This is a genomic window from Actinokineospora sp. NPDC004072 (assembly GCF_053604195.1).
On the sequence record NZ_JBSGHB010000004.1, the window covers coordinates 1 to 342,478 of the forward strand.

General features: G+C 73.3%; 328 protein-coding genes, 5 tRNA genes and 2 pseudogenes. 142 read left to right on the forward strand and 193 right to left on the reverse strand.

The window, feature by feature from the left end; translation table 11 throughout:
* Window positions 1-214 precede the first annotated feature (214 nt).
* Complete coding sequence (locus ACWEPX_RS07100; RefSeq protein WP_451896189.1) at window positions 215-1,702, reverse strand: AMP-binding protein; 1,488 nt, start codon at window positions 1,700-1,702, stop codon at window positions 215-217.
* Between the two features lie 190 nt (window positions 1,703-1,892).
* On the opposite strand from ACWEPX_RS07100, the gene ACWEPX_RS07105 reads away from it, so the two are divergent.
* The 4 genes from ACWEPX_RS07105 to ACWEPX_RS07120 all read left to right on the forward strand — a co-directional run bounded on the left by ACWEPX_RS07105 (window position 1,893) and on the right by ACWEPX_RS07120 (window position 5,952).
* Window positions 1,893-2,528: a sigma-70 family RNA polymerase sigma factor gene (locus ACWEPX_RS07105; RefSeq protein WP_451896190.1), complete on the forward strand. Its 636-nt coding sequence runs from the start codon at window positions 1,893-1,895 to the stop codon at window positions 2,526-2,528.
* An 87-nt stretch (window positions 2,529-2,615) separates the two neighbouring features.
* Entirely contained in the window at window positions 2,616-3,719 is a 1,104-nt protein-coding gene (locus ACWEPX_RS07110; protein ID WP_451896191.1) for a DUF5667 domain-containing protein, read from the forward strand.
* Window positions 3,720-3,796: 77 nt separating this feature from the next.
* The gene (locus ACWEPX_RS07115) at window positions 3,797-4,708 is read left to right on the forward strand and encodes an HAD family hydrolase (RefSeq protein ID WP_451896192.1); all 912 of its coding nucleotides are present in this window, start codon (window positions 3,797-3,799) and stop codon (window positions 4,706-4,708) included.
* Window positions 4,708-5,952 carry a cytochrome P450 gene (locus ACWEPX_RS07120; RefSeq protein ID WP_451896193.1) on the forward strand — a complete coding sequence of 415 codons (1,245 nt, stop codon included), beginning with the start codon at window positions 4,708-4,710 and terminating at the stop codon, window positions 5,950-5,952. The genes ACWEPX_RS07115 and ACWEPX_RS07120 overlap by 1 nt, the downstream gene beginning before the upstream one ends.
* Before the next feature lie 55 nt (window positions 5,953-6,007).
* On the opposite strand, the gene ACWEPX_RS07125 is transcribed toward ACWEPX_RS07120, so the two are convergent.
* The 16 genes from ACWEPX_RS07125 to ACWEPX_RS07200 all read right to left on the reverse strand — a co-directional run bounded on the left by ACWEPX_RS07125 (window position 6,008) and on the right by ACWEPX_RS07200 (window position 20,885).
* Window positions 6,008-6,109, reverse strand: a complete 102-nt coding sequence (locus ACWEPX_RS07125; RefSeq protein ID WP_018684825.1) for a 30S ribosomal protein bS22 — start codon at window positions 6,107-6,109, stop codon at window positions 6,008-6,010.
* Between the two features lie 127 nt (window positions 6,110-6,236).
* Window positions 6,237-6,446: a helix-turn-helix domain-containing protein gene (locus ACWEPX_RS07130; protein ID WP_189209374.1), complete on the reverse strand. Its 210-nt coding sequence runs from the start codon at window positions 6,444-6,446 to the stop codon at window positions 6,237-6,239.
* A 149-nt stretch (window positions 6,447-6,595) separates the two neighbouring features.
* Window positions 6,596-7,408, reverse strand: a complete 813-nt coding sequence (gene proC / locus ACWEPX_RS07135) for a pyrroline-5-carboxylate reductase (protein WP_451896194.1) — start codon at window positions 7,406-7,408, stop codon at window positions 6,596-6,598.
* 60 nt (window positions 7,409-7,468) lie between these two features.
* A complete protein-coding gene (locus ACWEPX_RS07140; RefSeq protein ID WP_451896195.1) occupies window positions 7,469-8,323 on the reverse strand; it encodes a thioesterase family protein in 855 nt (284 codons plus the stop codon).
* 59 nt (window positions 8,324-8,382) lie between these two features.
* A complete protein-coding gene (locus tag ACWEPX_RS07145) occupies window positions 8,383-9,309 on the reverse strand; it encodes a proline dehydrogenase family protein (RefSeq protein ID WP_451896196.1) in 927 nt (308 codons plus the stop codon).
* A gap of 41 nt (window positions 9,310-9,350) precedes the next feature.
* A complete protein-coding gene (locus tag ACWEPX_RS07150; RefSeq protein WP_451896197.1) occupies window positions 9,351-10,148 on the reverse strand; it encodes a sugar phosphate isomerase/epimerase family protein in 798 nt (265 codons plus the stop codon).
* Complete coding sequence (locus ACWEPX_RS07155; RefSeq protein WP_451896198.1) at window positions 10,145-11,521, reverse strand: hypothetical protein; 1,377 nt, start codon at window positions 11,519-11,521, stop codon at window positions 10,145-10,147. The genes ACWEPX_RS07150 and ACWEPX_RS07155 overlap by 4 nt, the downstream gene beginning before the upstream one ends.
* Window positions 11,522-11,637: 116 nt before the next feature.
* On the reverse strand, window positions 11,638-12,570 hold the full coding sequence (locus ACWEPX_RS07160) for a Ppx/GppA phosphatase family protein (protein WP_451896199.1): 933 nt from the start codon (window positions 12,568-12,570) through the stop codon (window positions 11,638-11,640).
* On the reverse strand, window positions 12,570-13,256 hold the full coding sequence (locus ACWEPX_RS07165; protein WP_451896200.1) for a response regulator: 687 nt from the start codon (window positions 13,254-13,256) through the stop codon (window positions 12,570-12,572). Before ACWEPX_RS07165 ends, ACWEPX_RS07160 begins: the two co-directional genes overlap by 1 nt.
* Complete coding sequence (locus ACWEPX_RS07170; RefSeq protein ID WP_451896201.1) at window positions 13,253-14,476, reverse strand: sensor histidine kinase; 1,224 nt, start codon at window positions 14,474-14,476, stop codon at window positions 13,253-13,255. Before ACWEPX_RS07170 ends, ACWEPX_RS07165 begins: the two co-directional genes overlap by 4 nt.
* Before the next feature lie 365 nt (window positions 14,477-14,841).
* Window positions 14,842-15,588, reverse strand: a complete 747-nt coding sequence (locus tag ACWEPX_RS07175) for a phosphoglyceromutase (RefSeq protein WP_451896202.1) — start codon at window positions 15,586-15,588, stop codon at window positions 14,842-14,844.
* Between the two features lie 506 nt (window positions 15,589-16,094).
* Window positions 16,095-16,973 carry a DUF4349 domain-containing protein gene (locus tag ACWEPX_RS07180; RefSeq protein ID WP_451896203.1) on the reverse strand — a complete coding sequence of 293 codons (879 nt, stop codon included), beginning with the start codon at window positions 16,971-16,973 and terminating at the stop codon, window positions 16,095-16,097.
* Window positions 16,974-17,041: 68 nt separating this feature from the next.
* Window positions 17,042-17,539, reverse strand: a complete 498-nt coding sequence (locus tag ACWEPX_RS07185) for a YbjN domain-containing protein (RefSeq protein WP_451896204.1) — start codon at window positions 17,537-17,539, stop codon at window positions 17,042-17,044.
* The gene (mshA, locus tag ACWEPX_RS07190) at window positions 17,536-18,804 is read right to left on the reverse strand and encodes a D-inositol-3-phosphate glycosyltransferase (RefSeq protein ID WP_451896205.1); all 1,269 of its coding nucleotides are present in this window, start codon (window positions 18,802-18,804) and stop codon (window positions 17,536-17,538) included. Before mshA ends, ACWEPX_RS07185 begins: the two co-directional genes overlap by 4 nt.
* 127 nt (window positions 18,805-18,931) lie before the next feature.
* A complete protein-coding gene (locus ACWEPX_RS07195) occupies window positions 18,932-19,567 on the reverse strand; it encodes a DUF6479 family protein (RefSeq protein ID WP_451896206.1) in 636 nt (211 codons plus the stop codon).
* Window positions 19,568-19,730: 163 nt separating this feature from the next.
* Window positions 19,731-20,885, reverse strand: a complete 1,155-nt coding sequence (locus ACWEPX_RS07200) for a L,D-transpeptidase (RefSeq protein ID WP_451896207.1) — start codon at window positions 20,883-20,885, stop codon at window positions 19,731-19,733.
* A gap of 72 nt (window positions 20,886-20,957) precedes the next feature.
* Between ACWEPX_RS07200 and ACWEPX_RS07205 the strand changes: the two genes are divergently transcribed.
* A complete protein-coding gene (locus ACWEPX_RS07205; RefSeq protein ID WP_451896208.1) occupies window positions 20,958-21,689 on the forward strand; it encodes an SDR family NAD(P)-dependent oxidoreductase in 732 nt (243 codons plus the stop codon).
* A gap of 92 nt (window positions 21,690-21,781) precedes the next feature.
* On the opposite strand, the gene ACWEPX_RS07210 is transcribed toward ACWEPX_RS07205, so the two are convergent.
* Entirely contained in the window at window positions 21,782-22,879 is a 1,098-nt protein-coding gene (locus ACWEPX_RS07210; RefSeq protein ID WP_451896209.1) for a UDP-N-acetylmuramate dehydrogenase, read from the reverse strand.
* Between the two features lie 19 nt (window positions 22,880-22,898).
* Here ACWEPX_RS07210 and ACWEPX_RS07215 point away from each other — a divergent pair, with 19 nt between their 5' ends.
* The 3 genes from ACWEPX_RS07215 (at window position 22,899) to ACWEPX_RS07225 (ending at window position 24,946) form a co-directional block, all read left to right on the forward strand.
* Window positions 22,899-23,384: a DUF2505 domain-containing protein gene (locus tag ACWEPX_RS07215; RefSeq protein ID WP_451896210.1), complete on the forward strand. Its 486-nt coding sequence runs from the start codon at window positions 22,899-22,901 to the stop codon at window positions 23,382-23,384.
* 2 nt (window positions 23,385-23,386) lie between these two features.
* On the forward strand, window positions 23,387-24,166 hold the full coding sequence (locus ACWEPX_RS07220) for a class I SAM-dependent methyltransferase (RefSeq protein WP_451896211.1): 780 nt from the start codon (window positions 23,387-23,389) through the stop codon (window positions 24,164-24,166).
* Window positions 24,167-24,241: 75 nt separating this feature from the next.
* Window positions 24,242-24,946 carry a response regulator gene (locus tag ACWEPX_RS07225; protein ID WP_451896212.1) on the forward strand — a complete coding sequence of 235 codons (705 nt, stop codon included), beginning with the start codon at window positions 24,242-24,244 and terminating at the stop codon, window positions 24,944-24,946.
* 7 nt (window positions 24,947-24,953) lie between these two features.
* On the opposite strand, the gene ACWEPX_RS07230 is transcribed toward ACWEPX_RS07225, so the two are convergent.
* Window positions 24,954-26,081, reverse strand: coding sequence for an LOG family protein (locus ACWEPX_RS07230; RefSeq protein WP_451896213.1), 1,128 nt, complete (start codon window positions 26,079-26,081; stop codon window positions 24,954-24,956).
* Between the two features lie 22 nt (window positions 26,082-26,103).
* On the opposite strand from ACWEPX_RS07230, the gene ACWEPX_RS07235 reads away from it, so the two are divergent.
* On the forward strand, window positions 26,104-26,547 hold the full coding sequence (locus ACWEPX_RS07235; protein WP_451896214.1) for an SRPBCC family protein: 444 nt from the start codon (window positions 26,104-26,106) through the stop codon (window positions 26,545-26,547).
* On the opposite strand, the gene ACWEPX_RS07240 is transcribed toward ACWEPX_RS07235, so the two are convergent.
* From ACWEPX_RS07240 to ACWEPX_RS07255, 4 genes are all read right to left on the reverse strand, one after another.
* A complete protein-coding gene (locus tag ACWEPX_RS07240) occupies window positions 26,496-27,662 on the reverse strand; it encodes an acyl-CoA dehydrogenase family protein (RefSeq protein WP_451896215.1) in 1,167 nt (388 codons plus the stop codon). The genes ACWEPX_RS07235 and ACWEPX_RS07240 overlap by 52 nt on opposite strands.
* Window positions 27,663-28,067: 405 nt before the next feature.
* Entirely contained in the window at window positions 28,068-28,940 is an 873-nt protein-coding gene (purU, locus tag ACWEPX_RS07245) for a formyltetrahydrofolate deformylase (protein ID WP_451896216.1), read from the reverse strand.
* Between the two features lie 24 nt (window positions 28,941-28,964).
* On the reverse strand, window positions 28,965-29,702 hold the full coding sequence (locus tag ACWEPX_RS07250) for a maleylpyruvate isomerase N-terminal domain-containing protein (protein ID WP_451896217.1): 738 nt from the start codon (window positions 29,700-29,702) through the stop codon (window positions 28,965-28,967).
* Window positions 29,703-29,725: 23 nt separating this feature from the next.
* The gene (locus ACWEPX_RS07255) at window positions 29,726-30,274 is read right to left on the reverse strand and encodes a YbaK/EbsC family protein (RefSeq protein ID WP_451896218.1); all 549 of its coding nucleotides are present in this window, start codon (window positions 30,272-30,274) and stop codon (window positions 29,726-29,728) included.
* 333 nt (window positions 30,275-30,607) lie between these two features.
* Between ACWEPX_RS07255 and ACWEPX_RS07260 the strand changes: the two genes are divergently transcribed.
* On the forward strand, window positions 30,608-31,213 hold the full coding sequence (locus ACWEPX_RS07260) for an RNA polymerase sigma factor (RefSeq protein ID WP_451896219.1): 606 nt from the start codon (window positions 30,608-30,610) through the stop codon (window positions 31,211-31,213).
* 8 nt (window positions 31,214-31,221) lie between these two features.
* The gene (locus tag ACWEPX_RS07265) at window positions 31,222-31,683 is read left to right on the forward strand and encodes a carboxypeptidase regulatory-like domain-containing protein (RefSeq protein WP_451896528.1); all 462 of its coding nucleotides are present in this window, start codon (window positions 31,222-31,224) and stop codon (window positions 31,681-31,683) included.
* Here the strand turns inward: ACWEPX_RS07265 and ACWEPX_RS07270 are convergent.
* The 9 genes from ACWEPX_RS07270 to ACWEPX_RS07310 all read right to left on the reverse strand — a co-directional run bounded on the left by ACWEPX_RS07270 (window position 31,661) and on the right by ACWEPX_RS07310 (window position 43,499).
* Window positions 31,661-33,850 carry a HelD family protein gene (locus tag ACWEPX_RS07270; RefSeq protein WP_451896529.1) on the reverse strand — a complete coding sequence of 730 codons (2,190 nt, stop codon included), beginning with the start codon at window positions 33,848-33,850 and terminating at the stop codon, window positions 31,661-31,663. The two genes, ACWEPX_RS07265 and ACWEPX_RS07270, sit on opposite strands and share 23 nt — an antisense overlap.
* 134 nt (window positions 33,851-33,984) lie before the next feature.
* On the reverse strand, window positions 33,985-35,124 hold the full coding sequence (locus ACWEPX_RS07275; protein WP_451896220.1) for a CapA family protein: 1,140 nt from the start codon (window positions 35,122-35,124) through the stop codon (window positions 33,985-33,987).
* Window positions 35,125-35,372: 248 nt separating this feature from the next.
* Window positions 35,373-36,278, reverse strand: a complete 906-nt coding sequence (locus ACWEPX_RS07280; RefSeq protein WP_451896221.1) for an SRPBCC domain-containing protein — start codon at window positions 36,276-36,278, stop codon at window positions 35,373-35,375.
* A gap of 128 nt (window positions 36,279-36,406) precedes the next feature.
* The gene (locus tag ACWEPX_RS07285; RefSeq protein WP_451896222.1) at window positions 36,407-37,261 is read right to left on the reverse strand and encodes an FAD binding domain-containing protein; all 855 of its coding nucleotides are present in this window, start codon (window positions 37,259-37,261) and stop codon (window positions 36,407-36,409) included.
* Window positions 37,258-39,690 carry a xanthine dehydrogenase family protein molybdopterin-binding subunit gene (locus tag ACWEPX_RS07290; protein WP_451896223.1) on the reverse strand — a complete coding sequence of 811 codons (2,433 nt, stop codon included), beginning with the start codon at window positions 39,688-39,690 and terminating at the stop codon, window positions 37,258-37,260. Before ACWEPX_RS07290 ends, ACWEPX_RS07285 begins: the two co-directional genes overlap by 4 nt.
* A complete protein-coding gene (locus tag ACWEPX_RS07295; RefSeq protein WP_451896224.1) occupies window positions 39,690-40,214 on the reverse strand; it encodes a (2Fe-2S)-binding protein in 525 nt (174 codons plus the stop codon). The genes ACWEPX_RS07290 and ACWEPX_RS07295 overlap by 1 nt, the downstream gene beginning before the upstream one ends.
* A gap of 120 nt (window positions 40,215-40,334) precedes the next feature.
* The gene (locus tag ACWEPX_RS07300) at window positions 40,335-41,444 is read right to left on the reverse strand and encodes an XdhC family protein (protein WP_451896225.1); all 1,110 of its coding nucleotides are present in this window, start codon (window positions 41,442-41,444) and stop codon (window positions 40,335-40,337) included.
* Window positions 41,437-42,507, reverse strand: a complete 1,071-nt coding sequence (locus ACWEPX_RS07305; protein WP_451896226.1) for a vWA domain-containing protein — start codon at window positions 42,505-42,507, stop codon at window positions 41,437-41,439. Before ACWEPX_RS07305 ends, ACWEPX_RS07300 begins: the two co-directional genes overlap by 8 nt.
* 122 nt (window positions 42,508-42,629) lie before the next feature.
* Entirely contained in the window at window positions 42,630-43,499 is an 870-nt protein-coding gene (locus ACWEPX_RS07310) for an AAA family ATPase (RefSeq protein WP_451896227.1), read from the reverse strand.
* 96 nt (window positions 43,500-43,595) lie between these two features.
* Here ACWEPX_RS07310 and ACWEPX_RS07315 point away from each other — a divergent pair, with 96 nt between their 5' ends.
* Entirely contained in the window at window positions 43,596-43,793 is a 198-nt protein-coding gene (locus tag ACWEPX_RS07315) for a PspC domain-containing protein (RefSeq protein WP_451896228.1), read from the forward strand.
* Between the two features lie 14 nt (window positions 43,794-43,807).
* Window positions 43,808-44,074, forward strand: a complete 267-nt coding sequence (locus ACWEPX_RS07320) for a hypothetical protein (protein WP_451896229.1) — start codon at window positions 43,808-43,810, stop codon at window positions 44,072-44,074.
* Here the strand turns inward: ACWEPX_RS07320 and ACWEPX_RS07325 are convergent.
* From ACWEPX_RS07325 to ACWEPX_RS07335, 3 genes are all read right to left on the reverse strand, one after another.
* Window positions 44,062-44,349, reverse strand: a complete 288-nt coding sequence (locus ACWEPX_RS07325) for a DUF2516 family protein (protein WP_373292354.1) — start codon at window positions 44,347-44,349, stop codon at window positions 44,062-44,064. The two genes, ACWEPX_RS07320 and ACWEPX_RS07325, sit on opposite strands and share 13 nt — an antisense overlap.
* Before the next feature lie 82 nt (window positions 44,350-44,431).
* Window positions 44,432-45,064: a hypothetical protein gene (locus tag ACWEPX_RS07330; RefSeq protein ID WP_451896230.1), complete on the reverse strand. Its 633-nt coding sequence runs from the start codon at window positions 45,062-45,064 to the stop codon at window positions 44,432-44,434.
* Complete coding sequence (locus ACWEPX_RS07335) at window positions 45,061-45,489, reverse strand: helix-turn-helix domain-containing protein (protein ID WP_451896231.1); 429 nt, start codon at window positions 45,487-45,489, stop codon at window positions 45,061-45,063. The genes ACWEPX_RS07330 and ACWEPX_RS07335 overlap by 4 nt, the downstream gene beginning before the upstream one ends.
* A gap of 92 nt (window positions 45,490-45,581) precedes the next feature.
* On the opposite strand from ACWEPX_RS07335, the gene ACWEPX_RS07340 reads away from it, so the two are divergent.
* Window positions 45,582-45,929 (forward strand): fluoride efflux transporter FluC, encoded by a 348-nt coding sequence (locus tag ACWEPX_RS07340; RefSeq protein WP_451896232.1) that lies wholly within the window; start codon window positions 45,582-45,584, stop codon window positions 45,927-45,929.
* Window positions 45,926-46,255, forward strand: a complete 330-nt coding sequence (locus ACWEPX_RS07345; protein ID WP_451896233.1) for a fluoride efflux transporter FluC — start codon at window positions 45,926-45,928, stop codon at window positions 46,253-46,255. The genes ACWEPX_RS07340 and ACWEPX_RS07345 overlap by 4 nt, the downstream gene beginning before the upstream one ends.
* Here the strand turns inward: ACWEPX_RS07345 and ACWEPX_RS07350 are convergent.
* Together ACWEPX_RS07350 and ACWEPX_RS07355 are read right to left on the reverse strand one after the other, a co-directional pair.
* On the reverse strand, window positions 46,252-46,863 hold the full coding sequence (locus ACWEPX_RS07350) for an AAA family ATPase (protein ID WP_451896234.1): 612 nt from the start codon (window positions 46,861-46,863) through the stop codon (window positions 46,252-46,254). The genes ACWEPX_RS07345 and ACWEPX_RS07350 overlap by 4 nt on opposite strands.
* An 8-nt stretch (window positions 46,864-46,871) precedes the next feature.
* On the reverse strand, window positions 46,872-47,231 hold the full coding sequence (locus ACWEPX_RS07355) for a TFIIB-type zinc ribbon-containing protein (RefSeq protein ID WP_451896530.1): 360 nt from the start codon (window positions 47,229-47,231) through the stop codon (window positions 46,872-46,874).
* 192 nt (window positions 47,232-47,423) lie between these two features.
* Between ACWEPX_RS07355 and ACWEPX_RS07360 the strand changes: the two genes are divergently transcribed.
* Genes ACWEPX_RS07360 through ACWEPX_RS07370 form a run of 3 tightly spaced genes read left to right on the forward strand, consistent with a single transcriptional unit; the run spans window position 47,424 to window position 51,444 of the window.
* Entirely contained in the window at window positions 47,424-48,185 is a 762-nt protein-coding gene (locus ACWEPX_RS07360) for a 3-hydroxybutyrate dehydrogenase (RefSeq protein ID WP_451896235.1), read from the forward strand.
* Window positions 48,186-48,232: 47 nt separating this feature from the next.
* A complete protein-coding gene (locus ACWEPX_RS07365) occupies window positions 48,233-49,567 on the forward strand; it encodes an MFS transporter (protein ID WP_451896236.1) in 1,335 nt (444 codons plus the stop codon).
* Window positions 49,568-49,590: 23 nt separating this feature from the next.
* On the forward strand, window positions 49,591-51,444 hold the full coding sequence (locus ACWEPX_RS07370) for a helix-turn-helix domain-containing protein (protein ID WP_451896237.1): 1,854 nt from the start codon (window positions 49,591-49,593) through the stop codon (window positions 51,442-51,444).
* 57 nt (window positions 51,445-51,501) lie between these two features.
* On the opposite strand, the gene ACWEPX_RS07375 is transcribed toward ACWEPX_RS07370, so the two are convergent.
* The 4 genes from ACWEPX_RS07375 to ACWEPX_RS07390 form a co-directional block, all read right to left on the reverse strand.
* Window positions 51,502-53,778 (reverse strand): FtsX-like permease family protein, encoded by a 2,277-nt coding sequence (locus ACWEPX_RS07375; RefSeq protein ID WP_451896238.1) that lies wholly within the window; start codon window positions 53,776-53,778, stop codon window positions 51,502-51,504.
* A complete protein-coding gene (locus ACWEPX_RS07380) occupies window positions 53,775-54,452 on the reverse strand; it encodes an ABC transporter ATP-binding protein (RefSeq protein ID WP_451896239.1) in 678 nt (225 codons plus the stop codon). The genes ACWEPX_RS07375 and ACWEPX_RS07380 overlap by 4 nt, the downstream gene beginning before the upstream one ends.
* Window positions 54,449-54,973, reverse strand: a complete 525-nt coding sequence (locus tag ACWEPX_RS07385) for a PadR family transcriptional regulator (protein ID WP_451896240.1) — start codon at window positions 54,971-54,973, stop codon at window positions 54,449-54,451. The genes ACWEPX_RS07380 and ACWEPX_RS07385 overlap by 4 nt, the downstream gene beginning before the upstream one ends.
* Before the next feature lie 63 nt (window positions 54,974-55,036).
* The gene (locus tag ACWEPX_RS07390) at window positions 55,037-55,399 is read right to left on the reverse strand and encodes a VOC family protein (protein ID WP_451896241.1); all 363 of its coding nucleotides are present in this window, start codon (window positions 55,397-55,399) and stop codon (window positions 55,037-55,039) included.
* A gap of 84 nt (window positions 55,400-55,483) precedes the next feature.
* Between ACWEPX_RS07390 and ACWEPX_RS07395 the strand changes: the two genes are divergently transcribed.
* Window positions 55,484-55,951 carry a CGNR zinc finger domain-containing protein gene (locus tag ACWEPX_RS07395; protein ID WP_451896242.1) on the forward strand — a complete coding sequence of 156 codons (468 nt, stop codon included), beginning with the start codon at window positions 55,484-55,486 and terminating at the stop codon, window positions 55,949-55,951.
* A 7-nt stretch (window positions 55,952-55,958) separates the two neighbouring features.
* Here ACWEPX_RS07395 and ACWEPX_RS07400 read toward each other — a convergent pair whose 3' ends face one another.
* Window positions 55,959-57,242, reverse strand: coding sequence for a DUF445 domain-containing protein (locus tag ACWEPX_RS07400; RefSeq protein ID WP_451896243.1), 1,284 nt, complete (start codon window positions 57,240-57,242; stop codon window positions 55,959-55,961).
* A 21-nt stretch (window positions 57,243-57,263) separates the two neighbouring features.
* On the opposite strand from ACWEPX_RS07400, the gene ACWEPX_RS07405 reads away from it, so the two are divergent.
* Together ACWEPX_RS07405 and ACWEPX_RS07410 are read left to right on the forward strand one after the other, a co-directional pair.
* Entirely contained in the window at window positions 57,264-58,430 is a 1,167-nt protein-coding gene (locus ACWEPX_RS07405; protein ID WP_451896244.1) for a pyridoxal phosphate-dependent aminotransferase, read from the forward strand.
* 185 nt (window positions 58,431-58,615) lie between these two features.
* Entirely contained in the window at window positions 58,616-59,488 is an 873-nt protein-coding gene (locus tag ACWEPX_RS07410) for a hypothetical protein (RefSeq protein ID WP_451896245.1), read from the forward strand.
* 380 nt (window positions 59,489-59,868) lie between these two features.
* Here ACWEPX_RS07410 and yczR read toward each other — a convergent pair whose 3' ends face one another.
* Window positions 59,869-61,293, reverse strand: coding sequence for a MocR-like transcription factor YczR (gene yczR, locus ACWEPX_RS07415; RefSeq protein ID WP_451896246.1), 1,425 nt, complete (start codon window positions 61,291-61,293; stop codon window positions 59,869-59,871).
* A 60-nt stretch (window positions 61,294-61,353) separates the two neighbouring features.
* Between yczR and yczE the strand changes: the two genes are divergently transcribed.
* Window positions 61,354-61,995: a membrane protein YczE gene (gene yczE / locus ACWEPX_RS07420; RefSeq protein WP_451896247.1), complete on the forward strand. Its 642-nt coding sequence runs from the start codon at window positions 61,354-61,356 to the stop codon at window positions 61,993-61,995.
* A 19-nt stretch (window positions 61,996-62,014) separates the two neighbouring features.
* On the forward strand, window positions 62,015-63,088 hold the full coding sequence (locus tag ACWEPX_RS07425; protein ID WP_451896531.1) for a calcium:proton antiporter: 1,074 nt from the start codon (window positions 62,015-62,017) through the stop codon (window positions 63,086-63,088).
* Here ACWEPX_RS07425 and ACWEPX_RS07430 read toward each other — a convergent pair.
* Window positions 63,054-63,578 (reverse strand): Clp protease N-terminal domain-containing protein, encoded by a 525-nt coding sequence (locus ACWEPX_RS07430; protein ID WP_451896248.1) that lies wholly within the window; start codon window positions 63,576-63,578, stop codon window positions 63,054-63,056. The two genes, ACWEPX_RS07425 and ACWEPX_RS07430, sit on opposite strands and share 35 nt — an antisense overlap.
* Complete coding sequence (locus tag ACWEPX_RS07435) at window positions 63,578-63,787, reverse strand: helix-turn-helix domain-containing protein (protein WP_451896249.1); 210 nt, start codon at window positions 63,785-63,787, stop codon at window positions 63,578-63,580. The genes ACWEPX_RS07430 and ACWEPX_RS07435 overlap by 1 nt, the downstream gene beginning before the upstream one ends.
* 67 nt (window positions 63,788-63,854) lie before the next feature.
* Here ACWEPX_RS07435 and ACWEPX_RS07440 point away from each other — a divergent pair, with 67 nt between their 5' ends.
* Together ACWEPX_RS07440 and ACWEPX_RS07445 are read left to right on the forward strand one after the other, a co-directional pair.
* A complete protein-coding gene (locus tag ACWEPX_RS07440) occupies window positions 63,855-64,601 on the forward strand; it encodes a protein phosphatase 2C domain-containing protein (RefSeq protein ID WP_451896250.1) in 747 nt (248 codons plus the stop codon).
* A 728-nt stretch (window positions 64,602-65,329) separates the two neighbouring features.
* Window positions 65,330-66,328: a hypothetical protein gene (locus tag ACWEPX_RS07445; RefSeq protein ID WP_451896251.1), complete on the forward strand. Its 999-nt coding sequence runs from the start codon at window positions 65,330-65,332 to the stop codon at window positions 66,326-66,328.
* Window positions 66,329-66,362: 34 nt separating this feature from the next.
* Here ACWEPX_RS07445 and ACWEPX_RS07450 read toward each other — a convergent pair whose 3' ends face one another.
* Together ACWEPX_RS07450 and ACWEPX_RS07455 are read right to left on the reverse strand one after the other, a co-directional pair.
* Window positions 66,363-67,679: a UDP-glucose dehydrogenase family protein gene (locus ACWEPX_RS07450; RefSeq protein WP_451896252.1), complete on the reverse strand. Its 1,317-nt coding sequence runs from the start codon at window positions 67,677-67,679 to the stop codon at window positions 66,363-66,365.
* A 3-nt stretch (window positions 67,680-67,682) separates the two neighbouring features.
* Window positions 67,683-69,044 carry a glycosyltransferase family 4 protein gene (locus tag ACWEPX_RS07455; protein ID WP_451896253.1) on the reverse strand — a complete coding sequence of 454 codons (1,362 nt, stop codon included), beginning with the start codon at window positions 69,042-69,044 and terminating at the stop codon, window positions 67,683-67,685.
* A 127-nt stretch (window positions 69,045-69,171) separates the two neighbouring features.
* Between ACWEPX_RS07455 and ACWEPX_RS07460 the strand changes: the two genes are divergently transcribed.
* From ACWEPX_RS07460 to ACWEPX_RS07470, 3 genes are all read left to right on the forward strand, one after another.
* Complete coding sequence (locus ACWEPX_RS07460; RefSeq protein ID WP_451896254.1) at window positions 69,172-70,398, forward strand: MFS transporter; 1,227 nt, start codon at window positions 69,172-69,174, stop codon at window positions 70,396-70,398.
* Complete coding sequence (locus ACWEPX_RS07465; protein ID WP_451896255.1) at window positions 70,395-71,363, forward strand: TolB family protein; 969 nt, start codon at window positions 70,395-70,397, stop codon at window positions 71,361-71,363. Before ACWEPX_RS07460 ends, ACWEPX_RS07465 begins: the two co-directional genes overlap by 4 nt.
* 78 nt (window positions 71,364-71,441) lie before the next feature.
* On the forward strand, window positions 71,442-71,720 hold the full coding sequence (locus ACWEPX_RS07470; protein WP_451896256.1) for a hypothetical protein: 279 nt from the start codon (window positions 71,442-71,444) through the stop codon (window positions 71,718-71,720).
* Between the two features lies 1 nt (window position 71,721).
* On the opposite strand, the gene ACWEPX_RS07475 is transcribed toward ACWEPX_RS07470, so the two are convergent.
* Window positions 71,722-72,792 (reverse strand): right-handed parallel beta-helix repeat-containing protein, encoded by a 1,071-nt coding sequence (locus ACWEPX_RS07475; RefSeq protein ID WP_451896257.1) that lies wholly within the window; start codon window positions 72,790-72,792, stop codon window positions 71,722-71,724.
* Window positions 72,793-72,974: 182 nt separating this feature from the next.
* Between ACWEPX_RS07475 and ACWEPX_RS07480 the strand changes: the two genes are divergently transcribed.
* From ACWEPX_RS07480 to ACWEPX_RS07500, 5 genes are all read left to right on the forward strand, one after another.
* A complete protein-coding gene (locus ACWEPX_RS07480) occupies window positions 72,975-74,585 on the forward strand; it encodes a hypothetical protein (protein WP_451896258.1) in 1,611 nt (536 codons plus the stop codon).
* 106 nt (window positions 74,586-74,691) lie between these two features.
* Window positions 74,692-75,582 carry a hypothetical protein gene (locus tag ACWEPX_RS07485; RefSeq protein WP_451896259.1) on the forward strand — a complete coding sequence of 297 codons (891 nt, stop codon included), beginning with the start codon at window positions 74,692-74,694 and terminating at the stop codon, window positions 75,580-75,582.
* Window positions 75,583-75,586: 4 nt separating this feature from the next.
* Entirely contained in the window at window positions 75,587-76,960 is a 1,374-nt protein-coding gene (locus ACWEPX_RS07490) for an O-antigen ligase family protein (RefSeq protein ID WP_451896260.1), read from the forward strand.
* The gene (locus ACWEPX_RS07495) at window positions 76,957-78,390 is read left to right on the forward strand and encodes a lipopolysaccharide biosynthesis protein (RefSeq protein WP_451896261.1); all 1,434 of its coding nucleotides are present in this window, start codon (window positions 76,957-76,959) and stop codon (window positions 78,388-78,390) included. Before ACWEPX_RS07490 ends, ACWEPX_RS07495 begins: the two co-directional genes overlap by 4 nt.
* Window positions 78,387-79,205, forward strand: coding sequence for a glycosyltransferase family 2 protein (locus ACWEPX_RS07500; RefSeq protein WP_451896262.1), 819 nt, complete (start codon window positions 78,387-78,389; stop codon window positions 79,203-79,205). Before ACWEPX_RS07495 ends, ACWEPX_RS07500 begins: the two co-directional genes overlap by 4 nt.
* On the opposite strand, the gene ACWEPX_RS07505 is transcribed toward ACWEPX_RS07500, so the two are convergent.
* From ACWEPX_RS07505 to ACWEPX_RS07575, 15 genes are all read right to left on the reverse strand, one after another.
* A complete protein-coding gene (locus ACWEPX_RS07505; protein ID WP_451896263.1) occupies window positions 79,193-79,570 on the reverse strand; it encodes a hypothetical protein in 378 nt (125 codons plus the stop codon). The genes ACWEPX_RS07500 and ACWEPX_RS07505 overlap by 13 nt on opposite strands.
* Before the next feature lies 1 nt (window position 79,571).
* Window positions 79,572-80,615: a glycosyltransferase family 2 protein gene (locus ACWEPX_RS07510; RefSeq protein WP_451896264.1), complete on the reverse strand. Its 1,044-nt coding sequence runs from the start codon at window positions 80,613-80,615 to the stop codon at window positions 79,572-79,574.
* A gap of 18 nt (window positions 80,616-80,633) precedes the next feature.
* Window positions 80,634-84,647, reverse strand: coding sequence for a DUF4082 domain-containing protein (locus ACWEPX_RS07515; RefSeq protein ID WP_451896265.1), 4,014 nt, complete (start codon window positions 84,645-84,647; stop codon window positions 80,634-80,636).
* Between the two features lie 284 nt (window positions 84,648-84,931).
* Window positions 84,932-86,035 (reverse strand): DegT/DnrJ/EryC1/StrS family aminotransferase, encoded by a 1,104-nt coding sequence (locus ACWEPX_RS07520; RefSeq protein ID WP_451896266.1) that lies wholly within the window; start codon window positions 86,033-86,035, stop codon window positions 84,932-84,934.
* Window positions 86,032-86,667: an acetyltransferase gene (locus ACWEPX_RS07525; protein WP_451896267.1), complete on the reverse strand. Its 636-nt coding sequence runs from the start codon at window positions 86,665-86,667 to the stop codon at window positions 86,032-86,034. The genes ACWEPX_RS07520 and ACWEPX_RS07525 overlap by 4 nt, the downstream gene beginning before the upstream one ends.
* Before the next feature lie 1,036 nt (window positions 86,668-87,703).
* Entirely contained in the window at window positions 87,704-89,524 is a 1,821-nt protein-coding gene (gene asnB / locus ACWEPX_RS07530) for an asparagine synthase (glutamine-hydrolyzing) (RefSeq protein WP_451896268.1), read from the reverse strand.
* Window positions 89,525-89,526: 2 nt separating this feature from the next.
* Window positions 89,527-91,566: a glycosyltransferase gene (locus tag ACWEPX_RS07535; protein WP_451896269.1), complete on the reverse strand. Its 2,040-nt coding sequence runs from the start codon at window positions 91,564-91,566 to the stop codon at window positions 89,527-89,529.
* Window positions 91,563-92,684, reverse strand: a complete 1,122-nt coding sequence (locus ACWEPX_RS07540) for a DegT/DnrJ/EryC1/StrS family aminotransferase (RefSeq protein ID WP_451896270.1) — start codon at window positions 92,682-92,684, stop codon at window positions 91,563-91,565. The genes ACWEPX_RS07535 and ACWEPX_RS07540 overlap by 4 nt, the downstream gene beginning before the upstream one ends.
* Window positions 92,684-93,679 carry an SDR family NAD(P)-dependent oxidoreductase gene (locus ACWEPX_RS07545; RefSeq protein ID WP_451896271.1) on the reverse strand — a complete coding sequence of 332 codons (996 nt, stop codon included), beginning with the start codon at window positions 93,677-93,679 and terminating at the stop codon, window positions 92,684-92,686. Before ACWEPX_RS07545 ends, ACWEPX_RS07540 begins: the two co-directional genes overlap by 1 nt.
* Window positions 93,676-94,737, reverse strand: coding sequence for a Gfo/Idh/MocA family protein (locus ACWEPX_RS07550; RefSeq protein ID WP_451896272.1), 1,062 nt, complete (start codon window positions 94,735-94,737; stop codon window positions 93,676-93,678). The genes ACWEPX_RS07545 and ACWEPX_RS07550 overlap by 4 nt, the downstream gene beginning before the upstream one ends.
* A 27-nt stretch (window positions 94,738-94,764) precedes the next feature.
* Window positions 94,765-96,276, reverse strand: coding sequence for a sugar transferase (locus tag ACWEPX_RS07555; RefSeq protein ID WP_451896273.1), 1,512 nt, complete (start codon window positions 96,274-96,276; stop codon window positions 94,765-94,767).
* 602 nt (window positions 96,277-96,878) lie between these two features.
* A tRNA-Phe gene (locus ACWEPX_RS07560) sits at window positions 96,879-96,952 on the reverse strand.
* A gap of 27 nt (window positions 96,953-96,979) precedes the next feature.
* A tRNA-Asp gene (locus tag ACWEPX_RS07565) sits at window positions 96,980-97,053 on the reverse strand.
* Window positions 97,054-97,067: 14 nt separating this feature from the next.
* Window positions 97,068-97,140 (reverse strand) — tRNA-Glu (locus ACWEPX_RS07570).
* Between the two features lie 295 nt (window positions 97,141-97,435).
* Window positions 97,436-97,681 carry a hypothetical protein gene (locus tag ACWEPX_RS07575; RefSeq protein ID WP_451896274.1) on the reverse strand — a complete coding sequence of 82 codons (246 nt, stop codon included), beginning with the start codon at window positions 97,679-97,681 and terminating at the stop codon, window positions 97,436-97,438.
* 567 nt (window positions 97,682-98,248) lie between these two features.
* On the opposite strand from ACWEPX_RS07575, the gene ACWEPX_RS07580 reads away from it, so the two are divergent.
* Complete coding sequence (locus ACWEPX_RS07580; protein ID WP_451896275.1) at window positions 98,249-98,602, forward strand: hypothetical protein; 354 nt, start codon at window positions 98,249-98,251, stop codon at window positions 98,600-98,602.
* A gap of 71 nt (window positions 98,603-98,673) precedes the next feature.
* Here the strand turns inward: ACWEPX_RS07580 and ACWEPX_RS07585 are convergent, their stop codons facing one another.
* Window positions 98,674-98,877: a cold-shock protein gene (locus ACWEPX_RS07585; protein WP_189209291.1), complete on the reverse strand. Its 204-nt coding sequence runs from the start codon at window positions 98,875-98,877 to the stop codon at window positions 98,674-98,676.
* Between the two features lie 380 nt (window positions 98,878-99,257).
* Here ACWEPX_RS07585 and ACWEPX_RS07590 point away from each other — a divergent pair, with 380 nt between their 5' ends.
* From ACWEPX_RS07590 to ACWEPX_RS07605, 4 genes are all read left to right on the forward strand, one after another.
* Window positions 99,258-100,442: a L,D-transpeptidase gene (locus tag ACWEPX_RS07590; RefSeq protein WP_451896276.1), complete on the forward strand. Its 1,185-nt coding sequence runs from the start codon at window positions 99,258-99,260 to the stop codon at window positions 100,440-100,442.
* Between the two features lie 111 nt (window positions 100,443-100,553).
* Window positions 100,554-101,816 (forward strand): MFS transporter, encoded by a 1,263-nt coding sequence (locus ACWEPX_RS07595; RefSeq protein ID WP_451896532.1) that lies wholly within the window; start codon window positions 100,554-100,556, stop codon window positions 101,814-101,816.
* A 19-nt stretch (window positions 101,817-101,835) separates the two neighbouring features.
* A complete protein-coding gene (locus ACWEPX_RS07600; protein ID WP_451896277.1) occupies window positions 101,836-102,402 on the forward strand; it encodes a PaaI family thioesterase in 567 nt (188 codons plus the stop codon).
* Between the two features lie 26 nt (window positions 102,403-102,428).
* A complete protein-coding gene (locus ACWEPX_RS07605) occupies window positions 102,429-103,562 on the forward strand; it encodes a metallophosphoesterase (protein WP_451896278.1) in 1,134 nt (377 codons plus the stop codon).
* Here the strand turns inward: ACWEPX_RS07605 and ACWEPX_RS07610 are convergent.
* The 4 genes from ACWEPX_RS07610 to ACWEPX_RS07625 form a co-directional block, all read right to left on the reverse strand.
* The gene (locus ACWEPX_RS07610; RefSeq protein WP_451896279.1) at window positions 103,552-104,253 is read right to left on the reverse strand and encodes an SDR family NAD(P)-dependent oxidoreductase; all 702 of its coding nucleotides are present in this window, start codon (window positions 104,251-104,253) and stop codon (window positions 103,552-103,554) included. The genes ACWEPX_RS07605 and ACWEPX_RS07610 overlap by 11 nt on opposite strands.
* 54 nt (window positions 104,254-104,307) lie before the next feature.
* Window positions 104,308-106,488 (reverse strand): tetratricopeptide repeat protein, encoded by a 2,181-nt coding sequence (locus ACWEPX_RS07615; protein WP_451896280.1) that lies wholly within the window; start codon window positions 106,486-106,488, stop codon window positions 104,308-104,310.
* A 1,379-nt stretch (window positions 106,489-107,867) separates the two neighbouring features.
* Window positions 107,868-108,836 carry a glutamate ABC transporter substrate-binding protein gene (locus ACWEPX_RS07620; RefSeq protein ID WP_451896281.1) on the reverse strand — a complete coding sequence of 323 codons (969 nt, stop codon included), beginning with the start codon at window positions 108,834-108,836 and terminating at the stop codon, window positions 107,868-107,870.
* Entirely contained in the window at window positions 108,833-110,146 is a 1,314-nt protein-coding gene (locus tag ACWEPX_RS07625) for a hypothetical protein (protein WP_451896282.1), read from the reverse strand. Before ACWEPX_RS07625 ends, ACWEPX_RS07620 begins: the two co-directional genes overlap by 4 nt.
* A gap of 199 nt (window positions 110,147-110,345) precedes the next feature.
* Between ACWEPX_RS07625 and ACWEPX_RS07630 the strand changes: the two genes are divergently transcribed.
* Complete coding sequence (locus ACWEPX_RS07630) at window positions 110,346-110,927, forward strand: DUF5134 domain-containing protein (RefSeq protein WP_451896283.1); 582 nt, start codon at window positions 110,346-110,348, stop codon at window positions 110,925-110,927.
* On the opposite strand, the gene ACWEPX_RS07635 is transcribed toward ACWEPX_RS07630, so the two are convergent.
* Window positions 110,924-111,484 carry a PadR family transcriptional regulator gene (locus ACWEPX_RS07635; protein WP_451896284.1) on the reverse strand — a complete coding sequence of 187 codons (561 nt, stop codon included), beginning with the start codon at window positions 111,482-111,484 and terminating at the stop codon, window positions 110,924-110,926. The two genes, ACWEPX_RS07630 and ACWEPX_RS07635, sit on opposite strands and share 4 nt — an antisense overlap.
* A gap of 92 nt (window positions 111,485-111,576) precedes the next feature.
* On the opposite strand from ACWEPX_RS07635, the gene ACWEPX_RS07640 reads away from it, so the two are divergent.
* Together ACWEPX_RS07640 and ACWEPX_RS07645 are read left to right on the forward strand one after the other, a co-directional pair.
* Entirely contained in the window at window positions 111,577-112,722 is a 1,146-nt protein-coding gene (locus tag ACWEPX_RS07640; RefSeq protein ID WP_451896285.1) for an FAD-dependent oxidoreductase, read from the forward strand.
* 55 nt (window positions 112,723-112,777) lie between these two features.
* Window positions 112,778-113,275 carry a hypothetical protein gene (locus ACWEPX_RS07645; RefSeq protein ID WP_451896286.1) on the forward strand — a complete coding sequence of 166 codons (498 nt, stop codon included), beginning with the start codon at window positions 112,778-112,780 and terminating at the stop codon, window positions 113,273-113,275.
* Here the strand turns inward: ACWEPX_RS07645 and ACWEPX_RS07650 are convergent.
* The 4 genes from ACWEPX_RS07650 to ACWEPX_RS07665 form a co-directional block, all read right to left on the reverse strand.
* Window positions 113,272-118,116 carry a DNA repair ATPase gene (locus ACWEPX_RS07650; RefSeq protein ID WP_451896287.1) on the reverse strand — a complete coding sequence of 1,615 codons (4,845 nt, stop codon included), beginning with the start codon at window positions 118,114-118,116 and terminating at the stop codon, window positions 113,272-113,274. The two genes, ACWEPX_RS07645 and ACWEPX_RS07650, sit on opposite strands and share 4 nt — an antisense overlap.
* Window positions 118,113-120,116 carry an SPFH domain-containing protein gene (locus ACWEPX_RS07655; RefSeq protein WP_451896288.1) on the reverse strand — a complete coding sequence of 668 codons (2,004 nt, stop codon included), beginning with the start codon at window positions 120,114-120,116 and terminating at the stop codon, window positions 118,113-118,115. The genes ACWEPX_RS07650 and ACWEPX_RS07655 overlap by 4 nt, the downstream gene beginning before the upstream one ends.
* A 3-nt stretch (window positions 120,117-120,119) precedes the next feature.
* Complete coding sequence (locus tag ACWEPX_RS07660) at window positions 120,120-120,707, reverse strand: hypothetical protein (RefSeq protein ID WP_451896289.1); 588 nt, start codon at window positions 120,705-120,707, stop codon at window positions 120,120-120,122.
* Window positions 120,708-120,781: 74 nt separating this feature from the next.
* Window positions 120,782-121,267: an Lrp/AsnC family transcriptional regulator gene (locus ACWEPX_RS07665; protein WP_451896290.1), complete on the reverse strand. Its 486-nt coding sequence runs from the start codon at window positions 121,265-121,267 to the stop codon at window positions 120,782-120,784.
* Between the two features lie 137 nt (window positions 121,268-121,404).
* Here ACWEPX_RS07665 and ACWEPX_RS07670 point away from each other — a divergent pair, with 137 nt between their 5' ends.
* Window positions 121,405-124,797 (forward strand): indolepyruvate ferredoxin oxidoreductase family protein, encoded by a 3,393-nt coding sequence (locus tag ACWEPX_RS07670; protein ID WP_451896291.1) that lies wholly within the window; start codon window positions 121,405-121,407, stop codon window positions 124,795-124,797.
* 11 nt (window positions 124,798-124,808) lie between these two features.
* Window positions 124,809-124,881: transfer RNA gene (locus tag ACWEPX_RS07675), tRNA-Lys, on the forward strand.
* A gap of 73 nt (window positions 124,882-124,954) precedes the next feature.
* Here ACWEPX_RS07675 and ACWEPX_RS07680 read toward each other — a convergent pair.
* On the reverse strand, window positions 124,955-125,296 hold the full coding sequence (locus ACWEPX_RS07680; protein WP_451896292.1) for a hypothetical protein: 342 nt from the start codon (window positions 125,294-125,296) through the stop codon (window positions 124,955-124,957).
* 152 nt (window positions 125,297-125,448) lie between these two features.
* Here ACWEPX_RS07680 and ACWEPX_RS07685 point away from each other — a divergent pair, with 152 nt between their 5' ends.
* The 5 genes from ACWEPX_RS07685 to ACWEPX_RS07705 all read left to right on the forward strand — a co-directional run bounded on the left by ACWEPX_RS07685 (window position 125,449) and on the right by ACWEPX_RS07705 (window position 129,281).
* On the forward strand, window positions 125,449-125,619 hold the full coding sequence (locus ACWEPX_RS07685; protein WP_451896293.1) for a DUF397 domain-containing protein: 171 nt from the start codon (window positions 125,449-125,451) through the stop codon (window positions 125,617-125,619).
* Between the two features lie 225 nt (window positions 125,620-125,844).
* A complete protein-coding gene (locus ACWEPX_RS07690) occupies window positions 125,845-126,624 on the forward strand; it encodes an isocitrate lyase/PEP mutase family protein (protein ID WP_451896294.1) in 780 nt (259 codons plus the stop codon).
* 44 nt (window positions 126,625-126,668) lie between these two features.
* Window positions 126,669-127,958, forward strand: coding sequence for a nucleotide sugar dehydrogenase (locus ACWEPX_RS07695; protein WP_451896295.1), 1,290 nt, complete (start codon window positions 126,669-126,671; stop codon window positions 127,956-127,958).
* A 12-nt stretch (window positions 127,959-127,970) separates the two neighbouring features.
* Complete coding sequence (locus ACWEPX_RS07700) at window positions 127,971-128,558, forward strand: acyltransferase (protein WP_451896296.1); 588 nt, start codon at window positions 127,971-127,973, stop codon at window positions 128,556-128,558.
* 63 nt (window positions 128,559-128,621) lie between these two features.
* On the forward strand, window positions 128,622-129,281 hold the full coding sequence (locus ACWEPX_RS07705) for a hypothetical protein (RefSeq protein WP_451896297.1): 660 nt from the start codon (window positions 128,622-128,624) through the stop codon (window positions 129,279-129,281).
* Here ACWEPX_RS07705 and ACWEPX_RS07710 read toward each other — a convergent pair.
* Genes ACWEPX_RS07710 through ACWEPX_RS07720 form a run of 3 tightly spaced genes read right to left on the reverse strand, consistent with a single transcriptional unit; the run spans window position 129,252 to window position 132,864 of the window.
* A complete protein-coding gene (locus ACWEPX_RS07710) occupies window positions 129,252-130,730 on the reverse strand; it encodes a lipopolysaccharide biosynthesis protein (protein ID WP_451896298.1) in 1,479 nt (492 codons plus the stop codon). The genes ACWEPX_RS07705 and ACWEPX_RS07710 overlap by 30 nt on opposite strands.
* Window positions 130,727-131,707: a hypothetical protein gene (locus tag ACWEPX_RS07715; protein ID WP_451896299.1), complete on the reverse strand. Its 981-nt coding sequence runs from the start codon at window positions 131,705-131,707 to the stop codon at window positions 130,727-130,729. The genes ACWEPX_RS07710 and ACWEPX_RS07715 overlap by 4 nt, the downstream gene beginning before the upstream one ends.
* Window positions 131,704-132,864 carry a glycosyltransferase gene (locus tag ACWEPX_RS07720; RefSeq protein WP_451896300.1) on the reverse strand — a complete coding sequence of 387 codons (1,161 nt, stop codon included), beginning with the start codon at window positions 132,862-132,864 and terminating at the stop codon, window positions 131,704-131,706. Before ACWEPX_RS07720 ends, ACWEPX_RS07715 begins: the two co-directional genes overlap by 4 nt.
* Window positions 132,865-132,976: 112 nt before the next feature.
* On the opposite strand from ACWEPX_RS07720, the gene ACWEPX_RS07725 reads away from it, so the two are divergent.
* The 3 genes from ACWEPX_RS07725 to ACWEPX_RS07735 are packed head-to-tail and all read left to right on the forward strand — an operon-like array spanning window position 132,977 to window position 136,181.
* A complete protein-coding gene (locus tag ACWEPX_RS07725; protein ID WP_451896301.1) occupies window positions 132,977-134,068 on the forward strand; it encodes a DegT/DnrJ/EryC1/StrS family aminotransferase in 1,092 nt (363 codons plus the stop codon).
* A gap of 2 nt (window positions 134,069-134,070) precedes the next feature.
* Window positions 134,071-135,042, forward strand: a complete 972-nt coding sequence (locus ACWEPX_RS07730; RefSeq protein WP_451896302.1) for a Gfo/Idh/MocA family protein — start codon at window positions 134,071-134,073, stop codon at window positions 135,040-135,042.
* Between the two features lie 5 nt (window positions 135,043-135,047).
* Window positions 135,048-136,181 (forward strand): glycosyltransferase family 4 protein, encoded by a 1,134-nt coding sequence (locus ACWEPX_RS07735; RefSeq protein ID WP_451896303.1) that lies wholly within the window; start codon window positions 135,048-135,050, stop codon window positions 136,179-136,181.
* On the opposite strand, the gene wecB is transcribed toward ACWEPX_RS07735, so the two are convergent.
* Together wecB and ACWEPX_RS07745 are read right to left on the reverse strand one after the other, a co-directional pair.
* Window positions 136,178-137,233 (reverse strand): non-hydrolyzing UDP-N-acetylglucosamine 2-epimerase, encoded by a 1,056-nt coding sequence (wecB, locus tag ACWEPX_RS07740; RefSeq protein WP_451896304.1) that lies wholly within the window; start codon window positions 137,231-137,233, stop codon window positions 136,178-136,180. The genes ACWEPX_RS07735 and wecB overlap by 4 nt on opposite strands.
* Before the next feature lie 32 nt (window positions 137,234-137,265).
* A complete protein-coding gene (locus ACWEPX_RS07745) occupies window positions 137,266-139,260 on the reverse strand; it encodes a DUF6541 family protein (RefSeq protein ID WP_451896305.1) in 1,995 nt (664 codons plus the stop codon).
* A 108-nt stretch (window positions 139,261-139,368) separates the two neighbouring features.
* On the opposite strand from ACWEPX_RS07745, the gene ACWEPX_RS07750 reads away from it, so the two are divergent.
* Window positions 139,369-140,268: a phosphotransferase gene (locus ACWEPX_RS07750; RefSeq protein WP_451896306.1), complete on the forward strand. Its 900-nt coding sequence runs from the start codon at window positions 139,369-139,371 to the stop codon at window positions 140,266-140,268.
* Here the strand turns inward: ACWEPX_RS07750 and ACWEPX_RS07755 are convergent.
* Window positions 140,240-140,959 carry an inositol monophosphatase family protein gene (locus tag ACWEPX_RS07755; RefSeq protein ID WP_451896307.1) on the reverse strand — a complete coding sequence of 240 codons (720 nt, stop codon included), beginning with the start codon at window positions 140,957-140,959 and terminating at the stop codon, window positions 140,240-140,242. The two genes, ACWEPX_RS07750 and ACWEPX_RS07755, sit on opposite strands and share 29 nt — an antisense overlap.
* Before the next feature lie 81 nt (window positions 140,960-141,040).
* On the opposite strand from ACWEPX_RS07755, the gene ACWEPX_RS07760 reads away from it, so the two are divergent.
* Entirely contained in the window at window positions 141,041-141,742 is a 702-nt protein-coding gene (locus tag ACWEPX_RS07760; protein WP_451896308.1) for a hypothetical protein, read from the forward strand.
* 58 nt (window positions 141,743-141,800) lie between these two features.
* Here ACWEPX_RS07760 and phoU read toward each other — a convergent pair whose 3' ends face one another.
* The 15 genes from phoU to ACWEPX_RS07835 form a co-directional block, all read right to left on the reverse strand.
* Window positions 141,801-142,466: a phosphate signaling complex protein PhoU gene (phoU, locus tag ACWEPX_RS07765; RefSeq protein WP_451896309.1), complete on the reverse strand. Its 666-nt coding sequence runs from the start codon at window positions 142,464-142,466 to the stop codon at window positions 141,801-141,803.
* A 73-nt stretch (window positions 142,467-142,539) separates the two neighbouring features.
* The gene (locus ACWEPX_RS07770; RefSeq protein ID WP_451896310.1) at window positions 142,540-147,603 is read right to left on the reverse strand and encodes an LCP family glycopolymer transferase; all 5,064 of its coding nucleotides are present in this window, start codon (window positions 147,601-147,603) and stop codon (window positions 142,540-142,542) included.
* A 221-nt stretch (window positions 147,604-147,824) separates the two neighbouring features.
* Window positions 147,825-148,748: a GGDEF domain-containing protein gene (locus ACWEPX_RS07775; protein ID WP_451896311.1), complete on the reverse strand. Its 924-nt coding sequence runs from the start codon at window positions 148,746-148,748 to the stop codon at window positions 147,825-147,827.
* Window positions 148,749-148,903: 155 nt separating this feature from the next.
* Window positions 148,904-149,347, reverse strand: a complete 444-nt coding sequence (locus tag ACWEPX_RS07780) for a hypothetical protein (RefSeq protein WP_451896312.1) — start codon at window positions 149,345-149,347, stop codon at window positions 148,904-148,906.
* A gap of 2 nt (window positions 149,348-149,349) precedes the next feature.
* The gene (gene dusB, locus ACWEPX_RS07785; RefSeq protein WP_451896313.1) at window positions 149,350-150,483 is read right to left on the reverse strand and encodes a tRNA dihydrouridine synthase DusB; all 1,134 of its coding nucleotides are present in this window, start codon (window positions 150,481-150,483) and stop codon (window positions 149,350-149,352) included.
* Between the two features lie 37 nt (window positions 150,484-150,520).
* Window positions 150,521-151,255, reverse strand: coding sequence for an ESX secretion-associated protein EspG (locus tag ACWEPX_RS07790; protein WP_451896314.1), 735 nt, complete (start codon window positions 151,253-151,255; stop codon window positions 150,521-150,523).
* The gene (locus ACWEPX_RS07795; protein WP_451896315.1) at window positions 151,255-152,745 is read right to left on the reverse strand and encodes a hypothetical protein; all 1,491 of its coding nucleotides are present in this window, start codon (window positions 152,743-152,745) and stop codon (window positions 151,255-151,257) included. The genes ACWEPX_RS07790 and ACWEPX_RS07795 overlap by 1 nt, the downstream gene beginning before the upstream one ends.
* A gap of 9 nt (window positions 152,746-152,754) precedes the next feature.
* Complete coding sequence (locus ACWEPX_RS07800) at window positions 152,755-153,309, reverse strand: DUF3558 family protein (protein ID WP_451896316.1); 555 nt, start codon at window positions 153,307-153,309, stop codon at window positions 152,755-152,757.
* 28 nt (window positions 153,310-153,337) lie between these two features.
* Window positions 153,338-153,724, reverse strand: coding sequence for a hypothetical protein (locus tag ACWEPX_RS07805; protein WP_451896317.1), 387 nt, complete (start codon window positions 153,722-153,724; stop codon window positions 153,338-153,340).
* Between the two features lie 159 nt (window positions 153,725-153,883).
* Entirely contained in the window at window positions 153,884-154,660 is a 777-nt protein-coding gene (pstB, locus tag ACWEPX_RS07810) for a phosphate ABC transporter ATP-binding protein PstB (protein WP_451896318.1), read from the reverse strand.
* A gap of 10 nt (window positions 154,661-154,670) precedes the next feature.
* Window positions 154,671-155,582, reverse strand: coding sequence for a phosphate ABC transporter permease PstA (gene pstA / locus ACWEPX_RS07815; RefSeq protein WP_451896319.1), 912 nt, complete (start codon window positions 155,580-155,582; stop codon window positions 154,671-154,673).
* Window positions 155,579-156,532 carry a phosphate ABC transporter permease subunit PstC gene (gene pstC / locus ACWEPX_RS07820; RefSeq protein WP_451896533.1) on the reverse strand — a complete coding sequence of 318 codons (954 nt, stop codon included), beginning with the start codon at window positions 156,530-156,532 and terminating at the stop codon, window positions 155,579-155,581. Before pstC ends, pstA begins: the two co-directional genes overlap by 4 nt.
* 100 nt (window positions 156,533-156,632) lie before the next feature.
* Window positions 156,633-157,763: a phosphate ABC transporter substrate-binding protein PstS gene (gene pstS / locus ACWEPX_RS07825; RefSeq protein WP_451896320.1), complete on the reverse strand. Its 1,131-nt coding sequence runs from the start codon at window positions 157,761-157,763 to the stop codon at window positions 156,633-156,635.
* A 205-nt stretch (window positions 157,764-157,968) separates the two neighbouring features.
* The gene (gene mshD / locus ACWEPX_RS07830) at window positions 157,969-158,853 is read right to left on the reverse strand and encodes a mycothiol synthase (protein WP_451896321.1); all 885 of its coding nucleotides are present in this window, start codon (window positions 158,851-158,853) and stop codon (window positions 157,969-157,971) included.
* Window positions 158,854-158,863: 10 nt separating this feature from the next.
* Complete coding sequence (locus tag ACWEPX_RS07835; protein ID WP_451896322.1) at window positions 158,864-159,577, reverse strand: winged helix-turn-helix domain-containing protein; 714 nt, start codon at window positions 159,575-159,577, stop codon at window positions 158,864-158,866.
* A gap of 337 nt (window positions 159,578-159,914) precedes the next feature.
* Between ACWEPX_RS07835 and ACWEPX_RS07840 the strand changes: the two genes are divergently transcribed.
* The 8 genes from ACWEPX_RS07840 (at window position 159,915) to ACWEPX_RS07875 (ending at window position 165,308) form a co-directional block, all read left to right on the forward strand.
* Entirely contained in the window at window positions 159,915-160,784 is an 870-nt protein-coding gene (locus ACWEPX_RS07840) for an LmeA family phospholipid-binding protein (protein ID WP_451896323.1), read from the forward strand.
* Window positions 160,781-161,197 (forward strand): TlpA family protein disulfide reductase, encoded by a 417-nt coding sequence (locus ACWEPX_RS07845; RefSeq protein WP_451896324.1) that lies wholly within the window; start codon window positions 160,781-160,783, stop codon window positions 161,195-161,197. The genes ACWEPX_RS07840 and ACWEPX_RS07845 overlap by 4 nt, the downstream gene beginning before the upstream one ends.
* Window positions 161,198-161,413: 216 nt before the next feature.
* Window positions 161,414-161,848 (forward strand): DUF4395 domain-containing protein, encoded by a 435-nt coding sequence (locus ACWEPX_RS07850; protein ID WP_451896325.1) that lies wholly within the window; start codon window positions 161,414-161,416, stop codon window positions 161,846-161,848.
* Window positions 161,845-162,678: a sulfurtransferase gene (locus tag ACWEPX_RS07855; RefSeq protein ID WP_451896326.1), complete on the forward strand. Its 834-nt coding sequence runs from the start codon at window positions 161,845-161,847 to the stop codon at window positions 162,676-162,678. The genes ACWEPX_RS07850 and ACWEPX_RS07855 overlap by 4 nt, the downstream gene beginning before the upstream one ends.
* An 11-nt stretch (window positions 162,679-162,689) precedes the next feature.
* Window positions 162,690-162,995 (forward strand): DUF1416 domain-containing protein, encoded by a 306-nt coding sequence (locus ACWEPX_RS07860; RefSeq protein ID WP_451896327.1) that lies wholly within the window; start codon window positions 162,690-162,692, stop codon window positions 162,993-162,995.
* Window positions 162,996-163,204: 209 nt separating this feature from the next.
* On the forward strand, window positions 163,205-163,834 hold the full coding sequence (locus ACWEPX_RS07865; RefSeq protein WP_451896328.1) for an FABP family protein: 630 nt from the start codon (window positions 163,205-163,207) through the stop codon (window positions 163,832-163,834).
* Window positions 163,834-164,451 carry a 5-oxoprolinase subunit B family protein gene (locus ACWEPX_RS07870; protein WP_451896329.1) on the forward strand — a complete coding sequence of 206 codons (618 nt, stop codon included), beginning with the start codon at window positions 163,834-163,836 and terminating at the stop codon, window positions 164,449-164,451. The genes ACWEPX_RS07865 and ACWEPX_RS07870 overlap by 1 nt, the downstream gene beginning before the upstream one ends.
* Window positions 164,439-165,308 carry a 5-oxoprolinase subunit C family protein gene (locus ACWEPX_RS07875; protein WP_451896330.1) on the forward strand — a complete coding sequence of 290 codons (870 nt, stop codon included), beginning with the start codon at window positions 164,439-164,441 and terminating at the stop codon, window positions 165,306-165,308. The genes ACWEPX_RS07870 and ACWEPX_RS07875 overlap by 13 nt, the downstream gene beginning before the upstream one ends.
* Here ACWEPX_RS07875 and ACWEPX_RS07880 read toward each other — a convergent pair.
* Complete coding sequence (locus tag ACWEPX_RS07880; protein ID WP_451896331.1) at window positions 165,287-166,132, reverse strand: aminodeoxychorismate lyase; 846 nt, start codon at window positions 166,130-166,132, stop codon at window positions 165,287-165,289. The genes ACWEPX_RS07875 and ACWEPX_RS07880 overlap by 22 nt on opposite strands.
* Window positions 166,133-166,209: 77 nt before the next feature.
* On the opposite strand from ACWEPX_RS07880, the gene ACWEPX_RS07885 reads away from it, so the two are divergent.
* The 5 genes from ACWEPX_RS07885 to ACWEPX_RS07905 are packed head-to-tail and all read left to right on the forward strand — an operon-like array spanning window position 166,210 to window position 170,117.
* Complete coding sequence (locus ACWEPX_RS07885) at window positions 166,210-166,590, forward strand: Fur family transcriptional regulator (protein WP_451896534.1); 381 nt, start codon at window positions 166,210-166,212, stop codon at window positions 166,588-166,590.
* Window positions 166,587-167,690, forward strand: coding sequence for a CAF17-like 4Fe-4S cluster assembly/insertion protein YgfZ (gene ygfZ, locus ACWEPX_RS07890; RefSeq protein ID WP_451896332.1), 1,104 nt, complete (start codon window positions 166,587-166,589; stop codon window positions 167,688-167,690). The genes ACWEPX_RS07885 and ygfZ overlap by 4 nt, the downstream gene beginning before the upstream one ends.
* Window positions 167,691-167,699: 9 nt before the next feature.
* Window positions 167,700-168,542: a 3-keto-5-aminohexanoate cleavage protein gene (locus ACWEPX_RS07895; RefSeq protein WP_451896333.1), complete on the forward strand. Its 843-nt coding sequence runs from the start codon at window positions 167,700-167,702 to the stop codon at window positions 168,540-168,542.
* A 37-nt stretch (window positions 168,543-168,579) separates the two neighbouring features.
* Window positions 168,580-169,158 carry an RsiG family protein gene (locus ACWEPX_RS07900; RefSeq protein ID WP_451896334.1) on the forward strand — a complete coding sequence of 193 codons (579 nt, stop codon included), beginning with the start codon at window positions 168,580-168,582 and terminating at the stop codon, window positions 169,156-169,158.
* Window positions 169,159-169,175: 17 nt separating this feature from the next.
* The gene (locus ACWEPX_RS07905) at window positions 169,176-170,117 is read left to right on the forward strand and encodes an asparaginase (protein ID WP_451896335.1); all 942 of its coding nucleotides are present in this window, start codon (window positions 169,176-169,178) and stop codon (window positions 170,115-170,117) included.
* A 3-nt stretch (window positions 170,118-170,120) separates the two neighbouring features.
* Here the strand turns inward: ACWEPX_RS07905 and ACWEPX_RS07910 are convergent, their stop codons facing one another.
* Complete coding sequence (locus ACWEPX_RS07910) at window positions 170,121-170,969, reverse strand: hypothetical protein (protein WP_451896336.1); 849 nt, start codon at window positions 170,967-170,969, stop codon at window positions 170,121-170,123.
* A gap of 194 nt (window positions 170,970-171,163) precedes the next feature.
* Here ACWEPX_RS07910 and ACWEPX_RS07915 point away from each other — a divergent pair, with 194 nt between their 5' ends.
* Window positions 171,164-171,352: a DUF3073 domain-containing protein gene (locus tag ACWEPX_RS07915; RefSeq protein ID WP_451896337.1), complete on the forward strand. Its 189-nt coding sequence runs from the start codon at window positions 171,164-171,166 to the stop codon at window positions 171,350-171,352.
* 331 nt (window positions 171,353-171,683) lie between these two features.
* On the opposite strand, the gene arfB is transcribed toward ACWEPX_RS07915, so the two are convergent.
* Genes arfB through purF form a run of 5 tightly spaced genes read right to left on the reverse strand, consistent with a single transcriptional unit; the run spans window position 171,684 to window position 176,138 of the window.
* Window positions 171,684-172,112, reverse strand: a complete 429-nt coding sequence (gene arfB, locus ACWEPX_RS07920; RefSeq protein ID WP_451896338.1) for an alternative ribosome rescue aminoacyl-tRNA hydrolase ArfB — start codon at window positions 172,110-172,112, stop codon at window positions 171,684-171,686.
* Between the two features lie 23 nt (window positions 172,113-172,135).
* Window positions 172,136-172,966 carry a hypothetical protein gene (locus ACWEPX_RS07925; RefSeq protein WP_451896339.1) on the reverse strand — a complete coding sequence of 277 codons (831 nt, stop codon included), beginning with the start codon at window positions 172,964-172,966 and terminating at the stop codon, window positions 172,136-172,138.
* Window positions 172,963-173,457: a SigE family RNA polymerase sigma factor gene (locus tag ACWEPX_RS07930; RefSeq protein WP_451896340.1), complete on the reverse strand. Its 495-nt coding sequence runs from the start codon at window positions 173,455-173,457 to the stop codon at window positions 172,963-172,965. Before ACWEPX_RS07930 ends, ACWEPX_RS07925 begins: the two co-directional genes overlap by 4 nt.
* Before the next feature lie 52 nt (window positions 173,458-173,509).
* Entirely contained in the window at window positions 173,510-174,586 is a 1,077-nt protein-coding gene (purM, locus tag ACWEPX_RS07935) for a phosphoribosylformylglycinamidine cyclo-ligase (RefSeq protein ID WP_451896341.1), read from the reverse strand.
* A gap of 16 nt (window positions 174,587-174,602) precedes the next feature.
* Window positions 174,603-176,138, reverse strand: a complete 1,536-nt coding sequence (purF, locus tag ACWEPX_RS07940) for an amidophosphoribosyltransferase (protein ID WP_451896342.1) — start codon at window positions 176,136-176,138, stop codon at window positions 174,603-174,605.
* 108 nt (window positions 176,139-176,246) lie between these two features.
* On the opposite strand from purF, the gene ACWEPX_RS07945 reads away from it, so the two are divergent.
* Entirely contained in the window at window positions 176,247-176,915 is a 669-nt protein-coding gene (locus ACWEPX_RS07945; RefSeq protein WP_451896343.1) for a TVP38/TMEM64 family protein, read from the forward strand.
* Between the two features lie 8 nt (window positions 176,916-176,923).
* Here the strand turns inward: ACWEPX_RS07945 and ACWEPX_RS07950 are convergent, their stop codons facing one another.
* The 4 genes from ACWEPX_RS07950 to ACWEPX_RS07965 are packed head-to-tail and all read right to left on the reverse strand — an operon-like array spanning window position 176,924 to window position 179,711.
* Entirely contained in the window at window positions 176,924-177,286 is a 363-nt protein-coding gene (locus ACWEPX_RS07950) for a sterol carrier family protein (protein WP_451896344.1), read from the reverse strand.
* A complete protein-coding gene (locus ACWEPX_RS07955; protein WP_451896345.1) occupies window positions 177,270-178,061 on the reverse strand; it encodes an ESX secretion-associated protein EspG in 792 nt (263 codons plus the stop codon). Before ACWEPX_RS07955 ends, ACWEPX_RS07950 begins: the two co-directional genes overlap by 17 nt.
* Entirely contained in the window at window positions 178,058-179,317 is a 1,260-nt protein-coding gene (locus tag ACWEPX_RS07960; RefSeq protein WP_451896346.1) for a hypothetical protein, read from the reverse strand. The genes ACWEPX_RS07955 and ACWEPX_RS07960 overlap by 4 nt, the downstream gene beginning before the upstream one ends.
* 22 nt (window positions 179,318-179,339) lie before the next feature.
* Entirely contained in the window at window positions 179,340-179,711 is a 372-nt protein-coding gene (locus ACWEPX_RS07965) for a hypothetical protein (RefSeq protein ID WP_451896347.1), read from the reverse strand.
* Window positions 179,712-179,878: 167 nt separating this feature from the next.
* Between ACWEPX_RS07965 and ACWEPX_RS07970 the strand changes: the two genes are divergently transcribed.
* Complete coding sequence (locus ACWEPX_RS07970; protein ID WP_451896348.1) at window positions 179,879-180,421, forward strand: type VII secretion system-associated protein; 543 nt, start codon at window positions 179,879-179,881, stop codon at window positions 180,419-180,421.
* Here ACWEPX_RS07970 and ACWEPX_RS07975 read toward each other — a convergent pair.
* From ACWEPX_RS07975 to ACWEPX_RS07985, 3 genes are all read right to left on the reverse strand, one after another.
* Window positions 180,384-180,602 carry a DUF397 domain-containing protein gene (locus tag ACWEPX_RS07975; protein ID WP_451896349.1) on the reverse strand — a complete coding sequence of 73 codons (219 nt, stop codon included), beginning with the start codon at window positions 180,600-180,602 and terminating at the stop codon, window positions 180,384-180,386. The two genes, ACWEPX_RS07970 and ACWEPX_RS07975, sit on opposite strands and share 38 nt — an antisense overlap.
* Window positions 180,589-181,449, reverse strand: coding sequence for a helix-turn-helix domain-containing protein (locus tag ACWEPX_RS07980; RefSeq protein WP_451896350.1), 861 nt, complete (start codon window positions 181,447-181,449; stop codon window positions 180,589-180,591). The genes ACWEPX_RS07975 and ACWEPX_RS07980 overlap by 14 nt, the downstream gene beginning before the upstream one ends.
* 228 nt (window positions 181,450-181,677) lie before the next feature.
* Entirely contained in the window at window positions 181,678-183,063 is a 1,386-nt protein-coding gene (locus ACWEPX_RS07985) for a GH1 family beta-glucosidase (protein WP_451896351.1), read from the reverse strand.
* A gap of 306 nt (window positions 183,064-183,369) precedes the next feature.
* Between ACWEPX_RS07985 and ACWEPX_RS07990 the strand changes: the two genes are divergently transcribed.
* The gene (locus tag ACWEPX_RS07990; RefSeq protein ID WP_451896352.1) at window positions 183,370-183,780 is read left to right on the forward strand and encodes an SRPBCC family protein; all 411 of its coding nucleotides are present in this window, start codon (window positions 183,370-183,372) and stop codon (window positions 183,778-183,780) included.
* Here the strand turns inward: ACWEPX_RS07990 and ACWEPX_RS07995 are convergent.
* Window positions 183,743-184,927 (reverse strand): MFS transporter, encoded by a 1,185-nt coding sequence (locus ACWEPX_RS07995; protein ID WP_451896353.1) that lies wholly within the window; start codon window positions 184,925-184,927, stop codon window positions 183,743-183,745. The two genes, ACWEPX_RS07990 and ACWEPX_RS07995, sit on opposite strands and share 38 nt — an antisense overlap.
* A 131-nt stretch (window positions 184,928-185,058) precedes the next feature.
* A complete protein-coding gene (locus tag ACWEPX_RS08000; RefSeq protein ID WP_451896354.1) occupies window positions 185,059-187,320 on the reverse strand; it encodes a (Fe-S)-binding protein in 2,262 nt (753 codons plus the stop codon).
* 170 nt (window positions 187,321-187,490) lie between these two features.
* On the opposite strand from ACWEPX_RS08000, the gene ACWEPX_RS08005 reads away from it, so the two are divergent.
* The 3 genes from ACWEPX_RS08005 (at window position 187,491) to ACWEPX_RS08015 (ending at window position 189,718) form a co-directional block, all read left to right on the forward strand.
* On the forward strand, window positions 187,491-188,057 hold the full coding sequence (locus ACWEPX_RS08005; protein ID WP_451896355.1) for a TetR/AcrR family transcriptional regulator: 567 nt from the start codon (window positions 187,491-187,493) through the stop codon (window positions 188,055-188,057).
* A gap of 264 nt (window positions 188,058-188,321) precedes the next feature.
* Entirely contained in the window at window positions 188,322-189,134 is an 813-nt protein-coding gene (locus ACWEPX_RS08010; protein WP_451896356.1) for a DUF4097 family beta strand repeat-containing protein, read from the forward strand.
* Window positions 189,131-189,718: a TetR/AcrR family transcriptional regulator gene (locus tag ACWEPX_RS08015; protein WP_451896357.1), complete on the forward strand. Its 588-nt coding sequence runs from the start codon at window positions 189,131-189,133 to the stop codon at window positions 189,716-189,718. Before ACWEPX_RS08010 ends, ACWEPX_RS08015 begins: the two co-directional genes overlap by 4 nt.
* A gap of 3 nt (window positions 189,719-189,721) precedes the next feature.
* Here ACWEPX_RS08015 and ACWEPX_RS08020 read toward each other — a convergent pair whose 3' ends face one another.
* From ACWEPX_RS08020 to ACWEPX_RS08035, 4 genes are all read right to left on the reverse strand, one after another.
* Window positions 189,722-192,307, reverse strand: a complete 2,586-nt coding sequence (locus ACWEPX_RS08020) for a CHAT domain-containing protein (protein WP_451896358.1) — start codon at window positions 192,305-192,307, stop codon at window positions 189,722-189,724.
* Window positions 192,308-192,340: 33 nt separating this feature from the next.
* Window positions 192,341-192,841: a hypothetical protein gene (locus ACWEPX_RS08025; protein WP_451896359.1), complete on the reverse strand. Its 501-nt coding sequence runs from the start codon at window positions 192,839-192,841 to the stop codon at window positions 192,341-192,343.
* Between the two features lie 129 nt (window positions 192,842-192,970).
* Window positions 192,971-195,577: an ATP-dependent chaperone ClpB gene (clpB, locus tag ACWEPX_RS08030; protein ID WP_451896360.1), complete on the reverse strand. Its 2,607-nt coding sequence runs from the start codon at window positions 195,575-195,577 to the stop codon at window positions 192,971-192,973.
* Window positions 195,578-195,818: 241 nt separating this feature from the next.
* Window positions 195,819-196,259, reverse strand: a complete 441-nt coding sequence (locus tag ACWEPX_RS08035; RefSeq protein ID WP_451896361.1) for a MarR family winged helix-turn-helix transcriptional regulator — start codon at window positions 196,257-196,259, stop codon at window positions 195,819-195,821.
* Window positions 196,260-196,587: 328 nt separating this feature from the next.
* Between ACWEPX_RS08035 and ACWEPX_RS08040 the strand changes: the two genes are divergently transcribed.
* Window positions 196,588-197,760 (forward strand): globin domain-containing protein, encoded by a 1,173-nt coding sequence (locus ACWEPX_RS08040; protein ID WP_451896362.1) that lies wholly within the window; start codon window positions 196,588-196,590, stop codon window positions 197,758-197,760.
* An 8-nt stretch (window positions 197,761-197,768) separates the two neighbouring features.
* Here the strand turns inward: ACWEPX_RS08040 and ACWEPX_RS08045 are convergent, their stop codons facing one another.
* From ACWEPX_RS08045 to dnaK, 4 genes are read right to left on the reverse strand one after another with little or no spacing between them, the layout of a single operon-like run.
* Window positions 197,769-198,194 (reverse strand): heat shock protein transcriptional repressor HspR, encoded by a 426-nt coding sequence (locus tag ACWEPX_RS08045; RefSeq protein WP_451896363.1) that lies wholly within the window; start codon window positions 198,192-198,194, stop codon window positions 197,769-197,771.
* A gap of 3 nt (window positions 198,195-198,197) precedes the next feature.
* Window positions 198,198-199,358 carry a molecular chaperone DnaJ gene (dnaJ, locus tag ACWEPX_RS08050; RefSeq protein ID WP_451896364.1) on the reverse strand — a complete coding sequence of 387 codons (1,161 nt, stop codon included), beginning with the start codon at window positions 199,356-199,358 and terminating at the stop codon, window positions 198,198-198,200.
* A 20-nt stretch (window positions 199,359-199,378) separates the two neighbouring features.
* The gene (grpE, locus tag ACWEPX_RS08055) at window positions 199,379-200,035 is read right to left on the reverse strand and encodes a nucleotide exchange factor GrpE (RefSeq protein ID WP_451896365.1); all 657 of its coding nucleotides are present in this window, start codon (window positions 200,033-200,035) and stop codon (window positions 199,379-199,381) included.
* Window positions 200,032-201,870, reverse strand: coding sequence for a molecular chaperone DnaK (gene dnaK / locus ACWEPX_RS08060; protein ID WP_451896366.1), 1,839 nt, complete (start codon window positions 201,868-201,870; stop codon window positions 200,032-200,034). Before dnaK ends, grpE (ACWEPX_RS08055) begins: the two co-directional genes overlap by 4 nt.
* A 165-nt stretch (window positions 201,871-202,035) precedes the next feature.
* Between dnaK and ACWEPX_RS08065 the strand changes: the two genes are divergently transcribed.
* Genes ACWEPX_RS08065 through ACWEPX_RS08075 form a run of 3 tightly spaced genes read left to right on the forward strand, consistent with a single transcriptional unit; the run spans window position 202,036 to window position 203,342 of the window.
* Window positions 202,036-202,272, forward strand: a complete 237-nt coding sequence (locus tag ACWEPX_RS08065) for a hypothetical protein (protein WP_451896367.1) — start codon at window positions 202,036-202,038, stop codon at window positions 202,270-202,272.
* Between the two features lie 46 nt (window positions 202,273-202,318).
* A complete protein-coding gene (locus ACWEPX_RS08070) occupies window positions 202,319-202,669 on the forward strand; it encodes a VOC family protein (RefSeq protein WP_451896368.1) in 351 nt (116 codons plus the stop codon).
* Window positions 202,670-202,697: 28 nt separating this feature from the next.
* Window positions 202,698-203,342, forward strand: a complete 645-nt coding sequence (locus ACWEPX_RS08075; protein WP_451896369.1) for a DedA family protein — start codon at window positions 202,698-202,700, stop codon at window positions 203,340-203,342.
* On the opposite strand, the gene ACWEPX_RS08080 is transcribed toward ACWEPX_RS08075, so the two are convergent.
* On the reverse strand, window positions 203,329-204,711 hold the full coding sequence (locus tag ACWEPX_RS08080; RefSeq protein WP_451896370.1) for an FAD-binding oxidoreductase: 1,383 nt from the start codon (window positions 204,709-204,711) through the stop codon (window positions 203,329-203,331). The genes ACWEPX_RS08075 and ACWEPX_RS08080 overlap by 14 nt on opposite strands.
* Window positions 204,712-204,826: 115 nt before the next feature.
* On the opposite strand from ACWEPX_RS08080, the gene ACWEPX_RS08085 reads away from it, so the two are divergent.
* The 3 genes from ACWEPX_RS08085 (at window position 204,827) to ACWEPX_RS08095 (ending at window position 208,109) form a co-directional block, all read left to right on the forward strand.
* Window positions 204,827-205,786: an alpha/beta hydrolase gene (locus ACWEPX_RS08085; RefSeq protein WP_451896371.1), complete on the forward strand. Its 960-nt coding sequence runs from the start codon at window positions 204,827-204,829 to the stop codon at window positions 205,784-205,786.
* A gap of 75 nt (window positions 205,787-205,861) precedes the next feature.
* Entirely contained in the window at window positions 205,862-207,574 is a 1,713-nt protein-coding gene (locus ACWEPX_RS08090) for an MDR family MFS transporter (protein WP_451896372.1), read from the forward strand.
* A 40-nt stretch (window positions 207,575-207,614) separates the two neighbouring features.
* Window positions 207,615-208,109, forward strand: coding sequence for an FBP domain-containing protein (locus ACWEPX_RS08095; protein WP_451896373.1), 495 nt, complete (start codon window positions 207,615-207,617; stop codon window positions 208,107-208,109).
* Here the strand turns inward: ACWEPX_RS08095 and ACWEPX_RS08100 are convergent.
* Window positions 208,106-209,239: a hypothetical protein gene (locus ACWEPX_RS08100; protein ID WP_451896374.1), complete on the reverse strand. Its 1,134-nt coding sequence runs from the start codon at window positions 209,237-209,239 to the stop codon at window positions 208,106-208,108. The two genes, ACWEPX_RS08095 and ACWEPX_RS08100, sit on opposite strands and share 4 nt — an antisense overlap.
* Entirely contained in the window at window positions 209,236-209,796 is a 561-nt protein-coding gene (locus ACWEPX_RS08105; protein WP_451896375.1) for an ABC transporter ATP-binding protein, read from the reverse strand. The genes ACWEPX_RS08100 and ACWEPX_RS08105 overlap by 4 nt, the downstream gene beginning before the upstream one ends.
* A 71-nt stretch (window positions 209,797-209,867) precedes the next feature.
* Here ACWEPX_RS08105 and ACWEPX_RS08110 point away from each other — a divergent pair, with 71 nt between their 5' ends.
* Together ACWEPX_RS08110 and ACWEPX_RS08115 are read left to right on the forward strand one after the other, a co-directional pair.
* Window positions 209,868-210,215, forward strand: a complete 348-nt coding sequence (locus ACWEPX_RS08110; protein WP_451896376.1) for a DUF6191 domain-containing protein — start codon at window positions 209,868-209,870, stop codon at window positions 210,213-210,215.
* On the forward strand, window positions 210,212-210,853 hold the full coding sequence (locus ACWEPX_RS08115) for a DedA family protein (protein ID WP_451896377.1): 642 nt from the start codon (window positions 210,212-210,214) through the stop codon (window positions 210,851-210,853). The genes ACWEPX_RS08110 and ACWEPX_RS08115 overlap by 4 nt, the downstream gene beginning before the upstream one ends.
* Here the strand turns inward: ACWEPX_RS08115 and ACWEPX_RS08120 are convergent.
* The gene (locus ACWEPX_RS08120) at window positions 210,843-211,442 is read right to left on the reverse strand and encodes a nucleoside/nucleotide kinase family protein (protein ID WP_451896378.1); all 600 of its coding nucleotides are present in this window, start codon (window positions 211,440-211,442) and stop codon (window positions 210,843-210,845) included. The two genes, ACWEPX_RS08115 and ACWEPX_RS08120, sit on opposite strands and share 11 nt — an antisense overlap.
* A 76-nt stretch (window positions 211,443-211,518) precedes the next feature.
* Between ACWEPX_RS08120 and ACWEPX_RS08125 the strand changes: the two genes are divergently transcribed.
* Together ACWEPX_RS08125 and ACWEPX_RS08130 are read left to right on the forward strand one after the other, a co-directional pair.
* On the forward strand, window positions 211,519-212,517 hold the full coding sequence (locus tag ACWEPX_RS08125; protein WP_451896535.1) for a LacI family DNA-binding transcriptional regulator: 999 nt from the start codon (window positions 211,519-211,521) through the stop codon (window positions 212,515-212,517).
* 118 nt (window positions 212,518-212,635) lie between these two features.
* Window positions 212,636-213,028 carry an ATP-binding protein gene (locus ACWEPX_RS08130; protein WP_451896379.1) on the forward strand — a complete coding sequence of 131 codons (393 nt, stop codon included), beginning with the start codon at window positions 212,636-212,638 and terminating at the stop codon, window positions 213,026-213,028.
* Here ACWEPX_RS08130 and ACWEPX_RS08135 read toward each other — a convergent pair.
* The 12 genes from ACWEPX_RS08135 to fbaA form a co-directional block, all read right to left on the reverse strand.
* A complete protein-coding gene (locus ACWEPX_RS08135) occupies window positions 213,014-213,748 on the reverse strand; it encodes an SDR family oxidoreductase (RefSeq protein WP_451896380.1) in 735 nt (244 codons plus the stop codon). The genes ACWEPX_RS08130 and ACWEPX_RS08135 overlap by 15 nt on opposite strands.
* Entirely contained in the window at window positions 213,745-214,857 is a 1,113-nt protein-coding gene (locus tag ACWEPX_RS08140; protein ID WP_451896381.1) for a glycoside hydrolase family 76 protein, read from the reverse strand. Before ACWEPX_RS08140 ends, ACWEPX_RS08135 begins: the two co-directional genes overlap by 4 nt.
* Window positions 214,820-215,446: a GNAT family N-acetyltransferase gene (locus ACWEPX_RS08145; protein WP_451896382.1), complete on the reverse strand. Its 627-nt coding sequence runs from the start codon at window positions 215,444-215,446 to the stop codon at window positions 214,820-214,822. Before ACWEPX_RS08145 ends, ACWEPX_RS08140 begins: the two co-directional genes overlap by 38 nt.
* The gene (locus ACWEPX_RS08150) at window positions 215,443-216,087 is read right to left on the reverse strand and encodes a TrmH family RNA methyltransferase (protein ID WP_451896383.1); all 645 of its coding nucleotides are present in this window, start codon (window positions 216,085-216,087) and stop codon (window positions 215,443-215,445) included. Before ACWEPX_RS08150 ends, ACWEPX_RS08145 begins: the two co-directional genes overlap by 4 nt.
* Window positions 216,084-216,443: a DUF2784 domain-containing protein gene (locus ACWEPX_RS08155; protein ID WP_451896384.1), complete on the reverse strand. Its 360-nt coding sequence runs from the start codon at window positions 216,441-216,443 to the stop codon at window positions 216,084-216,086. The genes ACWEPX_RS08150 and ACWEPX_RS08155 overlap by 4 nt, the downstream gene beginning before the upstream one ends.
* Window positions 216,444-216,500: 57 nt before the next feature.
* Window positions 216,501-217,070, reverse strand: a complete 570-nt coding sequence (gene pyrE / locus ACWEPX_RS08160; RefSeq protein WP_451896385.1) for an orotate phosphoribosyltransferase — start codon at window positions 217,068-217,070, stop codon at window positions 216,501-216,503.
* 119 nt (window positions 217,071-217,189) lie between these two features.
* Window positions 217,190-217,969, reverse strand: coding sequence for an SDR family NAD(P)-dependent oxidoreductase (locus ACWEPX_RS08165; RefSeq protein ID WP_451896386.1), 780 nt, complete (start codon window positions 217,967-217,969; stop codon window positions 217,190-217,192).
* 39 nt (window positions 217,970-218,008) lie between these two features.
* Complete coding sequence (locus tag ACWEPX_RS08170) at window positions 218,009-218,695, reverse strand: hypothetical protein (protein ID WP_451896387.1); 687 nt, start codon at window positions 218,693-218,695, stop codon at window positions 218,009-218,011.
* 124 nt (window positions 218,696-218,819) lie between these two features.
* Window positions 218,820-219,233 carry a DUF3151 domain-containing protein gene (locus tag ACWEPX_RS08175; RefSeq protein ID WP_451896388.1) on the reverse strand — a complete coding sequence of 138 codons (414 nt, stop codon included), beginning with the start codon at window positions 219,231-219,233 and terminating at the stop codon, window positions 218,820-218,822.
* A 3-nt stretch (window positions 219,234-219,236) separates the two neighbouring features.
* Window positions 219,237-220,421, reverse strand: coding sequence for an amidohydrolase (locus ACWEPX_RS08180; RefSeq protein WP_451896389.1), 1,185 nt, complete (start codon window positions 220,419-220,421; stop codon window positions 219,237-219,239).
* Window positions 220,414-220,716 (reverse strand): GNAT family N-acetyltransferase, encoded by a 303-nt coding sequence (locus tag ACWEPX_RS08185; RefSeq protein WP_451896390.1) that lies wholly within the window; start codon window positions 220,714-220,716, stop codon window positions 220,414-220,416. The genes ACWEPX_RS08180 and ACWEPX_RS08185 overlap by 8 nt, the downstream gene beginning before the upstream one ends.
* 92 nt (window positions 220,717-220,808) lie before the next feature.
* Window positions 220,809-221,843 (reverse strand): class II fructose-bisphosphate aldolase, encoded by a 1,035-nt coding sequence (gene fbaA / locus ACWEPX_RS08190; protein ID WP_451896391.1) that lies wholly within the window; start codon window positions 221,841-221,843, stop codon window positions 220,809-220,811.
* An 87-nt stretch (window positions 221,844-221,930) separates the two neighbouring features.
* On the opposite strand from fbaA, the gene ACWEPX_RS08195 reads away from it, so the two are divergent.
* The 3 genes from ACWEPX_RS08195 to ACWEPX_RS08205 all read left to right on the forward strand — a co-directional run bounded on the left by ACWEPX_RS08195 (window position 221,931) and on the right by ACWEPX_RS08205 (window position 223,689).
* Window positions 221,931-222,215 carry a DUF427 domain-containing protein gene (locus ACWEPX_RS08195; RefSeq protein WP_451896392.1) on the forward strand — a complete coding sequence of 95 codons (285 nt, stop codon included), beginning with the start codon at window positions 221,931-221,933 and terminating at the stop codon, window positions 222,213-222,215.
* Between the two features lie 84 nt (window positions 222,216-222,299).
* Window positions 222,300-223,223, forward strand: a complete 924-nt coding sequence (locus ACWEPX_RS08200) for an SDR family oxidoreductase (RefSeq protein ID WP_451896393.1) — start codon at window positions 222,300-222,302, stop codon at window positions 223,221-223,223.
* A gap of 4 nt (window positions 223,224-223,227) precedes the next feature.
* A complete protein-coding gene (locus tag ACWEPX_RS08205) occupies window positions 223,228-223,689 on the forward strand; it encodes a pyridoxamine 5'-phosphate oxidase family protein (RefSeq protein WP_451896394.1) in 462 nt (153 codons plus the stop codon).
* Here ACWEPX_RS08205 and ACWEPX_RS08210 read toward each other — a convergent pair.
* Window positions 223,683-223,964: a YciI family protein gene (locus ACWEPX_RS08210; protein WP_451896395.1), complete on the reverse strand. Its 282-nt coding sequence runs from the start codon at window positions 223,962-223,964 to the stop codon at window positions 223,683-223,685. The genes ACWEPX_RS08205 and ACWEPX_RS08210 overlap by 7 nt on opposite strands.
* Before the next feature lie 61 nt (window positions 223,965-224,025).
* Here ACWEPX_RS08210 and ACWEPX_RS08215 point away from each other — a divergent pair, with 61 nt between their 5' ends.
* Window positions 224,026-224,625 carry a SigE family RNA polymerase sigma factor gene (locus ACWEPX_RS08215; RefSeq protein ID WP_451896396.1) on the forward strand — a complete coding sequence of 200 codons (600 nt, stop codon included), beginning with the start codon at window positions 224,026-224,028 and terminating at the stop codon, window positions 224,623-224,625.
* Window positions 224,626-224,736: 111 nt separating this feature from the next.
* Complete coding sequence (gene nagA / locus ACWEPX_RS08220) at window positions 224,737-225,879, forward strand: N-acetylglucosamine-6-phosphate deacetylase (RefSeq protein WP_451896397.1); 1,143 nt, start codon at window positions 224,737-224,739, stop codon at window positions 225,877-225,879.
* A 538-nt stretch (window positions 225,880-226,417) separates the two neighbouring features.
* Here nagA and ACWEPX_RS08225 read toward each other — a convergent pair.
* The 5 genes from ACWEPX_RS08225 to ACWEPX_RS08245 all read right to left on the reverse strand — a co-directional run bounded on the left by ACWEPX_RS08225 (window position 226,418) and on the right by ACWEPX_RS08245 (window position 231,881).
* Window positions 226,418-228,364 (reverse strand): S8 family serine peptidase, encoded by a 1,947-nt coding sequence (locus ACWEPX_RS08225; protein WP_451896398.1) that lies wholly within the window; start codon window positions 228,362-228,364, stop codon window positions 226,418-226,420.
* 177 nt (window positions 228,365-228,541) lie between these two features.
* Window positions 228,542-229,969: an adenylosuccinate lyase gene (gene purB, locus ACWEPX_RS08230; RefSeq protein WP_451896399.1), complete on the reverse strand. Its 1,428-nt coding sequence runs from the start codon at window positions 229,967-229,969 to the stop codon at window positions 228,542-228,544.
* An 11-nt stretch (window positions 229,970-229,980) separates the two neighbouring features.
* A complete protein-coding gene (locus ACWEPX_RS08235) occupies window positions 229,981-230,559 on the reverse strand; it encodes a TetR/AcrR family transcriptional regulator (RefSeq protein ID WP_451896400.1) in 579 nt (192 codons plus the stop codon).
* A gap of 22 nt (window positions 230,560-230,581) precedes the next feature.
* Window positions 230,582-230,824 carry a hypothetical protein gene (locus ACWEPX_RS08240; RefSeq protein WP_451896401.1) on the reverse strand — a complete coding sequence of 81 codons (243 nt, stop codon included), beginning with the start codon at window positions 230,822-230,824 and terminating at the stop codon, window positions 230,582-230,584.
* A 529-nt stretch (window positions 230,825-231,353) separates the two neighbouring features.
* A complete protein-coding gene (locus ACWEPX_RS08245) occupies window positions 231,354-231,881 on the reverse strand; it encodes a SigE family RNA polymerase sigma factor (protein WP_451896402.1) in 528 nt (175 codons plus the stop codon).
* A gap of 184 nt (window positions 231,882-232,065) precedes the next feature.
* On the opposite strand from ACWEPX_RS08245, the gene ACWEPX_RS08250 reads away from it, so the two are divergent.
* Window positions 232,066-233,037: a threonine aldolase family protein gene (locus tag ACWEPX_RS08250; protein ID WP_451896536.1), complete on the forward strand. Its 972-nt coding sequence runs from the start codon at window positions 232,066-232,068 to the stop codon at window positions 233,035-233,037.
* Here the strand turns inward: ACWEPX_RS08250 and ACWEPX_RS08255 are convergent.
* Genes ACWEPX_RS08255 through ACWEPX_RS08270 form a run of 4 tightly spaced genes read right to left on the reverse strand, consistent with a single transcriptional unit; the run spans window position 233,009 to window position 237,304 of the window.
* A complete protein-coding gene (locus ACWEPX_RS08255) occupies window positions 233,009-233,761 on the reverse strand; it encodes an ion channel (protein ID WP_451896403.1) in 753 nt (250 codons plus the stop codon). The genes ACWEPX_RS08250 and ACWEPX_RS08255 overlap by 29 nt on opposite strands.
* Window positions 233,762-233,800: 39 nt before the next feature.
* Window positions 233,801-233,974, reverse strand: a complete 174-nt coding sequence (locus ACWEPX_RS08260) for a hypothetical protein (RefSeq protein ID WP_451896404.1) — start codon at window positions 233,972-233,974, stop codon at window positions 233,801-233,803.
* Between the two features lie 51 nt (window positions 233,975-234,025).
* A complete protein-coding gene (locus ACWEPX_RS08265; RefSeq protein WP_451896405.1) occupies window positions 234,026-235,186 on the reverse strand; it encodes a pyridoxal phosphate-dependent aminotransferase in 1,161 nt (386 codons plus the stop codon).
* A 39-nt stretch (window positions 235,187-235,225) separates the two neighbouring features.
* Window positions 235,226-237,304 carry a putative bifunctional diguanylate cyclase/phosphodiesterase gene (locus ACWEPX_RS08270; RefSeq protein WP_451896406.1) on the reverse strand — a complete coding sequence of 693 codons (2,079 nt, stop codon included), beginning with the start codon at window positions 237,302-237,304 and terminating at the stop codon, window positions 235,226-235,228.
* A 311-nt stretch (window positions 237,305-237,615) separates the two neighbouring features.
* On the opposite strand from ACWEPX_RS08270, the gene ACWEPX_RS08275 reads away from it, so the two are divergent.
* From ACWEPX_RS08275 to ACWEPX_RS08295, 5 genes are all read left to right on the forward strand, one after another.
* On the forward strand, window positions 237,616-238,398 hold the full coding sequence (locus tag ACWEPX_RS08275; RefSeq protein WP_451896407.1) for a lysozyme: 783 nt from the start codon (window positions 237,616-237,618) through the stop codon (window positions 238,396-238,398).
* A gap of 79 nt (window positions 238,399-238,477) precedes the next feature.
* Window positions 238,478-238,996 carry a putative T7SS-secreted protein gene (locus tag ACWEPX_RS08280; protein WP_451896408.1) on the forward strand — a complete coding sequence of 173 codons (519 nt, stop codon included), beginning with the start codon at window positions 238,478-238,480 and terminating at the stop codon, window positions 238,994-238,996.
* Window positions 238,996-239,793: an ESX secretion-associated protein EspG gene (locus ACWEPX_RS08285; RefSeq protein ID WP_451896409.1), complete on the forward strand. Its 798-nt coding sequence runs from the start codon at window positions 238,996-238,998 to the stop codon at window positions 239,791-239,793. The genes ACWEPX_RS08280 and ACWEPX_RS08285 overlap by 1 nt, the downstream gene beginning before the upstream one ends.
* A complete protein-coding gene (locus ACWEPX_RS08290; protein WP_451896410.1) occupies window positions 239,790-241,145 on the forward strand; it encodes a lipase family protein in 1,356 nt (451 codons plus the stop codon). Before ACWEPX_RS08285 ends, ACWEPX_RS08290 begins: the two co-directional genes overlap by 4 nt.
* Entirely contained in the window at window positions 241,142-241,966 is an 825-nt protein-coding gene (locus ACWEPX_RS08295) for a hypothetical protein (RefSeq protein WP_451896411.1), read from the forward strand. Before ACWEPX_RS08290 ends, ACWEPX_RS08295 begins: the two co-directional genes overlap by 4 nt.
* Window positions 241,967-241,984: 18 nt before the next feature.
* Here the strand turns inward: ACWEPX_RS08295 and purL are convergent, their stop codons facing one another.
* Genes purL through purS form a run of 3 tightly spaced genes read right to left on the reverse strand, consistent with a single transcriptional unit; the run spans window position 241,985 to window position 245,162 of the window.
* Complete coding sequence (gene purL, locus ACWEPX_RS08300; RefSeq protein WP_451896412.1) at window positions 241,985-244,258, reverse strand: phosphoribosylformylglycinamidine synthase subunit PurL; 2,274 nt, start codon at window positions 244,256-244,258, stop codon at window positions 241,985-241,987.
* The gene (purQ, locus tag ACWEPX_RS08305; protein WP_451896413.1) at window positions 244,255-244,926 is read right to left on the reverse strand and encodes a phosphoribosylformylglycinamidine synthase subunit PurQ; all 672 of its coding nucleotides are present in this window, start codon (window positions 244,924-244,926) and stop codon (window positions 244,255-244,257) included. Before purQ ends, purL begins: the two co-directional genes overlap by 4 nt.
* On the reverse strand, window positions 244,923-245,162 hold the full coding sequence (gene purS, locus ACWEPX_RS08310) for a phosphoribosylformylglycinamidine synthase subunit PurS (RefSeq protein WP_451896414.1): 240 nt from the start codon (window positions 245,160-245,162) through the stop codon (window positions 244,923-244,925). The genes purQ and purS overlap by 4 nt, the downstream gene beginning before the upstream one ends.
* A gap of 153 nt (window positions 245,163-245,315) precedes the next feature.
* On the opposite strand from purS, the gene ACWEPX_RS08315 reads away from it, so the two are divergent.
* Window positions 245,316-246,296: an NAD-dependent epimerase/dehydratase family protein gene (locus ACWEPX_RS08315; protein WP_451896415.1), complete on the forward strand. Its 981-nt coding sequence runs from the start codon at window positions 245,316-245,318 to the stop codon at window positions 246,294-246,296.
* A gap of 42 nt (window positions 246,297-246,338) precedes the next feature.
* Here ACWEPX_RS08315 and ACWEPX_RS08320 read toward each other — a convergent pair whose 3' ends face one another.
* The gene (locus ACWEPX_RS08320) at window positions 246,339-248,522 is read right to left on the reverse strand and encodes an esterase-like activity of phytase family protein (protein ID WP_451896416.1); all 2,184 of its coding nucleotides are present in this window, start codon (window positions 248,520-248,522) and stop codon (window positions 246,339-246,341) included.
* A gap of 69 nt (window positions 248,523-248,591) precedes the next feature.
* Entirely contained in the window at window positions 248,592-249,173 is a 582-nt protein-coding gene (dcd, locus tag ACWEPX_RS08325) for a dCTP deaminase (protein WP_451896417.1), read from the reverse strand.
* Between the two features lie 69 nt (window positions 249,174-249,242).
* Here dcd and ACWEPX_RS08330 point away from each other — a divergent pair.
* Window positions 249,243-249,313: transfer RNA gene (locus ACWEPX_RS08330), tRNA-Gly, on the forward strand.
* 41 nt (window positions 249,314-249,354) lie between these two features.
* Here ACWEPX_RS08330 and ACWEPX_RS08335 read toward each other — a convergent pair.
* Window positions 249,355-249,792: a hypothetical protein gene (locus tag ACWEPX_RS08335; protein ID WP_451896418.1), complete on the reverse strand. Its 438-nt coding sequence runs from the start codon at window positions 249,790-249,792 to the stop codon at window positions 249,355-249,357.
* 317 nt (window positions 249,793-250,109) lie between these two features.
* Here ACWEPX_RS08335 and ACWEPX_RS08340 point away from each other — a divergent pair, with 317 nt between their 5' ends.
* The gene (locus ACWEPX_RS08340) at window positions 250,110-250,814 is read left to right on the forward strand and encodes a response regulator transcription factor (protein ID WP_451896419.1); all 705 of its coding nucleotides are present in this window, start codon (window positions 250,110-250,112) and stop codon (window positions 250,812-250,814) included.
* A 98-nt stretch (window positions 250,815-250,912) separates the two neighbouring features.
* A complete protein-coding gene (locus ACWEPX_RS08345; protein ID WP_451896420.1) occupies window positions 250,913-252,736 on the forward strand; it encodes an acyl-CoA dehydrogenase in 1,824 nt (607 codons plus the stop codon).
* A 47-nt stretch (window positions 252,737-252,783) separates the two neighbouring features.
* Here ACWEPX_RS08345 and ACWEPX_RS08350 read toward each other — a convergent pair whose 3' ends face one another.
* The 3 genes and pseudogenes from ACWEPX_RS08350 to ACWEPX_RS08360 form a co-directional block, all read right to left on the reverse strand.
* On the reverse strand, window positions 252,784-252,972 hold the full coding sequence (locus ACWEPX_RS08350) for a GNAT family N-acetyltransferase (protein WP_451896421.1): 189 nt from the start codon (window positions 252,970-252,972) through the stop codon (window positions 252,784-252,786).
* 64 nt (window positions 252,973-253,036) lie between these two features.
* A pseudogene (locus ACWEPX_RS08355) lies at window positions 253,037-253,300 on the reverse strand (N-acetyltransferase family protein); the annotation flags it as partial.
* A 2-nt stretch (window positions 253,301-253,302) separates the two neighbouring features.
* The gene (locus ACWEPX_RS08360; protein WP_451896422.1) at window positions 253,303-254,106 is read right to left on the reverse strand and encodes a DUF1206 domain-containing protein; all 804 of its coding nucleotides are present in this window, start codon (window positions 254,104-254,106) and stop codon (window positions 253,303-253,305) included.
* A gap of 114 nt (window positions 254,107-254,220) precedes the next feature.
* On the opposite strand from ACWEPX_RS08360, the gene ACWEPX_RS08365 reads away from it, so the two are divergent.
* On the forward strand, window positions 254,221-254,496 hold the full coding sequence (locus ACWEPX_RS08365; RefSeq protein WP_451896423.1) for a GlsB/YeaQ/YmgE family stress response membrane protein: 276 nt from the start codon (window positions 254,221-254,223) through the stop codon (window positions 254,494-254,496).
* Window positions 254,497-254,531: 35 nt separating this feature from the next.
* On the opposite strand, the gene ACWEPX_RS08370 is transcribed toward ACWEPX_RS08365, so the two are convergent.
* From ACWEPX_RS08370 to ACWEPX_RS08380, 3 genes are read right to left on the reverse strand one after another with little or no spacing between them, the layout of a single operon-like run.
* The gene (locus ACWEPX_RS08370) at window positions 254,532-256,346 is read right to left on the reverse strand and encodes a VanW family protein (protein ID WP_451896424.1); all 1,815 of its coding nucleotides are present in this window, start codon (window positions 256,344-256,346) and stop codon (window positions 254,532-254,534) included.
* A gap of 36 nt (window positions 256,347-256,382) precedes the next feature.
* Entirely contained in the window at window positions 256,383-256,703 is a 321-nt protein-coding gene (locus ACWEPX_RS08375; RefSeq protein ID WP_189209125.1) for a GroES family chaperonin, read from the reverse strand.
* A 35-nt stretch (window positions 256,704-256,738) separates the two neighbouring features.
* The gene (locus ACWEPX_RS08380; protein WP_451896425.1) at window positions 256,739-258,592 is read right to left on the reverse strand and encodes an NHL domain-containing thioredoxin family protein; all 1,854 of its coding nucleotides are present in this window, start codon (window positions 258,590-258,592) and stop codon (window positions 256,739-256,741) included.
* A 17-nt stretch (window positions 258,593-258,609) separates the two neighbouring features.
* On the opposite strand from ACWEPX_RS08380, the gene ACWEPX_RS08385 reads away from it, so the two are divergent.
* Window positions 258,610-259,413, forward strand: a complete 804-nt coding sequence (locus ACWEPX_RS08385; RefSeq protein WP_451896426.1) for an SAM hydrolase/SAM-dependent halogenase family protein — start codon at window positions 258,610-258,612, stop codon at window positions 259,411-259,413.
* On the opposite strand, the gene ACWEPX_RS08390 is transcribed toward ACWEPX_RS08385, so the two are convergent.
* The 5 genes from ACWEPX_RS08390 to purD all read right to left on the reverse strand — a co-directional run bounded on the left by ACWEPX_RS08390 (window position 259,414) and on the right by purD (window position 263,791).
* Window positions 259,414-260,178, reverse strand: a complete 765-nt coding sequence (locus ACWEPX_RS08390) for an ESX secretion-associated protein EspG (protein WP_451896427.1) — start codon at window positions 260,176-260,178, stop codon at window positions 259,414-259,416.
* Window positions 260,175-261,425 (reverse strand): hypothetical protein, encoded by a 1,251-nt coding sequence (locus ACWEPX_RS08395; protein WP_451896428.1) that lies wholly within the window; start codon window positions 261,423-261,425, stop codon window positions 260,175-260,177. Before ACWEPX_RS08395 ends, ACWEPX_RS08390 begins: the two co-directional genes overlap by 4 nt.
* A 10-nt stretch (window positions 261,426-261,435) precedes the next feature.
* Window positions 261,436-262,035 carry a DUF3558 domain-containing protein gene (locus ACWEPX_RS08400; protein WP_451896429.1) on the reverse strand — a complete coding sequence of 200 codons (600 nt, stop codon included), beginning with the start codon at window positions 262,033-262,035 and terminating at the stop codon, window positions 261,436-261,438.
* Window positions 262,028-262,420 carry a hypothetical protein gene (locus ACWEPX_RS08405; protein ID WP_451896430.1) on the reverse strand — a complete coding sequence of 131 codons (393 nt, stop codon included), beginning with the start codon at window positions 262,418-262,420 and terminating at the stop codon, window positions 262,028-262,030. Before ACWEPX_RS08405 ends, ACWEPX_RS08400 begins: the two co-directional genes overlap by 8 nt.
* 111 nt (window positions 262,421-262,531) lie before the next feature.
* Window positions 262,532-263,791, reverse strand: coding sequence for a phosphoribosylamine--glycine ligase (gene purD / locus ACWEPX_RS08410; RefSeq protein ID WP_451896431.1), 1,260 nt, complete (start codon window positions 263,789-263,791; stop codon window positions 262,532-262,534).
* Between the two features lie 152 nt (window positions 263,792-263,943).
* On the opposite strand from purD, the gene ACWEPX_RS08415 reads away from it, so the two are divergent.
* Window positions 263,944-265,038: a glycerophosphodiester phosphodiesterase gene (locus ACWEPX_RS08415; protein ID WP_451896432.1), complete on the forward strand. Its 1,095-nt coding sequence runs from the start codon at window positions 263,944-263,946 to the stop codon at window positions 265,036-265,038.
* Here ACWEPX_RS08415 and ACWEPX_RS08420 read toward each other — a convergent pair.
* On the reverse strand, window positions 265,035-266,336 hold the full coding sequence (locus tag ACWEPX_RS08420) for an adenylosuccinate synthase (protein ID WP_451896433.1): 1,302 nt from the start codon (window positions 266,334-266,336) through the stop codon (window positions 265,035-265,037). The two genes, ACWEPX_RS08415 and ACWEPX_RS08420, sit on opposite strands and share 4 nt — an antisense overlap.
* Window positions 266,337-266,433: 97 nt before the next feature.
* On the opposite strand from ACWEPX_RS08420, the gene ACWEPX_RS08425 reads away from it, so the two are divergent.
* Complete coding sequence (locus ACWEPX_RS08425; protein WP_451896434.1) at window positions 266,434-267,105, forward strand: hypothetical protein; 672 nt, start codon at window positions 266,434-266,436, stop codon at window positions 267,103-267,105.
* Between the two features lie 129 nt (window positions 267,106-267,234).
* Window positions 267,235-267,864 carry an HNH endonuclease family protein gene (locus ACWEPX_RS08430; protein ID WP_451896435.1) on the forward strand — a complete coding sequence of 210 codons (630 nt, stop codon included), beginning with the start codon at window positions 267,235-267,237 and terminating at the stop codon, window positions 267,862-267,864.
* On the opposite strand, the gene ACWEPX_RS08435 is transcribed toward ACWEPX_RS08430, so the two are convergent.
* A complete protein-coding gene (locus ACWEPX_RS08435; RefSeq protein ID WP_451896436.1) occupies window positions 267,865-268,527 on the reverse strand; it encodes a TetR/AcrR family transcriptional regulator in 663 nt (220 codons plus the stop codon).
* An 86-nt stretch (window positions 268,528-268,613) separates the two neighbouring features.
* On the opposite strand from ACWEPX_RS08435, the gene ACWEPX_RS08440 reads away from it, so the two are divergent.
* The gene (locus tag ACWEPX_RS08440) at window positions 268,614-269,267 is read left to right on the forward strand and encodes an SCP2 sterol-binding domain-containing protein (protein WP_451896437.1); all 654 of its coding nucleotides are present in this window, start codon (window positions 268,614-268,616) and stop codon (window positions 269,265-269,267) included.
* Between the two features lie 5 nt (window positions 269,268-269,272).
* A complete protein-coding gene (locus ACWEPX_RS08445) occupies window positions 269,273-269,851 on the forward strand; it encodes an SCP2 sterol-binding domain-containing protein (RefSeq protein ID WP_451896438.1) in 579 nt (192 codons plus the stop codon).
* 44 nt (window positions 269,852-269,895) lie between these two features.
* Here the strand turns inward: ACWEPX_RS08445 and ACWEPX_RS08450 are convergent, their stop codons facing one another.
* The 3 genes from ACWEPX_RS08450 to pdhA are packed head-to-tail and all read right to left on the reverse strand — an operon-like array spanning window position 269,896 to window position 273,504.
* Window positions 269,896-271,266: a dihydrolipoamide acetyltransferase family protein gene (locus ACWEPX_RS08450; RefSeq protein ID WP_451896439.1), complete on the reverse strand. Its 1,371-nt coding sequence runs from the start codon at window positions 271,264-271,266 to the stop codon at window positions 269,896-269,898.
* Window positions 271,267-271,273: 7 nt separating this feature from the next.
* Window positions 271,274-272,302 (reverse strand): alpha-ketoacid dehydrogenase subunit beta, encoded by a 1,029-nt coding sequence (locus ACWEPX_RS08455; RefSeq protein WP_451896440.1) that lies wholly within the window; start codon window positions 272,300-272,302, stop codon window positions 271,274-271,276.
* Window positions 272,302-273,504, reverse strand: a complete 1,203-nt coding sequence (gene pdhA / locus ACWEPX_RS08460; RefSeq protein ID WP_451896441.1) for a pyruvate dehydrogenase (acetyl-transferring) E1 component subunit alpha — start codon at window positions 273,502-273,504, stop codon at window positions 272,302-272,304. Before pdhA ends, ACWEPX_RS08455 begins: the two co-directional genes overlap by 1 nt.
* 430 nt (window positions 273,505-273,934) lie before the next feature.
* On the opposite strand from pdhA, the gene ACWEPX_RS08465 reads away from it, so the two are divergent.
* Window positions 273,935-275,344, forward strand: a complete 1,410-nt coding sequence (locus tag ACWEPX_RS08465) for a M20/M25/M40 family metallo-hydrolase (protein WP_451896442.1) — start codon at window positions 273,935-273,937, stop codon at window positions 275,342-275,344.
* Window position 275,345: 1 nt separating this feature from the next.
* On the opposite strand, the gene ACWEPX_RS08470 is transcribed toward ACWEPX_RS08465, so the two are convergent.
* Window positions 275,346-276,416 (reverse strand): ADP-ribosylglycohydrolase family protein, encoded by a 1,071-nt coding sequence (locus ACWEPX_RS08470; protein WP_451896443.1) that lies wholly within the window; start codon window positions 276,414-276,416, stop codon window positions 275,346-275,348.
* A 58-nt stretch (window positions 276,417-276,474) separates the two neighbouring features.
* Between ACWEPX_RS08470 and ACWEPX_RS08475 the strand changes: the two genes are divergently transcribed.
* The 7 genes from ACWEPX_RS08475 (at window position 276,475) to ACWEPX_RS08505 (ending at window position 285,874) form a co-directional block, all read left to right on the forward strand.
* Window positions 276,475-279,147 carry an MGH1-like glycoside hydrolase domain-containing protein gene (locus tag ACWEPX_RS08475; protein WP_451896444.1) on the forward strand — a complete coding sequence of 891 codons (2,673 nt, stop codon included), beginning with the start codon at window positions 276,475-276,477 and terminating at the stop codon, window positions 279,145-279,147.
* A 118-nt stretch (window positions 279,148-279,265) separates the two neighbouring features.
* Window positions 279,266-280,201, forward strand: a complete 936-nt coding sequence (locus ACWEPX_RS08480; RefSeq protein ID WP_451896445.1) for an ABC transporter substrate-binding protein — start codon at window positions 279,266-279,268, stop codon at window positions 280,199-280,201.
* Window positions 280,201-281,103: an amino acid ABC transporter permease gene (locus ACWEPX_RS08485; protein WP_451896446.1), complete on the forward strand. Its 903-nt coding sequence runs from the start codon at window positions 280,201-280,203 to the stop codon at window positions 281,101-281,103. The genes ACWEPX_RS08480 and ACWEPX_RS08485 overlap by 1 nt, the downstream gene beginning before the upstream one ends.
* The gene (locus ACWEPX_RS08490) at window positions 281,100-281,864 is read left to right on the forward strand and encodes an amino acid ABC transporter ATP-binding protein (RefSeq protein ID WP_451896447.1); all 765 of its coding nucleotides are present in this window, start codon (window positions 281,100-281,102) and stop codon (window positions 281,862-281,864) included. Before ACWEPX_RS08485 ends, ACWEPX_RS08490 begins: the two co-directional genes overlap by 4 nt.
* Window positions 281,865-281,977: 113 nt before the next feature.
* Window positions 281,978-284,170 (forward strand): hypothetical protein, encoded by a 2,193-nt coding sequence (locus ACWEPX_RS08495; RefSeq protein ID WP_451896448.1) that lies wholly within the window; start codon window positions 281,978-281,980, stop codon window positions 284,168-284,170.
* A 21-nt stretch (window positions 284,171-284,191) separates the two neighbouring features.
* Complete coding sequence (locus tag ACWEPX_RS08500) at window positions 284,192-285,073, forward strand: phosphoribosylaminoimidazolesuccinocarboxamide synthase (protein ID WP_451896449.1); 882 nt, start codon at window positions 284,192-284,194, stop codon at window positions 285,071-285,073.
* A 51-nt stretch (window positions 285,074-285,124) separates the two neighbouring features.
* A complete protein-coding gene (locus ACWEPX_RS08505; protein WP_451896450.1) occupies window positions 285,125-285,874 on the forward strand; it encodes a DUF2334 domain-containing protein in 750 nt (249 codons plus the stop codon).
* Here the strand turns inward: ACWEPX_RS08505 and ACWEPX_RS08510 are convergent.
* Window positions 285,826-287,544, reverse strand: a complete 1,719-nt coding sequence (locus ACWEPX_RS08510; protein ID WP_451896451.1) for a S8 family peptidase — start codon at window positions 287,542-287,544, stop codon at window positions 285,826-285,828. The genes ACWEPX_RS08505 and ACWEPX_RS08510 overlap by 49 nt on opposite strands.
* Before the next feature lie 133 nt (window positions 287,545-287,677).
* Window positions 287,678-288,319: an MBL fold metallo-hydrolase gene (locus tag ACWEPX_RS08515; RefSeq protein ID WP_451896452.1), complete on the reverse strand. Its 642-nt coding sequence runs from the start codon at window positions 288,317-288,319 to the stop codon at window positions 287,678-287,680.
* Between the two features lie 49 nt (window positions 288,320-288,368).
* Between ACWEPX_RS08515 and ACWEPX_RS08520 the strand changes: the two genes are divergently transcribed.
* The gene (locus ACWEPX_RS08520) at window positions 288,369-289,847 is read left to right on the forward strand and encodes an aldehyde dehydrogenase family protein (RefSeq protein ID WP_451896453.1); all 1,479 of its coding nucleotides are present in this window, start codon (window positions 288,369-288,371) and stop codon (window positions 289,845-289,847) included.
* Here ACWEPX_RS08520 and ACWEPX_RS08525 read toward each other — a convergent pair.
* The 4 genes from ACWEPX_RS08525 to ACWEPX_RS08540 all read right to left on the reverse strand — a co-directional run bounded on the left by ACWEPX_RS08525 (window position 289,822) and on the right by ACWEPX_RS08540 (window position 292,930).
* On the reverse strand, window positions 289,822-289,998 hold the full coding sequence (locus tag ACWEPX_RS08525) for a hypothetical protein (RefSeq protein WP_451896454.1): 177 nt from the start codon (window positions 289,996-289,998) through the stop codon (window positions 289,822-289,824). The two genes, ACWEPX_RS08520 and ACWEPX_RS08525, sit on opposite strands and share 26 nt — an antisense overlap.
* A 72-nt stretch (window positions 289,999-290,070) precedes the next feature.
* Entirely contained in the window at window positions 290,071-290,652 is a 582-nt protein-coding gene (locus ACWEPX_RS08530; RefSeq protein WP_451896455.1) for an ArsR/SmtB family transcription factor, read from the reverse strand.
* A 101-nt stretch (window positions 290,653-290,753) separates the two neighbouring features.
* Window positions 290,754-291,587: a MaoC family dehydratase gene (locus ACWEPX_RS08535; protein WP_451896456.1), complete on the reverse strand. Its 834-nt coding sequence runs from the start codon at window positions 291,585-291,587 to the stop codon at window positions 290,754-290,756.
* Entirely contained in the window at window positions 291,587-292,930 is a 1,344-nt protein-coding gene (locus ACWEPX_RS08540; RefSeq protein ID WP_451896457.1) for a 3-oxoacyl-ACP reductase, read from the reverse strand. Before ACWEPX_RS08540 ends, ACWEPX_RS08535 begins: the two co-directional genes overlap by 1 nt.
* An 88-nt stretch (window positions 292,931-293,018) precedes the next feature.
* Here ACWEPX_RS08540 and ACWEPX_RS08545 point away from each other — a divergent pair, with 88 nt between their 5' ends.
* The 4 genes from ACWEPX_RS08545 (at window position 293,019) to ACWEPX_RS08560 (ending at window position 296,672) form a co-directional block, all read left to right on the forward strand.
* Window positions 293,019-294,299, forward strand: a complete 1,281-nt coding sequence (locus ACWEPX_RS08545) for an acetyl-CoA C-acetyltransferase (RefSeq protein ID WP_451896458.1) — start codon at window positions 293,019-293,021, stop codon at window positions 294,297-294,299.
* 126 nt (window positions 294,300-294,425) lie between these two features.
* Window positions 294,426-295,619: an AAA family ATPase gene (locus ACWEPX_RS08550; RefSeq protein ID WP_451896459.1), complete on the forward strand. Its 1,194-nt coding sequence runs from the start codon at window positions 294,426-294,428 to the stop codon at window positions 295,617-295,619.
* Between the two features lie 181 nt (window positions 295,620-295,800).
* Complete coding sequence (locus ACWEPX_RS08555; protein WP_189209090.1) at window positions 295,801-295,947, forward strand: hypothetical protein; 147 nt, start codon at window positions 295,801-295,803, stop codon at window positions 295,945-295,947.
* Window positions 295,948-296,366: 419 nt separating this feature from the next.
* Window positions 296,367-296,672, forward strand: a complete 306-nt coding sequence (locus ACWEPX_RS08560; RefSeq protein ID WP_451896460.1) for a hypothetical protein — start codon at window positions 296,367-296,369, stop codon at window positions 296,670-296,672.
* Window positions 296,673-296,715: 43 nt separating this feature from the next.
* Here the strand turns inward: ACWEPX_RS08560 and mctP are convergent, their stop codons facing one another.
* The 8 genes from mctP to ACWEPX_RS08600 all read right to left on the reverse strand — a co-directional run bounded on the left by mctP (window position 296,716) and on the right by ACWEPX_RS08600 (window position 305,921).
* Window positions 296,716-298,359 carry a monocarboxylate uptake permease MctP gene (mctP, locus tag ACWEPX_RS08565; RefSeq protein WP_451896461.1) on the reverse strand — a complete coding sequence of 548 codons (1,644 nt, stop codon included), beginning with the start codon at window positions 298,357-298,359 and terminating at the stop codon, window positions 296,716-296,718.
* Window positions 298,356-298,625, reverse strand: coding sequence for a DUF3311 domain-containing protein (locus ACWEPX_RS08570; RefSeq protein ID WP_451896462.1), 270 nt, complete (start codon window positions 298,623-298,625; stop codon window positions 298,356-298,358). Before ACWEPX_RS08570 ends, mctP begins: the two co-directional genes overlap by 4 nt.
* Window positions 298,626-298,815: 190 nt before the next feature.
* A complete protein-coding gene (locus ACWEPX_RS08575; RefSeq protein ID WP_451896463.1) occupies window positions 298,816-299,037 on the reverse strand; it encodes a hypothetical protein in 222 nt (73 codons plus the stop codon).
* 68 nt (window positions 299,038-299,105) lie between these two features.
* Window positions 299,106-300,932: a phosphoenolpyruvate carboxykinase (GTP) gene (locus ACWEPX_RS08580; protein WP_451896464.1), complete on the reverse strand. Its 1,827-nt coding sequence runs from the start codon at window positions 300,930-300,932 to the stop codon at window positions 299,106-299,108.
* Window positions 300,933-301,285: 353 nt separating this feature from the next.
* Window positions 301,286-301,996 carry a hypothetical protein gene (locus ACWEPX_RS08585; RefSeq protein ID WP_451896465.1) on the reverse strand — a complete coding sequence of 237 codons (711 nt, stop codon included), beginning with the start codon at window positions 301,994-301,996 and terminating at the stop codon, window positions 301,286-301,288.
* A gap of 100 nt (window positions 301,997-302,096) precedes the next feature.
* Window positions 302,097-303,929, reverse strand: coding sequence for a dynamin family protein (locus ACWEPX_RS08590; protein ID WP_451896466.1), 1,833 nt, complete (start codon window positions 303,927-303,929; stop codon window positions 302,097-302,099).
* Window positions 303,929-304,333: a nucleotide exchange factor GrpE gene (gene grpE, locus ACWEPX_RS08595; protein WP_451896467.1), complete on the reverse strand. Its 405-nt coding sequence runs from the start codon at window positions 304,331-304,333 to the stop codon at window positions 303,929-303,931. The genes ACWEPX_RS08590 and grpE (ACWEPX_RS08595) overlap by 1 nt, the downstream gene beginning before the upstream one ends.
* A gap of 1 nt (window position 304,334) precedes the next feature.
* On the reverse strand, window positions 304,335-305,921 hold the full coding sequence (locus ACWEPX_RS08600; protein ID WP_451896468.1) for a dynamin family protein: 1,587 nt from the start codon (window positions 305,919-305,921) through the stop codon (window positions 304,335-304,337).
* A 142-nt stretch (window positions 305,922-306,063) separates the two neighbouring features.
* On the opposite strand from ACWEPX_RS08600, the gene ACWEPX_RS08605 reads away from it, so the two are divergent.
* Window positions 306,064-307,245: a sensor histidine kinase gene (locus ACWEPX_RS08605; RefSeq protein WP_451896469.1), complete on the forward strand. Its 1,182-nt coding sequence runs from the start codon at window positions 306,064-306,066 to the stop codon at window positions 307,243-307,245.
* Between the two features lie 35 nt (window positions 307,246-307,280).
* Window positions 307,281-307,937: a response regulator gene (locus tag ACWEPX_RS08610; protein WP_451896470.1), complete on the forward strand. Its 657-nt coding sequence runs from the start codon at window positions 307,281-307,283 to the stop codon at window positions 307,935-307,937.
* Between the two features lies 1 nt (window position 307,938).
* Here the strand turns inward: ACWEPX_RS08610 and ACWEPX_RS08615 are convergent, their stop codons facing one another.
* Both ACWEPX_RS08615 and ACWEPX_RS08620 read right to left on the reverse strand, forming a co-directional pair.
* Complete coding sequence (locus ACWEPX_RS08615) at window positions 307,939-308,841, reverse strand: SDR family oxidoreductase (RefSeq protein ID WP_451896471.1); 903 nt, start codon at window positions 308,839-308,841, stop codon at window positions 307,939-307,941.
* Window positions 308,838-309,428, reverse strand: coding sequence for a TetR/AcrR family transcriptional regulator (locus tag ACWEPX_RS08620; protein WP_451896472.1), 591 nt, complete (start codon window positions 309,426-309,428; stop codon window positions 308,838-308,840). Before ACWEPX_RS08620 ends, ACWEPX_RS08615 begins: the two co-directional genes overlap by 4 nt.
* Before the next feature lie 248 nt (window positions 309,429-309,676).
* On the opposite strand from ACWEPX_RS08620, the gene ACWEPX_RS08625 reads away from it, so the two are divergent.
* From ACWEPX_RS08625 to ACWEPX_RS08655, 7 genes are all read left to right on the forward strand, one after another.
* Window positions 309,677-310,612 (forward strand): ABC transporter ATP-binding protein, encoded by a 936-nt coding sequence (locus ACWEPX_RS08625; protein ID WP_451896473.1) that lies wholly within the window; start codon window positions 309,677-309,679, stop codon window positions 310,610-310,612.
* 4 nt (window positions 310,613-310,616) lie between these two features.
* The gene (locus tag ACWEPX_RS08630) at window positions 310,617-311,381 is read left to right on the forward strand and encodes an ABC transporter permease (protein WP_451896474.1); all 765 of its coding nucleotides are present in this window, start codon (window positions 310,617-310,619) and stop codon (window positions 311,379-311,381) included.
* The gene (locus ACWEPX_RS08635; protein WP_451896475.1) at window positions 311,381-312,109 is read left to right on the forward strand and encodes a hypothetical protein; all 729 of its coding nucleotides are present in this window, start codon (window positions 311,381-311,383) and stop codon (window positions 312,107-312,109) included. The genes ACWEPX_RS08630 and ACWEPX_RS08635 overlap by 1 nt, the downstream gene beginning before the upstream one ends.
* Window positions 312,110-312,408: 299 nt before the next feature.
* Entirely contained in the window at window positions 312,409-312,969 is a 561-nt protein-coding gene (locus tag ACWEPX_RS08640) for a hypothetical protein (protein ID WP_451896537.1), read from the forward strand.
* Between the two features lie 77 nt (window positions 312,970-313,046).
* Entirely contained in the window at window positions 313,047-313,685 is a 639-nt protein-coding gene (trmB, locus tag ACWEPX_RS08645; protein WP_451896538.1) for a tRNA (guanosine(46)-N7)-methyltransferase TrmB, read from the forward strand.
* A gap of 68 nt (window positions 313,686-313,753) precedes the next feature.
* Complete coding sequence (locus ACWEPX_RS08650) at window positions 313,754-314,749, forward strand: nitric oxide synthase oxygenase (protein WP_451896476.1); 996 nt, start codon at window positions 313,754-313,756, stop codon at window positions 314,747-314,749.
* 20 nt (window positions 314,750-314,769) lie between these two features.
* Window positions 314,770-316,071 (forward strand): amidohydrolase family protein, encoded by a 1,302-nt coding sequence (locus tag ACWEPX_RS08655; RefSeq protein WP_451896477.1) that lies wholly within the window; start codon window positions 314,770-314,772, stop codon window positions 316,069-316,071.
* Here ACWEPX_RS08655 and ACWEPX_RS08660 read toward each other — a convergent pair.
* The 5 genes from ACWEPX_RS08660 to ACWEPX_RS08680 form a co-directional block, all read right to left on the reverse strand.
* The gene (locus ACWEPX_RS08660; protein WP_451896478.1) at window positions 316,068-319,094 is read right to left on the reverse strand and encodes an NACHT domain-containing protein; all 3,027 of its coding nucleotides are present in this window, start codon (window positions 319,092-319,094) and stop codon (window positions 316,068-316,070) included. The genes ACWEPX_RS08655 and ACWEPX_RS08660 overlap by 4 nt on opposite strands.
* A 30-nt stretch (window positions 319,095-319,124) precedes the next feature.
* A complete protein-coding gene (locus tag ACWEPX_RS08665) occupies window positions 319,125-319,796 on the reverse strand; it encodes an SDR family oxidoreductase (RefSeq protein WP_451896479.1) in 672 nt (223 codons plus the stop codon).
* 53 nt (window positions 319,797-319,849) lie between these two features.
* The gene (locus ACWEPX_RS08670; RefSeq protein WP_451896480.1) at window positions 319,850-321,889 is read right to left on the reverse strand and encodes a PhoX family protein; all 2,040 of its coding nucleotides are present in this window, start codon (window positions 321,887-321,889) and stop codon (window positions 319,850-319,852) included.
* Window positions 321,890-322,054: 165 nt separating this feature from the next.
* Complete coding sequence (locus ACWEPX_RS08675) at window positions 322,055-323,146, reverse strand: inositol-3-phosphate synthase (RefSeq protein WP_451896481.1); 1,092 nt, start codon at window positions 323,144-323,146, stop codon at window positions 322,055-322,057.
* 86 nt (window positions 323,147-323,232) lie between these two features.
* On the reverse strand, window positions 323,233-323,772 hold the full coding sequence (locus ACWEPX_RS08680; protein ID WP_451896482.1) for a PadR family transcriptional regulator: 540 nt from the start codon (window positions 323,770-323,772) through the stop codon (window positions 323,233-323,235).
* A 236-nt stretch (window positions 323,773-324,008) separates the two neighbouring features.
* Between ACWEPX_RS08680 and ACWEPX_RS08685 the strand changes: the two genes are divergently transcribed.
* The 4 genes from ACWEPX_RS08685 (at window position 324,009) to rarD (ending at window position 330,352) form a co-directional block, all read left to right on the forward strand.
* On the forward strand, window positions 324,009-324,413 hold the full coding sequence (locus ACWEPX_RS08685; RefSeq protein ID WP_451896483.1) for a DUF5318 domain-containing protein: 405 nt from the start codon (window positions 324,009-324,011) through the stop codon (window positions 324,411-324,413).
* Between the two features lie 607 nt (window positions 324,414-325,020).
* On the forward strand, window positions 325,021-327,435 hold the full coding sequence (locus tag ACWEPX_RS08690; RefSeq protein ID WP_451896484.1) for a transglycosylase domain-containing protein: 2,415 nt from the start codon (window positions 325,021-325,023) through the stop codon (window positions 327,433-327,435).
* 443 nt (window positions 327,436-327,878) lie between these two features.
* On the forward strand, window positions 327,879-329,381 hold the full coding sequence (locus ACWEPX_RS08695) for a glycosyltransferase family 87 protein (protein WP_451896485.1): 1,503 nt from the start codon (window positions 327,879-327,881) through the stop codon (window positions 329,379-329,381).
* A gap of 74 nt (window positions 329,382-329,455) precedes the next feature.
* Complete coding sequence (gene rarD / locus ACWEPX_RS08700) at window positions 329,456-330,352, forward strand: EamA family transporter RarD (protein WP_451896486.1); 897 nt, start codon at window positions 329,456-329,458, stop codon at window positions 330,350-330,352.
* On the opposite strand, the gene ACWEPX_RS08705 is transcribed toward rarD, so the two are convergent.
* Together ACWEPX_RS08705 and ACWEPX_RS08710 are read right to left on the reverse strand one after the other, a co-directional pair.
* Window positions 330,297-331,736 (reverse strand): glycosyltransferase family 87 protein, encoded by a 1,440-nt coding sequence (locus ACWEPX_RS08705; protein ID WP_451896487.1) that lies wholly within the window; start codon window positions 331,734-331,736, stop codon window positions 330,297-330,299. The genes rarD and ACWEPX_RS08705 overlap by 56 nt on opposite strands.
* Before the next feature lie 17 nt (window positions 331,737-331,753).
* Window positions 331,754-332,524 (reverse strand): deoxyribonuclease IV, encoded by a 771-nt coding sequence (locus ACWEPX_RS08710; RefSeq protein WP_451896488.1) that lies wholly within the window; start codon window positions 332,522-332,524, stop codon window positions 331,754-331,756.
* 180 nt (window positions 332,525-332,704) lie between these two features.
* On the opposite strand from ACWEPX_RS08710, the gene ACWEPX_RS08715 reads away from it, so the two are divergent.
* The 9 genes from ACWEPX_RS08715 (at window position 332,705) to trxA (ending at window position 338,691) form a co-directional block, all read left to right on the forward strand.
* Entirely contained in the window at window positions 332,705-333,697 is a 993-nt protein-coding gene (locus ACWEPX_RS08715; protein ID WP_451896489.1) for a hypothetical protein, read from the forward strand.
* Window positions 333,698-333,718: 21 nt separating this feature from the next.
* Window positions 333,719-334,564, forward strand: coding sequence for a hypothetical protein (locus ACWEPX_RS08720; protein WP_451896490.1), 846 nt, complete (start codon window positions 333,719-333,721; stop codon window positions 334,562-334,564).
* 99 nt (window positions 334,565-334,663) lie between these two features.
* On the forward strand, window positions 334,664-334,954 hold the full coding sequence (gene rpsF, locus ACWEPX_RS08725; protein WP_451896491.1) for a 30S ribosomal protein S6: 291 nt from the start codon (window positions 334,664-334,666) through the stop codon (window positions 334,952-334,954).
* A 10-nt stretch (window positions 334,955-334,964) separates the two neighbouring features.
* The gene (locus ACWEPX_RS08730) at window positions 334,965-335,453 is read left to right on the forward strand and encodes a single-stranded DNA-binding protein (protein ID WP_451896492.1); all 489 of its coding nucleotides are present in this window, start codon (window positions 334,965-334,967) and stop codon (window positions 335,451-335,453) included.
* A 33-nt stretch (window positions 335,454-335,486) separates the two neighbouring features.
* The gene (gene rpsR, locus ACWEPX_RS08735; protein WP_189209058.1) at window positions 335,487-335,735 is read left to right on the forward strand and encodes a 30S ribosomal protein S18; all 249 of its coding nucleotides are present in this window, start codon (window positions 335,487-335,489) and stop codon (window positions 335,733-335,735) included.
* A 9-nt stretch (window positions 335,736-335,744) separates the two neighbouring features.
* Window positions 335,745-336,200 carry a 50S ribosomal protein L9 gene (rplI, locus tag ACWEPX_RS08740; RefSeq protein WP_451896493.1) on the forward strand — a complete coding sequence of 152 codons (456 nt, stop codon included), beginning with the start codon at window positions 335,745-335,747 and terminating at the stop codon, window positions 336,198-336,200.
* A 366-nt stretch (window positions 336,201-336,566) separates the two neighbouring features.
* Window positions 336,567-337,934, forward strand: a complete 1,368-nt coding sequence (gene dnaB, locus ACWEPX_RS08745; protein WP_451896494.1) for a replicative DNA helicase — start codon at window positions 336,567-336,569, stop codon at window positions 337,932-337,934.
* Between the two features lie 41 nt (window positions 337,935-337,975).
* Window positions 337,976-338,362: a MerR family transcriptional regulator gene (locus ACWEPX_RS08750; RefSeq protein ID WP_451896495.1), complete on the forward strand. Its 387-nt coding sequence runs from the start codon at window positions 337,976-337,978 to the stop codon at window positions 338,360-338,362.
* The gene (gene trxA / locus ACWEPX_RS08755; protein ID WP_451896496.1) at window positions 338,356-338,691 is read left to right on the forward strand and encodes a thioredoxin; all 336 of its coding nucleotides are present in this window, start codon (window positions 338,356-338,358) and stop codon (window positions 338,689-338,691) included. The genes ACWEPX_RS08750 and trxA overlap by 7 nt, the downstream gene beginning before the upstream one ends.
* A gap of 56 nt (window positions 338,692-338,747) precedes the next feature.
* On the opposite strand, the gene ACWEPX_RS08760 is transcribed toward trxA, so the two are convergent.
* Window positions 338,748-339,113, reverse strand: a complete 366-nt coding sequence (locus tag ACWEPX_RS08760) for a nuclear transport factor 2 family protein (RefSeq protein ID WP_451896497.1) — start codon at window positions 339,111-339,113, stop codon at window positions 338,748-338,750.
* A gap of 187 nt (window positions 339,114-339,300) precedes the next feature.
* Here ACWEPX_RS08760 and ACWEPX_RS08765 point away from each other — a divergent pair, with 187 nt between their 5' ends.
* Window positions 339,301-340,041, forward strand: a complete 741-nt coding sequence (locus ACWEPX_RS08765; RefSeq protein ID WP_451896498.1) for a dioxygenase family protein — start codon at window positions 339,301-339,303, stop codon at window positions 340,039-340,041.
* Window positions 340,042-340,097: 56 nt separating this feature from the next.
* Here the strand turns inward: ACWEPX_RS08765 and ACWEPX_RS08770 are convergent.
* A pseudogene (locus ACWEPX_RS08770) lies at window positions 340,098-342,478 on the reverse strand (hypothetical protein); the annotation flags it as partial.

Below are 342,478 nucleotides of genomic sequence, written 5' to 3' on the forward strand. Positions count from 1 at the left end.
GCCCGCCTTCACCGCCTTCACGCCCAAGCGGCGTTTCGCTTAGGGGTCCCCGCGAATGCGAGTTCACCCCATCGGACCACCCACCCAAGCCGCGCCACCTAGCCGCGCCACCCAACCCGCGCCCCCCAAGCCTCGGCTCAAGGCACGGACGTGCAACTGAAGGCGGCGTGGTCAAGTGAAGGCGGCGTGGTCAAGCCAGACTCGCGAGCACCCCTCACCGCAACCCAGCCCGCCGCAACTTCCCAGTGACCGTATGCGGCAAAGCATCCACGAACTCAATCACCGAAGGCACCTTGAACCGCGCCAACCGCTCCACGCAATGCCCCCGCACAACCTCCTCATCCACCCCCTCCGCCCCCCGCACCACAACCACCTTCACCCTCTCCCCAGCCCGCTCATCCGGCACCCCCACCGCCGCCACCTCAACCACCCCCGGCAATTCAGCCACCACCTCCTCCACCTCATGCGGATAAACATTGAACCCGTTCACGATGATCAGATCCCCCACCCGGTCCACCAGGTGCAGATCCCCGTCCTCATCGAAATACCCCACATCCCCCGTCCGGAACCACCCCTCGGCATCCGGCCCATGCGCCCCATCCGGCCAATACCCGCTGAACAGATTCGGCCCCCACGCCGCGACCAGCCCGGTATCCGCATCATCGATGTAATCCCCGACGACGGACTCGTCGTCGGGCAAGCCGCCCACCGGCAGCCCGTCGCTGTCCACCAGCCGCAGCCGCACCCCCGGGATGGCCCGCCCCACCGACCCCGGCTTCGCCGCCCCGCCCACCAGCGTCGAGGTGAGCACCGGCCCGGTCTCGGTCAGCCCGTACCCCTCGTACACCGGCAGCCCGGTCTCCGCGCGGAACAGCGCCGCCGTCCGGGCGTCGAGCGGCGCCGCGCCCGAGGTGCACAGCCGCAGCGTCGCCAGCGACTCCCCGAGCCGGTCGGCCCCGGCTGCCGTGAGCGCCGCGTACATCGCGGGCACCCCGATGAACACCGTGACCCGGTACCGCGAGCACAGCTCCAGCACCGGGTCCACCGCGAACTTGTCGAGCAGGACCGCCGTCGCCCCCGTCGCCGCCACCTGCCACAGCCCGGACAGGCCGTAGGCGTGCGACATCGGGATCGTCAGCAGGACGCGGTCGGTGGCGGCGACCGGCCTGGGGCGCAGCTCGCCGAGCTGGGCGGCGTTGGCCAGCAGGGCCCGGTGCGACAGCATCACCCCGCGCGGCTCGCCGCCGGTGCCCGAGGTGTAGGCGAGCACCGCCAGGTCCTCGCCGCCGCCCACCGGCTCGACCGGGTCGGCAGACCCGACGGCGGGGTCGAGGGCGGGGTCGACCGGGGTGACGCCGGGGAGGTCGCCGAAGCCGAGGGCGGCGCCGCTGTGGGCGAGCATGCGCTCGACCTCGCGCGGGGCCGCGTCCATGCCGACGGGGACGGCGACGCCGCCCGCGCGGAGGGTGGCGTAGAGGGCGACGGCGAACGCCGCGCCGGTCGGCAGGCGCAGGGCGACGCGGTCGCCGCGGGTCAGCCCGGCGTCGAGCAGCCTGCAGGCGCAGGCGTTGACCGCGTCGTCCACCTGCCGCCAAGTGAGTGATACCGCTGAGGAGGCATCGATAAGCGCTGCATGAAGGGGTACTTTCGCGCTCGCCTCCGCGACCGGGTCGGCGAGATTGCCGGTGGGCAGTCCATCCATCGTTTCCCTCACGTCATCGAGTCACAAGGAGATCGCGAAAGACGATCACAGTGTGGCATGGGTCACCCGCGTCACGGGGGACCGGTAGCCGCGTCCCCACCCCGAGGGCCTCACACCGGTCACACCTACTTAGAAGTAACTAACGCGCGTAAGCTGCGCAGACCACGTCGAGGGAGAGTGCGCCTGCCCGATGACCCGCCAGACGCGCCCGTCGCAGGCATCCGCCGTGCCGATGGCCCGGTCCGCCGAGGACCGGGCCGCTGACATGCGCGAGCCGGAGCCGGGCGACGCCTGGGACCTGGTGCGGGCGGCCCAGGGCGGGGACACCGTGGCCTTCGGCGAGCTCTACGACCGCTACGTCGACATCGTCTTCCGCTACGTCCTGTTCCGCGTCGGCGACCGGGAGCTGGCCGAGGACGTCACCAGCGAGACCTTCCTGCGCGCGCTGCGGCGGATCACCAGCGTCAGCTACCAGGGCCGCGACGTCGGCGCGTGGTTCGTGACCATCGCCCGCAACCTCGTGCTCGACCATGTCAAGTCCAGCCGGTTCCGGCTGGAGGTGGCCACCCCGGAGATCCGCGACTCCGAGCGCGTGGAGGCCGGGCCCGAGCAGCAGGTGATGTCCAAGGTCACCCGGGAGGCGCTGCTGGCCTGCGTCGACCAGCTCGGCGACGACCAGCGCGAGTGCATCGTGCTGCGCTTCCTGCAGGGCCTGACGGTCGCCGAGACCGCCAGGGTGATGAACCGCAACGAGGGCGCGGTGAAGGCCCTGCAGCACCGGGCCGTGCGGCGGCTGGCGCAACTGCTGCCGAACGAGATCAGGTAGCGGGCGAGGCGATACCGTCGACGCCGTAACCCCGGATGCGCGAAGCTCGTTTTCACTGGGCGGGAACGACACGAGTCGGAGTGGGATGTGCGCAGCGACGGCCCCGGACAACGCGAGGCGGACGGCGGTGAACCGGCCGAGGACGCCGTCCGCGCCCTGCTCGCCGAGCTGGCGCCGCTGACCGCACCCGACCCCGCCGAGCGCTCCCGCATGCGCGAGCGCGTGCTCGCCGGGCTGAACAAGCCCGCACCGGCGCCGCGCACCCCGAGCCCCCGCCCGCCCCGGGCAGGCCGGGCCCCGCGCGGCCGCCGCGCCGGGGCCGCGGCCCGGCCCGCCGACGAGCCGGGAGCGGGCCTGCGCGCCCGCGGCCGCTTCGCGGTGGCCGCGGTGGCCGTGCTCGCCCTGGTGTTCTCCCTGGCCGGGATGAGCCTGCTGCTGGCCCGCGACGCCCTGCCCGGCGACCCGCTCTACGGGGTCAAGCGCACCGGCGAGGCCGCATCGCTCGGGCTGACCTTCGGCGACGAGGACCGGGCCTTCAAGCACCTGGAGTTCGCCACCGACCGCGTCACCGAGCTGGAGACGCTGACCCGCCGCTACGCCGACCCGGCCGACGCGCCGACCCGCTCCTACCTGGCGGCGCTGACCGACTTCGACCACGACGCCGCCGCGGGCTCGCGGGCGATGATCGCCGTGGCCACCGCGGGCCGCGGCGCGCTGCTGCGCACGCTGGGCGAGTGGGCGCAGGCCCAGCGGCTGCGGCTGGGCGCGCTGCGGCTGCCGGTCGACGCGCTCACCCCGCGCGCGGTCTCGACCGCCCTGCTGGAGCGCATCGCGGCCCGGGCGGGCGAGCTGTCCGCGCGGCTGGCCTGCGCCCAGGTCACCTCCGGCGGCGTCGACGACGTGGGCGCGCTGCCCGCGACCACGCCGTGCGCGCCCACCCCCGCCCCGGGGACGCCCGCGCCCACGACGGCCCCCGGCGCCCCGGCCCCCACCGACCACCCCGGACAGACCCTCGACGACCCGACGACCCCGGGTCAGCCGGAGCCGACCGGGCCGACGACCACCCCGACCGAGCCGCTGCCGCCGCCGACCACGACCCCGGGGGCCACGACGACGGTGGACCCCAACCCGCCGCTGCCGCTGCCGACGATCGGGGTCCCCGGGCTCATCCCCGGCCTCGGCCAGCCGTAGCCCGGTCCGCTTCCCAGCGCGGCGCGGCGTCGAATCGCTACGCTGTTGTCCAGGTTGGCGGGTGCTGTGAGATCGCCATGAGCAGGGAGGCCGCGGTGTCGTCGCTGAGGCGGGGGGAGCAACGCCGGGAGCTGGCGCGGCTGGCCGAGGAGGCGGGCCAGGCCAGCGCCGAGGCGGCCGTCGCGCTGGAGCGGGTGGACACCGTCGACGCGCCCGTCGACCTGACCGCGGCCGCGTTCTTCGACGTCGACAACACGATGATGATGGGCGCGTCGATCTTCCACTTCGCCCGCGGCCTGGCGGCGCGCAAGTTCTTCACCAACGCCGACCTCGCCCGCTTCGCCTGGCAGCAGATGATGTTCCGGGTGGGCGGCAAGGAGAGCGTCGAGGGCATCCGCAACCACCGCGAGCAGGCGCTGTCCTTTGTGGCCGGACACTCGGTCGCCGAGCTGGTCGAGCTGGGCGAGGAGATCTACGACGAGGTGATGGCCGACCGGATCTGGCCGGGCACCCGGGCGCTGGCCCAGATGCACCTGGACGCGGGCCAGCGGGTGTGGCTGGTGACCGCGACGCCGGTCGAGCTGGCCACCATCATCGCCCGCCGCCTCGGCCTGACCGGCGCGTTGGGCACGGTGGCCGAGAGCGTGGACGGCATCTTCACCGGCAAGCTGGTCGGGGAGATGCTGCACGGCCCGGCCAAGGCGCACGCGGTGCGCTCGCTGGCCGCCCGGGAGGGCCTGGACCTGCGCCGCTGCACCGCCTACTCCGACTCGGCCAACGACGTGCCGATGCTGTCGGTGGTCGGCACCGCGGTCGCGGTGAACCCCGACGGCGCCCTGCGCGACGCCGCGCGCAAGCGGGGCTGGGAGATCCGCGACTTCCGCACCGGCCGCAAGGCCGCCAAGATCGGCGTCCCGTCGGTCCTGGGCGCGGGCGCGGTGGCGGGCGCGGTGGCCGCGGGATTGGCCTACCGGCGCCGGACGGCCTGATGAACCCGGTGGCGCTGGCGGCCCGCTTGGCCTTCTCCCGCGCCGCCACCTGGGGGCTGGCCGCAGGCGGGGACCGCGTGGCCCGGCTGTCGGCGGCCCCGTGGCGGGCCGACCCGTACCGCACGTACGCCGACCTGCGCTCGGGGCCCGCGGTCTACCGCAGCCGGGTGGGCATGGCGGCGGTGTCCTCGCACGAGCTGTGCCACCAGGTGCTGCGCGACCGCCGCTTCGGCGTGCGCACCGCGGACGGGTCGCAGCCGGAGCCGTTCACCGCGACGCCGCTGCCCGCCGACCACCCCGCGACGCCGACCTTCCTGGAGCTGGACCCGCCCGAGCACACCCGGCTGCGGGCGCTGGCCCGGCCCGCGTTCGCCCCGGGCCGCATCGAGGGCTACCGCGCGGGCGTGCAGAAGACGACCGACCGCCTGCTGGACGCCGCGCTGGCCCGGCCGCGCTTCGACCTCGTCGCCGACTTCGCCGCCCCGCTGCCGATCGCGGTGATCAGCGACCTGATGGGCGTCCCGGACGTGGACGCGGCCCGGTTCGCCCACTACGGCCGGGTGCTGGGCGGGGCGCTCGACGGCGTGCGGACGCTGCGGCACGCCCGCGCCCTGCGCGCGGCGACCGGCGCGCTGCGGGAGCTGTTCACCGGGCTGGTCGACCGCAGGCGCCAGACGCCGGGCGAGGACGTCATCAGCACCCTGGCGCAGGCCGACATCTCCGCCGACGCCCTGGTCGCCACCTGCGAGCTGCTGCTGATCGCCGGATTCGAGACGACCACGAACCTCATCGCGAACGCGGTCTGGACCCTCTCCCGGCGCCCGGCGCTGTGGGAGCGGCTGCGGGCGGAGCCGGAGCTGACCCCGGCCGTCGTCGAGGAGGTCCTGCGGTACGAGCCGCCGGTGCAGATGACCGTGCGGGTGCCGCACGAGGACGTGGAGCTGGCCGGGCACCGCGTCCGCAAGGACACCTCCGTCGTGGTGCTCACCGCGTCGGCGGGCCGCGACCCCGCGGCCTTCGCCGACCCCGACGCCTTCGACCCCGACCGCCCCCGGGAGAAGGACCACCTGGCCTTCTCCAGCGGCATCCACTACTGCCTCGGCGCCCCGCTGGCGCGGCTGGAGGCCGACGTGGCCATCCGGGCGCTCGCGGCCCGGCTGCCCGCCCTGCGGGTCGCGGCGCGGCCGTCCTGGCGGCCGACCACGGTGATCCGCGGCCTGACGGCCCTGCACCTGCTGACCTGACGCCGCGGCGCCCGCCCCCGGTCCGGGGACGGGCGCCGCGATGCGTCTCGCCGACCTACTTCTTCAGCTTGCGACGCTGGACTCGCGTCTTGCGCAGCAGCTTGCGGTGCTTCTTCTTGGACATGCGCTTGCGGCGCTTCTTGATGACCGAGCCCATTGGCGTCCTTAGCTGTCGTCGTGGGTGGAACGGGTGCCGGGCGCTGAAGGTGCGGGCACGTCACCGACGCGCGCCAAAACACCAGGCACAACGGACGTCCAGGGTACCCGGTTGGGCCGCGGCGGCGTCATCCGGCGTCGAAGTACGCCTTCTCCAGGTAGTCGTGAACCGCCTTCTCGGGCACCCGGAACGACTTGCCGACCCGCACCGCGGGCAGCTCACCGCCGTGGACCAGCCGGTACACCGTCATCTTCGAGACCCGCATCATCGTGGCGACCTCGGCCACCGTCAGGAACTGCACCGGCGCGATGGCCGGATCTCGCTTGTTCGCAGACATCATGGTTCACCGCGTCCTTAACCGCGCGTCGCGCCGCCGGCTTCCCCACCGGCGGATTCGACGCGCACGTGCTCTCCCGAGGGTAGCGGGACACCTGTGACCAGTGCGACGGCGCGGGCCGGGAATGCGGCAAGGTGCAGCCGGTTGGGTCAGTCCCGCTCCTGGGCGCGGCCCAGCTCCTGGGAGCGGTCCCGGGCGGCCTCGATGGCCGCCAGCAGGGCGGCGCGCACGCCGTGGCGCTCCAGCTCGCGGATGGCCATGATCGTCGTCCCGGCCGGGGAGGTCACCGCCTCGCGCAGGGTGACCGGGTGCTCGCCGGTCTCGGCCAGCATCGCCGCCGCGCCCACCGCCGACTGCACGATCAGCTTCTCGGCGACCGCGCGCGGCAGGCCGAGCAGGATGCCCGCGTCGATCATGGCCTCGACCAGGTAGAAGAAGTACGCCGGACCGGACCCCGACAGCGCGGTCACCGCGTCCTGCTGGGACTCGGGCACCCGCGCGACCTTGCCGACCGCGCTCAGCAGCTCCTCCACGACCGCCAGGTGCTCGGGGCCTGCGTGCCTGCCCGGGGAGATGGCGCTCATCGCCTCGCCGACGAGCATCGGGGTGTTCGGCATGACCCGCACCACCGGCACGCCCTCGGGGAGCCTGCGCTCGAACAGGGCCGTCGGCAGGCCCGCGCACAGCGACACCACCAGCGTCTGCCTGCCGACCACCCCGGCCAGCTCGTCCAGCAGCGGCTCGATGTCCTGCGGCTTGACGGCCACCACCAGCACGTCGGCGGTCTTGGCCGCGGTGGCCACGTCCGCGGCGCGGATGCCGTAGGTGGCCGTCAGCTGCGCCGCGCGGTCGCCGTGGCGCTCGGTGAACAGCAGGTCGTCGGCGCTGCGCCCGGCGTGCAGCAGGCCCGAGAGCAGGGCCTCGCCGATCTTTCCCGCGCCCAGCACCGCCACAGTCGTCATGGCGCAAAGGCTAGTGGCACGGCCCGTCGCCGGGCCGTGCCGGGGAGCCCCCCGATCGGGTCACGCCATCGCCGAGAGGGCCAGCTGCCTGGCCTGGCACACCAGCCGCCCGGTCGCGTCGACCACGGTGGCGTCGGAGTCGAACCACATGCCGTGCACGGCCCGGGACTCGACCTGGATGCGCAGCCAGCCGGGCGCGGGCCGGGAGCGCAGGTGGGCGGTCAGCTGCACCGTCGGCGACCAGCCGAGCCTGCCCAGGTTGAACGTGACCGGCATCGAGATGTCGCCTGCCACCAGCGCGAACAGCGGGTCGGGGTGCTCGCCGCGCGGGCGGGCCCACAGCCGCAGCCGCAGCGGGTCGCCGACGTGCCCGTGCAGGAACCCCGCGCCGTTGGGGTCCAGCCGCACGTCGCAGCCCGCGGTCAGCTTGAACACCGCCGCCGCGGGCAGGGTGGCCAGGTCCACGGCGTTGCCGGGCGGCTCGGCGGGCTGGTTGGGCAGGTCGCTCCAGGCCGCCCGCTCGCGCGGGAGCCTGCCGGTGGTCACCATCGCCTCGACGCACGGCCCGCCGCTCTGTTCCAAGTGGACGGACACGACCGTGGTGCGGCGGCCCGCCTTGCGCACGTCGGTGCGCAGCAGGACCGGGCCGACGCCGGGCGGGCGCAGGAACTGCGCGCTCACCGCGAGCGGGTCGACCAGCGGGGTGCCCGCGCTGTGCGCGGCCACCGCGGCCCTGGCCATCAGGGCCAGCAGGAAACCCCCGTGCGGACGCCCCCCAACCGTCCAGGACGCGGGCAGGTCGGCGGTGAACGTGCCGTCCCCGAGCGCCCGCACCCTGGTCGCCGCGGCGAACGCTCCTCCGGCAGGCGCCTGCCCGCCCACCCGCACGTCGCCGGGTCCAGCAGCACTACTCATGAGCCACAGCCTGCCACGCCGGGTGGGCGGGTTTGGCCTTGCAGGGCCGGAAAGCGACCTCAGTTCCGACTGGCGAGCGCACGCAGGAAGAACATCGTGTTCGCCGGGCGCTCGGCCATGCGCCGCATGAGGTAGCCGTACCACTCGCCGCCGTAGGGCACGTACACCCGCACGGTGTGGCCGAGCTGAGCCAGACGGAGCTGCTCCTCCGGGCGGATGCCGTAGAGCATCTGGAACTCGAAGGAGCCCGGCTTGCGGCCGTAGGACTCGGCACGCTCGGAGATGATCCGGACCATGCGCGGGTCGTGGGTGGCGAACATCGGGTAGCCGTCGCCGGACAGCAGCGCGTTGACGCAGCGGACGTAGCTCAGGTCGGTCTCCGCGCCCGGGGCGTAGGCGACCGACTCCGGCTCGGCGTAGGCGCCCTTGCACAGCCGCACGCGCGAACCCGAGGACGCCAGCGCGGTGGCGTCGTCGAGGGTGCGGCGCAGGTACGACTGGAGCACCGCGCCCACCCACGGCCACGTCCCGCGCAGCTCGCCCAGGATGCGCAGGGTGGAGTCGGTGGTGGTGTGGTCCTCCATGTCCAGGGTCACCGTGGTGCCCGCGGCCTCGGCGGCCCGGCAGATGCGCTGGGCGTTGGTCAGGGCCATCTCCTCGTCGAGGAGCTGGCCCACCGCCGAGAGCTTGACGCTGACCTCGGCGCGGTCGCTGAGGCCCTCGGCATGCAGCTGGGAGAGCAGGTCCTCGTACGCGCGCACGGTGTACTCGGCCAGCGCGGCGTCGGTGGTGTCCTCGCCGAGGTAGTCCAGGGTCACGGCGAGTCCGTCGGCCACCAGCCGCCGGGTCACGGCGACGGCGTCCGCGGTGGTCTCGCCCGCGACGAAGCGGCGGACCACGTCCCGGCTGACGGGCGCGGTGGCGACCGCCTTGCGGATGGCCCCGTTCTTGGCGGCGGCCAGGATGATCGAGCGCATCGGGTTCACGTCCGAAGGGTACGACCACCCCGTTCCCGGTTGCCGATCCACTATGGGTTCATCCTACGTTTATGGCCCAGATGGGCTCGGGCGAAGCGCAGCGACTCGGCTAGGGCCGTGCGCCGATCGGCGGCCGTGCGGGCCCGCCTTGTGTTCACCTCCAGCACGACCTGACCGGCGAAACCCGAGGTCACGAGGGTGTCGAGCACCTGGGCGCAGGGCTGGGAGCCGCGGCCGGGCACCAGGTGCTCGTCCTTGCCCAGCGTCGTCCCGTCAGCCAGGTGCAGGTGTGTCAAGCCGGTGCCCATCCTGCGGACGAGCCCCATCGCGTCCACCCCGGACGCCGCCGTGTGCGACAGGTCGAGGGTGTAGTGGCGGTGGCCGACGACCGTGGGGTCGGTCGACGGGCGGAACGCCGAGACGACCGCGCGCCCGCGGCGGACCGGGAACATGTTCTCCACCGCGACGGCGACCTCGCCGGTGTCCTCCAGCTCCGCGACCAGGTCCGGGAAGGCGTCGGCGTAGCGGCGCTGCCAGCGGAACGGCGGGTGCACCACGACCGTCGGCGCGCCCAGCTCGCGGGCGGCGTCCACCGCCTTGCGCAGCCGGGTCTCCGGGTCCGGCGACCACACCCGCTGGGTGATCAGCAGGCACGGCGCGTGCACGGCCAGCACGGGCACCCCGGTGCCGCGCACCTGCCTGCGCAGCCCGGCCACGTCCTGGCTCAGCGGGTCGGCCCAGACCATGACCTCCACGCCGTCGTAGCCCAGCTCGGCGGCGGTGGTGAAGGCCGTGGCCGCGGTGCGCGGCCACACCGACGCCGTGGACAGGCCGACCGGGACCGTCAATGCCCGATGATCAGCAGCGCCGCCGGGGACACGGTGACGACCAGCCCCACCAGCACGGCCAGGATCGTGGTGTTGAGGTCCTCGGCCCGGCGGATCTTGCGGACGATGAACACCAGCCCGGCGATCACCAGCACCGCGGCGACCAGCGCGGCCACCGGCTGGAAGCCCCACAGCCAGTTGAAGCCCAGCCAGACCGCGGCTCCGCCGACCACGCCGAGCGCGAGCTGGGCGATCATGGTCAGCCACGCCTTGGCAGGCGAGACCTCCTCCTCGTCCGGCTCGTCGTCCTCGGTCAGCTCGTCGAGGTCGGCGAAGCCGTCGAGCTCGTCGTCGGCGGGCGGGGACTCCAGGTCGTCGTGGGCGGTGTAGCCGTCGAAGCGGCGCGCGGCCTTGTCGTCGAAGCCCTCGTGCTCCTCCAGGAACTCCGGCGGCGGGGCCTGCGGGTCGATCTCGGTCTGCGCCGAGTCGCCGGGGAAGTCCCCGGGCCGCACCGGCCTGCTGACCTCCGTCGCCGGGCCCGACGGCGGCAGCGGCGGCTTGGCCAGCTGCTGGGACGGCTGCGGGAACGGCTTGGGCAGCTGCTGGGAGGGCTGCGGCGGCAGCGGGGCGGGCAGCTGCTGGGACGGCGGGGCGACCGGGAGCTGCTGCGCGGTCTGCTGCGCCGGGTGGGCGACCTGCTGGACCGGCAGCGGCTGCGACGGCTGCGGCTTGGGCAGCGGCCCGGACGGCTGCTTGGGGCCGCCCGCGGGCGGCGCGGGCGGCGGCGGGATCGGCTTGGGGGCCCGCTGCGGCATCCGCGAGCCGCCCGGCGCGCGGCGGGGCAGCGCGCCCGTGCCGCGCCCGTTCGGCGGCGGGTCGTCGTCGGGGTCGTCGAGGGCGGGGATGCCGCGCTGGGTGCCCTCCAGGGCCGCGGCGACGCGGCGCGGCGGGGCCGCGGGCGGCTCGGGCCGCCGCTCCGGGGGCAGCGCGCGCGGCGGCGCCTCGGCGGCGGGCTCGTCGGGCTGCCTGCGCCTGCGCGCCGAGGGCGGCACCCTGGGCAGCTGCTCGGTCATCGGCTCCGGCGCGTCCGGCCGGGGGGCGCGGCGCGGCGGCGGCTGCTGCTCGGCCTGCTGCGGCGGCGCGGCCCGGCGGCCGGGCCTGGCCTGCCGGTGCGAGGTGCGCGTCGGCGGCTCCTGGTCGTCGCGCACGACCGGCAGCTCGCCGCTGTCGGACATGACCCGCTCGATGATCGCCTGGGGCGCGGTGTCCGAGACGTCGTCCGGCCTGCGTCGCCGCCTCCTGGGCGCGCCGCCTTCCGAGCTGCCGCCGTACTTGGCCAGCAGCTCGGCCACGGTGCGCTGCTGCGTGCGCTCCGACCCGCCTTCGTGACTCATCCACTCCACCGTGCCCCGTGTGGGCCCCATCCGTCCAGTGCGCGCACGGCCAACGGACGGCCACGCGCGGGCAGCGGCGATCTCCACTTCACCGCCCATGCCGTTCGGATAGTCTGCTATCCGCCGTTCGTCTGGTCCAGCCGCCTCAGGATGACGCCTTCGCGCAGGGCCCACGGCCCGATCTCCAACTCGGGGAGTGACAACGCTCGCATCGTGGCCTGCGCCACAAGCGCGCCCGCGACGAGCTGGTGCGCCCGGGCCGCGCCCACCCCCTCCAGCTCGGCGAGGTCGGCCGCCGACATCCGGGAGACGAACGCCAGCAGCTGGCGCAGTCCGGCCTCGGTGAGCACCCGCCGCACCCGCGGCCCGGCCGACGACGGCGCCGCCCCGGTCAGCCGCGCCAGCGTCCGGAACGTCTTGGACGTGGCCACGGCCCGGTCCGGCCTGCCGTGCTTGGCCAGCTTCCTGGCCACCGGGTCCAGCTGCTCGGCGAGCCAGTCGACGGTGGCGTCGATCTCCGCGCGCGGCGGCGGGTCGGCGGTGAACCGGGTGCGGGTCACCCGCCCGGCGCCGATCGGCACCGACAGGGCCGTGTCCGGGTCCTCGTCGACCCCCATGGCCAGCTCCAGCGAGCCGCCGCCGATGTCGAGGACCAGCAGGTTGCCCGCCGACCAGCCGTACCAGCGGCGGGCGGCCAGGAACGTCAGCCTGGCCTCGTCCTCCCCGGAGAGCACCCGCAGCTCGACCCCGGTCTCGGCGGCCACCCTGGCCAGCACCGCGGGGGCGTTGGACGCCTCGCGCACCGCCGAGGTGGCGAAGGCCATCAGCTCCTCGCAGCCCAGCCGCTTGGCCGACGCCTTCGCCGCGGCGACCGCGGCCACCAGGTCGTCGGCGCCGGACTTGGCCAGCTCCCCGGAGCGGGTGATCCGCTCGGCCAGCCGCAGCACGGTCTTCTCCGAGCGGGTGGGCGTGGGGTGCGCCCCGCGGTGGGCGTCCACCACGAGCAGGTGGACGGTGTTGGAGCCGACGTCGAGCACGCCCAGGCGCATCAGGACTCGAACTTGTAGCCGAGCCCGCGCACGGTCACCAGGTGCCGGGGCGATGCGGGGTCCGGCTCGATCTTCGAGCGCAGCCGCTTGACGTGCACGTCGAGGGTCTTGGTGTCGCCGACGTAGTCCGCGCCCCACACCCGGTCGATGAGCTGGCCGCGGGTGAGCACCCGGCCGACGTTGCGCAGCAGGTACTCCAGCAGGTCGAACTCCTTCAGCGGCAGCGCCACCTCGGTCCCGTCGACGGTCACCACGTGCCGCTCGACGTCCATGCGCACCGGGCCCGCCGCGAGCACCTGGGGCAGCAGCTCGTCGCCCGCGGCCTCCCCGCCGCGGCGCAGCACCGCGCGCACGCGGGCGATCAGCTCGCGGGCGGAGTAGGGCTTGGTCACGTAGTCGTCGGCGCCCAGCTCCAGGCCGACCACCTTGTCGATCTCGCTGTCCCGGGCGGTCACCATGATCACCGGCACGGTGGAGCGCTGGCGCAGGGCCTTGCAGACGTCGGTGCCGCTCATGCCGGGCAGCATGAGGTCCAGCAGCACGATGTCGGCGCCGTTGCGGTCGAACTCCTCCAGCGCCTGCTGGCCGGTGGCGGCGACGGCCGCGGTGAAGCCCTCCTTGCGCAGCAGGAAGGCCAGGGGGTCGGCGAAGGACTCCTCGTCCTCGACGATGAGCACTCTGGTCATGCCGTTCCTCCAGGATCGGTGCCGTGGCCATCCGCGGGGGGCGGGACCGCCGTCGACGGGACTGCGGCCGGGGGCGGCGCCCCGGCCCGGACGGGCTCGGCCTCGGGCGGGTCGAGGTGCGCGGGGATGCGCAGGGTGAAGGTCGACCCGAGGCCGGGCTTGCTCCACAGGGTCACCTCGCCGCCGTGGTTGGCCGCGACGTGCTTGACGATGGCCAGGCCGAGGCCGGTGCCGCCGGTGGCCCGGGAGCGGGCCTTGTCGACCCGGTAGAACCGCTCGAAGACGCGCTGCTGCTCGTCCTCAGCGATGCCGATGCCGCGGTCGGTCACCGCGATCTCGACGAAGCCGCCCTCCTGCTTGCGGCTCACCGACACCGGGCTGCCCGGCGGCGAGTAGGCCAGGGCGTTGTCGAGCAGGTTGGACAGCGCGGTGACCAGCAGGGTGCGGTCGCCGTCGACCAGGAAGCCGGAGTCGGCGTCGGTGGCGATGTCGATGCCGGTGGAGTCCATCGCCAGCCGGGCCCGGCCCAGCGCCTCGCGGACCACGGCGTCGACCTCGACGGCGTGCATCTCGGGCAGCCGCTCGGCCCCTTGCAGGCGCGACAGCGCGATCAGCTCGGTGACCAGCTTGCCGAGCCGGTTGGCCTCGTGCAGGACCTTGGTGGTGAACCGGCGGACCTCGACCGGGTCGTCGGCGGCGTCGAGCACCGCCTCGGCCAGCAGCGCCATCGCCCCGACCGGGGTCTTGAGCTCGTGGCTGACGTTGGCCACGAAGTCGCGCCGGGTGGCCTCCAGCCGCACGGCCTCGGACTGGTCGTCGGTCTCGACCACGGTGAACCCGTCGCCGAGCGGGCGGACCTCGCCCAGCACCGCCTCGGGCCCCCGCCGCCCCCGCGACTCCAGCGGGGCGAGGTCGACCTCGACCGGCTCACCGGTCTCGCGCACCAGCTCGGCGGCCTTGCGCGCCCGCGGGTCGGCCTGGTTGGACCGCACGACGCCGAGTTCCTCGGCGCGCGGGTTGTGGATGACGACATCGCCGAAGTGGTTGAGCACGACCACCCCGGTCCGGCTGGCCGCCACGATGCGGCCGAGCAGTTCGGCGACGGTGGGGCCGGGCGGTCTCCGGGGGTTGCGGGCCCGGGTGCGGGCGATCGAGAAACCGGCGAACAGGCCGATCAGCAGGGCGCCGATCGACAGTGCGAGGCAGACCGGTGCGGTCACGGGGGGATCGTAAGCAGGAGATGCGGGGGTTGGACCAGTCTGATTGGGCGTTCAGTGACTGTGCTGACATCTCCCAGCCACTTGTTCCCCGATCAGTTGATTCCAGTTCACCTGATCGTGTCCCAGGTGGGGGCAAGAAATTCACTGGACAGCCCGAACGCCTGTTCGATAGCGTTCTCTTGTGGGGGCTAGCCCCCGGGCCGGGCGGGGTCTGCCTTCTGGCCCCTGCCATGGGGTACCGATTGGCCCGTAGTGCGCGATTGGACGGCGGTCGTCCGAATTGGTCGGGACGGCAGGGCTGTCCTGATTGACCGGTGTGCCCGGGCTGGGCGGCGGGGACGGCGGTGGGCCGTCCCCGCGCGGGGTCAGCGGCCCTGGTTGGCGACGGCGGCCGCGGCGGCTTCGGCGGCGGCCGGGTCGAGGTACTGGCCGCCGGGGGTCTTCGGGGTCAGGTCCTCGTCGAGGTCGTAGCGCAGCGGGATGCCGGTGGGGATGTTGAGCTTGCTGATCGCCTCGTCGGAGATGCCGTCGAGGTGCTTGACCAGGGCGCGCAGGGAGTTGCCGTGGGCGGCGAGCAGGACGGTGCGGCCCGCGCGCAGGTCGGGCGCAATCTCGGCCTCCCAGTACGGGATCAGCCGGGCCACGACGTCCTTCAGGCACTCGGTCCTGGGCAGCGCGTCGCCGAGGTGGGCGTAGCGCGGGTCGCCGTCCTGGGCGAACTCGCTGCCGGGCTCGATCGGTGGCGGCGGGGTGTCGTAGGAGCGGCGCCAGAGCATGAACTGCTCCTCGCCGAACTCCTCCAGCGTCTGCTTCTTGTTCTTGCCCTGCAGCGCGCCGTAGTGGCGCTCGTTGAGCCGCCAGTCCCGCTTGACCGGGATCCAGTGCCGGTCGGCCGCGTCGAGGGCGTAGTAGGCCGTGGAGATGGCCCGCCGCTGCAGCGAGGTGTGGACGATGTCGGGCAGCACCCCGGTCTCTTTGAGCAACTCGCCGCCGCGGATGGCCTCGGCGACGCCCTTCTCCGACAGCGGGACGTCCACCCAGCCGGTGAACAGGTTCTTCGCGTTCCACGTGCTCTCGCCGTGGCGGAGCAGCACCAGGGTTCCGATTCCCATGGGTGGCAAGCCTGCCAGATGCCGACCGAGAGCGATCGGCCGCGAAAGTGGCGAACACCACTCATCGGTAACACCACCGTCCGCGCGGCCCGTTCACCCGTCCGCGTTGGGCCGAACGGCCCAGAACGGCAGGCTCGCCACCACTCGGACTCACTCGTTCGAGTGGCTAACGGTGTCTGCCCGAACGAGCGCAGCGACCGAAAGTTGCGGGAGCCCGGCTTATCGAGATCAAAAAGTTACCTACGGAGAGCTATATTCCCTTTCGGGGTAATCGCCGGCCTTGTGCTGGTGACCCGGGTCTGACAAGTTGGGCCGCAGCCGACCGGGCCGGCTCCCACGCACTCCCTGGCCCGGCAGGCGGCACAGTGCGGCCCGCGCCCCCTGCCGGACCGCACGCCCCGCCCGGTCTGCAGGGTGCCCCCCGCCTGGCAGGCCGGCCGGGAAGGCCGCGGGGCGGTTCACCGCCGCGACTCCCCCTCGCCGAACCGCCCCGCGCCGTCGCCGCTTCAGGCCGCGGTCCTGCGCCGCCGCCGCGGCCGCACCCACCGCAGCCAGACCCCCGCCAGCGTCGCGCCGACCAGCACCAGGAACGGCAGCAGCCGGGCGATCCCGTGGCCGAGGTAGGTCAGCAGGTCGGTGAACTCGTCCCACCCGTCGGCGAAGGCGTCGCCCAGCCCCTCCTCCTCGTGGTCGCGCACGGTCACCGGGCCCGCCTCGCGCAGGCTCAGCGCGACCGTGGAGACCGCGACCTGGCCCGACAGGGTCTCGCGCCGCTTGAGCAGCGACTCCAGGTCCGCCTCGCGCCGGGTCACCTCGGCCTCGATGCGCACGACCTCGTCGATCGAGGTGGCCTTGGCGAGCAGTGCGCGCACCCGGTCGACGCTGGCCCGCTGCGTGGCGATGCGGCTCTCCACGTCCACCAGCTGCTCGGTCACGTCGGTCGCGGTCTGCGCGCTGCGCGTGACCGTGCCGAGCTTCGCCACCTCGGCCATGACCCGGTCGAGCTGGTCGGACGGCACGTGCAGGGTCATCGTGGCGTAGCCGCCGCTGTGCTCCTGGTCGCCGGTGTAGCCGCCGACCCCGGTGACGATCTGGCGGGCCTGGGCCACCGCGTCGCTGAGCACGGGCACGCTCAGGCTGATCGACGCCGAGCGGATCAGCTTGCGCTCCACGCCCGGCTGCTCGATCCGCGCGACCTCCCCGCTGGGGGCCGGCTCGGCCTCGCCAGCGGAGTCCGACGCCCCCTCCCGCGCCGATCCCCCGCCGCTCTCGGCCTTGGTGGGCGCGGCGGGCGCGTAGGCGGCCGAACCGGAGTCCGACGCGCTGCAGCCCGCCACCCCCACCGCGGCCAGCAGCAGCGCGGCCAGCAACCGATTCCTGATCATGTGGCGTCCCCTCCCGTGGTGTCCCCATGCAGACGGACGCCCGGGGAGGCCGCGTTGCCAGTTGCCGGTTACGACTCGGACTCGGTCGGCTTCAGCAGGTGCTCGAAGGCGCGGAGGTTGGCCAGCGACTCCCCGCGCGAGACGCGCCAGTCGTACTCGCGGCGGATCGCGGTGGCGAAGCCGATCTCCAGCAGCGTGTTGAAGTCGCCGTCGGCGGCCTCCAGGACCTGGCCGAGCAGCCGGTCGAGCTCGTCGGCGGTCACCGACTCCAGCGCGGTGCGGCCGACGAGGTGGATGTCGCCCGCCTTGTCGACGGTGTAGGCGACGCCGTAGAGGCGCGCGTTGCGCCGCAGCAGGAAGCGGTAGACGTCTTCGTGCGCCTCATCGGGGTTGCGGCAGACGAACGCCTCGACCAGCAGCGCGTGCTGGGTGACGATCAGCCAACAGTTCGTCTGCTGCTTGCGGGTGCCCGGCAGGGTCACCAGGTACCGGCCCGGCTCGGGGCTGTCGTAGGCGAGCTCGCGCTCGTCGAGGGTGCTGCGGATCAGGGCGTCGAGATCGGTCACACCGCAACTTCAGCACGGGCCAGGGAGTGCCGCAGCGCCTGGTCGGCCGAGGCGTAGGCGTGCAGCAGGGCCTCGGTGGTGCGGTCCCAGGAGAACTGGCGGGCGTGGCGCACCGCGCCCTCGGCCAGCGCCGCGCGGGCCCGCGGGGCGACCAGGCCGGACAGCGCCGCGGCCCAGTCCGCGGTGCGGTGGCCGTCGACCAGCAGCCCGGAGACCCCGTGCGCGACCGCGACGGGCAGCCCGCCGACCGCGGCGGCCACGACCGGCGTGCCGCACGCCTGGGCCTCCACGGCCACCAGGCCGAAGCTCTCGCTGTGGCTGGGCACGGCCACCACGTCGGCGGCCCGGTAGACCCGGGCCAGCTCGGCGCCGCCCTTCGGCGGCAGGAACCGCACCACGTCGGCGATGCCGAGGGCGGCGGCCAGCTCGCGCAGCGCGGTCGGCTGCTCCAGCCCGGTGCCCGACGGCCCGCCGACGACGAGGACGACCAGCCGCTCCCGGGCCACCGCGCCCAGGGCGATGAGCTCGGCGGCGGCGCGCAGCAGCACGTCGGGGGCCTTGAGCGGCTGGATGCGCCCGACGAAGGCCAGCACCAGCGCGCCCGGGTCGATGCCGAGGGCGGCGCGGTCGGCGGCGCGGTCGCCGGGGCGGAAGCGGTCGAGGTCGACGCCGGGGGCGACGGTGTCGACCTTGCCCGGGTCGGCGCCGTAGAGGTCGATGAGCTGGCGGGCCTCGACGCCGGTGTTGGCGATGAGCCGGTCGGCCTCGTCGACCACCTGCTGCTCGCCGATCACCCGCCCGCGCGGCTCCGGGGTGTCGCCGTCGGCCAGCGCGGCGTTCTTGACCTTGGCCAGGGTGTGCGCGGTGTGCACCAGCGGCACGCCCCAGCGGTCCCTGGCCAGCCAGCCGACCTGCCCGGAGAGCCAGTAGTGGGAGTGCACGACGTCGTAGTGGCCGGGCTCGTGGCGGGCCTCGGCGCGCAGCACGCCCGCGGTGAACGCGCACAGCTGCCCGGGCAGCTCGGCGCGCTCCATCGGCTCGAACGGCCCGGCGGCGACGTGGCGGACCAGCACGCCGGGGGCCAGCTCGGCCACCGGGGGCAGGTCGGAGGAGGTCGCCCGGGTGAACACCTCCACCGCGGTGCCGCGCGCGGCCATCCGGGCGGCGGTCTCGGCGATGTAGACGTTCATGCCGCCCGCGTCGCCGGTCCCCGGCTGCTCCAGCGGGGAGGTGTGCACGGACAGCACCGCGACCCGTCGCGGCATGCGCCTGGGAGTCACCCCTGGTTCACCCCTTCCGGCCCCGCCGCGCGGTCGCGGCCGCTCGCCGGGTGCAACAGCGCGCACGGCGGGGAATTCCCGGTTGCCCGGGTCCTAGTGCCCTTCATCACACTCAGATGAAGACGCACCAGGCGTCCGGCCCGGCGATCTCGACCGGGAAGGGCTTGCCGTCGATCAGGACCTCGAACACCGCCCGGTCGACGTCGACCAGCTTCGGCTCGTCGGCGAGGGTGACCGGGGTGCTCGCCACGCCGGTGAGGTAGATCCCGCCGGGGAGGTCCTTGTCGCAGGTCAGCGCGGTGGCCGCGGCCTCGTCCTTGGCGTTGATCGCGGCGACGTACTGCGCGGCGTGCTCGCGCGCGGCCGCCACCTGCTCCGGGCCGAGCGGTGTGGCGCTGGTCCTGGGCACCGTCGGCTGGCGCGGCCCGTCGGTCGGCGCGGGCGGCGGCGGTGTGGTGGGCGAGGGCCGCTCGCCGAACAGCAGGTACCCGCCGAGCCCGGCGACCACCAGCACCCCGACCACGATACCTGCGACCTTCCACCCCTTGCCCGACCCCTTCGGGGGTGGGGCGGCCCCACCGGGCGGCCCGTACGGGTACGGCCCCGCCTGCCCGACCTGCGGCCCGAACTGGGGCGGCCCGCCGAAGCCCGGCCCGGCAGGCATGCCAGGCGCGCCCGGGGCCATGCCCGGCCCGCCCGGGGCCATGCCCGGCCCGCCCGGGGTCATGCCGGGTCCGCCCGGGCCCATGCCCGGTGGTATGCCGGGTCCGCCGAGCTGGTGTCCGCCCGGCCCCAGCCCGCCCGGTCCCAGTCCGCCTGGTCCGCCCGGTCCGCCTGGTTGCGGTCCTGGTCCTGGTGTGGTCATGCCGCTCCTCCCCGCTCGTGGTCTGACCCGCGTCGGCGGGGGCGGCTCACCGCAGCGCCGACATCGACTGCCACTGGGCCCAGGAGAACAGCCAGTCGTTGACGTCGGAGGTGGTGGGCATCTTCGCCTTGGAGCCGGTGACCTCGACCGGGTCGCCGATGATCGCGCTGTCGAAGTAGTCCTTGGCGTCGGCCTCGAAGAGGTTGACGCAGCCGTGGGAGGTGTTGGCCTTGCCGATGTTGGCGTGGTTCTCCTCGTTCTCGTGGATGAACTCGCCGTGGTTGGAGAAGCGCACCGCCCACTTCTTCTCCACGTCGGTGTAGCCGTAGCGCGGGTTGGAGAAGTTGCCGACCGGCTCCTTGGCCATGACGATCATGGTGCCGTTGGGCGTGTTGAGGTTCGGGTCGGCGTCCTTGCCGTTGCTGGCCGGGTAGCTGGCGAACAGCTCGCCGTCGCGGTAGACGTCCATCCGGTGGTCCGGGGTGTGGATCTTGACGACCTGGTTGCGCCCGATGGTGAACGCCGTGCTCAGGTCGGACTTGCCGTAGGCGCCGCCGCCGTAGGCCACGCCGTAGAGCTTGGCGGTGACCTTCACCTCGGTCTTGGCTGGCCAGTACTCCTTGGGCCGCCAGTCGACCTGCTGGTCGTGCAGCCACGCCCACGACCCCTCGACCGGCTTCGACGTCTCGACCTTCAGCGCCCGCTCGACGGCGGCCTTGTCCTTGACCGGCCCCTCGGGGAACTTGATGCTGATCGGCATGCCCACGCCGACCACGGCGTCGTCGACGGGGTTGATCGTGGCGCGCGGGGTGCTCTTGGGGGCCAGCGTGGTGAACGAGCCGGTCAGCTCGACCTTCTTGCCGTCGGTCCCGGTCGCGGCGGCGGTGTAGGTGTACTTCTTCCCGTAGCCCAGCGGCTCGGACGTGGCCCAGCTGGCCTTGTCCGCGGCCAGCTCGCCCTCGACGGCCTCGCCTTCGGGGTTGGTCAGCTCGACGCTGTCGATCGCGCCGTCGGTGACGGCGATCTTGACCGGCTCGGTGACCGGCACGCCCGTGGCCGCGTCGGCCGCGGAGGCGGTGAGCTTGGCCACCGGCGGCAGCTCGGCCTGCGGCGCCACGGCGCCACCCGGGGTCTGGGAGGTGCAGGCCGATAACAGCGCCAGCGCGAGCAGCAGGGCTCCCAGCAGGGTGTTTCGTGGCACCGGTCCTCCTCGAACTGTGTCCCTCTTCGCATGACGTGTGGGCGCGCCCGGCGTTGCGGCAAGATCACGGCTGTGAACATGCGCACTGCCGTCGTGACCGGGGCGAGCGCGGGCATCGGGGCGGCCACCGCCCGCCACCTCGCCGCAGCCGGTTTCACCGTAGTCCTCGGAGCCCGCCGAGCCGAGCCGCTGGCCGAGGTGGCCGCCGCGATCGGCGGTCGGGCGATCGTCCTGGACGTCACCGACCCCGCCTCGGTCGAGGCGTTCGCCGACCAGATCCCAGAGTGCCACGTCCTGGTGAACAACGCCGGAGGCGCCCGCGGCCTCGACCGCGTCGAGGACGCCGACGAGGCGCGCTGGCGGTGGATGTACGAGGCGAACGTGCTGGGCACGCTGCGGATGACGAAGGCGTTGCTGCCCAAGCTGATCGCCTCCGGCGACGGCCACGTGGTGACCGTCACCTCGATCGCGGCCTATGACCTCTACGACGGCGGCGCTGGCTACACCGCGGCCAAGCACGCCCAGTCGGCCCTGCACCGGACGCTGCGCGGGGAGCACCTCGGCCAGCCGGTGCGGTTCACCGAGGTGCTGCCGGGCATGGTGGAGACGGACTTCTCGGTCAACCGCTTCGACGGCGACGCCGACCGCGCCGCCGCGGTGTACCAGGGGATCGAGCCGCTGACCGCCGACGACGTGGCCGAGGTCATCGCCTTCGCCGTCACCCGGCCCGCGCACGTGAACCTGGACCAGATCGTGATGAAGCCGCGCGCGCAGGCGTCGGCCACGCGCGCGCACCGGGTCTAGACCGCACCGGGTCTAGATCGCACCCGGTCTAGATCGCACCAGGTCTAGATCGCACCAGGTCTAGATCGCACCAGGTCTAGATCGCACCAGGTCTAGATCGCGCAGTTCACCAGCACCGGCTCGGCGTGCAGCTCGACGCCGAACGCCTCGACCACCCCCGCCCTGACCTCCGCGGCCAGCGCCAGCAGGTCCGCCGTCGTGGCCTCGCCGCGGTTGGTCAGCGCGAGGGTGTGCTTGGTCGAGAGGCCGACCCGGTTGCCCGGGCCCGGGTAGCCGCGGGTGAAGCCTGCGCGCTCGATCAGCCACGCCGCCGACAGCTTGGCCGCGTCCGGCCCCGCCGGGTAGCACGGCACGCTCACGTCCGTGCCGACCCGGGCGGCGATGCGGGCCAGCACCGCGTCGATCTCGGCGGACGGGACGACGGGGTTGGTGAAGAACGAGCCCGCCGACCAGGTGTCGTGGTCGGCCGGGTCCAGGACCATGCCCTTGCCCCGGCGCAGGCCGAGCACCGCCTCGCGGGCGGCGGCCACCGGCACCCGCTGGTCCTGGCGCACGCCCAGCGCCCTGGCCAGCTCGGTGTAGCGGATCGGGGCGGACAGGCCGTCGTCGGTGAGCAGGAACCGGGCGCGCAGGACGATGCCGCGGTCGCTGCCCTTGAGCACGCTGGTGCGGTAGCCCAGGCCCAGCTCGTCCACGCCGTAGGTGCGGACCTCGCCCGCGGCGCGGTCGTAGACGTCCACGGACTCCAAGACCTGGGACACCTCGACGCCGTACGCGCCGACGTTCTGCACCGGGGTCGCGCCGACCAGGCCGGGGATGCCGGAGAGGCACTCCAGCCCGCCGAGGCCCGCCTCGACGGTCCCGGCGACCACCGCGTCCCAGTCCTCGCCCGCCTCGACGGTCAGCCGGACCCGGCCCGGCCCGGCGGTGTCGATCTTGCTGCCGCGGTGCTCCAGGTGCACGACCGTGCCGTCGAAGCCGAGGTCGCCGATGACGACGTTGGAGCCGCCGCCGAGGACCAGCAGCGGCCCTCCGGCCGCGTCGACGGCGCGGACGGCGTCGACCACCTCCGCCGCCGTGGCCGCGGCCACGAAGGCGGCGGCCGGGCCGCCGAGCCGGAGGGTGGTGTAGCCGCGCAGCGGCACACCGGTGCGCGGCTCGGGCCGGAGGGGAAGGCTGGTCACGGGCATCAACGGTAACCTCCCGCACATGGCCAGCCGCATCGAGCACCACGCCGACCTCGCCGCCCCGGCGGCGCAGGTGCGCGCGGCGCTGGTGAGCACCGAGTACCTGCGCGACCGCCTCGCCGAGCTCGGCGGGCCGGGCGCGGCGCTGGTCGAGCACACCGCCACGGGCGCGGCGGTGTCCTACCGCCTGCGCCAGACGGTGCCCGCGGCGAAGCTGCCCTCGTTCACCAAGTCGGTCTTCCGCGGTGATCTCGTCGTCGAGCGCGCCGAGACGTGGGAGGCGACCACCGGCACGACCAGCGCGCGGGTCGCGGGCGTGCCCGGGGAGATCACCGCCACCTACACGCTGACCGACACCGACACCGGTTGCACCTGGCGCACCGTCGGCCGCGTGCAGGTCCGCATCCCGCTGATCGGCGGGAAGGTGGAGGGCGTGATCGCCGAGCAGGTGGGCAGGCTGCTGGCCGCCGAGGCCGCGTTCACCGCCGGCTGGCTGGCCGCGCGCTAGCGATGGCCCGCACCCCCCGGCTGGCCGCGGGCCGGGCCCGCGCGCTGGGCTGCCCGACCCGCGGCACCACCAACCCCAACCGGCTGCGCCGCGTCGACCGCTGGCTGGCGACGCTGCCGCTGCGCCCGGGCGCGCTCGTCGTGGACCTCGGCTACGGCGCCACCCCGGTCACCACGGTCGAACTGGCCCACCGGCTGCCGTGGGCGCGGGTGGTCGGCCTGGAGATCGACCCGGAGCGGGTGGCCGCGGCCGAGCCCGCCGCCGACCCGCCGCGGCTGGTCTTCCGGCGGGGCGGCTTCGAGCTGGCCGGGCTGCGCCCGGACGTCGTGCGCGCGTTCAACGTGCTGCGCCAGTACACCGAGGCCGAGGCGCTCGACGCCTGGCGGACGATCACCGCCCGGCTGGCCCCCGGCGGCCTGCTGGTCGAGGGGACGTGCGACGAGATCGGCCGCCGCTGCTGCTGGGTGACCTTGACCGCCGACGGCCCCCAGACGTTCACCCTGTCCTGCCTGCCCGCCGACCTCGCCCGCCCGTCCGACCTCGCCGAGCGGCTGCCCAAGGCGCTCATCCACCGCAACGTCCCGGGCGAGCGCGTGCACGCCATGCTGACCACTTTGGACTCCTGCTGGGACGCCGCCGCGCCGTTCGCGCCGTTCGGCCCGCGGGCGCGGTGGGTCGAGGCGGTGGCGCAGTTCGCGCGGTCCTGGCCGGTGCTCAACGGCCGCAGGCGTTGGCGGCTGGGCGAGCTGACCGTGCCGTGGGACTCGGTCGCCCCGGAATAGGTGGGACGTTGGGAGGTCTGACCGCCCTACGTTCGGAGGGTTGTCCCGGGCTGCCCGGTCCGGTCGGATGGGCGCGTGAGCACCCAGACCGACGTGGAGCCCGCCGACGACGGCCCGGCGTCCCCCCTGGCCGCGGTTCGGGTCGGTGTCGTCGACGACGAGCCGATGGCCAGGGCGTTCGTCTCCCGCATCCTCGCCACCGCACCCGACCTGGAAGTCGTCGCCGAAGCCGCGGACGGGGCCGGGGCCCTGGAGCTGGTCCGCACGCAGTCGCCCAACGTGCTGCTGCTCGACCTGCGCATGCCCGGCATGGACGGCATCGACACCCTGCGCGAGCTGCGCCGCGCGCCCAACCCGCCCGCCGTGGTCGTGCTGACCACCTTCCACGCCGACGAGGCCGTGGCCACCGCCCTCAACCTCGGCGCGACCGGCTTCCTGCTCAAGCACACCGACCCGGACGAGCTGGTCCGCGCGGTGCGCGTGGCCGCGCGCGGCGGCTCGGTGCTGGACCCGTCGCTGACCAGGGAGCTGATGGGCCACCTGGCCACCCACCACCTCGACCGGATGGGCGCGGCGGCCGAGGTCGCCCGGCTGTCCAACCGGCTGCGCGACGTGCTGCGCCTGATCGGCGCGGGCCGCAGCAACGCCGAGATCGCCGAGGACCTGCGGCTGTCGGAGTCCACCGTGCGCGGGTACGTCTCGGAGATCCTGGCCGCCACCGGCTGCGCCAACCGGGTCACCGCGGCCGTGCTGGCCCAGCGGGCCGGGCTGCTGGACTAGCCCGCCCTCACGCGGGCCGCTCGGCCAGCGAGTCGGCGTAGTCGCCCAGCACCGCGACGACCTCGTCCACGTCGTCGGTGACGGTGATCCACCGCTCGGCCGCCCGCCCCCTGGCCAGCCCGCGCACCAGCGGCGCGGCGGGCACCTCCCGCGTCCAGAACCGCGTGCCGAGGAAGACCATCGGGGCGGGCAGGCCGTAGTGGTTCTGCGTGTAGTCCTGGAAGACCTCCTGCACCGTCCCCGCGCTGCCCGGGGTGTAGACGATGCCCCCGGTGGCCACGGTGAGCAGGCCGTCCTCGCGCACGGAGTTGGCGAAGTACTTGGCGTGCAGCTGGCAGAACGGGTTCGGCGGCTCGTGCCCGTAGAACCAGGTGGGGATGCCGATGGTGCGCGGCGGTCCCGCGTCGGCCGGCCCGGCGGCCTCGGCGGCGGCCAGGCCCGCGGCCAGCCACAGTCCGATCTCGACGGTCGCGTCCAGACCCGCGGTGAACCGGGGCGCCGCGGACAGCGCGGCCAGCGCGGGCTCCGGGTCGGCCTCGGCCAGCCGCACGCCCAGCGGCACCGCCTCCATCGCGCCCGGGCCGCCGCCGGTCAGCACGGTGAACCCGGCGCGGCCCAGCGCCCGGCCCAGCTCGACCGCGTCCCGGTACCCGGGGCTGTCGCGGACCAGCGCGTGCCCGCCCATGACCGCGACCGGGTGGCCGGTGAGCACGTCGGCCAGCGCCGTGGAGATGCTGTGGTCGTGCAGGCGCTCGGCCAGCGCGTGCAGCGGGTCGAGCTGCTGCTCCCTGGTGTGCCGGTAGATCCGCGCGTCCGGGGTGTCCGCATAGGACTCCGGGCGGGCCGGGTCGAACCCGGCGAACAGCTCGGCGGGGGTGTAGAGCCGGGCGCGGTAGACCTCGTACGGCAGGTGGGGCACGGCGGGGAAGAGCAGCGCCCCGCCCGCCTGCGCCCTGCGGGCGGTCTCCGGGGTCAGCGCGCACCCCAGCAGCAGCGCCCCGTCCAGCGCCGTGCGCAGCAGGCGGTCGTCGTCCGGGGCGGTCAGGTCCAGCCCGATCAGCACCGCCTGGCGCAGGTCGCGGCCGCGCTCGCGGTCGGCGCGCAGGGATTCGACATCGGCATACTCGACACGCACGCCGGGTAGCCTAGGCCCGCCCATGAACCAGCTACACGCCTTTGCCGAACGCCTGATCCCGCTGCCGGTCGCGCGGGTGCGGGCGGCCGTCACCGACTACCCGGGCGTGCGGGCGCGCATCCTCACCCCCGACTTCACCGACTACCGCGTCCTGCCGGGGCCGGTGGTCGAGTGCGTCTTCCAGGGCAAGCCGTGCGCGTTCGAGGTGAGCACCCCGCGGCCGGACACCGTCGTCGAGGCCGACCGCACCTCCAGCCTGGTGTTCACCTGGACCGTCGACGGCGCAGGCGAGACCACCAGCGTGCGGCTCTCGCTGGCCCGCGACGGCGCCAACGGGCCGCTCGGGCTGGTGCAGCGGATCACCGCGCCGCCGCGGCTGCGGCTGGTGCTGGTCGGCCTGCTCGACGGGCTGGCTCAGGCCAGCAGCGGCGTGGTCGGCGGCAGCCCGCACAGCGACCGCCCGTAGTGCTCGATGCCGGTCGCGGGCATCATCGCCGCGTGCGCGGCCAGCGCCTGGATGTCGCGCAGCACCAGGTTCAGCGGCGAGTCCGCCCGGATGCCGCCCGCCCCCGACGCCGCGCGCAGGATCTCGGCGGCCTGGGCGTAGAGCTTGGTCGCGTACGACACCAGCCCCCACACCCGCGGCTTGTCCTCGGCGCTGAACGGCGCGCCGTCGGCGACCCGGGCGTCGACCAGCTCGGCCGCGGTCGCCGCGTGGTTGCCCGCCGACTCGATGAGCAGGGCGGCCTCGGCCATCTGGTGGTGGGTGATCGCGGCGTCGCGGCGGGCCGCGTAGCCGGTGTAGGCGATCGGCTTGCCCGCGGCCAGCTGCTCCCTGGTCAGCTCGAACGCGGTGGCCGCCATGCCGGTGAACGGGGCCGGGCCGCCGGTCAGCAGCTCCATGATCAGCGGGATGCGGTAGAGCCCGATGCCCGCGTTGCGCTCGCTCAGGTGGGTCTCGCCCACCACGTCGACCTGGCGCACGACCCGCTCGGCGGGGACGAACACCCCCTCGGCGCGCACGGTGTTGCTCGCCGTCCCGCTCATCCCGCTGACGTCCCAGTCGTCCTCGATGACCACGTCGGAGTACGGCATGAGGACCTGGACGGGCTCGCCGTCGCAGATGGTGGGCTGCATGACCCACTCGGCGTCGAGGCAGCCGGTGTTGAACGGCCAGCTGCCGCTGACGACGTAGCCGCCGCCGCTGCGCTCGGCCGAGCCCTTGGGGATCAGCGTCGCCGTCGCCCGGGTGGCCAGGTCGGCGAAGACCAGCTCCTGCAGCTCGTCGGGGAAGCGGGCGAGCAGGAAGTCGGCGTCGTTGTAGATCAGCGCGACCCACGCCGTCGAGCCGCAGCCCTTGGCGATCTCGGCGACGACGGCGTCCTTGGTGCGCATGTCGGTCTCGTGGCCGCCGTAGCGGGCGGGCCGCAGCAGGTGCAGCAGGCCCGCCTCGTGCAGCGCCTCCAGGTTCTCCCGCGGCAGCCGCCGCTCGCGGGCGGCCCGCGGGGCGTTGGCTCTCAGCAGCGGCACCAGCTCGGCGGCGCGGCCGACCAGCTCGGCGCGCTCGGGGGTCGCCTCCATCGCGTGAACTCCTCCCACCGTCATTCACACGTCGTGTCGACCTTGCCACAGCCCGCGATCTGCGGGGGTGATGGCGACCACACTTCACCCGGATAGTTCCGGTGGGCAAATGCGGAAATGGCCGATCCGGCCGCCGCCAATGCGACGACCGGACCAGCCGGGCAGACCCGGAATAACCGGGATCGGTGGTTGGAAAAGTCGTGGAGCCGTCCGCCATTCAGGCTGCCGCAGCGGGCGCCTGCGCGCGGCTCACCCCGCGCAGACCTGGCTGACCAGCGCGTAGGACCACTCGCGGTCGTCGGACGCCGGGTGGAGGGATACCGTGGCTTTCCTTGTCCAGATGCGGGGTTCGGTGTTTCTCACGCCGCCGAGGATGCCCGGTATTGCTATTGCCGGGCAATCGAATTAGAAGACCACGGTCTTGTTGCCGTGCACGAGGACGCGGCGCTCCAGGTGCCAGCGCAGGCCGCGGGCGAGCACGACCTTCTCGATGTCGCGGCCCTTGCGCACCATGTCGGCCACCGAGTCGGTGTGGTCCACCCGGATGACGTCCTGCTCCACGATCGGGCCCGCGTCCAGCTCGGCGGTCACGTAGTGGCAGGTCGCGCCGATCAGCTTCACCCCGCGCTTGTGCGCCTGGTGGTACGGCCGCGCGCCGATGAAGGAGGGCAGGAAGCTGTGGTGGATGTTGAGCGCGCGGCCCGACCACTCCGCGCACAGCTCCGCGGGCAGCACCTGCATGAACCGGGCCAGCACGATGGCGTCGGGGTGCGCGGCGTCGACGAGCTGGCGCAGCTGGGCGAAGGCCGCGGCCTTGCCCTCGGCGTCCACCGGGAAGGGCACGTGGTGGAACGGGATGCCGTGCGCGCGGGTGATCTGGGCCAGGTCGGGGTGGTTGCCGATGACGGCCTTGACCTCGGCCTCCAGCTCGCCGCTGTGCACCCGGCCGAGCAGGTCGTAGAGGCAGTGGCCCTCCCGGGTGACCAGGATGACCACCCGCTGCGGCTGCCCGGTGTCGGTGATGTCCCACTCGACCCGCCCGCCGAGGCGGCGCACCACCTCGACGAACCGGCCGCGCAGCTCCACCACGTCGAAGGGCAGCGAGTCCGCCCGCACGACCTGGCGGGTGAAGAACCAGCCAGTGTCGGGGTCGGAGTGGTAGTCCGCCTCGACGATCCAGCCGCCCGCCGCGCTGAGGAAGCCCGCGATCTCGGCGACGATCCCGGTGCGGTCGGGGCAGCCCAGCCGGATCACATAGCGACGCTCGTTGGTCGGCACGGGCGGGCTCCCAGCTCGTCGGGGTCAGAACGACTTGATCGTAGTGACCAGCGCGGAGTCACCGCTGACCACCGCGTGCCCCGGCCTGCCCCACACCGCCCGGTAGACCGCGTCTGCGGTGCCGACGACCTTGGCGTCGGCGTCGAGGGCGTCCGGCTCGCCCGGGCTGGGGTCCACCCGGGTCGGCTCGGTCGCCGACAGCGCCACCAGCCAGGCCCGGCCCGCGTCGGCGGCGTGCAGCAGGACCGTGCCGTCCCGGCCCGCCGGGCCGGACGGCACCAGCACCACCAGGTCGAGCAGCTCGGCGATGCCGTCGGCGGCGAACGCGGGGTCGAACAGCAGGGTGGGCACGTCCCCGTGCGCGGCGTGCTCGGCGTCGATGCGGTGGATCGCCAGCTCGTGCGCCTGCCTGCGGGCGAACCAGCCCGCGGTCGGGCTGAAGCCGGGGATGAAGGACCAGGTGCGGGTGGCCGGGTCGGTCCCGGCCAGCCCGCTGGTCACGCCCTCGGCGCGCTCGGCCCACCAGGCCAGCAGGTCCGCCCACCCCTGGGGCGGGCGCGGCGGCTCGGGGGCGGGGCCGTCCGGCGGGAGGGGCAGCGCCAGCTCCACCCACGCCTGGAGCCCGGCGACGTGGGTCACCAGGTCCCGGACGGTCCACCCGGGGCAGGTGGGGACGGGCGCGTCGGGGCCTGCCTCCTCGGCAGCGGCGTGCAGCGCGGCGCGGTGCAGGCGGATCTGGTCCAGGTACGCGGCGTGGTCCACCCGTCCGACCCTAGTGCGCCGGATCACCCGACGGGCTTGGCCAGCCCCTCGACCACCTCGGCCCCGGGCAGGGCGGCGAGCACGTCGCCGGGGATGAGCAGCTTGCTTCCCCGGATGCCGCTGCCCACGACCAGCTCCGGCGCCGCGGCCACGGCGGCGTCGACCAGCAGCGGCCAGCCCGCGGGCAGGCCGACCGGGGTGATGCCGCCGTAGGCCATGCCGGTCAGCTCCACGGCGGTGTCCATCGGCGCGAACGACGCCTTGCGCACGTCCAGCCTGCGGCGCACGACGCCGTTGACGTCGGCGCGGGTGGTGGCCAGCACCAGGCAGGCGGCCATGCGCTCCTCGCCGCCGCGCCTGCCCGCCACGACCACGCAGTTGGCCGACGCCGACAGCGGGGAGCCGTAGGCGGCGCAGAACTCGGCGGTGTCGGCCAGCTCGGGGTCGATGGCGGCCACGCCCACCCGCTCGGCGGGCAGCCCGGCCAGCGCCTTGGCCACCGGCTCGGCCAGCAGCTCCGGGTGCCCGGCCGCGGGCAGCACGGTGAGAGAACCAGCGATTGCCCAGGTCACGACGTCCTCCACGCCCACTTTGACATCGGTCACGCAAAGTTGACCGCGGACAAAGGTATCCAGCCGGCCCGTGGCGGCTCTTTGAGTTGTCCGGAGCGCGACAGTACCGTCACGGTGGAGGCGACGATGAGCCACGACCCCCGAGCCGCGGTCAGCCGACCGCGTCGGGCGCGTGTCCGTCACGCACGTGCCGGGCGGGGGAGACTGGCGGCCGCCGGCATCATCCCAGCGGGTGGGCCCACCGCGGAGCGCAAGCGCCGCTCGGGCGACCGGCGGTGGTGCCGGAGTCGCCGGAGGACACGGCCCCGGATCAGGGAAGCAGGGGTGGGAGCGGTGACCGAGCTCCACACGGTAGGGACGAATCCGCCCTGGGAAGGGCTGGCCGGATCGGAGCGGTACGCCGCGTGCATGATCGCCGCGCGGGACGGGGACAAACGGGCCCTGAACGTGCTGATCGCCGAGCTGACCCCGCTGGTGTGGCACGTGGCGCGCGGGACGGGGCTGGACCACGGCACCGCCGAGGACGTCGTGCAGTCGGTGTGGCTGGCGCTGCTGCGCCACCTCGACCGGCTCAGCGAGCCGCGGGCGCTGGCGGGCTGGCTGATCACGACCACCCGCCGCGAGGCCAACCGGGTCCGGCAGCGGATGGCCGCCCAGACCGAGCTGCTGCCCGAGTACGCCGAGCAGCTGCCCAGCGGCGACCCCCTCCCGGAGGCGCTCATGCTGCGCGGCGAGCGCGACGACAAGCTGTGGGCGGCCTTCCGCAAGCTGCCCGAGCGCTGCCAGATGCTGCTGCGGCTCACCGTGCTGGCAGGCCGCGCCGAATACCGCGAAGTCGCGGCCGCACTGGGGATGCCGCACGGCAGCATCGGGCCGACCCGCGGTCGGTGCCTGAAGTCGCTGCGCGGCCTGTACGAGGATGGGGATGGTGCCAGGTGAGAAACGACATGGATCCCACCGAGCAGCAGTATTGGCTCGACCAGGTCGCCTACCTCGTCGACGAGCTCGACCCGGTGCCCGCCGGGCTGGTCGAGCGCGCCCAGTTCGCCGTGGCCATCGAGGACATCGACGCCGAGGTCGAGCTGGAGGCGGCGCTGTGGCTCGACCAGCGCTCGCTGGTCGGCGTCCGCGGCGGCGGCCCCGGCACGATCACCTTCTTCGTCGGCGACCTCACCGTCATGGTCAACGTGACCCGCACCGGGGAGTGCCACCGCATCGACGGGTGGCTGGTGCCCGCGGGCGAGCACGGCGTCGAGGTCCGCGTCGCCGACCACGAGACCTCCTCCACCACCGCGGACGAGGGCGGCCGGTTCGTCCTGACCGAGGTCCCCCGCGGCACGACGCAGATCCTGATCAGGATGAACGGCGGCCGCCCCCGCACGGTGGTCACGCCGACGGTAGTGCTGTGAGCGCGGGCGGCAGGTCCGCCGCGTGCAGCACGCCCAGGCGCTGGGTCGCCCTGGTCAGCGCCACGTAGAGGTCGTTGAGCCCGCGCGGGGACGCCGCGACGATCTCGGCGGGCTCGACCAGCAGCACCGCGTCGAACTCCAGGCCCTTGGCCTGCCGCACGGTCAGCACGACCACCCGGCTCTCCAGGTCCGGCCGCTCGCCGACGGCCGCGTCCGGCACCGCGGCCAGCACCGCCTCCCCCACCTCGGCGACCCGCGACTCGGGGACCAGGATCGCCAGCGACCCCGGCGCGTCCCGACCCGCCTCCGCCGCGGCGGCCGCGGCCAGGTCCGGCGTGCGCCGGGCCCAGGGGGCGTGGCCCGTCTCGCGCACCGACTCCGGCGGCTCGACCGGGGCCTTCAGCTCGGCCAGCACGTCGGCGGCCACGGCCATGATCTCCGCCGGGGTGCGGTAGTTGACGGTCAGCTCGGTGCGCCGCCAGCGGTCGGCCACGTAGGGGGCCAGCACATCGGCCCACGAGTCCGCACCCGCGAGCGCGCCGGTCTGGGCGACGTCGCCGACCAGCGTCATCGACCGCGACGGGCAGCGGCGCATCAGCACCCGCCAGGCCATCGCCGACAGCTCCTGGGCCTCGTCGACGATCACGTGGCCGAAGGTCCAGTCGCGGTCGGCCGCGGCGCGCTCGGCCGCGGTGCGGTGGTCGGCGTCCTCCTGGCGCTCGGCGAGCTTGCGGGCGTCGATGAGGTCGTGGGCCAGCAGGATGTCCGGGTCGGCCTCGTCCTCCAGCTGCAGGATGTCGAGCACGCCCTGGGCGTAGTTCTCCGCGTCGCGCCTGCGCTGGGCCGCGCGGACGCGCTCCTCCCGGTCGTCGACGCCGAGCAGCTCGGCGGCCTCGTCCAGCAGCGGGGCGTCGGCGGGCGACCAGCCGCCGGGGTCGCGGCGCAGCAGGGCCCGCTCGGCCGGGGTGTGGTCGGGCATGGCGGTGGCGAGGCGGTCCTCGTCGGCGTAGAGGTCTTCCAGCAGCCGCTGCGGGGTCAGCTCGGGCCACAGGTCGTCGATGACGGCCTTGACCTCGTCGTCGGCGGCCAGCTCGCGGCGGATGTCGGCGAGGTCGCCCGCTTCCAGGAAGTCCGCGCCGAGCCGGTCGGCCTCCTGGCGGGTCAGCGCGGCCACGATCTCCTGGGCGAAGATCTCCCGGGCGTGGTTGTGCAGCCGCCCGGAGCGGCGGGCCCGGGACCTGGCCTGCTCGATCTCGCGCGGGTGCAGCGTCATCGCCACCCGCTCGACCTCCAGCTCCACCGGCTCGTCCGGCACGACCTGGCGGTCGGCGACGGCGCGGCGCAGCACCTCGACCATGTCGGCGCGGCCCTTGACCTCGGCGGCCTCCTGGCTCTCCGGGCGGGTGGCCCGCACGCCGGGGAACAGGTCGCCGACGGTCTGCAGCAGCACGCCCGTCTCGCCGAGGGAGGGCAGGACCTGCCCGATGTACTTGAGGAAGGTCGCGTTCGGCCCGACGATCAGCACGCCGCGGCGGGCCAGCAGCTCGCGGTGGGTGTAGAGCAGGTAGGCGGCGCGGTGCAGGGCGACGGCCGTCTTGCCGGTGCCCGGGCCGCCCTGGACGACCAGCACGCCGTTGAGCCCGGCGCGGATGATCTCGTCCTGCTCGGCCTGGATCGTCTCCACGATGTCGCGCATGACGCCGTGCCGGGTCTGGTTGAGCGCGGCCAGCAGGGCGGTCTCGCCGGTCACGGTGTCGCTGTGGCCGGGGTCGCGCAGGTCCAGGTGCTCGTCGTCGACCGCGGTCACCTTGCGCATGCTCGTGCGGATGTGCCGCCGCCTGCGCACGCCCTGCGGGGCGGCCGCGGTGGCCAGGTAGAACGGCCGGGCCGCGGGGGCGCGCCAATCCAGCTGCAGCGGCTCGTAGTCGGCATCGCGGTCGAATAGCCCGATCCGCCCGATGTAGGTGGTCGCGCCGTCGGCGAAATCGAGCCTGCCGAAACACAGCCCGTTCTCCACCGCGTCGTACTGGGCGCGCTGGGCGCTGAGCTGCGCGACTGTCGCATCGCGCAGCGACATCGCCTGCGGCAGGCTGCTGACCTCGCGCAACGCGGTCGCCAGGCGGGTGTCGGTCTCGGTCCGAAGGTGGTCGAGGTGCGCATAGAGCATGGTGAGGTATTCCTGCTCGGCGCCGATCTCGTTTGACAACCGCCCTCCAACGACGTTATGATGACGCTGTTGGCCGCACCTGATTGCGGCCATTTCTTTTGCACACGGACCCTCGAATATACGCGCGGGAATTGTCACGCGCCAGGTCGGGTGAGCCCGTCTTCGTCGGCGCCGAGCCGGTAGGCGATCTCCGTGGTGCGCGCGATGGCCTGCTCCGCCCGCGCGCCGTCGGCGCCGGTCAGGTCGAGCAGGCGGATGGGCGGGCCGAGGTCGACCAGGGTGGGGATGCACTCGGCGGTGTCGACGGCCCAGCCGTCGGGGCCCTTGGTGAAGTGGAAGCGGGCCATCGCCCCTTCCTCGGTGGTGCCCTTGGGCTCGGCGTGCCGGGCGACCTGGTTGCCCAGGCCGTAGGCCACCCACTTGCCGTCGAACGCCTCGAACGGCTGCACGACGTGCGCGTGGTGGCCGATGATCAGGTCGACGGCGGGGTCGCCCAGGATCTCCTCGGCGATGCGCCGCTGCTCCGCGGTCGGGTCGTGCTTGCCCTCGACCCCCCAGTGCAGGCTGGCGACGACCACATCCGCCCCCGCCTCCCGCGCCGCGCGGGCGTCCTCGATGACGGTGCCTGCGTCGAGCAGGTTGGTCATCCACGGCGACCCCGCGGGCCGCTCCGTGCCGCTGTTGAGGGCGAAGGTGTAGGACAGCCACCCGACCTTGGCCCCGGGCACATCCACCAGCAGCGGCGTCCCCGCCTCCTCAGCCGACCGCGCCGACCCGGTGTGCTTGATCCCCGCCGCGTCGAGGACGTCGAGCGTGCTGACGGCCCCTTCGGCCCCGCGGTCCATCGTGTGGTTGGAGGCGGTGGTGCACACGTCGTACCCCGTCTCCGCCAACCCCTCCGCCACCTCGGGCGGCCCGTAGAACCTCGGATACCCGGCGAACGGCCCGTCCGCCCCGGCGAGCGGCACCTCAAGGTGGCAGACCGCCAGATCCGCATCCCCCACGACCGGCGCGATCCCCGCGAAGAGCGGCCCGAAGTCCCGCCCCCCACCCCCATCAGCCTCAGCCTGCTCCGTGAGCGCCGGATGAATCAGAACGTCCCCACCAGCGACAATCGTGAACCCATCGGCTCGGGGCGGCGTAGTCGTCGGCGGCGCGACGCTGCCTTCCCCACCGCTGGCCGACGACACCGGCCCAGCCACCCCCGGAGTCGTCGGGGCAGCACACCCACCCACCACCGCGGTGACGAACACAACCCCCAGAAACCGACGCACCCGCGCACCCTATCCAGCCCACCCCTCCCCCACTCCCCGAAGCCCACCAACACGCCCCGTCCTGGTTGAGCAGGTACCCGAACGGGACCACCCCCGGCTAGGAGGCGGGCACGGGCGGAGGGGTGCGTAGTCCGGGCTGGGTTGGTGGGCGTCGCCGGGGTGCTGGAGGGTGGCTTGGTTGGTGGCGGGAGGGGGGAGGGGGTGGTTGGCGGCTGGGCGCGGTGGGATGCGCCAGCCGCCTTGGGGTGTTAGGAGCGTTTGCGGAGGACTACCGCCACTACTGCGCCGATGAGGGCTAGGGCCAGGGCGGTGGGCACGGCTCGTTTGGCTAGGGAGCGGCCTGCTACCTCCATGAGGTCGATGGGTTCGGGTGGCGTGGGGGTGTTCGGGACCGCGGTGAGGGTGGGTCGGGTGCTGGAGTGGGGTTGGCGGCCGTTGGTGTCCGTGGTGCCGGTGGAGTTGGAGGGCGAGTGGTCGGAGTTGGTGGCTGCGCGGCTCGCGGCTCCATTGGCTCCGTCAGCACCGCTGGATCCACTCGTCCCGCTGGGTCCGCTTGGGTCATCGGCACCCGGGCTTGCGGTGGCGAGGTCGCTGGCCTCGGAACCCCCGAGGGGTGGTCCCCCTGTGCTTTGGTCTTCGGGGGTTGGGCCTTGTGCGGCTGGGTTCGTTGCGGCTGCGCCTTCGGTGGGTGAGGCGTCGCCGGCTTGGGGTGGGGTGCCTAGCTTTTCGGCTAGGCAGGTGGCGAAGGTGGTGAGGATTCGGTTGCCCACCTCGGTGATCAGGCCGCGGCCGAATTGGGCTGGTTTGCCGGTGATGGCTAGGTCCGTGTGGACTTGGGCGGTGGTGGTGCCGGGGGATTCGGTGAGGGTCACCGTGATGGTGGCGGCGGCGGTGCCGTTGCCGTGGGTGTCCTTTCCGGAGGCTTTGATGACGACCTGGTGGGCGGTCTCGTCTCGGGTGACGTAGTGGGCGGTTCCCTTGTAGGTCAGGGAGACGGGGCCCAGCTTGACCTTGACGTTGCCGGTGAAGGTGTCGCCGTCGACCGAGGTGAGGGTGGCGCCGGGCATGCAGGGGGCGACGCGCTCGGGGTCGAGGAGGGCGGGCCACACCTCGGTGAGCGGGGCGGGGACGCTGAACTGGTGCTCCAGACGCACGTCAAGCTCCTCCAGCTGAGGTCAAGGCACGAGCGGTCAGAACCCGAGCCAGGGGTTCGCGGCGCGTGCGGACGGCCGCGCTCACGATGAGCGAGGCCGGGGTGTGGGGTTGGTGCTGCGGGTACACGTCAGGCTCCTGCGGCTGTGGTCAAGGCTCGGGTGGTGAGGACTCGGGCTAGGTGTTGGCGGTAGGTGTGGTCGGCGTTGTTGTCGGTGGGTGGGGTGGTGGCGGTGGCGGCGTGGGTGGCTGCGGCGCGGAGGGAGTCGGGGGTGGCGGGGGTGCCGAGCAGGGCTTCCTCGACTGCGGTGGCGCGGAGGGGGACGGGGGCCATGTTGGTCAGGGCTACGCGGGCCTCGGTGATCGTGGAGTCCGCTACCCGCAGGCAGACGGCGACGCCGACGATTGACCAGGCTTGGGCTACGCGGTTGAACTTCTCGTAGTGGGCGTGCCAGCCGGTGAAGCGGGGGAAGCGGATCTCGACGATGATCTCGTCCGGGCGCAGGGCGGTGGTGAAGTAGTCGAGGAAGAAGTCGGCGGCGGGGACGGTGCGCCTGCCGTCCATGCCGCAGAGGACGAACTCGGCGTCGAGGGCCAGGGCCGGGGCCGCGAGGTCGCCCGCGGGGTCGGCGTGGGCCAAGGCGCCGCCGAGGGTGCCGCGGTGGCGGATCTGCGGGTCGGCGACGGTGTTGGTCGCCAGCCGCAGCAACGCCAGGTGGCTGTCGACCAGCGGGTCGCGCTGGACCTCGTAGTGGGTGGTCATCGCGCCGATGGCGATGTGGTCGCCGTCCTCGCGGATGCCGCGCAGCTCGGCGATGCGGCCGAGGTCGACCAGCTTGGTGGGCGTGGCCAGGCGCATCCGCAGGACCGGCAGCAGGCTCTGCCCGCCCGCGATCACCTTGGCGTCCTCGCCCGCGTCGGCCAGGGCGCGGACCGCGTCGTCCACAGTGGACGGCGCTACGTAGTCGAACTCCGCGGGGATCACTGCGCACCTCCGGACAGGGAGCCGAGACCGCCGCCCGCCTCCGTCGAGCTGGGACCGCCCGCGTCGGCGCGGCCGGTGGTGATGGCCGTCCACACCCGCATCGGGGTGCACGGCATCGCGATGTCGGTGACGCCGAGGTGGCGCACCGCGTCGACGACCGCGTTGACCACCGCGGGGGTGGACGCGATCGTGCCCGCCTCGCCGACGCCCTTGACGCCCAGCGGGTTGGTCGAGGACGGCGTCTCCGTGCGGTCGGTGATGAACGCGGGCAGGTCCGCCGCCGAGGGCAGCAGGTAGTCGGCAAACGAGCCGGTGACCAGCGTCCCGGACTCGTCGTGCACCGCCTCCTCGAACAGCGCCTGGGCGATGCCCTGGGCGAGCCCGCCGTGCACCTGCCCCTCCACGATCAGCGGGTTGACGACCTTGCCCACGTCGTCGACGCACACGTACTTGCGCAGCTTCACCGCGCCGGTCTCGGTGTCGACCTCGGCGGCGCACAGGTGGGTGCCGTGCGGGAAGGAGAAGTTCTCCGGGTCGAAGGTCGCCTCGGCGTCCAGCGACGGCTCCATGCCCTCGGGCAGGTCGTGGGCGGAGAACACGGCGAAGGCGAGGTCGGCCATGCCCATCGCCTTGTCCGTGCCGCGGACGGTGAAGCGGCCGTCGGCGAAGTCCACGTCGTCCTCGGCGCACTCCAGCAGGTGCGCGGCGATCCGGCGGGCCTTGGCCACGACCTTCTCCGCGGCCTTGACCACCGCGATCGCGCCCACCGTCAGCGAGCGCGAGCCGTAGGTGTCCAGGCCGCGCGGGGAGCTGTGGGTGTCGCCGTGCAGGATCTCGACGTCCTCGAACGGCACGCCGAGCTGGTCGGCCACGATCTGGCTCCACGCCGTCTCGTGCCCCTGGCCGTGCGCCGAGGACCCGGTCACCACCTCGACCTTGCCGCTGGGCAGCATCCGCACCGCCGCGTGCTCCCAGCCGCCCGCCGCGTACGACAGCGCGCCCAGCACCCGCGACGGGGCCAACCCGCACATCTCGGTGAAGGTGGAGATGCCGATGCCCAGCTGCACCACGTCGCCGCGGGCGCGCCGCTCGGCCTGCTCGGCGCGCAGCTCGTCGTAGCCGAAGAGCTCCTTGGCCTTGGCGGTCGCGGCCTCGTAGTTGCCCGAGTCGTACTCCAGCCCGGCGACGGTGGTGAACGGGAACTCGTCGTGCTTGATCCAGTTCAGCTCGCGCACGGCCAGCGGGTCCATGCCCACCTCGACGGCCAGCTCGTCCATCAGCCGCTCGATGGCGTACGTCGCCTCGGGCCTGCCCGCGCCGCGGTAGGCGTCGGTGGGCGTCTTGTTGGTGAAGACGTTGGTGCAGGCGAAGTGGTAGGCCGGGAACTTGTAGATCGCGTTGAACATGAACGCGCCCAGGATCGGCACCCCCGGCGTCACCAGCCGCAGGTAGGCGCCCATGTCGGCCAGCAGCTCGACCTTGAGCCCGGTCACCGTGCCGTCGCGGCGGGCAGCCAGAGTCAGCTTCTGGACCTGGTCGCGCCCGTGGTGGGCCGACAGCAGCGACTCCGAGCGGGTCTCGGTCCACTTGACCGGCTTGCCCAGCCGCTTGGCCACCAGCAGGCTGATCACCTCCTCCGGGGTGACCTGGAGCTTGCCGCCGAACCCGCCGCCGACGTCCGGGGCGATCACCCGCACCTTGTGCTCGGGCGTGCCCGTCGTCAGCGCCACCATCAGCCGCAGGATGTGCGGGATCTGCGTGGCCGACCACATCGTGTACTGCTCGCCGGTCGGGTCGACCACGACCGAGCGCGGCTCCATGAACGCCGGGATCAGCCGCTGCTGGCGGTAGGTGCGCTCGATCAGCACCTCGGCCTCGGCGATGGCCTGCTCGACGTCCCCGCCGGTGCCCGCGGCCGCCGAGTCGAACACCCACAGCGCCGACTTGTTCGTCCCCAGCTCCGGGTGCACGAAGTCGGCCCCGTCGGCGAGCGCGGCCGCCATGTCCAGCACGACGGGCAGCTCCTCGTAGTCGACGTCGATCGCCGCGAGCGCGTCGGCCGCCTCGTACCGCCCGCGCGCGACCACGACCGCCACGGCCTCGCCCGCGAAGTTGACCTCGTCCACGGCCAGCGACGGCGCGTTCGGCGCCTTCATGTCCTCGGTGATCGGCCACGCGCACGGCAGGCTGCCCTGCTCGTCGGCGAAGTCGCGCCCGGTGAACACCGCGACCACGCCGGGCATCGCCCGCGCCGCGGACACGTCGATCCCGGTGATGCGCGCATGGGCCACCGGGCTGCGCAGGAAGGCCAGGTGCAGCAGGCCGGGGAGGGTGATGTTGTCGGTCCACCGGGTGCGCCCGGTGATCAGCCGCGCGTCCTCCTTGCGCAGCCGGGCCTTGCCGACCTCGGGTTCGGCGGTCGCGGTCATCACTCGCCCCCCGACAGCTGCGCCGAGCGCTGCTCGACCCGCTCGGCCTCGGGCCCGGCCCCCGGCCGCATCCGGCCCGCGGCGTCGCGGACGGCGCGCACGATGTTCTGGTACCCGGTGCAGCGGCAGAGGTTGCCCTCCATGCCGTGGCGCACCGCCTCGTCGTCGGGGTCGGGGTGGTCGGCCAGCAGGTCGATCGCCTGCATGATCATCCCCGGGGTGCAGAAGCCGCACTGCAGGGCGTGGTTGTCGTGGAACGCCTGCTGGACCGGGTGCAGCTGCCCGTCCCTGGCCAGGCCCTCGACGGTGGTGACCTCCCGGCCGTCGGCCTGCACGGCCAGCACCGAGCAGGACTTCACGCTGTGGCCGTCCAGGTGGACGGTGCACGCGCCGCAGTTGCTCGTGTCGCAGCCGACGACCGTGCCGACCTTGCCTAGCCGGTCGCGCAGGTAGTGCACCAGCAGCAGCCGTGGCTCGACCTCGTCGGTGTAGGTCGTGCCGTCGACACTGACCGTGATGCGCATCGTGCCTCCTGGGTAGGTCGGGTGACCGGGCTCACACGCGACTCTGCTCCCCGGACCACCGCCCCGGCAACCCCACCCACCCGCGCCTGTGGACAACCCGCGGCTGTGGACAACTCCCGACTACCTGTGGATGCGCTCGGTACCCTGCGCCAGCCGCGCGCCGTTTCCGCCCCACCGCAACGCGATGATCTCCGCGGCGATCGAGACCGCGGTCTCCTCCGGCGTGCGGGCGCCCAGGTCCAGCCCGATCGGCGAGGCGAGGGCGGCCAGCTCGGCCTCGGTCAGCCCGGCCTCGCGCAGCCGCCGCAGCCGGTCGGCGTGCGTGCGGCGCGAGCCCATCGCCCCGACGTAGCCCAGCTTCGCCCGCAGGGCGACCTCCAGCACCGGCACGTCGAACTTCGGGTCGTGGGTGAGCACGCAGACCGCGGTGCGCTCGTCCACCCGCCCGGCGGCCAGCTCCGCGGCGAGGTAGCGGTGCGGCCAGTCCACGACGACCTCGTGCGCGCCGGGGAAGCGGGCCGTCGTGGCGAACACCGGCCGCGCGTCGCACACCGTCACCCGGTAGCCGAGGTAGGCGCCCATGCCCGCCATCGCGGCGGCGAAGTCGATCGCGCCGAAGACCAGCAGCCGCGGCGGCGGCTCGTAGGCGTTGACGAACACCCGCATGCCCTCGCCGCGCCGCTGCCCGTCCGGCCCGTAGGACAGCGTCCCGGTGCGCCCGCCCGCGAGCAGCCCGCGCGCGTCGTCGGTGATCGCCGCGTCGACCCGGGCCGAGCCGGTGGAGCCCGCGACCCGGTCGGGCCACACGACGATCCGGCGGCCGACCAGCTCGCCGGGGTGCGCCACGACCGTCGCCACCGCCACCGGCACCTCGGCGCGCACCGCCTCGACCAGCTCGCCCAGCTCGGGGAACCCGGCCGGGTCCACCCGCTCGACGAAGACGTCGATGATCCCGCCGCAGGTCAGGCCGACGGCGAAGGCGTCGTCGTCGCTGACGCCGTAGCGCTGCAGCACCGGCCGCCCGGTGCGCAGCGCCTCCCGGCCCAGCTCGTAGACCGCGCCCTCGACGCAGCCGCCGGACACGCTGCCCGCGACCGTCCCGTCCGCGGCGACCATCATCGCCGCCCCGGGCGCGCGGGGCGCCGAGGAGAACGTGCCCACGACGGTGCCCACGGCCACCGCCTCCCCGGCCGACCAGCGGGCCACGACCTCGTCGATGACGTCACGCACGGCGCACCTCTCGCAGCAGCTCGTCCAGCGCGGCCAGGCTGTGCCCGGCCACCAGGCGGTCGATGTGCGGCAGCGCGGCGGCGATGCCGGACTGCACCGGCGCGTAGCCCGCCCGCCCGGCGTGCGGGTTCGCCCACAGCACCCGGTGGGCGAGGCGGGCCAGCCGGGCGGCCTGCGCGCCGAGCAGCGCGGGGTCGCCGCGCTCCCACCCGTCGGAGAACAGCACGACGACCGCGCGGCGGGCAACCCCGCGCTGCCCCCACCGGTCGAGGAACGCGCGCAGCGTCTCGCCGAGGCGGGTGCCGCCCGCGAAGTCGGGGACGGCGCGGGCGGCGGCGGTGAGCGCGGCCTCGGGATCGCGCTGGCGCAGCTGGCGGGTGAGCCGGGTCAGCCGGGTGCCGACGGTGAAGACCTCGGTGGGCATCCTGCGGGCGACGGTGTGGGCGAAGCGCAGGTGGGCGTCGGCGTAGGGCCGCATGGAGCCGGAGACGTCGATCAGCAGCACGACCCGCCGCGGCCGGATGCCCGCGCGCTCCCGAGGCAGGCGGATGGGCTCGCCTGCAGCCCGCATCGCGCGCAGCACGCGGTCGGCGTCGAGCGGGCCGCGGCGGGCGGGGCGGCGGCGGAGGGCGCGGCGGGTGGGCGGGCGCGGGTCCAGCCGCTCGATCAGCTCGCGCAGGTGCGCCCGCTCGGCCGCGGTGAGCCCGGCGATGTCGCGGTGCCGCAGGACTTCGGCGTCGCTGGCCCCGGGCAGGGCGTCCGCCCCGGCTTCGCCGCCCGGCGCCCCGGTCAGGGCGGCGATGGTCGAGCGGCGCGGCCGCGGGTCGGGTGGGCGGCGGGGCGGCTGCGGGAGGTCGCCGCCGAACCAGGCGCGGAAGGCGGCGTCGTAGCGGGGCAGGTCGTCGGGCTCGGCGCAGAGGGCCAGCCTGCCCGCCCAGTAGAGCCCGCCCAGGTCGAGGAGCGCGGCTGCCGCCAGGTAGGCCCGGACCCGGTCCGGCCCGCACGCCACCCCGGCCGCGCGCAGCGCCGCCGCGAAGCCCACCAGCCCGGGCAGCGGGTCCATGCCGCCATTGTGCAGGGGAGCCGGACTCCACCGGCGCCGCCACTCGCCGGGGCCGTCCGGCTCCCGACGCCCATGATGGGTGACCAGGCGTTCGATGGCGAGCGAATTTCCGCTGGTCGCGGTCAGGCGCCCAGGAGCCCGGCCAGGCCGTCGGCCAGGACCCTGGCGGTGTCCTCGCGGTACTTGAGCAGCGCGCCGAGGGTGGCGGCCGCGGTCTCGGCGTCGAGGGTGGTGCGGTTGAGGGCCAGGATGGCGCGGGTCCAGTCGAGCGTCTCGGCCACGCCGGGCGGTTTGAGCAGGTCGGCGGTCCGCAGGCGGCGGGCGGCGGCCGCCACCTGGGTGGCCAGGGCCTCGGTCGCGTCGGGCAGGGTGCGGCGCAGGATGGCGACTTCCCTGGGCAGGTCGGGGTGGTCCACCCAGTGGTAGAGGCAGCGGCGCTTGAGCGCGTCGTGGACCTCGCGGGTGCGGTTGGAGGTCAGCACGACCAGCGGGGGCACGGCCGCGCGGATCTCGCCCAGCTCCGGGATGGTGACCGCGTACTCGCCGAGCACTTCGAGCAGGAACGCCTCGAACTCGTCGTCGGCGCGGTCGATCTCGTCGACCAGCAGCACGCACGGCGCCTCCTCCAGCGCCCGCAGCAGCGGTCGGGCGAGCAGGAAACGCCTGGTGTACAACGACTTCTCCGCCTCGTCTGCGTCCAGCGGACCGGCCGCCTCCAAGGCGCGCAGGTGCAGCAGCTGGCGCGGGAAGTCCCAGTCGTAGAGGGCCTGGGTGGCGTCGATGCCCTCGTGGCACTGCAACCGGATCAGCGGGCGGCCCAGCGCCTCGGCCAGGGCCGCGGCCAGCGCGGTCTTCCCGGTGCCCGGCTCGCCCTCGCAGAACAGCGGCCTGCCCATCGCCATGGCCAGGTAGGCCGCGGTGGCCAGGCCGGGGTCGGGCAGATAGCCCACGCGGTCGAGCGCGGCGGCGACGTCCTCGGGGCTGTGCACCACGACACGGTATCCGGACCCGGGACCGGGATCACCCTGACCTGCGATTCCGGGTCGTTCCCGGATGCCTGCGGCGCGCCGGGGGGCGATGCTGGAGGCATGACAACGAAGGTTCGCAAGCTCTACCGCAGCAGGTCCAACCGGATGGTCGCGGGCGTGTGCGGGGGTGTCGCCGACCTGTTCGGCGTCGACGCCGCCCTGGTCCGCATCCTGCTCGTCGGCGCGACGCTGCTCGGCTTCGGCACCGGCGCGCTGATCTACCTGGCGTGCTGGGTGATCGTGCCCGAGGAGCCGTGATCTAGGGTCGCCGGGTGCCCCGACCGCTGGTCCTCATCGCCGCCGCGGCCCTGCTGGCCGCATCCGGGCTGGTGGGCTTCGCGGTGCTGCTCCTGGGCCCCGCCCTGGGCGGGCGCCCGGTCGCCGGGACGGTCGTGTTCACCGCGGTCGTGGTGGTGGCCGCGGCAGGCGCGGTCGTGCTCGCCGTGCGCGGGGCTCGGGCGGTGTGGGGGTGCTCGGTGCTGCTGGTCGGCGCGCTCGTCGCGGCCGGGGCGCTGCTGGCCCTGCTCTACCAGCGCTGACCGCGCTGGACCTCGATCAGCTTGGGCCGCACGTCGACGATGTAGACCAGCGCGGCCACCAGGCCCGCCATCCAGAAGATCCAGCCCGTCCCGGAGAAGCGGAAGATCAGCAGGGCGGCGAGCGCGCCCGCGGTGATCCCCAGCCACGCGGGCTTGGACATGCGGTCGGCCGCCGAGTAGGCGTCCGGGCGCTGCAGCAGGGCGTGGATGAAGGCGAACGCGCCCACCGGGATCGCCGCCCAGGAGATCACGTCCAGGATCCAGATAGCTGCCATCGGCACGCCACCAGACTACGTGGCCGAAACCGCGATCACCATACAGGTGGACCCCGGGCCGGAGCCCGGGGTCCGCGCCTGCTTACTTGTCGGATTTCGCCGCGGTCTTGCGCGGGGTGGCGGGCTTGCGCGCGGGGGCGGTCTTGTTCGCCACCCGGCGGCTGGCGCTGCGCACCTCGGAGGCCACGTCGCCGCCCGCCTCCACGACGGCCTCGGCGACCTCGGTGGCCATCCGCTCGGTGGTGGCTGCGGTCTTCTCGCCGACCGACCGGGTCTTGCGGGTGACCTTGGCCAGCACGTCCTCGGCCACGGCCCGGGCGTCCCCGGCGACCTCGCTTGCGTGGGCCTGCGCGGCGGCGACGGCCTCCTCCAACTGCTCGACGGCCCGCTTGACCTGCGGCTGGGCCTTGAGCTTGCCCAGGGCGTCCTCGCCGTGGTCGGCCAGCTTCTGGTAGAGCTTCAGCGCGGCCGCGGTGTACTCGTCGACGAGCCTGCGCAGCTCGGCGGCGTCGACGCGCGCGGGCAGCTCGGTGACCGCGGCGCGGGTGCTCCCGGCGCGCTCCTTGGCCCGGTTGACCGCGTCGGCGACGGCCTTGGCGGCCAGGTCGCCCGCGCCGAGCGCCGCCAGCAGCGGCGTGCGGACCTGCTCCAGCGCGGTGGTGACCGCGGCGGCGGCCTGCTCGCCTGCCGCGCGGACGTCGTCAGCCTTGCTCATTGCCGATCCACTCCTTCCCGGTCCACACCGGACTTGTCCACTGCGGACTTCCCCACTGGGGACTTCTCGTTCTCCCGCCGGAAGGACGTGTAGATGTCCAGCAGGATCTGCTTCTGCCGCTCGGTGAGCTCGGGGGCGGCGCGCACGGCGTCGGCGACCGGGCCGCCGGTGGGCACGTCGAGGATCCCCGCCTGCACGTAGAGCGCCTCGGCCGAGATCCGCAAGCCCTTGGCGATCTGCTGCAGGATCTCCGCGCTCGGCTTGCGCAGCCCCCGTTCGATCTGGCTGAGGTAGGGGTTGGACACCCCGGCGAGCTTGGCCAGCTGGCGCACCGAGATCTTGGCGTTGCTGCGCTGCTGGCGGATGTACTCGCCGATGTCCCGACCGAGGTCGGCGACCTTGTCGAAGCCCTTGGGTTCGTCCACGCGCTCCTCCTCGCGACCCCACCGACGGTACGCCGCGCCGCTAGCAGTTGCAAGCACAGGTGCTTGCGGGGTGGATCACATAGGGTCTACCCGTGGTGATCGCGGTGGTCGCGGCGGGCGGGGTGGTCGGCACCCTGGCGCGCTACGGGCTGTCGGTGGCGTTCCCCGGTCCGGTGGTGACCTTCGGGATCAACGTCGCGGGATGCCTGCTGATCGGCGCGCTGATGGCCCTGCCCGCGCGGCGCGCCTGGCAGCGGCCGTTCCTCGGCGTCGGCGTGCTCGGCGGGTTCACCACGTTCTCCACGGCGATGACCGACGTGCACGGGCTCATCCGCGACGGGCACCCGGCGGCCGCCGCGCTGCTGCTGTTCGGCACGGCCGCGGCCGCGCTGCTGGCGACGGCGGCCGGGCTCTGGGGGACGCGGGCGGTGCTGCGGTGACCGCGCTGTGGGTCGCGCTCGGCGCGGCGGTCGGCGCGCCCCTGCGCTACCTGGCCGACCGGGCCTTCGGCACCCGGTTCCCCTTCGGGACGCTGCTGGTCAACGTCGTCGGCTCGGCCCTGCTCGGCTACCTGCTCACCCGCGAGGCCACCGGGCTGACCACGGGGCTGGGGGTCGGCTTCTGCGGCGCGCTGACGACGTACTCGTCGTTCAGCTACCAGACGCTGTGGCTCATCGAGCAGCGCGCGATCGGGCTCGCCGGGCTCAACCTGGCGGCGAACCTCGGCCTGGGCTTCGCCGCGGCCTACGCGGGCATGTCCCTCTAGAGGCGGGCCCGCACCCAGTCGGCGACGGCGCGGGCGGTCTGCTCGACGGGCACGTCGGTGGTGTCGAGCAGGTCCATCGGCGGGTCGGTGTGCGGCGCGTTCGCCTTGACCCAGGCGTTGAACCTGAGCATGTCGGCGATGCGCTCCTCGTCCTGCCAGCCGCGCCAGGCCGGGCGCGCGAGCAAGCGCTTGCGCAGCACGTCGTCGTCGGCGACCAGCGCCAGGTAGTGGATGTCGGCGAACAGCGGGCGCTCGGGCCGGGTCTCGAACTGCGGCGGCGCGACCGTGCCGCAGAGCACCGACGGGCGCCCGCTCTGGTTGAGCATGGCGATCATCCGCAGCCAGGTCTGCCGGAAGGCGCCGAAGTCGTCGGCCGGGTCGCGCAGCGCGCCGATCCACAGCACGTCCTGCTCCAGCACCACGACCGAGTCGCCGAGCAGCGCGCCCAGGCGCCTGCACACGGTGGATTTGCCGGTGCCGCTGGGGCCGGTCAGCGCGAACACCGGGAGCCGCTGGAAGGGCTCCCGGTGCCCGCACCGGTCGCAGACCAGGACGTCCCCGTCGACCGTCGGCGCGTCGGCCCACTCACCGCAGGCCGCGCAGATCATCGGGTTCGTCAGTCGAACAGCTCCTCGAGGAAGCTCTTGCGGCGCTTCTTGTAGTGGCCGCCGTGCCCGTAGTGGCCGTACCCGGGCGGCGAGTCGCGGTAGCCGGGGGGCGAGTCGCGGTAGACCGGCTGGCCGTAGCCGGGCTGCGGCGCGGGCGGGTACGGGGCCGGGGCGGGCTGGGCCGGGTAGCCGCCGGGGGCGGGCTGGTAGGGCGGCGGCGGCGCGGCGTTGTAGCGCTGCTCGGCGGTGAGGATCTGCTCCAGCTCACCGCGGTCGAGGAAGATCCCCTTGCAGCTGTCGCACTGGTCGATGTGGATGCCCTGCCGGTCCACCGTGCGCATCGTGCTCTGGCACTTCGGGCAAATCAAGGTCACACGCTCCGTCTCTGGGCACTCCCGGCCCGACCCGACCGATCTTAGGTCGGGCAGCTCGTTCGGCAGATCAACGCCGCAGCACCCGCGCCGGGTTCCCGACATGGGTGCGACCACCACTCCCGCACCGCCAGGTGTGGGCCTGCGGCACATGGCTGGTCGGATCAGCCCAGCCTACCGTTTCCGGCCATGACCAGTGGTCCGGATCACACCCTCCAAGGGCGCACCGCGTTGGTGACGGGCGCGGCGGGCGGCATCGGCCGCGCCTGCGCCCGGGCGCTGGCCGCGGCGGGGGCACGGGTGCACGTCGTCGACCGCGACGGCCCCGGCGCGCTGGCCGTGGCCGCCGAGGTGGGCGGGGACGCGCACGTCGCCGACCTCGCCGACGCCGACGCGGTCGCCGCCCTGCCCGCCGAGGTCGACATCCTGGTGAACAACGCCGGGTTGCAGCACGTGGCGGCACTGCACGAGTTCCCGCCCGAGCGCTTCGCGCTGATGCAGCGGGTGATGGTGACCGCGCCGTTCCTGCTGATCCGCGCCGCGCTGCCGCACATGTACGCCCGCGGCTGGGGCCGGGTGGTCAACCTCTCGAGCGTGCACGGCCTGCGGGCCAGCGCGTACAAGGCCGCCTACGTCGCCGCCAAGCACGGGCTGGAGGGCCTGTCGAAGGTGACCGCCGTCGAGGGCGCCCCGCACGGGGTGACCAGCGTGTGCGTCAGCCCCGGCTACGTCGGCACGCCGCTGGTCGACGCCCAGATCGCGGCGCAGGCCCGCGCGCACGGCATCGATCCGGCCGAGGTGGTGGAGCGCGTGCTGCTCGACCGCGCGCCGATCAAGCGGCTGGTCGGCGCCGACGACGTCGCCGCGCTGGTCGTGTGGCTGTGCGGGCCGCACGCGGCGCACCTGACCGGGACCTCCATCCCGGTCGACGGCGGTTGGACCGCGACCTGAACCCCCGATCGTGAACCCCGAACCCCCAACGGAAGAACGGTGACACCATGTCCGCGCCCCCGGCAGCCAGGCCCACGTCGTTCGTGCGGATCGTCGGCGCGAGCCTGATCGGCACCACGATCGAGTGGTACGACTTCTTCCTCTACACCTCCGCGGCCGCGCTGGTGTTCAACAAGCTGTTCTTCCCGACCACCGACCCGCTGACGGGCACGCTGCTGGCGTTCACCACCTACGCCATCGGCTTCCTCGCCCGGCCGGTCGGCGGCCTGGTCTTCGGCCACTACGGCGACAAGATCGGCCGCAAGAAGCTGCTGGTGCTGAGCCTGCTGCTGATGGGCGGGGCGACCTTCGCCATGGGCCTGCTGCCCACGTACGCCGCGATCGGCGCGGCCGCCCCGATCCTGCTGACCCTGCTGCGGCTGGTGCAGGGCTTCGCCCTGGGCGGGGAGTGGGGCGGCGCGGTGCTGATCGTCTCCGAGCACGGCGACGACCGCAGGCGCGGGTTCTGGGCGTCCTGGCCGCAGTGCGGGGCGCCGGGCGGGAACCTGCTGGCCACCGCGGTGCTGGCGGTGCTGGCGGGCACGCAGTCCGACGAGGCGTTCCTGTCCTGGGGCTGGCGGGTGCCGTTCCTGCTCTCCGGCGTGCTGGTGGTGATCGGGCTGTGGATCCGGCTGGCGGTCACCGAGTCGCCGGTGTTCGTGGCGGCGAAGGCCAAGGCGGACGCGCGGGCCAAGCACGTCCCGGTGGTGGAGGTGTTCCGGCACGGGTGGCGGCGGGTGCTGATCACGATCGGCGCGCGGATGGCCGAGAACGTCTCGTACTACGTGATCACCGCGTTCATCCTCGTCTACGTGACCACCGGCCTCGGCATGGAGCGCACGGTCGGGCTCAACGCGGTGCTGATCGGGTCGGCCGTGCACTTCCTGGTCATCCCGGCGTGGGGCGCGCTGTCGGACCGGATCGGGCGGCGGCCGGTGTACCTGGTCGGGGCGGTGGGCGTCGCGGTGTGGGCGTTCGCGTTCTTCGCGCTGCTGGACACCCGCTCCCCCGCCCTGGCGATCGTCGCCGCGACGGTCGGCCTGGTGCTGCACGGGGCGATGTACGGGCCGCAGGCGGCGTTCTTCAGCGAGCAGTTCCCCACCCGGTACCGCTACACCGGGCTGTCGATCGGCGGCCAGCTCTCCTCGATCGCCGCAGGGGCGGTGGCCCCGCTGATCGCAACCGCGCTCTACCAGCGCTTCGACAGCACGCTGCCGGTGGCGCTCTACGTCGTGGCGATGTCGGCGATCACCGCGGTCGCGGTGCTGTCGTCCCGGGAGACCCGCGGCAGCTCCCTGCACGACGAGACGCCCGCGGGGAAGCGGCAGCGCGCGGCCGTCTGACGGTGCGCGGCCCGGGTGCGACGATGACCGGCGTGACGGATGGGGTGGCCGGGCTGCTGGCGCTGCTGGCCGACGGCGCGGGCGAGCAGCGGCTCGCCCAGGTCATCGTCGCCGCCCGGGCCGCGGGGGCGGGACCGGCCGAGCTGGCCGAGCTGGAGCGGGCGACCGAGCACGCGCTGCGGGTGCGGGCCACGGTCGCCGCGCACCAGCGCCGCGAGGCCGAGCTGGCCGCGCTGTTCGACACCGCGAGCGACCTGGCCCAGCTGCGCGACACCGACGCGGTGCTGCGCTCGATCGTGCACCGGGCGCGGATGCTGCTCGGCGTCGACGTGTCGTACCTGAGCATGAACGACGAGCGCAGCGGCATGACCTACATGCGGGTGACCGACGGCTCGGCGTCCGCGCTGTTCCAGCAGGTGACGCTGGGGATGGGCGAGGGGCTGGGCGGGCTGGTCGCGCAGACCGCCCGCCCCTACGCCACCCGCGACTACTTCGCCGACAGCCGGTTCAAGCACACCGCCCCCATCGACACCTCCGTGCGCGATGAGGGCCTGCGCGCGATCCTGGGCGTGCCGCTTGCGCTGGGGCCGAAGGTGATCGGCGTGCTCTACGCCGCCGACCGAGCCCCGCGCGAGTTCGCCGCCGAGGAGGTGGCGCTGCTCAGCTCGCTGGCCGACCACGCCGCCATCGCCATCGACAACGCCCACCTGCTCGACGAGACTCGCCAGGCGCTCGCCGACCGCAACCGCGCCCACGAGACGATCAGCGCCCACAACGCGGCGATGCGCCGCGCTGAGGACGCCCACGACCGGCTGATGGACCTGGTGCTCGGCGGCGGGGACCTCGCCTCGGTCGCCGCCGCCGTCGCCGACGTGCTGCGCGGCGGGATCGCGGTGCACGACGCGGCTGGGGCGGTGCTGGCCGCGGTCGGGCCGACCGCGCCGCTGGCCGCCGACGCGGTGGCCGCCTCCCGGCGCACCGGCCGGGCGGTGTCCACAGGGGACAGCTGGGTGTGCGCGGTGCTGGCCGGTCCCGAGCCGCTGGGGGCGTTGGTGCTGACCGGCCGGGCCGAGCTGGACGACGCCGACCGCAGGCTGTTCGAGCGGGCGGGCGTGGTGACCGCGCTGCTGCTCATGCTGCGCCGCACGGTGGCCGCCGCCGAGGACGAGGTGCGCGGCGAGCTGCTGACCGACCTGCTCACCGCGCCGGACCGCAACCCGGCCGCGCTGGTGGACCGGGGCAGGCGGATCGGGGTGGACCTGACCGCGGCGCACGCGGTGCTGGTCGCCACGGCCGACCACGTCCCCCGCCGCAGGCTGGCGGCGGCGGCCGCCCGGTACGGGGTGCTGGCCGGGGTGCACGCCGAGCAGGTGGTCGTGCTGGCCCGCACCGCCGAGCCGGGGGCGCTGGCCGCCCGGATGGCCGCGGAGCTGGGGACCGACGGCCCGGTGACGGTCGGGGCCGCCGGTCCGGCCGCGGGCCCGACCGGCGTGGCGGAGGCGTACGCGGCGGCGGCCCGGTGCGCCCGGTCGCTGATCGCCTTGGGGCGGGCCGGCGACGGCGGGTCGGCCGCCGACCTGGGGTTCGTCGGGCTGCTGCTGGGCGAGGGCGCGGACCTGGCCGGGTACGTGCGCGGCGTCCTCGGCCCGGTGCTGGACTACGACGCCCGGCGCGGGACGGACCTGCTGCGGACGCTGGAGGCGTACTTCGCCTGCGGCACCAACCTCACGCGCGCCAAGGAGGTCCTGCACGTGCACGTGAACACGGTGGTGCAGCGGTTGGAGCGGATCGGGGCGCTGCTCGGCCCCGGCTGGCAGGAGCCCGCGCGCGCCCTGGAGATCCACCTGGCGCTGCGCGTGCACCGGCTCAGCGGCTGAGCCGCGAAGGCGGCCACCGCACCGGGCGTCCCGGCGCGGTGGCCTCCTTCGCGGACGTCATTCGGTGCGCAGGGACTCCACCCGGGTGGCGCTGCGCAGGAACGGCAGCGTCACCAGGCACACCAGCAGGCCGAGCACCGCGGCCGCCGCGGTCATCACGCCGACGCCCGCCCAGTCGATCAGCAGCGGGTCGTTGGTCAGGCGGTTGACCAGCGCGGCCAACCCGACGCCGGTGCCCAGCGCGACGAGCACGCCCAGGCCGATCGGCACGCCGATCTGCCACAGCAGCGACCGGGCGATCGCCCCCGTCGGCACACCGCTGGCGGCCAGCACGGCCAGGGGGCGGCGGCGCTCCCTGATCTGCTCGACGGCCAGCACCAGCAGGCTGACCCCGGCCAGCATCAGGGTGAACACCGAGCCGATCAGCAGGCCGCGCTGGATGGTCAGGAAGTTCTCCTGCTCATCGGTCCTGCTGGACATCTCCGAGTCGAGGTAGACGTCGGTGGACAGGTTGCCGAAGGCGGCGTTGCGCAGGTGCTCGATCGCGTCCGGCTGGTCCGGGTCGAGCTTGATCCGCAGGCTCACGCCCCGGTCGGCGGGCTGGGGCGGGGCCGCCTTCGGGGTGGCGATCAGGTCCGCCCCGAAGCTGATGTCGCCCGTCGCCAGCTCCCGCACCTGCTGCGGGATCGTCCACGTACCGAGGGAGACCATCTTCTCCCCTGCCCAGTCGACCGACATCGCCGACTGCCCAGGGGTGAACCCGGGCCGGGAGGTCGTGCCCGGGTAGGCGAACACCTCGCCGTCGGTGCAGTCCACCACCTGGAAGACCCGCTCGATGTCGGCGCAGGTCCCGATGCTGACGGAGAGGGTGTTGCTGCCGGACACGTCGGCGGCGATGTCGGCCCCGGTGAACCGGGCGACCCACTCCACCCCCTCGACGCCGGAGATCAGCCCGGTGACGGCGGCCTCGCGCTCGCGGTCGACCCAGCTGCGGGCGATGGAGGAGTCCTCCTCGGCCTGCTCGGCCGCGTCGAGTCCGACGGCCGACGCCTGGGACACCAGCAGCGCCTGCAGGGCGATGGCGCCCGCGAGCACCACGGCGACGCCGCCGATCACCCGCGCCGACGTGCCGCTGTCGAGCTGGAGCCTGCGCACCGCGAGCTGCCACGACGGCGGTCCGCCGCGCAGGCGGGAGACCACGCGCTCGACCACGACCGGCAGCAGCACCGGGACCCCGACCAGCATCAGCGTGGCCCCGGTGGCGATGCGCACGGCCCAGAGGTCGCTGTTCTCGTCGCCGGTGTTCCACAGCAGCAGCACGGCGCCCGCGGCGACCAGCAGCAGCCGCCAGGCGACCCGCCTGCGGACCGGGCGGCTGAACCGGACCACCCCCAGCGGCTCGATGATCGTCCGCCGCAGCGCGGTCTGCGCGGTGAGCACGGCCAGCACCGGCACCGCGACCGCGATGACGCCGACCAGCCACCAGTTGGGCACCACGTCGAACTCGTAGACCCCGACGCCCATCAGCCGCACGCTCGCCGCCACCGGCCGCAGCAGCACGAACCCGATCGCGCCCAGCACCATCCCGGCGAGCGCGCTGACCAGCGCCTCCGCGGCCGCGATCCGCCTGACCTGGCGGCTGTCCCCGCCGACCAGGCGCAACGCGGCCAGCCTGCGGTCGCGCTCGGCCCCGGCGATGCGGGTGCTGGAGGCGACGAAGATGAACACCGGCACCAGCAGCGCGACCACGCCCAGCAGGAGGACCAGCAGGAACTCCGGCGGGATCGACTGGTCGGAGGGCACCCCGAACTTGTAGACCTCCGAGACGCCTTCGTCCGCGTAGTCCGCCCGCAGGCCGGTGTAGGCCAGCAGGTCGTACGGGTCGGCGACGACCTCGGCGGGCAGCACGCCGACCACCCGCTGCGGGAACCGCGGCTTCAGCAGCGCCGAGTCCGGGTCGGCGAGCAGGTCGGCCAGCGCCTGGGAGACGTACATCTCGTCGGCGGCGGGCATCCTGGGCAGGCCGGGCGGCACCGGCGAGTTCGGGCCTGCCGCGCGCACCCGCTTGACGTTGATCCGCTCGCCGCGGAAGGCCGTGCCGTCCCACACGACCAAGGTCGGGTCGACGCCCGCGACCGGGTTGAGGTCGGTGGCCGAGAGCGACCCGCGGGCGTCGCGGTTGGCCGCGACCGTCCCGGCGGAGGCGGCCATCAGCAGCACCACCACGGCGATGCCGACGCCGATCGAGCTGAGCACGAACCGCGCCATCGATGTCCGGCCGCCCCCGACGGCCAGCCGGACCCCGATCAGCAGGTCCGAACGCCACCCGCTCACGGGACCAGCTCCGGCGAGCGGGTCTTGCCGTCGCGCACCACGACCTCGCGGTCGGAGTAGGCGGCCACCCGCGCCTCGTGGGTCACCAGCACGATCGCCGCGCCCGTCTCCTTGGCCGTCTGCACCAGCAGCTGCATCACCTGCTCGCCGTTGAGCGAGTCCAGCGCGCCGGTCGGCTCGTCGGCGAAGACGACCTTGGGCGCGGTGACCAGCGCGCGGGCGACCGCGACCCGCTGGCCCTGCCCGCCGGAGACCTCGCCGGGGCGCTTGGGGCCGACCGCGCCGACCTCCAGCCGGTCCAGCCACTCCCGCGCCTTGGCCTCGGCCACCCGGCGCTTGGTGCCGCCCAGGCGCATGGGCAGGGCCACGTTCTCCAGGCAGGACAGCTCGGGGACGAGCTGGCCGAACTGGAAGACGAAGCCGAACTCCCCGCGGCGCAGCGCGCTGCGCTCCTTGTCGGACATGGCCGAGAGCTCGCGCCCGGCGTAGACCACCGAGCCGGAGTCCGGCGCGACGATCCCGGCCAGGCAGTGCAGCAGCGTGGACTTGCCCGACCCGGACGGGCCCATCACCGCGACGACCTCGCCGGGGGCCACCGACATCCCGGCGCCGTCGAGGGCCGGGGTGCTGCCGAAGGACTTGCGGAGGTCGGTCGCACTCAGGATGGGGCTCATTCGGCCACCGCCTTCGCCAGCTCGGACAGGCGCGCGGTGGTGAGCTCCAGCCAGCGCAGGTCAGCTTCCAGGTGGAACAGGGCGTGGTCGCAGATGAGCTGGTCGGCCAGGTCGCCGCCCTGCTTGCGCAGGGTCAGCTCGCGCATGGTCTGCAGGTGCGCGGCGCGCTGGGCGTCGAGCACCTCCTCGGCGCTGCGCCCGGACATCAGGGCGAGCACCACCTTGGTGTAGAGGGCGCTCTGCAGGTAGATCTGCGGGCTCTCCGGGGTGACCAGCCACACGGCGAGGTCGGTGACCCCGGCGTCGGTGATGGCGTAGCGCTTGCGCTCGGGCCCGCCGCCAGCCTCGACGCCGCGCTCCTCCACCAGTCCGTTCTTCAGCAGCCGCGAGAGCGTGGCGTAGACCTGGCCGTAGGCCAGGGGGCGGTCCTGGCCGAAGCGCTCGTCGTAGACCCGCTTGAGGTCGTATCCGTGCCGGGGCCCGGTCTCCAAGAGGCCGAGCAGGGCGTGTCCGATTGACATGCCCGGGACTCTACAACACGGGTATACACGCTACGAATAGCCGGGTGACCTGCGCGAACTTGATCAGACCGTCAGACAGAACGGGTGGCCCGCCGGATCGGCGTAGACCCGGAAGGACTTGGCGTGGGTCTCGTCGAGCAGCTCGACGCCCAGCTCGGTGAGGCGCTCGTGGGCCGCGTCCAGGTCGTCGACCTTGAAGTCCAGGTGCAGCATCTGCGGGTGCTCCCCGCCCGGCCAGGTCGGCGCCACGTAGTCGGGGATGCGCTGGAAGGCGATGCGGCCCAGCGGCCCGTCCAGGTTCACCCAGTCGCCGCCGTCCTGAACCTCCGGCTCCTCCGGCCACTGCAGGACGCGGCGGTAGAACTCGGCGAGCTCGACGGCGTCGGGGCAGTCGAGGACGACGGTGAGGCGGACGGGCTGGGTCATCGCGATCTCCTCTCGTAACCGGTGATCTTGAGTATGGGGGTTAGCTCCGATCGCTGCAACCGGTATCGGGCCTACAGTGGTGTCGTGACCACCGACCACGACGTGGAGCTGGTTCTCGACTTCCTGAACACCATCGACCTCGACCGCGGCACCGACGTCCTGGCCGACCCGCTGGCCTGGCAGACGTGGCTGGCCGACCGGGGCCTGGTCGGCGGGCCACCCGCCCGGGTGCGGGCCGTGCGGGCCGGGTTGCGCGCGGCGGTCGGCGGACCGCCCGCGCCCCCGCCCCCGCCGGTCGAGGTGCGGGTCGAGCTCGTGGCGGGCATACCCCGGTTCGCCGCAGTCGATGTCACCGGCGCGGTGCTGGCTGCGGCGAGCAGGCTGGCGGTGCTCGACGAGTGGGAGCGGTTCAAGATCTGCCCGGCCGACGACTGCCAGTGGGCGTTCTTCGACCGCTCCCGCAACCGCAGCCGCACCTGGTGCTCGATGCGCGTCTGCGGCAACCGGGAGAAGGCGCGGGCCTGGCGCGAGCGCGCCAAGGCGGGCCTGTAGCCGCGGCTCAGCCGATGAGCTGGGCCACGGCGTAGATCACCAGCCCGGCCAGCGCGCCGACCACGGTCCCGTTGATGCGGATGAACTGCAGGTCGCGCCCGACCTGCAGCTCGACCTTGCGCGCGGTCTCCGCGCCGTCCCAGCGCCGGACCGTGTCCGTGATCAGGGTCGTGATCTCGTCGCGGTAGTTGAGCACGACGTAGGCCGCCGCGCCCTCGACCCAGCCGTCGGCCTTGGCGCGCAGCGCGTCGTCGGCCACCAGCCGCTCGCCCAGGGCGAGCAGCCCGGCACGGACCCGGGTCCGCAGCTCGCTGGAGGGGTCGGCCGCGGCGTCGAGCAGCATGCGCTTGGCCGTGGCCCAGATGCTGCCGATCAGCTTCTGCACCTCGGGGTGGTCGACGACCTGCTGCTTGAGCGCCTCCGCCTTGCCTATGACGCTCGGGTCGTGCTGCAGGTCGTCGGCGAACTCGCCGAGGAACTTGTCCAGCGCCAGCCGCATCGGGTGGTTGACGTCGGTCTTGACGTTCCAGGCGAAGGACAGCACCTCGTTGTAGACCTTGTCGGCGACCAGGCTGTCGACGAACTTCGGCGACCACGACGGCGAGCGGCCGGAGACGACGGTGACGATCTGGTCCTGGTTGCCCTGCACCCAGTCGTAGGCCTGGTCGCAGAGCAGGTCGACCAGCCGGTGGTGCGAGCCGTCGGCGAACACCCGCTCCAGCACCTTGCCCAGCGGCGGCCCCCACGGCGCGTCCATCACCCGCTTGACCACGGCCTGCTCGACCACCGCCTGCACGTCGTCGTCGCGCAGCACGGTCACCAGCCCGCCCGCCGCGGTGGCCAGCTCGGCGGTCACCCGGTCGGCGTTCTCCGGCCGGGCCAGCCAGCCGCCCAGCTTGGCGGCCACGCCCACCCGGCGCAGCCGCTCGCGCACCACCGACTCGGCCAGGAAGTTCGACCCCACGAAGTCGCCGAGGCTCTGCCCGAGCTGGTCCTTCTTCGTCGGGATGATCGCGGTGTGCGGGATCGGCAGGCCCAGCGGGCGGCGGAACAGCGCGGTCACGGCGAACCAGTCCGCGAGCGCGCCGACCATGCCCGCCTCGGCGGCGGCCTTGACGTAGCCCACCCACCCCGGCGCCCCTGCCGACTGCCACAGGGTGGTGGCCAGGAAGATCAGCGTGGCGCCGCCGAGGAAGGCCAGCGCGACGGCCTTCATCCGGCGCAGGGCGCGGCGCTTCTCCTGCTCGGCGGGCACGGGGGCCAGGGCGCTCTGGTGGTCCACAGCCGCCATTGTCCGTGAGAAGGTGACCCCATGTCGGAGACCCCGCTGGTGCCGCGGCTGCGGCCGTTCACGTCGACCATCTTCGCGGAGATGACCGCGCTGGCCGTGCGGGCGGGGGCGGTGAACCTCGGCCAGGGCTTCCCGGACACCGACGGCCCCGCGTCGATGCTGGAGCGCGCCCAGCGGGCGATCGCCGAGGGCGTCAACCAGTACCCGCCGGGGCCCGGGGCGCCCGAGCTGCGCGCGGCCATCGCCGCCCGCCGCGCCCGCTTCGGCCAGGAGTTCGACCCCGACGCCGAGGTGCTGGTCACCGTCGGCGCGACCGAGGCCATCGCCGCGTCGCTGCTGGCGCTGGTCGGCCCCGGCGACGAGGTGGTCGTCATCGAGCCGTACTACGACTCCTACGCCGCCTCGGTGGCCATGTCGGGCGCGACCCGGGTGACCGTGCCGCTGGCCGAGCAGGAGTCCAGCCGCTTCGGCATCGACGTCGACGCGCTGCGCGCCGCGGTCACCCCGCGCACCCGCGCGATCCTGGTCAACAGCCCGCACAACCCCACCGGGACCGTCTTCACCCGCGACGAGCTGGCAGGCATCGCCGCCGTCTGCGCCGAGCGCGAGCTGATCGCCATCTGCGACGAGGTGTACGAGGACCTGGTCTTCGACGACCACGCCCACCTGCCCCTGGCCACCTTCCCCGGGATGGCCGAGCGCACGCTCACCATCTCCAGCGCGGGCAAGAGCTACAACTGCACCGGGTGGAAGATCGGCTGGGTGTGCGGGCCCGCGCGGCTGGTGGGCGCGGTCCGCGCGGCCAAGCAGTTCCTCACCTTCGTCGGCGGCGCCCCGTTCCAGCCCGCGGTCGCCCACGCGCTGTCGCATGAGGACGAATGGGTGGCCGCGCTGCGGGCGTCCCTGTCGGACAAGCGCGAGCGGCTGTCCACCGGCCTGGCCGAGGCGGGCTTCGCGGTGCGGCGCACGGAGGGCACCTACTTCGTGTGCGCCGACGTGCGCCCGCTGGGGTTCGCCGACGGCCTGCAGCTGTGCCGCGAGCTGCCGGAGCGGGCGGGCGTCGCCGCCGTGCCCGTCCAGGTGTTCACCGACAACCCCGACCGCTGGCGGCACCTGGTGCGCTTCGCCTTCTGCAAGAAGGACGAAGTCATCGACGAAGCTTTGTCGAGACTGCACAAACTTCACTGAGTTCTTTCACCCGTTCGGCTGAATTCCACCGTCTGTGACGGCGAATCCCCGGGTACAGGCGGAGGTATCCGTCTTTCCGGGTGGAACCCGCCCGGTTAGGGTGCGGTGACGCGACTCGGTGCTGGATAGTGGCTGGGTCGTCGTAGCGGCATCGGGAACCGCCGGGACGGAAGTGGGGTGAGGCCGTGGACACCGCACGCGCCCGCGCCTCGCTGCACCCGCAGGACCGCCCGACCGCCCTGGGCTGGCTGCGCAGGCTGCTGGTCGTGGCCGGGTTCCTGCTCGGCGGGCTGCTCATCGGCTCCACATCGGCCGGAGCCGACACCGGGCGGTCCGACCTCGCCGACGCGCTGCGCGAGCGGGCCGCGGCGGGCAAGGAGCTCGTCGCGCTCCTCGGCTCCGCCGCCGAGCGGGTGGGCCCCGGCGCCCCCGCCGCCCCGCCCGCCCCCGAGCGCCCGACCGTCCTGGGCGGACTGATCGCCCCGCAGCCGCAGGAGCCCACCGCGCCAGCCGCGCCAGTCGCGCCGGAGCCGACCAGCTCGGCGCAGGGCTCGGCCAGCTCGACGCCGGGGGTCGAGGTCGAGCCGACGATCACCTTCGGCGGGGTGGACTACGGCCCCGCGCCGTGGGAGACCCCGGTGGAGTCCGTCGAGGACACCGCCCCCGTCGTCGCCGAACCGGTCGCGGCCGCCGCGCCGCGGCCCCCGCCCGCGCGCGCCCCCGCGCCGCCCGCCCCCCGCCAGGTCGTCGCCCCCGCGCTCTGGACCGGGCCGGTCCACCCGGCCCCCGAGGCCACCGAGCCCGATCAGGGCGACACCGCCACCGCGCCCGCCGACCGCCCGGCCGAGCCGCCCGCCCCGCCCGCGCCCAGCGCGCCCGCGTCCGGCACCTCGGCCGGGGCGGCGCACGACGGCGGCGGCCAGGCCCGCGGGGCGCTGGGCGTGCTGGCCACCCGCGACCACGCGGCCACGCCGTCGGGCGGCTGGCCCGTCGGGTACCCCCAGGTGCCCGGGGCCGCCGTCGAGGCCGCCGGTTCCCCGACCTGCCGACCCGACTGACCCCGTTCCCGCGGGACACGTGTGCCCTTCTCCGGGCTGATCCTTGACGTTCGACCTCCCGTTTCTGCCCGACCGCGCCCGGGCAGAAGTGGGGCTATCGCCCCAACGCCGCGATGCCCCCGCGGCGTTGGGGCCCACCCCCAGGCCCGCCGATCCGCCTACCGCGCCAGGACGGATCGGCATCCCGCCCCGACGCCCGCGATGCCCCCGCAGGCGGTCGGGGCGCCTCGGCCGCCCGCCCGCCCGGCACGACGTGGGGCCGTGCCGGGGCTGACCTCGGCGGGCACGACCGAGGGACGCGGTGCGCTGGGTGGCGTCGACAGCGCCATCCAGCGCACCGCCTTGACGGTTCTTACTCGCCGCGGCCGCCCGGCCACCACTCAAGCCACCGGGATGAGCCCGTCCGTCCCATCGGAACCAAGCGATCCGGTGACGGCGGCGGCGACCTGCGACAGTCTGCGCACGGCCGCCACCAGCGCGGCCTCCGGCAGCGTGAACGGCAGCCGCAGCCACCGCTCCAGCCCGCCGTGGGCGCTGAACCGCGAGCCGGGGGCCACCCGCACCCCGGCCGCCCGGGCCGCGACGGCCAGCCGCGACCCGATCGGGCCGGGCAGCTCGCACCACAAGCCCAGGCCGCCGTCAGGCACCCGGAAGGACCAGTCCGGGCAGTGCTGGGCCAGCGCGGCGACCAGCACGTCCCGCTTGGCCGCCAGCTCGGCCCGGCGCTGGACCAGCGCAGGCTCGGGGTCGGCGTACAGCTCGGCGAGCACGAGCTGCTCCAGCACCGGCGAGCCCAGGTCGAAGGCGTGCCGGGCGGCGGCGAGCCTGCGCACGACCTCGGCGTCGGCGCGCACCCAGCCCAGCCGCAGCCCGCCCCAGTGCGACTTGCCCGCCGACCCGATCGCGATCACCGCGCCCGGCCCGGACAGCGGGGCCTGCGGCCGGGGCGGGCGGCGCAGGTCCAGCTCGGCCAGCGTCTCGTCGACCACCAGCGGCATCCGGGCGCGGGCGGCCAGGGCTACCAGCCGCTCGCGGCCGTCGGCGTCCAGCAGGTGCCCGGTTGGGTTGTGGAAGTCGACGATGAAGTAGCCCAGCCGCGGACCGGCCTGGCGCAGCGCGGCGGCCACCCCGTCGAGGTCCCAGCCGTCCTCCAGCAGCGGGACGGCCACCGGGATGGCGTGCGCCGCGGTGATGGCGTCGATGGCGTTGGGGTAGGTGGGCTGGTCGACCAGCACGCGGTCGCCGGGGCCGGTGAAGGCGCGCAGCACCAGGGCGAGGGCGTGGTGGGCGCCGTTGGTGACCAGGATCTGCTCGGGCCCGGTGGGCAGGCCGCGGGCGGTGTAGCGGTCGGCGAGGCGGGCGCGCAGCACGTCGAGGCCGTACTCGTGGTAGCCGTGGCCCGCCAGCTCGGCGGCGAAGGCCGCGCGCACGGCGTCGACCGCGTGGGCGACGGCGGGCTGGGCGGGCGGGGCGGCGCGCGCCAGGTCCAGCGGCTGCTCGCCGGGCAGGTCGGGGGCGCGGCCGGGGGCGGGCAGCGCGGTCCAGGTGCCCGCGCCGCGGCGGGTGCGGACCAGGCCCTCGGCGCGCAGGGCGTCCCAGGCCGCGGCGACCAGCGTCCGGCTGACCCCGAGCGCGGCGGCCACCTCGCGCTCGGCGGGCAGCGCGGTGCCCGGCGGCAGCCTGCCGTCGAGCACCAGCAGCCGCAGGGCGCTCGCGAGCGCGGCTGACCCCGGCCTGCCGCCGGTGCGCCAGCCGCCGAGCAATCGGGCCAATCGGGCACCGGAGATCCGGCCTACGGGATGCACCAGGCCAATTTATGTCGATTGGCCCTCGGACTCCAGGCCAATGCCGGTCAGGATGGGCGCATGAGCGCTCTCGACGTCAGCCCCGTCCCCGTCCGGGTCAGCCCCGGCCGCCGCCTGCCGCAGCTCGTCGGCGGCCTGGCCCTCTACGGGGCGAGCATGGGCCTGCAGATCGAGGCGGCGCTGGGCCTGGCCCCCTGGGACGTGCTGCACGAGGCGCTGCACGAGCGGACCGGCCTGAGCTACGGCACGGTCACCGCGCTGGTCAGCGTCGCGGTGCTGCTGTGCTGGATCCCGATCCGGCAGCGGCCCGGCGTCGGCACGGTGGCCAACATCCTGGTCATCTCGGTGTCGGTCGACCTGACCCTGTACCTGCTGCCCACCCCGCAGCACTGGGCCGTGCGGGCCGGGATGCTCGTCGCCGGGATCGTCCTCAATGGACTGGCGACGGCGGCCTACATCGGCGTCCGGCTCGGCCCCGGCCCGCGCGACGGGCTGATGACCGGGCTGGCGCGCCGATCGCGCTTCTCGCTGCGGGTCGTGCGCACCGCCATCGAGATCGTGGTGCTGGTCACCGGATGGCTCCTCGGCGGCACGGTCGGCCTCGGCACGGCCGCATACGCCCTGCTCATCGGCCCCCTGGCGCAGGCTTTCCTGCCCCGCGTCGTCTGGCGGCCGCGCACTTCGGCCGAGATCGGACATTAGAGTCAGGGGCGTGAACGCCATCCCCTTGCCCCGCTGGAGCCTTGCCGTCCCGCCGCTGAGCGTGCTGATCCTGGCCGTCGGCTGGGGACGCGAACACCTCGGCCCCGTCCTGCTTCCGCTGGTGTGCCTCGCTTTGGGCGGCGCGGTCGTGGCCGCGGTGCACCACGCGGAGGTCGTGGCGCACCGCGTCGGCGAGCCGTTCGGCACGCTGATCCTCGCCATCGCGGTCACCGTGATCGAGGTGGCGCTGATCGTCACGCTGATGATCTCCGGCGGGGACAAGGCGGCCACGCTGGCCAGGGACACCGTCTTCGCCGCGATAATGATCACCTGCAACGGGATCGTGGGCCTCGCGCTGCTCGTCGGGTCGCTGCGCCACCGGGTCCAGGAGTTCCGCGCGCACGCCTCCGGGGGCGCGTTCGCCGTCGTGCTCGCCCTGGTCACGCTGAGCCTGGTGCTGCCGACGTTCACCACGAGCAGCCAGGGCCCCACCTTCTCCGGCGCGCAGCTGGCCTTCGCTGGCGTGGCCTCGCTGGTGATGTACGGGGTGTTCGTCTTCGTCCAGACCCTGCGCCACCGCGACTACTTCCTGCCCAAAGTGGACCGCACGCCCGACGACCACGCCGACGCGCCGAGCACCAGGACCGCGCTGGTCAGCCTCGGGCTGCTGCTGGTCTGCCTGATCGCCGTGGTCGGCCTGGCCAAGACGGTCTCGCCCACCCTGGAGGCCGCCGTGGCCGCCGCGGGCGCGCCGCTGTCGCTGGTCGGCGTGCTGATCGCGATGCTGGTGCTGATGCCCGAGACCGTCGCCGCCGTGCGCGCCGCGCTGCGCGACCGGCTGCAGGTGAGCCTGAACCTGGCGCTGGGCTCGGCGCTGGCCAGCATCGGCCTGACCATCCCGGTCATCGCGATCGCCTCGATCTGGCTGACCGGGCCGCTGGTGCTCGGCCTCGGCGGCAAGGAGCTGGTGCTGCTGGCGCTGACCGGCGGGGTGGGCACGCTGACCCTGGTGTCCGGCCGGGCCACCGTGCTGCAGGGCGCGGTGCACCTGATGGTCTTCAGCGCCTTCCTGTTCCTCGCCGTGACGCCGTGATCCAGCCGCGCACCTGGGTGTAGCGCAGCCCTAGGTCGTCCTCGCCGCCGAGGGCGAGCAGGGCGAGGAGCACGTGCTCGTCGCCGATGAACCCGTCGCGGCAGTCCACCGCTTCGCGCAGGGCCCGTTCGAGCACGCGCTTGGCCTCGGCGGTAAACGAGGGGTGAAATCGCCGCCGACCCCGGTTCGGCGCCAGCGCGCCCGCCCCGTGCTCGCGCTCGACGGCGGCGATCACCGAGTCCAGGTCGATGCCCAGCTTGGCCAGCGCCTCGGCGTCGGCGTCGGTGAGCCCGCCGCGGCGCAGCCGGGCCAGCTGCCCCGCGGCGACCCGCTCCCGGTCGACGCCGAAGTGCTCCAGGACCGCAGCGCCGGTGGTGTGCTGGCGTTCCAGCAGGGCGAGCATGAGGTGCTCGGGCCCCACCTCCTTCCCCGCCTTCTCGACGGCATCGCGCACCAGCTCACGCACGGCCGCGGTGAACCGCTCGAACATCACTGCCTCCCGTACTTCTTGTGCACGGCCTGCTTGGTGACCCCCAGCTCGGCCGCGATCTCCTGCCAGGACCAGCCCTGCGCGCGCGCACTGCGCACCTGCACGGCCTCCAGCCGCTCCAGCAGCCGCCGCAGCGCGGCGACGGCCCGCAGCCCGGTCCCGGGATCGGCGTCGCCCGCCGCGTGGGCCAATCGGGTTGCCTCGGTCATGGCGTCAACTTTGGTTGACAGACCCCCGCGTTGTCAACCCTGGTTGACGCTGTGGATGATCGGGCCCATGCCGCAGGTCGAGGTCGCCGAGCAGGCCGGGGTGGGGGCGGACGGGCGCGCGCGACCGAGCGAGGACGTCGTCGTGGTGCTGCCGTCGGCGGTGATCCTGCTGGACGGGGCCACCTCGACCACCCACCCCGGCGGGCCGTACGCGGTGGCGCTGGCCGCCCAACTGGCGGGGCGGCTGGTGGCGGCGCCTGAGGTGGGGCTCGTGGAGCACCTGGCGGGGGCGATCCGGGCGGTGGCCCGGCACCACGGCTACACGCCCGGGGACAGCCCGTCGAGCACGGTGGCCATCGCCCGGTGGGATTCGTCCAGTGTGGAGGTTCTGGTGCTGGCCGACAGTCCGGTGGTGGTGTTCCATCCGGACGGGCGGCACACGGTGGTCTCGGATGATCGGCTGCGGAGGTTGCGGCCGATCGCGCCGGAGCGGGTGGGGGAGTTGCGGAATCGGGAGGGCGGGTTCTGGGTGGCTGAGGCGGTGCCTGCTGCTGCCCGGGAGGCGGTGGTGGGGCGGTGGGCGCTCTCCGAGGTGTCTGATGTGGTGTTGGCCAGTGATGGGGTTTCTTGTGGGGTGGATGATTATGGGGTGCTGGATTGGGGGGGTGTGTTGGAGATGGCTCGGCGTGGGGGGTTGTATTCGGTGCTGGATGTGGTTCGGGGGGCTGAGGAGGGGGATCCTGATCTGGTGCGGTGGCCTCGGGGGAAGGTGCATGATGATCAGGCGCTGGTGTGGGTGAATTTCTCCGAGTGATGCTGGGGCTTTGGGTATCGCGGATTGAATTGGGTCCACGCGGCTCGCGTGGGCGGTTCGATGGGTGACCCCGCATTTCGCGTGACTGTCGAGCGAGATGGATTGTGCGCAGCGCGCGCATGATGTCGCCTTGGGCGTGGGTCAGGATCTTGGTGACCGCTTGTGCCCGGGCGCCGTCGTACTCGCTGAGCCGTTCGACCAGGCTGCGGGCGTGGACATCGGCCAAGCCGACCCGGGTGGCGAGATCGTCCAAGGCCGCGCCGATGCTGATGGGCTGGTATGCGGTCACGGCGCTTCCCCCGTGGCGGGCACGGTGACCGGGTGCGCCACGGCCGACGACAGGACGGCGGAGCAGTCGCACAGGGTGCAGACGCATCGATGGGAGCTGATCACGAACGAGAAGCCCCCGGCGCTGACGGTCTGGTCGATCTGCGCGGACCAGACATGGGCCGTGGCGCACTGGGGCACACGTCGGCTTGCGTCACGGGCATCGGCACCCGTTGGGTGACATGGGAATGGGTCATCGCGGCGGCTCCATTCGATCGGTCGTTCGGTACGCCCCTTGATCAAGCAATTCGCGCAGCTTGCGACGACGACCCTGCCGCCCAACCCGGAACTGGGTACAGAGCGATATTGCGGGCACTTGCCGTGCGGAACCGCGTACCACCCTCACTGACCAGCGGTAACTCTTCTCGCACGGATCGTCACGCGGATGCGACACTGGGATCATGAGCACCCGGCGGGATCGTCTTGCCGAGCAGCGGCGTGCGATGGGCTTCATCCAGGAGACGCTTGCCGAAGCCACACCGGATGACGGTTCTCCGGTCGGGGCGGACTTCATTGAGGAGATGCGCCGGACCATCGGGTACGTCGTCGCCCTTGACGGGGTGCACGGTGGCGGTGAGGTTGCCCCGATCGCGTTGCGCGTGTTCCAGCGGGCTCAGCGCGTGCTTTCCGACGGGCGGTACTTGCCTGCCGTCGAGCGTGATCTAGAGGCGATCACGTCTGAACTGGGGGAAGTCGCGGGATGGGTGCTGTTCGACGCTGAGCGGCAGGCTGAAGCGCGGCAGGTGAACGCCGAAGCCCTCACCCTGGCGCGCATTGCTGGTGATGCTCCGATGGAGTGGTTCATCCTCACGAACCAGGCACTGGCCTCGATCCACACCGGGCGCAACCGGGAGGCGTTGCGCATCGCGCATGGCATGACGTGCGGCAGCAACCTCCCCGGTCGCGTCCGCGCGCTGTTCGATGTCCGAGCCGCCCGCGCTCTGGCCGCGCTCGGTGATGCTCCCGGTGCCCGGAAGGCCCTCGATCGGGCGCGCTCCGCGTTCGCGGACGGAACCACGACCCGCGACCCGGCGTGGTCTTGGTGGTTCGACGAGCGGGAGCTGGCCGGGCACGAAGGGATGATGTACGCCGCGCTCGGCGATCATGGTCGAGCGCTGCCCCTGCTGGCCACGGCGGTAGAGCGCTCCGTGGGCCGTGAGGCGTTCCGCTGGGCGTTGTACATCCACCGGGCGAATTTGCTCCGCGCGTCGCTCCGCGCGGGTTCCTGGGCCGACGCTGAAGCCGTAGCCGGAGATATCGTGCCGATGATCGGCGACGTGGCCTCCCGGCGCACCGAGGAGATCTTGCGCACCACGACCGCCCGCCCGCAGGCGCGGCCGCCGCTGCCGTCCTCGCTCGGTGACGCGCTCGACCACATCGGCGCGCTTCTCCCCCGCTGACCAGCGCGAACGCATCCGCAGGCCATGTGGATGCCTAAGGTTTGCCCAGTCCGGTCCAGTTGAAGCCTGCTCGGCGGGCTACGGCGGGGTCTAGGAGGTTTCGGGTGTCTACGACGATTGGTTTGCTCACGGTTTCGGCTAGGCGGGGCCAGTCGAGGGAGCGGAATTCTGGCCATTCGGTTAGGACGATGATGGCTTCTGCGTCCTTTGCGGCCAGGTAGGGGTCGTCGGCGACGGTGATGGTGGAGAGGTCTGGGTGGGGGTTGATGGAGGTCAGGGCGGGGTCGTAGCCGACCAGGGTGGCGCCTGCTTGGCGGAGGAGGGCGGCTACGGCGAGGGCCGGGGAGTCGCGCAGGTCGTCGGTGCCCGCTTTGAAGGTGAGGCCGAAGAGGGCCAGGCGGACGTGGGAGAGGGAGCCGGTGCGCTTGCCGGTGACGGCGTGGCGGACCTTCTCGACCATGCGCTGGCGCTGGCGGGTGTTGGTGTCGATGGTGGCGCGCAGCAGGCGGAACTCGAAGTCGGCCGCGTCGGCGAGCTGGAGCAGGGCGGCGGTGTCCTTGGGCAGGCAGGAGCCGCCCCAGCCGGGGCCGGGCATGAGGAACGCCTGGCCGATGCGCTTGTCGTAGCCCATGCCCTCGGTGACGTCGGTGATGTTCGCGCCCAGGCGGTCGCACAGCTCGGCGACGGCGTTGACGTAGGACAGCTTCATCGCCAGAAAGCAGTTCGCCGCGTACTTGACCAGCTCGGCGCTGGGGGCGTCGGTGAGGACCGTGGGGGCGCCCAGGCGCGAGTACAGGGCGGCGACGCGCTCGGCGGCGTCCTGCTTGCTGCCGCCCACCACGATGCGGTCGGGGTTGAGGAAGTCGTAGACCGCGGTGCCCTCGCGCAGGAACTCCGGGTTCGAGACCACGGCGACGTCGTCGCGGCCCAGCAGCTCCTCGGTGCGCTCGGCGGTGCCGACCGGGACGGTGGACTTGTTGACCACGACGCAGCCCGCGGGCAGCAGCTCCCTGACCTCCTCGACCACCGACTCCACGATGCTCAGGTCCGCCACGCCGCCCACGCCCATCGGGGTCGGCACGCACAGGAACAGGACCTCGGGGCCGCCCTCGAAGTGCTCGACCGCGCCCGCCGCGCCGAGCACGAAGCTGAGCCTGCCCGCGGCGATGCCCTCGGCGACCAGCTCGGCCAGGCCCGGCTCCAGGATGTCGACCTCGCCGGCGGCCAACCTGGCCAGCTTGGCCGCGTCCACGTCGGCGCAGACCACGTCGTGGCCGAGCGAGGCCAGGCAGGCCCCCGTGGTCAGGCCGACGTACCCGGTCCCGACCACGGCGATCCGTCGAACGAACACCGCTTACCCCTCTCGCAGTGGCTCGGCGACCCGGGCCGCGGCGAAGGTCCGCAGCGCGTCGTGGTCGCGCAGGTCGACAAGCTGGTTGCCCCAGCGGTCCTTGGGGGCGGCGCCGCCGCCCCTGCGCCGCTCGGCGGCGGGCCAGCCGTCCGGGAACGGGCCTGCCGAGGCGAAGCCCAGCAGCTCGTCGTAGACGCCGACGTAGGCCTGCGCCTGCGGGCGCCAGTCCAGCACCCGCTCGGCCCGGCGGCGGCCCTGGGCGCCCAGCTCGGCGCGGCGGGCCGGGTCGTCGATCAGGTGCAGCACGGCGTCGGCCAGGCCGTCGGTGTCGCCGGGCTCGACGTAGACCGCGCAGTTGCCCGCCGAGACCACCGTCTCGGTGAGCCGGTAGGCGACGACGGGCAGCGCGTAGGCCATGTACTCCATCGTCTTGTTCATCGTCGAGACGTCGTTGAGCGGGCTCTTGGGGTCCGGCGACAGGCCGACGCAGGCCGCGGACAGGTACCGGGTGATCTGGTCGGGGCCGACCCGGCCGGTGAACTCGACGTAGTCGTCGAGGCCGAGGTCGCGGCACCGGCGCTTGAGGTCCTCCAGGCAGTCGCCGAAGCCGAGCAGCGCGAAGCGGACGTCGGTGCGGCCGTGGAAGTGCACGATCCGGTCGGCGACCTCCAGCACCCCGTCCACGCCGTCCTGCGGGCCCATGATCCCCAGGTAGGCCACCAGGTGCTTGCCCCCGCGCAGCGGCGGATCGGGCACATATGCAGGCCGCATCACCGAGGTGTCGGGGCCCGACCGCACGACCGTGGTGTGCTCGCGCTTGACGCCGCCGCGCCGCACGGCGATGTCCTGATAGGACGTGTTGGTGGAGATCACCCGGTCCGCGGTGCGGAAGGTGCGCCGCTCCAGCCACTTGAGGATGGCCAGCTGCAGCTTGCCCGCCCGGCCGGTCGGCTCGCCGAAGCGGGAGCGGAAGACCTCGGGGTTGAGGTCGTGGTGGTCGAAGACGAACTTGACCCCGGCCGCCTTCCAGGGCAGCGCCAGCGCCCAGTAGGTGTCCGGCGGGTTGCACGCCTGCATGGCGTGGAAGCGGGCGCGGCGGCGGACCTTGAGGGTCAGCGCGGCCGTGCGCAGCCAGCAGTAGAGGAACTCCCATGCGTAACCGAGGAGGCCCTCGGCTTGGCGGGGCGGGGCGTACTTGTAGAGGTGCACGCCCTCCAGCTCGGTGTAAGCGGGATCACCGGGGCCCTTCGGGCAGATGACGGAGACCTCGTACCCGGCGGCGCGCAGCGCGCGGCACTCCAGCCAGACCCGGCGGTCCAGGGGGACCGGCAGGTTCTGCACGATGATCAGCACATGCGGGGCCATCCAGCCCGACCTCATTCCTCGCGACGGGGCCGACACCTCAGGGTCGGTCCCGCCCGGGCTGTTGTTACAGACCGTGGCCGTGCGGCGATGTGCAGGACGAGGGTCCGTCGGTGGTGGAGGTGTTCGGGTGTACGTGGCCTCGACCAGAGGCGGGGACGCCGTGCGGCCATCAGCCGGAAGCCGGGTGCCGACGACCGTCGTCCTGCTGGGGACCGTGAGCCTGCTCACAGACGTCTCCGCGGAGATGGTGACCGCCTTCCTCCCGGTCTACGTGATCTTCAACCTGCAGATGTCGTACCTGCAGCTGGGCCTGCTCGACGGGATCTACACCGGCGCGACGGCCGTGCTGCGGCTGGTGGGCGGGCACGTGTCCGACCGCATCCGCCGCCCGAAGGCGGTCGCGGTCACCGGCTACGGGCTCTCCGCGGCGACGAAGCTGGCCTTCCCGCTGGTCGGCGCGTCCGCGGGCGGCCTCGGCGGCGTGCTGGCCCTCGACCGGGCGGGCAAGGGCCTGCGCACCGCGCCGCGGGACGCGCTGATCTCGCTGTCCACCCCGGCCGACCAGCTCGGCGCGGCCTTCGGCGTGCACCGGATGATGGACACCATCGGCGCGCTGATCGGCCCGCTGGCCACCTTCGCGCTGCTGACCTGGGTGACCACCAGCCCCGGGCCGATTTTCATGATCAGCTTCTGCTTCGGCCTGCTGGGCGTGATCGTGCTGCTGTTCTTCGTCCGCGAGCACCGGCCGACCGGCCCGCGCGCGGCGGTGGTCTTCCGCGACGCGCTGGGGCTGCTGCGCCACCGCGGGCTGCGCCGCACGACCGCCGCGGCCGGGCTGCTGGGCCTGGCGACGATCTCGGATGCGTTCGTGTTCGTCGTGCTGCAGCAGGTCTCCGGGGTCTCGCCGACCTGGCTGGCGCTGATGCCGGTCGGGACCGCGCTGACGTTCCTGCTGCTGGCCACGCCGCTGGGGAAGCTGTCGGACCGCGTCGGGCGGTGGCGGGTGTTCTTCGCCGGGCACGTGGTGCTGCTGGTCGTGTACCTGCTGCTGCTGGGGCCGTTCGACGGGCTGGCGCTGGTGCTGGTGACCGTGGCGCTGCACGGGGTGTTCTACGCCGCCACCGACGGCGTGCTGATGGCCCACGGTGCGACGCTGGTGCCTGCGCGACTGCGGGCCAGCGGGCTGTCGATCGTGCAGACCGGCCAGGCGCTGGCCCGCTTCGCCTCGTCGGTGGGCTTCGGGGTGCTGCTGACCGCGCTGCCGTTCGCGGCGGCGGTGTGGGTGGCGACCGGCGCGCTGGCCGTGGTCCTGGGAGTCGTGCTGTGGATGATCCGGCCGGGGGTGCCCGCATGATCGACTGGTTGGGGCGGCACCGCATCGCCGTCGGCGTGGCATCGATGGTGATCGTGGTCGCCGCGGTGCTGGTGTACGTGGTGACGGTGGTCCGGTCCGAGCGCGCGTCGGCGACCGCGCCGGGCGGGGCGGTGCCGACGGGGTTGCGGTTCGTGGACAACGGGAGCGGCCGCAACCTGGTGTCCGAGCTGGACCCCGCGGGGACGCGGACGGCGACGGAGCTGTCGTGCCTGCGGGTCTACACCGCGCAGGGGACGACGGTGTGCCTGCGGATGGGGCTGCCGGGGGCTTACGAGGCCGCGGTGTACGTGCGGGGCGAGCTGGTCCGCACGGTCCCGCTGCCGGGGACGCCGAGCCGGGCGCGGGTGTCGGCATCGGGGCAGATCGTGTCGTGGACGGTGTTCGTCACCGGCGACTCCTACCTCGCCCCGGGCGGTTTCTCCACGCGCACCGGCATCCTGGACCTGCGCACCGGCGCCCTGGTGGAATCGCTGGAGGACTTCCCCACCGTGGTGATCGACGGGAAGCCGGACAAGCGCCTGGACGAGAACTACTGGGGCGTGACCTTCACCGCCGACGACAACGCCTTCTACGCCACCCTCGGCTCCGGCAACCACACCTGGCTGGTCAAGGGCGACCTGCGCGCCCGCACGATCACCTCGATGCGCTCGGACGCCGAGTGCCCGTCGCTGTCCCCCGACGAGACCCGGATCGCCTACAAGAAGCGCGCTGGCCGCCTCGGCGGCTGGCGGCTGTTCGTCCTGGACCTCGCCGCGGGCGTGGAAACCGAGCTGCCCGGCTCCGACGGCGTGGACGACCAGGCGGCGTGGCTCGACGGCGGCACGGTCGCCTACGCCAAGGTGCCCCGCGGCGGCGTCCCGACGATCTACGCCTCGGCCGCCGACGGCTCCGGCGCCCCCCGGGAGCTGGTGGCGGCGGCGTCCTCGCCGTCGCCGAGAGCGTGACGCTCGATCGGCGGGAACTTCCCGACCGCAGCGGTCTGACCAGGCAGGGGGTGCTTTCCCGCGGTTAGGCTCGACGGCGTGGACATCGCCGAGAACCCCTCGCCGGTCGACGCCCGGATCGCCGCGCTCGAACGGGAGGTCGCGCACCTCAAGCGCGAGGTGACGGAGGCCCGCGCCGACTGCACGTTCGCCAGGATGCTGGCCAACAACGCCTACCGGGACGCCATCGCCGCGGTGAAGGAGCACGGGATCGTGGTGACCCGCGACGAGCTGGAGAGAATCGCGGCGCTGCTGGGCTCCTTCGCGCAGCGGCGCGACCAGGCCGAGGCCGACCGGCTCAAGCGGCTCGGGCTCTAGCTCACGGCTGGCGGACGGGCTTGCCCGCCGCGTCGGTGTTGCCCGACCACCGGGCGATCCCGCCGCCGTCCACCAGGACCTCGCCGAACCCGCCCTTGGTGGTGCCGAAGCGGTTCCCGGTGACGACGGCGCCGCTCAGCGGGGCGCCCAGCCGCAGGATGTAGCCGCCGCCCGCGAGGTAGTTGCCGACCACCTCAAGGTTCTTGGCCGGGTTCTCCGCGCTGGGCATGAGGAAGATCGCGCCGTTCTGGTGGGCGCCGTCGTAGGCGAGGCCGCCTGCGCTGATGTCGATGCGGTTGTAGCGGATCTTGAGGTTGGGGCCGCCGTAGGCCTGGATGCCGTCGTTGTGGGTGTTGTTCGGCGGGGAGCCGAAGACGCGCATGCCGTGGATGTGGTTCTGCTCGATCACGCTGTTGCCGCGGCCGTTCTGGATGCCGTCGGGCGCGCCGGAGATGTCGTTGCGGATCAAGGTCATCCGCGCGTCGCCGTGGACCACGCCGTTGCCCCACTGCGGGCCGGGGATCTGCGAGTCCTTGTAGGTGATCGTGGAGTCCCGCACGTCCACGTGCCCGCTGATGGCCATCAGCGGCGACCAGCTGTGCCGGTTGCCCTCGATCACCGAGTCGCGGATCACCAGCGTGCCGCTGCCGCTGTACTCCACGCCGCCCTTCACCCACACGCGGGAGAGCGTGACGTCCCCGCCGCCGAAGCGCAGCGCGCCCGCGTTCCACTCGGTGCCGGGCGGGGCCGAGCCCGGCCCGTCGATCACCTTCAGCGCCGACCGGTCGCCGCGGAAGCCGACCTGCCCGGGCGCGGGGACCACGCCGGGGGCGAGCGCGCCCGGTGGGGCCGTCGGCTTGGCGGTGGTCGGCTTCGGCGTCGTGGTGGGGGCGGCGACGGAGGTCGGCGGCAGCAGGCTCGTCGTCGGCGGGGCCGAGGTCGTGGTCGGCTGGACGACGACCGGGGCCGTGGGGGGCTCGGGCGCGGCCTGCCCGGCCACGCCGCCGCAGCCTGCGGCGAGGAGCACCGCCCCCACCGCGGCGAGCAGGCGGGCGGATCTGTCCGCGGACATGGCTTCCCTCCGGTCGGCGCCCCCGAGCCGAGTCGCACTGTATGCACCCGCTGGGCCGATCACAACGAGATCACGGCGGCCCACGCGGTCCGGTCACGCACAGTCACCCCGGGGCCCGGGTAACGATTCATCCGGGGAAGCGATGCCCCTGCGGGAACCCATCCGAGGACAGGACGCCGCCGATGCCCGCTGCCACCCGCGTGGAACTGCGCGGTCCCGCGCCGCGCGCCACCGTCCCGTGGTGGCGGACGGCGACGGCGCTGGCCTGCGTCCTCGGCGCGATCCGGCTCGCGGTGGTGGCTGGCGCGCCCTACCCGCAGGCGGTCGGGCTCTTCGACGACGACGCCTTCTACTACTTCGGCGTCGCCCGGCACATCGCCGAGGGCGACGGGTCGACGTTCAACGGGATCGACCCGACCAACGGCTACCACCCGCTGTGGCTGCTCGCTCTCGTCCCCGTGTTCTCGATCGCGGACAGTCACACCGCGCTGGTCGCTGTGACCTTGCTCTCCTTCGCGGTCTTCATCGCCGCCGCCCGGCAGATCGACCGGATCGGCGCGCTGACGGCCCGTCCCGTGCTCACGCTGGCCTGGGCGACGCCGCTGCTGGTGACCGGGACGGCGGGGCCGTCGTTCTTCTTCTCCGGCATGGAGACCGGCCTGCTGCTGCTCGGCCTGCTCTGGCTGGCGGCGACCTGGCTGGCCGCCGACGGCTTCACCGCGCGCTGGTTCGGCGTCGGCGCGGCGCTGGCCACCGGCACCGCGATGGCGCTGACCGTGCTGGCCCGCCTCGACGCGGTGTTCCCGATGGCGCTGCTGGGCGGGCTGGCGCTGCTGGTCTGGCGGCGCAAGGGCTTGCCCTGGGTGCGGCTGGGCGCTGCGCTGGCCGCCGTCCCGGCCGCGGTGCTGGCGGCGTACCTGCTGGTCAACCTGGCGCTGTTCGACACGGCGCTGCCGGTGTCCGGGCAGGCCAAGGCGCTCGGCGGCGGGCTCAACCCGGCGGTCGTCGGGCAGTTCCTGGTCTCCCCGGTCGTCTTCGGCATCCCGACGCTGCTCGGCGCGGCGGCGCTCGTCGTCGTCACCGCCGCGCTGCTGCGCAGGCAGCCGGGGCTGCTCGGGCTCTCGGCGCAGTTCGGCGGTGTCGTGCTGGCGGGCGGCGTGCTGACGGTTGGGTACTACGCGCTCACCTCGTCGTGGCAGCTGTGGCCCTGGTACTTCTCCGCGGCCCCGTTGGCGATCGCCCTGGCAGGCCCCGCGCTGGCCGCGGGCCGCACCGAGCGGCTGCCGCTGCGCGGGCTGGCGACGCTGGTCCTGGCCGTGCTCACGGTCGCGGCGACCGCGCTGACCGCCGCCAGGGCCGCCCGCGGCGGGGTGGAGCGCTCGGCGTTCATCGAGGCGGGGCCCGCCGTGGCCCGGCAGGTCGACGCGCTGCTGCCGCTGGGCGCGCCGATCGCGATGGGCGACCGGGCGGGCAGCCTCGGCTACCACCTGGACCGGCCGCTGGTCCACCTGGAGGGGCTGGTGAACTCCGCGGCCTACCTCGACGCGCTGCGCGCGGGCGCGGTCCCGGGCTTCCTCGCCCAGCGCGGGGTCGCCCTCTACGCCCGCGGCGACGGCGACCCGGGCGAGCCGGAGCCCGGGCGGCCCGGGTGTTCGCGGTTCACCGAGCCGCAGCAGGGCGGCGGGACCAAGTTCACCCTCGTGGTGTGTGACCGTGATCTGGTGATGACAACCCCGTTGAGTGACGGCACGTCCTACCGCGTGTGGCTGTACCGCGCGGAACAGCCGGGATGATGCCGCCGAACGGCCCAACGGCCGCCCGGATTGCACTACTTGGAGTAACGGTCGCCCCGGTGGCCGCGATGGTTAAGCAGGCGCTGCGTCGTGGGTTGGGGCACGAATGGACTTCTGGAAGACACTTCTAGTACTGCTCAAGCGCTGGTACGTGGCGCTCCCGGTGTTCGTGATCACCGTCGGCGCCGCGGGCGGGGTCTACCTGACCACGCCCATGGTCTACCAGTCCACGGGCCTGCTGGTCCTGACCTCCCCCTCCAGCGGGCCGACGAGCATCGAGGACAAGGAGACCGGGCAGACCAACCCGCTGCTGGCCTTCGACTCCAGCCTGGCCATCTCCGCCTCCATCGTGATCCAGACGATCAACACCCCGGTGGTGGTGAAGGAGCTCGGGGCCGACAAGCCGGAGCACACCTTCGAGCTGTCGGGCGGCAACGAGGGCGGCCCGTTCATCAGCGTGGTCACCGAGAGCGAGTCCGAGCCGGGGGCGCAGGAGCTGGCCGTGCAGGTGCTGGAGCGGGTGCGCGCCGAGCTGACCAAGCGCCAGCAGGACCTCGGGGCCGCGCCGAGCACCTTCATCGGGGTCAACGAGATCGTCGCGCCGACCGAGCCGGAGGCGCTGACCGGCGGCAAGCTGCGCGCGGCGGGCGTGGCGATGGTGCTGGGCTTCTCGGCCTGCCTGGGCGCGGTCTTCGGCCTGGAGAGCTACCAGAGCCGCAAGCGCCGCAAGGACGAGCCCGAGGCGGAGGAGCCCGTCCCGGCCCCGGTCGAGCCCGCGCGCCCGGCTCCCCGGATCTCGGTGGAGCGCACGCAGCGCATCCGGCCCGTGCAGGCGCCCGCCAACGGCAAGCCCGTGCCCGCCAAGGCCCCGGCGCACCCCAGGCCGCAGCCCAAGCCCGGTGCGAACCAGGCGGCGGCCTGGCCTGCCGACGAGCTGCGCGAGCCGCCGACCCGGATGATGCGCCCCGCGACCAAGCAGTCCGACCCCGACGGCTGAGGCGATGAGCGCGCCCCCCTCGCCCAAGGCGGGCGCCGACGGCGCACGCGCGCCCGGCGCCCCGGCGAAACCGCCCAAGGCCCGCGCCGACGGCGCCACCCTGGCCTGCGTCTACGCGCTGGTGATGACGTTCATCCCGGCCAGCATGGTGCTCAAGGGCGTGCCGATGGCGGTCACGCCGGGCATGGTGGTCGGCTTCGTGATGGGCGTGCTGTGGTTCTGCGCCCAGCTGGTGACCACCCTCGGCGTCGCCAAGGGCCGCAACGCCGCGCGGACCGCGCTGTTCCTCTTCGCCCTCTCCCAGCTGGCCACCTACGGCGTGGCCACCTACGGCTACCTCCCGCCGGACGAGCTCGCCGCCGCCGACCGGACCCTGATCACGCTGACCGCGGTGTTCGCCGTCGGCCTCGCGGTGGTCGACGGGGTGCGCGGGCTCGACCGGATCGACCGCGTGCTCAAGACGATGGTCGTGGGCGCGACGTTCATGGCCTTCGTCGGCATCCTCCAGTTCTCCTTCGCCATCGACCTCACCCAGTACCTGACGCCGCCGATCCTCAAGGCCAACGGCGAGGTGTCGTTCGTGCTGGAGCGGTCGAACTTCCGCAGGCCCGCAGGCACGGCGGGGCACCCGATCGAGTTCGGCGTGGTGTGCGCGATGGCGGTGCCGATCGCCCTGCACTACGCGATGCGCGCCCGCGACTTCGGCGGCCCGGACAAGCGCTGGTGGCTCTGCCTGGGGATCCTGGCGATGGCGTCGATGCAGTCGCTGTCGCGCTCGGCCGTGCTGGCGCTGGCGATCGCGGCGATGTTCATCATCCCGGCGATGCCGCCCAAGCGGCGGGTGCGCGCGCTGTTCGGGATCGTGCTGTTCCTCGGCGCGATGCGGGTGATGGTGCCCGGCCTGGTCGGCACGCTCTACAGCCTGTTCACCTCCATCGACGAGGACCCCAGCGCCGAGAGCAGGCGGCGGGCCATCGAGCGGGCGGGCGCGGAGATCGCCGACCACCTGGTCTTCGGCCGCGGCATGGGCACCTACCTGCCGGAGAAGTACGGCTGGCTGGACAACCAGTACCTGGGCACGCTGGTGCAGAACGGGGTGCTCGGCATCCTCGCCCTGATCGGCCTGTACGCGGCGGGCTGGTACTGCTGCTTCCGGGCCCGCATGGCCACCAAGGACCCGCGGATCAAGGACCTCGCGGTGACCGTGGCGGCGTGCATCGCGGTGCCCGGCATCTCGTCGGCGACGTTCGACCTGCTCGGCTTCGCCGTCGCCACCGGGTTCACCTTCCTGCTCGTCGGGCTCGCGGGGGCGCTCTGGCGGCACGTCCAAGAAGAGGCGGCCGCAGCGGCGGCGCCGAGAACCGAGGGGGCGCGGTGAGCGTGGACGTCGGCGGGAAGGTCGGCCGGGGGGCGGTGTGGAGCCTGCTCAACACCGTCGTGCTGCGGTTCGGCACGCTGGTGGCGGGGATCGCGCTCGCGCGCATCCTCACCCCGGCCGACTACGGCGTCTTCGCCGTGGCCCTGGTCGCCCTGACGCTGCTGCAGGCGTTCAACGAGCTGGGCGTGACGCTGGCGCTGGTGCGCTGGGAGCGCGACGTCCGCGAGTTCGCGCCGACGGCGCTGACGATCGCGGTGTCGTGCAGCGCCGTGCTGTACGCGGTGGTGTACTTCAGCGCGCCGGTCTACTGCGAGCTGATGGGCAGCCCCGACGCGGTGGGCGTGCTGCGGGTGCTGTGCCTGGCGGTGGTGCTCGACGGGATCGCGGTCGTCCCGGCGACGATCCTGAACCGGGAGTTCCTGCAGCGCACGCGGTTCTTCTGCGACGGCGCGGCGTTCGTCGTGGTGACCTCGCTGACGATCACGCTGGCGCTCTCCGGCGCGGGCCCGATGAGCTTCGCCATCGGGCAGGTCTCGGGCAACGTGGTGTCGGTCGTCTGCTACCTGGCGCTGTGCCCGGTGCGGGTGCGGCCGGGGTGGGACCCGGCGACGGCCAGGGAGCTGGTGCGCTTCGGGCTGCCGCTGGCCGCCGCGAGCCTGCTGGTGCTGTCGGTGACCAATGTGGACAAGATCGTCATCGGGGCCTACACCGACGAGATCGCCCTCGGGCTCTACCTGATGGCCTTCAACCAGTCCAGTCTGCCGCTGCAGGTGTTCTCCGAGGCGGCGCGCCGGGTGTCGCTCGCGGGCTTCGCGCGGCTGGTGGACGACCGGCCGCGGCTGGAGCAGTCGCTGGCCCGCGGGACCGGGCTGCTGGTGGCCGCGGCGCTGCCGGTGTGCACGCTGCTGGCCTGCTACGCCTACCCGATGCTGCACGTGGTCTACGGCGCGCAGTGGACGCCCGCCGCGGTCGTGCTCCAGGTGCTCGCGGGGCTGGGGCTGCTGCGGATCCTGCTGTTCATCGGCTACGACCTGCTGGTCGCGCTGGACGGCAACCGCTCGCTGGTGTGGCTGCAGGCGCTGTGGCTGGGCGCGCTGCTGCCCGCGCTGGTCGTGGGCGCCCGGGTCGACGGCATCCGGGGCGCGGCGCTGGCGCAGGTGGCGGTGGCCGCGCTGGTCGTGCTCCCGGCGTTCGCGTGGGTGATCCGGCGGCGCGGTCTGGACCTGCGGCCCGCGGTGGCGGCGTGCGCGCGCCCGGTGCTCGGCGGGGCGCTGATCGCGGCCTCGGCCGTGGGCGTCCACGCCCTCTTCGACGACCCGCTGCCGACGCTGCTGGTGGGCGGCGTCGTCGCGGCGGTGGTGTACCTGCCGGTGGTGTATCCGATGCGCGCCCTGCTGCCGGGGCGGGCCGGGGAAGGAGCGACCGCGTGAGCGCGCCGCTGAAGGACCGTGCTGGGCTGTCGGCCGGGGTGCGCCGGGCGCTGCGCGACCGGTTCGGGATCTGGCCCATGCACGAGGTGAAGACCAAGCTGCTGCTCGGCCGCCACGCCGCGGCCCTGCGCCGCTTCGAGGACGCCGAGGTCGCCCGGCTGCGCAGGCCGCTGCCGGTGCCGATGGTGGTGACGGTGATCCCGACCTACCGCCGCCCGGCGATGCTGGTGGCCGCGGTGGAGTCGGCCCTGGCGCAGACGGTCGCCGACCACCTCGTCGTGGTGGTCGACGACGGCGGCGGGCTGCCCGAGCTGCCGTCGGACGAACGCCTGGTGGCGGTGGCCTTGTCCCGCAACACCGGGGTGGTGGGCGTGGTGCGCAACGTCGGCATCCGGCTGACCCAGTCGCCGTACCTGGCCTTCCTGGACGACGACAACACGTGGCGCCCGGACCACCTGGCGCACGCCCTGTCCGCGCTGCGCGCGGGCGCGGACCTGACGTACTCGGCGGTCGAGCGCCACCGCGCCGACGGCACGGTGGTCGACGTCCTGAGCGCGCCGTTCGACCGCCGCACCCTGGCCGACGGCGACCCGTACGTCGACACCAACGGCCTGGTCCTGCGCCGCCACCCCACCGTGCTCTACAGCCGCCTGCCGCGGACGAAGACGACCATCCCCAAGGAGGACTGGGAGTTCGTCCACCGCGCCGCCCGCACCCGCGTGGTCCGGCACGTGCCGGAGCCGACCGTGCGGTACCTGATCAACCCCGAGAGCTACTACACCGACTGGGACCGGCCGACCCGTCAGATCCCGTAGTACGCGAACACCGCCCGGCGCTGGTCCTCGACGGTCCCGACCTCGGTCGGGTCGGCCTCGGCGAAGACGTCCACCACGTCGGTGCGGGGCTGGCCGGGGGCCAGGCGGTAGGCCAGCCTGCCGCGGTCGGACCGGAGCTGCTCGGCGCTGGGGTGCACGTCCGGGCGGGCGCCCTGGCAGCAGAGGAGGTAGCCGTCGGCCTCCAGGGCGGCGCGGAGCTTGCGCAGGCAGCTGAACCAGTTGCCCGCGCGGAACTCGACCGCCTCGCCGCCCACCGACGCCCTCAGGTGGATGTCGGGCGAGGTGTGCAGCTCGATGTCGACTGCGCGGCGGTCACCCGCGCGGGAGACCGCCCACAGCCGCATGTCACACGCCGGTCCTAGCCCAGCGGGCCTCGCGGTAGAGCTGGCGCACGCGCCGGGCGGGCGCGGTCAGGACCAGCGGGGACAGGGCGCGGGCGCGGCGCGGGCCGAGGCGCTGGCGCAGGCGCAGGGACTTCCACTGGGGCAGCAGCTCCGCGGCCGGGTACGCCGAGCGGGCGAACTCCACCAGCTCCTCGATCGGGTCGGTGTCGGCGCGGCCCTTGTCGTAGGCGCGGCCCGCGCGGCGCAGGGCGTCGGCGGCGAGGGCGCGGCGGACGCGGCGGTTCAGCTCGTCGCGGTCGGGCAGGATGCCCTCGGCGCGGCGGACCGTGGACTCGAAGGCGGCCAGGCGCTGGCGCAGGTCGCCGACCTGGGTCTCGTAGTACGCCTTGGACATGTTCGCCCCGTGGACCCGGTAGTACGCCTGGTCGACGCCCTTGAGGTAGCCCACGTCGGCGTGCAGGGCGAAGCGCATCCACATCTCGATGTCGCCGGTGTGCTTCAGCTCCGGGTCGTAGCCGCCCAGCTTGTGCTGCAACTCCGTGCGCACGACCACCTCGGGGGAGGTGATGCAGCCCTCGCCGAGGGCGAACCGCCTGCGCAGCCAGTCGAATCCGTTGTAGACGGTCCAGCCGCGGTCGGCGGTGCGCGCGGGCGGCAGCGGGTCGCTGCCGTCCCAGTGCAGCGGGCGGCCGTAGGCGAAGCCGACCTCCGGGTGCGCGTCCAGCAACCGCGCGGCGCGGCCCAGCGCACCCGGGGTCAGGGCGTCGTCGGCCGACAGCAGCGCGCAGTAGTCGGCCTTGGCCCACTCCAGCAGGCCCTCGTTGTAGGTGGCGATGTGGCCGCGGTTGCGCTCGTGCTCCCACACCGTCACCCGGCTGTCCGCCGCGGCCAGCGCCCTGGCCACGTCCGCGCTGCCGTCACCGGACGCATCGTCGATGACCAGCACCCGGACATCCACCCCGGGCTGGTCGAGCACGCTGCGCACGGCGACCGGCAGCACCGCCCCGTACCGGTAGCACGGGATCACCACGTCGACGCTGGCCACGGTCCGCCCTCCGAAGGACTAGTTGTCAAACACAGCGTCGACCCAGTAGTTCGATCCGTTACCGGGTCCGGCCGGGAACACCCCGCCGCCGCCGTACTGGAACAGCCCGTTCGGCTGCGCCCCGGTGGCGGGCGAGGTCAGCGGCCCGTTCACCTTGTCGTCGGTGAAGTAGTCCCGGGTGAACCCGTACCGGCCCGCCGAGGACCAGAACGACACCACGTAGGTCTCCCCCGCGGTCACCGGGACCGGCGCCGCGAAGGTCACCGTCTGCCATCCGCTGGCCGACTCGCCGGTGGACGGGGCGGTGGCCATGACCGTCCCGGACGGCGACCACAGCGTGCCGGTGTGGGTGCCCGGGTCGCCCGCGGCCTTGTAGAACCGCACGCCGGTGATCACGCCGTCGGTGGCCGGGATGATCCGCATGCCCAGCTCGACCGGGGAGTCGACGGCGAACTGCGCGGGCCCCTCCGTCGGCCGGAACAGGCTGCACGGGCAGGCCCCGCTGGCAGCGGTGGTGAACGTCCAGGTGTGCGGGGCGGGCATGGGGTTGCCCATCGGGTCGCTGGCCCGCACCGCTGCCGTCAGCGCCGCGCTGCCGGGCAGCGGGTCGGTCGAGACGAACGTGGCGCTCTTGTTGTCGGCGCCCATGCGCACCGCGCCGGGCACGCTGCTGGCGCCCTGGCTGACGGTGAACTGGAGGTTCGCCGGGTTGACCGCCTCGGAGAAGTGCACCGTGACGCCCGTGTCGGTCGGGACGCCGGTCGCGCCGTTCGCGGGCGAGGTGCTGGTCACCGCGGGCGGGGTCGTGTCCGCGCCCTCGGTGTCGACGATGACGTCGACCCAGTAGTTGTTGTGGTTGAACGAGCTGGTCGGGAACCCGCCGCCGTAGACGTAGACGCCCTGGCCGCCCGCCGCCGGCGAGGACGGCGCGGTGAGCACGCCCCGGCCCGCGCCCTTGTCGGCGAAGTAGCCCGGGTCGACCGAGTACCGGCCGTGGGGCGCGCGGTAGGAGGCGACGTAGGTCTGCCCGGCCTGGATCTGCACCGGCTGGTCGAAGAGCAGCGTCTGCCACCCCGAGGCCGTCTCGTTGACGAACGTGCCGTGCGCGATCCGCTGCCCGTTCGAGGTCCACACCGAGCCCGTGTGCGTGCCGGTGTTGTTGACCGCCTTGTAGAACCGCACGCCGGTCACGGTCGCGTTGGCCGCGACGGTGAACTTCACGCCCAGCTCCACGTCGCCGCCGTCGCTGGCGTCCAGCGTCGCCGGGGTGCGCTGCCCGAACAGGTTGCACGGGCAGGGCGCGAGGTTGGTCCCGGTGGTGAAGGTCCACGACTTGGGCGCGGCCAGCGGGTTGCCGAAGCCGTCGGTGGCGTTGAGCGTCACCGAGTGCTGGGCGTTGGCGGGCAGCAGGTCGGTCGGGGTGAAGGTCACCACCGGCCCGTCCGCGGTCACGGTGCCCGCGATGGGGTTGCCGCCCGCCTGCACGGTGAACTGCACGCTGCCCGGGTCCACGTCCTCGTTGAACGTGGCCGAGATCGAGGAGTCGATGTAGGCCCCGCCGGAGCCCGCCGCGGGTTTGACGGAGTTGACCACCGGGCGGGTGTTGTCCGCGGTGTCGGTGGTGACGATGACGTCGACCCAGTAGTTGCCGCCGTTGAACGAGGTGTCCGGGAAGCCCTGCCCGTACCGGAACACGCCGTTCCCGCCCGCCACGGAGCTGGACTTGGGTGCGGTCACCGGGACGATGCCTGCGCCTTTGTCGTTGAAGTAGCCCGCGTCGACCGAGTAGCGGCCTGCCGGGGCGTGGTAGGAGACGACGTACGGCGTGCCGGAGCGGATCTGCACCGGCTTGTCGAACACCAGCGTCTGCCAGCCCGAGGCGGTTTCGTTCTGGAAGGTGCCGGTGGCCAGGCGTTGGCCGCCCGGCGACCACAGGGAGCCGGTGTGGGTGCCGGTGTTGGCGGCGGCCTTGTAGAAGCGCATGCCGGTCACGGTGGCGTTGACCGAGGTCGTGAACTTGGTGCCGACCTCGATCGAGGCGTTGTCACCGCTGTCGACGGTGGCCGGGGTGGCGTTGCCGAAGATGGAGCACGGGCACTGCTGCGCCCCGACGGTGACATTGACCGTCAACGTATTGCCCATCGTGGCCAGATCATCGGAAGCGCGGACCTTCACACTGGCCGGGCCGAGCGTCGAAGGCGTCCACTGGTAGCTCCACGAGTCCAGCCCGTTCGCACGCCGCCACGACGCGCCGCCATCGACCGACACCTCGACGCCCGCGACCTTCCCGCCGCCCACGTCGACAGCGGTGCCCGTGAGGTTCACGGTCGTGCCTGCGGGGATCGTCTGCCCGTTGCTCAGGCCGTTGATCGTGACGTTCGGGCCGGTCACATCGGTGCTCTTGGTCGCCGCGACCAGACCGGGCATCAGCGTGCGCGGCTGCGCACCCATGTCGGCCAGCATGTTGACCGTCGCCTGCTGCATCGCCTGGCTCGTCGGGGCGGTCGGCGGCGCCCCGTACGGGAACGTGTGGTCGTCATCGAGACCCCACGCCCACTGCACCGTCGCGGTGTTGAACACCAGCGCCTTGCTCTCCGGATCGCGGTACAACGTGATGTTGTGGTCCGCAGGACCCGCGCCGTAGGTGTTGCCGTGGTCCAGCAACAGCATCCCGAAATCGACGTTCACCGTCGTGTGCGACAGGCGGATCGAGCCCGCGGGTCGGAAGCCGTTGTCCGGGTCGGTGTCCCACTCGTAGCCGAGCGTGCCCGCGGGGAACTTCGTCGTCCCGGTCGCCGTCGCCACCGACGTGTTCCGCCACAGCCGGTTGCGGCCGTAGGACTTGGGCACCTCGATCGCGTCGGCCCGGTAGCCGTTGACCATGAACAACGCGCCGATGAGCTGGTTCTCCGGGCGGCCGCCGTCGCTGGGCGGGGAGGAGCGCGGGTCCCGCCACGTGCCCGTCCACTCCGGGTGCGGATCGATCTTCGCGCCACCGGGGGCCTTGGTCTCCTTGTAGGAGACCATCGTGCGGTACGGGGTGTTGGAGCCGTCGATGGAGTTCTCGAAGCGGGTCTTCCAGAACCAGGTGTTGCCCGTCGCCCAGAACAGGTGCACGCCCGCGTCGCGCGCGGCCTCCACGCCCGCCCACTGGGCGTTGTTGGCGTACTCGTCGTGCCCGCTGGAGAGGTAGATCTTGTGGTTCTTCAGCAGGTTCGGCCTGCGTGTGACGTCCACACCGGACATGTAGCTGACGTCGTAGCCGTTGCGCTCCAGGAACCGCACCATCGGGTACTCGGCGTTCAGGAAGTTGGACGTGCCCGCGTTGCGGTACGGCCGGTTGTAGCTGACCTTGAACGCGCGGCCGTCCGGGGAGCCCGAGAACCCGCCCTCGTAGAGGTTGAACTCGTTGATCCCAGGCCGGTCGCCGTACTTGTTGTACGCCTGCCAGGTCTGGTCGGAGGTCTGCACCACGATGTCGGAGGTCGAGGAGTCGTTGCGCACCACGAACGGGAACTGGCTCGCGCCCGCCTCGTCGTTGCGGATGAAGTTGGCGACGTAGAAGCCCGACACCGCCGTCGACGGCACGAACCAGCTAGCCGACACACCCCAGTTCCCGCAGTCGACCAGGCCCGTCGCCCCGTCGTAGGCGCACTGCGGCTGGCGCTGCGGCAGCGGCACCGTCGGGTTGAGCGTGGCGACCCGGCGACCACCGGTGCCCTGGTACCAGCCCAGCCGCACGATGTCGACCACGTAGTCGGTGCTCGGCGTCTTGATCTTGAAGTCGAGCCGCTCGCCCGGCTGCACGCTGGGCGCGGTCGCGAAGCCCTCGATGTCGCCGTACGGGGATTCGAGGAACCAGTCGTCCCGCGGCGTGCCCGGCTTCGAGTTCTCGCAGACGACGGGGTTGGTCGGCGCGTCGCACGGCCCGGCGGACGCCGGCGTGGCGACCAGGAGCGGCAGGCCGACGGCCACCAGCACACCCGAGAGGACGATCCGGATCGTCCGTGCCCGACCAGTCGCCCGGCGCATGGCGGCCTCCACGGCTAGTTACCCTCTGTCACTAGAGGTGGGCAGCGCCAACCGGCCGCCACCGCGCCTCGACTACACATCGCTGGCGCCCGCCATCGCGTTACGCCCATTGGGGGAAACGAAATCGGGCACCGGAGCCGAACGTCGCAAGTGTCGCGGCCATCGAGCGATCAGCGTTTCGACACGGTGACCGATAGTAGCCAATGTGCCGTTGACCTGCGGATCTGTCCATCTGTCCTAACCGGACGCCCGGTTGGTGACCAACCCGGCGGTCCGGCGGGTGGTCATGCCCGCACCGCGTCGGCGAGTTCGGCGACAACCCGCTCCTGCTGCTCGGGCGTGATCTCCGGGAACAGCGGCAGCGACAGGATCTCCCCGGCGAGCAGCTCGCTCACCGGGAACGCCCCCTCCCGGTGGCCCAGGTCCGCGAACGCGCCGGTGAGGTGCACCGGGGTCGGGTAGTGGATGCCAGCGCCGATGCCTGCCGCGTGCAGCTTGCCCAGCACGGTGTCGCGGTCGTCGACGCGCACGACGTAGAGGTGCCACACCGGGACGTTGCCCTCGGCCACGACCGGGGTGATGACCCCGGGCACGTCGGCCAGCAGCGCGGTGTAGCGGTCGGCGGCCACCCGGCGCGCGGCGTTCCAGCCGTCGAGCCTGCGCAGCTTGGCCGACAGCACGACGGCCTGCAGCGTGTCGAGCCTGCTGTTGAAGCCCAGCACGGGGTGCTCGTACTTGCGCGGCGAGCCGTGCGCGCCCAGCAGCCGCACCCGCTCGGCGAGGTCGGCGCGGAAGGTGGTGACCGCGCCCGCGTCGCCGTAGGCGCCGAGGTTCTTGCCGGGGTAGAAGCTGGTGGCGGCGATGTCGCCGAGCGAGCCGCAGACCGAGCCGTGCCGGGTGGCGCCCTGCGACTGCGCGGCGTCCTCGACCACGGCCACGTTGGCGGGCAGCAGCGCCCGCAGCTTCTCGATCGGCGCGGCCTGGCCGTAGAGGTCGACGGGCAGGACCGCGCGCGTGCGGGTGGTGACGGCGGCGGCCGCGGCCTCGACGTCGATGAGCGCGGTGTCGAGGTCGCAGTCGACCAGCACGGGCGTCGCGCCGGTGCGAGCGACGGCCTCGGCGGTGGCGATGAAGGTGTTGGCGGGCAGCACGCACTCGTCGCCGGGCCCGACGCCCAGGGCGCGCAGGGCCAGCTCGATGGCGTCGGTGCCGTTGCCGACGCCGACGCAGTGGTCGACGCCCGCGTACGCGGCGTAGGCCGCCTCGAACTCGGCCACCTGCGGCCCGCCGACGAACGCCGTCCTGGCCAGCACCGCGGCCCAGCCCTCGGCGACCTCGTCGGCGACGGCCGCGTGCTGGGCGGCCAGGTCGACAAGGGGGATGGTCATGGCTTCTCCTTCAGTCGCCGGGCCGGGACACCCGCCCAGGTCTGGCCTGCTGGCACGTCGGCGAGCACGACCGCGCCCATCCCGACCACCGCCTCGCTTCCGATGTGGACGCCCTGGCGCACCATCGCGCCCGCGCCCAGATAAGCCGACTCCCCGACGACGACCCCACCCGCGAGGGTGACCCGCCCCGCCAGGGTCGCGCAGTCGGCAACGCTGTCGTCATGGGTGAGCAGCACGTGCGGCATCGCCAGCACATGCCTCCCCACCCGCTGCGGCGCGGTCACGACCACCTGCGCCAGCAGGATCGTCCCGACCCCGAGCTCCACCCCTTCGGCCACCGAGGCCGCGGGGTGCACGAGGGTGGCATAGCGCTCGTCAGCCAACCCCAACCTCCGCACCACCGCCGCCCGCCCCCCAGGCCGCGCCGGATTGGCCACACACACAAGCACACCCGTTTCGGTCCGCTCATGCACCAGATCCAGCCCACCCAGCACGGGAACACCGTCCACAGTGGTGCCGTGACGGTCGGGATCATCATCCAGCATCCCCACCACAGGCCACCTGCACGCCCGCGCCGCAGCCAACACCTCCCGCGCGAGCCCCCCAGCCCCCACGAGCAACAACGGCCTCATCGCCCCACCCCCCAGCACACCGCGCCCCCGAGCACCCCAGCCACCCGAGCCCGCCCCACCCCACGCCCGACCAGGACCCCAACGCGAGCCGGGCCCCCAACGCAGGCCGAGGCTCCAACCAGGATCAGGGCTCCAACCCGGGCCAAGGCTCTACCCCGGGTCAGGACTCCACCCGCAGCCCAGGACCCGGCCCAAGCCAAGGCACCCATCCGCGCCAAGGTCCCCACCCAAGCGGAGGCCCCTACCCGAGCGAAGGCTCCCGCCCAAGCCGAGGTTCCCACCCGAGCGAAGGCCCCCGCCCAAGCCGAGGCCCCCACCCGAGCGAAGGCCCCCGCCCAAGCCGAGGTTCCCACCCGAGCCGAGGCCTCCCCCCGGACTAAGGCGCCACCCCAGGCCGAGCCCGCGCCCCGAACGACGGCCCCAACCCAAGCCGCACCCCGGACCACGCCCCCAGGCCACGTCGAGACTCCACCCCGGACCAGGAACCCACCCCAAGCCAAGGCTCCGACAACGGCGCTGACAACCAGCAGGTGCTCGAACGGCCCGACGCCCAGGCACCACCCGGCCAGCACCGCCCCGCTGGCACCGAGCAGCCCGCCGAAGCTGAAGCAGGAGGGCAAGACCGGCACCATCACCCGGCCCAAGGGCTTACCCCAAGCCGAGGCTCCACCCCAAGCCGAAGCCCCACCCGAAGCCGAGGCTCCACCCCAAGCCGAAGCCCCACCCGAAGCCGAGGCTCCATCCCAAGCCGAGGCTCCACCCAAGGCCGAAGCCCCACCCGAAGCCAAGGCTCCACCCCAAACCGAGGCTCCACCCAAGGCCGAAGCCCCACCCGAAGCCAAGGCTCCACCCCAAACCGAGGTTCCATCCCAAGCGGGAGTTCCACCCCGGGCCAAAGCCCCAACCCGGAGATCCCCAGAACCCAAATCAACAGCCCCCACCACACCACCGGGGGGACGGCCCTTGGCCAGGATATCCGGGGTGGGGAGGGGGTGGGATGAGTTGTCCACAGGGTGTGGACAAAGCGGGGTGGGGGTCATCGGGTGAGTTCTCGGTGCCAGACCTCTAGGGAGAGGAGGGTCCAGAGTCTTGGCTGCTCGTTGCGGTCGCCGGTGGTGTGGGCGGTGAGGAGGGTGTGGACGGCCTTCTTGTCAAGGGTGTCGGCGACGAAGGAGGAGGGGCCGGTGAGGAGGTCGGTGGCCATGTCGCGGAGGCCGCCGCGGAACCAGGCGTCGAGGGGGACCTTGAAGCCGGACTTCGGGCGGTCCACGACGTCGTCGGGGAGGTGGCGGCGGGCGACCTCCTTGACCACCCACTTGGTCACCCCGCGCCGGACCTTGACCGCCGACGGCAGGCTGAAGGCCAGTTCGACCAGGCGGTGGTCGAGGAACGGGGGACGCAGCTCCAGGGAGGCGGCCATCGACATGCGGTCGCCGCGCTCCAGGAGGTTGTCGGCCAGCCAGGCGTGGGCGTCGGCGTGGAGCATGCGGTTCAGGGCGTCGCCGCGGCCGTGGTGGTAGCAGGACGGGGTGGGGCGGGGGGCTGGGCCGCCGAGCAGGGTGGTGCGCTCGGCGGTGGTGAAGGGGGCGAACCAGCCGCGCATGCGCTCGGCGGCGGTGGGTTCGGCCAGGGCGCGCAGGGCGACGCCGAGGCGGGCCTTGGCGGCGGGCAGGGCGCGTTCGACGCGGGGCAGCAGCAGGCCGCGGCCGGGGGCCAGGCCCGCCCAGCGGGTCACCCCGGCGTAGCGGTACTTGGGGTAGCCGCCGAACAGCTCGTCGCTGCCCTCGCCGGAGAGCACCACCTTGACCTGCTGGCGGGCCAGCTCGGCCAGCCGGAAGACGGCCACGTCGGCGGGCTCGGACAGCGGCGCGTCGCGGTGCCAGCTCAGCTTGGCCCACGCATCGCGGAAGTCCTCGGCGGTGACGGTCACCTCGTGGTGGGTGCTGCCGACGATCCCGGCGACCTTGCGCGCCCACCCGACCTCGTCCACCCGCTCGTCGCCGAACCCGGCGCTGAAGGTGTGCAGGCCCTCGCCGCCGCGGGCCTTGGCGACCAGCGCGGTGATCAGGCTGGAGTCGATCCCACCGGACAGGTACGCCCCCACCGGCACGTCGGCGACCAGCGCGTCGGCGATCGAGGCGTCCAGCGCGTCGGCGACCAGCTCGACGGCCTCCGCGGGCTGCACCGCGCGGGTTCCGGCAGCAGGCAGCTCCCAGTACGCCCGCAGCCGCACCTGGCCGTCGCGGCCCAGCGTCAGCCGGTGCCCCTGCGGCACCTTCCGCACGCCTTCGAGCAGCGTGTGCGGCGCGGGGACGGACCGGTGGGCCAGGTAGTCGTGCAGGCTGGCCCGGTCCACCCGCGGCCGCCCGATCACCGGGAACAGCGCCTTGATCTCCGAGGCGAACGCGAACACCTCGTCGTCGGCGTAGTAGTAGAGCGGCAGGATGCCCAGCCGGTCGCGCACCAGGTGCAACTCCTGCGTGCGCCCGTCGAACACCGCGTAGGCGAACTGGCCGCGCAGGTGGCGCACCCCGTCCACGCCGTCGCGCAGGTACACCGCGAGCAGCGTCTCGGTGTCGCCCGAGGTCTGGAAGGGATAGTCCAACCCGGACCGCAGCTCGCGGTAGTTGAGGATCTCCCCGTTGAACGCCAGGTGCACGTCCCCGGCCGACATCGGCTGCCGGGAGGCGCCCAGGTCGATGATGGACAGCCGGGTGTGGGCGAACCCGACCGGCCCGGACGCCCAGGTGCCCGCGTCGTCGGGCCCGCGGTGGTGCAGGACCTTGGCCATCTCGGCCAGCACCCCGGGGTCGGCCGGGGCGCCGTCCCTGCGCCGGTATCCGGCGATGCCGCACATGGCTACCCCTCCGCCAGGTCCATCAGCTGGCGCGCGCGGGAGTCCCACGACGCCGACAGCACCGACGCCCGGCGGGCCTCCGGGGTGGACAGCCCGCCGCCCGCCAGCACCTCCCGCACCGCCTTGACGAAGGCGTCGTGCCCGCGGGCGATGGTGATCCGGTCGGCGTAGTGGCGGACCTCGGGGAAGTCGGTGCTCACCGTGGCCAGCCCGAGCGCCAGGTACTCCTTGAGCTTGATCGGGTTGGCGTGGGCGATCCACTCGTTGTCCAGCCACGGCATGATCGCCACGTCGAACCCCGAGCCGTAGGCCGGGATCTCGGCGTAGGGCTTGAAGCCCAGCCAGTGGATGTTGGGGTGGCGCTCGAACCGGGCCATCGAGATCGAGGTGTCCCCGACCAGCACCAGCGACGCCTCCGGGATGTCCTCGGCCAGCCGCTCCAGCAGGTCGAAGTCGACCAGGTAGTCGTCCAGGCCGCCGAAGAAGCCGATCCGCGGGCCGGGGATGGCGGCCAGGTCGGCGGGCAGCTCGACGCGGCGGCGGAAGTGCTTGAGGTCGACGCCGTGGTCGAGGAAGTGCGCGCGCTCGCCGGTGACGGCGGCGTCCTCGGCCTGCAGCGACCGGCTGACGTAGAGCACGTGGTCGGCCCCGGCGAGCAGCTTGTCCTCCAGCGCGGCGATCGCCTGCTGGTCGGCCTCGGGGAACGCCGAGTGCCGGTCGGAGCGGTTGAACACCAGCGACCGCCGCTTCATCGGCGCGACCACGTCCCACGCGGTGGGGATGGTCGCCACGATCACCGGGTTGCGGATGCCCAGGGCCAGCGACACCGCGCGCACCTGGGCCCGCACCAGCACCGCGTTGAGCCGCCGCAGCGCCGGGCTGCCGTAGAAGGGCAGCGGCAGCGGCGTCATCACGTGGTAGCCGGGCACCTCCGGCAGCGGCCGCCGCACCAGCTTGGCCACGCTCGCGGCCTTGCGGCCGATCCGGCGCAGCACCTGGGTGCTCTTGCCGGGGGTGGGCATGCGCAGGCCGATGCTGTTGACCAGCAGCACCTTGCGGTGCTCGGCGATGCGGGTGAGCAGCTGGAAGTCCGAGTGCGCCTGGTTGTGGTACCACCAGTCCTGCGCGGAGAAGCAGATGTAGGGCGGGCCCTCGCCGTCGAGCGGGGCGGGCCAGCGGCGCATGGCCAGCAGCGACCGCGCCGCCTGGCGGTGCCGGGCCGACCCGCGGGCCGCGCGGATCAGGCTGTCGGCCATCGCCGCCAGCCACATGCGGGCCGCGGCGGCCCGGCCGAAGCGCTCGCGGTGCAGGCGGACCTTGTTGGTCACCACCAGCGACCACAGCCGCGCCGAGGTCGTCGACTCCCCGCCCAGGTGCACGGCGGTGGCGGCGGGCTCGTAGCGGGTGGCGAAGCCCGCCCGGCCCGCGCGGAGCATGAAGTCGGTCTCCTCGGAGTAGAGCAGGAACCGCTCCTCCAGCACGCCGACCGCGTCCAGGCACTCCCGGGAGATCAGCCACACCGCGCCGGTCGCCCAGTCGTGCTCGCCCGCGCGCTCGTACGCCTTGGGGTGGGTGATGGTCTCGCCGAGGTGGCGCCAGCGGCCCGCCCGGGCGCCGCCCAGGACGGCCTCGCCGAGGGTCCGCAGGCTGGTGGGGGCGCGCCGCAGCGAGTGGTGCACCCGGCCGTCCTCATCGATCAGCTTGGGGACGGCGATGCCCGCCGGGCGCAGCGCCCGCTGGAGCACCGCGACCGAGCCGGGCGACAGCCGCACGTCGGCGTTGAGCACCAGAACGTCGCAGCCCTCGGCGTGGCGGATGCCCGCGTTGACCCCCGCGCCGAAGCCGTCGTTGCCCGCCCGGTGCACGACCTTGGCCGCCGGGTCGGCGGCCGCGGCGCGCTCGGCGGTGCCGTCGGTGGAGGCGTTGTCCACCACGACGACCCGCGCGTCCACCCCCGCCAGCGCCGCGGGCAGCGCGGCGAGGCAGTCGCCGATGACCTCGGCGCTGTTGTAGGTCACGATGACGACCGCGACGGGCCTCACCGGCCCACCGCCTCGGCCAGCGCCGAGACGACCAGCCGCTGGTCGGCGTCGGTCAGCTCGTGGTGCAGCGGCAGGATGACCGACCGCAGCGCGATCCGCTCGGTGGCGGGCAGCGCGCCGTGCGGGTGGTCCTCGTAGGCGGGCTCCAGGTGCGCGGCCATGATCCCGCGCCGCGCCGAGACGCCCCGGGCGGCCAGCGCGGCCAGCACCTCGGGCAGGGCGGGCGCGCTGTCGGGCAGCATCACCCAGAACGACTGGTAGTTCGTCGTGCCGTGCGCCGGGTCGGCCACGGCCCGGCAGCCGGGGAGGCCGCCGAGCAGGTCGTGGTAGCGCGCCGCCAGCTCGCGGCGCTGCTTGACGATGGCGTCCAGCCGGTCCAGCTGCACCAGGCCCATCGCGGCCTGCACGTCGGTCATCCGGTAGTTGAACGCGGTCTCCACATAGGACTCGACCACCGCGCCGCCAGCGGCGTGCCGGTCGGCGGCGGAGACGCTCATGCCGTGCTCGCGCAGCCTGCGCAGCCGCGCGGCCCACTCGGCGTCGTCGGTGGTCACCATCCCGCCCTCGCCGGTGGTGATCAGCTTGCGCGGGTGGAACGACCACGCCGACAGCAGCGCGCCCGCGCCCACCGGGCGCCCGTGCAGGGTCGACCCGGCGGCGCACGCGGCGTCCTCCACCAGCGGCACCGCGCCGGTCACGGCCCGGATGGCCGGGATGTCGGCGGGCACGCCGCCCTGGTGCACGACCACGACGGCCTTGGTGCGCTCGGTCAGCGCCGCGCGCACGGTGTCGGCCGTCAGGTTGCCGGTAAGCGGGTCGACGTCGGCGAACACCGGGTTCGCCCCGCAGTAGCGGACCGCGTTGGCCGTAGCGATGAACGACAGCGACGGCACCACCACGTCGTCGCCCGGGCCGACGCCCAGCAGGTGCAGGCACAGGTGCAGCCCGGTCGTGCAGCTGGACACGGCCACGCCGTGGCCCGCGCCGACCCGCTCGGCGAACGCCTTCTCGAAGGCGGCCACCCGCGGCCCCTGCGCCACCCAGCCCGACCGCACGGCCTCGGCGACCGCCGCCGCCTCGGCCTCGCCGAGCAGCGGCTTCATCACCGGGATCGCCATCAGCGGGCACCGCCGTCCGCGGCCTGCTTCTCCGCGCGCCACCAGGCCACCAGGTCGCGCAGCCCGTCGGCCATCTTGATCTCCGGGCGCCAGCCCAGGTCGCGGTCGGCTGCGGAGATGTCGGCCAGCCTGCGGGTCACGCCGTTGACCTTGCGCTCCGGGCCGTGCTCGACGCCGAGGTCGGAGTCCATCGCCGCCAGCAGCGCCTGCGCCAGCCCCAGCAGGCTGGTCTCCTCGGCGGAGGCGATGTTGTAGACCGCGTCGGTGACCTCGGCCTTGGCGGCCAGCAGGTTCGCCCGGGCGATGTCGTGCACGTGCACGAAGTCCATCGTCTGCGCGCCGTCGCCGAAGATCAGCGGGGCCTTGCCGTCGGCGATGCGCTCCATCCAGCGGATGAGCACCTCGGTGTAGAGGCCGTGCACGTCCATCCGCGGGCCGTAGACGTTGAAGTAGCGCAGCGCCACGTAGTCCAGGTCCTTCATGGCCTTGAAGCTGCGCAGCATGCCCTCGTTGAACGCCTTGGCGGCGCCGTAGAAGGTGTCGTTGTTGTACGGGTGGTGCCGCTCGGTCGTCGGGAACTCCTCGGCCAGCCCGTAGACCGACGCCGACGAGGACGCCACCAGCTTCTTGACCCCGTGCTCGGCCGCCGCCTCGATGACGGTGAACGTGCCGTCGACCAGGCACTCCAGCGCCAGCCTCGGCTCCTCGGCGCACTGGGTGATCCGGATGGCCGCGAGGTGGAAGACCAGGTCCACGCCCCGGGTCAGCTCGTGGACCAGCGCGCGGTCGTTGATGTCGCCGTCGACCACCCGCAGCCGGTCCCCCGCGGCAGCGGCGGCGTCGGCGAGGTTGGCCCGGCGCCCGCGCACGAAGTTGTCCAGCACGACGACCTCGGCCGCGCCCGCGGCGACCAGCCGGTCGACCACGGCCGACCCGATCGTCCCGGCGCCCCCGGTGACCAGCGCCCGCTGGCCCTCGATCGGCTGCGCGCTCATGCGGGCACCTCCGCGTCCACCCGGTCGCCCAGCACCGGCATGAAGACCCCGCCCTGCGCCAGCGACGCCGAGGCGGCCTCCAGGATCGACAGCACCGCCAGCCCCTGCCTGCCGTCGGTCAGCGGCGGTCTGCCCTCGGCGATCGACGCCTGGAACTCGGCCATCACCGCGCGCAGCGCCTCCCGCTCGGGCAGCGCGGGCGCGACCATGTCACCGGTGCGGTAGGACACCAGCGTCTGCGCCTTGGTCTCCGGGCCCAGGTCGGCGGCCACCCGGTCGACGCCGCGGTCGTAGACGGCCAGGCGCTGGCTCGGGTTGAGGTCGTCCCAGACCACGGTGCGGGCGGAGCCGCCGATCACCATCGTGCGGATCTTGGTGGGGGACAGCCAGTTGACGTGCACGTGCGCCATCACCCCGCCGGTCAGCTCCAGCGTCAGGTGCGCGACGCACGCCCGGCCCGCGCCGATCGGGTCGGACCCGTGCGCGGCCACGGCCAGCGGGACCACGCCCGCGGGCAGGATCGACAGGAAGATCGACAGGTCGTGCGGGGCCAGGTCCCACAGCACGTCCACGTCCGGCTGGACCAGGCCGAGGTTGATGCGCACCGAGTCCAGGTACTGGATGTCGCCCAGGTGGCCGCCGCGGATCTGCTCGCGCAGGTGCGCCACGGCCGGGGTGTAGCAGTAGGTGTGGTCGAGCATCAGGGTCAGGCCCCGGCGCTCGGCGAGGTCGACCAGCTCGCGGCCCTCGGCGTAGGTGGCGGCCAGCGGCTTCTCCACCAGCACGTGCTTGCCCGCCGCCAGCGCGGCCCTGGCCACCGGCAGGTGCGTCCCGGCCGGGGTGGCGATCGCGACGGCGTGCACGGCCGGGTCGGCCAGCACCTCCTCCAGCGAGTCCGACACCCGCACCGTCGAGTAGCCGCCGAGCACCCGGCGCGCCCGGTCGGCGTCGAGGTCGCACAGGTACTCCAGGCGCAGACCCGGTGTGGCCTGGGCGTTGCGGACCAGGTTCGGTCCCCAGTACCCGGCGCCGATCACGGCGAGGCCGATGGTTCCCACGGTCAGATCCCCTTCACGAAAGTGCGGTCAGTAAGCGCCTTGGCCGGAGAACACGGCCCGGATGGTCTTCCAGAGGATCACCGCGTCCAGCGCCAGCGACCAGTCCTCGACGTAGCGCAGGTCGAGCCGGACCGCCTCCTCCCAGGGCAGGTCGCTGCGGCCGCTGACCTGCCACAGGCCGGTCAGGCCCGGCTTGACCAGCAGCCTGCGGCGCACGTCCGGGGCGTAGCGGGCGGTCTCCTCCGGCAGCGGCGGCCGCGGGCCCACCAGGGACATCGGACCGGCCAGCACGTTGAACAGCTGCGGCAGCTCGTCGATGGAGTAGCGGCGCAGCACCGCGCCGACCCGGGTGATGCGCGGATCGCGGCGCATCTTGAACAGCAGGCCGTGGCCCTCGTTCTGCTCGGCGAGGTCGGCGAGCAGCTTGTCGGCGTCGACCACCATCGTGCGGAACTTGACGATGGTGAACTCGCGGCCGTCCTTGCCCACCCGGCGCTGCCGGTAGAACACCGGGCCGCGGCTGTCGAGCTTGATCGCCAGCGCGACGGCCAGCATCACCGGGGCGAGCAGGGTCAGCAGGACGAACGAGCCGACCTTGTCGAAGACGTCCTTGACGACCCGCCGCACGCCGGTGAACGACGGCGCGGACACCCGCAGCAGCGGCATGCCGAGCACGGCGTCGACGTGCAGGCGCGGGCCCGCCACCTCCATCAGCACGGGGGCGACGACCATCTCCGCGCCGCTGCCCTCCAGGTTCCAGGCGAGCTGCTGCAGCCGCTTGGGGGTCCAGTACTGGTCCGGGGTCACGGCGACGATGCGGTAGCCGCCGCGGCGGGCGTGGGTGGCCAGCTCGGCCAGCCGCCCGACCACCGAGACGCCCTCCAGCTCGCTGTCGCCGTCGCCGCGGCCGTCGGTGGTGCAGACCGCGTCGACGCGCCAGCCGAGGTAGGGGGTGTTGCGGGTGCGGGTGATCAGGTCGCGGAGGGTCTCGGTGCTGCCCGCGGCCATCACCGGGAGCAGGCAGCGGCCTTCCCGGCGCCTGCGGTGCAGGAGCTGGCGCAGCGCGTAGCGCAGGGGGAAGACGAGCACGGCGGTCACGGGCACCACGACGAAGACCCACGGGCGCATGCGGTCGACGTCGAACAGCAGCCCGCCCAGCGCGAGCACGACGGCCGCGGCGACGAACGCCCGGCCGACCCGGCGGAACTCCTCGACGCCGTGGCCGAGCACGGCGGAGTTCCAGACCCGGTTCACCGCGAACGCGGCGAGCAGGACGAAGAAGGTGACGAAGGTCACCGGGTGCACCAGCGGCTCCCCAGGCCGGGCGTAGGCGGTGACCGCGCCACCGGCGACGAGCACGCCGGTCAGCAGGGCCACCAGGTCGCCGAGCAGCACCCCTGCCCGGAACCGCGGCTCCCAGCCCGCGACGGGCGGGAACGAGGGTTCGCCCGCGGGAAGACCGGAGCGCGTCCGCCGGGCGTGCGGCGGGGCGGGCCAGGTGACTGGTCTTCGGCGCGGGAACCCGACTTGGTCACGCATTGTTTATCCCCCGGTTGGGCCGGTGTGGGCGCACTGGCGCAGGCGGCTCCGTGACGAACCCGCACCAGGCAAATCTCTTGGCGGACCAGTCCTCGGCAGTGGTCGTCCGAGCGCCGGTCGCGCTACCTGATTCGCTCCCCCTGCCGGGGCCGTTACACGCAGCGTCAGGAATCTCAGTACTCGAACGGGGGGCTCAGCGAACAGTGCGCGCGTTGTTACACCCTGAGTAGCTTCGCTATTCATCGAATTGTCACCCCGGCCACCAAACCGACTGCTCAGCGTAGCCATTGCCGCCACAGTCGACAGTCCGGAGAGGACATTCCCACCCATCACTCTGCGCCACCAGGGCCGCAAGCCCCACCCGAACGGCAGTGCCGGTCGCACTGCCTGGGGGCCGCCACCCGGACCCATGCGCTACGTCACCCGCGCGCGGGAAAATGCTCCGAAACCCGCCGCCGCGGACGACTGTGATCTGCCTCACAAAATGAGCGCTGGTGCCGAAACAAACCAACGGGGGCACCCCCGGGGCCGGGGCAGCTCCCCGGAAACGCAACGGACGACCCGGCCCACGCGATGGTGGGACCCAGGTCGTCCGAGGGGGGTGGCCAGGGGCGGGGTCGAACCGCCGACCTACCGCTTTTCAGGCGGTCGCTCGTACCAACTGAGCTACCTGGCCTAGCTCCGGCCACAACACCGAAACTTGCGACCCTGACGGGACTCGAACCCGCGACCTTCGCCGTGACAGGGCGACGCGCTAACCAACTGCGCCACAGGGCCTTGCTGTACTTCCGTGCTCCCAACGGGATTCGAACCCGCGCTGCCGCCTTGAAAGGGCGGAGTCCTAGGCCGCTAGACGATGGGAGCCGACCTATGCTCGTCCGGTGTTCGCTGGGAGCACGCATAGCTTAGGACACGGCCCGCCCAGGGCCAAAACCGGTCCCCCCTAAACGCTTCTACCTGCGGAAACCGCCCTCGGAGCCGCTGCGGGGGCGGCAGCGGCCCGCACCGGCGACAGCCCGCGCGGCGGCGGTGCGTCAGACGGGTGAGCCCGGCGGCGCGGGCGGCGGGCTCACCGAATTGCCGCGGCCGGCTCCGGCGAATTTCCGCCGGAGCCCCCAGACGCCGCATGATCGAAATTGTCGTCCGCCGCTCGATTCCGCTATCGGCGAACGGGCGGAACGCCGTCTTCCCCGTCGATGAGCCCCAGCATTTCCAGCAGCTCGCGGCAGTCTTCGGTATCCTGCGCGCCGCAGGCCACGGCCAGTCGAGCCCGGCGGACCTGCTCCTCCGTCACCCGCGAGCCCTCGCCGGAACGCGGCGCTGGCACCCCGGTGGAGAAATTCCCGGTCCCAGCCAGGCTGTCCTGGCGTAGCAAAAACGAACGTACTTCCAAAGACCCGCTCATCCCGCCTCCCCGGCATTTTGTTTGGCGTGAGGTTATGAGAGATCTCGCCCAGGTCACAGCCCCCTGGGGAGTGAACCGGGCTCCCCGCTGGGTAGCCGTCTGTAACCCGGTTCCCAGTTGTCCGCGGGAGCCGATACCGGGCAACCGGCAACCGCGTCACCCGTTCGGCGGCTAGCCCGGTCGGGGGGTGGACCACTGGGTCACCGACGGCTCACTCGTGGCCGCCGTGTGGCCTGCGCCACACCCGCGAACCCGTCCGGGCGCGCCCCGGCCGGGGGACGCGCGCACCCGCGGCGGGGGCGGCCGAGGTGAGCGGTAGCGCACCAAAGCCTTGCTGACAAGCCGAACGTCAGGTGAACATTTCTCTCGAATTTTCCGCCGCGGCCCCTCCCGGACGGCGCGGGCACGTGCAACAATCGACGTGCTGACACACCCCCGGTCAGCGCCTGTGGAGATCCCCTCCGGCCCCCGCGTTCCTCCCCCTGGCGCGGGGGCCTCTCCCTGTCCGCGGCCGTGACCGCGCTCACAGGTCTCCCGCCGCCGCAACCGAACCGTTATCGTGTCCGGGTGCCTTTCCCCTCCTTCGGCCGCAGCCGCTCGGACCTGAAGCCGGTCGGCGAGTCGACCGGCCGCCACCGCACCCCGGTGCGCGACCAGACCGACGAGCTGCTGCCCGACGACGAACTGGAGTCGTACCTGGCGGCCCTGGCCCCGGAGTCCGACGCCGAGACCACCGCGACCGGCAGGCGCTTCGGCACCGCCGAGGTGCACCAGCTGCGGCTGCCCCTGGCCGCCAACGAGAAGCTGCGCGAGCTGGCCGCCTACCGCCGCACCTCCCCGATGGCCCTGGCCCAGGAATGGATCATGCAGCGGCTGGACTGGGAGGCCCGCCAGCAGGAGCAGTACCAGATGCAGCGCTGACGGCCTGCGCGACCGACGACGATGAGCCCCCTCGGCCTCGGCCGAGGGGGCTCATCGCGTCGTGACGGCCCTTACAGCGGGATGACGTTGGTCGCCTGCGGGCCCTTGGTGCCCTGGCCGACCTCGAACTCCACCCGCTGGTTCTCCTCCAGCGTCCGGAAGCCCTTCGACTGAATCTCCGAGTAGTGCACGAAGACATCGGCGCCACCGTTGTCCTGCGCGATGAATCCGTAGCCCTTCTCGGCGTTGAACCACTTGACAGTGCCCTGTGCCATAAAACCTGCCTCCATCGCAGGAGCTTGGGGTTGCACCGTGCAACCCCGGGCCGCCTTCGGGCGGCGCCCCCGCCCCACTTCAGCGGAAACAGCCCGCCCGCGTTTTGTTCCGCGAGCGTGGAAAGCACGAACACAGAAACCACGGCCAGCAAGGCAAAGGGTATCGGCTGCACGGGGCGCGCTCTACTGCCTTGCGGGCTTTCGACTAGGCCAAGCGAGTGAAGTCATTCAGCACTCTCCGCCAATTGCTTCACCGGAGAACGTGAAGATCTTCGCTGTCCACACCAAGTGACCCGAATCACACGGCGATCGAGCCAACGCCGCTCGGAGTCGTGGCGTCGTACCGGTAGCGGTACGGGTGCGGTTCCGATGGGGAGAGCATGATCACATTCAAGCGGCTGGCGGTCGGTCTCGTCGCGGCACTGGCGCTGGGCGGGTGCACCAGCGGCGGCGACCCGGTGGCGACGGGCCTGCAGGAGCAGACCCGGGTCGAGGAGCAGGCGCCCGCGCCCGCCGTGGTCACCGCGACCCCCGCCGACGGGGCGACCGGCGTCGCCCCGGCCGAGCCGGTCTCGGTGTCGGTCGCGGGCGGGAAGCTGACGGAGGTCAGCCTGACCAACCCGGCCGGGGAGGAGGTCGACGGCGCGCTGTCGGCCGACGGCAGCACGTGGACCGCCGCCGAGCCGCTGGGCTACGGCAAGACCTACACCTGGGCGGGCAGCGCCCTCGGCGCGGACGGCGGGCGGGTCGAGGTCGCGGGCTCCTTCACCACGGTCACCCCGCAGAGCACCGTCCGCGCCCGGCTCAACGTCGGCGACGACAAGACCTACGGCATCGCCATGCCGATCAAGGTCACCTTCGACCCGCCGGTCACCGACCGCGCCGCCGCCGAGCGGCGGCTCACCGTGCAGACGTCGGTGCCCACCGAGGGCGGCTGGGCCTGGCTGTCGGACTCCGCGGCGCACTGGCGGCCCAAGGAGTACTGGAAGCCGCACACCAAGGTGACCGTGACCGCCGCGGTGTACGGCCACGACCTCGGCGGCGGCGCGTACGGCCAGGCCGACGTCAGCGCGTCGTTCACCATCGGGCGCAGCCAGATCGTCAAGGCCGACACCCAGTCCCACCGGATGGTCGTGATCCGCGACGGCAAGATGGTGCACGACTTCCCGGCCAGCTACGGCCTGGAGTCCGACCGCCGCCGGGTCACCCGCAGCGGCATCCACGTGGTGATGTCCAAGCACCGGACCTACAAGATGAACAACCCCACCTTCGACTACGCCAACGTCGAGGTCCCGTTCGCCGTGCGCATCCACAACAACGGCGAGTTCATCCACGGCTACGCGCCCTCGATCCCCTCGCAGGGCCGGGAGAACGTCTCCCACGGCTGCGTCAACCTCTCGCCAGCCAACGCCCAGGTGTACTTCGACTCGGTGCTCGTGGGCGACCCGGTGGAGGTCGTCAACAGCTCGGTCAAGCTCGGCGAGTTCGACGCCGACCACAGCGACTACTACGACTGGACGATCCCGTGGGCCCAATGGGAGGCCAAGTCGGCGCTGGCGTCCTAACCGGCGGGTTCCCCCGGCCGGCGTTACGTTCGGTCGGTGGACAAGGCGGAACCGGGCACGACCCCCGAACCGGACCAGACGGCGGTGAAGAAGGCCGTCGCGGCGTCGGCGATGGGCAACTGCATCGAGTGGTACGACTTCGGCGTCTTCGGCTTCATGCCCGCGGTGCTGGGCGCGGTGTTCTTCGCCGCGGGCTCGCCCACGGCCAACACGCTGGGCACCTTCGCGGTGCTGGCGGTCGCCTTCGTCGCCCGGCCCTTCGGCGGGTTCGTCTTCGGCCCGCTCGGCGACCGGATCGGGCGGCAGAAGGTGCTGGCCACCACGATCATCCTGATGTCGGGGTCCACCTTCGCCATCGGCCTGTTCCCCTCGCACGACAGCGTCGGCGTCCTGGCCCCGATCCTGGTCATCCTGGCCCGGCTGCTCCAGGGCTTCTCCGCGGGCGGGGAGTACGGCGGGGCGGCGACGTTCATCGCCGAGTACGCCCCCGACCGCAAGCGCGGGTTCCTCGGCAGCTGGCTGGAGTTCGGCACGCTGACCGGCTTCTTCCTCGGCGCGGGCGTGGTGACCACGTGCACGGTCGTGCTCGGCGACGACGCCATGCGCGAGTGGGGCTGGCGCATCCCGTTCCTGCTGGCAGGCCCGCTCGGCCTGATCGGGCTCTACCTGCGGATGAAGCTGGAGGACACCCCGCTGTTCCGCGAGCTGTCCTCCGCCCACGAGGTGAGCCGGTCGCCGCTGAAGGACGTGCTGCGCACGCAGTGGCGGGCGATCCTGCACCTGATCGGCTACATCGTGCTGCTCAACATCGCCGACTACGTGATGTTGACCTACATGGAGAGCTACCTGACCAACGCCCTGGGCCTGGAGGGGCACACACCGCTGCTGGTCATCATGGGCGTCATCCTCGGGATGATGGCCATCATCACGCCCATCGGCGCGCTGACCGACCGGGTGGGGCGCAAGCCGTTCCTCTACGCGGCCGCGGCCGGGTTCATCCTGCTGCCGGTGCCGGCGTTCACCCTCATGGGCACGGGGAACGTGGTGCTGCTCACCATCGGCCTGGCCACCATCGGCATCCTGCTGACCTTCCTGCTGGCCACGATCCCGTCGGTGCTGCCCGCGATGTTCCCCACCGAGGTCCGCTACGGCGCGTTCGCCATCGGGTACAACCTGTCGACCGCGCTGTTCGCCGGGACCGCGCCCTACATCGTCACCAAGCTGGTCGACACCACCGGGAACGACCTGGTCCCGGCCTTCTACCTGATGGGCGCGGCGGCCATCGCGGTGGTCCCGATCTACCTGCTGCCGGAGACGGCGGGCCGCTCGCTGCGGCACATCACCTCCAGCACCCGCTCCCTGGCGCCCGCGTAGCCGTGCTTACCCTGCGGTAGTGAACAGCTGGCCTCCCGTCCCGACCGAGCCGCCCGCGCGCCACCCGGACGCGCCCGCGCCCGACACCGAGCTGCCCGAGCACTACGCCTACTGCTTCGGCTGCGGGTCCGAGGTGGACCACGGCCTGCACCTGCGGGCCACCGCGGGGCCGGACCTGACCGTCCGCTCGCGCTTCCTGGTCACCGAGCGCCACCAGGGCGCGCCCGGCCTGGCCCACGGCGGCCTGCTGGCGTGCGCGTTCGACGAGGCGCTGGGCACCGCGGTCGGCCACCTGCTGCGCAGGCCCGCGGTGACCGGCAGGCTGGAGACCGACTTCGTGCGCCCGGTGCCGGTGGGCACCATGCTCCACATCGACGCCCACATCGATGGCGTGGCCGGACGCAAGGTGTACGTGAGCGCCGAGGGCCGGATGGACAGCGTCGTCGGCGACATCGCCGTGCGCGCCCGGGCGCTTTTCGTGCTGGTGGAGCTGAAGCACTTCATCGACCACGGCAGGCCCGAGGACCTGAAGAAGGTGGCCGAGGACCCGAACCTGCTGGGCCGCTCGGTGGACCTGAACCCCTGACCACGACCCGTCCGTAGGCTGGGCGCATGTTCCTGGTGGTCGCCGCGGTCGTGGTCGTCCTGCTGCACCTGTACCTGTGGAAGCGGGTCGTCGCGGACACCACGCGCACGGCCCGCTGGCGGCGGGTGGGGACGGTCGCGCTGGTGGTGCTGGCGCTGCTCGTCCTGGCGGCGGTGACCCTGCCCCGGCGCGTCGGGGTGGACGTCGCGCGGTGGTTCGCCTGGCCCGGCTACCTGTGGTTCGGGCTGATGTTCTACCTCGTGGTCGCGCTCGCCGTGCTGGAGCTGCCGCGGTTCGCGGTGCGCAAGGCCCGCCGGATCACCGCCACCGACGAGGGGCGCAGGCTGTTCCTGGCCCGCTCGGCCGCGGTGGTGGCGGGGGTCGCGGCCACCGGGATCACCGCGACCGGCGTCGTCACGGCGCTGGGTGCGCCGCAGCTGCGCCGGGTCGCGGTGCCGATCCAGCGGCTGGACCCGGCCTTCGCGGGCTTCCGCATCGCGGTGGTCAGCGACATCCACCTCGGGCCCCTGCTCGGCCGCGGCCACACCGAGCGCCTGGTGCGGATGATCAATGAGGCGGAGGTCGACCTGGTGGCGATGGTCGGCGACCTGGCCGACGGCACCGTCGCCGAGCTGGGCCGCGCCGCGGAGCCGTTGCAGGACCTGGTGTCGCGCGAGGGCGCGTTCTTCGTCACCGGCAACCACGAGTACTACTCCGGCCACCAGCAGTGGGTGGTCGAGCTGGAGCGGCTGGGCCTGCACTACCTCCACAACGCCCGCACCCGGCTGACCCGCGGCGGCGCAGGCCTGGACATCGCCGGGATCACCGACGTCACCGGCGGCTCCTTCGCCGACGCCCCGGACCTCCCCGCCGCCCTGGCCGGGCGGGCCATGAACGAGCCGGTCGTGCTCATGGCCCACCAGCCGGTGCAGGTCGGCATGGCGGCGGAGGCGGGGGTGGACCTGCAGCTGTCCGGCCACACCCACGGTGGGCAGCTCTACCCGTTCCACCACATCGTGCGCCTGGCCCAGCCGTCGGTGTCCGGGCTGTCCAAAGTAGACGACACCTGGCTGTACGTCACCAACGGCGCGGGTTTCTGGGGCCCGCCGGTGCGGGTGGGCGCCCCGCCGGACATCTCGATCCTGGAGCTCAGGCGTTGATCCCGCCGTCGACCAGGATCGCCGTGCCGGTGATGTAGTCGCCGCCCGGGCCCGCCAGGTGGGCCACGGTCATGGCGATCTCGCGCGGGGCGGCGAAGCGGCCCAGCGGGATCATCGCCAGCTGGCCCGCGGCGTTCGGGCCCGCCGCGGGGTTCATGTCGGTGTCGGTGGAGCCCGGGTCGACCTGGGTGACGGTGATCCCGCGGTCGGCGAGGTCGCGGGCCAGGCCCCGGGTCATGCTGGTCAGCGCCGACTTGGTCATCGCGTAGGCGGTGATGCCCGGCATGGGCACCCGGTCGGCCAGGTTGCTGCCGATGTTGATGATCCGCCCGCCGCGCGGCAGGTGCTCGGCCGCCGCCTGCGCCGCCGTCCACGCCGCCCGGACGTTCACCGCCCACATCGCGTCGAGGTCGCCCACGACGCCCGCGTTGTTGACGAGCACGTCCAACCGTCCGAAGTGGGCGGCGGCCTCGTCGACGGCGCGGGTGACGGCGGCCGGGTCGGCCGCGTCCGCGCGGATCGCCAGGACCCGCCGCCCGGTGGTCTCCACCGCCGCCACGACCGCTGATGCGTCCTGCTTGTAGGTCACCGCGATGTCGGCCCCGTGCTCGGCGAGGACGACCGCGATCGCCGCGCCGATCCCCCGGCTGCCGCCGGTGACGAGCGCGACCTTTCCTTCCAAAGTGGTCATGGCTCAAGCTTCGCCGAATGCCGAACCAAGCGCTGGCGGCAATCGGACAGCGCTCTAGGTCAGGGTGCGCGGGCGGATCGCGTTCGCCTTGTCCACGAGCGCGTGCCGCTGCTCGGCGGTCGCGGCCAGCCGGGCCAGCGCGCGGTAGCAGCGCTCCAGCCCGAAGCGCAGGTCCCGCTCCGACAGCTCGCAGCCGAGCACCTTGCGCCCCGGCGGCCCGCCGCCCGGGCGGCCTGCCCGGACCCAGTTGTAGGCGGCCTCCAGCACCTCGGCGGACAGCCGGGTGCGCCGCTCGGCGTCCAGCGCCAGCCGCTCCAGGCGGGCGGCGGCGTCGTGCAGGTCCTGCTCGGCCACCCCGGCGTCCCCGCGCCGCGCCTTGATCTTGATGGCGGCGACCTGCGCGGCGACGTGGTGGCTGGAGGTCTCCGGCACCGCCTCCAGCACCTCGATCGCGCTCGACCGCGCGCCCTGGGCCAGGTAGACCCGGGCCAGGCCGAACGCGGCGCTGACGTAGGACCGGTCGGTGCGCCACACCAGCTCGTAGGTCCGCGCCGCGGCGAACACGTCGCCCGCCAGCTCGGCGCTGACCGCCAGCGCCAGCTTCGGGGCCAGCTCGCCGGGCACCGCGTCGTACACCCGGTCGAAGGCCTCCCGCGCGGCCTGCGGCGCCCGGCCCGCCAGCGCGATCAGCCCGTGGAACCAGTCCGGCCGCCAGTCGGCCGGGTCGGTCACCAGCCGCCGCGCCGAGGCCAGCTCGGCCGACGCCGCGCGCAGGTCGCCCTGCTCGATGCGGGCCTTGACCAGCCGCAGCCGGACCTCGACGGAGTCCTGCGGGGCCGCGGACAGGGCCGCGACCAGCTCGGCGGGCTCGGTCGCGGTGATGCTGGCCAGCGCGGCCGCGGCGTGGTCGGCGGTGTCGACCAGCGGCAGCGGCAGGATCGTGGCCACCTCGATCGGGTCCGGCACGGGCAGCGCGGGCTCGCCCTCGGCGGTCAGGCCCGCGCCGAAGCTGCGCGTCTCGACCCCGAACACGGTGGACACGCCGGGCCGAGGCTTGCCGGTGCCCAGCGCCATGACCTCGCGCAGCACGCCGGTGAGCTGGTCGGCCATCTCCGCGCACGAGGTGAACCGCTTGGCCGGGTCGGCGTGCGTGGCGCGCTTGAGCACCCGGTAGTAGCTGCCGAACAGGGCGAACAGCGGCTCGACGTCCGGGCCGGGCAGGGTGTGCTTGTAGCGGGAGGTGTAGCCGGCGAACTCGATGGAGAGCACGGCCAGCGTCCGCCCGACGGTGTAGATGTCGGAGGCGACCGACGCGCCCTCGCGGGGCAGCTCGGGGGCGGCGTAGCCCGCGGTGAAGAACAGCGGGCTCTCGTAGTCGTCCACCCGCCGCACCGCGCCGAGGTCGATCAGCTTGAGCTGCTCGCCGGACTGGATCACGTTGTCGGGCTTGAGGTCGCAGTAGAGCATGTCGACGCTGTGCAGGTAGCCCATCGCGGGCAGGATCTCCAGCCCGTAGGCGATCACCTGCCCGATCGGCAGCGGCTCGGCCCGGCCCACGTCCCGGTGGTGCTGGAGCGCGAGCTGGCGCAGCGACTGCCCGCCGACGTACTCCATGACGATGTAGCCGTTCATGGCGTCGGTGAACGGGTCCGGGTGCTGCACGAAGTTGTAGATCTTGACGACGTTCGGGTGCTCGACCTCGGCCAGGAACCGCCGCTCGTTGACCGCCGCGGCCATCGACGTCGCGTCCCCGGTGTCGATCATGCCCTTGAGCACGACCCACCGGTCGCTGACGTTGTGGTCCTTGGCCAGGTAGATCCACCCCAGCCCGCCGTAGGCGATGCACCCGAGCACCTCGTACTGCCCGGCGACGAGATCGCCCTTGCGCAGCCGCGGCCGGAAGTTGAACGCCTGCCCGCACTTCGGGCAGACCCCCTCCGGCGACCCCTTCTCCCCGTCGCCGCCCCGCCCGACCTTCTCCCCGCAGTTGGTGCAGTACCGCTTGTTCTCCGCGACGACGGCGTCTTCCAGCACCGCCGACGCCGGATCCTTCACCGGCACGACCGGCACGTCGACCAACCCGGCCCCGAGGCTCCCCCGCCCCGCCGCCCGCGACGACGTCCGCCGCCCGGTCCCGGGAAACGCTTCGCTCCCCGTCCCCGGCCCGCTGTCCGACCCGGTCCCGACCGGCTCATCGGGCTTGGGCGGGACGATGTACTGCGTCAACGTGGTCATGTTGAGCACGCTGGTCGGCAACGGCTCATCCGGCGCCAACGCAGGCGGAGCCGTCTGACGCTGCGGAGCCACCTGCGGCCGTGGCCCCTGCACCCACGGCTGCCCCGCGCCGTGCTGGTACCCGGGCTGCGGACGCGAGTGCGGCCCCTGCCCCGGATGCCCGCTGGAGCCGGTGTGGCCGGGGATGCCCGACCCACTGGAGCCGGTCTGGCTGGGAGCGCCCGGATACCCGGCGGAGCCGGTCTGACTGGAAGCGCCCGGGTAGCCGCCGGAGCCGGTCTGACTGGGGGCGCCTGGATGCCCGCCGGAGCCCGTCTGACTGGGAGCGCCCGGGTGTCCACTGGAGCCCGCCTGGCTAGGGGCGCCCGGGTAACCGCTGGAGCCAGTCGGGCCGGAGGAACTGGCCTGGCCGGGGTGGCTGCCGAAACCGGCCTGGCCGGGGTGGCTCGGGTGCCCGCTGGAGCCCGGGTGGCTTGCCGAGCCGGTCTGGGCGGGCGGCCCTGCGGGGCGGGGGTGGCCGGGGTGGGGTGCGGAGCCGGTCGGTCCGGGGGTGGGCTGGCCGCGGTGGGGTGGAGGGCCGGGGTGGCTGCCGGGGGCGGGGTGGCCGGTCGAGCCCGTTCCGGGGCCGGGGCGGTGCTGGGGCTGGCCCGGGTGCTGCCAGGGCTGCGGTTGGCTCTGCCCCGGGTGAGGTGGGCCGGGCTGGTGGTGGCCCTGCTGCGGCTGCCCCGGCTGGTGTCGGCCAGGCGGAGGCGGCCCCGGCTGGGACTGCGTGCCGAGATGGCGCAGACCAGGCTGCGACTGCTCGCCCGCCCGACGCATCCCCGGCTGGGACTGCTCCGCGGGATGCCGCGATCCAGACGGCTCCCCCGCATGACGCATGCCCGGCTGCGACTGCTCCGCAGGATGGCGCGGCCCGCTCTGCGACGGCTCGCCCAGGTGACGCATCCCCGGCTGGGACTGCTCCGCGGGATGCCGCGACCCAGACGGCTCCCCCGCATGACGCATGCCCGGCTGCGACTGCTCCGCGGGATTGCGCGGCCCGCTCTGCGACGGCTCGCCCAGGTGACGCATCCCCGGCTGGGACTGCTCCGCGGGATGCCGCGATCCAGACGGCTCCCCCGCATGACGCATGCCCGGCTGGGACTGCTCCGCGGGATTGCGCGACCCAGTCGCCTCCCCCACGTGGCGCATGCCCGGCTGCGATTGCTCCGCGGGATGCCGCGACCCAGACGGCTCCCCCGCGTGGCGCATGCCCGGCTGGGATTGCTCGGCGGGGTGGCGGGGGGAGGGGTGGGGGCCTGGGCGGGAGGGCGGGGTGGGCTGGGGCGTGTTGGGGTGGGGTGGGGTGGGGTCGTCGTCTGGGGGGGTCCACTGGGTCATCAGTCGCGGTACCTCAGCGTGGGCGGGGTGGGGCGGTCGCCTGCTTGGGCGAGCCAGCGGTCCCAGCTGCGCTGCCAGGCGCCGCTTTCGATCGACTTCGCCAGGACCGCGTTGACGAACCGGACCATGTCCTCGTTCTGCTTGGGGATGCCGATGCCGTACGGCTCCTCGTGGATGCGCTTGCCCACCATCTTCAGGTTCGGGTCCTGGGCGACCATCCCGGCCAGGATCGTGTCGTCGGTGGACACGCCGACGACCTGGCCCTGCTGCATGAGCACCAGGCAGTCGCTCCAGTTGTCCACCGCGACCAGCTCCGGCGGCGACGGGAACTCGCGCATGCGGGCCAACGACGTCGAGCCCTTCGCCGCGCAGACACGCTGGCCGCCGAGCTGGTTGATGTCGGTGATCTCCGAGGACTTGTCCACCAGCAGCCGCTGGGCGGCGACGTAGTAGATCGCCGAGAAGTTGATCTCGTCCCAGCGGGCGCAGGTCGCCGTCATCGTGCGGACCACGACGTCGACGTCGCCGTTCTTCAGGGCGTCGACGCGCTGGGCGGAGGTCAGGACGCGGAACTGCACCTTGTTCGGGTCGCCGAAGATGGCGGCCGCGATCTCGCGGGCGCGGTCGATGTCGAAGCCCTCCAGGGCGTTCGTCGTCGGGTCGCGGAAGCCGAAGAGGTAGGTGTTCTGGTCGACGCCCGCGATGAGCCTGCCGCGCTTGAGGATCTTCTGCATGGTCGAGCCCTCGGGCATCTGCCGGGCGGCGGGCAGCGCGCCCGGGCGCAGGCTGGCCGTCGGGTCGCAGTCCGACGGCTGGGCCGCGCCGGTCGTCGCGGGCGGGTTGACCTCGACGCCGACCGGCAGCGGGCGGTCGCCCGCGGTCACCGTCGCCAGGTCGACCGGCTTGCCGGGGGCCGAGCAGCCGCCCGCCAGCACCAGGGCGGCCACCGCCGCCGCGACGCGCCTCATCGGTACTCCCGCAGTCGTGCCCGGATGCCCAGGGTGGTGCCGACCCCCGCGATCAGCGCCAGCACGACCACGCCCGGCACCAGCCCGGTCAGGGCGTTGGCCGCGCGGCTGGTCTGGGTGACGAACTCCGCCCGACCGGCGTCCAGCGCGGTGATCAGGTTGCGGTCGAGCGCGGCGAACGCGGCGGCGGCGCTGTCCGGGGTGTCGGTGATGGCCAGCGCGACGGCCTGCTCGTACTGGCCGGTGCTGTCCAGCTCGCGGATGCGCCCGTGCGCGGCCACCCACGCCTCGGCGTTGCGCACCGCCTCGGTGATCGGCTCCGCCAGCGCAGGCGTCGACGCGGCCGCCGCGGCCCGGCTGAGCAGGTTGCCCTCGCCCGCGAGGGTCGGGGCCAGCTCGGCCCACTCCCGCTCGTAGGCCGCGCCGTCGCCGCGCGCGACCAGGGTCAGCGTCTCGTCGGCGCGGCACTTGAGGGAGTTGATCCGCGCCTGGACGAGCAGGTCGACCTGCTGCGAGCCGTTGCGCTCGGCGTCGCGCACGTAGGAGGACTCGACCAGCAGCGCGACCGTCCCCCAGATCAGCGCCAGGGCGACCGCCGCGGTCGCCGCGGCGAGGCCGACGTTGATAAGCCGGTTCGTCTTGCGGGTCAGCCAGAGCTGGGTGACCACGAGCGCGGCGATCAGCACCAGGGTGAGCGCCGCGGTGACCCACGGGAAGGAGCGCGCGTCCTCCTGCGCGGTGGTCAGCCGCTGGTAGTTGATCTCATAGAGCTTCTCGGCCGCGGGCAGGATCTGCGAGCGCATCAGCCCGGACGCCTCGCGCAGGTACGCCGCGCCAGCGGGGAAGCCCTGCCGGTTGTTGGCCCGGGCGGTCTCGACCAGGCCGGTGTAGACCGGGAGCTGGCGGGACAGGATGTCGACCTGCTGGGCGGCCATGGAGTCCGCGCCGACGTCGGAGGACGCCTTGCCCAGGGCGGCCCCGGCCTGGGCGATGTCGAACTCGTAGCGGGCCCGCAGGTCGTCGGGCTCGGCGCCGCCGGAGAGGAAGGCGCTGGCCGCGGTGGCGTCGGCGTCCGACAGCGACCGGAAGATCAGCTGCGCGGCCGCGGTCAGCGGCTCGCGGTGGGCCACGAGGTCGTCGAGGGTGTCCTTCTTGTCCTGCAGGGTGAGCGCGGCGAACACGCCCGCGACGGTGGTGAGGACGACCAGCGCGGCGGCGGCGACCGACAGCCTGCCCGGCGTCGTCGTCGTGCGGCCCAGCGCGGCCCGCGCCCGGGCGGGCGGGGCCTCGGTCACCACGGGTGCTCCCACGGGTTCCCAGTCAACAGCACGATCACCCGCCCGACGCCCGCTTCCCCCTGGCGTTATCCGCCTGTGATGCCAGGTCCCTTCACCGGGTGAACCTAGCCCCTCCCGGTGGACCTCCGCCACCGTCGGTGACGCCGCTGCGCTACGCGATCGCCCGGTCGCGCTCTGGCGCGTCATCCCGGTCCGCTGGGACGGTCGAGGGGTGCTGATCCTGGCCTGGACCCTCGTCGCGGGCTTCCTGGCCGTCGGCGGGTACGGCGTCGCCCGGCTGGTCGCGGCGGCCTCGCGGGAGGCGTACCCGGGGCGGCACCGGGCGGTCGACGTGGCGCACGTGCTCATGGGCCTGGGGATGGCGGTGATGGCCTCCCCGGTCGGCGGGCCGCTGCCGATGGCCGCGTGGCAGACCGCGTTCGTGCTGATCACCGCGTGGTTCATCGGCGCGTGGGCGCACGGCCTGCGCCACCCGGTCGCCCCCGCGGGCTGGCACGGCAGCGCGCTGCACCACGCCCTGGCCGCGCTGGCGATGCTCTACATGCTGGTCGCCGTGCCGCACTCGCCGACGGCCATGGCGGCCGCCTGGACGCCGGGCCCGCACACCGGCCAGGCCGCGGCCCCCCTGCTCGGCTGGGCGCTGGTGGTCGCCCTCCTGGCCACCACCGCACCGATGCTGCGGGCCATGACCCGCCCGGGCAGCCGGGACATCCTCACCTGCACCCGGCGCGCGGCGTGGGCGCAGGTGGCCATGTCCACGGGCATGGCGGCGATGATCGCGCTCCTGCTCTAGGGCGCTGGCCAGGTCAGCTCGCCGCTGCGCAGGTCGGCCACGACCTGGCGCAGCCAGCCGACCTCGGCGCGGCCGACGACCTGGGCGTACTCCTCCTCCAGCAGGAAGGGGCGGGCCAGGCCCAGGCCGTCCACTTCGGCCACTGCGGCGTCGAGGGCCGCTTCGCGCGCGGCCGCCCGCTTGTCGAGCAGGTCGGCCACCTCGCGGGGGGAGAGGATCAGCAGCGACGCCAGGGCTGCGGGGAACTCCGGGTACTCGACGGCGGGCTCGGCGAGCATCGTCCGCAGCCAGTCGAGCATGGTCGCGGTGCCCTCGGCGGTGAGCTCGTAGACGGTCCGCTCCGGCCTGCCCGCTTCCCGGTCCACCCCGCGGACCTTGATCAGCCCGAGCCGCTCCAGCCGCTCGACGGCCTGGTAGACGCTGTTGCGGGAGGCCACGTTGGCCACCCGGTCCTTGCCGCGCGACCGGATCAGCTCGTGCATCCGGTACGGGTGCGCGGGCTCCTCGGCGAGCAGCACCAGCAGCACCAGCGCCAGCGGCGACCGCGTCCTTGCCATGCCCCGACCCTAGCCGGACCCCGGCAGCCCACCCCGATAGCCATCACATGAACAGTCATTGCATGGTTAGCAACCATATGTATAGTGATGTCATGACTAAACGAGTGCTGATCATTGGTGGGGGCATCGCGGGGCCGGTGGCGGCGCTGGCGCTGCGGCAGGCCGGGTTCGAGCCGGTGGTGTTCGAGGCGTACGGGGAGTCCGCCGACGGGGTGGGGGCGTTCCTGACGCTGGCCAGCAACGGGTTGGCCGCGCTGGACACCCTCGGCCTCGCCGGGCGGGTCGCCGCCGCGGGCTTCGCCACCCCGCGCATGCGGCTGGGCCTGGGCTCGCGGGAGCTGGGCTGGTTCCCGATGTCCAGCGCCCACCCCGACCGGCCCACCACCGTCACCCTGACCCGCGCCGCGCTGTACGAGGTCCTGCGCGCGGAGACCGAGCGCCAGGGCATCCCCGTCGAGTACGGCAAGCGGCTGGTCGACGCCGCCGACGGCACCGCCCGCTTCGCCGACGGCACGACCGCGACCGGCGACCTCATCATCGGCGCCGACGGCCTGCGGTCGACCCTGCGCACGATCATCGACCCGGCCGCGCCAGCCCCGCGCTACGTCCCGCTGCTCAACACCGGCGGCTACGCCCGCGGGGTGCGCGTCCCCGGCGAGGTCGGGACCGCCTACATGGGATTCGGCAGGCGCGCGTTCTTCGCCTACCTCCCGCACCCCGACGGCTCGGTCTGGTGGTTCGCCAACATCCCGCACAAGGCCGAGCCCACCGCGGCCGACCTCGGCGGGGACTGGCGGGCGCGGCTGCGCGAGGTCTACGCGGGCGACGACCTGCCCGCCCAGGCGATCATCGACGGCACCGCCGACATCATGCGCCCGTACCCCACCTACGACTTCCCCACGGTGCCCACCTGGCACCGCGACCGCATGATCATCATCGGCGACGCCGCGCACGCTACCTCGCCCGCCGCGGGGCAGGGCGCGTCGATGGCCGTGGAGGACGCGGTGACCCTCGCCCGCTGCCTGCGCGAGGACCCCGCCACCGCCTTCGCCCGCTACGAGCGGCTGCGCCGCGCCCGGGTCGAGAAGGTCGTGCGCATGGGCAAGCGCAACGGCGACGCCAAGGCCCCCGGCGTCTTCGGGCGGCTGCTGCTCCTGCTGGCGATCCGCATGCTCCCCACCCGGGACATGTCCTGGCTGCTGGACCACCGCGTCGACCAGCCCGCGGCGGCCCGCTAGCCCGATCCGCCCGTTCCGGCGCGGTCGCGCTGGTCAGCGGTGCAGAATGACCGCCGTGACCTACTACCCGCCGCCCCCAGGACCGTGGGCGCCGCCGTTCCCGCCGCACCCGCGACCCAGCGGCGGCACGGCCATCACCGCGGGCGTCTTCGCCCTGCTGCTGCTGGCCTTCGCGGGCTGGAACATCTTCTGGCAGGCCGCGTTCGTGCTCGACGGCTGCGGGTTCGACTGCCTCACCGGCGTGGGCGTGGTCCCGTTCATCGGATTCCCGCTGGCGTCGCTGCTGCTGCTCGCCGGGGCCATCATGACCTTCGCCCGGGTGGTCGCCGGTCCGGTGCTCGCCGCGATCGGCGCGTTCCTGGTCCTGGCGATGCTGCTGATGTTCCTCGTCCTCTCCGGCGGCTACGTCAACGCGCTGATGATCCTCGGGTTCATCCTCGCCCTGGTCACGCTGGTCATGTCCTTGCTGCCGCCGACGTTCGCGTGGACGCGCGCGCCCAAGCCCGCGTTCGCGCCCTACCCGCCGCCGATGCCCTACCCGCCCCGGTACTAGCGGCCTGCCGCCCGGGTGATCGCCGCCTCGATGGCGCCCACCCGGTCGGCGAGCAGGCCCATCGCCCCGACCGCGCGGGTGATGGGGTCGTCGCCCGCGGAGCCGAGGGCCTGGGTGCGCAGGAACGCGGCCTTGACCTCGGCCCAGCGGGCGGCCGCCGCCGGGTCCAGCCTGCCGCGCAGCTCGGCCAGCTTGAGCAGGTTGGCCTCCGCGCCCGCGGCCAGGGTCTGGGCCTCGCCGAGGTAGTGGTCGTCGATGACGGCCTCCAACTCGGCGTCGTTCATGACCGGGACGATGCGCTCGGCGAGCTTGTTCATGTTGCGGTAGGAGCCCTGGAGCCCGAACGGCGGCTCGGTGCGGGCGGCGTCGGACTGGGCGGCCGAGGCGATGTAGGCCTTGTTGTTGGCCAGCACGACTTCCTGCACCCGCAGCAGCTTGCGCAGCACCGAGACGATCTGCTCGACCTCGACCGCGGAGTACGGGTGGGCGAGCTGGTCGGCCCGCGCGCTGCCGTCGCCGCGCGCCATGCGCACGAACAGGCCGATGTCGGCGCGGTCGCGTGTGGACAGCGGCGCGAGCACCGGGTTGGAGGTCAGCGCGTTCTCGACGTAGCTGAGCGCGAACAGCTCCTCGCGCCCGGACAGCACGTCGCCGAGGTTCCACACGTCCGCGCGGTTGGCCAGCATGTCCGGCACCCGGAAGCGCTGGCCCGCCTCGGTGTAGGGGTTGCCCGCCATGCAGACGGCGAAGCGCTTGCCGCGCAGGTCGTAGGTGCGGGTCGCGCCCTCCCACACGCCTTCCATCCGGCGCTGCGCGTCGCACAGCGGGATGAACTTCTGCAGCAGCTCGGGGTTGGTGTGCTGGATGTCGTCGAGGTAGAGCAGGACGTTGCTGCCCAGCTCCAGCGCGAAGTTGATCTTCTCGACCTCCTGCCGCGCGGTCGCGTTGGGCGCCTCGGCGGGGTCGACGGAGGTCACCGCGTGCCCCAGCGCGGGGCCGTTGACCTTGACGAACACCAGGCCGAGCCGGTTGGCGACGTACTCCATCAGCGTCGTCTTGCCGTAGCCCGGCGGGGAGATGAGCAGCAGCAGGCCCATCTGGTCGGTGCGCTTGCCCGCGCCCGCCGCGCCGAGTTGCTTGGCCAGGTTGTCGCCGATCAGCGGCAGGTACACCTCGTCGAGCAGGCGGTTGCGCACGAACGCGCTCATCACCTTCGGCTGGAACTCCGCCAGCCGCAGCCGCCGCTTCTCCGCCTCCACCAGCGCCCCGCGCGCCTGCTGGTAGGCCCGGAAGGCCGGGACGCGGGTGGTGCGGAACCGCGCGGTCCGCACCAGGAACTCGTCCAGCCGCACGGTCAGCGCCCGGTCGGTGATCCGCGGGTGCGTGCCCAGCAGCCCGCCGACCTGCTCCGACAGCGCCGCCGACGAGTCGTGCCTGGTGATGAGGTCGCCGCACAGCTCGATGGCCACGGCCTCGGCCAGATCCGGCGCGTCGGCGGCGAACGCCTCGTACCAGGCGGCGACCAGCTGGTGGCGGGTCGGGAAGTCCTCCAGCGCCCGCACGTCCTCGGCGAAGCGGCGCTCGTCCTCGGCGCCGAGGGAGGCGTGGAAGCGCTCGACCAGCGACCGGGCCGAAGCGCTGGTGACGAACCCCGCGGAGCCGTCGGCCAGCTCCTCGACCAGGTACTCCGCCGCCAGGTCGAAGTCCACCGGCAGGTCGAGTGCGCCCCGCAGCACCTCGGCCAGGTCGGCGACCAGCGCGCCCAGCGCCGGGGCGCTCCCGAACGCGGTCCGCGCCCTGACCAGCGACGACGCCCGCACCGACCACCGCGCCCTGGCGGCCTCGTCGGCGCAGAAGGTCCAGAACAGCTGGGCCGCCGCGCGCTCGGCGGGCGGGTAGCGCAGCAGCCCGGCGCCCGCGCGCAGCCGCAGCAGCGCTTGCAGGATCAGGGTCGCGTCGTGGTCGTGGACGCCGCGCTCGTAGCCCTCGTCGTAGCGGGCTTCGGCGGCGGCGCGCACGGCGTCGGCCAGCGAGTCCGCCTGCAGCGCGCCCCCCGCCTCGGCCAGCAGCGAGGCCGCCAGGTGCTCGGCGCGGTAGACCTCCGCCGACTCCGACACCACCAGCTGGTCCCAGAACTCCCGGGTCGCGGCGAACTCCGGCGAGCGCACGGGCGCGCGGTAGTCGGTGCCGGTGACCGCGAACGCCAGGCCGCCGTCGTGCGGCACCAGGGTCAGGTCCACCGGCTGGGTGTTGACCGCGAAGGTGTGCCGCCCCAGCCGCAGGGTCTCCCCGTCGGCGCCGTAGAGGTCCTGGCGGTCCCGCAGCGACCGCCCGGCCTCCTGCCGGGCCGCCTTGACCTTGCCCTCCAGCTCCTCGGCGCGCACCTGGTCGTCCAGGGCGCGCAGCTCCTCGGCGACCGAGCGCAGCTTGGCGACCATCGGGTCGCCTGCGAAGTAGGTGTTGATCTCCTCGACCGACGCCAGCGCCGACACCCGCCGCCGGACGGCGGCCAGCACCCGCTCGGCCGAGCCAGCCAGCCGGTCGGCGCGGCGGGCCCGCTCGTCGAGCAGGGCCTGCTTGCGCGCGGAGAACGCCTCGTAGACGTCGGTGCGCTTGTCGACCAGCTGGGCGAGGAAGTCGTCGAACTCGGCGAAGCGCGACTCCAGGTTCTCCACGGCCAGCATCAGCCGCCCGAGCTGCTCGTCGCAGCGCGCCGGGGTGTCCGCGGCGGCCAGCCCGGCGGTGATCGCCTGGCCGAGCAGCGCGAACTCGGCGGCGAACTCGGCGCGCCCCTCCAGCGCCAGCAGCTCCGAGCGGCGGGCGCGCAGCGTCGCCCTGGCCCGGTTGACCCCGGCCAGCACCTCGCCGACGCGCTCCAGGATGCCGGTGCGCACGGTCGCGTCGGCGATGTCGAGCCCGCCGACGACCTCGGTGACGACCTCCAGCCCCTCGGCCTGCGCGGCCAGCCGCTCGGCGACCGGCTCGGCGTCGGCGACGGTGGCCAGCGCGGCCGCCTGGGCGGTCAGGGCCTCGACCTGCTCGTGGTAGGCGGCGAAGGCGTCCGGCCCGCGCAGGAACTCCACCGCGCGCCTGCCCGCCGAGTCCAGCTCCCCGGTGAGCGAGCGCTCCAGCTCGTCCACCGCGGCGAGGTCGATGTAGCGCAGGTCCCGCAGGGTCACCACGCGCCCCTGGGCGCGGCGCAGCGCCGCGAGCTGGCCCACCCAGTCGTCGGCGGACTTCGGGGCCTCACCGCGCACGACCCGCACCAGCGCGCCGACCGACTCGGCGACCTCGGCCAGCGAGGCCGCGGCCTGGGCGGTCAGCGCCTGCACGGCCTCGAACTCGTCGAGCACCTGCTCGGCCGTGGCGCGCATCGCCGCCAGCGGCTCGCGCAGGTCGCCCAGCTCCGGGTCGCCGAGCCAGTGGTAGTGGTCGAACGCCCGCGCGCAGGCGGCGATCAGGGCTTCGTAGACCGGGATCGAGGGCGCCATCTCCTCGACCATCCTGGCCACCGACAGGCAGTCGGAGATGCCGCGCACCAGGTCCGGGTTGCCGACCCGCTCCAGCGGCCCGGACCCGACCGGCTGCCGCGCCGCGTAGGTGTCGGACTGGTAGGGCGTCTGCCAGACCTGCATCGGGTGCACCCGGGTGGGCTCCTCCGACGTGGCCCGGAAGGCGACCAGCGTGCCGTCGTCGAACAGCGAGTACCCGTGGCAGACCAGCGGCGCGGCCACTTCCTTGCGGATCACGTTGTAGGGCAGCAGCAGCGTGCGGCCGTCGGCGCGGGCGTGGAAGGCGTAGAGCACGTCCTCGCCGTTGGGCGAGCGGATCACCCGCTCGTACTCCAGGTCGGCGACGTCGGTGTCGAACGTCCGGTGCACGCCGGTGGCCAGGTAGTACCCGCCGGGGAAGATGATCCCCTGGTCCTCCGGCAGCCGCTGGCACGCCTGGCCGATGCCGTCGAGCCGCACGACGGCCTTGGTGTGGGTGTTGAAGACCAGGTGCCGCCACTCCGGCTCGTTGTAGGGCCGGACCCGGATCAGGATGAGCGAGCCGACCTCGGCGTAGTGCACGTCGGCGTCGGCCAGGCTCTGCAGCTTCTCGGCGACCGGCTCGGCGTAGACCCCCTCGCCGGTCTCGGTGTTGTCCTCGACCTTGACCGTCAGGTTGCCGCCGACGGTCTCCACGAACACCTTGCCGAGGATGGAGATGTGCGGGAACCGGCCGAGCACGTGGTCGGCGCGGGTCGTCTCCACCCACTCGAAGTCGTGGGCAGGCGGGAAGACGTGGTCGCGCTCGCCCCGGTTGTCCAGGTAGGCGACCGGGTTGGTCGACCAGCGCAGCACCTTGGCGTCGGCGGTGCGCGGCCCGGTCTGGAAGACCGCGAGCAGCTTGGCGTCGAGGCTGCGCAGCTGGAGCAGCCGGGTCTGCCGGTAGTACCGGTACAGCTCGCCGAAGTCGCGGGTGAACCCCGGGTCGGCCAGCAGCCCGGGCAGCTCGCCGGGGTCGGCCTGCTCGAACCGGAAGGCGTCCCCGTCGCGGGCGAAGCGGTAGAGGCCGAACACGTCGGCGACCGTCGTCTCCGGCTTGAGCCCGATGAAGACGTTGTAGCCGAACAGGATCAGCCCGCCGACCTGCACGATGTCGCGCGGCACGCAGTTGTGCTCGGTGCGGATGCGGTCGGTGCCGACCAGCCGCATCTGCGCCCCGCCGAAGACCGCCAGCCTGCGGGTGTTCAGCTCGTCGGCCCGGCTGGCCAGCTCGGCCGCCTGCTCGCCGAGCCGGGCCCGCAGGACCTCGTAGGTGCCCGCGTCCAGCTGCGCGCCGAGGGTTTCGGTCACCGCGCGGCCAGCGTCGCCACCGGTGCGTCGGCCACCCCGAGCCGCTGGGCGTGGCCGAGCAGCTCCTGCAGCTTGCCCGCGTCCCCGCCGCCGGAGTTGATCATCTTCAGCAGCAGCGCCGAGACCGACAGGTTCTTCAGGTCGTCGCTGGAGAAGGCGCCCAGCATGCCCTTGAGGTCGTCGGTGAAGCTGGCCTCGCCGTTGAGCCACGGCCCGGCCAGCGTGCGGGCGGTGTCGGAGTGGTCCATGAACCCGTCGACGGCCTTGCCCATGCCGACCGCGCCGACGAGCCGGTCGAAGAACAGGGTGTCGCCGCCGACGATGTCGATGTCGGCCTTCTCCAGGCCCGCGGCCAGCACCATCGCCTGCGCCTCGGCGACCTCCTTGTGCACGGCGATGCCGCGCAGCCGGATCTCCTTCTCCGCCTCCAGCCGCAGCCGGTACTCCTCGTGCTCGCGGGTGACCTGGTCCATCGCGGCCATCGCGCCCGCCTTGTCGGTCAGGCCCTCGGCCTCGCCCTTGAGCTTGGCCTTGATCGCCTCGGCCTCGACCAGCGCCTTCTCCCTGGCCACCGCGGCCTCGGCCCGGCCGACCTTCTCCACCGCGGCGGCGTCGCGCTCGCGGACCTGCACCTGGGCCAGGCCCTCGGCCGCGGCCTGGGCCTGCTCGCCCTCGGCCAGCCGGATCTTGGCCCGGGCGTCGAGCTCGGCGGCCTGCTGGCGGGCCTCGGCCAGGATCAGCTCCTCGCGCGCCTTGTGCTTGGCCGCCGCCTCGGCCGCCTCGGCGGCCTTGATGTCCTTGACCAGGTTCTCCTGGGCTTCGGCCTCGGCCTGGATGACCAGCGCCTGGCGCTTGCGCTCGGCCTCCTCGACCGCGCGCAGCCGCTTGATCGTCTCCTCCTGCTCGGCGACGGTCTTGTCCACGGCGATGCGCTCGCGGACCACCTCGGCGACCGAGCGCTTCTCGACCTCGACCTCCTTGCTGGCCGCGATCCGGGACAGCTCGGTCTCCCGCTCCCGGGAGATGACCTCCAGCAGCCGGTCCTTCTCGATGCGCTCGGACTCGATGGCGATGACCCGCTCGCGGTTCTTGGCCGCGACGGCGATCTCGCGCTGCTGGTTCTCGGTCTGGATGCCCAGCGCCTCGTCGGTGCGCAGGTGCGCGGTGTTGGCCTTGAGCCGCTCCTCGGCCTGCACCTTGGCGATCTCGGCCTCCTCGCGGGCGCGCATGGTCTCGATCTCGCGCTTCTGCTTGATCTCGGCGTCGGCCTGGCGCCGCTGCAGCTCCAGGATCGCCTCCTTGGCGTCGACGTTCTGCCTGGTGATCTCCTTCTCCTCGTGGCGCTGGTACTCGTTGGTGCGCACGTGCTCGATCGCCGTCAGCTCGGTGATCTTGCGGATGCCCTGCGCGTCGAGGATGTTGGCCGGGTCGAGCGAGGACAGCGGGGTCTGCTCCAGGTAGTCGATCGCGGCGTCCTCCAGGCTGTAGCCGTTGAGGTCGGTGCCGATCACCCGGATGATCTGGTCGCGGAACTCGTCGCGCTTGGTGTAGAGGTCGACGAAGTCCAGGTGCTTGCCGACGGTCTTGAGCGCCTCGGAGAACTTGGCGTTGAACAGCGCCTGCAGCGTGGTCTCGTCGCTGGCCCGGGCGGTGCCGATGGCCTGGGCGACCTTGATGACGTCCTCGACGGTCTTGTTCACCCGCACGAAGAAGGTGATCCGGATGTCGGCGCGGATGTTGTCCCGGCAGATCAGCCCGTCTCGCCCGGCCCGGTGGATCTCTATCGTCTTGACCGAGATGTCCATCAGCTCGGCCTTGTGCAGCACGGGCAGCACGACAGCGCCGGTGAAGGTCACGTCGACCTTGCGGACCTTGGAGACGATCAGCGCCTTGCCCTGCTCGACCTTGCGGAAGAGCCTGCTGACGACGAAGAAGCCGACGATGGCCAGCAGCAGCAGCGCGCCGATCGCGATGCCCGCGCCGATGGAGATCGGTTCCATGAATCAGTCCCTTGTGGAGTCGAGGTCGACCGGGGCGATCCAGAAGAACTCGCCGTCGGCGTCGTAGTCGTAGATGACGGCCGTGCGGCCCGCGGGCAGCGGGTCGTCGCCTGCCTGGCGGACCTGCACGATGGCCGACGACCCGTCGGCCGCGGTGACCTCGGCCTGGCCGAAGGTCGCGTCGACCCGCCCGGTGCGCACCACGCAGAGCAGGCCGACGAAGTCGTGGCGGGAGGCGGCCGGGGCGTCCGGCAGCAGCTTCCGCAGCGGGATGAGGACCAGGCGCGTGACCAGCAGCCCGACCACCGCGGCGATGGCCAGCCCGGCGATCCCGAGCACGGTCACCAGCGTCGGGTCGAGTCCGTCGAGCATCACGGTGACCACCAGACTCGTGAACCAGGCGACGATGATGGTGATGGACAGGGCGACCGTGGCGGGCACGCCGCCCAGGCCCAGCGCGTCGACCTCGTTGAAAGCCTCCACATCGGACGCTCCGATGAGGACGAGCAGCCAATAGCCGACCACGACGAGGAGCGCGAAACTCAGCACCACGACGGGGAAGCTCAGCGCAGTGCTGACGAACGCGCCCATCCGCTCCCCCTCCCGCCCCTGTCGGGCCGGAGGTTACCCCGCGGAACCGGACGAGCGGGTGGTTTTCGTGAAACTCACTCGGGGTCCGGGGTGGCGCGCTCCAAGTCGTCGAGCAGCGGCGCGATGCGGTAGGCGATCTGCTCGGTCATCGCGACGGCGGTGGTGCTGCGGATGACCCCGCGGCAGGCGAGCACGCCGTTGATCACCTCGTGCAGGTGCCGGGTGTTGCGCGCGGCCACCCGCACCAGCAGGTCGCCGTCGCCTGCGATGCCGTGCGCCTCCAGCACGTACGGCAGGGCGGCCAGGTCGTCGACGGCGCCCTTGAGCCTGCCCTGGGCGACCTGGATGGTGACGAACGCGGTCACCTCGACGCCGAGCGCGGTGTAGTCCACCGACCGGCCGCGCTGCCCGACGACCCCGCGCCGCTCCAGCCGGGCGACCCGGGCGTGGGCGGTGTTGCGGGCGACGCCGAGGCGCTGGGCCAGCTCGGTGATGCCCACCCGCGGGCTGGCCACCAGCTCGCGGATGACCCGCAGGTCGAGGCGGCTCCAGTCGGCCATCCTGCTCAACCTCCCCGCCCTGCTCCGAGCGCTTCTGAGCGATCTGCTCAAGTTCGCGGCGGGAGTATTGCATTTCGCTCAGCGAGCCGCATTGTCTGTCCGGAAGCGCGCGGTGTTCGTGGAGGGGTGTGAGGTCGATGACGGCGCTCGTGGAGGGCTACCACCCGGCCGAGGTGCTGGGCCGGGCCGACGGGGTCGGCGCCATGACCGGCGTGCAGGCCCTCGCCCGGCTGCTGGTCGAGCAGCGCCGCGCCGACGCCGCCCGCGGCTGGAAGACCGCCGGGCTGGTCTCCGGCTACCGCGGCTCCCCGCTGGCCGGGCTCGACCTGGTGCTGGAGCGCAACGCCGCGCTGCTGGCCGAGCACGACATCAAGTTCATCCCCGGGGTGAACGAGGAGCTGGGCGCGACCGTCGTCTACGGCTCGCAGCTGGCCCCGCAGCTGCCCGACCCGGCCTACGAGGGCGTGTTCGGCCTCTGGTACGGCAAGGCCCCCGGCGTGGACCGCTCGGTCGACGCCTTCAAGCACGGCACCTGGATGGGCACGACCCCGCGCGGCGGCGTGCTGGTGGCCGCGGGCGACGACCCGGCGTGCAAGTCCTCGTCGCTGCCGTCGAACTCGGCGATGGCGCTGGCCGAGTCCTACCTGCCGGTGCTCGCGCCGGTGGACGTGGCCGACGTGGTCCGGCTGGGCCGCTACGGCTTCGAGCTGTCGCGGTTCTGCGGCAGCTGGGTCGGGTTCACCGTGGTGACCAACATCGGCGACGCCTACGAGGTGGTCGACCTCGGCGCGCGCCCCGAGGTCGTCGCGCCGCCCTTCGAGTGGAACGGGCGGGCGTGGCGGCCCACCCACAAGCCCGGCGTCGGCATCCCGGAGGCCATCGCGCTGGAGCACGAGGTGCTGGAGGGCAGGCTCGCCGCGGCCGAGGCGTTCGCGCGGGCCAACGGGCTCAACCAGATCTCCGGCGCGGCCGACGCCCGCATCGGCCTGATCGCCGCAGGCCACAACTACGCATCCCTGCTCGACGCCCTCGACCGCATGGGCCTGACCGGGCCGGAGCTGGAGCGGCGCGGGGTGCGGCTGCTGCGCCTGGGGATGCTGCACCCGATCGACCGGGCGACCCTGGTCGAGTTCGCCGACGGGCTGGCCGAGATCGTCGTCGTCGAGGACAAGCGCGCCTTCGTCGAGACCCTGGTCAAGGAGGCGCTGTACGACCGGGCCGTGCGGCCCGCGGTCTACGGCAAGCGCGGGCCGGACGGCTCGGCGCTCATCCCGGTCCACGGGGCGCTGGAGACCGACCGGCTGATCGGCACGCTGGGCAAGTTCCTCGCCCAGCGGGTCGGGGTCGAGCTGCCGCCGCGGCCGCGCCCGCCCGCGCTCACGCTGACCCCGGTCAACCGCACGCCGTACTTCTGCTCGGGCTGCCCGCACAACCGCTCCACCGAGCTGCCCGACGGGTCCCTCGCGGGCGCGGGCATCGGCTGCCACGCGCTGACCACGTTCATGGACCGCAGCGTCGGGTTCACCCAGATGGGCGGCGAGGGCGTCAGCTTCGTCGGCGCCGCGCCGTTCACCGGCACCCCGCACTTCTTCCAGAACCTCGGCGACGGCACGTTCTTCCACTCCGGCAGCCTGGCCGTGCGGCAGGCGGTCGCCGCGGGCACCAACATCACCTTCAAGCTGCTCTACAACGCCGCCGTGGCCATGACCGGCGGCCAGCACGCCGACGGCTCGATCGACCCGGCCGCCGTCACCCGCCTGCTGCACGCCGAGGGCGTCGTGCGGACCGTCGTGGTCACCGACGACCCCGGCAAGTACCCGCGCGGCACCCGGTGGGCGCCCGGGGTCCGCGTCGAGCACCGGGACCGGCTCGACGCCGTGCAGCGCGAGCTGCGCGAGGTCCGCGGCGTGACGGTGATCCTCTACGACCAGGAGTGCGCGGCGGAGAAGCGGCGCAAGCGCAAGCGCGGCAAGGCCCCCGACCCGGTGACCCGCGTCCACATCAACGAGGCGGTGTGCGAGGGCTGCGGCGACTGCGGCCGCAAGTCGAACTGCCTGAGCGTCGAGCCGGTGGACACCGAGTTCGGGCGCAAGACGCAGATCGACCAGACCTCCTGCAACAAGGACTACTCCTGCCTGCTGGGCGACTGCCCGTCGTTCATGACCGTGACGCCGGGCAAGCCGGTGCGGCGCGAGCTGGCCGCGATCCCGCCTGCGCCCGACCCGGAGCTGCCTGCGTCGGCGGAGCTGGTGATGGTCGGGATCGGCGGCACGGGCGTGGTCACCGTCAACCAGGTGCTGGCGACGGCCGCCCTGCTCAGCGGCCTCGACGCGCGGGGGCTGGACCAGACGGGCCTGTCGCAGAAGGCGGGCGCGGTGGTGTCCCACCTGCGGATCACCCCGACGCCGACCGGCCACCCCGGCCTGGTCCCCGCGGGCGGCGCGTCGGCGTACCTGGTGTTCGACGCCCTCGGCGCGACCGCCCCGGCCAACCTGGGCCGCTGCTCGCCGGAGCGGACGGCGGCGATCGTGTCGACCTCGGAGGTGCCGACCGGCCGCATGGTCGCGGACGTGGCGGTGTCGTACCCGGGCCGCGACGAGCTGCTGTCGGCGATCGCCTCCCGCACCGCGTCCCTGCGCGCCTTCGACGCCCTCGACCTGGCCGAGCGCCTGTTCGGCACCACGGTCGCGGCGAACTTCCTGGTGGTCGGCGCGGCCTACCAGGCCGGGCTGATCCCGCTGTCGGCCGCCGCGATCGAGGAGGCCATCCGCCTCAACGGCACCGGCGTGGAGATGTCGATCACCGCCTTCCACGCGGGCCGAGCGGCGATCGCCGACCCGTCCTGGCTGGTCGGCCCCGCGGCCCCGGAGAAGGCCGTCCCCCAGCCGCTGCCGCTGGACGAGTTCACCGGCGAACTCCGCCGCCTGCTGGAGATCCGCGTCCCCGACCTGGTCGCCTACCAGGACTTGGCGTACGCGCGGACGTACCTGGAGTTCGTCCGCGAGGTGGCGTCAACGGACATCGAGGTGGCGACGGCGGTGGCGCGCAGCCTGCACAAGCTGATGGCGTACAAGGACGAGTACGAGGTCGCCCGCCTGCACCTAGCCGACACGTCCGCTGAGGCGGTGTTCGGCCCCGGCACCAAGGTCGCCTACGCCCTCCACCCCCCGCTCCTGCGCGCCCTCGGCCTCCGCCGCAAGATCACCCTCCGCCGGACCGCCAAACCCGCCTTCCGCGCCCTGCGCGCCCTGCGCCCCATCCGCGGCAAGTGGTACGACCCCTTCGCCCACGCCCCCCTCCGCAAATCCGAACGCTCCCTCATCCCCACCTACATGACCACCATCCGCACCGCCCTCCCCCACCTCACCCCCGACACCCGCGCAACGGTCCTGGCCCTGGCCACGGCCCCGGAGGACATCCGCGGCTACGAACACATCAAGGAAGCCGCCATCACCCGCTACCACGCCACAACCACCGCCCTCCTGACCACCCTGCAAGCCGCCCCAACCCCCGCCACAGCACCCCGTTAGGATGAGGGCGCGGGCCGTTAGCTCAATTGGTAGAGCTGCGGACTTTTAATCCGTAGGTTCTGGGTTCGAGCCCCAGGCGGCCCACTCTTTAGCCTGCTCAACGGCGGTTGCTTAGCACCCGATCTCGAACTGCCACCCGGTCTGCGTCATCTTTGCGTCAGGATGGCCGAACGCGCCCTCCAGCGCAGCGGCCAGGGCGGCCGTGACCTGGGGAGCGGCCGCGTTTCTCTATGTAGTGGCGCTCGACCACTTCCACCGTGTTGCCGAGGACCGCGGCGATCTCCTCGACCGAGCACCCGGCGGCGTAGAGGATCGTGGCCACCGGCTTGCGCCAGGTGTGGCTGCTCACCTCGGGCATCCCGGCCGCGGTGAGCGCGTAGCGCAGGCACTTGGTCATGTTCGAGGGATCGAGCCACCCGTCGTCGGTGCCGAAGAGCGGCCCGTCGTGCGCGGCCGCGAGGGCGCGGCGGGCGACCATCACCCCCGCCCACCCAGGCACGACCGGCTCCACAGCGGGCCTGTCGCCCTTCCGGCCTTGCTGCCGTATTAGCCTTTGCGGTGACATCGACCGGTTCTGGTGATCGTTCGCTGCCGACGATGACGAGACCATGAGAATCCTCCGCAGGCGCATCGACAACATCGGAGGATCGAATGGATAAGACGCGATGGCGTAAGACTGCCCGCTCGGATGGGGCCAGCAACTGCGTAGAGGTGCACCCGGCTGGCCTGGTACGGGACAGCAAGCACCCAAGCGGCCCGGTCCTGCGGGTCGAGCTACGGCAACTGCTCCTGACCGCCAAGACCGTCACGTTCGGTAGCTGACGGCCTCATCCTTGTGGCAGCTTTCAGGCCCCCCGACACACGACCAGACACGCAACCCCGGACCGGGGGAGGCAATTCCCTATGTTCTGGGTTCGACCCTTAGCTGCCCACAAAGCCCCAGGTCAACCGCCTGGGGCTTTGTGGTGTCAAGACTGACCCACGTTTACCCTCGGATTTCCCGAGATCGTCACTTCGCGGGAGTACGGTGCGGGTGTGGATGGTGTGGTGAGGAAGTTTCGGGAGTTCACAGCCCTGCACGAGGCTCCGTTCGTCATCCCGAATCCGTGGGATGCGGGGACGGCGCGGGTGTTGGGGGCGGTTGGGTTTCGGGCGTTGGCTACGACCAGTGCGGGGCTTGCGTTCGCGCGGGGGGTGCCGGATGGGGCGTGCACGCTGGAGGACACGGTGGCCAATGCGGCGGAGATCGTGGCTGCGACCGATCTGCCGGTGACCGCCGACCTCGGCCACGGGTTCGACGACCCCGCCGACACGATCCGCCGGGCTTCGGCGGTCGGGCTGGTGGGTGGGTCGATCGAGGATGCCGTCGACGGGGAGGTCCTCGACCTCGACGCCGCTGTTGAGCGGGTGGCGGTGGCGGCGGAGGCGGCGAAGGGGCTGCCGTTCCTGCTGACCGCGCGGGCGGAGAACTTCCTCTGCGGGCGGCCCGACCTCGACGACACGATCGCCCGGCTCCGGGCGTACGAGGCCGCGGGCGCGGACGTCCTCTACGCCCCCGCCCTCCCCGACGCCGAGGCCATCGCGGCGGTGTGCCGGGCCGTGGGGAAGCCGGTGAACGTGCTGGCGACCGGGGCCGCCGCCGGGATGTCGGTCGCTGAGCTGGGCGGACTCGGCGCCCGGCGGATCAGCCTGGGGTCGGGGCTGGCCAGGGCCGCGCTCGGCGCGCTGGTCGCGGCCGCCGAGGAGATCCGGTCGGCGGGGACCTTCACCGCCATCGCCGCCGCCCACCCCTACGGCGACCTGAACCGGCTCATGGGCGGCAGGTAGTCTCGCGGCACCGCCGTGCGTCGTCAGGATAGGAACCGTCTTCGGTGAAGATCGCAGTCATCGCCCTCGGCAAGATCGGGCTCCCGCTCGCCGTCCAGTTCGCCGACAAGGGGCACGAGGTCGTCGGCGTCGACGTCAACGCCGAGGTGGTGGCGCTGGTCAACCAGGGCGTCGAGCCGTTCCCCGGTGAGGCGCACCTGCAGGAGAAGCTCTCCGCCCTCGTCCCGGCGGGCAAGCTGCGCGCCACGACCGACTACGGCGACGCCGTGCCCGGCGCCGACGCGGTCGTGCTGGTCGTCCCGCTGTTCGTCGACGACGAGGCCCGCCCCGACTTCGGCTGGATGGACGCCGCCACCGAGGAGTTGGCCCGGCACCTGACGCCCGGCACGCTGGTCTCCTACGAGACCACCCTGCCCGTCGGCACCACCCGCAACCGGTGGAAGCCGATGCTGGAGAAGGGCTCGGGCCTGACCGAGGGGACCGACTTCCACCTCGTCTTCTCCCCCGAGCGCGTGCTCACCGGCCGGGTCTTCGCCGACCTGCGCAAGTACCCCAAGCTCGTCGGCGGGCTCTCGCCGGAGGGCGCGGCCAAGGCGGTCGAGTTCTACCAGGCGGTGCTGGACTTCGACGAGCGCCCCGACCTGCCGCGCGGCAACGGCGTGTGGGACCTGGGCTCGGCCGAGGCCAGCGAGCTGGCCAAGCTCGCCGAGACAACCTACCGCGACGTCAACATCGGCCTGGCCAACCAGTTCGCGCGCTTCGCCGCGACCGCGGGCGTGGACATCTACCAGGTCATCGAGGCGTCGAACTCCCAGCCGTACAGCCACATCCACCAGCCGGGCATCGCCGTCGGCGGGCACTGCATCCCGGTCTACCCGCGGCTGTACCTGTGGAACGACCCGGAGGCCACCGTCGTGCGGGCGGCCCGGGAGACCAACGCGGGCATGCCCGTCTACACCATCGGCCTGCTGGAAGGCGCGCACGGCTCCCTCGACGGCGCCCGCGTCGCCGTGCTCGGCGCCGCCTACCGCGGCGGGGTCAAGGAGACGGCGTTCTCCGGCGTGTTCGCCACCGTCGCCGCCCTGCGCGAGCGCGGCGCGACCCCGCTGGTGCACGACCCCCTCTACACCGACGACGAGCTGCGCAAGCTCAGCTTCGAGCCCTACCACGTCGGCGAGGAGGTCGACGCCGCCGTCGTGCAAGCCGACCACGCCGAGTACCGCGAGTTCGGCCCGGCCCAGCTGCCCGGCGTCCGCACGGTCGTCGACGGGCGGCGGGTCAGCTCGGCCGACCGCTGGCCGGGCGTCGCCTACCGCGTCATCGGCAAGGCCTGAGGGAGGGCACCCGTGTCGTTCACCGCCGACAGCGCCGACGTCGCCGACACCGCCGAGATCGGCGAGGGCGCCAAGGTCTGGCACCTCGCCCAAGTCCGGGAGAACGCCCGGATCGGCGCAGGCAGCATCATCGGGCGCGGCGCCTACATCGGGCCTGCCGTGCGCCTCGGGGACAACTGCAAGGTCCAGAACCACGCCCTGGTCTACGAGCCCGCCGAGCTCGCCGCGGGGGTGTTCATCGGCCCCGCCGCGGTGCTGACGAACGACACCTACCCGCGCGCGGTCAACCCCGACGGCTCGCTGAAGTCCGCTTCGGACTGGGAGCCGGTCGGCGTCACCATCGCCGAGGGCGCCTCGATCGGCGCGCGCGCGGTGTGCATCGCGCCGGTCCGCATCGGCGCGTGGGCGACGGTCGCCGCGGGCGCGGTGGTCACCAAGGACGTGCCCGACTTCGCCTTGGTGGCAGGCGTCCCGGCCCGCCGCATCGGGTGGGTCGGCAAGGCCGGTGCCCCCCTGCGTGCCGAGGACGGTCGCTGGGTGTGCCCATTGACCGGGGCCGAGTACACCGAAGTGGACGGCGAACTCTCCCCGATCGGCTGAATCCGAGTTGGACACGGCGGACGGTCCCGAGGGGGTCGGGACCGCCGAAATAAGGTGCACGGCGTGAAAATCCGATCGATGGTGGGCAAGGTCGCCCAGACCGAACCCGCGCTGCGCCTGCGGCAGCGCATGTTCAAGGGCAGCGCCGACTACTGGGAGGAGCGCTACGCCAAGGGCGGCACGTCCGGCTCGGGCTCCTACGGCAGGCAGGCGCAGTGGAAGGCCGACATCGTCAACCGCTGGGTCGCCGAACTCGGCATCACCTCGGTCATCGACCTCGGCTGCGGCGACGGCAACCAGCTCAGCCTGGCCAAGTACCCCCGCTACCTCGGCCTTGACCGCTCGGCCACCGCGATCAAGCTCTGCATCGACCGCTTCGCCGACGACCCCACCAAGAGCTTCCTGCGCTACGACCCGATCACCCTCGCCGACCCGGCGGGCTGGCTGCGCGCCGACCTGGCGATCTCCCTCGAAGTGATCTTCCACCTGGTGGAGGACGAGGTCTTCGAGGACTACATGTTCCGCCTCTTCGACAGCGCCGAGCGCTACGTCGTCATCTGCTGCAACGACCGCGACGGCGGCGAGCTCGGCCCGACCGAGCGGCACCGCGACTTCAAGAAGTGGATCTCCGACGCCCGTCCGGACTGGGTGCTCGAGCAGCGGGTCGACCCGCCCGCGGACGTCCGGCTGATCTCATCCTTCTTCCTCTACCGGCTTCGCTGAGCGGCGCGGGCGCAAGGTGGCGAACGTCCGCCGGTTCAGCGCCCACCAGCCCGCGAGGAAGCCGACGGCGAGCACCGGGTCCAGCAGCACCGGCAGGTCGGCGACGCGCTGCAGGACGGCCAGCGCGCCGAGCACGACCAGCGCGACGGCCACCTTGCCGAACACCGCGCCCCACCGGTGGCCCCCGACCCGCCATGCGGTGATCACCGGGATCGCGCCGACCACCGTCGTGCCGCAGAGGTAGCCGACCGCCACCCCCATGATCCCCATGCGGGACGCGATCACCAGCCAGACCAGCGCGCCGACCACCATGCCGACGACGCTGGCCAGCATGGTGACCCGCATCCCGCGTTGCGACCGCGTGGTCAGGGAGTTGACGCTGCCGACGGCGAGGTTCGTGGCGAGCACGGCCAGCACGAGGACCGGCAGGATGTCGCGCGCGGGGGCGTACTCCGGGCGCCAGACGACCTCGACCAGCAGCCTGCTGCCGATGATGATCGCCCCGAAGATCGCCACCATGACCACGGCGAGCGACCGGGTGGCCTGGTCGGTCTGGGCGTGGAAGGCGGCCTTGTCCCCGCGGCCCCACGCCTCGGCCATCGACGGCAGCAGGACCAGGCTCAGCGACGCGGCGAGCATGGACGCGGGGGTGGCCAGGCCGAGCGCCGATGCGTAGATGCCGCCCTGCTCCGGCCCGCCGACGAGCACCGCCGCGATCTGGGAGAACTGCAGGAACCCGGTGCTGGCCAGCGTGCCCACCGCGCCCAGCGCGACGAACCGGTCCAGCTCCCGGCGACGGTCCTTCGGAAGCGGGCCGCCGCCGGCGTAGGGCCACCCGGCCAGGGTGTAGAGGCCGTAGGCGAACACCAGCGGCAGCACCAGCGCCGGGCCGCGGACCCCCGCGAACAGCAGCGCGACCAGCCCGACCAGCCCGACGACCACGCTGGCGACATCCCACATCGTCGCCCGCGGCACCTGCCCGGCGCCGAACTGGACCCCGCGGGTGAAGGCGTAGCCGGAGTAGGCGATGGTCAGCGCGCCGACGCTGAGCGCGCCGGTCCAGGTGCCGCCGACGACCAGGACCCAGCTCGGCAGGCTCAGCAGGCCCAGCAGCACGGCCGTGGTCAGCGCGCGGGACCGCAGGTGCGCGGCGACTCCGCGCAGCTGCGCGGTGTCCTGGGCGCCCCGGGCCTGCGCGAGGAACTTCGACGCCGCCGCGCCGGTCGTGGTCGGCCAGAACAGCGACAGGATCGTCGCCGTCGCGATGGCCGCGCCGAAGATGCCGAGGTCGGACTGGCCCGCGATGTGCCCGACCAGGACCGCGGTGACGAACCGCAGCACGCCCTGGGCGAACAGCCCCGCAGTGCTGAAGACGCTGCCGCGGGCCACGGAGGTGCGGACCGGGTCGTCGAGCCGGACCGGCCGGAGCATCCGGGCCAGCGCGCTCACCGACGCGCCGCCAGCACGTCCCGGTAGACCCCGCTGACCGTGTCGACCGCACCCCCGATGCCGTGGTGGGCCCGCAGCCACTCCCGCGCGGCTGCGGGGTCGTGCCGCTGGCTGCCGTCGAGCAGCGCGGTGACCGCGGCCAGCGCGTCGGCGGGGCTGCCGCCGAGCACCGGGGGCGGCGCGTCGGCGTACAGCGGCAGCGGGATCGAGAGGACGACCGGCGCGCCCGCGGCCAGCGCCTCCAGCTCGCTGGCGGCGAGGATGCCCGCCGACTGGCCGACCACGACGCGCGCGCCCGCCAGCATCCGCAGGTAGTCGGCGTGGTCCCCGCGCGGCACCATGGTCACGCCGCGGGCGGCGGCGTCGGCGGCCTGCGGCCCCCAGTCCAGGCCGACCACCTCCGCGCGCCCGCGCAGCGCGGCGACGAGGTCCGCGGCGAGGTCCAGCTGCGCCTGCCCGCCCTTGTCCGGGCCCCAGCGCGAGGCGAACACGACGCGGGGCGGTCCCGCGGGCTCCCACTCGGGCACGGCGTCGACGTCGATGGGCACCGGCAGGTAGACCGCGTCCGCGCGGTGCGGGAGGACGTGCTCGGCTAGATCGGGCGTGGAGTAGAAGACGGCTTCGGCCTCCACCAGCCCCGCCCGGATGCCTGCCCCGCGCGGGCCGTACTGCGCGGTGCGGACGTCGGTGCCGTGGCAGTGCACGAGGTAGCGGGGCGCGCCGAGCCGGGAGTGCGCCAGCGTGGACGCCGAGTGCACGTGGACGATGTCGTGGCGGCGGGCCAGCAGGCGCAGCCGGGCCACCCACGCCGCGCCGATGGCCGCCCGCCGGACCTGGCCACCGACGCCCCGCCACTCCTGGGTGGGCGCGGCCTTGGGCAGGAAGTGCCAGTCCTCCCCGCGCCTGCCCGCCTCCGCGATCAGCCGCCGCGCGGTGAACGCGGCGTCGTTGACGTGCAGGACGGAGGGCCCGGTCACGCGGTCCTCGCGAGCAGGTCGCCGACGATGGTGCGCAGGGTGGCGGCGTCCTCGGCGGAGTTGAGCACCTTGGCGGCGGTGTGGACGTTCTGCTTGTACCGGCGGACCTGCTCGGGGTCGAGCGCGGCGAGGGTCTCCCGCATGGCCTGCGCCGAGGCGTCGGGGGCGATGGCGCCCAGCTCGTGCTCGGTGATCAGGCGGTCGGTCTCGGGGGCGGAGCCGAACACCACCGCGATGCGGGCCTGCACGAAGTCGAAGATCTTGTTCGGCAGCATGTAGAGGTGGTTCGGGGTGAGCGGGGGCAGGCTGTAGATGCCCACGTCGTACTGGTTGAGCGTGCTGGGCACCTCGGTCGAGGGGACCGGCGGGTGCAGCGTGATGCGCGGGTCGCCGCCGATGAGGGCGCGCAGCTGGCCGAGGTACTTGCCGCCGTCGCGGCCGGGGACCAGGTAGAGGTCGAGGGTGTAGGTGTCGTCGAGCCCGCGCACGGCCTCGATCAGCGCCTCCAGGTTGCGGCCGGGGACCGCGCCGCCGCTGTGCACCAGCCGGATCCGGTCGTCGGCGACGGGCGTCGGCGACAGCTCCCGGTAGGCCGCGGCGTTGCGCACGATCTGCGGCCGCACCCCGAACCGCTGCCGGTACAGCTCGGCGATGGAGTCGTTGACCGTGGTCACCGCGGTCATCTTCGACAGGTACTTGGCGCACTGGTGGGTCATGAACGGCTTGACCAGCAGCCGCCACGACCGGACGTGCGACCGCTCCTCCGGCGCCCACTCGTGCATGTCGGCCACGACCGGCGCGCCCTGGGCGACCTCGTGGCCCAGCGCCATCGCCCGGGCCTCGTTGGCCACGACGACGTCGAAGCGGCGGCCCCGCAGCAGCTCGCGGGCCGCCTTCACCGCGGGGGCCTGGAATTCCACGGCGTCGAACCGGTGCAGCGCGAGCATCGCCACGCCCATCGGCGTCTGCGGGAGCGAGGGCAGGTCGGCGTCGACGGCCAGGTGCTCGGTGGCGGCGGCGGGCTTGTCGCCGAACCCGACCGTGGTGACCGCGCCGAGCTCGGCGAGCACGTCCAGCTGGCGAAGCACCCGCGAGTCGCTGGTGATGTCCGAGAAGGAGATGCAGAGGATGCGGGCGCGATTCGCGTCGTTCGCCATGGTCGGGCAGTGTAACGGCGGTCCGCCGACCACCCGCGACCCCGGCAGGGCGCGGGACGGGCTGGGTTCTAAGGTGGGGCGACCGGTCCCCGACCCCGCATCGAGGCGAGACGTGAGCAAGGACTTCATCCCCGCGGCCAGGCCGATCATCGGCGACGAGGAGCGGGCGGCGGTCGACGCGGTGCTGCGCTCCGGCATGCTCGCCCAGGGCGCCGAGGTCGCGGCGTTCGAGCAGGAGTTCAGCCAGGTCCTGCTGGACGGCCGGGCGGCCGTCGCGGTGAACTCCGGCACCGCGGGCCTGCACCTGGGCCTGCTGGCCGCGGGCGTCGGCCCCGGCGACGAGGTGATCGTGCCGTCGTTCACCTTCGCCGCCACCGCCAACTCGGTCGCGCTGACCGGCGCCACGCCGGTGTTCGCCGACATCGAGCTGGACCACTACTGCCTGTCCCCCGAGCACGTCGAGTCCCTGGTGACCGAGCGGACCAAGGGGATCATGCCGGTGCACCTCTACGGGCACCCGGCGAACATGCCCGCGCTGGCCGCGATCGCCGAGAAGCACGGCATCGCGCTGTACGAGGACGCCGCGCAGGCGCACGGGGCGAGCCTGGGCGGGCAGCGCGTCGGCACGTTCGGCACCTTTGCGATGTTCAGCCTCTACCCGACGAAGAACATGACCTCCGGCGAGGGCGGCATGGTCTCCACCGGCGACGCCGGTGTCGAGCGGACCCTGCGGCTGCTGCGCAACCAGGGCATGGAGCGCCAGTACGAGAACGAGATCGTCGGCTTCAACGCCCGGATGACCAACCTGCACGCCGCCATCGGCCGCGTCCAGCTGACCAAGGTCGGCGGGTGGACGCAGGCCCGGCAGGCCAACGCCGCCTACTTCGACCGCCACCTCACCGGCGTCGGGGTGCCCGCGGTCGCCGAGGGCGCGGTGCACGTCTACCACCAGTACACGATCACGGTGCCCGAGGACCGCGACGGCTTCGTCAAGGCGCTCAAGGACGAGCACCAGATCGGCTCGGGCGTCTACTACCCGATCCCCAACCACCGGCTGCCCTCGTTCAACCGGACCGAGGACCTGCCGAACACCGAGAAGGCGGCGGCCGCGGTGGTGTCGCTGCCGGTGCACCCGTCCCTGGACGACGAGGACCGCGAGCGCATCGTGACCGCGGTGAACACCCTGGCGAAGGCGGGTGCGTGAGCATGGCTGAGCTGCGAGTGGGCCTGATCGGCCTGGGCATGATGGGCCGCCACCACGCCCGCGTGGTGCGCGAGGTGGACGGGCTGTCGCTGGTGGCCGTGGCCGACGCCCACGGCGACCCGCACGGCGTCGCGCAGGGCCTGCCGGTGCTGCAGGGCGTCGCCGAGCTGATCGACGCGGGCATCGACATGGCCGTCTGCGCCGTGCCGACCGGCATGCACGAGGAGGTCGGCCTGGCGCTGGCCGAGGCCGGGGTGCACACGCTGATCGAGAAGCCGATCGCGCACAGCGTCGAGGCGGGCACCAAGCTGGTCGAGGCGTTCGCCGCCAACGGGGTCATCGGCGCGGTCGGGCACATCGAGCGCTACAACCCGGCGCTGCAGTCGCTGCGCGAGCGGATCGCCAACGGCGACCTCGGCGAGGTCTACCAGATCGCCACCCGCCGCCAGGGCCCGTTCCCGGCCCGCATCGCCGACGTCGGCGTGGTCAAGGACCTCGCCACCCACGACATCGACCTGACCGCGTGGCTGGCGCAGTCGGAGTACACCCACGTCAGCGCCCAGGTCGCGCTGCGCTCCGGGCGCGCGCACGAGGACATGGTGGCCGCGACCGGGCGCCTGGCCAACGGCACGATCACCAACCACCTGGTCAACTGGCTGTCCCCGATGAAGGAGCGGCTGACCGTGGTGACGGGGGAGAAGGGCGCGTTCGTCGCCGACACCCTCACCGCCGACCTCACCTTCTACGCCAACGGCGTGGTCACCACCGAGTGGGACTCCGTGGCCAACTTCCGCGGCGTCTCCGAGGGCGACATGACCCGCTACGCCATCCAGAAGCGCGAGCCCCTGCGCACCGAGCACGAGAAGTTCCGGGATGCGGTGCTCGGCAAGTCGCAGGACATCGTGACGCTGCAGGAGGGGCTGAACACCCTGCGGACGGCCGAGAAGTTCCTGTCGACCGCGGCGTCGGTGTAGCAGGCATGAAGGTCGTCCTGGCCACCCGCCTCTTCGCCCCCGAGGTCGCGGCGGCGGCGTTCCGCCTCAAGGCGCTCGCCGACGGGTTCGCCGCCGCGGGCCACCAGGTCACCATCCTGACGACGACACCGCCGAAGACGGCGGCGCCGCAGCGCTTCACCGACTACGACGTGCGGCGCTGGCCGGTGCTGCGCGACTCCGGCGGCAACGTCCGCGGGTACGTCCAGTACGCCAGCTTCGACGGCCCGCTGGCCGTGCGCCTGCTGCTGGCCTCCGCGGACGTGGTGGTCTGCGAGCCGCCGCCGACCACCGGGGTTGTCACCGCGCTGGCCTGCCTGCTCAAGCGCAAGCCCTACTACTACTACGCCGCCGACATCTGGTCGGACGCGCTGGTCGCCATCGGCGCACACAAGGCGGTCGCCGGGTTCATGCGGACGCTGGAGCGGTTCGCGCTGCGCCGCGCCCGCGGGGTGATCGCGGTGTCCGACGGGGTGGCCGAGCGGGTGCGCGAGCTCGGGGTGCCCGCCGACCGGGTCCGGGTGGTGCCCAACGGCATCGACACCGCGACGTTCCGGCCGGTCGAGGTCGCCACCGAGGAGAAGTACTTCGTCTACACCGGAACGATGTCGGAGTGGCAGGGCTCGGATGTCTTCGTCCGCGCCATGCCGCTGGTGCTGGCCAAGCACCCCGACGCGAAGCTGCGGTTCTTCGGGCAGGGCACGGCGGAGAAGGCGCTGCGCGCGCTGGCGGCCGAGCTGGCCCCCGGCAGCGTGCACTTCGGCGGCGTGGTGCCACCCGCCGAGGCCGCGCGCTGGATCAGCGGGGCCGCGGGCGCCCTGGCCAGCATCGTGCCCGGCCAGGGCTACGACTTCGCCAAGCCGACCAAGATCTACGCGGCAGCGGCCTGCGGGACGCCGATGCTGTTCGCGGGCGTCGGCGCCAGCGCGGAGCTGATCCGGGACAACCGGCTGGGCCTGGTCGCCGACTACGACCCGCAGGCCGTGGCCGAGCAGATGATCGCCCTGCTGGACGGCCACCCGTTCGACCCCGGCCACCTGGTGGGCTGGGTGGGCGCGAACGCCTCCCTGGCGACCACGGGGCGGGTCGCCGCCGCGTGGGTCGCCGAGGACCTGGCCTAGCGCTCCAGCAGCGCGCGGACCGCGTTGTCGGCGGCGTTCCCGGTGCCGTAGGGGGCGGCGTCGGTGTCGGCGGGGCGCGCGCGCTCCACGATCCCGGCCAGCGCGTCGAAGTCGGCGTCGACCAGGACGTTCCAGCCCAGCTCGACGGTCTCCACCCACTCGGTCTCCGGCCGCAGCGTCGTGCACGGCACGCGCAGCAGGAACGCCTCCTTCTGCAGGCCGCCGGAGTCGGTGATGACGCCCGCGCTGTTGGCCACCGCGTTGACCAGCTGCGGGTAGCCGACCGGCGCGGAGACGGTGATCGACCCGGCGGCCAGCTCGATGCCGTGCCGCTCGGCCAGGGCGCGCAGGCGCGGGTGCGCCAGCAGCACGACCGGCTTGCCGACCTTGGCGATGCCGTCGATGATCGCGCGCAGCCGGGCGGGGTCGTCGGTGTTGTCCGGGCGGTGGATGGTCGCCACGTAGTAGCCGCCGCGCTCGACCGGGGCCGACAGCTCCAGCGGGGCGCCGTCGACCTGGTCGCGGACCTGGTAGAGCACGTCGGTCATCACGTCGCCGACGAGCACGCTGCGCTCGGCGAGCCCCTCGGTGGCCAGGTGGTCCATGGCGACCTGGGTGGGCGCGAGCAGCAGGTCCGCGGCGTGGTCGGTGAGCACGCGGTTGTGCTCCTCGGGCATCCGCCGGTTGAACGAGCGCAGCCCGGCCTCCAGGTGCGCGACCCGCACGTGCAGCTTCACCGCGGCCACGGCGGCGGCGAGGGTGGAGTTGGTGTCGCCGTAGACCAGCACCCAGTCGGGCGCGGTGTCCTCGATGATCTTCTCCAGGCCCGCCAGCATCGCGCCGGTCTGCTCGCCGTGCTTGCCCGAGCCGACGCCGAGGTTGAAGTCCGGGTGCGGGATGCCGAGGTCGGCGAAGAAGGCGTCGCTCATGTTGTGGTCGTAGTGCTGCCCGGTGTGGGCGATGAGGTGCTCCGCCTGGCCCGCCATCGCCCGCGCGATGGGGGCGAGCTTGACGAACTGCGGACGCGCGCCGACGACGCTCAGGACTCGCATGGCGGGGATCCTATCGGCGCGCCCGCCCGCCCTCAGCCCTGCCCGTCGCAGGCGGTGATCCGGTACAGCACGGCCCCGCCCTGCCGGTCGACCTCGGTGAGGCCGGGGTTCGACGCGACGGTCAGGAGGCCGGGGAAGACCGTGGGCCAGTCCCAGAAGACCCGGCCGTCGAAGTCCAGGACGTAGTAGGCGTCGGTCTCGCGCACCAGGTCGCACACGCCCGGGTCGGAGCCCAGGCGGCCCAGGCCGTCCATCAGCTCGCGCGCCTGCGGCGGGATGCTGTTCTCGGCCAGGTGCGGGGTGAGGGTCCGCCTGCCGCTGAACGCATACGACAGCGCGGTGCCGGTCCACGGGTTGCCGATGATCTTCGCGTCCGCGGGGACGTGCTCGTCGAGCCTGCTCAGCAGGGCGCGCTCGTCGTCGCTGAGCAGGGGGGCCTCGCCCTCGGGCTGGTAGTCGGGCGCGCCGAAGGCCACGGTGTAGTTGACGGAGCTGTACTGGCCGACCACGCCCACCACGGCGGCGACCACGAACGCGACGGCGGCCGCCGCGGGCGTGGACTCCCGGGTGAACTTCAGGCTCGCCAGGCGGGGGTGGCGCTCGGTCAGCGCGTCGCGGGTGCGCAGGAACAGCCAGGTGGCCGAGATCGTGCACACCACGACGGCGATCAGCGGCACCAGCGCGGCCAGCCGGAAGGAGTCGTTGTACCAAACCCCGGTGATGAAGTCGCGCAACCGGGGATGCCGCACCGCGGAGACCACGACGAACAGCCCGGCAGCGATCAGGTACACCCCGAGCACCCACTGGCTGAACTGCCTGCGCATCACCAGGCCGACGGCGACCAGCGTCAGGACGAAGGCGATCCACGACGGGCCGCCGTTCATCAGCCCGCCGGTCAGCACCTGCCCGATGGCCTGCGGGATCGTCTGGATCGGTTGCCACGACGAGGCTTCCGGGGTCGGGCGCACCCGCACCCACACCGCCAGCCCGGCGAGCAGGTAGCCGACCAGCAGCGCCACCAGGGCCCAGTAGCGGCCCGCGCCCGCGCGCCCGGCGAGGATCCGCCGGTACCGGACCACCGCCACCACGAAGATCGGCAGCACGAACAGCAGCAGGGTCAGGAAGGTGCTCGGGTGGGCCATCGCGATGCCGGGGGTGACCGCGAGGAAGAGCAGGCTGGCCAGCCAGCGCGGCGTGCCGTTGCGCTCGCCGACGCCGGTCGCCATCGCCACCAGGCCGAGCGCGACCGGCAGCAGGGCCAGCGACAGGAAGTACGGGTACAGCACCCCGAAGTCGACCATCAGGTACGGGAACGCGCCGAACACCGCCGACAGCGCGCCCGCGAACAGCACCGGCACCGGCCGGGTCCCGGTGACTCGGGTGGCCAGGAAGATCGCCGAGATCGGCCAGACCACCGCGCCGACGACGACGGTCACGGCGTTGATCGCCGCGGGGATCGACACCCCGGAGGTCTGCGCCACCAGGGCGACCAGGTCGTGCCACGCGGCCGGGTAGGGCGACGGCCGCGCGCCGCCGCTGTACATCCCGCCCAGGGTCAGCGATGAGCCCGACCCGGAGTCGAGGATGTAGCGGATGGCGTTGAGGTGGAAGACGTTGTCGTAGGTCTGGGAGAAGTTCTCCGGCCCGCCGATCATCCTGGTCAGGCCGCGGGTGAGGAGGGCGGCGGGGATGAGCAGGGCGCCGAGGTGGGCCAGCAGGGTCCAGCGGGAGCGCGGGGAGCGGCGGATGCGGCCCTGGATGCCCAGGGCCCTCGGGGTGGCCTTGCGCAGGATGAGGCCGATGGCGGCGATGAGGACCGCGGGGACGACGACGTGCAGGACGTTCCAGCGCAGGCCGAGGAAGGGGGCGGCGACGGCGCTGACGGCGACCAGGCTGATCGAGACCGGCGCGGCCGTGCCGACGGCCACCAGGCCGGTGACGGCCCAGCAGCGCACGATCAGGTAACCGGGCAGGAAGACGATGGCCGCGGTCAACAGCAGCGCTGGGACCAACTGCCACCAACTCATCGGTTTGCTCCTCGGCGGACGCGCACGGGCGGTCGCAGACTAGCAACGGAAACCGCGGCCCCTGGGGCGGGACCTCGCGTAACGTGCCGGCGACGACTGGGGGTGCCGGTGATCGACTGGACGGACCGCGGCTGGCGGGCGCAAGCCGTGGCGTGGATGGACGAGGCGCTCGCCCGTCGCGGAGCCGTGCGGGTGGGGGAGGTCGAGCAGCCGCGGGTGCGGCCGTGGGCGACGGTGCTGACCGCGCCGACGAGCGCGGGGCGGGTGTGGCTGAAGGCTTCCGGGGAGCGCACGGCGTTCGAGGCGGGGCTCTACCTGCTGCTGCGCGAGGTCGCGCCGGAGTGGGTGCTGGAGCCGCTGGCGGCCGATCCCGCGCGCGGCTGGGTGCTGCTGCCCGACGGCGGGCCGCCGCTGGGGGACGTCTCGGGCCTCGGTTCCGCCTTGGTCGCGTACGCGCGGTTGCAGCGGCGGCTCATGCCGCACGTCGACCGGATGCTGTCCGCCGGGGTCGCCGACATGCGCCCCGCGGTCCTGCCCGACCGGTTGGCCGAGGCGGTCGCGGTGGTGGGCGGTGACCTGCCAGCCGAGTTCGCCGACGGCACGGCGGCGCGGCTGGTCGCCGACTGGGCCTGCGAATTGGCCGCGTCCGCGTTGCCCGCGTCGCTGGACCACAACGACCTGCACCCGCAGAACGTGCTGTCCGGCCCCCGGTTCTACGACTGGGGCGACAGCGTGGTGGCCCACCCGTTCGCCGCCGCGATGCTCCCGCTCGACGTGATCGGGCAGGCGCTCGGCGAGGCGGCCGCCGCGGCGGCAGGTGAGCGGTACCTGGCCGAGTTCGCCGACTTCGGCCCCGCCGACCGGCTGCGGCGGGAACTGGTGCTGGCCCGCCGGTTGGGGATCGTCGCCCGCACGCTCACCTGGGCGCGGGCCGCGGGGACGGCCGACGAGTACGCCGACGCGCCCCGGCTGACCCTGCTCAGCCTGCTCGCCGAGCCCAGGCCGTGAGCAGCGGCTCGGCCAGCTCCGGGCGGCAGACCAGCAGGTCGGGCAGGTACGGGTGGGGCTGGTTGTAGCGCAGCGGCGAGCCGTCGACGCGGGAGGCGTGCAGCCCCGCGGCCACCGCGACGCCGACCGGCGCCGCGGAGTCCCACTCCCACTGGCCGCCCGCGTGCAGGTAGGCGTCGGCGTCGCCGCGCAGCACGGCCATCGCCTTCACCCCCGCCGAGCCCATCGGCACCAGCTGCGCGCCGAGTTCGCCCGCCACGGCGGCGATGCCGTCCGGCGGGCGGTGGGCGCTGACCGCGATCCGCAGATCCGTGCGGGTGGGCCGGATCGCGGGCTCGCCAGCGGTGTGGATGCGGTCGGGGAGGGCGACGGCCGCGGCGGTGATCCCGGCCCCGCGCTGCCAGAGCGCGACGTGCACGGCCCACTCCGGCAGGCCCGCGGCGTACTCGCGGGTGCCGTCGAGCGGGTCGACGATCCAGACCCGGTCGGCCCGCGTGCGGGCGCGGTCGTCGGCGGATTCCTCGGAGAGCACGGCATCTGCGGGGCGCAGGTCGGCCAGCATGCCCAGGATCGCGGCGTTGGCCTCGGCGTCGCCGCGGGCGCCCAGGCCCGGCGGGCCGCCCGCGCGCAGGGCCGTGAGCAGGGCGGCCGCCCTGCCCGCCGTCATTCGCGCGACCGCGGCGTCATCCACGGGGTTGACCGTAATACGCTGGCGGAACCGGGCGTGCTCGCCCCGCGTCTACCCGTCGGACACCGACTTCAGGGGGCACCAATGGCGGACATCCAGTACCACTTCGGCACCGGCGAAGGCGACCCGAACGTCCACCACGGACAGACCAACCTGGACGTCGACGGCGACGGCACGGCCGACGCGATCGCCCTCGACTTCGACGGCGACGGCCGCTACGACGACGCCATGTGGGACTCCGACGGCGACGGCGTCGCCGACACCGCCCTCCTCGACCTCAACGACGACGGCACCCCCGAGTCCGCCTACCACGACCCGACCGGCGAGGGCACGTGGAACGCCAAGGGCCAGGCCCCCCAGCCCGAGGAGCCCACCCAGACGATGGACAACCCGGAGAGCGGGTACGAGAACCAGCCCCCGCCCGCGACCCCGGACGAGCCGACCGAGGGCCCCAACTCCCCCACCGAGACGCCGGATCCGACCGACGAGCCCGCGCAGGACGACACCGGCGCCGAGGACTCCTCGACCGGCCCCTCCCTCTCCGACTGGTACGACGACCTCAAACCCGCCGACGACGCAGGCGACACCCCCGAGTCCGAGCCCACCGAGTCCGACTCCGGGCCCGGCCCCGAGTCCGACTCCGATGCCACCGACGCCGACTCCGACCCCGCGGAGCCCGACGCGGGCCCGGCGCTGGAGGACTGGTTCTCCGACCTCGTGCCGATGGACGCCACGTCCGAGGACGCCCCCGCCGCCGACGACCCCTCCGGCCTGTCGGACTGGTAGCAGGCAAACGAAGAGGCGGAGCGGGGCAGCTGCCCCGCTCCGCCTCTTCGTTGCGCTGTCAGGGCTCCAGGTCGTCCGATGCGCCGGGCATGCGGCCGGTGACGACGAAGACGACGCGCTTGGCGACCGAGACGGCGTGGTCGGCGTAGCGCTCGTAGAAGCGGCCCAGCAGGGTCACGTCGACGGCCGCGGCGACGCCGTGCGGCCAGTCCTTGGCCATGATGACCGAGAACAGCCCACGGTGCAGGTCGTCCATCTCGTCGTCGGCGTCGTCGAGGGCGCGGGCGGCGGCGACGTCCTGGCTGCGGATCACCGCCTCGGTGCCGCGGGCCAGGCTGACGGCGATGCGGCCCATCTCGGCGAAGCTGTCGCGCACGCCGTCGGGCAGCACCGGGTTGGGGTGCCTGCGGCGGGCCGCCTTGGCCACGTGCAGCGCCAGGTCGCCCATCCGCTCCAGGCTCTCCGCGGCGTGGATGGCGGCCAGCACCGTGCGCAAGTCGGTCGCAACCGGGGCCTGCAGCGCCAGCAGCGAGTAGGCGTGCTCCTCGCAGGCCGAGCGCGCGTCGTCGATCTTCTCGTCGCCGCTGATCACCTGTTCGGCCAGCTGCAGGTCGGTCTCCAGCAGGGCGCGAGTGGCCAGTTCCATCGCATCGCCCACCATCGCGCACATCGCGGCGAGTCGGTCGGCCAGCTGTCCTAGTTCGTTCTGGTAAGCCTCGCGCATGCGCAAAGCCTAGACGCAAGTCGGGCGAACTCACCCATCGGCGAGTGAACGACGGGTGAACCCGAAACGAGCATCATGCACAGGTGACGTCGCCCGCGTTGATCGCCGAGAGGTCCCCGGGCAGCTTCTCCGGCTCCGGCTCGGTGACCTTCGCGGTGCCGGGCGCGACCACCTCGCCGTCGTACTCCGGGCCCACGACCAGCACCAGCGACTTGCCCACCGACGGGTCGGCCTTCAGGTGCACGCCGGGGATCGACGAGGCCAGCGTGCGCGCCGCGGCCTCGTTGCCCGTCCCGTAGTAGATGACGGTGTGCGGCACCTTCGGCGCCGCGCTGACCATGACGACCTGGTAGCCGTGCTCGGCCAGCTTCGCGCCGGTGTCGCGCGCGATCCCGCCCCTGGTGTTGCCGCCGTTGAGCACCTGGATCTTCAGCGTCTTCGGGTCGACCTGCTGCTGGCGGGCGCGCAGCGGGGAGGACTGCGGCAGCGCGCGCTGCTCGTCGTCGGCCTCCTGTGCGGGGGCCTCGCCGGGCAGCGGCTGGTTGTTGACGATCGCCCGGAACAGCGCCGCGTTGTCCTCCACGCGCAGCTCCTCGTTGCCGCGCTCGTTGGAGATGCCGACGGTGGGGACGGTCAGGAAGGTGACCCGCCCGGCCTCCAGGCCCTGCAGGGACTGGCCGAGGGAGATCAGCGACTCGACGGTGATGTTGTCGCCGAAGGTGGCGTTGGTGAACGCCTGGGTGAAGGCGGTCAGCTTGCCCGGGTCGAGCAGCACCTGCCCGGACATGGACTTGCGCAGCAGCGAGGACAGGAACCGCTGCTGGCGCTTGATCCGCCCGTAGTCGGAGGTCCCGTCGGTGGTCAGGTGCCGGGCGCGGACGAAGTCCAGCGCCTGGTCGCCGCGCAGCTCGACGGCCTTGCCCGCCTGCCGCACGATCCACTTCTTCATGTACGAGTCGTACATCGGCTTCTCGACGCAGACGGTCACGCCGTCTACGGCGTCGACCATCTCCTTGAAGCCGTGGAAGTCGATGCCGATGAAGCGGGTGATCCGCAGCCCGGACAGCTCCTGCACGACCTTCGTCGCGCACAGCGGGCCGCCGACCTGGTAGGCGGTGTTCAGCTTGGTGATCCGCACACCGGGGACGTTCTCGCCGGTGTACTCGTTGGTCTTGGGGTCGAAGCGCTCGCAGTCGGGCCGCTCGATCTCCAGGTCGCGCGGGAAGGACACGATCACGACCCGGCTGCGGTCGGCGGGCACGTGGGCGATCATCGTGGTGTCCGCCCGCGCGCCGGGCACCTGGTTGGCGTCGCCGACGCCCTCCTCGGCCTCGGCGCCCTCGCGCGAGTCCGAGCCGATCAGCAGGAAGTTCTCGTCCCCGCGCTGCCCCTCGGCGTCCTGGATGGCCGCGGAGTCCGGGTCCAGCGCGCGGACCTTGTCGATGTTGTCCCCGGTGTGCTTGAGGAACCCCCAGCCCACGCCGGTCGCGGTGAACACCGCGATCGCGGTCGTGCCCGCGAACACCCGGGCCAGCAGGCCGCGCTTCTTCGGCTTGGGCTTCTCCTCGGCGTCCGCGCTCGCCTCGCCGGGCTGCTTGGCCAGCTCCTCGAGCTGCTCCTCGAGCTCGTCGTCCTCGGCGTTCCACGGCAGCCTGCGCTTGGCCCGCTTGGCCCGCTCCTCGGCCTTGAGCTCGTCGTGCACCTTCGAGAACCGCGCCAGCGTCTGGTCGACCCGCCTGCGCTTCTGCGTGGCCTCGCCGATCGGCTCCATCTCGGTGGTCAGGCCGACGGCGTCGGCCGGGGAGACACCGGGGGGCGGGGTGAGGGCGACCTTCTGGGTCTCCTCGGGGTTGCCCGGGGAGACGGGCTGCTGACGCGGGATGCGCGGCTTCCCGCCACCGTCGAGGCGGTTGGCGATGTCGCCGTCGGCGGCCTCATCGGCCCCGGCCTGGCGACCGGGCTCGTCGGCGCCCGGGTGACGCGGGGCGTCGGGGCCGTCCGGGAAGGGGAGCGCGCCAGTGGGCTGCGGCCTGCGGCCGTCCGGGAACGCGCCGGTCGCCTGGGGACGGCCTGCGCGCTGGGGGGTGTCGGGGCCGTCCGGGAGGGGAAGGGCACCGGTCGGCTGCTGTCCCGGCTTCGGGCGGGGACCATCGGGCCCGTCCGCGAAGGCACCCGTCGGCTGGGGCTGGCCCGGCACCGGACGAGGACCGTCTGCGACGGCGCCCGACGGGTGGGGCTGGCCCGGCATCGGGAGCGGGCCGTCCAGGCCGTCCGCAAAGGCGCCCGGCGACTGGGGCGGACCCGGCATCGGACGGGGACCGTCCGGGCCGTCCGCAAAGGCGCCCGGCGGGTGGGGCTGGTCCGACACCGGGCGGGGACCGTCCGGGCCGTCTGCAAAAGCGCGCGGCGGCTGGGGCTGACCCGGCATGGGGCGGGGACCGTCCGGGCCGTCCACGAAGGCGCCCGACAGCCGGCCGGGACGCGGGGCATCCGGGACGGGAAGGGCGCCGGTCGGCTGCGGGCGGCCGGGACCGTCGGGGAAGGCGCCGGTCGGACGGGCCGGGTGCGGGTCGTCGAGGCCGTCTGCGTACGCACCGGACGGCTGGGGGCGGCCGGGACGAGGGGCGTCGGGCGTGGGGAAGGTGCCGGAGGGCTGCGGGGGGACACCGGGCCGGGGGCGGCCGTCCGGGTGGGGGAGGGCGCCGGTGGGCTGGGGGCGGGCAGCGTCGTGGCGCTCCGGCTGGGGCCGGCCGGGGCCCGGACGTGGGCCGTCCGGGCCGCCTGGGCGCTGGGGGGTGTCGAGCGGGAAGCGGTCGGCGGGTGCGACCGGATGCGGTGTGGGCGGCCGCCTGCGCGGCGCGTCGGCGTCGACGGGGAAGCGACCGGACTCCGCGCCCGGCATCGACGGCCCGCGCCCCGGCTCGGCGGGGAAGCGGCCGGATTCGGCCCCGGGCGCCGGGTCGACCGGGTACTGGCCGGTCGGCTGGCGACCGGGGGCGACGGGGTGCGGACCGGTCGGCTGGCGGCGGCCCGGGGGCACCTCGGCGAAGGCCGGGTCACCCTGCGGCGGCCTGGCCTTCGGCTGGCGACGGGCGGGCCGGGGGGCGTCGGGGAAGGCGGGGTCCTCGGGCTCGTCGATCGAGTAGCCAGGCTGCCTACGCCCACTCGGCTCATCGCCCGCGACGGGGTACTGACCGCTGGCCTGCCTGCGGCCAGCGGGCGCGTCATCCGCCCCGTAAGAACCGTGGCTGCGGTCCGCATCATCGGGGCCGTACGGACCAGAGGGCTGCCTACGGCCCGCGGGAACGTCATCGACAGGGAACTGACCGGTCGGCTGCCGACGACCACGGGGCGCGTCGTCGCCCCCGTGCTGGCTGGCTGGCTGCCTGCGGCCCGCAGGGGCCTCGTCGGCGTACTGATCGATCGGCTGCCTGTGACCCGCGGGCGCATCGTCATCCGGGAACTGGCCAGTCGGCTGCCTGTGACCCGCAGGCACATCATCGGCCGGGAACTGGCCAGTCGGCTGCCTGCGGCCAGCGGGCGCATCATCGGCTGCGAACGGGCCGGAGGGCTGTCGTCGGCCTGCGGGGGGCTCGGCTGCCGGGTACTGGTCGACCGGCTGCCGTCGGCCTGCGGGCGCGTCTTCGGCAGGGAACTGGCCGGTTGGCTGCCTGCGGGGTGCGTGGGGCTCGTCGGCGGCGAAGGGGGGACGGGGTGGGGCGTCGGGGGTGGCTGGGTGGGGGCCGGGCGTGTCTAAGTGAGGGGTCGGGTGCTGGCCGGTCGGCTGGCGGCGCGGGGTGTCGAAGGGCGCGTCGGCGGCGGGGAGCGGGGGGCGGCCGGTGGGGCGGGGGGCCGGGCGGGGGCGTTCCGGGCGGTCGACCGGGAAGTGCTGGTCGTCGGCGGCGGGAGCGGAGTGGTGGTCGCGCGGGAACGGCTCGGGGCGGGGGTAGTGCCTGCTGGGGCGGTCGTCCTCGGGGAGGTCGCCGGGGTGGGTGGGCTCGGGCAGGGCCCGACCGGGCCTGCGCGGCGGCTCGGCCGGGACGAACTGGTCGAAGTCGAGTCCGGCGTCAGCGGGTATTCGGTGCGCCCCCGTGGCCTGGCGGACGACGTCGGCGGGGATGGATGCGCGCTGCGGCCCACCCGGTTCGGCGGCCTGCTTGGGCGCGCGGCGCGCCCGGGGCTGCTCGACCCCGCCATCGCGCTGCTGCCTGCCTGCGGGCGGCGCGGCCTCCCGGTACCCGGACTCAACTCCGGCGTCGCCGAACCCAGCGGGCGCGTCCCGGAAATCCGGGTCAGCTCCAGCCCCCGCGGGCGCCCCTCGGAAACCCGAGTCAGCTCCACCGTCGCGGAACCCTGCGGGCGCCTCCCGGAAGCCGGAGTCAGCACCCCGTCGACCGGTAGACCCGGCAGCGCCTCGGCGACCCGGCGCTCCACCCTCGTAGCCCTCAGGCGCGGCCCCTCGGCGACCCGGCACCTCGTCGTCGTAACCCGCAGGCGCGGCAGCACCCCGGTGGCCCGGCGCCCCGTCGTCGTAGCCAGCGGGCGCAGCAGTACCCCGGTGACCGGGCGCCCCATCGTCATAGCCAGCGGGCGCGGTAGCACCGCGGTGGCCCGGCACTCCCTCGCCATAACCCGCGGGCGCGGCGGTGGCCGGGTAGCCCGACTCCGCGTCGCGGTAGCCCGCGGGCGCATCCGGGTAGCTGGGGTCGACGGCGTCGCGGTGGCCCGGCGGGGCTTCGCTGTAGGCGGGGTCGGGGTAGGCGGGGTCTTCGGCTCGGGCGCGGCGGGGGCGGCCGGGGGGTTGCTCGGGGGCGCGCCTGCGGCCGTGCTTGCCGGGTGGGGTCTCGGACTGCTCGGCGGCGGCGCGGCGGCCCTGCATCGCGGCGCCGAGGTCCTCCACCCCGCCGCGCTTGGGGCGGGGGGCCTCGGGGGCGGCGTGGCGGGACTCGTCGGCGCGGCGGCGGCCGGGGGCGGGCAGGTCGGCGCGCGAGGCGGAATGGCGTTCGACGAGGTCCGAGACGCTCACGCCGCCGTCGTCGTCGAGGGAGCGGCGTCTGCGGCGGGGCTGGTCGTCGGGGGCGCGGCGGCGGCCGCCTGGGCCGGAGGGGGCACCGTCGGCGTCGTAGTCGTCGGGCACCCGGGCTCCTTCCCTCTGGCCGTGGCTGGCGTTGCACGTTGGTTATCAACACGTTGCGTTGCCGCACTCGGTTGCTTACCCGATCGTGTCAGTGTCGCGGAGGCGATAGTACGGATGACCGCGATCCCTGACGACCACCGCCCGGCTATTAGCCACAGACCGTACGCAGAACCGCCGACCGGATTACCCCGATCGGGCGACTCCCGCACGGGGGATGGTGCTCAGCGTGCCGCCACCCGGAGCGGGGCCACGGCGCGCCGCCCCGCCGCCGGTCCGGCCAGGTGGGGCTTGCCACCGGCGAGGTACGCGACGGCGTTGCGCCCGGATTGCTTGGCCGTGTAGAGCAGGCCGTCGGCTTCCCGAAGTTGCCGCTCCGCGGATGCCGGTGTGTCCTCCACCACGTCCGGGGCGGGTGCGTGCGCCAGGCCGACGCTGACCGTCACGCGCAGGCCGAGCACCAGCGTGGACCACGGGTGGCTCTCCACGCGCGCCCTTGCGGCCTCGGCAAGGTCGACCGCGGTCGGACCGTCCACATCGGGCAGCACGAGCACGAACTCCTCGCCGCCGTAGCGGGCGCAGAACGCGCCCTCGGGCAGGTCCTGCTGGAGCAGCTCGACCACCCTTTGCAGGACGCGGTCGCCGACCAGATGGCCGAAGGTGTCGTTGACCTGTTTGAACCAGTCGAGGTCGACCAGCGCGACGGCCAGCCCGCCCGCGCCGCCGCTCTCGGCGAGCACCTCGATGAGCCTGCGGTCGAGGTAGCGGCGGTTGTAGCTGGCGGTGAGGCTGTCGCGGATGCTCTGCTCCTGGGCCTCGGCGTGCTCGCGGCGCAGCCGGTCCACCTCGCGGCGGAACTGCTCGGGGATGGGCGGCGGCGCGGTCAGCTCCGACATCAGGTCCAGCGCGGAGCGCAGGTGCTGGTACGCCTGCCGGTACTGCCCGCGGGAGGCCAGCAGGGTGGCGATCGACTCGTGCAGGCTGACGAGGTTGGCGGTGTCGACGGGCGCGTCGGCGGCGTCCGCGGGCTCGCTCAGGTCGGGCCTGCGCAGCGGCACGGTGGGCTCGCTGACCCGGCGGTCCCGCCAGGCGCGCTGGTCGGGCTCCGGCTCGGCCACTCCTCGTCCCAGTGCGGACACCGCGGTCACCTCCCTACTTACGAGTGTGTCGTCCGGAATGAAGGTCCGCTTGAGCCGACGGGACGCTTGAGCGGGGTAATTCCCCCTACCGGTGGATACGCGACCGTCGGGGGTTTCGCGGTGTCGCCAACCGTGAGCCGATCACTGCGACATTCGGGTGTCACTCATTCGGCGGGACACGGCGAGAAGCCGTATGCCTCGCCGTCGAGGAGGACTACCCGCTGGGAGCCGATCTGCTCACCAAGAGTCGTGCTGTCCCGACGGATCGTCACCGTCACGGCGATGACGTAGACCTCCCCGCGGGGGACCTCGACGGACTTCTCCGGCTTCCACTCCGGATCCGGGCGCAGCGTCGACGCGACCGGGGTCATCCGGACCACCAGGTCGTCGAGGTCGCAGAACCGGTCGGTGAAGTCGGGGTGCTGGGTGCGGCGCAGGAAGTCGGCCTGCTCGCCCGGCCCGTCCTCGCCCGCGGCGTTGAGCGCGGTGAAGTAGGCCAGCACGCGGTCGCCTGCCGCGTCCCCGCCCGTCGCGGGCACCGCCTCGCCGCCGATGGCCGTGGAGCACCCGCAGGCCAGCACCGCGGCCAGCACCGCCAATCGCCGCACGCTCAGCCCCCGGAGTGCATCAGCTCGGCCCCGACGGGCACCGCGGTGTCCTCGGGGTCGTCGAGCCACCCCTCGGGCAGCACGACCTTGCCGGGCGAGCCCTGCCGCCCGCGCGGGCCGTCGGCGTCGGCCGGGTAGGGCACGTCCGGGTCCAGCTCGCCGACCAGCTCTGCCAGCTCCGCCAGGCCGCTGACCAGCGCGAACCGCTGGCGCAGGGTGGCCCCGATCGGGAAGCCGCGCAGGTACCAGGCCATGTGCTTGCGCAGGTCGCGCAGCCCCTTGTCCTCGCCGAGGTGGTCGGCGAGCAGCTCGGCGTGGCGGGTGAGGATCCGGCCGACCTCGCCCAGCGACGGCCCGTCGGGGATCGGCCTGCCGGTGAACGCAGCGTGCAGCTCGCGGAACAGCCAGGGCCTGCCCAGGCACCCGCGGCCGACGACCACGCCGTCGCAGCCGGTCTGCTCGACCATCTTCAGCGCGTCCGCCGCGCTGAAGATGTCGCCGTTGCCCAGCACCGGGATGCTCGTCACGGCCTCCTTCAGCCGCGCGATCCGCGACCAGTCGGCCTCCCCGGAGTAGCGCTGCGCGGCGGTGCGGGCGTGCAGCGCGACCGCCCGCGCGCCCTCACCCTCCGCGATGCGGCCCGCGTCCAAATAGGTGATGTGCTCGGCGTCGATGCCGACGCGGAACTTGACCGTCACGGGGATGTCGCCGGCGGCCCGCACGGCGGCGGAGACGATGTTGCGGAACAGCCCGCGCTTGTACGGCAGGGCCGCGCCGCCGCCCTTGCGCGTCACCTTGGGCACCGGGCAGCCGAAGTTCATGTCGATGTGGTCGGCCAGGCCCTCGCCGACGATGATCCGCACCGCCTCGGCCGTGGTGGCCGGGTCGACGGTGTAGAGCTGCATGGAGCGCGGGTCCTCGTCGGGCCCGAAGGTGATCATCTCCATGGTCTTGGCGTCGCGCTCGACGATGGCCCGCGCGGTGATCATCTCGCAGACGTAGAGCGAGGTCGGGCTGCCGAACTCCCGGCACAGCGTGCGGAAGGCGACGTTGGTGATGCCCGCCATCGGGGCGAGCACGACCGCCGGGTCGACCGGGTGGGGGCCGATCCGCAGGGCGGGCAGTCGCGGGGTCACGCACCCATTGTGACCGATGGCCGCGGGCCGCCGACGGCTAACGGGTGGTCGCGGGCAGGCGGGCGGACTGGATCAGCTCGTCGAGCTGGCGGGTGAGCCGGGCGGTGTCGGCGGGGGCGTAGGTCGCGCCCCGGTCCGGCCGGGCCAGGGTCAGGTAGCGGCCCGCGTCGGTGTCGATCCAGCCGAGGGTGTCGCCGGTGCTGAAGGTGAAGAACCCGAAGCCGGTGCGCGGGCGTTCGAGGATGCTCGTCGCCAGGCGCAGGTGGGTCTGGGCCGCGGTGCGCGGCGGGCGGACCGGCCGGGCGAAGCCCTCGCGCTCGGGCTCGGGGGCGGGCGCGGTGATGTGCACGGACTGGCCCGGCCCGGCCGCGGCCGGGGGCAGCAGGGCCACCATCGCCCTGGCCAGGCCCGTGGCGCCCACGAGGTCGAAGCGCACGCTCTGCCCGTCCTGCACGGCCAGGACACCCGAGTCGCCGCGGGCCGCGGCGCGGGCGCGCAGGAGGGCGCCCGGGGTGGGCGAGCCCGCGATGGCGATGCCCGCGTTGGCGTCCGCCGCCAGCCGCAGGGCGCGCTCGACCCGGCGGTCCAGGCCGTCCGGGCCGAGCAGGCCGCGCTGGGCGAGGTGGGCGAACACCGCCTTGGCGATGCGGGTGCGGTCCTCGGCGGTCTGGCCGACGCTGGGGATCTCGAACGGGTAGTGCCTGCAGGTGATGCCCAGCAGCTGGGCGAGCACGTCGACCGCGGCCAGCGAGAGCGTGAACGATCTGGCCATCAGCCGCCGATCACCGGGGGCGCGGTGGTCTCGCCCGCCCCGAACACCTCGTCGGGGTCGGGTTCGAGCAGGTAGGACGGGCGCTCGTGCTCCTCGTCCTCGGCGCCCTGACCGCGGGCCTGCGGCGGCGCGCCCATGCCCGCCATGCCCGCGCCCGCCCGGCCCGCCGCGGCGCCCACGCCCCTGGCGGCGGCCTGCTCGGCGGCGAGGGCGCCCGCGCCGAAGCCCACGCCCGGCGGCCTGCCCGTGCCCCCGGTGCCTGCGCCGCCGCCCGATGGGATGCCCGACCTGCCGCCCAAGCCGCCGCGCACGCCGTCGCCGCCGAGGCCCATCGGCGGCAGCCCGCCGACCGGGACGGCACCGGCGTGCGGGCCCGCGGTGGTCGGGGTCGGGCCGGTGATTTGCCCCGGGGCGGCGGGGATGGCGGGGTCGTACCCGCCGGGGGTGGTGGCGCCGTTGTCGCCGGGCATCGGCGGCGGCTGGTTCGGGGTGCGCGGGGGCGGCACCGTCGGGTCGCCGCCGCGGTCGCCGTCGGGGCGGTCGGGTGGCGTGGGCGGGGTGTAGGTGTCGCGGGGCTGCTGCTGCCGGGTGTCCGCGTCGGAGCGCGGCTCGGTCCGGCCGGGGTCCTTGACGCTGACATCGGTGTCGCGCGGCTGGTCGACGGTGCGGGCGTCGTACTCCTGCACCGCGTCCTGCCCGCTGTCACCCGCCATCGTCGGCGGCGCGGCGAAGGCAGGCATCACCGCGGCTGCGCCCAGCCTGCTGTCGTAGGCCCCCACGACCCGGGCGGCGGCCTCGTGCGCGGCCTGGCTGGCCTGGTAGTCCCGCTGGTAGCCCATCGCCTTGGCGGCGAAGGACAGCGGGTCGGTCGTGGTGCGCAGGTCCTGCATGGCCGCGCCGTAGTCGAACGGCACCTCGTCGGGCATGGAGTTCTTCGCCTCGGCCAGCGCGGCCGAGTGCAGCGCCAGCTGCGTCCCCGCGTACTGCGCGCTCTGCCCGGCGCGGCCCACCCAGTTCCCCGTGTCGGCCATGAACTTGCGCGCCGCGTCGCCCGCCCGCCCCTCCCACTGCGTCTGGCTGCTGGTGATCGCCGCGGCCACGTCGTTCTGGAACTTGACCATCGCGTTGCCCGCCTGGGTGTACAGGTCGCTCATCGCGCCGACGTCCTCGGGGCTGACGTCCTGGGTCACCATCGGCTTGAGCTGGGCGTGCGGGTAGCTCAGGTAGTTCGTGCACTGCATCGCGGGCGGCGTGCGCATGTCCACCCCGGCGGCGAGGTCGCTGGCCTGCGCGGCCAGCTGCTGGCTGAACCGCTGGTCGATCTCGCTGCCGCGGGTCCACCGCAGCACCAGCTCGCGGAACCACCCGGCCTGCTCGATGTCCCGGTCGACGCCCCGCTCGGCGTCCAACCGCACCTCGTCCCTGGTGAGCGAGGTGTCCCGCCGGTCGATGTACCACCGGTGGTTCGGGTCACGAGTCGGGTCGGTCATCGCCACTCCCTACGGCAACTCGGGCTCCACGAGCTGGGCCAGTTCCAACGCCACCGGGCACAACTTCTCCCCGTCATCCCCCACCACAGCCGCATCCACCCGCGACGTCTCCGTCACCGCCAACGCGACGAAGCACGACGCACCGCCGACCCCGACCCCTTCGACGGCCTCGCGCGAGTTGACCTGAAGCGGGCGCAGGGCGCGGTCGGACACCGCTTGGCCGACGCCGACGCGCTCCCACACCCCGACGGCGATCGTGTAGCTGTCGGCGACGCTGCCCTTGCGGACCCGCCACTGGCAGTACCTCGCCCCACCCTGCTCCCGGTCCTGCGCCTCGCCCGTGACCTCCATCGCCGACCGACCCGACGCGGTGAGCAGGTCGCACGGGTCGATGGCGGCGAGGGGGGAATCCCCTGCCTGCTCGGCCGTGGTGGGCTGGTTCTGGTTTCCCGAACCGGTGTCCCCGGAGGCGGGCTGGCGCACGGGGTCGCCGGGGGTGGTGGTGGAGCAGGCGACGGCCAGCGCCGCGGTGGCGGCAGCGATGGCCAACAGCGACTTCCGCACGATCAGGGCACCCTTTCGGCAGCGGTGGTCAGCGGAGGCTGTCCGCGTTCTGCTTCTCGGTCTGCTGGTAGTTGGCCATCGCCTGCTTGATCCCCTGCTCCGCCTGCCGCAACGCCTCCCGGAACTGGCGGAGCTGGGTGATCAGGCCGTGCTCGTCGGACGCGACCTGCCGCAGGTAGGGCTTCATGGTCTGGGCGTTGTTGCTGCTGCCCAGCGGCGGCGCCTGTTCGAGGAACTGCAGGTTCATGGCCTGGTCGTCAACCCAGTCGGCCATTTCGTAGATGGCTTTGAGGAGGGCTTCGCCGCCTTCCTCGCTGACGGCGAAGCCGCCTGCCTGGGCGGTGGCGGCGAAGCCCGCCATGGACTTGCCGATCGTGGTGCCGATGCGCGCGCCGCCTGCGTCGTCGACATACATCGTTGACCTCCGAGTCGGGTCCGACCCCTCTGCGCACCGTACCAATCACCCAGGGTGGTCGTCGCGGGTGAGACGCGGGGTGTTCGGTTGCCAGTTCCCGGGCAGTGCGAACAGGCCCCCGACCGGAGTAGTCGGGGGCCTGTCGGCGTGGAAGGCGGTTCAGCCGAAGCGGCCCGAGATGTAGTCCTCGGTGGCCTTCTGGGCCGGGTTGGAGAAGATCCGCTCGGTGTCGTCGATCTCGACCAGGCGGCCGGGCTGGCCGACGCCCGCGAGGTTGAAGAAGGCGGTCTGGTCGCTGACGCGGGCGGCCTGCTGCATGTTGTGGGTGACGATCACGATCGTGTAATCCTGCTTGAGGACCTGGATCAGGTCCTCGATCGCCAGCGTGGAGATCGGGTCGAGGGCCGAGCAGGGCTCGTCCATCAGCAGCACGTCCGGCTGCACGGCGATCGCCCTGGCGATGCACAGGCGCTGCTGCTGGCCGCCGGAGAGGCCGCCGCCGGGGCGGTTGAGCCGGTCCTTGACCTCGGTCCACAGGTTGGCCCCGCGCAGCGCGCGCTCGGCGATGTCGTCGAGCTTGCGCTTGTCCTTCTCCCCGGCCAGCTTCAGCCCGGCGACGACGTTGTCGCGGATCGACATGGTGGGGAACGGGTTGGGCCGCTGGAACACCATGCCGATGGTGCGCCGCACCGACACCGGGTCGACCGAGCTGGCGTAGATGTCCTCGCCGTCGAGCATGACGTTGCCCTCGGCGCGGGCGCCCGGGATCACCTCGTGCATGCGGTTCAGCGAGCGCAGCACGGTGGACTTGCCGCAGCCGGACGGGCCGATGAACGCGGTGACGCTGCGCGGGGGCACGGTCAGCGACACGCCGTCGACGGCGTGGAACTTGCCGTAGTACAGGTTCAGGTCCTTGACTTCGATGCGCTTGGCCATCGTTACCCGCTCACTTGGTCTTCAGGGACGTCATCCGCGAGATCAGCGATCCCAGCAGGTTGAACACGGTGATGATGAGGATGAGGGTGACCGCGGCGCCCCACACCCGGGCCTCGCCGACCTCGTTGATGGTCAGCCGCTCGGAGTTCATCAGCAGCGGCAGCGAGGCCATGTTGCCCGCGAACGGGTCGTAGTTGATGAACGAGGTGTAGCCGACCAGGATCAGCACCGGCGCGGTCTCGCCCATGACGCGGGCGATGGCCAGGCTGATGCCGGTGATGATGCCCGACAGCGCCGTCGGGATGACGATCTTGACGATGGTCTTCCACTTGGGGATGCCCAGCGCGTAGGCCGCCTCGCGCAGCTCGTCGGGGACGATCTTGAGCAGCTCCTCGGTGGTGCGCACCACGACCGGGATCATCAGCAGCACCAGGGCCAGCGACACGGCGAACGCGCTGCGCGGCAGGCCGAGGGTGGTGATCCACAGGGCGTAGATGAACAGCGCGGCCACGATGGACGGCACGCCGGAGAGGATGTCGACGGTGAAGGTCACCGCGCGGGAGAGCCTGCTGCCGCGCCCGTACTCCACCAGGTACACCGCAACCAGGATGGCGATGGGCACGGCGATGACGGCGCAGATGAGCCCTTGGACGAGGGTGCCGTAGATGGCGTGGTAGACCCCGCCGCCGAACTGCCGGGAGGTCAGCCCGGCCAGCGAGTGGGTCCACCAGTCCGGGCTCAGGACGTGCTGCAGGCCCTTCACCACGACGGTGACGAGCACCCAGATCAGCGGGGCGAGCGCCAGCAGGAAGGTGCCGACGATCAGCGTCGCCGCGACCCGGTTCTTCATCCGGCGCCCGGTGCTGATCTCCTGGAAGGCGGGCGGGGCCGCGGGCCGGTCCAGGTCGGTCGTGGCCGTCATTCGTACTCCTTGTGCCCGGCGACGATGGAGCGGGCGATCGCGTTGACCACGAACGTCAGGACGAACAGCACGAGACCGGCGGCGATGTAGGCCCCCGCCCCGCGCGGGTCGTTGAACTCGGGGGCGGCGCGGGCGATCTTGGAGGCGATCGTGTCGCCGCCGTCGAACAGCGACCAGCCGAAGACGTCCGCGGTGGAGGCCAGGATGATCATGACGGCGATGGTCTCGCCGAGCGCGCGGCCCAGGCCGAGCATGGACGCGCTGACGTAGCCCGCGCGGCCGAACGGCAGGACGGTGGTGCGCACGACCTCCCACTTGGTCGCGCCCAGCGCCAGCGCGCCCTCGATGTGCATGGTGGGGGTGCGGTCGAACACCTCGCGGGTGATGGCGGTGATGATCGGCAGCACCATGACCGCCAGGACGATGCCCGCGGTGAAGATCGTCTGGCCGATCACCACGCTGGTGTTGCCCTCGGCGAAGATCGGGATCCAGCCGAGGTTGGTGTTGAGCCACTGGCTGATCGGCGCCAGCGCGGGCGCCAGCACGTAGGCGCCCCACAGGCCGTAGATGATCGAGGGCACCGCGGCCAGCAGGTCGACCAGGTAGGCGAAGGGCCGGGCCAGGTTGCGCGGGGCGTACTGGGTGAGGAACAGCGCGATGCCCAGCGCGACCGGCATGGCGATCACCAGCGCGAAGACCGAGCTGAACACGGTGACCAGCAGCAGGTCGAGGACGCCGAAGGCCAGGTTCTCCGGGTCGCTGGCGTTCCAGCTGCGGCTGAACAGGAAGCTGGCGTTGTTCTGCGCGAGCGACGGGATCGCCTGGATCAGCAGGAACACGCCGATCAGCGCGATCATGATGACGACGAACCCGCCGGAGCCGACGGTCAGCGCCTTGAAGATGCGGTCACCCGGGCGGGTGACGGTCGGGGTGTGCTCGGTGGATGTAATCGTCGCCTCCGTCGAGGTGGTGGACGCCGAACCGCCCCGGCACCCGATCTGGGTGCGCGGGGCGTGCCGGATTATCCGTGCTGGCAGTCTGCCATCGCGGTCAGGCGATCGCCTTGACGGCGTTGAGCAGCTTGGTCTGGAACTCCTGCGGCAGCGGCAGGTAGCCCGCGTCGACCAAGCTGGCCTGCCCGGTGGTGGCCGCCGTCGTCAGGAACGCCTTGACCGCCTTGGCGGTGTCTGCGTCGTAGCCCTTGGAGCAGACGATCTCGTAGGTGGCCAGCACCAGCGGGTACGCGCCGGGGGTGTTGCTGGCGTAGAGGTCCTCCAGGTCCAGGCGCAGGTCGTTGCCCTCGCCTGCGATCTTGGCCGCGTCGATGGCCTTGCCGCCGGACTCGGCGGTCAGCTCGACCGGGCCGGAGCCGCTGTCGATCTTGGCCATCGCCAGGTTCTTGTCCTGGGCGTAGGACCACTCGACGTAGCCGATGGCGCCGTTGCCCGCGGCGACGGCCTCGGCCACGCCCGCGGAGCCCTGCGCGCCCTGGCCCACGCCGCCGTTGAAGGTCTTGCCGTCGTCCTTGGTCCAAGCGCCCTTGCCCGCCGCGCCCAGGTACTTCTGGAAGTTGTCGGTGGTGCCCGACTCGTCGGCCCGGTAGACCACGGTGATGTCGGTCGCGGGCAGCGCGGCGCCGCTGTTCAGCGCCGCGATGGCCGGGTCGTTCCACTTGGTGATGCCGCCGGAGAAGATCTTGGCCAGCACCTCGCCGTTGAGCGCGAGGTCGGTGACGCCCTCGACCTTGTGCACGACCGCGATCGGGCCGAAGACCAGCGGCAGGTTCCACGCCGGGTTGCCCGCGCAGCGCTCGGCGGCCTTCTCGACCTCGCCCTTGTCCGCCTTGAGGGCCGAGTCGCTGCCGCCGATGTCGACCTGGGCGGCGATGAACTGCTTGACGCCGTTGCCAGAGCCGGACGGGGTGTAGGCCAGCTGCTGGCCGGCGCACGCCTGGCTGTAGGCGGCGATGAAGGCGTCCATCGCGCCCTTCTGCGCTGAGGAGCCCTCGGCGGTCAGCGCCTGCTTGCCGCCGCACTCGACGGCGGCGGTGCCGGTCGGGGCGGGGGCGCCGGAGTTCTGCCCGGCCCCCTGCGGGGCGTTGGTGTCGGAGCCGCAGGCGGACAGCGCCAGTGCGCCTGCCGCCACCATGCCGAGCACGTTGGCGTACCGCTTGATCTTCACTGGTGTTCCTCCAGCAGGAGCATCGCCGATTGGCGCGGCGTCACGCTCTGTGCGCCGTCGTCCCGGACGCTAAGCAGCAGTGGTGGACGAACACCCCTGTAGAGGTGAACGGGGGATGAACAAGGCAGCTCATGTGACCGGGCCGACGTTTCCGGGCCGTTCCCGTGTCCTGGCCGTGACCTGCGCGTTCGCCGAGCGTGACCGGCTATGCGCCATTCGGCGGGACGGCGGCGTACTGGATGTCAGCGGCCGAACGGGTGAATCCGAGCCGCCGGTACACCGCCACCGCGGGGGCGTTGTCGGACTCGACGTAGAGGATCACCGAGCGTCGCCCCTGCCGCCGCAGGTGGGCCAGCCCGGCCAGGGTCAGCGCCCGGCCCAGCCCGCCGCCCTGCGCCGCCGGGTCCACCCCCACCACGTACACCTCGCCGGTGCCGTCGGGGTGCACCTTGGTCCAGTGGAAGCCGACCACCGCGCCCGCGGCGTCGACGGCCAGGAAGAACCCGTCGGCGTCGAACCAGGGCTCGGCCTCGGTGGCCGCGACGTCGGCCGCGGTCAGCGCGCCCTGCTCCGGGTGCCAGTCGAAGGCGCGCTTGTTGACCGCCACGACGGCCTCCTCGTCCTGCCCCTGCACGAAGGTGCGCACCGACACGCCCTGCGGCCACACCGGCTCGGGCAGGGGCTCGGCGAAGTCCAGCCGCATCTGCCACAGCTCCCGCACCCGCGCCAGGCCCTGCCGCTCGGCGATGCGCGCCGCGGCCGGGTGGTCGCCGTGGGACCAGAACCGCACGTCGGCGGGGGCGGTGGCGCGGATCTCGGCGACCAGCGCGGTGCCCAGGCCGCGGCCGCGGTCCTGCGGGCGCACGTAGACCTCGGCGACCTGCCTGCCGAAGGCGTCGCCGCCGGTGTCGAGGTGGCCGTAGCCTGCCAGCCGGTCGCCGTCGGCGGCGACCAGGTGCCGCCCCCCGCGCAGCTCCGGCGGCAGCGCGCCGCCGGGGTCGAGGTCGGGGCGGCCGTCCGCGGCGGCGACCGCGGCCAGGAACTCCCGGAGCAGGGCGGGGTCGATCTCGTCGTGCCAGGTCAGGTCCACCCCACCGAACCTACCGCGCGTAGGCGCGCTCCTCGGCCTCCCGGCGCTGCCCGCCCTTGGGCGGCTGCACGAACTTGTAGCCGACGTTGCGCACGGTGCCGATCAGCTGCTCGTGCTCGGCGCCGAGCTTGGCGCGCAGCCGCCGCACGTGCACGTCCACGGTCCGGGTGCCGCCGAAGAAGTCGTAGCCCCAGACCTCCTGGAGCAGCTGGGCGCGGGTGAACACGCGGCCTGCGTGCTGGGCCAGGTACTTCAGCAGCTCGAACTCCTTGTAGGTGAGGTCGAGCGGGCGCCCGCGCAGCCGGGCGGCGTAGGTGGCCTCGTCGATGACCAGCTCGCCGAGGCGCAGCGCGCCGTCCGCGCCGCCGCCTGCCTGCCCGCGCGAGCCGAGCAGCCGCAGCCGGGCGTCGACCTCGGCCGGGCCCGCGCCGGGCAGCAGGATCTCGTCGATGCGCCAGTCGGCGGTGATGGCGACCAGGCCGCCCTCGTTGACCACGGCGATCACCGGGGCGCTGTCGCCGCCGCTGGTCAGCAGCCTGCACAGGCCCTTGGCCGCGGCGAGGTCGGTGCGCGCGTCCACGATGACCGCGTCCCGGGAGCCCGCGTCCAGCAGCGCGGTGACCTCGGGGGCCTGGGTGCGCACGGAGTGCGGGAGCAGCATCAGCGAGGGGAGCACCGACCCCGGCTCCGGGTCCGCGGTGAGCAGCAGCAGGTCCAGGCTCATCGGCGCCTCCTGACGTTGAGCGCCCGCTCCGCGTCGTTGGGGTGCGGTTCCCGGCTGGGATCGGCATTGGCGATGCCCAGGAGGATAAACCGCGGACACGGCGGTTGTCGCCCGCGTGAAGCCTCTGTCACAGCCGCGAAACCCCGCCTACCTGCGGGTATGGGCTGTGTTACAGCGGCGTTAACGCCCAGTCGGCACCGACTGCGCCCGGGCGTCCGGCGGCCTCCGGGAAGCGGTTTGTGAATGTCGGGTAACAGGGCCTCCCGACGTCGTTCCGCCTGCCGGGCCGGGCCTGACTACCCTGGACGCGGACCGGTGGCGACCATGAGGACGGCGGATGACCACGATGACCAACCCCGCACCCCGGGCCACCCCCAAGCGGCGCCGGTCCAAGGCGCTGCGCCGGACCGCGGTGACCCTGGTCGTGCTGGGCGGTCTGCTGGTGGCCGCCGACTTCGGCGCGGCGGCCATCGTCGAGCACGAGGTGTCCAAGCAGGCCCAGCAGCAGTTCAACCTGCGCGACCACCCGGCGGTCAAGATCGGCGGGTTCTCCTTCCTGCTGCAGGCGTTCTCCGGGGAGTACGAGTCGGTGACCGTCGACGCCCAGGGCGTGCCGGTCAACACCCTGCGCGACGTGGAGGTGCACGCCGAGCTGCGCGGGGTGCAGGCCCCGCTGTCCGACGTCATCGGCGGCACGCTCGACGGGGTGCCGGTGCGCGAGGTGCGCGGCCAGCTGCGGGTGAAGGCCACCGACGTCAACCGGGCCATCCAGGCCAACGCCCAGCCGGTGCTGGCCTCGATCACCAACCTGACGATCGCCCCGGCCGCCGAGGAGCTCGTCGAGGACCCCGACGCCGAGGTCACCGCATCCGAGGCCGAGATCGCCGACCGGGCGGGCAAGACCGCGGGCGTCAAGCTGTGCGGCACGGTCGACGTGGCCGGGCAGGGCACCGAGCTGTGCGTGTTCTCGCTGATCGCGCTGAACAACGGCGGCATCGCGGTGCAGCCCAAGCGGCTGGAGCTGAAGAACAAGATCAGCAGCGCCGAGCTGCCCGTGGCCATCCAACGCAAGGTGCTGCCGCTGTTCGCCGTCGAGCTGGACCCGGGCGAGCTGCCCTTCGCCGTCACCCCGACCGAGGTGAAGGTCGAGGCGGGCGTGCTCGCGGTGCAGGGCACGGCGAAGGACATCGTGCTGGGCCAGCAGTGACCGGCCTCGTCGTCGCGCTGGGCGCGCTGGCCGCGGCCACGGCCGCCGGGCTGCTGATCAGGGCCCGCGCGGGCCGGGTGCGGGCGGCGCGGACCGGGCCGCAGGCGCCCGCCGAGGTGCTGGCCGCGCTCGACCCGGCCGCCGCGATCACCCTGGTGCAGTTCTCCACGGCCTTCTGCGCGCCCTGCCGCCACACCCGGGTGCTGCTGGCCGACCTCGCCGGGCGCACCCCGGGGCTCGCCCACGCCGACATCGACCTCACCGACCGCCCCGAGCTGGCCCGGCGCATGGCCGTGCTGCGCACCCCCACCACCGTCGCCGTCGACCCGGCGGGCGCGGAGGTGCTGCGCGTGCACGGCGTGCCCCGCCGCGACGAACTGCTCGCCGCTCTGCGCGGGCGGCTGCCCGCCTGAGCGGTCCCACCAGCACCAACAGGAACGTCCCAGTACGTGGACGGGCCGTTCCCAGCCCGAGGAACGGCGGTAGGCTCGCCGCCGTGACCAAGTACCTGACCAGGCGTCGCGCGGTGGACTTCTGCCGCGTCGACAGCAGCCTTTGTCGGGGACCGCGCGCCCTGGCGGCCTGACACCGCCCGCGTAGCACGTCCCCCGGTTCAGGAGGTCCCCCGAATGTCCCCAGGCGTCGACCCGCGCGGTCCGCGCTTCACCGCGTGGGCGACCAGCGCGGTGCTGGTGGGCGTGCTGGTCTCCGGCTGGTGGCCGCTGCTGGCGGCGCAGACCGCCGCGTTCGCCGCGGCCGCGGCCTTCGGGCCGGGCTGCTCGCCGTGGGCGCCGCTGTTCCGGCTGCTCGTCGCGCCGCGCCTGGCGCCGACCGACGAGCGCGCCGACCCCGCGCCGCTGCGCTTCGCCCAGGCCGTGGGCGGCGCGCTCGCCGCGGTCGGCACCCTCGGCTACGCGCTGGGCGCGCCCGCGCTCGGCATGGCGGCCACCGCCCTGGCGCTGGCCGCCGCCTTCCTCAACGCCGCCTTCGGCTTCTGCCTCGGCTGCCAGCTCCACCTGTTGATCAACCGTCTCTCTACCAAGGAAGTGGGAACCGCCCGATGAGCCGCGAAGACGTGCTTGTTTCTGCCGCGTGGGCAGAGGAGAACCTCACCGCGCCCGGGGTGGTGTTCGTCGAGGTCGATGAGGACGCCAGCGCCTACGACGCGGGCCACATCCCCGGCGCGGTCAAGGTCGACTGGAAGAAGGACCTGCAGGACCCGGTCCGCCGCGACTTCGTGGACCAGGCGGGCTTCGAGAAGCTGCTGTCCGCGCGCGGCATCGGCAACGACGACACCGTGATCCTCTACGGCGGCAACAACAACTGGTTCGCCGCCTACGCCTACTGGTACTTCAAGCTCTACGGCCACCAGGACGTCAAGCTGCTCGACGGCGGCCGCAAGAAGTGGGAGCTCGACGGGCGCCCGCTGGACACCGAGGTGCCCAACCGCCCGGAGACCACCTACACCGCCAAGCCGCAGGACAAGTCGCTGCGCGCCTTCCGCGACGAGATCGTCGACGCCATCGGCGCGAAGAACCTCGTCGACGTGCGCTCGCCCGACGAGTTCTCCGGCAAGCTGGCCGCCCCCGCGCACCTGCCGCAGGAGCAGGCCCAGGTCAAGGGCCACATCCCCAGCGCGATCAACGTGCCGTGGAGCAAGGCGGCCAACGAGGACGGCACGTTCCGCTCCGACGACGAGCTGCGCGAGCTCTACAAGGGCGCGGGCCTCGACGAGGGCAAGGCGACCATCGCCTACTGCCGCATCGGCGAGCGCTCCTCGCACACCTGGTTCGTCCTGCGCGAGCTGCTGGGCTACCAGGACGTGAAGAACTACGACGGTTCGTGGACCGAGTACGGCTCGCTCGTGGGCGTGCCCGTCGAGACCGGCAGCTGAGAGGACGGCAGATGAGTTCCTGCGGAGCCCCCGAGCAGACCGCCGCCCTCCCGGCGGGCGTCGACCCGGGCAAGGAGATCGTCCTCGACGGGACGGTGACCAGCGCGGGCGCGCCGGTCGGCGGCGCGTTCGTGCGCCTGCTGGACGCCTCCGGCGAGTTCACCGCCGAAGTCGTGTCCTCCCCCGAGGGCGTGTTCCGGTTCTACGCGGCCCCGGGCAGCTGGACCGTCCGCGCGCTGCACCGCGACGGCAAGGGCGAGGCCACCGTGGCCGCCGACGGCCCGGGCGTGCACCCGGTCGCCATCGCGGTCGCCTGACCGCACCCCAGCACCACCCTTCGAGAGCCCCCGGGGACGCCCCGGGGGCTCTCGTGCTCTGCGCCACGCCCGACCGGCCGCCCGCGCGCCCGGGGACTATCCTCTGCGTTCGTGGAAATCTTCTTCACCGGCCTGCTGGTGCTGATGGGCCTGGCCACCGCCTGGTTCGCCGCGTACGTCGTGTACCGGCTGTTCAACGACCAGCGCGGATGACCGAGCCCGTCCCGGGGAGCGGCGACGCGGCGATCCAGGCCGCCGCCGAGCGCGCCGAGCGCACCCGCCACCGCAACCTGCCGCAGTTCGACGACCTGCCGATCCCGGCCGACACCGCGAACCTGCGCGAGGGCCCCGCCCTGCACGACGGCCTGCTGGGCCTGCTGCCCCTGGTCGGCGTGTGGCGCGGCGACGGCGAGGTCGTCTACCCCACCATCGACGGCCCGGTGAAGTTCGGCCAGCAGCTCACCTTCGCCCACGACGGCCGCCCCTTCCTGGCCTACGAGTCGCGCACCTGGCTGCTCGACGACGACGGCGCGGTGATCCGCCCGGCCGCGCGCGAGGTCGGCTGGTGGCGCATCGGCGCCGACGACACCATCGAGCTGCTGCTCACCCACGCCACCGGCATCGTGGAGATCTTCTACGGCAAGCCCCGCAACTCCACCTCCTGGGAGCTGGCCACCGACCTGGTGGGGCGCACGGCCACCGCCAAGGAGGTCAACGCGGCCAAGCGGCTGTACGGGCTGGTGAACAACGGCGACCTCGCCTACGTCGAGGAGCGCGCGATGGTCGGCCAGCCGATGCAGCCGCACACCTCGGCGTACCTGCGCCGCGTCGTCGGCTAGTGCGGCTGCGGCGCTGCGGCCCGCTGGCGGCCCTGGTCGAGCTGGGCTCCCTGGCCGAGGTCGCCGCCGCGCGGGCCGTGCTGGCCGGGCTCCCCGGCGCGGTGGACGTCGTCCCCGCCGCGCGCACGGTGCTGGTCACCTTCGCCGCCGAAGTCCCCCGCGACCTGGCCGACGTGCTGCGCGCGGCCGACCTGGCCGCACCGCCGCCCGCCGCAGGCGACACCGTGGTCCTGCCGACCATCTACGACGGCCCCGACCTGGCGCTGGTGGCCGAGACCGCCGGGGTCGGCGTGGCCGAGGCGGTCGCGCTGCACACCGGGGCCGAGTACGCCGTGGCGTTCACCGGCTTCGCCCCCGGCTTCGGCTACCTCACCGGCCTGCCCGCCCCGCTGCGGCAGGCCCGCCTCGACTCGCCCCGCACCCGCGTCCCGGCCGGCGCGGTCGGCGTGGCGGGGGAGTTCACCGGCGTCTACCCGCGCCCGTCGCCGGGCGGCTGGCGGCTGCTGGGCAGGCTCGCCCCCGGCGCGCCCGCGCTGTTCGACGCCGACCGCGACCCGCCCGCCCTGCTGTCCCCCGGTCTGCGCGTGCGGTTCGAGGCGGTCGCGTGCGCGCCGTGACCGTGCTGGCGACCGGCCCGCTGGCCCTGGTCCAGGACCTGGGCAGGCCGGGCCGGGCGCACCTGGGCGTGCCGCCGTCCGGCGCGCTGGACGCCCCGTCGCTGCGGCTGGCCAACCGGCTGGTGGGCAACCCCGAGACGGCGGCGGGGGTGGAGTGCCTCATGGGCGGGCTGCGGCTGCGGGCGGAGGCGTCCTGCACGGTCGCGGTGACCGGCCCGTCGGCCCCGGTGGCGGTGGACGGCCGCGCCGCGGACTCGCACGCGCCGCTGCACCTGCGGGCGGGCCAGGAGGTCGCGCTGGGCGCGCCGCGGTCGGGCCTGCGCGGCTACCTGGCCGTCTCCGGCGGGCTCGCGGTGCCCGCCCAGCTGGGCTCGCGCTCGACCGACGTGCTCTCCGGCATCGGCCCGGCCCCGCTGCGGGCGGGCGACGTGCTGCCGCTGGGCCCGGTGACCGGCTGCCCGCGCGGGGCGGATGTGGTCGTCCCCGTGGCGGTCGGCGGGCGGCTGGCCGTCCCGGTCCTGCTCGGCCCGCGCGACGACTGGTTCGCCGACGCGGCGGGCCAGCTCGCCGCGGCCGAGTGGGCGGTGTCGCCGGAGAGCAACCGGGTCGGGCTGCGGCTGCTCGGCCCGGCGCTGGCGCGCACCCCGGAGCACGCGGGGCGGGAGCTGCCCAGCGAGGGCGTGGTCACCGGGGCGGTGCAGGTGCCAGCGGACGGCCGCCCGGTGGTCTTCCTGGCCGACCACCCCACGACCGGCGGCTACCCGGTGATCGCCGTCGTCGCGCCCGAGCACCTGCCCGCGCTGGCCCAGGCCCGGCCCGGCACGCGGGTGCGGCTTCAGGCGTACTCGGCCTCGTAGAGCGCGTTCAGCTCGGCCCACAGGGCGCTCGCGTCGGGCAGCTCCACCCCGTCGATGGAGCGCACGCGCACGATCTTGCGGATGCTCGACACCAGGAACACCCCGTCGGCCGCGGCCAGCTCGGCCGCCCGCACCGGCTCGACCTTCGTGGCCCAGCCCGCGCGCTCGGCGGCGCGGAACAGCGCGGCCTGGGTCGTGCCGGGCAGGATGCCGCTGGCCGCTGGCGGGGTCCGCAGCGTGCGGCCCTCGGCGACGACCACCGTCGAGGTCGGGCCCTCCAGCACCGAGCCGTCGGCGGCGCGGAAGACCACCTCGTCCGCGCCCAGCCGCTCGGCGTGCCGCTGGGCGGCCATGTTGACCGCGTAGGAGAGGGTCTTGGCGCCCAGCAGCAGCCACGGCGCCCGCTCGACGACCTCCGGGTCGAAGCCGCGGTCGAGCACCACGACCGACACGCCCCGCAGCCGCCGCTCGATCGTGCGGGCCTCGATGGAGAACGCCAGCGCGAACACCGTCGGCGAGCCGTCGCCGAACTCCGCGCCGCGGGTGCAGACCAGCTTGACGGCCACCTCGCCCGGCTCCGGCCACGCGGCCACGACCGCGGCGAACAGCCGCTCCAGCTCCGCGCGCCCGGGCACGGCCAGGTCCAGCATGGCCGCCGAGCGCAGCAGCCGGTCCAGGTGCGCGGCCAGCTCGCGCGGCCTGCCGTCGACCACGAGCACCGTCTCGAACACGCCGTCGCCGCGGGTCAGGCCGAGGTCGTCCACGCGCACGTGCGGGGCGTCGGGGTCGGCGATGGTGCCGTCGAGCAGGGCGAGCAGGCGCATGCCCAGCACCCTACGCGCGGGCTCGGCCTACTATCGGCGGGGTGGACGACCTGCGCAGCACGCTGCACCGGCGTGGGATGCGGATGACCCCGCAGCGCCAACTGGTGCTCGACGCACTGCAAGCGCTTGACCACGCCACCCCCGAGCAGGTCTGCAAGCACGTCCAGCTGACCACGCCGTCGGTCAACATCACCACGATCTACCGCACGCTGGAGCTGCTGGAGGACCTCGGCCTGGTCCGGCACACCCACCTCGGCCACGGCGCGCCCACGTACTCCCTGCACGAGCACGAGCACGTCCACCTGGTCTGCCACCGCTGCGGCCGGGTCGACGAGTCGCCGCGCGAGGTGATGGACCAGCTGTGCGGAACACTGCGGGCCCGGCACGGGTTCGTGCTGGACGCAGGCCACCTCGCGTTGTCGGGCACCTGCCGCGACTGCACCAGGGAGAAACCGTGAACTCGCCCATCCTGTCCGCCCCCGGCGCGGTGCCCCCGCCCGAGGAGACCACCGACCCGGGGGTGCCGTGGCACTTCGGCGACCCGTTCGCCGAGCAGCGCGCCGCGACCCGGACGGCGGCCGTGGTCGACCGCTCGCACCGCCAGGTGGTCGCCGTGCCCGGCGAGGAGCGGCTGTCCTGGCTGCACCTGGTCGTCTCCCAGCACGTCTCCGGGCTGCCCGCGGGCGCGGGCTGCGAGGCGCTGATCCTCGACAGCCAGGGCCGCGTGGACATCCACCTGGTGATGTCGCACGTTGGCGACACCGTGTGGCTGGACACCGAGGCGGGGGCGTCGACCGTGGGCGCGCGCGGCGGGCGGGTGCCGCTGCTGGAGTACCTGGAGCAGATGCGGTTCTGGTCCAAGGTCGAGCCGCGCGACGCCACCGCCGAGAAGGCCGTGCTGACCGTCGTCGGCCCGCAGACCCCGGCGATGCTGGCCGATTTCGACCTGCCGGTCCCCGACGGCGAGTACGCCACCGCCGAGCGCGGCGGGGTGCTGGTCCGGCGGATGCCGTGGCCCGGTCCGGACGCCGCCGACCTGCTCGTCCCCCGCTCCGACCTGGCCGCCTGGTGGACGCGGATCACCGCGGCCGGGGCCCGGCCGATGGGCAGCCTGGCGTTCGAGGCGCTGCGGGTCGCGGCCCTGCGCCCCCGGCTGGGCGTGGACACCGACGAGAAGACCATCCCGCACGAGGTGTCCTGGGTGCCGTCGGCCGCGCACGTGGCCAAGGGCTGCTACCGCGGCCAGGAGACGGTCTCGAAGGTGCACAACATCGGCCGCCCGCCGCGGCGGATGGTGCTGCTGCACCTCGACGGCGCCGCCGACGAACTGCCCGAGACCGGCGCGGCCGTGCTGGCTGGCGAGCGCGTGGTCGGCCGGGTCGGCTCGGCCGTGCAGCACCACGAGCTCGGCCCGGTTGCCCTGGCCCTGCTCAAGCGCTCGGTCGACCCGTCGACCCCGCTCACCGCGGGCGGGGCGCAGGCCGCGGTCGACCCCGACTCCGTGCCCGCCGAGATCGGCGGCGCGGGCCGTGCCGCGGCCCAGGGGCTGCGCGGCTAGGGTCGGCCCATGTCGACCGGCACCCTCATCACCGTCGCCCCCACCGGGGCCGAGCACAGCAAGGCCGACGTCCCCAACCTCCCGGTCACCCTGGACGAGTTGGTCGAGACGGCCCGCGACTGCGAGCGCGTCGGCGCCGCGATGATCCACATCCACATCCGCGACGACGAGGCCAAGCCGACGCTGGACCTCAAGCGCCTGACCGACACCGTCGCGGCGGTGCGCGAGCAGACGAACCTGGTCGTGCAGCTGTCCACCGGCGGCGCGGTGACCGACCCCGAGGAGGACCGGCTGCGGGTGCTCGACGCCATGCCGGACTCGGCGTCCTGCTCGATGGGCACGGTCAACTTCGGCGACGACGTGTTCATGAACCGCTGGCAGTTCATCGTCGAGCTGCACAAGCGCATGCAGGAGCGGGGCATCGTGCCCGAGTACGAGATCTTCGACCTCGGGCAGCTGACCACCCTGCACCGCCTGCTCGACGAGCACGGCCTGCCCGCGGGCGGGCACGTGCACGTGGACCTGGTGATGGGCGTGCCCGGCGGCATGGCGGGCGACACCGAGACCCTGGCCGCGGCGCTGCGGCTGATCCCGCAGGGCGCGACGTTCTCGGCCACCGGGGTGGGCCGCACCACCCTGCCGGTCCTGTTCGGCGTGCTGTCCGCGGGCGGGCACGTGCGGGTCGGCATGGAGGACACGATCAACTACGCCCGCGGCGAGCGGGTGAAGGACAACGCCCAACTCGTCGCCCGGGCCAGCGGCCTGGCCCGCATCGCCCAGCGCCCGCCCATTACGCCGGACGAGGCACGCGCGCTGCTGGGGGTGGCGGCCCGCCCGCCCGCGTCGGCATGATCTGGCGATCGAGCACTCTTTGACGGAGGATGGCCTGGTGATCGAAGTCCGCCCGGGTGGGCGCAGGCGCATCGACCGGGTCCTGGCCCCGGACTACGTCGCCGACCTGGACCGCCTGGACCTCGCCGAGGTCCGCGCCCGCCGCGACGACGCGGCCCAGGAGGAGACCGACCTGTCCTACCTGCGCAGGCTGCTGCACGGCCGGATCGACATCGTGCGGGCCGAGCTGCGCAGGCGCGCGAGCGGGGGCGGGGAGTCCATCGTCGCCCAGCTGGCTTCGATCCTCGCCGACAACGCCGTGGGGCCCGCGACGGGCTCCGGCCGCCACCAGAACATGGAGCCCTCGCGCGCCGAGGCGCACCGCCGCCACGTCGAGGCGCTGGTCTCCGACGCCGACCTCTCCGACGTGGCCGCCCTGCCCGACGAGCGGCTGGCCCTGGCCCTGCGCACCTACGAGGCCGAGGAGGCGTCGGTGTCCACCCGACGCCGCGAGGTGCAGGTGGTGATGGACCTGCTCAACGAGCAGATCGCCAGCCGCTACCGCACGGGCACCGCGTCCGTGGACGACCTGCTGGCCGCCGAGGGCGCCCGCACCGATCCCGGGGAGGCCAGCTGAACCCCGTCCTGGTTGAGGTGCTGCGGTCCGGTTTCGTCGAGTCGGTGCACCGGGGCTCGGTCGTCGTCCTGGCCCCCGACGGCGCCGTCCGCCTCGCCATCGGCGAGGTCAACGAGCCGGTCTTCACCCGATCGTGCAACAAGCCCCTGCAGGCGCTCGGCCTGCTGCGCACCGGCCTGGACCTGCCCGACGACGCCGACCTCGCGGTGGGCTGCGGCTCGCACAGCGGCGAGCCCGAGCACGTGCGGCAGGTGCTGGGCATCCTGGCCAAGGCCGGGCTCGGCGAGGCCGACCTGGGCTGCCCGCCGGACTGGCCGATGCACGAGGCCGCCCGCAACCGGGTCATCGCCTCCGGCGGCGGCAAGCGCCGGGCGGCGATGAACTGCTCCGGCAAGCACGCGATCATGCTGGCGACCAGCGTGCAGCACGGGTGGGACACCATCGGCTACCTCGACCCCGAGCACCCGGCCCAGCAGGCCATCGCCGCGGCGGTCACCGGCATGACCGGCGAGGACATCACCACCATCGGCGTCGACGGCTGCGGGGCCCCGCTGTTCGCGCTGACCCTCACCGGCCTGGCCACCGGCTACTCCGCGCTCATCCAGGCCCCCGCAGGCGGCTTCGAGCGGCGGGTGGCCGACGCCATGCGCGCCCACCCGCACCTCGTCGGCGGCACCAACCGCGACGACACCGAGCTGATGCAGGCCATCCCCGGCCTGCTGGTCAAGGGCGGCGCGGAGGGCGTGCACGCGATGGTGCTGCCCGACGGCACCGCGATGGCCATGAAGATCGATGACGGCGCCCCGCGCCCGCGCACCCCGATCCTGGTCGGCGTCCTGCGCGCCCTGGGCTACGACGCCCCCGAGCTCGACGACAAGGCCGAGCGCGACATCCTCGGCGGCGGCGTGCCGGTGGGCGCGGCCCGCCTGCGCGACGGGCTGCTGGACGGGCTGGTCTAGCGGCTACTGCATGCGCTCGCGCACGGCCAGCTCGCTCCAGAACTCCCGCAGGCGCTCGAACCGCTCGGCCACGGCCCCCGGGTCCGGCTGCTCGATGGCGTCGAGGATGGCGTTGACGTCCTCGGCGGAGGTGTCGGCATCGATGTCGTCGTCGGCCATGAGCTGCACCAGGCCGCCGTAGTCCAGCTCGACCACCGACTCCTCGTGGAAGTGCGCCAGCCACCGGGCGGTGTCCTGGAGCACCTTCGTCGGGCCGGACTCGCCGAAGGTCGCCTCGGCCAGCTCGAAGGCCCGCTGCACCCGCTGGCGCGCGGTCCGCATCGGGATCTGCCAGTGCACCACCCGCTGCGCGCCCTCGCCGGAGACGACCCGCTCCTCGGGCTTGACCAGGACGAACCACGGCAGCGGCACGGTCCAGGTGGTGGACACCACGTGCACGGCCCCGCCGGTCAACTCGCCGAGGACCGTCCCGGCCCGCTGCCGCAGCCGGTCGGCCGCCTCGCCCAGCGTCGCCGCGCGCAGCGGGTCGGGGGCGGTGGAGAGGAAGCCCACGACCGCCGCGGCCGAGCGGGCGCGCAGGTCCAGCGGGCAGATCAGCAGCTCGCCCGCGGCCGAGCGGGTGACCATGACGTCGCGGGCGGGCAGCGGGGAGCCGTCGGCCCGCTCCCCGGGCAGCTGCGCCCCCGCGCCCAGCTCCTGTGACTTCAGCCACATCAGCTGCTCGTGGGCGCCGACCGCGGCCCGCTCCAGCGGCGACTCCTCCGCCAGCCGCCGGAGTCGATCACGGGACGCGGGTGGGAAAGCTGACAGCGGTTCGTACACCCGCAGGTAGGCGACGAACGGTCGAGGCACCCGCCCATCGTGTCATGGACCGCCCGCCGGGCCCCGCCAGGGCAGGACCGGCCGGGGTGTCGGGTTCTGCACACCGAGCCGCGTCGCATCGAACCCCTTCGGCACGGTACGGTAGTTAGCAGGAATCAACTGTCGACATCTACGGGGCCGCCGATTCCCCCGGCCGCCCCGTCACTGTGCGAGGGGGTCGAGCCATGGGGCGCGGCCGAGCCAAGGCCAAGCAGACGAAGGTGGCCCGGGAGCTCAAGTACAGCAGCCATCGGATGGACTTGGACGCCCTGCAGCGCGAGCTGTCGGGCGACAAGCCGTCCGACGGCGGCGACTCTGAGCGCATCGAGTCCGACGATTACGACTACGACGGGTACGACGACTACCGCCGTTGACGCAAGGCCCCGGCGTCGGATCCGGTGCCGGGACTCCCTCGCAATGCCGACAAGGCCACCCCGCGACCGGCGGGGTGGCCTTCGCGACGCGGCTCACCCCTGAGCGCGCCCGCGCGGCCTGGCGATGGGCACGTGGCCGCCGCGCCCGGTCGAGCGCTGGCGCGGGGGCCAGTCCACGCCTCGTTCCCGCCCGCGGGCGCGCACCTCGCGCACCGGGGCAGGTCACGAGACGGGCGACCGCCGGTGACCGCGCAGGTCAGCGCGCCGGTTGGCGACCCCTGGTCCCTGCGCGGACCCGGGTCCGCCATCCTCCACACCGGACGACCGGACCTCAGCCGAGGTCCGGTCGCCTGCGCGCCTGCTTGGTCGCCGAGCGCCGCTTCTTCGACTCCAGCCGCCGCTGGTGGGCGCCCCGGCCCGGCTTGGTCGGGCGGCGCGCGGGCGGCGGGGTCGCGGCGGCCTGCCGCAGCAGCGCCGCCAGCCGCTCCCTGGCCGCCTCGCGGTTGGCCAGTTGTGCGCGGAACTCGCTCGCCGCGATCGTGAGCACGCCATCGACCAGCCGGTTGGCCAGCCGGTCGAGGATGCGCGCCCGCAGCGGGTCGGGGATCGACGGCGAGCGCGCCACGTCCAGCGACAGCTCGACGCGGCTGTCGGCGGTGTTGACGCCCTGCCCGCCGGGGCCGGACGAGCGGGAGAAGCGCTCGCGCAACTCGGCCGCCGGGATCACCAGCGACCGGGACACCTGCAGCTCTCCGGGCACGGGTACGAGGATGCCCTACCCGTCTAGCGGATAACGGCGGCGAACCCCGGGATCATCGCAATGCTCTGCATGCTGCCGCGGTCCAGCAGCGGCTCGGGCAGCCAGGGCGGGCCGAACCCCGCGGTGTCCCGGACGCGCACCACCACCCCGTCGCGGCGCACGGCGTGCAGCTCCAGGGTGTTGGGGCCGTCGGCGTCGACCACCGCGGGCCGCCACAGCAGGGCGGTGCCGCCGTCGGGCAGGGTGTAGCGGTCGCAGGTGAAGGCGGGCGAACCGCACTCCGGCGGCTTGTCGTCGCCCGCGTCGTAGCTGTCCACCACGACCTCGACGGCCCGCCGGGCGTGGCTCGGGGTGACCAGGGTGAACTGCGCGCGGTTCTGCGCGTCGAAGGTGTTCCAGGGCACGTCCGTGCCCTCGACCGCCACGTCGGCAGGCCAGAACACGACGCCGTGGCGCAGCGCCGCGCTCAGCTTGTCCGGCGTCTCCGGGGCGCCGTTGGTGGTCGTGGTCACCGTGGTGCGGGTCTGGCCGGTGGGGGACGACGCGGTCGTCTGCGGCGGCTCCTTGGTGCGAGTGGACTGCGGTCCGGGGGGCGCGGTCGGCCCGGGGGCGGAGTGCGGCCCCGGCCCGGCGGGCAGCACCGGCTCCGGCATCCCGAACTGCGTGCCGGACAGCGCGGTCATCCCGATCACCACCGCGGCCACGGCCGTCGCCGCGCCGCCGACCGCGGCCGTGCGCCGGATGCGCAGCCTGCGCCTGCCCGCGCTGATCACCGCGGCGCGGTCCAGCCGCAGCGGCGGCTCGTCGCGGACCGCGGCCTCCAGCAGCCGCCGGACCTCCTGCTCGTCGTTCACGATGCGACCTCCACAGACAGCATGTCCCGCAGCGCCGCGAGCCCCTTGGCCGCCTGGCTCTTGATCGTGCCCTCGCTCTTGCCCAGCGCCTGCGCCGCCTCGGCGACGGAGAGGTCCTCCCAGTAGCGCAGCACCACCACCGCCCGCTGGCCCGGCGGCAGCCGCCGCAGCGCCTGCCGCACGTCGATGGCCGCGTCGACCCCCGGGGCGGGGGCGGCGGTCTCGGGCAGGGTGTCGGTCACCGACTCCCGCCGCCGGAAGGCCCGCCGCGACTCGTCGATCGCGGCGCGGACCATGACCTTGCGCGCGTAGGCGTCGATCGCGTCGTCGCGGCGCAGGCGCGGCCACATGGCGTAGATCTTGGCCAGGGTGGTCTGGACCAAATCCTCGGCGCGGTGCCAGTCGCCGCCGCACAGCAGGTAGGCCGTGCGCCGCATCACCGCGGCCCGGCTGTCGACGAACTCGCCGAACTCCGCGTCACGATCCCCCACGAAACCTCCCAACTCACCCGTACTACGCGGGCGGGCCGCCGGGAGGTTGCCTTCAGAAGCGCGGGTGGTCGCCCACGACTTCGGCGCGGGCGTCGTCCTCGGCCGACGGGCGCACCTCGCCGACGACCCAGGCGGGCACGTGGCGGGCGGTGAGCATGGCCAGCGAGCGGTCGACGTCCTCGGGCGCGACCACGGCGACCATGCCGACGCCGAGGTTGAACGTGCGCTCCATCTCCGCGCGCTCGACCCGGCCGCGCTGGGCGATCAGCGAGAACACCGGCTGCGGCGTCCACGTGCCGCGGTCCAGGGTCGCCTTGAGCCCGTGCGGGATGACCCTGGCCAGGTTGGCGGCCAGGCCGCCGCCGGTGATGTGGGCGAAGGTGCGCACCCCCGCCTCCTGGATCAGCGCCAGGCAGTCCTTGGCGTAGATGCGGGTGGGCTCCAGCAGCTCCTCGCCCAGCGTGCGGCCGAACTCCTCGACGTGGCCGTCCAGCGGCATCCTGGCGATGTCCAGCAGCACGTGCCGGGCCAGGGAGTAGCCGTTGGAGTGCAGGCCGGAGGAGCCCATCGCGATCAGCGCGTCGCCGGGGCGCACCCGGTCCGGGCCCAGCACGGCGTCGGCCTCGACCACGCCGACGCCGGTGGCGGAGATGTCGTAGGCGCCGTCGGCCATCAGCCCGGGGTGCTCGGCGGTCTCCCCGCCCAGCAGCGCGCAGCCCGCCTGCACGCAGCCCTCGGCGATGCCCTTGACCAGCGCGGCGACGCGGTCGGGCAGCACCTTGCCCACGGCGATGTAGTCCTGCAGGAACAGCGGCTCGGCGCCGCAGACGACCAGGTCGTCGACCACCATCGCCACCAGGTCGACGCCCACGGTGTCGTGGATGTCCAGCGCCTGCGCCACGGCGATCTTGGTGCCCACGCCGTCGGTCGACGAGGCCAGCACGGGCTCGCGCCAGCGGTCCAGCTTCAGCTTGAACAGCCCGGCGAACCCGCCGATCCCGCCGAGCACCTCCGGCCGGTTGGCCTTGGCCGCCCACGGCTTGAGCTTCTCGACGGCCTCGTCGCCCGCCTCGATGCTCACCCCCGCCGCGGCGTAGGTGGCGGGGCCGGTCGAGGTCGGGTCAGACACTTCGGTTCTCCGGGGTCTAGGGGCGGGTCAGCGCGTCCGAAGCACCGTACCCGGCGGCCACCACGGGCGCCGCGTCCCCCGCGACTCCCTTCTCCAGGCCCTCCAGCAGGTGCTTGCCGATGCGCGCGTCATCGGGCAGCGGGATCGGGTAGTCGCCGTCGAAGCAGGCCGAGCACAGCCTGCTGCGCGGCTGCTCGCTGGCCTGCACCAGCGCGTCGAGGCTGACGTAGCCCAGGCTGTCCGCGCCGATCGAGCGGCGGATGCCGTCGAGGTCGAGGCCGTTGGCGATCAGCTCGGCGCGGGAGGCGAAGTCGATGCCGTAGAAGCACGGCCAGCGCACCGGCGGCGAGGCGATCCGCACGTGCACCTCGACCGCGCCCGCCTCGCGCAGCATCCGCACCAGCGCGCGCTGGGTGTTGCCGCGCACGATCGAGTCGTCCACGACCACCAGGCGCTTGCCGCGGATGACGTCGCGCAGCGGGTTGAGCTTGAGCCGGATGCCGAGCTGGCGGATGGTCTGCGACGGCTGGATGAAGGTGCGCCCGACGTAGGCGTTCTTCACCAGGCCCGAGCCGTACGGGATGCCGCTGGCCTGGGCGTAGCCGATGGCCGCAGGCGTGCCGGACTCCGGCACCGGGATGACCAGGTCGGCCTCGACCGGGTTCTCGGCGGCGAGCCTGCGGCCGATCTCCACCCGGGTGGCGTGCACGCCGCGCCCGGCGATCGTGGTGTCCGGCCGGGCCAGGTAGACGTACTCGAACAGGCAGCCCTTGGGCTGCGGGCTGGCGAAGCGGCTCGACCGCAGCCCGTCGGCGTCGATGGCGATGAGCTCGCCCGGCTCGACCTCGCGGACGACCGAGGCGCCCACGATGTCCAGCGCGGCCGTCTCGCTGGCCACCACCCAGCCGCGCTCCAGCCTGCCCAGCACCAGCGGCCGCACGCCGTGCGGGTCGCGGGCGGCGTAGAGGGTGCTCTCGTCGGAGAAGACCAGGCAGTACGCCCCGCGCACATCCGGCAGCAGCTCCAGCGCCGCCTGCTCGATGCCCTTGTCCGCCGCCGCGGCGGCCAGCAGCCCGGTCAGCAGGTCGGAGTCGGTGGTCGCCCCGCCCGCGGCCAAGCCCAGCTCGGCGGCCTTGTCCCGCAGCTCGGCGGTGTTGACCAGGTTGCCGTTGTGGCCCAGGGACAGCCCGCTGCCCGTCGCCGTGGTCTTGAACGTCGGCTGGGCGTTCTCCCAGGTCGTGGACCCGGTCGTGGAGTAGCGGCAGTGCCCGACGGCGACGTGCCCGCGCAGCGAGACCAGCACCTGCTCGTCGAAGACCTGGCTCACCAGCCCCAGGTCCTTGAAGACCACGATCTGGTTGCCGTCGGAGACGGAGATCCCGGCCGCTTCCTGCCCTCGGTGCTGCAGCGCGTACAGCCCGTAGTAGGTGAGCTTCGCAACTTCCTCACCCGGCGCCCACACGCCGAACACACCGCACTCTTCACGGGGTTCGGGGTCGGTCTCGGGCGGGTCGAGCGGAGAGGGGCCAGTCGAGAACTGGTCGGAGACCACCGGTGCTCCCTGTCGACGACATCAGCCTGCCCCCGAAGTGTATGTGCTCGCCGGGCCGCTTCCGACCGACGGAGGGTGGGGAGCATCACGCCGGTACCGTTGGACGGCGTGTCCCGTCGCGCCACGCTGGTCTCGCTGTTCGGTGTAGTGGCCGCCGTGGTGGCGATCGGCTTCCTCGTCCCGATCCCCAGCCCGGCGGAGGTCCGCGACTGGGCGGCCGCGGCCGGGTGGGCGACCCCGGTGCTGTTCCTGCTGGCCTACTCGGTGCTCGCCGCCCTCCCCATCCCGCGGACGGTGTTCAACCTCTCCGGCGGACTCCTCCTCGGCGAGGCGCTCGGCGTGGCCATCGGCATGCTGGCGACCGGCATCGCCGCCGCCCTGGCCTTCGCCGCCACCCGCCGCTTCGGCAGGCGCTGGGTGGCCCCGCTGCTCGAACTCGGCGCGATCCGCGCGGTCGACGCCCGGCTGCGCTCCGGCGGCTTCGCGGGCGTGGTGTCCCTGCGCCTGATCCCCGTGGTGCCCTTCGCCCCGGTCAACTACTGCTGCGGCCTGTCGTCGATCGAGTTCCGCCCCTACCTGTGGGGCACCCTCATCGGCAGCCTCCCCGGCACCGCCGCGGCCGTCCTGCTGGGCGACGCCCTCACCGGCACGACCCCGCCCGCCCTGCTGGCCATCTACGGCTTCCTGGCCGTCGCGGGCGCCCTCGGCCTCTACCGGGCCCTGCGCCGCGCCGACCCCACCCTGGTCGAGGACATCCCCAACCCGCAGCAGCGGTGAGCGCCCGGTCAGAGGCGGACGATCGGGAGGTGCGCGGAGAGGTCGGCGCGGGAGCCGGAGGCGTGCAGGGCGGGGGTGGCGAGGGCTTCCTCCCAGCTGAGCCTGCCGGTCGCCAGCTGCAGCCAGGTGTGCGGGTCGGTTTCCACCACGTTCGGCGGGGTGCCCCGGGTGTGGCGGGGGCCCGCGACGCACTGGACGGCGGCGAACGGCGGGACGCGGACCTCGACGGTCCGGCCGGGCGCGGTGTCGGCCAGGGTGCGCAGGGTCAGCCGGACGGCGGCGGCGAGGGCGGGGCGGGGCGGGCGCGGGCCGCCGTCGAGCCAGGGGAGGATCTCGGTGACGGCGGCGCGCAGGTCATGTGGGTTGGTCACCGGTTGTTTCCCGTAGCAGGTCGTCCACGTGGTGGGTGAGCTTGCGGGAGTCGGCTGGGGAGATGGTGGTCCACAGCTCCCCGTCCGGCGACGCCCGGCGGACCTGGACGTAGCGGCCCGCGGCGGTGTCGAAGAACGAGACGACGCGCTCGCCGCGGACGCGGCGGCCGAGGCGGTCGCGGGCGGCGGCGCCGAAGTTCCCGGTGCGCACCACGTCGCCGATCATCTCGGCCAGGGTGCTGGCGTCGTCGGCGCGGATGCCGTGGGCCAGCAGGGCGCCTTCGAAGCCGCGGACCGTGCCGTCGCCGCGGGCGGCGGACTCGAAGTCGGCGGTGCGCAGCGTCACCGAGCGGCCGGGGCCCGCCGGGGCGGGCGGCAGCTCGCCGACGGCGGCGGCCGCCAGGCCGAGCGCGGAGATCCGCTGCACCCGCAGGGTGTCGTCGGCGAGCACGGCCAGCGCACCGGACTCCTCCCGCGCGCACGCCAGCAGGCGCACGCCGCGGCCGGTCCACAGCCTGCCGTCGACCTCCCGCTCGGGCCGGGCCAGCAGGGCGAACAGCTCGGCGATCTCCGGGTCGTCGCGCTCGATGCCGCGGGCGGCCAGGCCCGACCACGCGCCGTCCTCGATCGCGGCGCGCTCCTCCCACGTCTTGCCCGGCGAGGGCACCTTGACCACCAGCGGCATCGCGCCCGGCGCGAGGTGCTCCCAGAGCACGTCGAACTCCAGCGCGGTCAGGGTGATGGGCTCGGCCGCCACGGCCCCGAACGGCGTCACCGCGGCTCGTCGCCGATGACCGGCTGGGAGACGGTGCGCTCGTCGCCGAAGACGTCGACGGTCTCGATGAGGTAGTCGGCGAGGCCGTGCTCGCGGTCCTCGTCGGAGTCCGCCCGCGCGCCCGGCGCGACGCCCATGCCCGCCCCGCCGCGCGTGCCCGCGGGGACCGAGCCGACGACGCCGCCGCGCGCGCCCACCGTCCCCTCGCCCGCGATGCCGACGGCGGGCCGCAGCGCCTGGTTGCCCCGCGTGGCCTCGACGTCCACCCCGACCGGCAGGGCGGGCCGCGCCCCCGCGGGACCGTGGCCGACGGGGCCGCGGCCGGCGGGGCCGGGCAGGCCGGAGGGTCCGGGGAGCCCGGGCATCCCCGGGAAGGAGGTCGTCGGCGCGGTCGGGGCAGGCGTCGCCGGGACGGGCGGGGCGACCGGGGGCGCGGTCGGGGTGACCGCCGACGGCGTGGTCGGGGACGAGCCCACCTGCGCGGGCGTCGCCCCTCCCGGCAGGTACGGCGTCAGCGAACCGCCGCCGCCACCGCCGGTCGACGGGATGTGCGCGCCGCCGCCGGTCGTGGGGGCGGGCGCGGCGTAGGACGGCGCGCTCCCGCCGGTGCTGCCGGGCACCGAGCCCGGCGCGCTGCTGAAGTACGCCGCGGACGTCCCGACCCCGCCCGACGGGGCGGGCGTGGACACCACGACGTCCGGTGGCGGCACGAACTCCCCGAGGGTGTTGCGGTTGAACTCGCTGCTGTCGGAATAGGACTCCATGGTGTCGACGGCCTTCTGCGCCGCCGCGTCCTGGGCCGCCTCCTGCGCCTCGTGGTCGGCGGCCTGGTCGGCCACCGCCAGCGCCGGGCCCGCGTTGCCGGTCAGCAGCGCGGCGCCCGCGGCGAGCTTGGCCCACCCGGACGGCGCGGGGGTGGTCACCGGCACCGGCTCGGGCATCTCCGCGCGCGCCCTGGCGATCATGTCGGCCTGGAACTCGGTGGAGGCGCGCATGCCGCTCGCCCCGGTCTGGGAGTCGGCGGCCCACTGCCGCAACGGGTTCAGCGCGCCCTGGGCGCCCTCCCCCGCCGCGCCCTCCCAGCTGGCGGCGAGGGTGGCCAGCTTGGCGTTGAGGTCGTGGTCGATGTCGCCGAGCTCGCGCAGCAGCGCGTCCCAGTACTCCGTCTGCGGGGTGGACGCCGCTGGGCCCGGGCCGGAGTTGATCATCCGGTACAGCTCGGGGTGGTCGTACCCGCGCCAGCGGTGCATGCCCATGTCCGACTCTCCTCCGCGGCGATCAGCGGTGCTGCTTGCCCCACATGGCGGTGTTGGTGCCCTCGGTCAGCGTGTACGCCGCGTGCGCCGCCTCCAGCGCGGTGATCGCGGCGAGCAGCTGGTGCTGGTAGCCGCGCAGGCAGGCGATGGCCGAGTCGGCCGCGCCGCCGTTGGTGCGCTGGGCGAACTGGGCGGCCGTCTCGCCGCTGACCGGGTCGCCCGCCCACTCGCGCACCTCGAGGCCGTCGAGCGCGGCGACCTTCGCGGCCACCCGGTCGTGCGCGTCGCGGAAGGCCGCGAGCGCGCCGGGGATCGCGTGCGGCTCGACGCGCAGGGTCTGCCTCCCGGACTGGGCGGGCAGCGCCGCGCCCGCAGCGCCATCGGCTAGGAACACCAGCTGGCCCCCTCGTCCTGCAGCGATTTCCACGACTCTAACTTCGACGCCCGCCGCGGCGGAACGGTTCCGGTGGGAGTTCACGAGACCGTGGCTGGCAGCGGCCGGGCGTGATCGAGCGCATACGATAATCGGCCGAACCGCACCGACGCCATTCGGAGCAGCCCATGCACCAGCCGGAGATCACCCTCGACATGCGCATCGCCGCCCGGGCCAACCCCGGGAGCTGGCTCTACGTCATCGACCCGGTGTTCGAGGCCGACGACGACGTGCCGCCGTGGGGCGTCGTCGGCGCCTACCCGGTCGACGCCAGCGGCGAGATCCGGGAGACGTTCAGCCCCAACGCCGGGTACCGCCCGTCGCCGCAGGCGCTGCGGATGCCGCCCCCGGCCAACGAGGTGGAGCGGGTGCTGCAGCTGGTCCGCACCCGCCACCTCGACCAGGACGAGCTGCTGCCCGCCCTGCGCGCGGCCCGGCTGCTGGTCTACGCCCGCACCGCGCGCGACACCGGGATCACCGCGTTCCCCAACCACGACGGCCAGGTCATGGTGCCCGCGTGCACCTCGGTCGCGCGGGTGCCGCGGCAGTGGCCGGGCTGGCGGGAGATCAAGGGGTCGGCGCTGGCCGCGCAGCTCAACGGCTACCCGCTGGTGGTCAACCCGCTCGGGCCGATCACCGCGATCGTCCCGGCGGCCGACCTGCTCGGCTGAGCAGGTCGGCCCAGGCTTGGGGGCCGAAGGCCAGGCGCGGGCCGGTGTGCTTGCTGTCGCGCACCAGCCAGCCGCCGCGGGCGGGGGCTACCTCGACGCAGTTCCCGTTCGCCGCGCTGGCGCTGCTGCGGCGCCACGGGAGCCGGGACCGGGCATGGGACGCTTGCTCATAGGACGCCATTGTCCTCTCCGTCCGCGTACAGTTCGCTCGCCAGTTCGGCGACGACCTGCCGCGATTCTCCCGCACCCAGCGCCGTGTCGGCGAGGGCGGAGAGGATGCCCCGGTACGCCGCGATCTCCTCGGGGCGCTCCAGGAACAGGCTGGAGTTCTCGCTCTCCAGGTACACGATCGGCTTGTAGTGCGGGAACTCCATGAGCCGGAACGCCCCGGCGAGCGCGGCGTGCGCGCCGACCGCCGCGGGCACCACGCGCACCAGGATGTTGTCCCGGTGCGACATCCGGACGAGGTGGTTGAGCTGGTCGGCCATGACCTCCGGCCCGCCGACCGGCAGCCGCAGCGCGAACTCGTGGATGTAGAAGGCGAAGCGCGGCGGCCGGGCGCGGCGGAACAGCTGCTGGCGCGCGGTGCGGGCGACCACGCGCTCCTCGACCTCGTGCGGCGGGACGTTGGTGTTGGCGCGCACGATCGCCTGCGCGTAGTCGACCGTCTGCAGCAGCCCGGGGACCAGCGTCGGCTCGAACTCGTCGATGGCGCTGGCCTGGTTCTCGTGGTCGACGAGGGTCTTGAGCTGGGTGGGCAGCTTGCCCAGGCGCTGGATCCAGCCGCCGGGCTCGCGGCACAGCGACAGCAGCCGGGCGCGCTCGGCCCCGTTGACCCCGCAGAGCAGCAGGATGGAGGACACGTCGCGCTCGGACGCCCCGCGGGCGCCCAGCAGCAGGCGGGACACCTTGGAAGGTGACCAGCCCAGCCTGCGGGAGGCTTCCTGTCCGGTCAGGCCCGCGGCTTTGAGGGCTTGTCGCAGTGCGTCGCCGAGTTCCCGGCTGCGGATCGTTGGCACGCGGTCCATGTTGTCGTTCGGATCGACGATTGCGGGGTCCAGCTGGTGGTGCGGAGTTCGACGCAACCCGAACCCCCAGTGTAGATCATGAAGGGGGCGCGGACGTGCCGGAGGGCGGCCGGATCCGCGCTGCTCGGCCAGCCGCACCAGCAGCGTGGTCCACCCGGAGCCTGCTCCGGTCCGCCGGGGGCGGCGGCGCCGGGTGGGACCGCGGCGCCGCTTCCGGTTCCGCCGCCCTCAGACCCGCACGCCGTTGCCGCGGATCACCTCGGCGTAGAAGTCCGCGCTGGCCTTGCGGGTGCGGCGCTGGGTGGCGTAGTCGACGTGGACGATCCCGAAGCGCATGCCGTAGCCCTCGGCCCACTCGAAGTTGTCCAGCAGGGACCAGAGGAAGTAGCCGCGCACGTCGACACCGCGCTGCAACGCGGTGTGCACGGCGGCGAAGTGGTCGCGCAGGAAGGCGATGCGGTCGTCGTCCTGGACGAAGCCGTCGGCGTCGGCGCGGTCGTCGTAGGCCGCGCCGTTCTCGGTGATGTAGATCGGCAGCCCCGGGTACTCCTTGCCGATGCGCTCCAGCGTCGCCAGCAGCCCGTCCGGCGCGACGTCCCAGCCGATGTGGGTGGTGCGCTGGTTGTAGCGGTGGAACCGCACGTCCTCGGCGCCCGGCCACGAGGTCGGCGTGCCGTCCGGCGTGCCCGCGCCGACCCGGTAGACGCTGTAGTAGTTGACCCCCACGAAGTCGATCGGCTCGGCGATGATCGCCTCGTCGCCGGGGCGGATGTGCTCGACGCCGCTGACCCGCGCCACGTGCGCGCGGATGTCGTCGGCGTAGCCGCCCTTCATCACCGGCTCCAGGAACAGCCGGTTCTGCAGCAGGTCGATGCGGGCCGCGGCGTCGGCGTCGGCCGGGTCGGCGGTCAGCGGCTCGACCGGGTAGAAGTTCGGCGCCAGGCCGACCTCCGCCGGGTGCGGGCCGGACTTGAGCCGCTGGGCGGCCAGGCCGTGGGCGAGCAGCAGGTGGTGGGCGGCGCGCAGCGCGCCGGGCGGGTCCTGCACGCCGGGGGCGTGGACGCCGCTGCTGTAGCCGAGGAAGGCCGCGCACCACGGCTCGTTGACCGTCACCCAGGTCCGGACCAGGTCGCCGAACGCCTGCTTGGCGAGCTCGGCGTACTCGGCGAAGCGGTAGGCGGTGCCGCGGGCGCGCCAGCCGCCCTCCTCCTCGAGCGCCTGCGGCAGGTCCCAGTGGTAGAGCGTGGCGACCGGCTCGATCCCGTTGTCGCGCAGGCATTCCAGCAGCCCGCGGTAGAAGGCGACGGCCTCGGGGTTGGCCGGGCCGCGGCCGTCGGGCTGGAAGCGGGCCCAGGACAGCGAGAAGCGGTAGGCGCGCAGGCCGATGCCCGCCATCAGGGCGACATCCTCGCGGTAGCGCTTGTAGTGCTCCACGGCGATGTCGCCGGTCTCGCCGCCGACGACCTTGCCGGGCGTGCGGGCGAAGGTGTCCCAGATGGAGGGCTTGCGCCCGCCCTCGGCGACGGCGCCTTCGATCTGGTAGGCCGAGGTCGCCGCGCCCCAGCGGAAGTCGGCGGGGAAGCCGAGCAGGTCGGCGCCGTCGTGGTCGGTCATGGGAAGTTCGCACCTTTCGCCCGGACACGCGCACTTCTGGGAGCGCTCTCATAGATCTTGGCAGGATGGAGCGAGGGCCGTCAATGGCCCAACCATTGCCGGGCGACGAACTTGCCTGGTTATTCACCCGCGTTCACCCGAACGCAGTGGTGAGCCTCCCTTCAGATTGGGAGCGCTCCCAGTGAGTTGTGGCCTGCCGATCGGCTTCCCCGCGCATTCGTCGTACCAGTGGCCGCCGCTGTGGCGTGGACCACTTTCGACCGATTGTCGGTGCCAGCTCGTACGGTTGCCGCAGGAGGTTGGGACATGGCTTCGGGACAGACCAAGGACGTCGGGTGGAACATCGGCGTCTCCAAGACGCTGCCGCACCCGCTGGAGCGGGTGTGGGCCTACCTGGTGGGCGCCGAGGGCGTGGGCACCTGGCTGGGCCCGGGCGCGAGCCTCGGCACGGCCAAGGGCGACCGGTACACCACCGACACCGGCACCGTCGGCGAGCTGCGCAGCCTGCGCAGCGGCGACCGCGTCCGGCTGACCTGGCGGCCCGCGGACTGGGACCACGACACCACGGTGCAGGTCACCGTCCAGCCGAGCGGGCCGGACCGCACGGTGGTGCGCTTCCACCAGGAGTGGCTGGCGGGCCCGGAGGAGCGCGAGCGCCAGCGGGCGCACTGGCAGGCGGTCATGGCCGCGGTGGAACGGGATCTGGCCGGGCCATGACCTCCCCGCGCACGGGCGTGGCGACCGCGGCCAGCGCGGGCATCAGCGCGGCGGCGGCCAGCGCCCACGGCCAGTGCAACGCGGTGACCACGACCGCGAACACCGGCGCGACGGCCAGGCCGACCACGCCCTGACCGGTGTTCTGCACGCCGATGGCCCGGCCCGCCCACGCGGGCCCGGCCAGCTCGGCGGTCGCGGTGAAGCCGAGCCCGTTGTCCATCACGGACACGATGAGGGTCGCGGTGAGGCCGACCAGCGCCAGCCACCCGGCTGCGCCGTCGCCCACCGCCCACACCAGCACCGACACCGCCGCGGCGACGGCGATGGCGCGCATCGGCCGCAGCCTGCTGCCGACCCGGTCCGACCAGACCCCGGCGACGACCCGCGCGCCCGCGCCGACGACGTTGACCGCGGCGATGACGGCCCCGGCCGCGACCGGGTCCCAGCCCTGCTCGGTTTCCAAGTACTGCAAGGCGAACGTGCTCGCGATGAACTGCGGCCCGACGAGCAGCGCGCTGGCCGCGTGCACCCGCCACAGCCGCGCCTGCCGGTAGGGCGACCCGGTCGCCGCCACCGCGCCCTTGGCGGGCCGCGCCGGGTTCTCCAGCCACACCGCCACCGCCACCCCGGCGACCAGGCAGAGCGCGGCGGGGACGAGCAGCGCGGCCCGGTAGCCGCCCAGCGCCGCCGCGGGCGGCAGCGTCAGCGCCGCGATGCCCACGCCGATGGGCGTGCACGTCTGCCTGATCCCCATCGCCAGCCCGCGTTCGCGGACGTCGAACCAGCCGAGCACCGCCCGCCCGCCCGCGGCGCTGATCGACGCGCCGAACACCCCGGCGACCGCCAGCGCGACCCCGAGCCCGACCAGCCCCGGCACGACGACCGCGGCGAACCCGGCGGCGGCGCTGCCGAGCATCCCGACCGCCATCACCACCCGCTCGCCGATCCGGTCGGCGAGCGCGCCCCAGCCGATCATCGCCACCAGCATCCCCAGCACGGGCGCGACGACCAGCGCGCTGGCCTGCGGCAGCGAGATCCCCTCGGCGGCCTGGATGCGCGGCAGCAGGAACGGCGGCCCGTAGACGAGCGCGCTCATCGCCGCCTGGGCCCCCACCGCGACCCCGAGGATCACCCACCGCTGCTGCATGAAGTTAGGTTAGCTACGCGATCCCGTATGACGGAACCAGATTCCTGAATAATGGGAAGGCTTAGGGTCCGCGCGTGAAAGCGGCCCAGGCCCGCCGGGGGGCGGTGGGCCTGGGCCGCGGTTCGGGGGGATCAGCCGCTGGCGGTCGAGGACTTGTCCTCGTCCGGCAGCGGGGTGCCGGTGGCCGCCACGTCGGTGGGGGTGTCGGCGGGCTCGGGGAGGCCGCGCTTGACCGCGCTCAGCAGCAGCTGGGCGACGTCGACCACCTCGACGTGCTCGCCTGCCAGGCCGTCGGCCTGCCGGGCGGTCACGCCGTCGGTGAGCATGACGCGGCAGAACGGGCAGCCGGTGGCGATCTTCGCGGGCGCGGTGCCCAGCGCCTCGTCCACGCGCTCGACGTTGATGCGCTTGCCGATGCGCTCCTCCATCCACATGCGAGCGCCCCCGGCGCCGCAGCACATGGAGCGGTCGGCGTGCCTGGGCATCTCGCGCAGGTTCGCCCCCGCCGCGCCCACCAGCTCGCGCGGCGCCTCGTACACCTTGTTGTGCCGACCCAGGTAGCACGGGTCGTGGTAGGTGACGTCCTCGGCCACCGGGGCGACGGGCACCAGGCGGCGCTCGCGCACCAGGCGGTTCAGCAGCTGGGTGTGGTGCACGACCTCGTACTGCCCGCCCAGCGACGGGTACTCGTTCGCCAGGGTGTTGAAGCAGTGCGCGCAGGTCGCCACGATCTTGCGCTTGCCGGGCGCGCGGCCCTCGAAGACGGTGTTGATGACCTCGACGTTCTGCTGGGCCAGCATCTGGAACAGGAACTCGTTGCCCGCGCGCCGGGCCGGGTCGCCGGTGCAGGTCTCCTCCGGGCCGAGGACCACATAGGACACCCCGGCCACGTGCAGCAGCTCGGCCACGGCGCGGGTCGTCTTCTTCGCGCGGTCCTCGAAGGCGCCCGCGCAGCCGACCCAGAACAGGTACTCGACGTCGTCGGCCAGTTCGCCGTCGAACACCGGGACCTCGAAGTCCAGGTCCTCGGTCCAGGCCAGGCGGTCCTTGGCGTTCTGGCCCCAGGGGTTGCCCTTGTTCTCCAGGTTCTTGAACATTCCGCCCAGCTCGGACGGGAAGTTCGACTCGATGAGCACCTGGTAGCGGCGCATGTCGACGATGTGGTCGACGTGCTCGATGTCCACCGGGCACTGCTCGACGCACGCGCCGCAGGTGGTGCACGACCACAGCACCTCGGGGTCGATGACGCCGTTCTCGTCCACCCCGCCGATCAGCGGCCGCTCGGCCTCGGCGATGGCCAGCACGTCGATCCCGGCGTAGGGGTTGTCCCCGGTCAGGCCGACCTCGTCGCCCGCCATGTCCTTCTTGCCGCCCGCCAGCAGGTACGGGGCCTTGGCGTAGGCGTGGTCGCGCAGCTGGGTGATGACGAGCTTGGGCGAGAGCGGCTTGCCGGTGTTCCACGCCGGGCACTGCGACTGGCAGCGGCCGCACTCGGTGCAGGTGGTGAAGTCCAGCCAGCCCTTCCAGGAGAAGTCCTCGACCTTGCCTGCGCCGAAGACGTCCTTCTCCGGGTCGGCCTCCTCGAAGTCCAGCGGCTTGCCGCCGGAGGTCATCGGCTTGAGCGCGCCGAGGGCGACCCCGCCGTCGGCCTCGCGCTTGAAGTAGATGTTGAAGAAGGCGCTGAACCGGTGCCAGGCCACGCCCATCGTCATGTACTTGGCCACGACGTAGACCCAGACCATCGCGCCCATGAGCTTGACGAAGGCCAGCGCCGAGACCAGGTCCGGGCTGGCGGGCAGGATGTGGGACAGCGGGTTGGACACGAACGCGGCCCAGGTCGGCAGCTCGTGGGCGCCCATCGCGGCCTTGGCCGCGCGCACGCCGAGGATGCCGATGCCCTCGAAGATCACCACGAACTCGACGAAGTACGCCTGCCAGAAGTTCGACCCCTGGAAGCGCGACTGGCGGTCGGCGCGGCGCGGGTGGTTGCGCTGGCGGATGACCACCAGCGCGAGCCCGCCGACGATCGTGCCGACGCCGAGCACCTCCATCAGCAGGTGCCACAGGTTCCAGTGGTCGAGGACCGGCCAGCCCCAGGTGGGCACGAAGACCTCGCCGTAGGCCTCGAACAGCGCGGCCGATCCGACCAGGAAGCCCCACATGACCAGCCAGTGCGCCCAGCCGACGTGGCGGAACTTGTTCATCCGCGTGTGCGCGGCGAACTCCTTCACCAGCGTGCGCAGCCGCGGCCAGAACGGGCCGTTGCGGGTCGCGTCGGGCTGGCCGAGCCGGACGACGGCGACCATGCGCGCGACCGTGCGCACGAACATGCTCCAGGCCACGAGGCTGACCGCGACGGCGATCAGCCCGAGTGTCAACTGCACCGCGCCCATGGTGGTGACGACCTTCCGCTCGGGTGAACTCTTCTTACTCGCCAGTAACCGGGTTAGAGAAGCCTAAGGCGGCCAAGTGTGGCGCACACCTCCGCAGTATTGGGACGATCGTTCAGTTAGATTGGGGTCATGGCGCGTCAATCTTGCTCCCCCCGGCCGCGACCCGCCCGGTGAGCCGCCCCCGGGTCGACGGCCGCCGAGCCCGCGGCGAGCGCAGGCGGGCCGAGCTGATCGCCGCCGCGCTGCGGGTGATCGAGCGCGACGGGGTCGCCGGGGTCACCCACCGCAGCGTCGCCGCCGAGGCCGGGGTGCCGACGACCTCGACCACCTACCACTTCGCCAGCCTGGACGAGCTGCTGGTGGCCACCCTCACCGCCTCGGCCGACGACATGGCCGCCGACATCCGCGACTCGATCGAGTCCAGCCGGATCAAGGGCGCGAGCCCGGCGGCCGCGGTCGCGCACACCCTCGCCGAGGCCGTCGGCCCGCGGCGCGGCCGGACGATGGCCGAGTACGAGCTGTACCTGCTGGCCGCCCGCCGCCCCGCGCTGCGCCCGGCCGCCCGCCGCTGGCTGGACGTGCTGACCAGCCTGGCCCGCCACCCCGACGAGGTCGGCTTCCGGGCCTTCCTCGCGGGCGTCGACGGGCTGCTCATGCAGGGCCTGATCGACGACGAGCCGCCGACCGCGGCCGAGCTGCTGCCGGTCGTGGAGGCCCTGCTCGCGCCCCTGCGCTGATCGACCCCGAGGACCGGGGTACGGCGAAAGTCGGGGTTCACGTGCGACTTCGGGTTGACGTGCGATCAGGACCGCGGTCCATAGCCTCCGGATGGCGGTAGGGGGAACCTCCGGGTCGGGTCGGGGGCGTCCCTGATGTCGGCGGACCGCCCGCAGCCATAGCGTTCTGCGTGTTCGGTCCGGTTGCTTCACCCCATCGGGTGAAGCGGCGGGGGAGATCCCGAGGTGCGCTCCGCGCCCCGGGGGTTGGGCGAAGGGGGAGCGATGAGGGTGCTGGCGGGGATCACCGCGGTCGGGGTGGCGGGAGCGCTGCTCACCGGCTGCGGGCTGGCCACCCGGGAGTTCAGCGAGAGCGCCGACCTCGGCCCGGGCATCCGCAGCGTGCGGCTGGCCCAGGACGCGGGGGACGTGACCATCCGGGTCGGCGCCGCGGCCTCGGTGCGCCGCACGGTGCACTACCTCAACGACAAGCCGGGCGCCACGCACCGGGTCGAGGGGGACGCGCTGATCCTGCAGGGCTGCGAGCAGAACCACTGCTGGATCGACTACGAGGTGGTCGTGCCGGAGGGGTACCGGCTCGCGGGGGACGTCGCGTCGGGGGACGTGGCGCTGGAGAAGGCGGAGTCGGTCGACCTGCGGATGGCGTCGGGGGACGTCACCGCGCGGGGGGTGTCCGGAGCGGTCTCGGTGGAGACCAACTCCGGTCGGGTCGAGCTCTCCGACGTGGGGGAGAACGCCTCGGTCGAGGTCCAGTCGGGGGATGTCGACCTGCGCGGCGTCGCGGGGGACGCCAGCGTCCGGTCGTCGTCGGGGGCGATCTCGCTGACCGGGGTGCGGGGGAAGGTCGACGTCGAGGCCACGTCGGGGGACGTGGCCATCGGCGTCGCCACCCCGGTCGACATCCGCGCCCGCGCCACCAGCGGCTCGGTGGAGGTGACCGTGCCGCAGGGGCGCTACCGGCTCCAGCTCGACGTCGGCAGCGGCGAGCTCGACTGCCCGCTGCGCAACGACCCGGCGGCCACCACCGCCCTCGATCTGTCCACGAACAGCGGCGATGTGACGGTGAGGTACGCATGACCACCCGAGAGCGCGCCGACGCCGCGCGCAACCGCCGCCGCATCCTCACCGCCGCCCGCCTGCTGGTGGAGCGCCACGGTGCGGACGCGGTGACCATGGACGACGTCGCCACCGCGGCCGGGGTCGGCAAGGGCACCCTCTTCCGCCGCTTCGGCGACAAGGCCGGGCTCGCCCGGGCGCTGCTGGCCGAGGCCGAGCGCAACCTCTACCTGCGGGTCACCGCGGGCGAGGCCCCGCTCGGGCCCGGCGCGCCCGCGACCGAGCGCCTGGTCGCCTTCTTCGACGCCTACCTGGCGTTCCTGACCGCGAACCTGGACCTCATGCGGATCGCCGAGACCGCCAAGCCGGGCGCGCGCTACCGGGCCGAGCCCTACCGCTACTGGCACCACCACGTGGCCCGGCTGCTGGTCGAGGCCCGCGCCCCCGCCGACCCGCGCGCCCTGGCGCACACGCTGATGGCCGCCGTCGCCGCCGACCTGCACCGCTCGGTCAGCCGGGAGTCGGCCCCGGGCGCGATGCGCAACGCGGTGCTGCACCTGGTGGGCAAGAGCACCGGGCCCAGCGCCATCCCGGTCCCGCGGTAGCCCCTAGTCCCCCGCCCCGACGCAGACGAACGGGCGGCGCAGCGGGTCCACCGCGACGGCCTCGGCCAGGGCGATGGCCGGGGCCGCGCCGCCGGTCAGCGCGCGGTGGTAGTCGGCCATCGCGGCGGCGGCCGAGCGGTCGCCCACCCGGCTGGACGCGGCGATCACCGTGCGCGCCCCGCCCGCCAGCAGCGCCCCCGCGAAGCCCAGCGGCTCGTCGCCGGGGCGCACGCGGTTGAGCGCCAGCTCGCAGGCGGCCAGCACGACGTGGTCCGGGGTGCGCTGGAGCCTGCCCATCTCGTGGGCGAACAGCGCCCCGTCGACCAGCTCCAGCCGGGAGAACAGCGCGTTCTCCGGCTCGTGCTCGCCGTGCGCGGCGATGTGGGCCAGCGCGGCGCCGTCGAGCATCGACAGCACCCGGTCCACCGTCGCCTCCTCGCCGTCGAGCACCTTCGCGTCGTGGTGCAGGACCGCGAGCCGGACGATCTCGGCGGGCGCGGCGGCCAGGTCGGGGCCGCGCACCAGCAGCACGCCGCTGCCCTTGTCCGGCCTGCTCGCCGACAGCCACGCCGTGGCCGAGGGCGCGACCGCGGTCGGGCGGCCCGCGCAGGTCGGCAGCACGCCCCACGGCACCACGTGCAGCGCGCCGGTCGGCACGACCACCAGGTCGCGGTCGCCGATCGGCCCGCGCAGCGGGCGCAGCAGCGCCTCGTCCAGCCGGTCGGCCTCGCGCCGCGCGGAGGCGGTGACGACCTCGACCAGCGGGGCGGGCAGCCCGTCGGGGGCCAGCGCGTTGAGGTCGGCGTGCAGCTTGCGCGCCGACTCGGTGGCCTCGGCCAGCCCGCCGAGGCGGACCATCCGCACCCGCCCGCCCGCGAGCACCACCGCGACCAGCGCGCCGTCCGACGCGGCGATGGCGACCAGCGCGCGGTCCCCGAGCCGGGCCAGCACCTCGTCGGCGGTGGCCACCGGGCGCGGCGTGCCGCCGGGTCCGGCCGTCCAGTCCAGCTGCATCGCCGCCTGCCTGCCCGCGGCGCAGCGGGCGGCCAGGTCCTCGGTCGGCAGGCCGTCGAGCCGGGCGCGCAGCAGGGCCCGGTTGAGCACGCGCAGCTCGGCGAGGCGCTCGGCGAACTCGTCGTCGACGGTGGCGTCCACGGGGTCGTACCGGTAGAGCTGCGCGCGGGTGCGCTCCAGCCAGGTGAACAGCCGCCGGGCGTTGGCCGCCGAGTCCGGCCCGCGCAGCACCAGCCGGATCGCCAGCTCGCCCAGCTCGCGGCCGTGCGCCGAGGTGCCGGAGAGCAGGTCCAGCCCGCCGAAGCGGTCCCGGATGCGGCCCAGCTCGGCCAGCCCGGTGCGGGCCTGGGCCAGCGCGGCCCGCTGGTCGCCCTGGGCCAGCGCCAGCTCGGCCCGGCACAGCCGCAGCAGCATCTGGTGGTCGATCGGGCCCAGCCGCGACGAGGGGACCGCGCGCAGCGCCGCCGCGGCCCGCTCCGGCTCGCCGCGGCGCACGTGCAGCAGGGCGGCCAGGGTCTTGGCGAACGCGGCGTGCCCGTCCAGCTGCAGCTCGGCCAGCTCGGCGGCCAGCGCGGAGACCTGCCGCACCAGCGTGGCGCGGGGGCGGCCAGCGCCCTGGGCCCGGGCGCGCAGGACCACCAGCGCCGCGATCGCCGCCCAGCCCGGGCTGCCGCGCCGCAGCAGCCTGCGCCGGGCCGCCCCGGCCAGCCGCTGGGCCAGCGCCAGGTCGCCCTCGTGCAGCGCGGCGATCGCCCGGTACAGCTCGGCCTCGGCGATGTCCTGCCCGGCGCGCTGGGCGCGCAGCGCGGGCAGCACGGAGTCCAGCTGCCTGGCCGCCTCCTCGGCCAGCCCGGCGCTGATCAGCGCCTCGGCCTGGTCGATGCGCAGCCGCCCGAGCAGGCTCGGCTCGACCTCGGCGAAGATCTTGGCCGCCACCGCGTACCGGCGCAGCGCCCCGGTGATGTCCCCCGCGCGCTGCAGCGCGTTGCCCAGCGCATGGGTGGCGATGGCGGTGCGCATCGGCATCCCGAACCGCTCGGCGAGCTCGGCGGCCCGGTCGAGGTCGCGCACGGCCTCCTCGAAGCGGTGGATCTCCCCGTAGGCGTTGCCCCGGTTGGACAGGGTCGTGACCAGCGAGTTGGCGATCGCGGGATCGCCGGGGGACGCGGCGAACCGCCGCTCGTGGTAGGCCACGTCGAGGTCCACCGACGCGATCCCCTCGGCGATGCGCCCGACCCGGAACAGCAGCACCCCCTGCACCCCGTTGACCAGGCTCTCCAGCTCCTCGCGCAACGGGCCCGGCGGAAGCCCGCCGAGCCCGTCGCGTGCGGTGTCCAGTTGGCGCAGCCCTTCGTCGAGGCCACGGGTCTCGGCCACGCAGAAGGACAGCGTGATCAGCAGCCGGGTGCGCACCTCCAGGGCGTCGACCGGATCCAGCCCCGGCGCCGCGAGGGCGGCCACGCCCGCGCGCAGCAGCCGCGCCGCCTCCGGGTAGCGGTTGGCCGAGGCCGCGGCCTTGCCCCTGCGGTGGAGGTCGCGTGCGAGGCCGACCGGGTCAGCTGGTGGCTGGGGCACGCGGACATCAGATCACAGCGCGCGACCAGGCCACTACTCCTGACCGGCCGCCCCCGTTGCCTCCTCGGGCGAATGCGGCTGGTACGGCCCACCCGTCGGCTCCCCGTTGGGCGAATGCGGCTGGTAGGGCCCGCCCTTGGGCATCGTCTCCGGCGAATGCGGCTGGTAGGGCCCACCCGTCGGCTCCGTCTCCGGCGAGTGCGGTTGGTACGGCCCCCCGTTGGGCTTGGTCTCCGGCGAATGCGGCTGATAGGGCCCACCCGTCGGCTTGGTCTCCGGCGAATGCGGCTGGTACGGACCCCCAGTCGGCCGCGTCTCCGGCGAATGCGGCTGATACGGCCCGCCGTTCGGCTTCGTCTCCGGCGAGTGCGGCTGGTACGGACCCCCCGTGGGCCGCGTGTCCGGCGAGTGCGGTTGGTACGGCCCGCCGTTCGTCGTGGGCTCGCCGTCGTCGAGGATCGTGTCCTCGATGTCGTCGATCTCCCTGACCAGGTCCGGGTCGGTGCCGGTGGACCCCTCGGTTCCTGCGGACATGTGTTCCTCCCCTGCGACACCGAATTGGTGTCTCAGGGGAGTTATCGCTTCGAGACCCGCGACTCGAACGGTCTAACCGCCACTCAATTGGCGGATAGTTGGAAAGTTCGACACTACGTGCCGAAATCGCTACCCGGCGTGTGGACCACCCTCCCGTGTCACGGTGAGCGAGCTGTTGTCGTCGGCGACGTCGACCTGGACGGTGTCGCCGTCGCGGATGTCGCCTGCGAGGAGGGCCTTGGCCAGTTGGTCGCCGATGGCGGAGGAGACCAGGCGGCGCAGGGGGCGGGCGCCGTAGACCGGGTCGAAGCCGTTGAGGGCGAGCCAGTCGCGGGCGGACGGGGTGACGTGCAGGGTCAGCCTGCGCTGGGCCAGGCGCTTGCCGAGGCGGGCGACCTGGATGTCGACGATGGAGGTCAGCTCCTCGGTGGCCAGCGAGTGGAAGACCACCACGTCGTCGAGGCGGTTGAGGAACTCCGGCTTGAAGTGGCGCTGCACGACCGCCAGGACCGCGTCGCGGCGCTGGGTCTCGTCCAGGGTCGCGTCGGCGATGGCCTGGGAGCCGAGGTTGGAGGTCAGCACCAGGATCGTGTTGCGGAAGTCCACCGTGCGGCCCTGGCCGTCGGTGAGCCTGCCGTCGTCGAGGACCTGCAGCAGCACGTCGAAGACGTCCGGGTGGGCCTTCTCCACCTCGTCGAGCAGCACGACGGTGTACGGGCGGCGGCGGACGGCCTCGGTGAGCTGGCCGCCCTGGTCGTAGCCGACGTAGCCGGGGGGAGCGCCGACCAGGCGGGCCACCGAGTGCTTCTCGCTGTACTCGCTCATGTCGATGCGCACCATCGCGCGCTCGTCGTCGAACAGGAACTCCGCCAGCGCCTTGGCCAGCTCGGTCTTGCCGACGCCGGTCGGGCCGAGGAACAGGAACGAGCCGGTCGGGCGGTCCGGGTCGGCCACGCCCGCCCTGGCCCGGCGCACCGCGTCGGATACCGCGCGCACGGCCTCGGCTTGGCCGACGACCCGCGCGGCGAGCGCGTCCTCCATGCGCAGCAGCTTCTGCGTCTCGCCCTCCAGCATCCGACCGGCCGGGATGCCGGTCCACGCCGAGACCACCTCGGCGATGTCGTCCGCGCCGACCTCCTCCTTGAGCATCACCTCGGCCCCGGGCTGCGGGGTCGATGCCGTCGCGGCGTCCAGCTCCTTCTCCAGCGCCGGGATGCGGCCGTAGCGCAGCTCGGCGGCGCGGCCGAGGTCGCCGTCGCGCTCGGCGCGCTCGGACTCCCCGCGCAGGGCCTCCAGCTGCTCCTTGAGCTGGCGGACGCGGTCGATGGAGCCCTTCTCGTTCTGCCAGCGCGCGGTCAGCGCCGAGAGCGCCTCGCGCTTCTCGGCCAGCTCGGCGCGCAGCGCCGACAGCCGCTCCCGGGAGGCCGGGTCCTCCTCCTTGGCCAGCGCCATCTCCTCGATCTCCAGGCGGCGCACGGCGCGTTCGACCTCGTCGATCTCCACCGGTCGGGAGTCGATCTCCATGCGCAGCCGGGAGGCGGCCTCGTCCACCAGGTCGATGGCCTTGTCGGGCAGGAAGCGCGCGGTGATGTAGCGGTCGGACAGGTCCGCGGCGGCGACCAGGGCGCTGTCCATGATCCGCACGCCGTGGTGGACCTCGTAGCGCTCCTTGAGCCCGCGCAGGATGCCGATGGTGTCCTCCACCGACGGCTCGCCGACCAGCACCTGCTGGAACCGCCGCTCCAGCGCCGGGTCCTTCTCGATGTGCTGGCGGTACTCGTCCAGCGTGGTCGCGCCGACCATGCGCAGCTCGCCGCGGGCCAGCATCGGCTTGATCATGTTGCCCGCGTCCATCGCGCCCTCGCCGGTCGCGCCCGCGCCGACGATGGTGTGCAGCTCGTCGATGAAGGTGATGACCTGCCCGGCGGACTCGGTGATCTCCTTGAGCACCGCCTTGAGCCGCTCCTCGAACTCGCCGCGGAACTTCGCGCCTGCGACCATCGCTCCCAGGTCCAGGCCGACGACCCGCTTGCCGCGCAGCGACTCGGGCACGTCGCCCGCCACGATCCGCTGGGCCAGGCCCTCGACGATGGCGGTCTTGCCGACGCCGGGCTCGCCGATGAGCACCGGGTTGTTCTTGGTGCGGCGGGACAGCACCTGCACCACGCGCCGGATCTCCGAGTCGCGCCCGATGACCGGGTCGAGCTTGCCCTCGCGGGCGCGCTTGGTCAGGTCGATGCCGTACTTCTCCAGCGCCTGGTAGGTGCCCTCCGGGTCCGGGCTCGTCACCCGGGCCGAGCCGCGGACCTTGGTGAACGCCTCGCGCAGGGCCTCGGGGGTGACGCCGCGGCGGCGCAGCAGCTCGGCCACGTCGCCGCCCGCGGCGGCCAGGCCGACCATCAGGTGCTCGGTGGAGACGTACTCGTCCCCCAGCTCGGTGGCCAGCTTCTGGGCGTGGGTGATCGCGCGCAGGGCGGGCTGGGACAGCGCGGGCGAGGACACCGTGGCCCCCGTCGCCGACGGCAGGGCGCGCAGCAGCGGCTCCAGCTCCTTGCGGACGACCTCCGGGTCGGAGCCGACCGCGGTCAGCAGCGGACCCGCGAGGCCGTCCGGCTGCGCCAGCAGCGCGCCGAGCAGGTGCGCGGGCGCGATGTCGGGGTTGCCCGCGGCCGCGGCGGCCTGCGCCGCCGCGCTGATGGCGGCCTGGGTCTTGGTCGTCGGGTTGAACGCTTCCATCTCCCACCTCAATGCCTGCGGTCGTCTCACCCGACATAACGTCAGGAAAGTTGAGCCAGTTCCGCTCAACCTGATTCTGCCCCGTGTGACGTGCGCCGCGAGCGCTTGTCCACCGGCTCACCCACATGTCGCAACCAGGTTGTCCACACGCGGGCCCCGGTTGTCCACAAACCCCAGGAAGTTGTCCACAGTGCTGGGGACAACTCGTCGGCCCGACCCGTGCGGTACCCGGCCTGCGGGGTCACAAATCGCTGTTGAGCCTGGCCAGCAGCCGGGAGAACTCGCGCAGGTCCGCGGTCGGCCACCGCTCGACCCGCTCCCGCAGCTGCCGCCTGCGGTCGGCGCGCACCTTGGCCAGCCGCTCGGTCCCGACCGCGGTGAGCTGCACCAGCCGCGCCCGCCCGTCGGAGGGGTCGGGCACCCGCTCGACCAGCCCGAGGTCGACCAGCCGGGCGATCTGCCTGCTGACCGTCGACTTGTCCAGGCCGGTGCGGTCCACCACCTCGGCGGCGCGGGCCGGGCCGATGTCGCCCAGGTGCAGCAGCAGGGCGTAGGCGGCGCCGTCGAGGTCGGGGTGCACGCGGGCGGCCAGCGTCAGCGACAGGCTGCGCGCCCGGCCGAAGAGCTTCGACAGCTCCCGCTCCAGGGCCTGCGCGGCGCGCACGCGCTCGTCGTCGGTCATCTGCGCCCCCGGCCCGTTCCCCTGGCGGGCAACAGGCTTGAGCCGATCGGGTGCACTTCGCGCGGGGCTGCCGCGGTCCGGGGGAGCGGGTGGGGGGACACGCGGCAAACGGTGTCATGACCATCCCACGACCGCGAGCCCGCTCACCCGGTCGTCGGTCGGCGAAACCGCGTACGGTGACATTGAGTGACGAAAGTCCAGCGTCGCCCCGCGCGGCCTTGGGCACGCGGCCCGCGATGGGGCTAGTGTCCACACCGTCGGGGGATCGATGCTCGCAGGCACGGCGCACGCTGGTAGCGCCCCGAGAGGTGGAGTCAGCGCCCCGACCATGACAGCCAATCCCGTGCTCAGCCCGATCCCGCACGTCCGGCCCCACCCCGAGTCGCCCGCCGCGGTGGCGACGATGGTGCGGCTGGTGCGGGAGAGCTTCGCGGTGGTGGAGCCGCACGCGGACCAGGTCGCCCAGTTCTTCTACGGCATGCTGTTCTCGATCGCCCCGGCCACCCGCGAGATGTTCCCGGCCAACATGCAGGTCCAGCGCTCGCGCCTGCTGCGCGCCCTGGTGCACATCGTGCAGCTGGTCGACCGGCCCGACGACCTCGTGCCGTACCTGCGCCAGCTCGGGCGCGACCACCGCAAGTTCGGCGTCACCACCGACCACTTCGAGGCCGTCGGCATGGCGCTGATCGCGGCGGTGAAGAAGCACGCGGGCCCGCACTGGGACGACGACACCGAGCGCGCCTGGGCCGAGGCGTACACGATCATGGCCCGGGCCATGATCGACGCGGCCGCCGCCGACCCCGGCCCGCCGCTGTGGCGCGCCGAGGTGGTCGACCGCCAGCGCCTGGCCTGGGACCTGGCCCGGGTGTGGGTGCGCCCGGAGCGGCCGATCCCCTACCTGCCCGGCCAGTACGTCAGCGTGGAGATCCCGCAGCGGCCCCGGCTGTGGCGCTACCTCACCCCCGCCAACGACCCGCGCGAGGACGGGGTCATCGAGTTCCACATCCGCGCCGTCGAGGGCGGCTGGGTCAGCCGCGCGCTGGTCGCCCACGCCGCCGAGGGCGACCAGTGGCGCATCGGCGCGCCGATGGGGCGCATCGCCGTGGACCGCACCTCGGACTCCGACGTGCTGATGGTCGCGGGCGGCACCGGCGTCGCGCCGATGCGGGCGATCGTGGAGCACCTGGCGCGGTGGGGGGAGAACCCGGCCGTGCACCTGTTCGTCGGCGGGCGGACCGCCGCCGACCTCTACGACCTCGCCCTGCTGCAGGACATCGCCGCGGCCAACCCGTGGCTGACGGTCGTCGGCGTGAGCGAGGAGCCGACGCCCGGTCTCGAGCACGGCACGGTCGCCGACGTGGTGACCCGCTACGGCGCGTGGGCCGACCGGGACGTCCTCATCGCGGGCTCGCCGCCGATGATCCGGGCCACGGTGTCCCGCATGCTCATCGCCGGGACACCGCTGGACCGGATCGTCTACGACCCGTTCACGATCGACTGACGACGGCGCTACCGCTTCTTCTCCGGCCGCCACACCACCAGCGCCGTCTGCCTGCGCACCGGCACCAGGTCGTGGCGGTAGGAGCGGTGGATCGCCGCGGCGGCCTGCTCGGCCGCGGCGCGCACGGCGGCCAGCTCCTCCGTCAGCTCCCGCACGATGCCCTGCAGGCGGTCGACCTCGTTCTCCAGGTCGATGATCCGCTTGATGCCCGCGAGGTTCACGCCCTCCTCCTGGGAGAGCCGCTGGACCTCGCGCAGCAGGGCGATGTCGCGCAGGGAGTAGCGGCGGCCGCCGCCGGGGGTGCGGCCCGGGGAGACCAGGCCCTGGCGGTCGTAGCTGCGCAGCGTCTGGGCGTGCAGCCCGGAGAGCTGCGCGGCCACCGAGATGACGAAGAACGGGGTGTCCTCGTCGGTGCCCGGGGGCAGGGGGTTCACGGGTTACCTCGCCTTCTCCACCAGCGCGGTGAGGTCCGGTCGGGGGTCGTGGTCGGCCGTCGCCGCCGCGTACGCCTCCAGGGCGGCGCGGGCGTCGGCGTCCAGTGTGGCGGGGACGGCGACCTGCAGGGTGACCAGGAGGTCGCCCACGCGGCCGTCGCGGCGCGCGACGCCCTTGCCGCGCACCCGCAGCACGCGCCCGGACGCGGTGCCCGGCGCGACCCGCAGGCTCACCGTGGAGTCCAGGGTCGGCACGGTCAGCGTGGTGCCCAGCGCCAGCTCGGGGAAGGTGACGGGCACCTTCAGCGTCAGGTCGTCGCCGGTGCGGCCGAAGATCGGGTGCGGGGTGACGTGCACCCGCACGTACAGGTCGCCCGCCTGGGCGCCGCTCTGGCCCGGCTCGCCCTGCCCCGCCAGCCGGATGCGCTGCTCGTCGGTCACCCCGGGCGGGATGCGCACGGTCAGCGGGCGGGTCCGGGTGGCCACGCCCTCGCCGCCGCAGTCCGGGCACGGGTCGGTGACCACGGTGCCCTTGCCGCGGCAGTCCCGGCACGGCTCGCTGAAGGCGAACGCGCCCTGGCTGCGGTTGACCAGGCCCGCCCCGCCGCAGGTCGCGCACACCTTGGGCGCGCTGCCCGGCCGCGCGCCGGAGCCGTGGCAGGTCTCGCAGGTGGCCGGGCTGGTCAGGCGCAGCGGGACGGTGGCGCCGCGGACCGCCTCGACGAAGTCGATGCGCACCTCGGTCTCCACGTCCGCGCCCCGCCGCGGCCTGCTGGCCGCGCCGCCGCGGCGGCTGAACAGGTTGCCGAAGAGGTCCCCGAGGCCGCCGAAGCCGCCGGGCTCGGCGCCCGCCCCCTGCTGGCGGTTGAAGATGTCGGTGAAGTCGAAGTTCCCGCCGCCGCCGAAGCCGCCCGGCCGGAACCCGCTGCCGAAGAGGCTGCGCGCCTCGTCGTACTGCTTGCGCTTCTCCGGGTCGCCGAGCACCCCGTACGCCTCGGACACCGCCTTGAAGCGGGCCTCGGCGTCGGTGTTGCCCGGGTTGGCGTCCGGGTGCAGCTCGCGGGCGAGCTTGCGGTACGCCTTCTTGATGTCGGCATCGCCGGCGTCGGAGGAGACGCCCAGCTCGCGGTAGAAGTCCTTGTCGATCCAGTCCCTGGCGCTCACCGGACGCCCCCTCCTTCCACTCAGCCCTGCTCGGGTCCGCCGGACTCGGCGTCGGTGACGGCCACCATCGCCTCGCGCACCACCCGGTCGCCGAGCCGGTAGCCCCGGCGCAGCACGCCGGTCACCGTCGGCCCGTCGACCTCGGGTGAGGTGGTGTGCTGCACGGCCTCGTGCACCGCCGGGTCGAACGGCTCGCCCTCGTGCCCGAACGGTTCGAGGCCGACCCGCTGCAGGGTGGCCGTCAGCTTGTCGGCCACCGCCTTGAACGCGCCGGTCAGGTCGCCGTGGGCCTCGGCGCGCTCGATGTCGTCGAGCACGCCGAGCAGCTCGATCAGCACCTGGGCCTTGGCCCCCGCGATCACGGCCTCGCGGTCGCGGTCGACCCGCTTGCGGTAGTTGGCGTACTCGGCCTGCAGCCGCTGCAGGTCGGCGGTGCGCTCGTCCAGCTGGGTCTTCAGCTCCGCTGCCGGGTCGAACTCGGTGCTGCCGGTCTCGGCGGGCTCCTCGGCCGGGAACTCGATGGTGCCCTCCATCGCGCCCTCCGCGGGGTCCGCGGCGGCGGGCTCCGGGTCGGCCGCGGGCTGGCGGACCTGCCCGGTCTCCGGGTCGATCCGCCGCCGGTCGCGCACCACCACGCGGGGCTCCTCGCCGCCGTGCTCGTCGTGGTTGGTCGTCACTTCTTGTCCTCGTCCACGATCTCGGCGTCGACGACGTCCTCGGCGCCGTCGGCCTTCGCCTGGCCTGCGCCGTCGCCGTCACCGCCCTGGGCCTGGGTGTTGGCGTAGAGCGCCGACCCCATGGTCTGCGACTCGGTGGCCAGCTTCTCCATCGCCGCCTTGATCTTGGCGATGTCGGTGCCCGCGAGGGCCTCGTTGGCCTCCTTGATCGCCGCCTGGACCTTCTCCTTGGCGTCGGCCGGGATCTTGTCGTCGTTGTCCTTGACGAACTTCTCGGTCTGGTAGACCAGCGACTCGGCCTGGTTGCGGACCTCGGCCTCCTCGCGGCGCTTGCGGTCCTCCTCGGCGTGGGCCTCGGCGTCGCGGACCATCCGGTCGATGTCCTCCTTCGGCAGCGCGGAGCCGCCGGTGATGGTCATCGACTGCACCTTGCCGGTGCCCATGTCCTTGGCCGAGACGTGCACGATGCCGTTGGCGTCGATGTCGAAGGTGACCTCGATCTGCGGCACGCCGCGCGGGGCCGGGGGCAGGCCGGTCAGGTCGAAGGTGCCCAGCTTCTTGTTGTCCTGGGCGAACTCGCGCTCGCCCTGGTAGACCTGGATGCCCACGGTGGTCTGGTTGTCGTCGGCGGTGGAGAAGATCTCCGAGCGCTTGGTCGGGATCGTGGTGTTGCGCTCGATGAGCTTGGTGAACACCCCGCCCTTGGTCTCGATGCCCAGCGACAGCGGGGTCACGTCGAGCAGCAGGACGTCCTTGACCTCGCCCTTGAGCACGCCGGCCTGCAGCGCGGCGCCGACGGCGACGACCTCGTCGGGGTTGACGCCCTTGTTCGGCTCGCGGCCGCCGGTCAGCTCCTTGACCAGCTCGGCGACGGCGGGCATGCGGGTCGAGCCGCCGACCAGCACCACGTGGTCGATGTCGCCGACGGAGATGCCCGCGTCCTTGATGACGTTGTTGAACGGCGCGCGGGTGCGGTCGAGCAGGTCGGCGGTGATCCGCTGGAACTCGGCGCGGGAGAGCGTCTCGTCCAGGAACAGCGGGTTCTTGTCCGCGTCCACCGTGATGTAGGGCAGGTTGATGTTGGCGCTGTTCGAGCTGGACAGCTCGATCTTGGCCTTCTCCGCGGCCTCGCGGATGCGCTGCAGGGCCATCTTGTCCTTGGTCAGGTCGATGCCGCTGCTCTGCCGGAACTTCTCGACCAGCCAGTCGACGACGCGCTGGTCCCAGTCGTCGCCGCCGAGGTGGTTGTCGCCGGAGGTCGCGCGGACCTCCACCACGCCGTCGCCGATCTCCAGCAGGGAGACGTCGAAGGTGCCGCCGCCGAGGTCGAAGACCAGGATGGTCTGCTCCTTGGCGCCCTTGTCCAGGCCGTAGGCCAGCGCCGCCGCGGTCGGCTCGTTGACGATCCGCAGCACGTTGAGGCCCGCGATCTGCCCGGCCTCCTTGGTGGCCTGCCGCTGGGCGTCCTCGAAGTAGGCGGGCACGGTGATGACCGCGTCGGTGATCGTCTCACCGAGGTAGGCCTCGGCGTCGCGCTTGAGCTTCATCAGCACGCGGGCGCTGATCTCCTGCGCGGTGTAAGCCTTGCCGTCGATCTCGGTCTTCCAGTCGGTGCCGATGTGCCGCTTCACCGAACGGATGGTCCGGTCGACGTTGGTGACCGCCTGGTTCTTGGCGGGCTGGCCGACCAGCACCTCCCCGTTCTTGGCGAAGGCCACGATCGATGGGGTGGTCCGGGAGCCCTCCGAGTTGGCGACAACCGTCGGTTCACCGCCCTCGAGGACGGCGACGACGGAGTTGGTCGTCCCCAGGTCGATGCCGACCGCTCGCGCCATTGTTCTCCTCCAAGAATTCACTGGGCTTGCTGTAGCGAAGTTGAGTCTACCGGGATCAGCTTCTGTAGTTGAGCCGACTCCGCTCAAGCTTCCTGACGGGACAACGCGCGGGGCGGCGGGTTCGTTCCCGGGGTGACCGGGTTCACCGGTGCTACCGTCGCCGACGTGAGCGACGACCCCGAGCGGCTGCTGGCCGAGGCGCTGCGGGCCCAGGCGGCGCAGGCCCCCCGCGCGCACGGGCCGGAGCCCGCGCTGCTCTCCGGCACCGACCTGAGCCCGCGGCCGGTCGAGGTCACCGAGGCGCTGCCCGCGGAGTCGACGCCCGCGGTGTGGGTGCTCGTCGTCGCGCTGCTGCTCGGCCTGGCCGCGGGCGCGGTCGTCGGCCTGCTGACCCTGGTCTGAGGGCGCCCGCGCCGGAACTGTCCGCCCCCGCTGCCAGGATGCGCCCATGATCGGGAGCTGGCACGGCTTGGTGGTCGACTGCCCGGATCCGCGCGCGCTCGCAGACTTCTACCAGGAGCTGCTGGGCATGATCCGGATCCAGGACGACCCGGACTTCGTGGTCATCGGCGACGCCCCGGACCGGCCCGGGGTGGCCTTCCAGCGGGTGGCGGACTGGCGTCCGCCCGCCTGGCCCGCCGAGCCCGCCCACCTGCACATCGACGTGCGGGTCGACAACCTCGCGCGGGCGGGGGAGCTGGTGCTGGCCCTGGGCGCGACCCGGTTCGACGGCGGCGGCGAGCGCTTCCGCGTCTACGCCGATCCCGCGGGCCACCCGTTCTGCCTGGTGCACTGGTGATCTGCCGCCGACCTGTACCTTGTCGGGGGTGAACCTCGCCTTGCTGCCCGAGTGGCTGGACCCGGTGAACATCCTGACCGGCTTGGGCCCCTTCCTGCTGCCCGGGCTGTGCCTGATCATCTTCGCCGAGTGCGGCCTGCTGATCGGCTTCTTCCTCCCCGGCGACTCGCTGCTGTTCACCGCGGGCATGTTCGCGGTGACCGGGGTGATCCCCGCGCCGCTGTGGCTGATCTGCGTGCTGCTGACGGTGTGCGCCTTCGCGGGCAACGTCGTGGGCTACTGGATCGGCGAGAAGGCCGGGCCCGCGCTGTTCAACAAGCCCGACTCCCGCTTCTTCAAGCAGGAGCACGTGGAGAAGACGCACGCCTTCTTCGAGAAGTACGGCGCGCGGGCGATCGTGCTGGCCCGGTTCGTGCCGATCGTGCGGACGTTCATCACCGCCATCGCCGGTGTGGGGCGGATGAACAAGCGCACGTTCTTCGTCTACTCCGCCATCGGCGCGGTGCTGTGGGCGACCGGGGTGACGCTGCTGGGCGCGGCGCTGGGCAAGGTCCCGTTCGTCAACCAGAACCTGGAGCTGATGATCCTGCTGATCGTCTTCCTCTCGGTGCTGCCGATCATCTTCGAGGTGCTCAAGGCGCGCCGGGAGAAGCGGCAGCTCATCCAGGACTGAACATCGAGCCCGGGTTGAAGAGGTTCCCCGGGTCGAGCGCGGCTTTCACGGCCCGGTGGGTGCGCAGCCCCACCGGGCCGATCTCGTTGGCCAGCCACTCGCGCTTGACCTTGCCGATGCCGTGCTCGCCGGTCACCGTGCCGCCCAGGGCCAGGCCCAGCGCCAGGATCTCGTCGAAGGCCCGCTGGGCGCGGGCGAGCTCGTCGGCGGAGGCGGGGTCGTAGACGATCGTCGGGTGCATGTTGCCGTCGCCCGCGTGCCCGACGACGGCGATGCGCAGCCCCACCTCGGCGCTGATCCGCTCGCAGCCCGCGATCAGCTCGCCGATGCGGGTGCGCGGCACGCACACGTCGTCGGTCATCCACGCGCCGTAGACCTCCAGCGCCATCAGCACGGCCCGGCGCGCGGTGAGCAGCATCCGGCCCTCGGCGAGGTCGAAGGTGGTGTGCACCAGCTCGGCCCCGCTGTCGGCGCACACCTGCTCGATGGCCGCCAGCTCCGCCCGCGCGGCCTCGCGCACGGCGTCGGACTGGCAGATCAGCAGCGCCGCGCTGCCCCGGCCCGCGCCGACCTCGGTGTTGAGGTGCGCCTCGACCGCCGCGATCGACACCGAGTCCATGATCTCCATCAGCGACGGCACGATCCCCTCGCGCACGATCCGCGACACCGCGGCGCCCGCGGCGACGATCGAGGGGAACGCGGCCACCGTGGTCCCGGGCGCCTGCGGCAGCGGGCGCAGGGCGAGGGTGGCCTGGGTGACCACGCCGAGGGTGCCCTCGCTGCCGACGAACAGCTTGGTCAGGTCGTAGCCCGCGACGCCCTTGACCGTGCGGCGGCCGGTCCTGAGCAGCTCGCCGTCGGCCAGCACGACCTCAAGGCCGAGCACCGAGTCGGTGGTGACGCCGTACTTGACGCAGCACAGCCCGCCCGCGTTGGTGGCGACGTTGCCGCCGATCGTGCACCAGTCGTAGGACGACGGGTCGGGCGGGTAGAACAGCCCGTGCTTCTCCACCGCGTCGCGCAGGTCGAGGTTGACCACGCCCGGCTCGACCACGGCGAGCCGGTTGTCCGGGTCGATCTCCAGGATGCGGTTCATCCGGGTGAGCGCGAGGACGACGCAGCCGTCGACGGCGTTGGCCGCCCCGGAGAGCCCGCTGCCCGCGCCCCTGGGCACGATCGGCGTGCGGTGCTCGGCGCAGGCGCGCACCACCGCCTGGACCTGCTCGGTGCTCGACGGCAGCACCACCGCCAGCGGCTCGCCGGCCGGGGCCAGCGGCATCATGTCCCGCCGGTACGCGGCGGTGACGTCCGGATCGGTCAGCACGGCGTCGGCGCCCACCGCGGCGCGCAAGGTCGACAGCAGGTCCACGAGGACCACGGTATCCCCCGGTGGGCAATTCGTGACTCGGCCGGTGACGGCTGACTCCCCTACAGTGGTTATGTGGCCGTCGTCACCGTCGACCCGGCCGTGGGGGAGGTGGCGCGTGGTCGAGCTCATGGCGGCGCCGAGCGTGCAGGCCAAGGCGCTGGCGCGGTTGCTGCTGGCGGGCATCCGCCCGCTCGGCGACCGGATCAGCCTGCGCGGGGCCGGGCTGGCGCTGGTCAGGGAGGCGTTCGACGCCACCGGCATCACCCCGCTGCCCCGCGGCACCCGGCTGCGGCCGGTCTCGGAGTCGCACGGCTACGGCGAGGTCACCGGCCTGTGGATCACCGGGCCGGGCGCGGTCGAGGCCGACGGCGCGGTGCTGTACCTGCACGGCGGCGGGTTCGTCCTCGGCTCGCTGCGCACCCACCGGCACCTGGCGGCGGCCATCTCGGTGGCGACCGGGCTGCCGGTGCTGCTGCTGGCCTACCGCAAGCCCCCCGCGCACCCGTTCCCGGCCGCGGCGGACGACGCGCTCGCGGCCTTCCACTGGCTGCGCGACCAGGGCTACCCGGCCGACCGGATCGCGGTCATGGGCGACTCGGCTGGCGGGCACATCGCCGCCGGGCTGCTCGGCGACCTGACCAGGGCCCGGGCCCGGATGCCGGGCGCGGCGGTGCTGTTCTCCCCGTTCCTCGACCTGACCTGCGCGGGCCTCGACGAGCGCGACGCCGCCTGCCGCGACCCCTACATCCCGCCCGCCCGCGCCCGCGAGGTCGCCGCGCACTACGCCGGGGAGCACCCGCTGTCGCACCCGCGGCTGTCGGTGTTCCGCGGCAGCAAGCGGCGCTGGCCGCCCATGCTGATCCAGGTCGGGGACACCGAATGCCTGCTGGGCGACGCCGAGCGGATGGCCGCGGTGATCACCGCCGCGGGCGCGCACTGCGAGCTCCAGGTGTGGCCGGGGCAGGTGCACGTCTTCCCGGCGTTCCACGCGCTGATCCCCGAGGCCAGGGCGGCCATCGGCTACGTCGGCGAGTTCGTCCGGTCCGCGCTGGCGACGGCGCGGGCGGCCGCATGACTTGCGATCAGCGGCCGATCGGGGAAGGCTGTGCCAAGTAGTTGCTGAGCCCAACCAACCGAATTTGAGGCACGCATGACCGAGCCCGGGACCGCGACCGGGCCCACGCACCGGCAGATCCTGGTCATCATGTCCGGCCTGATGCTGGGCATGTTCCTGGCCTCGCTCGACCAGACGATCGTCGGCACGGCCATCCGCACCATCGCCGACGACCTGCAGGGCCTGAGCATGCAGGCCTGGGCGACCACGGCGTACCTGATCACCGCGACGATCTCGACGCCGCTGTACGGCAAGCTCTCCGACATCTACGGCCGCAAGCCGTGGTTCATCACCGCGATCAGCGTGTTCGTCATCGGCTCGCTGGCCTGCACGCTGGTGGACAGCATGGCCCAGCTGGCCGCGGCGCGGGCGCTGCAGGGCCTGGGCGCGGGCGGGCTGATGTCGCTGGCCCTGACGATCATCGCCGACCTCGTGCCGCCCCGGCAGCGGCCCAAGTACCAGGGCTACTTCCTGGCCGTCTTCGGCACCTCCAGCGTCCTCGGCCCGGTGGTGGGCGGCTTCTTCGCCGGGCAGGACACGCTCCTGGGCATCACCGGCTGGCGCTGGGTGTTCCTGGTGAACGTGCCGATCGGGGCGCTGGCGCTGTTCGTGGTGGCGCGGGTGCTCAACGTGCCGCACACCAAGCGCGACCACCGCATCGACTACTGGGGCGCGGCGTTCCTGGCGGTGTCGGTCGTGCCGCTGCTGCTGATCGCCGAGCAGGGCCGGGAGTGGGGCTGGGGCTCGCCGGTCGCCATCGTCTGCTACGCCCTCGGCGTGGTCGGCCTGGTCGCGTTCCTGCTGGTGGAGCGCAGGCTGGGCGACGAGGCGCTGATCCCGCTGCGGCTGTTCCGCACGTCCACCTTCGCCATGACGATCATCGCGGGCGCGATCCTGGGCGTGGGCATGTTCGGCGGGATCTCGATGATCCCGCAGTACCTGCAGATCGTGCGCGGCTACAGCCCCACCGACGCGGGCCTGATGATGCTGCCGATGATGCTCGGGATGATGACCGCCTCGATCACCTCGGGCAGGCTCACCGCCAAGAGCGGGCACTACAAGATGTTCCCGATCATCGGCACCGCGCTGGCGATCGTGGCCCTGCTGCTGTTCTGGACCGTCGGGGTGGACACCCCCATCTGGCAGCCGCTGGTCTACATGGCGATCTTCGGCCTGGGCCTCGGCAACTGCATGCAGACGCTGACCGTGGCGGCGCAGAACTCGGTGCCGTTCCAGGACATGGGCGTGGCCACGGCGTCGGTGACGTTCTTCCGCCAGCTCGGCGGCACGCTCGGCGTCGCGGTGTTCCTGTCGCTGCTGTTCAGCACGGTGGCCGACAACATCGGCCGGGCCTTCCGCTCGGCGGTGGGCGACCCGGGCTTCCAGGCCGCCCTGGCCGACCCCGCGGTGCGGGCGGACCCGGCCAACGCGCCGGTGTTCGACGCGCTGACCTCCGGCGGCCACGGCGGGGTGCTGGACGACTCGTCGTTCCTGCTGTCGGTCGACCCGCGGCTGGCGCGCCCGTTCCAGGAGGGCTTCACCGAGTCGATCCAGCTGGTGTTCCTGGCGGGCGCCGGGGTGATGGTGCTGGCGTTCGTGGTGGCGCTGTTCATCAAGGAGATCCCGCTGAAGATGCACAGCCCGGCGCAGGCGGCGGCCATGTCCGCAGCGGGCGAAGGGGCCGCACCCGCAGCCGGTGCGGCCGGCGAGCCCGCACCCGAGGGCGAGACCGTCCGCGACCGCCGATAACCGTTTGTTCGGCCGAGCGGGCGCGACGTAGGTTCGGGGCATGGGCCCACTGACCGAGCGCGAGATCCGCGCGTCGTTCGTCAACTGCACCAAGGGCGAGGCCAAGCGCATGTCCCTGCCCGCGGACCTGTCCGCGCGCCCCTGGGCCGACCTGGACTTCCTGGGGTGGCGCGACCCGGCCGCGCCGCAGCGGGCCTACCTGGTCGCCGAGACCGCCGCGGGCGCCACCGGCGTGGCGCTGCGGCTGGCCTCCGCCGAGGCGGGCCCGACCCGGCGCAAGATGTGCTCGCTGTGCCTGACGACCCACCCCGGGGACGGCGTGACGCTGATGACCGCCCGCAAGGCGGGCAGCGGCGGGCAGCAGGGCAACTCCGTGGGCATCTACATCTGCGCCGACCTCGCCTGCTCCCTCTACCTGCGCGGGAAGAAGGACGCGGGCCCCGGCACGCGGGTGCGCGAGTCGCTGACCCTCGACGAGCAGATCGAGCGGACCGCGGCCAACGTCGCCGCCTTCCTCGACCGGGTGACCGCCTAGCTGAGCGCGGCCAGCCCGATGACCAGCAGGAACGGCCCGCGCACGAGCTGGCGGACGAGGTTGGCAGGCAGGGCGACGCCGCCGACGTCGGCGGTGGGGCCGGGGGTGTAGTCCAGGTCGGGTCTGCTGACCGTGCGGGCCACCGCGACGGCCGCCACCGGGACGGCGGCGGGCGCGGCGGGCAGCCCGGCGAGCACGGCGGCGGCCAGCCACAGTCCCGCGACGACCATGAGCACCACCACGGCGGTCAGCCACAGCTCGGTGTCGGACTGGGGCAGCCAGCGCCGCAACCCGGCCACCGCGGTGGCCTCGGCCAGGCCGCCGGCCAGCGGCAGGACGGCGAAGTAGGCGCCCAGCCCCGCCCACCAGACCGGGGCGACCACCGGGAAGACCGCGTGCAGGACGGGCGCGGCCAGGGCGAGCAGCGCGGCGGCGGCGAGCATGCCCCGGCGGGCCGCGATGCCCGAGACCACCAGCCGCAGCGTGCTGTCCAGCCTGCCCCGCGTCGGCCGCGGCCGCGGCAGCAGCGACAGCACGTCGCCGAAGGCCGCCGCGACGGACCGCACGACGTGGGCGTTGTGCCCGCGGACCAGCTCCCGCCGCCCCGGCCGCGCGGGCGGCCCCCAGACGGCGGCGGCCGCGACCAGCAGCGCCGCGGCGATGGCCCAGAGCCAGGCCGCGGGGGCGAACAGCGCGCCCGCGACCGCCAGCGCGAACGGCGCCAGGTGCTCGCCCCTGCGGACCCGGCGCGCGGCGGAGTAGGCGTAGGCGGCGCCGGCGAGCACGACCGCCAGCGCCGCGGGCCAGCCCGACCAGCCCAGCACCTGCCCGGCGGCGACGAGCAGGTAGCCCACGATCCCGAAGCGCACCGCCCACGCCCGCACCATCGGCCCGTGCACCAGCCGAGCCCGGTCGCCGGTGTCATCCCAGGTGAGCCGCGCCGGGTGGGCGCGGACGAAGTCGCGCCGCAGCAGCGACAGGATGGCGACGGCGGTGGCCAGCAGGACCACGGCGTTCAGCGCGTTCGCTGGCACGGCGTGCGCGCCGATGAACCGCTCGTGCAGCAGCTCGGTCCGGTAGAACGGCAGGGCGAGCAGGCCCACGCCGATGAAGGCGGCCAGGCCGCTCACAGCTCGACCACCTGGTCGGCCACCGCGTCCACCAGCGGCCGGTGGTGGCTGGCGATGACCACCGCTGCCGACGCCTTGGCCTCGGCGATGACCTCGGCGAGCCACTGCCGCGCCCGGGCGTCGAGCGCGCGCTCGGGCTCGTCGAGCAGCAGCACCCGGCAGTCCCGGCGCAGCGCCCCGGTCAGCAGCAGCCTGCGCCGCTGCCCGGCCGACATCTCCACCGCGGGCACGTCGGGCAGCCCGGTGGTGTCGGGCAGGCCGAGCAGCTGCAGGTGCTGGGCCGGGGTGTACTCCTCGAACAGCGCCGAGTCGTCCAGCACGACCGAGACGGCGCGGCGGAACTCCGGCTCCCGCTCGTCCGGCTTGCGCCCGGCGACGGCCACGGTGCCCTCGGTGGGCTCCTGCAGGCCGTAGAGGCAGTGCAGCAGGGTCGACTTCCCCGACCCGTTCTCCCCGGTCACCGCCAGGCATTCGCCGGGCTCGACGGCCAGGTCCAGCCCGCGGAACAGCCACCGGTCCCCGACCAGCACACCCAGCCCGCTCGCGTGTATCCCCACGCCGGGCTCAACGCCGCGGACCCGGACCGGGGTTCCCGGAACCCCGCCCGCGCCGCAACCGTTGTCCCGGCATGGTGGAGACCATCCTGGCCTGGAGCGTGCCCGGCGGGACGCTGCTCATGGTCGCCGTCGGGGTGTTCGAGCTGCTGCGCCAGAAGCGCAGGGACAAGGCCGGGACGCCGGTCACCGCCACCTACATCAACGAGTTCACCGCCATGTTCTACGGCACCAAGCGCATGGAGCTGGACCACCGCGACTCCCAGTCCATGCTGCGCGAGGAGGACGCCCAGGGCGGCCCGCCGCTGGGCGTCGACCTCGACGCAGGCGTCGTCGTGCTGCCCAACCGCAGGCCAAGGGCCGGTGAATTGGGCTCGACGGGAGACGGGTCGGGGTCGGCGGCACGTACCCTACGGCCGTGACCCTTGCGACCGACGTGCTCGACTCGGCGGGGCCCCTGCTGGTGTGGGCCGTCGTGCTGGGTTTCGTGTTCGTCGAGTGCGCCTTCATCTTCGGGCTGTTCCTGCCCGGGGACTCCCTGCTCTTCGCCGCGGGGGTCGTGCTCGCCCAGCACGCGGCCGAGGGGCAGGCGTGGGGGCTCTCGATCGCCGCGACCGTCACCGCGGTGGCGGCCAACCAGCTCGGCTACGTCATCGGCGCGAAGACGGGGCACGCGATCATCACCCGCAAGGGCGGGCGGGTGCTCAACGCGGCCAACCTGGCCAAGGCCCGCGACTTCCTCGACCGGCGCGGGTTCTGGGCGATCGTGCTGGCCCGCTGGCTGCCGTGGGTGCGCACGCTCGCCCCGCTGATCGCGGGCGCGGCGAAGATGGACGCCCGCCGCTTCGCCCTGGCCACCACCGTCGGCGCGCTGGCCTGGGTGCCGACGCTGGTCCTGCTCGGCTACTACGCCGCCGGGCTGCTCGACCGCGTGCCGTGGTTGCAGACCGCGGCCGTCATCGGCAGCGTGGCGTTCTTCGTCGTCGGCACGGCGTGGGGGATCTGGAAGTACCGGCAGGAGATGAGCAAGCCGGTCGACACCATCTCCGTCACGGAGTGACCACCAGGTCGGCCCGGTCCCTGGTCGAGGCGATCAGCACCGCGTTGGCCTCGTCGGAGCCCAGCGTGCGCTCCCACGCCTGCTCGGGCGTGCGGCCGTGGGCCTCGTGCCGCAGGCGCAACCGCTCGCGCCGCACGTCGTCGGGCACGTCGACGTACCAGACCTCGTCGAGCAGGGCCCGCACGCGCGGCCACAGCAGCAGGTAGTTGCCCTCGGTGATGACCAGCGGCGTCTCCCGGCGCACCGGCACCGCGCAGGCCACCGGCTCCTCGATCTCGCGGCGGAACTCCGGGGCGTAGACGACCGGGTCGGTGCGCGCCTTGAGCCGGGCCAGCAGGTCGGCGTAGCCGTCGGCGTCGAAGGTGTGCGGCGCGCCCTTGACCGCGGCGATGCCGAGCCGGTCCAGCTCGCGCTGGGCGAGGTGGAACCCGTCCATGCCCACCAGCGCGGCGCGCCCGCCCAGCGCGTCGGCCAGCCGGGCCGCCAGGGTCGACTTGCCCGCGCCCGGCGGGCCGCAGATGCCGAGCAGGCGGCGCCGGTCGGCCATGCCGGACGCGCGGGCGACCAGGTCGGGGAAGGTCGGTCCCATGCTCCTCACCTTCGGCGGGGTATGGTCCGCAAGCGTTTGCAGCGAACGGGGAGCAGGATTTCACGCCGTGGCCACCATGCAGGATGTAGCCCGGATCGCCGGGGTGTCGATCAGCACCGTCTCGCACGTGGTCAACCAGACCAGAGCCGTCGCCGAGTCGACCCGCGAACGGGTGCTGGCGGCCATCGAGTCCACCGGCTACACCGGCAACGCGATCGCCCGCTCGCTGGTCACCGGCGGCACCAAGTCCATCGGCGTGGCGATGTCGCTGCTGGCCAACCCGCACCTGGCCCAGCTCGTCCACGCGATCGAGGCCGAGGCGACGGCGGCCGGGCACACGGTGCTGATCGGCGACACCCTCGACACCCCCGACGGCGAGCGCGACGCCGTGCGCAGGCTGCAGGCCCGCCGGGTGGACGGCGTGCTGCTCACCCCCGTCCCCGGCGACACGGCCACCCTCGACGCCCTGGCCCGCAGCGGGACGCCCGCCGTGCTGGTCGACCGGGTCTCCCACCGGGTCAAGCTCGACCAGGTGGGCCCGGAGAACATCCAGTCCACCTCCGCCCTCGTCTCCCACCTGGCCGCCGCGGGGCACCGCCGCATCGGCTTCATCAGCGGTGTGGACTGGGTCAGCGCCAGCGAGGAGCGCACCCTCGGCTACCGCCTCGGCCTGGGCCGGGCCGGGCTGCGCTGGGACTCCAACCTGGTCGCGGGCGGCGGCGCGACGCACGAGGACGGCGTGCTCGCCCTGCGCCGCCTGCTCACCGTCCCCGAGCGGCCGACGGCGGTGATCACCGGCAACGGCGCGATGACCGGCGGGGCGTACAAGGAGGCCCGCGCGCACGGCCTCGCCGTCGGGCGCGACCTGGCGATCGCGGGCCACGACGAGGTGGAGTGGGCCGAGCTGGTCCAGCCGGGCATCACCACGATGGCCCACCCGGTGGACGAGATCGGCCGCGCCGCCGTGCGCCTGCTGCTGCGCCGCATCGCCGAGCCCGACCGCGAGCCGGAGACCGTGCTGCTCCCGCCGACCCTGGTCCACCGCGGCTCGTGCGGCTGCCAGGCCGGCGGGTGAACCGCTGGTGGGTGGTCCGGGCGCCGTTGCCGGTCGCGCGGTCCGGGTAACAACCCGGTAGGGGCGCACGACGCACCCAACGGGTCCGCCACAGGTGTGGTCCCGGATGGGAGCGACGGTGCCCGCCACGACCGGACACGACCTGCCGACCCTCGCCCTCACCGTCGCCGCCGACCGCGTCGGGGCGGCCCGCCGCGCGCTGACCCGCTGGCTGGTCGACCACGGCGTCGCCGAGCTGTCCGCCTGCGACATCGTGCTGGCCGTGGCCGAGGCCGCCGCGGAGGCGGGCGCGCACGGCCCCACGGCCATCACGATCACCGCGACGATCCACCCGGCCCGGGTCGTCGCCACCGTCACCGACGACGGGCGGTGGCGCGACCCGGAGACCGGCCTGGGCACGCTGCGCGGCCGGGCCCTGGGCGCGGTCGAGGCCACCGCGGAGCACTACGACATCGCCCACGCCGACGACCGCACCACGCTGCGGGCCTGCTTCCGGCTAGAACCCGCCTGACACCGGCAGCACGGCACCGGTCACAAAGGACGCTTCCGGGCCGAGCAGCCAGAGGATCGCGGCGGCGACCTCCGGCGGCTCGCCAGCGCGGCCCATCGGGATGCGGGTGGCGGCCAGCCGCGCCGGGCGGTCGGGATCGCCCGCCGCGGCGTGCAGTCCAGTGTGGACAGTCCCGGGCGCGACGGTGTTGACCCGCACGCCTTCGGTGGCGACCTCCAGCGCCAGCCCGTAGGCCAGGGTCTCCACGGCGGCCTTCGACGCGGCGTAGTGCACCCACTCGCCCGGCGACCCCCGCTTGGCCGCGGTGCTGGACACGGCCACGATCGACCCGCCAGCCCCACCGTGCTTTGTGGACATCCGCCGCACGGCCTCCCGCAGGCACAGGAACGTGCCCAGCACGTTGACGTCCAGCACCGCGCGCATCGCCGCGGCGGGCACCTCGTCGACCCGGCCCCGGCCGCCGGTCACCCCGGCGTTGGCGACGAGCCCGGTCAGCGGCCCGAGCTCGGCCGCGGCGTCGAACAGCGCCGCCACGTCCGCCTCGACCGACACGTCGGCCCGCACGGCCACCGCCTGCCTGCCCGTCGCCCGCACCTCGGCCACCACGGCGTCGGCCGCCGCCCGGTCCGCGGTGTAGTTGACGACCACGTCGTGCGGGGCGCTGCGGCAGACCGCGGCCCCGATCCCCCGGCTCCCGCCGGTCACCACCAGTACGCTCACCCGGCCATGCTGGCACGGCGCTCCAGCCGGGCCGCGGCCTCCAGCGCCATCCACCCGCTGAGCTGCACCGACAGGTCGTGCTCCGGCCCGCCTGCGCGGTTGGCGGGCCGGGCGGGGTCCGGGCCGAACAGCGGGCCGCCCGGCACCGCGCCGCGGTTGTCCCACCACGCCTGCGCGGTGGCCAGCACCAGCCCGGCCGCGGTCTCGCCCTCGGCGTCGGGCAGCCGGATCGCGGCGTCGGCCAGGTAGCGGGTGAGGATGCCGGTGAACAGCCCGCCGTCGCCGCCGTCGTGGCCGCGCAGCACGCCGCCGGGCGCGAGGCCCTCCGCCACCGCCCGCACCGTCCGCCCGGCCCGCTGCGCCCACGGCCCGCCGGGCTCCCGCTCGGCCAGCTCCACGCAGGCGCCGATGAAGACGCCCTGGCAGTAGGTGTAGTACGTGGTCACGATGTCGCGGACGCCGCCGTCCTGGGCCACGTGCAGCCCGTCCCACAGCAGCCCGGTCGCCGGGTCGCGCAGCTGCCGCTCCATCCACTCGGCCATCGCGCGGGCGCGCTGGTGGTCGGCGCGGTCGACCCGCGCGCGGGCCAGCAGGATCGCCGCGGGTCCGTTGGCCGGGACGTTCTTGAAGGTGTCCCCGCGCCGCCACCAGATCCCGCCGCCGCCGTGCTCGGTCCAGCCCTCGCGCAGCCGCGCGGTGATCTCGACCAGCGCGGCGCGGGTGTCGAGCAGGTCGCGGGCGCGGTGCAGGGCCAGGCCGAGCCAGGCGATGTCGTCGTAGTAGTCGTTGGTCCACCGCCGCAGGTTGCGCAGGTGCACCCCGTGGACGAGCTGGCGGATCACCTCGACGCGCCCGGTGGCCGGGGCGCGCTCGTGCGCGTCGACCAGGCAATCGATCAGGTGGGCCTGCCACCAGTAGTGCCAGCGGCCGAAGAGCCGGTCGGCGAGCCGGGCGGGCTTGCCGACCACGCCCAGCCGGGTGCCGGGCAGCCCCCACAGCCTGCGCAGGTGCCTGCCGCGGATGCCCCGCTCGGCCACCCCCGCCCGGGCCGCCCACAGCCCCGGCGTGCGCTCAGCCGCGCCCACCGCCCGCTCCGCGCCCCGGGTCATGCCTCCATGGTGGGGGCTGGATCGTTCCGGATGCCCCCGGTGTCACTGATTCGTGCCCTCCGGCGGGCAGCGCCAGCCGCCAGACCATGCCGACGCCGGTCTCCCCCGGCGCGGTGATCGGCCGGGGGTCAGCGGTCTCCACCAGGGTGAAGCCGAGCCTGCGCGGGACCGCGCCGCTGGCGTGGTTGGCCGCGTCGTGGTGGATCTCCACGTGGTCGATGTCCTCGATGCCCCCGGTGACGGCCACCAGGGCCGCCGCGGCGCGGGTGGCGTGGCCGCGGCCGGTGTGCGCGGGGTGCAGCCAGTAGCCGATCTCCAGCCCGCGCGGGCCGATGCGCCGCTCCAGGCCGCACGCGCCGATCGGCTCGCCCCCTGGCGCGATGAGGTAGCAGAAGGACGTGCCCGCCGCCCAGCCGGTCGCGGCGTCGAGCAGGAACGCCCCCGCCGAGTCCAGCGTGTAGTCCTCCGCCGCCCACGCCATCCACGGGCGCAGGTGCTCCTGGGCGTCGGCGACCAGCCGCTGCACCACGTCCGGCTCGAACTCGATGGCCCGCACCAGGTCGCCGACGCGGGTCGGCGGGCGGGTCACCACGCCGCCTCCAGGTCGGCGTGCGCGCGGACCCAGGCGTGCATGACGATGCCCGCGGCGACGCCCGCGTTGATCGAGCGGGTCGAGCCGAACTGGGCGATGGAGACCAGCAGGTCGGCGCGGGCGCGGGCGGCGGGGGTCAGCCCCGGGCCCTCCTGGCCGAAGACCAGCACGCACTCCCTGGGCAGCTCGGCGGTCTCCAGCCGCACCGACCCCGGGGTGTTGTCCACGCCGACCACCGCCAGGCCCGACGCCCGGGCGAAGGACACCAGCGAGTCGACGTCCGGGTGGTGGGCCACGTGCTGGTACCGGTCGGTCACCATCGCCCCCCTGCGGTTCCACCGCCTGCGCCCGACGATGTGCACCGCGCGGGCGGCGAAGGCGTTGGCGGTGCGGACCACGGTCCCGATGTTGTGGTCGTGCTGGAAGTTCTCGATGGCCACGTGGAAGCCGTGGCGGCGGCGGTCGAGGTCGGCGACGACCGCCTCCCGCCGCCAGTACCGGTAGGCGTCGACCACGTTGCGGCGGTCGCCGGACGCGAGCAGGTCGGGGTCGTAGTGCGGCTCGGTCGGCCACTCGCCCGGCCACGGCCCGACGCCCACGGGCTCGCCGAACACCCACTCGGTGGGTCCTTCGCTCACACCTTCACACCCCTGCGCCTGCGCGCCCAGACGCCCGCGTACGACACGACCAGCAGGACGATGGCCAGCACGCCCACCACAGGCAGCATGGCGTGCGGGAACAGCTCACCGTAGATGTAGTGCTCGTTGAACCCGCCGGGCAGGTCCCCCAAGCCCTGCTGGTGGCGGAAGTGGTTCTCCAGCTCGGTCAGCGGGCAGGGGATCGGGGTGACGTTGACCAGCACGCCCCACGCGGCGAAGAAGACGTGGACGTAGATCGTCCGCGGCCACCGCCACGCGAGGAACCCCCCGAGCCCGATGTAGCCCAGCGCGATGAAGTGCACCACCGCCGTAGCCGCGGCCAGCGCCCCCGACATGGGCCACCACCTCCCCGTGACCCCAAGGTACCGGGGAAGTGTCCGATTCGGGCAGGATCAGCCCTGGTCAGGAAGTCCGAGATCGGCGAGGTCGAGCAGCGACCGCCACGGCAGCCCGCGCTCCTCGACCGCGCGCCGGGCCGTGTCGCCGCGGTTGACCACCGTGGCCACGCCGACGACCGTCGCCCCGGCCTCGACCAGAGCGTCGACCGCGGTCAGCACGCTGCCCCCGGTGGTCGAGGTGTCCTCGACGGCCAGCACCCGCTGCCCGGCGACCTCGATCCCCTCGATCCGCCGCTGCATGCCGTGCGCCTTGGTCTCCTTGCGCACCACGAAGGCGTCCAGCACCTCCCCGGCGTGCGCCGCCGCGTGCATCATCGCCAGCGCGACCGGATCGGCCCCGAGCGTGAGCCCGCCGACGGCCACGTAGTCCCAGTCGGCGGTCAACCCGCGCATGAGCCGCCCGATCAGCGGGGCGGCGGCGTGGTGCAGGGTGGCCCGGCGCAGGTCGACGTAGTAGTCGGCCGTCTTCCCCGAGGCCAGCGTCACCCGACCGTGCACGACGGCCAGCTCGCTCACCAACCGGGCCAGCTCACCCTTGGCGGTCTCATCAACAGCAGTTCGCACAGAACGTCAGCCTCTCACGACCCGCCCCGCGCCTAACAATCCGCCGCGCCCCGCGTCAGCCCGCCGCGGACCGGGCTGCGCGTGCATGCACCGAGCGATCGGAACGGCAGACGACCGGATCAGCCGCGGTTGCGGCCTGCGGCCACCCGGCGTTCGAGGGTGCGCTGGAGGCCGCGGGGCAGGAGTCTGGTGAGGGCGACCAGGGCCTTGTACTGGGGGCCGGGGATGGAGCGGGTGCGGCCGTGGACGAGGTCGGCCAGGCAGTCGGCCACCACGCGGTCGGCGTCGAGCCAGAGGAACTCGGGGAGTTCGCTCATGTCGTCGCCCGCGCGCTCGTGGAACTCGGTGTGGGTGAAGCCGGGGCAGAGGGCGACCACGCGGACGCCGGTGCCCGCCAGGTGGGCGGCCAGGCCCTCCGACAAGGCCGTCACGTACGCCTTGCTGGCCCCGTAGGACGGTCCGCTGGCCGGGAAGAAGCCCGCGATGCTGGAGACGTTGACGATGCCGCCGTGCCCGCGCGCGAGCATGCCGGGCAGGGCGGCCCTGGTCAGCCGCATGACGGCGGTGACGTTGAGGTCCACCTGCGACTGCAGCCACGCCGGGTCGGCTTCGGCGAAGGCGCCGCGGGTGCCGAAGCCCGCGTTGTTGACCAGCAGGTCGACCGGGCGCTCCGGGTCGGACAGGCGGTCCTCGACGCGCTTGCGGGCGCGGGTGGTCGTCAGGTCGGCGGTCATCGTCTGCACCGCGACGCCGTGCGCCTCGGTCAGCTCGGCGGCGACGGCCTTGAGCCGCTCCGCGGTGCGGGCGACGACGACCAGGTCGTATCCGTCTGCGGCCAGCCTGCGGGCGAAGGCCGCGCCGATTCCCGCGGTGGCGCCGGTGATCAGTGCGGTGGGCATAGCGGGCACGCTACCCAGCGGTACGCCCGGGCCGGAAGCTCACTCGTCGGCCCCGCCGCGGGCCTCGACCTCGCCGGGGCGGTCGACCTCGGCGTCGAAGGGGTCCACCACGTCGGCGATCTCGCCCAGGCCGCGCAGCAGCCGCTCCAGCCGCGACGGCGAGGAGTTCGGCGCGGAGGCGGCCAGCACCCAGCCGTTCTCGATCCACGCCACGGCCACGTCCTGGCCGATGTCCTCGGTGGCGTCGACGAGGTCCGGGGTGATCAGCGCGCGGGCGGCGGCGATGTCGGAGACGAAGGCGTAGCGCTGCCCGACCGGGCCGAGCAGCTCGGGCATGTGCTCGCGCTGGAACGGGGTGCTCGGCACCCACAGCTCGACCACGACGGGGTGCACGCGCTTGCACTGCACCGCCGAGATGACGGTGTTGACGCGCCCGCCCGCCTCCAGGTCGAACACGTACACCTTGCGCCTGCCGTCGGCGGTGAACGTCGACCCGGCGACCACGTCCCGGGCCACGCCGTCGCCGTAGTAGGCGATCGCGCCGCCGTTCCACTGGCCCGGCAGCACGTGGTCGGCCTCGGCGAACTGCCACCCCCGCAGCGCCGCCCACCGCCTGCGCTCGCGGTTGCGCGAGCTCAGCCGCGCGCGATCGCGCATCAGGAACAGAGCGCCCGCGACCAGAGCCGCGAACGCCACCACGAACCACACCCACGCGGGAACGCCCACGCCGCCCAGCGTAGTCGCCGCGGCGCGGCATTCAAGATCACGGGGGCGTGCCACCCGGCCGGATTCGCCCCATCCGGCCGGGTCGGGTGTGGATAACCCCGCGTCGGGTGTGGATGAACGGCCGCTATCCGTCGTGCTTGGACAGCAGCGGCGCCTCGGGGTCGGAGTCGGTGAGGAACTGGGTGCAGCGCTGCTGCTCCTCGGTCTCCCCGATGGCCTCGGCCGCGCGGGCCAGGGCGGCCAGGGCGCGCAGGAAGCCCTGGTTGGGGCGGTGCGCCCACGGGACCGGGCCGAACCCCTTCCAGCCGGACCGGCGCAGCTGGTCGAGGCCGCGGTGGTAGCCGGTGCGGGCGTAGGCGTAGGCGGCGACGTCCTCGCCTGCGTCGAGGGCGCGCTCGGCCAGGGCCGCCCACGCCTCGCTGAAGTCGGGCCACTGGCGGGCGACGAGCGCGGGGTCGTCGCCGCGCTCCAGCGCCGACTGGGGCTCGGGTCGCTCGGGGAGGCGGGTCGGCTCGGGGCCCAGGAGGTTGCCGGTCATGGGTCAATCCTGCCGCAGCCAGGCCAGGGCCGCGTCGGCCAGGGCGGCCGCGCCGAGCCCGATCGTCGGATCGATGACCGGGGCGAACAGCGGCGAGTGGTTCGCGGGCAGCGTCTGCACCACATCGCGCAGCTCCTCGAAGCTGGTCGCGCCCGCGAACGCGGCCGGGTCGGCCCCGCCGAGCAGCCAGTACACCAGCGGCGCGCCCGCCGCGGTGGCGAAGACGCCGACGTCCTCGCTGCCGGTCACCGGCCCCGGGTCGACCACCGCGACGCCCTGAAAGGCGGGGCGGGTGCGCTCCACCGCGGCGGCGTCGTTGACCGCGGTCGGGAAGCTGCTCTCCAGGACGATCTCCGGCTCCCGGTCCGCGCCCGAGGCCGCCGCCTCCGCCCGGACGATCCGCTCGATCGCGGCGAGGGTGCGCTCGCGGACGCGCGAGTCGTAGGTGCGCACGCTCAGGCGCAGCTCGGCCTCGGACGGGATGATGTTGGCGACCGTGCCCGCCTGCATCGCGCCGACCGTCACCACGGCGGTGTCCCCGCCCGCGGTCTCCCGGGACACGATCGTCTGCAGCCGCAGGACCGTCGACGCCGCCATCACCACCGGGTCGACGGCCACCTCCGGCCGCGACCCGTGCCCGCCGCGCCCGTGCAGGGTGATCCGCAGGGTGTCGGCGGCGGCGAAGGACGGGCCCGCGCGCAGCCCGAGGACCCCGGCGGGCATGGGCGCGACGTGCTGGCCGAGCACCACGTCCGGCGTGCCGAACCGGTCGAACAGCCCGTCGTCGATCATCGCGTGGGCCCCGCCGCCGACCTCCTCGGCCGGCTGGAAGACCGCCAGCACCGTGCCCGCCCACCCCGGCGTCCCCGCCAGCCTGCGGGCGGCCCCGATCAGGCAGGTCACGTGCACGTCGTGCCCGCAGGCGTGCATCACGCCGGTGGTCGTGCTGGCGTAGGGCAGGCCGGTGCGCTCGGTGACGGGCAGGGCGTCCATGTCGGCGCGCAGCAGCACCGCAGGCCCGCCGCCCCGGCGCAGCACGCCCACCACCCCGGTCCCGCCGATCCGCTCGGCCACCTCGAACCCGGCCGCGCGCAGCTCCCGGGCGGCCACGCCCGCGGTCCGCTCCTCGGCGAAGGCCAGCTCGGGGTTGCGGTGCAGGTCGCGGTAGATGTCGGCCAGCTCAGTCATCCGCGGACGACCGGTTCTGGTACGCGAGGTCGAGGTACTCCGGGTGCCGCTGCATCCACCCGGCGATGAACGGGCAGGTGGCCAGCACGGCCAGCCCCCGCCTGCGCGCCTCGTCCAGCGCCGCCCTGGCCAGCGCGCTGCCCACGCCCTTCCCCTCGAAGGCCGGGTCGACCTCCGTGTGCGGGAAGACGATCAGGTCGGCGCCGAGCAGGTACTCCGCGTGCCCGGCGGGCTGGCCGTCCACAGTGGCCTCGAACCGGCGCCGCTCGGGCGCGTCGGCGACCTCCACACTCATGCGTCGAGCTTCCCGGAACCGGCCGTCGGCGTCCACCCAGGGCGATGGCCCGCCCGGAGTGTCCGGACGGGCCATCGGGGTTGCCGCTGCGGTCAGCCCGCGAGCATGCGCCCCGCGGACTTGAGGTGCTCGCACGCCTGGGTCACCCGGGTGGCCATGGCCTGCTCGGCGACCTTCAGGTAGCTGCGCGGGTCGTAGGTCTTCTTGTTGCCGACCTCGCCATCGATCTTCAGCACACCGTCGTAGTTGGTGAACATGTGCGCCGCGATCGGGCGGGTGAAGGCGTACTGGGTGTCGGTGTCGATGTTCATCTTCACCACGCCGTAGGACACCGCTTCGTGGATCTCCTCCAGCAGCGAGCCCGAGCCGCCGTGGAAGACCAGGTCGAACGGCTTGGACCCGGCGGGCAGGCCCAGCTTCTCGGCCACCACGTCCTGGCCCTGCTTGAGGATCTCCGGGCGCAGCTTGACGTTGCCCGGCTTGTAGACGCCGTGCACGTTGCCGAAGGTGGCCGCCAGCAGGTACCGGCCGCGCTCGCCAGCGCCGAGGGCCTCGACGGTCTTGAGGTAGTCGTCGGCGGAGGTGTAGAGCTTCTCGTTGATCTCGTTGTCGACGCCGTCCTCCTCGCCGCCGACCACGCCGACCTCGATCTCCAGGACGATCTTGGCCTTGGCCGCCGCGTCGAGCAGCTCGGCGGCGATCTGCAGGTTCTCCTCCAGCGGCACCGCGGAGCCGTCCCACATGTGCGACTGGAACAGCGGGTTGCCGCCCGCCGCGACCCGCTCGGCGCTGATGGCGATGAGCGGGCGGACGAAGCCGTCGAGCTTGTCCTTGGGGCAGTGGTCGGTGTGCAGGGCGACGTTCACCGGGTACTTCGCGGCGACGACGTGGGCGAACTCGGCGAGCGCGGTCGCCCCGGTCACCATGTCCTTGACCTTGGTGCCGGAGGCGAACTCGGCGCCGCCGGTGGAGAACTGGATGATGCCGTCGCTCTCCGCCTCGGCGAAGCCCCGCAGGGCGGCGTTCAGCGTCTCCGACGAGGTCACGTTGATGGCGGGGTAGGCGAACTCGTTCGCCTTGGCCCGGTCCAGCATCTCCGCGTAGACCTCGGGCGTGGCAATGGGCATCGGGGGCTCCTCCTCGGGATGGCCATGCGCCGTTCTGCCGCATCCTACGAAAAGCGGCCCACCCCCGCGTCGGGCACACTGGCCGACATGGCGACCGCTACCTGGAACGGCGAGGTCATCGCCGAGAGCGACGACACGGTCATCGTCGAGGGCAACCACTACTTCCCGATCGAGTCGGTCCACCAGCACTTCCTGCGCCCGTCGACCACCACCACGCACTGCCCCTGGAAGGGCGACGCCAGCTACTACACCCTGCACGTCAACGGCGAGGAGAACCCCGACGCCGCCTGGTACTACGCCGAGCCCAAGGAGGAGGCCGAGCAGATCCGCGGCCGGGTGGCCTTCTGGCGCGGCGTCGAGGTGCAGGGCTGACCCGATTTACCTGTTACCGCCGGTAGCTTACCGGCGGTAAGTTGCGGTACCGTCGCCTCCACCTGACTCCCGAGGAGGCATCGGATGGGTGCGACGAACCTGTTCGCCCGTGAGCACGCCGTCGACGGCAAGGTCGTCCTGATCACCGGGGCGGCCCGCGGGCTGGGCGCCGGGCTGGCCGAGCGGCTGGGCGCGCGCGGGGCCAAGCTCGCCCTCGTCGGCCTGGAGCCCGCGGAGCTGGCCGAGGTCGCCGCCCGGTGCGGGTCGGACGCCGCGGTCTTCGAGGCCGACGTCACCGACTGGGACGCGCTGGAGTCGGCGGTGCGCGGCGTCGTCGAGCGCTTCGGTGGGATCGATGTCGTCGTGGCCAACGCGGGCATCGCGGCGGCGGGCTTCGTGCGGTCCATCGACCCGGCTGCCTTCGAGCGCACCATCGAGGTCGACCTGCTCGGCGTCTGGCGGACCGTCCGGGCGACGCTGCCGCACGTCATCAAGCGGCGCGGCTACATCCAGATCGTCTCGTCGCTGGCCGCGATCACCCACGCCCCGGCCATGTCGGCCTACGCCGCGGCCAAGGCGGGGGTCGAGGCGTTCGGCAACAGCCTGCGCGCCGAGGTGCGGCACCTGGGCGTGGGCGTCGGCGTCGCGCACCCGTCGTGGATCGCCACCGACCTGGTGCACGGGGCCGACGAGCACCCGGTCTTCGGCAAGCTGCGCGCGGGCATGCCCGGGCCGATCGGCAAGACCCACCCGGTGTCGGTGGCCCTGGACGCGCTGGAGCGGGGCGTGCTGCGCCGCGACCGGTCGGTCCACGTGCCCGGCTGGGTCGGCGCGCTCAAGCTGGTCCGCGCGTTCCTCCCGCCGATCATCGAGATCGGCGGCAGGCTGCGCGGCAACATGGTCGCCCGCGCGGACAAGGAGGCCCTGGCCGACGTGGCCGCGCGGGGGGCGGCGGCGTCGTCGCGGCCGGTCGGGCCGGGGGGCGCGGCCGCGATGCAGGGGCGGTAGGCCGGTGTCGCGCCGGGCGCAGATCCGGATGTCCGACGCCGAGGTGGCCGCTTTCCTGGCCGCCGAGCGCACGATGTCGCTGGCCACGCTCGGTCCCGGCGGGCGGCCGCACCTGGTCCCGCTCTGGTACGTCCCTGGCCCCGCCCTCTCCACCTGGACCTACGCCGCCTCGCAGAAGGTCGCCAACCTGCGGCGCGACCCGCGGGCGACCGCGCTGGTCGAGGCGGGCGAGTCGTACGAGGAGCTGCGCGGGGTCAGCATGGAGTGCGACGTCGCCATCGTCGAGGACGAGGCGGGCGTGGTGCGGATCGGCTCGGCGCTGCTGCGCCGCTACAGCGGCAGCGCGGAGGCCGCGACGGCGGCGGCCCAGTTCCTCCGGGCGCAGGCGGCCAAGCGGGTCGGGCTGGTGCTCACCCCGACCCGGGTCGTCTCCTGGGACCACCGCAAGCTGGGCGGGGCCTACTGAGCCCAGGGCCCCATGACGATCTTCCACTCGCGCACGACCCGGGCCGCGGCGACGCCGCCGGTGGTGTACGGGTCCTCGGCGAGCAGCGCATCGATGGCCGCCCGGTCCTCGCCAGCGACGACGAAGAAGCCGCCGGTGTCGTCGGCCCACGGGCCCGCGGCGACCACCCGGCCCGCCGCCACGTGCCCGGCGAGCCAGTCCCGGTGGGCCGGGCGCACGGCGTCGAGCAGCGCGCGGTCGTCGGTGTAGGTGGTGTCCACGGTGAACCAGGCCATGCCCGAATCTTGACACGCCGTTCGGGCCTGCCCGCCAGGTGCGTGCGGGTAAGGTTTGCCCGTGGCCGGGGATGCGAACGGGTTCGCCGCCGAGGGGCGGGCCGAGAAGAGCGTCGAGCAGACGCTGACGCGGCTGCGCGCGATCGATCTGCGCAGCGCGCCCGCGGCCCGGCCGGACGCCCCGCTGACCCTCGAGGACCTCTACCGCACCCACCGCATGCGGCTGATCCGGCTGGCGCTGCTGCTGGTGGACGAGCCCGCCACGGCCGAGGACGTGGTCCAGGAGGCGTTCACCGGCCTGCACCGGCACTGGGGCAACCTGCGCGACTCCGCCGCCGCGGTCGGCTACCTGCGGACGGCAGTGGTCAACGGCTCCCGCAGCGTCCTGCGCAGGCGCAAGACCGCCCGCGAGTACACCCCGCCGCACGCGCCCAACGCCCGGTCGGCGGAGAGCCTGGCGATGCTGACCGCCGAGCACCAGCACGTGGTCAAGGCCCTGCAGCAGCTCCCGCCGCGCCAGCGCGAGGTCCTGGTCCTGCGCTACTACGGCAACCTCTCCGAGGCCGAGATCGCCGAGGCCGCGGGCATCTCCCGGGGGACGGTGAAGTCCACCGCCTCCCGGGCGCTCGAAGCCCTCCAGCGGATCATGGACACGCCGTAGCCCAATACTCCAGCCGGGCCCAAGTTGGTTTAGACCATTGCGGTATAGACCAATAGACTGCCACTGTGCACACCGATCGCGGGTGCGCGGCGGGAACGGCACGGAGGACACATGGCAGGACAGCTCATCGCAGGCGGCAGGCTGGTCACCCCGGACGGCCTGCTGGACGACGGCTGGCTGCTGGTCGAAGAGGGCGAGATCGCCGCGCTGGGCGCGGGCGTGCCCCCGCGCGCGGACTCCGTGGTCGACGCCGCAGGCGCCTGGGTCGTCCCCGGCTTCGTCGACATCCACTGCCACGGCGGCGGCGGCGAGCCGTTCACCAGCGCGAACGCCGAGCGCATGGCGCACGCCGCGGCCACCCACGCCCGGCACGGCACCACCACGATGCTGGCCAGCCTGGTCTCCCGCCCGATCCCCGAGCTGGTCTCCCAGATCTCGGCCCTGCGCGAGCTGGTGGAGGAGGGCCTGCTCGCAGGCGTGCACCTGGAGGGCCCGTTCCTCTCCGCGGTCCGCTGCGGCGCCCACGACCCGGCCATCCTCTGCCCGCCCGACCAGGAGTCGGTCGCCGCGGTCCTGCGCGCAGGCCGCGGCGCGGTGCGCATGGTCACCCTCGCCCCGGAGCTGGAGGGCTCGGTCCGCGCGGTCCGGCAGCTCGTCGACGGCGGCTCGATCGCGGCCGTCGGGCACACCGACGCCATCGAAGCCCAGGTGATGCCCGCGGTCGACGCAGGAGCCACCGTCGCCACGCACCTGTTCAACGGCATGCGCCCCCTGCACCACCGCGAGCCCGGCCCGATCGGCGCGCTGCTGGCGGACCCGCGCGTGACCGTCGAGCTGATCTGCGACCTGGTCCACCTGAGCCCGACCATCGTCCGGCTGGCCGCCCAGCACGCGGGCGTGGACCGCACCGTCCTGGTGACCGACGCGATCGCGGCTGCCGGGGTCGGGGATGGCAGCTACGACATCGGCGGGCTGGAAGTGGTCGTCCGCGATGGGGTGCCGACGCTGGCTGGGGGGACGTCGTTGGCGGGGAGCACGCTGACGATGGATGCGGCGTTCAGGAATTTGGTGGAGGGGTGTGGGCTGTCGGTGGCTGAGGCTGTGGCGGCTACGGCTACTCGGCCTGCGGAGTTGTTGGGGTTGGGGGATGTGACTGGGCGGTTGGCCAAGGGGTTGCGGGCGGATGTGGTGTTGTTGGATGCGCGGCTGCATCCGACTGGTGTGTTGCGGCGGGGGGAGTGGGTTCGGTCCTGATCGGCTGCAGGGCTGCCCTCTGCCGCCCTGCCCCCGACTGCCTTGACCCCTCTAGCGCCCTGCCCCTACTGCCTTGACCCCTCTACTACCTGCCCTCTACTGCTCTGCCCCTACTGCCCTGACCGCTCTTCAGCCTGCCCTCTACAGCCCTGCCCTCTACAGCCCCGACCGCTCCTACTGCTTGACTCTTCTACTGCCCCGACCGGTCCTATTTAGGCGGCAGTTGGCGCGTTGTGGGTGGATCGATGGGGATCCCGCGGTTTGCGTGGGGGGTCCGATGGGGTGAACTCGCATTCGCGGGGACCCCTAAGCGAAACGCCGCTTGGGCGTGAAGAGCGGTGAAGGCGGGCGGAGCCCGTTCACGCCCTGGCCAGTTTAGCGGCGTTTCGCTCCCCGCGAATGCGAGTCCACCCCATCGGACAGGCTTGGTGGGGCGCGTTGCTGTTTGTTTGTGGGTGGGTTGGTTGCTTTGAAATACGCACTGGCGTCCCGGGGGAAGTCGGGACGCCAGTGGGTGGTTCGGTTCTTTAGGGGGTGATTAGGTGGTGAGGGTCCAAGTGTCGATGTAGCCGGTGTCGTTGGTGGCGACGTCCTGAACCCGCAGCTTCCAAGTGCCGGTGCGGGGTTCGGTGGAGAGGTTGAGGGTGGCGGTGCCGGTGACGTTGTCTGCGCTGTCGTTGGAGTTGGCGTTCTTCAGGCGGTAAGTGCTGCCGTCGGGGGCTACGAGGTCGATGACCAGGTCGCCGCGCCAGGTGTGTTGGATGGTGAGTTGGACGGTGCTGGTCGCTGAGGCGTTGCCCGGGCAGTTGAGGGTGATGGGGCTTTCGACGGTCGCGTTGTCGCGGATGGTGACGTTGGTGCCGTTGGTCGCGGGGGCGCAGGTGTCGGGGGTGCCGCCGGTGGTGGCCTTGGTGTCGAGGGTCCAGGTGTCGAGGTAGCCGGTGTCGTTGGTGGCGACGTCCTGAACCCGCAGCTTCCAGGTGCCCGCGGCCTGCTCGGCGGACAGGTTGACCGTGTAGGTCTGGTTGATGTTGTCCGCGGAACCGCCCGAGCGGTTGTGCAGGGTGTAGGCGGTTCCGTCGGGGGCGACCAGGGAGACGACGAGGTCGCCGATGTAGGTGTGGACGATGCCGACCGCGACCGTCGCGGTGGCGGAGGCCGTGCCGCAGGTGGCGGCGATCGCGATGGGGCTTTCGGCGGTGGCGTTGTCGGCGATGGTGGTGTTGGTGCCGTTGGTGCCCGAGCAGCCCGTCGGCTCCGGGTCGGGGTCGGGGGCGCCGCCGTTCATGAAGCCGGTGTAGAGCAGGCGGTTGGGGGAGCCGGTGCCGATGCCGGTCAGCTTGCCGGTGCTGGCGTTGGTCACCAGCGCGTCGCGGAGCTGGGCCGGGGTGGCGTTCGGGTTCTGCGCCAGGTAGACCGCGGCCGCGCCCGCGACGTGCGGGGAGGCCATCGAGGTGCCGGTCATCGTCGCGGTGCCGGTGGTGCTGGTGTGCGACGCGGAGACGATGTTCGTCCCGGGCGCCCAGATGTCCAGGCAGGAGCCGTAGTTGCTGGAGCTGGAGCGGGCGTCGGAGCTGGTGCTGTTGCCGACCGTCACGCCCTCGGCGACGTACTGCGGGCTGTAGCCGCAGGCATCGTCGGTCGAGTTGCCCGCGGCCATGACGAACTGGACGCCGCTGGCGATCAGCGCCTTCACCGCGTTGTCGGTGGCCGGGTCGGAGCAGCGCTGGCGGCAGCCGATGCTGTAGTTGACCACCGCGGGCTTGACCGCGTTGTTCCGCACCCAGTTGATGCCCGCGATGATGTCGTCGTTGGTGCCCGAGCCCTGGCAGTCGAGCACGCGCACCGCGTGGACGGTGGCCTTCTTCGCCACGCCGTAGCGGGTGCCCGCGGCCGAACCGGCCACATGGGTGCCGTGGCCGTGGCAGTCGCCGGGGTTGCTGTCGCCGTCGACGAAGTCGTAGCCCGCCGCGATCCGACCGGTGAAGTCGGTGTGGCTGGCGTTGATGCCGGTGTCGAGCACGTACACGTGCGCGCCCTGACCGGCGTTGGTTGGGTAGGTGTAGGCGTTGTTCAGCGGCAGGTCGCGCTGATCGATGCGGTCGTCGCCCCAGTTCGGCGGGTTGGTCTGGGTGTCGAGGGCCGAGACGTGCTGCGCCTGCTGGACGTACTCGACCTCGGGGTCGGCGGCCAGCCTGCGCGCCTGCTTCTCGGTCATGGTGACCGAGAAGCCGTTGATGACGTCCAGCCGGTGCCGCAGCTTGCCGCCGTAGCGGTCGGCCTTGGCTGCGGAGGCCGTCTGCAGGGCTGCGGGGTTGTCCTTGAGCTTGACGATGTAGCGGTCCTTGGCGGCGGCGGGGGCGTCGGCGCCGAGGATGGCGCCTTCGGCAGCGGCCGGGACCGACAGCGCGGCCAAGCCGGTGGCGGCGGCGCCGAGCAGCACCGCCGCCCTCGTCGCCGCGCCACGCAGGGTGGTGAGCTTCATGAGCAGGGTTCCTCGTTCTCGCAGGGAGCGCACAGCTGCAGGGGGTCCACAAGGGACGTCTGTGCGCCGGCCGGGATGCTGCCACCCCGCGCGAGGTTTGAGAAGAGCTCTTGCCCCGTATGGCAATTGGGGACGGGACCGCCTTGATTTCCGGCCCGCTGAAGCGGAATATGCCCGCTACAGGATGGCGGCCGGGGCGTACCCGGCGGCCTCCGGGAAGCGCTCCAGCACCGCCGCCACCCGCTCGACGACGGCGGCCACCTGCGCGCCCGCGACCCCGGTGAACGGCAGCCGGTCGGCCAGCAGCGCGTCCAGCTCCGCCTTGCCCAGCGGGATGCGCGGGTCGGCCGCGAGGCGGTCCATCAGGTCGTTGCGCTCGATGCCCTCCTCGCGCATGGCCAGCGCGACGGCGACCGCGTGCTCCTTGATGGCCTCGTGCGCGGTCTCCCGGCCGACGCCCGCGCGGACCGCGGCCATGAGGACCTTGGTGGTGGCCAGGAACGGCAGGTACCGGTCCAGCTCGCGCTCGATCACCGCCGGGTAGGCGCCGAACTCGGCGAGCACGGTCAGGAAGGTCTCCAGCAGGCCGTCGATGGCGAAGAAGGCGTCCGGCAGGGCCACCCGGCGCACCACCGAGCACGACACGTCGCCCTCGTTCCACTGGTCGCCCGCCAGCTCGCCGACCATCGACGCGAAGCCGCGCAGGATCACCGCGAAGCCGTTGACCCGCTCGCAGGAGCGGGTGTTCATCTTGTGCGGCATCGCCGAGGACCCGACCTGGCCCGGCTGGAAGCCCTCGGTGGCCAGCTCGTGCCCGGCCATCAGCCGGATCGTCTTGGCCAGCGACGACGGCGCGGCGGCCACCTGCACCAGCGTGGAGACCACGTCGTAGTCCAGCGAGCGCGGGTAGACCTGCCCGACGCTGGTGAGCACCGAGGCGAAGCCCAGGTGCTCGGCCACCCGCGACTCCAGCTCAGCCAGCTCACCCGGGCCGCCGAGCAGGTCGAGCATGTCCTGGGCGGTGCCCACCGGGCCCTTGATGCCGCGCAGCGGGTAGCGGCCGATCAGCTCGTCGAGCCGGGTGAAGGCGACCAGCAGCTCATCGGCGGCGGTGGCGAAGCGCTTGCCCAGCGTGGTGGCCTGGGCGGCGACGTTGTGCGAGCGGCCCGCCAGCACCAGGTCGGCGTGCTGGGCGGCCAGCCGGGCCAGCCGGGCCAGCACCGCGGCGACGCGGGCGCGCACCAGCTCCAGCGAGCGCAGCACCTGCAGCTGCTCGACGTTCTCGGTCAGGTCGCGGGAGGTCATCCCCTTGTGCACGTGCTCGTGCCCGGCCAGCGCGTTGAACTCCTCGATCCGCGCCTTCACGTCGTGGCGGGTCACCCGCTCGCGCGCGGCGATCGACTCCAGGTCGACCTCGTCCAGCACCTTCCGGTAGTCCTCGACCGCCCCCGCGGGGACGTCCACGCCGAGGTCGGCCTGGGCGGTGAGGACGGCGAGCCACAGCTCCCGCTCCATCCGGACCTTGGCCTCCGGCGACCACAGCGCGGCCAGCTCGGTGGAGGCGTAGCGGCCTGCGAGGACATTGGGGATGCGGGGCTTCTGCACGTTGGGCCACTCTAGCCGAGGGCCTTGCGCAGCATCCGCCGCGCGTTCTCCCGCGGATCGGGGTCGACCTCGATCAGCGCGTTCACCACCGCGCCGTCGACCAGCGCGATGAGCTGCTCCAGCCGGTCGGCGTCGATGGGCACGCCCATGGCGGCGAACGTGCGCAGCAGCAGCCTGCGCAGCTCGCCGCCGAGTTCGAGCACCAGCGGGCGCAGGTAGGGCCTGCGGCCGGTGGCGACCAGCCGCTCGTAGCGCAGCAGCACGGCCTCGAAGTCCCCGTCCGGGGCGGGCGGGCCGAGGAGCTGGTCGAGCACCAGCTCGACCAGCGTCTCCGGCGGGCGCTCGGCCAGCGACTCCAGCAGCGCGTACCCCTTGGCCAGCTCGGCGCGGCCGTGGTGCTCCAGCGCGGCCATCACCAGCTCGTCGAGGGACTGAAAGTAGTAGGTGGTCGAGGCCAGCGGCAGCCCGGCGCGCTCGGCGACCGCGCGGTGGCGCAGGGCGTCGAACCCGCCCTCGATGAGCAGCTCGGCGGCCGCCTCGACGAGCGCCTGCCTGCGGCGCTCGCCCTTGGGGGTGCTGGCGGTGGTCATGTCGTGTCGGTCGCGGCCTTCGCTAGAACTCGTCGGCGAGCCCGTCGGCGATCTCGCGCGCGTCGGCGGCGTCCAGCGGCGGGGCGGCCGAGCCCGCCACCGGCTCGATCACCACGACCAGCCGGGCCCCGGACGCGGCGACGACCACCGCGCCCTGTGCGCCGGAGGGCCGGTCCTGCCAGGGCGGCTGCACGGCGAACGGCGCGTCGGCGGGCACGACCATGAGGGAGAGCAAGCCCTTGCGCGGACCGTCGGCGACCGGCACGGCGACCGAGCGGGCGCCGGGAGGGCAGGTGATGGGCGAGGCGACCGGGTCACCCGCGGAAGTGGCGGCCGGGAGTTCGCCCGCGAGGGCAGCAGCGAACTCCCCGGCCGCCGTTCCACACCCCGAGGGGGTGCCGCCGGGTTCAGCCCCGGCGCTCCCGGCGACTCCGCCCCCCTGCTTGGGCGTCGTCACCGTGAGGTCTGGGGTGGCGCCGTCACCGGCGCCGTCACGAGGTACCTCGTTTGGAGCAGAGAATTCGTTACCTTCGAGTACGGAGGGCGCTCCAGCCGCCGCCGAATCGTTACCGGAACCACCGCTCGGCCCAGCCCACAACGCGACACCGGTCGTCACACCGCCGACCAACAGGGCGAAGCCTAGCGCCGTTCCGGCCAGAAGTCCGTTCCTCTTTCGGGTCAACCTGGCCGACTCCGCGGTGACGTCGCCCGCGTCGAAGGTGGGCGCGGGCACGTCTCCGACCGCGTCCTGGAACAGCGCCGAGATGCGCTTCTCGTCCATCGACCCCACCTCCCTACTGCGCCGACCGCAGGTCGTCCATCGCGTCGCCGAGCACCGTCCGCAAGGTTGCCAGCCCGCGCGCGGTCTGGCTCTTGACGTTGCCCTCCGAGCACTTGAGCACGGCCGCGGTCGCGGCCACGTCCAAGCCTTCCAGGAACCGCAGGACCAGCACCGCCCGCTGCCGCGGCGGCACCGCGGCCAGGCCGTCGAGCAGCGCCGACCGGGTGGCGACGGCGTCGCCGGGGTCGCCGCCGGCCGGGTCGCGGGACGGCCGCTCCGGCACGGCGTCGACCTGGCGCTCCCGCCGCCACGGCCGCCGCGACTCGTCGATCGCCGCGCGCACCACGCTGCGGCGGACGTAGGCGTCCAGGGCGGCTTTGTCCCGGACCTTGCGCCACCTGCGGTGCAGTGCGACGAACGCGGTCTGCGCCAGGTCGTCGGCGCGGTGCCAGTCGCCGCAGAGCAGGTACGCGGTCCGCCGCACGGCGTCGCGCCGGGCGGCGAAGTACTCCGCGAACTCCCGCTCCTCGCTCTGGTCCACGCGGACTCTCCTGGTTGTTCCGGATTGGGGACGGACGTGTGGCGGTCCACGGTTGCACGGACCCGGTGGGAGATGCACGCCACCCCCGGCACCAGCCGCGCCCGCGTGGCTGTGGTGTGATCCGTTCGTGACCTTCCCCAGCATCGACCTGCGCTCGGACACCGTGACCAAGCCCGATGAGGGCATGCGGGCGGCGATGGCCGCCGCCGAGGTCGGCGACGACGTCCTCGACCGCGACCCGACCATGCGCGAGCTGGAGGAGCGCGCCGCCGACCTGCTCGGGGTGGCCGCGGCGCTGTGGGTGCCCAGCGGCACGATGGGCAACCTGATCGCGCTCATGCACCACCTGGAGCGCGGCGACCGCTACCTCGCCCCGCGGGCGGCGCACGTGCTGGAGGCCGAGCTGGGCTCGGCGGCGTGGCTGGCAGGCGGGATGCCCCAGCCGCTGGAGTGGACGGCCGGTCCCGGCCGGGTCTCGCCCGAGGACCTGCGGCCCCACCTGGGCGCGGCCGGCCCCTACTACGCGCTGCGCACCCGGCTGCTGTGCCTGGAGAACACCCACAACTTCGCAGGCGGGGCGGTCACCCCGCCCGACGAGCACGCCAAGCTGGTCGCGCTGGCTGCCGAGGCGGGCTTGCGCGTGCACCTCGACGGCGCCCGCATCTGGAACGCCGCGGTCGCCCTCGGCGTGCCGCCCGCGGCGCTGACCGTGGGCGTCGACACCGTTCAGGTGTGCCTGAGCAAGGGGCTCGGCGCGCCGGTCGGGTCGCTGGTGTGCGGGTCGGCGGCCTTCGTCGCCGAGGCCCGGCGGCTGCGCAAGATGCTCGGCGGCGGCGTGCGGCAGGGCGGGGTGCTGGCCGCGGCCGGGCTGCTGGCCCTCGACCGGATCCCGGAGCTGGCCGCCGACCACGCCAACGCCGCCCGGCTGGCCGCGGGCCTGGCCGAGCTGGGCTGGGCGGTGGGCACGCCGGAGACCAACATCGTCATTGCCGCCGTGCCGGACACCGGGCACGCGCTGGCGGGCTTGGACCGGATCGGGGTGGCCGCGGTGGCGGTGCCCGGCGGGGTGCGGTTCGTCACCCACCGCGACGTCACCGCCGCCGACATCGAGGAGGTCCTGGGCAGGATCAGGGCGGCGGCGACCCCGACCGGGTGAGCGCGGCGATCTCGGCGCGCAGCTCGGCGATCTCCGCGCGCATCGCCACGACCTCGTTGTAGGTGGACTCGTCGGTGTCCTCGGCCCCGGCGATCTTCTCCAGGAACCAGGAGGCGATCGTGCCGGTGGCCACGCCGATCAGCGCGATGCCGCCGATCATCAGGGTGGCCGCGATCAGCCTGCCCTCGGTGGTGACGGGGTAGCGGTCGCCGTAGCCGACGGTGGTGATCGTGGTCAGCGTCCACCACAGCGCGTCGCCGAAGGTGGTGATCGTGGCGTCGGGGTCGCGGCGCTCGGCGTCGAGCACGGCCAGGGCGGCGGCCAGCCCGATCAGCAGGGTCGTGCCGCCGACGTAGATGCCGACCCGGCCGCGCAGGCCCGCGCCGAAGCGGCGGTTGAGCACGCGCAGCACGGTGAGCAGCCGCAGCGCCCGCAGCTGGCGGACCATCGGCAGGGCCACCGCGATCAGGTCGAACAGGTGCCTGCCGACGAACCGCAGCTTGCGTCGGGCCAGCGCGAGGCGGATGGCGTAGTCGGCGGCGAAGAGCACCCAGATCGCCCAGAGGACGACCTCCAGCGCCAGGCTCAGGCCCGGGTCCATGCCGACGTCGAGCACCTGCCAGGCGTAGACGCCGAGGAAGGCCAGCGCGAGCGAGGTCAGCGCCAGGTCGGTGCGCTGCTCCCACGCGCTGACCGCGGGCTCGGTCTCATCGGTCTCCGCCACCGGGACATGCTGAACCCGCGGCCGCCCCGCAGGCAATCGTCACGGCCGGATCTGCTTGCGCTCCCCCTTGCCCTTGATCGCGCCGTAGGCCGCCACGCCGACGGTCGCCACGGCCGCGACGATCAGCAGCGTGCCGATCGCCTTGAACACGAAGCCGAGCACACTGAACGCGATCCAGATGACGATGATCGCGCCGATGATCTTGAGCAGCATCTGCGCCTCCCGTTTACCCAGGTCAACGCTGCGCGGCGACCAGGGGTTCCATCATGGGGCACCGCGGTCCGGTTGGCCGAGCCACACGCGCATGCGGCGCAGCGCCTCCCGGACGTCCTCAGTGGAGCCCGCGAAGGACAGGCGGACGAACCGGTGGCCGTCCACCGGGTCGAAGTCGATGCCCGGCACGATCGCCACCCCGGTCTCGTCCAGCAGCCGCTTGCAGAAGGCCATCGAGTCGTCGGTGAGGTGGGAGATGTCGGCGTAGGCGTAGAAGGCGCCGTCGGCGGGGGCGACCTCGGTGATGCCCAGCTCGGCCAGCCCGGCGATGAGCAGGTCGCGGTTGGCGCGGTAGCGGGCGACGTGCCCGTCCATCTCCGCGTAGGTCTGCGGGGTGAAGGCGGCGACCGCGGCGTGCTGGGCGATGGCGGGCGCGCAGAGGTGGAAGTTGCCCGTCAGCCGGTCGACCGCGCGGTGCAGGCCGGGCGGGACCAGCAGCCAGCCCAGCCGCCACCCGGTCATGCCGAAGTACTTGGAGAAGGAGTTGACCACCACGGCCTCGCGGGAGAACTCCCACGCCGACGCGGTGGGCGCGCCGTAGGAGATGCCGTGGTAGATCTCGTCGCTGATGAGCCGGACGCCGCGGTCGGCGCACCAGCCTGCGATCGCCCGCAGCTCGTCGGGGGCCATCACGGTGCCGGTCGGGTTGGCCGGGCTGGCGACGATCACCCCGTCGAGCCGCCCCGCCGCCTCCAGCATCTCGACCGTCGGCTGGAACCGGGTCTGCGGGCCGGTCGGCAGCTCGACGACCGCGCAGCCCAGCGCGGTGAGGATGTTGCGGTAGGCGGGGTAGCCCGGCCGGGCGAGCGCGACCCGGTCGCCCGCGTCGAAGGCGGCCAGGAAGGCCAGCAGGAAGCCGCCGGACGAGCCGGTGGTGACGATGACGTCGTCGGCGGTCGCGCCGGGGTAGCGGGTGGCGATCGCGGCGCGCAGCTCCGGGATGCCCAGCTGCTCGGTGTAGCCGAGGGGACCGGCGTGCACCGCGTCGACGGCCGCCTGGCGCACCGCCGTCGGCGCTCCGGTCGAGGGCTGCCCCGCGGCCAGGGACACCACGTCGCCGCGCAGCCGCTGGCGCGCGTTGGCGGCCGAGACGACGTCCATGACGTGGAAGGGCGGGACGTCGGCCCGCTCCGCGACCTTGAGGAGCTGCATGGGGTGGAGCCTAGGCGGTGCGCGCCGCCGACCAGCGCCTCAGGCGTGCTCCAGCCAGCGCTCGATCTCCTCGGGCGGGCCGGGTTTGGCGTAGAGCCAGCCCTGGGCGTTGTCGCAGCCGATGGCGGCCAGGCGGCTGGCCTGCTGGGGCTCCTCCACGCCCTCGGCGATCACCTCCAGGTCCAGCACGTGGGCCAGGGTGACCAGGCTGGTGACGATCTGGCTGTCGGCCGGGTCGGCGGCCGGGATGCCCCGCAGGCCCTCCATGAAGGAGCCCGCGAGCTTGATCGCGTGCACCGGGAGGTGGCGCAGGTAGGCGAGGTTGGAGTAGCCGGTGCCGAAGTCGTCGATGGCGATGCGGACGCCGAGGTCGGCGAGGCCGTGCAGGGCGGCGAGGGGCTTGCCGGTGGTCTCCATGATCGCCGACTCGGTCAGCTCCAGCTGGATCGCGCAGGCCGGGATGTCCGCGGCGGCCAGGATGGTGCCCACGTCGGCCACCAGCGTCGGCTCCTCGGTCTGGCGGGCGGCCAGGTTGACGCTGACCCGGGGCGCGCGGGCGCCGTAGGCGTCGCGCCAGCGGCGGGCCTGGCCCGCGGCCTCGCGCAGCACCCAGCGGCCGATGGGGACGATCAGGCCGGTCTCCTCGGCCAGGCCGATGAACTGGTCGGGCCCGAGCCTGCCGAACTCCGGGTGCGCCCAGCGCACCAGCGCCTCGACGCCGACGAGCTTGCTGTCGGAGAGCCGCACGATCGGCTGGTAGTCGACGTAGAACTCCTCGCTCTCCACCGCGGCGGGCATCCGGGCGGAGAGGGTGAAGCGGGCGACCTCGCGGGCGTTGCGGTCGGGGTCGTAGTCGGCCCAGCGGTTCTTGCCGTCGGCCTTGGCCCAGTACAGCGTCACGTCGGCGTCGCGCATGGTCTCGGCGGGGGTGGTGCCCGCGACCGGGCGCTCGACGACGCCGATGCTGGCCGACACCGACAGCCGGTGCCCGCCGATGCTGACCGGCTCGGCCAGCGCGGCCAGGATGCTCTCGGCCAGCTCGACCAGCTCGGCGGAGCCGGTGCTGCGCTCGACCAGGACGACGAACTCGTCCCCGCCCATCCTGGCGACCAGGCGGTGCGGCGCGGTGACCAGCGCGTCGAGCCGGGCGGCGACGGCGACCAGCAGCTCGTCGCCCACGTCGTGGCCGAGGCTGTCGTTGATGACCTTGAAGCCGTCCAGGTCCAGGTAGCAGATGCCGACCCGGTTGTCCGGCTCGACGGCGAAGGCGGCGCCGAGCCGCTCGGCGAACAGCGCGCGGTTGCCCAGGCCGGTCAGCGGGTCGTGGTTGGCCTGGTGGCGCAGCCGCTCCTCCAGGCTGTGCCGCTCGGTGATGTCCTCGACCATGCCGACCATGAACCGCGGGGCCCCGTCCTCGTCGCGCACCAGCGACACCGACAGGTCGACCCACACCCCCTTGCCGTCGGCGCGCTTGAGCAGCCGCTCCATCCGGTAGTGGTCGCGCTCGCCCGCCACCATCTCGGCGAACGGCTCGCTCATGGTCGCGGGCTCGTCGGGGAAGCGCAGGTCGGCTGCGGTCATGCCGACCAGGTCGGCCTCGGCGTAGCCGAACATCGCGGCGAACGCGGCGTTGGCCTCCAGCAGCCTGCCCACCGCGTCGGTGATGACGATGCCGATGGCGGCCTGGGTGAACATCGCCCGGAAGCGGGCCTCGCTGGCCAGCAGCGCCGACTCCACCCCGCGCCTGGCCTCCAGCGCCGCGCGCCGGATGGCCTCCTGGTCGCGGAAGATGCGCTCCTGGTGGGCGGTGACGAACCCGGTGGTCAGCGCGGCCTGCAGGGCGGGCAGGTGCGGGCCGTCGAGCAGCTCGCCGAACAGCCGGATCGTGGCCGCCAGCGTCGCGGCGCCGGTCAGGCTCAGCTCGACCAGCGCGGTGCCGACCTTCTCGACCGCGGCGGTGTCGGCCTCGGGCGCGGCGAGCGCGGCGTAGACGACGTCGGTCAGGCCGCGCACGCGCCCGACGAGCGTGGCCCGGTCGAGGGCCACGTACCCGGTGGAGACGAGCACGCCGGTCCACCGCTCGGCGAACGCCTCCGGTCCGACCGGTGCGTTGTCCACTCCTCACCCCTTCCGCCACTCCACGGACAGTTTCACCTGAACAACGGCTTGTGACCAGAGCGGTTGCGCATTTGCGGAGTGTCACCACCTCTGCTCACATGAGGCTTCCGGGTGACTACCGAAAGCGTCCGGGAACGAGTGGGCATGGTCAAGTCTCCACTGCCGACCGGAGCGCGTCCGCACGACCCTCGGCCGTTTGGTTATTAATTCACGCGAAAGCGTGACTTTTGGGTGGTTAATCAAGCACGATGGGTACCCAGGCGATTACCTCCGGTAAGCCGCCTGCGTGAGGGCACTCGGAAGGGGCATCAATGATGAAGTCCTTGGTAGCGACGTCCGCATTAGTGCTGTCCACCCTGGTCGCGCCCCCGGTCGCGGCCGAACCGGCCGCCGACCACGCGATGGGCTCGCAGATCCGCAAGCACGAGGGCGGCGACCGCAACGCGCGCAAGGCGCCGCCCGCGCCGGGGGTGGCCGCCACCGTCGCCGGGATGGACGTCGCCAGCTGGCAGGGCAACGTGGACTGGGCGCACTGGTGGAACCAGGGCAAGCGGTTCGCCTACGTGAAGGCGACCGAGGGGTTGACCTACCGCAACCCCTACTTCGCGCAGCAGTACAACGGGTCGTTCGCCGTCGGGATGATCCGCGGCGCCTACCACTTCGCCCTGCCGGACGTCTCCTCCGGCGCGGCCCAGGCCAACTTCTTCGTCGACAACGGCGGCGGCTGGTCCCGTGACGGGCGCACCCTGCCGGGCGTCGCCGATCTGGAGTACAACCCGTACGGGGCCACCTGCTACGGCAAGACGCAGGCGCAGATGGCGGCGTGGATCGCCGACTTCAGCACCACCTACCGCAACCGCACGGGCCGCGACCCGGTCTTCTACACCAGCACGAGCTGGTGGTCGCAGTGCGTGGGCACGGCGGGCCGCTTCGCCCACGCCAACCCGCTGTGGGTGGCGCGGTACTCCACGTCGGTGGGCACGCTGCCCTACAACTGGACCGTGTGGACGTTCTGGCAGTACACGTCCACGCCGATCGACCAGAACTACTTCAACGGCGCCTACGACCGCCTCCAAGCCCTGGCCAACGGCTAGGGGTGACCGGGCGGAACCGAACCCTCACCGGGCGCGTCTAGGGTCTGTACCCGACGACCCGCCCGCTGGGGGTAAGGACATGGCGTTCTACGGCGATCCCGACGAGCTGGACCGCATCGCCACGCGCATCGAGCAGCGCGCGACCGAGGTGCGCGACCACGGCGCATCGATGCTCTCCCAGGCCGAGGCGATGCGGTGGAAGTCCATCGCGGCCGACCGGTGCCGGGAGACCGTCGCCAACGACCGCGCCGCGCTGGACGGGGCCGCCGACAAGCTCGACGCGGCGGCCGCCGTGCTGCGCCAGCACGCCCAGCAGGTGCGGGAGCTGATCGCGGCGATCAAGCGGATCGCCGAGAGCGTGGTGAACTGGTTCAACGGCGCGATCGAGCGGTTCAACCAGGCCGTGGATGCGTTCAAGGACGCCGTGCGCGACATCGCCAACGGCATCGGCGACGCGCTGGGCTTCGGCGGCGACGCCCCGTCGCCGCCGCGGCCGCCGTGGGAGGGCTGGCGCTACCAGCCGGACAACCTGCCGCCGCCGGGCGACAAGGAGTGGCTGGAGGTCGGCAGGTTCATGCAGGCGCGGGGTGTGGCGTAGTGGCCGCCCTGACCGCGGCGCACCGGCTGGTGCTCACCGCCGCCGAGTACGCCCACGTCGTCGGCGAGCTGGACCTGCGCATGCCCCCGGACTGGGAGCCCGCGCCGGAGATCACCACCGGGGCCGAGGCGGCGGCGCTGGCCGAGCGCGACATCGTCGTCGACGGGCGGGTGCACCCCTCGGTCGCGGCGAACCTGCGCGTGCTCACCGGCCCGCAGATCATGTTCGACACCACCGCCACGGTCGGCGCCCGCGGCTCGCGCAGCCTGCACGCGATCGCCGGGCGGTTCGGCGCGTCGCTGTTCCTGCTGCCCGACGCCGCCGTCGAGCTGTCGATGTTCCAGGCGACCGACCTGGGCCGGGAGCTGGTGCGGGCGGTGCCCGCCGAGGAGCGCGGCGGCATCGGGTCGGCGCTGGACGGCGCGGCGGACGAGCCGCTGCGCGGGCGCGTGCCGCTGGCCGCCCTGCACGAGCTGGGCGTGGCCGAGCTGCTGCGCGAGGCCGACCCGCAGGCCCCCGGCCACGTGCTGGCCGAGCTGAACCTGCCCGCCGCCGAGGCGCGCTTCGCCACCGAGGTGCTGCGCCGCTCGGACGGGCTGCTGCACTGCCAGGTGACCGCGCTGGTCGGCGGGGGCGTGCGGACCGCGCGGCTGACCTGGCTGCACAGCGACACCGGCTGGGTGGGCATCCGCCCGGCCCCCACCGGGGCCGACCGCAGGCTGGTCGACCTGGAGCCCGTTGCCCGTGAGGAGTTCGGGGTCTGGCTGGCCCCCTTCGTGTCGGAGGCGCTGTCATGACCGGACCGGGGGTGACCAACCTGACCGTCGCGGGCGGGGCAGGCGGCACCGAGGCGCAGTACGAGGACCTCGCCGCGCTCGGCGACCTGACCGACGACGTGGCCGGGGAGACGCTGACGATCGCCATGGCCGCGCACGGGCACCTGGTCGACCCCAACGTCGTCGCCTCCGCGCTGCTCAACCCGGCCGGGGTGGCCCGGTTCGAGGCCGCGATGCTCGGCGCGCTGGACGGGCCGACCGGGCTGACGGCGACCTCGGCGGCGATCGGCCTGCGCGGGCTGACCCTGCAGGCGACCAACCAGGCCTACCAGCTCGCCGACGACCTCAACGCCAAGGCGCTGGAGGCCACCCGCTGGATGATGGGCGCGGCCGCCACCACGCTGCCCGGCCTGGCCGTCGCGGGCGGCACGGCGGCGCTGATCGCCGCCGACATCATGATCAACTACGACGGGGACGCCCAGCGCTGGCTGGTCGAGCACCCCGGCATGATCGACACCGTGCTGGGCATGACCCCGGGCGCGCTGAGCGCACTGGGCCTGCCCACCGACATGGCCACCCTCACCGACCTGGTGGCCGCCGCCTACCCCGACGGCGACCCCGCGCTCGACCCGCCCATCGGGGCCGACCCGGTGCTGGACCGCAGCGCCGTCGGCACCACCCCGCCCGACGGCCTCGGCGACCTGCTCGACGGGCTCGACCACCGCAACCAGACCGAGGCCAACGTCGACGTCAAGCGCGTGGTCGGCCCGGACGGCTCGGTGTCCTACATCGTCGACATCCCCGGCACCAAGGTGTGGAACCTGCCCGGCGGCGACCAGGGCAGCGCCAACGACTTCGGCACCAACGTCGACGCGATGGCGGGCAACGAGACCGTGCTGCAGGAGGGCATCGAGCAGGCCCTGCGGGCCGCGGGCGTGCCAGCGGGCGCGCCGATCATGCTCGTCGGGCACAGCCAGGGCGGGATCGTCGCCGCGCAGGCGGCGGGCACGCTGGCCGACCCGGTGACCGGCCAGCCCTACAACGTCACCCACGTCGTGACCGCCGGGTCGCCGGTGGGCAACATCGAGGTCCCGGACCACGTGCAGGTGCTCTCCCTGGAGAACAGCGGCGACATCGTGCCCCACCTCGACGCCCGGGACAACCCGGCCAGCGACAACCGGGTCACCGTCACCTTCGACAACCAGACCGGGACCGCGGGCGGCAACCACGGCATCGGCGGCAACTACACCGACGCCGCCCGCCGGCTCGACCAGAGCCAGGACCCGTCGGTGCGCCGGTTCATCGAGAGCGCGGGCGGCTTCTTCGGCGGGCAGCAGGTCGAGACGTACGAGTACACGGTGACGCGCCGGTGATCCTGCGCCGCGTCGCCGCCGCGCTCGCGGTGCTGGCCGCGGGGGCGGGCTGCACCGGCGAGGCCGAACCGGTGCCGGTCGCCGAGGACTTCAAGGCCGTGGTGACCGACCTGCTGCGCGCGGTGGACGGGTCCGCGGAGCCGAGCTTCGGCGCGGCGGCCTGCGGCGCCTGGCCCGCCGTCCCCGACCAGGTGATCACCTGGGCTGACGCCGAGCTGACCGGGGTCACCGCCGACGCGCTGCGGACGGCGGCGATCGCGGCGGGCTGGCAGCCGCAGGCCACCGACGCGGTCGACCTCGCCCTGGTCGGACCGCACGACGTGCTGCTCGCGCTGACCGGGACGACGGTGCGCGCGGAGCGGCCCAACTGCACCAAGCCCACCGAGAACCGGCAGCTCGACCACAACGACTTCGAGCGCCCCGACCCGACCGACGCGCAGGCGCGGGCCGTCGCCGAGGGGCAGGAGCGGGCCCGGCAGGCCGCCGCGGCGGTCAACGGCGTGCTCGGCCGTGACGGGCGCGAGGTCAACACGCTGCCCCCGACCAACTGCGGCGGGGCGGGCCCGCGCGGCCTCACCTGGACCGTGCGGGACACCGCCAAGCTGGCCGCGGACACCGACCTGGAGGGCGAGCTGACCCGGATGGCAGACGCGCTGACCGCGGCCGGGTGGGCGGCGCGGCCCACCGCGACCGGCGTCGGGGCCACCAGCGGCGACCTCGCGCTGGCGATCACCGCCAAGCGCCCGTCGAGCGGGGACGCCGAGATCCTGTTCCGGCTGGAGGTCCAGCCCGCGGCGTGCGTGCCGGTCACCGGGCCGTAGCCCGGTGACCGGGCAGGCTCAGCCGAACAGGGCCGGGAGGGTCGCCTCCCACGCCGAGCGCAGCTCGGCCAGCGGCAGCACGCCGACGCCCTGGATCTCCAGCGCGCCCGACTCCGGGTCCACCACGCCGGTCTTGCGCCAGGGCAGCCCGCGCGCGGTGCACATGTCGGTGAACCGCAGCTCCTCGGTGCGCGGCACGGCCACCAGCACGCGCCCGGCCGACTCGCTGAACAGCTGCACGAACGGGTCCTGGTCGGCGTCGAGGAACACCCGCGCCCCGGTCTCGCCGATCAGGCAGGACTCCACCAGCGCCTGGGCGAGGCCGCCGTCGGACAGGTCGTGCGCGGCCGAGACCATCCCGTCGCGCGAGCCCGCGACCAGCACCTCGGCCAGCAGCTTCTCCCGCTCCAGGTCGACCTTCGGCGGCAGGCCGCCGAGGTGGCCGTGGATCTCGTGGGCCCACTCCGAGCCGTTGAACTCGTCGCGGGTCTCGCCGAGCAGCAGCAGCGTCTCGCCCGCCTCCGCGCCGATCCCGGTGGGGATGCGGCGGCGCACGTCGTCGATCACGCCGAGCACGCCGACCACCGGCGTCGGCAGGATCGCCGTGCTGCCGGTCTGGTTGTAGAAGCTGACGTTGCCGCCGGTCACCGGGATGCCCAGCGCCTTGCAGCCCTCGGCCAGGCCCTTGACCGCCTGCTCGAACTGCCACATGACCGCGGGGTCCTCCGGCGAGCCGAAGTTGAGGCAGTTGGTGACCGCCAGCGGCGTCGCCCCGGTGACCGCGACGTTGCGGTACGCCTCGGCCAGCGCGAGCTGGGTGCCGGTGTAGGGGTCGAGCTTGACGAAGCGGCCGTTGCAGTCGGTGGCCAGCGCCACGCCGCGGCCGGTCCGCTCATCGATGCGGATCATGCCGCTGTCGGACGGCTGGGCCAGCACGGTGCCGCCGCGCACGTAGCGGTCGTACTGCTCGGTGACCCAGCGCCGCGAGGCCAGGTTCGGCGCGCCCGCCATGCGCAGCACCAGCTCGCGCAGCTCGTCGGCGGTGGACGGCCGGGGGAGCCGGTCGGCGCTGTCGGCCTGCAGCGCGTCCTGGTAGTCCGGCCGGGCGATGGGCCGGGCGTACATCGGGCCCTCGTGCGCGACGGTGCGCGGCGGCACGTCGACCACGGTCTCGCCGTGCCAGGTGATGACCAGCCGGTCGCCGTCGGTCACCTCGCCGATCACCGTGGCGATGACGTCCCACTTGGCGCACACGGCCATGAAGGCCTCGACGTTGGCGGGCTCGACCACGGCGCACATGCGCTCCTGCGACTCGCTGGAGAGCACCTCGGCCGGGGTCATGCCGGTGGCGCGCAGCGGGACCTTGTCCAGCTCCACGCGCATGCCGCCGTCGCCCGCGCTGGCCAGCTCGCTGGTCGCGCAGGACAGGCCCGCGCCGCCGAGGTCCTGGATGCCGACGACGATGCCCGCCTGGAACAGCTCCAGGCAGCACTCGATCAGCACCTTCTCCATGAACGGGTCGCCGACCTGCACCGAGGGCAGCTTCTTGCGGCCGGTCCCGCCCTCCTCGCCGGAGAAGGTCTCCGAGGCCAGCACCGACACCCCGCCGATGCCGTCGAGGCCGGTGCGCGCGCCGAAGAGGATGACCTTGTTGCCCACGCCGGAGGCGTGCGCCAGGTGCAGGTCCTCGGTGCGCATCGCGCCCACGCACAGCGCGTTGACCAGCGGGTTGCCCTGGTAGCTGGGGTCGAAGACGACCTCGCCGCCGATGTTGGGCAGGCCGAGGCAGTTGCCGTAGCCGCCGATGCCCGCCACGACGCCGGGCAGCACGCGCTTGGTGTCGGGGTGGTCCGGCGCGCCGAAGCGCAGCGGGTCCATCACCGCCAGCGGCCGCGCGCCCATCGCCATGATGTCGCGCACGATGCCGCCGACGCCGGTCGCCGCGCCCTGGTAGGGCTCCACGTAGGACGGGTGGTTGTGCGACTCCAGCTTGAACGTCACCGCCCAGCCGTCGCCGACGTCGACCACGCCCGCGTTCTCCCCGATGCCCGCCAGCATCTTGGCCTGCATCTCGGGGGTGGTGTTGTCCTTCCAGTGCTTCCAGTGGATCTTGGAGGACTTGTAGGAGCAGTGCTCGCTCCACATCACCGAGTACATCGCCAGCTCGGCGTCGGTGGGGCGGCGGCCGAGGATCTCCCGGATGCGGGCGTACTCGTCGTCCTTGAGGCCCAGCTCGCGGTAGGGCTGCGGCTGGTCGGGGGTGCTCTTGGCCTGCTCGACGGTGTCGGTCACGCCGCCACCACCGCGTCGAGCAGGGACAGGAACATGCCGAGGCCGTCGTCGGAGGGGCCGGTGAGCGCGTCGATGGCGTGCTCGGGGTGCGGCATGAGGCCCACGATGCGGCCGGTCGGGTCGCTGATGCCCGCGATGTCGTCCAGCGAGCCGTTGGGGTTGCCCCCGACGTAGCGGAACACCACGCGGCCCTCGCCCTCCAGCTCGGCGACGGTCTCGGCGGAGGCGGTGTAGCGGCCGTCCATGTTCTTGATCGGGATGATGATCTCCGCGCCCGCGTCGTAGCGGGAGGACCACGCGGTGGTGTTGTTCTCCACCCGCAGCCACTGGTCGCGGCAGACGAAGTGCAGCCCCGCGTTGCGCAGCAGCGCGCCGGGCAGCAGGCCCGCCTCGCAGAGGACCTGGAAGCCGTTGCAGATGCCCAGGACCGGCATGCCCTTGCGGGCGGCGTCGATGACCTCGCCCATCACCGGCGCGAACCGGGCGATGGCGCCCGCGCGCAGGTAGTCGCCGTAGGAGAAGCCGCCGGGCAGGATCACCGCGTCCACCCCGCGCAGGTCGGCGTCGCCGTGCCAGAGGGCGACGGCCTCACCGCCCGCCGCGGTGATCGCGCGCAGGGTGTCGCTGTCGTCCAGGGTGCCGGGGAAGGTGACCGCGCCGATCCTCACGACTCCACCCGCCGCACGACGTAGTCCTCGACCACCGGGTTGGACAGGAAGCCCTCGGCGATCTTGGCGAGCGTGGCGTCGTCGACGGCGTCGTCGACCTCCAGCTCGAAGTGCTTGCCCTGGCGGACATCGGACACCCCGGTGAACCCGAGGCGGGGCAGGGCGCGGGCGACCGCCTGCCCCTGCGGGTCGAGGATTTCCGGCTTGGGCATGACGTCGACGACGACTCGGGCCACGGCAGGCTGCTCCTACGGTTGCGAAGGCCGGTACTGACAAATCGTAACTGACCTGCGTATTCATCATTTCGGCCGGGGAAGCGCGGGGTGGGTGGCCGTTCGCCTGCGGCGAGAACCGTGGCGGGCGGGCCCGCGGCGGAGTTGGGTGGGCGCATGCGAATTCTCATCCTGGGCGGAACCCGGTTCCTCGGGCGCACCACGGCGGCGGCGGCCGCGGCGCGCGGCCACGAGGTCGTCTGCGCGGCCCGCGGCGAGTCGGGGTCGGTGCCCGACGGCACACGGCTGGTGAAGATCGACCGCGACCAGCCCGACGGCCTCGCCCCTCTGGCGGGCGAGTGGTTCGACGCGGTGGTCGACGTGGCCCCCATCTCCCACACCTGGGTCAGCCGGGCGCTGGAGGCGTTAGGCGGCTCGGTCGGCCACTGGACGTTCGTCTCCTCGATCAGCGCCTACGCCCACCCCGACCGGGTGGACGACGTCCTGCTGCCCCCGCGCGAGGAGCACTTCGACCGCACCAAGGTGCTGACCGACCCCGACGCCTACGGCTCGATCAAGGTCGCCAGCGAGAACGCCGTCCTGGCGGCGATGGGCGAGCGCGCCTTCATCGTCCGCGCGGGCCTGATCACCGGCCCCGGCGACCCGTTCGACCGCTTCGGCTACTGGCCCATGCGCCTGCGCCGCGGCGGCCGGGTCGTGGTGCCCGACGTCGACCACCTCTCCCAGATCATCGACGTGGGCGATCTGGCCGCGTGGATCGTCGACGCGGCCGAGCAGGGGACCGGCGGGGTGTACGACGGCATCGGTCCCGCGCAGCCGCTGCTGGAGCTGATCGAGGGCGTCGCCGCGGCCGTCGACGCCGACGCCGAGCTGGTCAAGGTGCCCGAGGCGGTGCTGGCCGAGCACGAGATCGCCCCGTGGATGGGGCCGCGCTCGCTGCCGCTGTGGCTGCCGGAGTCGCACCGGATGATGGGCGCGCGCGACGCCGGTCCGGCCATCGCCGCCGGGCTGCGGCCGCGGCCGCTGGCCGAGGCGGCGACCCGGGCGCTGGCGCACGAGGAGGCGCTGGGCGTCGACCGCGAGCGCAAGGCGGGCCTGCCCGCCGACGCCGAGGCCGCCCTGCTGGCCGCGCTGTGAGCGGGCGGGGTGCCACGGCGGCCCGTGGCACCCCGCGAGCCGTCAGAACGCGGTGAACCAGCCCAGGCGCAGGAAGACCGACTCGCCGGGGGCGTCGTCCACCCCGTCGTTGTCGACCGCGCCGACGAGCCTGCGGACCGGCCCGGCGCCGACCAGCGCCAGCCCCTCCGGCTTGTCGTGGGCGGTCGCGCCGCCCGCGGTGAGGGCGGGCAGCAGGTCGCGCACCAGGCGCTTGGCCACGACCGGCTTCGGCCCGCCCGCGGCGACCGGGGCCACGGCCCCGACGTCGACGCGGTAGACGCGCTTGACCGCGGCGGCGTCGCCGCGCTGGTTGTCGCGTTCGAGGACCAGCAGCGTGCGGGAGTCCACCGCGGTCAGCTCGGACAGGCCGACCCAGCCGGTGGCGGGCTTGTCGAGCGGGTACGCGGCGAAGGCCCACGCCCCGGTGGCAGGGGTGTAGCGGGCGAGGGTGGCCTCGCCGGGCCGGTCGCCCTTCCACGGCCGCTGCACGGCGACCCAGACGTGCTCGCCCGCGACCGCGACCCCCTCGAAGCCGTTGCCGGTGGCCGTGGCCGCGACCTGCTCGGGCAGCGCGACCTCGCGGACGACCCGGCCCCGGGCGTCGACCTCGACCAGCAGGTTGGGCAGGTCATCCCCGTCGCCCTCGGCGGCGATCCAGTAGCCGCCGCCGGGGCGGGCGGCGATGCCCTCGGCGTCGTAGCCCACCGGCCCGCCGTCGCGGGTCAGCGGCAGCTCGGCGCGCACCACGGCCGGGGCCGCGGCGGTGTCGACGGTCAGCACCCGGGTCGGCGCGTACGCCGCGTCGGTCACGGCCACCACGTCGCGGTGGTTGCCGGGGACGGCCGACAGCCCGGACAGCGCGCCGAAGCCGATGCCGCGGGAGACGATCGACGGCGCCGCCGCGTTGCGCTGGTGGGCGGCGGACCGGGGCGCCCTGGTCAGCCGGTAGGCGCTCAGCGAGGAGCGGATGCCGTCCTCGGCCGAGTCCTCCTCGGCGGAGACGACCAGCGTCCGGGCCGCCGGGATGGGCAGGACGCCCTCCGGGCCGACCCCGGTCGGCACCGCCTGGACGAACCGCGGGCGGCGCGGGTCGGCGATGTCGTAGACGGCGACGAGGTTGGCCCGCTCCAGGCCGACGAAGGCGTAGCGCTGCCGCCCGAAGCTCGCCACGGCCAGGCCCTCCGGCTCGACGCCCTTGTTGTCCGAGCGCCCGTCCGGGTACTGGCCCTGGCGGATGGCCACCTGCTCCAGCTCGTTGCCCGAGGAGTGCACGACCGCGCCGGTGCGCGAGTCGAACACCGTCCAGGTCCGGGAGCCGCCCTGGTAGTCGCCCTCGTCCGCGGTGCCGAGGTAGCGCTCGTCCAGCCAGGCGATCGCGTCCGGCTCGCGCTTGGCGGTGATCGTCGCCGACGGGTCGATGCGGCCGTCGTCGGCGGTGTCCACGCCCGCGACGGTCGCCGTGCCCGCGGAGAAGTGCCGCACGACCCGCCCGGTCGGCAGGTCGACCACGGCGATGTGGTTGTTCTCCTGGAGCGTCACCGCGGCCTGGTTGCGCGCGTTGACGCTGACGTACTCCGGCTCCGGGTCCGACGGCGCGACCTCGGCGATCCCGGTCAGCTCGACCCGGCGCTGCGACCACCCCGCGGGCGCACCGCGCAGGTCGACCACGGTCAGGAAGCCCGCCGGGGCCTGCGGGAGCGCGCCGTCGTCGACGTCCTCGTCCCGCTCGTTCTCGATGGCGACGGCGGCGTAGCGGCCGTCGGGGGAGACGTCGATGGAGTCCGGCTGCCCGCCGAGCTCGTGCCGCGCCACGATCCGCCGGGACCGCAGCTCGACCACCACCAGCGCGCCGGAGGGCGCGGCGTGCGACGCGGAGGTGTTGACCGCCACCAGCGCGTGCCCGCCCGCGATGTCGACCGAAGTCGGCTCGCCGGGCATGGGCAGCACGCCCGCGGGCCGCGGGACGCCCCCGCGCAGCAACGCGAAGCCGATCCGCGACGCCGGGGAGTCGGTGTAGACGATCGTGCGGCCGTCCGGCGTGGCCGCGGCGATCTCCGCGGCGGTGTGCTCGTCGGCGGACCCGTTCTGGTGCACGGGCATGGTCCCGACCCGCTGGAACCACTCGTTCGCGGTCGCCGATGCGGGGCTGACCAGGGATAGCGCCGCGGCGCACGCGAGCGCGCCAGCGGATAAGCGGATTGCCACCGGGCCTCCAACCTCATGGGGGGGTACGCGCGGCTTTCTAGCCGACCAATGAGGCCCCTGGGTGAACGCTCAGCGACGGGTGTCCACCCGGTGGAAGTTTCGGTAGGCGCGCGACGGCGTGGGGCCGCGCTGGCCCTGGTACCGCGAGCCCGCCTGCGTCGACCCGTAGGGGAACTCCGCCGCGGAGGAGAGCTGGAACAGGCACAGCTGCCCGATCTTCATGCCCGGCCACAGCGTGATGGGCAGGTTGGCCACGTTGGACAGCTCCAGCGTGATGTGGCCGGTGAAGCCGGGGTCGATGAACCCGGCGGTGGAGTGGGTCAGCAGGCCCAGCCGCCCGAGGGAGGACTTGCCCTCCAGCCGCCCGGCCAGGTCGTCGGGCAGGGTCACGGTCTCGAACGTCGACCCCAGCACGAACTCGCCCGGGTGCAGCACGAACGGCTCGTCGCCCTCGACCTCGACCAGCGTCGTCAGGTCGTCCTGCTGCTGCTGGGGGTCGATGTGGGTGTACCGGGTGTTGTTGAAGACCCGGAAGAAGCGGTCCAGCCGCACATCGATGCTGGACGGCTGCACCATCGCCTGGTCCAGCGGCTCCACCCGGAGCCTGCCGGAGTCGAGTTCCTTGCGGAGGTCGCGGTCGCTCAGCAGCACGCCCGACACACTAGCCCGGTGGCGAGCGCCGCCCGCGGGACGGTGTATGCTCGCACCGAGCTTGATCACGCGGATGTAGTTCAATGGTAGAACATCAGCTTCCCAAGCTGAGAACGCGGGTTCGATTCCCGTCATCCGCTCCGCAGCGCAGAACCCCAGGTCAGACGGCCTGGGGTTCGTGCTATCCGCCGGTGGTCCTGGCCCGGATCTGGGCGTGCATGGCGGGCAGGGCGAACTCCTTGACCAGGCCGAGGATCTCCTGGGAGATCGCCCCGAACGGGCGACCGGCGCGCACCTGCCACCACAGGTCGCCGACCGGGACGCCGGAGCCGACCAGCACGACCTGGCCGATGGTGGCGCGCCAGCCGGGCTGGGAGTGGGCCAGGTACGGGCGGATGCGGCGCTGGGCGGTCCACTCGTCGGTCGGCGTGACGCCGAGGGACAGGGTGAACCGGGTGGTGTCCGGCCGGGCGAGCGCCAGGACGATGGAGATCTCGCCGCGGTGGGTGTCGGTGACCATCCGGTAGTGCCGGTCGCTGCCGGACAGGCCGAGCGCCCGCAAGCCGGGTGCGAGGTCGGTCTCCACCATGAGGCGGAACCACCCGTCGGCACTGCGCACGGCGCCTGGTTCCACCGGCAGCCCCCTCCTGTGAACACTCCGCGTACGCACCGCAGTCAGGCGGTCACTCCAGAGCTACAGCGACCCTATCCCGGACGAGCGATCGTTCCTACCCAATCCCGCGGCTACTACTCGGTATTCCTCGTCCGGGTGACACGGGCCACCGGCAGCAGCCGATAAACCAGGCAGACGGTGTAACCCAACTCACAGTACTCGCCCGAACAGGTGACTTCGACCTCATCCCGCACAAGCACGTCACGGGTCCGCGGCTGCGGCGTCGCTACACCAAGGACGGGTAGTTGAACGAAGGGTCACGTATGCCGCGCACCACAATCCCCCGCCCCCTCGGGCAGGCGGGCCTGGGCATCGTGCTGGTCGACGGCGTGCCCCTCTTCCGCGAGGGCCTCTCCGCGCTGGTCATGCGCACGCCGGGGCTCCGCTGGCTCGGCGCGACCGACACCCCGCAGGGGGCGGTGGCGATGGTCGAGCGGTTCCGGCCGACCATCGCGATGATCGATTCCGGGCTGGACCCGCGCCACCACCTCAGCCACATGCTCACGGCGGGCCACCCGGACCTGAGCATCCTGATCATGGTCAGGGACACCCACCGGACCACGCACTACGTCGCCACGGCGCTGTCCTCCGGCGTGCACGGGGTGATCCTGCGCTCGGCCGAGCCGCCGCAGGTCGTCGAGGCGATGGCGGGCCTGCACCGGGACCGCCGCTACGTCGACCCGGCGCTGGCCCAGACGGTGGCCGCGCCCCGGGCCCGGCTGGCCTGGCTGTCGGAGACCACCCAGCCGCTGTCCCGGCGCGAGTTCCAGGTCCTGCAGCTCATCGCCGACGGCCTGGAGAACCAGGCGATCGCCAAGATCCTGTACGTGTCGGTGGAGACCGTGCGCACCCACGTCAAGAGCATCCTGCGCAAGCTCTCCGCCCGGGACCGCACGCACGCCGTGGCGGTCGCCTTCCGGTCGGGGGTGCTCAGCACCACCCAGAAGCAGACGCGCACCGGCACCTGACGGCACGTTCACCACTTGCTTGGGTTACCCAAGAGTAATATCCTGTTGTTACCGGTGAGTAGCACGCTGCCCGCTCGTGAGGACACGGAGCAACAGACATGGGTCACTACAAGAGCAACGTCCGCGACCTGGAGTTCAACCTCTTCGAGGTGCTGAAGGTCCAAGAACGCCTGGGCAAGGGTGTGCTGGCCGACTCCGACGAGGACACCGCCCGCGGCGTGCTCGCCGAGCTGAACAAGCTGGCCGTCGGCCCGCTGGCGGAGTCCTTCGCCGACGCCGACCGCAACCCCCCGGTCTACGACCCCAAGACCTTCTCGGCGACCCTGCCGGAGTCCTTCAAGAAGTCCTACAAGGCGCTGTGGGACGGCGAGTGGTGGCGGCTGGGCCTGACCAACGACCTCGGCGGCCTCGGCATGCCGCCCACCGTGCAGTGGGCCGCGGCCGAGCTGATCCTCGGCGCGAACCCCGCGCTGTTCATGTACCTGGCGGGCCCGAACTTCGCCATGATCCTGCACAAGAACGGCACCGAGGAGCAGCGGCGCTGGGCGCAGATCATGATCGACCGCGGCTGGGGGGCCACGATGGTGCTCACCGAGCCGGACGCGGGCTCCGACGTCGGCGCGGGCCGCACCAAGGCGGTCAAGCAGGACGACGGCTCCTGGCACATCGAGGGCGTCAAGCGGTTCATCACCTCCGCCGACCAGGACATGACCGAGAACATCATGCACCTGGTGCTGGCCCGCCCCGAGGGCGCCGGACCGGGCACCAAGGGCCTGAGCCTGTTCCTGGTCCCCAAGTACCACTTCGACACCAACACCGGCGAGCTGGGCGAGCGCAACGGCGCCTTCGTCACCAACGTCGAGCACAAGATGGGCCTGAAGGTCTCCACGACCTGCGAGCTGTCCTTCGGCGTGCACGGCACCCCGGCCAAGGGCTGGCTGCTCGGCGAGGTGCACGACGGCATCGCGCAGATGTTCCAGGTCATCGAGTACGCCCGGATGATGGTCGGCACCAAGGCCATCGGCACGCTGTCCACCGGCTACCTCAACGCGCTGGAGTACGCCAAGGAGCGCGTGCAGGGCGCCGACCTGACCCAGATGCTGGACAAGACCGCGCCGCGGGTGACCATCACCCACCACCCGGAGGTCCGCCGCAGCCTGATGCTGCAGAAGGCCTACGCCGAGGGCCTGCGCGCGGTGTACCTCTACACGGCGTCCTTCCAGGACCAGGTGTGGACCGGCGAGGGCGACCAGGAGCTGGCCGAGCGGGTCAACGACCTGCTGCTGCCGATCGTCAAGGGCGTCGGCTCCGAGCGGGCCACCGAGCAGCTCGTGCAGGCGCTGCAGATCCTGGGCGGCTCCGGCTTCCTGCAGGACTACCCGATCGAGCAGTACATCAGGGACGCCAAGATCGACTCCCTCTACGAGGGCACCACGGCGATCCAGTCGATGGACTTCTTCTTCCGCAAGATCGTCCGGGACAAGGGCCAGGCGCTGGCCCACGTCGCCGGGGAGATCACCGCGTTCCTGGCCGCCGAGGGCGGCAACGGCCGCTTCAAGCAGGAGCGCGAGCTGCTCAAGCAGGCCCTCGAAGACGTCCAGGCCATGCTGGGCGCCCTCATCGGCTACCTGACCTCGGCGCAGGAGGACGTGCGCAACCTCTACAAGGTCGGCCAGCACACCGTCCGCCTGCTGATGGCCACCGGCGACCTGCTGGTCGGCTGGCTGCTGCAGCGCCAGGCCGAGGTCGCCCTCGCCGCGCTGGACGCGGGCGCGTCGGGCAAGGACAAGGCCTTCTACGAGGGCAAGGTGGCCGTGGCGAGCTTCTTCGCCAAGAACGTCCTGCCGGAGCTGGCAGGCGCCCGCCGCATCGTCGAGTCGGCCGACAACGACCTGATGGACGTCGACGAAGCCGCGTTCTGACCCACCTGCCTGCGGCGGCGATCCCCACCAGGGGGTCGCCGCCGCCGCTATTGCAGGGGCAGGCGGTAGCGCAGGTCGCGGACGCGCACCCCGCCGATGACGTCGGGCCTGGTCGCGCCGTCGGGGGTGAAGCCGCGGCTGGCGTAGAAGGCCATGGCCCGCTCGTTGCGCTCCAGCACCCACAGGGTGGCCAGGGTACAGCCGGCCAGCCGCAGGCAGTCCAGCGCGGCATCCATCAGGCGCGCGCCCCACGCCCCGCCGCCAGACCCGCGGGTCGACGTAGAACGAGGCGATCTCGCCGGTGCCTGCCGGGTCCTGGTCGCCGTCGCCGGTCGGGCGCAGGTGGGCGAAGCCCACGACCCGGCCGTCGTCGGCGACCAGCGTGCCCTGCCGCGGCCAGTCCGCGGCCGCCACCGTCGCCGCCCAGCGGGTCTGCCTGGCCGCCGGGTCGAGCCGGTCCAGCAGCCACTGCGGCAGCAGCCCGGCGTAGCCGTGCTGCCAGCCGAGCACATGCACCTCGGCGATGCCTGGGACGTCGGCAGGCGTTGCAGGTCGCACCAGCACGGTCAGGTCCGGTGCGCCCGGGCGGCCGCGAAGCAGTACACCCCGAACGCGGCGAACCCGACCGCGACCACGGCCAGCAGCACCACCCCGTGGGGCTGCCCGGCCAGGGTCCGCAGGGCCGCGTCGAAGCCGCCCGCCTCGCCCGGGTCGGCGGTCAGCGCCGCCGCCCCGATCAGGCCGCCGACGGTGGCGATCGCCACGCCCTTGGCCGCGTGGCCGACCCGGCCGACCCGGCGCACCCAGCGCTGGGTGCCGCTGGGCAGGTCGGTGGTGTCCAGGTCGCGCATGAACGAGGCGCGCACCGCGGAGACCACCCCGGCCACCCCCACCGCGATGACGACCGCGGCCACGGCGCCCACCAGGACCGGCCCGGCGGGCATGTCCAGCACCACCGCGGTCCACTCCCGCTGCTTCTGGTCGCCGCTGCCCGCCCCGCCGCCGGTGGCCAGCTTCACCGCGGCGACGCCCAGCGAGGCGCCCGTGGCGGCCCGCACGGCCGCGCCCAGCCGCTTGCGGGTGCGCTTGAACTGCTTGTCGACCCACTTGAACCCCATGGCGGCCTCCAGCGCCTGCCACAGGGCGAACGCGAACAGCCCGACCGCCAGCACCCACATCAGCGCCAGGCCCACGCCCGTCTCGGCGATCTCGGCCAGCGCGCCGGTCGTGTCGGCCTGCTCGCGCCGCCCGCCGACGGCCACCTGGATCGCCAGGTAGGCCAGCACGACGTAGATCACGCCGTAGCAGACCCAGCCCGCCCGCCCCAGCCACTGCACCGGTTTGGACCGGTGTGCCCGCTCCGCGTCCACCGCCGCCTCCGCTCACTCGATCGGGTGACACCGCTGGTGAGGAGGTGTCCCTCGCCGGGCACGGCGAAACCTCCGGTGCCACGCTGGTGATCGGTGACAGACAGGAGGAGCGGTATGGGTATCGGCGGCATCTTCAGCGCGATCATCGTGGGCGCGATCCTGGGCGTCCTCGGCCGGGCCATCGCCAGGGGCGAGCAGAAGATCCCCTGGTGGCTGACGATCCTCACCGGCATCGCGGCGGCCTTCATCGGCACCCTGCTGGCCAAGCCGTTCGGCTGGGACGACACCAAGGGCATCGACTTCCTGGAGATCGTGCTCCAGGTGATCGTCGCGGTGATCGCGGTCACGATCGTCGCCGGTCTCTGGGCGAAGATGCGCTCCCGGACCTAGGCGGTGCGGCCCCCGGCGGGGGGACGCACCCCAGCTCAGCCCTGCGGCGGGCAGATGATCTTCGGCTGCGGGTTGTACCGGACCGTGCGGGTGTTGCGCCGGACCTCGGCCCCGGAGAGGTTCTTGATGATCCGGGTGTCGGTGATGGTGAACCCAGGGGCGCCGTTGGAGGCCTTGCAGTTCTCCTTGGGGCCTTCCTTCTCCCCCGGCGGCGTCTCGTTCGTCCGCGGCCCGGTCACCGACTCGACGATGTAGCGCTTGGTGCCCCAGATCCGCACGGTGATCGAGGACGGGGTCCAGATCGTCTGGATGGCCACGCCGGTCGGCGAGTCGTTGGTGAACCGCAGGTCGATGACGCTGCTGCCGTCGGGGTTCTGGAAGACCGTCGCCTCGCGCGCGGCGGGGTAGCGGCTGATGTAGTAGCTGTGCTCCTGGTGCCCGGCGTCCTGCAGGCCCGCGAAGTAGGCGGCGTTGTAGAGGGTCGTGGCGAACTGGGAGATGCCGCCGCCGACCGCGCGCCCGGGCGCGCCGTCCTGGATGATGCCCGCGCCGACGTAGCCCTGGGCCTCGGTGCGGGGGCCGGTGTGGCCGTTGAGGCTGAACGTCTCGCCCGGCTTGACGATCGCGCCGTCGACCTCGCCCGCGACCACGCGGATGTTCACCCCGGAGTCGGCGGCGAAGCCGCGGGTGGTGAACTCGCCGATGACCTCCTTGATGCCCAGGCCGTTGGCCTGCTCGGTGGTCACCTTCGGCGGGGTCTTGGTGTACTCGACGGTGATCTCGCGGCCGTCGGTCTTCTTGAGGACGTCGAGCAGGTTGGCGAAGGCGGTGTCGTACTTGATGCCGCGGCCCTCGACCGAGGGGGTGACCGTGGGCTTGCCGCCCGCGAAGACGATCTCGGCGTCCTTGCCCTGCTTCTCGGTCTCGGCCAGCTGGGGCCGCACGGCGTCGGTGACCTTCTTCAGGTCCAGCTTCGGGGTGAGCCCGCCGCCCTCGGCCGGGGCGAAGGTGAGCGCGCCCGCGATGACCTCGGGCTTGATGGTGGCGTTCTTGCCCTCGCCCTTGACCACGACCGGGCCGGACACCGCGGGCTTGGCGACCTGCTCCAGCGCGGCGGCCACGCCTTCGGCGGTGGTCTTGACCGGGGTGCTGTCGACCGGCAGGTCCAGCTTGCGCCCGGTGGCCCAGTCGGCGACGAGGACCTCGCGCGCGGCGGGGACCTGGAGCACCTGGCCGGGCACGGGGTCGACCGGGACCGGCTGGGCGCCGCTGAAGGTGATGGCGCCCTCGACCGGCTCCTTGGCCGCGTCGGCGGCCAGCTTCTCCATCGCCGCGTCGAGCTTGGCGTCGTCGGTGGCGGTGACCACCCCGACCTCGGTGGTGCTGAAGAACGAGCCGATGCGCGTGAAGGGGTTGAGCGGCTGGTCGCCCGCCTGCTCGATGGTGGCCGCCCAGTCCAGGGTCAGGCCCGCCGCGGTCGGGTCGAGCTCCTGCTCGACCACGCCCGCGCGCACGGCCACCGGCTTGGTCAGCCGCGGCTCGATCTCCTTGCGGAGGGCGGCCTCGGCCTCCTCGTGCGACATCCCGCCCACGTCGACCCCGGCCACGGTGACCCCGCGGGGCACCGAGCCGCTGGACACCATCAGGTCGATGCCGTACAGCAGCGCCAGCGCGCCGAGCACCGCACCCGCGATGAACGCGGGCTTGCGCAGGCTGCGCCGCTCGGGCGGGCCGCCCACGGGTGCGATCCGCTGGGTAGCCGCCTCTGCGCCCACGACCGGCAGCAGATCGGTCTGCTCGGCGTGGGACACCGGCCACCGGTGGTGGCCCGGCCGGTGGTGGTCCTGCACGACTACCCCTTCCCCCTGATCAGAGAGCGGTTCTTCTCACAGGTACAGCCCGGTCCCGTGCTCGGTGCGCTCGCTGGCGATCGCGTGCACGTCCCGCTCCCGGATGACCAGGTACGTCCGCCCCTGGATTTCGACTTCCATCTGGTCCTCGGGGTTGAACAGCACCCGGTCGGACACCTTCACGTGCCGGACGCTGGTTCCGACGCCCAGCACGTCGCCCCACGACAGCCGCTTCGCCATCTGGGCCGTCGCCGGGATGACGATGCCGCCGCTGCTGCGCCGTTCCCCCTCCTCGGGGGTGAGCTGCACCAGCACCCGGTCGTGCAGCAGCTGGATTTCGAGCTTCAGTTCCGGCACCGGCGAATCCTAACCGCCTGCTGAATCGCGCTCCGCTAGGGACGTCCGTCCAGCCCGCCCATGACCAGCGGGAGACGGCGGCCACCGGTTGCGGTGACCCGGACGGGCACGCCCCAGTCCTGGCGGATGAGGTGGCAGGCGCCGTGCTCGGCGTCGTCGGTGTCGCAGGCCGCGGCCTGCGCGACGACGTGCAGTACGCCTTCCGTGCCGTCGAGCACCAGCCTACGCGCCAACTCCGCGCCCACGCCCGCACCCTCCCTGAGCAGCTCCGGAGGCGAGGAGGTGACCTCCAGCCGGGTGCTCGGGCCGTAGCGGTCGTCGAGCTTCTGCCCGGGCGGCGGGGTGAACACCACCACCAGCTCGACCTCGCCCGCGGCCAGGTCGGTCGGCGGCCTGCGGACCTGGTGGGCCTCGCCTGCGACCAGCCGCGCGGCGGGCACCGGCCGCTCCAGCCGGTGGGCGGCGGAGGCGACCACGACCAGCTCGCCGTCGACCAGCACGGCGCCGGACGGCTCGGCCAGGCCGGTGGCCAGCGTGCTGACCTCGTGCGTGGCGGGTTCGTAGCGGCGGATGGCGCCGTTGTAGGTGTCGGCGACGACGACCGAGCCGTCGGGCAGCGCGGTGACGCCCAGCGGGTGCTGGAGCAGCGCCTCATCGGCCGGGCCGTCCCGGTGCCCGAAGTCGAACAGGCCCGCGCCGACCGCGGTGCGCACGACCATGTCGGGCTCGATCCAGCGCAGCGCCGAGGTCTCGGAGTCGACCAGCCAGAGCCGGTCCGCGGTGGCGGCCAGGCCCGAGGTCTGGGCGAAGAACGCCTCGGCGGCGGGCCCGTCGAGCAGCCCCTCGACCGTCGTCCCCGCGAACCGGCTGACCCGGCCGCCGAGCGGGTCGAACAGCCCGAGCGTGTGGTTGCCCGCCATCGCGATGACGACCCCGCCCGCGGGCTCCCACCAGGCGACGTCCCAGGGGCTGGTGAGGTCGATGCCGGTCGCGGGTCCGTCGGTGGGGCCGTCGCGCCACTGCTCGCCGGTGCCTGCGACGGTCGTCACGGCGCCGGTGCGGGTGTCGATGCCGCGCAGGAGGTGGTTGACCGTGTCGGCGACCACCACGTCGTACCCGACCTGCTCGGCGACGTGGTCGGGGAGCACGGCCAGCCCGGACGGCTCGGAGAAGGTGGCCTGGAGCCCGTCGGCCCGCCCGCGCTCGCCGGTGCCGAACGCCCGGCTGAGCACCCCGTCGACCAGCTCGACGACGCGGTGGTGGGCGGTGTCGGCGACCAGCAGGTTGCCGCGGTGGACCACGGCCTTGGCGGGGAAGCGCAGCTCGGACTCGGCGGGCGGCGGCGGCACGTACGGCCCGTCCCCGCGGTGCAGGGTGCCCTTGGCCTCGTGCTCGGCCACGACCTGCCGGATGACCCGCCTGAGGGCCTCGGCGTGCCCCTCGCCTGCGGCTTCGTGCACCACGTAGCCCTCGGGGTCGACCAGCACCAGCGTCGGCCACGCCCGGACCGCGTACTCCTGCCAGGTCGTCAGCTCCGGGTCGTCGAGCACGGGGTGCCGGACGTCATACCGCTCCACGGCCGCCCGCAGCGCCGCCTCATCCGCCTCGTGGACGAACTTGGGCGAGTGCACGCCGACGGTGACCAGCACATCGGCGAACTCCTCCTCGACCGCCCGCAGCTCATCGAGCACGTGCAGGCAGTTGATGCAGCAGAACGTCCAGAAGTCCAGCAGCAGGACCTTGCCCCGGAAGTCGGCCAGGCGCAGCTGCGCGCCCCCGGTGTTCAGCCAGCCGCGGCCGCGGAGTTCGGGCGCCCTGACCCTGACGAGCCTTGTCACGGGGGCGAGTGAACCACCACCGGTTCGGGGTGTGTGCGGGGTGTCCGCCATTCGGGAGACTGCTGGGCATGGCCTACGACTGGATCTCCTTCACCACCGACTACGGCCTGGCCGACGGCTTCCCCGCCGTCTGCGAGGGGGTCATCGCGCGGATCGCGCCCGCGGTGCGGGTGCTGCACGTGACGCACCTGGTGCCCGCGCAGGACGTGCGCCGGGGGGCGGAGCTGCTGGCGCAGGCGGCGCCCTACCTGCCGACCGCGGTGCACCTGGCGGTGGTGGACCCCGGCGTGGGCACGGCGCGGCGGGCGGTCGCGGTCGCGGCGGCGGGCGGGGTGCTGGTCGGGCCGGACAACGGGCTGCTGATCCCCGCGGCCGAGGCGCTGGGCGGGCCGGTGGCCGCGGTGGAGCTGACCGAGCACCGCCTCGAACCGGTCTCGGCGACCTTCCACGGGCGCGACGTGTTCGCCCCCGCCGCCGCGCACCTGGCCGCGGGCAGGCACCTGGGCGAGCTGGGGCCGGAGATCGACCCGGACGCCCTGGTCCGGCTGCCCGCCCCGGTCACCTCGGCCGTGCCGGGTCGGCTGACCACCGAGGTCCTGGGCGCGGACGGGTTCGGCAACGTCCAGCTGGCCGCGACCGCCCCCGACCTGGCCGTCGCGGGCGCGGCCCCGGGCTGCCGGGTGCACGTGGAGATCGGCGGCCGCTCGCTGGAGGCCGTCGTCGGCCGCACCTTCGGCGATGTGGCGACCGGCTCGACCGTCGTCCTCCTGGACTCGGCGGGCCGGGTCGCGGTCGCCGTCAACGGCGGCTCGGCCCAGGCGGTCTTCGCGGGCCGCGCGGGCGAGCGGGCCGTCGTGCTGGTCGAGCGGTGATCAGGTCTCGTCGATGAGCTCGCGGACGCTGGCGGTGAGCCGGGCGTTGTCGGCCGGGGTGATCGTGCTCCACATGCGGCCGTCGTTGGCCGGGCGGGCGAGGTAGAGGTAGCGGCCCTCCGCGGTGTCGTGGAAGGCGACGACGCGGCCCGCGCGCACGCGGCGCTGGTCGCGCTGGGCGCGCTCGGCGCCGAACTGCCCGCGCACGCCCATGCCCGAGACCATCGCCGCCAGCGCCTGGGCCTCGCTGAACGGCAGGTCGCGCTCGGCGAGGAGGGTGATGAGGCGCTGGGCGTCGCCGCCGCTGCGGCTGTCGGCCTCCAGCAGGACCTCCGTGGGCAGGCTCACCGAGCGGCCCGGGCCCGCGGGGGACTCGCCCGCGATCGACACCGCGGCGTCGGCCAGCGCGGTCGCCCTGGCCGGGATGAGCCAGACCTCACCGCGGTCGACCGCGCCCAGCATCGCCTGGTTGCCGCTGGCCACGGCCAGCGCGGCGATCTCGCGGTCGGTCCACACCCAGGCGTCCACGCAGACCTGCGGGTAGGCCAGCAGCGCGAGCCGGTCGGCCAGCTCTGGCACCGCCCGGCCGCCCTTGGCCAGGCCGCGCGCCTGCAGGCCGTCGAACGCCTGCTCCACCAGCCGCGCCCGCTCGCTGTGCGTCGCGCCCGGGCTGGGCACGTCGAGCGCCACGTGCTTGGCGGGCAGGCGCTCGGCCTCCCACAGGACGTCGAACTCCAGCGCCGAGAGGACCAGGGCCGCGGTCAATCGGCGTCCTCGCCGCCGAGCACCGCCTCGATGACCAGCCGGTCGTCGCCGAACACGTCGTCGGAGTCGATGCCGTACTTGCGCACGTGCTCGTCGTCGTCCTCGCCGGGCGCGCTGGCCGCGGCCGGGGACATCAGCGACGACCCGGGCTTGCCGCCCGCGCCGCCGAGCCGCTCGGCCGCCCGCGCCGCCTTGACCTGCTCGTCGGGCAGGTCCGCGGCCAGCCCGCGCGCGCCCGCCCCCGGCGTCCCCGCCCCGCGGGCGCCCGCCCCCGGCGTCCCCGCCCCGCGGGCGCCCGCCCCCGTCCCGGACGTGGGCCGCACCAGCCGGTCCTTCGGCAGCGCCGCCCCGGCCGCCGCGCCCCCGGCGGTCGCCCCGGTGAGCCCGGTGACCAGGCCGGCGTCGGCGATCATGCCGATCGGGAAGCCCGGCCGCGGCAGCCCCGGCGCGGGCGAGACCGGCAGCCCGTTCGGGCTGGGCACCATCGGCCCGATGCCCGCCGTCCGCCCGGGCAGGGGCTGCTGGCTCCCCCCGCCGGGCGCGTTGAACCCGGTGTACCCGGGCTGCCCCGGCCCCAGCGTGCTGGTCGACCCCGGCTGCCCCGGCCCGGTCGACCCGGTGGGCGTGTAGGCGCTCTGCACCCCGTCGAACCCCTGCGCCGAGGTCATCCCGTGCCGGTCGGGCTCGCGGGACACCAGGTCCATGCCGGGGGGCACGGGCAGCGACTGGTGGTTGCCGAGCGCGGACTGGCTGCCCCGCTGGTAGTCGTTCAGCGAGCCGATGGCCTGGTTGCGCGCGTTCTGCGTGTTCTGCACCTTCTGCGCGTTGTCCGTCGTGTGCCCGAACGCTCCCGCGAACCGATCCCACCCGTTGAGCTGCGTCGGCCCCCGCAACTGCTCGGAGTTCGGCGCGGAGTTGCGGGTGTGGGAGAACATGTCCCCCTGCTGGTTCACCCCACCCGCCGACTTCGCCACCTTCGGCACCGCGTCCTCGGCGTAGATGCTCGCCTTCTGCGTCTCCTCATGCCCCCGCTCCGACGCCGCCCCCCGCCACTCGACCCCGATCTTCGCCAACTCCTCCCGCAGCGTCTGATCGGTCTCGACGAGCGCCTTGGCGATGTCGACCAAGGCGTCGACCGCGCGGTGCAGGGATTCCGAGCCCGCACCTCCGCGCAGGCCATCGATCTCGGCCGCCAACTGCTCGTTGGAGAAGCCCTCGAACCGGATGTCGCTGAGACTGCTGGTCATATCCCGCCCCTCACCTGGCGCGCAGCGTCGTCATGGTCGCTTCGGCGAACCGCTCGGTGATCTCGCAGAACTGCTCTTGGGTCCACTCCGAGCCCGGGGAAAGCAGGCCCACCTGGACGTGTTGGCCGTCGGCGACGTCCACCGCCGTGTTGCAGTCGGCGCCGTGCTCGTACCCCTCGCCCCCGGAGAACCAGAAGTTGACCGCGCCGAAACCGCCGACTTCGGTGGGCTTCGCAACCACGTTCCGGTTCTCGGTCAACCACGCCTCGGCGCCCTCCCGGGTGTCGAGCAGCACGGTGATGTCGAAGATCTCCGAGTCGGCGTTCACCGTGAACGCGCATTCGGCCTGGCCTTCGTAGTCGCGCTCGCGGAACCGCGTGATCTCCAGGTCGGCCTGCTGGGCAGCGGTGAGCAGATCGCACGGTTTGACGCCTTCGAGCCGGATCTCCTCGGGGCGATCCGGAAGATCCCCGGCCGGCTCATCGGGCGTCGACGGAGACGGCGGTTGCGTCGTACCGCCCGGATCGCCCGGCCGGGGCTGACCTTGCTCTGGCGTGCTGCACGCGCTCGCGAGCACCACGACGGCCACCAGGGCCACGGCCTTACGCACTGGTCTTCCCCAGCGCTTGGGCGATCTCTTCCTCGTTGTAGCCGTAGGCGAGGGCGCTCTCCTGGAGTTGGACCACCAGGTTCTCCAAGCCCACGACGTAATCCTTCACCCGCCGGGCGTAGGAATCGTCAGCGAACAGCAGGCGCTCGTTCCATTCCTTGGCGACCAGACCGCTGACCATGTCCCCACCGGGGGGCACGACACGCAGGTCGCGGGAGGCGTCGGACAGCCGCGTCTTGAGCTGGTCGACCTGGGTGCTGATGATCTTGGCGGCGGCCAGGACGTTGTCCTTGTCGACGATGAACTGGCCGGAGCTTGCGGTGGCCAGGGACTGGAGGTCGGCGACGACCGCGCCTGCGATCTTGCCGACAGCACCGATGTTCATGCCACGCACCCCCGTACGCATCGTGACCGTGTCGTCTCGGTTCGCAGGCTACCAACGGCGTTGTTGGGCCTACCTGAACTTTGACGAAGTATCGCGGCCGGGGGTTCCGGGCTAGCCCGCGGTGATCTCGCCGCGTTCGGCGCGCAGGGCGATGTCGGTGCGGTGGTGGGAGCCTGCGAGGTGGACGGCGTTGACGAGGCGGTACGCCTCGGCGCGGGCTTCGGCGAGGGTGGGGCCGGTGCCGACGACCGACAGGACTCGGCCGCCGGAGGAGACGATGGCGCCGTCGTCGCGGCGGCGGGTGCCCGCGTGCAGGACTCCGTGGGCTTCCGAGCCGGTGATGACGTCGCCGGTGCGGGGGCGGCCGGGGTAGCCGTCGGCGGCGATGACGACGGTGACGGCGGCGCCGTCGGCCCAGTCCAGCGGGGGGTGGGCGGCGAGGGCGCCGGTGGCGGCCGCGGTCAGCAGGCCCGCCATCGGGGTGCGCAGCAGGGCCAGCACGGCCTGGGTCTCGGGGTCGCCGAAGCGGCAGTTGAACTCGATGACCTGGGGGCCGGTGGAGGTCAGGGCGAGCCCGGCGTAGAGCAGGCCGGTGAAGGGGGCGCCGCGGGCGGCCAGCTCGTCGACGACCGGCTTGACGATGTCGCGCACGATCTCCTCGACCAGGCCCTCGGGGGCCCAGGGCAGCGGGCTGTAGGCGCCCATGCCGCCGGTGTTCGGACCGTGGTCCCCGTCGCCGACGCGCTTGAAGTCCTGGGCGGGCAGCAGGGGCACGACGGTGCCCTCGGCGTCGACCAGGCAGAACAGCGACACCTCCGGGCCGTCCAGGTAGGACTCCAGCAGGACGGGGTGGCCGCCGTCGAGCAGGGTCATCGCATGGGCGCGGGCCGCGGCGACGTCGGTGGTGACCACGACGCCCTTGCCCGCGGCGAGGCCGTCGTCCTTGACCACCCAGGTGGGGCCGAAGCGGGCCAGGGCGGCGTCGAGGCGGGCGGGGTTGTCGACGACCTCGCTGTGCGCGGTCGCCACGCCCGCCGCGGTCATGACGTCCTTGGCGAAGGCCTTGGAGCCCTCGATCCGCGCGGCCGCCGCGCCCGGGCCGAAGCAGGCGATGCCCGCGGCGCGCACGGCGTCGGCGGCGCCCGCCACCAGCGGCACCTCGGGGCCGATCACCACCAGATCGGCCGACCAGCGCCGGGCCAGGTCGGCGACCGCGGCCTTGTCGGCGGCGTCGACCGGGGGCGTCTCGGCCAGCGCGGCGATCCCGGCGTTGCCGGGGGCGCAGGCCAGCGCCGTCACCGCCGGGTCCTGCGAGAGGGCAAGGACGAGGGCATGCTCACGGGCGCCGGAGCCGATCACCAGGACTCGCACGGCACGGGAGCCTAGATGGCGCAGGCCCGGATCGTCTGGTCGGCCCCGGCATGCGCGCCTGCCGCCAGGGGTTCACCCGGCCGTCGGGCGGCCGTCAGGCGGGTGTTGCGCCCGCGGATCAAGGTGGGCCGTCCTGACCGAGGAGGTTGCGCATGCGCGCGTTGAGTGCGTTGGTCCTGTCCGCGGTGTCGGTGCTCGGCGTGGTGACGCTGAGCCCGGCCAGCGCCGCGCCCGAGCACCGGGGGCACCGGGCCGAGCCGGTGGTCGTGGGGCACCGGGGCGCGTCGGGCTACCGGCCCGAGCACACCCTGGCCGCCTACGAGCTGGCCGCGCGGATGGGCGCGGACTACATCGAACCGGATCTGGTGTCCACTAAGGATGGTGTCCTGGTCGCCCGGCACGAGCCCGAGATCGGCGGCACGACCGATGTCGGCGCGCGCCCGGAGTTCGCCGACCGCAAGCGGACCAAGGTGCTCGACGGGACACCGGTCACCGGTTGGTGGACCGAGGACTTCACCCTCGCCGAGCTGAAGACGCTCAACGCCGTCGAGCGCATCCCCGACGTCCGCCAGCGCAACACCGTCTACAACGGCCGCTACGAGGTCCCGACCCTGCAGGAGGTCATCGACCTGGCCAAGCGGCTGTCGCGGGAGCTGCGCCGGGAGATCGGCATCTACCCCGAGACCAAGCACCCCACCTACTTCCAGCGCATCGGCCTGCCGCTGGAGCCCGAGCTGGTCCGCGTCCTCAACCGCAACGGGCTCAACCGGCCGGGCGCGAAGGTGTTCGTGCAGTCCTTCGAGGTCGCCAACCTCAAGCAACTCGACCGGCACCTGCGCGTGCCGCTGGTGCAGCTGACCAGCGCGTCGGGCCGCCCGTACGACTTCACCGCGGCGGGCGACCCCCGCACCTACCGCGACCTGATGACGCCCGCGGGCCTGCGCGAGGTCGCCACCTACGCCGACGGCATCGGCCCGGCCAAGGACCTGGTCATCCCGCGCGACGCGGCGGGCAACCTCGCCCGGCCCACCACCCTGGTCCGCGACGCCCACGCCGCGGGCCTGCTGGTGCACCCGTACACCTTCCGCGCCGAGAACCAGTTCCTCCCGGCGGGCCTGCGCTCCTCGGCCGACCCGGCGGCCTACGGCGACCTCTTCGCCGAGCTGGACGCCTTCTGGCGGTCCGGGGTCGACGGCGTCTTCGCCGACAACCCCGACATCGCCGTGGCGTCGCGGGACGAGCGCTAGCCGCGGGCGGGCCCGGCCAGCTCGTGCCGGACGATGGTCTGGTCGCGGCCGGGCCCGACCCCGATGGCCGACACCCGCGCCCCGGAGATGCGCTCCAGGTGCTCGACGTAGGCCCGGGCGTTGGCGGGCAGCTCCTCCCAGGTGCGGCAGTGGCTGATGTCCTCGAACCAGCCCGGCAGCGTCTCGTACACCGGCACCGCGTGGTGCACGTCGGTCTGGGTCATCGGCATCTCGTCGACCCGGCGCCCGTCGACCTCGTAGGCCACGCACACCGGCACCTGGTCCAGGCCGGAGAGCACGTCGAGCTTGGTCAGGAAGTAGTCGGTGATGCCGTTGACGCGCGCGGCGTAGCGGGCGATGACCGCGTCGAACCAGCCGGTGCGGCGCAGGCGGCCGGTGGTGACGCCGAACTCGCCGCCGACCTTGCGCAGCCGCTCGCCCAGGTCGTCGTGCAGCTCGGTCGGGAACGGGCCGGAGCCCACGCGCGTGGTGTACGCCTTGAGGATGCCGATGACCGTGGTGATCCGGGTCGGCCCCAGCCCCGAGCCCGCGCACGCCCCGCCCGAGGTCGGGTTGGAGGAGGTCACGAACGGGTAGGTGCCGTGGTCGACGTCGAGCAGGGTGCCCTGCGAGCCCTCCAGCAACACGGTCTCGCCGCGGTCGAGCGCCTGGTTGAGCAGCAGCCGGGTGTCGGCGATGCGGTGGGCGAACTTCTCGCCGGCGCCGAGCACCTCCTCCACGACCTGGTCGACGTCGAGGCCCTTGCGGTTGTAGACCTTGACCAGCACCTGGTTCTTGGTGTCCAGGGCGGCCTCGACCTTCTGCCGCAGGATCTTCTCGTCCAGCAGGTCCTGCACGCGCACGCCGACCCTGGCCACCTTGTCCTGGTACGCCGGGCCGATGCCGCGCCCGGTCGTGCCGATCTTCGCCTTGCCGAGGTAGCGCTCGGTGACCTTATCGATGGCCACGTGGTAGGGCATGATCAGGTGCGCGTCGGCGGAGACCAGCAGGCGGGAGGTGTCGACGCCGCGCTCCTCCAGCCCGGCCAGCTCGCGCAGCAGCACGGCCGGGTCGACGACGACGCCGTTGCCGATGACGCAGGTCACCTCGGGGGTGAGGATGCCGGACGGGATGAGGTGCAGGGCGAACTTCTGCCCGTCGGGCAGCACGACGGTGTGGCCCGCGTTGTTGCCGCCCTGGTAGCGCACGACCCACTGGACCCGGTCGCCGAGCAGGTCGGTCGCCTTGCCCTTGCCCTCGTCGCCCCACTGGGCGCCGATCAGCACGATTGCCGGCATGTGAAACTCCAGGTGTTCGTCAAGTGGAGTGCTGTGACACCCGGACCCGGAACGCGCGGGCGAATGCCGGTGACTCAGCCTAGACCAGGAGACAAGCGTGAGCGCACTCGTGCTGGCCTGCGGAAACGACCGGGTCGCCGATACCACCGCACTGTTCACCGACAGTGACGACATCGACGTCCGCGGGGTGCCTGCGCGACCCGATCGCGCGGCCATCGATCCGCTGCTCGCGGGCGTGGAGCGGCTCATCGTGCACGGCACCGACGCCGACCTCGCCGCGGTCGCGCTGCGGCTGATGCGCAAGGAGCGGCTGGAGGCGGTCGCGGTCGGGTACGTGCCCGTGGACCCGGGATCGGCGGTCGCCGCGCTCTGGGACCTGCCGGTCGACCCGCGCCGGGCCGCCGAGGTCGCGCTGCGGGCCGAGGTCGACGCGGTCCCGCTGATCCGCGACGACACCGGCGGGGTGCTCGTCGGCCTCGGGGTGCTGCCGCAGATCCGCGGCGTCGTCTACTGCGACGACACGGTGGTGCTGCGCGGCCGGGCCAGCCGCATCGAGGTCAGGCCCGCTGTCGGGGCGGGGCTGGAGGTGCGGGTGATCCGGATCGGGCTGCTGGGCAAGCGCGTGCAGAGCTTCCACGGGCGCGCGGTGCAGGCGGGGTGCCTGCCGGTCATCCCGCGCAGCGACGGGGTCGACCACCCGCGGGAGGCGGGCCGCTGGACCTGGTACCGGCACACCGCCGACCTCCGGCTCGCCCGCGGGCTGGTCTGATCGGAGCAACCTGCGCCGGGAGATCTTCCACTCGCCGTCGTCAGCGGGTCACCCTGTGGTGTGAGGCATTCCACCTCGATTCGTCACGGTTGACCCGCTCCACGTGTGTCCCTGCTCACGGAGGAAACGATGACGAAGGCGCGTGCTCTGCTCGGCTCCCTGCTGTTATCCGCCGCCATCACCGTCGGGCTCGCAGGGCCGGCGGCCGCGACCCCGCCCAACATCCCCAGCGAGTCCACCGCCCGCGCCGAGCTGGCGGCGCTGCGGGTGGCGGGCGAGGGGTCGATGAGCGGCTACTCGCGCGACAAGTTCCCGCACTGGATCACCATCTCCGGCTCCTGCAACACCCGCGAGACCGTCCTCAAGCGCGACGGCTCGAACGTGTCGACGGACTCCTCGTGCTACGCCACCTCGGGCTCCTGGTACAGCCCGTACGACGGCGCGACCTGGTACAACCCAGCCGACGTCGACATCGACCACATCGTGCCGCTGGCCGAGGCGTGGCGGTCCGGGGCGGCGTCGTGGACGACCGCGCGGCGGCAGGCGTTCGCCAACGACCTGGGCAACCCGCAGCTCATCGCGGTGACCGACAACGTCAACCAGAGCAAGGGCGACCAGGACCCGAGCACGTGGAAGCCGTCGCGGACGGCCTACTGGTGCACCTACGCCAAGATGTGGATCCGCACCAAGCACGCCTACGGCCTGTCCGCCCAGTCGGCGGAGAAGTCGGCGCTGGCGTCGATGCTCAACTACTGCTGATCACGCCGTCGGGGCCGCGGGCGTCCAGACCTTGCCGTCGACGAGGTCGCCGAAGCCCATCCAGACCAGGTTCATCAGCCACCCGGCGACGACCTTGTCCGGGACCTCGGGGTGGTCGAGCCACCAGTCGGCCAGGGACTCGCTGGCCCCGACGAGCGCGGCGGCCAGCGCCTCGGTCGACTTGGTGGCCGCCTCGGCCATGCCCCGGCTGGTCGCCGAGCGCACCAGCAGGGCGTCGACCAGGGCGATGGCCCGGTCGCGCATGGCCAGCAGCTCCTCGCTGAACGGCCCGCCCTGCGAGGTGGCCTGGCGGTGCAGGACGCGCCAGCTCTCCTTCTGCTCGCCGACGAACCGGAAGAACGCCCGCAGGCCGTGCCAGAGCTGCATGTCCGGCGGCAGCTCGGCCTGCACGCCCGCGGCGATGGCCTCGATGAGCAGCGACGCCTCGCGCCGGATGCAGGCGGCGAACAGGTCTTCCTTGTGCCCGAGGTAGGCGTAGATCATCGGCTTGGACACGCCCGCGACCTCGGAGATCTCGTCCATCGACGCGCTGTGGTAGCCGTGCTGGGAGAAGACCCGGACGGCCGCGTCGAGGATCTGCCGCTCGCGGACCTCCCGCGGCAGCCGCTTGACCTTCGTCGGACGGCGTTCGTCGACGCTCACGTCCGCGCTCCTCCCCTTGGTTTGCCCTTGCCAGTCCAAGCTACCCGCCCGTAGCCTACTGGCGAGTAGGTCTGAGGGAGGTGGCCATGTCCGAGCCGCAGGGCGCCGAGGTGGAGCTGGGCGCCCGCACGCCGCGGGAACTGGTCGACTTGCTCGATCGGATGAACCCCGAGGACATCGCCGCACGGCACATCGACGTGGATGCTATCGGGCAGGCGATCGATCCGCGGAAGCTGCGCGGCGCCGACCTGACCGCGCTGCTGGCGGCGATCACCCGGCTGGCGGCGGCGGGCGCGCACGTCGACCTGGCCCGGATGCGCCCGGCCACCTTCGCCCGGATCATCACCCTGGCCACCCGCGAGCAGCTCCAGGCGGTGCTGGCCGAGCCCGGCCTGCGCGCCCGGATCGTCGACGAGGTCTTCCGCCGCGCGGGCGCCCACCTGCGCGCGGACCGCGTCCGCGACCTCGACGCGGTCGTGCACTGGCGGCTCACCGACGGGGTCGGCGCGGGCGGCTACGACCGCTGGGAGACCGTCTTCGCCGACGGGTCCTGCTCGGTCAACCGGGACATGGCGCGCACGCCGCGGACGACCATCACCCTGGCGCCCGCCGACTTCCTCAAGCTGGTCACCCAGAACGCCTCGGCCCCGGTGCTGTTCCTGACCGGGAAGCTGAAGGTGCGCGGCGACCTGGCCTTCGCCGCGGGCCTGTCCGGCCTCTTCGACCTCCCGCGCGGGTGAGGGCGGTGCGCGGGCGCAAGTGGCACCGGCTGCCCCCGCGGCCGACCGACCTCGACGGCTTCACCGAGCTGGTCGACCCCGCGCTGCTGACCCCGGCGCAGTTCGTCGACCTGCTGTCGGTGCTGGACGTGCTCGGAACGGCGGGCACCGGCGTGCGGCTCGGCGCGTTGAGCACGGCGGCGTTCACCAGATTCCTCCGCAAAGCGTCGCGGGAGCAAATCGCGGCGCTGATGGACCACCCCCGCCTGCGCCATGTCGTGCTCGACGAGGTCTTCCGGCGCATGTCCGCGCACCTGGACCCGGGCCGGGCCGCCTGCCTGCGCGCGGTCGTGCACTGGTGCTTCCCCGGCGGGGAGTCCGGCCCGGACCGCTTCGAGACCCGCATCCGCGACGGCCGCTGCGCGACGGGCACCGAGCCCACGGCCGACCCGCGCGTCACCATCACCGTCGACCCGGCCGACTTCCTGCGGGCGGTGATCGGGGCGGTGAGCCTGCCGGTGCTGTTCCTGTCGGGGAAGGTCAAGGCCAAGGGCGACATCGCCTTCGCCGCCACCCTGACCGGCTACTTCGACCTGCCCGCATGACGCAGGGGGTGGGGACCAGCGCCCCCACCCCCCGCGCGGCGGCGTCAGAACGCCAGCGCCATCCCCGGGTCGGCGAGCAGCGCGCCGACGTCGGCGAGGAACTCCGACCCCTGCTGCCCGTCGACCAGGCGGTGGTCGAAGCTCAGCGCGAGCTGGCAGACCTTGCGGACCTTGATGTCGCCGTCCACCACCCACGGCATGTCCCGGATCGCGCCGAAGGCGAGGATCGCCGACTCGCCGGGGTTGATGATCGGGGTGCCGGTGTCGACGCCGAAGACGCCGACGTTGGTGATGGTGAAGGTGCCGTTGACCATGTCGCCGGGCGGCGTCTTCCCCTCGCGGGCGGTCGTGGTCAGCTCGTCGAGCGCGAGCGCCAGCTCGCGCAGGGAGAGCTGCTCGGCGTCGCGGACCTTCGGCACGATCAGCCCGCGCGGGGTCGCCGCGGCGATGCCCAGGTGCACGTAGTCCTTGTAGACGATCTCCTGGGCGGCCTCGTCCCACGCCGCGTTGACCTCCGGCGTGCGCCTGATGGCCAGGGTCACCGCGCGGGCGCAGAAGGCCAGCGGGGTCAGCCGGACGTCGCGGAACTCCCGGTGGTTCTTCAGCCGGGCCCGCAGCTCCATCATCGGCGTCACGTCGACGGTCAGGAACTCGGTGACGTGCGGGGCGGTGAAGGCGCTGCTGACCATCGCCTGGGCGGTCACCTTGCGCACGCCCTTGATCGGCACCCGGCGCTCGCCGCCGCGGGCCACCGGCTGGGCCGCAGGCTCCGGCCCGGCCGCCGCCTGCTGGACGTCCTCGCGGGTGATGACGCCGTCGGCGCCGGTCCCGGTCAGCGTCCGCAGGTCGACCCCGAGGTCCTTGGCCAGCTTGCGCACCGGCGGCTTGGCCAGCGGGACGTACCCGCCCGCAGGCGCGGGCTCGGCGGCCGGGGCTGCGGCAGGCGCGGGCTCGGCGGCCGGGGCGGCGGCAGGCGCGGGCGCGGAGCCGTTCGGGGTGAACGCCGCGCCCACCTGCTGCTGCACCGCGGCGGCCGCGGGCTCGGCAGGCACGGCCGGGCCGCCCCGGCGCGCCCGGCGCTTGGCCGTGACCGCCTTGGAGCCGTAGCCGACCAGCGGCTTCATCTCCTCCTCGGCGGGGGCCTCGGCCGCGGGGGCCGCCGCGCCGCCGGGGTCGGTGTCGATGGTCAGGATCGGCGTGCCGACCGCGACCGTCTCCCCGGGCTGCACGTGCAGCTCGGTCACCACGCCCGCCCACGGGCACGGCAGCTCGACGGCGGCCTTGGCGGTCTCGATCTCCACGATGATCTGGTTGACCGCGACCTCGTCGCCGGGCTGCACGCGCCAGGAGAGGATCTCCGCCTCGGTCAGGCCCTCGGCGGTGTCGGGCAGGGGGAAGCTCTTGAACTGCGGCATCAGTCGATCACCAGGCCAGCGAGCGGTCGACGGCGTCGAGCACCCGGTCGAGGTCGGGCAGGAAGTGCTCCTCCAGCTTGGCTGGGGGGTACGGCACGTCGAAGCCGTGCACGCGCAGCACCGGCGCCTCCAGCGAGTAGAAGCACTCCTGCTGCACCCGCGCGGCGATCTCCGAGCCGATGGACGCCTCCGACGGCGACTCGCTCACCACCACGAGCCTGCCGGTGCGCCGCACCGAGTCGAACACCGGGCCGAGGTCCAGCGGGGACAGCGCGCGCAGGTCGATGACCTCCAGGGAGTGCCCGTCCTCCTCGGCCGCGGTGGCCGCGTCCAGCGCGACCTTCACCGACGGGCCGTAGGCGACCAGCGTCGCCGTGGTGCCCGCACGCACGACCCGCGTGGCGAACAGCGGGTCCGGGGTGGCGGCCGGATCGATCTCGGCCTTCATCGCCGCGGAGTGGTAGTAGCGCTTGGGCTCGAAGAACAGCACCGGGTCGTCGCAGCGGATGGCCTGCTGGATCATCCAGTAGGCGTCCACGGCGTTGGAGCAGGTGACGACCTTGAGCCCGGCGGTGTGGGCGAAGTAGGACTCCGGGGACTCCGAGTGGTGCTCGACCGCGCCGATGCCGCCGCCGTAGGGGATGCGGATGACCATCGGCACCTTCACCCGGCCCTGGGTGCGGGTGTGCAGCTTGGCGACCTGGGAGACGATCTGGTCGAAGCCGGGGAAGACGAACCCGTCGAACTGGATCTCGCACACCGGGCGGAAGCCGCGCACGGCCAGGCCGACCGCGGTGCCGATGATCCCGGACTCGGCCAGCGGGGTGTCGAGCACGCGGTGCTCGCCGAAGTCCTTCTGCAGCCCGTCGGTGATCCGGAAGACGCCGCCGAGCTTGCCGACGTCCTCGCCCATCACCAGCACCTTGGGGTCGGCCTCCATCGCCGCCCGCAGGCCCAGGTTGAGCGCCTTGCCGATGGTCAGCGACTGCACGGCCGGGGCGGCGGCCTTGGCCTGGTTGATCGCGGGCGCGGCCATCAGTGCTCACCTCCGAAGGCGGACAGGTACGACAGGAACTCGTCGCGCTGGGCGTCGAGGAACGGGCTGGGCTCGGCGTAGACGTTGTCGAACATCTGCCGCACCGGAGGATCGGGCATGTTGAAGCAGAACTCGCGCAGGTCGGCGGCCATCTTGTCGGCGTCGGCCTGGACCGAGTCGAGGAAGTCCTGGTCGGCCATGCCGTGGCGGACCAGGTGGACGCGGACGCGCTCGATCGGGTCCTTGAGCTTCCACGCCTCCAGCTCGTCGGAGAGCCGGTAGCGGGTCGGGTCGTCGGTGGTGGTGTGGGCGTCCATCCGGTAGGTGAACGCCTCGATCAGCACCGGGCCGTTGCCGTGGCGGCACTCGTCCAGCGCCCACCGGGAGACCGCGAGGGAGGCCAGCACGTCGTTGCCGTCCACCCGGATGCCGGGGAAGCCGTAGCCGCGGGCCCGCTGGTAGAGCGGCAGCCGCGACTGGCGCTCGGTGGGCTCGGAGATCGCCCACTGGTTGTTCTGGCAGAAGAACACCAGCGGCGCGTCGTAGACCGCGGCCCAGACGAAGCCCTCGTGCACGTCGCCCTGGCTGGTGGCGCCGTCGCCGAAGAAGCACATCGTGGCTTCGCCGTCGTCGTCGCCGACCTTGCCCTCGAACCGCTGGCCCATCGCGTACCCGGCGGCGTTGAGCACCTGGTTGCCGATCACGATGGTGTAGGGGTGGAAGCGGTGGGCCACGGAGTCCCACGTGCCGTTGTCGGTGCCGCGGAAGATGCCCAGCAGCTCCTCGGGCTTGATGCCCCGGCACCAGGCGACGCCGTGCTCGCGGTAGGAGGGGAACACCATGTCGGTCGGCCGCAGCGCCCGGCCCGCCCCGATCTGGGCGGCCTCCTGGCCCAGCAGCGGGACCCAGATGCCCAGCTGGCCCTGCCGCTGCAGGGCGTTGGACTCGCGGTCGGCCCGGCGCACCAGCACCATGTCGCGGTAGAGCCCGCGCAGGTCCTCATCGGTGACGTCGGCGACGTAGCGGTCGAACCGGGGGTTCTCGACCCGCTCGCCTTCCGGGGTCAGGAGCTGCACCAGCTCCGGCCCGCCCTCGCTGGTCGCACGCAAACCCGCGATCACCTGCTCTGCTGTCGGAGCGGCGGCGGTCGCGGCTGGCCCCTCCCGGGGTTCCGGGTGCGTCCACTGTTCGGCAGAGGACATGTGGTTCTCCTCTATCTCCTCCGGTCCGCACCCCCGCTCGTGGCGGGCGGGCACGGCCGCGCCGCGGGTCGCCGCCGCCGCTTGTCATCGGCAACGGCCCCGTCGACGCTGACGGTTCGTTCCCACATCCTGGCATGGCGCACCCCGATCCGGTGAGCCCGCACAGCCCGTTCGTTACCTACGGCGGCGCTCTGACCTGGGAAAACCATCGGACTACCGACGATTGGTCGCCATAGCGGACGGCGATCGGCGCAGCGTGCGGGCGCGGGCGCGGCGGCGGTGGTGATCGAGTCGGGGCGGTCGTGAGGTGCGTCACGTGGGAGGGTGAGCCCGCGGCCGCCGGCGGGAAGGACTGGGCCGCGGGCTCACCGCCGAGCCTGGCCCAACCCGGCTGAGACGATCTCAGCTTCGGTGATGGCAGGATCGGGGCGTGGACACCGCAGCCGTTCAGCAGGGCGTGCGCGCGGTCTGGGCGGACGCGGTCCTGCCCAGCCTGCGCGACTTCATCGCCATCCCCGCGCTCTCCCCGACCTTCGACGCCGACTGGGCGGCCAACGGGCACCTCGACGCCGCCGTCGAGCACCTGCGCGCCTGGATCGCGGGCCGCGGCCTGCCGGGCGCGGAGCTGGAGGTGGTGCGGCTGCCGGAGCGCTCGCCGCTGCTGCTGGTCGACGTGCCCGGCACGGCCGACGCGGGCACCGTGCTGCTCTACGGCCACCTCGACAAGCAGCCGCCGGTCGGCGGCTGGTCCGACGGCCTGGGCCCGTGGACGCCGGTGCAGCGGGAGGAGCGGCTGTACGGGCGCGGCAGCGCCGACGACGGCTACGCCGGGTACGCCGCGACCGCGGCCATCGAGGCGGTGCGCGCGGCGGGCGGGCAGCACTCGCGGTGCGTGATCCTGCTGGAGACCGGCGAGGAGTCCGGCAGCCCCGACCTGCCCGCCTACCTGGAGCACCTGGGCGAGCGGCTGGGCGAGGTCGCGCTGGTGGTCTGCCTGGACTCCGGCGGGCAGGACTACTCCCGGCTGTGGCTGACCACCTCGCTGCGCGGGCTGATCTCCATCGACGTCACGGCCCGGGTGCTCGACGCGGGCCAGCACTCCGGCCTGGCAGGCGGCATCGCGCCCAGCTCCTTCCGCGTCCTGCGCGCCCTGCTGGAGCGCATCGAGGACGCCGCCACCGGCGAGCTGCTGCTCCCCGAGCTGACCGTGGACATCCCGGCCGACCGGGTCGCCGAGGCCCGCGCCACCGCAGCGGCCGCCCCCGGCGCGCTGCGCGCCACCTTCCCCCTGCACGGGCGGACCAGCCCGATGTCCGACGACGAGCTGGAGCTGATCCTCAACAACAGCTGGCGGCCCACGCTCAGCGTCGTCGGCGCGGCCGGGCTGCCCGAGCCCGCCGACGCGGGCAACGTGCTGCGCCCGTTCACCACGCTGTCGCTGAGCTTCCGCCTCCCGCCGACCGCCGACGCCGACAAGGCCCTCGCGGCCATCCAGAAGACCCTGACCACCGACGTCCCCAACGACGCGACGATCGAGTTCAGCCGCATCGACATCGCCAACGGCTGGAACGCCCCGCCGCTGGCCCCGTGGCTGCGCACCGCCCTGGACCAGGCATCGGCGGAGGTCTTCGGCGAGCCGTGGCGCACCGTCGGCCTCGGCGGCTCGATCCCGTTCATGGGCCTGCTCGCCGAGCGCTACCCGTCCGCGCAGTTCGTCATCACCGGCGCCCTGGGCCCCGACAGCAACGCCCACGTCCCGGACGAGTGGCTGCACGTGCCCCAGGCCATGCGCATCACCGAGACCGTCGCCCACCTGCTCGACGCCCAGGCGCGGTCCTGACTCACCAGGCCGGGTAGCGCTCCTGCCAGGCCGGGTCCACCTGGTCGGCGGCGTAGACCATCAGGGCGTCGTCGACCAGGCGGATCATGGGGTCGCGGAGTTCGAGGTCGGCCAGGAGGCGGGGTGGGATGGCGGCCGCGCCGGTGATCGCACCCAGGAGGTTGCCGCAGATGGCGGCGGTGGAGTCGCTGTCACCGGAGTGCTCGGCGGCCAGCGCGAGGCCGTCGAGGAGGTCGGTGGCGGTGAGGGCGGCGCAGACGGCGATGGCCAGCGCCTCCTCGCCGACCCAGCCGCCGCCGAGGGTCTCCAGCGACTCCGCGGTCGGGCGGCCCTTCTCGGCCAGGGCGGTGGCGGCGGCCAGCGCGGCCTCGGTCTCCGCGCCGCCGTCCCACTCGGCCAGCTCGGCGCGGACCTCGTCCAGGGCGGTCGGCAGGGCGGCGCCGTCGAGCAGGCGGCGGACCAGGAAGGCCAGGGCGCCCGCGCTGAGGTAGCCGCTGGGGTGGCCGTGGGTCAGCGCGCCGGAGCGGGCGGCCAGGTCGAAGACCGCGGCCGCGTCGGTGGACCACAGCGCGACCGGGGCGGCCCGCATGACCGCGCCGCAGCCCTTGGAGTCGTTGATGCGGTGCTCCGGCGACCCCGACGGGATGCCGCCCGCGAACCCGCGCAGGGCGGCCAGGACGGTCGCGCCGGGGGCGCGGCGGCTGTGCAGGGCCTGCTCGGCGACCAGCCAGCCGTCGGGGCGCTCGGCCAGCGCGTAGGTCCCGCCCGCGCGGTGCCACGGCGTGCCCTGGGTGTGGTACCACCGCTGGTAGGCGTGCTGGAGCACCGAGATCGGGTGCTCGGCCAAGCCCAGCCCGCGCGCCATCTGCGCCCGGATCATCGCCTCCAGCGTGAACAGGGTCATCTGGGTGTCGTCGGTGATGCGGCCGACGCCGCCGTAGGCCGTGGCGTACTCGCGCACGCCGCCCGGGAAGCGGGAGCGGATCTCGGCCAACCCCATGAACTCCACCGGGCCGCCGAGGGCGTCGCCCACCGCACCCGCCAGCACACATCCCAACCAGGCTTCGCGCACCCGGCCCACCCTAGTGATTGTTCACGCGGTATCAGCACGGTCAGTCACACTGGGGCGGATGAGCGAGCGCGATCGGCTGGAGGCGTCCGGGTCCGCGCAGTCGCCGTGGCGGCTGTGGGGGCCGTACCTGGCTGCCCGGCAGTGGGGCACGGTCCGCGAGGACTACTCGCCCAACGGCGACGCCTGGGGCTACTTCCCCTTCGAGCAGGCCCGCTCCCGCGCCTACCGCTGGGGCGAGGACGGCATCGCGGGCATCTGCGACCGGCACGGCTTCCTCAACTTCGCCGTCGCGCTCTGGAACGGCCACGACGAGATCCTCAAGGAGCGGTACTTCGGCCTGTCCAACACCGAGGGCAACCACGGCGAGGACGCCAAGGAGTACTGGTGGACCACCGACGGCACCCCCACCCACTCGTGGATGCGCGTCGTCTACCGCTACCCGCAGGCCGCCTACCCCTACGCCGAGCTGCGCGAGATGGCCGCCCGCGCGGGCCGCGACGCCCCCGAGCCGGAGCTGGCCGACACCGGCGTCCTCGACGGCGACCGCTTCTTCGACGTCCAGGTCACCTACGCCAAGGCCGCGCCGGACGACATCTGCGTCGAGATCGCCGCGACCAACCACGGCCCGGACCCCGCGCCGCTGCACATCGTCCCGCAGCTGTGGTTCCGCAACACCTGGTCGTGGGGCCGCGACGCGCGCAGGCCCGCGCTCATCGCCTCCACCGCCGACGGCTGGTCGCGCGTGCTGGCCGAGCACACCCTCCTCGGCCGCTACACGCTGCAGTTCGACGGCGCGCCCACCCTGCTGGTCACCGACAACGAGACCGACGAGGCGGGCCTGTTCGGCCGCCCGGTCAACCCCAGCCGCTACACCAAGGCCGGGATCGGCGACCACATCGTCAGCCAGATCACCGACGCCTGCCAGGTCGTGCGCGACGGCACCGCGTCGCAGCCGGGCACCAAGGCGGCGGGCTGGTACCGGTTCCCGGCCGTGGCCCCCGGCCAGACCGTCCGGGTGAAGCTGCGGCTGGTGGCCGGCAGCGGCCACGGCGCGGCGTTCGGCCGCTCGTTCACCGGCGCGCTGATGGACCGCGAGCAGGAGGCCGACGAGTTCTACGAGGAGATCGCAGGCCACGTGCGCGAGCCGGAGCGCACCGTCGTCCGCCGCGCCTACGCCGGGCTGCTGTGGACCAAGCAGCACTACCGCTTCCGGGTGCGGGAGTGGCTCGGCGGCGACCCGGCGCACCCGCCCGCCCCGGCCGAGCGGCTGCGCGGGCGCAACGCGCACTGGAAGCACGTGGACGTCGCCGACGTGCTGTCCATGCCGGACGAGTGGGAGTACCCCTGGTTCGCCGCCTGGGACCTGGCCTTCCACATGGTCCCCTTCGCCGTGGTCGACCCCGCGTTCGCCAAGGACCAGATCCTGCTGCTGTGCCGGGAGTGGCTGATGCACCCCGACGGCCAGCTCCCCGCCTACGAGTGGGCGTTCGGCGACGTCAACCCGCCCGTGCACGCCTGGGCGGCGCTGCAGGTCTACCGGGCCGAGGAGGCCGCGACCGGCCGCGGCGACCGGGTCTTCCTCGCCCGCGTCTTCCACAAGCTGCTGCTCAACTTCTCCTGGTGGGTCAACCGCAAGGACCCCGAGGGCAACTACCTGTTCGAGGGCGGCTTCCTCGGCATGGACAACATCGGCCCGGTCAACCGGTCCGAGCCGCTGCCCGGCGGCTGGCGGCTGGAGCAGTCCGACGCCACCTCGTGGATGGCGACCTACGCCCTGCACCTGATGCAGATGGCCCTGGAGCTGGCCCGCGAGGACGAGGCGTACGAGGACGTGGCGACCAAGTTCGTCGAGCACTTCCTGGCCATCGCCCAGGCCTCGACCCACTTCGGCTCGGCCGACCGGCCGATCTGGGACGACGAGGACGGCTTCTGCTACGACCTGCTCTCCCGCCACCACCCCGACGGCACCGTCGAGGCCCAGCCGGTGCGGGTGCGCTCGATGGTGGGCCTGATCCCGCTGCTGGCCGTGGCCCCGCTGCCCGCGTGGGTGTTCACCGAGCTGCCCGCCTTCGCCGAGCGGCTGAACTTCCTGCTGCGCCGCCAGCCCGCCTTCGGCCAGTTCCTCACCTGGCACGCCGACGGCGAGCGCAGCGCGCTGCTGTCCCTGCTGGACGTCCGCAAGCTCCAGCGCGTCCTCAAGCGCATGTTCGACGAGGAGGAGTTCCTCGCCCCGCACGGCATCCGCTCGCTGTCGGCGGCCCACCGCGACGGGGTGGACGTGCACATCGACGGCTGGCCGCACCGGGTGGCCTACGAGCCGGGGGAGTCGCGCACGCCGATGTTCGGCGGCAACTCCAACTGGCGCGGCCCGATCTGGTTCCCGACCAACGCGCTGCTGGTCCAAGCGCTGCACGTGCTCGACGCCTTCCACGGCAAGGACCTGCAGCTGGAGCTGCCGACCGGCGCCGGGACGAAGGTCACCGCGGGCGACGCCGCCCGGGACCTGCAGCAGCGCCTGGCCGCGCTGTTCCTGCCCGGCCCGGACGGCCGCAGGCCCGCCGACGGCGACCGGGTCGAGGCGGCGGACTCCCCGCGCTGGCGCGAGCACGTCACGTTCAGTGAGTACTTCGACGGCGACACCGGCGCGGGCCTCGGCGCCTCGCACCAGACGGGGTGGACCGCGTTGGTCGCCGTACTTATTGCTGGCTGGCCGGGCACCAACGGGAAATAACCCGGCGCCGGAACCTGACGGAAGGTGATCTGTCCGTAACCAGGGCCGTGCTGTGCTGACCCCCGATCGGGTGGCAGTATCCCCAGCACTCCGGTTAACCAGACACGAGGAGTAGATGGTGTCCCGACGACAGTTCCGCAGGCTGAGCCAGGTGACCACGGGGATCGCGGCCGTCGCGCTGGCCGCGGCCGCGTGCGGCTCGGGCGGCAGCGGCGCCCCGCAAGACCCCGGTGCAGGCCAGAGCACCCCGACCGCGGAGGTGCCCGCCGTCGCCAAGGACCCGGCGCTGGCCGCCCTGGTCCCGGCCGACATCGCCGCCGACGGGAAGATCGTCGTCGGGCAGGACCAGAGCTACCCGCCGAACGAGTTCGTCGACGAGCAGAACCAGGCCGTCGGCATGGACATCGACCTCGGCAACGCCATCGCGGCCAAGCTGGGGCTGACGATGGAGTACCAGAACAGCGCCTTCGACGGCATCATCCCCGGCCTGACCTCGGGCAAGTACGAGCTGGGCATGTCGTCGTTCACGATCAACGCCGAGCGGCTCCAGCAGGTCGACATGGTGTCCTACTTCAGCGCGGGCACCTCCATGGCCGTGCTCAAGGGCAACCCCGACGGCATCGCCATCGACGACCTGTGCGGCAAGAACGTCGCCGTGCAGAAGGGCACCGTGCAGGTCGAGGACCTGGAGAAGGCGTCGGCGGAGTGCAAGACCGCGGGCAAGCCGGAGATCGCGGTCTCGCAGTTCCAGAACCAGACCGACGTGACGCTGGCGCTGACCGCCAAGCGGGCGCAGGCCATGCTGGCCGACTCCCCGGTCGTGGACTACGCGATCAAGCAGACCGAGGGCCAGCTGGAGACCGCGGGCGAGCCCTACGACACCGCGCCCTACGGGATCATCGTGCCCAAGGGCAAGGGCGAGTACACCAAGGCGATCCAGAGCGCCGTGCAGGCCCTGATGACCGACGGCACGTACACCAAGATCCTCGAGAAGTGGGGCGTGCAGGCGGGCGGCATCACCACCGCCGAGATCAACCCCGAGCCCGCGGGCTGATGATGGGGCGGGACGTCCCGCAGAAGGTCGTGCCGGTGCGCCACCCCTGGCGGTGGGTCACCGGCGCGATCCTCGCGGTCCTCATCGCGCAGGCGGCGACCAGCGTCGTCACCAACGACAACTTCGGCTGGCCGGTCGTCTGGGACTACCTGTTCGACCCGCGCGTGCTGCAGGGCCTGCAGAACACGCTGGTGCTCACCGTGCTGTCGATGGTCATCGGCGTGCTCGGCGGGATCCTGCTGGCGATCATGCGCCTGTCGGGCAACCCGCTGGCCGCGGGGGTCGCGGGCGGCTACATCTGGCTCTTCCGCGGCACCCCGCTGATCACCCAGCTGATCTTCTGGTTCTTCATCGCCGCGCTGTACCCCCGGGTGGGGCTCGGCGTGCCCTTCGGCGGCCCGGAGTTCGTCTCCTGGGAGACCAACACGCTGATCACCCAGTTCAGCGCCGCGCTGCTGGGCCTGGGCCTGAACGAGGCCGCCTACATGGCCGAGATCGTGCGCGGGGGCATCCAGTCCGTCGACGAGGGCCAGACCGAGGCGGCCAGCGCGCTGGGCATGACCCGCGCGCGCATCCTGCGCCGGATCGTGCTGCCGCAGGCCATGCGGGTGATCATCCCGCCGACCGGCAACCAGACGATCTCCATGCTCAAGACCACGTCGCTGGTCATCGTGATCGGCTACTACGAGCTGATGGTCGCCGCGCAGCAGATCTACTCGCGCAACTTCCAGACCATCCCGCTGCTGATCACCGCCGCGCTCTGGTACCTGGCGCTGACGACGGTGCTGACGCTGGTCCAGTCCCAGATCGAACGCCGGTACTCCCGCGGCATGTCCCGCTCGTCCAAGGCGGAGCGCGGGCTGATGAACCGGCTGCTGACCAGCGGGAGCAACCAGGTATGACCGAGCCGATGGTGCGCGCCGAGGGCGTCTGCAAGAACTACGGGAGGCTGGAGGTGCTGCGCGGGATCGACCTGGAGGTCGGCCACGGCGAGGTCATGTGCGTCATCGGCCCGTCCGGGTCGGGCAAGTCGACCTTCCTGCGCTGCATCAACCACCTGGAGAAGGTCGACGCCGGGCGGCTCTACGTCGACGGCGACCTCGTGGGCTACCGCCAGCGCGGCGACCGCCTCTACGAGCTGCGCGAGGACGAGGTCGCCCACAAGCGCCGCTCGATCGGGATGGTGTTCCAGCGGTTCAACCTGTTCCCGCACATGACCGCGCTGGAGAACATCATCGAGGCCCCCGTCGGGGTGCTCGGCAGGCCCAAGTCCGCCGCGCGCGAGCAGGCGCTGGAGCTGCTGGAGCAGGTGGGCCTCGGGGACAAGGCGGGCGCCTACCCCAACCAGCTCTCCGGCGGCCAGCAGCAGCGGGTCGCCATCGCCAGGGCGCTGGCGATGGAGCCCAAGCTGATGCTCTTCGACGAGCCGACCTCCGCGCTGGACCCGGAGCTGGTCGGCGACGTCCTCGGGGTCATGCGCGAGCTGGCCGAGCAGGGCATGACGATGGTCGTGGTGACCCACGAGATGGGCTTCGCCCGCGAGGTCGGCGACTCCCTGGTCTTCATGGACGAGGGCGTGGTCGTCGAGCAGGGCGACCCCCGCGAGGTGCTGGGCAACCCGCAGCAGGAGCGCACCCGGGCGTTCCTGAGCAAGGTGCTGTAGCCGGACGACCCGCGACCCCGCGTCGCGGGTCGCCTCTTCGCGCGACCAGCCCCACCGCCGCCGGTCGGTCTCTATGATCGACCCCACGAGCGGTCACTGGGGGTGGTATCGCGATGACGACCAGCGACGACGTCCGCAGGCTGGACCCGCACGACGAACACCCCCCGGCCTGGGCCCACATCACCGCGGCTGAGGTGCTGCGCCGGGCCGTGGAGCAGGAGACCGGCGTCCTGCGCAGGCGCAAGCTGGCCACCCCGGCGGTGCAGCGCTGGACCGACCGCTACATCACCGGCGTGCTCGACCTGCGCAACAGCGAGTTCGCCCTGCTGGAGTTCGAGCGCTGCCGCTTCGAGCAGCCCCCGGACCTGCGGCAGGGCAAGCTGGCGGGCATCGAGTTCCGCGACTGCGCGCTGCCGGGCCTGCAGGCCCGCAACCTGCGCACCGACAACGACCTCGTCCTGCTGCGCACCGTGGTCAAGGGGACCGTCGACCTCACCGACGCCGAGGTCCGCGGCACGCTCGTGCTGCGCGACAGCACCCTGGTCAGCCCGAACGGCAGGCCCGCCCTGCACGGCGACCGGCTCCAGCTGGCGGGCGCCCTGCTGGCGGCCCGCCTGCGCAGCAGGGGCGAGATCCGCCTGCCCGGCCTGCGCACCGGCGGCAACGTCAACTTCGCCGGGGCCGAGCTGGACAACCCGCGCGGCTTCGCGCTCAACGGCAACGGCATGCAGGTCGGCGGGAACCTCTACTTCACCATCGACCCGCAGGGCAACCCGTTCCGCAGCGTCGGCCAGGTCTTCCTGCCGACCGCGCGGGTGGACAGCGACCTGTCCATGCGCGGGGCCCGGCTCGCCCCGCGCACCGAGCACTCCCGGGCGGTCCCGCCCGACGACCCCTTCTTCGACCCCAACGCCACCCTGGTCGCCGACCGGTCCAAGGTGGACGGCAACGTCAACCTCGACCGCGGCTTCGTCAGCACCGGCACCGTCCGCATCGTCAACGCCGCGATCGGCGGGTCGCTGCGCCTGTCGCAGGCCAAGGTCGACCTCTCCGGCGGGCAGGAGGAGTTCGTCGAGCTCGGGTCCAAGCCCGGCCCGTACGCCGACCGGTCGCTGCACCTGGACGGCACCGGCGTCGGCGGCAACATCGACGCCCGGGACGCGCGCATCGCCGGGCAGGTCCGGCTGGTCGAGGTGGTCGTGCGCGGCAGCGCGCTGCTGGACCGGGCGGTGATCAGCAACCGGGGCGGGGACGCGGTGGAGGGGCGGCGGTTCACCGTCGGCGGCAACCTCGACGCCCGCGCGGTGCTGGTCTTCGGCTCGGTGCTGCTGTCCGGGGCCAAGATCGAGGCCAACCTCGACCTGCGGGGGAGCAGGCTGCTGGCCCCCGGGGTCTACCACCGCGACGGCGCGGTCAAGCCGTCGCTGGACCTGCGGGTCGCCCGGGTCGGGCGCGACCTGATCTGCGCGGCGGGGGACGAGCCGTTCTCCGCCCACGGCGAGATCCGGCTGCGCCGCGCCGAGGTCGGGCAGGTCACCGACTTCAACGGCGCGGAGCTGGGCAACAGCCACAACGCGATGACCATCAACGCCTTCGGCTTCGGCACCCAGGAGCTGCGGCTGACCGTGGCGGCCCCGCCGCGCGGGCGCGTCGACCTCGGCCACGCCCGGTGCGCGTCGCTGTCGGACAACGCCGCGTTCTGGAACGCCAAGGGCCGCATCGAGGTGGAGGACTTCAGCTACGAGGCGCTGGCCGACCCCATCGACCTCGACGACGACGAGCGGGTGCGGACCCGGCTGGCCTGGCTGCGCCACGGCCTGCGCGAGACCTACAGCCCGGGCCCGTACGAGCAGTTCGCGGCCATGCTGCGCGCGGCGGGCAACGAGGAGCACGCCGACTCGGTCCTGGTCGAGAAGCAGCGGCTGCGCTACGCCGCGCTGGCCGACGGCGCGGGCTTCACCGCCCCCGGCATCCGGCTGTGGAGCTGGCTGCAGCGCGCCACCGTCGGCTACGGCTACCGCCCGACCCGGGCGCTGACCTGGCTGCTGGGCTTCCTGGTCGCCGGCACGGTCTGGTTCTTCCTGATCCCCGAGCCCGACGAGGCCAACACCGACGACCAGCTGGTGTGGAACCCGCTGCTGTACACATTGGACCTGCTGGTGCCGATCGTCGACTTCGGGCACAAGAACAAGTGGACCATCGGCGGGGTGTCGCAGTGGATCTCCGCGGTGTTCGTCGCCCTGGGCTGGATCCTGGCGACCACCGTGGCGACCGGTCTGACCCGCCTGCTGCGCCGGGGCAGCTGAGGCTGCGTAAGCTGCGCGGACGTGGCCACGCTCGCTGACTACCCCAAGATCGCCGCAGGCAAGGTGCGGGAGCTGCACGCCGTGGACGACGACCACCTGCTGATGGTCGCCTCCGACCGCATCTCCGCCTACGACCACGTGCTGAGCACCCCGATCCCGGACAAGGGCCGGGTGCTCACGGCGATGAGCGTCTTCTGGTTCGAGCTGCTGTCCGACGTCGTGGAGCACCACATGGTCGCCTACGACGACCCGCGCATCCCCGCCGAGGTGCGCGGCCGCGCGCTGCTGGTGCGCAGGCTGGAGATGCTGCCGGTGGAGGCCGTCGCGCGCGGCTACCTGGCGGGCAGCGGCACCGCCGACTACCGGGCCACCGGCGCGGTCTGCGGCATCGAGCTGCCCGCGGGCCTCACCGAGGGCTCCCGGCTGCCCGAGCCGATCTTCACCCCGGCCACCAAGGCCGAGCTGGGCGCGCACGACGAGAACATCGACTTCGCCGCCGTGGTCGGGCTGCTGGGCGCCGAGCAGGCCGAGCGCGTCCGCGACCTGACGCTGCGCGTCTACCGCCGCGGCGCCGAGCACGCCCGGGAGCGGGGCATCATCCTGGCCGACACCAAGATCGAGCTGGGCCTGCTGGACGGGCGGCTCGTCCTGGGCGATGAGGTGCTGACCCCGGACTCCTCCCGCTACTGGCCGGTGGACACCTGGGCGCCGGGCAGGCCCCAGCCCTCCTTCGACAAGCAGTACGTGCGCGACTGGCTGACCTCCCCGGACTCCGGCTGGGACCGGGCCGCCGACGCGCCCCCGCCCCCGCTGCCCGCCGACGTCGTGGCCAGCACGCGCGCCCGCTATGTGCAGGCCTACGAGCTGCTCACCGGCCGGGATTTCGCCGACTGGATCGGCTGAGCCCACGTCCGGGCCACCCGCCGGTCACCCCGGTGCGGTGTCCTCGGGGGCATGTCGGCCCGACTCGTGGTCTCCCTGTCCGGGATCACCGCCCGGAGCCTGGACGCCTGCGCGGGCTTCGCCGCCGAGCTGGACCGCCGCGGCGTCCCGCTGTCGGCGCTGCTGGCCCCGCGGCTGCTCACCGCCGAGGTGGCGGACTGGGCGCGCGAGCGGCCGGTGCTGGCCCACGGCTTCGACCACGCCGCCGCGCCGTGCGGTCGCCGGGCCGTCCCGGGGAGGCGGGCGGAGTTCGCCGCGCTGCCCGCGCACGAGGCCGGGCTGCGGCTGACCGCGGCCGTCGCCGCGCTCGACCGCGCTGGCCTGGCCACCACCGCCTTCGCCCCGCCGCGCTGGATCGCCTCGCCGGGCACGCTGGTCGCCCTGCGCCGCGCGGGCTTCACCCTGTGCGCCGACCTCGTCGGCGTGCGCGAGCTGGACACCGGCGTGGTGCACCGGGGCCTGCCGCTGACCGCGGGGCCGCGGGCCGAACCGTGGCGGTGCTGCGCGCTGGTGCGGCTGGCCGCCCGGGCGGCCCGGCGCGGCGGGCTGGTCCGGGTCGCCGCCGACGCCGCCGACCTCGCCCGGCCGGGGGCGCGGCAGGCGCTGCTCGACGCCGTGGACATCGCCGTCCACCTGGGCGCGCGGCCGCTGACCCACCCCGGGCTGCGGACGGCCCCCGCCGGGGCGGGGGCCGTCCTGGCGCCGGTGCGGCGTCAGAAGGTCAGCTTCCAGGAGTTGATGTACCCGGTGTCGCCGCGGTAGACGTCGCGGACCCGCAGCTGCCAGGTCCCGTTGGCCACCTCGGACGAGGCGTCGACGGTGTAGGTCGCCACCACGTTGTCGGCGCTGTCGCTGCCGCTGGAGTTCTTCAGCCGGTAGGCGGTGCCGTCGGGCGCGACCAGGTCGATGACGAGGTCGCCGCGGTAGGTGTGCACGATGTTGACGTCGACCTTGAGCGCAGCGGGCGCGGCGCCGTCGACCCCGGTGACGCTCACCGCGCTGCCTGCCGCGGACCCGGCGTCGGGGATGGCCACGTCGGCGGTGTTCTCGAAGACCTTGCCGGGCGGCTGCGTCCCGCTGACCGCCTGGAAGGCGTCGACCCGGCCCTCGCCGAAGAAGTTGTTGCGAGCCGCGGTGCCCGTGCAGCGGCTGTCGGTGCAGGCCAGGTCGTCGGCCTGGGTGGCCAGCAGCTCCCGCAGCTGGGCCGGGGTGGCGGCCGGGTGGGCGCTCTTGAGCAGCGCGGCGACGCCCGCGACGTGCGGCGAGGCCATCGACGTGCCGGACATGCTCGCGTAGCGCCCGCCCGGGACGGTCGAGTACACGCTGTCGCCTGGCGCGCCGACCGCGATCTTGTCGGTGCCGTAGTTGGAGAACGACGACTTGGTGTTGGACGAGGTGATCGAGGAGACGTTCACGACGCCCGCCACCTCGCCGGGCACCTTCAGGCAGGAGTTGGAGACGCTGCGGGTGACGGGCGTGGAGTCGTTCGGGCTGGACGAGTCGCTGGTCTTGTTGGCCAGGTTGTAGTTCTCGTTGCCGGAGGCGGCGACGTTGAGCACGCCCTTGCCCTCGGCGTAGCCGATCGCGCGGCGCACGCCCTCCAGGATCGCGGCCTGGTCGGGGTCGTCCGGGCAGTTGAACATCCACGGATCGGTGTAGTAGCTGCTGTTGGTCACGTCGAAGCCGCGGTCACCGGCGAACATGAACGCGCAGATGGTGTTCTCGGCGAAGAACAGCCCGCTGGGGTTCTCGGCGATGCGCACCGAGGCGATCTTCACCCCGGGCGCGACGCCGACCGCGCCCCGGCCGTTCCTGGCCGCGGCGACGGTGCCCGCGACGTGCGTGCCGTGGGTGCCGGTGTCGCGCCAGGAGCCCGCGCGGGTGTCGAGCCTGCCGTAGGCGCAGGACGCGGAGTTGGCGGCGTCGAAGTTGGTCTTCAGGTCGTAGTGCTGGTCGTCGACGCCGGTGTCGAGGATGCCGACGGTCACCTCCGCGGAGCCGGGGTTGACCGCCCACGCCCGGTCCGCGCCGATCTGGCTCATGTCCGACCGCACCGGCTCGCCGGTCGCAGGCGTGGTCTGCGCGGGCGCGGGCGGGATGGCCGGGTTCGCCGCGGCGGCGGGCACATCGGTCGTGCGGGTGGCGCCGACCTTCTGCACCCCCGCCACCGCCCGCATCCGGCCTGCGAAGTCGCCGGCGCCGGAGTGGGCGACGATGACGCCGATGGCGTCGTGCGAGGTCCACACGACGCCGCCGTTGCCGCTGATGGCCGCCTTCGCCCCCGCGGTGTCGCCGGGCGCGGTGATGACCAGGTAGGCGCGCACCCCGGCGGCGGGGGCCGCGGCGGCCGGGGTGGCGGCCACCAGGAGTCCGGCGCCCACGGCGGCGGCGGTGGCCGCGGCGCGCAGGCGCGATCGTGATCCCAGGAACACGATTCCCTCCGAGCGTCTGCGGGGGTGACCCGCGCTCGGCTGCGCGGGCCGCAGGGTTCCCCGTCATGGGCAAGGAGGGGCGCGGCGGCGGTTCGGGACGCGCGCCTGCCGGAAATGCTCCGCGCGGCGGAGGTCAGACCTCGGTGGTGTCGGCCAGCGGCAGCACGACGAGCTTCGCCCCGGCCGGGGCCAGGGACTCCAGCCGGGTCAGCGCGATGTCGATGCCCGCGCGGCTGAGGGTCATCTCGTGGATGGGCACCGCGACCCGCGGCGCGACCGCGCGGAAGAAGCCCACCGCGTCGGACAGCTTGAGCCAGGGCGCGCCGATGGGCAGGCCGAGGACGTCGACGGCCTGCTCGGGCACGTGCAGCGAGTCGCCGGGGTGGTAGAACGCGCCGTGGTCGATGACGTAGCCGATGTTGGGCGGCACGGCGACCTCGGGGTGGATCTCGGCGTGGACGCCGCCGACGGCGTTGACCGCCGCGCCCGCGACCTCGCGGGAGTCGCCCGCGGTCAGCACGGTCGCGTGCAGCCCCGCCTCGGCGGCCTCCGCGGCCGACTCCGGATCGGTGATCAGCTCGGCGTCGGGGTTGGCGGCCATGAGCGGCACCAGCCGGTCCGGGTCGATGTGGTCGCCGTGCCGGTGGGTGATCAGGACGGCGTCGAGGTCGCGCAGGTCCTCGAAGCCGTGCGACCACACGCCGGGGTCGAGCAGCAGCCGGGCGGTGCCGGTCTCCAGCAGGACGCACGAGTGGCCGAAGTGGGTGATCCGCACGGCCCACAGGGTATCGCCAGCCGCCTGTACCGGCGGGTAGCTTGGCGGCATGACGACCGTTCAGGCGAAGACGTTCGAGTCGCTCAACCCCGCCACCGACGAGGTGGTCGGCGTCCACCCCGTGCACACCGCCGAGGACGTGCGCGCCGCCGTCGAGGCCGCCCGCGGCGCGGCCCGGTGGTGGGCCGAACTGGGCTTCGCGGGCCGCGCGGAGCGCCTGAACCGCTGGAAGGCCGCGCTGACCCGGCGGGCGCAGGAGCTGGCCGAGGTCGTCCACGCCGAGACCGGCAAGCCGCACGGCGACGCCATGCTGGAGATCGTCCTGGCCATCGACCACACCGCGTGGGCCGCCCGCAACGCGCGCAAGGTGCTGGGTCCGAAGCGGCGGCCGTCCGGGCTGCTGATGGCCAACCAGTGGTCGACGGTGGAATACCAGCCGCTCGGCGTCGTCGGCGTGATCGGGCCGTGGAACTACCCGGTGTTCACCCCGATGGGCTCGATCGCCTACGCCCTGGCCGCGGGCAACGCCGTGGTGTTCAAGCCGAGCGAGTACACCCCGGGCGTGGGCCGCTGGCTGGCCGAGTCCTTCGCCGAGGCGGTCCCGGAGCACCCGGTGCTCCAGGTCGTCACCGGCTTCGGCGAGACCGGCGCGGCGCTGTGCCGCTCGGGGGTGGCCAAGGTCGCCTTCACCGGCTCGCCCGCGACCGGCCGCAAGATCATGGCCGCGTGCGCGGAGACCCTGACGCCGGTGCTGATCGAGGCGGGCGGCAAGGACGCGCTGCTGGTCGACGCCGACGCCGACCTCGACGCCGCCGCGGAGGCCGCGGTGTGGGGCGCGATGTCCAACGCGGGCCAGACCTGCACCGGCGTGGAGCGGGTCTACGTGCACGAGCGCGTCTACGCGGCGTTCGTGGCCAAGCTGACCGCCCTCGCCGCCCCGCTCAAGGTCGGCTTCGACGACGGCGCCCAAGTCGGCCCGATCACCATGCCCGGCCAGATCGACATCATCCGCCGCCACGTCGCCGACGCCCTCGCCCGCGGCGCCCGCGCGCTGACCGGCGGCGCGGTGCCCGACGGCGCGCGCTACGTCCAGCCGACGGTGCTGGTCGACGTCCCGGAGGACGCCGCGGCCGTGCGCGAGGAGACCTTCGGGCCGACGGTCACGGTGACCAGCGTCCGGGACATGGACCAGGCCGTGGCCCTGGCCAACGCCACCGCGTACGGCTTGGGCGGCACGGTGTTCGCCAGGGCGCGGGGGCTGGAGCTCGCCCGGCGGCTGCGGGCGGGGATGGTGTCGGTCAACTCGGTGATCAGCTTCGCCGGGGTGCCGTCGCTGCCCTTCGGCGGCGTCGGCGAGTCCGGGTTCGGCCGCATCCACGGGCCCGAGGGCCTGCGGGAGTTCGCCAGGGCCAAGGCCATCACGCGCCAGCTGTTCCGGGCGCCGATCACCATGACCACCTTCGCGCGGACGCCCAAGGTGGACGCCCAGGTGGCGAAGCTGATCAGCCTGCTGCACGGGCGGCGGTAGGGGCCGCCAGGCGTAACGCGGCCTCGGTGCGGCCCCGGGCGGGCGCCGGGCTCGCCGCCTGGTCCCGCTTGGCCAGGCGCCTGCGGGCCGCGGCGGCGATGTCCTCGGCGTTGCGCTGGGCGGCGTACTGGTACAGGGCGTCGTGGTGCATGGTCGCTCCTCGGCTGTTGGCGGGCAGGGGCCATCGGGCCACGCCCCCTGCGTGGCCTGCCCCGCCCGGGGATCAGGGGGTGTCGGGGGTGTCCGGGATGACGTAGTTGGTCAGCAGGAAGCGGACGGGCCGCGACCCGCTCGGCCGCCGCGCCGGGTCGCCGGAGCGGTCGCGGAACTGGTCGAACAGCTCCTTGACCTGCTCCTGCAGCCGGACCGCCTCGGCCGGGGTGAGGAAGGCCTGCATGCCGATCAGGGCGAAGGCCTGCCGCCATTCCTCGGATTCCCGGCCGTGGCCGCGCAGGTACGCCTTGACCCGGTCGAACTCGTGCTCCAGGAAGGCGTCGGTCGCCGCCTCGGCGGCGAGCACCCCTTCCTCGTCGAGGCCCTCGTAGTCGTAGCTGCGCTCGCGCTCGGTCAGCCGCCAGGGCTTCTCCCGGCCCTGGCCGCCTTCGGCCTGCTCGACGAAGCCGTACTTGGCCAGCATGTTCAGGTGGTACGAGCAGCTGGCGACGCTCTCGCCGATCGCGGCGGAGCAGCGGGTCGCCGTGGCGGTGCCGGAGATCGCCAGCACGTCGAGCAGCTTCCACCGGATCGGGTGGGCCAGGGCCTTGAGCCGATTCGGGTCGGTGATCATCTTCCGGTCGTCCGCCATGCATCTAAAGATACCTTGCTAAAGGACTCCTTAGCAAGGTTCCTTGTTATAGCGCGATGGGCGGACCCCGGCAGCCGGGATCCGCCCATCGTCGGCGCAGGTCAGCCGGTGATCGCGCCCTCCAGGTGCGGCTTGCCGCTGCGCGCGTCGACCAGGGTGAAGCGGTCGCCGCCCGCCGCGAAGGCCACGGTGGCGGGCAGCAGGACCGGCAGCTTGAACCGGACGTCGACGGTGTGCGCCGCGGGCAGCCTGCCCGCGAACGCCGCCAGGCAGCGCGCCTTCGTCCACATGCCGTGCGCGATCGCCCTCGGGAAGCCGAACAGCTTCGCCGCCAGCGGGTGCAGGTGGATCGGGTTGCGGTCGCCGGACACCGCGCCGTAGCGGCGGCCGATGTCCTCGGGCACCCGCCACTTGGCCGTGGGCGCGAGCGGCGGAGCGCCGCCCCCGGCCGCGTCGGCCGAACCGGACCCGCCGCCGCGGCGCAGGTAGGTGCTGGTGCCGTGCCAGACCAGCTCCCCGCCGACGAACGCCTGGCTGATCATGTCGAACTGCCTGCCCTTGGGGTGCGGGCGCAGGTTCTCCACGTGCACCTGCAGGTCGAACTCCTCGTCCACGCGCAGCGCCCGGGTCTGGGCGATCCGGTTCGCCACGTGCACCGAACCGACCAGCGGGAACGGGAAGTCGCCGTCGGTCATCAGCTTGACCTGCATGGGGAAGGTCAGCACGTGCGGATAGGTCGTCGGCAGCGCGTCGGACAGGCCGAACCCGCACACCTCGTCGTAGGCGGCCAGGTGCGCGGGGTCGACGCGCACCCCCGTGCGTCGGTAGGCGCGCGTCGGCAGCGCCGAGCCGCCCTTCTTGGTGAACCCGGCGACGGCGGCCTTGGGGTAGAGCAGGCCCAGGCTCGGGGACGCGGGGAGGTCGACGACGGCCATCACGCCCCCAGCAGGCTCTGCCCGCAGACCCGCACGACGTTGCCGGTGACCGCCCCGGACGCGGGCGCGGCGAACCACGCGACCGCCTCGGCGACGTCGACCGGCAGCCCGCCCTGGGACATGCTGTTCATCCGCCGCCCCGCCTCCCGGATGAACAGCGGCACGGCCGCGGTCATCTGGGTCTCGATGAACCCGGGGGCGACGGCGTTGATCGTGATGCCCCGCTCGGCGTACCCCGGCGCGCAGGCGTCGACCATGCCGATCACGCCCGCCTTGCTGGCCGCGTAGTTCGTCTGCCCGACGTTGCCCGCGATGCCCGCGATCGAGGACACCCCGACGACCCGCCCGCCCGCGCCGAGCACGCCCGACTCCAGCAGCGCCGCGTTGATCCGCAGCTGGCTGGCCAGGTTGACCTGCAGGACGGCGTCCCAGGCCGCGCCGGTCATCTTCGCCAGCGTCTTGTCCCGGGTGATGCCCGCGTTGTGCACCACGATGTCGACGCCGCCGTGGCGGGTCTTGAGGAAGTCGACCAGCTTGGCCGGGGCGTCGGCCGCGGTGATGTCCAGCTGCAGCGCCGTCCCGCCCACCTGGTTGGCCACCTTCGCCAGGTCCGCGCCCTGGGCCGGGATGTCCAGCACGACGAGCTCGGCCCCGTCGCGGGCCAGCACCTCGGCGATGGCCGCGCCGATCCCGCGGGACGCGCCGGTCACCAGCGCGACCCGGCCCGCCAGCGGCGCGGCCCAGTCCTGCGGAGCGGGCGCGTCGCCGCCGTGGGCCCCGATCCGGATGACCTGCGCGTCGACGTAGGCCGACTTGGCGCTGAGCAGGAACCGCAGGGTGGACTCGCACCTGTCCTCCGCGCCCGGCTCCACGTAGACGAGCTGGGCGGTCGCGCCGCGCTTGAGCTCCTTGCCCACCGAGCGGACGAAGCCCTCCAGCGCGCGCTGGGCGATGGCCGCGCCGGGCTCGCCCGCCCTGGCAGGCGGCGTGCCCAGCACCACGACCCGGCCGGACGCGGCGACCGAGCGGATCACCGGGTGGAAGAAGTCGTAGAGGGCGCGCAGGCCCTCGGGGGAGTCGATGCCGCTGGCGTCGTAGACGAGCGCGCCGAGCCCGCCCGCCCCGGGCGGTTCGGCGACCACCTCGACGCCCGCGCCCTTGAGCACCGCGCCGACCGGCTCCAGCAGCCTGCCGCCCGCGGCGGCGCCCAGCAGCGCCGGGCCCGGCAGCGGCGGCTGGCCCGGCCGGTGCCGCCGCAGCGGGGTCGGGTCGGGCAGCCCGAGGCGCCGCACCAGGGCCCGACCGATGCCGGTGGTGCTGAACTGCTGGTAGCGGTCCGTCATCTGCGCATCCTCCCTACTCCATAGTATTCTTACTGGCGAGTAGGTTAGGATCGTACCGCAGAAGCAGCCCTGTGCTCAGGAGGTTGGCATGGCCCCGAGTCGCGTCCGGCGGGTGGCGGTCGTCGGCGGGAACCGCATCCCGTTCGCCCGCTCGAACGGCCCCTACGCGCATGCGTCCAACCAGGACATGCTCACCGCGGCCCTGGACGGGCTCGTCGCCCGGTTCGGCCTGGCGGGCCAGCGCGTCGGCGAGGTGGCCGCGGGGGCGGTGCTCAAGCACAGCCGCGACTTCAACCTCGCGCGCGAGTGCGTGCTGGGCAGCGGCCTCGCCGCGGAGACCCCGGCCTACGACGTGCAGCAGGCGTGCGGCACCGGCCTGCAGGCGATCGCCCAGGTGGCCAACAAGATCGCCCTCGGCCAGCTCGACTCGGCCATCGCTGGCGGGGTCGACACCACCAGCGACGCGCCCCTCCAGGTCAACGACCGGCTGCGGCGCATCCTCATCGGGCTGAACAACGCCAAGACCGTCGGCCAGCGGCTCGCGCTGCTCTCCCGCATCCGCCCCGGCCACCTGGTCCCCGACATCCCCCGCAACGCCGAGCCGCGCACCGGCCTGTCGATGGGCGAGCACGCCGCGCTCACCGCGGCCGAGTGGGGCATCAGCCGCGCCGCCCAGGACGAGCTGGCCGCGGCCAGCCACCAGCGCCTCGCCGCCGCCTACGACCGCGGCTTCTTCGACGACCTGCTCACCCCGTACCAGGGCCTGACCCGCGACCAGAACCTGCGCCCGGACTCCACCGCGGAGAAGCTGGGCGGGCTCAAGCCGGTCTTCGGCGGCCCGGAGGGCACGATGACCGCGGGCAACTCCACCCCGCTCAGCGACGGCGCCTCGGTGGTGCTGCTGGCCTCCGAGCAGTGGGCCAAGGAGCGCAAGCTGCCGGTGCTGGCCTACCTGACCTTCACCGAGACCGCCGCCGTCGACTACGTGCACGGCGGCGAGGGCCTGCTGATGGCCCCGGCGTACGCGGTGCCGCGGATGCTGGCCAGGGCCGGGCTCACCCTGCAGGACTTCGACTTCTACGAGATCCACGAGGCCTTCGCCAGCCAGGTCCTGGCCACCCTGGCCGCCTGGGAGGACGAGGCGTTCGCCAAGGAGAAGCTGGGCCTGGCCGAGCCGCTGGGCCCGATCGACCGCGCCAAGCTCAACGTCAACGGCTCCTCCCTGGCCGCGGGCCACCCGTTCGCGGCGACCGGCGGGCGGATCGTGGCGACGCTGGCCAAGCTGCTGGCCGAGAAGGGGTCCGGCCGCGGCCTGATCTCCATCTGCGCGGCGGGTGGCCAGGGCGTCACGGCCATCCTGGAACGCTGATCTGCCTTCCTCTACCGCTCTCTAGCAAGTCCGCTAGAGAGCGGTAGAGGGCGATACCGCCGACACGCCGCAGCGCATTCTCGTCTCGTATCGGGCAGGGCCTAGACGCGCCGATACCGTCCGAGGATGGACCCGATCCGGAATCCGTTCGCGCCCGGGGCCGGGCAGCGCCCGCCCGAGCTGGCCGGGCGGGAGAAGGAGCTGGCGGCCTTCGAGGTCGTGCTGGAGCGCGTGGCCAGGGGGCGGCCGGAGCGGAGCCTGGTGCTGACCGGGCTGCGCGGGGTCGGCAAGACCGTGCTGCTCGGCGAGCTGCGGTCGATGGCGCTGCGCCGCGGGTGGGGCGCCGGGAAGATCGAGGCGCGGCCGGACGCCGACCTGCGCAGGCCGCTGTCGGCCGCGCTGCACCGGGCCATCCGGGACCTGGCCGTGCGCCACCGCGCCCCGGACCGGGTCGAGGCGGTGCTCGGGGTGCTCAAGGCGTTCGCGCTGCGGGCCAACCCCGGCGACGCGAAGCTGCGCGACCGCTGGCAGCCGGGCATCGACGTGCCCGCGGCCAGCGGGCGGGCGGACTCCGGCGACATCGAGATCGACCTGGTGGAGCTGTTCACCGACGTCGCCGAGCTGGCCGCGGACGTGGGCGCCGGGGTCGCCGTGCTCATCGACGAGCTGCAGGACGTGGGCGCCCACGACATCTCCGCGCTCTGCGCCGCCTGCCACGAGCTGTCCCAGTCCGGCGCGCCGCTGGTCGTGGTGGGGGCCGGGCTGCCGCACCTGCCGACGCTGCTGTCGGCGAGCAAGTCCTACTCCGAGCGCCTCTTCCGCTACGTCCGCATCGACCGCCTCGCGCGCGACGACGCCGACCGGGCGGTCCTGGCCCCGGTCGAGCGCGAGGAGGCGGGCATCACCCCACAGGCCCTCGACGCGCTGTTCGACCGCTCCGGCGGCTACCCCTACTTCATCCAGTCCTACGCCAAGGCCGCGTGGGACGCCGCGCCCGCCGACCCGATCACCGCCGAGGACGTCGCCGTCGCCGCGCCGGAGGCCGAGTCCGAGCTGGCGGTGGGCTTCTTCGGCTCCCGCTACGAGCGCGCGACCCCGGCCGAGCGGGAGTACCTGCGGGCGGTGGCCGAGCTGACCGCGGGCCGCGACGAGGCCGCGAGCACCGCCGACGTGGCGGGCGCGCTGGGCCGCAAGCCGTCGTCGCTGTCGCCCGCCCGCGACAGCCTCATCAAGAAGGGCTTGGTCTACAGCGCCGAGCGCGGCTGGATCGCGTTCACCGTGCCGCACTTCGGAAAGTTCGTCCTGGGGATGGACGACTGAAGTATCCCGGTCTCTAGCCGTTCAGCTATACCGCAGGATCGTCAGCCACTTCCCGGTTGCTACCGACGATTCTCCGGCGTGTGCCCCACCTCACCGTGTAATCACTGGCTTTCCTGGGGAGGGCGGGGCATACTAGAGGCACAGCGAACGCAAGGCAACACCGAGGGGAAGTCAGACTCACATGAACGTCACCGCGAAGATTCGTGCCCGCCGTGCCGAGGCCCGTACTCGCAGGGCGGTCACCCGGGCCATCGAGCAGGCGGCCACGCCGTCGATGCGCCACGAACTCATCACGCTCGCCCAGACCCAGCAGGTGAACTGGCGCTGAGCCCGAACTTGGGTGGGAGGATGTGATGCAGGGCACATTCTCCCACCCGTGTAACACCGCCGGATCTTCTCACGATGTTCCGGTTGACCCCGTAGTGCTGGCGGACCCCCGACCTGGCAGCACTGCGGGGTTTCCACTTTTCTGGGGCCATCACGCGCAGTGAGCCCCTGAGCGGCCATCCGGGTGCGCAACTCCGCGCCGCCCGCGCCCGCTAGGCCGGCCGCCCGGCAGACCGCTCGACCAATTGCTGTAACCGGGAGTACACCACTCACACAGACGAGTGACCCGGGCCACAGATGGCCGTTCGGCGACGAACACGCTCCGTTCACCGTCTGCCACCCCCGAAAGGGGCGATCTTCGTCGCGCGCCGGAGCAGACTGGTCACCGTCAGCGCCCAGCCGCACAGGAAGCCACCGCCCGTGACCACGACCGGATCGCCCACCCGATCGAAGCTCCGGCCCGTCGTGCACCTGACCGTGTCGGCGGGGGAGCCGCCCATCGCCATGACCTGGCGCCCGACGAGCGCGCCGCGCCGCACCCCGCGGGAGCGGCTGCTGCTGCTCGCCGAGCGCGCCGTCGGCAGCCTCGCGCCCACCCTGCGGGCGGCGCTGGGGATGCTGCTCTGCGCCCTCGTCGGCCTGGCGCTGGTCGCCGCCGTCGCGGGCGCGCTCGCCGCCCTGCTGAGCACCCTGGTGCTCGTCGTGGTCGCGCTGCTGCGCCGCTGAGGCGAGCCTGCTGGGCGCGGCCGCCCAGCAGGCCCACCACCGGTCAGTGCGCGCCGACCGCGCGCAGCTTCTTGTCGCCCTCGTCGACGTGGTAGTCGGCCGGGTTGGTCCGGTCCAGGCCGTTGGGCCACCGCAGCCTGCGGGCCAGCAGCGTCACCAGCACCGCGACCAGCAGGTTGGCCAGCAGCGCCACGAACCCGACGTAGATCGTCTGCGTGGACCCGGCGAACGGGTGCCAGCCGAACAGGCTCAGCTTGTCCAGCACCAGCGCCGAGCCGCCGAAGTGCGGGCGGCTGCCGTCGGCGCTGGGGATCGTGTAGAGCAGCCACATCCCCCACGCCATGCCCACGACCCAGCCCGTCACCAGCCCGCACACGTGGAACCAGCGCGTGTAGAGCGCGATGGCCACCGCGGGCAGCGTCTGCAGGATCATCACGCCGCCGATGAGCTGCAGGTCGATGGAGAACTGCGGGTCGATGAACAGGATGAACGCGACCGCGCCGAACTTGACCACCAGCGAGGCCAGCTTGGCCTGCTTGGCCTCCTGGACCGGCGTGGCCCGCTTGTTGACGTACTCCTTGTAGACGTTGCGCGTCCACAGGTTCGCCGCCGCGATGGACATGATCGCCGCGGGCACCAGCGCGCCGATGCCGATGGCGGCGAAGGCGATCCCGGCGAACCACGACGGGAACATCTGGTCGAACAGGTTCGGCACGATGGTGTTGGTGTCCGCGCGGCCCGTCGCCTGGTTGACCAGCGGGGTGGTGCCCGCGGCGATCGCCATGTAGCCCAGCAGCGCGAGCAGGCCCAGCAGCAGCGAGTACGCGGGCAGCGCCGACATGTTCCGCTTGATCACGTTGCGCCCGCGCGAGGCCAGCACGCCGGTCAGCGAGTGCGGGTAGAGGAACAGCGCCAGCGCCGAGCCCAGCGCCAGCGTCGCGTACTGGAGCTGGTTGTTGGCGTTGAGCAGCACCCCGTCGCCCTTGGCTGGCGTGGCGTCGAACTTGGCGTCGGCCGCCCCGAACACCTCGCCCCAGCCGCCGAGCTTGATCGGCAAGTAGATCACCGCCACGACGATCACGACGTAGATCAGGATGTCCTTGACGAACGCGATCAGCGCGGGCGCCCGCAGGCCGGACTGGTAGGTGTAGACGGCCAGGATGACGAACGCGATCAGCAGCGGCAGGTGCCCGACGATCCCGGAGCCGTTGAAGCCCAGCGTCCGCAGCACCGCCTCCAGCCCGACCAGCTGCAGGGCGATGTAGGGCATCGTCGCCACGATGCCGGTGATCGCGATGAGCAGGGCGAGCGTGGGGGAGCCGTAGCGGCCGCGCACGAAGTCGGCCGGGGTGACGTAGCCGTGCGCGCGCGAGACCGACCACATGCGCAGCAGCGGCATGAAGACCAGCGGGTACACCACGACGGTGTAGGGCAGGGCGAAGAAGCCCATCGCGCCCGCGGAGAACATCAGCGCGGGCACCGCGACGAAGGTGTAGGCGGTGTAGAGGTCGCCGCCGATGAGGAACCAGGTGATCCACGAGCCGAACTTGCGCCCGCCCAGCCCCCACTCGTCGAGGTGGTCGAGGGTCGACCCCGCCTTCCACTTGGCCGCGACGAACCCGAGGACGGTGACCAGCCCGAACAGCAGGGTGAAGATGACCAGCTCCGGCCACTGCAACTGGCTCACCGGCCCGCCCCCTCATCCAGGTCGTCGACGTCCAGCGGCGCGCCGGGCGCGGTGGTGGTGGGCTTGTCCTTGGTCTTGGCGTAGACGACCGACGTGCAGAGCACGCCGACGGCGATGCCGAGGAACTGGAACCAGTAGTAGAACGGCATGCCGAACAGCTCTGGCCCGGTGCGGTTGAAGATGGGCGTGATCAGCCAGAGCAGCGGAACCACGAGCAGCAGGTTCCACGGGCTCCAGCGCAACCCGGTCTTGCCTGGCGGCGCCATGCGGTCTCCCCTCACGACTTGTTGGGGCGACACATTAGAGCGCGTTGTCCGGTTAGTCACTGGTCAGTTTGCCAACCGGACGAACATTGACAAACCGTGCGCCGACGGGACTTGCCCACACGCTGTGCACAACCCCATCCACAGGCTGTGGACAACCGGGGAGCAGGTGTGGAGCCTGGGACGGTTGTGGCTAGCGGGACTTGTCCCCGGAGTTGTCCACAGCCGTGAGCACGTCGCCGACGATCAGCAGGCAGTGCACGCAGCGGGCGCCGGAGTGGGTCCGGGCGGCCTTGGCGTACGGGACGGTGTGCGAGCAGACGGCCTCGATGAGGCTGGCCCGCTCGTCCGCGGGGAAGGCGTGCACCCGCTCGTCGTAGGCCGAGCGGCGCCAGTCCCATCTCGCCGGTTCCATCGGGCGTCCTCCACACGCGAAAGGGGGCCACCGCGGACGTCCCGCGGTGGCCCCCATCAAAGCACCAACTACCCGGCGAGCCGCTGCTTGAGCGCGGCGAGCTCGTCGCGCAGCGAGGTGGGCAGCTTGTCGCCGATCTTGTCGAACCACGCCTCGATCAGCGGCAGCTCGGCGCGCCACTCCTCGACGTCGACGGCCAGGGCGGCCTCGATGTCGGCGCGGTCGGCGTCCAGGCCGTTGAGGTCCAGGTCGTCGGCGGTCGGCACCCAGCCGATGGGCGACTCGTGCGCGGCGGCCTTGCCCTCGATGCGCTCGATGGCCCACTTGAGCACCCGGGAGTTCTCGCCGAAGCCCGGCCACAGGAACCGGCCGTCCTCGCCGCGGCGGAACCAGTTGACGTAGAAGATCTTGGGCAGCTTGTCGGCGTCGGCGCGCTTGCCGGTCTCGATCCAGTGCCGGAAGTAGTCACCGGCGTGGTAGCCGATGAAGGGCAGCATCGCCATCGGGTCGCGGCGGACCTCGCCGAGGTTGCCGGTGGCCGCCGCGGTCTTCTCCGAGGACAGGGTGGCACCCATGAAGGTGCCGTGCTGCCAGTCGAAGGACTCGCTGACCAGCGGGATCGTGGTGGCCCGGCGGCCGCCGAAGAAGATGGCCGAGATCGGCACGCCCTGCGGGTCGTCCCACTCCGGGGCCAGCACCGGGCACTGCGCCATCGGCGTGCAGTACCGGGAGTTGGCGTGCGAGGACAGCTCGTCGGACTCCGGGGTCCAGTCCGCGCCCTTCCACGACGTGGCGTGGGCGGGCGGGTTCTCCATGCCCTCCCACCAGATGTCGCCGTCGTCGGTGAGGGCGACGTTGGTGAACAGCGAGTTGCCCTTCTCGATGGTGCGCATCGCGTTCGGGTTGGTCTTCCAGTTGGTGCCCGGGGCGACGCCGAAGAAGCCGTTCTCCGGGTTGACCGCGTAGAGCCTGCCGTCCTCGCCGAAGCGCATCCAGGCGATGTCGTCGCCCAGCGTCTCGACCTTCCAGCCCGGGATGGTCGGCTCCAGCATGGCGAGGTTGGTCTTGCCGCAGGCGCTGGGGAAGGCCGCGGCGACGTAGTAGACCTTGTTCTCGGGGGAGATCAGCTTGAGGATCAGCATGTGCTCGGCCAGCCAGCCCTCGTCGCGGCCGATGACCGAGGCGATGCGCAGCGAGTAGCACTTCTTGCCCAGCAGGGCGTTGCCGCCGTAGCCGGAGCCGTAGCTCCAGATCAGCCGCTCCTCGGGGAAGTGCACGATGTACTTCGTGTCGTTGCACGGCCACGCCACGTCGGACTGGCCGGGGGCCAGCGGCGCACCGAGGGAGTGCAACGCGGGGACGAAGTCGCGCTCGTTGCCGTCGGCGTCGGTGAAGCGCTCCAGGGCCTTGGCGCCCATCCGCGTCATGATGCGCATGGAGACCACGACGTACTCCGAGTCGGTGATCTCCACGCCGAGCATCGGCTTGTCCGCCTCCAGCGGGCCCATGCAGAACGGGATCACGTACATCGTGCGACCGCGCATCGAGCCGCGGTACAGCTCGGTCATGATCGCCTTCATCTCGTCCGGGGCCATCCAGTTGTTGGTGGGCCCGGAGTCGGCCTCGTCGACCGAGCAGATGAACGTGCGCTCCTCGACGCGCGCGACGTCGTTGGGGTCGGAGGCCGCGTAGAACGAGTTCGGCTTCTTCGCCAGCCGGGTGAACGTGCCCGCCGCCACCAGCTTGTCGGTCAGGCGGGTCCACTCCTCCTCGGAGCCGTCGACCCACACCACCTGGTCGGGCGCGGTCAGCTCGGCGACTTCGCGCACCCACGCCAGGAGTCGTTTGTGCGTGGTCGGTGCTTGGTCAAGACCTGGGATGGTCACTGCCGTCATCTCGCCTCGTCTCCTGACTGAAACGCCGAAACGCCGATCAGGACGCCGTCGCGCCCGGACCGGGGACGTCGGCGTCCTCATCGAACGGCTGACACCCGCCCTGGTGGGAGCGGGTGGCGCCGGAAGGAATGTCCTGAGGCTAGCGAAGTGAACGGCGGGCCACCGAGAGCTGACCTGTCGGTTCTCTCACAGGAACGATAAGGGAATCGATTCAGTACCCGATTGCGGGGGAAACCGGCTGTCCGGTTTGTCAAAGTCGCCGACTCAACCGTGATTCTCCGCACGTGAGTGGTATTGCAAAAGAAAGTCCCGCCGCACCCCCGTGCGACGGGACTCTTTCCGCGAGCAGGTGCTCAGCTCTGCCAGGCGGCGTCGGAGGCGCTGTCGGCGGTGTAGGACCCGTCGGCGCCGATCTGGCCGGTCTCGACGGTGGTCCACTCGTCCTCGCCGGTGTGCTGGGCCACGGTCACGTCGCCGTCGGCCTCGATCACGACCGCCTCGTCGGCCTGGCCGTCGCCGTCGGTGTCGACGAAGGCGTAGGTGTTGCCCTGCTCGTCGGTGACCACCGCGGTGTCGTTGGTGCCGTCGCCGTCGGAGTCGTACTGCGCCGGGCCGACCTCCATGTCGCCGTCGGCGGTGTCGACGACCATCGAGTCGCCGGAGCCGGTGGTCTCGGTGGTCTGGGTCGGGTCGTCGTCGCCGGTGCTGGGGGCGCCCTGGCCCGCGTCGTCGGCGCCGTCGCCGGAGGGGGCCTCCACGGCGTTGGGGTCGGCGGCGGTCCACTCACCGGTGGACTCGTCGTACTCGGCCGCGCCGGTCACGTTGCCGTCGGCGTCGAGCTCGACCATCGTGTCGGCGGTGCCGTCGCCATCGGTGTCGTGGAAGGCCATGTAGCCGTCTTCGGTCTGCACCACGGCCGAGTCGTTGTGGCCGTCCTGGTCGTAGTCGTAGTTCTCGGTGACCTCGTACTCCTCGCCCCCCACCTCGACGGTCAGCTCGTCCTGAGCGCCGGTGCCTGCGGTGTCGGTCGCGTCGACGTCGCCTGCGGTCTCGTCCACGTACACGTGGGCCCCCTCTTGCCTATCCCTCTCGGGATCTTCTCGTTGCGGGTTTGACTGACCCTTCGCGGCTTCGGTTCCCGCCGTTACGCGGGTTCCCCGCCGCTCAGGACTTGTCACGCAGGGTGCGGATACTGGCGAGCAGCTTCTCGGCCCGCTCCCGGCCCGCGGCGACATCGGCCAAGCGCTTGCCCACCACGGCGGCGCGCTTCTGCCGCTCGGTCACGTCCAGCCGCAGCGCCTTGTCGACCTCGCGCAGCTGCTCCTCGATGCCCGCGATCCGCTTGCCCAGCGCCTCGTCGAGGGCCAGCGACAGCTGGGCTTCGGCGTCGATGAGCTGTTCGGACACCAGCTGGTCCAATGTGGACCGCGAGTCGGCGATGGCGTCGGACAGCCACTGCTTCATGTGCTGCTTGTCCGCGGTGTGCTTGCGGGTGCGGGCGATCCACCAGCCCGCGCCCAGGCCGATGACGATGGTGGGCACCAGCAGGATGGGCGCGGCCACGGCGCCCGCCAGCGGCAGCACGGCCATCTTGCCCGCGCCGAAGCCGCCGGAGACGCCCATGAAGACGAGCAGCTTGTCCTCGGCGGTCGGGGTGCGCTTCTCCGCGGCCCGCAGGACGACCTGGGGACCGCCCGCGCGGGCGAACTGCGAGCGGATGACGGCCAGCTCGTCGGCGCTGAACAGGTCGGCGAGCACCAGGTCGGCGACCTGGTTGAGCCGGTTGCCCACCTTGTTGCCGATGCGCGCGGACACCATCTGCAGCGCGGCGTCGACCTGGCCGGGCAGGGTCTTGATCTTCTCCCGGTCGGCGGCGTCGATGGCCGCGCGGAACCAGGTCTGCAGGTCGCGCATCTCCCGGCTGACCTCGTGGGCGTTCTCCAGCCGGGCGCGCTGGACCTCCCCGCGCAGCCGCACCTGCCAGCCCCGGGTGGACGAGCGCCGCTCGGCGGTCAGCTCCTCCTTGCGCGCCCGCAGCGCCTCGGCCTCGGCCTCGCCGGTGGTCAGCGCGCGCTTCTCGGCCTCCAGCTTGACCGCCACCCCGCTGAGCGCGGAGGACAGCGCCCGCAGCGTGTTCGCCTCCGACAGCATCACCGAGCGGCCGACGAGCAGCGATTGCAGCGCCTCGCGCAGCGCGTCGACACCCGCCCGCTCCTTGAGCATGGCGGCGGCCTCCGGGCTGGGCGCCTTGGCGGCCATCTCGTGCATGCGCGAGGAGACCGGGTGGAACTTCGCGCCAGCGAACCGGGGCGCGTGCTCGGCCAGCAGCGCCTGGTTGGCGTCGAGCACCTGCCGCCAGCCGCGGAACTGGTCCACCTTGGACAGCGCGAAGGCGACCGTCTCGACCTTGTCCCCGATACCCGCGAGGAAGTTCAGCTCGCCGATGGTGAACGGGGCCGATGCGTCCACCACGAACAGCAGCGCCGTCGCGCTGGAGGCGGCCTCGATCGCCAGCTCGCCGTGCATGGAGTCCAGACCGCCGACGCCGGGGGTGTCGACGACGACCAGCTTCTCCAGCACCGCGGCGGGCCCGTCGATCTCGACGTAGCGCGGGGGCAGCTCCCCGTCGGGCAGCTCGTGCGCCGCGGACACCCAGTTGATCAGCTGGGCGAGGTCGATCGGCACGTCCGGGTGCTGGCCGGGGTAGCAGGCGCGGGCCTGCCACTGCGGGGCGTGGTCGAACACCAGGTAGGTCGCGGTGGCGACCTCGGCGTCGACCGGCGAGAGCCCCGGCGCCTCCAGCAGCGCGTTCACCAGGGAGGACTTGCCCCGGTTGGTCTCCCCGACGACCACCACGGACGGCTTCTTGCTGCGCTTGGCGCGGGCCTCCTCGACCCACTGGGCCGACTCGGGCTCGATCTCCTTCAGCAGGGCGAGCAGGGTCTCGCGGGCGTGCGCGACCTGCTTGGGCAGGGACGGCGGCTGCGGCTTGGTCATCAGGGGTGGGCCTTGTAGACGGTGACGATCGGCGGGCGCAGCACGTGGCCGCGGTCGCTGAAGCCCACCACCTCGGTCTCGGCGACCACGCCGTCGAGGGCCGGGTCGTCGGTCTCGGCGGTGCCGCCCGCCTCGTGCACCGCCGGGTCGAAGCGCTCCCCGTCCGGGCGCAGGGCCTGCACGCCCACGCCCGCCAGCCCCTCCTCCAGCCGCTCGGCCACCCCGGAGCTGCGGGCGCGGTCGTGGGCGTAGAGGCACAGCGCCACCATCGCCTTGCGCTCGGCGACGAGCTGCTCGAACACCGCGGGGTCGACGCCCGGCTGCGCGACGGCCTCGGCGATCACCTCGGCGTCGACCCGCTGGGTCGGCTCGGCATCGCCCCTGCGCTTGAACCAGGTCGCCACGTCATCCCCCTTGTGCCTTGAGCTGCTGCCAGATCAGGAAGTACGACCGGTGCACCACGTGGGCGACGCGGCTCTGCGCCGGGGTGGCGCCGAAGGAGGCGAACGAGCGCCACCAGCCCGCCCGCTCCAGCGCGTAGGCCGCCAGCTCCTTGTGCGGGCGGCCCTTGAGGCCCAGCTGCTCGCCCACGTCGGCCGTCGAGCCGACCCGCAGCACCTCGTCGCCGAGGTCCTCGGGCATGTCGACCGCGCCGGAGGCGACCAGCGTCAGCGCCTCCAGCAGGCGCAGCTGGTGGGCCTCGGGCTTCTGCAGCAGGACCTCGATGGCGTCGTGCACGCGCTGGCGCTCGCCCGCGTCGCCGGAGGCCTGGGCCAGCGCGGTGACCGAGGCCAGCGCGGCGGCGGCCTTGATCCCGTCGGCGCGGGCGCGGAAGACCCCGTCGAGGCGGGCCCGCACCCGGGCCAGGCCGGAGGACTCCAGCAGCCTGCGGCGCAGCGCGCCCGCGGTCAGCTCGGGGTCGGCGCGCAGGGCGTCGACGGCGCAGCGGATGCCGTAGAGGTCCAGCTTCTCCAGCAGCCGGACCCGGGTGCCGACCGGCACGTCGCAGTCCCAGGTGGTGAAGATGTCGGCCGACATGAGCATGGTCTCCCACGTCGCGTCGTCCAGTTGGGACAGCGTCTTGAGCGCGTCGGCGTCGGCGGAGGTGAAGCCGCCGGACTCGGCGGTCTCGGCGAGCAGGCCGATCACCGGGATCACGTCGGCGACCCGGGGCTTGAGCGTGGCGGCCTGCTTCTCGGCGATGATCGACGCCGCCCGCCACACGTCGCCGTCGCTGCCCGCGACCGACTCCGGGGTGATGGTGTCGGCCTTGTTGAGCACGGCGATGGCGTTGACCGGCCCGGCCTCGCGGCTGGCGGTCGCCGCGGTGAAGGCGGCCAGGGCCTGCTGGTCGTCGGCGCGCACGCCCTGGGTGACGACGTAGAGCACGGCCTCGGCGCCCGCGACGGCGTTGCGGGAGGTCTCGTCGAGCTCGTCGTCGCCGTCGGCCTGCTCGGCGCCGTCGCCCTCCGCGCCGCCGTCCTCGGCGCGGTGCTTGGCCGCGCCGAGGAGCTGCTCGGTGCGCTTGACCGAGGCCAGGTCCAGGGAGCCGAGGCCGGGGGTGTCGATGACGGTCAGGTCGCGCAGGACGGCGTTGGTCAGGTACGCCTCCAGGTGCGAGACCTTGTCGAAGTCGACGTCGAGGTCCTTGGGGATCATGCCCGCGGCGTCGAAGGGCAGCACCTGCTTGCGGCCGTCGAAGAAGACCAGCTCGACCCGGTCGACGGTGCCGTACTGGAAGCGGGTGACCAGCCGGGTGCACTCGCCCACGTCCGTCGGCGCCACGCGGCGGCCGATGAGGGCGTTGACCAGCGTCGACTTGCCCGACTTGATCCGGCCCGCGACGGCGACCTGCAGCGGCGCGCCCAGCCTGCGCAGCACCTCGCGGAACCCGGCCGCGGTGCGCGGGGACACCTGCGGCTGCAACCGGGTGCACAGGTGCGCGACCGCCGCGGACAGCGGACCGGCGAAGGTGGGCTGCTCGGTCGACACGCTTCTCCCCTCGGGTACCGGGGAGATCGTGCCATGCCCGCGGCGCGGGCCGGACCGTTCCCCGGACATCCACCGCGGGGCGTACGCCGGGTGCGACGCCAGGCGGACGACCGCGCATGGTGAGGGTGCCTACGCTTTCGGGGTGCGGAGGTTGAGCCTGTGGTTCAAGCGCCACCCGATGGCGGGCGACGCCCACATCGCGCTGGCCATCGCGCTGTTCGAGCTGCCCCTGATCGCCAGCATGACGTCGGGGTGGTACACGGCGATCCTGATCCTGGTCGGCTTCGGCCTGACCGCGCCGCTGGTGATCCGCAGGCGCAACCCGATGCTGTCGGCGTACCTGGTGCTGGCCGCGGGCGCGGTGCAGCTGCTGACCCACGGCGCGGGCGGCGAGGACGTGCCGGACATGCGGCTGCGGGTCGCGGACATGGCGCTGGGCGTCTCGCTCTACACGCTGGTCGCCTACGTCGGGCGCAGGCAGGCCGCGCTCTACGCCGCCTGGCTGGCGCTGGGCACCGGCATCTGGGCGTTCTGGCGCTTCTCCGGGGCCGAGCCGGTGGTCATGCTGGTGTTCGGCACGATCATCTTCGCGCTGTGCTGGGTGCTGGGGGAGTTCGCAGGCGCGCGGCGGGCCTACCACGTCGAGGTGGAGCGGCGGCTGGCGCTGCTGGAGACCGAGCGCGACCACCAGGCCAAGATCGCCGTCGGCGAGGAGCGGGCGCGCATCGCCCGGGAGCTGCACGACGTGGTGGCCCACGCGGTCAGCGTGATGGTCGTGCAGTCCGAGGGGGCGGCCTACGCCGTGCGCTCCGATCCGGACCTCGCCGAGACCGCGATCCGGACCGTGGCCCAGACCGGGCGCGACGCCCTGACCGAGCTGCGGCGGCTGCTGGGCGTGCTGCGCAGCGACGCCACCGAGACCGGCCGGGCCCCGCAGCCGGGCGCGCAGTCGCTGTCCGAACTGGCCGAGCGGGTGCGCGCGGTCGGGGTGCCGGTGCTGCTGGAGCTGACCGGCGAGCTGGACGACCTGCCCGCGGGCGTGGGCCTGGGCGTCTACCGGATCGTGCAGGAAGCGCTGACCAACACCATCAAGCACGGCGGCCCGGGCGCGTCGGCGGCGGTGCGGGTGCGCCGCGACGGCGACCGGGTCGAGCTGGACATCACCGACCGCGGCCGGGGCGCGCCGCGCGGGCTGGTGTCCGGGGGCAACGGTCTGATCGGGATGCGCGAGCGCGCCCACGTCTTCGGCGGCTCCCTGGAAGCCGGGCCGCTGCCGACCGGCGGTTGGCGGGTGCGCGCCGTCCTCCCGGTCACCGCTGCTTAGGACGCACTCAGCCGAACCGCGCTACGTTGGCTCGCGTGATCCGGGTAGTGGTGGTCGATGACCAGGAGCTGATGCGCGTCGGGTTCCGGATGGTGCTCGGCGCGCAGGACGACATGGAGGTCGTCGGCGAGGCGGGCGACGGCCGGGCGGCCATCGCCCTGGCCGAGCAGCTGCGTCCGGACGTGGTGCTGATGGACGTGCGCATGCCGGTGCTCGACGGGGTGGAGGCCACCAAGGCCATCACCGCGGCGGGGACGTCGAAGGTGCTGGTCATGACGACCTTCGACCTCGACGAGTACGCGCTGTCCGCGCTGCGCTCGGGGGCCAGCGGGTTCCTGCTCAAGGACACCCCGCCCGCGCACCTGGTCTCGGCCCTGCGGTCGGTGGCCAGCGGCGACGCGGTGGTCTCCCCGAGCGTGACCCGCAGGCTGCTGGACCGCTTCCTCGGCCAGGGCGGCGGCGAGCTGCGCGACGCCAAGGTCCTCGACGCGCTCACCGAGCGCGAGCGGGAGGTGCTGGTGCTGGTCGCGCAGGGCCTGTCGAACACCGAGATCGCCCGCAGGCTCTTCCTCTCCGAGGCGACGGTGAAGACCCACGTGGGGCGGGTCCTGTCCAAGCTGGACCTGCGCGACCGCGTCCAGGCGGTGGTCCTGGCCTACGAGACCGGGCTCGTGCGGCCGGGGGACCTCTGACTCAGCGGAAGGCGGCCGCGTCCACCGTGGTCGGATCGATGCCCGCCTTGACGACCTCCTCGGCCCAGCGGCCCCAGTCCGGCTTGCTGCCGTCGACGTCGGTGAAGCCGTACTCGCGCATCAGCGTCCAGCTGGCCATCGTCCGGCCCGCGAAGCGGCCCACGTCGGGGTCGGCGGCCAGGTGGGCCACGGCCCGGCCGAGGTAGCGCGGCGTCTCCGACATCACGTAGTGCGGGTCGGGGGCCTCGCGCCAGTTGTCCTCGGTGACCCCGAAGTGCTCCAGCATCATCTCCGAGCGGAGGAAGCCGGGGGTGACGGCCAGCGCGACCACGCCGTGCTCGGCCAGGTCCTTGCCGAGCACCCTGGCCAGCGCCCGGATCCCGGACTTGACCAGGAAGTACGGCGCGCCGACGCCGTGGTTGTACTCCTCGTCGTCGCCATCGGTCACCTCCAGCACCAGGCCGCGGGCGGCCACCACCAGCGGCAGCAGCGTGTGCAGCGCGATCAGGTGGGTGTCCAGGCCGTTGTGGACCACGCCCAGCGCCTGCTGCAGGTCCGTCTCCCACAGCGGGGTGTTGAACTGCACGAAGGGGTCGCCGCCCCACACGTCGTCGACGAGCACGTCGATGCGTCCGTGGTCGGCCTCGACCCGGTCGCGCAGCGCCCGCACGTCGTCCACCGAGGTGAAGTCGCACCGCACCGGGATGCCGCGCCCGCCCGCGGCGTCGACCAGCTCCGCGGTCTCCTCGATGGTCTCCGAGCGCCCCATCGGCGACTTCGCCGCCCTGGTCGTGCGCCCGGTGACGTACACCGCCGCGCCCTGGGCCCCCAGCTCGACCGCGATCCCGCGGCCGCACCCCCGGGTCGCCCCGGTGACCACGGCGACCTTGCCCTGCAACCTCATCCGCTCTCCTCCCCGCGGCGCCATCCGTCGAGCACCGCGTCCACGTCTTCGCCCAGCCGGTCCGCCAGTGCCCCCAGCGGCCGGATCGACCAGTCCAGCGCCGCGCCGTTGACCAGGCCCAGCAGCACCCGGGCCGCCACCGGCGGCGCGGGCATGCCGGGCAGGGCGGCGCGCGCGGCGGCGCAGCAGGCCGCGATCTCGCCCGCCATCGCCGCGTAGTACCTGCCCAGCAGCTCCCGCAGGACCTGGTCCTGCAGGTCCACGCCGAGCTGCCCCAGGTGGTTGGCCGCCTCGTCGGGGCCGCCGAGCCGCGCGTGCAGCGCGATCGCCGCCGCGCGCAGCCCGGCCACCGGGTCGGCGGCGGCGTCCCAGGCCGCCCGGATGACCGGGCCCGCCTGCTCCACGCCGCGCTCGGTCAGCGCCCGCAGGAGCCCGGCCTTGGCGCCGAAGCGCCCGGCCACCGTGCCCACCGACACGCCCGCCTCCCGGGCCACCATGGCCAGGGTGAACCCGGGGCCGACCCGCCCGATCACCAGCCCGGCGGCGTCCAGCAGGCGCTGGTCGGTGATGGTGCGGGGGCGGGCCACCGTGTTATTGAACCACGGTTCAGTAATTGCGGCCACCCCTACTCCGCGTCACCGGGGTTCAGGGTCCGATCAGGGTCGTCACGGATGCCGCCACTCGTTCGGCTCAGCGAGGCTACTCCCGGAAGCTGACCCCAGGTAGCTACCGCAGGACGACGCCCTCCGACCCGGGGACGGGGACGATGGACGTCGAGCGGGGGACGACCGCGCCGGGGACGCGCGGGACCACAGGCATCGAAAGAGGAGCCACCATGATCGAGGCAAGGGGCCTCAGCAAGCGGTACGGCAAGACGCTGGCCGTCGACAACCTGTCCTTCTCGGTGACGCCCGGACGGGTCACCGGGTTCCTCGGCCCGAACGGCGCCGGGAAGTCGACCACCATGCGCATGATCCTCGGCCTGGACACCCCGACCGGGGGCACCGCGCTGATCGACGGCAAGCGCTACGCCGAGCTGAAGCACCCGCTGCGGATGGTCGGCGCCCTGCTCGACGCCAAGTGGGTCCACCCCAACCGCAGCGCCCGCGGGCACCTGCGCTGGCTGGCCAAGTCCAACCAGCTGCCCGCCAAGCGCGTCGACGAGGTGCTGGACCTGGTGGGCCTGGGCGCGGTGGCCAACAAGCGCGCAGGCGGCTTCTCCCTGGGCATGTCCCAGCGCCTGGGCATCGCGGGGGCGCTGCTCGGCGACCCGCAGGTGCTGCTGTTCGACGAGCCGGTCAACGGCCTGGACCCCGAGGGCATCCTCTGGATCCGCAAGTTCATGCACCGGCTGGCCGACGAGGGCCGCACGGTGTTCGTCTCCAGCCACCTGCTCTCGGAGATGGCCCTCACCGCCCAGGACCTCATCGTCATCGGCCGCGGCAGGCTCATCGCCCACAGCAGCACCGAGGACTTCGTCGCCGCCGCCACCGAGAACACCGTGCGCGTGCGCAGCCCGCAGCTGCCCGTGCTGCGCGGCGCGCTGGGCCGCACCGGGGTCTCCCTGCGCGACGAGGGCGACAGCCTGGTCGTGTCCGGGATGGACAGCGCCGACATCGGCGAGCTGGCCGCGGCCAACGGCGTCGTGCTGCACGAGCTCAGCCCGCAGCGCGGCTCGCTGGAGGAGGCGTTCATGCAGCTCACCGGCGACTCGGTCGAGTACCACACCGACCTGGACACCCCGGCCGACCTGATCACCGCGGGGAAGTGACGACATGACGCTGCTCGCCGTCGAGCGGATCAAGCTGTTCACCACCCGCTCGCCCTGGTGGTCCATGCTGGCCGCCCTCGCCGTCACCATCGGGTTCGCCGCGCTGGTGGCCGGGACCTCCGACGAGTTCTCGCCGATGGACGTCGCCGCCACCCAGTTCGGCTACCAGTTCGGGGTCGTGGTGGTCATGGTGATGGCCACGCTGGCCGTCACCACCGAGTACCGCTTCTCCACCATCCGCGCCACGTTCCTGGCCGTGCCCAACCGCACCGCCGCCCTGCTGGCCAAGACCGCCGTCGTGGCCACCCTGGGCGGGGTCATCGGCCTGCTGGCCGGGTTCGGCTCCTGGGGCATCGCCAAGCTCATCACCCCCGACGCCGACCTCGCGCTGGACTCGGCCTACGCCTGGCGCGCCGTGGCGGGCGTCGGCCTGGTCTGCTTCTTCGCCGCGGTGGTCGCCGTCGCGGTCGGCACGCTGGTCCGCCACTCCGCGGGCGCCATCTCGCTGGTGCTGATCTACTCCCAGCTCGTCGAGGGGCTGGTCCAGCTCATCCCGAACATCGGCGACGACATCTACAAGTGGCTGCCGTTCAACGTGGTGAACAACTTCATCACCGGCGACCGCGCCCCCAGCGCCCGCCCGGTCGAGCACGGCCCGCCGCCGTCGACCGCGGAGCTGAGCCCGTGGTGGTCGCTGGCCTACTTCGCCGGGTTCGCCCTGGTCCTGCTCACCCTGTCCATCATCTCCGCCAAGAAGAGGGACGCCTGATGACCACGCTCATCGCGACCGAGCGGATCAAGCTGCTCACCACCCGATCGCCGTGGTGGTCCACGCTGGCCGCGCTCGGGCTGACCATCGGCTTCGCGCTGGTCATCGCGCTCAACGCCAACCGCCCCGCCGAGTTCGAGGTCTCCCAGACCCAGTTCGGCTACCAGTTCGGCCTCATGGTGGTGCTGGTGATGGCCGCGCTGGCCGTCACCACCGAGTACCGCTTCTCCACCATCCGCGCCACCTTCCTGGCCGTGCCCAACCGGGCGGCCGCCCTGCTGGCCAAGACCGCGGTGGTCGCCGCGCTGTCGGCGGTCATCGGCCTGCTCGCCGCGTTCGGCTCGCTGGGCGTGTCGATGCTGGTGCTGCCCGACGCCCCGCTGGCGCTGGACACCGCCGACAAGTGGCGCGCGGTGATCGGCGTTCCGCTGGTGTTCGGCGTCGCCGCGGTCATCGCCGTGGCGGTGGGCATCCTGCTGCGCCAGTCGGCGGGCGCCATCGCGGTGCTGCTGATCTGGTCGATGCTGGTGGAGAACCTCGTCACGCTGATCCCCAACGTCGGGTCCGACATCCGCGACTGGATGCCGTTCGCGATGTCCGAGCAGTTCCTGCTCGGCCCCTACCAGGACAAGCCGCTGGCCCCGTGGCCGTCGCTGGGCTATTTCGCCGGGGTGGCCGCGGTCCTGCTGATCACCGCCCTGGCCGTCGCCCGCAAGCGCGACGCCTAGGAAGTCGTCCGACCCGCTTTCTCGACAGCGGGGCGGACCATCGGGGGAAATGACGGAGCCCGGGTCGCCATTCGGGGAGGCGACCCGGGCTTCGCGCCGTCTAGCTGCATCTTTCCAGGTTCAGTGGCAAATTGCGGACAGTACGCGGGATAACCGGGTTTCCACCTGCCACCGGCTCGATTAAATACACGTTAAGCGGTGGTGAGGTGGCCCACACAATGCGGACAATGGGGATAAGGCACTGTTTCGTATTGGATGGAGAGCCCGTCAGGAGCCCACGGAGGTGAACCTTGACGGCGATCGGAGCCGAGATCCCCCGGCAGAACTCGTCCGAGCCGCAGAGCCGCGGCGTGCACGTCGAACCCCTCATCGGCCTGGAGTGGTCCCAGGCCCTCGACCAGCCCTCCGCCCGCGCGGCGGCCGCCCCGGCCGACGCCCGCGGCTCGTGGGTGCACCGCGCCCCCGAACCGCAGGTCGTCGCCCTGTTCCGGGCGGCGTCGGCCGCCGACCCGAACCTCCCGGCGCCGTGGTGGCTGCGGGCCGTCGCCGACGGCACGCTGGCCTCCCGGCGGGAGGGGTTCGTGGTGGAGGACCGCGTGGCCAAGCTGCTGGCCGCCCGCCCGGGCTGGGTGTTCGTGCCGTGGGGCATGGACGGCAACACCGGGTACTGGGAGTTCATGCCCTCGGAGCGCACGCTGGGCGAGCCGGGGGTGCCCACCACCCTGGTGCACACCCACCGCCACCCCGGCTGGATCGACGTCTTCGCCGTGCACGCCCGGGTCGCCCCGCCGCCCATCGCCGTCGCCGGGCTGGCCGACCTGCGCGCCAACCTGGCCCGACTGGAGTCCATCCCGGCCTGACCTGGCACGCTTGCGGGGTGACCCCCACCGACGCGCACCGGCGCTCCGTCGTCAGCTTCGTGCACCGCGGCGGCCGGATGACCGTCGGCCAGGAGCGCGCCTGGCAGCGGCGCTGGCCGGAGCTGGGCCGCACCGTCGGCGAGCTGCCCGACGGCCCGCTGGACACCGCGGCCTGGTTCGGCAGGCAGGCGCCCGTGCTGCTGGAGATCGGCTCCGGCATGGGCGAGACCACCGCGCAGCTGGCCGCGGCCGCGCCCGAGCTGAACTACCTCGCCGTCGAGGTCTACCAGCCGGGCCTGGCCCAGCTGCTGCTGCGCGCCGAGGCGCTGGGCCTGGCCAACCTGCGGCTGCTGCGCGGCGACGCCGTCGACCTGCTCACCCGGCACATCGAGCCGGGGACGCTGGCCGGGATGCGCATCTTCTTCCCGGACCCGTGGCCCAAGAAGCGCCACCACAAGCGCAGGCTGGTCCAGCCGGACTTCATCGCCCTGGCCGCCTCCCGGCTGGCCCCCGGCGCGGTGATCCACCTGGCCACCGACTGGGCGGACTACGCCGACCAGATGCTCGCCGTCCTCTCCGCCGAGCCCCGGCTGCGCAACCAGCACGACGGCTGGGCGCCGCGGCCGCCGTGGCGGCCGGTGACGAAGTTCGAGTCGCGGGCCGACGCGGAGGGGCGGGTGTCCCGCGACCTCATGTTCGTCCGGGTGGCCAACTAACCGACGGTGACAACGGATCACACGGATGAGTAGTCGAGTCGGGCGGCTCATCCACCGATATCAGTGACGTGACCGCTCTGCGCGACGACTCGACCCGTTCCGCGCCCGCTCCGCTGTTCGCCGAGGCCGCCGCGTTCCTGCGCGAGTTCCACGCCGCGCGGCCCAAGGCGGGCAGCCTCGACGCCCGGATGGCCAAGGTCCGCGCCGAGATCGCCGCCACCGGCGCCTACCGGCACACCCCGGCCGAGCTGGCCTTCGGCGCGCGGGTGGCGCTGCGGGAGAGCGGCTGGTGCCCGGCCGACGTGCCCTGGCGCGGCATCCTGGTCCGCGACCTGCGCAAGGTCCGCGACGCGGCCGCGGTGGCCGAGCACTGCGCCCAGCACCTGGTGATGGCCGCGGGCGACGGCGCCGTGCGGCCGATGGTGACCGTCTTCGCCCCCGACACCCCGTGGCGGGCGGGCCCGCGCATCCGCAACGACCAGCTCGTGCGGTACGCGGGCTACCGGGTGGGCGACCGGTTCGTCGGCGACCGCAGGTACGCCGAGTTCACCACCGGCGCGTGCAGGCTCGGCTGGCGCCCGCCGGGCACGCGCGGGCCGTTCGACCGCCTGCCGCTGGTGGTGGAGACCGACCACGAGGGCGTCGTGGTGCGCCCGCTGCCCGCGGCTGCGGTGCTGGAGGTGCCGCTGACCCACCCGGAGCTGCCCTGGTTCGCCGAGCTGGGCCTGCGCTGGCCCGCGGTCCCGGTGATCAGCAACATGCGGCTGGCCATCGGCGGCATCACCTACCCCGCCGCGCCGTACAACGGGGTGTATCTGTGCCGGGCGATCGGCGAGGACGTGCTGGCCGACGAGGCCGCCTACGGGCTGGCCCCGGTGATCGCCGAGCGGCTGGGCCTGGACACCAGCTCCGAGCGCACGCTGTGGCGCGACCGGGTGGCCGTGGAGCTGAACCGGGCCGTGCTGCACTCCTTCGACGCCGCGGGGGTGGCGATCGAGCATTCGGCGGACGCCTACGTGCCCGCCGCGGAGTCGCTGGGCCGTCCCGCGTTCCGGCCTGCGTGACGGGTGGCAGGATCGGGCGCATGCGCCTGCGTGCCCCCATCGTGCTGCCCTGCGATCCCGCCTGCTCGGTCCTGCGCGACGCCGTCGTGGACGTGGTGGACGGGCGGATCGCCTACTGCGGCCCCGCCTCGGCCGCGCCCGCCAGCGGCCTGCCGGAGCGGTCGCTGACCGGCATCCTCATGCCCGGCCTGGTCAACACCCACGCGCACAGCCCGATGACGGTCCTGCGCGGCATGGGCGGCGACCTGCCGCTGCTGCGCTGGCTGACCGAGGTCATCTGGCCTGCCGAGGCCAGGATGACCCCGGCCGACGTGCGCGCGGGCATGGTCCTGGGCTCGGTGGAGATGCTGCGCGCGGGGGTGACCACCAGCGCCGAGATGTACTTCCACGGCGAGGAGGTCGTCGCCGCGGCGCTGGCGACCGGCGCGCGGCTGGTGCTGGCCCCCGCGGTGATCGACGCCCCCGGCTGGGACTGGCGGGCGCTGCTGGCCGGGATCGACGCCTGGATCGACGCCGACGGGCTGCGCTTCGGCCCCGGCGAGCGGATCGAGCTGGGCTACGGGCCGCACTCGGCGTACATGCTGCCGGTCGAGGCGCTGACCGCGGTGGGCGAGGCCGCCCGCGAGCGCGGGGCGCTGGTGCAGATCCACGTGGCCGAGTCGCTGCCCGAGGACGTCCGCCAGCGCGAGGAGCACGGGTCGGTGCCCGCGCTGCTGGAGAAGGCCGGGCTGGTCGGCGGCCGGGTGCTCGCCGCGCACGCGGTGCACCTGTCCGATGCGGACATCGCCCTGTTCGCCAGGCACGGGACGTCGGTGGCGCACTGCGCGGGGTCGAACGCGAAGCTGGCCTCGGGGATCGCCCGGGTGCCCGCCCTGCTGGGCGCGGGCGTGCCGGTCGGCCTGGGCACCGACGGCCCGGCCAGCAACGACGACCTGGACCTGTGGGAGGAGATGCGCTGGACGGCGATGATCGCCCGCGTGTCCACGATGGACTCCACGGTGCTGGGCGCGGTGGATGTCCTGCTGATGGCCACCCGCGGCGGCGCGGAGGCGCTGCACCGCGACGACATCGGCGCGCTGGAGGCGGGCCGGTGGGCCGACATCGTCCACATCGGCGTTGACGACCCGGCCTTCGCCGGTGGGCTCGACGTCTCCGACGAGCAGCTGATCGCCAACCTGGTGTGGGCGGCGGGCTCCCGCACGGTCACCGACGTGTGGGTGGCCGGTGAGCAGGTGGTCGCCGACCGCGAGCCGACGAAGGTCGACCGCAGGGCGGCGCAGGCGGCGACCGCGGCGATCACCGGCAGGCTGGCCTCCGCCTAGCGCGCCGAGCGGCTGGTCGTCTCGTCGTGGATGCGGGCGATCTCGTCCAGGACGGCCGCCGAGTCGTACTTGGCCAGCCCGCCGCGGTGCCGCACGCCCCGCGCGGCCCAGTCCGCGGCGAAGGCGGCTTCGGACGCGGTGAGGTAGACGAAGGGCTTGGGCGCCGCGCGGCGCGCGGCCGCCACCGCGCGGCCGACCCCGAGCAGGAGGTCGAGCGCCGCCGGGTCCCAGGTCGGCTTGGGCTTGGCCAGGCGCAGGTTCTCCAGCAGGGCCACCACGGCCGACGGCCCGCGCAGGGCGGCGAGCTTGCCTGCCAGCCAGTCGTGGGTCACCACGTCTTCGGCCAGGGCGACGCGCGCCCGCTGCAGGTCGCGCCGGGAGGTGACGAGGACGGCCAGCGCCCCGGCGGTGGCCAGCGCGCCCACGCCGATGACCAGCTCGCGCAGCGACAGGCCGAGCCAGACGAATAGGGCGGTCGCCAGCAGGGTGATGGCCGCGGCCAGCAGCAGGACCACCCCGAGGACCTTGCCGAGCACCCGCAGGAAGGTGGCCCGGTCGAACCGGCGCACCGCGCGGGCCATGTGCCGCACGGGGAGCGTGATCAGCAAGGGCCACCGCACCACCCGCAGGTGCTCGCCCCCGCGCACCCCGAACAGCGCCCCGACCACCCACAGCGTCGCGGCGACCACGACCGCGGCGATGGGGATGAAGTCCTGCCACCGCCGCCCGGACAGGACCGTCCCGACGATCGCGTCCCAGCCCGCCACGAACATCAGCACGTACATCAGCCGCGCGATGCCGCCGGAGAGCAGGACCAGGGTGCGCAGCAGCTGGGACTCCGACGGGGTGCCCCCGATGAGCGGCAGGCCGCCGAAGACGCGGTTGCGCACCGCGGGGTGGGTGGCCCCGGCGCGCAGGAACAGCCCGGTGACCAGCCACACCCCCAGCAGCACGACCGCGCTGGCGGCCTGCCCGGTGAGCGCGAACCCCATCGCGCAGACCAGCAGGCCGAACGCGAGATCGATGACCGGCACGGCCAGCAGCAGGCGGATGGCGCGCAGCAGCTCCACCGGGTTCGACAGCCTGCTGACCTGGGCGCGGATGGACCGGCGGGACCGGCGCAGCTCGCCGCGCGCGGAGAGGTCGATGAGCGTCTGGCGGATCTCGGCCTCGATCCCCGCCGAGACCTCGGGCAGCCGCGCGGTCTGGGAGAACGCCTCCTCGCGCAGCCACTGGCTCTCGCCCTGGAACGCCGCGCTGACGTAGCGCAGGGCCGCGGCCGGGGTGGCCGCCGGGCAGACCTCCAGCGCCCACTTGCGGTCGCGCAGGTTCTCCCCGCGCCACGCGGCGTCCAGCACGGCGTCGACCCGGCCTGCCAGCTCCGGCAGCTCGGCGGGGTACTTGCGGGAGCCGCCGCCGTCGGCCAGCACGCGCAGCAGGTGGTACTGGCCCGGTTCCCACTCGTCGCCCGCGGGCTCGACCAGCCGCTCGCCCGCGGCCCGGTGGACGGCGGCCGCGCCGGAGCCGGTCTGCGTCTGCAGGATGGTCACGGCGGTCTCCCGCCAGCGGCCGTCGGCGACGAGCCGCTCGGGCGCGACCCGGTCGGGCTCGCGCAGGACGACGCAGGTGGCGAAGTACTCCTGCAGCCTGCGGTGGGCGAAGGTGACCGCGCGGTCGGCCTCGTCGGAGCGGGCCAGCTTGGTGTAGGCCAGGGCGTCGACGGCGGCGGCCAGCTCGTCCTCGGCCGCGGCGAACCGGTCGGCGAGCAGGGCGACCACCTCCGGGCGCCCGACGGTCAGGCCGAGGGTGTCGTGGTCGGCGATGCGGAAGGCCAGCTCCTCGGCCACCGCCCGGACGAAGGCCGGTTCGACGGCGAAGATGTCGCGGATGCGCCGGGCGTCGCGCTCGAAGCGCTCCTGCACGTAGCTCTCGATGACCACGTGCGCGTTGCGCGGGAACTCCCGGCCCTCGCGGATGTGCTCGCACAGCAGCCCGAGGAACATCGGGTTGTCCGACATCGCGTAGATCTCCGCCGACGCCCCGCGCAGGCCGTCGAGCAGCTCGGCCTCCTGGGCCGCGGTCAGGTCGGCCTTCTCCACCAGCTCGACCTTGCGCGCCCAGGACAGCGGCATGATCTGGAACTTCGGCCAGGCGTACTTGCGCGGCGGGCCGCGGAACTCGCGGCTGGCGACGATGCCGCGGCAGGCGTTCATCCCGTGCAGGAAGTCGTGGATCGCGTCGGAGTACGCCTCGATCACCGGGTCGGCCTCGGTGGCCCCGAGGATGGCCGGGATCTCGTCGAAGGAGTCGAACAGGAACAGCCAGGTGCCCTCGGCCAGGCCGCGGTCGAACTCGTCGGCCAGGTACCGGTCGACCTTGCGGTCGCGGCCCCGGTTCAGCGAGGCGATGACCAGCTCGCGCACGTCGTCGGCGGTGACGGCCCCGGTCGGCTTGAGCTCCTTGAGGTTGACGTAGAGCGGGATCGGCTCGTCCTCGGAGGGGTGGCGCACGACCCGCAGGGCGAGCTGCTCGGTCAGGTGCCGCAGGGCGACGCTCTTGCCCGAGCCCGGGTCGCCTTCGAGGATGACCAGCTTGTCCGAGACCGCGCCCAGCGCCGCCGACAGCGACGGGACGCGGCGGATGTCGGGCTCGCCCGCCCGCCTGCCCCACAGCGACCGCCTGCGCGGGCGGCGGACCTCGATCTCGGCCTCCAGCTCGGCGTACTGGTCGTCGCGCCACTCCTCCTTGACGCCCATGTGGCGCATCTGGCCCTCGACGTGGGTGGCGAACCCCGCCCGGCGGGCGGCCCGGCGCTGGTCCTGGCTGCGGCGCTGCCACCACCGGCGCAGCAGCGCGGCCGCCGAGCGCACCGGCGGCCCCAGCAGCTTCAGCCCCGCGGCCACCGCGCCGACCACGATCAGGCCGAGCAGGACCAGCTTCAGCCACGGCGGCAGCGGCACGTCGACGGCGTGCAGGAACCGGTCGAGGTCGTTGCCGTCACCCGCCGGGTCATCGGTCCGCACGGCCAGATGATCGTCGGCCTGCGTGCGGCGTTACCCCCGCGAGCGCACCACGATCTCGGTCAGGTGCGCGTCGTCGCCCGCGGTGACGGCGTGGTGGACCGCGGCGGCGACGGACTCCGGGCGCAGGTAGCGGTGCGGCTCGTACTCCCCGCCCTCGTCGGCGCGGACGGTCTTCTGCATGTCCGTGGCCGTGCGGCCGGGGAAGACCGTGGTGACCCGCAGCTCGGGCTCCTCGGCGCGCAGCACGTCGGCGTAGGCGCGCAGGGCGAACTTGCTGGCCGCGTACGGCCCCCAGTGCCCGTTGGCGACCTTGCCCGCGCCGGAGTTGATCAGCACGACGCGCCCGCCCGCGGCGCGCAGGGCGGGCAGCAGCAGCCGGGTCAGCTCGGCGACGGCGACCACGTTGACCTCGTACATCCGCCGCCACAGCTCGGCGGGCGCGTCGGCCAGCGGGCCGACCCTGGCCATGCCCGCCGAGTGGACCAGCACGTCCAGCCGGTCGATGCCCTCGACCGCCGCGGCCAGGGCGGCCGGGTCGGTCAGCTCGACCGGCCACGGGCGGGCGTCGGGCAGGTCGGCGGCCACCGCGGCCAGGGCGTCGGCGTCGCGCCCGCCCAGCAGCAGCGAGTGGGTGCCCGCCAGCGAGCGGGCGACGGCGGCGCCGATGCCGCGGGAGGCACCGGTGATCAGCGCGAGGGGCATGGCCCAACCCTAGACGCCCGCGGCGGGTGGCCGCCGCGGGCGCTGGAGTCCACTCAGGAGCCGATCGGGCGACCCGGCCGCCACACCGCGGCCACCGACGGCCGCGGCTGGCTGGCCCCGCCGTCAGGCCAGTGCGAGACGGGGTTGTCCGCCGACGCGCCGTCGACCTCCCCCGGGTGCTGCACCGACACCAGCACGAAGTCCTCCTCGACCACCGGGCCGCACGCCTCCGCGCCGAAGGGGACGGTGAGGAACTGCTTGAGGTGACCGCGCTCGCGGCCGGTGGTGGCGGTGGCGAAGACGCCGTCGTTGGAGCCCAGCGCGTTGCCGTCGGTGGAGATCCAGAGGTTGCCGTGCCGGTCGAAGGCCAGGTTGTCCGGGCACGAGATCGGGCTGACCTGGCTCTTGTCGTAGCCGCCGAAGTAGGTGTCGGGGGCGTTCGGGTCGCCGCAGACCAGCAGCAGCCGCCAGCGGAAGGTCGTGGCGGTGTGGTCGCCGCGGTGCTCCTCCCACTCCAGCACGTGGCCGTGCCGGTTGCCGACGCGCGGGTTGATCTCGGTCGGGCCCTCCTTGCCCGGCTTGCCGCGGTCGGTGTTGTTGGTCAGCGCCGCGTACACCCGCCCGTCGCGCGGGTTGGCCTCGACGTCCTCGGGGCGGTCCATCTTGGTCGCGCCCACCTTGTCGGCGGCCAGCCGGGTGAAGGTGTAGACCTCCGCCGCGGTCATCCCCGGGACGAAGGACGTGCGGCCGCTGGCCAGCGGGATCCACCGGCCCGCGCCGTCGAACTCCCGGTCGGCGGGCAGCGCCCCGGAGCCGTCGATCTCGGCGGCGGGGGAGTCGCCGGTGAACTTGGCGACGTACAGGGTGCCCTCGGTGAGCAGCTTCTTGTTGTGCGCGCGGGCCGAGCGGGTCTGGCCGGGGCGCATGCGCCCCTTGGAGACGAACTTGTAGATGTAGTCGAAGCGCTCGTCGTCGCCCATGTATGCGACCACCCGGCCGTCGCGCGCCACCTGCACGGTCGCGCCCTCGTGCTTGAACCGGCCGAGCGCGGTGTGCTTGACCGGCTTGGCGTCGGGCTCGTAGGGGTCGATCTCCACGATCCAGCCGAACCGGTTGACCTCGTTGGGCTCCTTCGACAGGTCGAAGCGCGGGTCGAAGTCCTCCCAGCGGCGGCCGGTGGCGCCCCCGCTGAGGCCGTAGCGGGCCAGCCGCGCCTTGACCACCGGGTCGGTGACCTTGTTGGCGTTGGCGAAGTACTGGTTGAAGTTCTCCTCGCCGGACAGGACCGTGCCCCACGGGGTCACCCCGCCCGCGCAGTTGTTGAGCGTGCCCAGCACCCTGCGCCCGGTCGGGTCGGCGCTGGTCTTGAGCAGGTCGTGCCCGGCGACCGGGCCGGTGACCTCGAACTCGGAGGTGGCGGTGATCCGGCGGTTGTAGTGGCGGTCCACGGTCGCCTTGAGCGCCCCGGAGCGCCGGTCGCGCTCGACGACCACGACCGACATGCCGTGGCTGGCCCACGCGATGCGCACCTGCCGCTCGGTCGGCGTGCCGTAGCCCCGGAACATGAACGGCTCGGTCGTGTACTCGTGGTTGCTGACCATGAGCCAGGCGTCGCGGCGCAGCGGCACCAGGCCGCAGAAGTCGTTGTTGAAGCCGAACTGCCGGGCCGCGGCCTCGGGCGTCTGGTTGTCGAAGTCGAACGCGGGCGCGCCCGGCAGCACCGGGTCGCCCCAGCGGATCACCACGTCGGTGCGGTAGCCCGCGGGCGCCACGATCCGGTCCTCGGTGTTGGGCGCGACGGGGACGAAGTCCAGCCCGCGCGGCGGCCGGTGCCCGCCGGGGCCGCGGTGGGCGGCGGCGACGCCACCGGTGGCGGCCACCCCTGCGCCTGCCAGGCCGAGCACGGCGCCCGCCTTGAGCATCCCGCGCCGGGACACCACCGAGCGGACGACGTCGCCGAAGTACTCGTTGGCCGAGGTGTTGGGCGCGTAGAGGGAGCAGGCGTTGCCGCAGCGGTACTCGCAGGTCACGGCCGCGCGGCCGAGCGGGTGGCTGGGCGGGAGCAGCGGTAAGTCGATCCGGCCGTCGGACACGGTGCCTCCTTGCCGGGCCGCCCCATGGGGCAGGCCACGCGGTGCGTCGGGAACGGCGCGAACCTAGGAGTCGAAGACCATGCGCGGCGGGCATCGAGGTGAACGGGCGGCGAACACTCCGCGGGCCGCCACCGGGGATCCCGGCGGCGGCCCGCGCACGCGGAGCTACCGCTCGATGTCGCCGCGGATGAACGCCTCGACCGCCTCGAAGGCGTCGTCGTCGGCGTACTGCTCCGGCGGGGACTTCATGAAGTACGACGACGCCGACAGGATCGGCCCGCCGATGCCGCGGTCCAGCGCGATCTTGGCGGCGCGCACCGCGTCGATGATCACGCCTGCGGAGTTGGGCGAGTCCCAGACCTCCAGCTTGTACTCCAGGTTCAGCGGGGTGTCGCCGAAGGAGCGGCCCTCCAGGCGCACGTAGGCCCACTTGCGGTCGTCGAGCCACGGCACGTGGTCCGACGGTCCGATGTGCACGTCCGCCTTGGCCATCTCGTGCGGGATCTGGGAGGTCACCGACTGCGTCTTGGAGATCTTCTTCGACTGCAGGCGGCTGCGCTCCAGCATGTTCATGAAGTCCATGTTGCCGCCGAAGTTGAGCTGGTAGGTGCGCTGCAGCTCGACCCCGCGGTCCTCGAACAGCTTGGCCATCACCCGGTGGGTGATGGTGGCGCCCACCTGCGACTTGATGTCGTCGCCGACGATCGGCACGCCCGCCTCGGTGAACTTCGCCGCCCACTCCGGGTCCGAGGCGATGAACACCGGCAGCGCGTTGACGAAGGCCACGCCCGCGTCGATCGCGCACTGCGCGTAGAAGCGGTCGGCCTCCTCCGAGCCGACGGGCAGGTACGACACCAGCACGTCCACCTCGGCCTCGCGCAGGGCGGCGACGACGTCCACCGGCTCCTCATCGGACTCGGTGATGATCTGGCGGTAGTACTCGCCGAGGCCGTCGAGCGTGCGCCCGCGCTGCACGGTGACGCCCAGCGGCGGCACGTCGCAGATCTTGATGGTGTTGTTCTCGCTGGCGACGATCGCCTCGGACAGGTCACGGCCGACCTTCTTGGCGTCGACGTCGAACGCGGCGACGAATTCCACGTCGCCGACGTGGTAGTCGCCGAACTGGACGTGCATCAGGCCCGGCACCCGCGCCGCCGGGTCGGCGTCGCGGTAGTAGTGCACACCCTGGACGAGCGACGCCGCGCAGTTACCGACGCCGACGATGGCCACCCGCACGCTCCGGCGGTTACCGCCCATTGTCGGATTCCCTTCTCGTGTGTACCCGCGCGCTGCGCGGGGTGTTCCCAGGCGACGTGCCTTGTCGGTCTGCCTGTTCCCGGTCTTCAGTCGGTGGAGTCGTGCTGTTCGCGCTGCTCGTGCGCGATCAGCTCATTGAGCCAACGCACTTCCCGCTCGCTTGCTTCCAATCCGAGCCGGTGCAGCTCGCGCGTGTAGCGGTCGATCTGCTCACCCGCCCGCTGCATCGAGCTGCGGAAGCCCTCCCTGCGCTCCTCGACGCGGCGGCGCCTGCCCTCCAGGATCCGCATCCGGATCTCGGCCGGTGTCCTGGAGAAGAACGCCATGTGCACGCCGAAGCTCTCGTCGTCCCAGGTCTGCGGGCCCGCGTCGGCCAGCATCCCGGCGAAGTGCTCCTTGCCCTCCGCGGTGAGCTTGTAGACGCGCTTGGCGCGCCTGCCCCACTGCCCCGCATCGGGCGCCTCCTCGACGATCAGTCCGGACCGCAGCAGCCGCCGCAGCGTCGGGTAGAGCGACCCGTACGAGAAGGTCCGCCAGGCGCCCAGCACCTCCACCAGGCGTTTGCGCAGCTCGTACCCGTGCATCGGGGCTTCGTGGAGCAGCCCGAGGATCGCGAAGTCGAGCACGGGCCACCTCCTGTCGACTCGGCTCAGGCTTTGACCGTGACCTACCGACTGACTATATCGTGCCGATACATCTGGCCATCGACAACTTGATCTCGTGTGGGCATGCCCACGCTCGCGGTCCGGATCGGGGATTGGGCCGGTCAGGCGGCGTCCACCCGACGATTCGGCTACCCCTCGCATGTCGCTTGGGCCGAATGGGGCGGCACCGTGATATTGGGCGCGCGTACGCTGTCGGGGTGCGAACGCAGCGGCAAGTGGTGGACTACGCCTTGCAGCGCCGGACGCTGCTCGCGGACGTCCACGCGGGCCGCGTCGGCACCGGCGAGGTGTGCGACGCCAACCCCTACCTGCTGCGGGCGGCCAAGTTCCACGGCGAGCCGACGGACGTGGCCTGCCCCGTCTGCCGCAGGGAGCAGCTGACCGAGGTGAGCTGGGTCTACGGCGACGAGATCAAGCACCTGGCGGGCTCGGCCCGCACCCCGGACGAGCTGACCAGGATGGCCGCGGTCTTCGCGGAGTTCACCGTGCACGTCGTCGAGGTCTGCCGGACCTGCTCGTGGAACCACCTGGTGCGGTCATACGTCCTGGGGACCGGGGGCGTGCGCGCGCCCGGGAACCGCAGGAAGACGGCGGCCGAGTGACCGGGACATCGGTTCCGGCGCCCGCCGGGCACGACGACGCCCCCGACCTGGGGCGCCGATCTGGAGGCTTTGCGTGAACGACCACCGTGACCACCGCAGGCGGGACGAGCCCGACTGGCCCTCCGGGGACGACCCGGACGGCGGTCGCCGCCAGGAGGAGCGCACCGGGTTCTGGAGCCCGATGTGGGAGGACGACGACGCGCCGGGCAGCCAGCCGTCCCGTCCGGCTCCCCGCCCGCAGACGGGCGGCCCCCACGCCGCTGGCCCCCAGGCAGGCGGTCCCCAAGCGGGTGGACCCCACGCAGGCGGTCCCCAAGCAGGTGGACAGCAGCCCGGGGGGCCGCAGCGCCCGCCGCAGCGGCCCGGCCCGGGGATGGGCCGCCCGCCCATGCCGCCCGGTGGTCCTGGCGGCCCCGGTGGGCCTAGCGGTCCTGGTGGGCCTGGTGGACCTGCCGGTCCTGGCAGCTCCGGTGGACCTGGTGGGCTTGGCGGCCCCGGTGGACCTGGTGGGCCTGGCGGTCCCGGTGGACCTGGTGGGCCTGCTGGGCACGGGCAGGTCGGTCCCGGTGGGCCTGGTGGCCCCGGGGGTCCTGGTCCCGGTCGGCCGATGCCGCCCGGTGGGCCGGGCAGGCCCGGTCCGGGCAGGCCGCCGATGGGCGGCCCGAACACCCCGCCCCCCGGCTTCCGCCCCGGCGGCCCCCCGCCGCCGGGCATGCCGCCGCGCCGCGACCCGGCTGAGGACCCGACGGTGCTGCTGCGCCAGCCGCCCGAGCGGCCGGTGCCCGAGCCCGCGCTGCTCACCCACCGCGAGCCCGACGACGACGCGGACTTCTACGACCAGCCCGACTACGACGACTACGACGACGAGCCGGTGACCAACACCAAGCTCGCCCGCCGCAAGAAGATCTGGCGGCGGGTGCGGCGCACGGCGTACGTCGGCACCGCGCTGGGCATCATCCTGCCGATCGTCGCCTTCTTCATCACCTACCAGATGGTCGAGATCAAAGACCCCGACACGGTGGCGAAGGAGCAGAGCAAGGTCGTCACCTTCAAGTACGCCAACGGCGACGCCATGACCGAGGTCGCCGACGACGGCGGCAACCGGATCATGCTCACCCACGACAAGATCCCCGAGCAGGTCAAGAAGGCCGTCTACGCCGCCGAGGACACCACCTTCGAGACGAACGCGGGCTTCGACCTCACCGGCATCGCCCGCGCGGTGTGGAACCAGCTCCAGGGCAAGGCGGGCGGTGGCTCGACCATCACCCAGCAGTACATCAAGAAGTCGAGCGGTGAAGACGACAACACCCTCTCCCGCAAATGGGTGGAGATGGTGAAGGCGTACAAGATGAGCGAGACGTACGACAAAGAGCAGATCATCACCGCTTATCTGAACACCATCTACTTCGGCCGCGGCGCTTACGGCGTGGCCGCCGCCGCGAAGGCGTTCTTCAACCTCGACGACATCTCCAAGATCACCAAGTCCCAGGCGGCGCTGCTCGCGGGCGTGATCCAGTCGCCCGGCCGGGCCAACAACCCCGACTACCAGCAGGAGCGCTGGCGGTACGTGACCGGTCGGATGATCGCGCTGGGCTGGATGACCGACGCCGAGCGCGGCGAGTTCCCCACCCCGGTCGACCGCGCCGACACCAAGACCGCCCTCCCCGGCCCCCGCAAGGGCCTGACGGACCTGGCCTTCCAGGAGCTGACCAAGAAGGGGATGCCCGAGGAGGAGATCAAGGCCCGCGGCTACACGATCGTGATGACGATCGACCCCAAGGCCCAGAAGATCGCCGAGGACTCCGTCCGCGAGATCATGAAGGGCCAGCCGAAGAACCTCCACCCGGCCCTGGTCGCCGTCGACCCGAACACCGGCGAGATCCGCGCGTACTACGGCGGCGAGAAGGGCTACGAATTCGACTACGCGGCCGCGCTCCAGCAGCCCGGCTCGGCATTCAAGCCCTTCGACCTGGTGGCCCTGCTCAAGACCGGCAAGGGCTTGGGCGAGTCGTACAGCAGCACGCCCAAGTCGTTCGGCGAGAGCAAAAAGGTCCGCAACGCCTCTACCCCGCGGTGCGGGCAGGAATGCACTGTCGCCGAGGCGATGAAGGAATCGCTGAACGTGGTGTTCAGCGACATGGTCTACAACGACGTCAAGCCCACCGGCGTGGCCGAGGCCGCGAAGCAGGCGGGCATCCGCTCGCCCATCAAGGAGCGCAGCATCAACATCGCCATCGGCGGTGGTGACACCCTGGTGAGCACGGTCGACATGGCCTCGTCCTACGCGACCTTCGCGGCCAACGGCGTCTACCGGACGCCGCACCTGGTGAGCAAGGTCCTCGACAGCAACGGCGGCATCGTCTACGACGCCTCGCTGCACCCGGACAACCAGGACAAGCTGGCGTTCGACCAGGACCGCGACCTCAACGCCAAGATCGCCAGGAACGTCACCGAGTCGCTGCTGCCGATCCCGGACTACTCCGGCATCGAGTGCGCCGACGGCAGGCTGTGCGCGGGCAAGACCGGCACGCACCAGTACGTCAACCCGCAGGGTGTGGAGACCGAGCACAACGCCAAGGCGTGGATGGTGGGCTACACCCCGCAGATCTCCACCGCGGTGTCGATGACCGGCGACAAGACCGAGAGCAGGCTGATCGACAAGGACGGCGCGATCATCTACGGCAGCGGCCTGCCCGGCAAGATCTGGCAGCTGTTCATGGACCGCTACCTGTCCGGCAAGGACAAGCTGGAATTCGGCCCGTACGACGCCATCGGCCGCGTCGAGGTGATCACCCAGCCGACCACGCAGCCCGAGCGCACCACCAACCCGACCAGCGACAGCCCGGTCACCACGACCCCGCAGAACCCCCCCACAACCACCCCGACCGAGACGACGACCGATCCCACCACCGAACCGGAGGAGCCGACCTCCACCTCCGACCGCCCCGGCGGCGGTGGCGGCGGCTGGCCCGGCAAGCCCCCCGGCGGCGGCGACGGCGACTCCCGCCCCGGCGGCGACTGACCCCGGAAGCCCTGGAAGGCCCACCCTTCCAGGGCTTCCTCTTTGCGCCTTCCACTCCACCTCCTTTCTCGACGAACGCCCAGCTCCAAATTCGTTTGACACGTCGAACACCTGATCGATAGCGTTCGCGTATCGGCTGGGCTGCCCCCTGGGTGGGTGGGGTAACGGATGAGTTAGCCGGATGCCGTGAGCTGGTGCGGGTGTGCTCGGAGCGCCAGCGGGCGGGGCGAGTCGCGGGGGACCATTCGCGGAATCCATCAGGGAGCGCGGCGGAAGTGCGCGGGGTGTCGGTGGCTGTGCGCTACGCAGGGGGTGGGGGTCTCCCGTAGCATCGCGCCGTGTCTGGTGATCCGGATCGCAGTGGGCAGGGCGAGTCGCCTGCCGGGGAGTCCCCGACGGCCGGGGGGGTGGCGGACACCGCCTCGCTCGGGCCGCAGGAGCGGGTGCGGCCCACGTTGGGCGAGTCGCTGGCGCGCGATGCCAGCCTGCCGCTCGGGGGGCCCATCGGCGAGCACGCGGTGGTCGGCAGGCACTGGTTCTGGACGCCGCTGCGGGTCGCGCTGCTGCTGGCCGTGGCCGCGCTGGCGCTGAGCTGGTTCGGCAAGGCGGCCTGCATCCAGCAGAACGCCGGGCCCGACGGGGTGCTGGGGCTGGACTGGAGCGGCAGCAGGCAGTTCACCGCCATGTGCTACTCCGACGTCGTCCCCCTCTATGGCGCCGAGCGGCTGGACAAGGGCGGCTTCCCGTACGCCACGATGTGGTACGACGACGAGGGCAAGCCGACCCAGCACGAGCGGTACATGGAGTACCCGGTGCTGACCGGCATGTTCATGTGGGTCAACGCGCAGATGGCGCAGGGCTGGGTGGAGCTGGCGAAGCAGGGCTGGCTGCCGACCGGGCTCGAAGTCGTCGTCTACTTCGACATCACCGCGCTCTGGCTCGGCCTGGCGTGGCTGGTGACGATCTGGGCGGTGGCGATGTGCGCCCGGCGCCGGAAGTGGGACGCGGCGTTCATCGCGCTGTCCCCGCTGGTCATCGTGCATGCGTTCACCAACTTCGACACCCTGGCCACCGCCTTCGCCGCCGTCGGCCTGCTGGCGTGGGCGCGCAAGCGGCCGGTGCTGGCGGGGGTGCTGCTGGGCCTCGGCGGCGCGGCGAAGCTGTACCCGCTGTTCTTCCTCGGCCCCCTGTTGGTCCTGTGCATCCGCTCCGGGAAGATGCGCGACTGGTGGCAGACCACCGCAGCCGCCGCGGGCACGTGGATAGCGGTGAACGCGCCGTTCTTCCTGCATCCGGACACCGCGCGCGGGTGGGGCGAGTTCTTCCGCCTCAACTCCACCCGCGGCGCCGACCCGGACTCCATCTACAACGTCCTGATGCAGTGGCTGAACTGGCCGGGCTTCGACGGGCCGCTGGGCTTCAAGGAGCCGCCGACCGTGCTGAACGCGGTCACCGCCGTGCTGTTCCTGGCCGCCTGCGCGGGCATCGCGTTCGTGGCGTGGCACGCGCCGACCAGGCCGCGGGTGGCGCAGCTGTGCTTCCTGGTCGTGGCGGCGTTCCTGCTGACGAACAAGGTGTGGAGCCCGCAGTACTCGCTGTGGCTGGTGCCGCTGGCCATCCTGGCGATCCCCCGGTGGAAGCCGCTGCTGGCGTGGATGGCGATCGACGCCGCCCTGTGGGCCCCGCGGATGTTCTTCTACCTGGGCACCGACAACAAGGGCCTGCCCCAGGACTGGTTCCTCGGCTTCGTCGTGGCCCGCGACATCGCGGTCATCATCCTGTGCATCATGGTGATCATCGAGATCTACCGCCCGGACCGCGACCTCGTCCGCGCCCACGGCGACGACGACCCGATGGGCGGGGTGCTCGACGGCGCCCCCGACCGCTTCACGATCCGGCGCAAGGCCGCCCCGGCCGAACCGGAGAAGGAGTTGGTCGCCACTTAGCCCACCCCCGGAATAACCCGCTCATCCCGGCGTGCTGCCATGGGGGACACCTGGTGGGATGATCGGAGGAAGCGGTGGGCAGTCGGGAGAACGGTTTCCTCCTGGGCCTGGGGGCCTACGTCATCTGGGGGTTCTTCCCCCTGTACTGGCCGCTGCTGGAGCCGTCCGGGCCGATCGAGGTGCTGGCCCACCGGGTGGTCTGGTCGCTGGCGGCCGTCGGCGCGCTGGTGTTCGCCGTCCGCCGGTGGGGCGCGATGCGGACGGTCATGCGCAGCCCGAAGACGCTGGGCTACGTCGCCGTCGGCGCGGTCGTCATCGGCGCGAACTGGGTCATCTTCATCTGGGGCGTCAACAACGGCCACGTCGTCGAGGTCTCCCTCGGCTACTTCATCAACCCGCTGGTCACGATCCTCATCGGCGTGCTGCTGCTCGGCGAGCGCCTGCGGCCGGTGCAGTGGGTCGCGCTGGCGGTGGCCTTCGCCGCCGTCGTGCAGCTGACCGTCGACTACGGCGCCCCGCCGTGGCTGGCGCTGGCGCTCGCGGCGTCCTTCGGCACCTACGGCCTGATGAAGAAGAAGGCGAACATCGGCGCGGTCGAGGGCCTGGCGCTGGAGACCGCGCTGCTGGTCCCGCTGGCGGCCGGCTACCTGGTCTTCCTGCACACCACCGGCGCGGGCACCTTCGGCGGCAGCGGCTGGGCGCACGCGCTGCTGCTGGCCGGGACCGGTCTGATCACCGTCGTCCCGCTGCTGCTCTTCGGCGGCGCGGCGACCCGGGTGCCGATGGCGACCCTGGGGCTGCTGCAGTACGTCACCCCGACCCTGCAGTTCATCCTCGGCCTGGTCGTCTTCCGCGAGCAGATGACCACCGCGCGCTGGGTCGGGTTCGCCATGGTGTGGGCGGCGCTGCTGCTGATCACGGCCGAGTCGCTGGCCCACCGCCGCCGGGCAGCGGAACCGGCGCTGGTGTAGGCAGGTCGTCCACGGTGGACCGGTTCACCAGGAACGCGAAGAACAGCCCGACCAGCAGCGCCGCCCGGCCCCACACGCCGATCATCACCGCCTGGGCGGCGAAGCCGTCGTAGACCCCCGACGGCTGGTTGGCAGCGATGTCGGCGAACCACAGGAAGATCCCGATGCCCATCGCCAGGTCGGCGGTGAAGTAGGCGGCGATCCAGCCCCACTTGACCCGCATCAGCACGAAGAACGGCACCAGCCACAGCGCGTACTGCGGCGAGTGCACCTTGTGCAGCAGGAGGAACCCGCACAGCATCGCCGCCGAGACCCCGACCCACGGGAAGGTGCCCTCGCGCAGGTACCGCGACCAGCCGTAGAGGCACGCGGCGCCGAAGGAGGCGAACATCAGCACCGGGGAGGCGACGCCGACGATGGCGTGCACCATCCCGTTGTCCGGGTCGGAGTCCGGGCGCAGCGCCCAGAACCAGATCGAGTTCGCGGTGATGTCGGCCTTGCGCTGGCCCTGGAAGACGAACGAGGCCAGCCAGCCGTCGAAGCCGAGCACGGCGAACGGGACGTTCACCGCGATCGCCGTGCCCATCGCCACCAGCGCCGTGCGGACCATGCCCGCCACGTCGCGGACCTTGCCCAGCGGCAGCTCCCGGCCGTCGCGGCCGCCGGTGAGCACGTACAGCATCAGCGGCAGCACGAAGATCGCCGGGTAGATCTTGAACGCGAAGCCGAGGCCGAGCAGCACCGCGGCGGCGTCGGCGCGCTGGCGCAGCGGCCGGTCGACCCCGCGCGCGCCCCACCCGCGGTGCACGACGTAGACCGCCGCGACCGCGCACGCCACGACCGGCAGCTCCCAGTTGTGGAAGGCGTAGAGGACCAGCGGCGGCGACAGCGCCCAGATCAGCGCCCGCCAGCGCGAGAGCCTGCCCAGCAGCCAGGCGGTGACCAGGCCGAACGGGGCCATGATCAGCGCCGAGGCGAGCAGGAAGCCCGCGTCGGTGTCGACGAACCGCGCCCCCGCCCAGATCAGCAGGCCGGTCAGCACCGGGTACTCGACCGACCCGCCGGTCAGGTCGCCGCGCTCGTTGATGCCCCCGTGCACGTACGGGAACACGTGCTGGTCGATCGAGCGGCCGATCCACAGGTACTGGATGTCGGAGTAGCAGGCGTCGGCGTACTTGCGCTCGTCGAACCCCGGCGAGCTGCGGCCCCACTCGTCGAAGTAGGGGCCGGTGCAGCGGTCCTTGTTGGCGAACCCCAGCAGCATCGTGACCCCGCAGGCCAGCACGAGCACGGCCAGCGCGACCCGGCCGAGCCCGGCCGCGGCCCGCGGCCGGTCCGCCGAGCCGTCGGGCACGCCGGTCTCCGCCTTCCCTGATGCGGTCACGCCGGGGGGCACTCAGGTCACCGCCCGAGCGCGGCGCGCAGGAACGCGATGTCCTCCGCCTGCCCCTCACTGGGTGTCTCGACGACGACCGGCGCGCCCGCCGCGGCCACGACCGCCACGAGCTGGTCCGCATCGATCGTGCCAGTGCGGATGTTGTCGTGCCGGTCGCGCGCGGAGTCGAACTCGTCGCGCGAGCTGTTGAGGTGGACCAGGTCGATGCGGCCGGTGATGGCCTTGACCCGGTCCACCACGTCCACCAGGTCCTCGCCTGCGGCCCAGGCGTGGCAGGTGTCCAGGCAGAAGCCCGCGCCGAACTCGCCGACGGCGTCCCAGAGCCGGGCGAGCATGTCGAAGCGGCGGGCCATCGCGTTGTCGCCGCCCGCGGTGTTCTCGATCAGGATGGGGACGGCGAAGCCGCCGTCCTTGCTCTGCCGCTCGAAGAACTTGCGCCAGTTGGCCAGCCCCACGGCCGGGTCGTCGTCCTTGCCGACGTGCCCGCCGTGCACGACCAGCCCCTTCGCGCCGACGGCCGCCGCGCCCTCGGCGTGCTGGGTGACCAGCTTGCGCGACGGGATGCGGATGCGGTTGTTCGTGCTGGCCAGGTTGACGCGGTAGGGGGAGTGCACGAAGACCGTCAGGTCCGATTCGAGCAGCTCGGCGGTCTGCGGGTGGGGCTTCGGCGCCGCCCACCCCTGCGGGTCGGAGAGGAAGAACTGCACGACCTCGGCGCCGCGGGCGGCCGCCGCGCCGATCGGGTCGTCATCGCGAACGTGGGCGCCGATGCTCATGACCAGCGAGCGTAGTCGCCGGAGCCGCCCGCGGTAGCCCTCACCTGTGCTGGTGACGCTCTGCTCCGACCGGGGCACTGGTAGCTGTTGGTAGGCAACTTGCACTGGTGGGCGTCACGCCCAGGGGTTACGGTCGTTCTCTACATCAAAGCTACTCGCGGGTACCCGGGAGGACGAGGGATGCGACGGCGCGTCGGGACGATCGCGGCGGGGCTGGCGCTGGTGCTCGGCGGCGCGAGCGCGGGCCTGGTGGCGAGCGCGACGGCGGCCGCCGCCGCGGAGCCGGTCATCGTCGGCAGTTGCAGCACGACCGTCGCGGGCGCGCCCGGCACGCCCATCGCGCTGTCGCCGTCGGCGGTGGCCAAGCCGATCCTCGACGTCCTGCGCCCCCTCGACCTGCTCGGCATCATCACCGGCCCGGTGCAGCGCACGCTGGACACCATCGGCCCGATCCCCATCGGCGCGATCCAGACCGCCGACGGCGTGATCAGCGGCGGCACGATCGCGCGGGCGGTGACCGAGAAGCTGCCGCTCGGCGGGCTGCTCACCCCCGTCACCAACCTGCTCACCGGCCTGTGCAAGGTCACCACCGACACCGTCAACGCCGTCGCCGAGCCGATCCAGGAGGGCGGCGCGGCGGTCGGCGGCGCGATCGAGCAGGGCGTCGGCGCGCTGGTGCCCGGCAAGGGCCCGAACAACCCCGGCCAGCCCACCCCGCCCGGCGGCGGCCCCGGCGGCAGCCCGGCCCCCAACCCGGGCAACCCCGGCGGCGGTGGCGGCGGTAACGGTGGCAGCGCGCCGAACGTCCCCGGTGTGACCAACCCGGTGGTCGGCGGCGGGGTCGGCGTGGGCGGCCTGCCGCTCTACAACGGGCTCGGCCGCGTCCCCCGCGACTACTACGGCGACATCCCGGCCTTCGCCCCCGGCCTGTTCAGCCCGTCGCCCGCGGTCCGCTACGGCGGCGCGGTGCCCGGGTACTCCCCGGAGTTCGGCATCCTCGGCGGCGCGGGCGCGGGTGACGGGGTGCAGGCCGCTGGCCACGCCGAGGCGATCGGCGCGCCGCGCGGCGCCACGATCGCGCTGCCGGTCCTGCTGGCCGTGCTGATCTTGTCCGGCGTCACCGCGGCGCTGGTGCGCACGTGGGTGCTGCGCCGCACCCCGGTCGCCCCCTGATCCGGCGGGAGGGATCCCCTGGTGCGCAGGCTCGTCGGCACGGCGCTGGCCGCCCTCGCCGCCGCCGCGGTGGCATGGTCGCCGACGCAGGCGGCCGCTGAACCGCTGCCGTTCCTGGCCGTGGACTGCGAGCAGACCGTGCACGCCTTCCGCGGCCAGCCCGTGCGGCTCTCGCGCGTGGCCGTCGCCCGGCTGGTGGCCGACGCCGTGCGCGCGGAGCTGGGCGGGCTGCGCGCCGCTGCGGTGCACCTGGCCTTCCCGCTCGGCCCGGCGATCCCGGTGGGCACGGTGCCCAACGGCACGGCGGAGCTGCCCGGGACCGCGATCGCCGACGCGGTGGCCGAGGTCGTCGCCCCGATGGGCGAGATCGCGCCCGCGGCCGACGCGGTCACCGAAGGCGTCCGGAAGCGGGTGGCCGAGTCCTGCGGGATGACGCTGAACGCGCTGAACAAGACCAACGAGACCGACGAGCCCGAGGCGCCCGGGCAGCCTGCCGAGCCGCCGGTGGCGGGCGACCCGTCCACCACCCCCAACACCCAGCCGGTCGGCGGCGCGGACCCCGCCCCGGCCGAGGTCGAGCTGTACGACCCCGCCCAGTTCGCCCGCTCCGCCCCGCGCGACTACGGCCAGATCCCGGTCGCCCACCCCGGCGTGTTCGCCCCCAGCCCGGACGCCCGCTACGGCGTCCCCGGCTACAGCCCGGAGTTCGGGCTGCTCGGCCAGGCGGGCGCGGTCGACTCCCCGGGCGAGGCCCGCGCGCTGCCCGCGGGCGGGGACCAGGTCGCCTTCCCCGTGCTGCTGGCCGTGCTGCTGCTGTCGGTCCTCACCGGGGCGCTGGTGCGCACCTGGGTGCTGCGCCGGGGCTGACCGGCCGCCCGCGGCGGGCCGCTGTTACGCTGTCCGGCGCAGACCCTCCTGCCACGGATCGTCCGTGGCCGCCGAGTCCACAGGAGGTGAGTGGTCTTCATGCGTCATTACGAGGTCATGGTCATCCTCGACCCCACACTCGATGAGCGCACCGTCGCACCGTCGCTGGAAACGTTCCTCAACGTGATCCGCACGTCGGGCGGCAACGTGGAGAAGGTTGAGATCTGGGGCAAGCGCCGCCTCGCCTTCGAGATCAAGAAGCACGCCGAGGGCATCTACGCGGTCCTGGACGTCAACGCCGAGCCGGACGCCGTCAAGGAGCTGGACCGCCAGCTCTCGCTGCAGGAGTCCGTGCTGCGGACCAAGGTCCTGCGGCGCGAGACCGCCTGAGGCCGCGGCTATGGCTGGCGACACGACGATCACCGTCATCGGCAACCTCACCGCCGACCCCGAGCTGCGGTTCACCCCGTCCGGGGCGGCCGTGGCCAGCTTCACCGTCGCGTCCACCCCGCGCACCTTCGACCGCCAGTCCGGCGAGTGGAAGGACGGCGAGGCGCTGTTCCTGCGCTGCAACATCTGGCGCCAGGCGGCGGAGAACGTGGCCGAGTCCCTGACCAGGGGCGCGCGGGTCATCGTCAGCGGGCGGCTCAAGCAGCGCTCGTTCGAGACCCGCGAGGGCGAGAAGCGCACCGTCATGGAGCTGGAGGTCGACGAGATCGGCCCGTCGCTGCGCTACGCCACGGCCAAGGTGAACAAGGTCAGCCGCGGTTCCGGCGGCGGCGGCTTCGGCGGGGGCCCGTCGGCCCCGCCCGCCGACGACCCGTGGGGCTCCGCGCCGCCCGCGTCCGGCGGTGGCGGCGGGGGCTTCAACGACGAGCCGCCCTTCTAACTTCCCACGAGCTAGCTATCCAGGAGAACTGACGTGGCCAAGCCACCCATCCGCAAGCCGAAGAAGAAGGTTTGCGTGTTCTGCAAGGACGAGAAGAAGCAGCGTCCGGTCAACATCGACTACAAGGACACCACGCTGCTGCGCAAGTACATCTCCGACCGCGGCAAGATCCGCGCGCGCCGGGTGACGGGCAACTGCTCGCAGCACCAGCGCGACATCGCCACCGCGGTGAAGAACGCCCGCGAGGTGGCTCTGCTGCCGTACACCTCGACCGCTCGCTAAGGAGGGGACATGAAGCTCATCCTCACCACCGACGTGAGCGGCCTGGGCGGCCCCGGCGACATCGTCGAGGTCAAGGACGGCTACGGGCGCAACTACCTGCTGCCCCGCGGCTACGCGATCCTGGCCACCAAGGGCGCGGAGAAGCAGGTCCAGGTCATCCGCCGGGCCCAGGAGGCCAGCCGGATCCGCGACCTCGACCACGCCAAGGAGGTCAAGGCGAAGCTGGCCGACCTCGGCACCGTGCCGCTGAAGGCCAAGGCCGCCGCGGGCTCGGGCAAGCTGTTCGGCTCCATCACCACCGCCGACGTCGTCGCCGCGGTGAAGAGCGCTGGCGGGCCCGTGCTCGACAAGCGCGCCCTGGAGCTGCCCGGCCACATCAAGACCGTCGGCAAGCACGCGGTGAACGTCCGCCTGCACCCCGAGGTCTCCGCCGCGTTCACCATCCAGGTGACCGCCGCGAGCTGACGCACCAGCCGAAGCGCCCCTTCCACCCGGTGTGGAAGGGGCGCTTCGCTTGTCCACAATCTGTCCACAGGCCGGTGCGCGCGCCCCGCCCGCGACACGCCGAACGGAGCAACCGGCGCGACACGCCGAACGAGTTTGTCCCCAGTCTGTACACAGGGTATGACCTGCGATTTCGACAACCGCCACGGGAGTTGTCCCCAGACTGTCCACAGCCCGCCACCAGGCTGGGCCAGGCATCCCCAAGTTGTCCACAGCCCCGTGCACAGGGCGATTTGTCAACCCCGCGCGCGGGCCCTAGCGTCGCTTCGCCGACGGATCTTGTCGGCCCGCGGACGTACCGTTGCCGGGCGAGTGAGGGGGACCTGAGTGGCACTGACCGACGACCGCCTGCCCACCCCCCCGGACCACGGGATGGACCGGCAGCCGCCCCAGGACCTGGCCGCGGAGCAGAGCGTGCTCGGCGGGATGATGCTGTCCAAGGACGCCATCGCCGACGTCGTGGAGGCCCTGCGCCCCGGCGACTTCTACCGCCCGGCCCACCAGGCCATCTACGACTGCATCCTGGACCTCTACGGCCGCGGCGAACCGGCCGACCCGATCATGGTCTCGGCCGAGCTGGAGCGCCGCGGCGAGCTGCGCCGGGTCGGCGGCGCGCCGTACCTGCACACCCTGATCGCCACCGTGCCGACGGCGGCCAACGCCGGGTACTACGCCGAGATCGTCGCCGAGAAGGCGATCCTGCGGCGGCTGGTGGAGGCGGGCACGCGCATCGTGCAGCTGGGCTACCAGGGCGCGGAGGGCGCCGACGTCACCGAGATCGTCGACCGCGCGCAGGCCTCGATCTACGAGGTCACCGAGCGCAGCATGAGCGAGGACTACGTGGCGCTGGAGGAGCTCCTGCAGCCCACGATGGACGAGATCGACGCCATCGCCTCCCGGGGCGGGCAGTCCCTGGGCATCCCCACCGGCTTCGCCGACCTCGACGAGATCACCAACGGCCTGCACCCCGGCCAGATGATCATCGTCGCGGCCCGGCCCGGTGTCGGGAAGTCGACGCTGGGCCTGGACTTCGCCCGGTCGTGCAGCATCAAGCACCACATGACGAGCGTCATCTTCAGCCTGGAGATGAGCAAGACGGAGATCGTCATGCGCATGCTCTCCGCCGAGGCGCGCATCCGCCTGGCCGACATGCGCGGCGGGCGGATGAGCGACGAGGACTGGACCAAGCTCGCCCGGCGGATGAGCGAGATCAGCGAGGCCCCGCTGTTCGTCGACGACTCGCCGAACATGACGATGATGGAGATCCGGGCCAAGGCGCGGCGGCTCAAGCAGCGCCACGACCTGCGGCTCATCGTGGTCGACTACATGCAGCTGATGACCTCGGGCAAGCGGGTGGAGTCCCGCCAGCAGGAGGTCTCGGAGTTCTCCCGCCAGCTCAAGCTGCTGGCCAAGGAGCTGGAGGTGCCGGTCGTGGCGATCAGCCAGCTCAACCGCGGCCCCGAGCAGCGCACCGACAAGCGCCCGATGCTGTCGGACCTGCGCGAGTCCGGCTCGCTGGAGCAGGACGCCGACATCGTCCTGCTCATCAACCGCCCCGACGCCTGGGAGCGCGACGACCCCCGCGCAGGCGAGGCCGACCTGATCATCGCCAAGCACCGCGCAGGCCCGACGGCCACCGTGGTCGTCGCCCACCAGCTCCACTACAGCCGCTTCGCCGACCTCGCCCAGGGCTGACGCTTGCCTTGCCGCCGACGGCAGGGTTTAGCGTCGGCGGCATGCGAATCGGGGAGTTGGCCCGGCGGGCGGGGACGACCGCGCGGGCGCTGCGCTTCTACGAGTCCCAGGGCCTGCTGCCCGCCCGTCGCGCGGCCAACGGCTACCGCGAGTACGACGAGGACGACGTCCGGCTGGTCACCGAGATCCGGGCGCTGCAGGCGGTCGGCCTGAGCCTGGACGACACCCGCCCCTTCGTCGACTGCCTGCGCGCGGGAAACACCGCGGGCGACGCCTGCCCGGCCTCGATCGAGGTGTACCGGCGCAAGCTGGCCGAGGTCGACGCCTGCCTGACCCGCCTCCACTCCGCCCGCGCCGACCTGCTCCGCAAGCTGGCCGCCGCCCTGGCCCGCCAACCCGGCCCCTGCCACGCGGACCCGGCATGCTGACCGCCACCGACGCGACCTTCGAGGCCACCGTCCTGCGCAGCCCCATCCCCGTCCTGGTCGACTTCTGGGCCCAGTGGTGCCCGCCCTGCCACATGATCGCCCCGGTGCTGGCCGAAATCGCCCGCGAGCGCGCGGGGGAGCTGACCGTGGTCAAGGTCAACACCGACGAGAACCCGGTGGTCGCACGGACCTACCAGGTGATGTCGCTGCCGACCTTGCTCTTCTTCACCGACGGCAAGCCGATCCAGTCCCTCGTCGGCGCCCGCCCGAAGATGAAGCTGCTGTCCGAAGTAGACGCCGCTCTGCGCGCGCACGGCGCACTGGCGTAGTTCGGCCTGCCTGCTGGTGGAGAGGGCAAGGCCGGGCCTTGCCCTCTCGGGAAGCCTCAGGCGGCGGGCATCTTGTCGATGAAGCCGTAGATGCCCTTGAGCTTGCCCTCGTCGGCGACGACGACGTCGGAGCCCTCGACGATGGAGTCGCCGCCTGCGGTGGGGGCGATCTGCCAGCGGAAGCGGGCGGTGCCGTGGTGGGCGTCGACGGGGCCGATGAGGGTCAGGGCGTGGCCGGGGAACTGGCCGACCACGGCGCCGATGCCCGCGTTGATCGCGTCCGGGCCCTGGACCTCCATGAACGGGTCCACGAAGACGGCGTCGGCGGTGCACAGGTCGGTGGCCAGGGCGCCGCGGGTGTCGGCGTCGGTGGTGTTCCACAGCTGGATGTAGCGGTCGACGAGTTCCTTCAGGTCGCTCACGCGAGTCCCCTTCGTTGAGAAGCTTGTGGAGTGTCGTCGCGGCCGCAACTTGGCTCCCACCATGCCGGCGTCGGCGGAGCGGGGCCATCGCGTGTCAGCGCGTCATCAGCGCGTCATCAGGAATAAACCCGTCCACCTCGGGGGTTGGGTAGATTGTTTAATATTCAACCTACGTGGAGGGGTCGCCATGCAGCCCGTCCTCTACCTCAGCCACGGCGCGCCGCCGCTGGCCGATGACGACGTCTGGACGCGGGAGCTCGCGCAGTGGTCGGCCGCGCTGGACCGGCCGAGCGCGATCCTGGTCGTGTCGGCGCACTGGGAGGCCGCGCCGGTCATGATCGGGGCCACCGAGACCGTCCCGCTGACCTACGACTTCTGGGGCTTCCCGGAGAAGTACTACCGGGTCACCTACCCCGCGCCGGGCGCGCCGGAGCTGGCGGCCAAGGTGCGCAAGCTGATCGGGGGCACCGCCGACGACCCCGCGCGCGGCCTCGACCACGGCGCCTACGTCCCGCTGGTCGAGATGTACCCCGACGCCGACATCCCGGTGCTGCAGATCTCCATGCCCACGCTGGACCCGGCCGAGCTGGTCGCGCTCGGGGCGAGGCTGGCGCCGCTGCGCGAGGAGGGCGTGCTGATCATCGGCAGCGGCTTCTTCACCCACAACCTCGCCGCCATCAACGCGCCCAGCACGCCGTCGTGGTCCAGCGAGTTCGACGACTGGGGCCACCGCGCCCTGGCCGCGGGCGACCTCGACGCCCTCGTCGACTTCGAGCGCAAGGCCCCCGCGGCCCGGCTGGCGCACCCGCGCACCGAGCATTTCGCGCCGCTGTTCGTGGCCGCGGGCGCGGCGGGCGGCACCGACGGGCGCAGCGTGATCGACGGGTTCTGGCGCGGCCTGGCCAAGCGCTCCTGGCAGTTCGGCTGAGAAACGCCGGACGGGCCCGGGGGATGCCCCCGGGCCCGTCCGCTGCGGATCGGTGGTCAGCCGATCGGGTTGCCGCCGACCAGCTTGGTCAGCCTCGACCGCGTGTCGGCCAGGGAGGAGCCAGCCGCGGTCTGCAGGTCGGACCGGCCGTCCAGACCCGGCAGCGCGGGGGTCCGCACCGGCAGGTGGTCGGCGGGCGGGAGCTGCACGAGGTGGCCGGAGAAGGCCCCCTCCAGGTTGTCCAGGCTGCGCGGGCCCGCCAGGACGGCGGTGTCGGCCAGCGGGTCGGGCCCCATGACGGCCAGGCCGTCGGCGCCGGGCACCTGGTTGAGGTGCAGGTCCTTGGTGAACTCGTCCATCGGGCCGCCCTGCGCGCCGAGCACGTAGAGCACGTCGGTCATCGTGTCGTCGAAGCGGGGCAGGGTGAGCGTCATCTCGCTGAGCTGGTCACCGCCGACGCTCGCGCCGTCGAGGGAGTCGGTCGTCGCCAGCGGGTCGCTCATCACGCCCATCGTCGCGGCGGTGGCGATGCCGTTGACCAGCGTCGCCATGGGGTCGCTGGAGCGCTGCTCGGGGCCGACCAGCCCGGCGACCGGGGTGCGCTTGAGGTCCACGCCGTTCCCCGTCATCTGTGCGAGGGCGAACTCGAACCCGCCTGCGAGCGAGTCGGGGTACTGCTGGGCGTCCATCAGCTGCTGCGGGTCGCCCTGGAACAGGCCGAGGCCCCCGCCGCTGCGGGGCGCGGCCCCGGTCACGCCTGCCACCTGGGTGACGTTGTCCACCGCCTCGAACAGGTTGATCGTCTCCTCAACGGGCCGCACGGCCTCGGCGGTCGCGGGCAGCGCGCCCGACACCGGGTGCCTGCCGGTCAGGCCGTTGACGTCGACCAGCTCGTCGAGCCCGGCCAGCGGCTCGCCCGCGATCCCGTCCAGCGGGTTGTCGATCGAGGGCAGGTCCGCGCGGCCCGACCCGCCTGCCGCCCCGGCCAGAGCGCCGTCGACCAGGGGGAAGCCGGTGCGGCCGAGGCCGAGCAGGCCGGCCAGGTCGCCCAGCGGGCTCGTCTCGTCCAGCAGGCCGCCCACGGGGTCGGCGTTGCGGTCGGCCCGCCCCAGGCCGCCGGTCAGCGCGCCGAGGGCGTCGCCGCCGAGCAGGTCGGTGACCGCGGTGACGCCCAGCGGGTCGGCGACGGGCGGGGTGTTCGCCCGGCCCGCGGGGGCGCCGGGCAGGGCGAGCAGGTCGCCGAGGTCGCCCAGCGGGGAGCCCTCGCCGGTGAGGCCGTCCAGCAGGCCGTCGGTGGGCAGCAGCCCCCCGTCCAGGCCGAGCAGCTCGGTGACGTCGTCCGCCGGGTTGGACACCTGGGTGTTGAGGCCGTCGACGGGGGCGGACACGGGCAGGTCGGACCGCTGCTGGAGACCCCCCGGGATGCCGCCGGGGAGACCGCCGAGGCCGAGCACCTCGCCGAGCACCGACGGACCCATGAGCGCCGCGCCCAGCGGGTTGCCGGTGCGGCCGAGGTTGGTCAGCCCGTTGATCGGGTTCTCGACGCCGAGGCCCTCCAGCGGGTTCTCGACCCCGAGGCCCTCCAGGGGGTTGCCGGTCGGCAGGTCCGCGCGGCCCTGGTTGGTCAGGCCGGTCAGCGCGTCGAGCGGGTTCTCGACACCCAGGCCCTCCAGCGGGTTGCCGGTCGGCAGGCCCGAGCGGCCCTGGTTGACCAGGCCGTCGGTCGGCAGGCTGGTCAGGGCGTCGACGGGGTCGACCGCGCCGAGGGCGTCGAGCGGGGTGTCGGTGGGCAGGTCGGAGCGGCCGACGCCGTTGAGGCCCGTCAGGAGGTCGACGGGGTTGCCGACGTTGCCTGCCAGGTTCTGCAGCGGGTTGCTGTCCAGGCCCACGAGGGCGGACAGGGCCGACTGGATGCCGTTGCTCAGCTCCTCGACCGGGTTGGGCATCACCGGGCCGTCGGCGCGGCCCACGCCGGAGAGCGGGAGGGCGTCGGTGAGGCCCTCGGTCAGGTCGTCCAGCGGGTTGCCCACGGGCGGCGAGCCCGCCCGGCCCAGCCCGTTGGCGGGCAGGCCGTCGGTCAGCGCGCCCAGGCCCCCGAGCAGGCCGTCCAGCGGGGTGCCCGCCGAGCGGTCGGCGCGGGAGGCGCCGGTGAGGTCGACGCTCTCACCCGAGGCGGCCAGCGGGTTCTCGATGTCGGCGGTGACCCGGCCGGGCAGGCCGTCGGCCAGCGGGAGCCCGGTGCGCCCGGTCAGCCCGCCCACGACGTCCCCACCGGTCAGCCCGCTCACCGGGTCCTGACCGCCAAGCAGGCCGCCCACCGGGCTCTGCCCGCCAGTCAAGCCGCTCACCGGGTCCTGACCGCCAAGCAGGCCGCCCACCGGGCTCTGCCCGCCAGTCAAGCCGCTCACCGGGTCCTGACCGCCAAGCAGGCCGCCCC

Excerpts from the sequence above, each read along its gene's own strand:
- ACWEPX_RS07100 (WP_451896189.1), bottom strand. The coding sequence starts at position 1,702 with ATGGATGGACTGCCCACCGGCAATCTCGCCGACCCGGTCGCGGAGGCG.
- ACWEPX_RS07105 (WP_451896190.1), top strand. The coding sequence starts at position 1,893 with ATGACCCGCCAGACGCGCCCGTCGCAGGCATCCGCCGTGCCGATGGCC.
- ACWEPX_RS07115 (WP_451896192.1), top strand. The coding sequence starts at position 3,797 with ATGAGCAGGGAGGCCGCGGTGTCGTCGCTGAGGCGGGGGGAGCAACGC.
- ACWEPX_RS07120 (WP_451896193.1), top strand. The coding sequence starts at position 4,708 with ATGAACCCGGTGGCGCTGGCGGCCCGCTTGGCCTTCTCCCGCGCCGCC.
- ACWEPX_RS07125 (WP_018684825.1), bottom strand. The coding sequence starts at position 6,109 with ATGGGCTCGGTCATCAAGAAGCGCCGCAAGCGCATGTCCAAGAAGAAG.
- ACWEPX_RS07130 (WP_189209374.1), bottom strand. The coding sequence starts at position 6,446 with ATGTCTGCGAACAAGCGAGATCCGGCCATCGCGCCGGTGCAGTTCCTG.
- proC (WP_451896194.1), bottom strand. The coding sequence starts at position 7,408 with ATGACGACTGTGGCGGTGCTGGGCGCGGGAAAGATCGGCGAGGCCCTG.
- ACWEPX_RS07140 (WP_451896195.1), bottom strand. The coding sequence starts at position 8,323 with ATGAGTAGTGCTGCTGGACCCGGCGACGTGCGGGTGGGCGGGCAGGCG.
- ACWEPX_RS07155 (WP_451896198.1), bottom strand. The coding sequence starts at position 11,521 with ATGAGTCACGAAGGCGGGTCGGAGCGCACGCAGCAGCGCACCGTGGCC.
- ACWEPX_RS07160 (WP_451896199.1), bottom strand. The coding sequence starts at position 12,570 with ATGCGCCTGGGCGTGCTCGACGTCGGCTCCAACACCGTCCACCTGCTC.
- ACWEPX_RS07165 (WP_451896200.1), bottom strand. The coding sequence starts at position 13,256 with ATGACCAGAGTGCTCATCGTCGAGGACGAGGAGTCCTTCGCCGACCCC.
- ACWEPX_RS07175 (WP_451896202.1), bottom strand. The coding sequence starts at position 15,588 with ATGGGAATCGGAACCCTGGTGCTGCTCCGCCACGGCGAGAGCACGTGG.
- ACWEPX_RS07180 (WP_451896203.1), bottom strand. The coding sequence starts at position 16,973 with ATGATCAGGAATCGGTTGCTGGCCGCGCTGCTGCTGGCCGCGGTGGGG.
- mshA (WP_451896205.1), bottom strand. The coding sequence starts at position 18,804 with ATGCCGCGACGGGTCGCGGTGCTGTCCGTGCACACCTCCCCGCTGGAG.
- ACWEPX_RS07195 (WP_451896206.1), bottom strand. The coding sequence starts at position 19,567 with ATGGGCCCGGGCGGACCCGGCATGACCCCGGGCGGGCCGGGCATGGCC.
- ACWEPX_RS07210 (WP_451896209.1), bottom strand. The coding sequence starts at position 22,879 with ATGCCCGTGACCAGCCTTCCCCTCCGGCCCGAGCCGCGCACCGGTGTG.
- ACWEPX_RS07215 (WP_451896210.1), top strand. The coding sequence starts at position 22,899 with ATGGCCAGCCGCATCGAGCACCACGCCGACCTCGCCGCCCCGGCGGCG.
- ACWEPX_RS07220 (WP_451896211.1), top strand. The coding sequence starts at position 23,387 with ATGGCCCGCACCCCCCGGCTGGCCGCGGGCCGGGCCCGCGCGCTGGGC.
- ACWEPX_RS07235 (WP_451896214.1), top strand. The coding sequence starts at position 26,104 with ATGAACCAGCTACACGCCTTTGCCGAACGCCTGATCCCGCTGCCGGTC.
- ACWEPX_RS07240 (WP_451896215.1), bottom strand. The coding sequence starts at position 27,662 with ATGGAGGCGACCCCCGAGCGCGCCGAGCTGGTCGGCCGCGCCGCCGAG.
- ACWEPX_RS07265 (WP_451896528.1), top strand. The coding sequence starts at position 31,222 with ATGGATCCCACCGAGCAGCAGTATTGGCTCGACCAGGTCGCCTACCTC.
- ACWEPX_RS07270 (WP_451896529.1), bottom strand. The coding sequence starts at position 33,850 with ATGCTCTATGCGCACCTCGACCACCTTCGGACCGAGACCGACACCCGC.
- ACWEPX_RS07290 (WP_451896223.1), bottom strand. The coding sequence starts at position 39,690 with ATGACCGCGACCGCCGAACCCGAGGTCGGCAAGGCCCGGCTGCGCAAG.
- ACWEPX_RS07295 (WP_451896224.1), bottom strand. The coding sequence starts at position 40,214 with ATGCGCATCACGGTCAGTGTCGACGGCACGACCTACACCGACGAGGTC.
- ACWEPX_RS07305 (WP_451896226.1), bottom strand. The coding sequence starts at position 42,507 with ATGGACCCGCTGCCCGGGCTGGTGGGCTTCGCGGCGGCGCTGCGCGCG.
- ACWEPX_RS07315 (WP_451896228.1), top strand. The coding sequence starts at position 43,596 with ATGACAACGAAGGTTCGCAAGCTCTACCGCAGCAGGTCCAACCGGATG.
- ACWEPX_RS07325 (WP_373292354.1), bottom strand. The coding sequence starts at position 44,349 with ATGGCAGCTATCTGGATCCTGGACGTGATCTCCTGGGCGGCGATCCCG.
- ACWEPX_RS07330 (WP_451896230.1), bottom strand. The coding sequence starts at position 45,064 with ATGAGCAAGGCTGACGACGTCCGCGCGGCAGGCGAGCAGGCCGCCGCC.
- ACWEPX_RS07350 (WP_451896234.1), bottom strand. The coding sequence starts at position 46,863 with ATGATCTGCGCGGCCTGCGGTGAGTGGGCCGACGCGCCGACGGTCGAC.
- ACWEPX_RS07360 (WP_451896235.1), top strand. The coding sequence starts at position 47,424 with ATGACCAGTGGTCCGGATCACACCCTCCAAGGGCGCACCGCGTTGGTG.
- ACWEPX_RS07365 (WP_451896236.1), top strand. The coding sequence starts at position 48,233 with ATGTCCGCGCCCCCGGCAGCCAGGCCCACGTCGTTCGTGCGGATCGTC.
- ACWEPX_RS07370 (WP_451896237.1), top strand. The coding sequence starts at position 49,591 with ATGACCGGCGTGACGGATGGGGTGGCCGGGCTGCTGGCGCTGCTGGCC.
- ACWEPX_RS07380 (WP_451896239.1), bottom strand. The coding sequence starts at position 54,452 with ATGAGCCCCATCCTGAGTGCGACCGACCTCCGCAAGTCCTTCGGCAGC.
- ACWEPX_RS07385 (WP_451896240.1), bottom strand. The coding sequence starts at position 54,973 with ATGTCAATCGGACACGCCCTGCTCGGCCTCTTGGAGACCGGGCCCCGG.
- ACWEPX_RS07390 (WP_451896241.1), bottom strand. The coding sequence starts at position 55,399 with ATGACCCAGCCCGTCCGCCTCACCGTCGTCCTCGACTGCCCCGACGCC.
- ACWEPX_RS07400 (WP_451896243.1), bottom strand. The coding sequence starts at position 57,242 with ATGGCGGCTGTGGACCACCAGAGCGCCCTGGCCCCCGTGCCCGCCGAG.
- ACWEPX_RS07405 (WP_451896244.1), top strand. The coding sequence starts at position 57,264 with ATGTCGGAGACCCCGCTGGTGCCGCGGCTGCGGCCGTTCACGTCGACC.
- yczE (WP_451896247.1), top strand. The coding sequence starts at position 61,354 with ATGAGCGCTCTCGACGTCAGCCCCGTCCCCGTCCGGGTCAGCCCCGGC.
- ACWEPX_RS07430 (WP_451896248.1), bottom strand. The coding sequence starts at position 63,578 with ATGTTCGAGCGGTTCACCGCGGCCGTGCGTGAGCTGGTGCGCGATGCC.
- ACWEPX_RS07435 (WP_451896249.1), bottom strand. The coding sequence starts at position 63,787 with ATGACCGAGGCAACCCGATTGGCCCACGCGGCGGGCGACGCCGATCCC.
- ACWEPX_RS07440 (WP_451896250.1), top strand. The coding sequence starts at position 63,855 with ATGCCGCAGGTCGAGGTCGCCGAGCAGGCCGGGGTGGGGGCGGACGGG.
- ACWEPX_RS07445 (WP_451896251.1), top strand. The coding sequence starts at position 65,330 with ATGAGCACCCGGCGGGATCGTCTTGCCGAGCAGCGGCGTGCGATGGGC.
- ACWEPX_RS07455 (WP_451896253.1), bottom strand. The coding sequence starts at position 69,044 with ATGGCCCCGCATGTGCTGATCATCGTGCAGAACCTGCCGGTCCCCCTG.
- ACWEPX_RS07465 (WP_451896255.1), top strand. The coding sequence starts at position 70,395 with ATGATCGACTGGTTGGGGCGGCACCGCATCGCCGTCGGCGTGGCATCG.
- ACWEPX_RS07475 (WP_451896257.1), bottom strand. The coding sequence starts at position 72,792 with ATGTCCGCGGACAGATCCGCCCGCCTGCTCGCCGCGGTGGGGGCGGTG.
- ACWEPX_RS07480 (WP_451896258.1), top strand. The coding sequence starts at position 72,975 with ATGCCCGCTGCCACCCGCGTGGAACTGCGCGGTCCCGCGCCGCGCGCC.
- ACWEPX_RS07485 (WP_451896259.1), top strand. The coding sequence starts at position 74,692 with ATGGACTTCTGGAAGACACTTCTAGTACTGCTCAAGCGCTGGTACGTG.
- ACWEPX_RS07490 (WP_451896260.1), top strand. The coding sequence starts at position 75,587 with ATGAGCGCGCCCCCCTCGCCCAAGGCGGGCGCCGACGGCGCACGCGCG.
- ACWEPX_RS07505 (WP_451896263.1), bottom strand. The coding sequence starts at position 79,570 with ATGCGGCTGTGGGCGGTCTCCCGCGCGGGTGACCGCCGCGCAGTCGAC.
- ACWEPX_RS07515 (WP_451896265.1), bottom strand. The coding sequence starts at position 84,647 with ATGCGCCGGGCGACTGGTCGGGCACGGACGATCCGGATCGTCCTCTCG.
- ACWEPX_RS07520 (WP_451896266.1), bottom strand. The coding sequence starts at position 86,035 with ATGACCATCCCCCTTGTCGACCTGGCCGCCCAGCACGCGGCCGTCGCC.
- ACWEPX_RS07525 (WP_451896267.1), bottom strand. The coding sequence starts at position 86,667 with ATGAGGCCGTTGTTGCTCGTGGGGGCTGGGGGGCTCGCGCGGGAGGTG.
- asnB (WP_451896268.1), bottom strand. The coding sequence starts at position 89,524 with ATGTGCGGCATCGCCGGATACCGGCGCAGGGACGGCGCCCCGGCCGAC.
- ACWEPX_RS07540 (WP_451896270.1), bottom strand. The coding sequence starts at position 92,684 with ATGGCGATCCCGGTGATGAAGCCGCTGCTCGGCGAGGCCGAGGCGGCG.
- ACWEPX_RS07545 (WP_451896271.1), bottom strand. The coding sequence starts at position 93,679 with ATGAGCGCGCAGCCGATCGAGGGCCAGCGGGCGCTGGTCACCGGGGGC.
- ACWEPX_RS07555 (WP_451896273.1), bottom strand. The coding sequence starts at position 96,276 with ATGCGTGACCAAGTCGGGTTCCCGCGCCGAAGACCAGTCACCTGGCCC.
- ACWEPX_RS07575 (WP_451896274.1), bottom strand. The coding sequence starts at position 97,681 with ATGAGCGGGTCTTTGGAAGTACGTTCGTTTTTGCTACGCCAGGACAGC.
- ACWEPX_RS07585 (WP_189209291.1), bottom strand. The coding sequence starts at position 98,877 with ATGGCACAGGGCACTGTCAAGTGGTTCAACGCCGAGAAGGGCTACGGA.
- ACWEPX_RS07590 (WP_451896276.1), top strand. The coding sequence starts at position 99,258 with ATGATCACATTCAAGCGGCTGGCGGTCGGTCTCGTCGCGGCACTGGCG.
- ACWEPX_RS07595 (WP_451896532.1), top strand. The coding sequence starts at position 100,554 with ATGGGCAACTGCATCGAGTGGTACGACTTCGGCGTCTTCGGCTTCATG.
- ACWEPX_RS07605 (WP_451896278.1), top strand. The coding sequence starts at position 102,429 with ATGTTCCTGGTGGTCGCCGCGGTCGTGGTCGTCCTGCTGCACCTGTAC.
- ACWEPX_RS07610 (WP_451896279.1), bottom strand. The coding sequence starts at position 104,253 with ATGACCACTTTGGAAGGAAAGGTCGCGCTCGTCACCGGCGGCAGCCGG.
- ACWEPX_RS07615 (WP_451896280.1), bottom strand. The coding sequence starts at position 106,488 with ATGACCACGTTGACGCAGTACATCGTCCCGCCCAAGCCCGATGAGCCG.
- ACWEPX_RS07620 (WP_451896281.1), bottom strand. The coding sequence starts at position 108,836 with ATGAGGCGCGTCGCGGCGGCGGTGGCCGCCCTGGTGCTGGCGGGCGGC.
- ACWEPX_RS07635 (WP_451896284.1), bottom strand. The coding sequence starts at position 111,484 with ATGGCAAGGACGCGGTCGCCGCTGGCGCTGGTGCTGCTGGTGCTGCTC.
- ACWEPX_RS07640 (WP_451896285.1), top strand. The coding sequence starts at position 111,577 with ATGACTAAACGAGTGCTGATCATTGGTGGGGGCATCGCGGGGCCGGTG.
- ACWEPX_RS07655 (WP_451896288.1), bottom strand. The coding sequence starts at position 120,116 with ATGGAACCGATCTCCATCGGCGCGGGCATCGCGATCGGCGCGCTGCTG.
- ACWEPX_RS07660 (WP_451896289.1), bottom strand. The coding sequence starts at position 120,707 with ATGGGCGCGTTCGTCAGCACTGCGCTGAGCTTCCCCGTCGTGGTGCTG.
- ACWEPX_RS07665 (WP_451896290.1), bottom strand. The coding sequence starts at position 121,267 with ATGGCCGACTGGAGCCGCCTCGACCTGCGGGTCATCCGCGAGCTGGTG.
- ACWEPX_RS07670 (WP_451896291.1), top strand. The coding sequence starts at position 121,405 with ATGACGGCGCTCGTGGAGGGCTACCACCCGGCCGAGGTGCTGGGCCGG.
- ACWEPX_RS07685 (WP_451896293.1), top strand. The coding sequence starts at position 125,449 with ATGGATAAGACGCGATGGCGTAAGACTGCCCGCTCGGATGGGGCCAGC.
- ACWEPX_RS07720 (WP_451896300.1), bottom strand. The coding sequence starts at position 132,864 with ATGGCGAACGACGCGAATCGCGCCCGCATCCTCTGCATCTCCTTCTCG.
- ACWEPX_RS07730 (WP_451896302.1), top strand. The coding sequence starts at position 134,071 with ATGGCTGAGCTGCGAGTGGGCCTGATCGGCCTGGGCATGATGGGCCGC.
- ACWEPX_RS07735 (WP_451896303.1), top strand. The coding sequence starts at position 135,048 with ATGAAGGTCGTCCTGGCCACCCGCCTCTTCGCCCCCGAGGTCGCGGCG.
- wecB (WP_451896304.1), bottom strand. The coding sequence starts at position 137,233 with ATGCGAGTCCTGAGCGTCGTCGGCGCGCGTCCGCAGTTCGTCAAGCTC.
- ACWEPX_RS07745 (WP_451896305.1), bottom strand. The coding sequence starts at position 139,260 with ATGAGTTGGTGGCAGTTGGTCCCAGCGCTGCTGTTGACCGCGGCCATC.
- ACWEPX_RS07760 (WP_451896308.1), top strand. The coding sequence starts at position 141,041 with ATGGCGGACATCCAGTACCACTTCGGCACCGGCGAAGGCGACCCGAAC.
- phoU (WP_451896309.1), bottom strand. The coding sequence starts at position 142,466 with ATGCGCGAGGCTTACCAGAACGAACTAGGACAGCTGGCCGACCGACTC.
- ACWEPX_RS07790 (WP_451896314.1), bottom strand. The coding sequence starts at position 151,255 with ATGGCCAGATCGTTCACGCTCTCGCTGGCCGCGGTCGACGTGCTCGCC.
- ACWEPX_RS07795 (WP_451896315.1), bottom strand. The coding sequence starts at position 152,745 with ATGACCGACCCGACTCGTGACCCGAACCACCGGTGGTACATCGACCGG.
- ACWEPX_RS07805 (WP_451896317.1), bottom strand. The coding sequence starts at position 153,724 with ATGTATGTCGACGACGCAGGCGGCGCGCGCATCGGCACCACGATCGGC.
- pstB (WP_451896318.1), bottom strand. The coding sequence starts at position 154,660 with ATGGCCAAGCGCATCGAAGTCAAGGACCTGAACCTGTACTACGGCAAG.
- pstA (WP_451896319.1), bottom strand. The coding sequence starts at position 155,582 with ATGACGGCCACGACCGACCTGGACCGGCCCGCGGCCCCGCCCGCCTTC.
- ACWEPX_RS07835 (WP_451896322.1), bottom strand. The coding sequence starts at position 159,577 with ATGAGCCTGGACCTGCTGCTGCTCACCGCGGACCCGGAGCCGGGGTCG.
- ACWEPX_RS07840 (WP_451896323.1), top strand. The coding sequence starts at position 159,915 with ATGACCACGATGACCAACCCCGCACCCCGGGCCACCCCCAAGCGGCGC.
- ACWEPX_RS07850 (WP_451896325.1), top strand. The coding sequence starts at position 161,414 with ATGTCCCCAGGCGTCGACCCGCGCGGTCCGCGCTTCACCGCGTGGGCG.
- ACWEPX_RS07855 (WP_451896326.1), top strand. The coding sequence starts at position 161,845 with ATGAGCCGCGAAGACGTGCTTGTTTCTGCCGCGTGGGCAGAGGAGAAC.
- ACWEPX_RS07860 (WP_451896327.1), top strand. The coding sequence starts at position 162,690 with ATGAGTTCCTGCGGAGCCCCCGAGCAGACCGCCGCCCTCCCGGCGGGC.
- ACWEPX_RS07865 (WP_451896328.1), top strand. The coding sequence starts at position 163,205 with ATGACCGAGCCCGTCCCGGGGAGCGGCGACGCGGCGATCCAGGCCGCC.
- ACWEPX_RS07880 (WP_451896331.1), bottom strand. The coding sequence starts at position 166,132 with ATGCGCCTGCTCGCCCTGCTCGACGGCACCATCGCCGACCCCGACGCC.
- ACWEPX_RS07885 (WP_451896534.1), top strand. The coding sequence starts at position 166,210 with ATGCGGATGACCCCGCAGCGCCAACTGGTGCTCGACGCACTGCAAGCG.
- ACWEPX_RS07895 (WP_451896333.1), top strand. The coding sequence starts at position 167,700 with ATGTCGACCGGCACCCTCATCACCGTCGCCCCCACCGGGGCCGAGCAC.
- ACWEPX_RS07915 (WP_451896337.1), top strand. The coding sequence starts at position 171,164 with ATGGGGCGCGGCCGAGCCAAGGCCAAGCAGACGAAGGTGGCCCGGGAG.
- ACWEPX_RS07960 (WP_451896346.1), bottom strand. The coding sequence starts at position 179,317 with ATGGGCATGCACCGCTGGCGCGGGTACGACCACCCCGAGCTGTACCGG.
- ACWEPX_RS07970 (WP_451896348.1), top strand. The coding sequence starts at position 179,879 with ATGCACCAGCCGGAGATCACCCTCGACATGCGCATCGCCGCCCGGGCC.
- ACWEPX_RS07975 (WP_451896349.1), bottom strand. The coding sequence starts at position 180,602 with ATGGCGTCCTATGAGCAAGCGTCCCATGCCCGGTCCCGGCTCCCGTGG.
- ACWEPX_RS07980 (WP_451896350.1), bottom strand. The coding sequence starts at position 181,449 with ATGGACCGCGTGCCAACGATCCGCAGCCGGGAACTCGGCGACGCACTG.
- ACWEPX_RS07985 (WP_451896351.1), bottom strand. The coding sequence starts at position 183,063 with ATGACCGACCACGACGGCGCCGACCTGCTCGGCTTCCCCGCCGACTTC.
- ACWEPX_RS07990 (WP_451896352.1), top strand. The coding sequence starts at position 183,370 with ATGGCTTCGGGACAGACCAAGGACGTCGGGTGGAACATCGGCGTCTCC.
- ACWEPX_RS07995 (WP_451896353.1), bottom strand. The coding sequence starts at position 184,927 with ATGCAGCAGCGGTGGGTGATCCTCGGGGTCGCGGTGGGGGCCCAGGCG.
- ACWEPX_RS08000 (WP_451896354.1), bottom strand. The coding sequence starts at position 187,320 with ATGGGCGCGGTGCAGTTGACACTCGGGCTGATCGCCGTCGCGGTCAGC.
- ACWEPX_RS08010 (WP_451896356.1), top strand. The coding sequence starts at position 188,322 with ATGAGGGTGCTGGCGGGGATCACCGCGGTCGGGGTGGCGGGAGCGCTG.
- ACWEPX_RS08015 (WP_451896357.1), top strand. The coding sequence starts at position 189,131 with ATGACCACCCGAGAGCGCGCCGACGCCGCGCGCAACCGCCGCCGCATC.
- ACWEPX_RS08025 (WP_451896359.1), bottom strand. The coding sequence starts at position 192,841 with ATGTCCGCAGGAACCGAGGGGTCCACCGGCACCGACCCGGACCTGGTC.
- clpB (WP_451896360.1), bottom strand. The coding sequence starts at position 195,577 with ATGGAAGCGTTCAACCCGACGACCAAGACCCAGGCCGCCATCAGCGCG.
- ACWEPX_RS08035 (WP_451896361.1), bottom strand. The coding sequence starts at position 196,259 with ATGACCGACGACGAGCGCGTGCGCGCCGCGCAGGCCCTGGAGCGGGAG.
- ACWEPX_RS08040 (WP_451896362.1), top strand. The coding sequence starts at position 196,588 with ATGACAGCCAATCCCGTGCTCAGCCCGATCCCGCACGTCCGGCCCCAC.
- dnaK (WP_451896366.1), bottom strand. The coding sequence starts at position 201,870 with ATGGCGCGAGCGGTCGGCATCGACCTGGGGACGACCAACTCCGTCGTC.
- ACWEPX_RS08070 (WP_451896368.1), top strand. The coding sequence starts at position 202,319 with ATGATCGGGAGCTGGCACGGCTTGGTGGTCGACTGCCCGGATCCGCGC.
- ACWEPX_RS08090 (WP_451896372.1), top strand. The coding sequence starts at position 205,862 with ATGACCGAGCCCGGGACCGCGACCGGGCCCACGCACCGGCAGATCCTG.
- ACWEPX_RS08095 (WP_451896373.1), top strand. The coding sequence starts at position 207,615 with ATGGGCCCACTGACCGAGCGCGAGATCCGCGCGTCGTTCGTCAACTGC.
- ACWEPX_RS08110 (WP_451896376.1), top strand. The coding sequence starts at position 209,868 with ATGGTGGAGACCATCCTGGCCTGGAGCGTGCCCGGCGGGACGCTGCTC.
- ACWEPX_RS08120 (WP_451896378.1), bottom strand. The coding sequence starts at position 211,442 with ATGGGACCGACCTTCCCCGACCTGGTCGCCCGCGCGTCCGGCATGGCC.
- ACWEPX_RS08125 (WP_451896535.1), top strand. The coding sequence starts at position 211,519 with ATGCAGGATGTAGCCCGGATCGCCGGGGTGTCGATCAGCACCGTCTCG.
- ACWEPX_RS08140 (WP_451896381.1), bottom strand. The coding sequence starts at position 214,857 with ATGACCCGGGGCGCGGAGCGGGCGGTGGGCGCGGCTGAGCGCACGCCG.
- ACWEPX_RS08155 (WP_451896384.1), bottom strand. The coding sequence starts at position 216,443 with ATGTCGGGGGCGCTGGCCGCGGCTACGGCGGTGGTGCACTTCATCGCG.
- ACWEPX_RS08165 (WP_451896386.1), bottom strand. The coding sequence starts at position 217,969 with ATGCCCACCGCACTGATCACCGGCGCCACCGCGGGAATCGGCGCGGCC.
- ACWEPX_RS08175 (WP_451896388.1), bottom strand. The coding sequence starts at position 219,233 with ATGACCGGCAACCTCCTGGGCCCCGAGCCGACCCGCCTCCCCGAGCGA.
- ACWEPX_RS08180 (WP_451896389.1), bottom strand. The coding sequence starts at position 220,421 with ATGACTGAGCTGGCCGACATCTACCGCGACCTGCACCGCAACCCCGAG.
- ACWEPX_RS08185 (WP_451896390.1), bottom strand. The coding sequence starts at position 220,716 with ATGAGTGTGGAGGTCGCCGACGCGCCCGAGCGGCGCCGGTTCGAGGCC.
- fbaA (WP_451896391.1), bottom strand. The coding sequence starts at position 221,843 with ATGCCCATTGCCACGCCCGAGGTCTACGCGGAGATGCTGGACCGGGCC.
- ACWEPX_RS08195 (WP_451896392.1), top strand. The coding sequence starts at position 221,931 with ATGGCGACCGCTACCTGGAACGGCGAGGTCATCGCCGAGAGCGACGAC.
- ACWEPX_RS08200 (WP_451896393.1), top strand. The coding sequence starts at position 222,300 with ATGGGTGCGACGAACCTGTTCGCCCGTGAGCACGCCGTCGACGGCAAG.
- ACWEPX_RS08210 (WP_451896395.1), bottom strand. The coding sequence starts at position 223,964 with ATGGCCTGGTTCACCGTGGACACCACCTACACCGACGACCGCGCGCTG.
- nagA (WP_451896397.1), top strand. The coding sequence starts at position 224,737 with ATGGCAGGACAGCTCATCGCAGGCGGCAGGCTGGTCACCCCGGACGGC.
- ACWEPX_RS08225 (WP_451896398.1), bottom strand. The coding sequence starts at position 228,364 with ATGAAGCTCACCACCCTGCGTGGCGCGGCGACGAGGGCGGCGGTGCTG.
- ACWEPX_RS08235 (WP_451896400.1), bottom strand. The coding sequence starts at position 230,559 with ATGACCACCGCCAGCACCCCCAAGGGCGAGCGCCGCAGGCAGGCGCTC.
- ACWEPX_RS08250 (WP_451896536.1), top strand. The coding sequence starts at position 232,066 with ATGCGGGCGGCGATGGCCGCCGCCGAGGTCGGCGACGACGTCCTCGAC.
- ACWEPX_RS08260 (WP_451896404.1), bottom strand. The coding sequence starts at position 233,974 with ATGCTGCTCAAGATCATCGGCGCGATCATCGTCATCTGGATCGCGTTC.
- ACWEPX_RS08265 (WP_451896405.1), bottom strand. The coding sequence starts at position 235,186 with ATGCAGCTCCTCAAGGTCGCGGAGCGGGCCGACGTCCCGCCCTTCCAC.
- ACWEPX_RS08275 (WP_451896407.1), top strand. The coding sequence starts at position 237,616 with ATGATGAAGTCCTTGGTAGCGACGTCCGCATTAGTGCTGTCCACCCTG.
- ACWEPX_RS08280 (WP_451896408.1), top strand. The coding sequence starts at position 238,478 with ATGGCGTTCTACGGCGATCCCGACGAGCTGGACCGCATCGCCACGCGC.
- ACWEPX_RS08290 (WP_451896410.1), top strand. The coding sequence starts at position 239,790 with ATGACCGGACCGGGGGTGACCAACCTGACCGTCGCGGGCGGGGCAGGC.
- ACWEPX_RS08315 (WP_451896415.1), top strand. The coding sequence starts at position 245,316 with ATGCGAATTCTCATCCTGGGCGGAACCCGGTTCCTCGGGCGCACCACG.
- ACWEPX_RS08340 (WP_451896419.1), top strand. The coding sequence starts at position 250,110 with ATGCCGCGCACCACAATCCCCCGCCCCCTCGGGCAGGCGGGCCTGGGC.
- ACWEPX_RS08345 (WP_451896420.1), top strand. The coding sequence starts at position 250,913 with ATGGGTCACTACAAGAGCAACGTCCGCGACCTGGAGTTCAACCTCTTC.
- ACWEPX_RS08350 (WP_451896421.1), bottom strand. The coding sequence starts at position 252,972 with ATGGATGCCGCGCTGGACTGCCTGCGGCTGGCCGGCTGTACCCTGGCC.
- ACWEPX_RS08365 (WP_451896423.1), top strand. The coding sequence starts at position 254,221 with ATGGGTATCGGCGGCATCTTCAGCGCGATCATCGTGGGCGCGATCCTG.
- ACWEPX_RS08380 (WP_451896425.1), bottom strand. The coding sequence starts at position 258,592 with ATGGCGGACACCCCGCACACACCCCGAACCGGTGGTGGTTCACTCGCC.
- ACWEPX_RS08385 (WP_451896426.1), top strand. The coding sequence starts at position 258,610 with ATGGCCTACGACTGGATCTCCTTCACCACCGACTACGGCCTGGCCGAC.
- ACWEPX_RS08395 (WP_451896428.1), bottom strand. The coding sequence starts at position 261,425 with ATGACCAGCAGTCTCAGCGACATCCGGTTCGAGGGCTTCTCCAACGAG.
- ACWEPX_RS08405 (WP_451896430.1), bottom strand. The coding sequence starts at position 262,420 with ATGAACATCGGTGCTGTCGGCAAGATCGCAGGCGCGGTCGTCGCCGAC.
- ACWEPX_RS08415 (WP_451896432.1), top strand. The coding sequence starts at position 263,944 with ATGCGCGCGTTGAGTGCGTTGGTCCTGTCCGCGGTGTCGGTGCTCGGC.
- ACWEPX_RS08420 (WP_451896433.1), bottom strand. The coding sequence starts at position 266,336 with ATGCCGGCAATCGTGCTGATCGGCGCCCAGTGGGGCGACGAGGGCAAG.
- ACWEPX_RS08430 (WP_451896435.1), top strand. The coding sequence starts at position 267,235 with ATGACGAAGGCGCGTGCTCTGCTCGGCTCCCTGCTGTTATCCGCCGCC.
- ACWEPX_RS08440 (WP_451896437.1), top strand. The coding sequence starts at position 268,614 with ATGTCCGAGCCGCAGGGCGCCGAGGTGGAGCTGGGCGCCCGCACGCCG.
- ACWEPX_RS08450 (WP_451896439.1), bottom strand. The coding sequence starts at position 271,266 with ATGCCGCAGTTCAAGAGCTTCCCCCTGCCCGACACCGCCGAGGGCCTG.
- ACWEPX_RS08455 (WP_451896440.1), bottom strand. The coding sequence starts at position 272,302 with ATGGCCGCGCCCGCGATCAACCAGGCCAAGGCCGCCGCCCCGGCCGTG.
- pdhA (WP_451896441.1), bottom strand. The coding sequence starts at position 273,504 with ATGTCCTCTGCCGAACAGTGGACGCACCCGGAACCCCGGGAGGGGCCA.
- ACWEPX_RS08475 (WP_451896444.1), top strand. The coding sequence starts at position 276,475 with ATGAGCGAGCGCGATCGGCTGGAGGCGTCCGGGTCCGCGCAGTCGCCG.
- ACWEPX_RS08485 (WP_451896446.1), top strand. The coding sequence starts at position 280,201 with ATGATGGGGCGGGACGTCCCGCAGAAGGTCGTGCCGGTGCGCCACCCC.
- ACWEPX_RS08490 (WP_451896447.1), top strand. The coding sequence starts at position 281,100 with ATGACCGAGCCGATGGTGCGCGCCGAGGGCGTCTGCAAGAACTACGGG.
- ACWEPX_RS08495 (WP_451896448.1), top strand. The coding sequence starts at position 281,978 with ATGACGACCAGCGACGACGTCCGCAGGCTGGACCCGCACGACGAACAC.
- ACWEPX_RS08505 (WP_451896450.1), top strand. The coding sequence starts at position 285,125 with ATGTCGGCCCGACTCGTGGTCTCCCTGTCCGGGATCACCGCCCGGAGC.
- ACWEPX_RS08520 (WP_451896453.1), top strand. The coding sequence starts at position 288,369 with ATGACGACCGTTCAGGCGAAGACGTTCGAGTCGCTCAACCCCGCCACC.
- ACWEPX_RS08525 (WP_451896454.1), bottom strand. The coding sequence starts at position 289,998 with ATGCACCACGACGCCCTGTACCAGTACGCCGCCCAGCGCAACGCCGAG.
- ACWEPX_RS08530 (WP_451896455.1), bottom strand. The coding sequence starts at position 290,652 with ATGGCGGACGACCGGAAGATGATCACCGACCCGAATCGGCTCAAGGCC.
- ACWEPX_RS08535 (WP_451896456.1), bottom strand. The coding sequence starts at position 291,587 with ATGGCCGTCGTCGACCTCCCCGCGTCCCCGAGCCTGGGCCTGCTCTAC.
- ACWEPX_RS08540 (WP_451896457.1), bottom strand. The coding sequence starts at position 292,930 with ATGACGGACCGCTACCAGCAGTTCAGCACCACCGGCATCGGTCGGGCC.
- ACWEPX_RS08545 (WP_451896458.1), top strand. The coding sequence starts at position 293,019 with ATGGCCCCGAGTCGCGTCCGGCGGGTGGCGGTCGTCGGCGGGAACCGC.
- ACWEPX_RS08550 (WP_451896459.1), top strand. The coding sequence starts at position 294,426 with ATGGACCCGATCCGGAATCCGTTCGCGCCCGGGGCCGGGCAGCGCCCG.
- ACWEPX_RS08555 (WP_189209090.1), top strand. The coding sequence starts at position 295,801 with ATGAACGTCACCGCGAAGATTCGTGCCCGCCGTGCCGAGGCCCGTACT.
- ACWEPX_RS08570 (WP_451896462.1), bottom strand. The coding sequence starts at position 298,625 with ATGGCGCCGCCAGGCAAGACCGGGTTGCGCTGGAGCCCGTGGAACCTG.
- ACWEPX_RS08575 (WP_451896463.1), bottom strand. The coding sequence starts at position 299,037 with ATGGAACCGGCGAGATGGGACTGGCGCCGCTCGGCCTACGACGAGCGG.
- ACWEPX_RS08580 (WP_451896464.1), bottom strand. The coding sequence starts at position 300,932 with ATGACGGCAGTGACCATCCCAGGTCTTGACCAAGCACCGACCACGCAC.
- ACWEPX_RS08590 (WP_451896466.1), bottom strand. The coding sequence starts at position 303,929 with ATGACCAAGCCGCAGCCGCCGTCCCTGCCCAAGCAGGTCGCGCACGCC.
- ACWEPX_RS08615 (WP_451896471.1), bottom strand. The coding sequence starts at position 308,841 with ATGAGGTTGCAGGGCAAGGTCGCCGTGGTCACCGGGGCGACCCGGGGG.
- ACWEPX_RS08625 (WP_451896473.1), top strand. The coding sequence starts at position 309,677 with ATGATCGAGGCAAGGGGCCTCAGCAAGCGGTACGGCAAGACGCTGGCC.
- ACWEPX_RS08630 (WP_451896474.1), top strand. The coding sequence starts at position 310,617 with ATGACGCTGCTCGCCGTCGAGCGGATCAAGCTGTTCACCACCCGCTCG.
- ACWEPX_RS08635 (WP_451896475.1), top strand. The coding sequence starts at position 311,381 with ATGACCACGCTCATCGCGACCGAGCGGATCAAGCTGCTCACCACCCGA.
- trmB (WP_451896538.1), top strand. The coding sequence starts at position 313,047 with ATGACCGTCGGCCAGGAGCGCGCCTGGCAGCGGCGCTGGCCGGAGCTG.
- ACWEPX_RS08655 (WP_451896477.1), top strand. The coding sequence starts at position 314,770 with ATGCGCCTGCGTGCCCCCATCGTGCTGCCCTGCGATCCCGCCTGCTCG.
- ACWEPX_RS08665 (WP_451896479.1), bottom strand. The coding sequence starts at position 319,796 with ATGCCCCTCGCGCTGATCACCGGTGCCTCCCGCGGCATCGGCGCCGCC.
- ACWEPX_RS08675 (WP_451896481.1), bottom strand. The coding sequence starts at position 323,146 with ATGGGCGGTAACCGCCGGAGCGTGCGGGTGGCCATCGTCGGCGTCGGT.
- ACWEPX_RS08690 (WP_451896484.1), top strand. The coding sequence starts at position 325,021 with ATGCCGCCCGGTGGGCCGGGCAGGCCCGGTCCGGGCAGGCCGCCGATG.
- ACWEPX_RS08710 (WP_451896488.1), bottom strand. The coding sequence starts at position 332,524 with ATGAGCATCGGCGCCCACGTTCGCGATGACGACCCGATCGGCGCGGCG.
- ACWEPX_RS08715 (WP_451896489.1), top strand. The coding sequence starts at position 332,705 with ATGCGACGGCGCGTCGGGACGATCGCGGCGGGGCTGGCGCTGGTGCTC.
- rpsF (WP_451896491.1), top strand. The coding sequence starts at position 334,664 with ATGCGTCATTACGAGGTCATGGTCATCCTCGACCCCACACTCGATGAG.
- ACWEPX_RS08730 (WP_451896492.1), top strand. The coding sequence starts at position 334,965 with ATGGCTGGCGACACGACGATCACCGTCATCGGCAACCTCACCGCCGAC.
- rplI (WP_451896493.1), top strand. The coding sequence starts at position 335,745 with ATGAAGCTCATCCTCACCACCGACGTGAGCGGCCTGGGCGGCCCCGGC.
- ACWEPX_RS08750 (WP_451896495.1), top strand. The coding sequence starts at position 337,976 with ATGCGAATCGGGGAGTTGGCCCGGCGGGCGGGGACGACCGCGCGGGCG.
- trxA (WP_451896496.1), top strand. The coding sequence starts at position 338,356 with ATGCTGACCGCCACCGACGCGACCTTCGAGGCCACCGTCCTGCGCAGC.
- ACWEPX_RS08765 (WP_451896498.1), top strand. The coding sequence starts at position 339,301 with ATGCAGCCCGTCCTCTACCTCAGCCACGGCGCGCCGCCGCTGGCCGAT.